Annotated in this window: 408 protein-coding genes, 1 tRNA gene, 6 pseudogenes and 1 riboswitch (2 of these 416 running past the window's edge); of the genes and pseudogenes, 210 read left to right on the forward strand and 205 right to left on the reverse strand. The window is 72.6% G+C overall.

What is annotated here, in order from left to right; all coding sequences use genetic code 11:
• The 3 genes from BFV98_RS08855 to BFV98_RS08865 all read right to left on the reverse strand — a co-directional run.
• Positions 1–703: the 5' portion of a mechanosensitive ion channel family protein gene (locus tag BFV98_RS08855; protein ID WP_013285413.1), read on the reverse strand. It extends 494 nt beyond the left edge of the window; the window shows 703 of its 1,197 coding nt (coding positions 1–703); its start codon is at positions 701–703; the stop codon falls past the left edge of the window.
• 77 nt (positions 704–780) lie between these two features.
• Entirely contained in the window at positions 781–1,602 is an 822-nt protein-coding gene (locus tag BFV98_RS08860) for a DUF1206 domain-containing protein (protein ID WP_013285412.1), read from the reverse strand.
• A gap of 65 nt (positions 1,603–1,667) precedes the next feature.
• Positions 1,668–2,027 (reverse strand): hypothetical protein, encoded by a 360-nt coding sequence (locus BFV98_RS08865; protein WP_013285411.1) that lies wholly within the window; start codon positions 2,025–2,027, stop codon positions 1,668–1,670.
• Positions 2,028–2,126: 99 nt separating this feature from the next.
• On the opposite strand from BFV98_RS08865, the gene BFV98_RS08870 reads away from it, so the two are divergent.
• A complete protein-coding gene (locus BFV98_RS08870) occupies positions 2,127–3,353 on the forward strand; it encodes a cysteine desulfurase-like protein (RefSeq protein ID WP_071095798.1) in 1,227 nt (408 codons plus the stop codon).
• Complete coding sequence (locus BFV98_RS08875) at positions 3,350–3,637, forward strand: GNAT family N-acetyltransferase (protein ID WP_030270315.1); 288 nt, start codon at positions 3,350–3,352, stop codon at positions 3,635–3,637. Before BFV98_RS08870 ends, BFV98_RS08875 begins: the two co-directional genes overlap by 4 nt.
• A gap of 45 nt (positions 3,638–3,682) precedes the next feature.
• On the opposite strand, the gene BFV98_RS08880 is transcribed toward BFV98_RS08875, so the two are convergent.
• A complete protein-coding gene (locus tag BFV98_RS08880) occupies positions 3,683–5,182 on the reverse strand; it encodes a glycoside hydrolase family 3 protein (protein WP_071095799.1) in 1,500 nt (499 codons plus the stop codon).
• 139 nt (positions 5,183–5,321) lie between these two features.
• Between BFV98_RS08880 and BFV98_RS32605 the strand changes: the two genes are divergently transcribed.
• The 4 genes from BFV98_RS32605 (at position 5,322) to BFV98_RS08895 (ending at position 8,880) form a co-directional block, all read left to right on the forward strand.
• Entirely contained in the window at positions 5,322–5,444 is a 123-nt protein-coding gene (locus tag BFV98_RS32605) for a hypothetical protein (RefSeq protein ID WP_013285408.1), read from the forward strand.
• Positions 5,445–5,511: 67 nt separating this feature from the next.
• On the forward strand, positions 5,512–7,143 hold the full coding sequence (locus tag BFV98_RS08885) for an ATP-dependent DNA helicase RecQ (protein ID WP_071095801.1): 1,632 nt from the start codon (positions 5,512–5,514) through the stop codon (positions 7,141–7,143).
• A 63-nt stretch (positions 7,144–7,206) separates the two neighbouring features.
• Complete coding sequence (locus tag BFV98_RS08890) at positions 7,207–7,710, forward strand: hypothetical protein (RefSeq protein WP_013285406.1); 504 nt, start codon at positions 7,207–7,209, stop codon at positions 7,708–7,710.
• Between the two features lie 126 nt (positions 7,711–7,836).
• Complete coding sequence (locus tag BFV98_RS08895) at positions 7,837–8,880, forward strand: helix-turn-helix domain-containing protein (protein WP_013285405.1); 1,044 nt, start codon at positions 7,837–7,839, stop codon at positions 8,878–8,880.
• 177 nt (positions 8,881–9,057) lie between these two features.
• Here BFV98_RS08895 and BFV98_RS08900 read toward each other — a convergent pair whose 3' ends face one another.
• From BFV98_RS08900 to BFV98_RS08935, 8 genes are read right to left on the reverse strand one after another with little or no spacing between them, the layout of a single operon-like run.
• A complete protein-coding gene (locus BFV98_RS08900) occupies positions 9,058–10,047 on the reverse strand; it encodes a DNA topoisomerase IB (protein ID WP_013285404.1) in 990 nt (329 codons plus the stop codon).
• A complete protein-coding gene (locus tag BFV98_RS08905) occupies positions 10,031–10,990 on the reverse strand; it encodes a glycosyltransferase family 9 protein (RefSeq protein WP_013285403.1) in 960 nt (319 codons plus the stop codon). The genes BFV98_RS08900 and BFV98_RS08905 overlap by 17 nt, the downstream gene beginning before the upstream one ends.
• Positions 10,987–11,688: an SDR family oxidoreductase gene (locus BFV98_RS08910; protein ID WP_013285402.1), complete on the reverse strand. Its 702-nt coding sequence runs from the start codon at positions 11,686–11,688 to the stop codon at positions 10,987–10,989. The genes BFV98_RS08905 and BFV98_RS08910 overlap by 4 nt, the downstream gene beginning before the upstream one ends.
• Positions 11,689–11,743: 55 nt before the next feature.
• On the reverse strand, positions 11,744–13,234 hold the full coding sequence (locus BFV98_RS08915) for a PfkB family carbohydrate kinase (RefSeq protein ID WP_013285401.1): 1,491 nt from the start codon (positions 13,232–13,234) through the stop codon (positions 11,744–11,746).
• Positions 13,231–13,923 carry an SIS domain-containing protein gene (locus BFV98_RS08920; RefSeq protein ID WP_071095803.1) on the reverse strand — a complete coding sequence of 231 codons (693 nt, stop codon included), beginning with the start codon at positions 13,921–13,923 and terminating at the stop codon, positions 13,231–13,233. The genes BFV98_RS08915 and BFV98_RS08920 overlap by 4 nt, the downstream gene beginning before the upstream one ends.
• Positions 13,923–15,140 (reverse strand): glycosyltransferase, encoded by a 1,218-nt coding sequence (locus BFV98_RS08925; RefSeq protein WP_013285399.1) that lies wholly within the window; start codon positions 15,138–15,140, stop codon positions 13,923–13,925. The genes BFV98_RS08920 and BFV98_RS08925 overlap by 1 nt, the downstream gene beginning before the upstream one ends.
• Positions 15,125–16,099, reverse strand: a complete 975-nt coding sequence (locus BFV98_RS08930; RefSeq protein WP_013474832.1) for a glycosyltransferase — start codon at positions 16,097–16,099, stop codon at positions 15,125–15,127. The genes BFV98_RS08925 and BFV98_RS08930 overlap by 16 nt, the downstream gene beginning before the upstream one ends.
• Positions 16,096–17,760 (reverse strand): HAD-IIIA family hydrolase, encoded by a 1,665-nt coding sequence (locus BFV98_RS08935; protein ID WP_071095808.1) that lies wholly within the window; start codon positions 17,758–17,760, stop codon positions 16,096–16,098. Before BFV98_RS08935 ends, BFV98_RS08930 begins: the two co-directional genes overlap by 4 nt.
• 182 nt (positions 17,761–17,942) lie before the next feature.
• Between BFV98_RS08935 and BFV98_RS08940 the strand changes: the two genes are divergently transcribed.
• Both BFV98_RS08940 and BFV98_RS08945 read left to right on the forward strand, forming a co-directional pair.
• Positions 17,943–18,389 carry an SRPBCC family protein gene (locus BFV98_RS08940; RefSeq protein ID WP_013474830.1) on the forward strand — a complete coding sequence of 149 codons (447 nt, stop codon included), beginning with the start codon at positions 17,943–17,945 and terminating at the stop codon, positions 18,387–18,389.
• Between the two features lie 90 nt (positions 18,390–18,479).
• Entirely contained in the window at positions 18,480–19,247 is a 768-nt protein-coding gene (locus BFV98_RS08945; protein ID WP_013285395.1) for a polyprenol monophosphomannose synthase, read from the forward strand.
• A 450-nt stretch (positions 19,248–19,697) separates the two neighbouring features.
• On the opposite strand, the gene BFV98_RS08950 is transcribed toward BFV98_RS08945, so the two are convergent.
• On the reverse strand, positions 19,698–21,290 hold the full coding sequence (locus tag BFV98_RS08950) for an NAD(P)/FAD-dependent oxidoreductase (protein WP_047892340.1): 1,593 nt from the start codon (positions 21,288–21,290) through the stop codon (positions 19,698–19,700).
• Between the two features lie 72 nt (positions 21,291–21,362).
• Between BFV98_RS08950 and BFV98_RS08955 the strand changes: the two genes are divergently transcribed.
• Complete coding sequence (locus BFV98_RS08955; protein ID WP_013285393.1) at positions 21,363–22,796, forward strand: aldehyde dehydrogenase; 1,434 nt, start codon at positions 21,363–21,365, stop codon at positions 22,794–22,796.
• A gap of 60 nt (positions 22,797–22,856) precedes the next feature.
• On the opposite strand, the gene BFV98_RS08960 is transcribed toward BFV98_RS08955, so the two are convergent.
• Positions 22,857–23,261 carry a ChaB family protein gene (locus BFV98_RS08960; RefSeq protein ID WP_013285392.1) on the reverse strand — a complete coding sequence of 135 codons (405 nt, stop codon included), beginning with the start codon at positions 23,259–23,261 and terminating at the stop codon, positions 22,857–22,859.
• A 141-nt stretch (positions 23,262–23,402) separates the two neighbouring features.
• Here BFV98_RS08960 and BFV98_RS08965 point away from each other — a divergent pair, with 141 nt between their 5' ends.
• From BFV98_RS08965 to BFV98_RS08985, 5 genes and pseudogenes are all read left to right on the forward strand, one after another.
• The gene (locus BFV98_RS08965) at positions 23,403–24,425 is read left to right on the forward strand and encodes a YihY/virulence factor BrkB family protein (protein WP_071095810.1); all 1,023 of its coding nucleotides are present in this window, start codon (positions 23,403–23,405) and stop codon (positions 24,423–24,425) included.
• Positions 24,426–24,482: 57 nt separating this feature from the next.
• Positions 24,483–24,899 carry a DUF2795 domain-containing protein gene (locus tag BFV98_RS08970; protein ID WP_071095812.1) on the forward strand — a complete coding sequence of 139 codons (417 nt, stop codon included), beginning with the start codon at positions 24,483–24,485 and terminating at the stop codon, positions 24,897–24,899.
• A 56-nt stretch (positions 24,900–24,955) separates the two neighbouring features.
• Positions 24,956–25,414 (forward strand): annotated as a pseudogene (locus BFV98_RS08975) (SRPBCC family protein); the annotation flags it as partial.
• A 104-nt stretch (positions 25,415–25,518) separates the two neighbouring features.
• Positions 25,519–25,782 (forward strand): hypothetical protein, encoded by a 264-nt coding sequence (locus BFV98_RS08980; RefSeq protein ID WP_030270328.1) that lies wholly within the window; start codon positions 25,519–25,521, stop codon positions 25,780–25,782.
• Positions 25,783–25,946: 164 nt separating this feature from the next.
• Positions 25,947–26,159, forward strand: a complete 213-nt coding sequence (locus tag BFV98_RS08985; protein WP_013285387.1) for a hypothetical protein — start codon at positions 25,947–25,949, stop codon at positions 26,157–26,159.
• 1 nt (position 26,160) lies between these two features.
• Here BFV98_RS08985 and BFV98_RS08990 read toward each other — a convergent pair whose 3' ends face one another.
• Positions 26,161–26,607 (reverse strand): hypothetical protein, encoded by a 447-nt coding sequence (locus BFV98_RS08990; protein ID WP_013285386.1) that lies wholly within the window; start codon positions 26,605–26,607, stop codon positions 26,161–26,163.
• A 163-nt stretch (positions 26,608–26,770) separates the two neighbouring features.
• Between BFV98_RS08990 and BFV98_RS08995 the strand changes: the two genes are divergently transcribed.
• A complete protein-coding gene (locus BFV98_RS08995) occupies positions 26,771–27,136 on the forward strand; it encodes a DUF6401 family natural product biosynthesis protein (protein WP_030270331.1) in 366 nt (121 codons plus the stop codon).
• Positions 27,137–27,196: 60 nt separating this feature from the next.
• Here the strand turns inward: BFV98_RS08995 and BFV98_RS09000 are convergent, their stop codons facing one another.
• Positions 27,197–28,057 (reverse strand): hypothetical protein, encoded by an 861-nt coding sequence (locus BFV98_RS09000; protein WP_013474825.1) that lies wholly within the window; start codon positions 28,055–28,057, stop codon positions 27,197–27,199.
• Positions 28,058–28,256: 199 nt separating this feature from the next.
• Here BFV98_RS09000 and BFV98_RS09005 point away from each other — a divergent pair, with 199 nt between their 5' ends.
• The 3 genes from BFV98_RS09005 to BFV98_RS09015 all read left to right on the forward strand — a co-directional run bounded on the left by BFV98_RS09005 (position 28,257) and on the right by BFV98_RS09015 (position 32,487).
• On the forward strand, positions 28,257–30,410 hold the full coding sequence (locus BFV98_RS09005; RefSeq protein ID WP_071095814.1) for a SpoIIE family protein phosphatase: 2,154 nt from the start codon (positions 28,257–28,259) through the stop codon (positions 30,408–30,410).
• A 9-nt stretch (positions 30,411–30,419) separates the two neighbouring features.
• Positions 30,420–31,097 (forward strand): HAD family hydrolase, encoded by a 678-nt coding sequence (locus BFV98_RS09010; protein ID WP_030270335.1) that lies wholly within the window; start codon positions 30,420–30,422, stop codon positions 31,095–31,097.
• Between the two features lie 100 nt (positions 31,098–31,197).
• A complete protein-coding gene (locus BFV98_RS09015; protein WP_071095816.1) occupies positions 31,198–32,487 on the forward strand; it encodes a sodium:proton antiporter in 1,290 nt (429 codons plus the stop codon).
• Between the two features lie 20 nt (positions 32,488–32,507).
• Here the strand turns inward: BFV98_RS09015 and BFV98_RS09020 are convergent, their stop codons facing one another.
• Entirely contained in the window at positions 32,508–33,494 is a 987-nt protein-coding gene (locus BFV98_RS09020; RefSeq protein ID WP_176921761.1) for an NAD(P)/FAD-dependent oxidoreductase, read from the reverse strand.
• A gap of 53 nt (positions 33,495–33,547) precedes the next feature.
• Between BFV98_RS09020 and BFV98_RS09025 the strand changes: the two genes are divergently transcribed.
• Complete coding sequence (locus BFV98_RS09025; RefSeq protein WP_071098797.1) at positions 33,548–33,772, forward strand: DUF3072 domain-containing protein; 225 nt, start codon at positions 33,548–33,550, stop codon at positions 33,770–33,772.
• Between the two features lie 2 nt (positions 33,773–33,774).
• Here the strand turns inward: BFV98_RS09025 and BFV98_RS09030 are convergent, their stop codons facing one another.
• Positions 33,775–34,275 carry a metallophosphoesterase gene (locus BFV98_RS09030; RefSeq protein WP_071095820.1) on the reverse strand — a complete coding sequence of 167 codons (501 nt, stop codon included), beginning with the start codon at positions 34,273–34,275 and terminating at the stop codon, positions 33,775–33,777.
• An 82-nt stretch (positions 34,276–34,357) separates the two neighbouring features.
• Entirely contained in the window at positions 34,358–36,184 is a 1,827-nt protein-coding gene (locus BFV98_RS09035) for a glycoside hydrolase family 15 protein (protein WP_071095822.1), read from the reverse strand.
• A 111-nt stretch (positions 36,185–36,295) separates the two neighbouring features.
• Between BFV98_RS09035 and BFV98_RS09040 the strand changes: the two genes are divergently transcribed.
• Positions 36,296–36,883 (forward strand): general stress protein, encoded by a 588-nt coding sequence (locus tag BFV98_RS09040; protein ID WP_071095824.1) that lies wholly within the window; start codon positions 36,296–36,298, stop codon positions 36,881–36,883.
• 53 nt (positions 36,884–36,936) lie between these two features.
• Here BFV98_RS09040 and BFV98_RS09045 read toward each other — a convergent pair whose 3' ends face one another.
• Positions 36,937–37,521: a DUF1684 domain-containing protein gene (locus BFV98_RS09045; protein WP_013285374.1), complete on the reverse strand. Its 585-nt coding sequence runs from the start codon at positions 37,519–37,521 to the stop codon at positions 36,937–36,939.
• A 112-nt stretch (positions 37,522–37,633) separates the two neighbouring features.
• Here BFV98_RS09045 and BFV98_RS09050 point away from each other — a divergent pair, with 112 nt between their 5' ends.
• Positions 37,634–38,116, forward strand: a complete 483-nt coding sequence (locus BFV98_RS09050; protein WP_013285373.1) for a MarR family winged helix-turn-helix transcriptional regulator — start codon at positions 37,634–37,636, stop codon at positions 38,114–38,116.
• Between the two features lie 11 nt (positions 38,117–38,127).
• Positions 38,128–39,114, forward strand: coding sequence for a pirin family protein (locus BFV98_RS09055; protein ID WP_071095826.1), 987 nt, complete (start codon positions 38,128–38,130; stop codon positions 39,112–39,114).
• Positions 39,115–39,158: 44 nt separating this feature from the next.
• On the opposite strand, the gene BFV98_RS32610 is transcribed toward BFV98_RS09055, so the two are convergent.
• Positions 39,159–39,284, reverse strand: a complete 126-nt coding sequence (locus BFV98_RS32610) for a hypothetical protein (RefSeq protein ID WP_013285371.1) — start codon at positions 39,282–39,284, stop codon at positions 39,159–39,161.
• Between the two features lie 141 nt (positions 39,285–39,425).
• Between BFV98_RS32610 and BFV98_RS09060 the strand changes: the two genes are divergently transcribed.
• Positions 39,426–41,015, forward strand: a complete 1,590-nt coding sequence (locus BFV98_RS09060) for a phospholipase D-like domain-containing protein (protein ID WP_071095828.1) — start codon at positions 39,426–39,428, stop codon at positions 41,013–41,015.
• On the opposite strand, the gene BFV98_RS09065 is transcribed toward BFV98_RS09060, so the two are convergent.
• The gene (locus BFV98_RS09065) at positions 40,964–41,701 is read right to left on the reverse strand and encodes a hypothetical protein (RefSeq protein WP_071095830.1); all 738 of its coding nucleotides are present in this window, start codon (positions 41,699–41,701) and stop codon (positions 40,964–40,966) included. The two genes, BFV98_RS09060 and BFV98_RS09065, sit on opposite strands and share 52 nt — an antisense overlap.
• A 334-nt stretch (positions 41,702–42,035) precedes the next feature.
• Between BFV98_RS09065 and BFV98_RS09070 the strand changes: the two genes are divergently transcribed.
• Both BFV98_RS09070 and hrpB read left to right on the forward strand, forming a co-directional pair.
• Positions 42,036–42,857: a SigB/SigF/SigG family RNA polymerase sigma factor gene (locus BFV98_RS09070; RefSeq protein WP_013285368.1), complete on the forward strand. Its 822-nt coding sequence runs from the start codon at positions 42,036–42,038 to the stop codon at positions 42,855–42,857.
• Positions 42,858–42,991: 134 nt separating this feature from the next.
• Positions 42,992–45,562 carry an ATP-dependent helicase HrpB gene (gene hrpB / locus BFV98_RS09075; RefSeq protein WP_013285367.1) on the forward strand — a complete coding sequence of 857 codons (2,571 nt, stop codon included), beginning with the start codon at positions 42,992–42,994 and terminating at the stop codon, positions 45,560–45,562.
• A gap of 3 nt (positions 45,563–45,565) precedes the next feature.
• On the opposite strand, the gene BFV98_RS09080 is transcribed toward hrpB, so the two are convergent.
• Positions 45,566–46,291 (reverse strand): PP2C family serine/threonine-protein phosphatase, encoded by a 726-nt coding sequence (locus tag BFV98_RS09080; protein ID WP_013285366.1) that lies wholly within the window; start codon positions 46,289–46,291, stop codon positions 45,566–45,568.
• 213 nt (positions 46,292–46,504) lie between these two features.
• Here BFV98_RS09080 and BFV98_RS09085 point away from each other — a divergent pair, with 213 nt between their 5' ends.
• Complete coding sequence (locus tag BFV98_RS09085) at positions 46,505–49,111, forward strand: glycoside hydrolase family 9 protein (protein ID WP_071095832.1); 2,607 nt, start codon at positions 46,505–46,507, stop codon at positions 49,109–49,111.
• A 53-nt stretch (positions 49,112–49,164) separates the two neighbouring features.
• Positions 49,165–49,485 carry a multidrug efflux SMR transporter gene (locus tag BFV98_RS09090; RefSeq protein WP_013285364.1) on the forward strand — a complete coding sequence of 107 codons (321 nt, stop codon included), beginning with the start codon at positions 49,165–49,167 and terminating at the stop codon, positions 49,483–49,485.
• A gap of 12 nt (positions 49,486–49,497) precedes the next feature.
• On the opposite strand, the gene BFV98_RS09095 is transcribed toward BFV98_RS09090, so the two are convergent.
• Positions 49,498–50,052 (reverse strand): DinB family protein, encoded by a 555-nt coding sequence (locus BFV98_RS09095; protein WP_083395244.1) that lies wholly within the window; start codon positions 50,050–50,052, stop codon positions 49,498–49,500.
• 443 nt (positions 50,053–50,495) lie between these two features.
• Between BFV98_RS09095 and BFV98_RS09100 the strand changes: the two genes are divergently transcribed.
• Complete coding sequence (locus BFV98_RS09100; RefSeq protein WP_143025319.1) at positions 50,496–51,851, forward strand: MFS transporter; 1,356 nt, start codon at positions 50,496–50,498, stop codon at positions 51,849–51,851.
• Positions 51,852–51,874: 23 nt separating this feature from the next.
• Entirely contained in the window at positions 51,875–52,408 is a 534-nt protein-coding gene (locus tag BFV98_RS09105; RefSeq protein ID WP_013285361.1) for a GNAT family N-acetyltransferase, read from the forward strand.
• 1 nt (position 52,409) lies between these two features.
• Here BFV98_RS09105 and BFV98_RS09110 read toward each other — a convergent pair whose 3' ends face one another.
• From BFV98_RS09110 to BFV98_RS09130, 5 genes are read right to left on the reverse strand one after another with little or no spacing between them, the layout of a single operon-like run.
• Complete coding sequence (locus BFV98_RS09110; protein WP_013285360.1) at positions 52,410–52,667, reverse strand: UBP-type zinc finger domain-containing protein; 258 nt, start codon at positions 52,665–52,667, stop codon at positions 52,410–52,412.
• The gene (locus tag BFV98_RS09115) at positions 52,664–54,244 is read right to left on the reverse strand and encodes a Na+/H+ antiporter (protein WP_030270360.1); all 1,581 of its coding nucleotides are present in this window, start codon (positions 54,242–54,244) and stop codon (positions 52,664–52,666) included. Before BFV98_RS09115 ends, BFV98_RS09110 begins: the two co-directional genes overlap by 4 nt.
• Before the next feature lie 37 nt (positions 54,245–54,281).
• Positions 54,282–55,256 (reverse strand): TIGR03885 family FMN-dependent LLM class oxidoreductase, encoded by a 975-nt coding sequence (locus BFV98_RS09120; RefSeq protein ID WP_255368079.1) that lies wholly within the window; start codon positions 55,254–55,256, stop codon positions 54,282–54,284.
• 32 nt (positions 55,257–55,288) lie between these two features.
• Entirely contained in the window at positions 55,289–56,701 is a 1,413-nt protein-coding gene (locus BFV98_RS09125) for an NADP-dependent succinic semialdehyde dehydrogenase (RefSeq protein WP_071095833.1), read from the reverse strand.
• A gap of 12 nt (positions 56,702–56,713) precedes the next feature.
• Positions 56,714–56,977 carry a DUF6343 family protein gene (locus BFV98_RS09130; RefSeq protein WP_013285356.1) on the reverse strand — a complete coding sequence of 88 codons (264 nt, stop codon included), beginning with the start codon at positions 56,975–56,977 and terminating at the stop codon, positions 56,714–56,716.
• A gap of 163 nt (positions 56,978–57,140) precedes the next feature.
• On the opposite strand from BFV98_RS09130, the gene BFV98_RS09135 reads away from it, so the two are divergent.
• Positions 57,141–57,734, forward strand: coding sequence for an antibiotic biosynthesis monooxygenase (locus BFV98_RS09135; protein ID WP_013285355.1), 594 nt, complete (start codon positions 57,141–57,143; stop codon positions 57,732–57,734).
• Between the two features lie 99 nt (positions 57,735–57,833).
• Complete coding sequence (locus tag BFV98_RS09140) at positions 57,834–58,688, forward strand: GDSL-type esterase/lipase family protein (protein WP_030270362.1); 855 nt, start codon at positions 57,834–57,836, stop codon at positions 58,686–58,688.
• Here the strand turns inward: BFV98_RS09140 and BFV98_RS09145 are convergent.
• From BFV98_RS09145 to BFV98_RS09150, 3 genes are all read right to left on the reverse strand, one after another.
• Entirely contained in the window at positions 58,665–59,399 is a 735-nt protein-coding gene (locus BFV98_RS09145) for an EcsC family protein (protein WP_030270365.1), read from the reverse strand. The two genes, BFV98_RS09140 and BFV98_RS09145, sit on opposite strands and share 24 nt — an antisense overlap.
• A 39-nt stretch (positions 59,400–59,438) precedes the next feature.
• Complete coding sequence (locus BFV98_RS32230; protein ID WP_013285352.1) at positions 59,439–59,585, reverse strand: hypothetical protein; 147 nt, start codon at positions 59,583–59,585, stop codon at positions 59,439–59,441.
• A gap of 94 nt (positions 59,586–59,679) precedes the next feature.
• A complete protein-coding gene (locus BFV98_RS09150) occupies positions 59,680–60,531 on the reverse strand; it encodes a hypothetical protein (protein WP_013285351.1) in 852 nt (283 codons plus the stop codon).
• Positions 60,532–60,924: 393 nt separating this feature from the next.
• Here BFV98_RS09150 and BFV98_RS09155 point away from each other — a divergent pair, with 393 nt between their 5' ends.
• From BFV98_RS09155 to BFV98_RS09165, 3 genes are read left to right on the forward strand one after another with little or no spacing between them, the layout of a single operon-like run.
• A complete protein-coding gene (locus BFV98_RS09155; RefSeq protein ID WP_013285350.1) occupies positions 60,925–61,845 on the forward strand; it encodes a proteasome assembly chaperone family protein in 921 nt (306 codons plus the stop codon).
• Positions 61,846–61,882: 37 nt separating this feature from the next.
• The gene (locus BFV98_RS09160; protein WP_071095835.1) at positions 61,883–62,680 is read left to right on the forward strand and encodes an exodeoxyribonuclease III; all 798 of its coding nucleotides are present in this window, start codon (positions 61,883–61,885) and stop codon (positions 62,678–62,680) included.
• 25 nt (positions 62,681–62,705) lie between these two features.
• The gene (locus BFV98_RS09165; RefSeq protein ID WP_030270374.1) at positions 62,706–63,020 is read left to right on the forward strand and encodes an antibiotic biosynthesis monooxygenase; all 315 of its coding nucleotides are present in this window, start codon (positions 62,706–62,708) and stop codon (positions 63,018–63,020) included.
• A gap of 153 nt (positions 63,021–63,173) precedes the next feature.
• Here BFV98_RS09165 and BFV98_RS09170 read toward each other — a convergent pair whose 3' ends face one another.
• Both BFV98_RS09170 and BFV98_RS09175 read right to left on the reverse strand, forming a co-directional pair.
• Positions 63,174–63,878: a class F sortase gene (locus BFV98_RS09170; RefSeq protein ID WP_255368338.1), complete on the reverse strand. Its 705-nt coding sequence runs from the start codon at positions 63,876–63,878 to the stop codon at positions 63,174–63,176.
• A gap of 314 nt (positions 63,879–64,192) precedes the next feature.
• Entirely contained in the window at positions 64,193–64,774 is a 582-nt protein-coding gene (locus tag BFV98_RS09175; RefSeq protein WP_013285346.1) for a hypothetical protein, read from the reverse strand.
• A 143-nt stretch (positions 64,775–64,917) separates the two neighbouring features.
• On the opposite strand from BFV98_RS09175, the gene trmB reads away from it, so the two are divergent.
• A complete protein-coding gene (gene trmB, locus BFV98_RS09180; protein WP_255368339.1) occupies positions 64,918–65,544 on the forward strand; it encodes a tRNA (guanosine(46)-N7)-methyltransferase TrmB in 627 nt (208 codons plus the stop codon).
• 61 nt (positions 65,545–65,605) lie between these two features.
• Positions 65,606–68,110, forward strand: coding sequence for an RNA helicase (locus BFV98_RS09185; RefSeq protein WP_013474791.1), 2,505 nt, complete (start codon positions 65,606–65,608; stop codon positions 68,108–68,110).
• 66 nt (positions 68,111–68,176) lie between these two features.
• Here the strand turns inward: BFV98_RS09185 and BFV98_RS09190 are convergent, their stop codons facing one another.
• Complete coding sequence (locus tag BFV98_RS09190; RefSeq protein WP_071095841.1) at positions 68,177–69,820, reverse strand: peptidase; 1,644 nt, start codon at positions 69,818–69,820, stop codon at positions 68,177–68,179.
• A 186-nt stretch (positions 69,821–70,006) separates the two neighbouring features.
• On the opposite strand from BFV98_RS09190, the gene BFV98_RS09195 reads away from it, so the two are divergent.
• Together BFV98_RS09195 and BFV98_RS09200 are read left to right on the forward strand one after the other, a co-directional pair.
• Entirely contained in the window at positions 70,007–70,654 is a 648-nt protein-coding gene (locus BFV98_RS09195) for a hypothetical protein (protein ID WP_013285342.1), read from the forward strand.
• Positions 70,655–70,985: 331 nt separating this feature from the next.
• Positions 70,986–72,245 (forward strand): Nramp family divalent metal transporter, encoded by a 1,260-nt coding sequence (locus tag BFV98_RS09200; protein WP_030270388.1) that lies wholly within the window; start codon positions 70,986–70,988, stop codon positions 72,243–72,245.
• A gap of 55 nt (positions 72,246–72,300) precedes the next feature.
• On the opposite strand, the gene BFV98_RS09205 is transcribed toward BFV98_RS09200, so the two are convergent.
• The 4 genes from BFV98_RS09205 to BFV98_RS09220 all read right to left on the reverse strand — a co-directional run bounded on the left by BFV98_RS09205 (position 72,301) and on the right by BFV98_RS09220 (position 76,347).
• A complete protein-coding gene (locus BFV98_RS09205; RefSeq protein ID WP_013285340.1) occupies positions 72,301–73,245 on the reverse strand; it encodes an ABC transporter substrate-binding protein in 945 nt (314 codons plus the stop codon).
• 32 nt (positions 73,246–73,277) lie between these two features.
• Entirely contained in the window at positions 73,278–74,150 is an 873-nt protein-coding gene (locus BFV98_RS09210) for an ABC transporter ATP-binding protein (RefSeq protein WP_071095842.1), read from the reverse strand.
• The gene (locus BFV98_RS09215) at positions 74,147–75,181 is read right to left on the reverse strand and encodes an iron chelate uptake ABC transporter family permease subunit (RefSeq protein ID WP_232236645.1); all 1,035 of its coding nucleotides are present in this window, start codon (positions 75,179–75,181) and stop codon (positions 74,147–74,149) included. Before BFV98_RS09215 ends, BFV98_RS09210 begins: the two co-directional genes overlap by 4 nt.
• A gap of 119 nt (positions 75,182–75,300) precedes the next feature.
• Positions 75,301–76,347, reverse strand: coding sequence for an iron ABC transporter permease (locus tag BFV98_RS09220; protein ID WP_013285337.1), 1,047 nt, complete (start codon positions 76,345–76,347; stop codon positions 75,301–75,303).
• A gap of 119 nt (positions 76,348–76,466) precedes the next feature.
• On the opposite strand from BFV98_RS09220, the gene BFV98_RS09225 reads away from it, so the two are divergent.
• Positions 76,467–77,399: a MerR family transcriptional regulator gene (locus BFV98_RS09225; protein WP_071095843.1), complete on the forward strand. Its 933-nt coding sequence runs from the start codon at positions 76,467–76,469 to the stop codon at positions 77,397–77,399.
• A gap of 4 nt (positions 77,400–77,403) precedes the next feature.
• Positions 77,404–77,763 carry a YciI family protein gene (locus BFV98_RS09230; RefSeq protein WP_013285335.1) on the forward strand — a complete coding sequence of 120 codons (360 nt, stop codon included), beginning with the start codon at positions 77,404–77,406 and terminating at the stop codon, positions 77,761–77,763.
• A 35-nt stretch (positions 77,764–77,798) separates the two neighbouring features.
• Here BFV98_RS09230 and BFV98_RS09235 read toward each other — a convergent pair whose 3' ends face one another.
• Positions 77,799–78,272 (reverse strand): cytidine deaminase, encoded by a 474-nt coding sequence (locus BFV98_RS09235; protein ID WP_071095845.1) that lies wholly within the window; start codon positions 78,270–78,272, stop codon positions 77,799–77,801.
• A gap of 140 nt (positions 78,273–78,412) precedes the next feature.
• Here BFV98_RS09235 and hrpA point away from each other — a divergent pair, with 140 nt between their 5' ends.
• Positions 78,413–82,408 (forward strand): ATP-dependent RNA helicase HrpA, encoded by a 3,996-nt coding sequence (hrpA, locus tag BFV98_RS09240; RefSeq protein WP_071095847.1) that lies wholly within the window; start codon positions 78,413–78,415, stop codon positions 82,406–82,408.
• 130 nt (positions 82,409–82,538) lie between these two features.
• On the opposite strand, the gene BFV98_RS09245 is transcribed toward hrpA, so the two are convergent.
• Entirely contained in the window at positions 82,539–83,468 is a 930-nt protein-coding gene (locus BFV98_RS09245; RefSeq protein WP_047890880.1) for a LysR family transcriptional regulator, read from the reverse strand.
• 35 nt (positions 83,469–83,503) lie between these two features.
• On the opposite strand from BFV98_RS09245, the gene BFV98_RS09250 reads away from it, so the two are divergent.
• From BFV98_RS09250 to BFV98_RS09265, 4 genes are all read left to right on the forward strand, one after another.
• A complete protein-coding gene (locus BFV98_RS09250; protein WP_174361705.1) occupies positions 83,504–84,235 on the forward strand; it encodes a succinate dehydrogenase cytochrome b subunit in 732 nt (243 codons plus the stop codon).
• A 1-nt stretch (position 84,236) separates the two neighbouring features.
• Positions 84,237–86,171, forward strand: coding sequence for a fumarate reductase/succinate dehydrogenase flavoprotein subunit (locus tag BFV98_RS09255; RefSeq protein WP_013285330.1), 1,935 nt, complete (start codon positions 84,237–84,239; stop codon positions 86,169–86,171).
• Positions 86,168–86,920, forward strand: a complete 753-nt coding sequence (locus BFV98_RS09260; RefSeq protein WP_013285329.1) for a succinate dehydrogenase/fumarate reductase iron-sulfur subunit — start codon at positions 86,168–86,170, stop codon at positions 86,918–86,920. The genes BFV98_RS09255 and BFV98_RS09260 overlap by 4 nt, the downstream gene beginning before the upstream one ends.
• Before the next feature lie 140 nt (positions 86,921–87,060).
• Positions 87,061–87,768, forward strand: a complete 708-nt coding sequence (locus BFV98_RS09265) for a TetR/AcrR family transcriptional regulator (RefSeq protein WP_013285328.1) — start codon at positions 87,061–87,063, stop codon at positions 87,766–87,768.
• On the opposite strand, the gene BFV98_RS09270 is transcribed toward BFV98_RS09265, so the two are convergent.
• From BFV98_RS09270 to BFV98_RS09285, 4 genes are read right to left on the reverse strand one after another with little or no spacing between them, the layout of a single operon-like run.
• The gene (locus tag BFV98_RS09270) at positions 87,754–88,887 is read right to left on the reverse strand and encodes an acyl-CoA dehydrogenase family protein (protein ID WP_013474781.1); all 1,134 of its coding nucleotides are present in this window, start codon (positions 88,885–88,887) and stop codon (positions 87,754–87,756) included. The two genes, BFV98_RS09265 and BFV98_RS09270, sit on opposite strands and share 15 nt — an antisense overlap.
• Before the next feature lie 22 nt (positions 88,888–88,909).
• Complete coding sequence (locus BFV98_RS09275; RefSeq protein WP_030270406.1) at positions 88,910–89,938, reverse strand: LLM class F420-dependent oxidoreductase; 1,029 nt, start codon at positions 89,936–89,938, stop codon at positions 88,910–88,912.
• On the reverse strand, positions 89,938–91,098 hold the full coding sequence (locus BFV98_RS09280; protein ID WP_030270408.1) for a CaiB/BaiF CoA-transferase family protein: 1,161 nt from the start codon (positions 91,096–91,098) through the stop codon (positions 89,938–89,940). The genes BFV98_RS09275 and BFV98_RS09280 overlap by 1 nt, the downstream gene beginning before the upstream one ends.
• Entirely contained in the window at positions 91,095–91,916 is an 822-nt protein-coding gene (locus BFV98_RS09285; RefSeq protein WP_071095849.1) for an enoyl-CoA hydratase-related protein, read from the reverse strand. The genes BFV98_RS09280 and BFV98_RS09285 overlap by 4 nt, the downstream gene beginning before the upstream one ends.
• Before the next feature lie 43 nt (positions 91,917–91,959).
• On the opposite strand from BFV98_RS09285, the gene BFV98_RS09290 reads away from it, so the two are divergent.
• A complete protein-coding gene (locus BFV98_RS09290; protein ID WP_013285323.1) occupies positions 91,960–92,640 on the forward strand; it encodes a GntR family transcriptional regulator in 681 nt (226 codons plus the stop codon).
• Position 92,641: 1 nt separating this feature from the next.
• Here BFV98_RS09290 and BFV98_RS09295 read toward each other — a convergent pair whose 3' ends face one another.
• Positions 92,642–94,132 (reverse strand): aldehyde dehydrogenase family protein, encoded by a 1,491-nt coding sequence (locus tag BFV98_RS09295; RefSeq protein ID WP_071095852.1) that lies wholly within the window; start codon positions 94,130–94,132, stop codon positions 92,642–92,644.
• A 76-nt stretch (positions 94,133–94,208) separates the two neighbouring features.
• Here BFV98_RS09295 and BFV98_RS09300 point away from each other — a divergent pair, with 76 nt between their 5' ends.
• On the forward strand, positions 94,209–95,360 hold the full coding sequence (locus tag BFV98_RS09300; RefSeq protein WP_030270414.1) for an acyl-CoA dehydrogenase family protein: 1,152 nt from the start codon (positions 94,209–94,211) through the stop codon (positions 95,358–95,360).
• A gap of 32 nt (positions 95,361–95,392) precedes the next feature.
• Entirely contained in the window at positions 95,393–97,339 is a 1,947-nt protein-coding gene (locus tag BFV98_RS09305) for a GMC family oxidoreductase N-terminal domain-containing protein (RefSeq protein WP_030270415.1), read from the forward strand.
• A gap of 6 nt (positions 97,340–97,345) precedes the next feature.
• Here BFV98_RS09305 and BFV98_RS09310 read toward each other — a convergent pair whose 3' ends face one another.
• Positions 97,346–99,493: a 3-hydroxyacyl-CoA dehydrogenase NAD-binding domain-containing protein gene (locus BFV98_RS09310; protein ID WP_030270416.1), complete on the reverse strand. Its 2,148-nt coding sequence runs from the start codon at positions 99,491–99,493 to the stop codon at positions 97,346–97,348.
• Positions 99,494–99,502: 9 nt separating this feature from the next.
• On the reverse strand, positions 99,503–100,717 hold the full coding sequence (locus tag BFV98_RS09315) for an acetyl-CoA C-acetyltransferase (RefSeq protein WP_013285318.1): 1,215 nt from the start codon (positions 100,715–100,717) through the stop codon (positions 99,503–99,505).
• A 162-nt stretch (positions 100,718–100,879) separates the two neighbouring features.
• Here BFV98_RS09315 and BFV98_RS09320 point away from each other — a divergent pair, with 162 nt between their 5' ends.
• Positions 100,880–102,088 carry a TetR/AcrR family transcriptional regulator gene (locus BFV98_RS09320; protein WP_030270417.1) on the forward strand — a complete coding sequence of 403 codons (1,209 nt, stop codon included), beginning with the start codon at positions 100,880–100,882 and terminating at the stop codon, positions 102,086–102,088.
• A gap of 63 nt (positions 102,089–102,151) precedes the next feature.
• Positions 102,152–103,345, forward strand: coding sequence for a TetR/AcrR family transcriptional regulator (locus BFV98_RS09325; protein WP_232236646.1), 1,194 nt, complete (start codon positions 102,152–102,154; stop codon positions 103,343–103,345).
• A gap of 12 nt (positions 103,346–103,357) precedes the next feature.
• Here the strand turns inward: BFV98_RS09325 and BFV98_RS09330 are convergent, their stop codons facing one another.
• Complete coding sequence (locus tag BFV98_RS09330; RefSeq protein ID WP_013285315.1) at positions 103,358–104,575, reverse strand: oxygenase MpaB family protein; 1,218 nt, start codon at positions 104,573–104,575, stop codon at positions 103,358–103,360.
• 152 nt (positions 104,576–104,727) lie between these two features.
• Here BFV98_RS09330 and BFV98_RS09335 point away from each other — a divergent pair, with 152 nt between their 5' ends.
• On the forward strand, positions 104,728–105,699 hold the full coding sequence (locus BFV98_RS09335) for an oxygenase MpaB family protein (RefSeq protein WP_071098803.1): 972 nt from the start codon (positions 104,728–104,730) through the stop codon (positions 105,697–105,699).
• Here the strand turns inward: BFV98_RS09335 and BFV98_RS09340 are convergent.
• Both BFV98_RS09340 and BFV98_RS09345 read right to left on the reverse strand, forming a co-directional pair.
• Positions 105,607–107,469, reverse strand: coding sequence for a long-chain fatty acid--CoA ligase (locus BFV98_RS09340; RefSeq protein ID WP_071095854.1), 1,863 nt, complete (start codon positions 107,467–107,469; stop codon positions 105,607–105,609). The genes BFV98_RS09335 and BFV98_RS09340 overlap by 93 nt on opposite strands.
• 204 nt (positions 107,470–107,673) lie before the next feature.
• Positions 107,674–108,441 (reverse strand): SDR family NAD(P)-dependent oxidoreductase, encoded by a 768-nt coding sequence (locus BFV98_RS09345; RefSeq protein WP_013285312.1) that lies wholly within the window; start codon positions 108,439–108,441, stop codon positions 107,674–107,676.
• Positions 108,442–108,578: 137 nt separating this feature from the next.
• Between BFV98_RS09345 and BFV98_RS09350 the strand changes: the two genes are divergently transcribed.
• The 5 genes from BFV98_RS09350 (at position 108,579) to BFV98_RS09370 (ending at position 113,902) form a co-directional block, all read left to right on the forward strand.
• Positions 108,579–109,802 (forward strand): oxygenase MpaB family protein, encoded by a 1,224-nt coding sequence (locus BFV98_RS09350; RefSeq protein WP_013285311.1) that lies wholly within the window; start codon positions 108,579–108,581, stop codon positions 109,800–109,802.
• A gap of 65 nt (positions 109,803–109,867) precedes the next feature.
• Positions 109,868–110,443 carry a hypothetical protein gene (locus BFV98_RS09355; RefSeq protein WP_013285310.1) on the forward strand — a complete coding sequence of 192 codons (576 nt, stop codon included), beginning with the start codon at positions 109,868–109,870 and terminating at the stop codon, positions 110,441–110,443.
• A gap of 74 nt (positions 110,444–110,517) precedes the next feature.
• The gene (locus BFV98_RS09360) at positions 110,518–111,702 is read left to right on the forward strand and encodes a zinc-dependent alcohol dehydrogenase (protein ID WP_013285309.1); all 1,185 of its coding nucleotides are present in this window, start codon (positions 110,518–110,520) and stop codon (positions 111,700–111,702) included.
• Complete coding sequence (locus BFV98_RS09365) at positions 111,699–112,643, forward strand: SDR family NAD(P)-dependent oxidoreductase (RefSeq protein WP_013285308.1); 945 nt, start codon at positions 111,699–111,701, stop codon at positions 112,641–112,643. The genes BFV98_RS09360 and BFV98_RS09365 overlap by 4 nt, the downstream gene beginning before the upstream one ends.
• Before the next feature lie 113 nt (positions 112,644–112,756).
• Entirely contained in the window at positions 112,757–113,902 is a 1,146-nt protein-coding gene (locus BFV98_RS09370; RefSeq protein WP_071095856.1) for an MBL fold metallo-hydrolase, read from the forward strand.
• A 49-nt stretch (positions 113,903–113,951) separates the two neighbouring features.
• Here the strand turns inward: BFV98_RS09370 and BFV98_RS09375 are convergent, their stop codons facing one another.
• A complete protein-coding gene (locus BFV98_RS09375; protein ID WP_071098804.1) occupies positions 113,952–115,463 on the reverse strand; it encodes a deoxyguanosinetriphosphate triphosphohydrolase family protein in 1,512 nt (503 codons plus the stop codon).
• Between the two features lie 62 nt (positions 115,464–115,525).
• On the opposite strand from BFV98_RS09375, the gene BFV98_RS09380 reads away from it, so the two are divergent.
• From BFV98_RS09380 to BFV98_RS09390, 3 genes are all read left to right on the forward strand, one after another.
• On the forward strand, positions 115,526–117,991 hold the full coding sequence (locus tag BFV98_RS09380) for a Tex family protein (protein WP_083395245.1): 2,466 nt from the start codon (positions 115,526–115,528) through the stop codon (positions 117,989–117,991).
• A gap of 17 nt (positions 117,992–118,008) precedes the next feature.
• Positions 118,009–118,440, forward strand: coding sequence for a hypothetical protein (locus BFV98_RS09385; RefSeq protein ID WP_225853079.1), 432 nt, complete (start codon positions 118,009–118,011; stop codon positions 118,438–118,440).
• 68 nt (positions 118,441–118,508) lie between these two features.
• Positions 118,509–119,591, forward strand: coding sequence for a GNAT family N-acetyltransferase (locus tag BFV98_RS09390; RefSeq protein WP_071095860.1), 1,083 nt, complete (start codon positions 118,509–118,511; stop codon positions 119,589–119,591).
• 3 nt (positions 119,592–119,594) lie between these two features.
• Here BFV98_RS09390 and BFV98_RS09395 read toward each other — a convergent pair whose 3' ends face one another.
• A complete protein-coding gene (locus BFV98_RS09395; RefSeq protein WP_083395246.1) occupies positions 119,595–120,626 on the reverse strand; it encodes a DUF389 domain-containing protein in 1,032 nt (343 codons plus the stop codon).
• Positions 120,627–120,842: 216 nt separating this feature from the next.
• On the opposite strand from BFV98_RS09395, the gene BFV98_RS09400 reads away from it, so the two are divergent.
• Positions 120,843–121,973, forward strand: coding sequence for a DegT/DnrJ/EryC1/StrS aminotransferase family protein (locus BFV98_RS09400; protein WP_083395247.1), 1,131 nt, complete (start codon positions 120,843–120,845; stop codon positions 121,971–121,973).
• 81 nt (positions 121,974–122,054) lie between these two features.
• Entirely contained in the window at positions 122,055–123,299 is a 1,245-nt protein-coding gene (locus tag BFV98_RS09405; protein WP_071095863.1) for a glycosyltransferase family 4 protein, read from the forward strand.
• Between the two features lie 61 nt (positions 123,300–123,360).
• Here BFV98_RS09405 and BFV98_RS09410 read toward each other — a convergent pair whose 3' ends face one another.
• From BFV98_RS09410 to BFV98_RS09425, 4 genes are read right to left on the reverse strand one after another with little or no spacing between them, the layout of a single operon-like run.
• Positions 123,361–124,374 (reverse strand): NAD(P)-dependent oxidoreductase, encoded by a 1,014-nt coding sequence (locus tag BFV98_RS09410; RefSeq protein WP_083395248.1) that lies wholly within the window; start codon positions 124,372–124,374, stop codon positions 123,361–123,363.
• Positions 124,374–125,690, reverse strand: coding sequence for a nucleotide sugar dehydrogenase (locus BFV98_RS09415; RefSeq protein ID WP_071095865.1), 1,317 nt, complete (start codon positions 125,688–125,690; stop codon positions 124,374–124,376). Before BFV98_RS09415 ends, BFV98_RS09410 begins: the two co-directional genes overlap by 1 nt.
• A gap of 3 nt (positions 125,691–125,693) precedes the next feature.
• A complete protein-coding gene (locus tag BFV98_RS09420) occupies positions 125,694–126,608 on the reverse strand; it encodes an NAD(P)-dependent oxidoreductase (RefSeq protein WP_071095866.1) in 915 nt (304 codons plus the stop codon).
• Complete coding sequence (locus BFV98_RS09425; protein ID WP_071095868.1) at positions 126,605–127,333, reverse strand: sugar phosphate nucleotidyltransferase; 729 nt, start codon at positions 127,331–127,333, stop codon at positions 126,605–126,607. Before BFV98_RS09425 ends, BFV98_RS09420 begins: the two co-directional genes overlap by 4 nt.
• Before the next feature lie 336 nt (positions 127,334–127,669).
• On the opposite strand from BFV98_RS09425, the gene BFV98_RS09435 reads away from it, so the two are divergent.
• Complete coding sequence (locus tag BFV98_RS09435) at positions 127,670–128,959, forward strand: glycosyltransferase (RefSeq protein ID WP_071095872.1); 1,290 nt, start codon at positions 127,670–127,672, stop codon at positions 128,957–128,959.
• Positions 128,956–129,597, forward strand: coding sequence for a sugar transferase (locus tag BFV98_RS09440; RefSeq protein WP_071095874.1), 642 nt, complete (start codon positions 128,956–128,958; stop codon positions 129,595–129,597). The genes BFV98_RS09435 and BFV98_RS09440 overlap by 4 nt, the downstream gene beginning before the upstream one ends.
• A gap of 139 nt (positions 129,598–129,736) precedes the next feature.
• Here the strand turns inward: BFV98_RS09440 and BFV98_RS09445 are convergent, their stop codons facing one another.
• From BFV98_RS09445 to BFV98_RS09455, 3 genes are all read right to left on the reverse strand, one after another.
• Positions 129,737–131,086, reverse strand: a complete 1,350-nt coding sequence (locus tag BFV98_RS09445) for a glycosyltransferase (RefSeq protein WP_083395250.1) — start codon at positions 131,084–131,086, stop codon at positions 129,737–129,739.
• A gap of 135 nt (positions 131,087–131,221) precedes the next feature.
• Positions 131,222–132,520 (reverse strand): lipopolysaccharide biosynthesis protein, encoded by a 1,299-nt coding sequence (locus tag BFV98_RS09450; RefSeq protein ID WP_071095878.1) that lies wholly within the window; start codon positions 132,518–132,520, stop codon positions 131,222–131,224.
• 26 nt (positions 132,521–132,546) lie between these two features.
• A complete protein-coding gene (locus BFV98_RS09455; protein ID WP_143025320.1) occupies positions 132,547–133,791 on the reverse strand; it encodes an O-antigen ligase in 1,245 nt (414 codons plus the stop codon).
• A 364-nt stretch (positions 133,792–134,155) separates the two neighbouring features.
• Between BFV98_RS09455 and BFV98_RS09460 the strand changes: the two genes are divergently transcribed.
• Positions 134,156–135,085: an NAD(+)/NADH kinase gene (locus BFV98_RS09460; protein ID WP_071095882.1), complete on the forward strand. Its 930-nt coding sequence runs from the start codon at positions 134,156–134,158 to the stop codon at positions 135,083–135,085.
• Here BFV98_RS09460 and BFV98_RS09465 read toward each other — a convergent pair.
• The 4 genes from BFV98_RS09465 to glgC form a co-directional block, all read right to left on the reverse strand.
• Positions 135,054–136,106, reverse strand: a complete 1,053-nt coding sequence (locus BFV98_RS09465) for a DegT/DnrJ/EryC1/StrS family aminotransferase (protein ID WP_071095884.1) — start codon at positions 136,104–136,106, stop codon at positions 135,054–135,056. The two genes, BFV98_RS09460 and BFV98_RS09465, sit on opposite strands and share 32 nt — an antisense overlap.
• A complete protein-coding gene (locus tag BFV98_RS09470) occupies positions 136,103–136,975 on the reverse strand; it encodes a GNAT family N-acetyltransferase (protein WP_083395252.1) in 873 nt (290 codons plus the stop codon). Before BFV98_RS09470 ends, BFV98_RS09465 begins: the two co-directional genes overlap by 4 nt.
• An 86-nt stretch (positions 136,976–137,061) precedes the next feature.
• Positions 137,062–138,705 carry a phosphoglucomutase (alpha-D-glucose-1,6-bisphosphate-dependent) gene (gene pgm, locus BFV98_RS09475; protein ID WP_071095886.1) on the reverse strand — a complete coding sequence of 548 codons (1,644 nt, stop codon included), beginning with the start codon at positions 138,703–138,705 and terminating at the stop codon, positions 137,062–137,064.
• Positions 138,706–138,739: 34 nt separating this feature from the next.
• Positions 138,740–139,972, reverse strand: a complete 1,233-nt coding sequence (glgC, locus tag BFV98_RS09480) for a glucose-1-phosphate adenylyltransferase (protein ID WP_071095887.1) — start codon at positions 139,970–139,972, stop codon at positions 138,740–138,742.
• 94 nt (positions 139,973–140,066) lie between these two features.
• Between glgC and glgA the strand changes: the two genes are divergently transcribed.
• The 4 genes from glgA to glgB all read left to right on the forward strand — a co-directional run bounded on the left by glgA (position 140,067) and on the right by glgB (position 146,357).
• On the forward strand, positions 140,067–141,260 hold the full coding sequence (gene glgA / locus BFV98_RS09485; protein ID WP_071095889.1) for a glycogen synthase: 1,194 nt from the start codon (positions 140,067–140,069) through the stop codon (positions 141,258–141,260).
• A gap of 90 nt (positions 141,261–141,350) precedes the next feature.
• The gene (locus BFV98_RS09490; RefSeq protein WP_255368081.1) at positions 141,351–142,142 is read left to right on the forward strand and encodes a class I SAM-dependent methyltransferase; all 792 of its coding nucleotides are present in this window, start codon (positions 141,351–141,353) and stop codon (positions 142,140–142,142) included.
• A 4-nt stretch (positions 142,143–142,146) separates the two neighbouring features.
• Complete coding sequence (locus BFV98_RS09495; RefSeq protein WP_071095891.1) at positions 142,147–144,267, forward strand: alpha-1,4-glucan--maltose-1-phosphate maltosyltransferase; 2,121 nt, start codon at positions 142,147–142,149, stop codon at positions 144,265–144,267.
• Positions 144,255–146,357: a 1,4-alpha-glucan branching protein GlgB gene (gene glgB / locus BFV98_RS09500; RefSeq protein WP_071095893.1), complete on the forward strand. Its 2,103-nt coding sequence runs from the start codon at positions 144,255–144,257 to the stop codon at positions 146,355–146,357. The genes BFV98_RS09495 and glgB overlap by 13 nt, the downstream gene beginning before the upstream one ends.
• 213 nt (positions 146,358–146,570) lie before the next feature.
• On the opposite strand, the gene BFV98_RS09505 is transcribed toward glgB, so the two are convergent.
• On the reverse strand, positions 146,571–147,647 hold the full coding sequence (locus BFV98_RS09505) for an App1 family protein (protein WP_013285282.1): 1,077 nt from the start codon (positions 147,645–147,647) through the stop codon (positions 146,571–146,573).
• An 82-nt stretch (positions 147,648–147,729) separates the two neighbouring features.
• On the opposite strand from BFV98_RS09505, the gene BFV98_RS09510 reads away from it, so the two are divergent.
• The 4 genes from BFV98_RS09510 (at position 147,730) to BFV98_RS09525 (ending at position 151,946) form a co-directional block, all read left to right on the forward strand.
• Positions 147,730–149,334: a hypothetical protein gene (locus BFV98_RS09510; RefSeq protein ID WP_071095895.1), complete on the forward strand. Its 1,605-nt coding sequence runs from the start codon at positions 147,730–147,732 to the stop codon at positions 149,332–149,334.
• Positions 149,335–149,350: 16 nt separating this feature from the next.
• Entirely contained in the window at positions 149,351–150,154 is an 804-nt protein-coding gene (gene yaaA / locus BFV98_RS09515) for a peroxide stress protein YaaA (protein WP_083395362.1), read from the forward strand.
• Between the two features lie 106 nt (positions 150,155–150,260).
• Positions 150,261–150,908, forward strand: coding sequence for a hypothetical protein (locus BFV98_RS09520; RefSeq protein ID WP_013474740.1), 648 nt, complete (start codon positions 150,261–150,263; stop codon positions 150,906–150,908).
• 96 nt (positions 150,909–151,004) lie between these two features.
• The gene (locus tag BFV98_RS09525; RefSeq protein WP_013474739.1) at positions 151,005–151,946 is read left to right on the forward strand and encodes a TAXI family TRAP transporter solute-binding subunit; all 942 of its coding nucleotides are present in this window, start codon (positions 151,005–151,007) and stop codon (positions 151,944–151,946) included.
• 6 nt (positions 151,947–151,952) lie between these two features.
• Here the strand turns inward: BFV98_RS09525 and BFV98_RS09530 are convergent, their stop codons facing one another.
• Both BFV98_RS09530 and BFV98_RS09535 read right to left on the reverse strand, forming a co-directional pair.
• Complete coding sequence (locus tag BFV98_RS09530) at positions 151,953–153,341, reverse strand: HAMP domain-containing sensor histidine kinase (RefSeq protein WP_071095897.1); 1,389 nt, start codon at positions 153,339–153,341, stop codon at positions 151,953–151,955.
• A 10-nt stretch (positions 153,342–153,351) separates the two neighbouring features.
• Positions 153,352–154,008, reverse strand: coding sequence for a response regulator transcription factor (locus BFV98_RS09535; RefSeq protein ID WP_013285276.1), 657 nt, complete (start codon positions 154,006–154,008; stop codon positions 153,352–153,354).
• Positions 154,009–154,092: 84 nt separating this feature from the next.
• On the opposite strand from BFV98_RS09535, the gene BFV98_RS09540 reads away from it, so the two are divergent.
• Both BFV98_RS09540 and BFV98_RS09545 read left to right on the forward strand, forming a co-directional pair.
• Positions 154,093–154,431: a DUF952 domain-containing protein gene (locus BFV98_RS09540; RefSeq protein ID WP_071095900.1), complete on the forward strand. Its 339-nt coding sequence runs from the start codon at positions 154,093–154,095 to the stop codon at positions 154,429–154,431.
• Between the two features lie 67 nt (positions 154,432–154,498).
• On the forward strand, positions 154,499–155,041 hold the full coding sequence (locus BFV98_RS09545; protein WP_013285274.1) for an acyltransferase: 543 nt from the start codon (positions 154,499–154,501) through the stop codon (positions 155,039–155,041).
• A gap of 58 nt (positions 155,042–155,099) precedes the next feature.
• On the opposite strand, the gene BFV98_RS09550 is transcribed toward BFV98_RS09545, so the two are convergent.
• From BFV98_RS09550 to BFV98_RS09565, 4 genes are all read right to left on the reverse strand, one after another.
• Positions 155,100–156,848, reverse strand: a complete 1,749-nt coding sequence (locus BFV98_RS09550; protein WP_071098811.1) for a CDP-glycerol glycerophosphotransferase family protein — start codon at positions 156,846–156,848, stop codon at positions 155,100–155,102.
• A 201-nt stretch (positions 156,849–157,049) separates the two neighbouring features.
• Positions 157,050–158,333 (reverse strand): nucleotide sugar dehydrogenase, encoded by a 1,284-nt coding sequence (locus BFV98_RS09555; protein ID WP_013285272.1) that lies wholly within the window; start codon positions 158,331–158,333, stop codon positions 157,050–157,052.
• A 3-nt stretch (positions 158,334–158,336) separates the two neighbouring features.
• The gene (locus BFV98_RS09560) at positions 158,337–159,905 is read right to left on the reverse strand and encodes a glycosyltransferase (RefSeq protein WP_030270483.1); all 1,569 of its coding nucleotides are present in this window, start codon (positions 159,903–159,905) and stop codon (positions 158,337–158,339) included.
• Entirely contained in the window at positions 159,902–161,521 is a 1,620-nt protein-coding gene (locus tag BFV98_RS09565) for a glycosyltransferase family 4 protein (protein ID WP_369752120.1), read from the reverse strand. Before BFV98_RS09565 ends, BFV98_RS09560 begins: the two co-directional genes overlap by 4 nt.
• Before the next feature lie 229 nt (positions 161,522–161,750).
• On the opposite strand from BFV98_RS09565, the gene BFV98_RS09570 reads away from it, so the two are divergent.
• On the forward strand, positions 161,751–162,941 hold the full coding sequence (locus BFV98_RS09570; protein WP_013285269.1) for a glycosyltransferase family 39 protein: 1,191 nt from the start codon (positions 161,751–161,753) through the stop codon (positions 162,939–162,941).
• Positions 162,942–162,945: 4 nt separating this feature from the next.
• On the opposite strand, the gene BFV98_RS09575 is transcribed toward BFV98_RS09570, so the two are convergent.
• Positions 162,946–164,847 (reverse strand): hypothetical protein, encoded by a 1,902-nt coding sequence (locus BFV98_RS09575; protein ID WP_071098813.1) that lies wholly within the window; start codon positions 164,845–164,847, stop codon positions 162,946–162,948.
• Positions 164,848–165,127: 280 nt separating this feature from the next.
• On the opposite strand from BFV98_RS09575, the gene BFV98_RS09580 reads away from it, so the two are divergent.
• On the forward strand, positions 165,128–166,570 hold the full coding sequence (locus BFV98_RS09580) for a glycosyltransferase (protein ID WP_013474735.1): 1,443 nt from the start codon (positions 165,128–165,130) through the stop codon (positions 166,568–166,570).
• A complete protein-coding gene (locus BFV98_RS09585) occupies positions 166,567–168,717 on the forward strand; it encodes a glycosyltransferase family 4 protein (RefSeq protein WP_071095902.1) in 2,151 nt (716 codons plus the stop codon). The genes BFV98_RS09580 and BFV98_RS09585 overlap by 4 nt, the downstream gene beginning before the upstream one ends.
• A 66-nt stretch (positions 168,718–168,783) precedes the next feature.
• Here the strand turns inward: BFV98_RS09585 and BFV98_RS09590 are convergent, their stop codons facing one another.
• From BFV98_RS09590 to BFV98_RS09610, 5 genes are all read right to left on the reverse strand, one after another.
• Positions 168,784–170,403: a glycosyltransferase family 4 protein gene (locus BFV98_RS09590; RefSeq protein WP_176921763.1), complete on the reverse strand. Its 1,620-nt coding sequence runs from the start codon at positions 170,401–170,403 to the stop codon at positions 168,784–168,786.
• A gap of 50 nt (positions 170,404–170,453) precedes the next feature.
• The gene (locus BFV98_RS09595; RefSeq protein WP_071095905.1) at positions 170,454–172,136 is read right to left on the reverse strand and encodes a glycosyl transferase family 1; all 1,683 of its coding nucleotides are present in this window, start codon (positions 172,134–172,136) and stop codon (positions 170,454–170,456) included.
• The gene (locus BFV98_RS09600) at positions 172,133–173,158 is read right to left on the reverse strand and encodes a Gfo/Idh/MocA family protein (RefSeq protein ID WP_013285263.1); all 1,026 of its coding nucleotides are present in this window, start codon (positions 173,156–173,158) and stop codon (positions 172,133–172,135) included. The genes BFV98_RS09595 and BFV98_RS09600 overlap by 4 nt, the downstream gene beginning before the upstream one ends.
• Positions 173,155–174,264, reverse strand: coding sequence for a DegT/DnrJ/EryC1/StrS aminotransferase family protein (locus BFV98_RS09605; protein WP_047890854.1), 1,110 nt, complete (start codon positions 174,262–174,264; stop codon positions 173,155–173,157). The genes BFV98_RS09600 and BFV98_RS09605 overlap by 4 nt, the downstream gene beginning before the upstream one ends.
• A 151-nt stretch (positions 174,265–174,415) precedes the next feature.
• On the reverse strand, positions 174,416–175,048 hold the full coding sequence (locus tag BFV98_RS09610) for a TetR/AcrR family transcriptional regulator (protein ID WP_013285261.1): 633 nt from the start codon (positions 175,046–175,048) through the stop codon (positions 174,416–174,418).
• Positions 175,049–175,203: 155 nt separating this feature from the next.
• On the opposite strand from BFV98_RS09610, the gene BFV98_RS09615 reads away from it, so the two are divergent.
• The 4 genes from BFV98_RS09615 to BFV98_RS09630 all read left to right on the forward strand — a co-directional run bounded on the left by BFV98_RS09615 (position 175,204) and on the right by BFV98_RS09630 (position 180,202).
• Positions 175,204–176,106 (forward strand): ABC transporter permease, encoded by a 903-nt coding sequence (locus BFV98_RS09615; RefSeq protein WP_013285260.1) that lies wholly within the window; start codon positions 175,204–175,206, stop codon positions 176,104–176,106.
• Positions 176,099–176,899, forward strand: coding sequence for an ABC transporter ATP-binding protein (locus BFV98_RS09620; protein ID WP_013285259.1), 801 nt, complete (start codon positions 176,099–176,101; stop codon positions 176,897–176,899). The genes BFV98_RS09615 and BFV98_RS09620 overlap by 8 nt, the downstream gene beginning before the upstream one ends.
• A 104-nt stretch (positions 176,900–177,003) precedes the next feature.
• Complete coding sequence (locus BFV98_RS09625) at positions 177,004–178,506, forward strand: bifunctional cytidylyltransferase/SDR family oxidoreductase (protein WP_013285258.1); 1,503 nt, start codon at positions 177,004–177,006, stop codon at positions 178,504–178,506.
• 19 nt (positions 178,507–178,525) lie between these two features.
• Positions 178,526–180,202 carry a CDP-glycerol glycerophosphotransferase family protein gene (locus BFV98_RS09630; protein ID WP_013474729.1) on the forward strand — a complete coding sequence of 559 codons (1,677 nt, stop codon included), beginning with the start codon at positions 178,526–178,528 and terminating at the stop codon, positions 180,200–180,202.
• A 36-nt stretch (positions 180,203–180,238) separates the two neighbouring features.
• On the opposite strand, the gene BFV98_RS09635 is transcribed toward BFV98_RS09630, so the two are convergent.
• The 5 genes from BFV98_RS09635 to BFV98_RS09655 form a co-directional block, all read right to left on the reverse strand.
• Positions 180,239–180,985 carry an alpha/beta fold hydrolase gene (locus BFV98_RS09635; RefSeq protein ID WP_013474728.1) on the reverse strand — a complete coding sequence of 249 codons (747 nt, stop codon included), beginning with the start codon at positions 180,983–180,985 and terminating at the stop codon, positions 180,239–180,241.
• A 405-nt stretch (positions 180,986–181,390) separates the two neighbouring features.
• Positions 181,391–182,245 carry a C39 family peptidase gene (locus BFV98_RS09640; RefSeq protein WP_176921687.1) on the reverse strand — a complete coding sequence of 285 codons (855 nt, stop codon included), beginning with the start codon at positions 182,243–182,245 and terminating at the stop codon, positions 181,391–181,393.
• Between the two features lie 192 nt (positions 182,246–182,437).
• A riboswitch (cyclic di-AMP (ydaO/yuaA leader) is annotated at positions 182,438–182,580 on the reverse strand.
• Positions 182,581–182,888: 308 nt separating this feature from the next.
• Complete coding sequence (locus BFV98_RS09645; protein WP_071095909.1) at positions 182,889–183,653, reverse strand: hypothetical protein; 765 nt, start codon at positions 183,651–183,653, stop codon at positions 182,889–182,891.
• A gap of 135 nt (positions 183,654–183,788) precedes the next feature.
• Entirely contained in the window at positions 183,789–184,133 is a 345-nt protein-coding gene (locus tag BFV98_RS09650; protein ID WP_013285254.1) for a hypothetical protein, read from the reverse strand.
• An 80-nt stretch (positions 184,134–184,213) separates the two neighbouring features.
• Positions 184,214–185,431: an acyltransferase gene (locus tag BFV98_RS09655; RefSeq protein WP_071095911.1), complete on the reverse strand. Its 1,218-nt coding sequence runs from the start codon at positions 185,429–185,431 to the stop codon at positions 184,214–184,216.
• Between the two features lie 155 nt (positions 185,432–185,586).
• On the opposite strand from BFV98_RS09655, the gene BFV98_RS09660 reads away from it, so the two are divergent.
• The 3 genes from BFV98_RS09660 to BFV98_RS09670 all read left to right on the forward strand — a co-directional run bounded on the left by BFV98_RS09660 (position 185,587) and on the right by BFV98_RS09670 (position 189,020).
• Positions 185,587–186,912: a polysaccharide pyruvyl transferase family protein gene (locus BFV98_RS09660; RefSeq protein WP_071095912.1), complete on the forward strand. Its 1,326-nt coding sequence runs from the start codon at positions 185,587–185,589 to the stop codon at positions 186,910–186,912.
• 40 nt (positions 186,913–186,952) lie between these two features.
• Positions 186,953–187,588, forward strand: coding sequence for an alpha-ketoglutarate-dependent dioxygenase AlkB (locus BFV98_RS09665; RefSeq protein ID WP_013285251.1), 636 nt, complete (start codon positions 186,953–186,955; stop codon positions 187,586–187,588).
• Positions 187,589–187,682: 94 nt separating this feature from the next.
• Positions 187,683–189,020 (forward strand): uracil-xanthine permease family protein, encoded by a 1,338-nt coding sequence (locus BFV98_RS09670; protein ID WP_013285250.1) that lies wholly within the window; start codon positions 187,683–187,685, stop codon positions 189,018–189,020.
• A 503-nt stretch (positions 189,021–189,523) separates the two neighbouring features.
• Here the strand turns inward: BFV98_RS09670 and BFV98_RS09675 are convergent.
• Together BFV98_RS09675 and BFV98_RS09680 are read right to left on the reverse strand one after the other, a co-directional pair.
• A complete protein-coding gene (locus tag BFV98_RS09675; protein WP_071095914.1) occupies positions 189,524–192,013 on the reverse strand; it encodes a DNA topoisomerase (ATP-hydrolyzing) subunit A in 2,490 nt (829 codons plus the stop codon).
• Between the two features lie 32 nt (positions 192,014–192,045).
• Complete coding sequence (locus tag BFV98_RS09680) at positions 192,046–194,160, reverse strand: type IIA DNA topoisomerase subunit B (protein ID WP_013285248.1); 2,115 nt, start codon at positions 194,158–194,160, stop codon at positions 192,046–192,048.
• 290 nt (positions 194,161–194,450) lie between these two features.
• Between BFV98_RS09680 and BFV98_RS09685 the strand changes: the two genes are divergently transcribed.
• Positions 194,451–195,707: a hypothetical protein gene (locus BFV98_RS09685; protein ID WP_013285247.1), complete on the forward strand. Its 1,257-nt coding sequence runs from the start codon at positions 194,451–194,453 to the stop codon at positions 195,705–195,707.
• A gap of 41 nt (positions 195,708–195,748) precedes the next feature.
• On the opposite strand, the gene BFV98_RS09690 is transcribed toward BFV98_RS09685, so the two are convergent.
• Together BFV98_RS09690 and BFV98_RS09695 are read right to left on the reverse strand one after the other, a co-directional pair.
• The gene (locus tag BFV98_RS09690) at positions 195,749–196,381 is read right to left on the reverse strand and encodes a class I SAM-dependent methyltransferase (protein ID WP_071095916.1); all 633 of its coding nucleotides are present in this window, start codon (positions 196,379–196,381) and stop codon (positions 195,749–195,751) included.
• Positions 196,381–196,818, reverse strand: a complete 438-nt coding sequence (locus BFV98_RS09695) for an Rrf2 family transcriptional regulator (RefSeq protein ID WP_071095918.1) — start codon at positions 196,816–196,818, stop codon at positions 196,381–196,383. Before BFV98_RS09695 ends, BFV98_RS09690 begins: the two co-directional genes overlap by 1 nt.
• A 155-nt stretch (positions 196,819–196,973) precedes the next feature.
• Here BFV98_RS09695 and BFV98_RS09700 point away from each other — a divergent pair, with 155 nt between their 5' ends.
• From BFV98_RS09700 to BFV98_RS09715, 4 genes are all read left to right on the forward strand, one after another.
• Complete coding sequence (locus BFV98_RS09700; RefSeq protein ID WP_047893805.1) at positions 196,974–198,185, forward strand: globin domain-containing protein; 1,212 nt, start codon at positions 196,974–196,976, stop codon at positions 198,183–198,185.
• Positions 198,186–198,398: 213 nt separating this feature from the next.
• Positions 198,399–199,256, forward strand: a complete 858-nt coding sequence (locus tag BFV98_RS09705; RefSeq protein WP_071095920.1) for an alpha/beta fold hydrolase — start codon at positions 198,399–198,401, stop codon at positions 199,254–199,256.
• Between the two features lie 85 nt (positions 199,257–199,341).
• The gene (locus tag BFV98_RS09710; RefSeq protein WP_013285242.1) at positions 199,342–199,971 is read left to right on the forward strand and encodes a hypothetical protein; all 630 of its coding nucleotides are present in this window, start codon (positions 199,342–199,344) and stop codon (positions 199,969–199,971) included.
• A gap of 112 nt (positions 199,972–200,083) precedes the next feature.
• Entirely contained in the window at positions 200,084–200,467 is a 384-nt protein-coding gene (locus tag BFV98_RS09715) for a hypothetical protein (protein WP_013285241.1), read from the forward strand.
• Positions 200,468–200,471: 4 nt separating this feature from the next.
• Here the strand turns inward: BFV98_RS09715 and BFV98_RS09720 are convergent, their stop codons facing one another.
• Positions 200,472–200,681 (reverse strand): GTPase activator, encoded by a 210-nt coding sequence (locus BFV98_RS09720; protein ID WP_071095922.1) that lies wholly within the window; start codon positions 200,679–200,681, stop codon positions 200,472–200,474.
• 36 nt (positions 200,682–200,717) lie between these two features.
• Positions 200,718–201,608, reverse strand: a complete 891-nt coding sequence (locus tag BFV98_RS09725) for a DUF72 domain-containing protein (protein WP_047893806.1) — start codon at positions 201,606–201,608, stop codon at positions 200,718–200,720.
• Positions 201,609–201,751: 143 nt separating this feature from the next.
• Between BFV98_RS09725 and BFV98_RS09730 the strand changes: the two genes are divergently transcribed.
• Together BFV98_RS09730 and BFV98_RS09735 are read left to right on the forward strand one after the other, a co-directional pair.
• Positions 201,752–202,438, forward strand: coding sequence for a hypothetical protein (locus BFV98_RS09730; RefSeq protein ID WP_071095924.1), 687 nt, complete (start codon positions 201,752–201,754; stop codon positions 202,436–202,438).
• 24 nt (positions 202,439–202,462) lie between these two features.
• Positions 202,463–203,200 (forward strand): Pr6Pr family membrane protein, encoded by a 738-nt coding sequence (locus BFV98_RS09735; protein ID WP_030274809.1) that lies wholly within the window; start codon positions 202,463–202,465, stop codon positions 203,198–203,200.
• A gap of 24 nt (positions 203,201–203,224) precedes the next feature.
• Here BFV98_RS09735 and BFV98_RS09740 read toward each other — a convergent pair whose 3' ends face one another.
• Together BFV98_RS09740 and BFV98_RS09745 are read right to left on the reverse strand one after the other, a co-directional pair.
• A complete protein-coding gene (locus BFV98_RS09740; protein WP_013285236.1) occupies positions 203,225–205,303 on the reverse strand; it encodes a glycogen debranching N-terminal domain-containing protein in 2,079 nt (692 codons plus the stop codon).
• Positions 205,300–205,677 (reverse strand): SCP2 sterol-binding domain-containing protein, encoded by a 378-nt coding sequence (locus BFV98_RS09745; protein ID WP_013285235.1) that lies wholly within the window; start codon positions 205,675–205,677, stop codon positions 205,300–205,302. The genes BFV98_RS09740 and BFV98_RS09745 overlap by 4 nt, the downstream gene beginning before the upstream one ends.
• A gap of 133 nt (positions 205,678–205,810) precedes the next feature.
• Between BFV98_RS09745 and BFV98_RS09750 the strand changes: the two genes are divergently transcribed.
• Complete coding sequence (locus tag BFV98_RS09750; RefSeq protein ID WP_071095926.1) at positions 205,811–206,788, forward strand: glycoside hydrolase family 88 protein; 978 nt, start codon at positions 205,811–205,813, stop codon at positions 206,786–206,788.
• Here BFV98_RS09750 and BFV98_RS09755 read toward each other — a convergent pair.
• A complete protein-coding gene (locus BFV98_RS09755; RefSeq protein ID WP_071095928.1) occupies positions 206,775–207,281 on the reverse strand; it encodes a DinB family protein in 507 nt (168 codons plus the stop codon). The genes BFV98_RS09750 and BFV98_RS09755 overlap by 14 nt on opposite strands.
• 99 nt (positions 207,282–207,380) lie before the next feature.
• On the opposite strand from BFV98_RS09755, the gene BFV98_RS09760 reads away from it, so the two are divergent.
• Complete coding sequence (locus BFV98_RS09760) at positions 207,381–207,896, forward strand: 2'-5' RNA ligase family protein (protein WP_071095930.1); 516 nt, start codon at positions 207,381–207,383, stop codon at positions 207,894–207,896.
• A gap of 266 nt (positions 207,897–208,162) precedes the next feature.
• Here the strand turns inward: BFV98_RS09760 and BFV98_RS09765 are convergent, their stop codons facing one another.
• Positions 208,163–208,624, reverse strand: a complete 462-nt coding sequence (locus BFV98_RS09765) for a GNAT family N-acetyltransferase (protein ID WP_240322328.1) — start codon at positions 208,622–208,624, stop codon at positions 208,163–208,165.
• A gap of 175 nt (positions 208,625–208,799) precedes the next feature.
• Between BFV98_RS09765 and BFV98_RS09770 the strand changes: the two genes are divergently transcribed.
• From BFV98_RS09770 to BFV98_RS09815, 10 genes are all read left to right on the forward strand, one after another.
• Positions 208,800–209,909, forward strand: coding sequence for a hypothetical protein (locus BFV98_RS09770; protein ID WP_030274821.1), 1,110 nt, complete (start codon positions 208,800–208,802; stop codon positions 209,907–209,909).
• A 23-nt stretch (positions 209,910–209,932) separates the two neighbouring features.
• Positions 209,933–210,760, forward strand: a complete 828-nt coding sequence (locus BFV98_RS09775) for an MEDS domain-containing protein (RefSeq protein WP_013285229.1) — start codon at positions 209,933–209,935, stop codon at positions 210,758–210,760.
• Positions 210,757–211,719 carry an anti-sigma factor RsbA family regulatory protein gene (locus BFV98_RS09780; protein ID WP_071095934.1) on the forward strand — a complete coding sequence of 321 codons (963 nt, stop codon included), beginning with the start codon at positions 210,757–210,759 and terminating at the stop codon, positions 211,717–211,719. Before BFV98_RS09775 ends, BFV98_RS09780 begins: the two co-directional genes overlap by 4 nt.
• Before the next feature lie 136 nt (positions 211,720–211,855).
• On the forward strand, positions 211,856–213,325 hold the full coding sequence (locus BFV98_RS09785; RefSeq protein ID WP_013285227.1) for a hypothetical protein: 1,470 nt from the start codon (positions 211,856–211,858) through the stop codon (positions 213,323–213,325).
• Between the two features lie 124 nt (positions 213,326–213,449).
• Positions 213,450–213,824: a hypothetical protein gene (locus tag BFV98_RS09790; RefSeq protein ID WP_047893815.1), complete on the forward strand. Its 375-nt coding sequence runs from the start codon at positions 213,450–213,452 to the stop codon at positions 213,822–213,824.
• Positions 213,825–213,867: 43 nt separating this feature from the next.
• Positions 213,868–214,818, forward strand: coding sequence for a prolyl aminopeptidase (gene pip, locus BFV98_RS09795; RefSeq protein WP_013285225.1), 951 nt, complete (start codon positions 213,868–213,870; stop codon positions 214,816–214,818).
• Between the two features lie 75 nt (positions 214,819–214,893).
• Positions 214,894–215,718, forward strand: a complete 825-nt coding sequence (locus BFV98_RS09800) for a metallophosphoesterase (RefSeq protein WP_071095936.1) — start codon at positions 214,894–214,896, stop codon at positions 215,716–215,718.
• A complete protein-coding gene (locus BFV98_RS09805) occupies positions 215,715–216,377 on the forward strand; it encodes a 4'-phosphopantetheinyl transferase (RefSeq protein WP_071095938.1) in 663 nt (220 codons plus the stop codon). Before BFV98_RS09800 ends, BFV98_RS09805 begins: the two co-directional genes overlap by 4 nt.
• A gap of 92 nt (positions 216,378–216,469) precedes the next feature.
• A complete protein-coding gene (locus tag BFV98_RS09810) occupies positions 216,470–218,731 on the forward strand; it encodes a catalase (RefSeq protein ID WP_071095940.1) in 2,262 nt (753 codons plus the stop codon).
• A 176-nt stretch (positions 218,732–218,907) separates the two neighbouring features.
• Positions 218,908–220,278, forward strand: a complete 1,371-nt coding sequence (locus tag BFV98_RS09815) for a glycosyl hydrolase family 18 protein (RefSeq protein WP_071095942.1) — start codon at positions 218,908–218,910, stop codon at positions 220,276–220,278.
• A gap of 43 nt (positions 220,279–220,321) precedes the next feature.
• Here the strand turns inward: BFV98_RS09815 and BFV98_RS09820 are convergent, their stop codons facing one another.
• The gene (locus BFV98_RS09820) at positions 220,322–221,299 is read right to left on the reverse strand and encodes a DUF2804 domain-containing protein (RefSeq protein WP_071095944.1); all 978 of its coding nucleotides are present in this window, start codon (positions 221,297–221,299) and stop codon (positions 220,322–220,324) included.
• A gap of 70 nt (positions 221,300–221,369) precedes the next feature.
• Complete coding sequence (locus BFV98_RS09825; RefSeq protein WP_013474698.1) at positions 221,370–222,128, reverse strand: peptidylprolyl isomerase; 759 nt, start codon at positions 222,126–222,128, stop codon at positions 221,370–221,372.
• A 226-nt stretch (positions 222,129–222,354) separates the two neighbouring features.
• On the opposite strand from BFV98_RS09825, the gene BFV98_RS09830 reads away from it, so the two are divergent.
• The 4 genes from BFV98_RS09830 (at position 222,355) to BFV98_RS09840 (ending at position 225,320) form a co-directional block, all read left to right on the forward strand.
• Positions 222,355–223,509: an RNA ligase RtcB family protein gene (locus tag BFV98_RS09830; RefSeq protein WP_013474697.1), complete on the forward strand. Its 1,155-nt coding sequence runs from the start codon at positions 222,355–222,357 to the stop codon at positions 223,507–223,509.
• On the forward strand, positions 223,506–224,111 hold the full coding sequence (gene prfH / locus BFV98_RS09835) for a peptide chain release factor H (RefSeq protein ID WP_071095946.1): 606 nt from the start codon (positions 223,506–223,508) through the stop codon (positions 224,109–224,111). Before BFV98_RS09830 ends, prfH begins: the two co-directional genes overlap by 4 nt.
• A gap of 184 nt (positions 224,112–224,295) precedes the next feature.
• A complete protein-coding gene (locus BFV98_RS32235) occupies positions 224,296–224,463 on the forward strand; it encodes a hypothetical protein (RefSeq protein ID WP_013474695.1) in 168 nt (55 codons plus the stop codon).
• 29 nt (positions 224,464–224,492) lie between these two features.
• Entirely contained in the window at positions 224,493–225,320 is an 828-nt protein-coding gene (locus BFV98_RS09840; protein WP_198039697.1) for a DUF72 domain-containing protein, read from the forward strand.
• 55 nt (positions 225,321–225,375) lie between these two features.
• Here BFV98_RS09840 and BFV98_RS09845 read toward each other — a convergent pair whose 3' ends face one another.
• Entirely contained in the window at positions 225,376–226,170 is a 795-nt protein-coding gene (locus tag BFV98_RS09845; protein WP_071095948.1) for a DUF3152 domain-containing protein, read from the reverse strand.
• Positions 226,171–226,306: 136 nt separating this feature from the next.
• Here BFV98_RS09845 and BFV98_RS09850 point away from each other — a divergent pair, with 136 nt between their 5' ends.
• The 3 genes from BFV98_RS09850 (at position 226,307) to BFV98_RS09860 (ending at position 228,975) form a co-directional block, all read left to right on the forward strand.
• Positions 226,307–226,810, forward strand: coding sequence for a SigE family RNA polymerase sigma factor (locus BFV98_RS09850; RefSeq protein ID WP_013285212.1), 504 nt, complete (start codon positions 226,307–226,309; stop codon positions 226,808–226,810).
• Positions 226,811–226,815: 5 nt separating this feature from the next.
• The gene (locus tag BFV98_RS09855; protein ID WP_232236789.1) at positions 226,816–227,535 is read left to right on the forward strand and encodes a hypothetical protein; all 720 of its coding nucleotides are present in this window, start codon (positions 226,816–226,818) and stop codon (positions 227,533–227,535) included.
• Between the two features lie 393 nt (positions 227,536–227,928).
• Entirely contained in the window at positions 227,929–228,975 is a 1,047-nt protein-coding gene (locus tag BFV98_RS09860; protein ID WP_071095950.1) for a zinc-dependent alcohol dehydrogenase family protein, read from the forward strand.
• A gap of 63 nt (positions 228,976–229,038) precedes the next feature.
• Here the strand turns inward: BFV98_RS09860 and BFV98_RS09865 are convergent, their stop codons facing one another.
• Both BFV98_RS09865 and BFV98_RS09870 read right to left on the reverse strand, forming a co-directional pair.
• Positions 229,039–232,269 carry an Ig-like domain-containing protein gene (locus BFV98_RS09865; protein WP_071095952.1) on the reverse strand — a complete coding sequence of 1,077 codons (3,231 nt, stop codon included), beginning with the start codon at positions 232,267–232,269 and terminating at the stop codon, positions 229,039–229,041.
• Between the two features lie 255 nt (positions 232,270–232,524).
• Complete coding sequence (locus BFV98_RS09870; RefSeq protein WP_013285208.1) at positions 232,525–233,094, reverse strand: winged helix-turn-helix domain-containing protein; 570 nt, start codon at positions 233,092–233,094, stop codon at positions 232,525–232,527.
• Between the two features lie 259 nt (positions 233,095–233,353).
• Here BFV98_RS09870 and BFV98_RS09875 point away from each other — a divergent pair, with 259 nt between their 5' ends.
• Positions 233,354–237,751: a S8 family serine peptidase gene (locus BFV98_RS09875; RefSeq protein ID WP_013285207.1), complete on the forward strand. Its 4,398-nt coding sequence runs from the start codon at positions 233,354–233,356 to the stop codon at positions 237,749–237,751.
• Positions 237,752–237,918: 167 nt separating this feature from the next.
• On the opposite strand, the gene BFV98_RS09880 is transcribed toward BFV98_RS09875, so the two are convergent.
• Positions 237,919–238,410 carry a winged helix-turn-helix domain-containing protein gene (locus BFV98_RS09880; RefSeq protein ID WP_013285206.1) on the reverse strand — a complete coding sequence of 164 codons (492 nt, stop codon included), beginning with the start codon at positions 238,408–238,410 and terminating at the stop codon, positions 237,919–237,921.
• 286 nt (positions 238,411–238,696) lie between these two features.
• On the opposite strand from BFV98_RS09880, the pseudogene BFV98_RS32615 reads away from it, so the two are divergent.
• Positions 238,697–238,885, forward strand: a pseudogene (locus tag BFV98_RS32615) (hypothetical protein); the annotation flags it as partial.
• A 30-nt stretch (positions 238,886–238,915) separates the two neighbouring features.
• On the opposite strand, the gene BFV98_RS09885 reads toward BFV98_RS32615, so the two are convergent.
• Positions 238,916–239,950 carry a sigma-70 family RNA polymerase sigma factor gene (locus BFV98_RS09885; protein ID WP_071095953.1) on the reverse strand — a complete coding sequence of 345 codons (1,035 nt, stop codon included), beginning with the start codon at positions 239,948–239,950 and terminating at the stop codon, positions 238,916–238,918.
• Positions 239,951–240,046: 96 nt separating this feature from the next.
• Between BFV98_RS09885 and BFV98_RS09890 the strand changes: the two genes are divergently transcribed.
• Both BFV98_RS09890 and BFV98_RS09895 read left to right on the forward strand, forming a co-directional pair.
• A complete protein-coding gene (locus tag BFV98_RS09890) occupies positions 240,047–240,874 on the forward strand; it encodes an alpha/beta fold hydrolase (RefSeq protein WP_013285204.1) in 828 nt (275 codons plus the stop codon).
• A 68-nt stretch (positions 240,875–240,942) separates the two neighbouring features.
• Complete coding sequence (locus BFV98_RS09895) at positions 240,943–241,170, forward strand: hypothetical protein (protein ID WP_013474689.1); 228 nt, start codon at positions 240,943–240,945, stop codon at positions 241,168–241,170.
• 48 nt (positions 241,171–241,218) lie between these two features.
• On the opposite strand, the gene surE is transcribed toward BFV98_RS09895, so the two are convergent.
• Genes surE through BFV98_RS09910 form a run of 3 tightly spaced genes read right to left on the reverse strand, consistent with a single transcriptional unit; the run spans position 241,219 to position 243,235 of the window.
• Positions 241,219–242,049 carry a 5'/3'-nucleotidase SurE gene (gene surE, locus BFV98_RS09900; protein ID WP_071095956.1) on the reverse strand — a complete coding sequence of 277 codons (831 nt, stop codon included), beginning with the start codon at positions 242,047–242,049 and terminating at the stop codon, positions 241,219–241,221.
• A complete protein-coding gene (locus tag BFV98_RS09905) occupies positions 242,039–242,980 on the reverse strand; it encodes a 1-phosphofructokinase family hexose kinase (RefSeq protein WP_030270785.1) in 942 nt (313 codons plus the stop codon). The genes surE and BFV98_RS09905 overlap by 11 nt, the downstream gene beginning before the upstream one ends.
• A 42-nt stretch (positions 242,981–243,022) precedes the next feature.
• Complete coding sequence (locus tag BFV98_RS09910) at positions 243,023–243,235, reverse strand: hypothetical protein (protein WP_013285200.1); 213 nt, start codon at positions 243,233–243,235, stop codon at positions 243,023–243,025.
• Positions 243,236–243,439: 204 nt separating this feature from the next.
• On the opposite strand from BFV98_RS09910, the gene BFV98_RS09915 reads away from it, so the two are divergent.
• On the forward strand, positions 243,440–244,144 hold the full coding sequence (locus tag BFV98_RS09915; protein WP_071095958.1) for a hypothetical protein: 705 nt from the start codon (positions 243,440–243,442) through the stop codon (positions 244,142–244,144).
• A 9-nt stretch (positions 244,145–244,153) separates the two neighbouring features.
• Here BFV98_RS09915 and BFV98_RS09920 read toward each other — a convergent pair whose 3' ends face one another.
• The 4 genes from BFV98_RS09920 to BFV98_RS09935 all read right to left on the reverse strand — a co-directional run bounded on the left by BFV98_RS09920 (position 244,154) and on the right by BFV98_RS09935 (position 247,239).
• A complete protein-coding gene (locus BFV98_RS09920) occupies positions 244,154–244,636 on the reverse strand; it encodes a hypothetical protein (RefSeq protein ID WP_071095960.1) in 483 nt (160 codons plus the stop codon).
• Positions 244,637–244,693: 57 nt separating this feature from the next.
• A complete protein-coding gene (locus tag BFV98_RS09925; protein ID WP_071095963.1) occupies positions 244,694–245,647 on the reverse strand; it encodes an FAD-dependent oxidoreductase in 954 nt (317 codons plus the stop codon).
• 70 nt (positions 245,648–245,717) lie between these two features.
• Positions 245,718–246,632, reverse strand: a complete 915-nt coding sequence (locus BFV98_RS09930) for a CU044_5270 family protein (protein ID WP_071095964.1) — start codon at positions 246,630–246,632, stop codon at positions 245,718–245,720.
• Entirely contained in the window at positions 246,625–247,239 is a 615-nt protein-coding gene (locus tag BFV98_RS09935) for an RNA polymerase sigma factor (RefSeq protein WP_036342409.1), read from the reverse strand. The genes BFV98_RS09930 and BFV98_RS09935 overlap by 8 nt, the downstream gene beginning before the upstream one ends.
• A 178-nt stretch (positions 247,240–247,417) precedes the next feature.
• On the opposite strand from BFV98_RS09935, the gene BFV98_RS09940 reads away from it, so the two are divergent.
• The 6 genes from BFV98_RS09940 to BFV98_RS09965 are packed head-to-tail and all read left to right on the forward strand — an operon-like array spanning position 247,418 to position 250,250.
• Complete coding sequence (locus BFV98_RS09940) at positions 247,418–247,831, forward strand: YbaB/EbfC family nucleoid-associated protein (protein WP_013474681.1); 414 nt, start codon at positions 247,418–247,420, stop codon at positions 247,829–247,831.
• Positions 247,828–248,157 (forward strand): hypothetical protein, encoded by a 330-nt coding sequence (locus BFV98_RS09945; RefSeq protein ID WP_013474680.1) that lies wholly within the window; start codon positions 247,828–247,830, stop codon positions 248,155–248,157. The genes BFV98_RS09940 and BFV98_RS09945 overlap by 4 nt, the downstream gene beginning before the upstream one ends.
• A gap of 3 nt (positions 248,158–248,160) precedes the next feature.
• Positions 248,161–248,655: a hypothetical protein gene (locus tag BFV98_RS09950; protein ID WP_013285192.1), complete on the forward strand. Its 495-nt coding sequence runs from the start codon at positions 248,161–248,163 to the stop codon at positions 248,653–248,655.
• Positions 248,648–249,175, forward strand: coding sequence for a hypothetical protein (locus BFV98_RS09955; protein WP_013285191.1), 528 nt, complete (start codon positions 248,648–248,650; stop codon positions 249,173–249,175). Before BFV98_RS09950 ends, BFV98_RS09955 begins: the two co-directional genes overlap by 8 nt.
• The gene (locus BFV98_RS09960) at positions 249,172–249,717 is read left to right on the forward strand and encodes an SUKH-4 family immunity protein (RefSeq protein WP_013474679.1); all 546 of its coding nucleotides are present in this window, start codon (positions 249,172–249,174) and stop codon (positions 249,715–249,717) included. The genes BFV98_RS09955 and BFV98_RS09960 overlap by 4 nt, the downstream gene beginning before the upstream one ends.
• Positions 249,714–250,250 (forward strand): SUKH-4 family immunity protein, encoded by a 537-nt coding sequence (locus tag BFV98_RS09965; RefSeq protein ID WP_013285189.1) that lies wholly within the window; start codon positions 249,714–249,716, stop codon positions 250,248–250,250. Before BFV98_RS09960 ends, BFV98_RS09965 begins: the two co-directional genes overlap by 4 nt.
• A 2-nt stretch (positions 250,251–250,252) precedes the next feature.
• On the opposite strand, the gene BFV98_RS09970 is transcribed toward BFV98_RS09965, so the two are convergent.
• The 3 genes from BFV98_RS09970 to BFV98_RS09980 form a co-directional block, all read right to left on the reverse strand.
• The gene (locus BFV98_RS09970) at positions 250,253–251,149 is read right to left on the reverse strand and encodes a hypothetical protein (protein ID WP_071095966.1); all 897 of its coding nucleotides are present in this window, start codon (positions 251,147–251,149) and stop codon (positions 250,253–250,255) included.
• 47 nt (positions 251,150–251,196) lie between these two features.
• Positions 251,197–251,811 (reverse strand): dihydrofolate reductase family protein, encoded by a 615-nt coding sequence (locus tag BFV98_RS09975; RefSeq protein WP_071095968.1) that lies wholly within the window; start codon positions 251,809–251,811, stop codon positions 251,197–251,199.
• A gap of 83 nt (positions 251,812–251,894) precedes the next feature.
• A complete protein-coding gene (locus BFV98_RS09980) occupies positions 251,895–252,431 on the reverse strand; it encodes a DinB family protein (protein WP_071095970.1) in 537 nt (178 codons plus the stop codon).
• Positions 252,432–252,520: 89 nt separating this feature from the next.
• Here BFV98_RS09980 and BFV98_RS31415 point away from each other — a divergent pair.
• Positions 252,521–252,628: pseudogene (locus BFV98_RS31415) on the forward strand (ADP-ribosylation/crystallin J1); the annotation flags it as partial.
• A gap of 51 nt (positions 252,629–252,679) precedes the next feature.
• Here BFV98_RS31415 and BFV98_RS09985 read toward each other — a convergent pair.
• Entirely contained in the window at positions 252,680–253,417 is a 738-nt protein-coding gene (locus tag BFV98_RS09985) for a VOC family protein (protein ID WP_071095973.1), read from the reverse strand.
• A 144-nt stretch (positions 253,418–253,561) separates the two neighbouring features.
• Between BFV98_RS09985 and BFV98_RS09990 the strand changes: the two genes are divergently transcribed.
• The gene (locus BFV98_RS09990; RefSeq protein WP_013285184.1) at positions 253,562–253,987 is read left to right on the forward strand and encodes an iron chaperone; all 426 of its coding nucleotides are present in this window, start codon (positions 253,562–253,564) and stop codon (positions 253,985–253,987) included.
• Positions 253,988–254,012: 25 nt separating this feature from the next.
• Here the strand turns inward: BFV98_RS09990 and BFV98_RS09995 are convergent, their stop codons facing one another.
• Complete coding sequence (locus tag BFV98_RS09995; protein ID WP_071095975.1) at positions 254,013–254,603, reverse strand: FAD-dependent oxidoreductase; 591 nt, start codon at positions 254,601–254,603, stop codon at positions 254,013–254,015.
• A gap of 70 nt (positions 254,604–254,673) precedes the next feature.
• On the reverse strand, positions 254,674–255,390 hold the full coding sequence (locus BFV98_RS10000) for a hypothetical protein (protein WP_013285183.1): 717 nt from the start codon (positions 255,388–255,390) through the stop codon (positions 254,674–254,676).
• A gap of 205 nt (positions 255,391–255,595) precedes the next feature.
• Here BFV98_RS10000 and BFV98_RS10005 point away from each other — a divergent pair, with 205 nt between their 5' ends.
• Genes BFV98_RS10005 through BFV98_RS10015 form a run of 3 tightly spaced genes read left to right on the forward strand, consistent with a single transcriptional unit; the run spans position 255,596 to position 256,747 of the window.
• Positions 255,596–255,928, forward strand: coding sequence for a helix-turn-helix transcriptional regulator (locus BFV98_RS10005; protein WP_013474669.1), 333 nt, complete (start codon positions 255,596–255,598; stop codon positions 255,926–255,928).
• On the forward strand, positions 255,925–256,401 hold the full coding sequence (locus BFV98_RS10010; RefSeq protein ID WP_071095976.1) for an SRPBCC domain-containing protein: 477 nt from the start codon (positions 255,925–255,927) through the stop codon (positions 256,399–256,401). Before BFV98_RS10005 ends, BFV98_RS10010 begins: the two co-directional genes overlap by 4 nt.
• On the forward strand, positions 256,379–256,747 hold the full coding sequence (locus BFV98_RS10015; protein WP_071095978.1) for a nuclear transport factor 2 family protein: 369 nt from the start codon (positions 256,379–256,381) through the stop codon (positions 256,745–256,747). Before BFV98_RS10010 ends, BFV98_RS10015 begins: the two co-directional genes overlap by 23 nt.
• Here BFV98_RS10015 and ftrA read toward each other — a convergent pair.
• Entirely contained in the window at positions 256,714–257,715 is a 1,002-nt protein-coding gene (gene ftrA, locus BFV98_RS10020; RefSeq protein WP_071095981.1) for a transcriptional regulator FtrA, read from the reverse strand. The genes BFV98_RS10015 and ftrA overlap by 34 nt on opposite strands.
• Before the next feature lie 62 nt (positions 257,716–257,777).
• Here ftrA and BFV98_RS31420 point away from each other — a divergent pair.
• Positions 257,778–258,241 (forward strand): annotated as a pseudogene (locus BFV98_RS31420) (rhodanese-like domain-containing protein).
• 54 nt (positions 258,242–258,295) lie between these two features.
• Positions 258,296–258,874, forward strand: coding sequence for a dihydrofolate reductase family protein (locus BFV98_RS10025; RefSeq protein WP_071095982.1), 579 nt, complete (start codon positions 258,296–258,298; stop codon positions 258,872–258,874).
• On the opposite strand, the gene BFV98_RS10030 is transcribed toward BFV98_RS10025, so the two are convergent.
• From BFV98_RS10030 to BFV98_RS10040, 3 genes are all read right to left on the reverse strand, one after another.
• Entirely contained in the window at positions 258,856–259,566 is a 711-nt protein-coding gene (locus tag BFV98_RS10030) for a helix-turn-helix domain-containing protein (RefSeq protein ID WP_071095984.1), read from the reverse strand. The genes BFV98_RS10025 and BFV98_RS10030 overlap by 19 nt on opposite strands.
• 64 nt (positions 259,567–259,630) lie before the next feature.
• The gene (locus tag BFV98_RS10035) at positions 259,631–260,143 is read right to left on the reverse strand and encodes a hypothetical protein (RefSeq protein ID WP_255368083.1); all 513 of its coding nucleotides are present in this window, start codon (positions 260,141–260,143) and stop codon (positions 259,631–259,633) included.
• Positions 260,144–260,170: 27 nt separating this feature from the next.
• Entirely contained in the window at positions 260,171–261,064 is an 894-nt protein-coding gene (locus BFV98_RS10040; protein WP_071095987.1) for a sulfotransferase domain-containing protein, read from the reverse strand.
• A 243-nt stretch (positions 261,065–261,307) separates the two neighbouring features.
• Here BFV98_RS10040 and BFV98_RS10045 point away from each other — a divergent pair, with 243 nt between their 5' ends.
• Both BFV98_RS10045 and BFV98_RS10050 read left to right on the forward strand, forming a co-directional pair.
• Entirely contained in the window at positions 261,308–264,580 is a 3,273-nt protein-coding gene (locus BFV98_RS10045) for a hypothetical protein (RefSeq protein ID WP_071095989.1), read from the forward strand.
• 45 nt (positions 264,581–264,625) lie between these two features.
• Positions 264,626–265,051, forward strand: a complete 426-nt coding sequence (locus BFV98_RS10050; RefSeq protein WP_071095991.1) for a VOC family protein — start codon at positions 264,626–264,628, stop codon at positions 265,049–265,051.
• A gap of 3 nt (positions 265,052–265,054) precedes the next feature.
• Here BFV98_RS10050 and BFV98_RS10055 read toward each other — a convergent pair whose 3' ends face one another.
• The 3 genes from BFV98_RS10055 to BFV98_RS10065 form a co-directional block, all read right to left on the reverse strand.
• Positions 265,055–266,044, reverse strand: a complete 990-nt coding sequence (locus tag BFV98_RS10055; protein WP_071095993.1) for a BtrH N-terminal domain-containing protein — start codon at positions 266,042–266,044, stop codon at positions 265,055–265,057.
• A complete protein-coding gene (locus tag BFV98_RS10060; RefSeq protein ID WP_071098816.1) occupies positions 266,041–267,123 on the reverse strand; it encodes a DUF3800 domain-containing protein in 1,083 nt (360 codons plus the stop codon). Before BFV98_RS10060 ends, BFV98_RS10055 begins: the two co-directional genes overlap by 4 nt.
• Before the next feature lie 77 nt (positions 267,124–267,200).
• Positions 267,201–267,773 (reverse strand): DUF4240 domain-containing protein, encoded by a 573-nt coding sequence (locus BFV98_RS10065; RefSeq protein WP_071095995.1) that lies wholly within the window; start codon positions 267,771–267,773, stop codon positions 267,201–267,203.
• 93 nt (positions 267,774–267,866) lie between these two features.
• On the opposite strand from BFV98_RS10065, the gene BFV98_RS10070 reads away from it, so the two are divergent.
• Together BFV98_RS10070 and BFV98_RS10075 are read left to right on the forward strand one after the other, a co-directional pair.
• The gene (locus BFV98_RS10070) at positions 267,867–268,808 is read left to right on the forward strand and encodes a daunorubicin resistance protein DrrA family ABC transporter ATP-binding protein (protein ID WP_013285168.1); all 942 of its coding nucleotides are present in this window, start codon (positions 267,867–267,869) and stop codon (positions 268,806–268,808) included.
• Positions 268,805–269,551, forward strand: coding sequence for an ABC transporter permease (locus BFV98_RS10075; protein WP_013285167.1), 747 nt, complete (start codon positions 268,805–268,807; stop codon positions 269,549–269,551). The genes BFV98_RS10070 and BFV98_RS10075 overlap by 4 nt, the downstream gene beginning before the upstream one ends.
• Here the strand turns inward: BFV98_RS10075 and BFV98_RS10080 are convergent.
• From BFV98_RS10080 to BFV98_RS10095, 4 genes are read right to left on the reverse strand one after another with little or no spacing between them, the layout of a single operon-like run.
• A complete protein-coding gene (locus BFV98_RS10080; protein WP_071095996.1) occupies positions 269,535–272,672 on the reverse strand; it encodes a BTAD domain-containing putative transcriptional regulator in 3,138 nt (1,045 codons plus the stop codon). The two genes, BFV98_RS10075 and BFV98_RS10080, sit on opposite strands and share 17 nt — an antisense overlap.
• Positions 272,673–272,724: 52 nt before the next feature.
• On the reverse strand, positions 272,725–273,411 hold the full coding sequence (locus BFV98_RS10085; protein WP_013285165.1) for a hypothetical protein: 687 nt from the start codon (positions 273,409–273,411) through the stop codon (positions 272,725–272,727).
• Positions 273,408–274,229: an ATP-binding cassette domain-containing protein gene (locus tag BFV98_RS10090; protein WP_013285164.1), complete on the reverse strand. Its 822-nt coding sequence runs from the start codon at positions 274,227–274,229 to the stop codon at positions 273,408–273,410. Before BFV98_RS10090 ends, BFV98_RS10085 begins: the two co-directional genes overlap by 4 nt.
• The gene (locus BFV98_RS10095; RefSeq protein WP_013285163.1) at positions 274,226–274,564 is read right to left on the reverse strand and encodes a PadR family transcriptional regulator; all 339 of its coding nucleotides are present in this window, start codon (positions 274,562–274,564) and stop codon (positions 274,226–274,228) included. Before BFV98_RS10095 ends, BFV98_RS10090 begins: the two co-directional genes overlap by 4 nt.
• Positions 274,565–274,710: 146 nt before the next feature.
• Between BFV98_RS10095 and BFV98_RS10100 the strand changes: the two genes are divergently transcribed.
• Positions 274,711–275,688 carry a hypothetical protein gene (locus BFV98_RS10100; RefSeq protein ID WP_071095998.1) on the forward strand — a complete coding sequence of 326 codons (978 nt, stop codon included), beginning with the start codon at positions 274,711–274,713 and terminating at the stop codon, positions 275,686–275,688.
• Between the two features lie 143 nt (positions 275,689–275,831).
• Entirely contained in the window at positions 275,832–276,467 is a 636-nt protein-coding gene (locus tag BFV98_RS10105) for a helix-turn-helix domain-containing protein (RefSeq protein ID WP_221488115.1), read from the forward strand.
• 75 nt (positions 276,468–276,542) lie between these two features.
• Here BFV98_RS10105 and BFV98_RS10110 read toward each other — a convergent pair whose 3' ends face one another.
• From BFV98_RS10110 to BFV98_RS10200, 19 genes are all read right to left on the reverse strand, one after another.
• Positions 276,543–277,634, reverse strand: coding sequence for an alpha/beta hydrolase (locus BFV98_RS10110; protein WP_255368085.1), 1,092 nt, complete (start codon positions 277,632–277,634; stop codon positions 276,543–276,545).
• A 5-nt stretch (positions 277,635–277,639) separates the two neighbouring features.
• Positions 277,640–278,638, reverse strand: coding sequence for an LLM class flavin-dependent oxidoreductase (locus BFV98_RS10115; RefSeq protein ID WP_013474653.1), 999 nt, complete (start codon positions 278,636–278,638; stop codon positions 277,640–277,642).
• Entirely contained in the window at positions 278,635–278,964 is a 330-nt protein-coding gene (locus BFV98_RS10120; protein WP_013285158.1) for a TIGR04076 family protein, read from the reverse strand. The genes BFV98_RS10115 and BFV98_RS10120 overlap by 4 nt, the downstream gene beginning before the upstream one ends.
• A complete protein-coding gene (locus tag BFV98_RS10125) occupies positions 278,961–279,965 on the reverse strand; it encodes a zinc-binding dehydrogenase (RefSeq protein WP_071096002.1) in 1,005 nt (334 codons plus the stop codon). Before BFV98_RS10125 ends, BFV98_RS10120 begins: the two co-directional genes overlap by 4 nt.
• On the reverse strand, positions 279,962–280,375 hold the full coding sequence (locus BFV98_RS10130; RefSeq protein ID WP_071096004.1) for a nuclear transport factor 2 family protein: 414 nt from the start codon (positions 280,373–280,375) through the stop codon (positions 279,962–279,964). The genes BFV98_RS10125 and BFV98_RS10130 overlap by 4 nt, the downstream gene beginning before the upstream one ends.
• Positions 280,372–281,637 (reverse strand): amidohydrolase family protein, encoded by a 1,266-nt coding sequence (locus BFV98_RS10135; protein WP_071096005.1) that lies wholly within the window; start codon positions 281,635–281,637, stop codon positions 280,372–280,374. Before BFV98_RS10135 ends, BFV98_RS10130 begins: the two co-directional genes overlap by 4 nt.
• Positions 281,634–283,304, reverse strand: coding sequence for a hydantoinase B/oxoprolinase family protein (locus tag BFV98_RS10140; RefSeq protein ID WP_071096008.1), 1,671 nt, complete (start codon positions 283,302–283,304; stop codon positions 281,634–281,636). The genes BFV98_RS10135 and BFV98_RS10140 overlap by 4 nt, the downstream gene beginning before the upstream one ends.
• Complete coding sequence (locus BFV98_RS10145; RefSeq protein WP_013285153.1) at positions 283,297–284,985, reverse strand: hydantoinase B/oxoprolinase family protein; 1,689 nt, start codon at positions 284,983–284,985, stop codon at positions 283,297–283,299. The genes BFV98_RS10140 and BFV98_RS10145 overlap by 8 nt, the downstream gene beginning before the upstream one ends.
• On the reverse strand, positions 284,982–287,033 hold the full coding sequence (locus BFV98_RS10150) for a hydantoinase/oxoprolinase family protein (RefSeq protein WP_013285152.1): 2,052 nt from the start codon (positions 287,031–287,033) through the stop codon (positions 284,982–284,984). Before BFV98_RS10150 ends, BFV98_RS10145 begins: the two co-directional genes overlap by 4 nt.
• A complete protein-coding gene (locus BFV98_RS10155; RefSeq protein ID WP_071096011.1) occupies positions 287,030–289,063 on the reverse strand; it encodes an ABC transporter ATP-binding protein in 2,034 nt (677 codons plus the stop codon). Before BFV98_RS10155 ends, BFV98_RS10150 begins: the two co-directional genes overlap by 4 nt.
• Before the next feature lie 2 nt (positions 289,064–289,065).
• Complete coding sequence (locus BFV98_RS10160) at positions 289,066–289,950, reverse strand: ABC transporter permease (protein WP_030270843.1); 885 nt, start codon at positions 289,948–289,950, stop codon at positions 289,066–289,068.
• Positions 289,950–290,960, reverse strand: a complete 1,011-nt coding sequence (locus tag BFV98_RS10165) for an ABC transporter permease (protein WP_013285149.1) — start codon at positions 290,958–290,960, stop codon at positions 289,950–289,952. Before BFV98_RS10165 ends, BFV98_RS10160 begins: the two co-directional genes overlap by 1 nt.
• Positions 290,961–290,975: 15 nt before the next feature.
• Positions 290,976–292,631, reverse strand: a complete 1,656-nt coding sequence (locus BFV98_RS10170) for an ABC transporter substrate-binding protein (RefSeq protein ID WP_013285148.1) — start codon at positions 292,629–292,631, stop codon at positions 290,976–290,978.
• A 277-nt stretch (positions 292,632–292,908) separates the two neighbouring features.
• On the reverse strand, positions 292,909–293,697 hold the full coding sequence (locus BFV98_RS10175) for an ATP-binding cassette domain-containing protein (protein WP_013285147.1): 789 nt from the start codon (positions 293,695–293,697) through the stop codon (positions 292,909–292,911).
• A complete protein-coding gene (locus tag BFV98_RS10180; RefSeq protein ID WP_071096012.1) occupies positions 293,697–294,959 on the reverse strand; it encodes an alanine racemase in 1,263 nt (420 codons plus the stop codon). The genes BFV98_RS10175 and BFV98_RS10180 overlap by 1 nt, the downstream gene beginning before the upstream one ends.
• Before the next feature lie 19 nt (positions 294,960–294,978).
• Positions 294,979–295,959 (reverse strand): ABC transporter permease, encoded by a 981-nt coding sequence (locus BFV98_RS10185; protein ID WP_013474643.1) that lies wholly within the window; start codon positions 295,957–295,959, stop codon positions 294,979–294,981.
• A complete protein-coding gene (locus tag BFV98_RS10190; RefSeq protein WP_071096014.1) occupies positions 295,960–296,937 on the reverse strand; it encodes an ROK family protein in 978 nt (325 codons plus the stop codon).
• Positions 296,937–297,929, reverse strand: coding sequence for a phosphotriesterase (locus BFV98_RS10195; RefSeq protein WP_071096016.1), 993 nt, complete (start codon positions 297,927–297,929; stop codon positions 296,937–296,939). Before BFV98_RS10195 ends, BFV98_RS10190 begins: the two co-directional genes overlap by 1 nt.
• A gap of 109 nt (positions 297,930–298,038) precedes the next feature.
• On the reverse strand, positions 298,039–299,154 hold the full coding sequence (locus BFV98_RS10200; RefSeq protein WP_013285142.1) for a substrate-binding domain-containing protein: 1,116 nt from the start codon (positions 299,152–299,154) through the stop codon (positions 298,039–298,041).
• A 370-nt stretch (positions 299,155–299,524) separates the two neighbouring features.
• On the opposite strand from BFV98_RS10200, the gene BFV98_RS10205 reads away from it, so the two are divergent.
• From BFV98_RS10205 to BFV98_RS10260, 12 genes are all read left to right on the forward strand, one after another.
• The gene (locus tag BFV98_RS10205) at positions 299,525–300,712 is read left to right on the forward strand and encodes an ROK family transcriptional regulator (RefSeq protein WP_013474641.1); all 1,188 of its coding nucleotides are present in this window, start codon (positions 299,525–299,527) and stop codon (positions 300,710–300,712) included.
• A 356-nt stretch (positions 300,713–301,068) separates the two neighbouring features.
• Positions 301,069–302,376, forward strand: coding sequence for a cellulose binding domain-containing protein (locus BFV98_RS10210; RefSeq protein ID WP_071096018.1), 1,308 nt, complete (start codon positions 301,069–301,071; stop codon positions 302,374–302,376).
• Between the two features lie 287 nt (positions 302,377–302,663).
• The gene (locus tag BFV98_RS10215; RefSeq protein ID WP_083395254.1) at positions 302,664–305,093 is read left to right on the forward strand and encodes a ricin-type beta-trefoil lectin domain protein; all 2,430 of its coding nucleotides are present in this window, start codon (positions 302,664–302,666) and stop codon (positions 305,091–305,093) included.
• Positions 305,094–305,217: 124 nt separating this feature from the next.
• Positions 305,218–306,942: a family 43 glycosylhydrolase gene (locus tag BFV98_RS10220; protein WP_013285138.1), complete on the forward strand. Its 1,725-nt coding sequence runs from the start codon at positions 305,218–305,220 to the stop codon at positions 306,940–306,942.
• An 11-nt stretch (positions 306,943–306,953) separates the two neighbouring features.
• Entirely contained in the window at positions 306,954–308,078 is a 1,125-nt protein-coding gene (locus BFV98_RS10225) for a ricin-type beta-trefoil lectin domain protein (RefSeq protein WP_013474637.1), read from the forward strand.
• Positions 308,079–308,182: 104 nt separating this feature from the next.
• The gene (locus BFV98_RS10230; RefSeq protein ID WP_013285135.1) at positions 308,183–308,599 is read left to right on the forward strand and encodes a PPOX class F420-dependent oxidoreductase; all 417 of its coding nucleotides are present in this window, start codon (positions 308,183–308,185) and stop codon (positions 308,597–308,599) included.
• 43 nt (positions 308,600–308,642) lie between these two features.
• A complete protein-coding gene (locus BFV98_RS10235; protein WP_013285134.1) occupies positions 308,643–309,233 on the forward strand; it encodes a DinB family protein in 591 nt (196 codons plus the stop codon).
• Between the two features lie 88 nt (positions 309,234–309,321).
• Entirely contained in the window at positions 309,322–311,133 is a 1,812-nt protein-coding gene (locus BFV98_RS10240; protein WP_071096020.1) for a hypothetical protein, read from the forward strand.
• Between the two features lie 15 nt (positions 311,134–311,148).
• Complete coding sequence (locus BFV98_RS10245) at positions 311,149–312,183, forward strand: glycosyltransferase family 2 protein (RefSeq protein WP_013285132.1); 1,035 nt, start codon at positions 311,149–311,151, stop codon at positions 312,181–312,183.
• Between the two features lie 114 nt (positions 312,184–312,297).
• Positions 312,298–313,434 (forward strand): SPFH domain-containing protein, encoded by a 1,137-nt coding sequence (locus tag BFV98_RS10250; RefSeq protein WP_071096023.1) that lies wholly within the window; start codon positions 312,298–312,300, stop codon positions 313,432–313,434.
• Positions 313,431–314,519, forward strand: coding sequence for a hypothetical protein (locus BFV98_RS10255; protein ID WP_013285130.1), 1,089 nt, complete (start codon positions 313,431–313,433; stop codon positions 314,517–314,519). Before BFV98_RS10250 ends, BFV98_RS10255 begins: the two co-directional genes overlap by 4 nt.
• Positions 314,520–314,666: 147 nt before the next feature.
• On the forward strand, positions 314,667–315,365 hold the full coding sequence (locus tag BFV98_RS10260) for a DUF4386 domain-containing protein (RefSeq protein ID WP_071096025.1): 699 nt from the start codon (positions 314,667–314,669) through the stop codon (positions 315,363–315,365).
• 6 nt (positions 315,366–315,371) lie between these two features.
• Here the strand turns inward: BFV98_RS10260 and BFV98_RS10265 are convergent, their stop codons facing one another.
• Positions 315,372–316,169: an SDR family NAD(P)-dependent oxidoreductase gene (locus BFV98_RS10265; RefSeq protein ID WP_013474632.1), complete on the reverse strand. Its 798-nt coding sequence runs from the start codon at positions 316,167–316,169 to the stop codon at positions 315,372–315,374.
• Between the two features lie 87 nt (positions 316,170–316,256).
• On the opposite strand from BFV98_RS10265, the gene BFV98_RS10270 reads away from it, so the two are divergent.
• Positions 316,257–317,108 (forward strand): helix-turn-helix transcriptional regulator, encoded by an 852-nt coding sequence (locus BFV98_RS10270; RefSeq protein ID WP_013285127.1) that lies wholly within the window; start codon positions 316,257–316,259, stop codon positions 317,106–317,108.
• A 75-nt stretch (positions 317,109–317,183) separates the two neighbouring features.
• On the opposite strand, the gene BFV98_RS10275 is transcribed toward BFV98_RS10270, so the two are convergent.
• Positions 317,184–318,434, reverse strand: coding sequence for a cellulose-binding domain-containing protein (locus BFV98_RS10275; RefSeq protein WP_071096027.1), 1,251 nt, complete (start codon positions 318,432–318,434; stop codon positions 317,184–317,186).
• A 241-nt stretch (positions 318,435–318,675) separates the two neighbouring features.
• Positions 318,676–319,539: a DUF6745 domain-containing protein gene (locus tag BFV98_RS10280; protein ID WP_071096028.1), complete on the reverse strand. Its 864-nt coding sequence runs from the start codon at positions 319,537–319,539 to the stop codon at positions 318,676–318,678.
• 152 nt (positions 319,540–319,691) lie between these two features.
• On the opposite strand from BFV98_RS10280, the gene BFV98_RS10285 reads away from it, so the two are divergent.
• The gene (locus BFV98_RS10285) at positions 319,692–320,153 is read left to right on the forward strand and encodes an SRPBCC family protein (protein WP_071098820.1); all 462 of its coding nucleotides are present in this window, start codon (positions 319,692–319,694) and stop codon (positions 320,151–320,153) included.
• 46 nt (positions 320,154–320,199) lie between these two features.
• Here the strand turns inward: BFV98_RS10285 and BFV98_RS10290 are convergent, their stop codons facing one another.
• From BFV98_RS10290 to BFV98_RS10305, 4 genes are all read right to left on the reverse strand, one after another.
• Positions 320,200–320,892, reverse strand: coding sequence for a hypothetical protein (locus tag BFV98_RS10290; protein WP_071096030.1), 693 nt, complete (start codon positions 320,890–320,892; stop codon positions 320,200–320,202).
• 16 nt (positions 320,893–320,908) lie between these two features.
• Positions 320,909–323,218, reverse strand: coding sequence for a fibronectin type III domain-containing protein (locus BFV98_RS10295; protein WP_255368087.1), 2,310 nt, complete (start codon positions 323,216–323,218; stop codon positions 320,909–320,911).
• A 161-nt stretch (positions 323,219–323,379) separates the two neighbouring features.
• Positions 323,380–325,239, reverse strand: a complete 1,860-nt coding sequence (locus BFV98_RS10300; RefSeq protein ID WP_071096033.1) for a BTAD domain-containing putative transcriptional regulator — start codon at positions 325,237–325,239, stop codon at positions 323,380–323,382.
• 189 nt (positions 325,240–325,428) lie between these two features.
• Positions 325,429–326,610: a hypothetical protein gene (locus BFV98_RS10305; RefSeq protein WP_071096035.1), complete on the reverse strand. Its 1,182-nt coding sequence runs from the start codon at positions 326,608–326,610 to the stop codon at positions 325,429–325,431.
• A gap of 142 nt (positions 326,611–326,752) precedes the next feature.
• Here BFV98_RS10305 and BFV98_RS10310 point away from each other — a divergent pair, with 142 nt between their 5' ends.
• Both BFV98_RS10310 and BFV98_RS10315 read left to right on the forward strand, forming a co-directional pair.
• Entirely contained in the window at positions 326,753–327,325 is a 573-nt protein-coding gene (locus tag BFV98_RS10310) for a hypothetical protein (protein ID WP_013285119.1), read from the forward strand.
• Positions 327,326–327,438: 113 nt separating this feature from the next.
• Positions 327,439–327,843 (forward strand): DoxX family protein, encoded by a 405-nt coding sequence (locus BFV98_RS10315; protein ID WP_071096037.1) that lies wholly within the window; start codon positions 327,439–327,441, stop codon positions 327,841–327,843.
• 24 nt (positions 327,844–327,867) lie between these two features.
• Here BFV98_RS10315 and BFV98_RS10320 read toward each other — a convergent pair whose 3' ends face one another.
• Both BFV98_RS10320 and BFV98_RS10325 read right to left on the reverse strand, forming a co-directional pair.
• The gene (locus BFV98_RS10320; protein ID WP_071096039.1) at positions 327,868–328,992 is read right to left on the reverse strand and encodes a glycosyl hydrolase 53 family protein; all 1,125 of its coding nucleotides are present in this window, start codon (positions 328,990–328,992) and stop codon (positions 327,868–327,870) included.
• Between the two features lie 11 nt (positions 328,993–329,003).
• Positions 329,004–330,179 carry a cellulose binding domain-containing protein gene (locus BFV98_RS10325; protein ID WP_071096041.1) on the reverse strand — a complete coding sequence of 392 codons (1,176 nt, stop codon included), beginning with the start codon at positions 330,177–330,179 and terminating at the stop codon, positions 329,004–329,006.
• 209 nt (positions 330,180–330,388) lie between these two features.
• On the opposite strand from BFV98_RS10325, the gene BFV98_RS10330 reads away from it, so the two are divergent.
• From BFV98_RS10330 to BFV98_RS10340, 3 genes are all read left to right on the forward strand, one after another.
• The gene (locus BFV98_RS10330; protein WP_013285115.1) at positions 330,389–330,667 is read left to right on the forward strand and encodes an FmdB family zinc ribbon protein; all 279 of its coding nucleotides are present in this window, start codon (positions 330,389–330,391) and stop codon (positions 330,665–330,667) included.
• Positions 330,668–330,688: 21 nt separating this feature from the next.
• Positions 330,689–331,942, forward strand: coding sequence for a formamidase (fmdA, locus tag BFV98_RS10335; RefSeq protein ID WP_013285114.1), 1,254 nt, complete (start codon positions 330,689–330,691; stop codon positions 331,940–331,942).
• A gap of 98 nt (positions 331,943–332,040) precedes the next feature.
• The gene (locus BFV98_RS10340; RefSeq protein WP_013285113.1) at positions 332,041–332,370 is read left to right on the forward strand and encodes a cupin domain-containing protein; all 330 of its coding nucleotides are present in this window, start codon (positions 332,041–332,043) and stop codon (positions 332,368–332,370) included.
• Positions 332,371–332,456: 86 nt separating this feature from the next.
• Here BFV98_RS10340 and BFV98_RS10345 read toward each other — a convergent pair whose 3' ends face one another.
• Together BFV98_RS10345 and BFV98_RS10350 are read right to left on the reverse strand one after the other, a co-directional pair.
• A complete protein-coding gene (locus tag BFV98_RS10345) occupies positions 332,457–333,353 on the reverse strand; it encodes a hypothetical protein (protein ID WP_071096043.1) in 897 nt (298 codons plus the stop codon).
• On the reverse strand, positions 333,350–333,733 hold the full coding sequence (locus BFV98_RS10350) for a PadR family transcriptional regulator (RefSeq protein ID WP_013285110.1): 384 nt from the start codon (positions 333,731–333,733) through the stop codon (positions 333,350–333,352). The genes BFV98_RS10345 and BFV98_RS10350 overlap by 4 nt, the downstream gene beginning before the upstream one ends.
• A 91-nt stretch (positions 333,734–333,824) precedes the next feature.
• Between BFV98_RS10350 and BFV98_RS10355 the strand changes: the two genes are divergently transcribed.
• Positions 333,825–335,072 (forward strand): NAD(P)/FAD-dependent oxidoreductase, encoded by a 1,248-nt coding sequence (locus BFV98_RS10355; RefSeq protein ID WP_071096045.1) that lies wholly within the window; start codon positions 333,825–333,827, stop codon positions 335,070–335,072.
• Between the two features lie 8 nt (positions 335,073–335,080).
• Positions 335,081–335,569: a MarR family transcriptional regulator gene (locus BFV98_RS10360; RefSeq protein WP_225319448.1), complete on the forward strand. Its 489-nt coding sequence runs from the start codon at positions 335,081–335,083 to the stop codon at positions 335,567–335,569.
• A gap of 17 nt (positions 335,570–335,586) precedes the next feature.
• On the opposite strand, the gene mraY is transcribed toward BFV98_RS10360, so the two are convergent.
• On the reverse strand, positions 335,587–336,690 hold the full coding sequence (gene mraY, locus BFV98_RS10365; RefSeq protein WP_047890936.1) for a phospho-N-acetylmuramoyl-pentapeptide-transferase: 1,104 nt from the start codon (positions 336,688–336,690) through the stop codon (positions 335,587–335,589).
• Positions 336,691–336,808: 118 nt separating this feature from the next.
• Between mraY and BFV98_RS10370 the strand changes: the two genes are divergently transcribed.
• The 3 genes from BFV98_RS10370 to BFV98_RS10375 are packed head-to-tail and all read left to right on the forward strand — an operon-like array spanning position 336,809 to position 338,160.
• Positions 336,809–337,018, forward strand: a complete 210-nt coding sequence (locus BFV98_RS10370; RefSeq protein WP_013285106.1) for a hypothetical protein — start codon at positions 336,809–336,811, stop codon at positions 337,016–337,018.
• A 13-nt stretch (positions 337,019–337,031) separates the two neighbouring features.
• Positions 337,032–337,367 carry a hypothetical protein gene (locus tag BFV98_RS32240; RefSeq protein ID WP_176921688.1) on the forward strand — a complete coding sequence of 112 codons (336 nt, stop codon included), beginning with the start codon at positions 337,032–337,034 and terminating at the stop codon, positions 337,365–337,367.
• Positions 337,354–338,160, forward strand: coding sequence for an aminoglycoside adenylyltransferase domain-containing protein (locus tag BFV98_RS10375; RefSeq protein ID WP_071098822.1), 807 nt, complete (start codon positions 337,354–337,356; stop codon positions 338,158–338,160). The genes BFV98_RS32240 and BFV98_RS10375 overlap by 14 nt, the downstream gene beginning before the upstream one ends.
• A 108-nt stretch (positions 338,161–338,268) precedes the next feature.
• Here BFV98_RS10375 and BFV98_RS10380 read toward each other — a convergent pair whose 3' ends face one another.
• Positions 338,269–339,123 (reverse strand): aldo/keto reductase, encoded by an 855-nt coding sequence (locus tag BFV98_RS10380; RefSeq protein ID WP_047890938.1) that lies wholly within the window; start codon positions 339,121–339,123, stop codon positions 338,269–338,271.
• A 96-nt stretch (positions 339,124–339,219) separates the two neighbouring features.
• Here BFV98_RS10380 and BFV98_RS10385 point away from each other — a divergent pair, with 96 nt between their 5' ends.
• On the forward strand, positions 339,220–339,633 hold the full coding sequence (locus BFV98_RS10385) for a nuclear transport factor 2 family protein (RefSeq protein ID WP_013474613.1): 414 nt from the start codon (positions 339,220–339,222) through the stop codon (positions 339,631–339,633).
• 38 nt (positions 339,634–339,671) lie between these two features.
• Here the strand turns inward: BFV98_RS10385 and BFV98_RS10390 are convergent, their stop codons facing one another.
• The 3 genes from BFV98_RS10390 to BFV98_RS10400 all read right to left on the reverse strand — a co-directional run bounded on the left by BFV98_RS10390 (position 339,672) and on the right by BFV98_RS10400 (position 343,972).
• On the reverse strand, positions 339,672–340,649 hold the full coding sequence (locus tag BFV98_RS10390) for a phosphotransferase family protein (protein ID WP_071096047.1): 978 nt from the start codon (positions 340,647–340,649) through the stop codon (positions 339,672–339,674).
• A gap of 93 nt (positions 340,650–340,742) precedes the next feature.
• The gene (locus BFV98_RS10395) at positions 340,743–343,214 is read right to left on the reverse strand and encodes an ABC transporter permease (protein ID WP_071096049.1); all 2,472 of its coding nucleotides are present in this window, start codon (positions 343,212–343,214) and stop codon (positions 340,743–340,745) included.
• Positions 343,211–343,972, reverse strand: a complete 762-nt coding sequence (locus BFV98_RS10400) for an ABC transporter ATP-binding protein (protein ID WP_013285100.1) — start codon at positions 343,970–343,972, stop codon at positions 343,211–343,213. The genes BFV98_RS10395 and BFV98_RS10400 overlap by 4 nt, the downstream gene beginning before the upstream one ends.
• A 271-nt stretch (positions 343,973–344,243) precedes the next feature.
• Between BFV98_RS10400 and BFV98_RS10405 the strand changes: the two genes are divergently transcribed.
• On the forward strand, positions 344,244–345,347 hold the full coding sequence (locus BFV98_RS10405) for an FUSC family protein (RefSeq protein WP_030270912.1): 1,104 nt from the start codon (positions 344,244–344,246) through the stop codon (positions 345,345–345,347).
• A gap of 20 nt (positions 345,348–345,367) precedes the next feature.
• Here the strand turns inward: BFV98_RS10405 and BFV98_RS10410 are convergent, their stop codons facing one another.
• Positions 345,368–346,441, reverse strand: a complete 1,074-nt coding sequence (locus tag BFV98_RS10410) for an XdhC family protein (RefSeq protein ID WP_071096051.1) — start codon at positions 346,439–346,441, stop codon at positions 345,368–345,370.
• 116 nt (positions 346,442–346,557) lie between these two features.
• Here BFV98_RS10410 and BFV98_RS10415 point away from each other — a divergent pair, with 116 nt between their 5' ends.
• From BFV98_RS10415 to BFV98_RS10450, 8 genes are read left to right on the forward strand one after another with little or no spacing between them, the layout of a single operon-like run.
• Positions 346,558–347,430, forward strand: coding sequence for a xanthine dehydrogenase family protein subunit M (locus BFV98_RS10415; protein WP_071096053.1), 873 nt, complete (start codon positions 346,558–346,560; stop codon positions 347,428–347,430).
• Positions 347,431–347,432: 2 nt separating this feature from the next.
• Entirely contained in the window at positions 347,433–347,981 is a 549-nt protein-coding gene (locus BFV98_RS10420) for a (2Fe-2S)-binding protein (RefSeq protein WP_013285096.1), read from the forward strand.
• Complete coding sequence (locus tag BFV98_RS10425; RefSeq protein WP_071096055.1) at positions 347,978–350,368, forward strand: aerobic carbon-monoxide dehydrogenase large subunit; 2,391 nt, start codon at positions 347,978–347,980, stop codon at positions 350,366–350,368. Before BFV98_RS10420 ends, BFV98_RS10425 begins: the two co-directional genes overlap by 4 nt.
• A 10-nt stretch (positions 350,369–350,378) precedes the next feature.
• Positions 350,379–351,245, forward strand: a complete 867-nt coding sequence (locus BFV98_RS10430; protein ID WP_071096057.1) for an XdhC family protein — start codon at positions 350,379–350,381, stop codon at positions 351,243–351,245.
• An 8-nt stretch (positions 351,246–351,253) separates the two neighbouring features.
• The gene (locus BFV98_RS10435) at positions 351,254–351,826 is read left to right on the forward strand and encodes an NTP transferase domain-containing protein (RefSeq protein ID WP_255368088.1); all 573 of its coding nucleotides are present in this window, start codon (positions 351,254–351,256) and stop codon (positions 351,824–351,826) included.
• Positions 351,823–352,692: a MoxR family ATPase gene (locus BFV98_RS10440; RefSeq protein WP_071096061.1), complete on the forward strand. Its 870-nt coding sequence runs from the start codon at positions 351,823–351,825 to the stop codon at positions 352,690–352,692. Before BFV98_RS10435 ends, BFV98_RS10440 begins: the two co-directional genes overlap by 4 nt.
• Entirely contained in the window at positions 352,689–353,498 is an 810-nt protein-coding gene (locus BFV98_RS10445; RefSeq protein ID WP_071096063.1) for an SRPBCC family protein, read from the forward strand. The genes BFV98_RS10440 and BFV98_RS10445 overlap by 4 nt, the downstream gene beginning before the upstream one ends.
• A complete protein-coding gene (locus tag BFV98_RS10450; RefSeq protein WP_013285090.1) occupies positions 353,495–354,730 on the forward strand; it encodes a VWA domain-containing protein in 1,236 nt (411 codons plus the stop codon). The genes BFV98_RS10445 and BFV98_RS10450 overlap by 4 nt, the downstream gene beginning before the upstream one ends.
• On the opposite strand, the gene BFV98_RS10455 is transcribed toward BFV98_RS10450, so the two are convergent.
• Both BFV98_RS10455 and BFV98_RS10460 read right to left on the reverse strand, forming a co-directional pair.
• Positions 354,655–355,611, reverse strand: a complete 957-nt coding sequence (locus BFV98_RS10455; RefSeq protein WP_013474602.1) for a LysR family transcriptional regulator — start codon at positions 355,609–355,611, stop codon at positions 354,655–354,657. The genes BFV98_RS10450 and BFV98_RS10455 overlap by 76 nt on opposite strands.
• 166 nt (positions 355,612–355,777) lie before the next feature.
• Entirely contained in the window at positions 355,778–356,545 is a 768-nt protein-coding gene (locus BFV98_RS10460; protein ID WP_218128561.1) for a helix-turn-helix domain-containing protein, read from the reverse strand.
• 80 nt (positions 356,546–356,625) lie between these two features.
• Between BFV98_RS10460 and BFV98_RS10465 the strand changes: the two genes are divergently transcribed.
• Positions 356,626–357,027, forward strand: a complete 402-nt coding sequence (locus BFV98_RS10465; protein WP_041798932.1) for a nuclear transport factor 2 family protein — start codon at positions 356,626–356,628, stop codon at positions 357,025–357,027.
• 267 nt (positions 357,028–357,294) lie between these two features.
• The gene (locus BFV98_RS10470; RefSeq protein ID WP_041798930.1) at positions 357,295–357,861 is read left to right on the forward strand and encodes a hypothetical protein; all 567 of its coding nucleotides are present in this window, start codon (positions 357,295–357,297) and stop codon (positions 357,859–357,861) included.
• Between the two features lie 58 nt (positions 357,862–357,919).
• On the opposite strand, the gene BFV98_RS10475 is transcribed toward BFV98_RS10470, so the two are convergent.
• Complete coding sequence (locus tag BFV98_RS10475; protein WP_071096065.1) at positions 357,920–358,876, reverse strand: YafY family protein; 957 nt, start codon at positions 358,874–358,876, stop codon at positions 357,920–357,922.
• A 58-nt stretch (positions 358,877–358,934) separates the two neighbouring features.
• Here BFV98_RS10475 and BFV98_RS10480 point away from each other — a divergent pair, with 58 nt between their 5' ends.
• Entirely contained in the window at positions 358,935–359,678 is a 744-nt protein-coding gene (locus tag BFV98_RS10480) for an alpha/beta fold hydrolase (RefSeq protein WP_071096067.1), read from the forward strand.
• A gap of 108 nt (positions 359,679–359,786) precedes the next feature.
• On the opposite strand, the gene BFV98_RS10485 is transcribed toward BFV98_RS10480, so the two are convergent.
• Positions 359,787–360,542: an ABC transporter permease gene (locus BFV98_RS10485; protein ID WP_041784169.1), complete on the reverse strand. Its 756-nt coding sequence runs from the start codon at positions 360,540–360,542 to the stop codon at positions 359,787–359,789.
• A gap of 27 nt (positions 360,543–360,569) precedes the next feature.
• Entirely contained in the window at positions 360,570–361,496 is a 927-nt protein-coding gene (gene ygiD, locus BFV98_RS10490; RefSeq protein ID WP_255368089.1) for a 4,5-DOPA dioxygenase extradiol, read from the reverse strand.
• Positions 361,497–361,610: 114 nt separating this feature from the next.
• Between ygiD and BFV98_RS10495 the strand changes: the two genes are divergently transcribed.
• The gene (locus tag BFV98_RS10495) at positions 361,611–362,729 is read left to right on the forward strand and encodes an epoxide hydrolase family protein (RefSeq protein WP_071096069.1); all 1,119 of its coding nucleotides are present in this window, start codon (positions 361,611–361,613) and stop codon (positions 362,727–362,729) included.
• Between the two features lie 101 nt (positions 362,730–362,830).
• Here the strand turns inward: BFV98_RS10495 and BFV98_RS10500 are convergent, their stop codons facing one another.
• Positions 362,831–363,994: an MFS transporter gene (locus tag BFV98_RS10500; protein WP_236619389.1), complete on the reverse strand. Its 1,164-nt coding sequence runs from the start codon at positions 363,992–363,994 to the stop codon at positions 362,831–362,833.
• A gap of 236 nt (positions 363,995–364,230) precedes the next feature.
• Between BFV98_RS10500 and BFV98_RS10505 the strand changes: the two genes are divergently transcribed.
• Together BFV98_RS10505 and wrbA are read left to right on the forward strand one after the other, a co-directional pair.
• Positions 364,231–367,494 carry a BTAD domain-containing putative transcriptional regulator gene (locus BFV98_RS10505; protein WP_071096071.1) on the forward strand — a complete coding sequence of 1,088 codons (3,264 nt, stop codon included), beginning with the start codon at positions 364,231–364,233 and terminating at the stop codon, positions 367,492–367,494.
• 49 nt (positions 367,495–367,543) lie between these two features.
• Positions 367,544–368,185 (forward strand): NAD(P)H:quinone oxidoreductase, encoded by a 642-nt coding sequence (gene wrbA / locus BFV98_RS10510; protein WP_071096072.1) that lies wholly within the window; start codon positions 367,544–367,546, stop codon positions 368,183–368,185.
• A gap of 28 nt (positions 368,186–368,213) precedes the next feature.
• Here wrbA and BFV98_RS10515 read toward each other — a convergent pair whose 3' ends face one another.
• The 4 genes from BFV98_RS10515 to BFV98_RS10535 form a co-directional block, all read right to left on the reverse strand.
• A complete protein-coding gene (locus BFV98_RS10515; protein ID WP_013285077.1) occupies positions 368,214–368,723 on the reverse strand; it encodes a DinB family protein in 510 nt (169 codons plus the stop codon).
• 451 nt (positions 368,724–369,174) lie between these two features.
• Positions 369,175–369,483, reverse strand: a complete 309-nt coding sequence (locus BFV98_RS10525; protein WP_047890957.1) for a hypothetical protein — start codon at positions 369,481–369,483, stop codon at positions 369,175–369,177.
• Positions 369,480–369,659: a hypothetical protein gene (locus BFV98_RS10530; protein ID WP_071096076.1), complete on the reverse strand. Its 180-nt coding sequence runs from the start codon at positions 369,657–369,659 to the stop codon at positions 369,480–369,482. Before BFV98_RS10530 ends, BFV98_RS10525 begins: the two co-directional genes overlap by 4 nt.
• Positions 369,660–369,965: 306 nt before the next feature.
• Positions 369,966–371,177 (reverse strand): helix-turn-helix transcriptional regulator, encoded by a 1,212-nt coding sequence (locus BFV98_RS10535; protein ID WP_071096077.1) that lies wholly within the window; start codon positions 371,175–371,177, stop codon positions 369,966–369,968.
• Between the two features lie 740 nt (positions 371,178–371,917).
• Here BFV98_RS10535 and BFV98_RS10545 point away from each other — a divergent pair.
• Together BFV98_RS10545 and BFV98_RS10550 are read left to right on the forward strand one after the other, a co-directional pair.
• Positions 371,918–372,208, forward strand: a complete 291-nt coding sequence (locus BFV98_RS10545) for a barstar family protein (RefSeq protein ID WP_071096079.1) — start codon at positions 371,918–371,920, stop codon at positions 372,206–372,208.
• An 819-nt stretch (positions 372,209–373,027) separates the two neighbouring features.
• Positions 373,028–374,596, forward strand: a complete 1,569-nt coding sequence (locus tag BFV98_RS10550) for an ISL3 family transposase (protein ID WP_071096081.1) — start codon at positions 373,028–373,030, stop codon at positions 374,594–374,596.
• A 188-nt stretch (positions 374,597–374,784) separates the two neighbouring features.
• Here BFV98_RS10550 and BFV98_RS32625 read toward each other — a convergent pair whose 3' ends face one another.
• From BFV98_RS32625 to BFV98_RS10575, 6 genes are all read right to left on the reverse strand, one after another.
• Entirely contained in the window at positions 374,785–375,093 is a 309-nt protein-coding gene (locus BFV98_RS32625; protein ID WP_083395256.1) for a hypothetical protein, read from the reverse strand.
• Positions 375,090–375,428: a hypothetical protein gene (locus tag BFV98_RS33070; protein WP_369830079.1), complete on the reverse strand. Its 339-nt coding sequence runs from the start codon at positions 375,426–375,428 to the stop codon at positions 375,090–375,092. Before BFV98_RS33070 ends, BFV98_RS32625 begins: the two co-directional genes overlap by 4 nt.
• 330 nt (positions 375,429–375,758) lie before the next feature.
• Positions 375,759–376,955, reverse strand: coding sequence for a helix-turn-helix transcriptional regulator (locus BFV98_RS31440; RefSeq protein ID WP_013474590.1), 1,197 nt, complete (start codon positions 376,953–376,955; stop codon positions 375,759–375,761).
• A gap of 277 nt (positions 376,956–377,232) precedes the next feature.
• Positions 377,233–377,406 (reverse strand): hypothetical protein, encoded by a 174-nt coding sequence (locus BFV98_RS32245; protein ID WP_013285068.1) that lies wholly within the window; start codon positions 377,404–377,406, stop codon positions 377,233–377,235.
• Between the two features lie 197 nt (positions 377,407–377,603).
• Entirely contained in the window at positions 377,604–378,275 is a 672-nt protein-coding gene (locus BFV98_RS10570; protein WP_013285067.1) for an HNH endonuclease family protein, read from the reverse strand.
• Positions 378,276–379,786: 1,511 nt separating this feature from the next.
• Positions 379,787–380,026: a hypothetical protein gene (locus BFV98_RS10575; protein WP_030270966.1), complete on the reverse strand. Its 240-nt coding sequence runs from the start codon at positions 380,024–380,026 to the stop codon at positions 379,787–379,789.
• Between the two features lie 901 nt (positions 380,027–380,927).
• Between BFV98_RS10575 and BFV98_RS10590 the strand changes: the two genes are divergently transcribed.
• The gene (locus BFV98_RS10590) at positions 380,928–381,245 is read left to right on the forward strand and encodes a hypothetical protein (protein WP_013474588.1); all 318 of its coding nucleotides are present in this window, start codon (positions 380,928–380,930) and stop codon (positions 381,243–381,245) included.
• A 248-nt stretch (positions 381,246–381,493) separates the two neighbouring features.
• Positions 381,494–381,898, forward strand: a pseudogene (locus BFV98_RS31455) (tyrosine-type recombinase/integrase); the annotation flags it as partial.
• A 524-nt stretch (positions 381,899–382,422) separates the two neighbouring features.
• Here BFV98_RS31455 and BFV98_RS10595 read toward each other — a convergent pair.
• Together BFV98_RS10595 and BFV98_RS10600 are read right to left on the reverse strand one after the other, a co-directional pair.
• The gene (locus BFV98_RS10595) at positions 382,423–383,469 is read right to left on the reverse strand and encodes a hypothetical protein (protein ID WP_143025321.1); all 1,047 of its coding nucleotides are present in this window, start codon (positions 383,467–383,469) and stop codon (positions 382,423–382,425) included.
• Positions 383,470–383,511: 42 nt separating this feature from the next.
• A complete protein-coding gene (locus tag BFV98_RS10600; protein ID WP_071098827.1) occupies positions 383,512–383,844 on the reverse strand; it encodes a PadR family transcriptional regulator in 333 nt (110 codons plus the stop codon).
• A gap of 357 nt (positions 383,845–384,201) precedes the next feature.
• Here BFV98_RS10600 and BFV98_RS10605 point away from each other — a divergent pair, with 357 nt between their 5' ends.
• The 3 genes from BFV98_RS10605 to BFV98_RS10615 all read left to right on the forward strand — a co-directional run bounded on the left by BFV98_RS10605 (position 384,202) and on the right by BFV98_RS10615 (position 387,571).
• Positions 384,202–385,092: an aminoglycoside phosphotransferase family protein gene (locus BFV98_RS10605; protein WP_071096088.1), complete on the forward strand. Its 891-nt coding sequence runs from the start codon at positions 384,202–384,204 to the stop codon at positions 385,090–385,092.
• A gap of 206 nt (positions 385,093–385,298) precedes the next feature.
• The gene (locus tag BFV98_RS10610) at positions 385,299–386,018 is read left to right on the forward strand and encodes a GNAT family N-acetyltransferase (protein WP_143025322.1); all 720 of its coding nucleotides are present in this window, start codon (positions 385,299–385,301) and stop codon (positions 386,016–386,018) included.
• Between the two features lie 1,016 nt (positions 386,019–387,034).
• Positions 387,035–387,571: a hypothetical protein gene (locus BFV98_RS10615; protein ID WP_071096092.1), complete on the forward strand. Its 537-nt coding sequence runs from the start codon at positions 387,035–387,037 to the stop codon at positions 387,569–387,571.
• A 237-nt stretch (positions 387,572–387,808) separates the two neighbouring features.
• Here the strand turns inward: BFV98_RS10615 and BFV98_RS10620 are convergent, their stop codons facing one another.
• Entirely contained in the window at positions 387,809–388,651 is an 843-nt protein-coding gene (locus tag BFV98_RS10620) for a hypothetical protein (protein ID WP_071096094.1), read from the reverse strand.
• Between the two features lie 159 nt (positions 388,652–388,810).
• On the opposite strand from BFV98_RS10620, the gene BFV98_RS10625 reads away from it, so the two are divergent.
• The 3 genes and pseudogenes from BFV98_RS10625 to BFV98_RS10635 form a co-directional block, all read left to right on the forward strand.
• Complete coding sequence (locus BFV98_RS10625; RefSeq protein ID WP_071096096.1) at positions 388,811–389,071, forward strand: hypothetical protein; 261 nt, start codon at positions 388,811–388,813, stop codon at positions 389,069–389,071.
• Between the two features lie 185 nt (positions 389,072–389,256).
• The gene (locus BFV98_RS10630) at positions 389,257–390,147 is read left to right on the forward strand and encodes an META domain-containing protein (RefSeq protein ID WP_071096098.1); all 891 of its coding nucleotides are present in this window, start codon (positions 389,257–389,259) and stop codon (positions 390,145–390,147) included.
• Between the two features lie 305 nt (positions 390,148–390,452).
• A pseudogene (locus BFV98_RS10635) lies at positions 390,453–391,084 on the forward strand (transposase family protein); the annotation flags it as partial.
• Between the two features lie 60 nt (positions 391,085–391,144).
• On the opposite strand, the gene BFV98_RS10640 reads toward BFV98_RS10635, so the two are convergent.
• Positions 391,145–392,713 (reverse strand): ISL3 family transposase, encoded by a 1,569-nt coding sequence (locus BFV98_RS10640; RefSeq protein ID WP_071096103.1) that lies wholly within the window; start codon positions 392,711–392,713, stop codon positions 391,145–391,147.
• 266 nt (positions 392,714–392,979) lie between these two features.
• On the opposite strand from BFV98_RS10640, the gene BFV98_RS10645 reads away from it, so the two are divergent.
• Positions 392,980–393,375 carry a hypothetical protein gene (locus BFV98_RS10645; RefSeq protein ID WP_071096104.1) on the forward strand — a complete coding sequence of 132 codons (396 nt, stop codon included), beginning with the start codon at positions 392,980–392,982 and terminating at the stop codon, positions 393,373–393,375.
• 675 nt (positions 393,376–394,050) lie between these two features.
• On the opposite strand, the gene BFV98_RS31880 is transcribed toward BFV98_RS10645, so the two are convergent.
• Together BFV98_RS31880 and BFV98_RS10655 are read right to left on the reverse strand one after the other, a co-directional pair.
• Positions 394,051–394,806, reverse strand: a complete 756-nt coding sequence (locus BFV98_RS31880; RefSeq protein WP_143025323.1) for a pentapeptide repeat-containing protein — start codon at positions 394,804–394,806, stop codon at positions 394,051–394,053.
• A gap of 27 nt (positions 394,807–394,833) precedes the next feature.
• Positions 394,834–401,313 carry an RHS repeat-associated core domain-containing protein gene (locus BFV98_RS10655; protein WP_083395365.1) on the reverse strand — a complete coding sequence of 2,160 codons (6,480 nt, stop codon included), beginning with the start codon at positions 401,311–401,313 and terminating at the stop codon, positions 394,834–394,836.
• Between the two features lie 267 nt (positions 401,314–401,580).
• Between BFV98_RS10655 and BFV98_RS10660 the strand changes: the two genes are divergently transcribed.
• The gene (locus BFV98_RS10660) at positions 401,581–406,014 is read left to right on the forward strand and encodes an FG-GAP-like repeat-containing protein (protein ID WP_143025324.1); all 4,434 of its coding nucleotides are present in this window, start codon (positions 401,581–401,583) and stop codon (positions 406,012–406,014) included.
• A 423-nt stretch (positions 406,015–406,437) separates the two neighbouring features.
• Here BFV98_RS10660 and BFV98_RS10665 read toward each other — a convergent pair whose 3' ends face one another.
• A complete protein-coding gene (locus tag BFV98_RS10665; protein WP_071096112.1) occupies positions 406,438–407,724 on the reverse strand; it encodes an IS256 family transposase in 1,287 nt (428 codons plus the stop codon).
• 296 nt (positions 407,725–408,020) lie between these two features.
• On the opposite strand from BFV98_RS10665, the gene BFV98_RS10670 reads away from it, so the two are divergent.
• On the forward strand, positions 408,021–409,856 hold the full coding sequence (locus tag BFV98_RS10670) for a hypothetical protein (protein WP_218128562.1): 1,836 nt from the start codon (positions 408,021–408,023) through the stop codon (positions 409,854–409,856).
• Complete coding sequence (locus tag BFV98_RS10675) at positions 409,853–411,514, forward strand: UvrD-helicase domain-containing protein (protein WP_071096113.1); 1,662 nt, start codon at positions 409,853–409,855, stop codon at positions 411,512–411,514. Before BFV98_RS10670 ends, BFV98_RS10675 begins: the two co-directional genes overlap by 4 nt.
• Positions 411,515–411,843: 329 nt before the next feature.
• Here the strand turns inward: BFV98_RS10675 and BFV98_RS10680 are convergent.
• Both BFV98_RS10680 and BFV98_RS10685 read right to left on the reverse strand, forming a co-directional pair.
• Positions 411,844–411,918, reverse strand: a tRNA-Val gene (locus BFV98_RS10680).
• A 50-nt stretch (positions 411,919–411,968) separates the two neighbouring features.
• Positions 411,969–412,508: a TIGR02611 family protein gene (locus BFV98_RS10685; RefSeq protein ID WP_176921765.1), complete on the reverse strand. Its 540-nt coding sequence runs from the start codon at positions 412,506–412,508 to the stop codon at positions 411,969–411,971.
• 273 nt (positions 412,509–412,781) lie between these two features.
• On the opposite strand from BFV98_RS10685, the gene BFV98_RS10690 reads away from it, so the two are divergent.
• Positions 412,782–413,213, forward strand: coding sequence for an SsgA family sporulation/cell division regulator (locus tag BFV98_RS10690; protein ID WP_007457244.1), 432 nt, complete (start codon positions 412,782–412,784; stop codon positions 413,211–413,213).
• A 75-nt stretch (positions 413,214–413,288) separates the two neighbouring features.
• On the opposite strand, the gene BFV98_RS10695 is transcribed toward BFV98_RS10690, so the two are convergent.
• Complete coding sequence (locus BFV98_RS10695) at positions 413,289–414,065, reverse strand: glucose 1-dehydrogenase (protein WP_013474586.1); 777 nt, start codon at positions 414,063–414,065, stop codon at positions 413,289–413,291.
• A 187-nt stretch (positions 414,066–414,252) separates the two neighbouring features.
• Here BFV98_RS10695 and BFV98_RS10700 point away from each other — a divergent pair, with 187 nt between their 5' ends.
• Together BFV98_RS10700 and BFV98_RS10705 are read left to right on the forward strand one after the other, a co-directional pair.
• Entirely contained in the window at positions 414,253–415,170 is a 918-nt protein-coding gene (locus tag BFV98_RS10700) for a helix-turn-helix transcriptional regulator (RefSeq protein ID WP_013284926.1), read from the forward strand.
• Between the two features lie 7 nt (positions 415,171–415,177).
• Positions 415,178–415,633 (forward strand): Rrf2 family transcriptional regulator, encoded by a 456-nt coding sequence (locus tag BFV98_RS10705; protein WP_013284925.1) that lies wholly within the window; start codon positions 415,178–415,180, stop codon positions 415,631–415,633.
• Position 415,634: 1 nt separating this feature from the next.
• Here the strand turns inward: BFV98_RS10705 and BFV98_RS10710 are convergent, their stop codons facing one another.
• Positions 415,635–416,246: a malonic semialdehyde reductase gene (locus BFV98_RS10710; protein WP_071096117.1), complete on the reverse strand. Its 612-nt coding sequence runs from the start codon at positions 416,244–416,246 to the stop codon at positions 415,635–415,637.
• Positions 416,243–416,806 (reverse strand): flavin reductase family protein, encoded by a 564-nt coding sequence (locus BFV98_RS10715; RefSeq protein ID WP_013284923.1) that lies wholly within the window; start codon positions 416,804–416,806, stop codon positions 416,243–416,245. Before BFV98_RS10715 ends, BFV98_RS10710 begins: the two co-directional genes overlap by 4 nt.
• 373 nt (positions 416,807–417,179) lie before the next feature.
• On the opposite strand from BFV98_RS10715, the gene BFV98_RS10720 reads away from it, so the two are divergent.
• Both BFV98_RS10720 and BFV98_RS10725 read left to right on the forward strand, forming a co-directional pair.
• The gene (locus BFV98_RS10720) at positions 417,180–417,359 is read left to right on the forward strand and encodes a DUF4236 domain-containing protein (protein WP_013284922.1); all 180 of its coding nucleotides are present in this window, start codon (positions 417,180–417,182) and stop codon (positions 417,357–417,359) included.
• Between the two features lie 112 nt (positions 417,360–417,471).
• Positions 417,472–417,990, forward strand: coding sequence for a potassium channel family protein (locus BFV98_RS10725; RefSeq protein WP_013284921.1), 519 nt, complete (start codon positions 417,472–417,474; stop codon positions 417,988–417,990).
• Here the strand turns inward: BFV98_RS10725 and BFV98_RS10730 are convergent.
• Both BFV98_RS10730 and BFV98_RS10735 read right to left on the reverse strand, forming a co-directional pair.
• The gene (locus BFV98_RS10730; protein WP_071096119.1) at positions 417,956–418,858 is read right to left on the reverse strand and encodes a hypothetical protein; all 903 of its coding nucleotides are present in this window, start codon (positions 418,856–418,858) and stop codon (positions 417,956–417,958) included. The genes BFV98_RS10725 and BFV98_RS10730 overlap by 35 nt on opposite strands.
• A gap of 48 nt (positions 418,859–418,906) precedes the next feature.
• Positions 418,907–419,428: a VOC family protein gene (locus BFV98_RS10735; protein WP_071096121.1), complete on the reverse strand. Its 522-nt coding sequence runs from the start codon at positions 419,426–419,428 to the stop codon at positions 418,907–418,909.
• Between the two features lie 50 nt (positions 419,429–419,478).
• On the opposite strand from BFV98_RS10735, the gene BFV98_RS10740 reads away from it, so the two are divergent.
• Both BFV98_RS10740 and BFV98_RS10745 read left to right on the forward strand, forming a co-directional pair.
• Positions 419,479–419,949: a MarR family winged helix-turn-helix transcriptional regulator gene (locus tag BFV98_RS10740; RefSeq protein ID WP_013284918.1), complete on the forward strand. Its 471-nt coding sequence runs from the start codon at positions 419,479–419,481 to the stop codon at positions 419,947–419,949.
• A 48-nt stretch (positions 419,950–419,997) separates the two neighbouring features.
• The gene (locus tag BFV98_RS10745) at positions 419,998–421,560 is read left to right on the forward strand and encodes a tetratricopeptide repeat protein (RefSeq protein WP_071096123.1); all 1,563 of its coding nucleotides are present in this window, start codon (positions 419,998–420,000) and stop codon (positions 421,558–421,560) included.
• A gap of 4 nt (positions 421,561–421,564) precedes the next feature.
• Here the strand turns inward: BFV98_RS10745 and BFV98_RS10750 are convergent, their stop codons facing one another.
• The gene (locus BFV98_RS10750; RefSeq protein WP_071096124.1) at positions 421,565–422,968 is read right to left on the reverse strand and encodes a cell wall metabolism sensor histidine kinase WalK; all 1,404 of its coding nucleotides are present in this window, start codon (positions 422,966–422,968) and stop codon (positions 421,565–421,567) included.
• Positions 422,965–423,621: a response regulator transcription factor gene (locus tag BFV98_RS10755; RefSeq protein WP_013284915.1), complete on the reverse strand. Its 657-nt coding sequence runs from the start codon at positions 423,619–423,621 to the stop codon at positions 422,965–422,967. The genes BFV98_RS10750 and BFV98_RS10755 overlap by 4 nt, the downstream gene beginning before the upstream one ends.
• Before the next feature lie 95 nt (positions 423,622–423,716).
• Here BFV98_RS10755 and BFV98_RS10760 point away from each other — a divergent pair, with 95 nt between their 5' ends.
• Together BFV98_RS10760 and BFV98_RS10765 are read left to right on the forward strand one after the other, a co-directional pair.
• Complete coding sequence (locus BFV98_RS10760) at positions 423,717–424,826, forward strand: sigma-E factor regulatory protein RseB domain-containing protein (protein WP_071096126.1); 1,110 nt, start codon at positions 423,717–423,719, stop codon at positions 424,824–424,826.
• 241 nt (positions 424,827–425,067) lie between these two features.
• The gene (locus tag BFV98_RS10765) at positions 425,068–427,287 is read left to right on the forward strand and encodes an AAA family ATPase (protein WP_255368340.1); all 2,220 of its coding nucleotides are present in this window, start codon (positions 425,068–425,070) and stop codon (positions 427,285–427,287) included.
• A gap of 837 nt (positions 427,288–428,124) precedes the next feature.
• Here BFV98_RS10765 and BFV98_RS10770 read toward each other — a convergent pair.
• Complete coding sequence (locus BFV98_RS10770) at positions 428,125–428,547, reverse strand: hypothetical protein (protein WP_041784166.1); 423 nt, start codon at positions 428,545–428,547, stop codon at positions 428,125–428,127.
• Positions 428,548–428,832: 285 nt separating this feature from the next.
• On the opposite strand from BFV98_RS10770, the gene BFV98_RS10775 reads away from it, so the two are divergent.
• The gene (locus BFV98_RS10775; RefSeq protein WP_013284911.1) at positions 428,833–429,207 is read left to right on the forward strand and encodes a hypothetical protein; all 375 of its coding nucleotides are present in this window, start codon (positions 428,833–428,835) and stop codon (positions 429,205–429,207) included.
• A 61-nt stretch (positions 429,208–429,268) separates the two neighbouring features.
• Here BFV98_RS10775 and BFV98_RS10780 read toward each other — a convergent pair whose 3' ends face one another.
• The 3 genes from BFV98_RS10780 to BFV98_RS10790 all read right to left on the reverse strand — a co-directional run bounded on the left by BFV98_RS10780 (position 429,269) and on the right by BFV98_RS10790 (position 433,173).
• On the reverse strand, positions 429,269–430,249 hold the full coding sequence (locus tag BFV98_RS10780; RefSeq protein WP_013284910.1) for a sporulation protein: 981 nt from the start codon (positions 430,247–430,249) through the stop codon (positions 429,269–429,271).
• Between the two features lie 103 nt (positions 430,250–430,352).
• Positions 430,353–431,129, reverse strand: coding sequence for a DeoR/GlpR family DNA-binding transcription regulator (locus tag BFV98_RS10785; protein ID WP_071096130.1), 777 nt, complete (start codon positions 431,127–431,129; stop codon positions 430,353–430,355).
• Positions 431,130–431,163: 34 nt separating this feature from the next.
• Entirely contained in the window at positions 431,164–433,173 is a 2,010-nt protein-coding gene (locus BFV98_RS10790) for a beta-galactosidase (protein ID WP_071096132.1), read from the reverse strand.
• A 243-nt stretch (positions 433,174–433,416) separates the two neighbouring features.
• Between BFV98_RS10790 and BFV98_RS10795 the strand changes: the two genes are divergently transcribed.
• From BFV98_RS10795 to BFV98_RS10810, 4 genes are read left to right on the forward strand one after another with little or no spacing between them, the layout of a single operon-like run.
• The gene (locus tag BFV98_RS10795) at positions 433,417–434,784 is read left to right on the forward strand and encodes an ABC transporter substrate-binding protein (protein ID WP_255368090.1); all 1,368 of its coding nucleotides are present in this window, start codon (positions 433,417–433,419) and stop codon (positions 434,782–434,784) included.
• Between the two features lie 22 nt (positions 434,785–434,806).
• Positions 434,807–435,763 (forward strand): carbohydrate ABC transporter permease, encoded by a 957-nt coding sequence (locus BFV98_RS10800; RefSeq protein WP_071096136.1) that lies wholly within the window; start codon positions 434,807–434,809, stop codon positions 435,761–435,763.
• Positions 435,760–436,641 carry a carbohydrate ABC transporter permease gene (locus BFV98_RS10805; RefSeq protein ID WP_013284905.1) on the forward strand — a complete coding sequence of 294 codons (882 nt, stop codon included), beginning with the start codon at positions 435,760–435,762 and terminating at the stop codon, positions 436,639–436,641. The genes BFV98_RS10800 and BFV98_RS10805 overlap by 4 nt, the downstream gene beginning before the upstream one ends.
• Entirely contained in the window at positions 436,638–438,851 is a 2,214-nt protein-coding gene (locus BFV98_RS10810) for an alpha-galactosidase (RefSeq protein ID WP_071096138.1), read from the forward strand. The genes BFV98_RS10805 and BFV98_RS10810 overlap by 4 nt, the downstream gene beginning before the upstream one ends.
• A 128-nt stretch (positions 438,852–438,979) precedes the next feature.
• Here the strand turns inward: BFV98_RS10810 and BFV98_RS10815 are convergent, their stop codons facing one another.
• The 3 genes from BFV98_RS10815 to BFV98_RS10825 form a co-directional block, all read right to left on the reverse strand.
• Entirely contained in the window at positions 438,980–439,450 is a 471-nt protein-coding gene (locus BFV98_RS10815) for a hypothetical protein (RefSeq protein ID WP_071096140.1), read from the reverse strand.
• Between the two features lie 114 nt (positions 439,451–439,564).
• Complete coding sequence (locus tag BFV98_RS10820) at positions 439,565–440,131, reverse strand: hypothetical protein (protein WP_071096142.1); 567 nt, start codon at positions 440,129–440,131, stop codon at positions 439,565–439,567.
• A gap of 145 nt (positions 440,132–440,276) precedes the next feature.
• A complete protein-coding gene (locus BFV98_RS10825; RefSeq protein WP_071096145.1) occupies positions 440,277–441,665 on the reverse strand; it encodes a cellulase family glycosylhydrolase in 1,389 nt (462 codons plus the stop codon).
• A gap of 307 nt (positions 441,666–441,972) precedes the next feature.
• Here BFV98_RS10825 and BFV98_RS10830 point away from each other — a divergent pair, with 307 nt between their 5' ends.
• Both BFV98_RS10830 and BFV98_RS10835 read left to right on the forward strand, forming a co-directional pair.
• Positions 441,973–442,935: a TIGR03557 family F420-dependent LLM class oxidoreductase gene (locus BFV98_RS10830; protein ID WP_013284900.1), complete on the forward strand. Its 963-nt coding sequence runs from the start codon at positions 441,973–441,975 to the stop codon at positions 442,933–442,935.
• Positions 442,936–443,135: 200 nt separating this feature from the next.
• The gene (locus BFV98_RS10835) at positions 443,136–443,789 is read left to right on the forward strand and encodes a GAP family protein (RefSeq protein WP_071096147.1); all 654 of its coding nucleotides are present in this window, start codon (positions 443,136–443,138) and stop codon (positions 443,787–443,789) included.
• On the opposite strand, the gene BFV98_RS10840 is transcribed toward BFV98_RS10835, so the two are convergent.
• The 6 genes from BFV98_RS10840 to BFV98_RS10865 form a co-directional block, all read right to left on the reverse strand.
• A complete protein-coding gene (locus BFV98_RS10840; RefSeq protein ID WP_047893575.1) occupies positions 443,776–444,573 on the reverse strand; it encodes an endonuclease/exonuclease/phosphatase family protein in 798 nt (265 codons plus the stop codon). The genes BFV98_RS10835 and BFV98_RS10840 overlap by 14 nt on opposite strands.
• Positions 444,574–444,577: 4 nt before the next feature.
• Entirely contained in the window at positions 444,578–446,068 is a 1,491-nt protein-coding gene (locus BFV98_RS10845; RefSeq protein WP_013284896.1) for a phosphatase PAP2 family protein, read from the reverse strand.
• Positions 446,069–446,145: 77 nt separating this feature from the next.
• Positions 446,146–447,147 (reverse strand): YihY/virulence factor BrkB family protein, encoded by a 1,002-nt coding sequence (locus tag BFV98_RS10850; RefSeq protein ID WP_013284895.1) that lies wholly within the window; start codon positions 447,145–447,147, stop codon positions 446,146–446,148.
• Positions 447,140–448,147, reverse strand: coding sequence for a diacylglycerol kinase family protein (locus tag BFV98_RS10855; RefSeq protein ID WP_071096148.1), 1,008 nt, complete (start codon positions 448,145–448,147; stop codon positions 447,140–447,142). The genes BFV98_RS10850 and BFV98_RS10855 overlap by 8 nt, the downstream gene beginning before the upstream one ends.
• 90 nt (positions 448,148–448,237) lie before the next feature.
• Entirely contained in the window at positions 448,238–448,813 is a 576-nt protein-coding gene (locus BFV98_RS10860; protein ID WP_013474570.1) for a Clp protease N-terminal domain-containing protein, read from the reverse strand.
• On the reverse strand, positions 448,813–449,049 hold the full coding sequence (locus BFV98_RS10865; RefSeq protein ID WP_030275209.1) for an HTH domain-containing protein: 237 nt from the start codon (positions 449,047–449,049) through the stop codon (positions 448,813–448,815). The genes BFV98_RS10860 and BFV98_RS10865 overlap by 1 nt, the downstream gene beginning before the upstream one ends.
• A 98-nt stretch (positions 449,050–449,147) precedes the next feature.
• On the opposite strand from BFV98_RS10865, the gene BFV98_RS10870 reads away from it, so the two are divergent.
• The 4 genes from BFV98_RS10870 to BFV98_RS10885 all read left to right on the forward strand — a co-directional run bounded on the left by BFV98_RS10870 (position 449,148) and on the right by BFV98_RS10885 (position 454,255).
• On the forward strand, positions 449,148–449,948 hold the full coding sequence (locus BFV98_RS10870; protein WP_071096149.1) for a PP2C family serine/threonine-protein phosphatase: 801 nt from the start codon (positions 449,148–449,150) through the stop codon (positions 449,946–449,948).
• A gap of 83 nt (positions 449,949–450,031) precedes the next feature.
• A complete protein-coding gene (locus BFV98_RS10875) occupies positions 450,032–450,862 on the forward strand; it encodes a universal stress protein (RefSeq protein WP_013474567.1) in 831 nt (276 codons plus the stop codon).
• Positions 450,863–450,989: 127 nt separating this feature from the next.
• On the forward strand, positions 450,990–453,392 hold the full coding sequence (locus tag BFV98_RS10880; RefSeq protein WP_071096150.1) for a phosphoketolase: 2,403 nt from the start codon (positions 450,990–450,992) through the stop codon (positions 453,390–453,392).
• Positions 453,389–454,255, forward strand: a complete 867-nt coding sequence (locus tag BFV98_RS10885) for a universal stress protein (RefSeq protein ID WP_013284888.1) — start codon at positions 453,389–453,391, stop codon at positions 454,253–454,255. Before BFV98_RS10880 ends, BFV98_RS10885 begins: the two co-directional genes overlap by 4 nt.
• 1 nt (position 454,256) lies before the next feature.
• On the opposite strand, the gene BFV98_RS10890 is transcribed toward BFV98_RS10885, so the two are convergent.
• Positions 454,257–456,605 carry a heavy metal translocating P-type ATPase gene (locus BFV98_RS10890; RefSeq protein ID WP_071096152.1) on the reverse strand — a complete coding sequence of 783 codons (2,349 nt, stop codon included), beginning with the start codon at positions 456,603–456,605 and terminating at the stop codon, positions 454,257–454,259.
• A gap of 166 nt (positions 456,606–456,771) precedes the next feature.
• Here BFV98_RS10890 and BFV98_RS10895 point away from each other — a divergent pair, with 166 nt between their 5' ends.
• Positions 456,772–457,782: a nitroreductase gene (locus BFV98_RS10895; RefSeq protein WP_071098830.1), complete on the forward strand. Its 1,011-nt coding sequence runs from the start codon at positions 456,772–456,774 to the stop codon at positions 457,780–457,782.
• 93 nt (positions 457,783–457,875) lie between these two features.
• Positions 457,876–458,574 carry the beginning of a GAF domain-containing sensor histidine kinase gene (locus tag BFV98_RS10900; protein WP_176921766.1) on the forward strand. Its footprint extends 969 nt past the window's final position, so 699 of the gene's 1,668 nt are visible here — the first part of the coding sequence; its start codon is at positions 457,876–457,878; the stop codon falls past the right edge of the window.

The raw sequence follows: 458,574 nt of genomic DNA on the forward strand, positions 1-458,574 counted from the left end.
TGAAGTACGAGGTGGGCAGGATCAGCCGGCGGTCGTCCCAGATCTGCACCACCACGTAGCTGAGCGTCAGCTCCTCGATCCGGCCCCACTCCCCCTCGACCACCACCACGTCGTCCAGGCGTACCGCGTCGCTGAACGCGAGTTGGAGACCGGCGAAGACGTTGGCGAGCAGGCTCTGTGCGGCCAGCGCGGCGACCGCGGCGATGACACCGGCGGAGGTCAGCACACCGGCGCCGACCCCGCGTACGGCCGGGAACGTCATCAGCATCACGCCGACCGTGAGGATCACGATCACCGCGATGGTGAGCCGGCGCAGCAGCACCACCTGCGTGCGCACCCGGCGGGCGTGCCTGTTGTTCGGCACGTCGACCCGGAACCGGGCCAGCGCGGTGTCCTCCGCCACCACCAGCAGCGAGGCCACCAGCCATGCGGTGGCGGCGATCGTCGCGAGCACCAGCGTGTGCAGGACGAACTGCCGCCACGGGCTGCCGACCGCGTACGCGGTGGTGAACCGGACCGCGAACTGCACCGCCGCCACGGTGAGGGCGAGCTGGAACGCGCGGTGCGCGTGCTCGGTCAGCTCGGTCATCAGCAGCGAGCGGCGGCCGAGGCGGCGGATGACGCGGTGCACCACCTGGGCCAGCACCAACGCGATCGCCGCCGCGGCGAGCGCGGCGGCGACTGTCACGACGTAACTCTGCACGAACTCTCTCTCCCTCCGACCGGGCGGGAATCGGGCAAAGGCCCAATGGTGCCCGGCGGCCCGGGTATCGACCAGGATCAGACCTTGCGGTACCGGGACTGGAAGAAGCAGTAGACACCGAACGCGGCGATGCCGAGCGCCATGAGCGCCAGCAGCCACGGCCCGTACGACTGGTCGCGCAGCGTCCGCAGCGCGGCGTCGAGGCCACGCGCCTTCTCCGGGTCGTAGTTCACAGCGGCGACCACGATCAGCAGGCCGGCGATGGCGAACACGGCGCCCCGGGAGGCGTACCCGGCCATGCCGAGCCGACGGGTGAGCTGGCGGGTCTTCGGGCTCATCTCGCCGGTCTTGAGGTTGCGCTCGAACTTCTTCTTCAGGCCGTAGACGACCATGCCGATGCCGAGCGCGGCGAGCGCGAGCCCGGCCAGGCCGACCAGCCACCGGCCGCCGTCGGAGGCCATCAGCTTCTCGGAGAGCTGCTGCTGCTGGTCGGAGGCGTTGGAGCTGGCGTCCTGGAAGACCTTGATCGCGGTCCAGCCCAGCCAGACGAACACGACGACCCGGACCACCGAGGCGATCCGTTCGAACAGTCGTTCCTTGCCGGTCCTGGACACGTGGCCGGAGATCGCCTCGAAGGCCTGCCAGATCGCCATGGCGAACAGGCCGACCGCCATCGCGATCAGGAGGAACTTCCCGAGCGGCTGTTCACCGAGAGTGCGCAGCGCGCCGTTCTGGTTTCCCTCCTCGCCCGAGTTCCCGAAGGCGATCTGCAGCGCCAGCCAGGCGAGGAGCAGGTGCACGATTCCGTATCCGATGAAGCCGGCACGGGTCAACAGTTCGAGCCACCGGCTGTTTCGAGCCTGGGCGGCGGTGGCTCCGGCGTTCCGGGTGAGAGACATGAGCCCTCAATCTCCCGGCGGGCGATTTTCCAAACGTCGCCGCCCGCCGGGACGGCCGAAACGGATCAGGCGCTGAGGTCGCGGGCGACCCGCACCACCACCTGCTGATCGTTGACGCTGTCCAGGCTGACCTGGAAGCCGGCGACCTCGGTGGCCTGCTGGCCCACTGTGAGCGAGAGCTGTTCCCCGGCGACCTCGACGGTGACCTGGTCGCCTTCGGCGCCGATCAGCTTCGCCTCGACGCCGAGGATCCGGGCGCTGGCCTCCACGCCGCGGTCGAAGGTGATCGTGCAGGCGTCCAGACCGCAGTCGGTCTCGGCACCTTCGGAGCTGCATCCGGCGAGCAGTGCGGCGCCGAGGGCGAGACCGGCGAGCAGACCGGCGGCGCGACGGGCGGGGGCGGAGGTGGCGCGTCGGATCGTCACCCGTCCAAGGATAGGCGGCGAACGCCACAGCGGCCTCGCGGGCGAGCGCGGGACGGCCACGCGGGGCAGGGCGTCCGGGGTGCGCGCTAGGGTGCCGGAATGGCTTTCGACGTCGCCCGGGTCCGGGCCGCCTACCCTGCCCTGGGCGAGGGATTCGTCCACTTCGACGGTGCCGGGGGCACCCAGACCGCCGCCGCCGTCGTCGAGGCGGTGGCCGGGGCGATGCGCGCCGCGACGGGCAACCGCAGCACCGCCTTCCTGCCCGGGCGCCGGGCGCTGGATCTGGTCGCCGGGGCGCGGGCCGCGGTCGCCGACCTGCTCGGCGCGCAGCCGTCGGGCGTGGTGCTCGGGCCGAGCGCGACAGCGCTGACGTACACGCTGGCCCGGACGCTCGGCGCCGGCTGGCGTCCGGGCGACGAGGTGGTCGTCTCCCGCCTGGACCACGACGCGAACGTCCGCCCGTGGGTGCAGGCCGCGCAGGCGTCCGGCGCCACGGTGCGCTGGGCCGAGTTCGACCCGGCGACCGGTGAGCTGCCCGCCGGCCAGTACGCCGACCTGGTCACCGAGCGCACCCGGCTGGTCGCGGTGACCGCCGGCAGCAACGCGATCGGCACCGTGCCGGACGTGGCGGCGATCGCCAAGACCGCGCACGCCGCCGGCGCGCTGGTGTGCGTGGACGGCGTGCACTCGGTGCCGCACGGCCCGACCGACCTGGCGTCGCTCGGCGCGGACTTCCTGGTGACCAGCGCCTACAAGTGGTCCGGGCCGCACCTGGCGGCGATGGTCGCCGACCCGGCGCGCTGGGAGGCGCTGCGCCCGGCGAAGCTCGTGCCCTCCGCCGACGCGGTGCCGGACCGGTTCGAGTACGGCACGCCGAGCTTCCCGCTGCTGGCCGGGGTGACGGCCGCGGTGGACCACCTGGCCGGCCTGGACCCGGAGGCGACCGGCGACCGGCGGGAGCGGGTACGCGCCGGGCTGGCAGCCGCGCAGGCGCACGAGGAGGCGGTCTTCGACCGGCTGCTCGCCGGGCTGGCCGACCGCCCGTTCGTGACCGTGTACGGCGCACCGGCGCGGCGCTGCCCGACCGTGTCGTTCCGGGTGGCCGGCCTGGCCCCGGCGCAGACCGCGGCGGCGCTGGGCGAGGCGGGCCTGTGCCTGTCGCACGGCGACTACTACGCCTACGAGTACTTCGAGGGCATGGGCCTGCGGGGCAGCGGCGGCGCCGTGCGGGCCAGCGTCTACCACTACAACACCGCCGACGAGGTGGACCGGCTGCTGGCCGAACTGGACCGGCTGGCCGGGCCCGAGGGGAGAATGATCCGGTGAGCTTTCTGGTCGAGGAGAACACCGCCGCGCGCCGCTTCGAGATCCTGGTGGACGACGCGCTGGCCGGGTTCACCGCGTACACGCTCCGGGGCGAGACGCTCGTGTTCACGCACACCGAGGTCGACGACCGGTTCCAGGGTCAGGGCGTCGGGGCCGCGCTGGTCCGGGGCGCTCTGGACCAGGTCCGCGCCCGGGGCGGCCGGATCGTGCCGCAGTGCCCGTTCGTGGCCTCGTTCATCGAGCGCCACCCGGAGTACGCCGACCTGGTGGCAGACAAGCCGTGAGGCCCGGTCCGGCCGGGGGACCTCCCCACCCGGCCGGACCGGGAGTCAGCGCGCCCCGGTCAGCACCTCGGCGGCGGCCCGTGCCGCCGCGGCGGTGGCGCCGTGGGTGGCCAGGTGCACCGCACCGGTGACCAGCTCGGGCACGCCCAGCTCGACCACCACCGCGTCCGGACGGGCGGTGAGCGCGCGGCGTACCGCGTCCCGCATCCAGTCGTGCCGGTGCAGGTCGCGCACCACGAGCACCAGCGGCCGGCCGGCGGGCGTCGCGCCCGGGTCGGCCGGTACGGCGTCGGCGGCGTAGCGGGCGGTGGTGGTGCCGGGCGCCAGGTGGGCCAGCGGTGCGGCGATGCCCCACGGCGTCTCCTCGCCGATGGCGATGTTGCGCGGGGGCGCGAACTCCACGACGTGGGCCGGACCGGTCAGCGGCAGCAGCCCGGCGTCGCCGGTGACCCGGACCGCGCGGCGGGCGGCGGCGAGCCCGATCGGTGAGCCGTCGGCGGGCGGCGTGCCGGTGGCCCGGCGGGCGCGGGCGGCGACGCTCCACGCGGCGAGCTGACCGACGCGCTTGGCCGCCTCGGCGAGCCGCTCCTCGGGCAGCTCCCCGCTGATCACCGCCGCGACGATCGCGTCGCGCAGCTCGCGGGCGTCGGCCTCGGTGGCCCGTTCCCCGCCGACGCAGATCGCGTCCGCGCCGGCCACGAGCGCGCGCACGGCGGCGCCGGTGAAGCCGTACCGGTCGGCCACCGCGCGCATCTCCACCGCGTCGGTGACCACCACGCCGCCGAAGCCCATCTCCTCGCGCAGCAGGCCGCCGAGCACGCGCGGGCTGAGCGTGGCGGGCAGCTCCGGGTCCAGCGCCGGCACCAGCAGGTGGCCGGTCATCACCGCCTGCACCCCGGCGGCCACGGCGGCGCGGAACGGGGCCAGCTCGACCGCGTCGAGACGGGCCCGGTCGCCGCCGATGCGGGGCAGGTCGTGGTGCGAGTCGACACGGGTGTCGCCGTGCCCGGGGAAGTGCTTGGCGCAGGCGGCGACGCCGCCGGCCTGGAGGCCGCGTACCCAGGCGGCGGTGTGCCGGGCGACCAGGTCCGGGTCGGCGCCGAAGGAGCGCACCCCGATGACCGGGTTGGCCGGGTTGGAGTTGACGTCGGCGTCCGGGGCGTAGTCCAGCGTGACGCCGACGGCCGCGAGTTCGGCGCCCAGGTCGCGGGCGACCTCCTCGGTCAGCGCCGGGTCGTCGACAGCGCCGAGCGCGTAGTTGCCGGGACGGGAGCTGCCCCGGGCGGACTCGATCCGGGTGACGTCGCCGGCCTCCTCGTCGATCGCCACGATGACGTCGGGCCGCTCGGCGCGCAGGTTCGCGGTGAGCGTGGCGACCTGCTCGTGGTCGACGACGTTGCGGGCGAACAGGACCACCGAGCCGAGGCCCTCGCCGAGCCAGCGGCACACCCACGGCGGCGGTGTGGTGCCGACGAACCCCGGTTGCAGGACGGCGGCGGCGAGCGCCGCCAGGTCTCCGGTCGATCCCTCGGTCCGCTCGCTCATGTGCTGTCGTACCCCCGTCTCCCCCACGGACCCGCCGGGGCCGGCGGGTGCTGACATGGTCACACCGCGCAGCTAAATAGTCAACAATCCTTACTGTTAGCCGCTGGCGCCCCCGGACCTCGCGTGGGAGAGTTCCCACATGTCCGCTCTGCCGCTCGCCGACGCCACCAGCGCCGCCGACATCCCCGGCGTACGCCTGCTCGGCCTGGTGGTCGGCGGCCTGTTCCTGCTGATCGCGATCCGGGCCATGTTCCGCCGCTGATCCGCGCCGGGCGGTGAGCGGCGGTGCCGGTTTCGCGCGGGATCGCCGGGGGTAGCTGAGGCGCTTGATGAAACTGACCACGCACTCCTCCAGCCTGCGCCGGGCGGCGCGGAACCTGTTCGGCTGGACCGCGCTGCGGCCCAACCAGCTCGCCGCCATGCGCGCCGTGATGAAGCGCCGTGACGCCCTGGTGGTGCTGCCCACCGGCGCCGGCAAGTCGGCGATCTACCAGATCCCGGCCAGCCTGATCCCCGGGCCGACTGTGGTGATCTCCCCCCTGCTGGCGTTGCAGCAGGACCAGATCGCCGCGCTCAACGAACGGCAGCGCCCGGAGCTGCGCGCGGTGCGGATCAGCTCGGACGAGAGCGCCGCCCAGCAGGCCGAGGCGATCGAGGACATCCGCGCCGGGCGCGCGGAGTTCCTGTTCATCACGCCGGAGGCGCTGAGCAACCCGGACCGGCTCGCCGAGGTCCGCGAGCTGAAGCCGGCGCTGGTGGCGATCGACGAGGCGCACTGCATCTCCGCGTGGGGCCACGACTTCCGGCCGGACTACCTGACGCTCGGTCACCTGATCGACGGTCTCGGCCGCCCGCCGGTGGTGGCGCTCACCGCGACCGCCTCCCCGCCGGTACGCGACGACATCATCGCCCGGCTGCGGCTGCGCGAGCCGGAGGTGGTGGTCTCCGGGCTGGACCGGCCCAACCTCTTCCTGGAGGTGGCCCACTGCCCGACCGACGACTACCGGTGGCGGCGGCTGATCGCGCTGCTGCGCGACGACGAGCGGCCCGGCATCATCTACGTGCCGACGCGGCGGGCGGCCGAGGAACTGGCCGAGCGGCTCACCGGCGCCGGTTTCCCGGCCGAGTTCTACCACGGCGGCATGCCCACCGCGGCCCGGCACGAGCTGCACGAGGCGTTCCTCGCCGACCGGGTGCCGATCATGGTGGCCACGTCGGCGTTCGGCATGGGGATCGACAAGCCGAACATCGCCTGGGTGGTGCACATGGCGCTGCCCGACTCGCCGGACAGCTACTTCCAGGAGATCGGCCGGGCCGGGCGCGACGGCTCGCCGGCCCGGGTGCTGCTGCTGTGGCGCGCCGAGGACGTCGGCCTCCAGCGTTACTTCAGCGGCGGTCTGCCGGACGAGAAGGAACTGACCGAACTCGCCGCGGTGCTGCGCGGCAAGGCCCGCACCCGCAAGGAGCTGCGCGAGCTGACCGGCCTCGGTCCGCGCAAGCTGGGGCAGTACCTGTCCCTGCTGGAGCAGGTCGGCGCCGCCGAGCCACGGGCCAAGCAGCGCATCGGCGCACCCCGGTACGCGCCGGCGGCCGCCGACTCCGGCCGCGCCGCGCTGGCCGAGGCGGAACGGCAGCAGACAGTGACCCGGTCGCGCACCGACATGATGCGCGCCTTCGCCGAGACCACCGGCTGCCGGGGGCAGGCCCTGCTGGCGTACTTCGGTGAGCAGATGCACGAGGTCTGCGGGCACTGCGACAACTGCCACGCGGGCACCAGTGTGGCGGGTGACGGCGCGGTCGGGCCGTTCCCGGTGCACAGCCAGGTACGCCACCCGGAGTGGGGCGCCGGTCTGGTGCTCAGCTACGAGGAGGACCGGATGACGGTGCTCTTCGACGAGGTGGGCTACAAGACGCTGTCCGTGCGCGTGGTGTCCGAACAGGGCCTGCTGGAGCTGGACTAGCCTGACCCGGGCGCCGCGGGGGCGCCCGTCGACAACGATGACCACGGCGAAAGGGGCCTGATCGTGATCGAGCAGCCGGCGTACACCCGGTTCGGCGTCTCCGACGAGGAGTGGGGACTGCTTGTGGGGCTGCCGCAGTCGGTGCTCACCGCGGCGGCCGCCGCCGAGTCCGACGGCACCCGTCGCACCATGGCCGAGAACGCCGCCGGGCTGGAGACCATCGCCGCCGGCCGGGAGTCGGCCAGCCCGCTGGTCGCCGCGGTGGCCGGTGAGGTCGTCGACCGGGTGGGCGACCCGGAGACCGGCGCGGAGCTGCCGGTGATCACGCCGCAGGACCCGAAGGCGATGATCGAGGACGTGCTGGCCCGGGCCGGGCAGGCGTCCGCGCTGCTCGCCGCGCGGGTGGACGAGGGGCAGGCCGGGGCGTACCGGCACTGGCTGGTGGACATCGCCGAGCAGGTGGTGGGCGCGGCCTCCACCGGCGGCATCCTGGGCCTCGGCGGCGACGCGGTGACCGATTCCGAGCGCCGTTTCCGCGACCGGCTGTCCCAGGTGCTGAACGACTGAACGGACTCCTAACAGAGGTTTCCCCGGTCCGTCAATGACGGACGTCACGGCCCCACGGGTGTCGCTTTTCGGCCCCGTGGGGCGTCCTGTTTGTGCAGGGCGTGACGAACACGGGGAGTCGTTTCTATGGACGGGAAGCTGCACCGGCAGGTCCTCGACACGCAGGCGCTGCCGCCGCGGGAGCGGTTCGGCATGTGGCTGGACATGATGGCGAGCACCCCGACGCCGCTGCGGGTGCGCACCGCGCACGCCGACGACTTCGTCGCCCGGGCCGAGTTCGTCGACCTGGGCCGGATGCAGCTCATCCGCTACCGCTACCCGTCGGTGGACTGCGTGCGCACCTCGAAACTGATCCAGCGCTCCGACCCCGACTACTACCTGCTCGCGCTGACGCTCAGCGGCACCAGCCAGGCCGACCAGGAGGGGCAGCGCGCCCGGTGCCGCCCCGGCGACCTCACCTTCTACGACTGCTCCCGCCCGCACGAGGTCAGTCACCACGCGGACCCCGCGGGGTCCGCGTACGCCCACTCGATCGTGGCCCTGATGCCGTACGACGCGCTGCCGTTGCCGCCCCGCCGGCTCGCTCCCCTGTTCGCCGGCCGGATGTCCGGCTCGGAGGGCGTCGGCGGGCTGGTCGCCGACTTCCTCATCCGGATCACCGCGAACCCCGAGCAGTACCACGCGGCCGACGCGGAGCGGCTCGGCGCCGTCGGTCTCGACCTGGTCGCCACGCTGCTGGGCCGCAACCTCGTCTCCGAGGACGAGATGCCCACCGAGGTCCGGCGCCGGGCCCTCCAGGCCCAGGTACGCGCGTACGTGCGCCAGCACCTCGGCGACGCCACGCTCGACCCGGGCGCGATCGCCGACGCGCACCACATCTCGGTGCGCTCGCTGCACCGGCTCTTCGAGGACGAGGAGACCACAGTTGCCGCGTACATCAGGGACGAGCGGCTGGCCCGGTGCCGCCGCGACCTCGCCGACCCGGCGCTGAGCGACCGCTCGATCCAGGTCATCGCCGCCCGCTGGGGCTTCCGGGACAAGGCGCACTTCAGCCGGGTCTTCCGGACCACGCAGGGCGAGACGCCGCAGGAGTACCGGGCCCGTCACCTGGAATCGGCACGGATCGTCAACAGCACGGCATCCGCCGTCAACCTGTCCCGTACATACTGAAACCCGGGCCTGTACCGCTCGCGGTGGGCCCGCGGATATCGGGGGGCCGGGCGCGGCGTCCGCGGCGGTCCCGGCCGCGGGCGGCCCCGCCCGGTGATGTTTCCCGGGACCGCACCGGCGGCCGAGATTTCCGGCCCCGTCGCGCTTCCCCCCAGGACCGACGGGGCCGGTCGGCGGTCAGCCGGCCTCCTCCTCCAGCAACGCCAGCACCGACTTCTCCACCGCCTCGCGCGGCATCTCCGGCTGCACCGGCGCCAGCACCCCGTCGTGGTAGAGGTCGACCACGCGCGGGTCCACGTACGAGGTCCGGGCCACAGTCGGGGTGTTGCCGAGCAGTTCGGCCACCGAACGCATCACCCCCGCCACGGCGCGCCTGCGGGCGGTGGCGGAGCGCTGCGGACCCACAGTGGCCAGTTCGGCTGCGGCGAGCACCGTCGCATGCCAGGTACGGAAGTCCTTCGCGGTCATCTCGCCGCCGCTGGCGTCGCGCAGGTAGTCGTTCACCTCGTCGCTGCGCACGTCGCGCCAGGAGCGGCCGTCCCAGTAACCGAACAGCCGCTCCTGGGCGCGCCGGCGACGGCGCAGGTTGAGCAGCACCCGGCACAGTTCGGCGTCCTCGATCCGGCGGACCTGGTCGATGCCGCCCTTGGCCGGGAACTCGAACACCACGCAGCCGCCCCGGGAGCGGGCGTGCTCAGGGCGCAGCGTGGACACGCCGAACGTGGGGTCGTCGCCGGTGGCGTACTGGTCGCTGCCGACCCGGAACGCGCCCATGTCGAGCAGCCGGGCGACGGTGGCCAGCACCCGTTCGCGGCGCAGGCCGCGCAGCGCCAGGTCGTGCGTGACCCGGTCGCGCAGCGCGGGCAGCCGGTGCGCCACCTCCAGCACGTGGTCGAACTTGGCCTCGTCGCGCTTGCGCCGCCAGCCCGGGTGGTAGAGGTACTGCTTGCGGCCCGCCGCGTCGATGCCGGTGGCCTGGATGTGGCCGTTCGGGTACGGCGAGATCCACACGTCCCGCCAGGCGGGCGGGATCACCAGCTCGCGCAGCCGGGTCAGCTCCCCGGCGTCGCGCACCGGCTCGCCGGCCGGGTCGAGGAAGAGCCAGCCCTTGCCGCGCCGCCGGCGCGCGTATCCCGGCCGGCCCGGATCGCTACGCCGCAACCGCACCGGAGACCCGTTCCACGTCTGCCACCGCAGCCACCACCTCGTCGATCCCGATGGCATCCAATGTCGGGTGGGTTCCTACCCCGCCTGACCCGGTCGAATCCGGGTTGACGGGCGTGGGCTCGATCGCACCCAGCGCCCGGTGCCGGGGCCGGTCCGGCGGCGGGCCCCAGTGCGCCGCCGGCACCGGGCCGAACAGCACCACCGACGCGGTGCCGTAGCCGGTGGCGAGGTGCGCCACGCCGGTGTCCCCGCTGACCACCAGCCGCGCGCCCGCGACGAGCGCGGCCATCTCGGCCAGTCCGGTCCGGCCGGCCAGCACCGCCTCCGGCGGCAGCCCGGCGTCGCGGGCGACCCGCTCGGCCAGCGCCCGCTCGTCCGGCGAGCCGGTGACCGCCACCCGGTGCCCGCGCGCGGCCAGCTCCCGGGCCAGCCCGGCGAACCGGTCCGCCGGCCAGCGCTTCGCCGGGATCTTGCCGCCCGGGTGCAGCAGCGTCACCCCGGCCGGTACGCCGGTCAACGCCGGACGCCGCAGCGCGAGGTCCCCCGGGTCGGCCGGCAGCCCGTACGCGTGCAGCAGCCGGCACCAGCGGCGGACCTCGTGCTCGTCGTCGTCCCAGGCCGGGCCGTCCGGGTGCCCGGCGCCCGGGTTGCTGTGGGCGAGCAGCCGGCCGGGGCGTACGGCGGCCAGCGCCCGGTGCGACTGCGGCCCACGGCCGTGCAGGTTGACCGCCACCTCGGGGGGCGGGCCGGTCCACGCGATCCGGTCCGGCCCGGCGGTGGGCAGCACCCGGTCGACCGCCCCGGTCAGCTCCGCCAGCGGCGCCAGCCAGCCCGGCGCGGCGAGCACCAGCTCCCGGCCCGGCAGGCCGGCGCGCAGGCCACGCAGCGCCGGCACGGCGGTGGCCAGGTCGCCGACCCCGAGCGCCCGCAGCACCAGGATCACGGGTACGAGGACTCCTGCGCGGCGCAGACCACCATCTCGCGTACCGCGCAGCCGGCCGGCTGGGACAGCGCGAACATGACGGCGGCGGCGGTGTCGGCCGGCTCGTTGAGCACCGCGTCCGGGCCGGGGCGGTACTGCGCGTCCCGCTCGTCGAAGAACGCGGTCCGCATCCCGCCCGGGATCAGCAGCGTCACGCCGACAGCGCCGGCGAGTTCCGCGGCGAGCGCCCGGGTGAAGCCCACCACCCCGAACTTCGCCGCGCAGTACGCTGTCGCATCGCTGACCGCCTTCACCCCGAGCGTGGAGGCCACAGTGACGATGCTGCCCCGGGACGCCTCCAGCCAGGGCAGCGCGGCCCGGATCACCGCGGCGGTGGCGAGCAGGTCCACTGTGACGATCCGCTCCCAGGTCTCGGCCGGGATGTCGGCCAGCTTCCCGGGCACGTCCATCCCGGCGGCGGTGACCACGGCGTCCAGCCCGCCGGAGCGTTCGGCGAGGTCGCGGGTGGCGGCCTCGGCGGCGCGGGTGTCGGCCAGGTCGCACTCGACCCAGGGCACCCCGTCGGCGGGGCGCTGCCGGTCCAGCACCAGCGGGCGCCCACCGGCGCGGGCCACCGCGGCGACCACCGCCGCGCCGAGCCCGCTGGAGCCGCCGGTGACCAGGACGGTCGGCCCGGCTCCGGGCGCGCCGGCGCTCACGCCGCCACCGTCGGACCGGCGGGCGCGACCGCGCCGGGTCGGATGCGTCGCTCGTTCATCGTGCTCCCTTCGCCGTGGACCGGACCTGCGCGACGGCCTCGGCCGGGTCGCCCGACGCGGCCGGCCAGCCGCCGCTGCCCCGCCCGGCCCGCGCCGCCGCGATCATGTCGGTGGTCGAGCGCCCGTCGAGGTACGGCACGACCACCGTGTGACCGCCCCAGCGGGCCAGGATCTCCGTCTCGGGCAAGGTCTCCGGGCCGCCGCCGCTGGCGTAGTCGCCGCCCTTGACCCAGATGTCGGGGCGCAGCCAGGACAGCGCCGCCTCCGGTGTCGGCTCGTCGAAGATCAGCACCGCGTCGACGCAGCCGAGCGCGGCGAGCAGCCGCCCCCTGTCGCCCTGCGGCACGACCGGGCGCTCCGGACCCTTGAGCCCCGCCACGCTGGCGTCGGAGTTGAGGCAGACCACCAGGCAGTCGCCGAGCTGCCGGGCCGCCTGGAGCGTCGCCACGTGCCCGGCGTGCAGCAGGTCGAAGCAGCCGCCGGTGGCGACCACCGTGCCGCCGGCCGCACGTACCCGCGCCACCACCTCGCCGGCCGCCCCGGCGCCGATCCGGTCCCCGCCGCCGGTGACCACCGCCGGGGCGACCGCCCGCACCGGCGCGGGCAGCGCGGCGGCGACGCCGCCGCCGGCCACGTACGCCGACGCCTCGGTGACCGCCTCCTGCACCGCCTCGGACACGAGCGCGCCCCGGGCCAGGGCCAGCGTCGCGGTGGACGCGAACCGGTCGCCGGCCCCGCAGGTGTCCCCCTCGGCGGGCGGCGCCGGCACCACCAGGGGCGTGGACCCGGCGTGGCTGAGCAGCGCGCCGTCGCCGCCGAGCGTCACCGCCACCGCGCGCGCCTGCCAGCGGCGGCGCAAGGCGTGCGCGCTACGCGACGCGACGGCCAGGCGGGAGCCGCCCGGCGGCGTCTTGGCCAGCTCGCGGGCCTCCGGCTCGTTCGGGGTGGCCAGGTGCACGCCGGGTACGGCGGCCGGCCCGCGCGGATGCGGATCCCAGACCACAGGCGCCCGGGTTGCGGCCAGCGCCGCGCGCAGCGCCGGATGCCCGGCCACGCCCCGGCCGTAGTCGCTCACCAGCACGGCGGACGCGTCGGCGATCAGCCGCAGCACGGCGTCGCTGGGCTGACCGGGCGCACCGGCGCTCCCGCCCCGGTCGTGGCGCAGCAGCACCCGTCCGCGCGCCCGCAGCCGGATCTTCTCCGGGGTGGCGCCGGCCAGCGGAAGCGCGTACAACCGGACCCCGGCGGCGGCGAGCAACGTGCCCAGCCGGGCCCCGCCCGCGTCGTCGGCGACGGCGGTGACCAGCGCGACCTCGGCGCCCTGCGCGGCGGCGAAGACGGCGGCCAGCCCGGCGCCACCGGGCCGGTCGACGGATACGGTCTCGTCCAGCACCGGCACCGGGGAGTCCGGGCAGAGCCGGTTCACCAGACCTTCGACGTCGCGGTCCAGCAGCGTGTCACCGAGCACCACCACCGGTCCCCTCATGCCGGGCCTCCCCGGCCGGCCGTCGCCGTCGGGTCCGGCTCGCCGACGACGACCTCGACACCCGCGCGTACCGGCCCGGCCGCCGGCTGGGCGGCGAGCGCGGCGGGCAGCGCCAGCTCGACGTACTCGCAGAGCACGTGCGAGGCCACCAGGTGCAGTTCCTGCACCACCTGCCCGTCCGGCGAGTCGATCGCCAGATGCTCGTGGCAGAGGTCGGCGAGGGGGTTGGGTGCGGGTCCGGTGAAGGCCCAGCAGCGCAGGCCCGCCTGGTGTGCGGCGTGGGCGGCGGTGAGGAGGTTGGTGCTGGCGCCGCTGGTGGTCATGAGCAGGAGGTGGTCGTGGGGCCGGCCGTGGGCGCGGACCTGCCGGGCGAAGGTTTCGTCGTATCCGTAGTCGTTGGCGATGGCGGTGACGGCGCTGGTCTCGGCGTGCAGGGCGATGGCGGAGAGGGGTTGGCGGTCGTGGCGGAGTTTGCCGACGAGTTCGGCGGTGAGGTGCTGGGCTTCGGCGGCGCTGCCGCCGTTGCCCGCCACCAGCAACCGGCCACCGGCGGCGAGCCGCTGCGCCAGCTCCTCGCCCCAGCGGGCCAGCATCTGCTCCGCCTCCCGCAGCGGCAGCAACGCGGCGGCCAGCAGGCTCAGGTGGTCCTCCAGCACCGTCGCGCCGGCGGCCGGCGTCCCGGCCGTCATCAGGCGACCACCCGGGTCGGGCGGCGCACGGTGGCCACCTCGCCGTACAGCTCGGTGAGGCGGTCCGCGGTGGTGGCCCAGGAGTAGCGGGTGCGTGCCCGCTCCAGCGCGGCGGTGGCGTAGGCGAAGCGGCGGATCCGGTCGCCGAGCAGACCCCGGATCGCCGCGCCGAGCGCCGCCGGCTCCCGGGGTGGCACCAGGTCGCCGGTGCGTCCGGCCACCACCGTGTCGATCAGCCCGCCGACAGCCGTCGCGACCACCGGTACGCCGCAGGCCATCGCCTCCAGCGGGGTGAGCCCGAACGGCTCGTACCAGGGGGCGGCCACGAGCACGTCGGCCGACCGGTACCAGCGGCCCATCTCCTCCCGGGGGACCGCGCCGACCAGCCGTACCCGGTCGGCGACGCCGAGCGAGTGGGCCAGCGCGCGCAGGCGCAACGCGTACGGGTCGGTCTCCAGCAGCCCGGCCGGCGGCCCGCCGACGACGACGCACTCGGCATCCGGCACCTCGGCGACGGCCCGGATGACGTCCTGGAAGCCCTTGCGTTCGACCAGCCGGCCGACGGTGAGGACGCGGGCCCGGCCGCCGTCACGGTCGGCGACCGGGCCGAGCGGGGAGAACGTCGTGAGGTTCACCCCCGACGGCACGACAGTCATTCGGGACCGGGGCACGCCCATCCGGACCAGTTCGGCGACCTCGTCCTGGCACTGGGCGACCACCCGGTCCACCGAGCGGCCCAGCTTCCGCTCGTGCTCGACCCGGCCCGGCGGGCTGGTGTCCTGCACGCCCTGGTGGCGGCGCTTGACGGTGCCGAGCGCGTGGTACGTCTGCACCATCGGCACGCCCGCGCGGCGGGCCGCGGCGAGACCCGCCAGCCCGCTCATCCAGAAGTGCGCGTGCACCACCTCGGGCTGCCAGTCGCCGGTGCGCCACCGGTCGGCCAGCCACTGCCCGAACGACGGCATGTACGGCAGCAGGTCGTCCTTGGCCACCGGTTCGGCCGGCCCGGCCGGTACGTGGACCACCTCGTACCCGTCCGGGGTGCGGACGCTCACCGGCAGGTCCACCGCGTCGAGGCGGGTGTAGACGCGCACGTCGTGACCGGCGGCCGCGAGCGCGGCGGAGAGCTCCGCGACATGCGTGTTCTGGCCACCGGCGTCCTCCCCGCCGAGGACGGCGAGCGGGCTGGCATGCTCCGAGATCATCGCGATGCGCATACTTCCTCCTCCAGCAGCCGGTCCCAGTCGGCGAGGAATCGATCCAGGCCGTAGCGGTCCCGGGCGGCGGCCCGGGCCACGGCGCCCGCCCGGCGGGCGGACTCCGGGTCGTCCAGCAGGCCACGGGCGGCGTCGACGAGCGTGTCGACGCGGGTGGACAGCGCGCCCGCGGCAGGCGGCACCGCCTCCACCGCCTCGGTCGTGGCCAGTGCCACCACGGGCATGCCCATGGTCATGGCCTCGACGAGGCTGAGGCCGAGTGAGGTCCAGCGGCACAGGTGCAGGTACGCGCGCCGTTTGGCGAGTTCGGCGTGCATGGCGTGCTGGGGTACGTCGTCGTGGCTGGTCAGCCGGTCCTCGGGCAGGCCGAGGTGGGCGGCGAGACCGTCCACCTTCATGCCGTAGACGTCCAGCGGCGCCAGCGCGGCGAACCGGGCGAGCAGGTCGGTGCCGGTGACCCGCCAGCGGCGTACCGGCTCGTTGATGACCACGGCGAGGCGGTCGAGTTCCCCGGTCCACTCGACGTTCGGCGGTACGACGCCGTGGTCGACGACTGTGGTCCTGGTCGCGCCGTTGTCCCAGAACAGCTCGTTGAACGCGGTGACGTGCGTGAGCAGCAGGTCGTCGCGGTCGGCCATCGGGTGCCGGGTGTTCGGCACGTCGCCTTTCGGGGTGTTGTGCTCGACGTAGATGGCCGGCACGTCCCGGCCCGGCCGGCGGCCGAGCCACTCCGCCGCCAGGTCGAGTTCCTCCGGGCGTTGCAGGATCACCAGGTCCACGTCGGTGTCGCGCAGGTCTTCGGGAGTGACTTCGACGGCGCTGTCCGGCCACGGGTAGGTGCGCGCCCGGCCCAGCCCGTACGGACCCCGGTCCGGCGTGACCGGCACCAGGTAGCGGTGCTTGCCGTGCACGAAGGAGGTCGTCCACGACCCGTGGACGTGCCACAGCAGGATGTTCATCCGGCCACCCCGCCCGCCACCGGCGCCGGCACGCCGAGCAGCCGCAACGCCTCCAGGACCCGTCCCGGCTCGACAGCCGACAGGCACGGGTGGCCGGGGACCGGGCAGACGGTGGCGCGGGTGTCCCGGCACGCCGCCCCCGCGTCGCCCAGCCGCACCGTCGGCACCCGGTAGGGCCCCCACTGCCCGAACGGCACCGTCGGCGCGAACAGGCTCACCACCGGCACGCCGAGCGCGGCGGCCAGGTGCGCCGGGCCGGTGTTGCCCACCACGAGCGCCCCGGCGCCGGCGATGACCGCCGCCAGGTCGTCCAGCCCGGTCCGCCCGCCCAGGTCGACGCCGCCCGCCGCGGCGACGCGCGCGGTCAGCTCCCGCTCGTCCGGCCCGCCGGTGACCACGACCCGGTAGCCTGCGGCGCCGAGCACGCGGACCACGCGGGTGGCCAGTTCCTCGGGGCAGGCGCGGGTCTCCACCGAGGAGCCCGGGTGCAGGACCACGTAGCCGGGCGCCCCGGCGTCGGCCGCGCGCGGCGGAAGCCGGTCGGTGCGGATGCGCAGCGCCGGTTCGTCGTGGCCGGGCAGCGCGAAGCCGGCTGCGGCGGCGAGGGACAGGGCGCGTTCGGGTTCGGGTACGCCTGCCGGGACGCGGTGGCGGACGTCGAGCAGGCTGCCGGGGTAGTCGTCGCTGATGGCGCTGATCCGGGGTACCCCGGCCAGGCGCAGAAGCAGGGCCAGGGGCAGGGCGGACTGGTGGAAGGAGGTGAACACGACAGCCTCGTCGGCGCGTACCTCCGACAGCCGGTCGGTCAGCGCGCGCACGGCGCCGGGGTCGACGGGTGGGGCGGGCGCGTCGATCCACGGCAGCGGCGCCTCGATGATCTCGTCCACGCCTGGGAGCAGTTCGGCGGCGGCCCGGCCACGTGGCCCGCACAGCAGCACCACCCGCTGCGCTCCGGCCGCGACCGCCCGGATGCCCGGCCCGGTCACCAGCACGTCGCCCGCCGCGTCGCTGCGCACCACCAGCACCGTGTCCCGGCGTGACCGGCGCGCGGGCTGCGGCGCGGCCGTCAGGCGCATCCGGGCCAGCACGATGCCCACCGCGTCCGGCAGGTCGGCCGCGACAGTGGGCGCGGCAGCCACCTCGGCGGCCCGGGTGGCGGGCGTGGGCACCATGATCGCCGCAGCGCCGGCCGCGGCGGCGGCTGCCGTGTCCGCGCCGATGTCCCCGATCAGCACGCAGCGGGTCGGCGTGGTCCCGAGCGCGGCCGCGGCCTCGTGCACGAGGCCGGGCGCGGGCTTGCGGCAGACGCACCCGTCGGCCTCGGCGTGCGGGCAGATCGCCCAGTGGTCGAACGGCCCGAGCAGTTCCTCCACCCGGGCGTTGACCAGGCGCAGGTCGTGCGCCGTGAAGCAGCCCCGGGCCAGGCCGGACTGGTTGGTGACCACCGCCAGCCGCAACCCGGCCGCCCGCAACCGGTCCAGCGCCTCCCGGGCGCCCGGCACCGGCCGGACCTTCTCCGGGTCGCCGTTGTACGGCACGTCCTCCACCAGCGTGCCGTCCCGGTCCAGCAGGACCGCGTCGTACAGGCCGGACGGGAACCGGTCAGCACCCGGGTCAACCCGGGCTGACCTGCACTGATCCCGCTCGTGGTCCCGTCGCACGGGCGGCGGGTTCCCGAGGCCCCGAGGAGTAAACGTCGACGTCGGCGCCAGGCCGCCCCGCCGGTGCCGCACAGCCGGGTGCACGCCTGCCACGACCGGCCCGGTCCGGCGATACCCGCCGCCCCGGAGAAGCTAACCCGGATCGCCGTTAGCGACGGCCCGTGCCGGGGTACCGCTCGGTGATGGCGGTTGTGGAGAAGGTGATCGACGCGCCCCCGGAGCAGGTCTTCGAGGTGCTCGCGGACGGGTGGACGTACAGCGACTGGGTGGTGGGCACCGCGCACGTGCGGGACGTGGACGACACGTGGCCGCGCGTCGGCAGCCGGCTGCACCACCGGGCCGGGCCGTGGCCGTTCTCGCTCCAGGACAAGTCGACGGTGCTGGAGTGCCAGGCGCCGCACCGGCTGGTGCTGCGCGCCGGGCTGTGGCCGGCCGGGGAGGCGATCGTGGCGTTCGCCCTGGAGCCGCTGGACGACGGCAGGACCCGGGTGACGATCGGCGAGGACTTCGCCGCCGGCCCGCTGCGGTGGGTCCGGACCAAGCTCAACGACCTGGTGCTGCATCTTCGCAACCGGGAGACGCTTGCCCGGCTGTCCGACATCGCGACGAGGCAGAAGCCGGAGCGGTGATCGATCGGTGGCGGGGCGTCTGTGCGGCTGCCGCGCGAGGGACTGGCTACCCTCTCAGGTGAACCTGTCGGCTGACCGAGGATGTCCGTGATGATCGAACCCGTGCAGTTACCCTCCCCGTGGGGGGATGCGCGCCTGACCGTCGTCGTTCCGACCTACAACGAGGCGGGCAACCTCCCGGTGCTGGTCGAGCGCCTCCTCGCGCTGCCGCTGCCGGGGCTGAAGGTGCTGGTCGCCGACGACAACTCCCCGGACGGTACCGGCGAGGTCGCCGACAAGCTGGCCATCGAGCACCCGGACCGGGTGACGGTGCTGCACCGCCCGGGCAAGGAGGGTCTCGGCCGGGCGTACGTGGACGGCATCGGCCGGGCGCTCGACGACGGCGCGGACTTCGTCGCGCAGATGGACGCCGACCTGTCGCACCCGCCGGAGGCGCTGCCCGGCATGCTCGGCGCGCTGCTGTCCACCCAGGCTTCGGTGGTCATCGGCTCGCGCTACGTGCCCGGCGGTGAGCTGGACGAGAACTGGCCGCTGTACCGGCGCGCGCTCAGCGGCTGGGCGAACCTGTACGTGCACACGCTGCTGCGGGTACGCATCCGCGACCTGACCGCCGGCTTCAAGATCTGGCGGGCGGATGCGCTGCGCGCGATCGGGCTGGACCGGGTGCAGTCCAACGGCTACAGCTTCCAGGTGGAGATGCACTACCTCGCCACCAAGCTCGGCCACACGATCCTGGAGGTGCCGATCCGCTTCGAGGAGCGCCGCGACGGCGACTCGAAGATGACCACCGCCACGAAGATCGAGAGCGCGCTGATGCCGTTCAAGCTGCGCAGCCGGCACCGCAACCTGGACTCCTGACCCCCTCTCCCGCACGTCCACCGCGCCCTCACGCTGCGTCATTGTCACCGTGCGTGAGGGCGCGGTCGTCCCGCCACTTTCCTCGTCGGCCCCTTTGCTCTGCAGCCATCGGCGCAGCACCGCCCTGAGCAGGGACGCTGTCCGGGACACCGTTTCGCCGGGCGCCCGCTGCGGACACGCTGCGTGACCGATGCGTATGCGGGTGCAGAGCAAAGGCGGTGATGCGTTGATACCGCCGGGGCAGCGCCGAATACTCAGCGTGACGCACCGTGAACGGTCGTCAGCCGTCGATTGCGCGGCGGCGATCAGCCGTCGGCGCAGTCGGCGGTCAGCCGACACCGCTTGAGCGCCTCGTCGCGAACAGCTCGCAGATCTTGGTAGGAAACGGCCCCCACAGGGGCACTTTCGTACCAAGATCTACGGCTGCATCCGGGTGGAGGCGCGGTCGGGTCAGCGGTAGACGGTGCGGTGGGCGGCGGCGATCGTCCGGGCGTACACCGCGCCGGTGACGGCCCGGTCGCGTGCCAGCGCGGCCCGCGCCGCGTTCGCCCCCGGCGCGCCGTGGACGCCGCCGCCCGGGTGGGCGGAGGCGCTGGCCAGGTAGAGCCGGTCGACCGGGGTGTCGGCCCGGCCCAGCCCGGGGATCGGCCGCAGGAACAACTGCTGGTACGCCGCGGCAGTGCCGCCGCCCAGCGCTCCCCCGACCAGGCTCGGCTCGGCGGCCTCCAGGTCGGCCGGGCCGGCCACGTGGCGCCCGACGATCGACGCCCGGAAACCCGGCGCCGCCGTCTCCAGCACCTCCTCCATCCGCTCCACGTGCCCCGCCACCTCCTCGGCCCGCCAGTTCCGGCGGAACGGCAGGTGGGTGTAGGACCAGAGCGACTCGGTGCCGGGCGGTGAGTGACTCGGGTCGGCCACCGACATCTGTCCCACCAGCAGGAACGGATCCCGTGGCAGCTCGCCGCGGGCCAGCTCGGCCGCGTACGTGGTGAGGCCGTCGAGGTCGGCGCCCAGGTGCACGGTGCCGGCGCCGGCCAGGTCGCGGTTCTTCCACGGCACCGGCGCGGACAGCGCCCAGTCGACCTTGAGCGTGGAGCCGTCCCACTTGAAGTGCGCCAGGTCCTCGACCATCCGGGGCGGCAGCGCCGCCGCGCCGACCAGGTCGAGGAAGAGCGCAGGCGCTGGTACGTCGGCGAGCACAGCGCGCCGCGCCCGCCAGTCGGTGCCGCCTGCGGTGCGTACGCCCATCGCCCGGCCCCGGGCGGTGAGCACCCGCTCGACCCGGGCGCCGTACGTGATCCGCCCGCCCCGCTCGACCAGCCGCGCCACCAGCGCGTCGGTGATCTTCTGGGCGCCGCCCACCGGTACCGGCCAGCCCACCTGCTGGCCGAGCATGGCGAGCAGCCAGCCGTACACGCCGGAGCCGGCCTCCTCCGGGGACAGGTCGGTGTGCAGGGCGCATCCGGCCAGCAGCACAGTGCCGCCCTCGCCCTCGAACAGCTCCGCGCCGAGCTTGCGGACCGGGAGCACGAGGCGGCGGGCGAGCCGGAGCGCGCCGCCGACCCGGAGCTGCCGCAGCAGGCCCAGTCCGCCGCGTACCGGCGGGAACGGGGTGGTGATCGTCTGCAACATCGGCTCGGAGACCTGGCACCAGTCGGCGTACGCGTGCCGCCAGCGCTCCCCGTCGCCGGGCGCGAACGCCTCCAGCGAGGCGGCGGTGGCGTCCAGGTCGCGGTTGACCACGGCGGCCCGGCCGTCCGGTAGCAGGTGCGCCAGCACGTCCGGCGCGTGCGTCCAGGACAGGCCGTGCCGTTCCAGGCCCAGCCCGTCGAGCACCGGGGAGGCGTAGCCGAGCGGGTAGAAGGAGCTGTAGAGGTCGCTGAGGTAACCGGGCGCGGTCACGTACGCGGAGCGGACGGCCCCGCCGGGCGCCTCGGTGGCCTCCAGGACCTCGACGTCCCAGCCGGCGTCCACCAGCAGGTTCGCGGCCACCAGCCCGTTGTGCCCGGCCCCGATGACGACGGCGTCTGCGGTGGAGGTCATCCGATCCGCCTACCCGGCCGGTCACCGGGCGAAACGCGTTTGCCCAGCCCATGCCGGGGCAAGCACGGCCGCATGTACACGGTTGCGCAGCTCATTGGTGGAGTGTGGGGCGCCGGCGGCGAGGGCGGCGAGCTGGTCGTCCACGATCCGGCGGACGGGTCGCCGGTGACGCGGACGCCGGTCGCGACGGCCGACGAGGTGGCCAAGGCGGTGGAGGCGGCCCGGGGCGTGGCGGCGGAGTGGGCCGCGACCGCGCCCGCGGACCGGGCCGCGGCGCTGCACCGGGCGGCGGACGCCGTCGAGGCGGCGGCCGACGAGTTGGCCGAGGCGACCACGGCGGAGATGGGCAAGCCGCTCGACGACGCGCGGGGCGGGGTGGCGGCGGGCGTCGGCACGCTGCGACAGTACGCCGAGCTGGCCCCGCTACGGGGCGGCCGGACGCTGCACGGCGCGCACGGCGCGCTGGACTTCATGGCTCCCGAGCCGCGCGGCGTGGTCGCCGCGATCACCCCGTGGAACGACCCGGTGGCGGTGTCCTGCGGCCTGCTCGGCGCGGCGCTGGTCACCGGCAACGTGGTGGTCTACAAGCCGAGCGAGCGGACCCCTGCCACCGGCTGGCTGCTCGCCCGCGCGCTGGACTCGGCGTTGCCGGCCGGGGTGCTGTCGCTGATCACCGGCGGCGGCGAGGTGGGCGCCGCGCTGGCCGGGCAGGAGCTGGACGTCATCGCGCACGTCGGTTCCACTGCGACCGGCCGGGTGATCGCCGCCGCGGGCGCGCGTACCGGGGCGAAGGTGCTGCTGGAGAACGGCGGCAGCGATCCGCTCGTGGTGGACGCGGACGTCGACCCGATCTGGGCGGCCGAACAGGCGGCGCTCGGCTGCTTCGCCAACGCCGGTCAGATCTGCGTGGCGGTGGAGCGGATCTACGTGCACCGCGACGTCGCCGAGGGCTTCCTGGACGCGCTCGTGGCGCGCGCCGAGGCGCTCACAGTGGGCCCCGGCCGTGACCCGGGCACACAGCTCGCGCCACTCGTGGACCGGCGGCACCGGGACCACGTGCACGGGCAGGTGACCGCCGCGCTCGCCGACGGTGCCCGGGTACGCGCCGGCGGTGTGCTGCCGGACGGACCGGGCGCGTTCTACCCGGCCACCGTGGTCGAGGGCTGCCGCCACGACATGGCGCTGGTCCGGGAGGAGACGTTCGGGCCGGTAGCCCCGGTGGTGGTGGTCGACTCGTTCAGCGAGGGGCTGCGCTGCGCGGCCGACTCCCCGTACGGGCTGGCCGCCACAGTGCTGACCGGCTCGATGAGCCACGCCCAGCGCGCCTGGCGGGAACTGCCGGTCGGCACCGTGAAGATCAATTCGGTGTTCGGCGGGGCGCCGGGTGGCGCGGCCCAGCCGCGCCGGGGCAGTGGCCAGGGCTTCGGGTACGGCCCGGAGCTGCTGGACGAGTTCAGCACCGTCAAGGCGGTGCACCTGGAGGCGCCGGGCGGCGGCCACTGGTGAGACGGCACACAGCGAGCCCGGGACCGAGGCGGTCCCGGGCTCGACGCGTACCCCCAGGGGTCAGCGACCCCCGCGGGCCTTGCGGGTCGCGTTGTTGTTGGCCTTCTCGATCGCCGTGACCAGTTCCGGCTTGGTCATCCGGGACCGGCCACGCACGTCCAGTTTCTTCGCCACCTCCATGAGGTGGTCCTTGGTGGCGTTGGCGTCCACCCCGCCGGCCGTCGGCGCGCGCCGGGCCGGGCCGCCGCCTTCGGCCTGCTTGTCGCTGGGCCCCTTGCGGCCCTTGGGCTCCCAGTGGTCGCCCACCTTCTCGAACTCGTGCTTGACCGCGGCGAAGGCGGTGCGGTGCGCCCGCTCCCCCTCGCCGTACGTCTCGACCGCCGAGTCGTGCGTCTTCTCCCAGGTCCGCTGCGCCTTCGCCGGGGAGCGCCGCAGCGTGCTGGGCAGTACCTCGCGCCCGGGCATCTCGTCCTCCTCCTGGAGTCTCGATCGGGTGTCTGGTGTGGTTCCCTCCCGCCCGGCGGGCAAACCGGCACCCGGTTTGTCGATTTCCCCCCGGGGGTACCGCCCGGCCACGCCCGGTGGCGGGGCCTGGAGGAGGCGGACATGACCGTGACGACACCACAGACGGTCGACGGCCGGACGCGGTCCCGTCTCCCCCGCCGGATCCGCCAGCTCAACTGGCGCACCTGGCGCGGCGTGCTGGTACGCAGCGGCAAGGGCTTCGTCACCGACAACTGCGCGGACTGGGCCGCGGCGCTCACCTACTACGGCGTGCTGGCCCTGTTCCCGTCCACGATCGTGGTGGTCGCGCTGGTCGGCCTGGTCTCCGACGGCCCGCGCACCGTCGACACCGTGATCGACCTGGCCCGGGAGATCGGCGCCGGCTCGGTGGTCGGCAACGACACGTTCGTGGGCGTGGTGCGCAACGTGGTCGAGCAGCAGGGCTCGGCGAAGGTGCTGCTCAGCTTCGGTCTGCTCGGCGCCCTCTGGTCCGCGTCCGGGTTCATCGGCGCGTTCACCCGCGCCTCCAACGCGATCTACGGGGTACGGGAGGGACGGCCGTTCTACCGGCTGCGCCCGTTGCAGATCGGCATGGCCGCGGTGACGATCGTGCTGCTGGCGGTGGTGGCCACCGGGCTGATCGTCAGCGGCCCGGTCACCGACGCGGTGGGTGACCTGCTGCACGCCGGGGCGGTGGCCCGCACGACATGGTCGGTGGCGAAGTGGCCGCTGCTCGCCGTGGTCGCGATGACGCTGCTGTCGCTGCTGTTCTGGATCGCGCCGAACGTCCGCCAGCCGCGGTTCCGCTGGCTCACCCCGGGCGGCGCGCTGGCGCTCGTGGCCTGGGTGCTCGCCTCCTTCGGCTTCGGCCTGTACGTGGCGAACTTCGGCTCGTACGACGTCACGTACGGCAGTCTCGGCGCGGTCATCGCGTTCCTGGTGTGGCTCTACCTGTCCAACTGCGCGCTGATGCTCGGCGTGCAGGTGAACGCCGAGCTGCAACGCGGGCGGGCGATGCAGGCGGGGGTCGAGGAGCCGGACGACCCGGTGCTGCCGCCGCGCGCCCCGGCCGAGGACGAGAAGGCGGACGGGGAGAAGACGGCCGACCGGTTGCCGCCCGGATGACCGGCTCTCCCGGCCCGCGGCGGTTTACCGGCGATCCCCCGGGGCATCTCCCAAGGCATGGAACGTGGCAGCAGCAAGCACTCGCCCAGGGTCGACGACCAGATGAGCAGCGAGGTCAGCGGTCTCGTCCAGAGCACCGGGACCGGCGGTTCGCGGGCCGAGGAGTTCCGGATCCCCGAGCCGGCCGGCGAGGACCAGCCGGAGGCCACCACGGCGCCCGCCGGGGAGCTGCGCAGCGGCACGCCGCAGGGCATGAGCTCCGAGGACGTCGAGGCGCGCAGCCGGCTGGGACGGTTCATCACCATGACCGCCCTGCCCGGTGACCGGGAGGCGCTGCTGGCAAACGCGCGGGAGAACGAGGCGCCGACGGACATCGTCGCCGCCCTGGAGACCCTGCCCGCGGGCGCCCACTACGAGACGATCTCCGAGGTGTGGGCCGCACTCGGGCACAGGAACGAGACGACGCGCTGGTGAGCGGGCCGGCCCACGGCCCGTACGAGACACACCGGCGGAAGAGGAGGAACCCCGACATGAGTGGCGTTACCGAGCACGTGGACGTGGACGTCCCGATCCGGACCGCGTACGACCAGTGGACCCAGTTCGAGGAGTTCCCGCACTTCATGGACGGCGTGCAGGAGGTGCGGCAGCTCTCCGACACGATGACCCACTGGACCGTCGAGATCGCGGGCGTGAAGCGCGAGTTCGACGCCGAGATCACCGAGCAGCTGCCGGACGAGCGGGTGGCCTGGCGCTCCACCGGGGGCACCCAGCAGGCGGGCGTGGTGACCTTCCACCGCCTCGACGAGGGGCACACCCGGGTCACGCTCCAGATGGAGTTCGAGCCGCACGGCGTGGTCGAGCAGGCCGGCGACAAGCTGGGCGTGGTCGACCGGCGCGCCAAGGGCGACCTGGAGCGGTTCAAGCAGTTCATCGAGCGGCGCGGTCAGGAGACCGGCGCCTGGCGCGGCGCTGTCGACCGCCCCACCCCCTGCGCCACCTCCCCCGTACCCGAGTTTCGATGGCCGCCGGCGGTGCCGGCGGCCATCGCCGTGTCCGGCCGTTTGCGATCATCCGGTCCGGGTACCGCAGGGGAATGACCGACAACGACCGCCACGTGTGGCGCGACGAGGACCGCACTCCCCTGCACGAGCTGGACCAGGCCATCGCCCGGTCGGCCACGGACGGCCAGGGCGACGACGTCACCGCCAACGACGCCGGCGAGGAGGCCGCGTTCGGGCACGGCCCGGAGGCGGTGGACCGGGGCGCCGGCCCGGAGGCCGAGCGGCGTGAGATGACCGATGCGGACCGGGCCTACCGGCCGTCGACGATCGGGCGGACCGGCCCCGACAGCATGTGATCCGCCGGCGGCTGCGGCACCCGTGCCGATGCCCGCAGCCGCCGGATTCATGCTCGGCCGAAACGACAAAAAGTGCGGTACGGACGGCCGGGAAAACGGACAGCCCATCTAGAATCGGCCGAACGGCTGACGGCACTCCCCCTGATGCGCGCAAGACTTTCGGGATGCAACAGGGCTCCGGTTTCCTCTCCAACCGTCAGCGCAAGCTCGCGTGGCTGGGCTTCCTGCTCGCCGCGCTCCAGGCTCCGGTCTCCGCCCGGTTCACCGAGGACAGCTCCTGGCTGTTCAGCCTGGTGGTGGCGCTGATGGTCGCGACCGTGATCATCGCCGACGACGGCGCCCGCCGCCGCCCGGCCGACGCCCGCTCCTCCGACTGAGTCAGCGCGTGCCGGGGCGCGCCTCGTGCCCCGGCATCCCCCGGCTGCGGCGGCGCTCCTTCATCTCCGCCTCGTAGAGGTGCCGCCGGCCCTCGACCAGTTCGTCGCGGGCCTGCCGGTCCAGCTCCCGGAAGAGCGCGTAGTACCCGTCGTCGAAGTCCTCGACGATCTGGAACGTCCACCGCCCGGCGATGACGTTGCGGCCGAGCAGTTCCCTGTCGATCCGCTCGGCGAGCGCCGGGTGACCGGCGGCGCGGAACATCTCCACCGCGTCGTCGAGCATCAGGTCGGCGTGGCCGATGAGCTGGTGCAGCTCGTACAGGTGGCCGCGGGCCCGCTCGACGCACTCCAGGGCCTCGCTGAGCTTGCCCAGCGCCTCGACCGTGGCGTCACTCACTCCCTCCGGGCGCCGGTGTGCCCGGTCCGGTCCGTCGGCCCGCTGTCCCATCGTGTCCCTCCGTGACCCCGGTCGCGTGGTCTGCGTACCGGACTTCTGCCCCCGCACGGGCGACTCAATCCCGCCGGACGACGACACGGCTCCCCCGGCCGACCCGGGCATCCCCCGCTCGGCCGAGGCCGGCCCGCGGCGGGCGGCGTTAGCCTCGGACACCATGCGCGTGCCGAACAACCGGGTCGCGACCCGCCGCTCCGCGGCCGTGGCCGCGCGGACGACCCTCACCTCGCTGACCGCCACCGTCGGCACCGCCGGCCTCGCCGCGGCCCATGCGAACCCCGGGCTGCTCGCCGAGGTCGACCAGCACGCCGCCGGGGTACGCGACAGCCTCGACGGCGACCGCCGGCCACTGACGGTGGCGGCGCTCGCCGGGTACGTCGAAGGGCTGCGCGACGCGGCGGCCGAGTACGGCTGGACGCCGCCGGCCGAGCCGGTGGACTGGTCCGAGCCGGACTGGACGCTCACCCGCCTGCTCGCGGTGTGCCTGCTGGCCCGCGGGCTGGACCCGCGCCACCTGGCCTGACCCGGACACGGCTACGGGGCGCCCGCGATCGCCCCGCGGACACCCCGTCACCCGTTGCCGTCAGCCGTTCGGCCGGCGGAACTGCTGTGTCTCGTCCCCTGCCTCGCCGGAGCGGTACGTGCCTGCGCCCGACATGGACGACTGCTGCGCCGCCGGTGCCGGTTGCCCGCCCCGGTCGGCCATCCGCCGCTCGTAGTCGCCACGGCCGGCCTGCTGCGCCTGCCGCTGCTGCCGGATCGCCCGGGACTCCTCGGCGGCCCGGTGCAGCCAGCCGTCCCAGCGGTCCTGCATCGGCTTGACCAGACCACCACCGACACCGACGATCAGGATGCCGGCCACGGTGGCGAGGAACGCCACGAGCACCGGCGTGGTCACCGTGGTGGCGATGCCCACCTGGTTCAGCGCGGCGATGATGCCGAGCGCCAGGATGAAGATCGCCGTCACGTCGGCCAGCACCCGGCCGTACGAGAGCCCACCCAGCGCGCCGGAGACCAGGTCCCGGACGGCGTTGGCGATGGCGGCGGCGATCACCACGATCACGATCGCCACGAAGGCCCGCGGCAGCCAGGACACCACCCCGCGGATCAGGTCGCTGATCGCGTTCGGTCCCCACACCCCGAAGGCGAACTGCAGGGTGAACAGCAGGACCGCGTAGTAGGCCAGTTTGGCCAGGATGTCGCTGGCGTCGTACTTGGTGCGTTCCAGGGCCCGTTTGACGCCGCCGCGTTCGACGGCGCGGTCGAATCCCACCCGTTCCAGTGCCGCGTCCACGATTTTGAGGACGGCTCGGGCGATGAGCCAACCCACGACGAGGATCGCGATGAACGCGATCGCCCGCGGTACGAAGAGCAGCACCGACCTCCAGAAGTCGGTCCAGGCCGCACTGATGTCGACCTGTCCGACCGCGAGGGTTTTCGGCATGATGTCCCTCCTGTCGCGTGAACTGCGCCGCCCGCATACCCGGTGACCTGGGCAGCACGCCGAGCCGGACCGGGGCAATTTCCCGACATGCCCTGCCGAACCGGTCTGACCTGCCCGAACATCCGCGCCGCCCGGCACCCGCACCCGCCACGGACGCATGATCGGAACCACCCGGCCACGCTCCGGTTAGGCTGCGGTCATGCCAGGCACCGTCGGTCGGGTTCCCACACCGTCCGCCCCCGCACCGGGAGCGCCCACCGATCCCGTCGTCGGCGGGCAGGCGGCCGGGACCGCCCACCCGTGGGCCGGCACGTCGCTGGGCGCTCCGCACACCTGGGATCCCGCGGTACGCGCCGTGACGGACGTGGTGCTCGCCTCCCCCGTACCGATGGCCCTGCTCCTCGGTGACGACCTGGTGGTCTTCTACAACGACGGGTACGCCGAGCTGATCGGCGACCGGCACCCGGACGCGCTGGGCCGGCCGGCGGCCGAGGCGTTCGCCGAGGTGTGGCGCGACCCGAGCGCCGGCGAGGCGCTGGAACGGGTCTACCGGCACGGCGAGCCGTTCCTGCAACGGGAGGCGGTGCTGCCGGCCGACCGGCAGGGCCCGGCCGAGCCGGCCGTGTTCACCAGGGGCCACTGCCCGGTACGCGACTCCACCGGCCGCATCGTCGGCGTGCTGACCGTCTCGGCGCAGACCACCCAGCTGACCCAGCAGTTGCAGAGCCTGAGCGACTTCGCGGCGGCACTGGCCGGCACGCTCACGCTCGACGACGTGGCCCGGGTGACGCTGCGCTACTGCCTGCACTCCTTCGACGCCGACCGGGTGTCGTTCGCGGTGGACGAGGGCAGCGCGTGGCGGCTGGTCCGCCGCATCCGCGGCGAACTGCTCGACGAGGCCGACGAGCGGCTGCCCCCGCTGTGGCGCCGGATGTCCGCCGAGTCACCGCTGCCCGCGGTGGTGACCGCGCGCAGCGGCGTGGCCTCGTTCACCGCCGACGGGCAGCCGCTGCGCGGCGTCGCGGCGGACCGGCACGACGAGAAGATCCGCGCGCTGGCGGCGCTGCCGCTGCGTACCACGGTGGTCCGGGGCTCGCTGACAGTGGGCTACCGGACGCCGCGCTCCTGGTCCCCCGCCGAACGGGCGCTGCTGACCGCCTCCTCGGAGCTGGTCGGCCAGGCCGCCGAGCGGGCCCGCCGCTTCGAGACCCAGCACGGCACCGCCCAGATGCTGCAACGCAGCATGCTGCCGGAACGGCTCCCGGACCTGCCCCGGCTGCGCATCGCCGCCCGCTACGACCCGGGCGTGGACGGCAACGCGGCCGGCGGCGACTTCTACGACGCGTTCCTGCTGCCGACCGGCGCGCTGGGCGTGGTGCTGGGCGACGTGGCCGGGCACGACGTGCAGGCCGCCGCCCGGATGGGCCAGGTACGCGCCGCGCTGCGCGCGCTCGCTCTGGTCGACTCCCGGCCGGACGCGGTGCTCGACGGCCTCGACCGGCTGGTGGCCAGCCTCGGCGTCGAGGGCGGCACCCAGGAGCTGTTCGTGACAGTGGTCTTCGGCGTGGTCGACGCGGACCGGGAGCTGGTCACGCTGGCCAGCGCCGGTCATCCCGCGCCGCTGATCCGGCGCGCCGGACCCGGCGCGGCGGTGGCCGAGTTCGTCGACGTGCCGCCCGCTCCTCCGCTGGGCCTGGGTGGTCGGGCGCGTACCGCCACCGTGCCGTTCCGGCCCGGCGACACGCTGCTGCTCTACAGCGACGGCGTGGTGGAGCGGCGCTGGCAGGACCTGGCCGCCGGGATGGCCGGGCTGGGCGCGGCGGTGACCGGGGCGGCCGGCGGCGACCCGCGCGCGCTGTGCGCGGTGGCGACCGCGTCGGTGCCGGGCGCCACCGAGGACGACGTGGCGGTGCTCGCCGTCGAGTACGCGGTGCGCCCCAGCCGGTCGGCGAGCATGGAGGTGCCGGCCGAGCCGACCGCGCCGAGCCGGGTCCGGCACTGGATGACCGCGCAGCTCGGCGAGTGGCGGGTGCCGGAGGCGGTGATCGGCGCGGCGGTGCTGTGCACGAGCGAGCTGACCACCAACGCGCTGCTGCACGCCGGCACCGCCGCCCGGGTCGAGGTCGACCTGTCCGCCGAGCGGTTGCTGGTGTCGGTTGCCGACTCGGGCACCCGGGGTCAGGTCACCCGGGCGCAGACCGACACGCTCAGCAGTCGCGGCCGCGGGCTCGGCCTGATCGAGGAGCTGAGCGACGCCTGGGGCACCGACCCGACCGTACGCGGCTCGACGGTCTGGTTCGAGATCCTCATTCCGGCGGGTGAGCCGCGCGTCGGCGACGCCCCGGCCGGGTAGGAGCCGGACATGGCCGACGACAAGCGACGCGGTGTCCTGTTCGACGTGGACGGCACCCTGGTCGACACGACGTACCTGCACACGGTGAGCTGGTGGGAGGCGCTGCGCCAGGCCGACCACCGGGTGCCGATGGCGCGGATCCACAGGTCCATCGGCATGGGCTCGGACAAGCTGCTCGACCACCTGCTCGGCGCCGAGCGGGACCGGGACGCCGACGGCCGGCTGCGCGACGCGCACGACGCGCTGTACGCGGAGTACTGGGAGCGGCTGGCGCCGCTGCCCGGTGCCCGGGAACTGCTGCGCGCCTGCGCCGAGCGCGGGCTGCGGGTGGTGCTGGCGACCTCGGCCGCCGAGCACGAGGTGACAGCGCTGCGGGCCGCGCTGGACGCGGACGACGTGATCGACTCGGTCACCTCGTCGGCCGACGCGCAGGAGAGCAAGCCGGCGCCGGACATCCTGGTCGCCGCGCTGGACCAGTCGGGGCTGACCGCCGAGCGGGTGGTGTTCGTCGGCGACTCGGTCTGGGACGTGGCAGCGGCCGGCAAGCTGGACATCCCGTGCATCGGGCTGACCTGCGGCGGCACCGGCCGGGCGGAGCTGGCCGGCGCGGGCGCGGTGGCGGTCTACGACGACCCGGCGGCGCTGCTGCACGCCCTGCCGGACAGCGCCATCGGCACGCTCGGCTGACCGCCGGTCGACCGGCGGGCACGCGCACGCTTAACCGGACCCGCTTCGGGGCACTGCTGGACTCCACCGCCCGGCCGCCGGGCGCCGGAAGGGTGGTGTCGTGGAACCGGTCGATGTCGCGTTCGCTCTGCTGGGCGTCGGTGCGCTGCTGGCCGGGGTGCTGCCCCGGGTCCTGGAGCGGCGGCCGCTGTCGATGCCGATCGCGTTCCTCGGGCTCGGCATGCTCGTGTTCGTGCTGCCCACCGGTCTGCCCACACCGGACCCGCTGCGCTGGCCGGAACTGACCACCCACCTCACCGAGGTCGGGGTGATCGTCGCGCTGATGGGCGCCGGCCTGAAGATCGACCGTCCGCTGAGCTGGGCCCGCTGGTCGTCGACGTGGCGGCTGCTGGCGATCGCCATGCCGCTGTGCATCGCCGCGGTGGCGCTGCTCGGCTGGTGGTGGGCCGGTCTGGTGCCGGCCGCGGCGCTGCTGCTCGGCGCGGCGCTCGCGCCGACCGACCCGGTGCTCGCCTCCGACGTGCAGGTGGGCGAACCGACCGATGTGGAGGACTCGGAGGACGAGGTGCGCTTCGCGCTCACCTCGGAGGCGGGCCTGAACGACGGGCTCGCCTTCCCGTTCGTGTACGCGGCCATCGCGATCGCCACCACCGGGCTCGCGCCGTCCGGCTGGCTCGCCGAGTGGTTCGCGGTGGACGTGTTCTACAAGCTCGCCGCCGGGGTGGGCGGCGGGCTGCTCGTCGGCTGGCTGCTCGGCAAGCTGTTCTTCCGTGCCCCGAGCAAGCTGCGGCTGGCCCGGCACTCCGAGGGCTTCCTCGCGCTGGCCGCGACGTTCCTCGCGTACGGGCTGGTCGAGGTGATCGGCGGGTACGGCTTCCTGGCCGTGTTCGTGGCCGCCCGCGCGATCCGGGCCGCCGAGCGTACGCACGAGTTCCATTCCGTGCTGCACGACTTCGCCGAGCAGGTGGAGCGGCTGCTCACGGTGCTGTTGCTGCTGCTGTTCGGCGGCGCGGTGATCGGCGGGCTGCTCGCGCCGCTGACCTGGCCGGCGGCACTGGCCGGGCTGGCGCTGGTGCTGGTGATCCGGCCGCTGGCCGCGTGGCTGTCGCTGCGCGGGGCGCCGGGCAAACCGGCCGAGCACTGGGTGATCTCGCTGTTTGGCATCCGCGGCGTCGGCTCGTTCTACTACCTGGCGTACGCCACCAGCAAGACCGACTTCCCGCAGGCGGATCTGGTCTGGGCCACAGTCGGTCTCGTGGTGGTGGTGTCGGTGGTGGCGCACGGGATCGCCGCGACACCGGTCATGCAGTTGCTGGACCGGGAGGGCGAACGCACCGGCGAGGACACGCGGGCCGGGTCGGCGGCGCAACCGGTGGGCGCCACCGGCTGACCGGCCCGGGCCGAGGGCTGTCAGCCCAGCCGGGCGGCGAGCGCGCGGCCCAGGTCCCGTCCGGAGCGCCAGGCGGTCTGCACGCGCGGGCGGCCGAACGCGTCACCGGCCAGGCCGATGCCGTCGTCGTCCAGGTGGAACGTGGCGCTCCCGGCGTGCGCGGCCGGGGACGCGTACGTCCAGCGGTGCACGTGGGCCGACACCGCCGGCTCGGGCAGTCCGAGCAGGTCGCGGACCGCCTGCTCGATCGCCGGGCGGGCGGCTGTGGGCTGGAGCAGGTGCCCGGCGGCGAACTCGGCTGTGGTGTGCGCGACGAGCACCGGCGCGCCGTCACCACGGCGGTCGCCGTCGTCGCAGACCAGGCTGAGTACGGGGTGGCCGTTGACGAACGCCCCGCGGAAGTCCGTCCAGCGGCGGGCCGGGAAGTGCAGCACCCCGCTCAGCGCCGGCGACCAGCGTTGCGCGGCCACCGCCCGGGTCGCCTCGGCCAGCGCCGGGTCCAGCAGCAGCGCCGCCTGCGGGCCGGGCATGGCGAGCACGACCGCCTCGGCCTCGGCGTCGTCCACCCGGAGGCCGGGCTCGACGCTCATCACCAGCCGGTCGTGCGTCACCGGCAGGTCGCCTGCGAGCTGCTCGACGAGTGAGCGCAGCCCGCGCGGGGCGGCCCAGCGCATCGGGCCGGTGACCTGCTCGCGCCCGCCCGGCCCGTACGCGACGAGCGTGTCGGTCCACTCCCGCGCCAGCCCGGCGGCCCGCCACCGGTCCACCACGGCGGCGAAGTCCGGGTCGTCCACTGTGAAGTACGCGGCGCCCAGGTCGGCCGGGCGGCCGTCGAAGCGTTTGCTGGCCATCCGCCCGCCGGTGACCCGGGCCCGTTCGCGTACCCGCACCGGGACACCGGCCCGCGCCAACTCGGTCGCGCACGCCACCCCGGCGATGCCCGCGCCGACCACCACCACGCCCGCCCGCTCCGCCGTCACCAGCTGATCGTAGGCGGCGGGCGGCATGAACCAGCCGGGCCGGGGGTAGTGGTACACCTGTTCGAGGAGAGGTGATCAGCATGGCCGACCACGCCAACACCAACGGCAGGAACGTGAACCCGGACGCCGCCGTCAAGGACCCGGACGACTGGGTCACCGGCGACGAGCCGCCCACCGCCGCCCAGGAGTCGTACCTGCACACCCTGGCCCAGGAGGCGGGCGAGCCGGTGCCGGAGGGCCTGACCAAGGCCGAGGCGTCCCGGCGGATCGACGAGCTCCAGGCGGAGACCGGCCGGGGCCGCTGAGGTCAGTGCGGGGGCAGGCGGTGCAGTTCGACGCGGTCGAGCCGCCCCGCCGCCACCCGGGCGGTCAGGTAGGTGGCGTACGGCTGCGCCCGCCGGTCGGTGGGTGAGCCGGGGTTGAGCAGGCGCAGACCACCCGGGGCGACGGTGTCCCAGGGGATGTGCGAGTGCCCGAAGACGAGCAGGTCGCAGTCGCCGTACGCGGCGGCGCAGCGCTCCTCGCGGCGGGTCTTCGGGCCGGTCTCGTGCACCACGGCGACCCGCAGGCCGTCCAGCTCGACCCGGGCCACCTCGGGCAGCCGGGCGCGCAGCTCCGGCCCGTCGTTGTTGCCGTACACGCCGACCAGGCGGCGCGACCGCTCCTCCAGCGCGTCCAGCAGCGCCACGTCCACCCAGTCCCCCGCGTGCACCACCAGGTCCGCGGCCTCGACGGCCGCCCACAGCACCGCCGGAAGATCCCGCGCCCGCTTGGGCACATGCGTGTCCGCCATGATCACGAGTTCCACCCCCTCATCCTCCCCCACCCCCCGTTGCCCGCGGCGATCATGAAGTTGGCGGCACTCAGGGAGATCGACTTCGGCGTCAACCTCATGATCGACGCGAAGCGGGCGCGGGGTGGCGGTGGGAGGTGGGGGCGGGGGCGCGGGCGGCGGCGTCGGTGATGCGGCCGGCGGCGATGATCAGGCCGATGTGTGAGTACGCCTGCGGGAAGTTGCCGACCTGCTCGCCGGTGTCCTGGTCGATCTGCTCGGCGTACAGGCCGAGGTCGTTCGTGCGGGCGGCCAGCCGTTCGAACAGCCGCCGGGCCCGGTCCAGCTCCCCCGCCTCGGCCAGGCAGGCGGCCAGCCAGAACGAGCAGATCACGAACCCGGCCGGGTCGCCGTCCCAGCGGCGCAGCAGCCCGTCGCGGGACAACCGCCGCTCCAGCACGTCCATCGTGGCGCGCATCCGCGGATCGTGCGCCGGCAGGAAACCGACGAGCGGCATGACCAGAACCGAGGCGTCCAGATCGTCGGACCCGAACGCCCCGGTGTACGCGCCGACCCGCTCGTTCCAGCCGTGAGTGAGCACGGCCGCCCGTATCTCGTCGCGCGCGGCGACCCAGCGCGCCACGTCGGCGGGCTCGCCGATGCGGGAGCCGAACCGGACCGCCCGGTCCAGCGCGGTCCAGCACTCCACCTTCGACGACACGTAGTGCCGCTCCGGGCCGCGCCCCTCCCACATCCCCGCGTCGGGCCGGTGCCAGCCGCGCTCGGCCTGGTCGGCGAGCGTACGCAGCAGGTCGCGGACCTCGGGTGACATCGGGTCGAGGTAGTACCGCATCAGCCAGGCGGCGTCGAGCACCTCGCCCAGCACGTCGTTCTGCCGCTGCCGCCAGGCGTCGTTGCCGACGAGCACCGGCCGGCTGTGCTCGTACCCGGCCAGGTGGTCGAGGTCGTGCTCGGTCAGGTCCCGCTCCCCCTCGACGCCGTACATGATCGGCACCGGCTCGTCGCCGATCCGGCCCATCGCCCGCGCCACCCAGGTGAACTGCCGGTCCGCCTCGTCCGGGCAGGCCGCCCGCCAGAGCGCCTGGAGGGTGAGGCTGAAGTCGCGCAGCCAGACGTAGCGGTAGTCGTAGTTGCGGTCGCCGCCGAGCCGCTCCGGCACCGAGGTGGTGGCCGCCGCGACGACCGCGCCGCTGGGCGCGTACGTCATGCCCTGCACCGCGAGCGCGCTGCGCCGCACCTCGTCGCGGTACTCGCCCCGGTAGTCGTGCAGCGCCGACCAGGACCGCCAGCCGGCGACCGTCCCGGCCACCACCTCGGCGGCGTCGGGCAGCGCGGGCGCGGCGCCGGCGTACGTCGGGGCGTACCCGAGGGTGAAGCGGTGGGTGCTGCCGGCGCGGGCGGTGAACCGCCCGGCGGCGGCCCCCTCGGCGGCTGTCAGCGGAACGTCGGCGCGCAGCTCCAGCCGGCAGGCTCCGGCGGTGGCGGCCACCACCCCGTCGCGTTCGGTCAGGTAGGCGCCTACCCGGCCGTACTCGAACCGCGGCGCGTACTCGACGCGCATCGGCACCTCGCCGGTGAGCCCCTCGACCAGCCGGGCGAGCACCCGGGGAGAGTGCATCCCGATGTCGTGACCGCGCGCGCCGGGCTCCAGCGCCAGCGCGTCGGTGACGGCGACCGTGCCGGTCGCCGTGGTGAAGACGGTACGCAGCACCAGCGTGTCGTCCAGGTAGGACCGCGTGCTGGTGGCCGCGCCCTCGGGGCGGATGCTCCAGTGCCCGGCGCCCTCGTCGAGCAGGCGCCCGAACACCGACGGCGCGTCGAACCGGGGCGGGCACCACCAGTTGACCGAGCCGTCGCGGTCGACCAGCGCCGCGCTGCGCCCGTCGGCGAGGAAGCCGTGCTCGCTGATGTGTCGGGTCGGCACGGGTGTGGCTACCCGGCCCGGGTGCCGCCATGCCTCGCCACATCGGTCCGGCCCGGCGCGTTACCGCTGCCCGGCGGCGGGAACGCGGCGGGTTGACGAAGGAGGATGCTCATGACCAGACCCTCGACTCCGACCGCGGCCTGGCAACCCGGAATGCCGGGCAGCGACAACCTCCCGTCCGGACCGGGCGGTCGCCCGACGCCGCCGAGCGGGGACGGGCACGGCCCGCATGCCGGGGCGCCGACCATCACGATCGGCTCGTACCCGGACTATCCGTCCGCCCAGCGCGTGGTGGACTATCTGGCCGACAACCGGTTCCCGGTGGAACGTACCTCGATCGTCGGTACGGACCTCACGCTCGTGGAGACCGTGATGGGACGGCTCACCACGGGCCGGGCGGCCCTGCTCGGGGCCGGCACCGGCGCCTGGTTCGGTTTGTTCATCGGCTTGTTGTTCGGCATCTTCACCGCCGGGAACTGGCTGGCGGTGATCCTGGTCGGGCTGGTGATCGGCGCGATCTGGGGTGCGGTGTTCGGCGCTGTCGCGCACGCCATGAGCGGTGGGCAGCGTGACTTCACGTCGGCCAGTTCACTGCGGGCCGCCCAGTACGCGGTGACTGTGGACGCGGAGATGGCCGGCCAGGCCCAGCAGCTGCTGAGCCGGATGCACCTGACACCGACCGGTGCCACCGCCCGCTGACCGGCGGTACGCGACATCGAGGGAGGGCCCCGCCGGGGTCCTCCCTCGCCGCGTCAGTGGTACGCCCGCTCCCCTGCACGCAGCGGCACGTCCACCCGGTTCTCCGGGGGCGCCAGCGGGCAGGCCCACCTGTCGTCGTAGGCGCAACTGGGGTTGTAGAGGTAGTTGGCGTCCAGGCGGACCCGGTCACCGGGGAGCACTGTCAGGCCCCGGCCGAAGGTGCCCTTGACCGTGTCGGTGAGGTACCGGCCCCCGCCGTACGAGCCGTCGCCGCAGGTGCCGTCGCGCAGCGGCAGGAACAGCCCGCCCCCGTACGCCTCGATCCACCACAGCGTGAGCGGTCCCCACGGCGTCCCGGCGACCGCGACCCGCCGGTACGCAACCACTCCGTCCGGGCCGCCGGTGTCGATGCGCAGCTCACCGGAGGCCGGTCGCAGCGGTGCCTCGACCACCGCCGACGGGTCGGGCGGGTACCAGCGCAGGCCGGTGAAGCCGGGCCGGTCGGCGGGCGGCACCGGGCTGCTCGGATGGGTGCGGAACAGCTCGTCGCGCGCGGCCCGGAACCCGGTCAGGTCGAGGTCGGACAGGTAGAGCCGGGCCACCCGCTCCCGCCAGTCGAGCAGGTCGAGATCGTCCATCCCCCGACCCTAGCCGGGTCACCCGTTCAGGTTTCAAAGACTCACCCGCGCCTGGCCAACCGAGCACGACAGAGGGACTTGTTTAAATTTTAAATAGTGCTAGTCTCGAGCCATGACGGAGAGCCTGGACGCCGAGCGGATGGCCTGCTGGCGCGCGTACATCGAGTCGAGCCAGCGGCTGTTCACCCGGCTCGAGGACGACCTGCGCGCCGACAGCGACCTGAGCTTCGCCGACTACCACGTGCTGGTGCTGCTCTCCGAGGCGCCCGGCCAGCGGCTGCGCATGGGTGAGCTGGCCGACCGGCTGGTGTTCTCACCGAGCCGGCTGACCTACCAGATCACCACGATGCGCAAGCGCGGCCTGGTCGCGAAGGAGGCGTGTCCGGCGGACCGGCGCGGCAGCGAGGCAGTGCTCACCGCGGCCGGCCTGCTCGCCCTGCGCGAGGCCGCGCCGCACCACCTGCGCTCCGTACGCGCCCACCTGATCGACGACCTCGACGACGCCGAGGTCGCCTGCCTCACCCGGGTCTTCGAGCGGCTCGGCCGGCGCCTGCGCGCCGACCGCACCGCGTCGTCCACCCCGGCCGACAAGTAAGGAGTCCCGCGATGCCCGCGATCACCGTCGACGACGTCCTCGTCCTGCCCCGCCTGCCCGAGCTCGGCGAGGCCACCGAATACCGCCAGGTCCGCCGGGTCACCACCGCCCCCAGCGGGTACGAGGGCGAAGGCTTCCCGGTCCGCCGGGCCTTCGCCGGCGTGCCGATGACCGAGCTGGACCCGTTCATCCACCTCGACCAGATGGGCGAGGTCGACTACGCGCCGGGCGAGCCGAAGGGCACCTCCTGGCACCCGCACCGCGGCTTCGAGACGGTGACCTACATGATCGACGGGATCATGGACCACCAGGACTCGACGGGTGGCGGCGGCACCATCACCGACGGCGACACCCAGTGGATGACTGCAGGCAGTGGCCTGCTTCACATCGAGGCGCCGCCGGAGCACCTGGTGATGAGCGGCGGGCTGTTCCACGGCCTCCAGCTCTGGGTCAACCTGCCCCGGGTCGCCAAGATGAGCGCGCCGCGCTACCAGGACATCCGCGGCCGGGAGTCGGCGCTGCTGACCACGCCCGACGGCGGCGGCCTGATCCGGGTCATCGCGGGCGAGGTCGCCGGGCACCGGGGTCCGGGGTCGACGCACACGCCGATCACCATCGCGCACGTCACGTTGCAGCCCGGCGCCGAGCTGAGCCTGCCCTGGCGGTCCGACTTCAACGCGCTGGTGTACGTGCTGGCCGGCCGCGGCACGGTCGGCACCGACCGGCGGCCCATCCACCTCGGCCAGCTCGCCGTGCACGGCCCCGGTGAGGCGTTGCGGATCACCGCCGACCGGACGCAGGACTCCAACGCCCCGGCGCTGGAGCTCTACCTGATGGGCGGCCAGCCGATCCGCGAGCCGGTGGCGCACTACGGCCCGTTCGTGATGAACACCCGCGCCGAGCTGATCCAGGCGGTCGAGGACTTCCAGGCCGGCCGGCTCGGGGTGATCCCGACCGGGCGGGTGCCGCACAGCGACGGCCAGGGCGACCAGCCCTGACCTGCTACGGGCGCCCCGGTTCGCCGGGGCGCCCGGCCGCGGTCTCAGGAGACGGCGAAGATCCCGGCCACCCCGAGGATCACCATCAACAGGACCGCCACCAGCGCACCCCGCTCCCCCTCCACCGCCTGGTCGCGGTCGGTCACGGTGTTCGTCGTCTCGGCGGGCATGTCGGTGCCTCCTCGGTATCGCGATCCAGGGGTCCGGCGCACCCCTGACGCGCGGCACCGACGCCGACCTGCTGCTCGACGTGCGGGGCCCTGCCGGGGGTCCTACCGTGTGAGGACGTCGTCGACCTCGGGGGGTGGAACGTGACTCTGCGGGACTGGTTCCTCACCGCACAGGAACGCGCCAACCCGAGGTCAGAGTTACCCGTCTGGACCGATGGAAACCTCGCCGAGCCCCTCATTCACGGTGCCGCGTACTTCGACCGCCTGGTCAGCGAGGTGGAGTCGCTCGCAGCGGGCGACCACCTGTTCTTCACCGACTGGCGTGGTGACCCGGACGAGCGAATGCGCCCGGACGGCCCCACGGTGGCGCAGTTGTTCGCCCAGGCCGCCCAGCGCGGGGTCATCGTCAAGGGCCTGATCTGGCGCTCCCACCTCGACACGCTCTCCTACAGCGAGGAGGAGAACCGCGACCTCAGCGAGGCGATCCGCGCGGCCGGCGGCGAGGTGCTGCTCGACCAGCGGGTCCGGCGCGGCGGCTCGCACCACCAGAAGCTCGTGGTGCTGCGCCGCCCCGGCGAACCGCGCCGCGACATCGCCTTCGCCGGCGGCATCGACCTGTGCCACAGCCGCCGCGACGACGCCGGCCACGCCGGCGACCCGCAGCCGATCGGCATGTCCCCCCGGTACGGTCCCACGCCGCCCTGGCACGACGTGCAGCTGGCGGTGCGCGGGCCGGTGGTCGGCGCGCTGGACACCACGTTCCGGGAGCGGTGGACCGACCCGATGCCGCTGGACTCGGAGAACCCGATGGCGTACCTGCGGGACCGGCTGCGCGGCTCCGACCTGCGCCCGGACCCGCTGCCCGAGCAGCCCGCCGACCCGCCGCCCTGCGGGCCGCACCACGTGCAGGTGCTGCGCACCTACCCGGCGGTGCGGCCCCGCTACTCCTTCGCTCCCGACGGCGAGCGCACGGTGGCCCGCGGCTACACCAAGGCGGTACGCCGGGCCCGGCGGCTGATCTACCTGGAGGACCAGTACCTCTGGTCGACCGAGGTGGCCGAGCTGTTCGCGCAGGCGCTGCACGAGCACCCGGACCTGCACCTGGTCGCGGTCGTGCCCCGGCACCCGGACGTGGACGGCCGGCTCGCGCTGCCGCCCAACATGGTCGGCCGGGAGCAGGCGCTGTCGCTGTGCCACCGGGCCGCGCCGGAACGGGTGCACGTGTTCGACGTGGAGAACCACGACGGGACGCCGGTGTACGTGCACGCCAAGGTCTGCGTGGTGGACGACGTCTGGGCCAGCGTGGGCAGCGACAACTTCAACCGCCGGTCCTGGACGCACGACAGCGAGCTGTCCTGCGCGGTGCTCGACGGCACCCGCGACGAGCGGGCGCCGGCCGACCCGGCCGGACTGGGCGACGGCGCCCGGGTGTTCGCCCGCGACCTGCGGCTGAGGCTGTGGCGCGAGCACCTGGACCGTGATCCCGGCGGCGCGCAGGACGACGACCTGCTGGACCCGGCGGACGCGGTCGCGGCGATCACCGCGGCGGCGGAGGAACTGGATCGATGGCACGCCGGGGGCCGGGCCGGTCCCCGTCCGCCGGGCCGGTTGCGGCCCCACCGCCCGGAGCGGTTGCCCTGGCGTACGCGGCTCTGGGCGCTGCCCGCGTACCGGCTGGTCTACGACCCGGACGGCAGGCCGCTGCGGGCCCGGCGGGCGGGCACCTGGTGAAGGTCCGCCACCTCGTCCGGCACGTTCGGGCGGGCCGGGTACGCGAACGACACGCGCGGCGAGTAGAAGCCCCAGCAGACGTGCAGCGGGTTGGCCGGCCGCAGCGCGTGGACCGGGTGCTCCGGCGCCGGGAACTCCACCGACTCGACCTCGAACGGTGACACCGGCTCGGCCACGTACGGGTAGTCGGTGACGATCAGCTCGCCGTCGCGGCGGGTGAGGTAGCGGTGGTGGCCGTTGTGCGCCTCGGTGCCGGTGTGCCCGATCCGGGCGGTGACCCGGATCAGCAGCGTGCCGTCGGCGGCCCGGGTCTCGGCGGTGAGCTGATCGCCGCGCAGGTCGAGGCGGGTCTCCCCGGCGGCGGCGGGAGCGCCCCGCGCGGCCGCGTACCACCGGACCCGCTCGCTGGAGGCGAGGTAGTGCGTCCACAAGCCGCCGGGCGTCTCGCCGTCGGGCGGGTCCATGTCCGCCAGTGAGACACCCAGGTAGGTGAGCGAGTACGCCCCGAAGCCGGAGGTCTGCGTCTCGTCGTCGACGACGTACTGGTTGACGAACACCTGCCGCTGCGGGTGCGGGCGCAGACCGGCGGGCACCAGCGTCTCGACCGCGCCGGGATCCGCCGGGAGCCAGCTGAACAGCAGCGTCCGGGCGTTGATGACGAGTTGCGGCGCGGCGGGATCCAGCACGGTGCCTCCGTTGACGTGTCGCTACGGACGCTACGGGCGGTCCCGTCGGCGGGACAACGACAGAAAGGCGACACTTCGCCCACCTGTCGGATTCCACGTTGACCGGTCGGGGTACGACCGGGGCCGACCGGTCAGCGCCACCCCACCAGCCTGCCGAGCGCGATATCGACCGGCTCACGTCTTTCGTGGCTGCTTACACCTTAAGTACATCGTACTTTCGGCTAGATTTCCGCAGCACGATCGGGCTATGGTGGCTTCCGAACGTACGACCGAAACCTAAACCTAAGCGTCACGTCTTTTTTCTTCCGTGGACGAGGTGCAGGGAGGACCACCCATGACCGCTCCCACGATCAGCGCCCGGGCGACCACGCCGGCCGCCTCCGCGAAGCTCGACCCCCGCTCGCTCACCGACAGCGCCGCCGACCTGCTCGCCGCGATGGCCGCGCTGCCCGCCGACCACCCGTCCCGGCCGGCGCTGCGCGACCGCGCCATCGAGGCGTGGCTGCCGCTGGCGAACCACCTGGCCCACCGCTACAGCGGCCGGGGCGAGCCCAACGACGACCTGGCGCAGACCGCAGCGATCGGCCTGATCAAGGCGATCGACAAGTTCGACCCGTCGCGCGGCGTCGACTTCGCCGGCTACGCCATCCCCACCATCATCGGCGAGCTGAAGCGCCACTTCCGCGACCGCACCTGGGACATCCGGGTGCCCCGCCGGCTCCAGGAGCTGCGCCTGGCGATCTCCGACGCCAACAGCACGCTGCTCCAGACGCTCGGCCGCTCGCCGACGGTCGCCGACATCGCCGCCCACCTCAAGCTCACCGAGGAAGAGGTGCTGGAGGGCCTGGAGGGCGCCCGCGCGTACAACGCGGTGTCGCTGTCCACCCCCACCGGCGACGGCGAGCGGGCCACCGAGCTGGGCGATCTGCTCGGCGGCGAGGACGGCGAGTTCGAGCTGGCCGAGATGCGTGTCGCCCTCGGCCCGGCGCTCGCCACGCTCGACCAGCGCGAGCAGAAGATCCTCACACTGCGCTTCTACGGCAACCTGACCCAGTCGCAGATCGCCGAGCAGATCGGCGTCTCGCAGATGCACGTGTCCCGGCTACTGGCCCGGGCGCTCACCAAGCTGCGCGGTCAGCTCGACGGAACGTACTAGCAAGGGGGGCGGCGGCCGGGTCGGCGGACCCGGCGCGGCGGCCCACCCGGCCCGGTCGGCGGTGCGCCGGCCGGGCCGTTCCGCGTTCCGGGGGCAGCGCGGACCGACCGACGGAGCGGTGCGAGAGTGGGGCCGTGCTCGCCGACATCCCGCTCGACCTGCCGGTCCGCCCGGTCCTGCCGGCGCTCGTCGGCGCGCTGCGCGAGCGCGGCGCCGCCGTCCTGGTGGCGCCGCCCGGCACCGGCAAGACCACCACCGCGCCGCTCGCGGTCGCCGACGCGGTCACCGGCCGCGTGGTGATCGCCCAGCCCCGGCGGGTGGCCGCCCGCGCCGCCGCGCACCGGATGGCCGCCCTGCTCGGCGAGCGGGTCGGCGACCGGATCGGGTACGCGGTGCGCGGCGAGCGCCGGACCGGGCCGCGTACCCGGGTCGAGGTGGTGACCACCGGCCTGCTGGTCCGCCGCCTGCACCACGACCCCGAGCTGCCGGGCGTGGACGCGGTGGTGCTCGACGAGTGCCACGAACGGCACCTCGACGCCGACCTGGCGCTGGCGTTCAGCGTCGAGGCCCGCGCCACACTGCGCCCGGACCTCTGGCTGCTGGCGATGTCGGCCACCCCGCAGACGGACCGGTTCGCCGCGCTGCTCGGCGCCGGCGACCCCGCCCCCGTGGTACGCGCCGAGGCCGCGCTGCACCCGGTCGAGCGGGTGTGGGCGCCGCCGCCGCGCCCGGTGACGCCGCCCGGTGCCGGCCGGGTCGACCCGGCGCTGCTCGACCACGTGGCAGCCACGGTCCGCCGGGCGCTGCGCGAACGCGACGGTGACGTGCTCGTCTTCCTGCCCGGCGCGGGTGAGATCGGCGCCGTCGCGCGCCGCCTGGCCGACCTCCGCGACATCGCGGTGCTGCCGTTGCACGGACGGCTGCCCGGGGCCGCCCAGGACGCGGCGCTCACCCCTGCTGCCGGACGGCGCGTGGTGCTCGCGACGGCGGTGGCGGAGAGCAGCCTCACCGTCCCCGGCGTCCGGGTGGTGGTGGACGCCGGACTGAGCCGGGTGCCCCGCACCGACCTGGCCCGAGGGCTGGGCGCGCTGGTGACCGTGCCGGTGTCGCGGGCCGGGGCCACCCAGCGCGCCGGCCGGGCCGGACGGGAGACGCCCGGGGCGGTCTACCGCTGCTGGTCGGAGGCGGCGCACGAGCGGCTCGCCCCGCAGCCCGAACCGGAGATCGCCACCGCCGACCTGACCGGGTTCGCGCTGGAGCTGGCGGCCTGGGGCACACCGGACGGCACCGGGCTGGCGCTGCCCGACCCACCGCCGCCGGCCGCGCTCACTGTGGCGCGGGAGACGCTGACCACGCTCGGCGCGGTGGACCACGACGGCCGGATCACCGCGCGGGGACGGGCGGTCGCGGCGGCGGGCACGCATCCCCGGCTGGCGCGGGCGCTGCTGGACGGCGCGCCCCGGGTGGGTGCCGACCGGGCCGCCCAGGTGGTGGCGATCCTCGGCGAGGACACGCTGGGCGGGACGGGAGACGACCTGCCCGCCCGCTGGCGCCGGCTGCGCGACGGCGCCGACCCGGCCGCCACCGCGCGCTGGCGCACCGAGGTACGCCGCCTGCGCGCCGCCCTGCCCGCCGACCGGCATTCCGCCGGCACGCGCGCCGACTCGACGCCGCACCGCAGCGTGAGCGGCGGACGGTCGGCGGGGAACGAGCGGGAGCGCCTGCCGGACGATCTGGCCGCGGGGCTGCTCGCCGGACTGGCGTACCCGGAACGGCTGGCCCGCTCACGGCGGCCGGGCGGGTCCGCGTACCTGATGGCCGGCGGGACCGCCGCGGAGCTGGCGCCCGGGTCGGGGCTGACCGGAGCGGCGTGGCTGGCCGTCGCGGTGGCCGACCGCTCCCCCGGCGCGCCCGCCGCCCGGGTGCGGCTGGCCGCACCGATCGACGAGGCGACCGCCCGGGAGGCCGGGGCGGCGCTGCTGGACACCGGACGGGAGGTGGCCTGGTCCGGCGGGGACGTGGTGGCCCGCGAGGTAGTCCGGCTCGGCGCCGTCGAACTGGTCGACCGGCCGCTCACCGCGCCGGACCCGGAGCTGGTCGCGGCGGCTCTGCTGGACGGGCTGCGGCAGGAAGGGCCGGGCCTGCTGCGCTGGACGCCGGAGGCGACCGGGCTGCGCCTCCGGCTGGCGTTCTGCCGCCAGGCGCTCGGCGACGGCTGGCCGGACGTCTCCGACGCCGCGCTGACCGCCGGCGCGCCCGTCTGGCTGGGCCCGGAGCTGGCCCGCGCCCGGCGCCGGGCCGACCTCGGCCGGGTGGACGTGGCGGCGGCGCTGCGGCGGCTGCTCGACTGGCGGCAGGCCGCGCGGCTGGACGAGCTGGCTCCGGAGCGCCTGGAGGTGCCGAGCGGCTCGCGGATCCGGATCGACTACGCGGACCCGGCCGCGCCGGTGCTGGCGGTCAAGCTCCAGGAGACGTTCGGCTGGCGGGACGTGCCGCGCATCGCCGACGGGCGGGTGCCGGTGCTGCTGCACCTGCTCTCCCCCGCCGGGCGGCCGGTGGCGGTCACCGCGGACCTGGCCTCGTTCTGGCGCACCGGATACCCGCAGGTACGTGCGGAGCTGCGCGGACGCTACCCGCGCCATCCGTGGCCGGAGGACCCGACCACAGCCGAGCCGACCCGCCGTGCCGCTCCGCGACGGCGGTGAGGGCTACTCCTCGACGACGTCGGCGATCACGACGGTGATGTTGTCCGGGCCGCCGGCCCGCAGCGCCAGGTCGATCAGCCGGGCCGCGCAGGCGTCGCGTTCCGGCTGCTCGCTGAGCACCTCGGTGAGCGTGTCCGCGCGGACCACGTTGGAGAGGCCGTCGCTGCACAGCAGCCAGCGGTCACCGGCCCGGGGCACCATCGTGGCGTACGACGGGGAGACCTCGTCGCCCTGCAACGCCTGGGTCACCACCGCGCGGCGGGGGTGGCTGCTGGCCTGCTCGGCGGTGATGACGCCCTGGTCGACGAGCATCTGCACGAACGTGTCGTCCCGGGTGACCTGCTTGAGAACGCCCTCGCGGTACAGGTAGGCCCGGGAGTCCCCGACGTGCGCCAGCGCGAGGCAGCTGCCGGTGCGGGCGAACAGCAGCGCGGTGAGCGTGGTGCCCATGCCCTGGCGTTCCGGGTCCTCCTCGACGGCCTGGCGGATCTGCGCGGTGGCCAGCTCGATCCCGCCCTGGAGCGCGGCGACGAGCGCGTCCTCCGGCGTCTCCACGTCCAGCGGGGCGATCGCGTCGATGGCGATGCGGCTGGCCAGGTCGCCGGCCGCCATGCCGCCCATGCCGTCGGCGACCGCGACCAGCCAGGCACCCGCGTGCTGCGCGTCCTGGTTACCGCTGCGGATCAGCCCACGGTCGCTCGCTCCGACGGAACGAAGCTTCAGGGTCATGGGTCGCAGCCTGCCAGGTCGAGGGCTCGGATGTCTCTAGGAGATCACTGACATCGTACGTGGCGCGCCGAATCCCACCGCGCGCGGGCGCGCGGCGCTCATCGGGCCGGATCGATTGACAGCGGCGGAACGCGATGGAAACATCGGGCTGATATTGGGAGCGCTCCCAGCTCCTGGCCTCCCCCACCACCCCCGAGCACGGAAGGAACCTCCGTGACCCGATCCCGTCGTCGGCTCGCCGCACTCGCGGCCACCACGCTGGCGCTCACCGGCCTCACCGCCGGCCCGGCGAGCGCCGAGGTGCCGCCGGACGCCCCCGAACAACTCCGCAACGGCGACTTCAGCGCCGGTGTCTCACCCTGGTTCTCGTACGGCACCGGCGACCTCGCGGTCGTCGACGGCCGTCTCTGCACCTCCGTCGCGGCGGGCACCGCCAACCCGTGGGACGCCGGCATCGGCCAGGACGCGGTGCCGCTGACCCAGGGCGCCGAGTACGAGCTGTCCTTCGACGTCTCCGCGACCCCCGGCGCGGCCGTCAAGGCGGTGCTCCAGCTCGGCAGCGCCCCCTACACCACGTACGCGAGCGTCGACGCGACCGCAACCGGCACCGCGAAGCGCGTCACCACCACGTTCACCTCGCCGGCCGACAACCCCACCGCCCAGCTGATCTTCCAGGTCGGCGGCAGCGCCCAGGCGCAGACGTTCTGCCTGGACAACGTGTCGCTGCGCGGCGGGGAGCCGGCGCCGCCGTACGAGCCGGACACCGGCCCCCGGGTCCGGGTCAACCAGGTCGGCTACCTGCCCGGCGGGCCGAAGCACGCGACTGTGGTCACCGAGGCCACCGAGGCGCTGCCCTGGCAGCTCAAGTCCGCCGGCGGCGCGGTGGTCGCCAGCGGGCAGACCACGCCGCGCGGCACCGACGCGGCCTCCGCACAGAACGTGCAGACGGCCGACTTCTCCGCGTACCGCACGCCGGGCACCGGCTACACGTTGACCGTCGACGGCGAGACCAGCCACCCGTTCGACATCTCCGGCGCGCTCTACGACCGGCTGCGCGCCGACTCGCTCCAGTTCTTCTACGCCCAGCGCAGCGGCATCGAGATCGACGGCGACCTGATCGGCGAGGAGTACGCCCGCCCGGCCGGCCACCTCGGCGTCGCGCCCAACCAGGGCGACACCGACGTGCCGTGCCAGGCCGGCGTCTGCGACTACTCGCTGGACGTGCGCGGCGGCTGGTACGACGCGGGTGACCACGGCAAGTACGTCGTCAACGGCGGCATCGCCGCCTACCAGCTCATGAGCACGTTCGAGCGGACCAAGACGGCCGAGACCGCCGGCGGCGGCGCCGCACTGGGCGACTCCACGCTGCGGCTGCCCGAGCGCGGCAACGACGTGCCGGACGTGCTCGACGAGGCCCGCTGGGAGCTGGAGTTCCTGCTGCGCATGCAGGTGCCGGCGGGCGAGCAGCTGGCCGGGATGGTCCACCACAAGATCCACGACCGGAACTGGACCGGCCTGCCGCTGCAGCCCCAGGACGACCCGCAGCCGCGTGAGCTGCACGCGCCGTCCACAGCCGCCACGCTGAACCTGGCCGCCGTCGCGGCGCAGTGCCAGCGGCTGTACGCCCCGTACGACGCCGCGTTCGCCGCGCGCTGCGGCACCGCCGCGAAGACCGCGTACGCGGCGGCCAAGGCGCACCCGGCGATCTACGCCTCGGCCAGCGACGGCACCGGCGGCGGCGCGTACGACGACACCAACGTCACCGACGAGTTCTACTGGGCCGCCGTCGAGCTGTGGCTGACCACCGGCGACAAGGCGTACCTGGCCGACGTCACCGGCTCGCCGCTGCACACCGCCGACGTGTTCGCCCCGAACGGCGCGTTCGGCTGGCAGAGCGTCGCCGCGCTGGGCCGCCTCGACCTGGCGACAGTGCCGAACACGCTGCCCGCCGCGGAGAAGACCCGCATCCGCGAGTCGATCACCGCCGCCGCCGACAGCTACCTGGCCACGATCGCCGGCCAGGCGTACGGGCTGCCGTTCCCGGGCAGCGCCGACGCGTACGTCTGGGGTAGCAACAGCAACCTGGTGAACAACGCCATCGTGCTCGCCACCGCGTTCGACCTGAGCCGGGACGCGAAGTACCGGGACGGCGCGGTGCAGGCCGCGGACTACCTGTTCGGCCGCAACGCGCTGAACATGTCGTACGTGACCGGGTGGGGTGAGCAGCACGCCCGCAACCAGCACAGCCGGATCTTCGGCCACCAGCTGAACCCGGACCTGCCGCGTCCGCCTGCCGGTTCACTCGCCGGTGGTCCGAACGCCGCGCTCCAGGACCCGTTCGCGGCGAACCTGCTCGCCGGGTGCGCGCCGATGTTCTGCTACGTCGACGACATCAACTCGTACGCGACGAACGAGGTGGCGATCAACTGGAACTCGGCGCTGGCGTGGCTCGCGTCGTTCCTGGCCGACCAGGGTGACGCGGGCGCGGTGCCGGCGCCGTCCTGCGCGGTCACCTACACCACGCACGGGAGCTGGCCGTCCGGCTTCACCACCCAGGTGACGGTGCGCAACACCGGCACGACGGCGGTGAACGGGTGGAGCCTGCGCTGGGCCTTCCTCGGCGACCAGAAGGTGGGCCACGCGTGGTCGGCGCAGCTCGGCCAGAGCGGCGCCACTGTCACCGCGAAGAACCTGTCCTGGAACGCGAAGCTGGCACCGGGCGCGTCCACCACGTTCGGCTTCAACGGGACCGCCTCCCGGTTCCCCAACCCGGATCCGGGGCTTGTCACGCTGAACGGAAAGGCCTGCACGGTCTCCTGACCGGGATTCGAGCTCCACTCAGGCGCCATCGCAGGACCGGGTACGGTCCTGCGATGGCGTACCTGTTCCTGCTCGGCGCGATCACCGCCGAGGTGATCGGCACCAGCCTGCTCAAGGCCACCGACGGCTTCACCCGGCTCTGGCCCACTGTCGGCCTCGCCGTGGCGTACCTGTCCGCGTTCGGCCTGCTCTCGCTCGCAGTGAAGGACATCCCGGTCGGCGTCGCGTACGCGGTCTGGTCCGGCCTCGGCACCGCCGCCATCATGGCGATCGGCGCGGCGTTCCTCGGTGAGCCGCTGAGCGTGACGAAGGTGGTCGGGGCGGGACTCGTCATCGCCGGGGTGGTGGTGCTCAACCTCGGCGGCGCGCACTGAGCGCGGCCCGGCTCAGGCCGCCCGCCCCGCCGCCCGCCCTGCCGCCCGCATAAGCCGGAGCTGCCCGATCTCGGCCACGTTCTTCATCAGCTCGGCGTTCACCCACGCGGCCAGGTCCGCGACGGTGAGCCCGGCGTCGGCGGGCCAGGGGTACGCGGACGGCCGGTCCAGGCCGGCCTCGGTCAGCCCGTCCAGCGTGTCCGTCCACTCCGACCGCAGCTCCCGCAGCCACGCCACAGTCTCCGCGCCCGGTCCGGGCCAGCGGATGTCGTCGCGCTCCCGCGCCGGCCGCTGCCGCACGTGGTCGGCCGCGACCGACCACCACCAGCCGATGTGCCAGGTCAGCCACGCGATCGTGGGCACCGGGACCGGGTCCGGCTCGGTGTCGGCCCAGTCGGCACGCCACCCGCCGGCCGGGTCCTGGCGCATGGTCCAGCACAGCGCGGCCGGTTCCCAGAGGAAATCACCCGGCTCCAGCCGGTCGAGGTGGTACTCGGCGAGCGCCCAGGTCAGGTCGAACTGCCGGCGCAGCAGGGCGGTCACGGAGGCGGTCACGGAGGCGGGCACCGCGCGATCGTGGCACGGTCCGCGCCCCCGGTCGACCGGTTAACGCGCCCGCCCGGAAGCGGCGTGTCGCGCCGGAACAGAAGGGTTGTCCCTCCGGCGTTATGCCTCTCGGTCATATTTATGACTGAGAGGCATAACGCTCGGAAGCTCATCCTTTCCGCGAGGAGCTGCCGGCCGCGATTGTCACAGCCACGCCGGGCCGAGCGCCGTTTCGGTGCCGCCACGTCACCCGGCCGGCCGAGAATCGGGTGTGGGCGGCAACGCCAGCCGGTAGCCGCCACGCACTCGCTGCGCTCCCGTCGGCGGACCTGCGGAACGCTGTTCCTCGGCGACGCAACATGCCTCCCGAGCCCTCGGGTGTGACAGGGGTCGCCGGTTCCGGGACGCCGCGACAGCTGGCCCACGCCTAGCGTCGATCGCATGGCCCTGGCCGGACGCCGCTGATGGGACGCGTCTCGCCGCTCCCGCCGCCCGGGCCGCTGCGCACGCTCGCGTACGCCACGCTGGTGAACACCGTCGGCGCGGGGCTGTGGCTGGCGGGCGGTGCGCTCTACCTGACCCGGGACGTGGGCCTCTCCGCCACCTCGGTGGGCGCCGGGCTCACAGTCGCGGGGCTGGTCGGGCTGAGCGCCAGCGTGCCGCTGGGCGCGCTGGCCGACAGGTGGGATCCGCGTACGCTCCGGGCCGTCCTCCAGGTGGGTCAGGCGGTCGCCGCGCTGGCGTACCTGCTGGTCGGTTCGTTTCCGGCGTTCCTGGCGGTGGCGGTGCCGGAGGCGCTGCTCGCGGCCGGCAACCTGGCGGTACGGGCGGCGCTCGTCGCGGCGGTGGGCGGCCCGGACGGCCGGGTGCACGCGTTCGCGACACTAAGGGCGGTGGCGAACCTGGGCATCACCGTCGGTACCGCGCTGGCCGGGATCGCGCTCGCCGTGGACACGCACCGGGCGTATCAGGTGCTGATCGTCGGCAACGCGGCCACGTACCTGCTCTCGGCGGCGCTGCTGCTGCTGCGCCTCCCGCCGATCGCCGCCGCGCAGCCGATCGCCGCCGCGCGGCCGGCCGCCGCCGCGCACGGGGAGTCAGCCGGCACGCAGGGAGCAGCCGACGCGGGCCGGGCCGCGGTGTCGGAGGCGACGGCCGGGCCGCCGACCACTACGCGCACGCGCCGGGCGCGCGGTGGGCCGCTGCGGGACGGGCGGTTCCTCGCGGTCAGCGGCGTCTCGGCGGTGCTCAGCACGCACGTGACGGTGCTCGTGCTCGTCGTGCCGCTGTGGACTGTGGACCGGGCCGGCGCGCCGCCACCCGTGGTGTCGGCGGTTCTGCTCGCGAACACGGTCCTCACCGTGCTGCTCGCGGTCCGGCTGAGCCGGGGCGCCGAGCGGGCCGCGCCGGCCGCCCGGAAGCTGCGCCGGGCCGGGCTGGTGCTCGCGGCGGCCACACCGTTGTACGCGGCGACGGCCGTCCTGCCGGTGCTCCCCGCGGTCGTCCTGCTGCTCGTCGCCACTGCGGTGTGGACGGTCGGCGACCTGTGGCACGGCGCGGCCGGCGCGGGCCTCGCCTACGACCTGGCCCCGCCCGGCGCGATCGGCGCCTACCAGGGTGCGGACGGCCTGCTCGCCGGGCTGGCCCAGGCGCTCGGCCGAGGGCTGCTCACGCTGCTGGTGCTCGGTGGCGGTCCGGTCGGCTGGCTGGTGCTCGGCGGGATCCTCGCCGCCGCCGGGCTGGCCGCCCCGGCTCTGGCCCGCCGGGCGATCGCGAACCGGCCGGCGCCGGAGGCACGGGCCGCCGGTGTGCCCGGGTGAGCCGCGTGTAGCAGCATGGCGGGATGACCGACCAGCAGAGCATCACCATCCGTCCGGGTGGGCCCGGCGACGCGCCCACGCTGCTGCGGCTGCTCGACAGCGCCACCGCATGGCTGACCGAACTCGGGCGTACCGACCAGTGGGGCACCGAGCCGGCGTCGATCGACCCGCGCCGCGTCGCCCAGGCCGAGGCGTGGGCCGCCGGCGACGGCCTGTACCTCGCCGAGATCGACGGGACGGTGGCGGGCGCGCTGGTGGTGGGCGCGGCGACCGAGTACGTGCCGCCCGCCACCGAGCCGGAGCTGTACGTGAACCTGCTGGTCACCGACCGGGCGTACGCCGGGCGCGGGGTCGGGGCGCGGTTGCTGGCGTACGCGGCGGAGCTGGCCCGCGAGCGCGGCGTCGGCCTGCTGCGGGTGGACTGCTTCCGCAGCCCCGACCGGGCGCTCGTGCGGTTCTACGAGAGCTGCGGGTTCACCGCCACCGAGCCGTTCACGGTGGAGCGGCCGGGCCGCCCGACGTGGACCGGGCAGGTGCTGGAGCGCCGGGTCGGCTGAGTCAGCCGATCTCCTCGTCCACGAAGCACCAGCGCCACGACTCCCCCGGCTGGACCGACCGCATCACCGGGTGGCCGCTCGACTCGAAGTGCTTCGTGGCGTGCTGGTACGGCGAGGAGTCGCAACAGCCCACGTGCCCGCAGGTCAGGCAGGCGCGCAGATGCACCCAGTCCGGGTTGCCGATCGCCACGCAGTCCGGGCACTCGGTGGTGGTGTCGGGCTCGGCCGTGCCCGCCTCGGCCAGGTGCCGGCAGCTCATTCGACGACCTCCTGTCGCAGCATGGACTCCTCCAGATCCAGATCACGATAGGCGCGGGTGAGCACCTCCTCCGGGATCTGGCCGGAGTCGCGGGCGGCCCGGAACACCTCCCGCTCCGCGTCGATCATCTCCTGCCGCAGGCGCGCGTACGCCTGGGAGGGGGTTTCCCGTTCGGTGCCGCCGAGCCGTTCCCAGGCCAGGTTGGCCCGGGAGGTGGTCAGCCCACGAAGGCGTTCCACCACCGCCGCCGGCGCGCCGGCGGCCAGTTCGTCGAGCCGTTCCCGGGCCGCCCGGCTGGCCCGCTGCTGCACCCCGGCGGCGGACAGCGCGTCCTGCACCGGGTCGTCCGGGGGCAGCCGCAGCCGCCGGGCCACCCAGGGCAGCGTGGCGCCCTGCCCGACCAACGTCGCGACGATCACCGCGAAGGCCAGCCAGATGAGCAGCGCACGCGGGTACGGCGCGTCGTCGGCCAGCGTGAGCGGCAGGCCCAGCGCGGCGGCGAGCGTCACCACGCCCCGCATGCCGGCCCAGCCGATGACGACGGGGAACTGCACCGGCGGCGCCGGGTCGCGCTGCCGGATCCGGGGCACCAGCCGGGCCAGGTAGGTGGCCGGGAACACCCAGACGAACCGGGACAGGAAGACGGCGGCCAGCACCGCGGCGGTGATCGCGGCCAGCGAGCCGAACGGTTCGTCGAGGTCGCGGACCACCTCCGGCAGTTGCAGGCCGACCAGCAGGAACACCAGTCCTTCGAGGAGGAACCGGATCAGCCGCCAGAACGCGGTCACCTGGAGCCGGGAGGCAGCCGACAGCAGCGTGGGCAGCTTGTGCCCGATGCCGAGGCCGGTCACCACCACCGCGACGACGCCGGAGGCGTGGATCTCCTCGGCGGCGAAGACCACGGCGAACGGCACGATCAGCGACAGCGCGTTGTCCAGCACCGGGTCGGTGATGCGCTTGTGCAGATACCCGAAGACCACCACGCCCAGCAGGCCGACCAGGATGCCGCCGCCGGCCGCGACGACCACCTCGCGGGCCACGTCACCGACGCCGACGCCGCCGGTGGTGGCGGTCGCGGCGACGATCGCCACCCGCAGCAGCACCAGCGCGGTGGCGTCGTTGACCAGGCTCTCGCCCTCCAGGATGGTGACGACCCGCCGGGGCAGGCCGACCCGCCGGGCCACCGCGGTGGCGGCGACCGCGTCCGGCGGCGCCACCACCGCGCCGAGCGCCAGGCAGATCGCGTACGGCAGCTCGGGCAGGAACCAGTGCACGACGGTGCCCACCGCGAACGCGGTGAAGACGACCAGTCCGACGGCGAGCAGCAGGATCGGCCGCAGGTTGAGCCGGAACGCCGGCACCGACGTCTCCAGCGCCGCCACGTAGAGCAGCGGCGGCAGGATGCCCACCAGCACCAGGTCCGGGTCCAGCCGCACGTGCGGGAAGAACGGCAGGAAGGACAACGCGAGGCCGAGCACGACCAGCAGGATCGGCGCGAGCAGGCCGAGCCGGCGGGCCAGCGCCGCACCGAAGGTCGCGATGGCCAGGAAGACCACGACCTCGAACAGAGCATCCACGAACGACGAGCCTAAGCGTCGACGGGGTGATGTGTGATCAGGCGGCGGAGCGCAGCTTCGGCAGCACCTCGGCGCCGAACGTGTCGATGAACGCGCGCTGCTCCTGCCCGACGTGGTGCAGCGCGATCTGGTCGAAGCCCAGCGCCACGTACTCCTCCAGCCAGCCGACGTGCCGGCCCAGGTCGGCGGAGACGTTCACGGTCTCGGCGACCTTGGACATCGGCACGTCGGCGCTCGCCACGTCGAAGTGCTCGGGGGTCTCCAGGTCCCAGCAGACCGGCGGCGCGAACACGTTGCTGCGCCACTGCTCGTACGCGATCGCCTCGGCCTGCTCCTGCTCGGGCGCCCAGCTCACGTGCACCTGGAGGTGCAGCGGGCCACGTCCGCCCGCGTCCCGGTAGGCGTCGATCATCTGCCGCAGGTGCTCGACCGGCGCGTTGACGGTGATCAGCCCGTCGGCCCACTCGGCGCACCAGCGTGCGGTGGCGATGCTCACGGCGGCGCCGACCAGTGCGGGCGGCTCCTCCGGCCGGGTCCACAGCTTCGCCCGGTCCACCGTGACGAGGCCGTCGTGGCTGACCTCCTCGCCTGCGAGCAGCGCCCGGATCACGTCGACGCACTCGCGCAGCCGGGCGCTGCGGATGTCCTTGCGCGGCCAGACCTCGCCGGTGATGTGCTCGTTCGCCGCCTCGCCGGTGCCCAGCGCGGCCCAGAACCGGCCCGGGTACATGGCGCCGAGCGTGCCGATGGCCTGCGCGATGATCGCCGGGTGGTAGCGCTGGCCGGGGGCGTTCACCACGCCGAAGGACAGGTTCGTGGCCTGGAGCGCGGCGCCGAGCCAGGACCAGGCGAACCCGGACTGGCCCTGTCGCTCGCTCCACGGCGAGAAGTGGTCGGAGCACATGGCCGCGTCGAAGCCGGCGCGTTCGGCGTGGATCACCGCCTCCAGCAGCCGGGCCGGGTGGATCTGCTCGTGGGATGCGTGGAAGCCGAACGCCGTCATGGTCGCCACTCCTACCCGTGACGGCGTCCGGCCAATCGCGTCTACTCGGAGTGCGCCCCGGCGCCCGCGCCGGCCTCGCCCTCGCCGATCCACACGGTCTTGGTGTTGCAGAACTCGCGCATGCCGGCGGCGGACAGCTCGCGGCCGTACCCGGAGTTCTTCACACCACCGAACGGCAGCTCCGGATAGGACGTGGTCATGCCGTTGACGAACACGTTGCCGGCGTCCAGGTCGACGGCGAAGCGCTCCTGCTCGGCCGGGTCGTTCGTCCAGGCGTTGGAGCCGAGGCCGAAGCTGGTGCCGTTGGCGACCTCGATCGCCTCGTCGTACGAGCCGACCCGGTAGAGCCCGGCGACCGGCCCGAACACCTCCTCGGCCCACATCCGCATCTCCGGGCGCAGGTCGGTGACCACGGTCGGCGGGTAGTACCAGCCGTCCCCGGCCGGCTTCTCGCCGCCGCAGAGCACAGTCGCGCCCTGGTCCACCGCGTCGGTGACCTGCGCGTGCACCTCGTCGCGACCGCGCTCGCTGGCCAGCGGGCCGACGTCGGTGCCGTCGTCCATCGGGTCGCCGACGCGCAGCGCCGCCATCCGGGCGGCGAACTTCTCGGCGAACGCGTCGAACACGTCGGTGTGCACGATGAACCGCTTCGCGGCGATGCAGGACTGCCCGTTGTTCTGGCAGCGGGCGGTGGTGGCGACCTCGGCTGCGGTGTCCAGGTCGGCCGAGGGCATCACCACGAACGGGTCGCTGCCGCCCAGCTCCAGCACCGTCTTCTTGATCTCCCGGCCGGCGATCTGGGCGATGGACCGGCCGGCCGGCTCGCTGCCGGTGAGCGTGGCGGCGCGCACGCGGGGGTCGCTGAGGATCCGGTCGACCGCGTCGGAGCCGACCAGCAGCGTGGTGAACGCGCCCTCGGGGAAGCCGGCCCGGCGGAACAGGTCCTCCAGGTAGAGCGCGGTCTGCGGCACGTTCGAGGCGTGCTTGAGCAGGCCGGTGTTGCCCGCCATCAGGGCCGGGGCGGCGAACCGCATCACCTGCCACAGCGGAAAGTTCCACGGCATCACCGCGAGCACCGGACCGATCGGCTGGTAACGCACGTACGCCCGCTTCGCCTTGACCGCGGCGGCGTCGGCCGGCTCGTCCGCGAGCATCCGGGGCGCGTTCCCGGCGTAGAAGCGGCAGGCGGTGGCGCACTTGGTGACCTCCGCCTTCGCGGCGGCGTACGTCTTGCCCATCTCGGTGGTCATCAGCCGGGCCGTCTCGTCGCGCTCGGCGTCGAGCAGGTCGGCGGCGGCGAGGAGCCACCGGGCCCGCTGCGCGATCGTGGTGTCGCGCAACTGCCGGAAGGCGAGGTCGGCCCGCTCGATCGCGGCGTCGATCTGCTCGTCCGACATCGCCTCGTACGTCTTGAGCACCTGTCCGGTGGCGGGATTGGTGGTGGCGATGGGCATGTCGTACTCCTGTCACTCGAACAGCGAGTGCCGCACGCCCGGCTCCTCCCGGCGGCGCGCGGCGCGGCGGCGCTGGATCACGACCAGGTCGACCACCGCCACCACGGCGAGCAGCGCGCAGACGACACCCAGCCAGGCGATGTCCGCGGCGAACGCGAGCACCGCGAAGACGGTCATCACGACCAGACCGAACGTGGCGAGCGCGAGCCGCAGGTTCAGGGCGCTGTTCGCGTGGCCGACCGTGCCACGGGCGCGGCGGGGCTGTGATCGGGTCATTCCTGGGGCCTACCCCGGCACGGGCGGGGATAACCGGCCGGTGCGGGAACACCGGTGATCCGGGACACCCGGCGGGCAGGCGCCGGATGCGGCCGGCAGGCGGGTGCGTTACATCGGTCTGCCGGTTCCGGCGGAGATCCCGCGGAACGGTGGAGAGGATGGCATGACCACGACTCAGGCCGTACCCGTGACCGTCGCCGTGTCCCGGCGCGCCGACCCGGCGCGTACCGACGAGGTGGTGGCGTGGATGCGGGCCGGGACGGCGCTCGCGGAGAGCTTCCCGGGCTTCCTCGGCGCCGGTTTCGTCCGCAGCGCCCCCGGTTCCGGCGAGTGGCACGTGATGTACCGCTTCGCCGACGCGGACACCCTGCGCGACTGGGAGGACTCGCCGCAGCGGCGCTGGTGGCTCAGCTCGGCGCAGGGCATCGTCGAGCACACCCGGGTGGAGCGGCGCACCGGCATCGAGGGCTGGTTCGCCCCGCCGGTTGACCACGTGGTCGAGACGTTCGGCGAGCCGGAACCGGCCGCGCCGCCGCGCTGGAAGCAGGCGGTCACGATCTGGCTGGCGTTCTTCCCGCTCAGCCTGGCCGCCACGCTGCTGACCACCCGGTTCCTCGCCGGCGTGCCGCTGGCCGGGCGGACGCTGCTGATGACGCTCGTGCTCACCCCGCTGATGACCTACCTGGTGCTGCCCCGGATCACCCGGGCGCTGCACCGGTGGCTGCACGGCCGGCCTGCGCCGACACGACAGATGTGAACGACAGTGGTCGATGCCCGATAGCCGACAGAACCGCCACCGGCTCTCCGCCGGGGCATAGGGTCGACGCGCCCGTTGCCGCCGCCGGACGGGGGACCGATGAGACGCTGGATCGCCGCGCTGGCCTGCCTGGCGGCGCTCGTCGCGCTCGCCTGTGACGGCTCCGGCGAGGCGTCACCCCGGCCCTCCGGCACACCCGCCCCCGGCGAACCCCGGGTGCTGGTCGCGCTCGGCGACTCGGTCAGCACCGGCTACGGCTCCTGCCTGGTGCTGGTGAGCTGCGAACGCAACTCCTGGTCGACCGGGGACGGCCTGCGGGTGGAGAGCCTCTACCGGCGGCTGCGCGCCGACGCGCCGGGGCTGCGGGCGTACAACCGGGCCGTGCCCGGGGCCCGCGCGGCCGCGCTGACCGGCCAGGCCCGGTCGGCGGTACGCGACAGGGCCGACCTGGTCACCGTGCTGATCGGCGCGAACGACGCCTGCCGGGGCGACGTCGACGACATGACGCCGGTCGCCACCTTCCGCGACCAGGTCGACGCGGCGCTGGGCGTGCTGCGCGAGGGCCGGCCGAAGGCCCGGGTGCTGGTGGTCAGCATCCCGGACCTGTACCGGCTCTGGCAGATCGGGCACACCGAGCCCCGCGCCGTGCGGGCCTGGTCGCGGGGCGTATGCCCGTCGCTGCTGGCCGACGCCACGTCGACAGCGCCCGCCGCTGCCGCCCGCCGGGCCCGCGTCAGGGACCGGATCGAGGCGTACGACGGGCAACTGCGCGCCGCCTGCCGGGCGTACGGGTCACGCTGCCGGTGGGACGGCGGCGCGGTGCACCGCCATCGCTTCGACCTGGACCAGGTCAACGCGCTCGACTGGTTCCACCCGAACGCGACCGGGCAGGGCCGGCTGGCCGAGGTGGCCTGGAACGCCTCCGGCTGGTCAGGGCTGACGCGGGCCCGGTAGCTGCCGGGGGCCGGCGGCGCGGTAGAGGGCGCGCGTACGGTCGGCCAGTTCCTTGGTGGCCGACGAGTTGGCCCAGGTGCCGAGCACGATCGCCGCGCCCGGCACGACCTTGGCGAACATCCGCTTGGCGGCACGCACCCCGGCCATCCGGGCCAGCCGGACCCCGAGCTGGAGCATCACCCGGCCCAGCGCCCGGTCACCGGCGGAGCCGAACAGCGCACCGGCCCGCTCCCGGCCGGCGGCCACGCCCAGCGCGAGACGGGCCGTCTCGGCGACCTTGTGCACCCGCTGGAGCACCAGCAGGTCGGTGGCCCGGTCCGGGTGCGCCGGGTCGACGCCGTAGGCGGCCGCGACGTGCAGCACCAGCCGGGCCTGGGTCCAGGCCAGCACGCCCACGTCGATCACCGCGCCGGGCAGCCCGGCCGCGCCGGACACCGCACCGGAGAGCCGGGCGTGGTTGACGAACTTGCGTACCGCCTGGTCGGCCAAGTGCTCCGGCGGGGCGGCCGGTCGCAGCGCCCGCTCCCGGGCGGCCCACTGGGCGGCCTCCGGGCCGAGCCGGCGTACCGCCTCCAGGGCCAGGTGCTCCGGCGCGTACTGCGGGTCGTCCCGCATCCGGTCCCACAGCTTGGCCGGTGGTGCCTCGGGCGCCTCCACCGGCGGGACGGGGGCGGCGGGGGGCTCCCCGTCGACGGGGGCGGGGTCGGTCACGAAGGGCTCCGGAGGCTCGTGCGGCGGGGGTGACGCGGGTCAGCGCCGGCGCGACTGCAGCCGGTTCGCGATCTGCCGCAGCCGGGCCTGGTTCTCCGGCTTCGACATCTCACGCCGGCCGCGGTCGACCAACTGCTGGCCCCGCGGCGACCGCAGGAAGGCGGTGATCCGTTGCATCAGCGACATGAGGGTCCTCCCGTCCTGCGGTCCCCTTCATGTGTACCTGGGACCGGCAAGCCCTTGATACCCGAATCGGCCCTTCGGCAACCACCCGTCCTGGTCAGCCCAGGATCTCGGCCACCACTTCGCCGGCCCGCCACTCGTGCTGGGCGTACGCGTCCGGGAACGCCGAGATCTGCACGGCCTGGGCGGCCACGGAGAGCGGCAGGCTCTGCCAGCCGGGGATCTCCGCCAGCGCGGACAGGAACGCCTTCGTCGCGTACTCCGGGTCCATCAGCTGCTCGACGGTGCCCCAGCCGCTGCTCGGGCGCTGCTGGAACAGCCCGACCGAGTCGTGGTCCCAGCCGATGGCCTGGTGCGGGTAGCTCTGCGACTCGGGCAGCACGCCGCTGGCGTAGTTGAGCAGGGTGCTCTCCTGCATGGCGGTCGCCACCGCGATGACGAGGGCGCGGCGCGGCATGCCCATCTCCTTGCCGGCCTGCACGATCTTCTTCGCGTTGTTCATCTGGGTGCGGTCCAGGCCGGCGACCGGGACGATCTGCCGGACGGTCTTCTTCGGCTTGGGCTTGGCGGTCGCCTTCGGGCTCGCCGTCGCGGACGGGCTGGCGCTGGCGCTGGGGGCGGCGGGGGCGGTGCTCGGCCGGGCCATGGCCCGGGACGCCGGGTCGACCGCGGCACGCTCGGCGACCTCCGCCGAGGGCGCCGGGTCGGCGGCGCGGTCCGGGGCACCGAAGCCGGCCTGGCTGACGCCGACCAGGCCCAGGCAGCAGGCCGCGCCGGTGGCGACCGCCAGCTTCGTCCGGCCGGGCCGGGGGTTCGTGGGTGCCCAGAAGCGGGTACGCCGGACCAGTCCCCGGAGTGTGGCCAACCGATTGGTGGAGGGGGTATCGTCCGAACGGTCAGCCGGGCGGCCGGAGCCGAACGGGTCGTCGAGGTTGCCGTCGTTACGCATCCGACGAGGCTAGGCAGGGCAAACCGGGATCACCCAGGCCCAAAGGGTGGCCCTCGCCACACTTTGGCCGTTCCGAAGCGGACGGCCCATCCCAGTGCGACCCGGCGGACCACGGACCTCGGGAACCGGACCAATCACCCGGCCTGCAACCCGCGCAGCGGCCCGGGCAGGAACGCCGCAGACCTCCCGGTCCCGCCCGATGATCGACTAACTCGTCCGTTCGGACGATCCGGATATGGGTCGCCGGACCGGGGCGTAGCCGAATCGTGATCATCATCCGGGCATCGGACGTGGCCGTAACGGAATGGACCACCCGCCCCGGTACGTTGGCCGAACCGGGGACGCCGCACGCTCGGCGCTCCCCCGTACGCGTCGACAGGGAGGACCCCACCGGTGCTCGATCCACACGAGCTCTACGAACTCACCGACGAGCTGCCCGAGCTCGGCCAGCCGGTGCTGATCCAGGCGCTCACCGGCTTCGTCGACGCCGGCAACGCCACCCGGCTGGCCCGGGAACAGCTGCTCACCTCGCTCGACGCCCGGGTCATCGCCCGCTTCGACGTGGACCAGATCTTCGACTACCGCTCCCGCCGCCCGGTGATGACCTTCGTCGAGGACCACTGGGAGTCCTACGACGCCCCGGCGCTGGAGCTGCACCTGCTGCACGACGACGACGAGACCCCGTTCCTGCTGCTCACCGGCCCCGAGCCGGATCTTCAGTGGGAGCGTTTCGTGGCCGCCGTCGCCGGGCTCAGCGCCCGCCTCGACGTCCGGCTCACAGTCGGGCTCAACTCGATCCCGATGGCGGTGCCGCACACCCGGCCCAGCGGCGTCACCGCGCACGCCACCCGCAAGGAACTGATCGCCGGGCACGAGCCGTGGCTGCAGAAGGTGCAGGTGCCGGCCGGCGTCGGTCACCTGCTGGAGTACCGCCTCGGCGAGCAGGGGCGCGACGCCCTCGGCTTCGCCGCGCACGTGCCGCACTACGTGGCCCAGGCCGAGTACCCGGCCGCCGCCGAGGCGCTGCTGTCCGCCGTGTCCCGCAGCACCGGCCTGCTGCTGCCCGTCGAGGCGCTGCGGACCGCCGCCGAGGCGGTCCGGGTGGAGATCGACCGCCAGGTCACCCAGACCGAGGAGGCGGCGACGCTGGTCCAGGCGCTGGAGGAGCAGTACGACACGTTCGCCCGCGGCCGGGGCGAGAAGAGCCTGCTCGCCGGCGAGACCGGGCCGCTGCCCACCGCCGACGAACTCGGCGCCGAGCTGGAACGCTTCCTCGCCGAGCAGACCCGACCCGGCGACACCCCGGAGCGCTGACCGGGCGGGGCGGGCGGGGATGCGGCAGGCTGGGGGCATGCGCCTGGCGACCTGGAACGTCAACTCGGTGAAGGCCCGCCTGCCCCGGCTGCTCGACTGGCTGGCCACCACGAAGCCCGACGTCGTGTGCCTGCAGGAGACCAAGTGCCCTGACGGGGCGTTCCCGGTCGCCGAGGTGGGCGAGCTGGGCTACGAGGTGGCCAGCCACAGCGACGGGCGGTGGAACGGCGTCGCCGTGCTGTCCCGGGTCGGACTGGCCGACGTGACTGTCGGCTTCCCGGGCGAACCCGGGTTCCCCGAGCCCGAGGCCCGCGCCATCTCGGCCACCTGCGACGAGCTACGGGTCTGGTCGGTGTACGTGCCGAACGGCCGCGCGCCGGACGACCCGCACTACGCGTACAAGCTGGCCTGGTTCGCGGCGCTGCGCGACGCCCTCGAACCGGAGGTGGCCGGCGCGCTGCCGGTGGCCGTCTGCGGTGACTTCAACGTGGCGCCCACCGACGCCGACGTCTGGGATCCCACGCTGTTCGTCACCTCCACCCACGTCACCCCGGCCGAGCGGGCCGCGCTGGCCGCGCTGCGTGACCTGGGACTGGAGGACGTGGTGCCGACGCCGATGAAGGGGCCGCACCCGTTCACGTACTGGGACTACCGGGCCGGGATGTTCCACCAGAACAAGGGCATGCGGATCGACCTGGTGTACGCGAGCGCGTCGTTCGCCCGCGCGGTCCGCTCCGCGTACGTGGACCGGGAGGCCCGCAAGGGCAAGGGCCCCTCCGACCACGCCCCGATCGTGGTCGACGCGGACCTGACACCGGCCGTCGAGACGTTCTGAGGGCAGCGCTCGTTAGGGTGGACACATGGCTGTCGTGAAGATCAACGCGATCGACGTCCCGTCCGGCGCCGGCGAGGAGCTGGAGAAGCGGTTCGCGGCCCGGGCCGGCGCGGTGGAGAACTCCCCCGGTTTCCTCGGCTTCGAGCTGCTGCGCCCGGTCGCCGGGGACACCCGCTACTTCGTGTACACGCGCTGGGAGACCGAGGAGGCGTACCAGGCGTGGGCGCAGGGCCCGTCGCGGGCCGCGCACGCCGAGGGCGGCGAACCCCGCAAGCCCGTCGCCACCGGCGCCACCCTGCTGGAGTTCGAGGTCGTCCAGCAGGTCCCCGCCAAACCCTGACCCGCCCTCCCCCGGCCCACCCGGCCCGCCGGGCCCGCCCGGCCCCCGGCCCTCCCCGTCGATCATGAAGTTGACGGCGTTCGCGGTCCGAATTGTCGCCGCCAACCTCATGATCGTCGGAGTGAGGGCGGGAGCGAGAGCGTCGGGCAGCGGTCAGCTCGCCAGGGACGCGAAGACGATCACGTTGTCCTGGTAGCCGGTACGGCCGCCGACCCACTCGCCGCCGCACGTGATCAGGCGCAGCTCGGCCGGACCCGAGTCGCCGTAGACCCGGGCGGCGGGCAGGTTCGCCTTGTCGAAGTACTCGACGCTGTCCACCTTGAAGGTCACCACGCTGCGGTCGGCGCGCGTCACCTGGATCCGGACGCCGGGCTTGAGCGAGCGCAGCCGGTAGAAGACGGCCGGCCCGCTCTTGGTGTCGACGTGACCCACGATGATCGCCCGGCCCGGGTCGCCGGGCACCGCTCCCCTGTCGTACCAGCCGGTCTGGTCGTGCTCGGTCAGCGGCGGCACGTCCACCGAGCCGTCCTTCGCCTGCCCGACCGGGGTGACCGGCGCGTTGACCTTGATGGCCGGCACCGCCAGGCGTACCGGCCGGCTCGCCGGCTTCCGGACCGGGGCGGCGGCACTCGCCGGGGCCGCCGCGCCCGACCCGTTCGACCGGCTCGACCCGGTGGACGCGTCGGCGAAGTCGAACGGCCCGGCCGTGCGCCCGAGCCCGGCCCCGGTGGCGAACACACCGACCAGCACCAGCGCCACTGCCAGCGGCTTCGACCAGGAACCCCGGCCCCGGTCCCGCCCGCCCGGCGACGCCGGTGGCGGTTCGACAGGCGGCGGCCCGGCGGGCCGGGGACGCAGGGCCGGCGGATCGGCCGACGGCGGGTACCACGGTCGCGACGCGGCGGGCGGCGGCATCCACGGCCGCGACCCGGAGACCGGCACGGCCGACGACCCGGTCCCGGCGGCCGGACTCTCCCCCGAGCGCGGGCCGGTCCGGGGCGCGGCGGCCGGGTCAGCCCTGGAGAACCGGGCGACCTCGGCAGGCGGGCCGGCCCTGGACGGGCGGGCGGCATCGGGCGATGGTGCGGCGGGCGGGGGCAGTGCCAGGAACGGCCGGCCGGAGCGCCGTGCTCCGGCGGGCGGCGGAACGAAGTGCTCGGCCATGACCGGCCTCAGCGTCCGGCGGCGCCGCGGGCGTGCCGGCGGGACGCGGCCACGCCGAGCCCGGCGCCGACCACTGTCACCGCCAGCCCGACGGGCACCAGCAGGCCGCCGAGCCCGGGGCCGGCGGTGCCGCCGAATCCGGTCGCCGGGCCACGGCTGGGCAGGTGACTGGGCGGGTGGGTCGGCTGCCGGGTGGGCTGCCCCTGCTTGACCACCTGGAGCATGGTGGAGGCGGTCTCCCCACCCGGGCACTCCAGCTTCACCCGATAGTTACCGGGCCGGGTGCGCTCGTGGACCATCGGCGAGGCGGTGAGCAGGCCGCGCTGCGGCTGCACCTGGATCCTGCCGAACGCGTCCGAGGTCACGATCGCCGGCACGGTGTTGTTCCGGCAGCTCGCCCGGATGCCGACGAGGTAGCCGGGCGAGACGGTGCCCGGGGTGACCTCCACGAAGATCACGTCGGCCGGGGGCTGTTCCGGCACCGGCTCGGCGGCGCGCGGCGCGGCCTGGGCGGGCAGCGCGCCGACCAGCGGGGCGGCGCACGCGGCGACCGCGACCAGCAGCGCCTCACGTACCCTGAACGACCCCATGACCCCTCCCGGCGTACGGGATGAATCCTCTCACCCCCGGCCGCACATCACATCCGATCCGGGTCGCGTAGGCTCGGGTCGCTGTGACCCTCCCCGACATCGCCGCCGGCCGCATCCGTACCTTCCATCCGCGTCGCGGACGGATGAGCGAGCGGCAGCGCGACGCGCTCACCCGGCTCTGGCCCGCGTACGGCCTCGAGATCGCCGCCCTCGACGGGCCGTGCGATCCGACGGCGCTGTTCGGACGACGGGCGCCGCTGGTGCTGGAGATCGGCTCCGGCATGGGCGACGCCACCGCCGCGATGGCGGCGGCCGACCGGGACCGACACTATCTGGCGGTCGAGGTCCATACGCCGGGAATCGCCAACCTGCTCGACCTGGTGGAACGCCACGGTCTGGACAACGTGCGGGTGGCCGAGGGCGACGCGCTGGACCTGGTCCGGGCCATGCCGGAGGGCTGCCTGGACGCGGTGCACGTCTTCTTCCCGGACCCGTGGCCGAAGACCCGGCACCACAAGCGGCGGATCATCGCGCCGGCGCACGTGGCGCTGCTGCGGTCCCGGCTGGTGCCGGGCGGCACGCTGCACTGCGCGACGGACTGGGCCGAGTACGCCGAGTCGATGCGCGAGACGCTCACCGCCGACCCGGAGCTGGTCGACGTGTGCGGCGGTTACGCGCCCCGTCCGGCGCACCGGCCGGTGACGAAGTTCGAGCGGCGCGCGCTGACCGCGGGCCGGGAGGTCTTCGACCTGATCCACCGGCGGCGCTGAACCCGGTGCGCTGAACCCGGTTGGCGCGGCGTGGTGTGATCCAGGCACGATGGGAGCCGCCATGACTCTCACCGCCGCGCTGCCGAAGACCGCCGATCCCGACACCCTCTACGACGCGTTCGCCTCCTGGGCGTCCGAGCGCGGCCTGGACCTCTATCCCCATCAGGAGGAGGCGGTCATCGAGATCGTCTCCGGTGCGAACGTGATCATGAATACGCCGACCGGCTCGGGCAAGAGCCTGGTGGCGATCGCGGCGCACTTCGCGGCGCTGGCCGACGACCGGACGACCTTCTACACCGCGCCGATCAAGGCGCTGGTCTCGGAGAAGTTCTTCGCGCTCTGCGAGGTCTTCGGCGCGGAGAACGTCGGCATGCTCACCGGCGACGCCAGCGTCAACGCGGACGCGCCGATCATCTGCTGCACCGCGGAGATCCTGGCCAACCTGGCGCTGCGCGAGGGCCGCCGCGCCGACGTCGGCCAGGTGATCATGGACGAGTTCCACTTCTACGCCGAGCCGGACCGCGGCTGGGCCTGGCAGGTGCCGCTGATCGAGCTGCCGCAGGCCCAGTTCGTGCTGATGTCGGCCACGCTCGGCGACACCACCCGCTTCGTCGACGACCTGACCCGGCGCACCGGGCGGCCGACCGCCGTCGTCCGCTCGGCCGAGCGGCCGGTCCCGCTCCTCTTCTCGTACGCGACCACGCCGCTGCACGAGACGCTGGAGGAACTGCTGGAGACCAAGCAGGCCCCGGTGTACGTCGTGCACTTCACCCAGGCCGCCGCGCTGGAACGCGCCCAGGCGCTGATGAGCGTGAACGTCTGCACCCGCGCCGAGAAGGACATGATCGCGAGCGCGATCGGCAACTTCCGGTTCACCTCCGGCTTCGGCAAGACGCTGTCCCGGCTGGTCCGCCACGGCATCGGCGTGCACCACGCCGGCATGCTCCCGAAGTACCGCCGCCTGGTCGAGACGCTCGCCCAGGCCGGCCTGCTCAAGGTCATCTGCGGTACGGACACGCTCGGCGTCGGCATCAACGTGCCGATCCGTACCGTGCTGTTCACCGGCCTGAGCAAGTACGACGGCACCCGCACCCGGCTGCTCAAGGCCCGCGAGTTCCACCAGATCGCCGGCCGGGCCGGGCGGGCCGGGTTCGACACGCTGGGCCGGGTCGTGGTGCAGGCCCCCGAGCACGTGATCGAGAACGAGAAGGCGCTCGCGAAGGCCGGTGACGACCCGAAGAAGCGCCGCAAGGTGGTGAAGAAGAAGCCGCCGGAGGGCTCGATCGGCTGGGGCGAGCCGACGTTCCAGCGGCTGGTCGAGGCCGAGCCGGAGCCGCTCACCTCCAGCTTCCAGGTCAGCCACTCGATGCTGCTCAACGTGATCGGCCGCCCCGGCGACGCGTTCGCCTCGATGCGGCACCTGCTCACCGACAACCACGAGGACCCGGCCGCGCAGCGCCGGCACATCCGCCGGGCCATCGCCATCTACCGCGCGCTGCGCGCGGGCGGCGTGGTCGAGGAGCTGCCCGAGCCGGACGAGACCGGCCGCCGGGTACGCCTCACCGTCGACCTCCAGCTCGACTTCGCGCTGAACCAGCCGCTGTCACCGCTGGCGCTGGCCACGGTCGAGCTGCTCGACCGGGAGTCGCCGTCGTACGCGCTCGACGTGCTCAGCGTGATCGAGTCGATCCTGGACGACCCCCGCCAGGTGCTGTCCGCGCAGCAGTTCAAGGCCCGCGGCGAGGCGGTCGCCGCGATGAAGGCCGAAGGCATCGAGTACGAGGCGCGCCTGGAACTGCTCGACGACGTGACCTGGCCCAAGCCGCTGGCGGAGCTGCTGGACTCCGCGTACGAGATGTACCGGCAGGGCCACCCCTGGGTGGCCGACCACCAGCTCTCCCCCAAGTCCGTGGTCCGGGACATGTACGAGCGGGCCATGACGTTCCCCGAGTACGTGCAGTTCTACGGGCTGTCCCGGTCCGAGGGGCTGGTGCTGCGGTACCTCGCCGACGCGTACAAGACGCTGCGGCAGACCGTCCCCGAGGACGCGAAGACCGAGGAGCTGGTCGACCTCATCGAGTGGCTGGGCGAGCTGGTCCGCCAGGTCGACTCCAGCCTGATCGACGAGTGGGAGCGGCTGCGCAACCCGTCGGACGTGGCCGAGGTCGCCGCCTCGCTGGACGACCGGCCGCCGGCGGTGACCCGCAACGCGCGGGCGTTCCGGGTGCTGGTGCGCAACGCGATGTTCCGTCGCGTCGAGCTGGCCGCGCTGCGCCGCTGGGACCTGCTCGGCGAGCTGGACGCGGGCGACGGCTGGAACGCCGACGCCTGGGCCGACGCGCTGGAGCCGTACTTCGAGGCGTACGACTCCATCGGGGTGGGGCCGGACGCGCGCGGGCCGGCGCTGCTGATGATCGAGCAGGGCCGCGAGCGGTGGACCGTCCGGCAGATCCTGGACGACCCGGACGGCGACCACGACTGGGGCATCAGCGCCGAGATCGACCTGGCCGCCTCGGACGAGACAGGCGCGGCGGTGGTCCGCGTCACCGACGTCGGCCAGTTGTAGCGGCGTCGGCTGACGTACGCCGCGGGGGCGGAACCGGTCCGGTTCCGCCCCCGCGATCGTGTCCGATCAGTCGCGCGGGGCCTGGAACGCCACGCGACGACGACGGAACACGACGAACAGGACCGCGCCGGCCGCGAGCACGGCGGCGCCGACACCGGCGAGCGTGGCCGCCGGCGCACCGGTGATCGGCAGGCCGCCGCCGGTGCCACCGCTGCCGTCTCCGGAGCCACCGGTGCCCGGGCCGCCGTTGCCGACCGCGACGACGATGTGAGCGGTGTTGTTCTCCGGCTTCGACTCGGTCGAGGACGTGGCGCCGTCGACCACGATCGTGCCGTCGGTACCCGGCGTCGACTTGATCTTCAGCTGGACGGTGGGCTTGATCCGGCCGTAGCCGGAGGCCACGCTCGGGAACTCGCTCTCGAAGTTGCACCGCAGCTTCGCCGACTCGGGCAACGTCGTGCCCGGCTGGCCGTCGGTGTAGCACCACTCGCTGGGCAGCAGGACGGTGCCGCTCGGTGCGGTGATGAGGACACCGGGGCCGCCGCCGTCGGACGGGCCGTGGTTGACGACCTCGTAGGTGAGGTCGACGGTCTGGCCGACCGCCCCCTTCACCGGCGCGGCGGTGACGGCGACGTCGAGGCTGTTCTTCTTGCTCCAGAACCGGAAGTCGGCGTAGTTGTCCGACTCGTCGAGCTCGCGCTCCACGACGGACTTGCGGGCCTGGCCCGCCTTGACCGCCTTGGCGTGCAGCTTCTCGGCGGCGGTGGCGAACGACGGGCCGTTGCCCTTGGTCGCCGCGGCCTTCTTCGCCGTCTCCGCCTCACCGGCCAGCGCGGTGCTGAACAGGGCGTAGTTCTCGTCCGGGCCCGGCAGGTTGCGGCCGAACGTGATGTTGAACAGCGACTCGCCCGTCTCGTCGTCGAACAGCAGCAGCCCCTCGCCGGGCTTGAGCGTCAGCGGCACCGTGCAGGTGACCTGGCTCGGCCCGTAGACGTACGGCGGACCGCTGGCCTTCGGGTAGTAGCCGACGTAGGTGCAGTCGCTGTACCGCTCGACGAAGGTGGCGCCGGTGGGCAGGTCGACCCGGACGGTGAAGTCGGCCGCCGGGCTGTCGCCCTCGTTGAGCACACCGCTGTAGAGCGGGACCCGGTCGCCCTCACCGACCGGCTTGGACTTGTCGTTCAGGTCGTCGGCGGCGGCGACCAGATCGGGGCCCGAGGCGCGGATCGTGACCGGGAAGCTGATCGTGTTGTCGCCGGGGTTGGCGTCGTCCTGTGCGCCGGCGATGGTCACGCCGACCGAACCGGCGTCACCGGGGGTCGCACCGGTGCGGCTGGCCAGCGAGAGCGGGTAGATGAGATCGGTCTGGCCGGCCACCAGGCCACCGATGGTGCAGGTGACCTTCCCCGCCGCGAGCTTGCAGGAGTCGTTCCAGTCCGGCACCGAGGCGACCACGTCGGACGACAGCTTGCCCAGGTCGAGCGTGACGGTCACCGCCGTCGCGTCGGCCTGGCCGTAGTTGTAGACGTACATGCCGACCGTGGTGCCACTGTTGTCGATCTCCGCGACGGGGTCGCTGCTGAAGGACACGAACAGGTCGGGCAGTTCGTCGGCGGCGTGCGCCGGGGTCGACGGGGCGAAGAGCGCGGTCGTGGCCAGCAGCGCCGCGGCGGCGGCGAGGCGGGGCCATCGGGCCGTGAGGGATCGCATGGGTACTCCGGGAGAGAGGTGTGGAAGAACCGCACTCTAGGGGACGGATCGATCGCGCGGTGTCCCGTCCGGATCGGCGGGCCGTCGGCGAACGGATCGACAATGCCCCTTTCGCACCCTGGGCGATGTCAGACCCGTCGATTAGAATGTATGTACTAATCGAGCTGCTGACCTGGGAGGATGCTCGTGACTGCGCCCACCTCCGCGACCCCTGTCACCCCCTACGCCACCCTCCTCGGATTCACCCGGTACGTCGACCGCACCGGCCCCACCAAGGCCACCTTCGTCGGCGGGCTGCGCCGGCAGCGGGCCAGCCGGCACGGCTTCAACCCGCACGGCCAGTTCGTCAAGGCGCTCAAGGCCGACGTCGCGTTCCACACCGGCGGTACGCACCTCGCGCAGGTAGCCGACCTGGTCAAGCCGCGCTGGCGACCGCTCTACGAGGCGCTCGTGCCGGGCGCGACCCGCTGGCTGCACTCGCTCGGCGAGCCGGCCGGCGTCGACCTGGCCCAGACGCGCGATGCGCTGGCCATGCTGGGCGACCTGCCCGTGAAGATCAACCCGCAGTTCGGCGTCCGGTACGCCGACGGCCGGGCCGAGGCGATCCGGCTGCACTTCGACGAGGCGCCGCCGAGCGAGGAGACGACGCTGGCCACACTGCACCTGATGGCCCGGCACATGGACGCGGTGCTGCCGCACGCCGAGCCGGTCCTGGTCGACGTGCGGCGCGGCGAGGCGCACCGGATGCCCGCCGACGTCAAGCCCGAGCAGATCGAGCAGTGGCTGGCCGGTGAGGCGGCCGCGTTCCGGGCCATCTGGTCCACCGCCGCCTGACCGGCCGCCGCGGCACGCCATCCGGCGCACCGCGACCACGCCGCCGGACCGCGTACCCGGCGGCGACCGCCGCACCGCCCACCTACCGAACGGCCGCCCCGCCACCCGGGGCGGCCGTTCGTCGTCCCGGGCGGTGCGCCGCACGGCGCCCAACCGGTGGGCGAACAGCAGACGGCATCGTCCCCTGTCTGCTTTCCTCCTCCGGGCTCAGGTTGGTGGCATATACGGGCATCCGTCGGGAACACCCCCGCGTGGCCGCCCTCCCTGACACCCCCCGCCGTTCGCCGTTCGCCATCAGTCGTCCGTCGTTCGCCGTCGTCGAGGAGCAACAGTGGTAACAAACGACTCGTCCGTCGTACCCCCGCTACGGACCGCCCGCGCCCCACGCCCGGTACGTGGCCGTCTGATCCTGCTCGGGCCCGCGTTCGTGGCGGCGGTCGCCTACGTCGACCCCGGCAACTTCGCCACCAACTCCACCGCCGGTGCCCGGTACGGCTACCTGCTGGTCTGGGTGGTCGTGGCGGCGAACCTGGCCGCCATGCTGGTGCAGACGCTCACCGCCAAGCTCGGCCTGGCCACCGGGCGCAGCCTGCCGGAACTGTGCCGGGAACATCTGCCCCGGCCGCTCAACCGGGTCATGTGGGCGCAGGCCGAACTGGTCGCCATGGCCACCGACCTGGCCGAGGTGATCGGCGGGGCGGTCGCGCTGTACCTGCTGTTCGGCGTCCCGCTGCTGCCCGGCGGCCTGATCATCGGCGCCGCCTCGTTCGCCATCCTGGCGCTGCGCGCCAGGGGTTTCCGGACGTTCGAGATCGCCATCGCGGTGCTGCTCGGCGTGATCGTGCTGGCGTTCGCTGTCAACCTGGTCAGCGCGCAACCGGACGTGTCCGACGCCGCGGCCGGGCTGCTGCCTCGGATGCAGGGCACCGACAGCATGCTGCTCGCCGCCGGCATCCTCGGCGCGACGGTGATGCCGCACGTCATCTACGTGCACTCGGCGCTGACCCCGAACCGGCTGCCGGCGGAGGGCGAGACGCAGCGGCGCGTCGTCGCCAAGGGCCTGCGGATCGACGTGCTGATCGCGCTGGGCATCGCCGGCGCGGTCAACCTGGCCATGCTGCTGGTCGCCGCTAGCAGCTTCCACGGCACGTCGATTCCCGGCACCGACACCCTGGAAGGCGTCCACGCCGGGCTCGCCACCACGCTCGGCACGGCGGCGGCGGTCGGCTTCGCGGTCGCCCTGCTCCTGTCCGGGCTCGCCTCCACGAGCGTCGGCACGTACGCCGGCGAGATCATCATGCAGGGCTTCCTGCGCCGCCGGATCCCGCTGCTGGTCCGCCGCATGATCACGCTGCTGCCCGCGCTCGCGGTGCTCGCGATCGGCGTCGACCCGACCCGCGCGCTGGTGCTGTCCCAGGTGGTGCTGAGCTTCGGCATCCCGTTCGCGCTGATCCCGGTGGTGATGTTCACGCGCCGCCGGGACCTGATGGGCAGCCTGGTCAACCGCCGGGCCACCACCGCCGCCGCGGTCGCGATCACGGCGTTCGTGGTGGCGCTCAACGCGTTCCTGCTCTGGCAACTGGCGGCCTGAACACACCCGCGCCCGTCCGGCCGACGACGGCTGGACGGGCGCGGGTGATCGGGGCTCAGGCGGCCAGGTACTTCTCCAGGTCGTCCAGGATCTTGTTGGCGGCGCCCACGCCGATGCCGGTCATCCAGATCTCGTCGGAGACCACGTGCGCCTTGCCGGCCTTGACCGCGGACAGGCCCTTCCACAGCGTGCCGCCGGTGACCTTGGCCTGCTCGGCGGCGGCCTTCTCGCCGTACGCGGTCACGAACACCACGTCGCCGTCGGCCTCGGCGATGCGCTCCGGGCTGACCCGGTCCATCCGCTTGTCCTCCTTGCCGGCGAGCATCTGCCGCTCGGGGCGGCCCAGGCCGGTGTCGCCGACGACGATGCCGGAGAACGAGTCCGGCCCGTACAGGCGGATCTCGGTCGGCATGAAGCGCACGATGGAGACCTTGCGGGACGAGGCGTCGCCGAGCTTCGCGCCGAAGTCCTTCGCCCGCTTCTCGTACTCGGCCAGCAGGTCCTTGGCCTGCTGCTCCTTGCCCAGCGCCGCACCGTCGAGGAGGAAGTTCTCCTTCCAGGTGACGCCCACCTTCTCGGTGAAGACAGTCGGGGCGATCTTGGACAGCTCGTCGTAGAACTTCTCCTGGCGGAACTTGCTGCCCAGGATCAGGTCCGGGTTGAGCGCGTTGATCGCCTCCAGGTCCGGCTCGGTGAGCACGCCGACCTCGGTGATCCCGGCGAGCTTGTCCGCGCCGAAGTAGGTGGGCCAGCTCTTCGCCTCACCGGCGGTCGCCGCGCCGACCGGGGTGACGCCCAGCGACAGCGCGGTATCGATCTTGTCGGTGTCGAGCACGACCACGCGCTTCGGCTCGGCGGGCACCTTCGTGGTGCCCATGGAGTGGGTGATCTCCCGGGTCTCCCCGGTGCCGGTGCCGGCGACGGGGTCGCTCTCCCCGCAGGCGGTGAGGCCGACGCCGAGAGCGAGGGCGGCGGTGAGTGCGACGGCGAGACGACGCATCAGGTTCCTTTCGGTGGTGCGGGTCGGCGCGCTCAGGCGTCGCCGACGGGGGCGCCGGCCGGGGCCGGCGTGACGGCCGGAACGGCCGAGGTCTGGGCGGATCCGGTCTGGGCGGATCCGGTCTGGGTGAGGGCGGGCACCACGAGCGGGGCGCCGCTGACCGGGCAGGGCACGACCACGCAGTCCAGCCCGAACACGTCGCGGACCAGATCCGCGGTGAGGATCTCGCGCGGCTTGCCGGCGGCCACCACCGCGCCGTCGCGCATGGCGATCAGATGGTCGGCGTACCGGGCCGCCTGGTTCAGGTCGTGCAGCACGGCCACCACTGTCCGGCCGCGTTCGGCGCGCAGCCGGTGCAGCAGGTCCAGCACCTCGACCTGGTGGGCCAGGTCGAGGAACGTGGTCGGCTCGTCCAGCAGCAGCGCGTCGGTGTCCTGGGCCAGCGTCATGGCGATCCACACCCGCTGGCGCTGCCCGCCGGAGAGCGTGTCCACCGGGCGGTCGGCGAGCGCGCTGACGTCGGCCAGCCGCATGGCCTCCTCGACCGCCCGTCCGTCCTCGGCCGACCACTGCCGCCACCAGCGCTGGTACGGCTGCCGGCCGCGCCCGACCAGGTCGGCCACGGTGATCCCCTCGGGCACCAGCGGGCTCTGCGGCAGGACGCCGAGCCGCCGGGCCACGTCCCGGGTCGGCAGCTCGCGGATCGCCGCGCCGTCGAGCAGCACCGCGCCGCGCCGGGGCGTGAGCAGCCGGGCCATCGTGCGCAGCAGCGTCGACTTGCCGCAGGCGTTCGGGCCGACGATCACGGTGAACGTGTCGGCCGGCAGGTCGAGGTCGAGTCCGTCCAGCACGGTGCGGCCCTCGTAGCCGACGACCAGGTCGCGGGTGGACAGCAGCGCGGTCACGACCGCCTCCCTCGGGTGCGGAGCAGCACGAAGATCAGGTACGGCCCGCCGATCGCCGCGGTGAGCACGCCGGCCGGCAGTTGGGTCGGCGCCAGCAGCCGGCGGGCACCGAGGTCGGCGAGGACCAGCAGCAACGCGCCGAGCAGCGCGGCGCACAGCAGCGGCGGGCGCTCGGCGCGGACCAGCCGCCGGGCCACCTGCGGGGCCACCAGCGCCACGAAGTCGACGGCGCCGACCTGGGCGGTGACCATGGCGGCGGCCAGCACACCGGTGCCGGCCAGCCCCATGCGCCGGGCCACCGGCCGCAGGCCGATCCCCCGCGCGGTGTCGTCGTCGAGCGCGCTGCTGCGCAGCGCCCACCCGGCCCAAAGCAGCACCGGCAGCAGGACCGCGAGCGTGCCGGCGATCCAGGCCGCCTCGCTCCATCCCTTGCCTGCGAGCGTGCCGATCAGCCAAATCTGGGCGCGCAGCCCGTCGATCGGGTCGGCGGTGAGCATGACCACCTCGATCAGCGCCCGGAACGCGAACGCCACCGCCACACCCGCGAGCACGAACCGCTGGGCCGCCAGGCCGTGCCGGGCGCCGAGCGCGAACACCGCCACCGCGGCGGCCAGGCCGCCGAGCAGCGCCGCCGGCGCCACCAGCACCGCCGCCGCGCCGCTGGTCAGCGCGATCGTCGCGGCCAGCCCGGCGCCCTGGGTGACACCGATGACGTCGGGGCTGGCGAGCGGGTTGCGGGCCACGCTCTGGATCAGCGTGCCGGCCACGCCGAAGGCCGCCCCTGCCACCGCCGCGAGGACCGCGCGAGGCAGTCGCAGGTCGCGTACCACGAGGTCGTACGGGGTGCCCGCACCGGAGAGCGACCGCACCACGTCCACCGGGGCGACGTACGGCGTACCCAGCGACAGGCTGACCACCACCGCGACGCACAGCAGCACGAACAGCACCGCCGCCACGACGAGGGGCCGCCACCGGAACGGCACCACCACCGCCCCGACCCGCAGCACTCCACGCCCCCGCGGCCGTCGCACCCCACCCCGTTGATCTTGCACTTCGGGCCCCTCGGGTGCCCGGAATGCCCCCTTCGTCGGGGCGGCAAGTGCAAGATCGCGGGAGCCGGGGGTGGGGGTGGGGGTGGGAGCGGGGGTGGTCATGTCGTCACCGTCTTGGCTCGGTGGACCAGGAAGGCCAGGAGCGGGGCGCCGAGCAGGGCGGTGATGATGCCGGCCGGGATCTCACCGGGCGGGGCGACAAGGCGGCCGGCCACGTCGGCGGCGAGCAGCAACGCCGGCCCGAGCAGCGCGGCGACCAGGAGCGTCCACCGCTGGTCCGCGCCCACCAGCGCCCGGGCCAGGTGCGGCACGGCCAGCCCGACGAAGGCGATCGGCCCGGCGGCGGCCACCGCAGCACCGGTGAGCAGCACGCCACCGGCCCCGGCGGCGAGCCGGACCAGTGCGACCCGGTGCCCGAGTCCCCGGGCCACGTCGTCGCCGAGGGCGAGCGCGTCCAGACCGCGGGCGGCGAGCGCGGCCAGCAGCACCCCGGCCACCACGAACGGCAGTACCTGCCCGGCCACGCCGACGCCCCGGCCGGTCAGCCCGCCGACCACCCAGAAGCGGTACTCCTCGAACGTGCGGGCGTCGATGCTGAGCAGCGCGTACACGATGGCGCCGAGACCGGCGTCGAGGGCCGCGCCGACGAGCGCAAGGGTGACCGGGCTGGCGCCCTCGCGGGTGCGGTTGGCGATGGCGAACACGAGCAGCCCGGCGAGCAGCGCGCCGGCGATGCCGAACCAGACGTACCCGGCGAGCGTGCCCACCCCGAACACGGCGATGGCCAGCACCACGCCGAACGACGCCCCGGCGCTGATGCCGAGGATGCGCGGCTCGGCCAGCGGGTTGCGGGTCACCGCCTGGAACAGCACCCCGGCCAGTGCCAGCGCCAGGCCGACGACGAGCCCGAGGGCGGTACGCGGCAGCCGCAGTTCCCGGACCACTGTGGTGGCGTCGCCGCCGTCCGGGGACACGAGCGCGTGCCACACCTGGTCGACGGGGAGGTGCCGGCTGCCGAGCGCGAGGCTGGCCAGCAGCGCCAGCAGGAGCAGGAGCGCCGCCGCCACGGTGACCGCGACGCGGCGGACGGTGCCGCGGCGGACGGGAGTCCCGGCCCGCGCGGGCCGGACGGCGACGGTGGTCACGAGGGGGCTTCGCCTTCCGATTAGGTGCGCCTTACCTTAGCTGACCTGGTAAGGCGTACCTAAGCGGGCTTTGTCGATGGGGTTGCGCCTCCACCGGGGGGAGGCGCGATGGTGGGCGCATGGACGGTGCGGAGCGCTACTCGATCGGTGACCTGGCCCGGCGGACCGGGCTGCCGGTGAAGACCATCCGGTTCTGGTCCGACCGCGGCATCGTGCCGCCCACCGACCGGGGACCGGCCGGCCACCGCCGCTACGACGCGGCGGCGGTGGCCTGGCTCGACCTGGTACGGACGCTGCGCGAGCTGGGCGTGGCCCTGCCCACCGTGCGCCGGGTGGTGGCGCGGGAGGTCAGCCTGGCCGAGGTCGCCTCGGCGCACGCGGACGCGTTGACCGCGCAGATCCGCCTGCTGCGGTCACGCCGCGCGGTGCTGACAGTGATCGCCCGGCGCGGGGCCTCCCCGTCCGAGGCCGACCTGCTGCACCGGCTGGCCGGCCTGGCCGCGCGGGAGCGGCGGCGGCTGGTCGACGAGTTCCTCGACGCGGCGTTCGGCGGCCTGACCGATCCGGGGTTCGCGGGGATCAGACGGTCGCTCACGCCGGAGCTGCCCGACGATCCGGACGACGATCAGATCGAGGCGTGGGTGGAGCTGGCCGAGCTGGCCCTGGACCCGGGATTCCGGGCCGGGCTGCGCCGGCTGGCCGAGCAGCACGCGGCGGACCGGGAAGGCGCCGAGGGCGTACGCCGGGACGTGGTCGCCGTGGTCCGGGAGGAGGTGGCCTCGGCGCTCGCCGACGGCATCGAGCCGGCCGCGCCGGAGGCCGATCCGATCCTGGCCCGGGCGGCGGGCCGGTACGCGCGGCTCTGCGGCCGCTCGGACGACGCCGACCTGCGCCGGCGGATGCTGGACCGGTTGCGGACCGCGAGCGACCCTCGCCGGGAGCGGTACCTGGAGCTGCTCTCCGTGGTCAACGGGTGGCCACCGGCCGAGAGCCTGGCGCCGGTGCTGGACTGGTCGATCCGGGCACTGCGCGCCCGGCAGCACCTAGCCTGAGGACATGCGATTCGACAGGCACACGGTGGTGCTCCTGGTCCGCCCGGACGACGCGCCGGACCTGCCGCAGGACGCCCTCGACCGGATCCAGGACGCGCACCTGGCGCACCAGGCCGGGCTGGTGGAGCAGGGCGCGGTGCTGGCGGCGGGGCCGTTCCTGGACGGCGACGACGGGCGTGTCCGCGGTTTCGTGGTGCTGTCGGTGGACCCGCAGATGGCCCGTGAGCTGTACGCGAACGACCCGGCGGTCCGCGCGGGACGACTCGTCGCGCAGGTCAGCAGCTGGATGGTGCCGGAGGGTCAGGTCCGCTTCGAGCAGGTGCCGGTCCCCCGCTCGATGCTGGAGGCAGCGGCCGGCGACTGAGTGTCGCGGCCGGCAGCGCCCGGAGCGGGGCGCGGTCAGTCCTCCGGGGCCTGCCGGCTGCCCGGCACCACAGGCGTCGGCCACACCCCGGCGCGGGCGGCCACCGGCACCTCGACCTGCTGGTCGGCCCAGACGTACGTCTCGGGCAGCAGGTCGGTGATCGGGATCGCGCGCAGCCCGTCGGCCGGGCCGACGATCACCTTGATCGACGGGAAGTAGTCGAGCAGCACCTGACGGCAGCGTCCGCACGGCGGCAGGACGCCCCGGCCGCGGTCCCCCACCGCGACGATCGCCTCCAGCTCGCCCGCGCCCTGGGTCGCGGCGGCACCGAGTGCGACCACCTCGGCGCACGGGCCGCCGGTGAAGTGGTAGACGTTCACGCCGCTGAACACCCGGCCGTCGGTGCTGCGTACGGCGGCGGCGACTGTGTGGTTGTCGCTGCGGCAGCGCAGCTTCGCGACGGCGGTGGCGGCCTGCACGAGCGCCCGGTCGGTGTCCCGCATGATCATCCCCGCCCCTCGTCGGCCTCGTCCGTCGGCCTCGTCGGCGGCAACTTTATCCGGCGGGGACGGCCGCACCAGGGAGGGCACGCCCAGCGCCGGTAACCCGGGGGCGGTCCGCCGCGCGGCTGCCTATCCTTGGCGACGACATGCAGAATCCAGCCGTACCCGCCGCCCCTGAGACCGCCCGCGACCTGCACCGCCGCCTCGCCCCCCTGATGTTCCGCGATCAGCGCCGGATCCAGCGGCGGCTCGACGGCGTGCGCCGGCTGCGCGACCCGCAGCGGCGGGAGGCGGCGCTGGCCGAGATCGCGGCCGAGGTGACCCGGGCCGAGGCGCGGCTGGAGTCGCGCCGCGCGGCCGTCCCGGCGATCACCTACCCGCCGCAGTTGCCGGTCAGCGAGCGCAAGGACGACATCGCCGCCGCGATCCGCGACCACCAGGTGGTGATCGTGGCCGGTGAGACCGGCTCCGGGAAGACGACCCAGCTCCCCAAGATCTGCCTGGAGCTGGGGCGCGGGATCACCGGCCTGATCGGGCACACCCAGCCCCGCCGGCTGGCGGCCCGCACGGTCGCCGACCGGATCGCCGACGAACTCGGCACCGAGCTGGGCGACGTGGTCGGCTACAAGGTGCGCTTCACCGATCAGGTGGGCGACAACAGCCTGGTCAAGCTGATGACCGACGGCATCCTGCTGGCCGAGTTGCAGACCGACCGGATGCTGCGGCAGTACGACACGCTGATCATCGACGAGGCGCACGAGCGCAGCCTCAACATCGACTTCATCCTCGGCTATCTCAGGCAGCTCCTGCCCCGACGGCCCGACCTCAAGGTCGTCATCACCTCGGCCACCATCGAGACCGACCGGTTCGCGAAACACTTCGCCGACGCCGAGGGCAACCCGGCGCCGGTGGTCGAGGTGTCCGGGCGCACGTACCCGGTGGAGGTCCGCTACCGGCCGCTGGTCGAGGTCACCGAGGCCGACGAGGAGGACGAGGCCGACGAGGAGAACGTCCGGGACCAGATCCAGGCCATCGGCGACGCGGTCGAGGAGCTGGCCGCCGAGGGGCCGGGCGACATCCTCGTGTTCCTCAGCGGGGAGCGGGAGATCCGGGACACCGCCGACGCGCTGGGCAAGCTGGTGCAGTCCAAGCGGTCGCTGCTCGGCACCGAGATCCTGCCGCTGTACGCCCGGCTGTCCACCGCCGAGCAGCACCGGGTCTTCGCCGCGCACTCCAACCGCCGGGTGGTGCTGGCCACGAACGTCGCGGAGACCTCGCTGACGGTGCCCGGCATCAAGTACGTGGTGGACCCGGGCACCGCCCGGATCTCCCGCTACTCCAGCCGGCTCAAGGTGCAGCGGCTGCCGATCGAGCCGGTCTCGCAGGCCAGCGCCAACCAGCGCAAGGGCCGCTGCGGGCGTACCTCGGACGGCATCTGCATCCGCCTCTACGACGAGCAGGACTTCGACTCCCGCCCCGAGTTCACCGACCCGGAGATCCTGCGGACCAACCTGGCCTCGGTCATCCTCCAGATGACCTCGATCGGGCTCGGCGACGTCGCGGCGTTCCCGTTCATCGACCCGCCGGACCGGCGCAACGTCACCGACGGCGTGAACCTGCTGCACGAGCTGGGCGCGCTCGACCCGGCCGAGACCGACCCGGCGAAGCGGCTCACCGCGCTGGGCCGGCGGCTGGCCCAGCTCCCGGTCGACCCCCGGCTGGCCCGGATGGTCCTCGAAGGCGAGCGCAACGGCTGCGCCACCGAGGTCGTGGTGATCGCCGCCGCGCTGTCCATCCAGGATCCCCGGGAACGCCCGGCCGACAAGCAGGCCCAGGCCGACCAGGCGCACGCCCGGTTCGCCGACAAGGAGTCCGATTTCGTCGCGTACCTGAACCTGTGGCGCTACCTGCGGGAGAAGCAGCGGGAGCTGTCGTCCAGCGCGTTCCGCCGGATGTGCAAGGCCGAATACCTCAACTACCTCCGGGTACGCGAGTGGCAGGACATCGTCAGCCAGTTGCGCCAGGTGCTGCGTACCTCCGACAAGGGTGAGGGCCGGCGCGGCGCCGGCGCCGACCTGCCGGAGGAGATCGACACCCCGAAGGTGCACCAGTCGCTGCTGCCCGGCCTGCTGTCGCACCTCGGCCTCAAGGACGCGCAGAAGCACGAATACCTGGGCGCTCGGGGCGCGAAGTTCGCGATCTTCCCCGGGTCGGCGCTGTTCAAGAAGCCGCCGCGCTGGGTGATGGCGGCCGAGCTGGTGGAGACGTCCCGGCTGTGGGGGCGGGTGGCCGGGCGGGTCGAGCCGGAGTGGGTCGAGCCGCTGGCCCAGCACCTGGTGAAGCGCAGCTACAGCGAGCCGCACTGGGAGAAGAAGCAGGCCGCGGTGATGGCCTACGAGAAGGTCACGCTGTACGGCATCCCGATCGTCACCTCCCGCAAGGTGAACTTCGGGCGGATCGACGCAGGTCTGAGCCGCGAGCTGTTCATCAGGCACGCCCTGGTCGAGGGCGACTGGCAGACCCACCACCAGTTCTGGCGGGACAACCAGAAGCTGCTGACCGAGATCGAGGAGCTGGAGAACCGGGCCCGGCGTCGCGACATCCTGGTCGACGACGAGACCATCTTCGCCTTCTACGACCAGCGGATCCCCGCCGACGTGGTCTCCGGACGGCACTTCGACTCGTGGTGGAAGAAGACCCGCCGGGAGCGGCCCGACCTGCTCACGTTCACCCGCGAGCTGCTCGTCAACGACGGCCGGGGCGGGGTGGACGAGGAGGACTTCCCGGACCAGTGGCGGGCCGACGGCGTGACGCTGCCGCTGACGTACACGTTCGACCCGACCGCGCCCACCGACGGCGTCACTGTGGACATCCCGCTGCCGCTGCTCAACCAGGTGCCGGCGGAGAGCTTCGACTGGCAGGTGCCGGGGCTGCGCGAGGAACTGGTGATCGCGCTGATCCGGTCGCTGCCCAAGCCGGTACGGCGCAACTTCGTGCCGGTGCCCGACTACGCGCGCGCCGCACTCGCCGCGATCACACCGGGCGAGGAGCCGCTGCTGGCCGCGCTGACCCGGCAGCTGCGCCGGATGACCGGGGTGACGGTCCCGGCCGACGCGTGGGACCTCGGCAGGCTGCCGCCGCACCTGCGGGTCACGTTCCGGGTGCTCGGCGACGACGACAAGCCGGTCGCCGAGGGCAAGGACCTGCCGGCGCTGCAACGCGAGCTGCGCCAGGAGGTACGCCAGGTCGTGGCCGCCGCCGCGCCCGACGTCGCCCGGACCGGGCTGACCGAGTGGTCGATCGGCGCGCTGCCGCGCACCATCGAGCAGGTACGCGCAGGCTTCGCGGTGACCGCGTACCCGGCGCTGGTGGACGAGGGCGCGACGGTCGGGGTGAAGGTGTTCGACTCCGCCGCCGAGCAGGAGGCCGCGCACTGGGCGGGCACCCGGCGGCTGCTGCGGCTGACGATGCCGTCACCGGCGAAGTTCCTCCAGGGGCGGCTGAGCAACGAGGCGAAGCTGGCGCTGTCCCGCAACCCGCACGGCAGCGTGCCGGACCTGATCGAGGACGCGGCCGGCGCGGCGATCGACAAGCTGATCGGCGACGCGGGCGGCCCGGCCTGGGACGCCGAGGGCTTCGCCGTGCTGCGCGACAAGGTCCGCGCCGACCTGGTGGACACCGTGGTCGAGATCATGGAGCGGGTACGCCGGGTGCTCGCTTCCGCGTACGCGGTGGAGCAGCGGCTCGGCGCCACCCGCAACCTCGCCGTGGTGGCCGCGCTGGCCGACATCCGCAACCAGCTCACCGGCCTGGTGCACAAGGGTTTCATCACCGAGACGGGGTACGCGCGCCTGCCCGACCTGCTGCGCTACCTGACCGCGATCGAGCGGCGGCTGGACCGGTTGCCGGGCAACCCGCAGCGGGACAAGCAGCAGCAGGACCGCGTCGCCGTGGTGCAGAAGGAGTACCAGGACATGCTGGCCGCGCTGCCCCCGCCGCGACGTGCCTCGGCGGCGGTCCGCCAGATCCGCTGGATGATCGAGGAGCTGCGGGTGAACGTCTTCGCCCAGGCCCTGGGAACCCCCTACCCCGTCTCGGAGCAGCGAATCTACCGAGCCATGGACGACGCCGAGGCCCGCTGACCCACACCCCCGCCCGCCACCCTCGCCCTCGTCGATCTTGCACTTGGTGCCCCCGCGCAGTGGCATTCGCACCTTTCGCCGGGGCCGAAAGTGCAAGATCGCGCGGGAGAGAGGGGCGGGAGAGGGGCGGTCAGAGGGGCTCCACGCCTGGGGGGAGTTCGGCGGTGGCGGTGGCGTCGTGGACGTACTCCAGGAGGATGCGGCGCAGCTCGCGCCCGGCGTGGGTGGGCACCACGTCGCGGCGGCGGGCCACCGCGATGGTCCGGCGGACGCCGGGCGGGACGAGCCGGGTGACCCGGATGCCGGCGCGGCGGGCCACCACGATGCCGGGCACCAGCGCGACGCCGAGCCCGGCCTCGACGAAGCTGAGCACGGCGTCCATCTCCCCGCCGTCGACGGACAGGGTCGGCTCGAATCCGGCCGCCCGGCACGCCTGGAGCGTGGCGTCGCGCAGGTCGTAGCCCTCGCGGAACATGACGAGCGGCTGGTCGCGCAGGTCGGTGATGCGCAGCTCCCCGGCCTCCGAGGCGCCCGGCAGCGGGTCGACCGAGGCGACCACCAGGCTCTCCCGCAGGATCGGGTCGGCGCGCAGCCCCGGGTCGATGCCGGCCGACGGCATGATGATCAGGGCGAGGTCGAGGTCGCCGCGGAGCAGGTCCCGGACGAGGTCCTGCGAGCCGCCCTCCTCCACGCGCAGGTCGATCGTGGGGTGCGCGTCGCGGAACCGGCGCAGCACCGGCGGGGCGAGCGAGGTGGCGAGGCTGGGGGTGGCGCCGAGCCGGACCCGGCCCCGGCGCAGCCCCACCAGTTCCTGCACCTCGCGGGTGGCGGTCTCCACGTCGGCGAGGATCCGCTTGGCCAGCGGCAGCAGCACCTCACCTGCCGCGGTCAGTGTGATGTTGCCCCTTACCCGTTCGAACAGCGGGGCCCCCAGGTCGGTCTCCAGCGCGTGAATTTGCTTACTCAACGAGGGCTGGGTTATGCCGACAAGATCGGCCGCCTGGGTGAAATGTCGTACTTCGGCGACCGCCACGAAGTACCGAAGCTGATGGAGCTGCATCTACATAGCCTACGGCTATCAACGCTGCGATTTCGATGCATTGGACGCCTGATCGAAGTGCTCCTAGCGTCGACCGCGTGGTAATCACGAAAACTCGGTCGCCCATCCGCTCGAACGTCGGCCTCAAGGCCGTCATGGCGGTGACGGGCATCATCCTCGTGCTGTTCCTGATCGCGCACATGCTCGGCAACCTGAAGATCTTCACGGGTGAGACGTCGTTCGACCACTACGCGCACTGGCTGCGGGACATCGGCACGCCGCTGCTGCCGACGACGTGGTTCCTGTGGATCCAGCGCACCGTGCTCACCGTCGCCGTCCTCGGGCACATCGGCGCGGCCACCGTGCTCGCGATGCGGTCCCGGGCCGCCCGCCCGGTCCGGTACGCGCACCGCCGCAAGATCCACGTGAACTACGCGGCCCGCACGATGCGCTGGGGTGGTGTGATCATCCTGCTCTTCGTGATCTACCACATCCTCGACCTGACCACGGGTCACCTGAACCCGCAGGGCGACCCGGCCAACCCGTACGGCAACGTGGTCGCCGGCTTCGCGCCGGAGCGCTGGTACGTCACGCTCTTCTACACCCTCGCGCTGGTGACCCTCGGCTTCCACCTGCGCCACGGCGCCTTCAGCGCGTTCCGCAGCCTCGGCCAGCAGACGCCGAAGGGCGAGCGCCGGGCCCGGATCGCCGCGCTCGTCTTCGCCGTCGCGCTCGTCGGCGGCTACCTGCTGGTTCCGTTCGCCGTGATCACCGGATTGGTGTCCTGACATGGATCTCTACACCGAGGGCGACCCGATCGCCGACACCCGGGCCCCGGACGGCCCGATCGAGACGCGGTGGGACCGCCACCGCTTCGAGATGAAGCTGGTCAACCCGGCCAACCGCCGGAAGATGACGGTGATCGTGGTCGGCACCGGCCTGGCCGGCGGCTCCGCCGCCGCCACCCTGGCCGAGCAGGGCTACCAGGTGCGGTCCTACTGCTACCAGGACAGCCCGCGCCGGGCCCACTCGATCGCCGCGCAGGGCGGTATCAACGCCGCCAAGAACTACCGCAACGACGGCGACTCGGTGCACCGCCTGTTCTACGACACGGTCAAGGGCGGCGACTTCCGCTCCCGCGAGTCGAACGTGCACCGGCTGGCCGAGATGTCGGTGAACATCATCGACCAGTGCGTGGCCCAGGGCGTGCCGTTCGCCCGCGAGTACGGCGGCCTGCTGGACACCCGCTCCTTCGGCGGCGCGCAGGTGCAGCGCACCTTCTACGCCCGGGGCCAGACGGGTCAGCAGCTGCTGCTCGGCGCGTACCAGGCGCTGGAGCGGCAGATCGGCCTGGGCAACGTGGAGATGAACGCCCGCCACGAGATGCTCGAACTGGTCCTCGTCGACGGCCGCGCGCGCGGCATCGTGGTCCGCGACATGGTCACCGGCGAGATCAGCACCGAGATGGCCGACGCGGTCGTGCTCGCCTCCGGCGGCTACGGCAACGTCTTCTACCTCTCCACCAACGCCAAGGGCTGCAACGTCACCGCCTCCTGGCGGGCGCACCGCAAGGGCGCGTACTTCGCCAACCCCTGCTACACGCAGATCCACCCGACCTGCATCCCGGTCTCCGGCGACCACCAGTCGAAGCTGACCCTGATGAGCGAGTCGCTGCGCAACGACGGCCGGGTGTGGGTGCCCAAGGCCAAGGGCGACCAGCGCAGCCCGCGGGACATCCCCGAGGACGAGCGGGACTACTACCTGGAGCGGATCTACCCGTCCTTCGGCAACCTGGTCCCCCGCGACATCGCCTCCCGCGCCGCGAAGAACGTGTGCGACGAGGGACGCGGCGTCGGCCCGACCGGCCTCGGCGTCTACCTGGACTTCGCCGACGCGATCAACCGGCTCGGCCGTAAGGCCATCGAGGCCAAGTACGGCAACCTCTTCGAGATGTACGAGCGGATCACCGGCGAGGACCCGTACGAGGTGCCGATGCGGATCTACCCCGCCGTGCACTACACGATGGGTGGCCTCTGGGTCGACTACGACCTCCAGTCGACGATCCCCGGCCTGTTCGTGATCGGTGAGGCCAACTTCTCCGACCACGGCGCGAACCGGCTCGGCGCCTCGGCGCTGATGCAGGGCCTGGCCGACGGCTACTTCGTGCTGCCGAACACGCTCGCCAACTACCTGGCCTCCAACTCGCTGGACAAGGTCGACGCCAGCCACCCCGAGGCGGTCGCGGCGCGCACCGAGGTCGAGGACCGGATCAAGCGGCTGCTGGCGATCAACGGCGACCGTACGGTGGACTCGTTCCACCGCGAGCTGGGCCAGATCATGTGGGAGCACTGCGGCATGGAGCGCTCCGAGGCCGGGCTGCGCAAGGCGATCGACGAGATCCGCGCGCTGCGTGAGCAGTTCTGGCAGCGGGTGCGCGTGCCGGGTGACGGCGAGGGCCTCAACCAGTCGCTGGAGAAGGCCGGCCGGGTGGCCGACTTCTTCGAGCTGGCCGAGCTGATGTGCATCGACGCCCTGCACCGCGAGGAGTCCTGCGGCGGCCACTTCCGGGCCGAGCACCAGACGCCCGACGGCGAGGCGCAGCGCGACGACGACCGGTTCGCCTACGTGGCGGCCTGGGAGTTCACCGGCACCGGTGAGCCCGTGCTGCACAAGGAAGACCTGACCTTCGAATACGTCCACCCCACGCAGCGGAGCTACAAGTGAACCTGACCCTGCGCATCTGGCGCCAGACCGGCCCCGAGGACAAGGGTCGGATGGTGACCTACCCGGTGCAGGACGTGTCCCCGGACATGTCCTTCCTGGAGATGCTCGACGTACTCAACGAACGGCTCATCCTCGACGGCGAGGAGCCGGTGGCGTTCGACCACGACTGCCGCGAGGGCATCTGCGGCATGTGCAGCCTCATGATCAACGGTGAGGCGCACGGCCCGCAGCGCGGCACCACCGCCTGCCAGCTGCACATGCGGCAGTTCTCCGACGGCGACACGATCGACATCGAGCCCTGGCGGGCCCGCGCGTTCCCGGTCGTCAAGGACCTGGTGGTCAACCGCAACGCGTTCGACCAGATCATCGCCGCGGGCGGCTACGTCACCGCGCCGACCGGCAGCGCCCCGGAGGCGCACTCGGTGCCGGTGCCGAAGGCCGACGCGGACGCCGCGTTCGAGTCGGCTGCCTGCATCGGCTGCGGCGCCTGCGTGGCGGCCTGCCCGAACGGCTCGGGCATGCTGTTCACCGCCGCGAAGATCACCCAGCTCTCGCTGCTGCCCCAGGGCCAGCCGGAGCGCTACACCCGGGTGATCGGCATGGTGGACGCGCACGACGAGGCCGGCTTCGGCGGCTGCACCAACATCGGCGAGTGCGCGGCGGCCTGCCCGAAGGGCATCCCGCTGAACACCATCGGCCGCCTCAACCGGGACTACCTGAAGGCGACCGCCAAGCGCTCCGGCTCCTGACCGGACACCGCACCACCACCCCACGCGACCGCCGCGCCCCGCTTCCGGGGGCGCGGCGGTCGCGCTTGTCCGGGGGTACGCCCCGGCGATTGGTACGGTGAAGCGCCAACCGCGTCACCGTCTCCCCCGGGAGGGCACCCATGGCCCGGACCGCTCCCGCGCAGGCGTCCTCCCCCGAGGCGGGTCACGACGAACCGGCCGACCGGCCCGAGTCGCTGCTGGAACGCGCCTTCACCGAGGCGTTGCACAGCGCCGACGACAGCGACGAGGTGGCGACCCGGATCCTCGACGCCGCCTACGAGCAGTTCTGCCGGATGGGCATCCGCCGCTCCACGATGGAGGACGTGGCCCGGCGGGCGGGAGTCTCCCGGATCACCGCGTACCGCCGGTTCGCCACCAAGGACCGGCTGGTCGAGCAGGTGGTCCGCCGCGAGTTCCGGCGCTACTTCGACCGGTTCCTGGTCGACATCCAGCAGGCGGCCACCGTCGGCGACCGGGTGGTGCTGGGCTTCGTCAGCGCGCTGGACGCGATCCGCCGCAACCCGCTGATCGGCGGGCTGATGAGCGTCGAACCGGACGTGCTCATCCCCTCGATGATCAGCGACGGCGGGCGGACCCTGGCCACCGTGCAGCGGTTCGTCGCCGGGCAGCTGCGCCGCGAGCAGCGCGCCGGCACCATCGCCGCCACAGTCGACGTGGAGGTGGTCGCCGAGCTGATGACCCGGCTGTCCTGTTCCTTCCTGCTCACCCCGAGCCACGTCATCGACCTGGACGACGCCGACGAGCTGCGGACCATGGCCCGCCGGTTCCTCGTACCCATGCTGGAGCCCGGCTCACAGGCCGAGTGACCGGCCGATCACCTCCTTCATGATCTCGGTGGTGCCGCCGTAGATGGTCTGGACGCGGGCGTCCAGGTAGGCGCGGGCCACCGGGTACTCGCGCATGTAGCCGTAGCCGCCGTGCAGTTGGAGGCACCGGTCCACGACGCGCTGCTGCAACTCGGTGCACCACCACTTCGCCATCGCCGCCGTCTCCGCCGTGAGGTCCGGCGCGACCAGGCAGTTGTCGACGAAGACCCGGCCCAGGCGCAGCTCGGTGGCGAGTTCGGCGAGCACGAACCGGTTGTGCTGGAAACTGCCGATGGGACGGCCGAACGCCTGGCGCTGCTTGCAGTAGTCGAGCGTCTGCGCGAACACCGTCTCGGCGCCGGCGAGCGCCGCGACGGCTATCGACAGCCGCTCCAGCGGCAGGTTGCGCATCAGGTAGGCGAAGCCCTCGCCCTCCGCGCCGAGCAGGTTCGCCGCTGGTACGCGGACGTCGGAGAAGAACAGCTCGGCGGTGTCCTGTGCCTTCTGCCCGAGCTTGTCGAGGTTGCGGCCGCGCTCGAATCCCGGCATGCCGCGCTCGACCACGAGCAGGCTGATCCCCCGCCGCCCGGCGCCGGGATCGGTCCGGGCCACCACGACGACCAGGTCGGCCAGGATGCCGTTGCTGATGAACGTCTTCTGCCCGTTGAGGACCCAGTCGTCGCCGTCGCGTACCGCTGTGGTGGTGATGCCCGCCAGGTCGCTGCCCGCGCCCGGCTCGGACATGGCGATGGCGGTGACGATCTCGCCGGAGCAGAAGCCCGGCAGCCAGCGCTGCTTCTGCTCCTCGGTGGTCAGGTCGGTCAGGTACGGGCCGATGATGTCGTTGTGCAGGCCGAACGCGGGCCCGCTCGCACCGGCCCGGGCGAGTTCCTCGGTCAGGACGGCGTGGAAGCGCCGGTCGGTGACCCCGGCGCCGCCGTACCGTTCGTCGACGAAGAAGCCGAGCAGGCCGGCGGCGCCGGCGGCCCGCCACACGCCGCGGTCGACGATGCCGTCGGCCTCCCAGCGCTCGTGGTGCGGGGTGATCTCCTTGTCGATGAAGGCGCGCACCAGTTCGGCGAACGCGAGGTGGTCGGCAGTGAAGATCGCGCGGTCCATGTGTGTGGGCTCCTCCCCTGCGCTACCGGGCCATGTCCGCGACGGCGGCGACGAGACGCCGGGGGTCCTCGCCCAGCGGCGCGACGTTGAGGATCGTCACGCCCGCGTCGCGGTACTCCTGGACCCGGTCACGCACGTAGCTCTCCGGTCCGATCAGGCTGGTGCGTTCCAGCAGTTCCGCCGGCACCGCGGCGGCGGCCTCGGCCTTGCGGCCGTCCAGGTAGAGGTCCTGGATGCGGTCCGCCTCGGCTTCGTAGCCGTAGCGGCACAGAAGGTCGTGGTAGAAGTTGCGGCCCTTGGCGCCCATCCCGCCCACGTACAGGGCGATCAGCGGCCGGGCGAGGTCGCGCAGCCCGGTCACGTCCGGGCCGATCGCCAGCGGCCCGCCGGCCACCACCTCCAGCGGCCCGAGGTCAGCCGGCCGTTTCGCCCGGCCGGCCGCCAGCGCGGCACCCCAGACGTCGCCCGCGCGCTGCGGATCGTAGAGGAACGGCAGCCACCCGTCGGCGATCTCGGCGGTCATCCGGACGTTCCGGTCACCGAGGCTCGCCACGTGGATCGGGATCCGGTCGCGGACCGGGTGGGTGAGGATCTTCAGCGGCTTGCCCAGCCCGGTGCCCTCGCCGGGCGGCAGCGGCAGCCGGTAGAGGCCGTCGTTCGTCAGCGTCTCGCGCCGCCACACCCGCCGGCAGATGTCGATCACCTCGCGGGTGCGGGCCAGCGGCCTGTCGTACGCGACGCCGTGCCATCCCTCGATCACCTGCGGTCCGGACGCGCCGAGGCCGAGGATGGCCCGGCCACCGGACATCGCGTCCAGGCCCGCGGCGGTCTGCGCGAGCAGAGCCGGGGTACGCGAGAAGATCGGCAGGATCGCGGAGCCGATGTGGACCCGGCTCGTCCGGGCGGCGAGGTAACCCATCACGGTGGGCGCGTCGAAGCCGTACGCCTCGGACACCCAGACCACGTCCAGGCCGTCCTGTTCCCAGGCGGCCACGTCGTCGGCGCCGCTTCTGGGGTCGGCGGCGTATGCCAGTGTCGTCCCGATACGCATCAGTGCGCTGCTCCCTGCTTCCGGCCGACGACGCCGTCGTCCAGCCATCGCGGTAGGTGTGCGCCCAGTCCCCAGTCGGTGAGGACGGGCTCGGTGTCGGCGCCGGGCGCGGGCGGCGGGCCGCCGACCCGGCCGGGTGTCCCGGACAGGCGGGGCGCCACGGCCGGCTGCCGGACGCCGAAGTGCTCCTCGTACGTGCCGCGCGCCGCCAGGTGCGGGTGGCCTGGCGCCTCGGTGAGCGACAGCACCGGCGCGACGCAGGCGTCGGTGCCGTCGAACACCGCTGTCCACTCGTCGCGGGTACGGCCGGCGAACACCTCGGCGAAGCGGGCTCGCAGCACCGGCCATCCGGCCACGTCGTGCTGTGCCGGCAGGTCCGCGCCTGCGAGCCCGAGCAGCCGCAGCAGTTCGGCGTAGAACTGGGGTTCCAGCGCGCCCACAGCCATGTGCCCGCCGTCGGCGGTGGCGTACACGTCGTAGAACGGTGCGCCGCCGTCGAGCAGGTTGCGGCCCCGCTCGGGTCGCCAGGTGCCCTGCGCGAGCATCCCGGCGAACGGGGTGGTGAGGTGGGCCGCGCCGTCCACGATGGCGGCGTCGACGACCTGGCCCCGGCCGGTGGCGGCGGCGACGTGCAGCGCGGCCAGGATGCCGACGACCAGGTAGAGCGAGCCGCCGCCGAAGTCGCCGACCAGGTTGAGCGGGATCTGCGGCGGCCCGCCGGCGCGGCCGATCGGGTGCAGCGCCCCGGCTACGGCGATGTAGCCGATGTCGTGGCCGGCGGCGCGGGCCAGCGGCCCGTCCTGTCCCCAGCCGGTCATCCGCCCGTACACCAGGCCCGGGTTGCGGGCCAGCGCGGCCTGCGGTCCGACGCCGAGCCGTTCGGCCACGCCGGGGCGCCAGCCCTCGATCAGGATCGCGGCCCGGCCGGCCAGCGCGAGGACCACCTCGGCGCCGTCGGGGTGCTTGAGGTCCACCACGATCGAGCGTTTGCCCCGGTTGAGCAGGTTCCGCCCGGGGTCACCGGCCGGGAGCGCGCCGGGCTCCGGCCGGTCGACCCGGACCACGTCGGCGCCGAGGTCGGCCAGCAGCATGGCGGCGAACGGGCCGGGTCCGATCCCGGCCAGTTCCACGACCCGGACGCCGGCGAGCGGGCCGCTCACGCGCCGCCCCGTGGGGCGAAGCGGGGTGTGCGGCCCTGGGCCCGGCTGAGCAGGGCCTCGCCGAAGTCGGCGCCGGCCAGGGACTCGACCATGAGCCGGATCGCGTCGGTGGCGGCCTCGGCGGCGCCGGTCTCCGAGCCCGACCACACCTGCCGCCGGATCACCGCCATGGACGCCGGTGAGCAGTGCTCGGCCAGGGCCACGGCATAGGCTTGTGCCTCGGCCAGCACCTCGTCGCGCGGGAGCACGCGTTGCACAAGTCCGATCCGGAACGCCTCCACGGCGTCGACCTTGCGGCCGGACAGCAGCAGGTCCAGCGCGGCGCCGACGCCGATCAGCCGGGGCAGCAGCCAGGCGCTGCCGTACTCGGCGACGAGGCCGAGCCGGCTGAACGAGGTGGACAGGCGCGCCTCCGCCGCCATGAACCGCACGTCGGCGTAGAGCGCGTGGACCAGGCCGAGGCCGGCCGCGCCGCCGTTCATCGCGGCGACGATCGGGGTGCCGAGCGTCAGCGGCAGGTGCGGTGGGTGGCCGAACTCGCCGGCGAGCAGGTCGCGGTTGCGTTCGTCGAGCAGCGCGGCGAGCGCCTCCGGGTCGGCGCCGGAGCAGAACCAGTCACCGGAGCCGGTGACCACGACCGCCCGGACCTCCGGGTCGGCGTCCGCCGCCACCAGGGCCGCGTAGTAGTCGCGGAACATCTCCAGCGACATCGCGTTGCGCCGGTCGGGCCGGTCGAACCAGATGGTGCGGACGCCGTCGCTGGTGGCGGCCCGCAGTCCGGCGCCGGCCGGTTCGGACTCCGGCACGGTCGAGCTCATCGGCGCTCCTGTTCTGACATTTGACATTTGATACTCTGGGCTGGTGGCGGACCGCGGCAGGATCCAGAACGTCTCTCAGCCCCAGCTCTCCGAGACCGTGGCGAGCCTGCTGCGCGACCGGATCATGTCCGGCCAGCTGCGCCCCGGCGAACGCATCCGGCTCGAGGAGGTGGCCCAGGAGACCGGGCTGAGCATCACACCGGTACGCGAGGCGCTGCTGATGCTGCGCGCGGAGGACATGGTCGAGCTGCAACCGCGCCGCGGGCACGTGGTGGCGCCGCTGTCGCGGCAGGACATCATCGACGTGTTCAGCCTCCAGGGCCACATCGCCGGCGAGCTGGCCGCCCGGGTCGCCGTCAGCATCACCCCGGAGCAGCTCGACGACCTGCGGCAGCAGCACGAGCGGCTGCGCCGTGCCGCCCAGGCCCGGCAGGTCAGCCGGGTCGAACAGCTCGAATACGAGTTCCACCGCCGGATCAACCGGCTCGCCGACGCGCGCAAGCTGTCCTGGCTGCTGCGCACCGTGACCCGCTACACGCCGTCGCGGTTCTACGCCGCGGACGCGGAGTGGCGGGCCGGCATGGTCGCCGATCACGAGGCGCTGCTCGACGCGCTCGCGGCGGGCGACCCGGAGGCGGTCCGGCCGGTCATGGCCCGGCACTTCACCGACGGCGCGGAGCGGCTGGTCAAGCACCTGGACGGCCTGGGCGTGTGGAACGAGTGAGTCACCGGCGGCCATGACGCCACGCGAACATCGCCAGCGAGCGCTTCATCGCGGCGGCGGACGGCTGAAGCGTCATCACCTCGATCAGCGGCCGGAACCGCTGCCACGTCACCGATCGCGCCCGGGCGAACTCGCGCAGGCCGTCCGCGCCGTGGACCCGCCCGAACCCCGAGTCGCCCACGCCGCCGAAGGGCAGTGACGGCACGCCCGCGTACCCCAGCACCGAGTTGACCGACACCGCGCCGGCCCGCAGCCGCCCGGCGAGCGCCAGGCCACGACGGCGGTCGCGGGTGAAGATCGAGCCGGAGAGGCCGTAGCTGGTCGCGTTCGTGCGGCGGACCGCCTCGTCCGCGTCGGCCACCGGGTTGACCACGAGCACCGGGCCGAACGTCTCCTCGGTGACGGCGGTGCTGTCCTCGGGCACGTCGGTCAGCACGACCGGCTCCACGAACGGGGGCCGGACCGAAGCCGCGTCACCGACAACCGCCCGGCCGCCCCGGTCGAGCGCGTCGGTGACGTGGCGCCGCACGACCTCGGGCTGGGTGGGCGTGGTCATCGGCCCGTACGGCGCGTCCGGCTCGGCACCCGGCCGGACCTGCCGCGCCAGTTCGGTGAGCGTGGCCAGGAACGGCTCGTAGACGGACCGTTCGACGTAGACGCGCTCGACGCCGGCACACGTCTGCCCGGCGTTGCCGAGTCCGCCGAAGACCGCCGCCTGCGCTGCCGCGTCGAGGTCGGCGTCGGCGGTGACGATCAGCGCGTCCTTGCCGCCGCCCTCGATCACCACCGGCGTCAGGCTCTCGGCGCAGGCGGCCATGACGGCGCGCCCGGTCGCTGCCGACCCGGTGAACGCGATCTTGTCGACCGAGGCGCGGCACAGCGCGGCGCCGGTCGTGCCGTCGCCGGTGACCACCTGGAGGACCGGGTAGTCGGGAAGCAGCTCGTGCCAGCGCTCGGCCAGCCACACCCCGACGCCCGGGGTGAACTCGCTGGGCTTGAACACCACCGCGTTGCCGGCGGCGAGCGCGTGCGACACCGCACCCATCGGCGTGTAGACGGGGTAGTTCCACGGCCCGATCACGCCGACCACGCCGTACGGCACGTACTCGACGGAGGCGGCCTGGTTGAACGCGAGCAGGCCGGAGGAGACCGACCGCCGCCTGAGCACCCGTGCGGCGTGCCGGGCCGCCCAGTCCAGGTGCTCGACGGCGAGCATCACCTCGAGTTGAGCCCCGGCGAGGCTCTTGCCGGTCTCGCTCCGGACGATGCCGGCCAGCTCCTCGATGCCACCGGCGACCGCCGCCTTGTACGCCAGCAGGTGCCGGCGGCGCTGCCTGGCGTCCAGACCGGCCCACCAGCCGGCCGCCTCGCGGGCCCGCGTCACGGCGGCGCGTACGGCGGCGTCGTCGGCGATGTCGTAGTCGGCGCGGTGCTCACCTGTCACCGGGTCGACGACGCGCAGCCGGCGGGGGTGCTCAACGAGGGACGTCATCGGCGGCCTCCTGACATTTGATATTCGATAGTTTAGCCTTGCTGTCAATCCCTCACGATGCGCTGGAGGTACCGCGGTGGAGTGGAGCGACGAGCAACTGTCACTTGTCGAGGCGGTGCGGGACTTCTGCCGCCGCGAGGTCGGCACCCGCGAGCAACGGCACCGTCTCACCGACGGCGGGCGGGAACCGCACAGCCCGGAGCTGTACCGGAAGATGGCCGAACTCGGCTGGCTCGGCCTGTCGCTGCCGGAGGAGTTCGACGGCGGCGGCGCCGGCATGACCGAGCTGTGCCTGTTCCTGGAGGAGACCAGCCGGGCGATGGCGCCCATCGGCGGGTTCACCACCTCGATCATCGTCGCCGCCACCTACCAGCGGTTCGGCACGCCGGAGCAGAAGAAGCTGATCCTCAGCGGCGTGGCCCGCGGCGTGGTCGAGGCGGTCGCGATGTCCGAGCCCGAGGCCGGCTCCGACGTGGCGAACCTGAGCTGCCGGGCCGAGCGGCGCGGCGACGGGTGGGTGGTCAACGGGCAGAAGACGTGGTGCTCCAACGCCCACCTGGCCGAGCACATCCTGCTCGTCGCGCGCACCTCGGGCCGGGCCGGCGACCACCAGGGCCTGACCATGTTCCTGGTCCCGGCCGGCGCGCCCGGCCTGACCGTGTCCGGCATCGACACCATGGGCGGCCGCGAGGTCAACGACCTCTACTTCACCGACTGCGTGCTCCCCGCCGACGCGGTGGTCGGCCGGGTCGACCACGGCTGGCGGCAGCTGATGGCCGGGCTCAACATGGAACGGCTGATCCTCGCCAGCGTGGTGCTCGGCATCGCCCGGCGCGCGTTCGACGACGTGGTGGCGTACGTGAAGGACCGCCGCCAGTTCCGCCGGCCGATCGGATCGTTCCAGGTGATCCGGCACCGCCTGGCCGACCTGGCCACCGAGATCGAGTGCGCCCGGCTGCTCGTCTACGACACCGCCGCGAAGGTCGACAAGGCACCGGACACGGTGCTGCCCCGGGAGAGTTCGATGGCGAAGCTCAAGGCCACCGAGACGGCCCGGCGCGTCGCGCTGGACGCGATGCAGATGATGGGCGGCTACGGCTACACCACCGAGTTCGACATGGAGCGTCTGGTCCGCTCGGCGATCGTGTCCACCGTGTACGGCGGCGCCAGCGAGATCCAGCGCGAGATCATCGCCAAGACGTACGGCCTGTCCGAGCAGATGTCCTGACCCACCCGGCCCTTCGGTCGATCGGAGGCACCGTGCACCTGTCCGACCGCCAGCGCGCCGCCCTGGCGAGCATCTGCGACACGTTCGCGCCGGGTGACGGCGCCGGGATCCCGTCGGCCAGCCGGCTCGGCGCAACCGAGGTGATGGCCGCACTCGTCCTGCACAATCCGCGCGCCGCCGAGGTCCGGCAGTTCCTGCGGCTGCTGGACCGGTGGGACTCCCCCGCCACCCAGTTCGTCCTCGGCGGTTCCGCGCGGCCGTTCTCCCGGCAGTCGCAGGAGCGCCGGGAGAAGACGCTGCTCGCGCTGGCCCACTCGCGGATCACCGCCAAACGGGCGCTGTTCCAGGCGCTCAAGGGCGCCGCCACCCTCTCCTACTACCTGACGCCGGGGCCGGCCGGGCACTCGCCCGTGTGGGACGCCATCGGCTACCCCGGACCGCTCGGGGTCCGGCCCGACGCGCCCGCGCCGCCGCTGGCCCCGGTCCACCCGTCCGCGCCGACCACGCTGGACTGCGACGTCGTCGTCGTCGGATCCGGCGCCGGCGGCGGCACTGCCGCCGCGGTCCTCGCCGGGCACGGCCTGGACGTGGTCGTCGTCGAGAAGGGCGGCTACTACGACGACCGGGACTTCGACGGCGGGGAGCTGTCCGGACTGTCCCGGCTCTACGCCCCGGGCCCCGCCGCCACCGCCGAGGGCCAGCTCAGCCTCCTCCAGGGGCAGTGCCTCGGCGGGGGCACAGTGGTGAACTACACCACGTCGTTCCCCACCCCGGCCCGGGTACGCGAGGAGTGGGCCGCGCTCGGCGTGCCGCAGTTCGCCACCGACGAGTACGACAGCTGCCTCGACGCGGTGTGGTCGAGGCTGGGCGTCAACCGCGAGCACGGCCGGATCTCCTCCCGGGACGCGCTGATGGAGCGCGGACTGAACCGCCTGGGCTGGCACGTCGACGAGATGCCCCGCAACGTCGACGGCTGCGACACCGGTGTCGAGTGCGGGCGCTGCGGCCTGGGCTGCCGGATCGGCGCCAAACGGTCCGCGACGAAGACCTGGCTGGCCGACGCGGAGCGCGCCGGTACGCGGCTCGTCGTCGGCGTCGACGTGCGGACCGTCACCGTCGAAGCGGGCCGGGCGACGGGCGTGACCGGCCATACCGCGAACGGCCACCCGGTCGCCGTACGCGCCCGCGCCGTGGTGGTCGCGGCCGGCAGCGTGCAGACACCCGCCCTGCTCCGCCGCTCCGGGCTCACCAACCCGAACATCGGCCGGCACCTGCACCTGCATCCGGCGACCGGCGTGTGGGGCGTGTTCGCCGAGGAGGTGCGGCCGTGGGAGGGCGGGATGCAGACCCGGTACTCCACCGAACACGCCGATCTCGACGGCCGCGGCTACGGCGTCATCTACGAGACCGCCGCCACCAACCCGGCCACCGCTGTGTCGTTCATGAGCTGGACGGGCGGACGGGCGCATCTGGACCGGATGCGCGCGCTGCCGCACCTCGGCGGGGTCGGCGTGATCACCCGCGACCGCGACAGCGGTGAGGTCCGGGTCGGCCGCGACGGCGAGCCGGTGGTGCACTACCGCCTTTCCCCGTACGACGCGGCCCATCTGCGAGCAGGGATCGCCGGCGCGGCCCGGATCGTCGAGGCGGCCGGAGCGCTGCGGCTCTGGTCCGGACACCAGCGCGGCCCGGTCTGGGAACGCGGCACGGGTTCCATCGACGAGTTCGTCCGGCACGTCGAGACGCTGGGGACCGCGCCCGGGCAGGTCGCCATGGCCGCCCTGCACATCATGGGCGCGGCCCGGATGGGCGGCAGCGCGGCGACGTCGGTGGCCCGGCCGGACGGCGCGACGTGGGAGGTCCCCAACCTGGTCCTCGCCGACGCGTCGACCTTCCCGGGGTCGCTGGGCGTCAACCCGATGATCTCCGTGGAGGCCATCGCGTACATGAACGCCCAGCGACTCGCCGCCGCGCTCTGACCGCCGCTACTCGAACCGTTCGCCCCGCTCGGCCATCGCCGTCAGCAGCGGCGGCGGGTCGAACCGCTCGCCGTAGCGCTCTGCGAGCACCCGGGCGCGGGCCACGAAGCCCGGCAGCCCGCCGTCGTACTGGTTGACGTACTGCAGGACGCCGCCGGTCCAGCTCGGATAGCCGATCCCCAGGATCGAGCCGACGTTGGCGTCGGCCACCGAGGTCAGCACGCCCTCGTCCAGGCACCGCACCGACTCGATCGCCTCGATGAAGAGCATCCGCTCCTTGAGGTCCTCGAAGGGCGTGTCCAGGTTCGTGCCGCCGAACTGCTCCCGCAGCCCCGGCCAGAGCCCGGCCCGCTTCCCGTCGCGGTAGTCGTAGAAGCCGGCACCGCCGGAGCGTCCGGTCCGGCCGCACTCGTCGATCATCCGGTCGATCACCGCGTCGGCGGCGTGCGGCTGCCAGGTGCCCCCGGCGGCCACTGTCGCGGCGGCCGTCTCCTGGCGGATCTTCCGGGGCAGGGTGAGGGTCAGCTCGTCCATCAGCGCGAGGACCGGCGCGGGATAGCCGGCCTGGCTGCTGGCCTGCTCGATGGTGGCCGCCGGGATGCCCTCGGCCAGCATCGCCACGCCCTCGTTGGTGAACGTGCCGATGACCCGGCTGGTGAAGAAGCCCCGGCTGTCGTTGACCACGATCGGCGTCTTGCGCAACTGGCGGACGACGCCCAGCGCGCGGCCCAGCGTGGCCTCGTCGGTCCGCTCCCCGCGGATCACCTCGACCAGCGGCATCTTGTCCACCGGGGAGAAGAAGTGCAGCCCGACGAACTCCTCCGGCCGGCTGACGCCCTCGGCCAGCAGCGTGATGGGCAGCGTGGAGGTGTTGGAGGCGATGAGCGCGTCCGGCGCGACCTGCTCGATCTCGGCGTACACCTTGTGCTTGAGCGCCGGATCCTCGAAGACCGCCTCGATGGCGAGGTCGACGCCGGCCAGGTCGGCGAGGTCGCCGGTGGCGTGGATGCGGCCCAGGATCTCGTCCCGCTTCTCCGGCGTGGACCGGCCCCGCGCGACCGCCTTGTCGAGCAGGCCCGCCGAGTACGCCTTGCCGCGCGCCGCACCCTCGGCGGTGACGTCCTTGAGCACCACCCGCATCCCGGCGCGGGCGCAGACGTACGCGATGGCTGCGCCCATCATGCCCGCGCCGACGACGGCGACGCTGCGTACCGGCTCGTGGTCGCCACCGGCGGTGCGGGACCGGGCGGTCTGGAGGTCGAAGAAGAGCGCCTTGATCATGTTCTTGGCGACCTGGCCGGTCGCCAGCTCGGTGAAGTACCGCCCCTCGATGACGAACGCGGTGTCCAGGTCCACCTGGGCGCCCTCGACGGCGGCGGCGAGGATGTTGCGGGGCGCCGGGTAGGGCGCGCCCTTGAGCTGCTTGCGCAGCAGCGCGGGCATGGCCGGCAACTGCACCGCGAGGCCAGGGCTGGACGGGGTGCCGCCGGGCATCCGGTAGTCCTTGCGGTCGTACGGCTGGGTCGCGTCCGGGTGGGCGGCGATCCACTCACGGGCGGCGGCCATCAGGGCGTCCCGGTCGGCGGCCAACTCGTCGACCAGCCCGTGCGCGAGCGCGTCCTGCGGCCGGCGGCGCTGGCCGCGCAGCAGCCAGTCGGTCAGCGCGGCGGTGACGCCGAGCAGCCGGACGGTACGCACCACGCCGCCGCAGCCGGGCAGCAGGCCGAGCGTGACCTCGGGAAAGCCGATCTCGATGGCCGGGTCGTCGAGCACGACGCGGTGGTGGCAGCCCAGGGCCAGTTCCAGTCCGCCGCCGAGGGCCGATCCGTTGACGGCGGCGACGACCGGGCGGCCGAGCGTCTCCAGCCGGCGTACGGCCTGCTTGAGCGCGGCCGCGTCGGCCGCTGACGCCTCGGCGTCGGCGGGCGTGAGCCGCACCAGGGTCTCCAGGTCGCCGCCGGCGAAGAACGTCTTCTTGGCCGAGGTGACGATCACGCCGGTGATCCGGTCACGCTCGGCTTCGAGCCGGTCCACGGTGGCCGCCAGGCTCGCGCCGAACTCCGCGTTCATCACGTTCGCCGAACGGCCGGGGTGGTCGAGGGTGAGCAGCACGATGCCGTCGTCGCCGTGCTCCCACCGGATGGTGTTTGCCATTCGTGCTCCTCAGATTCGTTCGATCACGGTCGCGATGCCCATGCCGCCGCCCGCGCAGAGCGTGGCCAGGCCGTAGCGGCCGCCGCGTCGTTCCAGTTCGTCGACGAGCGTGCCGAGGATCATGGCGCCGGTCGCGCCGAGCGGGTGGCCCATCGCGATCGCCCCGCCGTTGGCGTTGACGATGTCCGGGTTCAGGCCGAGGTCGGCGACGAACCGCAGGACCACCGCGGCGAACGCCTCGTTGATCTCCACCAGGTCGAGGTCGTCGACGCCGAGACCGGCCTTCGCGAGCGCCTTACGGGCGGCCGGGGCCGGGCCGGTGAGCATGATGGTGGGGTCGGCGCCGCTGAGCGCTGTGGCCACGACGCGGGCGCGCGGGGTGAGACCGGCGGCGGCGCCTGCCGCCTCGCTGCCGATCGCGACGAGCGCGGCGCCGTCCACGATGCCGGAGGAGTTGCCCGCCGTGTGGACGTGCTCGATGCGCTCGACCCAGTGGTACTTCTGCAACGCGACCGCGTCGAAGCCCGCCTTCTCACCGATCTCGGCGAACGAGGGGCGCAGCGCGCCGAGGCTCTCCGCCGTCGAGTCGGCCCGGATGTGCTCGTCCCGGTCCAGCACGGTCAGCCCGTTGCGGTCGCGGACCGGCACCACGGACCGGGCGAAGTAGCCGTTGGCCCACGCCTTCGCGGCCCGCGCCTGCGACTGGAGCGCGTACGCGTCGACCGTCTCCCGGTCGAAGCCGGCGATGGTGGCGATGAGGTCGGCGCTGATGCCCTGCGGCACGAACCCGGTGGTGAAGTTGACCTCCGGGTCGAGCGCCCAGGCCCCGCCGTCGGAGCCCATCGGCACCCGGGACATCGACTCGACGCCACCGGCGAGGACGAGATCCTCCCAGCCGGAGCGCACCTTCTGCGCGGCGATGTTCACCGCCTCCAGCCCGGAGGCGCAGAAGCGGTTGAGCTGGACCCCGGCCACCGTGTCGGGCAGGCCGGCGGCGACGGCGGCGGTCCGGGCGATGTCGGCGCCCTGGTCGCCGAGCGGGGACACCACCCCGAGCACGATGTCGTCGATCAGCGCCGGATCGAGGCCGGGCATCCGCCGCAGGGTCTCCTCGATCAGGCCGGTGATCAGCGAAACAGGCTTCACCCCGTACAGCGATCCGGTCGGCTTGCCCCGCCCGCGCGGCGTGCGCAACGCGTCGTAGATGAACGCATCGGTCGTCATGCCAAGCTCCTCATTGCTCACCCGCATGCGAATTTCGCCTAACTTTTCTTGAGCCTGCCGCCGCTTGTCAAGACGCGTTCCGCGCTGTCCGGCTCCGACCCCGCCGGGGAAACGGCCGAGGGGCGTCACCGGATGCACGCGAGGGGGCGCTAACGTGTAGCTGTGCGACAAGCAGCCAGCGACACCGCCCCGGCACCGGTCAGACGGCCCAAGGACCGCAAGGCCCGGATCGCGCTCGCCGGGGCCGAGTTGTTCTGCGAGCGGGGCTACCACGGCGTCTCGGTGGACGAGATCGCCGCCGCCGTCGGCATCAGCGGGCCGGCCGTCTACCGGCACTTCCCGAACAAGTACGCGATCCTGGTGCACGCCACCCGGGAGGTCGTCGGCGCCCTGCTCGCCGCGACCGGACAGCCGGCGGCGAGTAACGCCGACGAGCTGCTCGACGAACTGCTGCGCGCGCTCGCCGAGGTCGCGGTGAGCAGGCGGCGGGTGGCCGGGCTGTACCAGTGGGAGGGCCGCTACCTGACGCCCGAGCACCGGCAGGAGTTCGCCGTCTCGATGGCCACGCTCGTCGGCCGCGTCGCCGCGCCGCTGCGCGAGTTGCGTCCCGAGCTGACCACCGCGCAGGCCGACCTGCTGGTGAATGCGGCGCTGAGCGCGTTCGGCAGCGTGACCACGTACCGGGCCGCGGCCACCGGCGCCGACACCGAGCACCTGCTCACCCGGGTCGCCTGGACGCTGCTGCGGACCGACGCGCCGACGGTGCCGCTCCGGCGGCGTACCGCGCCGCAGGACATGCCCGCCACCGGGCCGGTGCGTCCGGCGTCGCGGCGCGAACTGCTGCTCATCGAGGCGATGCGCCTGTTCCACAGGCACGGCTACCACGCAGTCGCGGTCGAGGACATCGGCCGCGCCGCGGGCATGCAGGCGTCCAGCGTGTACCGCTACTTCCCCGGCAAGGCCGACCTGCTCGCGGCCGCCTACTACCGGGCCACCGACCGGCTCACCGGGGCCACCACCGCGGCGATCGCCGAGGCGAGCGACCCGGCCGACGCGCTGCACCGGGTGGTGCGCGCCTACGTCGACTTCGCGTTCGGCCAGAGCGACCTGGTCGCGGTGTACCTGGCGGAGAACAACAACCTGCCGGACCGGGACCGCCACCAGTTGCGCGGCGCGCAGCGGCTGCACGTCGAGGAGTGGGTGGGCCTGGTCCGGGCGGTACGACCGGACCTGCCGGCCGCCGACGCCCGCGTGCTCGTCCACGCCGCGCTGAACGTCGTCACCGACGTCGGGCGGCTCGGCCGCTTCGACCGCACCGCCGGCTACGACGATCAGACCGCCCGGCTCACGCTCGCCGTCCTGCACGCCTGACCGGCGTCACCGCGAGCGCGCGGGCGGCGTGAGGCGCTGTGGTTGACTGACACCCATGGTCCCGTGCCCGTCCGCGTCCGCCCGGACGATCCGGTGACCACCGGGCCGGCCGCGGCCACCCGGCCCCGCAACCGCAGACAGGTCATCGTCGAGTCGGCCGGGCAGGTGTTCAGCGAGCGCGGCTACCACGGCGCGTCCATGGAGGAGATCGCCGCGGCGGTCGGGATCAGCGCGCCCGCGCTGTACCGCCACTTCCCGAACAAGTACGCGTTGTTCGCCGAGTGCGCCAACGTCATGGTGGACAACCTGGTCGGGGCCATCGACGAGTGGCCGCCGGACGCGGCGCTGGCCGACGTGCTGCTGGCCCTCACCCGGGTCACCGTCGCGCACCGCGCCTCCGGCGGCCTCTACCGGTGGGAGGCCCGCTACCTCGGCCGCGCGGACCGCCACCTGCTCCGCGCGAAGTTCGGCCACGTCGTGGGCCGGGTGACCGAGATGGTACGGCGGGAGTACCCGCTGCCCGACGAGCGCCTGCGGGCGGTGGCCGCGCTCGGTGTGATCGGTTCGGTCACCATGCACCACACCTCGATCGCCCAGCGCCGGATCGAGGATCTGGTGCTGCGGTCCGCGATGCGGGTGGTGGCCACCGATCCGGCCACCGCTGCCGGGACGGCGCGGCTGGTCGAGCTGCCCGCCCAGCCGGTGCCCCGGACGCGGCGTGCGGAGATCCTGGCCGCGGCCGTACCGCTGTTCGCCCGGGACGGGTTCGCCACAGTCACCAACGCGCAGATCGCCCAGGCGGTGGGGCTCGCACCGTCCGCGATCTACCGCCACTATCCCGGCAAGGTGGACATCCTCGTGGCCGCCTGCCTCCAGGCGGCGGAACTGCTCGCCCAGGCGGTGGACCGCAGCCTCCAGCGGGCGGCCGACCCACGGCAGGCGGTGGTCGCGCTGGCGGCGGCGTACGTGGCCTACTGCTTCGAGCACAACACCCTCAACAGCGTCGCCGAGGCGGAGGTGGCCGGCCTGCCGGACGACGTACGGCGTCCCCTCATCCTCGCCCAGCGGGAGCACATCGCGGTCTGGGAGCAGCAGTTGCGCGCGGTCCGGCCGGACCTGGACCGGCGGCAGGCCCGGCTGCTCGTGCACGCCGGGTTCGGCGTGGCGGTGGAGGCCGGGCGCGCCCTGCGCTGGCAGGACTCGCCCGGCCACCGGGACGCGGTCACCGCGCTGGTCACCGGCGCCCTGACGCTCTGAACCGGCACGGACTCAGGTGCCCGGCCGGTTCATGACCGGAATCGTGATCGGGGTGTGCGACGCGGACGAGCCGTTGTTGAGGAACAGCATCGCCAGCCCGCGGATGAACCTGTCGAACAGGCCGAACGTCTCCGGCATGAGCGGCGAGAGCCCTTCGCGGAACATCACGTACGTCGGCCAGCCGGCCTCGATCACGCCCCGGGAGATGTAGTCGCGGGGCAGCCGCAGCCAGTCGCCGATCCGGTCGGTGAGCACGTAGCGCGCGAACTCCCGCTGGAATCCCCGGGTGACGCCCAGGTCCACCGAGGACGTCAGGTTCAGCAGGATGTCGGCCAGGTCGATGCCCTCGGGCGTCGGCGCGAGCAGCGGGGACAGCGCGTACCGGGACTGCTCCTCGGCGGCGGCCCAGCTGTTCGGGATGAACTCGTCGCGCACGCCGAGCAGGTGCAGCGCGACCTGCCACATGTGCAGGTAGGCCTCCTCCTCCGCGGCCGACATCCGCAGTCCCCAGCGACGCCAGTCGAGCAGCTTGCGGTGCACGTACGTGCCGAGGCTGTGGAAGGTGATGAGGATGTCGCCGTTGCTGATCGGGATCGGGTGGTCGGTGACGCCGCGCCACGGCGCGGACTGCGGCAGCAGGTGCCGCACGGCCGCGTGGGTGAGCCGCGTCTTGTGCGAGGTGACCACGAAGCTGCCGGTGGCCTTGAACGCGTCGGGGGCGCTCAGGTCGTACCCGTAGGTGAAGGTCTTCGCGGCGCGCGACTTCATGTCCGCGCCGCCCTCGGACCAGTAGACGTTGCGGGCCTCGCGCGGGATCACCGTGCTCATGATCCCGCTGCCCAGGCCGTAGAGCAGGAACAGGTACATGCTCATGCGCTTGTTGAACTGGGCGGCGCGGTCCAGCTTGGCCTGGTCGGCCCAGGACGGCAGCGTGTTGACCCGCCGCAGGTAGGTGGTGAGCGCCGGGGGCAGGCCGGCGGGCAGCGCGTCGCCGTTGCGGATCCAGGACGCGAACGCGGTGTTCACCGCCGGGATCTGACCGGCGTCCAGCATCGAGGCGACGAGCGGGTCGGTGTCGTCGTCCCAGACGTCCCACGGGTCGGTGACCGTGTCGGTCCCGGCGATCGAGCCGGACGACGACCACGCCCACGCCTTCGGGGCGTCCGCCACCGCTACCAGTCCCAGCGCGGCGCCGAGCGTCAGGACGCTTCGTCTACTGAGATTCTCCATTAGCACCACTTCCCGGTTCGACCGGACATCGCCCTGAACACCGGCCCGCGAGGTGCGCACAAGCAGGTTTCGAGTTATCCGGGGATGTGATTTTCTATTAACATAGAGGAGCTTGACTGCATCGGCAAGGGTGGACGGTGGGGGTGGTGGCGATGGCTCGTGAGGGGCGGTACCGCTGGTTGCGCCGGATCGAGACGCTCGATCCGGTCCGCGACCACCACGAGATCTACCGGCTCTCCGCCGGCTACGAGTTCCCCTTCGACTACCAGCGGGCACTGGAGCTGGCGCTGCTGCGCACGTTCTGCGTGCCGAGCATCTCCGTGCTGCTCGACGCGACCGGCGAGTTCCGGCTGCGGGCGCAGCAGCGCTACGACGACACCGCGCTGCTGATGGCCGAGCTGCTGGAGCACGGGTACGACTCGCCGCGCGGCCGGGAGGCGCTGCGGGTGGTCAACCGGGCGCACGGCCGGTACGCGATCTCGAACGACGACATGCGGTACGTGCTGTCGACGTTCGTCTACGAGCCGATCGACTGGCTGGACCGGTACGGCTGGCGCCCGCTGCACGAGCACGAGCGGCTGGCCGCGTTCCACTACTACCGCGCGGTCGGCGCGCGCATGGGCATCCGCGACGTCCCGGCGGACTTCGACGCGTTCCGGGCGTTCAAGGACGCGTACGAGCGGGACACGTTCCGCCGTACGCCGAGCAACGAGCGGGTCGCGGCGTACACGCTCGATCTGTTCGCGTCCTGGTACCCGGCGCCGCTGCGCCCGGCCGCGCGGCTAGCGGTGCGCGCGCTGCTGCCGCCCGAGATGCGGGCCGCCTTCGGGCTGCCGGCCGCGCCGCGACCGCTGACCGCGCTGGCCGGCGGCGCGCTGCGCGCCCGGGCCGCCGTGGTGCGGCTGCTGCCCGCGCGGACCGTGAGCCGGCTGACCCGCGCGCCGCGCAACCGCACCTATCCCGGCTACCCGCGGGGGTACCGGCCCGCCGACCTCGGCGCGCCGCCACCCCCGCCCGGCATCGACCCGGCGCTACTCCGTGACGGGCTCCGCCACCGCGTCGCCCGGCCGGTAGAGGGCGTCGATCCGGTCGCCGTACCTGTCGACGATGACCCGGCGCCGTAGCTTCAGCGTCGGGGTCAGCTCGCCCGACTCCGGCGTCCACGCCGACGGCAGCACCTGGAACGTCTTGACCTGCTCCGGCCGGGCGAGGCGCGCGTTCGCCGCGTCCACCGCGGCCTGGATCTCGGCCAGCAGCACCGGGTCCGAGGCCAGCGTGGGCAGCTGCGGGTCGCTGACGCCGTGCGTGCGCGCCCACTGCGGCGCGACCTCCTCGTCCAGCACGATCAGCGCCGTGACGTACGGCCGCCGGTCGCCGATCGCGACGGCCTGACCGATGAGCGGGTGCGCCCGCAGCAGGTTCTCGATCTGCGCCGGCGAGATGTTCTTCCCGCTGGACGTGATGATGAGTTCCTTCTTGCGGTCGGTGATGGTGAGGAAGCCGTCGTCGTCGAGCGTCCCGACGTCGCCGGTGGCCAGCCAGCCGTCCGCGTCGACGACCGGCTCGACGCCGCCGTCCTCGCGCAGGTAGCCGGAGCACACCAGCGGACCCCGGACGAGGACCTCGCCGTCGTCGGCGAGGCGTACCTCCATGCCCACGTTCGGGCGGCCGACCGTCCCGGTGCGGAAGCGGTCGGGGGTGTTGAGGGTGGCGGTGCCGGTGGTCTCGGTCAGACCCCACACCTCCAGCACGTCGACGCCGAGCCCGGCGAGGAACCGCAGCGCGTCCACCGGGATCGGGGCGGCGCCGCTGCCGGGCCAGGTCATGTTCTGCAGGCCGAGGGTGGCCTGCAACGGCCGCAGCACGGTGTCCCGGGCCTGCGCCACCCGGGCGGCCAGCTCGTCCGGCACCGGCTCTCCGGCCGCGCGCAGCTCGTACGCCTCCAGTGTCACCGCGGTCGCGGCGGCGACGGCGGCGCGGACCGCGGGCTCGGCGGCGGCCAGGTGGGCCTGGACGCCGGCGGCCATCTTCTCCCAGACCCGCGGAACCCCGAAGAACGAGGCGGGGCCGACGGTGCGCAGCGCCGCGACGAGCTGCGTGGCGTCGGGGCAGATCGTCACGTGCCCGGCGCGGTAGATCGGGTTGTAGATGCCGAGGAACCGTTCGGCGATGTGCGCGAGCGGCAGGTAGGCCACCGTCGGCGCGTGGTCGGGGACGGACACCATCGCATCCAGCGCCACCGCCTGGTAGATCACGTTGTGGTGGCTGAGCACGACGCCCTTCGGGTTACCAGTCGTGCCGGACGTGTAGAGCAGCGTCACCGGCTGCTCGGGCCGGATCGTGCGCCAGCGCCGCTCGAAGGCGTCCGGGTCCGCCTCGCGTGCGGCCCGGCCGAGGGTACGCACGCGCGACAGCGGCACCGCGTCGCCGGCCGGTTCGGCGGGCTCGTCCACCAGCACCACCCGCAGCAGGTCGGGCAGGTCGGCCAGGATCGGCCGCCAGCGCTCCAGTTCGGCCGGCCCTTCCAGCACGAGCACCTGGGCGGCGCTGTGCCGGGCCAGGTAGCGCATCTGCTCGGCGCTGAGCGTCGGGTAGATCGTGGACGGCACCGCGCCCAGGTGGACCGCGGCGAGGTCGACGAGCCAGTGCTCGGTGCGGCTGGACATCATGATCAGCATGTGCCGCCCGGCCTCCAGGCCGATCTCGGCCAGGCCGGCGGACAGCTCGGCGACCTCGTCGCGCAGCGCGGCCCAGGTGCGGGTGTCGTCCCGGCCGAGCGTGGTCAGCGCGGGCCGGTCGGCGTACTCGGTGGCGTTGCGGTGCAGCAGCGCCGGGACGGTCAGGTCGGCGGCTTTCTTGGCGCAGTCCTCGGCGAGGACGTGGGCGGGGTCCATGGGCTACTCCTTCACACGCAACCGGGCCTGGTGGTGGCAGGGCTGGCCGCACCCCTCGCCGTGGTGCCCGCGCGGGTTCCGCAGCCGATGGCAGCACTGTAAACGAGGGTTAACTTCCTGGGAAGGAGTGGCCGTGATCTGGCGCGGTATCGCGTCGTGACGGCAACCTGGCGACGAACGCGGACTAACCAAACGGCCCGCCGGTCACTGCGCGGTCCAGCCACCGTCCACGTGCAACACGCTGCCGGTGACGTAGCTCGCGGCGTCCGAGGCCAGGAACAGCACCGCGCCGACCACCTCCTCGGGACGGCCGAACCGGCCCATCGGGATACGGTCGCGCAGCCGCTTCGACCACTGCTCGTGGCCGCGCAACCCTTCGGTCATCGGGGTCTCCAGGTAGCCGGGCGCCACCGCGTTGACGCGTACGCCGACCGCCGCCCACTCCAGCGCCAGCGTGCGGGTGAGCTGCTCGACGCCGCCCTTGCTGGCGCTGTACGCGGCCAGGCGCGGGAAGCCGACCTGACCGTGCACGGAGGACATGTTGACGATGCTGCCCGCGCCCTGCTCGACCATGAGCGCGCCGGCCGCGCGGGCGCAGACGAACACCCCGGACAGGTTGGTGTCGATCACCTGCTGCCAGTCACCGAGGCTGAGCCGCTCGCTGCGGTGCAGCGCCGGGCTGATGCCGGCGTTGTTGACCAGGACGTCGAGCCGCCCCCACCGCCGCCGCGCCAGGGCCACCACGGCGTTCGCGGCCGACTCGTCGGCGACGTCACCGGCGACCACCTCCGCCGTGCCGCCGCCGGCCGTGATCCGGTCGCGCACCTCGTCCAGCGCGTCCGGCCGCCGGGACTGGAGGATCACCGACGCGCCGGCCCGGGCCAGCCCCTCGGCGACCGCCGCGCCGACGCCCTGACTGGCGCCCGTCACCCACGCCACCTTGCCCGACAGCATCCCCTCGACCAGCGCCACCGTGGACTCCCCTCATCGCAAACCATCGACAGTTGTCGTCATGAGCCTTGTGGACACCGTTACCACGTGCTCTCATGTGATACACGGGCGCAACATTCGTTTCACCGTATCAGCGGCCTCGACCCCGAGGAGTGAACGTGGAACCGGTAAGCAGGCGCAAGATGTTGAAGGCCGGTGGGGCACTGGGCGCGCTCGGCGCGCTCAGCGTCGCCGCTCCGGCACAGGCCCGGTCGGCGTGGACCTGGTCTCCGAAGGGATCGGTGGCCGGCGCCGGCGCGGGCGTGGACCCCCGCTGGGTGTGGGACGAGGAGGCCGACCCGCTCGTCGCCTCCCTCCTGGACCGGGGCGAGGCGCCACTGGTCAACCAACTGCTGCGGACGTGGACGAAGAACGGCCAGCCGCTGCCCTCCGGCCTCCCGGCGGACGTCCGCGCGTTCATCGAACGCGCACGCGTGCTGCCGTCCTGGGTGGACCAGGGCAAGCTGGCCACCGCCGTGCGCTTCAACGAGAAGCGCGGGCTCTACCTCGGCGTGCTCTACGGCCTGGCCAGCGGCATGATGAGCACAGTCATCCCGAAGGAGGCGCGCGCCGTCTACTACTCCAAGGGCGGCGCGGACATGAAGGACCGCATCTCCAAGACCGCCAAGCTCGGGTACGACATCGGCACCGCCAACGCGTACCAGCCCGACGGCTCGATGATCGTGACCGCCGTCAAGACCCGGCTCGCGCACGCCGGTGTGCGTCACCTCCTGCCGCAGTCGCCCGAGTGGGCCGACGTCGCGCCCGAGGACATCCCGATCAGCCAGCGGGACATGATGGTCACCTGGCACAGCCTGCCGACCACGGTCATGCGGAAACTGACCGACTGGCGGGTGCCGATCCCCGCCGCCGAGTCGACGGCCTTCCTGCACCTGTGGCAGGTGGCCGCGCACATGCTCGGCATCAGGGACGAGTACATCCCGGCCACGTGGAGCGAGGCGAACTCCCAGGCCGGCGAGGTCCTCGACCCGATCCTCGCGCCCACCCGCGAGGGCAACGCGCTCGCCGACATCCTGCTCGGCCTCGGCAAGGAGATCGACGCCGGGCTGCTCAGCAAGCCCATCCTCGGCTCGTTCACCCGGTTCATGCTCGGCAACCAGATCGCCAACTGGCTGGAGATCCCGCGCGACCTGCTCTGGGACACGCTGCTGCGGACGAGCTGGGGCCCGTTCATCGCGGTCCGGGAGGCGCTGCTGCCGTTCCCGCTCGCACCGGAGTGCTACTGGCTGTTCGACGAGTTCCTGCGCAAGCTCGCCCTGCTGTTCCTGTCCGAGGGGCAGTCCATCAACATCGAGATCCCGCTCGGCAACCGCGAGTTCTGACCACCGCGTCGCAGCCGGGGCACCTCCCGTCCCCGGCTGCGACGACGAGCGCCCGGGTGAGCACCATGACCGTGTCCCTCCCTCCGTTCCTGGGGTACGTGCTGGCCGCGCCGGTCCTCGTGGCCGCTGCCGAACTCACCGCCGCGTACCCGGCCGCCGCCCGGACGCCGTCGCCGGACGTGGCCGGGCTGCTCGGACTCGGCGAGATCATGACGGCCACGGCCCTGCCCGGGGCGGCCCTGATCTCCGTCGAGGTCGCCCCGGACGGGACCGTGTCGTTCACGCTGCCGCCGGACCGGTACGACGGCGACACCTCGGCCGCCGAACTGATCGCCGACGGGCTGTCGGTACCGCGCCGGCGCGTCCGTGTGCCACCGCCACGGCCGGCAGCGGGCCGGACACGTGGCGCACCCCATCCGGCCGTCGGAACCCGTACCCCGCTCCGGGTCGCCGTGGCGGTGGCCCGACGGCGGCTGCTGGAGGCCGCGTCGGCGACGCTCGGCACGCCCGTCGCCGGCCTGCAGCTCGCGGCCGGCGCCGTCACCGACCGCGCCGGCCGCCGCCTCGACATCGGCGCGCTGGCCGCCACCGCCGCCAGCACCAGCACGATCGCCGTGGCTGTCGACCTCACGCCACGGTGACCGGCGCCGCCGATTCAACGGCCCTCTTCCGGGTAGCAGTCCGATGGACGGCACCGGAGAGGGGACAGACAGGCATGAAGGCACTGACCTGGCACGGCAAGCGGGACGTCCGCGTGGAGGACGTCCCGGACCCCCGGATCGAGGAGCCGACCGACGCGATCGTCCGGATCACCTCGACCGCCATCTGCGGCTCCGACCTGCACCTGTACGAGGTGCTCGGGCCGTACCTGAAGCCCGGCGACATCCTCGGGCACGAGCCGATGGGCGTCGTCGAGGAGGTCGGGCCCGGCGTGACCCGGCTCAAGAAGGGCGACCGGGTGGTCGTCCCGTTCAACATCTCCTGCGGCTCGTGCTGGATGTGCGAGCGGCAGCTCTACGCGCAGTGCGAGACCACGCAGGTGACCAGCCAGGGCAAGGGCGCGTCCCTGTTCGGCTACACCTCGCTGTACGGCTCGATCCCCGGCGGCCAGGCCGAGTACCTGCGCGTGCCGCAGGCCCAGTTCGGCCCGATCACGATCCCGGACAGCGGCCCGGACGAGCGCTGGCTCTACCTCTCCGACATCCTGCCCACCGCCTGGCAGGCGGTGAAGTACGCGGACACCCCGCCCGGCGGCACGCTCGCCGTGTTCGGGCTCGGCCCGGTCGGGCAGTTCAGCGCCCGGATCGGCCGCCACCTCGGCGCCGGCCGGGTGATCGGGCTGGACCTGGTCCCCGAGCGGCTGGAGATGGCCCGCCGCCACGGCATCGAGGTGCTCGACGTCAGCCAGCTCGACGACGTACCCGGCGCGCTCATCGACCTGGTCGACGGACGCGGCCCGGACGCCGTGATCGACGCGGTCGGCATGGAGGCGCACGGCGCGCCGCTGGGCAAGATGGCCCAGACCGCCGCCGGGCTGCTGCCGGACAAGCTGGCCCAGGCGATGACCGACAAGGCCGGCGTGGACCGGCTCGTGGTGCTGCACGCCGCGCTCAAGGCCGTACGGCGTGGCGGCACCGTGTCGATCTCCGGCGTGTACGGCGGCGAGCAGGACCCGATGCCGCTGATGGAGATGTTCGACAGGGGCATCCAGCTGCGCATGGGCCAGTGCCACGTGCGGCGCTGGGTCGACGAGATCATCCCGCTGCTGGAGCGCGACGACGACCCGCTGGGCGTCGAGGACCTGCGGACCCACCGGCTGCCGCTGACCGACGCGCCGCGCGCGTACGAGATGTTCCAGAAGAAGGAGGACGGCTGCGTGAAGGTCGTGCTCGCGCCGTGACCCGGACGGTGGTCGTCACCGGCGCGACCAGCGGGATCGGCCGGGCGACCGCCAGGGAGCTGGCGGGCCGCGGGGACCGGCTGGTCCTCGCGGCCCGCTCCCCCGCCACGCTCGACGAGGTACGCGACGAGTGCCGGGCGGCGGGCGCGCGGGCGATCGCCGTACCGATGGACGTGACCGAGCCCGGCGCGGTGGCCGCGCTCGCCGACGCGGCGCGGGCCGAGTTCGGCCGCGTCGACGCCTGGGTGCACACCGCCGCGGTGATGTCCTACGGCCGCTTCGACGAGACCCCGGCCGAGGTGTTCGAGCAGGTGGTCCGCACCGACCTGCTGGCCGCCGCGGCGGTGGCCCGGGAGGCGCTGCGCCGTTTCCGGACCACCGGCGGCGGCACGCTCGTGCTCACCGGCTCGGTGCTCGGGCACATCACCGCGCCCTACATGAGCGGCTACGTCGCAGCCAAGTGGGGCCTGCAGGGACTGGCCCGCACGCTCCAGCAGGAGGCGCGGGAGACACCCGGCGTCGCGATCTGCCTGGTCAACCCGGGCAGCGTCGACACGCCCGTCTACCGGCAGGCGGCCAACTACCTGGGCCGCGTCGGCCGGCCGCCGCCCCCGATCGCCTCGCCCGAACGGGTGGCGCGGGCCATCGTCCACTGCCTCGACCGGCCCCGCCGGGAGGTGTCGGTGGGCCGGCTCAACGTGGTCATGCGCTTCGGCTTCACAGTCCTGCCCGGCGTGTACGACGTGCTGGTCGGGCCGCTGATGCGCCGGGCCGGACTGACCCGGACGCCGGTCGCCGCGCACCAGGGCATCGTGTTCACGCCCAACCCGGCCGGTGAGGCGGTCCGGGGCGGATGGCTGCCCGACGTGTCCCAGGTGGTCCGGGCCGTGGGCGGACGCGCGGCGACCGTGGCGTCCGCGGTACGCCGCCGGCTGCCCTGACGTCCTGTGGGTGGCTGTCGTGCGGGCGGGCCGTCGTGCGGGCGGGTCGCCCCGTGGGCGGACCGGGACGAGGGTCGTTACCGTGTACGACGGGACACGGCGGAGGGACGAGCATGCGGGAACCAACGGGGCGGGAACCGGACCGGACGCGCGGCGGGCGGGTGTGGAAGCTCGCCGGGCTGGCCGCCGTCGCCGGGATGGCCTGGGCGGCGCGGGACGTACCGGCCCAGCTCGGCGGCCGGCTCACCGGCGCTCGGGCGGAACGGGCGGCCCGGTCACCGCGCTTCCGCGACGGCACGTTCCACAACCCGGCCGGCGCCAGCGCCACGATGGTCGCCGACCCGGGCCGCAACCTGCTCCGGGAGCTGGTCTTCGGCAAGCAGAAGCGGCGGCCGGGCAGCCCGGTGCCGCTGCTGCACCCCGGCGCCGCGCCGGCCGGCGACCCGGCCCGCGAGCTGAACGTCGTCTGGTACGGCCACGCCTCCACGCTCGTCGAGATCGAGGGGCACCGGGTGCTGCTCGACCCGGTGTGGAGCGACAGGTGCTCCCCGTCCGGGCTGGTCGGCCCGCGACGCATCCACGAGCCGCCGGTCCGCCTGACCGACCTGCCCCCGCTCGACGCGGTGCTGATCTCGCACGACCACTACGACCACCTCGACATGGAGACCGTCCGCACGCTGGCCGACCTCCAGTCCGCGCCGTTCGTGGTGCCGCTCGGCGTCGGCGCGCACCTGGCCCGCTGGGGCGTACCCGAGCACCGCATCGTCGAGCTGGACTGGTCGGAGAGCCACCGGGCCGGCGGGCTGACACTCACCGCGACCGCCGCGCAGCACTTCTCCGGGCGCGGCCTGCGCCGCGACGGCACGCTCTGGAGTTCCTGGACGATCACCGGTACGCACCGGAAGGTCTTCTACACCGGCGACTCCGGCTACTTCGACGGGTACGCCGCGATCGGCGCCGACCACGGCCCGTTCGACGTGACGCTCATGCAGATCGGCGCGTACGACAGGGCGTGGCCGCACATCCACATGTTCCCGGAGGAGGCGGTCGCCGCCCACCTCGACGTGCGCGGCGGACTGCTGGTGCCGGTGCACTGGGGCACGTTCAACCTGGCCCTGCACGACTGGTCCGAGCCGGTGGACCGGCTCTGGGCCGAGGCGAAGGCGCGCGACGTACGGCTGGCCGTGCCGCGTCCCGGCGAGCGGGTCGTGGTGGACGAGCCGCCGGCGGTGGACGGGTGGTGGCAGTCGGTCGCCTGACGCGGCGCGGTCCCTGGGTGGCGCGGTCGCCTTCGTGCTCCGCGCCGGCTCAGAGTACGAAGGCGTCCGTCCACAGCGCGCCGGAGCGTCCCGACAACGCGTCGAGCATCGCCACCGCCTGACCGTCGGTGAGCTGCGCGACGAAGTCGATGATCGCCCGGCCCCGGGCCCGGCCGATCCGGTCCGGGGTACGCGGGTGCAGCTCCGCCTCGGCCAGCTCCACCAGGTCGTGCAGGCGGCGCGGCAGCCGGGACTCCTCGTCCGGGTCCAGCAGCCACTCCCACAGCGCCTCCACCAGCGTGCCCAGCAGCCGGGCCTGGCCACGCTGGTGCAGGGCCAGGTCCGGGCGGGCCAGCACGAACCGGTGGTGCACGAACTTGAGCACCTGCACCTCGTGCCACTGCGCCTTCGCCAGCAGCACGTACCCGGAACGGACCCCCGGGTCCGGCGTCACAGTGATGGCGTCCACGAAGCGGGTCGACCAGCGGGCGGAGAACCGGGCCACGTACTGCTCCGCCTCGATCGAGCCGTCGAACGGCAGCGCCAGCAGCCCTTCCACCAGCTCCTCGCGGACGTGCTCGACGGCGGCGGCGAACGCCTCGTCGTCGGCGATCCAGCCGTCCTTGCGGTGCAGTTGCCGGCGCAGCCGCTCGATGGCGGCTCCCGGCCGCCGGCCCGCCCCCTCCAGCGCCGACGCCGTGATCGACCGCAGGTGCCCGCACTCGCGCTGCCAGGCCATCAGCTCGGCCGCCACGGCGCCCTGCTGGAGCACCCCGACGCGGTAGAAGTCCTCCACGTCGTGGATCGCGTACGCGATGTCGTCGGCCGTGTCCATCACCGACGCCTCGGGCGTCTGCTGCCAGTCCGGGATCCGCCCGGCGAACGGCTCCCGTGCCTGCCGCAGGTCGTCCAGCTCGGTGCGGTACGCGCCGAACTTCACCGAACCGCTCTCCGGATCCTCCGGCGGCGCAGCCGCGCCCCGGGGCGCCGGGTCCAGGTGGCGCGGGTGCGGATCGGGGTGGTCCAGCCGGGTCCACGGGTACTTCAGCATGGCCGCCCGGACCGCGGCGGTCAGGTCCAGCCCGGTGGTCGCCGCGCCGCGGATCTCGGTGCTGGTGACGATCCGGTACGACTGGGCGTTGCCCTCGAAGCCGTCGGGCAGCCCGAGGCGCTGCCGGGCCAGCCGGTCGAGCACCCGCTCCCCCAGATGCCCGAACGGCGGGTGCCCGAGGTCGTGCGCGAGCGCGGCGGCCTCCACCACCTCCGGGTCGCAGCCGCCGAGCTTCTCCAGCAGGTCCCGGTGCGCCGGGTCGGCCGTCAGCCGCTCCGCGATCGCCCGGGCCACCTGGGCCACCTTCAGGCTGTGGGTGAGCCGGTTGTGCACCAGCAGCCCGGAACCACCCGGGCTGATCACCTGGGTGACGCCGTTCAGCCGGGCGAAGAACGGCGACCCGACGATCCGGTCCCGGTCGGCCCGGAACGGGCCGGCGGCCAGGTCGCCGAGCGCCCGGGCGCTGCCGCCGAACAGCCGCCGGGCCCGCGGATCCGCAGGTGCCTCCATGATCGCCACGCTAGCGCAGCCGACGGCGGGGCGGGCACAGGCGGTCGGAGGCGAACGGCACAATGCAGGGCGGAAACCACCCGAGAAGGCGGATGACAATCGTGACCCAGTCTGTGCACCAGCGGATCGCCGAGGAACTCGGCGTCGCCGAACGGCAGGTACGGGCGGCAGTCGAGCTGCTCGACGGCGGCGCCACAGTGCCGTTCATCGCCCGCTACCGCAAGGAGGCCACCGGCCTGCTCGACGACGCGCAGCTGCGCACGCTGGAGGAGCGGCTGCGCTACCTGCGCGAGCTGGACGAGCGCCGCGCGGCGGTGCTGGAGTCGATCCGGAGCCAGGGCAAGCTCGACGAGGCGCTGGAGGCGCAGATCCTCGCCGCCGACTCCAAGTCCCGCCTGGAGGACATCTACCTGCCCTACAAGCCGAAGCGGCGCACCCGCGCGCAGATCGCCCGCGAGGCCGGGCTGGAGCCGCTCGCGGACACGCTCCTGGCCGATCCGGCCCAGGACCCGAAGACGGTCGCCGCCGGGTTCGCCGACCCGGACAAGGGCGTCGCGGACGCCGCTGCCGCCCTCGACGGGGCGCGGGCCATCCTGATCGAGCGCTTCGCCGAGGACGCCGACCTGATCGGCACGCTGCGCGAGCAGATGTGGTCGCGGGGCCGGCTGGTCTCCCGGGTACGCGACGGCCAGGAGACCGCCGGCGCGAAGTTCGCCGACTACTTCGACTTCGCCGAGCCGTACCCGAAGCTGCCCTCGCACCGCATCCTCGCCGTGTTCCGGGGCGAGAAGGAGGGCGTGCTGGACCTGACCATGGACCCGGAGGCCGAGGGCGACGCCGACGCGGCCACCGGGCCGAGCCGCTACGAGGCCGCCGTGGCCGGACGCTTCGGCATCAGCGACCAGGGGCGGCCCGCCGACCGGTGGCTGGCCGACACGGTGCGCTGGGCCTGGCGTACCCGGATCCTGATCCACCTGGGCGCGGACCTGCGGATGCGGCTGTGGCAGGCGGCGGAGGAGGAGGCCGTGCGGGTCTTCGCCACCAACCTGCGTGATCTGCTGCTGGCCGCGCCGGCCGGGGCACGGGTGACGATGGGCCTCGACCCGGGCCTGCGCACCGGCGTGAAGGTGGCGGTGGTCGACGCCACCGGCAAGGTGGTCGCCACCGACACCATCTATCCGCACGAGCCGCGCCGGCAGTGGGACGCGTCGCTGCACACGCTCGCCACGCTGGCCGCCGTGCACGGCGTCGAGCTGGTCGCGATCGGCAACGGCACCGCCAGCCGGGAGACCGACAAGCTGGCCGGCGACCTGATCAAGCAGCACCCGGAGCTGAAGCTCACCAAGGTGGTGGTCTCCGAGGCCGGCGCGTCGGTCTACTCCGCGTCCGCGTACGCCTCGCAGGAGCTGCCCGGTCTGGACGTCTCGCTGCGCGGCGCGGTGTCGATCGCCCGCCGTCTCCAGGACCCGCTGGCCGAGCTGGTGAAGATCGACCCGCGGTCGATCGGCGTCGGGCAGTACCAGCACGACCTGTCCGAGGTGAAGCTGTCCCGCTCGCTCGACGCGGTGGTCGAGGACTGCGTCAACGCCGTCGGCGTGGACGTCAACACGGCCTCCGCGCCGCTGCTCACCCGGGTGTCCGGCATCGGCGCCGGGCTGGCCGAGAACATCGTGCTGCACCGCGACGCCAACGGGCCGTTCCGCACCCGCGCGGAGCTGAAGAAGGTGCCCCGGCTCGGGCCGAAGGCGTTCGAGCAGTGCGCCGGCTTCCTGCGCATCCCCGGCGGCGACGACCCGCTCGACTCCTCCAGCGTGCACCCGGAGTCGTACCCGGTGGTGCGCCGCATCCTCTCCACCACCGGGCAGGACCTGCGCGGGCTGATCGGCAGGTCGGCCATCCTGCGCGGCCTGCGCGCGACCGACTTCGTCGACGACACGTTCGGTCTGCCCACGGTCACCGACATCCTGGCCGAGCTGGAGAAGCCCGGCCGCGACCCGCGGCCGGAGTTCCGGACCGCGACGTTCGTCGAGGGCGTGGAGAAGATCAGCGACCTGACGCCCGGCATGGTGCTGGAGGGGGTGGTGACGAACGTGGCCGCGTTCGGCGCGTTCGTCGACGTGGGCGTGCACCAGGACGGACTGGTGCACGTCTCGGCCATGTCGCACACCTTCGTCAAGGACCCGCGCGACGTGGTGAAGTCCGGCGACGTGGTCAAGGTCCGGGTGCTCGACGTGGACGTGCCGCGCAAGCGGATCTCGCTGACGCTGCGGCTCGACGACGAGGCGCCGGCCGGTGGCCGTCCCGCGGCCGGGGGTCCGGGCGGCGAGGAGCGCGGCGGTCGGCGCGGTGGCGGGCAGCGCGGCGACCGTGGCGGGCAGCGCGGCGACGCCGGTGCCCGGCGTGGCGGCCAGGGCGAACGGGGCGGCTCGCGCGGTGGTCAGTCGCCGCGGCAGGGACGAGGTGGCGGATCGGCGGCGCCGGTGAACGACGCCATGGCGGAGGCCCTGCGCCGCGCCGGCCTGGCCTGAGAGGCAGGGGAAGCGACGTGGCGGACGACGACCTCCAGTGGCGCGAGCGGCAGCGCCGCGCGGTGCGGGCACACGCCGAGGCCGAGGCCCGGCAGCGCGCCGCGGACCAGGCCGAGGCGGCGGCACTGGTGGCGTCGTTCGCCGCCGAGGCGATCCGCCTCGGGCTGCGCACCACCCGGCTCTCCGCCCGCTCCTACGACGGGCGAGCGCGTTACCGCACCCGGATCAGCGGCTGGTACATCGACCGTGCCCACACCCGGGCGGTGGATCGGGACGGTCGATTCCATCTGCTCACCGTGCCGGCGAGCCTGCGCGCCCGGCTGTTCGGAGTGGATCCGCAACCGGACCCGCCGCCCCTGGTGCTGGGCAAGGGCGGCCGCGACGGCGAGTCCGTTCCGCTGCGTGACGCGCTGCGGCGACGGCTCGCCGCCGGGGACTCCTGGGGGTAGTCGGCGGCGGACGCGCGCCGCCGTCGACACCTCACCGGCCCACTGTCGTTTGACCATCAGTGACGACGATGCGAATTGAGATCCTGGACGCCCGCAGCACGTCGGACAGCGAGCGCTGGGCCGCCCTCCACCAGACCTGGAGCCGCCGGGAGGTCTTCGCCCATCCGGCCTACCTCAGGCTCTTCGCGGGCCCGGAGGACCAGCCGTTGGCTGCGTACGCCCGCACCGGGAGCGGTTTCATCCTCTACCCGTTCCTGCTCCGCCCGGTCGACGCGCCGCACCTGGACGTGCCGCCGGGCCGGTATCACGACGTCACCAGCCCGTACGGCTACGGCGGCGCCTTCCAGGAGGGCGCCGACGAACTCGACGCGAAGAGGTTCTGGGAGTCCTTCGACGTGTTCTGCGCCCGCCGCAACGTGGTGTCCGAGGTCACCCGGCTCACGCTCTTCGACGACGAGCGGCTCCCCTCGCCCGGCCCGGTCCGGGAGAAGCTCGTCAACGTGGTCCGCGACCTGCGCACCAGCGACGAGGACATGTGGCGCGAGTTCGACCACAAGGTGCGCAAGAACGTCAACAAGGCCCGCCGGAACGGGGTGACGGTCGAGGTCGACCTCGACGGCGCACGGCTCGACGACTTCCTGCGGATCTACCAAGGCACCATGGACCGGCGGGCGGCGACGAGCGGCTACTACTTCCCGCGTGACTTCTTCCAGACGATCATCGACGAACTGCCCGGGCAGTTCGCGTTCTTCCACGCACTGCACGACGGGCGGGTCGTCTCCACCGAACTGGTGCTGTCGAGTGCGCTGAGTCTCTACTCCTACCTCGGCGGCACCGAGCAGGCCGCGTTCGACCTACGCCCGAACGACCTGCTCAAGTTCGAGATCTGCCGGTGGGGACGCGCCCAGGGCCGGATCCGGTTCGTCCTCGGCGGCGGGTACGCCCCCGACGACGGGATCTTCCGGTACAAGCGGGCCTTCGCCCCGCACGGGCTGGTGCCGTTCCACCTCGGTACCCGCGTGCTCGACGAACCGGTGTACCGGCGGTTGTGCGCGGCGCACCGGCAGGAGGGAACGCGGCGGGACGCGGCCTGGTCGACGTCGCCGGACTTCTTCCCCGAGTACCGGTGTGCGCTGCCCGGCAGCCGTTGACCGTCACCGCGAGGCGTCCCGCCGCCCGGATGGTGGACCCTGCTGCGGTACCGGAGGCACCGCCTCGCCGGCCGGCGGGCGACGGCGGCCGGGCACCCGGGACGCTCCGGCCGGGCGGCTGTACCGCCCCCACCAGAACCGCTGGACGCCCAGGGTGAGCAGACCGGCGAGCACGATGGCACACAGGTTGATCACGAGTTGGAGAGCGGAGCCGGCCGCCTCGTGCCACACACCGTAGGCGAGCGCGACCGCGACGTTCGCCGCTGCCGGCACCGTGGTGACGGAGATCAGGACACCGACCAGGGAGCCGGACTTCTTCGACGTCAGTGAGAGCATTCCGGCGATCCCGGCCAGCATGCCGACCAGCCAGGAGAGCGCATCCGGGCGCCAGATGAAGTCGGTCAGGGGCCGCTCGGCGACGAGCATCTCCCGGCCGACCAGGCCCGCGGCCGTCAGTGCCCAGGTGCTGAGCACCGTGACCACCATCGCCACGACGAAGCCGACCACCAGCGCACGGAGGGCGGAACGGACCGTCCGGCCGTCGCGCCGCAGCAGGGCCACGCACAGAGCGGCCAACGGCCCGAACTCCGGGCCGACCACCATCGCGCCGACCACCAGGATGGGCTGGTCCAGGAGGACGCCGATGCCGGCGATGACGGTGGCGACGATGATCAGCGCGAGGTAGGTGCCGGAGAGCTGGGTCTGCTCGCCGGTCTGCGCGGCGATCTCGTCCCAGACCACCGCATCGGTTCCGCTGCCCGGCACGGTGTCGGCGGCCTTCTCGGCCGCTGCGGACAGGGCCAGCTCCACGTCGGTGGCGGAGACGCCACCGTTCTGCTCGACGCCCAGCTCCTGAAGGCCCCGCAGCACCCCGTCCGCGCTCTCCCGCACCACGTCACAGAGGATCAGGTCGCCGGGTGGCTGCCGGGCCGCGCCCGGGAGGACCGCGAGGTGGGTGACACCGGGATCGGCAGCGAGGAGGTCGGCCACGGCCGCCGATCGTTCGGACGGCGCGATCAGTCGCAAGTGCAGCACCGGCGGATGCTATCGAACCGGCGCGATCCCTCTCCCAGTCCGGGCACTAAACGATCGGGAATGACATTCGGATAAGGCAGAAGACTGCCCGTTAAACGATTTCCGATGGGATCGGTTACGGCTCCGGAAGCAATTCTATGAATAGACAGGAGAATCACCCGCGGGAGGTGTTCATGGGGAATCATCGGTGACGCCGCACAAATGCATTGGAGCGTCATGGGCTATCGGATCTTCCTCTCTCCCCCGGACGTCGGCCCCCTGGAGGAGTCGTACCTCCTGTCGGCACTGCGGTCCGGCTGGGTGGCGCCGACGGGACCGGAGCTCGACGCGTTCGAACAGGAGATCGCGCAGCGGAGCGGGAGACGCCACGCGGTCGCGGTCAGCTCCGGCACGGCGGCGCTGCACCTCGCGCTGCTCTGCACCGGCGCCCGGGCGGGCAGGGTGGTCGTGGTACCGACCCTCACCTTCGCCGCCACCGCCAACGCGGTGACGTACACCGGGGCGGAGCCGGTCTTTGTGGACTGCGATCCGAACACGGGCAACATCGACGTCGCGCTGCTGGCCGAGACGCTGAGCCGGCTGCGCGCCGAGGGCGCCGACGTAGCCGCCGTGGTGCCGGTCGACCTGTTCGGCGCCTGCGCCGACTACACGTCCATGCTGCCGGTCTGCGCCGAGGCGGGGGTGCCGGTCGTCGCGGATGCCGCGGAGGCGCTGGGCGCCGCCCACGCGGGGCAGCCGGCCGGATCGTTCGGCCTGGCCGCCGCCTTCTCGTTCAACGGCAACAAGATACTCACCACGTCCGGCGGTGGTATGCTCGTCTCCGACGACCAGGAACTCGTCGCGCGCTGCCGGTACCTCGCGACCCAGGCGCGCCAGCCGGCCGTCCACTACGAGCACACCGAGGTCGGCTACAACTACCGGCTGAGCAACCTGCTCGCCGCGTTGGGCAGGGCGCAGTTGCGCCGGCTGGACCGCATGATCGCCCAGCGCCGCCAGGCCCGGGAGCGATACGCGAAGCTCTTCGCCGCGAGCCCCGGTGTGCGCCTGCTCAACGACGCCGACGGCGACGCCAACCACTGGCTGACGGTCATCGTGGTCGACCCGCAGGAAGCCGGCTGGCACGCCTCCGACCTCGCCGCGCACCTGGCAGGGCACGGCATCGAGACACGACCGGTGTGGAAGCCGATGCATCTCCAACCGGTGTTCCGGGACGCACGGCACATCGTCACCGGCGCCGCCGAGCGCCTCTTCGCCCAGGGGCTCGCTCTGCCCAGCGGCTCCGCCACCACCGACGCCGAGGCCCAGTTGATCGACGACGCCATCGGCCGATTCCTGCTCAACCCGTGAGCGGGAGGCCGACGGCACCCGGGGACGGCCCAGTGGTCGTCCGCGTCATCGCACCACCAGCCATCGGAAGGACACTGACACGTGAGGCTGACCATCACCGAGGAATGCCGTTACGTCCGCACCCCGGACAACCGCTTCTGGGTCACCTTCGGCACCGACTACGCGCTCTGGTCCCGCTATCTGGAGGCCTTCGACGAGGTGCGGGTCGTGGCTCGGGCTCGGGACGTGGCGGAGATTCCGCCGAACGCCCTCCGCGTCGACGGTGACCGGGTGACGGTGGCCCCCATCCCCTACTACCAGGGGCCGCGACAGTACGTACAGCAGATGCCCCGGATCGACCGGGCCGTCCGCAGGATCGCCGCCGACGCGGAGGCGGTGTTGCTGAGAACGCCGTCGACGATCGCCACCCACATGCACCGGCACATCACCCGACGCGGTCTCCCCTATGCGATGGAGGTCATCGGCGACCCGTACGCCGTCTTCGCCCCCGGCGTGGTGGAACACCCACTGCGGCCGTTCCTGCGCGCGTGGACCACACGCAACCTCAAGCGGCAGTGCGAGTCCGCGGTGGCCGTGTCGTACGAGACGAGCCGGACGCTGCAGGCCCGGTACCCGACCCGGCCCGGGGCGCTCTCCACCGGCATCAGTTCGGTCAACCTGCCGCCCGCCGCCTACGTGCAGGAGCCCCGCACTCACCGGCCGCCCTCCGGATCGGTCACCCTCATGTCGGTCGGCTCACTGGAGCAGCTGTACAAGGGCATCGACACGCTGATCGAGGCGATCTCGCTGTTGGGGCCGTCGACACCGGCGGTACGGCACGTCCACGTCGGTCCCGGCCGCTACCAGCCTGCGCTGGAGGAACTCGCCACCCGCCTGGGGGTACGCGACCGGATCACCTTCGCCGGGTGGATTCCCACCGTCGAGGCGCTGCGGCACCGGCTCGACAGCGCAGACCTCTTCGTGATGCCGTCCCGGACCGAAGGTCTCCCCCGGGCTCTGATCGAGGCCATGGCCCGCGCGTTGCCCGCCATCGGCTCCACGGCCGGCGGCATCCCCGAACTGCTCCCCCCGGAGATGCTGTTCACCGCCGGTGACGCCGACGACCTGGCCAGGGTCCTCCATCGCACCCTGGCGGACCGGGAGGGGATGGTTGCCGCGTCGCGGCGCAACCTCGCGGTCGCCCGGGAGTTCGCCGAGGACAGGCTCGTCCCGCGGCGTACGGAGTTCTACCGGGCGGCCCGCGGTCTCATGTCGGGCCGGCCGAGGCTGCCGCAACCCGCCGCTCCCGCCGCGGAGTCAGTCCGGCACGAGAACCGGCCGGCCTGACGGCTCGGTCATGACGGAAGGAGGCCGGCACTCGGACGAGTGCCGGCCTCCTGCCGTCGCGTCAGACGGGCGTGCGGTCGCGTGCTGCCGTCGGCTGCCCGGGCATGGCGATCGTCTGCCGCCAGCCCCGGTACCAGTCGACGGTCAGGCGTACCCCTTCGGTGAGGGAGACGGTCGGCTCGAAGCCGGTCAGCCGCCGCAGCTTGCCCAGATCGGGGCACCGGCGTCGCACTGATCGGTCCGGGGCCGGCATGGGCTGCAGCGTGGCCGAGACGCCCACCACGTCGAGCACGAGCCGAGCGAGATCGGCGATGTTCGTCTGCTCCCTGTCGTTCCCGATGTGCACGATCTCCGGGCCCTCGACGGCGGCGTCCATCAGTCGCACGACCGCCTCGATCGCGTCGTCGACATAGCAGAACGCGCGGTACTGGTCGGCCCCCCACACCCGGAACGGGTTCTCACCCTCCATCGCCCGCAGCGCCATCTCCGGAACGACGTGGTCGGCGCCCATCCGCGGCCCGTAGACGTTGTGGAAGCGGCCGATGACCACCGGCACGCCCGTGGCCCGGGCGTGGTGCAGCAGCATGGCCTCGCCCGCGAGCTTGCTGATCGCGTACGACATCCGGGGAGATGCCACGTCGGCAACCATGATCGGGACGTCTTCCGGTGTGGGAACCGGCACCACGCCGGCATCGACGCCACCGGCGTAGATCTCGCTCGTCGAGCTGAAGAAGACCTTCGGCCCCGGCCGCAGCCAGTCCACGAGATGGGCCACGGTGAGCGTGTTGACCCGCAGCACCCGGCTGGGGTCCGCCTCGACGTTCCGCACGCCCACCACCGCGGCCAGCAGATACACCTGGTCGACGTCGGGCTGTAGCCGTGCCCAGGCCTCGGGCCGCGTCAGGTCGGCGGAGACGACGTCGACGCCGGGACGGGCCCGCAGAGCGGCCACCCGTTCGTCGTCGGAACCGCGCGAGAAGTCGTCGACGACAGTGACCTGGCAACCCTCGGCACTGAGCCGCTCCACCAGGTGGAGGCCGATGAAGCCTGCCCCGCCGAGCACGAGCGCGCGCATCAGGCGGTCACCGCCGTGGCGTCGGCCCTCGGAATCCGGTAGCCGATACCGGCGTACCGGATGCCGGCGGCCCGGACCTCGCCTTCGTCGAGGACACGCCACGAGTCGAACAGCACCTTGACTGTCGTCCCCGCGAGCAGAGCGCCGACCGGCAACGACCGGTAGTCGGGATGGTCGGTGAGGACCAGCACCGCGTCGGCCTCACCGAACGCCTTGTCGAGGCTGGTCGGTTCGCCGCCGTACCGGCGGATGACGTCACCACTGACCATCGGGTCGTGACCGACCACCTCCAGCCCGGCGGCCTGGAAGATCGGCATCATCGCGGCGATCGGCGTACCCCGCATGTCGTCGGTGGGCGGCCATCCCTTGTACGCCCACCCGAGCACAGCCAGCCGGGCTCCCGCGAGCCGGGGGCACGTCTGCCGGATCAGCTCGACCACGTTCTCGGCGACGTGGACCGGCAGTTCTTCGTTGAGCTGCCGGGCCGCGTTGACCAGGAGCGGTGTCCGTCGCCCCGCGCTCTCGACCATCAGGTACGGATCCTTGGACAGACAGCCCCCGCCGACGTATCCGGGCTTGCTGAGGTCAGGGCGCGGATAGTTCAGGTTCGCCGCCCGGATCACCTCCAACGGATCCAGCTGATGGGTCTCCGCGACGAGCGCGAGCTCGTTGCCGAACGAGTAGATCAGGTCGGTGTGGCAGTTGTTCGCCAGCTTCACCAGCTCCGCCGCCTCCAGGCTGGAGACCGGCACCAGCTCCCGGGCGAGGCCGCCGAAGAACTCCAGCCCCGCCTCAAGGCTGGCGGCGTCCAGCCCGCCGACCACCTGCGGCAGGTCGACCAGCTCACGCAGGGCCTGTCCCTGGATGGTGCGTTCCGGCGCCATGACGAGGCGTACCCGGCCCCACGCCCGGGCCAGTGGCGGCAGCACGACCCGCCGGCTGACGCCGACGGGCACCGTGCTCCGGACCACCACCAGGGTTTCCGGCCGGCAGCGCCGGGCGACCGCCTCGGCCGCGGCGGCGAGGTGCTCCAAGCGGCCACGACGGGTGGTCTCGTCGACCGGGGTCGAGACGCACAGGACCACGGCGTCGAGGTCGCCGGGTAGTTCCTCCTCGATGAGCAGGGACCGCCCGACGTGCGCCGCGAACACCTCCTCGATGCCCGGCTCGAACACATGGACCCGCCCGGCGCGCAGGGACTCCCGAACCTGGGGCTGGGTGTCCACGCCGTGGACCTCGTACCCCTTGGCAGCCAGCGCGGCAGCCAGCGTCACGCCGACGTAGCCGAGCCCGACGACCCCTATTCGCTGATACAACCTCTACTCCTTCGGCAGTGCGGTCCGGTCGAGGTCGGACGCCTCGGCCCAGATGGCCTTCACCGTGTCGGTCATTTCGTAGGCAGGACTCCACCCGAGCCGCCGGGCTTGCGAAATGTCCGCACACATCCAGGTCACGCCGGCGGAGCGGTGGCCGTCCTCGGCGGGTGCCGCCTCAGCGATCCCGCCGGTGAAACCGGCCACCGCGGCCAGTTCCCTGATCACCGTGCGCACCTGCACCGCCCGGCCGGAGCCGACGTTGAGGACGGGATGCGGCACCGCCGGTGCCGCCACGACGGTGGCCACGGCGCGAGCGACGTCCCGGACGTCCACGAAGTCCCGGTACGCGCCGAGCGGTCCCAGGGCGATCTCCGAGGCGCCGCGTGCCGGTCCGGCCCGCAGCAGACGTACCGCCCGGCCCAGGACGTTGTCCCGCGACAGACCGGCACCGATGGGGTTGAACACCCGGAGTACGACGCCGTCCAGGCGGTTCGCCGCGACGGCGAGTTCCATCAGCCGGGTGGCGGCCAGGTGACTCAGGCCGTACGCGCTCACCGGCGCGCCCGGCCACGTCTCGGGCACCGCGATGCCGTCGGGAACGATCCCGTACTCGCCGGCGCTGCCGAGCCGGATCAGCCGGGCCTGGGGCGCGGCGGTCGCCACGGCCTCGACGAGCTTGGCGGTGACGAGGGTGTGGGCCGCGACCATGTCGTGATCGGTTCCGGAGAGCAGGCCGGTGCAGTTCACCACCGCGACGGGCCGGTGCGCCCCGATCAGCGCGCCCAGCTCGCCCACGGTGGCGGTGATCAGGTCACACTCGGCGCGACGGGGAGAGGCGACGTCGTGCTCGGCGGCGAGGGCGGCATGGACGTGACGGCCGACGAAGCCGTTGGCGCCGAAGAGCAGAACGCTCGTCACGGCAGTTCCCTGAGGCCGGCGGGCAGGAGGATGTCCCGCTGTGCCTCGAAGGTTCGGTTGGCCTCGTCGTAGTCCTCGGGACGGCCGATGTCCAGCCAGTAGCCGTCGAAGGGGTAGTCGGCCGGGTACTGCCCCTGCTCGATGAGACTCGTCATGAGCTGGTCGAAGCCGAGCGGCATGCCGGCGGGGTAGGACGCCACGGTCTTGGCCGCCAGGCCGTAGACCCCCATGCTCACCCGATAGTCGAGGGTGGGCTTCTCGGCGAACTCGATCACCCGGCCGTCAGACACGGCGAGGACCCCGAAGTCCACCTTGACCTGACGGCGGAAGGTCGCCACTGTCAGCGGCGCGCCGCCGGCGACGTGGGTCCGCAGCAGGTCGCCGTAGTCGAGGTCGGTGAGGATGTCGCCGTTCATGACCAGGAAGTGCTCGGGCAGGCGGTCACGGAGCCCGAACAGCGGGCCGACGGTCGACAGCGGCACCCGTTCCTCGGTGTAGTCGACCCGCAGTCCGAACCGCCGGCCGTCTCCCACGAAGGCGCGGATCAGTGACCCGAGGTGGTTGACCGCGAGCGTGACGCCGCTGAACCCGGCCGCCGCGAGCTGGTGCAGGACGATCTCCAGGATCGCGTAGCTGTCACCGATGGGCACCAGCGGCTTCGGCAGCGCTGTGGTGTACGGACGAAGCCGCGTCCCCCGACCACCGGCCATGATCACTGCGTGCATGCCGCACCCCCCGCCTCGCCGGCCGCGGCCGTCCGCAAGCTCTCCCGTGCCGGCGACGCCGTGCCGGTGCCGCAGGTGGGCGGACCGTCCGGCACGACGATCCCGCCGGCCGAGCCCGTTTCCCTGAGGGCACACGTCAGGTTGGACCCCACGGAATCGGCACCCTCCGTGACGACGAATTCCACTTCTGCTCCTACCGGTCGCGCGCCTCTCCGCAGGAGCAACGAAAAATAGGAGCTTTGGTTACTAAATGCCGCGAGCATCGTTCTTAACGCCAAAGCGACTATAAGCCTCGTACCACTCGTGACGAGGGTCCGAACGCTCGGAGGCGAACCCGTGAAGCCTGCTCCCCGGTCCGGTGCTGCCGCCCACGACCCGACCGGCCGACCGGCGCTGCGCGTCGCCGTCATCGTCAAGACGAACTACGGCGGACTCTGGACCATCCCGCAGGCGTGCGCCCTGCGGGATCGCGGCCACGAGGTGGTGGTGATCTGCCCACCCGGCGGGCGCCTAAACGACCGCCTGGCCGAGGCCGGGATCCGGACGGTGGCGTCGCCGTTCTCGTTCCGCTTCCGCCCCAGCCTGAACACGCTGTCCGAGCTGTGGCGGCTGCGCCGCCTCGTCCGCCGCCTGCGGCCCCAGGTGCTCTACCACCACCTGTACGCGGCCACGCTGGGCGCGCGGCTCGCGACCGTCGGCCTGCCCTTGGCGCGGGTGCAGTTCGTCGCCGGCCCCGCGTTCCTGGAGTCACGGGCGGTCCGGATGGTCGAGCGGCTGCTCTGGCGCCTGGACCGCACGATCATCTGCGGCACCCGCTACACCTCCCGCCTCTACGGCGAGCTGGGCGTACCGGCGTCGCGTCGCCCGGCTGTCACCAGCGGACTCAACCTGGCCTGGGCGACCGCGGACCTGCCGGACGACACGGCGGCGACGCGGGCGGAGGCCCGGGCGAAGTGCCGCGCGGATCTCGGGCTGAGCCCGGACCAGTTCGTCGTGATCATGGTGGCGTACGTCTATCCCCCGCGGAAGCTCGCCGCCCACCGGGACCGAGCGTTCAAGGGCCACGACGTCCTGCTCGCCGCGTGGCAGGAGATCCGGTCCCGGCACCCCGAGGCGGTGCTGATGCTCGTCGGTGGCGGCTCGGACCAGGCCGGCGAGGACCACCGGCAGGAGCTGATCCGCCGGTTCGGGGTCGCCGACGACCACTCCGTCCGCTGGATCGACACCGCCGACGACGTACGGCCCTACTACCGGGCGGCGGACCTCAGCGTCAGCCCGTCACTGAGCGAGGGGCACGGCGCGCCGCCCGAGGCGGCGCTGCTGGACGTTCCCAGCATCGTCAGCGACGCCGGCGGGCTGCCGGAGACGGTGGACGAGAGCTGCGGGTGGGTGGTTCCCCGGGACGATCCGGCCGCCCTGGCGCAGGCCATCGAGCACGCGTACGCCGAGTTCCGGTCCGGGCGTCTCGCCGAGCGCGGCGTACGCGCCCGCGAACGGTCGCACCGGCACTTCGACAACCGGATCTCCGCGGTGCGGATGGCCGAGGTCATCGAGCACGCCGCGGGCGTCGGCGGACCACCCGGAGAGTACGCCCCGCAGGCCGCCGGGAAGGCGAACTCCCGGTGAGCCCCGCCCGGCGGACGATCGAGCTGCGGCTCAAGCGGCTCGTCGACATCACAGTGGCGCTCGTCGTCCTCGTGGTGACCGCGCCGGTCGTGGCCGTCGCGGCGCTGCTCGTCCTGGCCCAGTTCGGCAGCCCGGTCTTCTTCCGGCAGGAACGCACCGGCCGGTACGAGCGCCGCATCCGGGTCCTCAAGCTCAGGACGATGTCCGACGACCGCGACGCGGAGGGCCGGCTGCTGCCCGACGGGGTCCGCTGCCGGGGCGTCGGCCGGACGCTGCGGCGGCTGAGCATCGACGAGCTGCCGCAGATGGTCAACGTGCTCCGGGGCGACCTCAGCCTGGTCGGTCCCCGGCCGCTGCTGCTGCGCTACGACCCCTGGTACACCGACCGGGAGCGCAAGCGGTTCGAGGTCCGGCCGGGCATCACCGGGCTCGCGCAGGTCAACGGCCGCAACGACCTGGCCTGGACCGAACGCCTGGAACTCGACGTCCGCTACGTTCTCGACTGGTCCCTCTGGCTCGATCTGCGCATCCTCGCGCGGACGGCGGGCAAGGTCCTGCGCGCCTCCGGCGTGGCGGTCGACCCGTCGGCGCAGATGCTCGACCTCGACCAGGAACGGCGCCTCACCGGCGTCCGCTGAGGCACCGCATCGGCCCTGTCCCCCGCACTGCGGCCCGGCCCACGTACCGGTGCCGTCTCTCTGCGCCGCGGCCGACGACGAGCGCACGATCGATCGCCGCGCCGTGCGGGCACGGGGATCGATCGGTGGCGGGGCGGGCTCAGCGTGACCGCGGGCGGCGTGTGCGGTGCGCCCTCCCGGCGGCGTCGCGGAGGATGTCCAGGTAGGAGCCGAGCTGGTCCTCGCGGAACAGGCCGTCCATCGCGGCGGCCGGCACCGCCGGCAGTCGTCCGGTCCGCTCCTTCACGGCGAGCCACTCCCGCAGCCGTGCCGCGATCGCAGCGGGGTCGTTGCACACCACCCCGGCACCCCGGTCCCGCAGGAGTTTCGCCGCCACCCCGCCCTCGTACCCGAGGAGGAGGATGGGCCGCCGGGCCTGGAGGTAGTCGAATATCTTGCCGGTCACCGTGCCGGCGTCCCGCGGGTCGTTCCACATGAGCAGGACGAGCGCATCCGCGTCCGCCTGGATCCGCCATGACTTCTCCGGCGGGACGTAACCGAGGTTGGTGACCGAATCACGCACGCCGGCCCGTCCGGCCGCGACATCGACGATCCCGTGGTCCTCGCCGGCGAACGTCACGTGCACCCGGCTGGCGTCGTCGCCCAGCAGCGCGATCGCCTCCAGCAGGGGGCCGGGATCCCGACGCCCCGGGTAGACGTACCCGGTGTGTGCCAGTGTGAGAGTCGCCCGGCCGCCGCCGACGGGAGCGGCGTCGACCGATCCGGCAGGCGGGGGCCGCCGGTCGATGCCGTTCATGACCACATGCGTGTCCACCCCGAACGTGCGGCGGACCGTCTCCGCCAACGGCTCCGACACTGTCACACAGGCCGTCACCGACCGCAGGAGGCGTCGCTCCAGCTTCTCGTCCACCGCCCGTCGCGGTGCCGAACGTACCCAGTACTCGTTGCCCACGGACCAGAGATCGCGGTAGTCCGCGACCCAGGGCACCCGCAGCCGGTTGGCGATCGCGGCCGCCACCAGGAACCCGGAGAACGGCGGAGCTGACACCAGGACGACATCGGGACGCCAGTCGCCGGCGGACCGGCGGAAGGCACGGATGGCCGGCCGGACCCAGTTGAGCTGCGGATCGGGGACGAGCAGCTCCAGGCCGGCACGGACGAGCGAACGGTTGGCCTTCGCCCTCAGCCGGGTCAGTCGCGGCACCGGCCGGGCGACTTCGCCGTCGGCCGGCACGGCCTCGATCCGCCTGACCCGGGGAAGCTGGGGCGACGGCTCGGCGCGGATCACGCGGTCCTCGGGCACCAGGGTCGGCTCGTCCCCCTGCCCGGCGGCGACGGTGGTCAGCACTCGGACGTCCCAGCCCTGCTGGAGCGCGAAGGCGGCGAGGGCACCCGGCCGGCGGGCGCCGACCGACTCCGCCGGCGGGAAGTAGTAGGAGACGATCAGCAAGCGCAACGCCGACTCCGGTTTCCGTTCTCGATCGGTCATGGCCGGCACCCCGGCCGCCCGTGGTACGAGCCCTGCATCTGGGCACACTCCTTCTCCTGCTCTGACACATGCATCAACGACGGCGCACAGAGTCGAGATGCGCAAAAGGTTCAAATAGGTCCGCCCCGCCGTCCATCAGCTCTGTGGAACGAGTCGGGGTGACGAGGCGGCACGTCTCGCGGCCCGGCTCGCCATCGTCACCACACGCAACGACATGAGCCAGCCGACGCCGTACGTGACAGCTCCGGAGAGACCGAACGCCCAGACGGCGGTCAGCGCGGATCCGTCGGCCAGCGCCACGGCGGAGACAGCGCCCGCGATCACCAGGACACGGCCCGCGTCCCAGGCGAGTTGGAGACCTTGACGTTCGAACACGACCAGCGTCTGGGAGAGCGGTGACGCGACGAACTGAGCCGCCATGAAGACGGCCAGCGCCTGTGCGTAGTCGGCGCTGCTGTGCCACTGGGGCCCGAAGATCAGGGAGAACGCCGACGGCGCGGCGAGCACGACGGCAACCGCGCCGGGCACAGCGATCAGTGCCAGTCTCCGCGTCGCGCCGATGAAGATCCGCCGCCCGTCCGCGGCACGCTCCCGGGCGGCCCTCGCGATCTCGGCCAGGTAGACCTGGGCGACGGCGGAGGACACCAACGCGATCGGCATCGCGATCACCCGCTGGGTCAGGCCCAGCCAGCCGGCGACCGTGCTGCCGTACCAGGAGGCGATGAGCAGAACCGGCAGCTGAGTACCGAGGATGTTGAGGAGTCCGGACGGCGCCATGAGAAAGGGGAACCGGCGGTATCTCCGGGCCACGGCCGCAAGGCCCCGGAACCGCGCGCCGCCCGCCGCCGCTGCGCCGCGCCGGCGTGCGCCCCGGAGCAGGACCCCGGCGGCAACCACCTGCCCGAACCCGAACCCGAGCGCCAAGCCGCCGGACCGCAGACCCGCCACGCCGGCCACGAGTTGCGTGGCCACGACGCCCACGGCCTGGAACAGGTTGCGCCGACCGATCATGCCGTACCGGCGGTGTCGCACGGCGAACTGGTTGAGCACCAGAACCGTGCCCATCGCCGCGGCGGTGGGCGGAACCACCCACAGCCAGGGCGCAAGATCGGGCTGGTCGAACCACCGGGCCACCTCGTCACGCAGGAGCAGCACCAGCAGCGCCCCAACGGCGCCCGTCCCGCAGGCCGCGGCGAGGCCCAGGGTCACCAACGCACGGGCGTCACTCTCCCGCTCGGGAATCGGGATCGCCATCTCCCACCGGAGCGCGGCCACCGTGCCGATGGTCACCGCCAACGCGGAGACCACGGCGAAGAGACCGAAATCGGCCGGACGGTAGATCCTGGCCAGGAGCGGAGCGGCCGCCAGCGCCAGCACCTGGCCGCCCGCCGACCCGGCGGCGATGCTGAGCACGCCGCGCCGGGCCCCCGACATGGTGGGCAACCGGGAACGGCGCCAGGTCAACCGAGAGCCCGCGCCCGGCCGGCGTGTTCCCGGAGCCCGCGCCCGCTCGGCGGGCGGGCCGGGGACATCGGCCCCCATGCCTCGGCACGGGCCTGCCGCCGGGCACCGACCGCGCCCGGCCGCCCCCCGGCGGCCCGTGCTCGCGCTCCGGCGAGCAGGAGCACGCCGAGAGCCAGCACGACGAAGAGCGGTCGATCCCCGTTGATGTCGCCGGAGGTCGACACCGCCACCGCGTAGAACGCCAGCAGGCCGAGGACGAGCCCCGCTGCGGGCTCGCGTCGACTGACGACCCAGAGTCCGAACGCCACGGCGAGGACGGCCAGGACGAAGAAGCCTCCCACCAGCCACCCCGCCTCGGCCGGTAGTTCGAGCCAGAGGTTGTGCGGATACCTGTAGACGGCCATGCCGGAGTAGTCACCCCAGTTGCCGTAACCGATTCCGCCCGGGTTCTCGGCGATGATCGGCGTGGTGGCCTCGCGCATGGCTGCGCGCGCGCTACCGAACAGCTCCTCGCTCGGGTCGACCACGAGGGCGTACACCCGAGGCGGCAGCAGTGAGGGCAAGGCGGCGACGACCAGCACCAGGGCACCCATCAGGGTCAGGCCGACCCACTCACGGCGAACCTGCCGGATCTTCAGCCGCAGTCCGGCCAGGACGAGGAAGAACATGGCGACGACGGTGGCCAGCAGCGGCCCCCGGGAGCCGGTCGCGATCAGACCGAGGAGGAGTATCACGGCCAGGAGAGCCGCCGGCCAGGCCGACAGACGCCTGCGCAGGTAGAGCCAGGTGAGGGCCACGAGCGCGGCCCCGACAGCTCGGGCCAGCCAGATCGGATTGGAGCCGAACCCACTCGCCCGCCCGCCTTCCGAGTCCCCCGTCAGGGCCGCGACCGCGAGCACCAGGCCCGACACGACGAACACGACGGCGAACATCTCGACGTCCCGCGGTCCGCGCAGCACCGCGACCGCCAGGACGGCGGCCATCGTCAGGGTCACCAGCAGGAAGAACTTCTGCTGGCCGTACTCAGATTCCGGTGCGCGGGTGATCCCCGGCAACGCGAGCACTCCGAAGAGCACCAGAACCCAGAACACCACGACGCGGGCCCGGGAGGCCGGACGAAGGACCTCGTGGAGGATCAACGGCACCGCCAGCAGCACCGCGGTCACCACGAACCCGCGGGCGATCAGGCGCGGGAACTGGTCGAAGTTGAGCAACGCCACCACGATCATGGCACGCACCACGGAGGATCCGACACCTGAGCCGGACCGCACCCGCGGGCCCGCTTCGAACGGCAGTCCGGGGCGGTTCATCACGCCGGCGGCGGACCGGCCCGTGCCGTGCGCCACCGTCACCTCCGGCTCCCCACCGCGCACCTCGGCGCCCGGCCGCGCAGGCTGCGCACCTCAAGGTCCGGCCGATGCCGCAGTCGGGCACCCGCCATGATCATGACTTGCATCGACGCTCCACTCGTCCCCGTTCCACCTCGCGTCCAACGAGCCGGAGCCGAGCACGGGTACGGAAGGTCGCCTGTTCGGACACACTTCGCCGCCCACGCGCCTTCCGGTACGCCGGGCGGCCCGCCCACCGGTGTGATGAGCTGTAGGGGTGGCGGGCTATGTGTTCGGGCTGGTGCTGCATCCCACCCGGGACGTCTCCGAGGTGGTGGAGACGATCGCACGGTGGGCGGCCCAGCACCGCAAGACCCTGGCCGTCAGGTGCGAGGACCGGCACCGGGTGCCGGCCTCGGTGGAAGCGGTGCCCGTCGGCGACCTGGCCGCACACTGCGACGCGCTGATCAGCATCGGCGGCGACGGCACCATGCTGGGTGCCCTGCGGATGGCATTCCGCGATCCGAAGCCGGTGCTCGGCGTACACCTGGGGCGGCTGGGCTTCCTGGTGGAGGTGGAACCACCCGACCTGCCCCGGGCGCTGGAACGGCTGGTGGGGCGCGATTTCACCGTCGAGTCGCACGCGTGTCTGGCCTGCGACGTCTGCGGTGACGACGTGGTGGCGTTCAACGACATCGCCCTGGTCCGGCAGCCCGGGGCGGGCTTCGTCACCGCCACCCTGGCGGTCGACGGTCAGCGCTACGGCTACTACCGGTGCGACGCGTTGGTGGTGAGCACGCCGACCGGCTCGACCGCCTACAGCTACGCCGCCGGTGGCCCCTTGATCTCGCCCGCGACCGAGGCGATGGTGGTGACGCCCTCCGCGCCGATGGCCGGGATCTCCCGTTCGGTTCTGCTCTCCGCCCACGAGCGTGTGCACCTGGAGCTACGGCCGGATTCCGCGCCGGTGGCGGTGGAGATGGACGGGTTGCTGATCCGTCAGGCGGCGACGAAGGGTTCGGTCCACGTCCGGTACGTCCGCGACGCCGGTCGCGTCGTCCGTCTGGACCCGCGCCGCTACCAGGAACGCAACCAGCTCAAACTGAGCCTGCTCGATCTGCCGTTGCTGCCCGAACAGCTACGCGAACTCCTCCCGGAAGGGCTACGGGAGCAACTCAACCGCCGGAAGCTGCCCCCGCCGCGCTGACGGCCGCGCCCTGCGCCGCCTCGTCGCCCCCGAACCCGGGTGCCACCACGGTGCGGTGGCCGGGAAGCGAGTTCAGAGCCCGGCGGAAGCCGGCGACCAGGGCGGGGTAGTCGTCCGGCGCGACGTCCTGGTGCACCGGGAAGTTGATGATGTGCCGCGCGAGGCGCGCCGTCGTCGGGTGGTCACGCAGGTGCTCGATGAGCGTGTGGTAGAGGCTGACCATGCCGAATCCCTCGCGGTTCATCTCGGCGTAGACGTGGTCGCGGTTCTCGCGTCCGGCCCCGAGGATCCGCACCGGCAGGGTCTGCGGCACGTCGTCCTCGTCGAGTTCGGGCCACATCAGCTCGAAGGCGTCACCCAGCTCCGGCAGGGTGCCGAGCAGACCGGTGAGGGCACGGAAGTTCTCCCGGCGCTGTCGTGCGATGCCCGACGTGTCGTGGTCGATCACGTACCGCGCCAGCTCCGGCGCGGTCTCGCGCTGCCCGGTGAGCCGGTCGGGGTTGCGGTAGGTCATCATCCCGCCGCGCGCGCCCGGCATCGGCAGCATCTTGTGCAGGGAGTAGAGCGACACCTCCCCGGTGCGCCCGGCCGGACCACCGAGCGCGTGGGTGAACCAGGCGTGCGCGAGGTCCTCCAGCAGCAGCGCCCCGTGCCGATCGGTCAGGTTACGGATCCGCTCGACCGCCCGCTCGGTACGGCCGAAGTAGTGGATGACCACGACCACGTCGTACCGGCGCTCGGCGAGCCGGGCCTCCAGCGACGGCAGGTCCACCGCGAGGTCCGGGGTCAGGTCGTAGAAGCCGGGGTCGAGGCCGAGTTCGGTCACCGGGTCGAAGACGCCACTTCCCTCGTGCGCCGACCAGCCGATGAACGACGGCAACAGGATGCCGCGCTGCTCGCCTCGCCACACCTCGGGCTGCGCGAGAAGGTCCCGCATCCCCTCCCGGGCCGCTCCGTAGAACAGGCTCGGGGTGCGGAATGCACCCGGGTCGGTGGCGGTCTTGGCGATCGTCTTCGTCACGTGAGCTCCAGTCGGGTGCGGATCTCGGGTGTGGACATCCTCAGCGAGCGGTTGACGGCGCGCAGGTCACCGAGGGCACACTGTGGCGGGATGTCGCCCGGCGCCATGACCAGCACGCGATCGATCTCGGGGAACTCGCGCAGCACGGCGGCGACGACGGCCGGCTGCCGCAGCGTCGCGACGTCGAAGCAACGCAGCACCCGGGCGCTCGGACGACCGAATCGCACGTCGGAGTCCCCGGCGACGACCGTGAGCTCGCCGAAGCCGTAGGTGTCGAACCAGGCGCGGGCGGCGTGCAGACCGTCGAGCCGCACGCCGGCGGACGGAGCGGATCGGTCGGCTGCGACGTCGGTGACCCACCACGTGCTCGTGGACTCGGTGGTGAAGCCGAGCCGGTCGTACAGCGCCCGGGCGGGGGCGTTGTCCGCGAAGACGTCCAGCCGCATTCCCCGGACGCCGGGATGGCGATCCAGGTACGCCCGCAACAGCGCACGGGCGACGCCGCGGCCGCGCGCGGCTCGGACCACGCAGATGTAGGAGAGGTGGGCGAGTCCCGGGTCGACGAGCGTCAGGTCGGCGAAGCCCAGCCGCTCGCCACCGTCGGCCTCGGCCACGAGGAAACAGCGGCCGGGGAACGACGCCGGATGCGCCAGCACGACCTCCCAGAACCGGGCGACGCCGGGCTGGGCCGAAGTCAGGTAGTCGTGCAGGTGACTGACGAACGACGCCTGGCTGACCGAGGCCAGCCAGGCGGCATCGTCGACGACTGCCGGACGGACGTGAACGTCCGGCGGAGCAGCCGGGTCTCGACTGTCGGAGGCGGGCGACACGGAATCGGGCAGTGGTGCAGGACGCGGGACGACCGACATGGCCACACCATAGGACGCCGACCACCCCTAAAGGGGGATTTCCGGCAGAAACCGCCCGGCGGAACGGCTGACGCCCCCGCGAACGGTCAGGCGGTGGCGAGCACGCCGTCGACCAGCACCTTGGCCTCCTCCTGGATCCGGGCCAGATGCTCCGGGCCCTGGAACGACTCGGCGTAGATCTTGTAGACGTCCTCGGTACCGGACGGGCGGGCGGCGAACCAGCCCGACCCGGTGGTCACCTTGAGGCCGCCGATCGCGGCGCCGTTGCCGGGTGCGGTGGTGAGGATCGCGGCGATCGGCTCACCGGCCAGCTCGGTGGCGGTGACCTGCTCCGGCGACAGCTTCGCCAGGACGGCCTTCTGCGCCCGGTCGGCCGGGGCGTCGATGCGGGCGTACGCGGGCGCGCCGAAGCGGTCGGCCAGCTCGGCCCAGTGCTCACTCGGCGTACGGCCGGTGGTGGCGATGATCTCGGCGGCGAGCAGGCAGAGCAGGATGCCGTCCTTGTCGGTGGTCCAGGTGCCGCCGTCGCGGCGCAGGAAGGACGCGCCGGCGCTCTCCTCGCCGCCGAAGCCGACGGTGCCGTCGAGCAGGCCGGGCACGAACCACTTGAACCCGACCGGCACCTCCAGCAGCGGACGGCCGAGGTCGGCCGCGACCCGGTCGATCATCGAGGAGGAGACGAGCGTCTTGCCCACCGCCGCGCCCGGGCCCCACTGCTCCCGGGTACGGAACAGGTGGCCGATCGCCACGGCCAGGTAGTGGTTGGGGTTCATCAGGCCGCCGTCGGGCGTGACGATGCCGTGCCGGTCGGCGTCGGCGTCGTTGCCGGTGGAGACCGCGTAGTCGTCCCGGGCGGCGATCAGCGAGGCCATCGCGTTCGGCGACGAGCAGTCCATCCGGATCTTGCCGTCGCCGTCGAGCGTCATGAACCGCCAGGTCGGGTCCACGAGCGGGTTGATCACCGTGAGGTCGAGGCGGTGCCGTTCGGCGATCTCGCCCCAGTACGCCACGCTCGCCCCGCCCATCGGGTCCGCCCCGATGCGCACCCCGGCGTCGCGGATCGCGTCGATGTCCAGCGCGGCGGGCAGGTCGTCCACGTACCGGGCGAGGAAGTCGTACTCCCCGGTGGTCGCGGCGGCGCGCGCCCGCGCGTACGGGATGCGTTTCACCTCCTTGAGCCCGGCGGCGAGGATGGCGTTCGCGCGGTCCTGGATCCACTTCGTGGCGTCGGTGTCGGCGGGCCCGCCGTGGGTGGGGTTGTACTTGAACCCGCCGTCGGACGGCGGGTTGTGCGACGGGGTGATCACGATGCCGTCGGCGAGGCCGCTGGTGCGCCCCCGGTTGTGGGTGAGGATGGCGTGCGAGACGGCGGGGGTCGGGCTGTAGCCGTCGCGGCTGTCGCGCAGCACCGTGACGTCGTTGGCGGCGAGCACCTCCAGCGCGTCGGCCTCGGCGGGCGCGGAGAGCGCGTGGGTGTCCCGGCCGAGGAACAGCGGCCCGGAAAGGCCCTGCTCGCGCCGGTAGTCGCAGAGCGCCTGGGTGACGGCGAGGATGTGGTCGGAGTTGAAGGCGTTGCGCAGGCTGGATCCGCGGTGCCCGGAGGTGCCGAAGGAGACCTGCTGCGCCGGGTCGTCCGGGTCCGGGTGCTCGGCGTAGTAGGCGGTGACCAGCCGGGGCACGTCGACCAGGTCGTCGGGCTGTGCGGGCTGGCCGGCACGGGGGTGGGCCACTGCGGGATCCTCCTCGGGGATGCGGCGGGAATGCTCAGGGCTCGACGCGCTGGCCCTTGCCGATGACGACGATGCCGTTGTCGGACACGGTGTAGCGCTGGCGGTCCTTCTCCAGGTCGACGCCGATCTCGGCGCCCTCCGGGACGTGGACGTTCTTGTCCAGGATCGCGCGCCGGACGACCACGTGGCGGCCGATCTGGACACCCTCCATCAGCACGGCACCGTCGACGTGCGCCCACGAGTGGACCTTCACCTTCGGCGCCACGATCGAGTTCTCCACCAGCGAGCCGGAGATCACCGAGCCGGGCGACACCATCGAGCTGACCGCGCGGCCCACGCGCTCGCCCCAGGCGTGCACGAACTTGGCCGGCGGGTACGGCGGCTGCTCGGTGTAGATGGGCCAGTCGAAGTTGTAGAGGTTGAACACCGGGTGCACGTTGATCAGGTCCATGTGCGCGTCGTAGAACGAGTCGAGCGTCCCCACGTCCCGCCAGTAGCCGCGGTCGCGGTCGGTGCTGCCGGGCACCTCGTTGTCCTTGAAGTCGTAGACGTTTGCCTCGCCGCGCTCGACGAGCATCGGGATGATGCTGCCGCCCATGTCGTGCTTGCTGGTCTTGTCCGCCGCGTCGCGCTCCACCGCCTCGCACAGCGCCTTGGTGGTGAACACGTAGTTGCCCATCGAGGCGTAGATCTCGTCCGGCGCGTCGGGCAGCCCTACCGCGTCGGTGGGCTTCTCCCGGAACGCGCGGATGCGCTTGCCGTCCTCGCCGACCTCGATCACGCCGAACTGGTCGGCCGTCGACAGCGGCTGGCGGATCCCGGCCACCGTGACCCCGGCGCCGGAGGCGATGTGGTCGTCGACCATCTGCCGGGGGTCCATCCGGTAGATGTGGTCGGCACCGAAGACGATCACGTAGTCGGGCTGCTCGTCGTTGATCAGGTTGAAGCTCTGGTAGATCGCGTCGGCCGAGCCGGCGAACCACCACGGGCCGCGGCGCTGCTGCGCGGGCACCGGCGTGACGTAGTTGCCCAGCAGCGTCGACATCCGCCAGGTCTTGGTGATGTGGCGGTCCAGCGAGTGGGACTTGTACTGGGTCAACACGACGATCTTGAGGAAGCCGGCGTTCGCCAGGTTGGACAGGACGAAGTCGACCATGCGGTACATCCCGCCGAAGGGGACGGCGGGCTTCGCCCGGTCGGTGGTCAGGGGCATCAGGCGCTTGCCCTCCCCGCCGGCCAGGACGATCGCGAGCACCTTGGCAGCCATGCTCAGACGCTAACGACCCGGAACCGACTTCACCACTCGGACGCCCACACTTGCGCACCGCGTGGGACACCCGGCTCTGCACTAGGGTGCGGGCATGGCACCGATGCGCGTCGACCTGCTCACCCGCGAGTACCCGCCGGAGGTCTACGGCGGCGCCGGGGTGCACGTGGAATACCTCGCCCGTGAGCTGCGCCGGCTCGCCGACGTGCGGGTGCACTGCTTCGGCGCGCCCCGCGACGAGAAGGGCGTGACCGCGTACGCCGAACCCGCCCCGCTCGCCGGCGCGAACGCCGCGCTGCGGGTCATGGGCGTCGACCTGGAGATGGCCGCCGGGACGGCCGGCACCGACGTGGTGCACAGCCACACCTGGTACGCCAACCTGGCCGGGCACACCGCGAAGCTGCTGCACGGGGTGCCGCACGTGGTGACCGCGCACAGCCTGGAGCCGCTGCGCCCGTGGAAGGCCGAGCAGCTCGGCGGCGGGTACGCGCTCTCCTCCTGGTGCGAGCGGACCGCGTTCGAGGCGGCCGACGCGATCATCGCGGTGAGCGCGGGCATGCGCCGCGACGTGCTCACCGCGTACCCGGCGGTGAACCCCGACCGGGTACGCGTGGTCTACAACGGCATCGACACCGCGCAGTACGCCCCGGACCCGGGCACCGACGTGCTCGATCGGCTCGGCATCGACCCGGCCCGGCCCAGCGTGGTGTACGTCGGGCGGATCACCCGGCAGAAGGGCCTGCCGTACCTGCTGCGCGCGGCCCGGGAGCTGCCCGCCGACACCCAGCTGGTGCTGCTCGCCGGCGCGCCGGACACCCCGGAGATCGCCGCCGAGGTGGAGGGTCTCGTGGCGGAGCTGCGGGCCACCCGGTCCGGGGTGATCTGGGTGGCGGCGATGCTGCCCAAGCACGAGGTGATCCAGGTGCTCACCCACGCCACGGTCTTCGCCTGCCCGTCCGTCTACGAGCCGATGGGCATCGTCAACCTGGAGGCGATGGCCTGCGAGACCGCCGTGGTGGCGACCGCCACCGGCGGCATCCCCGAGGTGGTGGCCGACGGCGAGACCGGGCTGCTGGTGCCGATCGAGCAGGCCGGTGACGGCTCGGGCACCCCGCTGGACCCGGAGCGCTTCGTGGCCGACCTGGCCGCGCGCATGAACGAGCTGCTGGGAGACCCGGAGCGGATCGCGGCGTTCGGGGCGGCGGGGCGGCGACGGGCGGTGGAGCACTTCTCCTGGGACGCGATCGCCCGCCAGACGATCGAGGTGTACCGCTCGGTGGGGGTGTAAGGAAGGGCACCTTGTTAACGCCTCCGGTAGAGGAAGGGCCCCTTCTTAACAGCCCGCCCGGTCGCGGTCGGCGGCGGATACAGTCCCCGGATGCCGGATGCGATCTTCGCCCATCCTCGGCTCGCGCCGGTCTACGACGCGTTCGACGGCGACCGGGACGACCTGGACGCGTACCTCGCGATCGCCGACGAGCTGGACGCGCGCGTGGTGCTCGACCTCGGCTGCGGCACCGGGAACCTGGCCCTGCTGCTCGCCCGGCACGGCCGTACCGTCGTGGGGGTCGACCCGGCCGGGGCGTCCCTCGCCGTCGCCCGGTCGAAGGACCGCGAAGGCCGCGTGCGCTGGGTGCACGGCGACGCCACGACGCTGCCACCGCTGCGCGCCGACCTGGCTGTGATGACCGGCAACGTGGCTCAGGTCTTCCGCACCGACGACGACTGGGCGCGAACGCTGCGGGGCGTGCACGGCGCGCTGCGGCCGGGCGGGCACCTCGTGTTCGAGACGCGGCGTGCCGAGCGCCGCGCGTGGGAGGAGTGGGCGGCGGACAGCGCGCCGGTGACCCGGGACGTGCCGGGCGTCGGGCCGGTGGAACGACGTCTCGAGGTCATCGCTGTGGACCTGCCGTTCGTGTCCTTCCGGTTCACGTACCGGTTCCCGGCCGACGGCGCCGTCGTCACGTCGGACTCGACGCTGCGGTTCCGCGACCGGGACGAGGTCGAGGCGAGCCTGACCGCCGCCGGCTACCGGGTGCTCGACGTGCGGGACGCGCCCGACCGCCCCGGCCGGGAGTTCGTCTTCGTCGCACGCCGCGCCGACGAGCCGCGCGGAGAGGGTGCATCCGGGTCGCAGCCGAGCGCGAGAGGATCTCGCGCAGTAGGTTGAGCGGGTGACTGGACGGTTCCCGATCGAAGACGTCTCCCCCGTCGTCTCCTGCGGTCGCTACCCGGCCAAGGCGGTGGTCGGCGAGGTCGTACCGGTGTCGGCGCGGGCCTACCGCGAGGGCCACGACGCGCTCGGGTGCAACGTGGTCTGGCTCGGCCCGGACGGCGCGGCCCGCCCGTTCACCCGGATGCGCCCGGGTGAACCCGGCCAGGACCGATGGCACGCCACCATCCGCCCGGACGCGGTCGGCCTGTGGCGCTTCGCCGTGGAGGCGTTCGGAGACCCGTACCTCACCTGGCAGAACGCGGTCACGAAGAAGCTCGCCGCCGGCCAGGGCGCGGCCGAGCTGGCGAACGATCTGGCCGAGGGCGTACGGGTGCTCACCGCCGCGCTCGACCTGGTGCCGAGGGCCGACCGTGATCGCGTACGCGAAGCCGTGCGGGCGCTGGCCGACGACGACCTGGACCTGCCGCGGCGGGTGAGCGCGGCGCTGGACCTGGCCGACCTGCTGTGGGAGCACCCGGTGCGCGAGCTGGTCACCACCGGCGAGGAGCGCACGCTGTGGGTGGACCGGCCGCGGGCGCTCTTCTCCGCCTGGTACGAGTTCTTCCCCCGCTCCGAGGGCGCGGTCCCGGCCACAGTCGACGCGCCCGCGCGTTCCGGCACGTTCGCCACCGCGATGGAACGGCTGCCGGGTGTCGCGGCGATGGGTTTCGACGTGCTCTACCTGCCGCCGATCCACCCGATCGGCCGGGTCAACCGCAAGGGCCGCAACAACGCGCTCACCGCCGGGCCGGACGACGTGGGCTCGCCGTGGGCGATCGGCGCGGCCGAGGGCGGCCACGACGCCATCCACCCCGATCTGGGTACGCCTGAGGACTTCCGCGACTTCGTCGCGGCCGCCGCCGAGCAGGGGCTGGAGGTGGCGATGGACCTGGCGTTGCAGTGCGCGCCGGATCACCCGTGGGTCACCGAGCACCCGGAGTGGTTCACCACCCGGGCCGACGGCAGCATCGCGTACGCGGAGAACCCGCCGAAGAAGTACCAGGACATCTATCCGCTGAACTTCGACAACGACCCGGAGGGCATCCGGGCCGAGGTGCTGCGGGTGGTGCTGCACTGGGTCGGCGAGGGCATCCGGATCTTCCGGGTCGACAACCCGCACACCAAGCCGTTCGACTTCTGGCACTGGCTGATCGCCGAGGTCAAGAAGGTCGACCCGGACGTGCTGTTCCTGGCCGAGGCGTTCACCCGGCCGGCGATCATGCACGGGCTCGGCAAGATCGGCTTCACCCAGTCGTACACCTATTTCACCTGGCGCACGACGGCGGCCGAGATGCGGGAGTACTGCGAGGAACTGGTCGCCTCGGTCGACTGGATGCGGCCGAACTTCTGGCCGAACACGCCTGACATCCTGCACTCGTCGTTGCAGCACGGCGGCCCGCCGATGTTCAAGATCCGGGCGGTGCTGGCGGCGCTGCTGTCCCCCTCGTGGGGCATGTACGCGGGGTTCGAGCTGTTCGAGCACGTCGCGCGCCCCGGTGCCGAGGAGTACCTGGACAACGAGAAGTACGAGCTGCGCCCGCGGGACTGGGACGCCGCGCTGGCGCAGGGCCGGTCGCTGGCGCCGTTCGTCACCACGCTGAACCGGGTACGCCGGGACAACCCCGCCCTGCACCGGCTGCGCAACCTGCGGTTCCACGACATCGACAACCCGGCGCTGCTGTGCTGGTCGAAGCACGACCCGGAGACCGGCAACACGGTGATCGTGGTCTGCTCGTTCGACTCCCGCGAGGTGCAGTGGGGCAACACCACGCTCGACATGCCGGCGCTCGGCCTGGACTGGCACGAGCGGTTCACCGTGCGCGACGAGCTGACCGGCGCCGAGTACGACTGGGGGCAGCGCAACGCGGTGCGCCTCGACCCGTACCTGCAACCGGCGCACGTGCTCACAGTGCGCCGCCCGGCCGCACCCGAGCCCCCGCAGCCGGCCGCGCCGACCGCCGCCGAGCCGGAGCAGCCGACCGCGCCCGACCTGACAGTGGAAGACGTGCCCGCCGACCTCTCCGGCGGCACCGCCCCGACCGCACCGGCCGACAAGGACGACGCCCGATGGACCAGCTGATCGCCGGCGAGGTACACGACCCGCACGCCGTGCTCGGCGCGCACCCGGCCGACGGGAGCACCACGATCCGGACGCTGCGCCGGGGCGCGGGCGAGGTGGCGGTGCTCGCCGACGGCGAGCGGCACCCGATGAAGCGGGTGCACGACGCCGGTGTCTTCGAGGCGGTGCTCCCCGGTGAGGTTCTCGACTACCGGGTCGAGGTGGACGGCACGACGCACGACGACCCGTACCGTTATCCGCCCACGCTCGGCGACCTCGACCTGCACCTGATCGGCGAGGGGCGGCACGAGCGGCTCTGGGCGGCGCTCGGCGCCCGGGTGTTCGACGAGGGCGTCGCGTTCACCGTCTGGGCGCCCAACGCGCGGGCCGTGCGGCTGATCGGCGACGTCACCGGCTGGGCGCCGGACGACGGGTGGCCGATGCGGTCGCTGGGCTCCAGCGGCGTGTGGGAGATCTTCGTGCCGGGCATGCCGGTGGGCAGCCGCTACAAGTACCGCGTCCTCGGCGCGGACGGCCGGTGGCGGGACAAGGCCGACCCGATGGCCGCGCGCACCGAGGTGCCGCCGGCCACCGCGTCGGTGGTGCACGAGTCACGGTACGAGTGGGGCGACGCGGACTGGCTCGCGCGCCGGTCCCGGCAGGCGCCGCACCAGGAGCCGATGAGCGTGTACGAGGTGCACCTGGGCTCCTGGCGGCCCGGCCTCGGCTACCGCGAGCTGGCCGAGCAGCTCACCGCGTACGTGCTGGAGATGGGCTTCACCCACGTGGAGTTCCTGCCGGTGATGGAGCACCCGTTCGGCGGCTCGTGGGGCTACCAGGTCACCGGCTACTACGCGCCGACGGCCCGGTTCGGCGACCCGGACGACTTCCGCCACCTGGTGGACCGGCTGCACGCCGCCGGCATCGGCGTGCTCCTGGACTGGGTGCCGGCGCACTTCCCGAAGGACGAGTGGGCCCTCGCCCGTTTCGACGGCACCCCGCTGTACGAGCACCCCGACCCGCGTCGCGGCGAGCACCCAGACTGGGGCACGTACGTCTTCGACTTCGGCCGCAACGAGGTGCGCAACTTCCTCGTCGCCAACGCGCTGTACTGGCTCGACGAGTTCCACATCGACGGACTGCGGGTGGACGCGGTCGCCTCGATGCTCTACCTGGACTATTCCCGGCAGGACGGGCAGTGGGCGCCGAACGTGCACGGCGGCCGGGAGAACCTGGAGGCCATCGCGTTCCTCCAGGAGGTCAACGCCACCGTCTACCGGCACCACCCGGGCGTACTGATGATCGCCGAGGAGTCCACCGCCTGGCCCGGCGTCACCCGGCCCACCTCGGAGGGCGGGCTCGGGTTCGGGTTCAAGTGGAACATGGGCTGGATGCACGACACCCTGCTCTACACCTCGAAGGACCCGATCTACCGGCAGCACCACCACCATCAGCTCACGTTCTCCCTGGCGTACGCGTGGAGCGAGAACTACGTGCTGCCGATCAGCCACGACGAGGTGGTGCACGGCAAGGGCTCGCTCGCCGGCAAGATGCCCGGCGACACCTGGCAGCGGCTGGCCACGGTGCGGGCGCTGCTGGCGTACATGTGGGCGCACCCGGGCAAGCAGTTGCTCTTCATGGGCTGCGAGCTGGCCGACGACAGGGAGTGGAGCGAGGAGCGCGGCCTCGACTGGTACCTGACCCACGATCCGGCCCGCGCGGGCGTGCAGCGGCTGGTGGCCGACCTGAACCGGGTCTACCGGGAGAGCCCGGCGCTCTGGGCGCAGGACACCGACCCGGCCGGCTTCCGCTGGATCGCCGGGGACGACGTGGCCAACAACGCGGTGTCGTTCATCCGGATCGCCCCGGACGGGCAGACGCTCGTGTGCGTGGCGAACTTCTCCGCGCTGCCGCTGGAGGATTACCGGATCGGCCTGCCGGCCGGCGGGACGTGGACCGAGGCGCTGAACACCGACGCCCACCACTACGGCGGGTCGGGGGTGGGCAACCTGGGCGAGGTGCACGCCGAGAACGTGCCGTGGCACGGCCTGCCCGCGTCGGTCGCCCTGCGCGTGCCGCCGCTGGGCGTCCTCTGGCTCCGCCCGGCCTGACGGCACAGCCCAGCCGGCCGGGCGGCCCACGGCGAGCCCGTTATGACTCAGAGGCATAAGTATGCCTCTGAGTCATATCCGTATCAGGGAGTCGCTTCCCGGTCAGCACTACGCTCTGTGATATCTCGGCGTCGGAATGACCGCGATCTGGCGGTCGCTCTCCACACCCAGGCTGTCGGCGCGTGACCGCCCGTCGCCGGGCGGCCGCAGGAGTCAGACCAGGTCGGCTTCGCGGAGGAGCTTCCAGAGGCCGGCGCCGTCGGGGGCGCTCAGCCACTTCTGACCGATCGGGCCCGACGACGACCGCCCTGCGGGCGCCGGGAGGCTACCGGCCAGCACCGACTGGGTCGGGGACAGCCGCCGGATCGCCACCCCCGCGACGTTGTCCGGGTGCGCGGCGGCGAACTCCCGGTAGATCTCCGGGTCGTGCTGCCCGTCGTCGCCGATCAGCAGCCACCGCACCTCGGGGAACTCCCGGGACAGCCGGGCCAGCGTGGCCCGCTTGTGCTCCCGGCCGCTGCGGAACCACCTGTCGGCGGTCGGTCCCCAGTCCGTGAGCAGCAGCGGCCCGGCCGGGTAGAGGTGCCGGGACAGGAACCGGGTGAGCGTCGGCGCGACGTTCCACGCGCCGGTGGACAGGTAGAAGACCGGCGCGCCCGGGTGGGCGGTGGCCAGCCGCTCGTACAGCACGGCCATGCCCGGCACGGCGGTGCGGGCGTGCTCGTCGAGCACGAACGTGTTCCACGCGGCCAGCAGCGGCCGGGGCAGCGCGGTCACCATGACGGTGTCGTCGATGTCGGAGAGGATGCCGAAGCGGACGGCCGGGTCGAGGATGCGTACCAGCGCCTCCACCGGTTCGGCGTCGGCGACGCTGAGGCGTACGCAGCCCCAGCCGGGGGTGAAGTCGGCCTCGATCACGGTGTCGACGAAGCCACTGCGGTCGGCGGTCACCTCCTGGCGCACGCCGTCGGCCTCGATGGTCACCGTGATGTGCTTGGCGGGCAGCGTGGCGAAGCTGCGCCAGCCCCGCACCTTGTCCAGCCGGCCCCGCCGCCGCGTGTCCGGGCGGCCCAGCAGCACCCGGCAGAGCACGCGCGCCCAGCCCGGGGCGCCGTAGCCCGCGTACGCGATGATGTTGGGCTGCCACCCGGTGCGCCGCAACCGGCGCTCCACCAGGCCGTGCACGGCGTCCTCGAAGCGCGCGGCGCGGTGCAGTTGCGGGACGGCCAGCTGGTCCGGTGGTGTGGGCGGCACACGGCAACAGTGCCACAACCGGACCGGCCGGGCCACGCGAGTGATCCACGCCGATCCGCCCCGGCGCCGGGCGCCGCCGTGACAGACTGCGGTCGGGACGACGACGGGGGCGTTGGTCGTGTCGACGACGAAGCGGAACCCGGTACGACCGCGTCCGGACGCGCCGGCGCTGGTGGCGCTGCTGCTCGGCGCCGCGGGGGTCGGCTACCGGCTGGTGCTGACGCTGCTCACGGTGCCCGCGTCGAACAGCGACGAGGCCACGTTCGGCCTGGCCGCGCTGCACATCGCCGCCGGTGGTGAGCGGCCGGTCTTCCTCTACGGCCAGCGCTACATGGGCGTGCTGGAGTCGTACCTGGCCGCGCCGCTGGTCGGCTGGGCCGGGCCGAGCTGGCCGCTGCTGCGGCTGCCGCTGCTCGCGCTCTTCGCGGTCTTCCTGTGGCTGGCGTACCGGCTGACCCGCCGCCTGTTCTCCCCCTGGCTGGCGGTGGTCGTGGTGGGCCTGCTGGCGCTCGGCTCGGAACGCGTGGTCCGCGACCAGCTCACAGCGGTCGGCGGCCGCCCGGAGGTGAAGCCGGCGGTGCTGGCGATGCTGCTGATCGCGGTCGCCCTCGGTGACCGGCGGATCCGGCACCACTGGCTGGCCACCGGCGCGTTCGGGCTGCTGGCCGGGCTGGCGCTCTGGTCGGACTGGCTGATCGCGCCGTACCTGCTGGTCGCGGCGGTGGTGCTTGCGGTGGCGGTGCCCCGGGACCTGATCGGCTGGCCGGGCGTGCTGCTGGTCGCGGGCTTCCTGGCCGGGATCGCCCCGGTGGTCAAGGACAACCTCGTCGCGCCGCCGGGGCAGGACTCGCTGTCGGTGTTCCGCGAGATCAGCACCAAGGAGGGGGTCGCGCCGTCGCTGGCCGAGCGGCTGCGCGGCGGGCTGCTGGAGGGGGTGCCACTGGCGTCGGGCATGTGTCCGATGGACGGCTGCGCGCGCTGGGCGCAGTGGTTCGGCGTGCTCTACCCGGTGCTGCTGGTGGCCGCCGCCGCGCTCGGGCTACGCGCGTACCGCCGGGCCGCCGACCACGCCGCGCGGGTCCGGGCCGTGGCGATCCTCGCCCTGGTCGCGGGCGCGGTGCTGACACTTCTGGCGTACGTGCGCAGCCCGCTCGCCGCGACCGACCCGCTCGGCAACGCCCGCTACCTGTCGGTGCTCCAGATCTCGCTGCCGGCCGTGCTGTGGCCGCTCTGGCTGGCCGCCGCGCACGCCCTGCGGGCCACCACCGGGTGGGCGGCCCGGCTCGGCGGCACCGCGGCGGCGGTGGTGCTGGCCGGGCTGACCGCCGCCACGATCACCGGCACCGTGGCGTTCCTGGCCGGCGTGCCGGGCGTACGGGACGAGGAGCGCACCGCCCGCCGCCTCGCCGACACGGTGCGGGGCGCCGGGTTGCACGAGGTGTACGGGGACTACTGGACCTGCAACCGGCTGATCTTCAACACCGGGGAGACCGTCGCCTGCGGTGTGCTCGACGGGGCGCTGACGCCCGGGCAGAACCGCTATCCGGCGTACTGGCAGCGGGTGGCGCGCGCGGAACGGCCCGGGTACGTGGTGGCGGTCGGCTCCCCGGCCGAGCGCACACTGCGGCGGCTGCTGGGTGACCGCGCCGACGCGGCGATGGTGGCCGAGGTGGGCGGCAGTCGCGTCTACCACCCCGACCGTGCCGTGCGGCCGTGGCGCTGACCCCGGCCCGTACGCTGTGCCGGTGCTCATCCTGCTGCCCCCGTCGGAGGGGAAGGCCGAGGCCGGCACCGGCCGCCGGCTGGACCTGTCCCGGCTGTCCCTGACCGAGCTGAACCCGGCCCGGGAGGCGGTCCTGACCGCGCTCGTCGACCTGTGCGCCGGGCCGGACGAGACGGCGGCCCGGACCGCGCTGGGCCTCACCGAGGGGCAGCTGGGCGAGCTGCGGCGCAACGCCCGGCTGCGGGAGGCGGCGACCGCGCCGGCCGGACGCCTCTACACCGGCGTGCTCTACGAGGCGCTCGGCCTGGACACGCTGCCCCCCGACGCGCAGCGGGCGGCCCGCCGCCAGGTGCTGATCAGCTCCGGCCTGTGGGGCGCGGTACGCCTCGCCGACCGGATCCCGCCGTACCGCTGCCCGATCGGAGCGCGGCTGCCGGGGCTCGGCGCGCTGCCGGCGTACTGGCGGGAGGTGCTCGGCCCGGTACTGGAACCCGCCGCCGGGCGCGGCCCGGTGCTGGACCTGCGCTCCGGCGCGTACGCGGCCACCTGGACGCCGCGCGGCGCGCTCGCCGAACGCACGGTGACGGTACGGGTGCTGCACGAACGGATCGTGGACGGCACGTCGGCCCGGTCGGTGGTGAGCCACTTCAACAAGGCCACGAAGGGCCGGCTGGTGCGGGATCTGCTGCTCGCCGACGCCCGGCCGCGTACCGCCGACGCGCTGGTGGGGGCGCTGCGGGAGCTGAAGTACACGGTCGAGGAGGCGCCCCGGGCGGCCGGGCGGCCCCGGCAGGTCGATCTGGTGGTCACCGAGCTCTGAGCCGCGGGCTTCCCGCAAATTTTGCTCAAGGCTCGGGCGCAGCGGTTCCCGGTCCGGCGCTCGGCAGCGACGGTAGAGGTACCCCGACGACCGAGGAGCCGCGCCGATGCTCACCACGCTGCTCGACCGCCCGCGCCCGTCGCCGCCGCCGCTGGACTGGCTGACCCTGACCGACGCCTTCGAGGTCGCCTGCATGGTGCGCTGCACGCCGCCGCCGGCCGCCGACGTACGCCGCCTCGACTCCGGACCGCACCGCGGCGGCATCGCCGAGTTCAACCGCGAGGACGCGGCGCAACGGATGCGGCAGCTGCTGGGACGCCTCGACGTGCCGGTGGAGCACGAGCTGACCACCGGTGGCCTGCGCCGCCGCTACGAGCTGCACCGGCTGTCGGTGCCGCCGCAGCACCGGGCGGCGTACGCGAATCTGCTGACCGCGGGCTGGCGGCAGGGCCGCCGGGAGCTGCTCGGCGGGCCGTTCCCGGGCGCCTCGGCGCCGCGGCGGCTGTGGCGGCCCCGGCTGGCCGCGGCGGCCTGGCGGGCGGCGCTGCTCGCGGGCGGCCGGCACGTCCGCCGGCACTGCCTCGGCATCCGGCTCGCCGACCGGGACCTGGCGGCGGTGCTGGTACGCGGCGCGGCGCTGCTGGACGTGCCGGCGGCGCTGCGGCCGGGCTCGGGCTGTTTCCTCGTGGTGGTACCCAACGGCGAGCACCGGGAGCGGATCACCGAGAGCGCGGAGCTGGCCCCGGCGAGCTGACCGGCCCGGACCGGGGCTGCCGCACGCCGGGCCTGCGGTGGTGCGTGCGCCGCGTGGGCTTGCGCCACGGCGGGTGCACGGCGCAGAGTGCAGCCCGTGAGCCGACACTGGCCTGTGCGCGCCGCCGCCCCGCTCGCGCTGGTGCTCCTGCTCGTCGCCGGGCTCACCGGGTGCCGGGACGAGCCGTCCGAGCCGACCCGCATCCGCATCGCCACCGGCAGCCCCACCGCCGTCTACCACGCCTTCGGCCAGTCGCTCGCGGCGCTGCTCAACCGGGAGCTGCCCGGCGTACGGGCCGAGGTGGTGGTCACCGCCGCCTCGGCGCAGAACGTCCGGCTGGTCGGCGCCGGGGAGGCCGAGCTGGGCTTCACCCAGGCCGACGTGCTGCCGCCGCGCGAGCCCGAGCATCCGTCGGTGCTCGCGGTGGCCCGGGTCTACGACGACCTGCTGCACCTGGTGACCCGCGCCGGCGGGCCGATCCGCACGCTCGGCGACCTGCGCGGCCGGCGGGTGTCGGTGGGCGCCGACGGCTCCGGCACGGAGATCACCGCCACCCGTCTGCTGGCGGTGGCCCAGCTCGGTGGCGACCGGGTACGCCAGGAACACCTGGGGCTGGACGACTCGGTGGCGGCCCTGCGCGAGGGGCGGATCGACGCGTTCTTCTTCTCCGGCGGGCTACCCGTGCGCGGCGTCGCCGACCTGGCCCAGCGGACCTCGCTGCGGATCGTGGACCTGGGCGACTGGACCGAGCCGCTGCGCCGGGCGTACGGGCAGGTCTACGTGACCCGGGACGTGCCGCGCTCGGTGTACCGGGCCGCCCCGGTCAGCACGGTGGCGAACCCGAACTACCTGATCGTCCGCGCCGACCTGCCCGCCGCGCTGGTGCGGGAGGTGACCCGGCTGCTGATGGACCGCCGGGAGGAACTGGCCGCCGCGCACCCGGCGGCGGGACGGATGAGTCCCCGGTCGGCGATCGTCACCACCCCGCTGCCGCTGCATCCGGGCGCGGCGCAGTGGTATCGCGCCGCGAAGCCCTGACGCGGGTCAGCACCGGACCGGCGCGTCGGCGGGCGCCGGGAACCACAGCTCGGCGACCAGGCCCCGGGGCTCGCCCTGGCGCATGGTGAGCCGGCCGTCGGAGGCGTCCACGAGCACCGCCGCGATGGTCAGCCCGAGGCCCACGCCGTCCACGTTCTGCGCGTCCGGCGCCCGCCAGAACCGCTCGGTGGCCTGGTCGAGCTGACTGGTGGTCATGCCCGGGCCGGTGTCGCCGACGGTCAGCACCGTCCCGCCGTCGGCGGCCCATACGGTCACCGTCACCTCTCCCCCGGCGCCGCTGAACTTCACCGCGTTGTCGATCAGGGCGTCCAGCGCCTGGTCGATGGCGGTCGGCACGGTCCGGGCGTACGCCGGCGCGTCCTCGGCGTCGAGGCGGAGCGTGACCTCGCGGTGCCGGGCCAGCGGCAGCCAGGCGGCCACCCGGGAGGCGGCGGTGGCGGTGGCGTCCACAGTCACCCGCTCGTTCTCCTCCCGCTCGGCGCGGGCCAGCGTGAGCAGCGCGTCGAGCACCGTCGCGAGCCGGTCGGTCTCCTCCAGCGCCAGCCGGTGCTCGGCGCGCCCGTCCGGGTCGGTGAGGCTGGGGCCCAGTTCCTCCACCCGCAGCCGCAGCGCGGTGAGCGGGTTGCGGAGCTGGTGGCTGGCGTGCGCGACGAAGGCGCGTTGCCGGTCCATCACGTCGGAGACCGCGTCGGCCATGTCGTTGAAGCTGGTCGCCAGCCGGCGCAGTTCGGGCGGCCCGAGTCCGGCGCGGACCCGCGCGGCGCGGCGGCCCTCGGCGATCTCGTGGGTCACCGCGTCCAGCTCGGTGACCGGGCGCAGCACCCAGCCGGCCAGCCCGAACGCGGTCGAGACGCAGGCCAGCACCGCCAGCAGGCCGATGCCCGCGAGCAGCAGCCACCACACGGTGACGGTGCGGCGCACGCCGTCCGCCGGGCTGGTCGTGACCACGGCGCCGAGCACCTCGCCGCCGTCGTTGATCGGCACGGCCGTCACCACCGGCCCGCCGACCCAGGGCCAGACCGACTCCGGGCCGCTGAACTGCTGCCCGGACAGGGCGGTGTCGAGCGCCGCGCGGGTGCCCGCGCCCGGCTCCCACCCGGACGAGGCCACCACGGTACGGCGGTCCCGGTCCACCACGGCCGCGCCGATGCCGTAGAGCGCGTCGTAGGCGGCCAGTTCCCCGTCCAGCGGGCCGGGGCTGCCGCCCCGCAACGCCGGCCCGGCCAGCGAGGCGAAACGGGTGGCGTCGGCGAGACGGTCGGCGCGGACCCGGTCGGTCTCCCGGGTCGCGAGCGTGGCCGCCAGCGGCGTCTCCAGGGCGATCAGGACCAGCACCATCAGCAGCAGGTAGCTGATCACCAGCCGGCGGCGCACGAACCGGCCCTCACGCCTCGCGGAGCCGGTAGCCGACCCCGCGTACGGTCTCCACCAGCGTCGGGTCGCCGAGCTTGCCGCGCAGCGACCCGACGTGCACCTCCACGGTGTGCCGGTCGGCCCAGGTGGTGCCCCACACGTCGAGCAGGATCCGCTCGCGCGGCACCGCCACCCCGGGCTGGCGGGCCAGGGACAGCAGGATGTCGAACTCCTTGCGGGTGAGCGAGACGTCCCGGCCGGCCACCGTCACCGTCCGGCCGCCCACGTCGATGCGGACCGTACCGGCCTCGATCAGGTTGCGCTGCGGCGCGGTGTGCGCGGCCCGGCGCAGCACCGCCTCGATCCGCGCCTGCAGCTCCACCATCGAGAACGGCTTCACCACGTAGTCGTCGGCGCCCAGCCGCAGCCCCAGCACCCGGTCGCGTTCCTCACCGCGCGCGGTCACCGCGATGATGCCGAGCCGGCTGCTGCGCCGCCGCAGCTCGCGGCACAGGTCGGTGCCGTCGCCGTCGGGCAGCCCCAGGTCGAGCAGCACCAGGTCGCAGGGGGCGGCGGAGAGCGCGGCGGCCACCGTCGCGGCGTGTTCCACCTGGTAGCCGCGCCGGGTCAGCGCGGACGACAACGCCGCGGCGACCCGGCGGTCGTCCTCGACCAGGAGGATCCGCACCCGTTCCTCCCTCGACTCGACGTGTTGCCCTGCGAATGGTGGCAGACGCGCCGCCGGGACGCGAGGCCGCTCTAGGCTGCTGCCGTGATCTACAAGATTCTCACCGACGACGAGTGGACGCGGGCACGGGCGGACGGGCGGTTCGCCGGCACCGCGATGGACCGGCAGGACGGCTACGTCCACCTGTCCGCCGCCGACCAGGTGGTGGAGACCGCGCGGAGGTTCTTCGCCGGGGTCACCGGCCTGACCGTGCTCGCGGTGGACGAGTCCCGGCTCGGCGACGCGCTGCGCTGGGAGGAGTCCCGCGGCGGCGCGCTGTTCCCGCACCTGTACGGGGCGTTGCCGGTGGACGCGGTGGTCGCCGCGCACCCCCTGCCGGCCGACCGGCCCGCCGCCGACGCGGTGGCCGAACTGCTCGGGTGAGCGCTCGTTATGCTGCGTCGAGCCCGCCCGACGGCGCGACGCGCCCTGGCATGTGATGCGAGTTGAGATGACTGACAGCAACGACCGGTCCGCCTCCGTCTTCGTCCACCCGACGGCCGACGTGGAGTCCGGCGCCCAGGTCGGCGACGGCACCAAGGTCTGGCACCTGGCGCACATCCGGTCCAGCGCCCAGGTCGGCGCCGGCTGCGTGATCGGCCGCAACGTCTACGTCGACGCGGGCGTCACCGTCGGCGACCTGGTGAAGATCCAGAACAACGTCTCGGTCTACCAGGGCGTGACCATCGAGGACGAGGTGTTCGTGGGCCCGTGCGCGGTGTTCACGAACGACTTCCGCCCGCGCGCCCAGAATCCGGACTGGACGATCACTCCGACGCTCGTCCGCCGGGGCGCGTCGATCGGCGCGAACGCCACGCTCGTGTGCGGCATCGAGGTCGGCGAGTACGCGATGATCGCCGCCGGCTCGGTGGTGACCCGCGACGTCAAGCCGTACCAGCTGGTGGCCGGCAACCCGGCCCGCCCGAAGGGCTGGGTCGACGCCAAGGGCGAGGTCATCTCCCGCGACGTCGACAACCCGCCGCACCAGGGCTGACCGGACGAGACAGGGGCGACGACCGGCGCGGTCGTCGCCCCTGCTCCGTCGGTACGCCTCAGCCGCAGAGCCGGCCGATCTCGTCCCGGAACCGGTCCATCGGGTTCGACCCGGCCGGGCCGAGCAGGTACTCCTTCAGCTCCCGCCGCGCCCCGGTCATCGGGTCGTCCCCGGCCCGGGTCACGTCGAGGATCTTCGTCAGCTCGCCGCAGTCCGCCGAGAGCAGGTACGCCGCCCGAGCGGTCGGGAACTGCCGCCGGAACTCGTCCTCGGGCAGGCCGGCCGGATTCGCCACCACGTACGGGCGCTCGCTCTGCACGAAGTCGGAGACCACGCTGGACACGTCGCTGACCAGCAGGTCGGTGACGTTGAAGCAGTCGAACAGCCCCGGCGTGCGGCCGGTGACCACCAGGTGCGCGGTGCCGTCCAGCGAGGACGGATCGGTCTCGCCGCCGGCGGCCTTGATCCGGGACACGATCCGTTCGTGCACGGCGCGGGCCTTCGGCGAGCGCGTCCCGGTCAGCGGGTGCGGCTTGTAGATCACCCGCACGTCCCCGGCTGCGAGCAGGCTGGACACGATCCGCTCACCCATCAGCACGAGCGACGTGTGGTACGGGTCGTCGTCGAGCCAGCCCTCCCAGGTCGGCGCGTACAGCACCGTGAAGCGGTGGTCGGCGGCGCCCGAGCCGAACGTGTGCACCCCGGCGAGCTGCGGGCGGCCGACCTCCACGATGTCGCGGTCCAGCACGCCGACGTCGGCCCGGGCGTACCGTTCCCGCCCGGCCGGCCCGGCCACCCAGACCTCGTCGTACACCTTGCTGTACGGGTTGACGCTCGCCTGCTTGTCGCTGTCGCCGTGGCCGACGAAGACGTGCTTCACGCCCGGCTCCCGCAGCAGGTGGATGTTGGCGCCGACGTTCGCGGCGTACAGCGCCACGCGCAGCGAGCCCAGGTCCAGGTTCATGAAGTCGACGCCGGCCGGCACGCAGATCACCGGCAGCCGGGTGTCGGCGAGCTGCTCGAACGCGTCCGCGGCGCGCAGCAGCACGACGGCGCGACGGCCGGTCGCCTCCACCGGCGCGAGCCACATGTTGGCCTGGTAGACGTCCTTGGCCGGGCCGGCGAAGTAGAGCGCCACCTCGGGCCGTTCCCGGGCCATCCAGTCGTGCACGGCAGGCAGCACACCCGGGGCCTTGCCCCGGCCGCGCAGCGCGGTGAGCGCCAGCACCGCGGCGGTGACCAGGCCGGCGGCGAGCGTGACCAGGGCGGTGAGCACCACCGGGGCGACCCGGTCGAGTGCGGCGGCCACCACTGCCGCGGGCACCAGCAGCACGTTCAGCAGCGGCATGCGCAGCCCGGCCAGCAGCCGCGCCCAGGCCGGCGGCACCGGAACCCGCCGCAGCGCGCCGAGGTCGATGTTGCGGGTGTACGCCGGTGGGTCGACCCGGCCGTCGATCACCTTGGTCACCGCGTTGGTGGCGACGGCCACGGTCCACAGCGCGGCGGGCAGCAGCAGGACGGCGACGGTGCCGGCCACGCCGGGACGCACCGCGGCGACCACGAGCAGGACCACCGACAGGTCCCGCACCAGCCGCCGGAATGTCTCGCCCAGACCGGCCTTGTCGAGCAGCGTGGCGGTCTCGGTGTGCCGCCCGGCCAGGGCCAGCTCACCGGCGACGGCGACCACCGCGGCCACCGCGTACGGGACCACCAGGCCGAGGACTCCGGCGAGGACCATGACCGCGTAGCCGAGGAGCGTCGCGCCGACCGCGGCGAGACCCTGCTGGCTGCGTACTCTGCTGAACAACGACACGCTCCCTGTCTGCCCCACCGATGTCGGTGCGGGTCGATTTCCGACGGCTGCGACCCTAAACGGATCACATGACACAAGTATTGCCGGGGTGTCCGGCAGGTGAACTCCACACGGCGTGATCCCGGCTCATCCCGGCGGCGGCACGCGACGGGCCCCGGCCGTTCGAGACGGCCGGGGCCCGCGGAGTCGGTGGGGTCAGCCCCCGATGACCACCCGGCGCACGCCGGTCCAGCGCGCCGGGTCGGTGACCCGGCGGCCGTCGACCAGCACCGTCACGCCCGGCAGGTCGGCCGGGGCGAGGGTGCGGTACTCGGCGTGGTCGGCCTGGATCACCGCGGCGCCGACCGGCTCGCCGTCGTACCCGGGCAGGCCGTGCGCGACCAGTTCCTCGTTCGTGTACATCGGGTCCGAGACGTACGGCACCGCACCCCGCCGGCGCAGCGCGTCCACGGTCGGGAAGACGCCGGAGAACGCGGTCTCCTTGACGCCGCCCCGGTAGGCGGCGCCCAGCACCAGCACGCCCACGCCGGTCAGATCGCCGTACGCGGCGGCGAGCAGGTCGACCGCGTACTCCGGCATGGCCGCGTTGGCCTCGCGGGCCGAGCGGACCACGGTGGCGGCCGGGTCGTTCCACAGGTACATCCGCGGGTAGATCGGGATGCAGTGGCCGCCGACCGCGATGCCCGGCGAGTGGATGTGGCTGTACGGCTGCGTGTTGCACGCCTCGATGACCTTGGTGACGTCCACGCCGACGGTGTCGGCGAAGCGGGCGAACTGGTTCGCCAGGCCGATGTTCACGTCCCGGTAGGTCGTCTCGGCGAGCTTGGCCAGCTCGGACGCCTCGGCGGAGCCGAGGTCCCAGACGCCGTTCGGGCGGTCCAGGTCGGGGCGCTCGTCGAAGTCGAGCACCGCCTCGTAGAACCGCACGCCGTGCGCGGCCGACGCCTCGTCGATGCCGCCGACCAGCTTCGGGTAGCGGCGCAGGTCGGCGAAGACCCGCCCGGTGAGCACCCGCTCGGGGCTGAACACCAGGTGGAAGTCGGTGCCGGCGGTCAGGCCGGAGCCCTCGGCGAGCATCGACGCCCACCGGTTACGGGTGGTGCCGACCGGCAGCGTGGTCTCGTAGCTGACCAGCGTGCCCGGCTTCAACCCACGGGCGATGGCCCGGGTGGCGTCGTCCATCCAGCCGAAGTCCGGCACGCCCTCGGCGTCCACGAACAGTGGCACGACCACGACGACCGCCTCCGACTCGGCGACCGCGGCGGCGGTGTCGGTGGTGGCCGACAGCAGGCCGGCGGCCACCGTCTCCTTGAGCTTGACGTCCAGGTCGGCCTCACCCGGGAAGGGCACGGCACCGTCGTTGACCAGCTGGACGACCCGCTCGGAGACGTCGGCGCCGATCACCCGGTGCCCCTTGGACGCGAACTGCACGGCCAGCGGCAGACCGATCTTGCCGAGCGCGACGACGCAGATGTTCATGAACTACTTTCCTCCAGAGGGCCAGATTCGGCGCAGGCGGGCAAGGAACCGACCGGGGGTCACCGGCGTGATCGCGACGATCACCTGGCCCTTGTGGTTCGTGGTGGGTGTGACGAGGTGCCAGCGGACACCGCGCCGGGCCACCAGCCGGGGTGCGGCGACGGGGCGATCGGTGCGCAACGGCGCCGAGCCCGTCCCGCCCAGGGCGGAGACCTCGGCGCGTACGATACGACGCTCGCCTGTCCCCGCGACGACCGCCAGCAACCGGTCCACCGCGAAGTCCGTTCGTACGACGGTACCGCTGCCGGAGGACTCGGCCGACGTGACACCCGTCAGATCGCCCACACTGACCCGCAGCGCCTCCGCGCTCAGCTCGGCCAGCTCGGCCCAGCGGCTGCGGGCGGTGACCACCAGGGCCCGCGCCCCGGCGGCGTCGCGTCCCCAGGCCAGCCCGGTCGCGGTCAGCTTGGCCAGTATCGCGGCGGCCCGCTCGGTGACGTCGTACCAGTCGTCCGGGTAGCCGAACGCCGGGTCGCGGAAGCCGACGTGGTCGGCGTACCAGCGGTCGCCGTCGACGACCACCTCGGGCAGTGACCGGTCGGACTGCTGGCCGATGAGCGTGCACAGCGCGTCCAGGTCGCCGTCGCGCGCCACCGCCACCCGCAGCCGCTCCTCGGGCGCCATCCGGGCGGTCACCCCGTCGGTCAGGTACGCCTCGGCGAGCTTGCGGATCCGGTCGTGGACGTGCCGCTGCACGTCCGGGGCGAGGGCGAGGAACTCCGCGCGGAGCAGCTTCGCCACCTCCCAGGTGAAGTGGCGCACCAGCACCGCGTCCCGCCGCGGGCCGGGCTCGATCAGGCCGGCGACGAACCCGACGAGTTCCTCGGCGCAGCGCAGCCGCTCCTCGAACCGGCTGGCGTACGTGATGTTCTGGGCGTTGTCCCGCTTGACCGCGTAGTAGAACTCGTAGTCGCCGAGGACCGACACCTTCTTCGCCCGGACGCACGCCTCCAGCGTGAACGGCTGGTCGCTGCCCATCCGCATGTCCGTACGGAACCGCAGGCCGTGCCGCTCGATCAGGTCCCGGCGGAACAGCTTGGTGTTCGACAACGACCAGGGCAGGTCGCTGTCGAACAGGTCGAGCCGCTCCCGGGTGGTGGCGTAGACGGCCTGGTGCACGTAGCGCTTGTTGGTGCCGACCATCCGGCCGAGCACCACGTCGGAGTCCCACCGGTCGGCGGCGTCGACGAGGCGCTCCAGCGCCTCCGGGCCGAGGTGGTCGTCCGAGCCGATGAAGAAGACGTACCGGCCGCGGGCGTGGTCGAGCGCCAGGTTGCTCGGCGCCGCCGGGCCGCCGGAGTTCGCCTGGTGCAGCACCCGGACCGTGCCCGGGTACCGCTCGGCGTAGCGGTCCAGTTCCGCGCCGCTGCCGTCGGTGGAGCCGTCGTCGACGGCGACGACCTCCAGCCGGTCCCGGCCGATGCTCTGCCCGACGAGCGAGTCGAGGCAGGCGGTCAGGTACGGCATGGTGTTGTAGACGGCGACCACCACCGTCACGTCCGGCCCGTTCACGCGCCCACCTCCACCTGTGCCGGCTCCACCGGGGCGTGCGCCGGCGGCGTCGGCCGGGGCGGCGCGTCGGGCAGCAGCCGGGAGTAGACCTCGTCGAGAACCCGCGCCTGCGCCTCCCAGGTCCAGCCGGCCAGCAGGCCCGGCCGGTCGTACGCGGCGCGGTACCGCTGCGGGTCGGCGAGCACCGCGGTGACCGCGCGGACGAAGTCGGCCACGTCCTCGGCGCGGAACACCTCGCCCTGACCGGTCTCCCGGACAGTCTCGGCCATGGTGCGCACGTCGGAGACGACCAGTGGCAGGCGGGCGTGTGAATACTCGAAGAACTTGGTGATCAGCGCGATCTCGTGGTTCGGCCAGTGCTGGATCGGGATGACTCCGACCTGCGCGCCGCCGAGATACCGGACCACCTGGTGGTGCGGCACGTACGGCAGCACGTGCACCCGGTCCGCCACGTCCAGCTCACCGGCCCGGGTGACCAGGCCCCTGACGTACGCCGAGTCGGGCTTGTTGACCACGAACGCGACGTGCGCGCCGGGCAGCCGGGGCAGCGCCTCGACCATCACGCCGAGGCCGCGCTTGGCGGCGGCCACCCCGCTGTAGACCAGCAGCGGCTCGTCCGGCCCGAGCCCGCAGCGGGCGCGGATGTCCGGCGCCGGCCCGGCCGGATCCGCGGGCAACTCGTCCACCGCGGGTGCGTTGAGCACGACCGCCGGCCGTTCGGCCAGCCCGTGCTCGGTGCGCAGCAGGTCGGCCAGACCGCCGGAGACGGTCATGGTGGCGTCGGCGTACGGCACGTACTCCCGCTCGTGCGCCACGTTGCCGGGCAGCCAGCGGGCGTTGTCGCGCCACGGCTGCACGCCGGGCAGATATTCGTGGGCGTCCCAGAGCAGCGCGATCCGGCGGCCCTTCGCGGCGGCCCGGACCTTCGCGCGGGCGCCGACGCCGAGCATCCGGAAGTCGTTGGCGTGGATCAGGTCCGGCGCCAGCTCGTCGACCACCGGGCCGTAGGCCAGCTCGTAGTCCCACAGGCCCGGTTCCAGGCGCCGCCACGCGCCGTCGCCGCGCAGCTTGCGCCAGAACAGCGTGTACGCGCGGTCCCAGGGGCCGTCCAGCTTGCGGCCCTTGCGGGCCCGGGTGAGCTGACGGTTGCGGAAACCGACCCACTTGCGGGTCAGGCCGGACAGCTTCTCCTCGGCGCGCAGCGCGGCCCAGGGCAGCCCGCCCGGCCGGCCCGCGCCGGACTCGCGGGCAGCGACGGTGAGCGCCGCCCGGCGGACCGCCAGGTCCGCGCGCCATGCCTTCACCGCCTGGGTACGCTGCGCCGCGATGCCGCTGGGCGGATAGGCGAGCGGGTGCCGCAGCCAGGCCCGGCGGAACTCGTGCCGGCGGCGGGCCAGCGGCTCGGGCATCGGCACGAGGCGTACCTCGGCGGCGCCGAGGCGCCAGCTCTGCGGGCTGCCGACCGGCGCGCGGCCGAGCAGCACGACGTCCCAGCCGGCGTCGGCGGCGGAGCGGGCCGCCTTCTGCACCCGGGAGTCCCCGATGACCCCGTTGTCCACCAGCATCACGACCCGTCCCCGGGTGCCCGCCGCTGCGGTCGTGCCGTCAGATCCCATTCCTGCCCGTTTCGTCGTCGCCAGCACCGCGCCCGCGGACCCGAGCGAGTCTACGACAGCGGATCGGGCTCGAACGCCCGCCGCCGCCGGTGCCCCACGACCTGGTGTGACGGTTGCTACCCTCCATCCTGTTCAACGACCGGCGCCCGCTCCGGGTCGTTCGCCGGGTCGCCGGCCGCGCCACGCGGGCCTCCGGACAATCGCAGCTCAGCGCGAACGGGACCGCACAATGGACGTGGTGACCACCGAGGAACCCAGCCGGCCCGCACCAGCCCCGCCGACCGGCCCGGCCACAGCCGACCGCGTCCGGCCCGGCTACGTCCGGCGGCTGCGCGACGCCGCCCGGGACGCGGCACCCGCGCTGGCGTTGTACGCGGTGATCCGGCTGATCGGCGTGCTCGTCGTCTACCTGTGGGCCCGCAACATCGACGTCTCCCCGGTCGAGCGGCTCACCCGGGCCGACGGCAACTGGTACCTCGGGATCGTCCAGCACGGCTACGACGGGTACGAGAAGACCCAGAGCAACATGGCGTTCTTCCCGCTCTACCCGGGCCTGACCGCGGCCCTGGAGCGGCTCTCCCCGTTCAGCCCGCGCGAGTCGGCGCTGGTCGTGGCGTGGCTGGCCGCGCTGGCCGCCGCCTGGGGCCTGTACGCCATCGGCAAGCACCTGCACGACAGGCGTACCGGCATCCTGCTCGCCGCGCTCTGGGGCGCCGTGCCGCACGCCGTCGTGGAGTCGATGGGCTACAGCGAGAGCTTGTTCACCGCGCTGGCCGCGTGGACGCTGTACGCGTTGCTGCGCCGGCACTGGGTGACCGCCGGTGTGGTGTGCCTGTTCGCCGGCCTGACCCGGCCCACCGCCTCGTCGCTGATCCCGGTGGTGGGGCTGGCCGCGCTGCTGGCGGTCGTCAGGCGGCGCGACGGCTGGCGGCCCTGGGCGGCGCTGCTGCTCGCCCCGGCCGGGTGGCTGGGCTACCTGGCCTGGGTCGGCACCCGGACCGGTCGGCCGGACGGCTGGTTCCACATCCAGTCCGCCGGGTGGGGCACCACCTTCGACTTCGGCGTCTACACCGTCGACCGGGGCCAGCAGGCGCTGGTGCAGGTGGCCGCGTTGCCGCTGCTGGTGGTCACCGTGGTGGCGCTGCTGTCGATCATGTTCTTCGCGTTGAGCGCGATCGACCGGCAGCCGTGGCAGTTGCTGCTCTACAGCGGCCTGATGCTCGTCACCACGCTCGGCGCGGCCGGTTACTACCACTCCAAGGCGCGGTTCCTGCTGCCGGCGTTCCCGCTGCTGCTGCCGGCCGCCGTGGGCCTGGCCCGGGCCGGATGGGCCCGGGCCGGCACGGTGCTGGTCACGCTCGTGGCGCTCTCCGCCTACTTCGGCGGCTATCTGCTGCTGATCTGGACGAAGTCGCCGTGACCGGTCAGCGGGTGAACGGCCGGACGTCCCACACCCAGACGTCCTCGACCCGCTCCCCCGGGCCGTAGAGCGCGTCCAGCACGGTCTTCAGGTCGTCGTGGCGGCGGGCGCCGCGGTCGGGCAGCACCACGGCGTCGGCCTTCCAGTAGCGGACGTCGGCGCGCGCCTGGTCGACGTCGGCCTGGCCGACCGTGGTGTCCCGCTCGCCGAGCGAGACGGCGGTGAGCAGCTTTGCCGTGGGCTGCGGGTCGACGCCCCAGCGGCCGGTGTTGTCGGTGGCGGAGACCGGCGCGAGGAAGTAGCCCTCGGGGACGGCGAAGCCGGCCACCGCGGCAGAACTCCAGTACAGCGACGTCATGCCGTTCACCGGGACCGGGACGAGCGTGCGGCCGGGCGCCACGTGGTCGCGCCAGGTGCCGGCGGTGACGAAGTCCGGCACCTGGGTGCGGCCCTTCGCGTCCAGCGGCATCGGCAGGATCGGCAGCAGCGCGGCGGCCACCGCCACGGCCCCGACGCGGGCGGCCAGCCGGCCGGCCGGTTCGGTGCGGCGGGCGGCGAGCCGGTCCCCGGCGACCGCCAGCAGCACACCGAGCGCCACCGTGGTGATCAGCGCGAACCGGGACACCACCACGGAGTCGAACACGGGCAGGTTCTGCACCAGGGCGAACGGCGCGGGGACGTCGGTGCGACGGGTGCCGATCGTCCAGGTGGTGCCGATGGAGAACAGCGCCGACACCAGGCCGACGGCCCCGAGCACCCGGACCGTGGTCTCCCGGCGCAACCACCAGAGCACCCCGGCCGCGAGCACCACCAGGGACCAGCCGTAGAAGCTGGCCTGCTCGGTGGTGTTCGGCGCCCAGCCGATCGCGCTGGTCGGGCCACCGGCGATCGACTTGGTGGCGAACTCGACGAACGAGCCGAGCTTGAGGGCGTAGATGTCCGGGGTGCCGGGGTGGCCGACCCGGTGCTGCGGGCCGGCGAACTGCATCCACAGCGGGTACGCCGCCGCCGCGGACACGAGCACGGCGGTGATCGCCAGACCGGACAGCAGCGGGCGCAGCCGGCGTACCGCGTCGCGGGGCCGGAAGACGAGGTAGGCCAGGACCAGCATCAGGCAGCCGAGCGCGGTCAGGAAGAGGATCTCCAGGCTGATGAAGAACTGGGCCACCACCAGCCCGCCCAGGATCAGGCCGTCGCGGATCACCCGCTCGCCGCGGGACAGCGCGATCACCCGCCAGACGATGAACGGCACCAGCCACTGCGCGGTGATGTGCGGGTGGCCGTTGCTGTGCGAGATCAGCGCCGGCGCGAAGGCGCAGAACAGTCCGCCGACGAACGCGGCCGCACGGGAGTCGACCACGTGCCGGGACAGCACGTGGTACCAGGCGTACCCGGTACCGGCCAGGTTCAGCGTGATGAACAGCAGATAGGAGAAGGACGCGCCGAAGAGCAGCGTGACCGGGGTGAGCACCAGGCCGGGCAGCTGCATCCCGACGTTCGTCATCAGGTTCACGCCGGCCGGGGCGTTCTGAAGCGTGGTGAAGAACGGGTTCTCCAGGTTGGTGACCGCGTGCGCCGCGTACGCCAGCATCCACTCGTTGAAGCCCTGGTCGTTCGGGCGGCTGCCGAGCAGCCGGCCGTCGTAGTCGCGCCAGCCGCGGGCGGTGACCCAGAACGCTCCGGCGAGGTAGATCAGGGCCACCAGCGCGTCGACCCGCCGCCACCGGCCGCCGCGCCGCTTTTCGGCCGCGGTGTCCGGCTCCGGCTGCTCCGGCTGCTCCGGGGCCGCGGTCGTCGTCGGGCGCGGGGTGGACGACCCCGGATCGGACGAGTCGTCGGCCGCGGACCCGTCGCCGCCGGTGGGGGCGGGCTCACGGTCGCGGGTGTCGGGCGCAGGCGCGGTCATGGCGTAGGAGTCTACGAAAGCGGAGGCCGCGGTCGAGGACCGGCCGAGACGGCGTGTCCGGCCGGCCGGGACCGCCGGTGACGGGACCGCGGTGATCCGGGGCACGGCGCACCCGCCGGCCGCCGGGCGGCGGCAGGTCCGGCGCGCGAAACGGCGTTATTGTAGTGTCCGCACGCGCTCCGGCGGTCGTTACGCGGCCACCGGCACAGCAGGTACCGCGTCCGGCCGAGCCGTCCAGGCCGCGACACGGCATCTCCCCACCTCCCCAGGATCGGAATCGATGAACAACGGGCGAACTCTCTGGGACTCGTTGAAACTCCCCCGGCCGCGACGGTCCGGGTCCCGGCCGCACATGGTCTACCTCGCGATCGGCTTCCCACCGGCGGCCAAGAGCTGCGCCTACCGCATGCGGGAGACCGCGAACCAGTTCGCCGCCGCGGGCTGGGACGTGACCGCTGTCACCATCGCGGACGAGGCCTGGGAACGGGAGTACGGGCTCGACCACACCCTCTCCCAGGGTGTGGATCCCAGCGTGCGCGTGGTGAAGCTGCCGCTGTTCCGGGACGACCTCGAGACCGACATCCGCACGTTCACCGAGCAGCGTGCCCTGGCGCACAAGGACTACCTGGCCGACCTGCGCAAGCAGAACCTCAAGGTCTTTCCCGAGCCGGTCTTCGGCGGCTGGCGTCCGGCGCTGGAGAAGGCCCTGCTCCGGATCCACCGGGAGCGGCACGTCGACCTGCTGGTGACCACCTGCGCGCCGTACGTCAACCTGTCCGCGACCTGGAAGCTGTGGGAGACGCACCGGGTGCCGTACGTGGTGGACTTCCGCGACGGCTGGTCGGTCGACGTGATCAACAACGGTGAGGCGTTCACCCGGGAGTCGGTCTCCGGCCAGTGGGAGATCAAGCTGCTCACCAACGCCGTCGCCATCTGGAACGTCAACGAGCCGATCTCCCGCTGGTACCGCGAGCGCTATCCGGAACTGGCGCACAAGATGCGGGTCGTGCGCAACGGCTACGACGCGGCGAGCATCCCGGCCCAGGTCCGCCCCGCCCCACCGGACCGGCCGCTGACCTTCGGCTACCTCGGCGCGCTGAACCTTCCCGTCCCGCTGCTGAGCGCCGTGCTCGAGGGCTGGCGCACGGCACGCGCCGAGGACCCGGCGCTGGCCGACGCCCGCTTCGAGGTGCGGGGCCACATCGGCGCCGCCTGGGCGCGCGGCGACAACGCGCACGCGGAGCTGCTCAGGGCCGCCGCCGTCGACGGCGTGCTGGTCGGCGGCTCGGTGCCCAAGGCCGAGGTGGTCGACCTCTACTCCCGCTGGGACGCGGTGGTGCTGATGGTGACCGGCGGCCGGTACATGACCTCCGGCAAGGTGTACGAGTACATGGCGACCGGCCTGCCGGTGGTCTCCGCCCACGAGGCCGACCACGACGCCTCCACGGTGCTGTCCACCTATCCACTCTGGACCGGCGCGGTCGGGCTGGACCCGGCCGAGCTGACCGGCGCCTTCCGGCGGGCCGCCGCAATGGCCCGTACCGCCGACGCGGCCGAGCGGGAGAAGGCCCGCGCCGAGGCGCGGCAGTACGCCCGCGAGGAGCAGCTCATCCCCGCCGTCCGGGAGGTGACCGAGCTGGTGCTGGGCACCGGCGGTCCGGCCGGCACCCCACAGCCCTCCCCCGCCGGCGCGCGCGTCCTGGCCCGAGAAGGTAGGTCATGATCGAGGTCCTGATGGTTATGGGCACCGTCCCCGGACGGGTGGCGGTCCTGACCGACGCGCTTCAGCAGTTCCGTGACAGGGGCGTCACCGTACGGGTGGCCACCACCTTCGACCCGGTGGAGAAGATCCCGGCGGCGACCGAGCTGGCCGAGGTGCACCTGCTGCCCACCGCCACCGAGCTGGGCCCCCGCTTCGGCCGGGCGGTCAAGCGGGCGGCCCCGGCCCGGCGCCCGTGGCTGCGCGCCCAGCGCGACCCGTGGGTACGCCGGCACGCCAAGCGGGCCGACGTCCTGGTCGCGCTCGACGCGCAGGCCCTGCACACCGTCTGGCAGCTCGCGCAGCGCTACCGGCGGGCCGACGCCGTCTACGGCATCGCCCCGGCGCTGCGGGCGGTGGAGAAGCGGTCCGCCGACCCGGCGCGCTACCGCCGACCCCGGCTGAACACCGTCGGCCCGGCCCCGACCGTGCTGGCGAGCGCCACCCGCAACCAGACCGTCGACCTAGCGAAGCGGGTGTTCGAGATGAGCACCGGCAAGCGGGCCATGAAGCTCAGCCCGGTGCGCTGGTTCTGGCAGGGCGCCGTCACGGCGCCCGGCCTGCCGGAGCGGCACCGCGGCAAGATCGCCCGGCGGGTCACCGGCAACATGCTCAAGACCGGGCACGGCGCCAGCGCGAAGCGGCTGGCGCTGGCGGCGCAGGGCCGGCTGAAGAGCCCGGCGACCAAGGGGCAGCTCCTCGGCCCGATCGTGGACGCGGAACTGAGCCAGGGCAAGGTGCCCGAGCACCTGATGACAGTGGTGCGAGGTCAGCTCAAGCTCGCCGACGGCTTCCTCAAGAAGCGCAACCCGGGCAAGGCCGCGCCGCACGTGCTGCGCGCGTTCAACCTGATGTTCCACCGGATCGTGCAGTTCGACGGCACCACCTCGCCGCTGGCCGAGGACCCGGAGAAGTTCCTCGCGCCGCTGCACGACAGCGAGGCCGGCCGGGCGATGGCGACGCCGCGCGGGCGGCAGAGCCCGGCGGCGTTCCCGCCCGCCGGCCGGCCGCACCGGATGCTCTTCTTCACCGGGCTGAACGACAACTTCCTCGGGCCGATCCTGGAGCGCTACGAGGCGATGCCCGGGGTGGAGGTCCGCCGGCTGAACCTGATGGAGGAGTCGATCCTCCCGGTGCTCAGCAACGGCCGCACCAACGTGACGCTCCACATGCTCGCCGGCGCCTCCAAGCGGGCCGGGGAGGTCCAGGAGGCGTGGGGCCCCCACCTGGAGTGGGCGGACACGGTCTTCGTGGACTGGTGCAACCTCGGCGCCGCGATGCTGACGATGATCGACCCGGGCACCACCCGGGTGATCGTCCGCCTGCACAGCTTCGAGGCGTTCAGCTGGTGGCCGCACCTGACCGACTGGTCGCGTGTGGACGACGTGGTCTTCGTCTCCGAGCACCTGCGCGACCTGGCGCTGGCCGCGGTGCCGCGGCTGCGCGCGCCGCAGGGCCCGCGGACCCACATGATCAGCAACGCGATGGACCTGCACCGCTACGTGGCGCCGAAGGTCTCCGCCGACAGCCGGTTCACGCTCGGGCTGGTCGGGTTGAGTTCCCTGGCGAAGGACCCGCGCTGGGCCCTGGCGGTGCTGCGGGAGCTGCGCCGGCACGACGAGCGGTACCGTCTCAAGCTGGTCGGCGACGACCTCAACCCGGAGCTCAGCCCGGCGATCACGGCCTACGTCCGGGAACTTGACGCCGAGCTGGCCGAGCTGGAGCCGTCCGGCGCGGTGGTGCGGACCGGCCGTACCGAGGACGTCCCCGGTGCGCTCACCGACGTCGGGGTCATCCTCAGCACCTCGCTGCGGGAGAGCTTCCACTGTGCGCTCGTCGAGGGCGCGGCCAGCGGCGCGGTGCCCGTGGTGCGCGACTGGCCGTTCTTCGCCGGCCGCCCGCACAGCGCCCGGAGCCTTTTCCCGAGCGACTGGGTGGTGGGTACGCCGCAGGAGGCCGCCGAGCGGATCCTGGCCCTCACCGCCACCGAGGAGACCTGGCGTGAGGCGGGCCGGGCCGCGGCGTCGCACGTGCTGAGCACCTGGGACTGGTCGGTGACGCAGAAGGACTTCGACCGGCTGCTGCTGGAGCCGCCGGCCACGTCCGGCTGACCGGCGTACACGTGATCGGCCGGCTCCCCGTCGCGGGGAGCCGGCCGAATCGTTCTGTGCCGGGGGTCAGCGCGAGGTGGCCGCGTACTCCCGCTCGTCGCCGGGACGCCGGGACGCCGGAGGACGCGCCCCGCTCGCGGCGGGCGTGCCCAGCAGCGAGCCGTACACCTCGTCGAGGATCCGGGCCTGGGCCTCCCAGGTCCAGCCCTCCAGCAGGCCGGGCTTGTCGTAGGCGGCCCGGTAGCGCTCCGGGTCGGCGAGCACGGCCCGGACGGCCCGGACGTAGTCGGCCCGGTCCTCGGCGGTGAACACCTCGCCCTGCCCGGTGGCCCGCGCGGTCTGCGCCATGGTCTTCACGTCGCTGACCACGATGGGCAGCCGGGCGTGCGAGTACTCCAGGAACTTCGTGATCAGCGCCAGCTCGTGGTTGGGCTTGTGGTGGATCGGGATGACCCCGGCGTCCGCGCCGGACAGGAACGGCACCACCTGCCAGTGCGCCACGTACGGCAGCAGGTGCACACGGTCCGCGACGCCGAGTTCGGCAGCCCGCTCCCGCAGCGCCTCGGAGAACTGGTTGTCGCCGTTCGGGTTCATGGTCACGAACGCGACGTGCACGTCGGGCAGCTCCGGCAGCGCCTCCACCATGATCTGGCAGCCCCGGCTCGGGTTCACCGCGCCGGAGTAGACGAGCACCGGCGTACGGCTGTCCACGCCGCACAGCGCCCGCAGGTCCGGCACGTCGCCGTCGGCCTCGGCCGGCGGCGCCATCGGCGCGTTGAGCACCACGGCCGGCCGGTCGGGCAGGTTGTGGGTCTCCTGGAGCAGGTCGGCGAGCGTGTCGGAGACGGTCACCACGGCGTCCGGATAGGCGGCGTACTCGGCCGTGTAGGCGATCTGGGCCGGCAGCCAGCGCGGGTTGTCGGCCCGGCCGGTGATGCCGCCGACGAACTCGTGAGCGTCCCAGACCAGCTTGGTCCGCCGGCCGGCGGCCCGGGCCCGCAGCGTCGCCCGCGCGCCGATGCCGAGCATCCGGAAGTCGTTGGCGTGGATGATGTCCGGCTTGAGTTCGTCGAGCGTCTTGCGGAAGGCCAGTTCGAAGTCCCACAGGCCCGGGTCCAGCCGGCGCCAGGCGCGGTCGCCCAGCAGCCCCTGCCAGAACCGCACGGGCAGGCGGCTGAACAGCGCCTCCGGATCGGTCTGCGCCTTGCGCAGCCGACGGGTCTCGCCGCTGCGGAACCGTACCCAGCGGGCGAGCGCGGTGGCGGCGGCGCGGGACGGCAGCTGGGCCGCCCGTCCCACGGCGGCCGGAAGCCCGCCGCCCAGCGCCTGGGCGCGGACGCGGCGCTCGTACAGATCGGCCTGCCAGGCCTTGATCTCCTGGACCCGGTACGCGGCCTTGGTGGTGGACGCGTACGCCAGCGGCCGGCGCAGCGACCGGCTGTACTCCCGGGGCAGCCGGTGCAGCGGCTTGGGTACCCGCAGCAGCCGCACCTCGGCGCCGCCGATGCGCCAGGTGTCCACGTCGGAGCGGGCGTTGCGGATGCCGAGGAGGAAGACCTCCCAGCCGGCGTCGGCGGCCGAGCGCGCTGCCTTCTGCACCCGGGAGTCGCCGTGGACGCCGTTGTCGACCAGCATCACCACCCGGCCCCGGGTCGGTCGGGCATCGCTGTTAGCGCCAGCTTGCATCGGGTGCTTCTCCTCGTTGACGGTGCGGGCGTGGGTGGTGGTCGGGCGGGTCACCGGAGGAAGGCGTCGAAGACCTCGGCGGTGCGCCGCCCGTCGTGGTGGTCACGGACGTAACGGGTGCCCTCCGCGGCCAGGGCGACCGCGGCGGGCCGGTCGTCGAGCAGCGACTCGATGGTCTTGACGAGGGTGCCGGGGGTGGCGTTGGCGATCGGCGGCTGGATCCCGGCGGCCCGGTGCGGCCCCTCGCTGAGGTACGCCACCACGACCCGGCCGGCGGCCATCCCCTCGCAGGAGAAGGTGCCGTAGCTGCCCATCACCAGCTGGTCGACCACGATGTCGCACTCCTGCACCTGGCGCCGCATCTCGTGGTGCGGCAGCCCTTCCACCAGGCGCAGTTCGATGATCCGTCGATCGTGCAGCTCCTGCAACCGGGGCAGGAGCCGGTCGGTGCCCTTGGTCCACCGCTTCGACGGCGCGTGCAGCACCACCGGCCGGGCGCGTTCCAGCACCGGGCGGTCGCAGGCCCAGGCGTCCACGTCGACGATCAGCGGCGCCCACGTGGCGGACGGCACGTCGTCCAGCAGGTCGGGGGTGGTCACGAAGAACGGCAGGCCGCTCTCCTCGGCGGTGCGCCGGTTCCGCTCGGCGACTGTGGTGAGCTGCCCGATCAGGTCCGCCGGGGCGTCCCGGAACGCGGACTCGGCGTGCCGCTCCAGGTGCGCGCCCGGATGGCGGATCTCGCTGCCGTGCGCCAGCAGCGCGACCTTGAGCCGGGCCCGGCGCAACGCGGGCAGGTCCGCGGCGATGTCGTCGCCGTTGGCCCGGCCGAGCACCGGACGGAACGCGTCCACGATCAGGTGGGTGTACCAGCCGAGCACCCGCTCGGCCCGCGCGATCTGCACGTCGAGCCGGTGCTCGCCGGGGTAGTTCAGGTAGCGGTCGGCCGGGTAGCGGTAGGTGGCCGGTGGCTTGGCCATCACCAGTTCCACGCCGACGTCGGCGCGGGCTGTGGTGATCGCCACCGCCAGGGCGGAGAGCTGCCCGGCGTAGTTCGCCGTGCCCAGCCCCAGCCGGATCGGCCCGGCGCCGAGCGGACGCCACGGGCCGGGCGTGCCGGCCTCGATCGGCGCGACCGGCGGCTCCTGCGCGGGAGATGCCTCGTCGCCGCCGCGCTGCCGGGCCCGTTCCACCGCCTTGGTGAACGAGGGCAGCGAGCCGGGCGCGAAGAATTCGCCGCCGCCGTGCCGGGCCAGGTGCTCGCGCGTCACCCGGCTGTCGGCGGCGACCACCCGCAGCCCGGCGGCGAGGAAGGTGTCCAGCAGGTCGAGACCGGCGTCCGGGTCGAACCCGAACACCGCCACGTCCGCCGGGGCGAGGAACGCGGCCGTCACCGTACGCGGGCGCGGCACCACGTGGACCCGGCGGCGCGCCTTGCCGGCGCGGCGGGTCAGGTCCTGGGCCGACGCCCGCTCCGCCTCGTCGCAGACCAGCGCCAGGTGGAACTCGGGCAGCCGGACGAGCGCGCGCAGCACGCCGTCCAGCGCCCGGTCGCCGGTGATCCCGCCGGCGTGCACCAGCAGCGGCGTGCCGGCGGGGAGTTCACACCGTTCGCGTACCGAAGGGGTCTGCCAGGGCCGCGCGCCGGCGGCGGCCCGGCGGAGCGCGATGCGCCACCGCCGGGGAATCCGCCGCCGTACCGCGGAGACCGTCCGCCGCACCGGCGCCGGGCTCATCGCAGTGCCGGCTCCGCGTCGCTGCCGCTGGCCGCGACGGACACGACCTTGCCGTCGGCGGACGACTCCAGCAGGGCGGCCGCGACCTGCACGGTACGCAGACCCTGCCGCAGCGTGACGATGTCGCTCTGCTTGCCCTCGACCGCGTCCCGGAAGCGCTCGTGCTCGACCAGCAGCGGCTCCCGCTTCGGGATCGCGTAGCGGACCATGTCGCCCTCGGCCACGCCGCGGAACGCGCGCAGCGCCTCCCACTCGGTGTCGATGGCGGCGTTGGCGTAGAAGGTCAGGTCGGCGGTGAGCGTGTCGGCCACGAAGCAGCCCTTGTCACCGGTGACCACAGTCGACCGCTCCTTGAGCGGGCTGAGCCAGTTCACCAGGTGGTTGACCATCGTGCCGTCGGCGAGCTGGCCGACCACGGCGACCATGTCCTCGTGCAGCCGGCCGCTGCGCGAGACGGTGCGGGCGGCGACCGAGCTGTACTGCTGGCCGGTCACCCAGGCGGTCAGGTCGATGTCGTGGGTGGCCAGGTCCATCACCACGCCGACGTCGGCGATCCGGTGCGGGAACGGGCCCTGGCGCCGGGTCACGACCTGGAACACCTCGCCCAGCTCGCCCGCCTCCAGGCGGGTGCGCAGGCTCTGCAGCGCCGGGTTGTAGCGCTCGATGTGCCCGACGCCAGCGACCAGGCCGGCGTTCTCGAACGCCTCGACCAGCCGGGTGGCGGCGTCGACGGACTGGGCGAGCGGCTTCTCGATGAGCGCGCAGACGCCGTTGGCGGCCAGCTCCATGCCGATCGGCTCGTGCAGCGCCGTCGGGCAGGCCACCACCGCGTAGTCGACGCCGAGGGCGAGCAGGTCGCTCAGCTCGGGTACGACGGGCGCGCGCAGCGTGCCGGTCACGTCGCCGGCCGGGTCGACCACGCCGACCAGCTCGACGCCGTCCAGGTTGGACAGCACGCGGGCGTGGTTGCGGCCCATCGCGCCGAGGCCGATCAGGCCGGCCCGCAGCTTCCGTCCGCTCATCGGGCACCCCCGGCCAGGTTCGCGCCCTCGGCGATCCGCTCCAGGTCGGCGGGGCTCAGCGACGGGTGCACCGGCAGCGAGACCACCTCGGCGGCGGCCCGCTCGGTCTCCGGCAGGTCCCACGCGCCCGGCTTGCCGTCGGCGTTGAGGTACGGCTTGAGCCGGTGGATCGGGGTCGGGTAGTAGACCGCGTTGCCGATGCCCAGCTCGGTGAGGCGGGCCTGGGCGGCGTCCCGGTCGGCCCGCACCCGCACGGTGTACTGGTGGTAGACGTGCTTGGCGCCGTCGGCGACGGGCGGGGTGACCATGCCGGTGATCGCCGAGTCGAGGAACTTGGCGTTGGCGCGGCGCTGCTCGGTCCACTCGGCGAGCTGGGTGAGCTGCACCCGGCCGATGGCGGCGGCCACGTCGGTCATCCGCATGTTGGCGCCGACGATCTCGTTGGCGTACCGCTGCTCCATGCCCTGGTTGCGCAGCAGCCGCAGGGTCCGGGCGAGGTCCGCGTCGGCGGTGGTGATCATGCCGCCCTCGAGGGAGTGCATGTTCTTCGTCGGGTAGAAGCTGAAGCAGCCGGCGGTGCCGAACGCGCCGACCGGGGTGCCGTTCAGCTCGGCGCCGTGCGCCTGCGCGGCGTCCTCGACCACTGCGAGGCCGTGCTGCTGCGCGATCGCCATGATCCGGTCCATCGCGGCCGGGTGGCCGTAGAGGTGCACCGGCATGATCGCGACCGTCTTCGGCGTGATCGCCGCGGCGACCGCCTCCGGGTCGACGCAGAAGCTGCCCGGCTCGATGTCCACGAAGACCGGCTCGGCGCCGACCAGCCGGACCGCGTTGCCGCTGGCGGCGAAGGAGAAGGACGGGACGATGATCTCGTCACCCGGGCCGAAGCCGAGCGCCATCAGCGTCAGCTGGAGCGCGGAGGTGCCGGAGTTGACGGCGACGCAGTGCCGGCCGCCGACCAGGTCGCCGAACTCCTCCTCGAACGCGGCGACCTCGGGGCCCTGCACGACCCGGCCGCTCCGCAGCACCCGGACGGCCGCCTCGATCTCGGCTTCGCCGATGATCGGCCGTGCGGGGGGAATGAACTCTGGATGCGGCCCGACCATGGGGCTTCCTCCTGTCGACGCGTGGTTCATGAGAGACATTTCGGGGGATGGTACCGGTCTGTCGGGAAAACCAACGGGTTGCACTGATTGTCCGACCGGATGTGACCTTCTGTTCATGATCGACGACGGCCCTCCGGGGGCGGCCCGGGGTTCAGACTTCCACCTCGTCGCGTACAGGCCCCACGCATGCTACCCGCAGAGCGGCGACGATCGCGGCCGCCATCCGGGGCACCTCGGTGGGCTCCAGCGGGGCCCGGGAGATCGCCATCCGCCAGTAGACCGGGCCGACGATGAGATCGACGGCGGCGCGCCGGTCGGTGTCCGCGGACAGCTCACCGCGCTCGACCGCCCGGCCGATCAGGATCCGGCCGATGGCCTGCTGGTAGTCGTCCAGGGCGGCCTGCAGCTTCTCCGCGATCTGCGGGTTGCGGGCCGCCTCGGCCAGCAGGTCCGGGATGATCTGCGCGGCCAGCCGGTGACGCAACGCACGCGCCATCACGTGCAGCAGGATCTCCAGGTCACCGAGGAGGCTGCCGGTGTCCAGCAGCGGGATGTTCCGCCCCGCCACCGCCGAAACCATGTCCAGCACCAGGTCGAGCTTGGAACGCCAGCGGCGGTAGATGGCGGTCTTGCTCACACCGGCCCGGCGGGCCACCGCCTCGATGGAGAGGCGACCGTAGCCCACCTCGGCCAACTCCTGCATCACGGCGGCGCGGATGGCACTGGTGATCTCCCCGCGCAGCACCGCCGCGCCGGCCGGGGCACGCCTCTTCTCGGTCGTCACGTGGAACAATGTAGCGCAACGACGGTACGGTTGCGTCCCGACGTTCGGTGGACTACCTTCCATGCAGCAGCGAGGCGGCTCCTCCCCGCCCGGCCACGCTGGATCTCATTCACCGCACTGCTCCCCATCAGCACGAAAGATCGGAGCGCCTGAACATGGCCAACACCGCGGTGGCCGACCCCGAATCCGGACTGACCCGGGCCCAGCTGGCCCAGCGGTACGGGCTACGGGTGGCCGGGGAACGACCCGCCCTGGGCGAGTACGCCCGCAGGTTGTGGGCGTACCGGCACTTCATGACCGCGTACTCGCGGGCGAAGGTCGCCTCCTCGCTGAGCAACACCCAGCTCGGTCAGCTCTGGCAGGTGCTGACACCGCTCACCAACGCGGCGGTCTACTTCCTGATCTTCGGCGTGATCCTGGCCCAGCACCGGAACGTGCCGAACTTCATCGCGTACCTGTGCACCGGCATCTTCATCTTCATCTTCACCCAGACCGCGGCGTCCAACGGCACCAGCGCAATCACCGGAAACCTGGGCCTGATCCGGGCGCTCCAGTTCCCGCGGGCCGCGCTGCCGATCACCGTGACGCTGGTCCAGCTCCAGCAGCTGCTCATGTCGATGGTGGTGCTGGCCGCGATCGTGCTGCTGACCGGCGAGCCGATCACCTTCCGCTGGGTGCTGATCGTCCCCATGCTGCTGCTCCAGACGATCTTCAACGTCGGGCTGAGCATGGTGATGGCCCGACTCGGCTCCAAGGCCACCGACCTCAAGCAGGTCATGCCGTTCGTGATGCGCACCTGGCTGTACGCCTCGGGCGTGCTCTACCCGGTGGCGCTCATCCGCGAGCACCTGCCGAACTGGGCGGCGAACATCCTGGAGTGGAACCCGCCGCTGGTCTTCATCGAGCTGGCCCGCTACGCGCTGCTCGACTCGCACCAGCCGAACCTGATCAGCTCCCCGCTGAAGCTGTGGGCGATGGGCCTGTTCTGGGCGGTCGTGATGGGCATCGGCGGGTTCGTCTACTTCTGGCGCGGAGAGAAGGAGTACGGCCGTGGCTGAGCAGACCCTGCCGCTGAACGCCGGCCCGGTGACCGACTCGGGTCGCGTCCCCACGGTGGTGGTGGACGACGTGCACGTGATCTACCGGATCCACAAGGGCGCGAGCGGCGGCACCACCCCGGTCTCCGCGCTCAAGCGGATCGTCTCCCGCACCAAGGCGCCGAACATCCGCGAGGTGCACGCGGTCAAGGGCGTGAGCTTCACCGCGTACGAGGGTGAGGCGATCGGCCTGATCGGCAGCAACGGCTCCGGCAAGTCCACGCTGCTGCGCGCCATCGCCGGGCTGCTCCCGCCGGCCCGCGGCGCCGTCTACACCAAGGGCCAGCCGTCGCTGCTCGGCGTGAACGCCGCGCTGCTGAACGACCTGTCCGGCGAGCGCAACGTGGTGCTCGGCTGCCTGGCCATGGGCATGCCGCCGGAGGAGGTCAAGCGGATCGCCCCGGAGATCATCGAGTTCTCCGGGATCAACGAGCGCGGCGACTTCGCCTCGCTGCCGATGCGCACCTACTCCTCCGGCATGGGCGCGCGGCTGCGCTTCGCGATCTCCTCGGCGAAGAAGCACGACGTGCTGCTCATCGACGAGGCACTGGCCACCGGCGACCGCAAGTTCCGGGTCCGCAGCGAGCAGCGGGTCCGCGAGCTGCGCGACAGCGCCGGCACGGTCTTCCTGGTCAGCCACTCGATCGGCTCGATCCGGGACACCTGCGAGCGGACCATCTGGTTGGAGAGCGGCGTCCTGAAGATGGACGGCCCCACCAAGGAGGTCTGCGACGCGTACGAGAACCAGAAGTAGCGCCCTGGAGCGCACCGCACCGGGTTCCGCCCGGAGCGGTGCGCTCCGGCGTACGCGTTAAGGTTTTCGGATCCATCCCCTTTCACCCAGAGTGAGGTACGGCAATGACGCAGGACCACACCACCGCACCGGACGCCGCGCCGGCGAGCCCGGCACCCTGGCGCCCCGCGCGTACGGTGGCCGTGATCCTGGCCGGGGGGACCGGCACGCGCCTCGGGCTGGGCATCCCGAAGCAGCTCCTCAAGATCGCCGGTAAGCCGATCATCGAGCACACCCTCGCCGTCTTCGAGGCCGCGCCGGAGATCGACGAGATCATCGTGCTGATGGCCACCGGTCACGTCGACGACGCGCGGCGCATCGTCGCCGACGCCGGCTTCCGCAAGGTCACCAAGGTGATCGAGGGCGGCGAGACCCGCAACGACACCACCCGGATCGCGCTCGACGCGGTCGGCGAGGGCGACGTCAACATCCTCTTCCACGACGCGGTCCGCCCGCTGGTCAGCGCCCGGATCGTGCGCGAGTGCGTCAACGCGCTCTGGACGTACTCGGCTGTCGACGTGGCCATCCCGTCCGCCGACACGATCATCCAGGTCGACGCGGACGACTGCATCACCGATATCCCGGTCCGCTCCCGGCTGCGCCGCGGCCAGACCCCGCAGGCGTTCCGCTCCGGCACCATCCGCGAGGCGTACCGCCGCGCCGAGGGCGACCCCGACTTCGCCGCCACCGACGACTGCGGCGTGGTGCTGCGCTACCTGCCCGGCACGCCGATCAAGGTGATCGACGGCTCGGACGAGAACATCAAGGTCACCCACCCGGTCGACGTGCACCTGGCCGACAAGCTGTTCCAGCTCGCCGCCGCGCAGGCGCCCCGGCTGACCGACCACCGCAGCTACGCCGAGGAGCTGACCGGCCGGACCATCGTGGTCTTCGGCGGCAGCTACGGCATCGGCCACGACCTGGCCGAACTGGCCCGCGGCTACGGCGCCCAGGTCTTCCCGTTCAGCCGCTCCACCACCGGCACGCACGTCGAGCGCGCCGAGGACGTGGCCGCCGCGCTGAAGACAGCGTTCGAGGCCACCGGCCGGATCGACCACGTGGTGGTCACCGCCGGCATCCTGGAGAAGGGCGCGCTGGCCGAGATGGACTCCGAGACGATGGACCGTCTCCTGCACGTCAACTTCGTCGGGCCGGTCACCATCGCGCGCCAGTCCCTGCCGTACCTCCAGCAGACAAAGGGCCAGTTGCTGCTCTACACGTCCAGCTCCTACACCCGGGGCCGGGCCCGCTACGCGCTCTACTCGGCCACCAAGGCCGCGCTGGTCAACCTGACCCAGGCGCTCGCCGACGAGTGGGCCGAGTTCGGCGTACGGGTCAACTGCGTCAACCCGGAACGCACCGCCACCCCGATGCGGACGCGGGCGTTCGGCGAGGAGCCGGAGCACACGCTGCTCTCCTCCGAGGCGGTCGCGCAGGCGTCCCTGGACGTGCTGATCTCCGACCTGACCGGCCAGGTGGTCGACGTGCGCCGGTCCCCCGGCGAGCAGGTGGCCGCCGTGCCGGCGCAGCCGGGCCCGCACCGGTCCGAGCTGTCCGCCGACGCCTGAACCCGACGGGACGTACCAGATGCGTGGTGACCTGGTCCGCAAGCTGCTCGCCCGGGGGCTAACCACCGGGCTGGCGGTGCTGGCCTTCCTCGTCGTGGCGCTCACCGGCGCCACCGGCTGGGGCCTGGCCCTGGCGGTCGCGGCGCTGGCCGCCACCGCCTGGGAGCGCCGGGTCCGGCCGTCCGCCGACGGGCTCGCCGAGACGGTGCTCGTCGCCGCCGGCATCCTGGTCGGCTACGCCCGGCGCCTCGACGACGGGTTCGACCCGGCACTCGCCGCCACCGCGCTGGTGCTGCTCGGCCTGGTGCTGCTGGTCGGCCCGCTGCGGCAGGCCGGCGCACTGGAGATCCGGGCGGCGAACCTGCCGGTCCGCACGTGGACACCCGTGGTCGCCGCCCGGCTCGGCGACGCGCTGCTGGTGCTGCTCGCCGTGGTGGCGCTCGCCGCCGCCCTGACGCTGCCCGCCTGGACGGCGCTGGTCGCCGCACTGCTCGTCGGCGCCGGATGCGGTGCGGTCGCGCTGGACCTCGCCCGGCGCCGGTTCCGGCCGCCCGCCGGAGGCGGCCCGGTCGGCCGGGCACTGCGCCGCCATCAGCCCGAGTTCGTGCTGCACTTCTCCGCGCCACCCGGCTCGGAGTACCAGGTCACCATGTGGCTGCCGTACCTGGAACGGATCGGCCGCCCGTTCGTGGTGGTGCTGCGCGAGCCGGAGCTCCTGCCCGCGGTGGCCGCCGCCACCCGCGCGCCGGTGGTCCTCTGCCCAACCCTGAAGGCGCTCGACGAGGCGCTGGTGCCCAGCCTGCGGGTCGCGTTCTACGTCAACCACGGCGCGAAGAACGCCCACCTGATCCGGTTCAACCAGCTCACCCACGTGCAGCTGCACCACGGCGACAGCGACAAGGCCCCCAGCGCCAACCCGGTCTCGGCCATCTTCGACAAGATCTTCGTGGCCGGGCAGGCCGCGATCGACAGGTACGCCCGCGCCGGCGTGGAGATCCCCGCCGACAAGTTCGTCGTGGTCGGCCGGCCCCAGGTCGAGGCGATCGAGGTACGCCGGGAGCCGGTCACCTCGCCGGCGCACCCCACGGTCCTCTACACCCCGACCTGGACCGGGCACCACGCCGACGCGAACTACTGCTCGCTGCCGGTGGCCGAGACGCTGATCCGCCGGTTGATCGACAGGGGCGCCGCGGTGATCCTGCGCGCCCACCCGTACACCGGCAAGAACCCGGCCTCGGCCCGCCAGCTCGCCCGGCTCACCGAACTGCTCGCCGCGGACCGGGCGAAGACCGGCCGGCCGCACCTGTGGGGCGCCGCCGCGGCCCGCGAGCTGACGCTCACCGAGTGCGTCAACCGCGCCGACGCGCTGGTCTCCGACGTGTCAGGGGTCATCTCCGACTGGCTCTACTCCGGCAAGCCGTACGCGGTCACCGACACCGGCGCCGACGGCGAGCACTTCGTCGAGCGGTTCCCGCTCGCGGCGTCCGGCTACGTGCTGCGGCGTGACATGTCCAACGTGGACGAGGTGCTCACCGACCTGCTGGACGCCGACCCGAAGGCGGCGCAGCGCTGGACGGCGCGGACCCGCTACCTGGGCGACTTCCCCGCCGACGCCTACGCCGAGGCGTTCCTGTCCGCCGCCCGCCGCGAGCTGGAACCCGACTGGGCGGTCCCGGCGCCGCGCGCGGCCGGCTAGAAACGCGGGCGGCCCGTCGCGGGCCGGCTCGCCCGCTCAGAGGTACGGGTCGAGCAGGGCGAGCACCGCCTCCGGGTCCTCGACGTGCGCGTTGTGGCCCAGCCCGGGCAGCGTGGCCACCGGCACGCCCAGTTCCTTGAGCTGCGCGTCGGTCACCATCGGGTCCAGCTCGCCCCGGGCCAGCAGCACCGGCACGTCGGTGGCGGCCAGCAGCACCGGCAGCCGGGGCTCCCCGACCGCGAACGCCGCCGGGTCCATGGCGAGCCGCCAGCGGCCGTCCTCCCGCCGCAGCCCCGCCTCCACCACCGGATGGTCCGGGGCGAACAGCCCGGCGAGCCCGGACACGCGCAGGTAGCGGCGGGCCGCCTCGTCACGGGTGGCGAACCAGGTGACCGGCCGGGCGGCCAGTTCCGCCGACTTCGCCAGCTCGGCCGGGGACCAGACCGCCTTGATGCCGAGCCCGACCACCGCGTCGACCGGAAGCCCTCGCTGCCGGGCCGCGAGCGCCAGCGCCACCACCCCGCCGAGCGAGTGCCCGAGCAGCACCAGCCGGTCCTCGGGGCCGAGCCGGACCGGGCCGAGCCCGTCGACCACGCGCTGGGCCAGGGCCTCGAACGAGTAGCCGTCGAGCGGCGGCGACCAGCCGTGACCCGCCAGGTCGGGGGCGAGCCAGCGGCCGGGCCAGCGGCGTTCCAGCAGCGGCGCCCAGGGCAGCCACACCTCGCCTGTGGCACCCATGCCGTGCAGGAGAATCAGGTGCCGCTTCCCCGTCGCATCGCCCATTGGCGCAGTCTGCCACCGCCCGCCCCGGACACGCGAGACCGAACCCGCCGACCCACCCCACCCTCGCCCCGGCTCGCCCACACCCCGCCCCCGGTCCGCCCTCGCCCCCGCGCCGCCCTCGCCCCGCGCCGTCCTCGCCCCTGGCGCCCCCTCGCTCCGGCTCCGGCCGCCCACACTCCCCCCACCGTCGATCTTGGAGTTGTGGCACCTTCCATAGCGGGCGAGCCAGACAAACTGGGCGCCACAAGTCCAAGATCGGCGCGCCAAGGCCGCATGAGGGCCGCGCCGGGGCCGCGCCAGGGCCGGGCGGGGCGAGGGGCGAGGCGGGGACGGGGGCGAGGGAGGGCGGGACGGGGAAGGCCGGCACCCCGGGATGGGGTGCCGGCCTTCGGGCGTGCGGGACGGTCAGGCGGAGTAGCCGCGGCTGGCGATCCAGTGCGCCAGGTCGATCGTGGTGATCCAGTACGAGGGCAGCGACGGGTCGGCCGAGTCGGCGATCCGTACGGTCCGGCCGTCGTCCTTGTAGCCGACCACCGCGACGTAGTGGCCACCAGGGAACGAGTGCCAACCGCCGTTGGTGTCGGTGGCCGTACCGGCGACGTTCGCGACGACCCCGCGGCCGTTGCTGATCGCCTCGACCACGTCGGCCTGGAGGCGGTCCATCTGCGCCGGGGTGGCCGAGCCGGGAATCATGCGGGTCCGGTACGGGTTGCCCTTGACCTGCTGGTTGAGCACCCGAGTGGTGTCCTCGGCCGAGTTGGTGCCCATCTCGGTGGTGCCGAGGGGGCCGGCGAGCGCGTCCTGGCTGCGCTCGACGCCGGCGGCGCTGAGCGCGTTGCGCACGGCGGCCGGGCCGCAGTAGAAGTAGTTGATCTGGGCCTGGTAGTCGTAGTCGAGCGACTTGCTCGACGGCGGCTTCGGCTTGGCCTTGGGCGTGGTGTCCGGGTCGGCCGTGACCTTGGCCGACGGGGAGGCGCTCGGCGACGCGCTGGGCGAGGCGGAGGCGCTGGGCGACGCCTGCGGTACGGCGATGCGGGCCTCGCTGCGGCTGGCGGGCTGCTCGCCGAGGCGGGCGGCGCCGAGGTCGGCGACCGCGGCGGTGTTCTCCTGGACCGGGGCGTCGTCGCCGGCGGTGGCGACGGTGCCGGCGCCGGCGGCCAGCACGAGCGCGGCGGCCGATCCGGCGATGATCTGGTACGGGCGTTCGGTGACGATCCGTCGCAGCTGACGCTTCAGGTGGTGCTTCACGAAATCCTCCACGGGGCGTGAGCGGCACACGCCGGCCCGGCACGCGGAGGAACTCACACGTGCTGGCGGGGCCGGATGGCCGGGGGATCGGGAACGCCCGTGATGCCGGGCGCCCAGGGGGCGGTTGCCGGTCGCGCGTCAGGCGCGCGCGGGCACCGCTTCGCCGTGGAGGCGGGGGGACGATCGAGGGGTGGGCACGCGGGGTACTCCTTCCGTGGCCGCCGACCGGGTTAGCTGACGGATTCGGGCGGGAAGTACGCCCTACCGCGGGCCGTGGGCTCGCGGATTCACCCCGATGGTGCTCATGGGTCCCCGGTTCGTGGAACACGATTAGGCGGGTCGGTGCGGCGTCGCCGTCGGCGATCGATTACCGCATCGGACGCGCCGACACTACCGGTGGGTATGTCCCCTGCCAAGCGCTCCCACCTGCGTAAACGTGATCCGTGGTAACGGATTTCGGAACACCCGGTTACTGACTTCACTCAATGGGACAAGCAGTTTCGACGGCGCCCGGCGGCGGAAAGCGGACAGACGACGACCACCCGGCCTGCAATCGCGATACTCGATGACCCGTTCTGCGCCCGGCGCCCGTTTCGGTGAACCGGGTGACCGGGCTCACCACGTTCCGGGTAACGATTCGGTCGAGATGGCCGTCTCAGCCGACCCGGGCCGGGCGCCAGCGGGCGTTACGGACCGACGCGGGCACCGGCTGGGCGCTCGGCGTCGCGCTCCGGTACGCCGGGGCGGGCCGCAGCGCCACTGTGGCCGCGTACGCCTCGGCGGCGAGTGTCCGGGCGGCCTCGGCGGCCAGTTCCGCGTCCCGCCAGGCTGCCCGCTCCCGCGCGGCGGCGCTCTCCCATCCGGCCCGGCGCCCGTCCCTGACGGTGCGGGCCAGCACGATCTCCTGCTCGGCCGGGTGCCGGCGCGGATCCCACCCGTTGCGGCGCGCCAGCACGTCGGCGAGCTGACGGGCGGTCAGGTCGCCCCGCCAGTGCGCCGTCATGGCGGCGTGGCGCAGCCAGCGCTCCCGGGCCGCGTACTCCGCAGGGGTTCGTGGCGTGCGCGGCGCGGCCAGCGCGGCGGCGCCGGCGAGGCGGCGGGCGGCGGCGTCCGCCTCGTCGTACGCGGTCCAGGCCCGGTCCGCCTCGTCCTGCGCGGCCAGCCACTGCTCCCGGCGGCGACGGGCCGTCTGGGCGGCCCCGGCGGCGGCCACCGCCACCTCCTCGGCGTACCGGGTCAGGTCGTCGCGGCGGGCGGCGTCGGCGTCGGGCGGCTCGGGGGCGGTCTCCGGCGCGGGGTCGCGTTCGGGCCGGGCGACGAGCGCGGCGAGCAGGCCCAAGGCGAGCAGCAGGAGGAAGGACCAGATGGCGGCGGCCTCGGGCACGGAGGTGAGGAAGTGGTACAGAGCGGTCTGCGACATGGTCGGCACCTCACGGGAAGGACCTGGCGGGAGGACCCGCACGACCTCGCCGGGGCGGGCCGGTGGAGGGCCGCCGGGGCGGGTGCGGGGATGACGTGCGGTGGGTGCGGAGAACGGGCGCGGCCCGTGAGCGGGTCAGCGGGCGGGCGGTGCCCGCGGGCCGGCCGGTGCGACGGCCCGTCCGGCCGGGACCGGCTCCACGACGGCCGGGGCGGCCGCCCGGGGCGCGGGCGCCGGAACCCCGGCGGGAGCGGCCTGCCGCTCGGCCACGCGGTCGGCCTCCGGCCGCGTCGCGGTCGAGGCGCCGGTGACCGTGTACGTCGAGGCGGCGACCGCCGGAGCCGGGGCGGCAGCGGCGACACCGGCCGGCAGCGTGGCGGCGCCGAACGAACAGGCGACGACCACGGCGAGACTGGCGAGCATCCGGGCGGTCCAGCGCGCCACCCACCACACGGGGCAGGTGAGCGCGATCGGAAGCACGGGTACAAATTACCGCCGATCCCCCACGAACGCACCGCCGCACGGCGTGTCGCGGATCGACCGGCGGACGTGTGCGCGTGTCAGTCCGGGCGACGCCGCCCGGCGTACTCGATGTCCTCGGCCGGACCGGTGACGGGCCTCGCGCCGCCGTCGGCGGCCGGGCTGGTGGCGGCCTCGGCGGGCTCGCGCGGAGCCGGCACGGCCGGTGCGCGCGACGCCGCGCGGGCCCGGCGGGACGGGCCGAGCAGGCGCATCATCGGTGTCTCCACCCAGCGGTGGAGCGCGGCGGCCAGCGCGAGCGTGACCACCAGGAAGCCGAGCACCGCGACCGGGCCGCGCCAGCCGGGCAGCCCGGTCCCCCAGTGCCCGGTCAGCCGCAGCACTGTGACCATGACGAGCACGTGCACCAGGTAGAAGGCGAACGAGACCTCACCGAGCCAGACCATCGCCCGGGACCGCCAGGGGGTGGGGCGGCCGCGCACGTCGGCGTCCGCCGCGGCGGCGATGACCAGCAGGTACGCGACAGCGAGCAGCGCCGCCCAGAACTCGGCCGGGATCCACAGCGCGGCGATCACCCAGGTGGCGACGAAGATCCCGGTGGCGGCGGCGAGGTTCGGTCCGCGCCAGCGGTGCCGGCGCATCAGCTCGGCGGCGGCCACGCCCATCCAGAACTCCAGCGACCGGGTCACCGGGAAGATCTGGGTGAACCACCACCGCTGCTCCTCCGGCACGAGCTGCTGGCCGGGCCACAGCGCCAGGATGAGCAGCGGCGCCGCGACCAGCACGGTCCGCAGCACGCCGGTACGGGCCCGGCGCAGCCACGGCACCACGAGCGGCAGGCACAGGTAGAAGGCCAGCTCGCAGGAGAGCGACCAGCTCACGTTGTTGACGCTGTAGAAGTAGCCGCCCAGCGGGATCCACGCCTGGACCAGGAAGAAGTTGGCGATCGCGGCCCACGGCACGACCGGGTCGGCGAACCAGGCTGCTACGGCCAGCGCCGCGACGAACGTCACCACGTGGTTCGGGTAGATCTTGGCGAACCGGCGGCGCAGGAACGTCCACGCGCGCTCCCCGTCCCGGTACGACCAGACCAGCACGAACCCGCTGAGGATGAAGAAGAACTCGACGCCGGACAGGCCCAGGCTGAACGCCTTGTCGACCAGGGGCTTCAGGTGCGGCTCGGCGACGATCCCCATGGTCCCGGCGTGGAAGCCGAAGACCAGCAGCGCGGCCACCCACCGCAATCCGGTCAGCGACGGCAGTCGCGGGGCACGGGTGACGGTCGGCGCGCTGGTCATTCCGGGCACCCTACCCCGGGGAACCGGGACGTTCCCGGCGAGCCGACGTCCGCTCGGCTCCGCGCGGGCGGCGGATAGGATTTCCGTTCTGCACGCGCGGGCACCCACCCGGCTCCCGCCCGCACGCCGTGCCGTACGGAAGGTGAGCGAACCGGATGCACCAGCGGATCCTGCTCCGCGCCCGCAAGGGCCCGTTCGACGTCCTCACGCCCGAGGAGACGTTCGCCGGCAACTGGATCGGGGACAACAGCGGCAACCTGGTCTTCAGCCACGCCGCGCACAAGCTGCTCGCCACCTCCTCGGCCGAGATCACACCGACACGCACCCCGGCCGACCCGCGTCTCGCCGACGAGATCAACGAACGCCACGACGTGTTCGTCGTACCGCTGGCGAACGCGTTCCGGCGCAGCTTCGTGCACCGCCTGACGCCGCTGACCCGGCTGATCGAACGGCTGAAGATCCCGGTGGTGGTGCTCGGCGTCGGCGTGCAGACGAACGTCGACGGCGACCGCGAGTACCTGCGGCCGATCGACGAGCCGGTCCGCGCGTTCTGCAAGGCCGTGCTGGACCGGTCGCACAGCATCGGCGTACGCGGCGAGGTGACCGAGAGCTACCTCAACGCGCTGGGCTTCTCCGACGTGGAGCAGATCGGCTGCCCGTCGATGTTCCTGCACGGCGACACGTTCCAGCTGGAGAAGAGCCGCCCGGAGCTGACCGCCGACTCGAAGGTCGCACTGACCATCTCCCCGTACGTCCGCTCGATGGCCGCGGTGGTCCGCCACCACCAGGAGCGCTACCCGAACCTCTGCTACGTGCCGCAGGACCTGCGCACGCTCGGCACCCTGCTCTACGGCGACGCGCCCGAGCACCGGGGCCAGAGCAGCGACATCCCGCTGCACACCTCGCACCCGCTGTTCGCCGAGGACAAGGTGCGCATGTTCGTCGACCCGTGGACCTGGATGTCGCACCTGTCCGGGTACGACTTCGCGTTCGGCACCCGCATCCACGGCACCATCACCGCGCTCGTCGCGGGCACGCCCGGCTACCTGTTCGCGCACGACTCGCGCACCCTGGAACTGGCCCGCTACTTCGGCATCCCGCACCGGATCATGCGGGACGTGCCGGCCGACGTCGACGCCGCCGACCTCTACGCGGAGGCCGACTACACAGCGCTCAACGACGGCCACAAGGCCCGCTTCGAGACCATCACCGCGTTCCTGCGCAAGCACGACCTCGGCACCTCGTTCGCCGACGGCGACAGCGCCGCGCGCTTCGACCGGCAGGTCGGCGAGACGGTGTTCCCGCCGGCCGTCCGGCCCGCCGCCGCCACCACGCCGGCCGAACTGCTGACCCGCATCGAACGGCTGCGCGACGAGAACGCCACGCTTACCGCCACCATCGACGCGCTGCGCTCGCAGCAGCTCCGGGAGCGGATCAAGCAGGCCGTCCCGGGCAAGGTCCGCCGGATGCTGCGGCGCTGATCGTCGTACGCCTGTTCGAGAGCGGGGTACGATCGGCTGCGTGTCCGACGCGTACCAGCCCTCGATGCTCGACCTGGCCGAGCAGGGCCCGACCCTGGGCCCGCTCGCCGGGGCGCTGCGCCGGCACGAACTGAGCCGGGGCGCCTGGGTCGATCACCTGCCCGGCTGGGTGCGCGGCTCCGACGAGGTGCTCGACACGCTGCGCCACGACGTGCCCTGGCGGGCCGAACGCCGGACCATGTACGACACCGAGGTCGACGTGCCCCGGCTGCTCTGCTGGTACGCCGCCGGCCGGCCGCTGCCGCACCCGGTGCTCACCGCGGCCCGGGACGCGCTCACCCGGCACTACGCGCCCGAACTGGGCGAGCCGTTCGTCACCGCCGGCATGTGCCTCTACCGCGACGGCCGCGACAGCGTGGCCTGGCACGGCGACACCCTGGGCCGCTCCGCGCACACCGACACCATGGTGGCGATCGTCTCGTTCGGCTCCCCGCGCGCGCTGCTGCTGCGCCCGCGCGGCGGAGGCGGCGGCAGCCTGCGGTTCCCGCTCGGCCACGGCGACCTCGTGGTCATGGGCGGCTCCTGCCAGCGCACCTGGGAACACGCGGTGCCGAAGACCACCCGGCCGGTCGGCCCCCGGGTCAGCGTCCAGTTCCGTCCCACCGGCGTCGCCTGAGCCGGGGCGGGACCACGTCCCGCCAGGGCACGTGCTAGAAACAACTCCCAGGGTCGATCACGCCCCCGTCACCCGATGACGCGAAGGGCGACCGATGACCCAGTCCCCCACCTCCCGCTGGTCCCCGTGGACCCTGCACGGCGACGGCCGCCAGGTACGCCCCGGCGACGTGGTCGCACCCGACGAACGGCTCTCCTGGCCGCGCACCATCGGCGTGGGCGTGCAGCACGTGGTCGCCATGTTCGGCGCCACCTTCACCGTCCCGCTGATCACCGGCTTCCCGCCCGCCACCACGCTGCTGTTCTCCGGGCTCGGCACGCTGCTGTTCCTGCTGATCACCGGCAACCGGCTGCCCTCGTACCTCGGGTCGTCGTTCGCGTTCATCGCGCCGGTCCTGGCGGCGAAGACCGACGGCGGCATCGGCGCGGCCCTCGGCGGCATCGTGGTCGCGGGCGTGGCGCTGGCGATCGTCGGCGTGGTGGTGCAGGTGGCCGGCTCCCGCTGGATCGACGCGCTGATGCCGCCTGTGGTCACCGGCGCGATCGTCATGCTGATCGGCCTCAACCTCGCGCCGGTCGCGTGGGACGGCGACGGGTCCGGCACCGGCGTGAAGGCGCAGCCGCTGATCGCCGTGGTCACGCTCGTCGCGATCCTGCTCACCACTGTGCTGTTCCGCGGCTTCGTGGCGCGGCTGTCGATCCTCGTCGGCGTGGTGGTCGGCTGGGTGCTCGCCGCGCTCACCGGCAACCTCGACCAGCAGGCGGTCAGCAGCCTGCGCCAGGCGGCCTGGGTCGGTTTCCCCGAGTTCCACACGCCGAGCTTCGACGCGCGCGCCGTCGTGCTGGTCATCCCGGTGATCCTGGTGCTGATCGCGGAGAACGCCGGGCACGTCAAGGCGGTAGCCGCGATGACCGGCCGCAACCTGGACCGCGACATGGGCCGGGCGCTGCTCGGCGACGGTGTCGCCACAGTGCTGGCCGGGTCCGGCGGCGGTTCCGGCACCACCACGTACGCGGAGAACATCGGCGTGATGGCGGCGACCCGTGTCTACTCCACCGCCGCGTACTGGATCGCCGGCGGCACGGCGATCCTGCTCGGGCTCTGCCCGAAGTTCGGCGCGCTGATCCTCACCGTCCCGGCCGGGGTGCTCGGTGGCGCCACCACCGCGCTGTACGGTCTGATCGCCATTCTGGGCGCCCGGATCTGGATCGAGAGCCGGGTCGACTTCCACGACCCGATCAACCTGTTCACCGCCGCGGTGGCGGTGATCATCGGCGCCGCCAACTACACGCTGACGGCCGGCGACCTGTCGTTCAACGGCATCGCGCTGGGCACTGCTGCCGCCCTGGTCATCTACCACGGCATGCGCCTGATCGCCCGCCTGCGCGGCACGACCCCCGAGTCCCGCCAGTCCCCCGAACCCGAACTCTGACCCGCCCCACCGCCGCCCCACCCTCGCCCCGTTGATCATGAAGTTAGCGGCACAGTTTGCCCGATTCACGCCCGCCAACTTCATGGTCAACAGGCGGTGGGGGGCGATCAGGTCACCCGGAGGGCCCGACCGCGTCGATCATGAGGTTAGCGGCACTCGGTGTCCGTTTTGTCCCGCTAACCTCATGATCGACCGTGCAGAGTGGGGGCGAGTGCCCAGACGCCCGGAACTCGCCAGCCGCCCAGGGCGCCCAGTGCGGCAGGAGCGCCCGCTGCGGTGATCAAGGAGTTTATGGTCGGCGCGGGGCGTGAAAAGGCCGCTAACTCCTTGATCAACCGGGTTGGGTGGGGCCGGGAGGGGCGCAGCGGGGAGGACGGGTCGGGTGGCCGGAGGGCTGGGGCGGCCAGGGCCACGCCGCCGGGCCGGGTGCGGGCGGAGGCAGGGGACGAGCGGCGGCGACTGAGCGGTTGGGGCGGGTGGGCCGGGCCGCCCGCCCCAACTCGTCAGTCGCGGTCGATGTGGTGGCCCACCACGGTCGGGCCGAGCATCACGGCGAAACCGGAGCCGTCTCGGCGCGGGTCCGCAGGCGGCAGGTCCACCGGGTCGCCGGTGGCCGTCGCGCCCACCGGCCGCGGGCCGATCCAGGCCACCGACAGCTCCAGCTCGCCCTTGAGGAACCGCTGCGCGCGTACGCCGCCGGTCGCCCTTCCCTTCGCCGGGTACGCCTTGAACGGCGTCACCTTCACCGTCGCTCCGGTCGAGGTGACCACCATCGGCTCACCGTGCTTCGAGTCGTCGGTGCGGATCGCGCCGAAGAAGACCGCCCGCGCGCCGGCCGGCAGGTTGATGCCGGCCATGCCGCCGCCCTTGAGCCCCTGCGGGCGTACGACGGATGCGGCGAAGCGCAGCAGCGACGCCTCGGACGAGACGAACGCCAGCGTCTCGGCGCCGTCGGTCAGCCAGGTCGCGCCGATGACCTCGTCGCCGTCACGCAGCGAGATCACCTCGAACTCGTCGGAGCGGACCGGCCAGTCCGGGGCGCACACCTTCACCACGCCCGCCCGGGTGCCGAGCGCCAGGCCGGGCGACCCCTGCGCGGACGGGCCCAGCGGCGCGAGCCCGACCACCGTCTCGCCCGGCTCCAGCGGCACCACTTCCGCCGCCGACATGCCGCCGCGCAGCGACACCGTGCCGGACTGCTCCGGCAGCACCGGCAACGGCAACACGTCGATCTTGAACGCGCGGCCGGCGCTGGTCACCAGCAGCACCCGCCCGCGGGCGGTGGAGTGCACGATCGCGCGTACCGCGTCGTGCTTGACCCGGCCGCTGCGCCGGCGCGCCTCGGCGGCCTCCTCCGACTCGGCCGCGGTCCGCGCCACCAGCCCGGTGGCGGAGAGGATCACCTGGCACGGGTCGTCGGCGACCTCCAGCGGACCGGCGGGCACCGAGGCGGCCAGCACCTCCTTGAGGTCGCCGTCGACGAGCGTGGTGCGTCGCGGCGCGCCGAACTGCTTGACCACGGCGGCCAGCTCGTCGGAGACCACCTTCCGAAGCACCTTCTCGTCGTCCAGGATCTTCGACAGCTCGGCGATCTCGCCGCGCAGCTTCTCCTGCTCGGCCTCCAGTTCCAGCCGGTCGTACTTGGTCAGCCGGCGCAGCGGAGTGTCCAGGATGTAGGTCGCCTGGATCTCGGAGAGCTTGAACCGCTGCATCAGGCCGTCCTTGGCGGCCTGGGCGTCCTCGCTGGCACGGATCAGCTTGACCACCCGGTCGATGTCGAGCAGGGCGATCAGCAGGCCGTCGACCAGGTGCAGGCGCTCCTCCCGCTTGCGCTTGCGGTACGAGCTGCGCCGGGTCACCACCTCGTAGCGGTGGGCCAGGAACACGTCGAGCAGTTCCTTGAGCCCGAGCGTGCGCGGCTGGCCGTCGACGAGCACCAGGTTGTTCACGCCGAAGGACTGCTCCAGCGGGGTGAGCCGGTAGAGGTCGGCCAGCAGCGCCTGCGGGTTGACGCCGACCTTGCACTCCACCACCAGGCGGGTGCCGTTCTCCCGGTCGGTGAGGTCCTTGACGTCGGCGATCCCGGTCAGCCGCTTGGTCTTGTTCACCTCGTTGGTGATGGCCGCGATGACCTTCTCGGCGCCGACGCCGTACGGCAGTTCGGTCACGGTGATGGCCTGCCGGCCGCGGCTGCCCTCCAGCGGGCCGATCTCCACCCGGCCGCGCATGCGCACCACGCCGCGCCCGGTCTCGTACGCGCGGCGCACCTCGTCCAGGCCGAGCAGCAGCCCGCCGGTCGGCAGGTCGGGGCCGGGCACGAACTCCATGAGCTTGTCGAGTGTGGCGTCCGGGTGGTTGATCAGCCACCGGGCGGCCTGGACCACCTCGCCGAGGTTGTGCGGGATCATGTTCGTCGCCATGCCGACCGCGATGCCGGACGCGCCGTTGACCAGCAGGTTCGGGAACGCCGCCGGCAGCACCGTGGGCTGGGTCAGCGAGCCGTCGTAGTTCGGCTCGACGTCGACTGTGTCCTCACCCAGCTCGCCGGTGAGCAGCATCGCCTCCCGGGACATCCGGGCCTCGGTGTAGCGGGCCGCGGCCGGGCCGTCGTCCGGGCTGCCGAAGTTGCCGTGCCCGTCGATGAGCGGGACGTTGAGGGAGAAGTCCTGCGCCAGCCGCACCATCGCGTCGTAGATCGCGGTGTCGCCGTGCGGGTGGTATTTACCCATCACGTCGCCGACGATCCGGGCGCTCTTGACGTGGCCGCGGTCCGGCCGGTGGCCCTGCTCGTGCATCGACCAGAGGATGCGCCGGTGCACCGGCTTGAGCCCGTCGCGCGCGTCGGGCAGGGCGCGGGAGTGGATGACCGAGAACGCGTACTCCAGGTAGGAGTCCGAGACCTCGGTGACCAGCGGGTTGTCGAAGACGCGGGCGCCGGCCTGGTCGAAGGCGGCCAGGTCCGCCTTCGCGCGGTCGTCCTTGCGGCGTGCCATGGTGCGGTTTCCTTCCGAGACGAACCCGTTGGTCAGGCGTCGATGGCGTCGCGGTCGACCCGGTCGGCGGAGTCGATCAGCCAGTTGCGGCGGGGCTCGACCTTCTCCCCCATCAGCAGTTCGAGGATCCGCTCGGCGGCCTCGACGTCGTCGAGCGTGATCCGGCGGACCGCCCGGGTGGCCGGGTTCATGGTTGTCTCCCACAGCTCGTCGGCGTCCATCTCACCGAGGCCCTTGAAGCGCGGGATGGGCGTGACGATCTGCTTGCCGGTCTTCTCCAGCTTGCGGACCGTCGCCTCCATCTCGGCCTGGGTGTAGGTGTAGACGGTCTGCGGGTTCCGCCCCTTCGTGGTGATCTTGTGCAGGGGCGGCATCGCCGCGTAGAGCCGCCCGGCCTCGATCAGCGGCCGCATGTAGCGGGCGAACAGCGTGATCAGCAGGGTACGGATGTGTGCGCCGTCGACGTCCGCGTCGGCCATGATGAGCACCCGGCCGTACCGCAGGGCGGACAGGTCGAACGTGCGGCCGGAGCCGGCGCCGAGCACCTGCACGATCGCGGCGCACTCGGCGTTGTCCAGCACCTGCTGGAGGTTGGCCTTCTGCACGTTGAGGATCTTGCCGCGGATCGGCAGCAGCGCCTGGTATTCGGAGGAGCGGGCCATGCGGCTCGTCCCGAGCGCGCTGTCGCCCTCCACGATGAACAGCTCGCTGCGCTCCACGCCGGTGGCGCGGCAGTCGACGAGCTTGGCCGGCATGGCCGCGCCCTCCAGCGCGGTCTTGCGGCGGGCGGCGTCCTTCTGCTGCTTCTGGGTGAGCCGGACGCGGGCCGCGTCGACGATCTTCTGAAGCACCGTACGGGCCTCGGCCTTGGTCCGGCGGTCCTCCAGCCAGCTCTTGAGGTGCGCCTCGACCAGACCCTGGAGCACCTTGGTGATGCCGGCGGTGGACAGCTCGTCCTTGGTCTGCGAGGTGAACTGCGGTTCGGGGATGCGCACGTGCACCACGGCGGTCATGCCCTCCAGGACGTCGTCCAGGGTGGGCGCGTCCTCCTTGGGCTTGAGCAGGCCGCGGGCGTTGCGGGCGGCGTCAGCGAGGGTACGGGCCAGCGCCCGCTCGAAGCCCTTGCGGTGGGTGCCGCCGTGGGCGTTGCGAATGGTGTTGGTGAAGCACTCGACGGTGCGCTCGTAGCCGGTGCCCCAGCGGAACGCCACCTCGACCTCGGCGCGGCGCTGCACGTTGGACTGCATGACGCCGTTGGCGTCGGCGGCGTTCTCCCGGTAGGTGCCCTCGCCGGTGACCAGCAGCGTGCCGGAGACCGGCCGGTCGCCGGCCGGGGCGAGGAACTCCACCATGTCGGTGAGGCCGTCGGGGAAGTGGAAGCTCTCCTCGACGGGTTCCTCGCCGGTCTCGTCGCGCAGCCGGTAGGCGACGCCGGGGACGAGGAACGCGGTGTTGCGCAGCTTGAGCCGGACCGCCTCGGTGTCGAGCGCGGCACCGGTCTCGAAGTAGCGGGGGTCGTGCCACCAGCGGATCGAGGTGCCGGTGCGCTGGCCGCGCTTCATCGCGCCGACGATCTGGAGGCCGGGGCCGGGGGTGAACGGCGCGTCCGGGCCGTCGCCGTCGAAGACGCCCGGCACGCCGTGGCGGAACGACATGGCGTGGACCTTGCCGCCGCGCCGGACGGTGACGTCGAAGCGCCGGGACAGCGCGTTGACCGCTGACGCGCCGACGCCGTGCAGGCCGCCGGAGGTCTTGTAGCCGGAGCCGCCGAACTTGCCGCCCGCGTGCAGGCGGGTCAGCACCAGCTCGACGCCGGAGATGCCGGACTTGGCGTGCACGTCGGTGGGGATGCCCCGGCCGTCGTCGTCGACCTGGACCGAGCCGTCGGCGTGCAGGATCACGTCGACCTTGGTGGCGTGACCGGCGACACCCTCGTCGGTCGAGTTGTCGAGGATCTCGTTGACGAGGTGACCCACGCCACGGCTGTCGGTCGAGCCGATGTACATGCCCGGGCGCTTGCGGACGGCGTCGAGGCCCTCCAGATGCGTCAGGTCGTCGGCCCCGTAGAGGGTCTCAGGCTGTGCGGTCAACTGGTCGTACTCCCAGGTCTCGGCGGTGTGGTGCCGTTCACCGTGTGATCCCCCCACGATGATCGCCGGGCGCGGCGCGCCGGAGCGAGCCTAGCCGGGTGCCCCGACAGGTCGGCGGCACCGGGGCGGTGCGTTGCGCGATCGGCCTGCCGGCCGGGTCCGCGCCGCGGCCGCGTACGGCGGCCGGCGGGACGGGCCGGGGCTCCAGGCGGCACAACGACCCGGGCACCGGATGTCTTCCCCGATGCGAGGCCACTGATGTCGAACCATTGACGTCCGTCACACGTGCGTGATCTGATCGCCCCCCTGAAGAATCTTTCACATTTCGATGTCTTGGGAGGTCGGGCATGTCCGTGTTCCGTCGTTCCGTGCTCGCGGCGGCGTTGGCGCTCGCCACGGTGGCGTTACCCGCCGCCGCGGCGCCCGCCCGGCCCGCAGCCGCCGCACTGCCCACCGCCGCGGTGGCGCTGGGAGACAGCTTCATCAGCGGTGAGGGCGCCGGGGCGTACGCGCCGGTCGTGGACGTCAACGGGGTGGCCCAGGGCTTCCCCGGCTGGTCCGCCGCCAACGCCAACGCCTACTTCTGCCACCGCTCCCCGAACGCCTCGCTGTTCCAGGCCGACCTGCCCGGCATCTCCGCGCGGTTCAACCTGGCCTGCTCGGGCGGCCAGCCGTACGACATCGCCAGCGCCTCGGCCACCCGGACCAAGGGGCGGCAGGTGGCCGCCCAGCTCGACCAGCTCCGGTCGGTGGCGCGGACCCACGACATCGATCTGGTGCTCGTCGGCCTCGGCTCGAACAACAGCTCGTTCACCTTCGGCAGCGTGGCGGAGAAGTGCGCCAACCGGTTCATCGCCGACGCGTGGACCGGCTGGTGGGAGTTCTGGGCGTACCTGGGCGGGCCGGTGGAGCAGAAGCCGTGCACCGACGCCGACCTGGGCACGGCCGCGCAGTTCGCCGCCGCCACCGCGGAGACCACCACGGCGCTGCGGCAACTGCTCACCACGCTGGACCAGATCGACGCCGACGGGCAGCACCGGGTGGTGTTCCAGGACTACACCAACCCGCTGCCGTTCGAGCTGAACCAGACCTACTGGACCGAGGACAGCCGCGACGACACCCGGGACAAGTTCCGCGCGCTGGGCGCCGAGCGGTACGCGGCCGGCTGCCCGATCCACCGGGCCAGCCTGGCGCCCGGCCACCGCTTCTCGCAGGGGCTCGGCACGCTCGTCAGCTCGGTACGCGGCACGCTCGCCGGCGAGTTCCCGCAGGACGACCTGGTCTACCTGAACGTGCAGCGCGCGTTCGACGGCGCCCGGCTCTGCGAGTCGACCGGCAGCCCGGGCAACGCCCTGGCCACGCCGATCCGGCTGATGGACGGCCCGAGCGGCACGTTCGTCACCAGCCTCTCCGGGTACGACAAGCTCGACATCCAGCGGATCGCCAACGCCTGCGGCACGTACTTCCAGACCTGCCAGGAGTCGTGGCACCCGAACGCCGCCGGACACAAGGTGCTCGGCCGGTGCCTGGCCGGGGCGGCGGCGACCGGCGCCCGTACCGTCTCCTGCGTCCGCGCCCCGGACGGCACGGTGAGTGTGAGCTGAGCGCGCCGGACCGGGCCGGTAGAAACCGGCCCGGTCCGGCGTCAGGCCCGGATCGCGGTGCCGAGGACGTGCGGCGAGGCCGGGGCCGGCAGCCCGGTCGGCGGGAAGCGGAAGCGGTCCAGCGCGGTCACCTCGAACCCGGCGGCCCGGATCGCGGCCACCGTGTCCCGGGCGGTGTGGCAGCCGGCGCAGAACAGCGGCCAGAGCGTGGCGTCGGCCAGGCGCTGGGCCCGGCGCAGGCCGGGCGTCTGCGCCACCACGTGTTCGTAGAAGCGCAGTTCGCCGCCGGGCCGCAGCACCCGGCGTGCCTCGCCCAGCGCGACCGCCTGGTCCGGCACCGAGCAGAGCACGAGCGACAGCACCACCGCGTCGGCGGCGCCGCCGGCGACCGGCAGCGCCTCGGCGAGACCGGCGACGACTGTCACAGGTACCCGGGCTCCGGGTGCGGCGGCGCGGGCCAGGGCACGCAGGCGTGGCTCCGGCTCGACGGCGACCACGCCGGTCACCCCCGGTGGGTAGTGCGCGAGGTTGCGCCCGTTGCCTGCGCCGACCTCGACCACCCGGCCGCGCAGCCCGGCGACGAGGCGGGCGCGGTGCTCGGCCATCCCGGCCTGGTCCATCGCGACGCTGGCGCGGGCGAAGAGCCGGGAGAAGATCGGATGGGAGACGGCCATCAGCGGCCTGCCGGTGGCGCGCCGAGGCTGAGCAGGAGCGGGCCGGCGGATCCGTCGATCAGGTCGCCGAGGCGTACCCCGTCGAGCACGGCGAGGAAGGCGGCCTGCGCGCGGCGCAGCTCACCGCGCAGCCGGCACTCCGCGACCAGCGGGCAGACCGGTTGCGCGCAGTCGACCACCTCGCCGTCGCCCTCGAAGGCGCGGACCACCCGCCCGACGGTGATGTCCCCGGCGTGTTCGGCGAAGGCCACGCCGCCGGAGCGGCCCCGGATGGTCACCAGGACGCCGATGCGTTGCAGCCGCTGCACCACCTTGGCGACGTGGCTGCGGGGCAGTTCGAGCCGGGTGGCGAGTTCGTCGACTGTGGCCCGGACCGGGGACGCGGCGGTCAGCATGGCGATCCGCAACGCCATGTCGGTCGACCGGTTCAGCCTCACGCACCGACCCTAGCCACTCGGCGCCGTCCGGGACACCAGCAGATTCACGGTGACCCTTGCCACCCCGGCACCGGGACCTTCGGCCCTGAAAGAGGAATCGTTGATTCCTGTTTCGTGGAGATCGACCTGTTCGAGCCCCGGAAGGAGATTCGGTCGTGCTCTCGGAATCCTCAGCTGCGGTCGTGACCGCCACCCTGCCCGTCGTGCAGGCGCACGGCGAGGCCATCACCGGCCGCTTCTACCAGCGGATGTTCGACGCCCACCCGGACCTGCTGGACCTGTTCAACCGGGGCAACCAGGCCACCGGAGCGCAGAAGGCCGCGCTCGCCTCGGCGGTGGTCGCGTACGCGGCGCACCTGACCGGCGACACCGGCATGCCGTGGGGACCGGTCCTGGATCGGATCGCGCACAAGCACGCCTCGCTCGGCATCACCGCCACCCAGTACCCGATCGTCGGCCGGCACCTGCTCGCCGCGGTCGGCGAGGTGCTCGGCGACGCGGTCACGCCGGAGGTGGCCGCCGCCTGGGACGAGGTCTACTGGCTGCTGGCCTGCGAGTTGATCGCCCGCGAGGCGCGGCTGTACGCGGGCGCCGGCGTGCCCGAGGGCGGTCCGGTGTGGCAGGACTGGCGGGTGACCGGCCGGGCCCGGGAGAGCGCCGACGTCGTCTCGCTCACCCTCGCGCCGGCCGGCGGCGGCGCCGCGCCCGGCTTCACCCCCGGCCGGTACGTCTCGGTCGCCGTCGACCTGGACGGCGGCCGGGGACAGCAGATCCGCCAGTACAGCCTCTCCGGCCGCCCGGGCGCCGACACGTGGCGGATCACGGTGAAGCGCGTACGCGGCGAGGGCGGCGCGCCCGACGGCATGGTTTCCGGCCACCTGCACGACCGGGTCGCGGTCGGCGACACGCTACGGCTGAGCCCCGCGTTCGGCGAGGTCGACGCCACCGGCGGCGACGGGCCGCTGCTGCTGATCAGCGCCGGCATCGGGCTCACCCCGGCGATGGCGGCGCTGGCCCACCTGGCCGACCGGAACCCCGGACGCCAGGTGACGCTGGCGCACGCCGACCGGGACGCCGAGGCACACGCGCTGCGCGCGGAACTCCCCGTGCTCCAGCAGCGGCTGCCGAACCTGGCCGTCCACCTCTGGTATCTCGACGCCGCCGGGGCCGACCTGCCCGGCCTGAAGGCTGAGGTGTCCGCCGGGCTGATCGACCCGGACCGGCTCCCGCTGCCCGCCGGGGCGGCCGCGCACCTGTGCGGTCCGATCGCGTTCATGAACCTGGTCCGGGGCAACCTGCTGCGCCGGGGTGTGCCGGCCGAGCGGATCGCCTACGAGGTGTTCGGTCCCGGGATGCTGCCGGGCTGACGCCCCGCCGCGAGACAGGACCTCCGCAGACCCGATTCTCCGGCACGAGGGCGCCCGTCCAGCGCCCGGAGCCTCCACGGCGGAGGCGACGGGTCCGCGGAGAAGTCGGCGATCTCCTGGGTGGGGGCGGAACCCGAGGGCAGGGGCGCGGGGCGAACGGGTCCGGCCACCCCTTGCTACCCACCGGTAGGTTCGGGCCGTACCCTGATCCGGGTGAGCGGGGACTACACCCAGGAGTTCGTGGACGTCGACGGCGCGCGCATCGGCGTGCAGGTCTACCCGGAGCCGGCCGGTCCGCCCGGCGCGCCGGTGGTGCTGATCTGGCCGGCCATGGGCGTACGCGCCCGCTACTACCGGCCGTTCGCCGCCGCGCTGCGCGACGCCGGGCTCGCGGTGATCGTGGCCGACCTGCGTGGCACCGGCGAGAGCACCCCCGCACCGTCGCGCGCCTGCCGCTACGGCTACCAGGAGATGGCCACCGACATCGGCGCCGTGCTCGACGCGCTCAAGCCCCGGCTGGACGGCCGTACCCGGCTGCTGCTCGGGCACTCCCTCGGCGGTCAGGTGGCGGTGCTGCACCAGGCGCTGCACGACGACGACCGGGTGGACGGGCTGGCCCTGGTGGCGGTGGGGCTGCCGTGGTGGCGGCGGTACCCGGGCCTGCGCGGGTGGGGCGTGCTGCCGTACACCCAGGCGATCGCGGCCACGGCCCGGCTGCTCGGCGTCTGGCCGGGCTGGGGCTTCGGCGGCCGGCAGGCCGCCGGCGTCATCCGGGACTGGGCGCACACGGCCCGCACCGGCCGCTTCCCCGCACTGGACGGGGTGGACACGGAGGCCGCCGTGCGGCGGATCCGCACACCTGTGCTGGCGGTGAGCGTCGACGACGACCAGTACACGCCGCACGAGACGCTCGACCACCTCTGCGAGAAGCTGACCGCGGCGCCGGTGACGCGGCACCGCTACACGGTCGCCGAGGCGGGCGCGCCGCTCGACCACTTCACCTGGGTACGCGCGTCGGCGCCCCTGGCCGACCGGATCGCCGCGTTCGCCGGCACGCTCCCCCGCCGCTGAGCCCCCCCTCCTCCCCGCCACGCCGGGCGTGAGTCGCCCGATCGTGGGTATGCCGCACCGCCCGAACACGGCGGAGGGGGATCTGATGTCAGAACGGCACACCACGCTGCGCTCGATGCACGACCTGGGCCTGGCGGCCTGGTTCGGCGGTTCCCTGATGGGGGCGCTCGGCGTCAACGGCGCGGCGGCACGGATCAACGACACGACCGAGCGGCTGCCGGTGGCCTCGGCCGGGTGGGCGCGGTGGACACCGGTCAACGCGGCGGCGATCGGCGCGCACCTGGCCGGCGCGGTCGGTGAACTGGTCACCGAGAGCCCGCGGATGGCCCGCCAGGCGGGCGTGGGGAAGATGAGCGCGGTGAAGACCGCGCTGACAGTCGGCGCGCTGGCGGTGACCGGCTACAGCCGGCTGGTCGGCATGCGGCTGGAGAAGGCCGGCGGCCCGCCGGTCGAGGGGACCACCGAACCCAACCACCACACCCCGGCGAACGTCGCGGCCAGCCAGCGGCAGATGAAGCTGCTCCAGTGGGCGGTCCCGGCGCTGACCGGCGCGCTCGTCGTGGTGTCGGCGTACATGGGCGAGCAGCAGAAACCGGGCCAGGTGTTCCGGGGCATGCTCGACCGCGCGGGCGGGCTGATGTCCGCGCCGAAGAACATCGGCAAGGTGGCCGCCGTGGGCGCGGCCGGACGTCATCTGGTCGGGGCGGCCCGTTGACCACCGCGCGGCCGGCGACCCACATCGGGGTGGGTCACCGGCCGCGCGGTGCCCCGGGACCAGACCGTCCGTCGACGGGCGGCACGGACATCAGCAGCCAGGCGAGGTGACCATGACCAGCAGGGACCGGCCGGGTACGGGTGACGGGCGCGGACCGGAGTCGGCCGCGCCGTGGGGCACCACCGACGGCTTCGACGCCGACCCGCCGTGGGGCGCCGGTGACAGCGACCCGATGGACGAGGGCAGCGAGGAGACCGCCGTACCCGAGGGGCGGCTCGGCGAGCGCCGGGCGGCCGGCGCCGGGCCGGGCGGACCGAAGGCGGGCCGGCACGGGTTCGGATCCGTCGAGCCGACTCGGACGCCCGAGGCCGGGCCGGGCGCGCCGCCGGATCCGGCGCCGTCGGGACGGACGTTCCCGGACGACAGGGCGGACGGCGACCTCGGCGACAACGCGCTGGAGGAGGCGACCGGGATGCGCCCGGAGACGCGTCCCTAGGCCGTCAGGAGCCGGTGCCGTCCTCGCCCGGACCGCCCGGCGCCGACGGCTCGTTGTCCGGCACCGGTGACTCGGCCACCGGGTGCCCGGTGTCGTCGACCAGGCCCGGCGCCATGCTGCCGCCGTGCGCCTCCTCTGCCTCCCGGGTCGCTCGCGGGTCTCGCTCGTCCTCGCCGCGCCGCTTCTCCACCGGTCCCCCTTCGCTGTCGTCCATGCACCCGGCGGTACCCGGACGACGGCTGAGGAAACGTCATGCGCGCGCGGCGGCGGGCGCGACGCCGAGCAGGCCGGCCAGGCGGGCGGCATCGCGCTGGGCCTGGTCACCACAGCAGTTGTTCATCAGCACGTGCAGCTCGGCGCACTGGTCGGCCAACTCGCGCAGCAGCACCGACCAGTGCCGCAACTCCCGCTCGCCGTAGGCGTAGCGGAACCGCTCCTGCTTGTCGCCGCTCTCCCAGGCGGTGCTGTGCCCGTGGAACCTGATCACGGCCAGGTCGGTGGTGGCGACCAGGATCGGCGGCACCGAGGAGACGTGCCCCTGCGGCATGTCCACACAGGCGTACCCGAGGTCGTGTTCACGCAGGAACGTGACGGTGTCGGCCATCGCGTCCCCGTCGAACCAGGACGAGTGCCGCAGCTCGACGGTGACCGGCCAGGGGCGGCAGCGCCGCGCGGCGTCCAGGATCCGCCGCCGGGCCGCCTCGCCGCGGGCCAGCCACGGCGGGAACTGCAACAGCACGGCACCGAGCCGGTCGGCCGCCGCGAGCGGCGCCAGCGCCGCGTGGAACCGGTCCCACACCTCGTCGTACGCCCCGGCGGGCAGGTCACGCCAGCGGATCCGGCTCGGGCCGCCGGCCGGACGCAGGTCGCGGGGCAGCGCGTCGACCGGCGTGTGGTGGCCGGTGAACAGCCGGAACGCCTTGACGTCGAAGGTGAACCCGTCCGGGGTGGCGGCCGCCCAGCCCGCCGTCGTCTCCGGCGCCGGCACGGCGTAGTACGACGTGTCCACCTCGACCAGCCCGAACCGCTCGGCGTACCAGCCGAGCCGGCCGGCGGGGGTGTTGACCCCGCGCGGATACCAGCCGGAGCGGACCAGCATCTGGTCGGCCCAGGAGGACGTGCCCACCTTGATGACACCCATGTAATTCAGTTCACCGCGAGTGCGGGACATCGGCAACCGGAGATGCCCCGGGGCCGTGACCGGCGCCGGGTGACCGACCTCACCGGCTCCTCGGCGCGCCGGAGTGTGACGCCCGGCCGGGTGGCGGCGCTGAGGGTGACGAGATGGACGCATCCGGCCTGGACCAGGAAACCGTCGAGCGGCTGCTCGTCGGCCGCTCCGGCGACACGCCGACCGCTCCGCCGGGACTGGCCGCCGTGCTGGACGCGGTCCGCGCCGCGCCCGGCACGGGCGAGCTCGACGGCGAGGCGGCAGCGGTAGCGGCGTTCCGGGCCGCCCGGTGGATGCGCCGTCGCCGCGGTGCCCGGTTCGGCGTACGGGTGGCAGTGGCCGCACTGGCCGCGTCCCTGACCGGCGGCGTCGCGCTCGCCGCGACCGGGAACCTGCCGCGCGCCGCACGTCCGGCAGCGCCGCCGGTCGTCACCGCGCCCCCTGCGCCGTCGGACCGGCCCAGCCCGCCGGCCGGCTCACCGGCGCCCCGGACACCACACCCGTCCTCGCCGCCCGGCCTGTGCGTCGCGTACCGGGCCGTCGCCGAGCCGGAGCGGGGACGGGCCCTGGCCACACCCGCCTTCAGCGGCCTCGTCGCCGCCGCCGGGGGTCACGACCGCGTGCCGGACTACTGCGCCGGGCTGCTGGGCGACGATCCGCCGGGGAAGGCCGGCGGGCGAGGCGGCGGCAGGTCCGCGCACCCGGTCCACCCGTCCGGCGGGCCGCCGGGCGTGGACGACCTCCCGCCCGGGCACGTCGGCCGGCCGTCCGGCACCCCGCCCGGGCGGCGTCCCGGCTGACGACCGGCTGGTAACTTGCCCCCCGTGACCCCCCGGCGTCGCCTACCGGCGATCCTCCTCCGCCTCGCAGTGGTGCTCGCCGTGCTGGCCGGCATCGTCCTCACCGCGCTCGGCCCGGCCACGGTGACCGGCCTGCTGCCGTACTTCACCATCCAGAGCAACGTGGCGGTCGGCGTCCTCGCCGGGTACGCCGCCTGGTGCGCGCTGCGCGACCGGCCGGAGCCACCGAGCGTCCTCAAGGGGGCTGTGACCCTCTACATCACCATCACCGGCACGGTCTATCACCTGGTGCTGGCCAACCCGGCCAGCCCGTTCGCGATGGCCCAGCCGGACCGGCAACCGGGCGAGTGGTGGGGCAACCAGTTCCTGCACACTGTGGTGCCGCTGCTGGCGGTCGCCGACTGGGCGCTGTTCGACAGGCGCGGCCGGCTGCGCCCCCGGTACGCCGCCTGGTGGCTGGTGTTCCCGCTCGGATACCTCGGGTTCGCGCTGGTACGCGGCCTGATCGTGGAGAGGTACCCGTACCCGTTCATCGACGCGGGCGAGCTGGGCTACGACGGGGTGGCGGTCAGCGCGGTCGGGTTCGCCGCGGTGTTCTGGCTGCTGGGCCTGCTGTTCGTGGGCGTGGACCGGCTGCTCGCCCGGGCCGGGCGTGCCGATGCGGCGGAGAAGCCACCCGCGGCCGGGCCGGTGGAGCCGACGACGGCAGCCGAGCCGGGCGCCTCGACGGCAGCCCAGCGGGAGACCACCGGCTCGGCCTGAGCGGCGGCCGGTCAGGCGGCCCGGTCAGGCGGCCCGGTGGGCCGGGCGGCCGGCGCGCATCCGCCGGCCCGAGCCGCGTTCCCGGCCGTACGAGTCGGCTCTTCCCCACCGGCCCGGCACGTCGAGCAGCTCGATCCGCCCGAACCCGCTCGGGACGGCCGGGTTCACCAGCAGGTTCTCCCCGCACGGACGCAACCCCAGCATCGTCGCCAGCAGCATCAGCAGCCCACCGGAGGCCCACGACTGCGGTCGCCCGGCCTCCGGCAACTGGACCGGGTACTTGGTCAGCGCGCGGGGGTAGCCGGCGATCGTCTCCGGGACCGAGCCGCCGAGCGTCTCCGCCATCGCGAACACGCCCGCGGCGATGTCGGCCGCCTCCTCGTCGAAGCCGTACCGCCGCAGGCCCGCCGCGACGATCGCGTTGTCCCAGGGCCAGACCGCGCCGAGGTGCGGGCCGACCGGGTTGTACGGCATCTGCCCCTGCGCGTAGGTGCGCACGCCCCAGCCGGAGAACAGGTCCGGCCCGCGCAGGTGCCCGGCCAGCGCGTCGGCCCGGTCCGGCTCCACGATGCCGCTCCACAGCAGGTGCCCCAGGTGCGAGGTGAGCGCGTCGACCGGCTCGCCGTCCGGGGTGAGCGCCAGCGCGTAGTAGCCCCGCTGCGGCAGCCAGAAGTCATTGTTGAACCGCTCCCGCAGACGCGCCGCGTCGGCCTCCAGGCGCTCGGCGTAGCCCGGGTCGTCCCAGAACTCCCGGGCCAGGCGGGCGCCCCTGATCCGCGCGTCGTACGCGTACCCCTGGAGCTCGCACGTGGCGCGCGGGTACGGCGGCTCCACCCCGTCCCGGTCGACGATCGCCGCAGGTGTGTTCCGCCAGGTCTGGTTGGCCACCCCGTTCACCGTGTTGCGTGGCCGGTAGCGCAGGTAGCCGTCGCCGCACTGGTCGCCGTACCGGGTCAGCCAGTCCAGCGCCATCCGGGCCGGGTGCCGCAACTCGTTGACCAGGTCGGTGTCACCGGTCCAGCGCTCGTACTCGTCGAGCAGGATCACGAACAGCGGCGTGGTGTCGGCCGCCCCGTAGTAGATCGCGGTGGGCTGCTCCTCGAACGCGGCCGCCTCGCCGTATCGCAACTCAGCGACGATCTTGCCGGGCTCCTCCTCGTGGTAGTCGTCGAGCCGGCCGCCCTGCACCATCGCCAGCATGTGCAGCGTGCCCGGGGTCAGCTCGGGCGTGAACGGCAGCGTCTGGAGGCAGGTGATCAGCGCGTCCCGCCCGTACAGCGCCATCGCCCAGGGCATCCCGCCGACCGGCACCCGGTCGGTGTAGGCCAGCGGCATGTACCGCAGGGCGGCCAGGTCGGTCAGGGCCTGCCGGTACACGGCGGTCAGCGCGGACCGGTCGGAGACCAGTTGCGGCGCCCGGTCGAACCACCGTTCGAGGCCGTCCCGCATGTCCTGGCGGACGTGCTGCCTGTGGGACTCGATGTCGGCCCGCAGGTCCCGTCCGCCCGCGCCTCGGATGATCATGGCGACGTGCAGGTCGACGTGCCACTCGCCCTGCGGCTCGACGCGGATCCGGAAGGTCATCCCGCGCGCGTCCACCTCGCCCGGGACGGTGCTGGAGACGCACGTCTCCCGGGTGAACCGCCCGCGCTCGTACCGGATCCGCAGCCGCTGCTGCTCCGGTTCGGGGATGACCGTCGGGTGACGCGGGCCGGGACGCAGGATCTCGGAGGTGTCGGCGAAGTCGCCGGCCATCTCCATCCGCACCGTGTACTCGGCGGGTTCGGCCGAGTGGTTCAGCACCGTGAGGCTCTCGTGGTATGCCTCGTCGATCGAGCGGTGCCGGATCACCGAGACGTCGGCGTCCACGTAGTGGCTGGCCGCGCCCGGCACCAGCACGAAACGGGTCTCGAAGTAGGTCAGGTCGTCGCGGGACAGCGCGTGCAGCCGCTCGCCGTCGATCGTGAGCACCCAGTGGGACAGGAACCGGGTGTCGAACGAGAACAGGCCGATCGGGGCGCACGGGTCGCGTTCCATGTCGCCCTGCGCGTCGCTCAACGCGAACGCGTTGCCCGCGAGGACGTGGACCAGTTCCTCCCTCATCGGGCCGCCGCCCGCTCACCGGCCACGTCGCGGGGATCCCGGGCGTCCGGCGGGCCGGGGAAGATCCGGCGCAGCGTCATCAGCAGCTTCAGCTCGCCGCGCGCGGCGAGGTCGTTGCGCAGCAGCGCGGCGGCCGGGTGCAGGCGCCCCGCCGCGATCCGGTCGAACACCTCCCGGTTCGCGCCGACCACCAGGTCCGCCTCCTCGGCCAGGCGGTCCACCCGGACGTCCTGCCGGTCGATGGTCAGGTACCAGTGCTCGGTGCAGCCCTCGACGCGCAGATCCAGGCGGATGGTGCCGGAGGTGGTCTCGGGCAGCTCCGGGTGCCGGCCGGCGGTCCCCCGGGTCAGATGTTCCACGGCCGAGACGCTCATCGGGCCTCCTCGTCGGTGGTCGCGGGCGCCCGCCTGCCGGCGCCGCTCGTCCCGCAGCGTCCCCGCGTCGCGGGTGAGGCGAACTCACCCGGTCCGGGTGAGGCGCGGCGGAGCGGCGGGTATCCCTGGGCCCATGCCGACAACCGGGGACGCCACCGCCGACCGGGTGCTGCTCGCGCTGCTGACCATGCAGCGTGAGTCCTGGGAGCAGGGGATCCTCGGTCAGGCGCTGCTCGATCTGGGCCTGGACGAGGCCGCGGTGCTGGTCGCCGACGCCGCGGTGACCCGGCAGCGGCCGGACGGGCGGCTCGGGGAGCCGGCCGGCTCAGTGGGCGCGGTGAACGGCGCCGCGTGCGGTGAGGTGGTCCGGCACGCCGCGCGCCGCACCGGCGACCGGCGGTACGGCGTGGCGCTGGACGCCCAGCTCGACTGGCTGACCCGCCGGGCACCGAGGGCCGCCGACGGCACGCTGTTCCACCTGCTCGACGGCCGCCAGGTGTGGGCGGACACGATCTACATGGTGGTGCCGCTGCTGGCGCTCACCGGCCGGACCGAGGCGGCCGCCGCCCAGGTCGCGGGGCACCGGCGACGGCTGTACGACGCGCGCACCGGCCTGTACGCCGCCCGCTGGGACGAGGACCGGGGCGAACCGGACCGGCCCGGCCCCTGGGGCACCGGCAACGGCTGGGTGGTCGCCGGAATCGCCCGCGCGCTGCGGCTCGCGCCGGACTGGCCGGGTGACCTCCGCGCCGGGCTGGCCGGGCACGTCGAGGAGGTGCTGACCGCCTGCCTCGCGTACCGGGGCGCAGACGGCCTCTTCCCCGACGTGCTGGACGAGCCGGACGCGTTCCGCGAGGCCAACACCGCCCAGCTGCTCGGGTACGCGGCCCTCACCGGAGTGGCCGACGGGTGGCTGGCCCGGTCGTGGTTCGAGGCGGGCGCGGACCTGCTCGCGGCCGCCGCCCGGCGGATCGACGCGTACGGCCGGGTGACGGGCGTCAGCGGGGCGCCGGACTTCGAGCGCCCCGGCACCTCACCCGAGGCGCAGGCGTGTCACCTGCTCGGGCACGCCGCGCTGCGCCGGGCCGGTGCGGCGCTCAGCGCAGGATGAGCCCTCGCACGTACGCGGCCTGACCGGCGTGCTGGAAGTCGTCGTCGAGCACGCTCACCAGCCGCACCCCGAGCGTCACAGGCGGATCCCAGTTCTCGTCCACCACCCGGTCCAGGTCGGCCGCGCTCAGCCCGCGCAGGTACGCCAGGCTCCGGTCCACCACCGCCCGGTGGTAGTCCAGCAGCACGCCGCCGTTCTCGGGGCGTACCGCGGCGATCTGCTCCGGGCCGTGCCCGAAGCCGGTGTCGGCGGGGTCCGGCGGCAGGCCGCACCGCCCCGCCCAGCCGCCGGTGGCCCAGAGCTGCGGCTCCCCCATCACGTCGGCGACATGGTCGTCCTGGATCCGCGTCAGGTGCCAGACCAGCCAGCCGACCGGGTTCGCCCCGTCGGCCGGTGCCTGCCGCAGCTGGGCCGCGTCGAGCCCGTCGAGCGCCCCGGCGACCAGATCCGGCAACCGCCCGTACGCCTCGGTCAGCACGTCCGTCACGTCCACGCGCGCCTCACTCCCCTGTCCTGTCGTGCGTACCCTCGGGCAGTACCGCCCAGCGTGCCCGGCAAACCTCGGCGCGGGCCCCGCCTCTAGGGTGATCGCGTGGTCGCGGCGCTGGAGCTGTATCTGGACACCGACGCCACCCGGCGGATCCGGGTGCTGTGGGACCTGCTGGAGTCCGACGGGGTGCCGAGCATGCGTTCCCTGCTGGCGCAGCGGCACCGCCCGCACCTCTCGCTGGCTGTCGCGCCCCGCCTGGACCCGCAGCGCGTCGCCGAGGCGCTCGCCGGAACCGTGGTGGCCGCGCCGCTGCGGCTGGAGTTCCAGCACGCCGGCCAGTTCCTCGGGCGGGTGCTCTGGCTCGGGCCGGCGCCGACGCCCGAGCTGCTGGCGCACCACGCCGCGGTGCACGAACGGCTGGCGCGGGCCGGCGTCGAGGTGGTCGAGCACTACCGGCCGGGCCGCTGGGTGCCGCACTGCACGCTGTCCATGCGGGTGCCGAACCCGCTGATGGGCGCGGCGGTACGCCGCTGCCTGGAGGTGCTGCCGCTGACCGCGACGGTGGTCGGCGCGGCGGTGGCCGACCACGCCCGCGACATCTCCCACCCCCTGCCCTAGGTCCTCCCCCACCAAGATCCACCCCACCTCGGGGAGGTGGCCGCATCAGACCCCCTCCGATAGCCCCACCTCGCCGAACCGGTGTCGATCCATCCACAGCCGTGATCCACACCACCTCCCCGAAGTGGTGCCATCCCGCTCCATGATCAACACCAGGTCGGGGAAGTGGTGGCATCAGACCATCGCCGATGCAGCCACCTCCCCGACCTGGTGTCGATCATGAGCGGCGGTGAGCCGGTCACGCCAAGGGAAGGCGGGAAGGGGGGTCACTGCCGAGGGGCGAGGTCGAGGAGGAAGGTCGGGTAGTCCGGCTGCGGGCACCTGTCGCCCCGGTGGCCGAGCCGCTCGTAGAACGGCGCCGCCCGCTCGTGGTGGGCCTGCCACTCCAGGTGCCGCGCCCGCCCGGCGGCCCACCGGCGGACCGCGTCGAACAACGACCTGCCCACCCCGTCGCGGCGGCGGTCCGCCCGGACGTACAGGTCGTGCAGGCGGACGGTGCGGTGCGCGTCACCGGAACGCAGGTGCGGCCCGTGGTCCTGGGCGGCGGCGTACCCGGCCAGCCCGCCCGCGTCGGTGGCACCGAGCAGCGCCCAGCAGGGGTCGGCCAGCAGCGCGGCGAACCGCAGCCGGTGGGCCTCCGGCGCGTTGTCGCCCACGCCCATGTCCCGCAGCATCGGCCACAGATGCGGCCAGTCCGGCACGCGCAGGTCCCGCACGATGATCGGCATCGGTCCAGGATGCGGGCGGGACAGCGCGGCGGCGACCGGGTTTCGCGCCATCTGCGGCCACCCTGACGATCGGGGCCGAACCGACGCAAGCTGGTAAAAGCGCAGGTCAGAGCCATTCTGGCCACCCGAAGACGTGCGGCCGGAGCGGCAGCGAAGCACGTCGAAGGAGAGCCTCATGGCCGCACCCGTCGTCCGTTCCGTCACCGCCGACCAGACCGTCCTGCTGCCCGGGCAGTCGACCACCGTCCGGGTCGACGCCTACCACCCCGACTCGCGCCTGCTGACGCTCGCCGGCCGGGTCAGCGACCCCACCGGCGTCACCTGGGACAGCCCGGTCCGGGTGGACCTGAGCGTCCCGCTGACGATCCAGCTCGCCGGCGCCTCGCCGGGGGTGACCGTCACACCGAGCGGCGCCGAACCGGGCCGCTTCACAGTCACCGTGCTGGCCGGCCGGGGCACGGTGACGCTGACCGCGACGGCGCGTGACGGCGCCGGCCGCACCGGCACGGGCACCACCACGCTGACCGTGCCGCTGCTGGTCGGGATGAGCGCCGAGAAGGGCGCCCGGACCCAGCGGGCGGTGGCCGACTATCCGGGCATCCGCTACATGCGCGACTTCGGCACGGACGGCCCGGACGCGGACGCACTGCCGGAACTGCCCCCGCTGAACGCCGGCAAGTTCGCCGACGCGCCCTCGGCCGTCATGCACGTCAGCTGGAAGGACGACGTCGAGCAGCTGGCCGGCTGGCTCGACGGCGTGAACCGCCCGATCTATCTGACCTGGTACCACGAGCCGATGGGCGACGTGGCCCCGGCCACGTACCGGGCGACGGCGAGCCGGGTGACGCAGATCCTGGCGGCGCACCGCAACCGGCGGTGGGTGCTCGGGCACGGCCCGATCGTGACCCGCTACTGGCTGGACGAGGGGCGTGGCAACCCGGCCGACTGGGGTTACCCGGGCATGACCCACTACGGCGTGGACTGCTACTCCCGGGACACCGCCGCGTACTGGCCCGCCTCCCGGATGTTCGGCGTGGCCTTCGGCAAGGTGCGCGCCGCGTACCCGGGCATCCGGCTGCTGGTGCCCGAGTACGGGCTGAGCCGTACCGCCGCGGACACCACCGGCGCGGGCCGGGCACGGACGATCCGCGAGCACGTCACGTGGCTGCGGCAGCAGAACGACGTCGACGCGATCGCGTACTGGAACAACTGGGCCGAGTTCGAGCTGGGCGACCCGCCGCCCGAGGCCACGGCCTGGCGCGATCTCCAGGTGGGCGGGGCATAGACTGGGTCCATGAGGCGGAGTCGGTGACCAGCGGGGGCGTGACGTACCCGGGCTACACCCATGGCTGCCTCGCCTACGACGACCCGGCCACGCTGCGCGCACTGGCGGTCGAGCAGGTAAGCGCCGGTCTCGCCGCCGGTGAGCAGGTATGGGTGGTCTGTCCGGAGGATCGCGCCACAGTCACCGGCTGGCTGGCCTCGGTCCCCGGGGTCGACGCCGCACGCCGGCGGGACGCGCTACGGCTGGTTCCCGTCGGCGAGGCGTACCGGCACGACGAGATCGTCGACCCCGACCGGCAGGTCCGGGCGTACGTGCGGGCCACCACCGAGGCGCTGACCGCCGGGCACACCGGCCTGCGGGTGCTGGCCGAGGCGACGAGCCTGGTCCGCACCCCCGCCCAGCGGGACGCGTTCGCCCGCTACGAGCACCGGATCGACCACTGGATGCGGCACCGGCCGATGTCGGCGGTCTGCGCCTACGACCGCCGGCGGCTGGACGACGCGGCGATCGCCGAGCTGGCCTGCCTGCACTCGGTGACGAACGCGGACGTGCTGTTCCGGCTGCACGCCGGCGACGGCGACTCGGTGGTGGCGCTGGCCGGCGAGCTGGACCCGTCCAACCACCGGGACTTCGCCGCCGCGCTGGAGCGGGCCGACCCGCGGCCGGTGGCGGGCCGGGTCGTGTTCGACGCCGCCGAGCTGCGTTTCGTCGACCACCGCAGCCTGCTGCACCTGCGCGACCACGCCCGCCGGCACGACGCCGTCGCGGTGCTGCGCACCCCGAGCCGCGCCCCGGCCCGGCTCGTCGACCTGCTCGGCCTGTCCGAGGTACGGGTGGAGGTCGTCCGATGAGGAGCGGCGCGGCCTTCGGCCACGTGGGCTACTTCCACGAGGCGTTCGTCTACGACTCCGACGAGGAGCTGCTGGCGGTGGCGCTGCCGTTCCTGCTGGACGGGATCGCGGCCGGCGAGCCGACGGCGGTGAACCTGGACGAGCGCAACGCCGAGCTGGTGCGCCGGGCGCTGCCCACCGGCGCCGAGGTCACGTTCCTGCCGGTCGGTGACGTCTACGCCCGGCCCAGCGTCGCGCTGCGTTCCTACCGGGAGCTGCTCGCGTCGTACGTGGCGGCGGGGGCGGCGCAGATCCGGATGGTCGGCGAGCTGCCTCCGGTGCTGCTCGGCGCGACCTGGGACTGGTGGGCGCGCTACGAGTCGGCGATCAACCACGCCTACGACGACTTCCCGCTCTGGGGCATCTGCGCCTACGACCGGCGGGGCACGCCCGCGCACGTGCTCGCCGACGTGGCGCGTACCCACCCGCTGGTGGCACGGACGGACGGCGGGCACGAGACGGCCGGTCTCTACACCGAGCCGACGAGTTACCTGACCGAGTTCCGTCCGGCACCGGCGGACCCGGTGCAGCGGACCGCGCCGCTGGTCGAGCTGGTCGACCCGACGCCGGCCCGCGCCCGCGCGGAGGTGCGCGCCGCCGACCGTGGCCTGCTGCCGCCCGACGGCCTGGACGGCCTGGTGATCGCGGTCAGCGAGGTGGTGAGCAATGCGCTGCGCCACGGTGAGCCGCCGGTGTGCCTGCGGTTGTGGCGCGCGCCGGACCGGATCGTGGTGACCGTCCACGATCGGGGGACCGGCCCGAAGGACCCGTTCGCCGGGCTGCTGCCGGCGGGCGACGGTTCCGACGGCGGTCTGGGCCTGTGGATCAGCCACCAGAGTTGCGACCACGTGACGTACCACAGGGACGCGACCGGCTTCACCATCCGCCTGACGGCGGGGAACCCGCACTTCCCGGTCTGACCGTGCCGCCGGTCGGCGGGCAGGAGGGCGGGGCGGGGCGAGCCTCGCGCGCGGACGCGGTACCGTAGCGCCTCATCGTGCCCTGCGGGGCGGTCATCCGCCGGCCTGGCGCTGGCGAACCGACGGAGGATGGCGAATGTCCAACGGTGCCGAGCCGTTCGCACCCCACGACGACCTGTCCGGGCGGCCCCGGTTCGATCCCGCGTTGCGCGGCTACGACAAACGTCAGGTGGACCGGTACGTCGAGCAGATCGACGCCGAGGTGAGCGCGCTGACCGCCGCGCGGGACCGGGCGTACGCGCAGGTGCGCGACCTGACCGCGCAGGTGCAGCGGGTGCAGGCCGAGGCGGTGGAGCTGCGCGACCGTCCGACGGCTGTGGACCGGGCGTCCTTCCGCGACCTCGGCCCGATGGTCGACCAGATCCTGGACCTGGCCGAGAAGCAGGCCGGCCAGATCACCGACGTGGCCACCCGGCGCGCGGAGGAGGTCCAGGGGCAGGCGGAGAAGCTGCTCGCCGCCGCGCAGGAGCAGGCCGCCCGGGAGCGGCGGGAGCTGGACGAGGAGCTGTCCGCCCGCCGGGCCGAGCAGGAGCGGGTGGACGAGGAGCGGCGGGCCGCCGCGCAGGCGGAGCTGACCGCGGTGCGGGAGCTGGCGGAGAAGCTGCGCGTCGAGGGTCAGGCCGCGCACGACCGGGCCCAGCAGGAGGCGAAGCGGATCACCGAGCAGAGCGTGCAGCAGGTCGAGCAGGCGCGCTCGGCGTCCGAGGCGCTGGTGAAGGCCGCGCGGACGCAGATCCAGCAGGAGGTCCAGGCCAACCGCAGCAAGGCCCAGCAGGAGCTGGCCCAGTGGCAGGCCACGATGGCCAAGGAACTGGACGAGCGGCGGGCCGCCGCCGAGCAGGAGCTGGCCGACCGGGCCGCCGCCGCGGAGAAGGACATCGCCTCGCTGGTCGCCGAGGCGCAGCAGTACGCCACCGAGGTCCGGGAGCGGGCCGACGAGGAGACGGCGGCGCACCAGGAGCAGCTCGCCGGCGTGCAGCGGGAGATCCAGCAGCGGCAGGAGACGCTGACCGGGCTCAAGGCGGAGCTGGAGAGCGTCTCCCGGCAGCTGGAGGACACCCGCCGGGAGATCGCCACCATCGAGCGGACCGGCGCGGAGGTGGAGGAGCGGCTGGTCGGCGTACGCCGGGAGCTGGCCGCGGAGACCAAGCGGCTGGACGAGGCGCGGCGCGCCGCGGACCTGGCCGAGCAGCACGCCAAGGAGACCCGGGCCCGGGTGCAGCGGGAGGCCAAGCGGGTCGCCGACCTGGCCGCGGCGGCGGTCATGGCGGCCGCCGCGGGCGGCGGGGAGACAGCCGAGTACCCGCAGGTGGCGGCGCGCCCGCCGATCACCGTGCCGGCCGAGGTGACGCCCCGGGCCGTGGACGCTCGGATCGAGCCGGACGCGATCGAGCCGGACCGGTCGGAGCCGCCGGTCGTGGAGCCGTTCGTCGAGCGGCTGGACGGGCCGAGCTTCGACGCGTTCGCGGTCCGCACGCCGGCTCCGCGGGGTGTGCCCGAGGCGGAGACCACGGGTACGGACAACGGCGTACCGGCTACCGCCTGAGCGTTCGGCGCCGCCGGTCCGGGCCGGGCCGGCGGCGCCGCATCTTGCCCATCGACCTTGCTATATGCAAATATTTGGATCGATCTGCTGGTGCATCTCGATCTTTATTCGGGGGTTGACGGGTATGCGGAAGATTTCCTCGATCGGTGCCGCCGTCGTCCTGACCGTCGCCTCGGCGGGCGCCGTGGTGGCCGGTACGGCCGGACCGGCGAGCGCCGGGTGCAGCCACTCGCACTCCAACGTGGACAGCAAGTTCGGCCAGCTGTTCAACGCCACGAACGTCAACATCCGCACCGGCCCGCACACCACCTGCGCCTCCCTGGGCTACGGGCAGCTCAGTCACACGGTCGACTTCCACTGCTTCGCCAGCGGTGACCGGGTCACCGCGAACGGCAAGACCACCTACACGTGGACGTACCTGCGGGACGTCACCACAGGTGTCTCCGGCTGGGTCGCCGACGCGCTGCTGGACAACCTCGGCGGCAACGTCGCCTGCTGAGCGGGACCACCCGGCACGCCCACGCCGGGCAGAATGACAGGGCATGACCGGCCTGCACCCGCCCGTCGAGCCGTACGCCACCCACCGGATCCCGGTCGGTGACGGCCACGTCCTGCACGTGGAGGAGGTCGGGCGGCCGGACGGCGTACCCGTGGTGTTCCTGCACGGTGGGCCCGGCGGCGGCCTGGTGCCGGTGGCCCGCCGGTTCTTCGACCCCGACCGTCACCGGGCCGTGCTGTTCGACCAGCGCGGCGCCGGCCGCAGCACCCCGCACGGCGAGGTGCGCGCCAACACCACCTGGCATCTGGTGGCCGACCTGGAGACCATCCGGCAGCGGCTGGGCATCGACTCGTGGCTGGTGTTCGGCGGGTCGTGGGGCACCACGCTCGGCCTGGCGTACGCGCAGGCGCACCCGGATCGGGTGACCGGGCTGGTCCTGCGCGGCGTGCTGCTGCTGCGGCGCAGCGAGCGGGACTGGTTCTACCAGGGCGGGCTGCGCCACCTCCAGCCCGAGGAGTGGGAGCGGTTCGTCGCGCCGATCCCGCCCGGCGAACGCGACGACGTGCTGGCCGCGTACCACAGGCGGTTGCACGGCCCGGACGAGGCGCGGGCCCGGGAATACGCGCGGGCCTGGGGGCGGTGGGAGGCGGTCAACTCGTCGCTGCGGCCCGACCCGGAGCTGCTCGCCCACTTCACCGCCGACGACCAGGCGCTGCCCGTGGCCCGGATCCTGTCGCACTACGCGGTGCACGGCGGCTTCCTCGCCGAGGGCCAGTTGCTCGACGGCGTGGACCGGATCCGGCACCTGCCCGCCGTGATCGTCAACGGCCGCTACGACCTGTGCTGCCCGCCGGTGTCCGCGTACGACCTGGCCCGCCGGTGGCCGGAGGCGACGCTGCGGATCGTGCCGGACGCCGGGCACTCCGCCGCCGAGCCGGGTGTGACCCGGGAGGTGCTGCGCGCGCTCGACGAGGTGACCGCGAGGGTCGGCTGACCGGGCCGGTCGGACCCCCGACAGCCCGGCGGGCGAGCCTGGTCATCCGGGGGCGCCGCTGGCAAGATCGGCCGGGTGACGGGTGCGCTGTACGCGGTCAGTGACCTCCACGTGTCGTACGCGGAGAACCGCGCCGTGGTGGACGGCCTGCGGCCGGAGACGGCGGACGACTGGCTGATCGTGGCCGGTGACGTCGGCGAGGTCTTCGCCGACGTGGAGCGGACGCTGCGGCTGCTGCGCGACCGGTTCGCGCGGGTGGTGTGGGCGCCCGGCAACCACGAGCTGTGGACCCACCCCAACGACCCGGTGACGCTGCGCGGGGTGGCCCGTTATGACGCGCTGGTCGCGATGTGCCGCGAGCTGGGCGTACTGACCCCGGAGGACGACTACCCGGTGTGGCGGGGCGAAGGCGGGCCGGTCACCGTGGCGCCGCTGTTCCTGCTCTACGACTACTCGTTCCGCGCGCCCGGCACCACCACCAAGGAGGAGTCGCTGCGCGCGGCGTACGACGCCGGTGTGGTGTGCACCGACGAGATGATGCTGCACCCCGACCCGTACCCGGACCGGGAGTCCTGGTGCGCGGCGCGGCTGGAGGTGACGCGTCGGCGGCTGGAGGCCACCGACCCGGCGCTGCCGACAGTGCTGGTCACCCACTGGCCGCTGGTGCGGCAGCCCACCGAGGTGCTCTGGTTCCCGGAGTTCGCCCAGTGGTGCGGCACCGACCGGACGGCCGACTGGCACGTGCGCCACCGCGCCACCGTCGCGGTCTACGGCCACCTGCACATCCCCCGCACCACGCACTACGACGGGGTGCGCTTCGAGGAGGTGTCGCTGGGCTACCCGCGCGAGTGGCGGCGCCGCGGCGGCGAGCCGGCGCCCATGAAACGGATCCTCGGATGATCGGAACGCTGCTGCCGGCCGGGGCGCTGGCCGTCGAGGCGTTCGCCGACGTGCCGGACGAGACGCCGTACCCAGGCGAGGAGGACCTGGTGGCGCGCGCGGTGGCCGCGCGCCGCCAGGAGTTCGTCACCGCCCGCCGCTGCGCGCGGGAGGCGCTGGCCCGCCTCGGGTACGCCCCGGCGCCGATCCGTCCCGGCCCCCGCCGGGAGCCGGTCTGGCCGGACGGCGTGGTGGGCAGCATCACGCACTGCACCGGCTACCGGGCGGCGGCGGTGGCCCCGGCCGGGGCGCTGGCCGGGCTCGGCATCGACGCGGAGCCGCACGAGCCGCTGCCCGACGGCGTGGCGGGGATCGTCCTCACCGCGGGTGAGCCGGAGCGGCTGGCCGCGCTGCGTGACGCCGACCCGGCGACGCACTGGGACCGGCTGCTGTTCAGCGCCAAGGAGTCGGTCTACAAGGCGTGGTACCCGCTGACCGGGCGCTGGCTCGGGTTCGAGGAGGCGGAGCTGACGTTCGACCGGGCCGGCCGGTTCACCGCCCGGATCCTGGTCGACGGCACCCGCATCGACGGCGGCCCGCCGCTGGACGTCCTGGACGGCCGCTGGCTGGTCGGCGGCGGGCTGCTGCTCACCGCCGTGGCCGTGCCGCGCCGGTCCTGACCGGCGTTACCGCGATTGTTCCGGTTTGCCCGCCCTGACCTGGGGTACGGCCGAAGGGGCCTGGACATTTCGCTGTAGGAGGACAGGTCCTGATGGAATCCAGCAAGCCCACCCAGATCGTCAAGGGTGTCGTCGAAGCCGCCGTCGAGAAGGTCGGCGACGCGCTGACTCCGGACGTGCCGGGCGCTCCCGGCAGCGCGCCGCCACCGCTGGAGGAGCCGACCACGCCGCACGGGCCGCTGCCGCCCAAGGACGAGCAGGGCGCGCCGGACACCCGGACCCCGACCGGCGCCGAGACCGGCGTGCCGAAGATCGCCAAGGGGCAGCAGGGCGCGTACCTCACCACCGCCAACGGCGCCCGGCTGCGCGACACCGACCACTCGCTGAAGGCCGGTCCGCGCGGCCCGGTCCTGCTCCAGGACCACCACCTCCGGGAGAAGATCACCCACTTCGACCACGAGCGGATCCCGGAGCGGGTGGTGCACGCCCGGGGCGCGGGCGCGCACGGCACGTTCGTCGCGTACGGCACGGCCGAGGAGGTGACCCGGGCCGGGTTCCTGAAGAAGGGTCGCGAGACGCCGGTCTTCGTCCGCTTCTCCACGGTGCTGGGCTCGCGCGGGTCGGCCGACACGGTCCGCGACACCCGCGGTTTCGCCACGAAGTTCTACACCGACGAGGGCACGTTCGACCTGGTCGCCAACAACATCCCGGTGTTCTTCATCCAGGACGCGATCAAGTTCCCGGACGTCATCCACGCCGGCAAGCCGCACCCGGACCGGGAGATCCCGCAGGCGCAGAGCGCACACGACACGTTCTGGGACTTCGTCTCGCTGCACACCGAGGCGCAGCACCACACCATCTGGAACATGTCCGACCGGGGCATCCCGCGGTCCTACCGGACCATGGAGGGCTTCGGCGTGCACACGTTCCGCATGGTCGACGAGGCCGGTGCGACGGTGCTGGTCAAGTTCCACTGGAAGCCGAAGCTGGGCGTGCACTCGCTGACCTGGGAGGAGGCGCAGCTCATCGGCGGTATCGACCCGGACTACCACCGCCGCGACCTGTACGACGCGATCGAGGCCGGCGCGTACCCGGAGTGGGAGCTGGGCATCCAGGTCTTCCCGGACACGCCGGAGGAGACGTTCGCCGGGATCGACCTGCTCGACCCGACGAAGATCGTGCCGGAGGAGCTGGCGCCGGTGCAGCCGATCGGCAAGCTCACCCTCAACAAGACGCCGCGCAACTTCTTCGCCGAGACCGAGCAGGTGGCGTTCCACGTCGGGCACCTGCCGCCCGGCATCGACGTGACGAACGACCCGCTGTTGCAGGGCCGCCTCTTCTCGTACGTGGACACGCAGCTCACCCGCCTCGGCGGCCCGAACTTCACCCAGATCCCGATCAACCGGCCGCACGCCGACGTCAACGACATGCTGCGTGACGGCTTCCACCAGCACGCGGTGCACGCGGGCGTGGCGCCGTACCGGCCGAACTCGCTCGACGGGGGCAACCCGTTCCCGGCCGGCGACCGCGAGCACGCGTTCGTGGACACGCCGGTGACTGTGGCCGAGGCGCCGAAGGTACGGGCCGCGCCGGCCTCCTTCGACGACCACTACAGCCAGGTACGCCTGTTCTGGCAGAGCATGTCGCCGGTGGAGAAGGAGCACATCATCCGGGCGTACACGTTCGAGCTGGGCAAGTGCTACCACCAGGCGATCAAGGAGCGGCAGCTCCAGTGCCTGGCGAACGTCGACCCGGTGCTGTGCGAGCAGGTGGCGATCGGTCTGGGCCTGCCCGTGCCGCAGCCCACGGTGCCGCCGGCGGAGGTGCAGCCCAGCCCGGCGCTGTCCCAGGTGGGCCGGGAGTGGCCGGCCGACGGCCGGATGGTCGGCATCGTGGTCGACGCCCATTCCGACCTGGGCGACGTGCACGAGGTACGCCGGGAGGTGTTCGCCGCCGGCATGGTGCCGCTGCTGATCGCCGCGCACGGCGGCACCGTCGACGGGCTGCCGGTGCAGCGCACGTTCGCCACCGGCCGCTCGGTCGAGTTCGACGCGGTGCTGCTGGCCGGCGCCCCGGCCCCGGCGCCGGACGCGCTGCCGGCCCGCGACGCCAAGGCCGGCGCGCCGGGCTCCCCGACCGTCGACCCGCGGGTGCTGCTGCTGGTCGAGGAGGCGTGGCGGCACGCCAAGGTGATCGGCGCCTGGGGCGCGGGCGCCGAGGTGCTGCACCAGGCCGGTATCACAGGCACGCCGGGCGTGGTGACCGGTGGTTCCGGCACCGAGGTGCTCGGCGAGGTGCAGCGGCTGATGGCGGCGCACCGGGTCTGGGAGAGGTTCCCGGCCTCGGTCGCCTGATCCCGAGTCGCGCGTGGGGCGGTCCCGGACGGGGCCGCCCCACGCTGTGCGTACGCCACCGCTCACCGGCCGTCATTCATCGACGGTCGTCGTTGACGCCTTAGTTAATACTCTTTAATATTTGGGCCACCTCGAGGAAGACCCCCATCCGCCCCCGTCCCCCGGGAAGGCCCTCGATGCCCAGACCTCACCTCCGGCGGCGCCTCGCCGCCGGTGCGCTCGCGCTGGCCACCACCGCCGCGACGCTCACCCTCGCCCCGACCGCCGCCGAGGCGGTGGTCCTCCCGAACAACTTCAAGAGCGTCGGCTACATGCCGTCCTGGAGCGGCAACGTCAACACCGTCCAGTACGGCAAGCTCACCCACATCAACTACGCGTTCGTGCTCCCCAACGGCGACGGCAGCCTGCGCCCGGTGGAGAACCCGGGCAAGCTGTCCTCACTCGTGTCGCTCGGGCACGCCAGCAACGTCAAGGTCTCCATCGCCGTCGGCGGCTGGAACGACGGCGACGACTCCGCGTTCGAGGCGCTCGCCGCCAACTCCGGCACGCGCACCGCGTTCGTCAACAACCTGATCGCCTTCGTCAACCAGTACAACCTCGACGGCGTCGACATGGACTGGGAGTACCCCGACCCGGGCACCTCGGCGAACAACTACACGCTGCTCATGCAGCAGCTCGGCAGCGCCCTGCACAGCCGGGGCAAGCTGCTCACCGCCGCCGTGGTCTCCGAGGGCTACTACGTCGACGGGGTGCCCACAGCCGTCTTCGGCTCGGTGGACTGGCTGAACATCATGGCGTACGACGGCGGCAGCCCGCACGCCGGCTACGACTGGTCGATCGCCAGCGTCAACAGGTGGAAGTCGCGCGGCCTGCCCGCCGCCAAGGCGGTGCTCGGCGTGCCCTTCTACAGCCGGCCCGGCTACTACACCTACTCGGCGCTGGTCGGCATGGACCCGGCCAACGCCAACCGGGACTGCACCACTGTCGGCGGCGCCCAGCAGTGCTACAACGGCGTACCGACAGTGAAGCGCAAGACGCAGTGGGCCCTGGCGAACGCCGGCGGGATGATGAACTGGGAGCTGTCGCAGGACACCACCGGTTCGACCTCGCTGGTCAGCGCGATCTACGACACCGTCACCGGCGGTGGCACGCCGCCGTCCGGGCGTACCGGGCCGATCACCGGCATCGGCGGCGCCTGCGTGGACGTGGCGGCCGCGAGCACCGCGAACGGCACCGCGATCCAGCTGTACGGCTGCAACGGCACCGCCGCGCAGAGCTGGACCGTCGCCGGTGACGGCACGCTGCGGGCGCTGGGCAAGTGCCTGGACGTGACGAGCGCCGGCACCGCGAACGGCACCAGGATCCAGCTCTGGGACTGCAACGGCACCGGCGCTCAGACCTGGCAGGCCCAGAGCAACGGCACGCTGCGCAACCCGGCGTCGGGCCGGTGCCTGGACGCCACCGGCAACAGCTCCGCCAACGGCACTCGGCTGCAGATCTGGGACTGCTTCGGCGGCGCCAACCAGGTCTGGCGGCTGCCGGCCTGATCGGGCTTCCCCGCCGGGCGGCCCGGCCCGGCGGGGACCGGCCTCACCAGCGGTTACGGGCCTCCTCGGCCCAGCCGACCAGGCCGTCCAGATCCACGCGCCCGCCGTCGTCGGTCGCGGCCCAGCCGGTGAAGTTCCCGAAGCACTGGTGCGTCTCCCCGGCCAGCACGAGCAGGTTGGTCCGCGCCACCCGCTCGTGAAACGGGTGGAACGTGACGTCCACCCGGTCGCCGGTGATCCGCCACGGCCGCAGCCAGTCGGTGCGGTCGTACGCCCAGGTCAGGTCGGCGCCGATCTTGTGCAGCCGCCCGTCGACGAAGACCGCGTTCTCGGTCGAGCCGGTGCCGTCGGTCCACTTGCCGCCGAGCTGGATCGCCCGGCCCGGTCCGCTGCCGGCCGCCCAGTTCCACCGCACCGCGTACCGCCACTTGCCGCGGCCGTGGTCGAGCGCCGCGTACGACCCCTCCCCCACCGGGTACGCCGTGCCGTCCACTGTGATCGTGCCGTGCACCGGCCGGCCGATGTCCTTGACCGTGTACTGGAACCGGCGGGTGCTCCACGGCACCACCACGCCGAGAGACTCGTGGTCGGGCGGCAGCGGCACGGTCAGGTCCACCTCGACACCTGGCGCGCTCGCCCGCACCGTACTGCCGTCCGGGCCCTGCTCCACAGCGATGGTCAGCTTCCCGCCCCGGGCGCGGACCGCACCGGTGCCGCTGACCGGCGGCAGCACCGTGCCCCGGGCGAACGGCACCACCGCCTCCGCCGTCGTCTCCCGGCCGGTACGCCGGTCGAGCAGGTAGAGGCTCTGCACCCCGGCGTAGTCGAGCGACGACGCGACCAGGCCGAGGATGTGCGTCGGCGTGACCACGCCCCAGTGCTCCCACCGCTTGGCCCGCCCCCAGCCGCGCAGGTTCGCCCGGTGCAGCGGCCGGCGGCTCCAGCCGACCGCGTCCGGGTTCAGCCGCCCGTCCGGCCGGCACAGGTCGACCGGCTCGGTGATCTCCCGCTCATGCGTCATCGCCGCAGGCTACCGGCGGCCGCACGGGCCCGGCGGGCGGCCTGGACGGCCGTCCCGCCGGGCCGTCGCGTCAGCGGCCCTGCTTGGCGCGGCAGATCTCCACCGGCACCGCCGGGGCGCCGTCGACCGGAGCCGGGTCCTCGGGGGTGGGCGCGATGCCGCCGGCCGAGATCCGGTCCAGCGTGGCCAGCCCGGCCGCGTCGACCTGACCGAAGACGGTGTAGTTGGGACGCAGCGCCGAGTCGGCCTGCACCAGGAAGAACTGGCTGCCGTTGGTGTCCGGGCCGGCGTTGGCCATGGCGAGCGTGCCGCGCGCGTACAGGCGGCGTACGCCCGTCGGGTCGGTCGGTGCGGGCGGCAGGTCGGTGGGCAGCTCGTCGCGGTAGCGGTAGCCCGGGCCGCCCTCGCCCGTCCCGGACGGGTCGCCGCACTGGAGGACCGTGAGCGTCGGGTACGCGGTGAGCCGGTGGCAGGGCGTCCGGTCGTAGAAGCGCTTCCGGACCAGGTGCAGGAAGCTCTGCACGGTGCACGGCGCCTGCTCGCGGTCCAGCGTCAGCCCGATCGGCCCCTGGTTGGTGCGCAGCGTGACCCGCACGGTGCCCCGGTCCGGCGTGCGGCGCGGGTCCGGCGGCAGCGGCACCGGACGGGCGGCCGGCTCGTCCGGCGTCGGGGTGTACGCGCACGGCCCCTTCGTGGGCGCCGGGTCGGCGGCGGGTGCCGCGGTCGCGGCGACACCTGCGGCGGCGACGATCGTCGCGGCGGCCACGCTCACCCCGGCGAGGCGGGCCAGCAGGGGTAATGCGGCGTGCGTTCGGGTTTCGCTCGACACGGTGGTCCTCCCTGGACTCGTGGTACCAGAACGACCGGAGTCTATGGATCGGGTCACCCGATGTCGACGCGGGCGCTCCGGCGGGTCGAAAGTCGGTTGCCGCCCCGGGGCCGCCTCCGCGAGGCTGAGCGGCATGACGTTCTGACGGATCGCATCCCCGCCCGCAGGCCCTCCGCGCCGCCTGCCGTCCGCCGTCCTCCGCGTTCTCCTCCAGAAACGAGCGTCTGTGTCCGCGTACCCCTCCGGGCGGGCCGTCGTGCCCGCCACCGTCTCCGTCTTCTCCTCCCCCGGCAGCTGGATCGAGTCCGCCGCGCTCGACCAGTGCCGTCAGGTCGCCGCCCTGGACGGCATGGCGCACGTCGCCGCCATGCCCGACCTGCACCCCGGCAAGGGCGCGCCGATCGGCGCCGCGATGTCCTCGACCGTGCTCTACCCGTTCCTCGTCGGCTCCGACATCGGGTGCGGCATCGCGGTCTTCCCGATCGCGCTGCGCCGGGTCGTACCCGAGCGGCTCGCGGCCCGGTTCCCCGACCTGGACCGGGCGCTCGACCCGGACCGGGACGCCGACGACCCGGCCTGGTCGGTGCTCGACGGCGACGTGCCGGCCGGTCACCTCGACGGTCTCGGCACCGTCGGGCGCGGCAACCACTTCGTCGAACTGGCCCGCGTCGGGCCGATCCTCGCGGCGGAGCACGCCGCGCGGCTCGGACTGGACGCCGGTGACCTGGTGCTCGTGGTGCACTCCGGGTCGCGCGGGCTGGGCGAACGGATCCTGCGCGAGCACACCGAGACGCACGGCGCCGGTCCCGCGCCCGACCCGGACGCCTACCTGGCCCGGCACGACGCGGCAGTACGGTGGGGGTCGCTCAACCGGCGGCTGCTGGCCGCGCGGGTCGCGTACGCGCTCGGCGCCGAACCCACCGAACCGGTCGTCGACCAGTGCCACAACCTGGTCGAGATCCGCGACGGGCGCTACCTGCACCGCAAGGGCGCGGCGCCGGGCGACGGCCGGGACGTGCTGATCGCCGGCACCCGTGGCACGCCGTCCTACCTGGTGGCGGCGCACGCCGGGCCGGACGCCGGTTACTCGGTGGCCCACGGCGCCGGGCGCAAGATGTCCCGCGCCGACGCGCTGCGCCGGGGCCGGGCCAAGCACACCGTCGAGGAACTGCGCCGTACGCCGGTCGGCTCGATCGTGGTGTGCGGCGACCGGCAGTTGCTGTTCGAGGAGGCGCCCACCGCCTACAAGCGCATCGAGCAGGTCATCGGCGACCTGGTGGCGCACGACCTCGCCACACCGGTCACCACAACGGTTCCGCTGGTCACCTACAAGACGCCGGACGTGGGCCGCCGCGACGAGCGCCGGAAGGGCCGCCGGTGACCGAGCTGCTGCTGTCCGCCGGACGCGGACCGGCCGAGTGCGCGTGGGCGCTGGCCCGGCTGCTGTCCCGCCTGGAGGGCGAGGCGGTCCGGCGGGGCCTGCGTACCGAACGGGTCGAGACGGTGCCCGGCGACCGGGCCGGCACCTACCGGTCGGTGCTGGTCCGGATCACCGGCGCCGGGGCGGAGGCGTTCGCGGCCGGGTGGACCGGCACGCTCTGCTGGCAGGCGCCCAGCCCGTACCGGACGGGCCACGGCCGGAAGAACTGGTACGTCACCGCGCGGACGTGCCGGACCGACGTGGTGGTCACGCCGTTCCACGAGGCCGACGTCGAGTTCGTGCCGTGCCGCACCGGCGGGCCGGGCGGCCAGCACCGCAACAAGGCGAGCACCGCCGTCCGGGCCACGCACCGCCCGTCCGGCCGGACCGTGGTGGTGGACACCGAACGGCACCTGCACCTCAACCGCCGGATCGCGGTCGAGCTGCTGCGGCAGCGGATCGCCGCCGACGACGAGGCGGCCCGGCGCGCGGGCGTCGACGCCCGCTGGCGGGTCCACGACGAGCTCGTGCGCGGTGACCCGGTACGGGTGGAACGTCCCTGACACGGCCCGGTCCGCCGCGCGTGAGGGCCCCGGCTACCGTGGGCGCGGCGGACGGGCAGCCCGGCTCGCCGGCGTACGGCGCGCGAGGAGGACTGATGCGGCGGAGAAGGAGCGGCCACTACAGCGCGTACTCCGCCGACCCCGGGCAGGTCACCGACGGCGCCCGCGACATGGACCGCGTCCGGTGAACCCGCTCGTGCAGCGCTTCCGCGCCGTGGTCGCGATGTGGATCCTCGTCGGCTCGGGCGGGTTCCTGCTGGCCGGGTTCCTCGGCCTCGCTCTGCTGACCCAGACGGGTCCGTTCGCGGCCGCGGCGCTGCGTGGCGCCTCGACGAGCTGGCCCTGCCGGTGACCGGGATGCGCCTGCACGTGGGCTGTGCCATGTGGACGCACAAGTCCTGGTCCGGCCGCTTCCTGCCGCACCCGCTGCCCGCACACGAGCGGCTGCGCGCGTACGCCGGGTGGTGCGACGCCGTGGAGGGCAACACCACGTTCTACGCCACCCCGGCCCGGGAGACGGTGGCGTCCTGGGCCGACCAGACCGAGCCGGGCTTCCGTTTCCTGCCGAAGCTGCCGAAGGTGGTCACCCACGAGCGCCGGCTCACCGGCGGCGAGGCCGAACTGCGGGCGTTCCTGCACGCGATGGAGCCGCTCGGCCCCCGGGCCGACGCGCTCTGGATCCAGCTGCCCGGCTCGTTCGGCCCCGGCGACGTGCCCGACCTCGACCGGTTCCTGCGCACGCTGCCCACCACCCACAGGTACGCCGTCGAGGTCCGCCACCCCGCCTTCTTCACCGAGCCCGGTGCGGTACGTGCGCTGGAGGCGACGCTGCACCGGGCCGGCGCGGAGTGGATCCCGTTCGACACCACAGCGTTCTTCCGGACGCCGCCGACGAGCGACGCCGAGCGGGAGGCGTGGACGCGCAAGCCGCGCCTGCCGCTGCGTACCCGGGCGCTGACCGACCGGCCGATCGTGCGCTACCTGGGCCGCGACGACCCGGCCCGCACGGTCGAGGGCTGGCAGCCGTGGCTGGACGTGGTGACCGGCTGGCTGCGGGAGGGCCGCTCGCCGACCGTGTTCGTGCACACGCCGGACAACGCCGACGCGCCCGAGCTGGCCCGCCGCTTCCACGACCAGGTCCGCGAGCGGGTGCCCGGGCTCGCGCCGCTGCCCGAGCCGGAGCCGGTCGGCCCGGCCACGCTGTTCTGAGCGCCGGGTGGGATCGCCGCCAGCCCGCTCAGCCCGCTCAGCCCGCTCAGCCCGCTCAGCCTGCCCGGCCGCCCTCGGGCGGGGGCAGGCGGTCGTCGTACGCGCCGGACCGTCCCGCGTACCGCTCCCCGCGCAGGAACGGCAGCGGGTTCGGGGTGCAGCCGTGCAGGCCGAGCGTCTGCTGCTGCATCACCGGCGCCGGACGTCCCCGCCCCGGGCAGCGCTCGTGCCCGTGACCCAGACGGTGGCCGACCTCGTGGTTGACCACGTACCGGCGGTACGCCGCGAGATCGCTGCCGTAGGCGGGCGCGCCGCGCACCCAGCGGGCCACGTTGACCACCACCCGGTCCCCGCTACGGCAGGACGTGTACCGGTCCGGCCCGTCCCCGCACAGGTCGTCGCGCGTACCGGGAGTGGCGAGGTAGACGGTGAAGTCGGCGGGCCCGCGGGCGCCGACGCGGCGCAGGGCGATCCGTCCGTCGGTCGTCCAGCCACCCGGGCCGGTGAGGATGCCGGTGACCTGCGCCGCGAAATCGGCCGGTGGCAGACCGGTGATGTCGCGCTCCACCGCCACCCGGTAGCGCAGCAGCCGGCCCGTACCCCCGCCGGTGGCCGGCTCGGCGGCGGCGAACCGCCACTCGTCGCCGCCGTCGGCGGGATAGCCGATCCGCGCCGGACGGGACCGGACGGGCGCCGCCGCCGACGCGGACGGCACGGCGGCGGACGGCCCGGCCGGTCCGGACGGCGCGACTGCGGGCTGATCGGCCACGGCCGGTGTGCAGCCGGCCAGCGACACCGCCAGCGCGATCACGGCGGCGCCGCCGCGTGTCCGGTCCACGGTCCTGGTCATCTCGTCTCCCCTCGGCACCCGGTCGGGGGCACGGGGATGAGGACGGGTGACCCGTCGCGGAAGTTGGTCCGGCGGGGACTCAACCTTTTCCGCGTCCCGCACGTCCCTACCGGGGTGAGAGGTGCAGAGGACCGGCATGGCCCGGGGTGACGCGGAGTTCGTCGAGTTCGCGCGGGCATCCTCGGCGCGGCTGACGCATGCCGCGTTCCTCATGACCGGCAACCACCACCACGCCGAGGACGCCGCCCAGACCGCGCTGGTGCGCACGTACGCGTCCTGGTCCCGGATCCGCAACGGCGACCCGTACGGCTACGCCCGGTCGGTGCTGGTGAACCACCTCGTCGACACCTGGCGGCGGCCGATCCGCGAGTACCCGAGCGACGACCTGCCGGAACGGCGCGGCGGCGACATGGCCGAGGAGGTGGCGACCCGGCGGTGGCTGGTCACCGCGCTCGGCACGCTCACCGCCCGTGAACGCGCCGTCGTCGTCCTGCGCCACTACTTCGACCTGCCGGAGGCCCAGGTGGCCCGCGAACTCGACGTGTCCGTCGGCACCGTCAAGAGCACCTCGTCGCGGGCGCTGGAGAAGCTGCGTACCGCCGGTCTGTCCGCGCCGCGACCGCAGGAGACGTGCCGGTGACCGAGATGGACGAGCTGCGCCGGGTGATGCGGGCGACCGAGCGGGCCGACGGCCTGGACATCGCGGACATCATGCGCCGGGGACGCCGGCTGCGCCGCCGCCGGCGGATCGGCGCGGGGGTCGCGGCGGCGGTGGCGACGGTCGCGGTGGCCGTCGGGGTCGGCGCCGTGGCGACGCGGCCCGGCCCGCCGGACCTCCCGGCCGGGGAGCCGGTCGCCACCGCGTCCGCCGACACTCCCCCGCCCACGCCGACCGCCGCGCCGGCTCCGACCGAGGCGCCACCGCGACCGCTCGGGACGGTCGTGGACAGCGGCATCCGGTACGGCGCCGACGAGCGCGTGTTCTTCATGGTCCCGGTCGACGTGCCGCAACTGCCGCGCGTGACGATCGGCCTGGTCGCCGGCCGCCGTGCGCCGGACGGCCGCCTGACGTCGGACTTCCTGGTCAACGACGTGTCCGGCAGCGACCGCCGGCCGGGGTTCCACGAGATCGGGTACGACCAGCAGCGGGTGCCCACCGACGCGTCGATCCCCACGTTCGGCTACTTCGTCGGTCCGGCGGCCCGCATCGTCGGGACCGTCGACGGCCGGCAGGTCGAGGCGAGGCTGGTCCGCTGGAGCGAGGACCCCGATGTGGTGATCTTCTGGTTCGACCCGACGACCCTCACCCCGGGAACCCCCCTGGACGGCATCACCGCCCGCACCGCCCAGGGCCGCCGCCTGTAGCCCGGCCCCTCTCCCCTTCTCCCGTCTCTCCCCCGGATGATCAAGGAGTTTGCGGCCCGAAACCGCCCCGGCGAGGACACAAACTCCTTGATCACCGGCGTCAGGAGGCCGAGCTACGTGGATCTTGGTACGGAGCCGCCCTCATGAGGGCGCGCTCGCACCAAGATCCACGGCCGCTCAGGGTGTGGGGAGGCCTGACGCGTCGGAGAGGGGCGGGTGGGGCGGGGGGCCGGTCGGCGGCGGTGATCATGCGCTTTCTGCCCGGTCAGACGGGGCATTTCCGACATCGGCGGGGCCGCAAGTGCAAGATCGCGGGGAGCGGGTGGGGGCGGGAGGGCGGGGGCGGGCGGGGGCGGGGCGGGAGGTGGGGCGGGTGGGTGTGAGGATCGGGGCATGCGTGCTGTGGTGTTCGAGCAGTTCGGGGTACGGCCGGAGGTCCGGGAGGTGGGCGACCCGGCGCCGGCGCCGGACGGGGTGGTCGTCCGGGTCGGCGCGACCGGCCTGTGCCGCAGCGACTGGCACGGCTGGCAGGGCCACGACCCGGACATCCGCCTGCCGCACGTGCCGGGGCACGAGTTCGCCGGTGTCGTCGTGGCCACCGGCGCGGACGTACGCGGCTGGCGGCCCGGCGACCGGGTGACAGCGCCGTTCGTCTGCGCGTGCGGGCGGTGCCCGTCCTGCCTGGCCGGCGACCAGCAGGTCTGCGAGCGGCAGACCCAGCCGGGCTTCACCGGGTGGGGCTCGTTCGCCGACCTGGTCGCGGTACGGCACGCCGACGTCAACCTGGTCCGGCTGCCGGACGAGCTGGACGAGGCGGCCGCTGCCGCGCTCGGCTGCCGGTTCGCCACCGCGTTCCGGGCCGTCGTCGCGCAGGGCCGGGTCGCGGCGGGCGAGTGGATGGCCGTGCACGGCTGCGGCGGCGTCGGCCTGTCCGCGGTCATGGTGGCGACGGCGAGCGGGGCGCGGGTGGTGGCGGTGGACGTGTCGTCCGGCGCGCTGGAGCTGGCCCGCCGCAGCGGCGCCGCGGTCTGCGTGGACGCGAGCGCGCTCGGCGGTCCCGCCGAGGTGGCCGCCGCGATCCGGGAGGCCACCGGCGGGGGCGCCCACCTGTCGCTGGACGCGCTCGGCAGTCACGCCACCTGCGTCGCGTCGATCGAGGGCCTGCGCCGGCGCGGCCGGCACGTGCAGGTCGGGCTGCTGCCCGCCGCGCAGGGCCGGCCCGCGCTGCCGATGGACCTGGTGATCGCGTACGAGCTGGAGCTGCGCGGCAGCCACGGCATGCCGGCGCACGCGTACCCGGAGATGCTGCGGCTGGTCACCGCCGGGGTGCTGCGCCCGGCCGAGCTGGTCACCCGCACCATCGACCTCGACGCCGCGCCTGACGCGCTGGCCACGATGGACCGGCCGGCCACCGCCGGGATGTGCCTGATCCGGCCCTGAGACGGGCACGGGCCGGCCCGGCGCCGGGAGACCCGGCGCGGACCGGCCCGCGAGGCCGTCCGGTCAGTCGGTGACGGTCACCGTGACGGTACGGGGCGGCTGCTGGTACTGCCCCCGGTTGTCCATGCCGCGGATCGTCACCGTGTACGTGCCGGCCGGGATCACCGGCGACGTGTACGCGAAGTTCGACCCCGGCGAGCCCGGGCTGGTGAGGAACGTGCCGATCCACGGCCAGCTGGTCGGCGCGCCCGCCCGGCCGAACGTGCCGGCCGAGTTCATGCCCTGACCGGCGCTGTTGCCGATCTGCACCTCGACCTTCTGCATCCCGCCGTCGTCCACGGCCCGGCCGGTGATCACGATCCGGCCACCGGTGTACGCCTGACCCTCGACCGGCGTGATGCTCGGCTCCAGCGTCGGGTCGGTGTCACCCGGGTAGACCAGGTAGCGGGCGGTGGCGCCGCTGGTCGAGTTGTCCTGCTGACCGGCGGTGTCCACGGCCCACGCCTCCACGCTGTACGTGCCGCGCGTGGGCAGGTCGATCGAGAGCGTGAACGCGGTGCTGGTCGCGCCGGACGCGGCGAGCGTCGCGTCGACCGTGGCGAACGCGGCGGCCATGGTGCCGTTGGGCTGCACGTACCGGCCGGTGTCCAGGTCGCGCAGCGCGATCCGGACCGCCCGCACGCCCTTGTCGTCGGTCGCCGTGCCGGTCAGGTCCAGGTGCAGCTGGTCGACGTCCTGGTTGGTGCCGGTGAAGCTGAGCAGCCCGTTCGGGAAGGAGTCGCCGGGCACCTGGGCGGTGACTGTGAGCCGGCCCATGTTGGTGCTGGACGTGGTCAGGCCGAGCTTGTCGGTCGCCCGTACCCGGAAGTCGTAGACGCCCGGGGTGAGCGGCACCGTGGTGAACGACCAGTCGAACGTCGCGGCGTCGAGGTTGGTCGGGGAGATCCGGTGGTAGCCGGCGACCGAGTCGGCGCCCCACGTACCGTCGCTGGCGAGCGCCTCGCGGGTGGTGTTGTTGCGCAGGTAGATCTCGACCGACTTCAGGGCGTCGTCGTCGCTCGCCGTACCGGCGAACGTGACCGCGCCACCGGGCGCGACGGTGAACGGCGCCGAGTTGCCCGGCGGGGTCATCGCCACCGGCGAGGTGATCGCCACTGTCGGCGGTACGCCGTTGGCCGACACGGTCCAGTCGCGGGTGTCGCCGCGCAGGTCGCTCTGCCCGGTCGTGTCGACGGCGGTGGCGGTCATCTTCCACTGTCCCTCGACCGGCAGCGTGACCTCGTACTGCCAGGTGGTGGACGTCGCGCCGATCACGTCCGGCTCGCCGCGGAAGGTGTTGTAGACGGCGGCGACGGTGCCGTCGTCCTGGAGGTACCGGTTGTCGGGCGTGCGGAACGAGTAGATGAGCGAGTTGACGCCCTTGTCGTCGGTGGCGGTGCCGGAGGCCACGAAGGTCTGCGTGGCGAGCAGGCCGGCCGACGGCGAGCTGATCCGGGTCGACGGCGGCAGGTCGTCGAAGCGGAACGTCTCGATCTTCTTGACCGCCTTGGTGGTGTCGCCGGCCCCCTTGCGGTCGAACGTCTTCGCCTGCAACTGGTAGACGCCGGCCGGCAGCGTCACCGGCAGGCTCCACGTGGTGGAGGTGGCGTTCGGCGCGGCGACAGTCGTGTTGATCGCCTTGAACGCGCCCCAGGTGGTCAGGTCGGCCTGGAGGTACTTGCCGCTGTTGCGGTCCTGGATCTCCAGCTGGACCCGCGCCACGCCGGCCGGGGCGAGCGCCTGGCCGCTGATCGTGAACGACTCGCCGGCCGGCTTCACCGCGCCCTCGATCGGCGTCGTGACGGTGGTGTCCAGCGCCGCGGGCGCGGGCTGCTTGGAGAGGTCGAAGAAGGCCACCCGGCCGGTGGTCTTGCCGCCCTTGACGTTGCCGTCGCCGCCGACGAGCAGGCCGCGCGAGGTGGCGAGCATCGCCTTCTCGCCCTCGTACGAGTTGGAGCCGGGGTTCCACTCCAGCGCGGTGCCGGTGAGCGGGTCCAGCGCGCCGAGGTGGTCGCGGCGGACCACCTGGTCGCCGAGGCCGTAGCCGCTGAGCCCCTGGCCGGTGCCGTATCCGACGTTGTCCAGGCCGGGCCACGGCACGTTCGACGTGGGCGACTCCTGCCAGCTGAAGTGGCCGCCGACGTAGACGGCGGTGTCGGTGATCGCGACCGAGTAGATGCTGTCGAAGTGCCGGGAGATCCAGAGCGGCTCGACGTTGTCGTTTCCGGTCAGCGGGTACGCGATGGCGGTGTCGTTGATCGGCGGCCGGTCGCCGCCGGAGCCGCTGGTGACCACGAAGTACGAGTCGTCCGGCGCGATGTCACCGGCGAAGACGCGCTGGATGCCGCCGACGAAGGAGAGGTTGTCCTCCCACAGCCGGGTACGCCACGGCAGCAGCGCCTTGGTGGCCGTACCGATGAGCGCCACGCCGTAGCGGTCCTGGCCGGCGATCTGGCGGCCGGTGTGCACGACCAGCAGCTTGCTGCGGTCGTGGGTGAGCTTGAGCTGCTGCACGGTGAGCATGCCGCCGACGCCGATGCCGCCGGTGACCGGCAGGTTGAAGCCGGTGTCGACGGCGCCGGTGGTGGGGTTGAGCGCGGCCAGGCCGCTGCGGCTGACGCCGTTGACGGTGGCGAACTGGCCGCCGACGTAGACGGCGTTGGCGCTGACAGCCAGCGCGGTGGCCCGCGCGTTCGCGGTGGCGGTGAACGCGGCGACCGGCGCGCCGGTGGTCGGGTTCAGCCGGGCGATCTTGCGCTTGGTGACGCCGTTGACGGTGTTGAACGCGCCGGCGATGTAGAGCGACTTGCCGTCCGGCGACGCCTCCACCGCGGCGACCGCGCCGTCGATGACCGGCTTGAACCCGGTGTCCACCTTGCCGGTGTCCAGGTTGTACGACGCCAGGGACCGCTGCGTGATCGCGGACCCGCCGACGTTCGCGATCGAGGTGAACGTGCCGGCGATGAAGACGCGGTTGCCGATCACTTCGATGTCGACGATCTCGCCGTTGGTGATCCGCGGCGTGTCGGTGCGGGGGGTGGTCGGCATCAGCCGGGTGTCCCCGGGGGTGACCAGCGCACGGGTCGCCGTGGTGCGCGCGGCGCCGAGCGCGGCGCTGCTTCCCGTCGCCTGTGCGCCGGTGTGGCCGGCCACGCCGGCGTCCCGCACGGTGACGGTGGCGGCGAGCGCCGGCACTCCCGCCACCACGACCGCGCCGGCGACGACGACCGTCACCGCGCGAAGCCAAACTCGCATCGAGACAACTCTCCCTGTCCGCCGGGACGGCCCCCTCGGGTGATTCCCGAGTCCCCTCCGTCCGCGTGCCGGACGCCACCGTAGGAGGCAAAGACTTCTCGCGATACGTGCCGCACCGGTAATCGACCGGTCGCCATCAATTCCGGCCACACCGGCAGGGCGCCTCCACCGATCGGGTCACCGGCTGTCACCGTCCGGCCGTGCGCGCCGTCCGGTCCGCAACGTGCGGCCTTACACAGCGGACCCAGGGGTGGGTCAGTCGCCCCGTACCCGGGGGTGGCGGTGGTCGGTCAGCCGCAGGCCGACGCCGCGTACCGCCGCGATGGTGACGCCGGTGCCCAGTTCGTCGAGCTTACGGCGCAACCGCTTGACCAGGGACTGCACGTCGGCCCGGCCGTGCGTCGGCGCGTCGTGCCAGACCGCGTGGTGCAGCTCGGCGTAGCTCCACACCCGTACCGGCTCGACGGTCAGGCAGGTCAGCAGGTCGCGTTCCAGCCGGGTCAGGGCGGTCTCCCGGTTGCCCCACCGGGCGGTCGACCGGGCCGCGTCGATCACCAGCGCGCCGTCCGGTGCGGGCTTGTCCCGGGGTACGGGCGCAGCCGGCGCGACGGCCGGGGCAGGTGCGTGCGCCGAGGCCGGCGCATCCGTGATCAACTCGCGCAGCTCGTCCAGATCGGCGACCATCAGAAGGGGCGCGACGCCGTCCAGCAGCTCGGTCAGCCGCAGCCGTTCGGCCGGGGACGACGTCACCCCGATGACGAGCGAGAAGGGGCGCTCCGACGGGTCGGTGCCGGAGTTCGCCGCGTTCGTGCCGTCAGTCGTCACCGCGCCCCACCGTGACAAAAACTGTCAACAGGCCGCCCGATCCGGGGGCCTGTTGGTGACATGTTGCTCACGTACGGTCATTGATCGTTCCTTGCTGTCGATCATAGTGTCCACTCAGGCGTCCGGCGCAGACCCGCACGGCGCCTAGGGGGCCTGGGGGGTTCTTTTCACACCGGTGTAGCAGTCGGGAGAGCACGTCTCCTGGCCCTTCTGCCATGGCTCGATCATCAGCGGGTCATCGGAGGAGGAGGCAGCACCGATGCTGAGACGTCCACACAGATGGGGCCCGGCCCGGCGGCTGGTGAGCGCGGGCGCCGCCCTGGTGCTCGCCGCCACCGCGCTGGCCGCGACCGGCACTGCGGCACAGGCCGAGACGGGCGCGGGCGCGGCGGCCGGCGACAAGATCCGTCCCGAGCTCACCCGCCAGCTCCAGGGCAAGAGCGAGGGCGACTTCTGGATCCACTTCGGCGCCAAGGCGGACCTGAGCAAGGCCGCCTCGATCAAGGACTGGAACGAGCGCGGCGCCGCCGTCGCGGCGGCGCTGAAGAAGACAGCCGCCGACAGCCAGTCGAAGATCCGCGCCGAGCTGGACCGCTCGGGCACGAAGTACCAGACCTTCTGGGCGACGAACGCCATCAAGGTCACCGACGGCTCGCTGACCATGGCGCAGAACTTCGCCGCCCACTCCGAGGTGGACGGCCTGTACGCGCCGGTGGAGTACAAGCTGCCGGAGACCACCCCCGGCACGGACGAGAAGTCGGCGAACGCCCTGGAGTGGGGCATCGCCAACATCAACGCCGACGACGTCTGGTCCCAGTACGGCGTCAAGGGCGCCGGGATCACGGTGGCGAGCATCGACAGCGGCGTCCAGTTCAACCACCCGGCGCTGGTGAACGCCTACCGGGGCAACAACGGTGACGGCACCTTCGACCACGACTACAACTGGTTCGACGCCGCAGGCGAGTGCGCCACCGCGCCGTGCGACTCCGACGGCCACGGCACGCACACCATGGGCACCATGGCCGGCGCCGACGGGGCCAACCAGATCGGTGTCGCCCCCGAGGTCAAGTGGATCGCCGCGAACGGGTGCTGCCCGTCCGACGCCGCGCTGATCTCCTCCGGCCAGTGGATGCTGGAGCCCACCGACCTCAACGGGCAGAACCCGGACGCCAGCAAGCGGCCGAACATCATCAACAACTCGTGGGGCACCACGGCGCCGTCGAACGAGCCGTTCATGGAGGACGTCACGAACGCGTGGACCGCCTCCGGCATCTTCGGCGTCTGGTCCAACGGCAACAACGGCCCGTCCTGCCAGACCAGCGGCTCACCGGGCAGCCTGGCGAGCAACTACTCGGCCGGCGCGTACGACGTCAACAACAACATCGCCAGCTTCTCGTCCCGGGGTACCGGGCAGAACGGCGAGATCAAGCCGAACATCTCGGCGCCTGGTGTGAACGTGCGCTCCAGCGTGCCGACCAACTCGTACGCCAGCATCAGCGGCACCTCGATGGCGGCGCCGCACCTGGCCGGCGCGATCGCGCTGCTCTGGTCGGCGGCGCCCACGCTGGTCGGCGACATCACGGCGACCCGCGCGCTGCTCAACGACACGGCGATCGACAAGGGCGACTCGCAGTGCGGCGGCACCACCGACGACAACAACGTCTACGGTGAGGGCCGCCTGGACGCGCTCGCGCTGCTCGCCGCCGCCCCCATCGGCGACAACGGCACGCTGGCCGGCAAGGTCACCGACGCCGCCACCGGGGCCGGGATCGCCGGCGCGACTGTCACCCTGTCCGGGGCGGCCGATCGCACGCTGACCACCGGCGCGGACGGGACGTACTCCTCGCTCCTGCCGGCCGGCGACTACCAGGTGGTCGTCTCGGCGTTCGGGTACGCGACCCGCACCCTGCCGGCGACGATCACCGCGAACACGACGACCACGCTCGACGTGGCGCTCACCGCGGTAGCGAGCGTCACGGTCAGCGGGCAGGTCACCGACGGGTCCGGGCACGGCTGGCCGCTGTACGCGAAGGTGAGCGTCGAGGGCACGCCGATCTCCGACTACACGACGCCGACGACCGGCCGCTACAGCCTGTCGCTGCCGTCCGGGGCGACGTACCGGCTCAAGGTCGAGCCGCAGTACGCCGGCTACCTGACCACCACCAAGGAGGTCACCGTCGGCACGGGCAACGTGACCGCCAACATCGCGGTGCAGGCGAACCCGGAGGCGTGCACCACCGCCCCCGGCTACACCGTCAGCTCCGACGGCGAGTACGAGACGTTCGACGGCACCGGTGTCCCGGACGGCTGGACCGTGGTGGACAACGCCGGCACCGGCCAGGTCTGGGAGTTCACCGACGCCGGTGAGCGCGGCAACCTGACCGGCGGCAGCGGCAACTTCGCCATCATCGACAGCGACAACTACGGCAGCGGCGGGCGGCAGGACACGTCGCTGGTCAGCCCGGTGGTCGACCTGACCGGCGTGACCGCGCCGGTGATCCGGTTCAACCAGGACTACAACTGGCTCAACAGCGACCGCGCGGACGTGGACCTGAGCCTGGACGGCGGCACCACGTGGAGCAACGTGCTCCGGCAGGCGGCCGACGTCCGCGGCCCGCGGGTGACCGAGGTGCCGATCCCGCAGGCGGCCGGCCAGTCGCAGGTGCAGGTGCGCTTCCACTACTACGAGGCGAGCTGGGAATGGTGGTGGCAGGTCGACAACGTCCTCATCGGCAGCAAGCTCGTCTGCAAGCCGGTCAAGGGCGGCCTGGTGCTCGGCCACGTCCGCGACAAGAACGACAACAGCTACGTCAACGGCGCCACGGTGACCAGCAAGGACCGCCCGGCGGAGAAGGCCACCACAGTCGCCACGCCGGACGACACCGAGCTGCCCGACGGCTTCTACTGGATGTTCTCGTCGCTGACCGGGACGCACCCGTTCACCGCCGGTGCCGGCAACTACGTGAGCCAGACCAAGCAGGTGGCGGTCGAGGAGGACTGGGCCACAGCGGCCAACTTCCAGCTCGCCGCCGGCCGGCTGTCGGTGAAGCCGACCTCGATCACCGGCACGGTCCGGATGCCCAGCGGGAAGGTCAGCAAGACGTTCACCGTCACGAACACCGGCGGGGCCCCGGTCACCGCCGAGTTCAGTGAGCGCGACGGCGGGTTCGTGCTGCAACGGGCCGACGGCTCCCGGCTGTCCGAGCAGGCGCTGCTCGGCTCCACCGGCGCGCCGGTCCAGCGGCTGACCGCCGCCACGTCGTTCGCGGCCCGCTCGTCGGGCAAGTCGTCGAACGCGATCGCCGCCGCCGCACCGCAGGCGGACCCCTGGACCACCATCCCGGGCTACCCGGCGAACGTGATGGACAACCGGGTCGTCAACGTCGACGGCACCGTCTACTCCATCGCCGGTGGCGACGGCACCGCGTCGAGCGCCAAGAACTACCGGTACGACCCGATCACCCAGGCGTGGACCGGCATCGCCGACCTGCCCGGCGCACGTAACGCCATGACGGTCGGCGTGCTCGACGGCAAGATCATCGCCACCGGTGGCTGGGGTGCCGCCGGACCGGACGCCGCCACCTTCTCGTACGACCCGGCGGCGAACACCTGGACCCGCAAGGCCGACAACCCGGCGCCGCGCGCGGCGGCCGGCCAGGCGGTCGCGGGCGGCAAGCTGTACGCGATCGGCGGCTGCACCACAGCGAGCTGCACGCCGATGGCCAACTCTGTGGTCCGGTACGACCCGGGCGCCGACGCCTGGGAGACGCTGCCGGCGTACCCGAAGTCGGTGGCGTTCCTGTCCTGCGGCGGGATCGACGGCACCGTCTACTGCACCGGTGGCAACGACGGCACCACGTCGCAGAAGGTCGGTTACGCCTTCGACCCGGCCGCGGGCGCCTGGACCGCCATCCCGGACGCGCCGGCCGACAGCTGGGCCTCCTCGTACGCGGTGGCGAACGGCAAGCTGCTGGTCGTCGGCGGGTCGCAGGGCGGCGCCATCACCAACGCCGGCTTCGCGTTCGACCCGGCGACCAACTCGTGGGCCAACCTGCCCAACGCCAACGCCCCCCGCTACCGGGGTGGCGCGGCCTGCGGGTTCTACAAGATCGGCGGTTCGTCGGGCGGCTTCACGGCCACCAAGGACAGCGAGGTCCTGCCCGGCTTCGGCGAGTGCGCCGAGGGCGCGGCCGACGTGAGCTGGCTGACCGTCGACAAGTCGAAGGTCACGCTGGCACCGGGTGAGAAGGTCACCGTCACGGTCGGGATGGCCGCGAACGTCGACCAGCCCGGCACGTACTCGGCCTCCGTGGTGATCAAGGAGAACACCCCGTACACGGTGGAGCCGGTGGCGGTGACGATGATCGCGCAGCCGCCGACCACCTGGGGCAAGCTGTCCGGCACGGTCTCCGGCAAGAGCTGCCAGGGCGCCACCGCGCCGCTGGCGGGCGTGACCGTGCAGGTCGACTCCTGGGCGAACTCGTACACCTTCACCACCGACGCCCAGGGCCGGTACGCCTACTGGATGGACCGGCGCAACAACCCGCTGACGCTGATCGTCGCGAAGGACGGCTGGAAGCCCCAGACGCGCCAGACGAGGATCAACAGCAGCACGCCCACGGTTGAGGACTTCACCCTCTCCCCCACCCGCTGCTGACCCCAGCGGCTGACGAGGACGGCCCGCCCGGCACACCCGCCGGGCGGGCCGCCCCCTTTCCCCGGCGATCTTGCACTCGCGGCCCCGGCAAGGCAGACAAAAGCCCCACCCAAGGGGCCGTAACTGCAAGATCAACGGCGAGGGCGGGAGGGGACGGGGGTCAGGGGTTACGGGGTGAGGCGGAAGCCTACGCCTCGGACGGCGTGGATCATGGCGGGGGCGTCCAGGCGGCCCAGCTTGCGGCGGAGGCGGCGTACCACGGAGTGCATGTCCGAGCCCCGCCCGAGGTGGTCGTTGCCCCAGACGGCGCGGTGCAGCCGCGCGTACGTCCACACCTGGCCGGGCGTACCGGTGAGGCAGACGAGCAGGTCGTGCTCCAGCGGCGTCAACCCGATCTCCCGCTCCCGCCAGCGCAGCACCCGCCGGTCGGAGTCGACGGCCAGTTCCCGCCCGGGTGGCTCGGCCGGCGCCTCGTCACTCGCGGGCGGGTGCGGCGCCGGGGCGAGCGCGGGCCGGCGTACCAGGTCGAGGAAGCGGCGGGCCTGATGGGCGCTGGACACGATCAGGAACGACTCGGTGCCGCCGAGCAGTTGGGCGAGCTGCCGGCGCTCGGCCGACGAGGACGCGATGCCGATGACCAAGGACGGGAGCCCTGTCATCCGTTCCCACCTTTCCGGCAGGCCGAACCACAACGCCGGGCGGTCGCCAGGCACGACGATGCGGAGGCACCTGGCTTGCGGAGTTCGACCCGAGGGGTGCGGGAGCTGCGGTTTCGTGAGGCTTCGGGGTGAACTACCGGGATCATATAGCCGAGCACCGATGATTGGTATAGCAGTTAACGTCGATGTAACTGCCAGCAACAAGGTGTTCGAGGCAAGTTGCGTCGGCGCACGCGTACCGATGAGAGCCGGGGCGTACGGCGGTCCAATGCGTGTGATCACCCACATGCTCTGCCTGGCCGACGGGACGCCGACCCGCGCGGACATCGCGGCCCGCTGCGCCGAACTGGCCGAGGCGCTGCGTGGCCGCGACCGGGGCGTGGTGGTGTGCGACGTGTCCGCGGTGACCGCGCCCGACCTGGTCACGGTCGAGGTGCTGGCACGGATCCGCCTGACCGCGCGGCGGTTCGGCTGGCGGCTGGAGGTACGCGGCGCGGGCGACGACCTACGCGAGCTCGCCGGCCTGCTCGGGCTGGCCGGCACCCTCCTCGAGCCGGTCCGGCAGCCCGAACAGCGGGAACAGGCGCTCGACGTCGAGGAAGTTGTTGAGCGACGTGATCCGGCCGCCGGAGACGCCGATCACGATCAGCGCCCAGGGCACGTGGCCTGAGCCGTCGGGGTCGCGCCGGTAGTGCCCGAACGCCGGCATCCCGTTGGCGGCGGTCGGCACCAGGCGGGAGCCGCGGCAGCCGCTGCCCGTGCCGGCCATCCACGCCGCGATGTGCTCGGGACCGCGCAGCCACAGCGGCAGCGGCGGCATCGACAGCGTCGCGTCCTCGTGCAGCAGCGCGGTGAGCGCCGCCAGGTCGTACGCCTCGAAGGCCCGCACGTAACGGGCGAGCAGCGCCTGCTGCTCGCTGTCGAGCGGCCGGCGCACCTCGGCCTCGGTGTCGGCCGAGGCGAGCGTGGCCCGCGCCCGTTGCAGCGCGCTGTTGACGCTCGCCACCGACGTGTCGAGCAGGTCGGCGACCTCCTGGGCCGACCAGGCCAGCACCTCGCGCAGGATCAGCACGGCCCGCTGCTTCGGCGGCAGGTGCTGCAACGCCGCGACGAACGCCAGCCGGACCGACTCCCGGCCGGCGACCACCTCGGCCGGATCGGCGACCTCGGGCAGCACCCGGTCGTCGGGCGCCGGGCCGAGCCAGATCTGCTCCGGGCGGGGCTCGCCGGGGTGGCTGGCGGTGCCGACGCCGGCCGGACCGAGGTCCATCGGCCGGATCCGGCGCTGCGCGCTGGTGGACATGGTGAGGCAGACGTTCGTCGCGATCCGGTAGAGCCAGGTCCGCAGCGCGGACCGCCCCTCGAACTTGTCGAAATTACGCCAGGCACGGACGAACGTGTCCTGCACCGCGTCCTCGGCCTCGAAGGCCGAACCCAGCATCCGGTAGCAGTAGCCGGTCAGCTCCGACCGGTACGCCTCGAGTTGCGCCTCGACGGGGACGCTCGCCACCTCGCTCACCCCGCCGAAACTAGCCCACATGCTGCGTCAATGCGAGCACGTTCGAGCCCGCACCGATGAGTCGGTGCCGCCCGGCCGGTCTGACAGCCGTCAGGTCACCACGTCCGAGGAGCACCGATGACCACAGCGCAGCGCGACGAGACCCACGCCCCGGGGCGGTACGCCGACGTCAACGGCGTCCACCTCTACCACGAGACGCACGGCGAGGGCCGGCCGATGATCCTGCTGCACGGCGGCCTCTGCTCGGGCGAGATGTTCGCCCCGATCCTGCCCGCGCTCACCGCGAGGCACCGGGTGATCCTGGTGGACCTCCAGGGGCACGGCCGCACCGCCGACGTGGACCGGCCGCTCGACATGGCGCTGATGGCCGACGACGTGGCCGCGCTGATCGACCACCTCGGGCTGGACCGGCCGGACGTGGTCGGCTTCTCCCTCGGCGGCGGTGTCGCCCTGCACACCGGTTTCCGGCACCCGGAGAAGGTCGGCCGCCTGGTCGCCGCGTCCGCGCACATCCGCCGCGACGCCGTCTACCCGGAACTGCTGGCGCAGCAGGGCCAGGTCGGCGCCGCGGCGGCCGAGTACATGAAGGACACCCCGATGTACGAGCTGTACCAGCGGGTCGCGCCCCGTCCGGAGGACTTCCCCCGGCTGCTCGACAAGATCGGTGAGGCGATGCGGAAGGACTTCGACCTCACCGAGCAGGTCCGTGCCCTGCGGGTGCCGACGCTCGTGGTGGCCGCCGACGCCGACATGGCCCCGCCGAGCCACTTCGTCGAGGTGTTCGGGCTGCTCGACGGCGGCCGGCGCGACGGCGGCTGGACGGGCGAGGGCCGCCCGGCGGGCGGGCACGCGCTGGCGATCCTGCCCGGCCTGACCCACTACGACATCGACCAGTCGCCGCTGTTCGCCGCGGTCACCCTGGACTTCCTCGACCGGGGCCGCTGACCCGCGCGCGTGTGCCGCGTCCCGTACCGGGGTACCGCTTGCACAGGAGCACCGGTGAGGAGGACGAGATGACCGACCCCAGGTACGCACCGATCGGGCTGGCCGCCGCCGGACGGCTGGTCCCCGACGACGGACAGACCGACGGCGGTGAGGTCGTCGGCGCCGACGACGCGGCTGCCGACGCCGCCCGGGCCGGCGCCGACGTGGACCTGTCCCGGGCCGACCGGGACAGCGACGGCACCCCGGTGGGTGCCGCCGACGCCGAGGCCGACCGCCGCCGCGCGGCCGGCGAGTGACGCTCTCCGCCCCGCCACCCGTGCGACGGTGGCGGGGCGGAGCCGTCCTCAGCCGTCGACCGGCAGCTCCACGTCGGGCAGGTGCCCGAGCGCCCGGATCGCGGTGACCGCCGCGTACCCGTCGGCCAGCCAGGCGATGTCGGTGCCGGGGACCGCGCGGACCGCGTTCGCCTCCACAGCCGTACGCACGAACCCCTCACCGCGCTCGGCGACGGACACCTGCACCTGACCGAACGGGGCGAGTGTCGCCTGGCGCAGCCCGGCCACCTGATCGGCCGGCCGGTCCGGCACGTTGAGGTTGAGCACGGTGCCCGGATCCGCCCCGGCCAGCCACGGCAGCAGCGTCGCGGCCAGGTCGGCGGCTGTCGACCAGTGGCGGGACTCGTCGTCCACGCTGTCCAGCACCGCGATCGCCGCGCCACCGCTGCCGGCGCTCGCCGCCGCCGGAGTGAGCACGTCGAGCGACACGGCGAGCGCGCGGATGCCGTTGTTGCCGGCGGTCAGCGCCGCGCCGACGGTGCCGGAGTGCAGGACCGCGTGGCCCGCGTTGGCGCCCCGGTTGATGCCGGACAGCAGCAGGTCCGGCACCGGCCCGAACACGCCGAGCCCGGCCAGCACCGCGATGTACGCCGGGGAGGCCGCCACCGCGTACGCGGGCACACCCGGCAGCCCGTCCAGCTCGGTCTCGCGGAACACCAGCCGCCCGTCGTCGGTCACCGCCGACAGCGCCGCGCTCATCCCGCTCGCCTCGGCCTCCGGCGCCGCGACCACCACGTCCATCCCGCGTTCGTACGCCGACCGGGCCAGCGCGCGGATGCCGGGGGCGTGCACACCGTCGTCGTTGGTCACCAGCACCCGTGGCGGCCGGTCAGTCGTCATCGTCGCCGCCGTCCAGCGGGGTCAGCCGCACCCGGCCGGCCAGTTCGCGGACCGCCTCGGCCCGGCCCGTGCCCAGCCCGTGCCGGGTCACGTTCAGCGCGCCCGCGGCGGCGCCGATGTGCAGCGCCTCCCGCATGTCCCCGCCCCGGGCCAGCACCGCGGCGACCCCGGCGGTCATCGAGTCACCGGCGCCCCGGTGGTCGGCCAGCTCCAGCGGCGGGGCGTGCACCAGCAGCGGCTCGCCGTCCTCCGGCAGCGCCAGCGCGGGCTCCCCCGCGCGGCTGATCAGCACCGTCCGCGCGCCCCGCTCCTGGCACCGGCGGCCGGCGTCGCGCAGCGCCTCGACGCTGTCGTCCTTGGCCAGGCCGTCGTCGAGCAGCTCCTCGTGGCTGACCTTCAGCACGCTCACGCCGCCGTCGAGCACCGCCTCCAGGTACGGCCCGGACAGGTCGGCCACCACCTTGCCGCCGTTGGCGCCGAGGTCGGCGGCGAGCCGGCGGTAGATGTCCGGGTCCACCACCTGCGGGTCGGCCGGCCCGCTGAGCACGCTGACCGGCGCGCGCAGCCCTTCGGTGAGCGTCACCGTGTACAGCTCGTCGATGTCGTGCCGCACCATCGGCGCCCCCGGGTGCTCGGCGATCTCGGTCCGCTCGCCGTCGCGCCGGTCGTGCACGTACCAGCCGGTGCCGGACTCCCGCCGCACCGTCCGGACCGTGACGTCCTCGTCGTCGAGCAGCTTGCGGACCGCGTCGCCCACCTCGCCGCCGAGACCCACGCACATGGTCACCGGTACGCCGAGCGCCGCGATCATCCGGGTCTGCCACACCCCCTGCCCGCCGGGGTGCAGGTGCAGCTCGGGTACGTCGCCCTGCTGCTCGATCGTCACCGTCAACAGCGGGGCCGGGGCGAACACCATCACCTTCTGCTCCATCCGCCAGTGTTGCCCGCTGAGCGGCCCCGGTAATCCCCCAGGTCAGCGCGTACGCGCGGCGGTGCGCCGACGCCGCAGGTACGGCAGCGCGAACAGGTAGAGGCCGCTGATCAGGAGCAGGGCGAGCGGGAGCAGCGGCACGTAGGAGACCCACACGATCGGGTCCTTCTGGGCCAGCGCCACGAAGGTGATCACGACGGTCACGGTGAAGGCGACGGAGAACCAGCGGTGCAGCTGACGGATGCGCGTGTCCATGGACGGTGACCTCTCGCCGGTGGCCTCCCCGGCGGGGAGGCCCGTGCCGGAAACGCTAGGTCCGGGCGCCCGCCCGAGGCTTCTCGATTCCTGACCGGTCCGCGCATTCCTGACCGGTCCACCCTGCCGCCGCGCCGCGCACGGGACGGTTTGCCGGGCAGCCCTACCCTGCCGACAACAGCAGCCGATGCCACGGGGGCAGGCATGCAGATCATCGAACACAGCGTCCTCGGCACCCGGTCCGCCGTGCTCCGTCTACGCCGTCCCGGCAGCCGGTTGGAGTTCCTGGTGTTCCCGATGCTCCACGTGGCGAGCCCGGCGTTCTACGCGGCGGTCACGAAGCGGCTCCGGGAATGCGACCTGCTCGTCGTCGAGGGCGTCAGCGGCCGGTCCGCGGTCGGCTCGGCGTTGACACTCACCTACCGGGCCATGCCGGCCAACCGGCGCTCCGGCCTGGTGACAGACCCCATCCCGTACGCGTCTCTCGGCGTCGAGGTGCTCAACCCGGACGTGTCGGCGGCGGAGTTCGCCCAGGGCTGGCGGGCGATGCCGCTGCGGTACCGCCTCCAGATGTGGCTGGTGATCCCGGTCGTGACCGTGATCCAGTTCTTCGGCGGCACCCGGCGGCTGCTCTCGCCCGAGATCGAGATGAGCGACCTGCCGTCGGCCACCGACGAGCGGTACGCCGACCACGAGTTCACCGAGCACGCCGAGCGCGCGTTCGGCGGCGAACGCGACGAGCGGCTGCTCGCCGCGTTGTCCGAGCTGATCCGTGCCCGGTCGGCGGAACGCATCGACGTGGCTGTCGTGTACGGCGCCGGGCACGTGCCTGCGATCGTGCGCGGGCTCTTCGAGCTGCACGGATACCGTCCCCGCGCCGCCGAATGGCTGACCGTCCTGGAGCGGTGAACAGAGCGCTCAGGCGGCGTCGGAGCGCCGGATGAACCCGGCAACGGCGAGCGCGCTGATCATGGTCGCCACGGCCGCGGCGAGCACCAGAAGGGTGGTCTCCACCTGCACCGTACGCATGTATTCGCCGCCCTCGGCGGTGGCCGACGCGTAGCGCACGGCCGCCAGCGGGTTGAGCAGCACCGCGGCGATACCGGCGGTCCACGCCCTCGCCGGAAGCCGCTCGTCGTCGGGGCGGACGGTCCGCCGGACGGCCCACCGGCCGAGAGCCGCGAACGTGACGAGCAGCGTGACCGGCAGCAGCCAGAGCACGGCGGGCAGCAGGTCACGCAGGGGCACCACGGCGTCGAGCAGCTCCACCAGGAAACCGGAGCCGTCGTGGGTCACCAGGCCGATCCGGTGGCTGTAGGCCGCGAGCGCGACAAGCGTGCAGCCGATGTGGACGGCGATCAGGGCGACGAGGGCGAACAGTGGGGCGCGGCGGGCGGACACCGGGCCGAGGTTACCGCCCGCCGAGCCCCGACGGTGGACCGTCGCGCGCCGGGGCGGTCAGACGCCCAGGGCCAGGTCGGCCACCTCGGCGGCGCAGCCCCAGGACAGCGTCACCCCGGCGCCGCCGTGCCCGTACGCGTGCACCAGCCGCACGTCCGCCGCGTCCACCTCCACCCGGGGGCCGCCGTGCCGGGCCGGCCGCAGCCCGATCCGCTCCCCCAGCACCGGCGCGTCCGCGAGCTGCGGCACCAGCGCCACGCACCGGCGCCGGATCGCCGCCGCCTCCTCCGGGTCGGGGCGGGTGTGTCCCACCCCGGCCTCGTAGGTGCCGCCGAGCACCACGTCGTGGCGGCGCGGATGCACGTACGTGACGCCCGCCGGGTCGTCCTCGTCGCGTACCGAGACGGTCAGGCCCGGGTTCGCCACCAGCAGGACGTGCCCGCGCGCCGGGTACACGGCCGGGTCGGCGGCGAGCCGGCCGGCGGCCAGGCCGGTCGCGTTCACCACGACCGGGGCGACCTCGTACGCCTCGGCGAGCGTACCCAGCGCGCGGCCGACGATCCGGCCGCCGCCCGCCTCCAGGCGCTGCCGGAGCCAGGCGAGGTACGGGGTCATCTCCACCGACGGGGCGGTGAACCGCAGCAGCGCGGTGTACGGCGGCTCCGCCGGCTCGGCCGTCAGGTCGCCGCAGGCGTCGGCCCACCAGGGCGGCCCGGCGTAGCGGTGGCGCAACCACATCCGGGTGGGCCGGTCGACCACCCCCGGCACCCCGTCGGCCGCCTGGCGGCGCAGCTCGGCGTGGGTGTCCCGGGCCCAGCACAGCACCCGGGGATCCTCCTCGGTGTGGCTCGGGTACCAGACCGCGGCGGCCACCGTCGACACCGTGTCGGCCGGGTCGTGGGCGGTCAGGACGGTGACGTGTGCGCCCCGCCGCTGGAGCGTGAGCGCGGTCGTCATCCCGATCACCCCGCCGCCGACCACCACCACGTCCGCCTTCGTCATGACGCCCATGATGGCGCAGGCCCCGGACGCACGACCGGAGCGGGCGGGCCGCCCAGGGAGGCGACCCGCCCGGCGGGCGTCAGCCCTTCTGGCCGACCCGGTCCACGACGGCGACGGACAGCACCGCGGACGTGCCCGCCTCCCCGCCCACGCCGAGGAACGCGTACGTCCGCGGGTCGAACACCAGCACCATCAGAGCTGGACTGCGCCCCGGGGAGGGCCAGCGGACGCCCACACCGGAGCGGCCCGCGCCGTCGGTGGCCTTCTCCACCACCTCCAGGCCCGGCGTCGCGGCGGCGGCCTCGAAGAGCGCGGCCCGCGAGCGCGGCCTCAGGTACGAGTCGCCGAGCAGGGACAGCACGTCCTTGGCGGCGGCGTTGACGTCACCGGGCTCGCCGCTGCGGTGCTTGTCCAGGTAGGCGCGCATCGCTGTGGCGTCGGTGGGCACGGCCGGGTCGTAGGCCGGGCTCGGCACGCACGGTTCGGTGCCCGGCAGGAGCTGCCCGCCCTTGTACATCTTCGCGCGGCCGTCCCGGCAGCCGGGGAGCACGAACTCCTGGCGGCCGCCCGCCGGGTGCTCGACGACCAGGCCGTCCCTCGTCCCGTCCACCGACGCCCAGCTCTCCCGCAGCTGCGGACCGTCCTGCATCCGGGTGTAGACGAACTGGTCGGGCCGGGGCTCGACGTCCGGCAGCCGCAACGCCGCCGCCGCCGCGTCGCGCAGCACCTGCCGGGCGTCGGCCCGGGCGGCCGGCGCGCTGCCGCCGATCCGGTCCGGCGCCAGCACCAGCACCGCGGCCAGCGACGCCGCCACCGACGCCGTCGCGACGCCGGTGAGGACCAGCCGCCAGGCCGGCCGTCGCGCCCGCCGAACCGGCTCGGCCACCGTCGTGGTCATCGCGCCGACCAGCCGGGTACGCGCGGCGCCGAGTCGTTCGTCCGCCGGCAGCTCGGTCTCGTCGCCGAGCCGCTGGAGCAGTCTCATCTCATCCATTACTCAGTACCTCCTCGATGGTGTCGGCCGGTTCGCCGCCGAGCCGTTCCCGCAGCAGGCGGCGCGCCCGGTTCAGCCGGGACCGCACGGTGCCGACCGGGATGGCCAGCGCGGCAGCGACCTCCTCGTACGTCAGGTCCTCCCAGGCGACGAGCAGCAGCACGTCGCGGTCGCCGTCGGCGAGCCCGGCCAGCGCGTCGAGCAGGTGCCGGCGCAGCGACCGCGCGGTCACCTCGGCGGCTACCCGGTCGGCGGGGGACGCCTCGGACGTCGCCGGGTGGTACGCCTGCCGCAGCCGGTACTCCCGTTCCTCGGTGCGCCGCTGCTGGGCGACGAGGTTGGTGGCGATCCCGTACAGCCACGGGCGGGCGTTCGGGCAGCCGGTGTCGAACCGGTCCCGGCGCCGGAACGCGGCGAGGAACGTCTCCGCGACCAGGTCGTCGGCTGCCGCGGAGCCGAGGCGGCGCGCCAGGTAGCGGTGGATGTGCGGCGCGTGCCGGTCGAAGATCGCGGCGAAGGTCTCCGGTTCCCGTACGGACCGGGCGACGACCTCGGCGTCGGTGAGCGCGCCGACGTCGACATCCTTCGCCCGTCTCAGTCTTCTCATGCGCGGCCTCTCGGCGAGTGGGGACGTGTCACCTGTTGTCCGCTGCTCGCGTCCGGACGGTTCACGCCCGTGACGGTAGGCCGGTCGGACGGTCCGTCGTGGACCGCGCGGTCGTACGGGGCGGAATCGCTTTGTCCCTCTCGGTTACGCTCGTGGCGTTTGGCCTTGGGGAGGGCTCATGAGTGCGGATCCTTCGATGAGCGGCGACTTCACCCGCATGCTCGACGCGACGATGGCGGCACTTCGGACGGTGGGTCCGCCGCCGGAGGGTGAGGCGGAGACGCCCGCGGTGGGCGAGGCCGCCGACGGGCAGGTACGCGCCGAGATGGGCCGGGACGGCCGGCTCCACTCGCTGCACGTCGAGCCGCGGCTGATGCGGCTCGGCTCCGACGAGCTGACCGCCCACATCGTCACCGCCGTCAACGCGGCGATCGACGGGCTGCGCGCCGGCCCGGCCCCGCAGGTCGCGGACATGTCGCAGTTGCGGGAGCAGTTGCAGGAGGTACGGGACACGGCCGTACCCCGGCTCGGGTCGTTCCTCGACGCGCTCACCGAGGCGCAGGAACGGCTGGCGCGCGGCGGGCAGCGATGAGCGGCGGCGGCTTCGAGGTGCACCCGCCGCTGATCCGGGCCGCCGGGCGCGGCGTCACCGACGTGGCCAAGCGGTTCACCGGCGAGCTGGAGGCGTTCGAGGCGCGGATGCAGGGCTACGGCGAGCCGTGGGGCGCCGACGACATCGGGTCGCTGATCGGCATCGCGTACACCGAGGTGGCGAACTACATCTTCGACTGCCTCGGCATGGCCGCCGACGAGTTCACCTCGGCGGGCGCCGACATCGCGGGGATGGCCGACTCGTACGAGCGGGTCGACGAGGACGGCGCGGGCACCATGCGCTCGCTGGCCGGCGGGCTGGGGTGAACCGTGGGACTGCAACTACCCGGTGAGCTGGTCACCGCGCTCGGCTGGATCGGCTACACCTGGCCGGCCGCCGACGAGGAGAAGCTCTTCGAGATGGGCCAGGCGTGGCTGGAGTTCGGCGGCCGGATCGGGGCGGCGGCCGGCGAGGCGGACGCGGCCGCCGCGCAGGTGTGGACGCAGAACGTCGGCCCGGCGATCGCGGCGTTCCAGAAGTGGTGGGGCGGCGAGCAGAACGGGCCGCTCGTGCTGCACGACAGCATGCCCGCGGCGATGCTGCTGGGCGCCGGGCTGATCATCTGCGCGGCGATCGTGCTGGCGCTGAAGATCGCGGTGATCGTGCAGCTCGCCATCCTCGCGTTCCAGGTCGCCCAGGCGATCGCCACCGCCGTGGTCACGTTCGGCGCTTCGCTGGCCGAGATCCCGATCTTCCAGATCATCACCCGGGAGATCGTCGGCGCGCTCATCGACCAGGTCATCGGGAGACTGCTCGATGCCTAGCCCGAGGCGCGGCCGGGGCGCCGCCGCGAAACCGGCCGCCGGCAAGATCGTCCGCAAGGCGGTCGAGAAGCTGGAGAAGCCGATCGTCCGGGTCACCGGACCGAACCGGAGCCTGCCCACCAAGGTGGTCCGGGTGGAGCGCCGCGACTTCCACGCCACCGCCCAGTTCCGGCGCAAGATGGCCGCGCTGAAGAAGCTCAGCGACGAGGGCAAGCTCTACAAGGCCACCAACCCGGTGCAGCGCGACAAGAGCATCACCGACGGCTACAAGGACCGGATCCGGCAGAAGATCTGGGACAAGTACTGGCCGCACGACAAGGACCTCGCCAACCGGCTCAGTCAACGGCTCAGCGACTACCATCCCGACCACGTATGGGAACTGCAGCTCGGCGGGCCGGACACCGTCGACAACCTCAAGCTGCTGCATGGTAGAACCAACACGGACATCGGCTCCCAGATCTGGGGGCAGATCCAGAATCTGCCGGACGGAACCCCGATCCGAATAGAGGTAGTGGATTGACTTCCGATCTCGCGCAGCTTCTCGACGAACTCCGCGCCGACCTGGCCGCGGACGAGCCGGCGAGTCTCGCGTACGCGCAGATCGGCGCGCCCGCCGACGACGGTGACGTGCCGGCGGAGCTGCCGGCCGGCCTGCGTGATCTGCTGCTCGCCGCCGACGGCCTGCGGGCCGGGGCGTTCGAGCTGGCCTCGGCCGGCCGGCTCGCCGGGGTGCAGTACTTCCTCGACTACGCGCCCGACTTCTCCCCCATCCCGCAGGACAAGACCGGCTGGCTGGTCGTCGGCACGCGCAGCGACGAGCCGATCTTCGTGGAGCGGGCGACCGGCGCGGTGTGGTACTTCCCGCCGACCGGCACCGAGTGGTTCATGGGCGACGCGTTCGAGGAACTGGCGCCCGACCTCGACTCGTTCGTGCACTACTACGTGCTCGGCCCCGGCTACGCCGAGCTGGTCACCGACGACGACGCGTGGTACGCGTTCCTCGACCGGCAGGGCCTGCTCGACGACGCGGACGAGGTCGACGAGGACGAGGCGCAGCCGTGACCGTGACCCGGGAGCAGCTCACCGCGCTGTGGGGTGAGCGGGGCGTCATCTACTTCCCCGACCAGCGTTTCGACGCGATCCTCGGGCCGCTCGGGCCGGAGGTGTTCCCGCCCGACGGTGCGCTGCCGGTCGAGGTGCCGATCCTGTTCACGGTCGACGTCTCGGTCCCCGACGTCGAGCTGTTCTCCACGCTGTCGATCGAGCTGGGCGACCAGGGCCCCCGCCCGTACGTCGTGCTCGGCGCCTCGCCGGAGGACCCGGCGCTGCTGTTCTGCCTGGACGCGGGCACCGGCGCGGTGATCCTGCTCGACCTGGAGACGCCGAACCTGGAGACGGTGAACAGCACGTTCGCCGCGTTCGTGGAATTCCTCTACCGGCTCGGGCAGCTCATCGCCACCGACCCGGGCGGGCGGGAACGGGCCGCACGGGCGGCGGCGATCCGCGACGACCTGCGCCCGGTCGACCCGGTGGCGTTCGCGGAGCCGGAGTCGTGGTGGAACATGGCCTTCGACGAGCTGGAGTCGACCGCCTGACGTCAACCGGCCGCCGGCGCGGGCACCGCCGGTGCGGCGCGGTCCGCGCCGGTCAGCCCGGCGACGAGCAGCAGGTACGCGGCCAGCTCCACCACCGCCGTGAGCGCCGTCATCGGTTGCGGCATCGCGATCGTGGGTGTGATGGCGTACCAGGCGAACAGGGCGGTGCCGTCGGCCGAGACCGGCAGGCGCACGGCCTCGATGGCCGCGTCGAGCAGCGGCAACGCGAGCACCGCCAGCAGTGCCGCGCCGGTCGCGGCGAGCCGCCGGCCCCGTCCGGCCAGCAGCGCGGCGAGCGCCAGCGCGGCGAGTGCGAGCGCCAGCGGCGGCAGCACCGCGAGGACGAGCGCGGGCACGACGTCGGCCTGGTCGTGGTACCCCGGGCTGTCCACCCGGGTCAGCGTGGTGCGGGTCTCCACGACCTGGGTACCGGCGGCGACGGCGACGCCGATGTCGGTGACCCGGACGGCCGCGTACCCGACGACGGGAGCGGCGGCGACCGCCGCGGCGATCAGGTGCCGCCGCCGGCCACGACCCCGGTACGCGAGCAGCAGCACCGCCACCGCGACAAGCGCCGCCCAGCTCCCGGCGAGCGCCGCGTCGAAGCCGGCCGTCCGGTCGACGGCGCTGTCGTCGCTGCCGTACACCGTCCAGCCGACGTCCCCGGCGCCCGGCTCGGCCGGCATGGTGCGGACCGCGTCCACGATCAGCGGTACGAGCGCCGCCGGCACCGCCCAGCGCGGCGCCGGCAGTCCGGCGGCGACGGCGTAGCCGAGCAGCAGCGCCAGGCTCAGCGCCTCCGCGCCGCGCCAGAGCGGTGCGGCCGTCAGGACGCCGACGACGTGGGCGACTGCGCACACCGCCGCCGCGAGGATCAGCAGCAGCGGGGCGCGACGCACGCGGCGGATCCTTTCACGGCATGCCGCCCGCCGCCGCCCCGTGATCGTCAGCTGCCGGCCGGCACCTGGTCCTTGACGTCGTCGTAGCCGACAGCGCCCGGCGCCGGGGCCGGGGTGTAGATCACCCGGATCACGCCGGTCGGGTACGCCTCGGTCGCGGCCACCCGCAGGTGGTACGGCGCGTCGCCCTCGTCGAACAGCCGGCGGCCCTTGCGGGCGGCGACCGGGTGCACCAGCAGCCGCAGCTCGTCCACCAGGCCCGCGGCGAGCAGTTGCTGCACCACCGAGATCGAGCCGGGGATGAGGAGGCCCTTGATGCCGGCGTCGGCCTTGAGCGCCCGTACGGCGTCCACCAGGTCGCCCTGGATCAGCTCCGAGTTGCGCCAGGAGAACTCCAGCGGCTGGCGGGACACGACGACCTTGCGCATGTCGCCGAGCTGCTTGGCGAACGGCGCGTCCTCGCCGCCGGCTGCCTCCCGGTCCGGCCAGGCGCCGGCGAAGCTGTCGTACGTCTCCCGGCCGATCAGCAGCACGTCGGAGGTGTCGTAGTCCTCGGTGACGGCGCGGCCCATGTTCTCGTCGAAGTACGGGAAGTGCCAGTCGGGGTCGATCTCGGCGACACCGTCGGCCGAGATGAACAGCGTGGAGATGACAGTGGCCATCGCGGTGCTCCTTCGCAGTGGGTTCGACGGGTTGACCGCCGCACCGTGTCAAACTCATCGGCCCGCGACGACGTCACCCGGGATCAGAACGGGAAATCCGGTGGCGCGCCCTCGCCCACCCGCCCGTCGACCGCCTCGCGGAGGAGGTCCGCGTGACCGGTGTGCCGGGCGTACTCCTCGATCATGTCGAGGAGCATCCTGCGGACGGTGGGGGTCCGGCCGTCCGGCCAGGTGAACGACGACGGCCCGGCCAGTCCACGTTCGGCGACGACGGCGTCGACCAGCCCGCGCGACCGCTGCACCGCGGCCCGCCACAGGGCGTACACGTCGTCCGGTGCGGCCTGCGCACCGAAGCGCCAGTCCCAGTCGGGTTCGGCGTCGAAGTCGACGCCGTCCCACGGCGATCCGTATGCCTGACCGGCCACCTTCACGGCCAGCCAGTCCGCCTCGACCAGGGCCATGTGCGCGATCAGGCCGCCGAGCGTCATGGTGCTGGCGGCGGTGACCGCGCGCAGGCCCGTCTCGTCGAGCCCTTCGGTCTTCCAGGCGAACGTCCGCCGGTTGCGCTCCAGGACGGCCAGCAGCGCCTCGGCCTCGCTCTCGGTGGTCGCATCGTCCATCGCCGAAGCATAGGCAGCCGGCGAAATCCATGGGGGGCGGCGACGGTCCGCCCGGTACGGTTCGCGGGACGAGACGCGAGAGGGGCGCGATGACGGAGACGACGACGCTGTGGCGTCCGACCGGCCCGCGGGAGCTCGACCTCGTCCGCGCCTCCGGCTGGCGGGCCTGGCCGCCGCGGCTGCCGGACCAGCCGGTCTGACCGGCGCCGGGCGGGTGGTCGCGCCCGCCCGGCACCGCCGCCGGTGGGTCAGGCCGGGGTGAGGACGCAGAACTCGTTGCCCTCCGGGTCGACCAGCACGCGCCACGGGATGTCGGCCCCGCCCAGGTCCGCGTCGGTGGCGCCGAGGGACCGCAGGCGGGCGGTCTCGGCGTCCAGGTCGTCCGACGCGTACGGGCGGACGTCGAGGTGGACACGGTTCCATCCGGTCTTCGCGTCGGTGCTGCGAGCGAACCGCAGGTACGGCCCGACGCCCTTGGCGGAGCGCAGCACGGCCTGCTGGTCGGTCACCTCGTGCACGGTCCAGTCGGTGGCCCGGCTCCAGAAGCCAGCCATGGCCCGGGGATCGGCGCAGTCGACCACCACCTCGGCGATCGGCCCGGTGTCCGCGTGCCGCGGGTTCGGCTCCCGTACGCAGAACTCGTTGCCCTCCGGGTCCGCCAGGACCGTCCACGGCGCGTCGCCCTGGCCCACGTCGGCGGGGGTGGCGCCGAGCGCGGTCAGGCGCGCGACCAGCTCCGCGTGGTGCGCGGCCGAGGTGGTCGCGAGGTCGACGTGGACGCGGTTCTTCGCCGTCTTCGGTTCGGCGGAGACGACGAGGTCGACGTAGAGGAAGCGGGGGTCCGGGTAGGTGAAGCCCTCGGGTTCGAGGTTCGTCACGCCGGGGGCCTCGCTGGAGATCTCCCAGCCGAGCACCTTCGCCCAGAAGCCGCCGAGCGCCACCTCGTCGTGGGCCTTCATGTTGATCTGCACGAGCCGCGTTGCCATGGCCGCGATGCTAGGGCCTGGGCCGTGCCGGCGTGGTCCCGGCAGGTGATCAGGAATCGAGAAGCGCACCGTGACCGCCGCGCCATAGCGTTGTCCTCGGGCGGTCGGCACCACGCGGACCGCGAGCCACGAGGGGGAATCGAGATGTCCGACGGGTTCAGCGCCGAGGAACGCGCCGCGATGAAGGAGCGCGCGGCCGAGCTGCGCGCCGAGGGCAAGAAGGGCGCCAAGAAGGCCGACGACCTCCAGGCCGTGCTCGACCGGATCGCGCAGATGGCGCCGGAGGACCGCGAGCTGGCCGAGCGCGTGCACATGACGATCACCTCCGCCGCGCCGGAGCTGTCGCCGAAGACCTGGTACGGCATGCCCGCGTACGCCAACGCGGCCGGCAAGATCGTCGTGTTCTTCCAGGATGCGGGGAAGTTCAAGTACCGCTACTCGACGCTGGGCTTCCAGGAGGCGGCGAACCTCGACGACGGCGACATGTGGCCGGCGTCGTTCGCGCTGGTGAAGTGGAGCCCGGAGGTGGAGAAGAAGATCACCGAGCTGGTGCGGGCCGCCGTGTCCTGACCGTGCCGCCGGACCGGCGGCCCCGTCAGGCGGCGGGCGCCGGGCCGAGGGCGAGCGCCGCGGCGTCGCGGGCGCAGCCCCAGGACAGCATCACGCCGTTGCCCGCGTGGCCGTAGTTGTGCACGACGAGCGCGTCGCCACGCCGCTCGGCCTCCACGCGCGGCGCCGCCCGGCCGGGACGCAGCCCGACGCGGTGTTCGAGGACCTCGGCGGCGGCCAGGGCGGGTTCGATCGCGACGCACCGGGCGAGGACGTCGGCCTCCTCGGCCGGATCGGGGGTGGTGTCGTCGCTGCGCCGCTGGCCGCCGCCGAGCACCACGTGGTCGCCGTGCGGGAAGATCGACGCCCATGTCGGCGCCATCGGCGCCTCCATGAAGAACCGGTCCAGGCCGGGGTTGCGCACCACGATCCGGGGGCCGCGCACCGGGTGCAGGCCGGTGTCGCCGGGCGGGGACAGATTCGGGCCGACCATCGCCCCGGCCAGCGCCGACGTCGTGTGCGCGGGCGGCGCCGCGGTGCGAACGAGCACCCGGGCGCCGCTCTCGACCAGCCGGATGCCGGTGCTGAGCCCGCTCACCCCCGCTCCGAGGACGACGACGTCCGGACGTGCGGCCATGGCGGCTCCATCCACTCGACGGTCGCGGCGGTCCGCCCATTCTGCACCCCCGGGTGGCGCGCCGCCGTCGCTAGCGCTGCCAGGAGTCGAGGCCGCGGACCGCGGACCGGGCGACGTCGTCGGCCAGGCCGGGGTCGTTGCTGGTGCCCTCCCAGCCCTGGTCGTGCACGACCGTGACCGCGTCGGCGACCCGGATCACGAGGATCTGGCTGGTGGTCCGGCCCTCGGCCGGGCTGCCGTCCAGGCTGGTCGCCGGGCGGCTCACCGTCACCAGCAGGGCCTCGTCCCCGGTTCCGGCCATCGGCTCGGACCGGACGGTGACGGTGCCGCCCGAGGCCTGGAACGACCGGCAGTCCGCGACCGCGCCGCGTACCCGGCGCAGGTAGTCGGCCGCGCCGGTGCCCTCGAAGGCGAAGACGGTCTGGTGCAGCGTGCCGTAGGGGACGTTCTCCGGCGGGTCCTTGGGCTGCTTGTAGGCGCTCATCATGGCGGCGCTCGCGGTGACCGACCGCCCGCCGCTGCGGAACTCCTGGTCGCACAATCCGGGCAGCGCGTCGGTGACCTCCATCGGCTGCGCGTCGGTCTTGCGCAGCTCCGGCGGCAGATCGGCGAAGGCTGACGTCGGAATCGTGACGCGTCCGCCGGACGAGGCCGACGGCGACGGCGTCGCGGTCGTCGAGCCGGCGGCCGGCGGCGAGGTGGTCCCCGCGGCGCCACCGTCGTTCGCGCCGCCGTCGCCACACGCGCCGGCCAGCAGCGCGGTGACGAGCAGGGGTGCGCCAAGCATCCGTCTACGGCGACTCGGTGTCCTCACGTCGACCTCCGTCCCGGGCCCGTCCCGACGAATTCCCGATGCGGCGTCACCCGAAACAGCACCGCCACTCCCCCAACGCCCGGCCCCGCTGCCGGGTTCCGGCCGGTCCACCCACAAGGGTGCAGCGACTTCGCAAACAAGTGCTTGCACAAATGATTGTTTGCGATAGCGTGAGGGCATGCCCTCCGATCCCGACCTCGACCTCGCCTTCGCCGCCCTCGGCGACCCGGTCCGCCGCGCCCTGGTGACCCGCCTCGCCCGTGGTGAGGCCACAGTCGGCGAGCTGGGTGAGCCGTTCGATCTGACGCCGCAGGCAATCTCCCACCACGTCGGCGTCCTGCGCCGGTGCGGCCTGGTCGAGCAGCGACGCGAGGGCACACGGCGACCGTGCCGGCTGCGCGTCGACCGGCTCACCCGGCTGAGCACGTGGATCGACGAGCAGCGCCGCGCTTGGGACGACCGCCTCGACGCGCTGGAGACGCACCTCTCCGCTCCGGAGGCGACCCGGTGAGGGCGGCTACCGAACGACACGGCGACGAACTGATCGCCCGCCGCCATCTGCCCGCCCTGCCCGACCGGGTGTGGCATGCCTTCACCTCACCGACCGGGATCGCCGCGTTCTGGGGCGGCTCGCACGCCACCGTGCCGCAGGCGTCGGTGACTGTCGACCTGCGACCCGGCGGGGAGTTCGCGCTCGACACCCGTGCCCCGGACGGCCGGACCGGGCGGCTGCGGTTCGTCTACGTACGCGTCGAACCGCCGAGCGAGCTGGTGTTCGACGAGCCGGTCACCGGCCTGCGCACCACAGTCACGCTGCGGCCCGCCGGACACGGCACCGACCTCACCGTGCACCAGCGCAAGCTTCCGCCCGAGCTGCGCACCGACCAGGCGGCCGACGGGCTCGCCTCGATCCTCGACGCCCTCGCCGCCCACCTCCGACACCACGACGATGGAGACAGCAGTGACCCGAGCAACCCAGCGTGACCTGGTCGCCGAATACTTCGACGGCTTCCGGGCGAGCGACCACGAGCGCATCCTCGCCACGCTCACCGACGACGTCGAGTGGGTCATCCACGGCCACCGCACCACCCGGGGCCGGACGGAGTTCGACGGCGAGATCGAGAATCCGGCCTTCACCGGCAGCCCGCAGCTCGACGTCGAGCGCGTGCACGAGGACGGGCCGGTCGTCGTGGTGACCGGCGAGGGCCGGGGTGTCAGCGTCGAGCACGGGCCGTTCCGGTTCGCCTTCAACGACCTGTTCACGTTCCGGGACGGGCTCATCGCCCGCGTCGACTCCTACGTCGTACCGCTGGGGGCCGCCGGGTCGTGAGCGCGGCGGCTGCCGGGCCGGGTGAAGGCCCGGCGGTACGCCGACGGCGAGGTCCGCATCGCGGCGGTGAAGTGGTGCCGGAACGTCGCCGCAGTCTCGAAACCGACGGTCGTGGCGACCTCCTCGATCGGCACGGTGGTCGTCTCCAGCAGCGGAAGGCTGGCCTGGACGCGCCGGTCGATCAGCCACCGGATCGGTGTGGTGCCGGTGGCCCGCGCGAAGTGCCGCAGGTAGGTACGCGCCGACATGTGCGCCTGCCGCGCCAGCCGGTCGACTGTGATCGGGGTGTCGAGGTTCGCCAGCGCCCACGACATGCTCGCGGCGAGCCGGTCGTCCTCCGGGTCGCCGGGCACCGGCGACTCGATGAACTGCGCCTGGCCGCCTTCGCGGTGCGGCGGCACGACCAGCCGGCGGGCGACCGCGTTGGCGATCGTCGGGCCGTGGTCGCGGCGTACCAGGTGGACGCAGAGGTCGAGACCGGCGGCGCTGCCGGCGCTGGTGAGGATGTCGCCGTCGTCGACGTAGAGCACGTCCGGGTCGACGCGTACCGCCGGGTGGCGCCGGGCGAGCAGGTCGGCGTACCGCCAGTGGGTGGTGGCCCGGCGACCGTCGAGCAGGCCCGCGCCGGCCAGCGCGAACGCGCCCGAGCAGATCGACACGATCCGGGCGCCGCGCCGGTGGGCCGCACGGAGCGCGCCGGTGAGCGCCGGTGTCGGGTCGGCGTGCACGTCGGCGACCCCGGGCACGATCAGCGTGCCGGCGGCGGCGAACGCGTCGAGGCCGTGGCCGGTGTGCAGGGTGGCGCCGCCGACCAGCCGCACCGTGCCGGGGGTCTCCGCGCAGACGGTCAGCTCGTACCAGGGCACGTCGAACTCGGGGCGGGGCAGGCCGAACACCTCGGTGACGATGCCGGTCTCGAACACCGACATGCCCTCGTACGCCAGCACCGACACGGTGGCGCGGTTCATGGCGGGATCTTAGCGAAGGGCGTCGCTCGCGCCACTGGAGCGGCCGGACGGCGGCCACCACGATGGGTGCCATGTCGAACGTCCTGCGCATTCCCGCCGCCCGCCCCGCCGACGCCCTCGCCCACTTCGCGGCCCGGCTCTCGTTCGAGGCCGACGTGAGCGACGTGCGCGCCGACCTGGAGGCGGGCGTCCCCGGCCTGGTCGTGGTCGACTCGCGCTCCCTTCCGGCGTGGCGGCAGGGGCACATCCCCGGCGCCGTGCACCTGCCCACCACCGAGATCGCCGCGCGGGCGGGCGAGCTGGTCCCGCCGGACGCCACTGTGGTCACCTACTGCTGGGGGCCGGGCTGCAACGGCGCCACCCGCGCGGCGCTGGAGTTCGCCCGGCTCGGCCGGCCGGTCAAGGAGATGATCGGCGGGTACGAGTACTGGGTGCGGGAGGGTTTCCCGGTACGCACCGAGGCGGGCTCGTCCGGCGGCCCGCCGACGACCTCACCGCCCCGGCCGGCGTCTCGTGCGGCTGCTGAGGCGTGTCGGTTCCGTACAAGACAGCAGGTGGCGGCCGTTCCTAGCATGGCCGCATGCGTGATCTTGTGTACACCGGATTCATGTCGCTCGACGGCGTCGTGGACTCCCCCGGCGGCGGCCCGGGCGAGGAGCACCGCAGCGGCGGCTGGGTCGTCAAGGACGTCGAGTTCCTGCCGGAGGCGTTCTCGCTCAAGGGCGAGGAACTGACGCAGACCACGGCGCTGATGTTCGGCCGGCGCAGCTACGAGGCGTTCGCGCCGACCTGGCGCGACTCCGAGGACCACGCCGCCTACCGGGACCTGCCGAAGTACGTGGTATCGTCCAGTCTGCCCGAGGACGCGCTGGTCGACGGCTGGGGGCCGACGACGGTCCTGCGGAGCACCGCCGACGTGGCCGCGCTCAAGCAGGGCGACGGCGGCGACGTCTTCATCCACGGCAGCGCGGAACTCGCCCGCCGTCTCGCCGAGGCGGACCTGATCGACAGGTACCACCTGCTCGTCTTCCCGGTGCTGCTCGGCGCCGGCAAGAGCCTGTTCAGCCAGGCCGACCGGGACCGGCAGACGCTGCGTCTGCGCGACTCCGCCGCCTACCCCAACGGCGTGGTCAAGCTGATCTACGACGTGACCCGCTGAGCCGGGTCCAGCGCTATCGCACCACCTGCGCCCGCGCGCAGCTCACCGGCCGTCCGCCCGACGTACCGGCGCAGCGCGCGGGCCAGGTGCGGTTCGTCCACGTACCCGAAGGTGGTGACCGCGTCGGCGGGCGGGCCGCCGGCGGCCAGCAGCACGGCGGCGCGGCGCGCGCGGTCGATCTGCCGCACCGCGCCCCGGGTCAGGCCGGTCGCGGCGCGGAACCGGCGTTCGAGGGTACGGGGTGAGGCCGGTGGGCGGCCGCCGCGCAGGGTCTCGGTGACGAGCGGGTCGCGGACCACCACGCCGGCGCGGACCAGCCGGTCGACCAGGGCCTCGGCGTCGTCCGGGCCGGGCGTGGGCCACCGGCCGCCGTCGAGCCGGAACTTCCGGCGGCTCACGTCGGGCAGCTCGGTGCCGCCGTCGACCAGCGCGGGCGTGGGTACGAGCCGCAGCGAGGTGCCCACCGCGAACTCGATGCCGACGAACGTGGCGCCCTCGGGCACCGGCGCGGTGCCGGTCGCGGTCTCGGGGCCGGAGACGGCCGCGTACGAGCGCCCGTCGCGCTGCCAGAACACGAGTCCCCAGCACGGGGTCGCCACCGACGTCATCTCGTCGACCCGATCGCTGGTGCAGGTCCACACGGTGTCGATCCAGTCCGAGTCGGACGTCCGGGTGGTGAACCGCAGCTCCACGGCAGGAGCATACGGCGGCCACGGGGCACGAGTGGTCGGGCGCCCGGGGAACGGCCGGTCCGGCTCAGTCCCGCAAACCCATCGCCCGGCGGATCGGCTCGGCCGTCGTCGGATCTGCCAGCCTCATGACGCTGATGAATCCGTTCCAGGTGGTCGCGCCGACGAGCACACGCTCGTCCAGCGCCGCCATGACGAAGCCAGGTCGTCCCGAAGGGCCTCCCAGCACACCCTGGTCCACGCCCTTGCCGATGACGTCCCATTCGTCGCGCAGCCGCACCCGGGCCCAGTGCGGCCTCGCTGACGGCTCTCCGTCGACCGGCCCGACCGAGACGAGAAAGCACCCCTCTTCGTCGAACAACCGGCCCGTGTACGCGAAGTCCCACCACGCCGCGTTGGCGCCCTCGATCAGGCAGGAGTCGTCGAACATGAACTCGACATCCTCCCTGCCGTCCTCGGTCGAGCACGCGGAGAGCATCCAGGCCGCCGAGGCCGGGAGCCCGGCGGAGTCCCAGTGGAAGTCGACCACCTCCACCCCGGCGGTTCCCAGGGAAGCAACGATCATCTCCCGGTCCGGCATTCTTCTCCCCCGGTCCTGTGTCCCGCACTACCGTGCGGCGGATTCCTGCCCGTTCCGCTCGTCGTCCCGGGCGGGGTAGCCGAGGATCTCCGCGAGGTCACCGGCCGCCTTCGTGTACGCGGCGTAGATGTCGTCGTCGAAGTGGTTGCGCCAGTCGCCGGACGCGCCCTTGCGGTAGTGGGAGATCCGCCCGGGCGTCTCCTTCGACTTCTTCATCCTGGTGAAGCTGTAGCGGGCCAGCAGGGCCTCCAGCTCGGCCGGGGGCAGCGTGATGCCGCAGTGCCGCAGGAGCTGGTCGACCTCGTCGGCCTGCCGCTCGCCGGTCAGGTCCTCGTAGCGGAACAGCCGGAACGTCTCGTCGCTCGGCGCGACCGCCCAGGACCGCATCTGCCCGAACTGCTTCTTGTCGCGCAGGCGGTCGATGACGTAGAGCATGCCCTCCTTCTTCGGCAGTTCCTGGAGGGCCTTGCGTGCCTGCGGGATGTCGCCCATCGGGGCGTGCGAGTTGCGCAGCGAGAAGTAGCTGGACACGACCACGTCGCGCGGGTCGCGGATCACGAAGAACGCGCGGTAGCTGCCGGCCTTGGGCACCGCCTCGAACCGCTTGTGGGAGAGGAAGATCGCCAGGCCGATGCGGCCGGCCGGCACCGGCGCGGTCGCGCCGCCGGAGTAGAAGCGCGGGTCGTAGGGCAGCATCCCGCAGTGGCGGTAGACGGCCGGGTCGCTGAACAACGCCTTGATCCACTGGCTGCCGGTCTTGCGGACGGTGCAGTGGAAGATGTTGTCGAACTCGCTGTGGGCCACCACCGGAACGGTGAGTCGCATACGGGCGTTGCGCGCTTCCATCTGCGCCCGCCGGGCCTTGACCCGCAGAGAATTCGGCGAATTGTGCTTGGCGAATTCGACGGCCCGATTAATCATTTCCCAACCTCATCCGGACCCCGCGGAGCAGGGGCAGCACGAACACCTTTCCGCACGTCACGCAGGTGAAGTCCGCAGACCTCGCCTGCTCCGCCCCGCGCCCCGACGCGCCGCTAGGAATATCCCCGACGGTCCGATTGATGTCAATCCCGGGCGGCTGGGAGAACGCTGAAAATCTACAATTTCCATAGGAATTGCGGAATAGGTGCGACGGGCACCCGCGGCGACCCGCGCACCGGCACAATGAGCGCCGTGCTCACCGCCACCCGCGACCTGCTCGCCGCCCTCGACCCGCTGCCCCACCGCGACCGGACGCGGCGCCTCGTGGCGTGGGCACGCACCGCGCCCGACCGGGCGCAGGTCTGCGCCGACCTGCGCCGGCACGGGCCCTACGAGCGGCGTCTCGCGCTGCTCGCCGCGCTGGCGACCCGGGACACCGCGGCCGTCCTGGCCGCGACGTTCGACCCGGAACCCTCGATCGCCGCCACCGCGCTGACCGCCGCCGTGCGGGCCGGCGTGACGCCCGCCGACCTGACCGACCGGCCGGCCGGCGCGCGGCGGCGCGTCTACCGGGCGCTGCGCCGCAACCCGGTGCCGGCCGTCGCCGACGCGCTGATCATCGGGGTACGCGAGCGGTTCGGTGACCACGAGGCCGCCGCGTTGCTGCCGGCGTGCGGCCCCGAGACGGTACGGGCGTGGCTGCCCGATCTGGAACACGCGCTGAACCCGGAACGGCTGATGCGGTCGCACTCCGACATCGTGCTGACGCGCACCGGTGAGCGGATGGCCGTGGCCCCACCGGAGTCACGCGGGCGGATCTGGGCGGAGGTCGCCGGCGCGGTGCTGCACGGCGATCCGGCGCGGGCGCTGGACCTGCTCGACGGGTACGCGCCCGAGGAGTCGCTGCCCGGCCCGCCCGTCGCGTACGGGCGGCTCGCCGCGCACGACGCCCGCCGGGTCGTCCGCCTGCTCACGTCGCCCGCACGCGCGGCCTGGCTGGCACGGACCACGCTGCCCCGGGCGCTGCTGCGCCGCCTCGCCGCGCTGCCCACCGCCGAGCTGGTCCCGCTGGCCGCCCGGCTGCGGGAGCACGACCACGCGCTGGCCGCGTTGCTGCGCGCCGTCGCGCCGAGCCGCCGCGCCGAGCTGTACGACGGGGCGCTGGCCGACACCGACACCACGGCGCTGCTGCCCGGCGCCCAGGTGATGGAGGTGCTGCCGGCGGCGGTACGGGCGCGCGAGGCGGCCCGGGTGCTGACCCTGCCGTCGGTCCGCGAGCGGGAGGAGCAGGTGCGGTTCTGGAGCGCGTACCTGCCCTGGCCGGAGGCGTCCGCGTCGGCGAGCGCGGCGCTGCGCTCGGGCGACGCGGACGAGCGGGCGGACGGCTGGCGGCTGCTGGTGGCGGCCGCGCGACGCTCCCGCGACCCGCGCACGGTGGCCCAGGTGGTGGTCCGGCTCGGCCGGCTGCGCAACGAGCAGGACCCGGTACGCGCGGCCGCGCTCACCGCGCTCGCCACTGTGGCGCCGCTGCTCACCGCCACGAGCGCCGGTGGACTGACCGGGCTCACCACCGACGCGGTCGACGCGCGGGACGCCTCGGCGACCACCACCACCGCGTTGAGCCGGCTCGCCGTCGACGTCCTCACCCACCACGTGGACGTGCCGGAACTGGTCGAATGGGCACTGCGCACGATCGACGCGGTGAGCAGCGACACGAACGTTCCGGTGCTGCGCCGGCTCGACACCGTGCTGCGGCACGGCCAGGAGGCGGTGGTGTTCGACCGGCTGCGCGGCCGGATCGAGGCCGGCATGGCGCGCGGCCGGTACGGACTGCTGTTCGCGTTCACCCACGCGCTCGGGCGGCGGGCCTGGCGTCTGCCGGGGCTGCAGGACCTGCTGCGCCGGACGATCGGGCCGGACACCCTGCCCGCTGTGGCCCGGACGGCGGCCGGGCTCTGGCTCGCCGATCCGCGTACCCGCTCGCGGCGCGTCGCCGAGGTGCTCGACGTCGACGCGTCGGCGATCGCGATCGGCGAGGTGTGGGCGATCGTCTGCACGTCCCGCACCGACCTGCTCGACCGGGTGCTGGACCGGCCCCCGCGCGGCCGGTTCGTGGAGAACGGGAAACGGTGGGTGCCCGGCCCGGCGCCGCACGCGCAACGGTGGCTCCCCCGCCACCAGGAACGCTTCGTGGCGCTCCAGGCGCGCGTCGTCGCCGACTCCGGTCACCGGGTGTGGCAGCGGGCGGCGGCGATCCGGGCCGCCGCCGGGGCCGGACCGGCCGGACGCGAGCTGGTGCTGCGCCACGTCGACGCGTCCGAGGTGCCGGTCGCCGAGGCGGCGCTGGGCGCGCTGGTCTGGACCGACCGGCCGGACGAGGCGTTCCCGGTGCTGCTCCGGTACGCCGACGGCGACCGGGCACGCGTCGCGCTGTACGCCGCCGCGCGGGCCGCCCGGTACGTCCCGCCGGCCCGGCTGGCCGAGCTGCTGGGCGGGGTGCTGACCGGTGCCGCGAAGGTCACCAGCCGCAAGGAGGCCGCGCGGCTCCTGGCCCGCTACGCGCAGGTGGACGTGATGGCGGCGCTCGGTGAGGCGTACGCCGATCCGGACACGCACCGCGACGTGCGCGCGGCGATCGTCTCCGCCGCCCGGCAGCGGCTGGGGACCGAGGCGGGCTGGGCGGTCCTGCGCGCGGCGGTGCACGCCAGCCGGGAGGAGCGGCGGGCGGTGCTCGGCGCGTACCCGTCCGGGATCTCGCAGCGCCACCGCCGCACCTACGCCGCGCTGGTGGTGCAGGCGTGCCGGGCCGACGACCGGGAGGTCCGCCGCGCGGCGTTCGACGCGCTCGGCGAGTGGTGGCAGTGGCTGACCGGCGTCACCGACCTGGTCGTGGACCGGCTCACCGACCCGGACGAGACGACGCCGGGCATCGGGGTGGCGAACCTGCTGCGGGCCGGTGGCGACGGGGCGTTCCGGGCCGCGCTGGCCCGGCTGGTGGAGCGGGACGCCGCCGACGACGATCCGGGCGGTCCGGCCGCCGACCGGCCCGCCCGGCGGCGCGTCGAGCTGCTCGCGGAGGGCGCGGCCCTGTGGTCCGACAGCCGCCCGGCCGCCGCCGACCGGGCCGGGCTGGTCGAGGCCGCGCGGTGGCTCGCCGGCCGGGACACCTTCCTGGGTACGGCCACCGGGCTGCTCGTCGACCTCGGCCGCCTCGACGACCTGGACGAGGTCGCCGCGCTCTGCGCGGGCCGGCCCGTGGTCGCGGTGCGCACCGCGCAACGCGTCGGCGATCGCCTGCTCACCATGCGGCGGCGGCCCGACCCGGCGGCGCTCGCCGGCACGGTGGCCCGCCTCGCCGGGCGCGGCGACCTGGCCGGTGGGCTGTTCGCGGTGGCGCTCGTCGCGCACGGGTCGGAGTTCGGCTGGAAGACGCCGTGGCGGGACCTGCTCGTCGGCTTGCGCCGCCATCCGGACGCCGACGTGCGGGAGGCCGCGTACACGCTCGACATGAGCTGACCGGGCCGGGCGTCGCCCTATGCTCGGGGCGTGACGCTTCAGCGGATGGACCACGTCAGCGTCGTGGTGGACGACCTGCCGGCCGCCATCGCCTTCTTCACCGAACTCGGCATGGAGGTGGAGGGCGAGACGCCGGTCGAGGGGGCCTGGGTGGACCGGGTCAACGGCATGGACGGCGTGCGGGTGGACATCGCGATGATGCGCACCCCGGACGGCCACGGCAAGCTCGAACTGACGCGGTTCCGGGCGCCGGCGCTCGTCGCCGCCGAACCGTCGGACGCGCCGCCGAACACGCTCGGCCTGCGGTCGGTCATGTTCGCCGTGGACGACGTCGACGACACGGTGGCCCGCCTGCGGGCCCACGGCGGCGAGCTGATCGGTGAGGTGGCGGACTACGGCGACGTCTACCGGCTGTGCTACCTGCGCGGCCCGGCGGGAGTCATCGTGGCGCTGGCCCAGCAGCTCGGCTGACCGCTACCCGGCGTCCACGGCGGCCAGCACCGTCATCGCCTCGCGTTCGCGGACGGCCAGATCGGCGAGGACCGCCGAGGCGCGGGTCAGGTGGCTGGCGTCGCCGGTCCGCCCGGCGGTCGCGATGTGGTCGGCGACGGCGGTCCACAGCGGCGCGATGCCGGCGTACATCCGCTGTGCCCGCCGCACCCGCGCGTCCCCGGTGACGGCGGCGGCCTCGGTGAGGAAGTCGCGGTACACGGCGCGGAACAGCGCGCCGCCGGTGCCGCCGCGTTCCATCAGCGTCGCGGCGAGCGGCAGGTCGCGGGCCGGATCGGCGGCGCGGTCCAGCCAGCGGGTCACCCGGGCGGCGGCGGTGGCGATCCCCCGGTGGCCGAGGTTGGCGATCGGCGGGTCGAGGAACGCCCCGGCGTTGGCGCGTACCGCCGCGCGGACGGCGGCGGCCAGGTCCGGCGGGCCGCCGGGCGCGGTGAGCGTGTACGACAGGTGGCGCGCGGTCATCGGTCCACGCGCGGCGCGCGCCCGCGCCAGGCTCTCCAGCGTGGTGGTCACCGCGCCGCCCTGCTGGGCGGTGTCGACCAGGTGGGCGTGGGTGTCGTCGTAGCCGTACACGGCGACTGTGTGCCCGCCGAAGTGGACCCGGGTGGTGAAGTAGTCCAGGTGGTACGAGTCCAGTTGCAGGCCGACCGGGTGCCCGGCGTCCAGCGCCTCGGTGACGTTCCGCCACGCCCTGGCCGCCGACGTCGTCTCCCGGACGCGCAGGTCCAACCCGAGGCGACCGGCGGCGGCGCGGGTCACGCACAGCGGCTTGGTGCGCCCGCCGAGGAACGGCACGTCCATGCCCTTGGCGTCCCAGTAGACGAAGCCGAGCCCCTCGCCGAGACCGAACAGCATCGGCTCGGACAGGTCCAGGCCCGCGTGCCGGGTCAGCACGCCGAGCGTGGTGGTCTCGCAGTGCACCCCGCCGGTCGGCGTCACGTCGTCGAGAATCACGTCGCCTCCTGTTCCGCCGTCACGGCGCTCGGATCGTGCGTCGCGGCGACGGCGCCCGGATCGTGCGCTCCAGCGGCGGTGCCCGGGGCGTCCCCGGAGGGCGGGGTCAGCAGCGGGCGCAGCGGTCCGTCGCCGGGGATGCCGGGCATCCGGCGGGCCACCCCGGCGAGCAGGTCGGCGGCCTGGACGCGCGGGTCGTCGCGCGAATCGGTCATCACCAGCCCGGCCAGCGGTGACGGACCGGCCGGGTCGACCGCGGCCAGTGCCGCCTGGAGGCGGCGCAGCCGGTCCTGGGTGAGCGCGCTCTGCTCGTCGTGGATCACCAGCACCCGCCGCCGGCCGCCGCTCCAGTGCAGGACGGTCTCGGCCAGCGCCGGCAGCAGCGGCTCCAGCGGTGGCGGGATCGTCCGGTCGCCCGCGTACAACCTGGCCTGCATCTCAGCCACCCGGGCCGGATCGAGCGCGTCGAGGACCGCGCCGGCCGCCTCGTCGCCGACGTGACGCCGTAACGCGTCCCGCGCGGCGAAGAACCGTTGCACGCTCCGGTCGTCCGCCCGATCCCGCCGCTTGGTGCGCAGCATCTCGACGACGGTGGCGAGGAAGACCGCCCAGCCGGGTCCGGCCGCCCGCCCGGCCCGGTGCAGCGCCGCCGCGGCCTGACGCCGGTCACCGGCGAGGCGGGTGCCCGCCGCGTACGACGGCTCGGCCAGCAGCAGGTCGACGACCCGGGTGGCGAGGAAGAACTCCTTGTCGACCAGGTGCACGTGCGCCCGGCCGCGCAGCGCGGACAGGAACCACTCCACCGCCTCGGCGGCCTCGCGGCGGCGCAGGAACTGCCGGGACTTGACCTCGTCGGGCGAGAACCGGAACCCGGACCGCAGCGTACGGATCAACGCAGCGGCCTCGTCACGGCTCAGGTCGACGCTGGCGTGGACGATCACCGGGGTGGCCGGATCGAGCAGGTTGGTCCCGGAGAAACCGGACTCGTCGCAGGCGATCTCCAGCACCGCGCCGGTCAGCGCCTCGCCGGGTGGCAGCCCACCCTGGAGCGGCAGCCTCGCACCCGTCGACCCGGCCATGCCGACCATGCTCGCCCACCCGGCCCGCGGCGGACCAGCGGTTAACCCGGATCGGGCCGGAGGCGGGTCGCGCCGGCTCATTCCAGCGGCCGGTAGATCGCCGCCAGACGCGGCAGGCGGGCGCGCATCTGCTCGTCGTCGCCGAAGTCGAAGTCCTCACCGGCCGGGTCGGCCGGCGCCGGGCCGGGGGGAGCAGCACGGTCGGCGGCGTCGAGCGCCTCCCAGAACGCGTCGGTGCCGGCGCCGGTCGCCTCGGCGTAGGCGTCGCCCGCCGCGCTCAGCACCGCCTCGCACTCGACCGCGTCGTCTTCCGGGTCGACGCCGGCCTCGGCGAGCGAGTCGGGATCGGCGACGGCCCGCTCCCAGACCGCCCGCCCCTGCGCGACCAGCCAGCCGCGGAAGTAGTCGAACCCGTCGTCCGAGCAGCCGCCGCGCATGAGATAGGCGGCCGCCCACAGGTCCCAGCGCCACGCCTCCAGATTCACGTCGTCGTACGCCTGCTCGAAGCCCACGATCGCTGCCGGGCTCAGCGTCGACAGCTCCGCGACGAGGTGCCGGGCCACCGCGTCGGCCCCCTCGGCGGTGACCGTCTCGCGGCCCGCGGCGCCACGCGCCCGCTCCACGATGTCCCAGAACGTCTCCCGATCCACGGCGGGACCGTACGCCGGCCCACCGACAAGCTGTCAGCGGCCGTGTCAGCGCCGTGTCAGGGCGGTGGCGGTACGGCCGCCCATGGTGGTCGCATGACGAGTTCAGCGATAACGGTCTCCGGGCTGCGCAAGGCGTACAAGGACAAGGTGGTGCTCGACGGCATCGATCTGGACGTCCCCGCCGGGACGATCTTCTCCCTGCTCGGCCCGAACGGAGCCGGCAAGACGACAGCGATCAACATCCTGACCACCCTGATCCGCGCCGACGCCGGGTCGGTGCGGGTGGCCGGGCACGACGTCGTCACCGAGGCCAAGGCGGTCCGCGCGGCGATCGGCGTGACCGGGCAGTTCGCGGCGGTGGACGAACTGCTGACCGGGCGGGAGAACCTGCAACTGATGGTCGACCTCGGCCCGCGCAACCGCGTGCCCGGCAAGCGGGTCGTCGCGGAGTTGCTGGAACGGTTCGACCTGGTCGAGGCCGCCGACAAGCCGGTGTCGACGTACTCCGGGGGCATGCGCCGCAAGCTGGACCTGGCGATGACGCTGGTCGGCGAGCCGCGGATCATCTTCCTGGACGAGCCGACGACCGGGCTGGACCCGCGCAGCCGCCGCACCATGTGGTCGATCATCAGGGATCTGGTCGCAGGCGGCGTGACGGTCTTCCTCACCACCCAGTACCTCGACGAGGCCGACCGTCTCGCCGACCGGATCGCGGTGCTCGACCAGGGCCGGCTGGTCGCCCAGGGCACGCCGGAGGAGCTGAAGCGCCGGATCCCCGGCACGCACGTGCGGTTGCGGTTCGGCACCGTCGCCGAACTCGACGCGGCGGCGCTGGTGCTGCCCGAGGCGGTACGCGACGAGGAGGCGCTGGCGCTGCGGGTGCCCGCCGACGGCGGAACCGCGGCGCTGCGCGCCCTGCTCGACCGGCTCGACGCGCACGCGATCAACGCCGACGACCTGTCCGTGCAGACCCCCGACCTCGACGACGTGTTCCTGGCCCTGACGGGCCGTACCCCGGAGGTGGCCGCCAGATGAGCAGAAACCACTCGGTCGTCATGCTGCGCCGCAACCTGACGCACCTGCGCCGCAACCCGACCTCGGTGTTCAACGCGGTGCTGATGCCGATCATCGTCATGCTGATGTTCGTGTACATGCTCGGCGACGCGTTCTCCGTCGGCGTCGACTACGTCGACTACGCGACGCCGGGCCTGATGCTGCTGGCGGTCTGCTACGGCCTCGGCGGCACCGCGACGTCGGTGAACTCCGACATGACCAAGGGCATCATCAACCGTTTCAAGGTCATGCACGTCTCCCGGGGCGCGGTGCTGACCGGCCACGTCGTCGCCACCGTGCTGACGAACGTCCTCGCGGTCGCGGCCCTGGTCGGGGTGGCGTTCCTGCTCGGCTTCCGCCCGGCCGCCGATCCCCTGCACTGGCTCGGCGTGGCCGGCGTGGTGGTGCTGCTCAGCGTCGCCGTCAGCTGGTTCACAGTCGCGCTGGGCCTGTTCGCGAAGTCGCCGGAGTCGGCGGGCATGGCCTCCGTCCCGCTGGTCCTGCTGCCGTTCTTCAGCAGCGCGATCGTGCCCGCGGACAAGATGGGGCCGGGACTGCGGCAGTTCGCCGAGTACCAGCCGTTCACGCCGATCATCGAGACCCTGCGCGGCCTGCTCGACGGCGCGCCGTCGGCCGGCGACGTGATCCCCGCGGTCGTCTGGTGCGCCGGCATCGCGGTGGTCGGCTACCTGTGGGCGCGGTCCACGTTCACGAAGCGAGCGTGATCTCCACCAGCCGCTCCCAGCCGGTCTCCCGGCCCTGTGCGACCGCCTCGGCGAACTCCGCGTCGCCGAGGCGGTCGCGCGCCGCCGCCTCGATCCGCGGCACGTCGGGGTGGGCGCGGTCGGGCAGCCCGCGTACCGCGGTGGCGGCGCCGAGCAGCCGCGCCGCCTGGTCCGGCCGGTCCAGCCGCAACGCCAGGTCCGCGACACCGACGAGCACCTGCGCGGTCAGCGGCGCGTAGCCACCCTCGCGCGCCGCCCGGCACGCCGCCGCCCGATGGGTACGAGCCTGCTCGACGTCGTCGGCCAGGTAACCCAGCAGATCCTGGATGCCCGCCCGGACACTCGCCAGGTCCGCCTCGTCGCCGAGCAGCGCCGACACCGACCGCAGCTGCGCGTACGCCTCGTCCGCGTCACCGTCGTGGCGGGCCAGGTACGCCCGGACCAGCGCCAGCTCGGCCAGCGCGCCCGGCCAGGCGACCCCCGCGGCGAGCCGGTGCGCCTCGGCCAGCGCGGCGGCGCTCGCCGACTCGTCGCCGCCCAGCCGGTACAGCCAGGCCAGCCGCGCCCGCATCCGGATCACGTCCTCGACGGCGCCGACCTCGGTGACCGCCGTGACCGCCTGCTCGTAGTAGTCGCAGGCGGCGGCGACGTCACCGCGTACGGCGATCAGCTCGGCCAGCTCGCTGAGCGCGAACGAGATCCCGAAGCGTTCACCGACCGCCCGGAACTCGGCGAGCGCCTGCCGCAGGCACGCCTCCGCCTCCGCCGCCTCGACGCCGAGGATGACCCGCAGCTTGCCCAGGTGCAGCCGTGCCAGCGCGCGTACCCACGGGTCCTCGTGGTCGAGCAGCGACTCCCAGGCGGGCAGCAGCGCGTCCGGCTCCCGCAGCATGCGCTCCATCGGCACGACCAGGGCCAGCTCCGGGTGACCACCGTGACCTTCGCCGCTCAACCGGTACGCCTTGTGGATCCACTCGGCCGCGTGCTGCGCGTCGCCCGGCCCGGAGCTGAGGAACAGCACCACGAGTCCGTACACCACGGCTCGGATGTCGTCGGGCACGTCGCCGGGCGCCTCGGTGGCCGCGATGATCAGTTCCATGCCCTCGGTCCGGTGGCCGCCGAGCCACCAGTACCAGCCGGCGCCGGCCGCGAGCCGCATCGCCTCGCGCCCCTCACCCGCGGCGAGCGCCCCCCGCACGGCTGCGGTGATGTTGTCGTGCTCGGCTTCCAGCCGGGCGAGCCAGGTGAGCTGGTCGGCGCGGCGCAGCCGCGGCTCGGCGGTCTCGGCCAGCTCGGTGAAGTACGCCAGGTGCGCGCGACGGGCGAGGTCCGCCTCCCCCGCCTCGGCGAGCCGCTGTGCGGCGTACTCCTTGATCGTGCCGAGCATGCGGTAGCGCGGTGCGACGTCGCCGGCGGCGACCAGCAGCGACTTGTCGGTCAGCGCGGTGAGCAGGTCGAGCACGTCGCCCGGCTCGACGGCGCCGCCGGCGCAGACCCGCTCGGCCGCGTCCAGGCTCGCCCCGCCGGAGAACACCGACAGCCGGCGCAGCACCGCGCGTTCGGCGTCGCTGAGCAGCTCCCAGCTCCAGTCGACCATCGCGCGCAGCGTCCGGTGCCGGGGCAGGGCGGTCCGGCTGCCGCCGGTGAGCAGCCGGAACCGGTCGTCGAGCCGGGTGGCGAGCTGGTCGACGGACATGGTGCGCAGCCGCGCCGCGGCCAGCTCGATCGCCAGCGGCATGCCGTCGAGCGCGCGGCAGATCCGCGCCATCGTCGTCGCGGTACGGGCGTCGAAGGCGAGGTCCCGGCGTACCGCCGCGGCCCGGTCCCGCAGCAGGCGCACGGCGGGCGACGACCCGACCTCGGCGATCGGGGCGTCGCCGTCCGGCAGGCCCAGCGGCGCGACCGGCCACAGCGCCTCCCCGGTGATGCCGAGCGGTTCCCGGCTCGTGGCCAGGATCCGCAGCCGCCGGCACTCGCCGAGCAGCCGGTGCGCCAGCGCCGCCGCCTGGTCGACGACGTGTTCGCAGTTGTCCAGGATCAGCAGCATCTCCCGGTCCCGGATCGCCGCGACGAGCCGGTCGGCCGGTTCCGCGCTGCCCGCGTCGCCGAGCAGCGCGTCGCGCAGGCCGAGCCCGGAGATCGTCGCCTGCACCACGTCCCCGCCGGCGCTGACGGCGGCGAACTCCACCAGCCACACGCCGTCCGGCAGGTCGCCCGTCATCCGGCGCCCGGTCTCCGTGGCCAGCCTGGTCTTCCCGGAGCCGCCCGGGCCGGTGAGCGTGGTGAGCCGGTGCTCGGCCACCAGCGTGCCGACCGCGGTGAGGTCGGCGTCCCGGCCGACGAAGCTGGTCAGCTCGGCGCGCAGGTTGGTGCGGCGGGTGTCCTCCCGGCGGACCGTCTCGCCGCGCAGCAGGGCGACGTGCAGCGCCGACAGTTCCGGCGACGGGTCGGCGCCCAGCGCGTCGGCGAGCGCGTCGGCGGTGCGCTGGTAGACCAGCAGCGCCTCGGTGTCGCGGCCGGCCGCGACGAGCGCGCGCATCAGCGCCGTGGCGAGCCGCTCGCGCACGGGATGGGCGGCCACCAGGTCGGTCAGCTCCGGGATCAGGTCGGCCTCCCGGCCGAGCCCGATCTCGGCGTCGTACCGGTCCTCCGTCGCGGTCAGGCGCAGCCGTTCCAGCCGGGTGGCCGCCGCGTCGAGCGCCGGACTGTCGGGCAGGCCGATGTCGCGCAGCGCGTCGCCGCGCCACAGGCCCAGCGCCTCGCGCAGCAGCCGTACCCGCTGCGGCCCGTCGCCGTCGCGGGCCCGGCGGACGAGACGCTCGAACCGTACGGCGTCGACGGCGTCGGGCTCGACGGCGAGCCGGTAGCCGTCGGGCAGCCCGTCGACGGTGCCCGCCGGCAGCGCCTTGCGCAGCCGGGAGACCAGCCGTTGCAGCGCGTTCGCGGCGTCGGCGGGCGGCTGCTCGCCCCAGATCCAGTCGACGAGCGTCGCCTTCGGGACCACGCGACCGGGCTGGAGCGCGAGGGCGGCCAGCAGCCCGCGCAGCCGCGCGCCCGGCACGTCGGCCGGTACGCCACCGTCCGTGGTGACCTGGAACGGCCCGAGCAACCCGATCTGCACCCGCCGATCCTGCCACGCCCGGCGACCGGGTCCGGTCCGCCGCCCCCGCCGGTCAGGTGGCCAGGCGCAGGTGGCGGCGCTGCCGCAGCCGCACCGCGGCGGCCGCCACGACCAGCAGCGTGAGTGCGACAGCGAAGGCCAGCCCGTGGGTCAGGCCGCGGTTGAGGTAGCCGCCGTCGGTGTGGTCGACGGCGTACGTGGCGAGCTCGCGGCTGAACCAGAACGGCAACGCGCGGGTGGCGCTGCCCGCCGGGTCCATCACCATCTGGAGACCGACCACTGTGAGCAGCACCAGCGTGCCCTCCAGCTCGCGCGGCAGCACGGCGCTCAGCAGCAGGCCGAACGGCACCGACACGAACACGGTCAGCGCCATGATCAGGGCGATCGCGCCGTACCGGACGTCGCGCTGGTCGGCCAGGACGAGCAGGAAGTACGGAGTGGAGAGGAGCATGCCGACGGTCCACAGCGCGAGCAGCCGGCCGAGCACCAGGTGCCGGCTGCCGTAGCCGGAGAGCCGCAGGCGGGGTTCGATGCCGCGCGCCGCGCTGCCCGCGAACAGCGCGGCGGTGCTGAGCGCCCAGCCCAGGCCGAGGCAGACGAAGCGGATCGACTGTCCGAGGTGGTCGCCGCGGCGGCTCAGATAGAACGCCAGCGGCATCAGCAGCAGGATGACCAGCACGGTACGGCGGCGCAGCAGCTCGCGCAGGGCGGCCTCGGCCACCACCAGGGTCCGGCTCACGCGTCACGCTCCCCGGCCAGGTCGAGCACGACGTCGACGCGGTCGAGCTGGTTGAGCAGGTGGGTGACGACCACGACGGCCTTGCCGGCGTCGCGCCAGCGCCACACCTCGTGCCAGAAGTCGAGGTAGGTGCCCCTGTCGAACCCCTGGTAGGGCTCGTCGAGGAGCAGCACGTCCGGCTCGCCGAGCCGGGCCAGCACCAGGTTGAGCTTCTGCCGTGTGCCGCCGGAGAGGTGCCGGGCCTGGATGCGTCGCGGCGGTGTCCACTCCAGCCCGGCCGCCTCCGCGCGACCGGCCCGACGGGCCGCCGTCCGGCCCAGCCCCCGGCCGGCGCCGATCAGCACGAAGTGCTCGTCCGGGCTGAGGAACTCGGCGGTGCCGCCGTCCTGCGGGCAGTAGCCGAGCGTGCCGTGCACCTCGACGGTGCCCGCCTCCGGGCTCAGCAGGCCGGCGCAGATCCGCAGGAAGGTGCTCTTGCCGGCGCCGTTGGCACCGACCACCGCCGCGATCTGGCCCGCCCGGACGGTGAGGTCGACCCGGTCCAGGACGGTCCGCCCCCGGTAGCGCTTGGTGATGCCGCGCGCGGCGAGCCGCACCGGTCCGGGCTGGCGGCGCGGCGGTCGCACGTCGGGGCCACCGAGGCTGTCGACCACCGCCCGGGCGTACGTCTCCGGCGCGCCGAAGACCCGCAGCGGCGACTCCCCGCTGTCGAGCAGGTGGGTGGCCGCCTCGGCGACGACGTGACCGGTCAGGTCGGGCCCCACCCCGTGCCGGCGCAGCTCGCCGGTCAGGGCGGCGAGCCAGGGTTCGTGGTTCACCGCTTCGGCTCCTCGCGCAGTATCGTGCCCACGCTCGACGCGAAGGCGCTCCAGTCGATCGCGGCCGCCCGCAACGCCGCGCTGCCGGCCGGGCTGATCCGGTAGTACTTCCTCGCGGGCCCGGTCCCGCCCTCCCGCCAGTGCGCGGTGAGCAGGCCGGAGCGCTGCAACCGCAGCAGCACCGGGTAGAGGGTGCCGCCCTGCACGGCGCCCAGCCCGTGGGCCCGCAACGCCTGGGACAGCTCGTAGCCGTAGGACTCGCCCCGGCTCAGCAGCGCGAGCACGCAGAGGTCGAGCACCCCGCGCAGCCACTGCGCCCGCCGTTCCTGGTTCATCCCGCTCCGCACTGTCCCGATCGGACGACATCCGGCAGTGACGGTAGCGCCGCCATCTAGGTAGCGCAACCATCTAGTGGGGTCTCCTCCGGCCCGGCGAGGCTGATAGGTTGCGCGCTCCGCACGGGTTCGACGGGGGAATGCGCATGTCCGACACGGGGGCCGGATCCGAGCAGGGACCGGCGGGGGACGCGGAACAGCGGGGAGAGACCGCCTGGATGCGGCCGGCCGGCGAGCCGCCCGGCGTTCCCGGGCCGCCACCACCGCCCGCCACCGGGCCGGGTCACGGGTCGCCCGTTCCGGGTTACGGGCCGCCCATCGCTGGTCCGCCGTACGGTCCGGCCACGCCGGCTGCGCCGTTCGGGCCGTACCCGCCACCCGGCCCGCAGTCGTCCGGCCGCAGCCGCGGTCTGGTCGTCGCCGTCGCGGTGCTGAGCGTGCTGCTGCTGGTGGCGTGCTCGGGCCTGATCGGCGGCGCGTTCCTGCTGGGTTCCTCGCCCCGCGAGACGGCCGAGCGGGAGCCCGCCGCGCCGCCGGTGGCGCCCTGGCGGTCGTCCGGCGCGACGCCCACGCCGGGTGCGACGGCGAGCGCGGAGCCGTCGGCGCGCGGGCCGCAGCCGAGCGACTTCCCGGCGGCGCAGATCTCCGATCTCAACGACGTGTGCGACGGCGTTCTCTACTTCCCGCAGTCGCCGAGGCGCACCGGAGCGGCGCCGCACCCGGTGGCACTGCTCGTCGGCACCGACCTGGGCACGGGCAGCCGCCGCCACGACCAGGTCTACTACTACGACGAGGGCCTGTCGAAGCGGGTGGAGCGGACCTGGGCGTCGGAGGACCCGAAGACCGTGCAGATGGTCGCCTGCCTGGATCGCACGAGCACCGGCGCGACGATCCGCAAGTGCCGCTACGACGACCCGAAGCCGGACACGCTGACGCTGCTGAAGGCCACCTACCGCCTGCGGGTGTACGAGGTGGCGACCGGCCGCCGACTGCTGGACAAGACCATGGGCGGGGACGACCAGCAGTGCCCGTACGTGGTCCTGTACGGCTCGGACAAGAAGATCTACGCCGAGGTCAGCCACCGATCGCTGCTCGGGGCGCTGCGCAACCTGGTGAAGCGGTAGGCGGGCGACGCCGGCCGCGGTCCACCCGGGACGATGTGGGGAAACCGGCCGCACGGCCCCTCGCGGACCGGCCGGGATGTTCGATACCATCGAACATCCCGGCGGACGTTCCGCCACCTCGACAGGAGGTCCCCGTGCGGCCCATGAACAGTCAGCCGCCGTCGGAGCAGGCCGGCTCCGGTGGCGCCGCGGACGAGAACACGCCCGCGGGCGTCGTCGGCGGCCGGATCCGGCGCTACCGCAAGGAGCGCGGGCTGACGCTGCGCGGCCTCGCCTCCCGCTCCGGGCTGTCCATCGGCTTCCTGTCCCAGGTCGAGCGGGGCATCTCCTCCATCGGGCTGACCGCGCTCGGCAGCGTCGCCAAGGCGCTCGACCGGTCGGTGGCCGACTTCTTCGACGCCGGCACCGCCGCGCCGGACAGCACCGTCTCCTCGCTTCCCCGGCACTTCACGCTGACCAGGGCGGAGACGGCCGCCACGCAGTACGTGTCCGGGCAGCAGACCTACCGCATGCTCTCCGACCGCGGGCCGGACCTGGTACTCGAACCGATGCTCGTGCACATCGCGCCGGGCGGGCGCCGGGAGAACGCGTACGGCCACCGGGGCGAGGAGTTCGCGTACGTCATCTCCGGCGAGCTGCTCTACGAGGTCGAGGGCGTCGAGCACCGGCTGTTCCCGGGCGACAGCGTGCACCTGCGCTCGTCGGTGCCGCACCAGCTCTACAACGACACCGACGCGGTGACGACTGTGGTCTCGGTGGTCACGCCCCGCCTGTTCTGACCCGCGCCCCCGGGCACCACGAATCGCCCTCCGTGTTCACGTAGGTGAACCCGGAGGGCGATTCAGCGTCCGGCGTCAGCGGCCGAGGCGTGCGTCCACGGCGGTCATCGTGTCCTGCCAGACGGCCGAGGCCGGGTCGATGACGGCGAAGTGGTCCCCCGGCTGTTCGAGGTGGCGGATCTCGTCCCCGGCGGCTGCCGCCGCGGCGGCGTAGCGCCGGTTGGCGTCGACGAGGTCGAGGCTGTCCTCCGTTCCCTGCACGAGCAGTGTGGGCACCCCTGTCGGCAGGCGGAGCATCGGGTCGCTCTCGGCGTACCGGCGTGGTGCCGTCACCGGTGAGCCGCCCAGCGCCGCGGCGACCGCACCGTCGCCGAGGTAGCGCCGCTCGCCCTCGGTGAGGTCGAGCACCCCGGCCAGCGACACCGCGAGCGCGACACGCGGCCCGCTCGTACGCGCGGCGAGGTCCGCCGCGGCGCGCAACGCGAGCTGCCCGCCGGCCGAGTGTCCCAGCACGACGATCCGGTCCAGGTCGACCAACCGGTCGCGGGCCGGTTCCCGCAACGCGAGGAGGCCCGCCTGCACGTCCTGTGTGGTCGCGTCCCAGCCGTGCCGGTCCGGGCGCCGGTACTCCAGGTTCCAGCTCGCGTACCCGCGCCGGGCCAGGTCGACGGCGAGCGCGTCCATCAGGTCCGCGCCCCAGATGGACCGCCAGAACCCGCCGTGCAGCAGCACCGCGACCGGCGCCGGTCCGGCGTCCGGGGTGGACGGCAGCCGCAGGTCGCCCCACTGGTCCGGGTCCGGGCCGTAGGCGATCCGGGTGGCCGGCGCGCGGAGGCGGTGCACGGCGTGCCGGATCGCCCAGGTCAGGCCCCACAGTCCCCGCCCGGCCAGGTGGACCGCGCCGGGCACCGACGGCTCGACTGTGAGGTCGTACCAGACCACGCCGGACGGCTGCGCGCCGATCAGGGCACGGGCCGCAGCCGTGGGGCCGGGGAGCACCACCACCGGCTGGTCGGCCGTGGCGAGCAGCGCGCGCATCTCGTCGGCCGAGGCGGCGGTGACGACCTCGCCGGAGACGTCGAGTTCGGCGCAGGTGGCGGCGGTCGACGACGCCAGCAGGGCCGCGTCGGCCACCAGGCCGGGGCCGACCAGGACGGTGAGCCGCACCTGACTCACCTGCGCAGCAGCGGCAGGACGGCCGAGCCGAGCAGGTCCACGCCGCGCTCGTCGGTGAGGCCGTGCGGCGTGCCGAACTCGACCCGGCGCACGCCCGCGTCGATGAGCGCCTGGGCCTGCGCGGCGACCTGCTCCGGGGTGCCGGAGAAGGCGAACCGGTCGAGCACGTCGTCCGGGATCAGCCGGCCCGCCGCCTCGTCCTCGCCCGCGTCGACCAGCTCGCCGACGCGCTTGACCAGGTCGTCGGGCATCTCGACGGTCGGGTCCAGCTCGGCCACCACCGCCAGGTACATGGCCACCTCGGTACGGGCCTTGGCGCGGGCCGCCTCGCCGTCGGTGTCGACGACTGTGACAGCGCCGAGCACGATGCCGACGTCCGCGACGTCGCGTCCGGCCTTCTCCGCGCCCGTTCGCAGCCGTTCGCGGATCACCGGGACCATGTCCGGGTTGGCGCTGCCGCCCACCTTGATCTCGTCGGCGATCCGCCCGGCCAGCGCCGCGCCCTGCGGGCCCCACGCGCCGAGCAGCAGCGGCGGGTCGGGCCGCTGCACGTCGTAGCGCAGGGCGGTGCCGGGGGCGAGCGAGAAGACCTTTCCGGTGAAGCCGCCGCGATCGCCGCGCAGCAGTCGGTAGACGACCTGGACGGCCTCCTCGATCGTGGTCAGCGGCCGCGGCTGCGGCAGGCCGACAGCGCCCAGCCAGGTCCCCCGGGCCAGGCCCAGGTAGGCCCGCCCGTGCGAGGCCAGGTCCAGGGCGGCGATCTGACCGGCGATCTCGTACGGCGCCATCGAGTACGGGTTCAGGCAGGCCGCGCCGAGGCGTACCCGTTCGGTCGCCTGTGCCATCTCCAGCAGCGGGAAGATCGGCGGCTGGTACATCAGGTCGCCGAAGACGGTGAGCACGTCGAAGCCGTGCGCCTCGGCGGCGCGGGCCAGCCGGGCGTAGGCGCCGGCCGGCTTGTCGCTCTGGAGGCCGAGTCCGATCTCGACGGTCATGTCAGGTCCGCCGAGTTCATCGTGCGCCGGCAGGTCCGTTCCACCTTCATGACGAGCCGCTCCTCCGGGTCGGGGCAGATGAAGTGGGAGTCCTGGGCCAGCCAGTCCCCCGGCGCCAGGTCACGCTGCTTGGCGGCGAGGAAGGGCAGCACCGAGGCGAGCGCGTACACGCAGAAGTGCTTTCCCTCGGGCAGCCGCAGGTGGGCGCTGTTCGTCAGTTCGAAGTGGTCGCCCACGGCCATGCCGCACACCGACCGGCCCTCGATCCGGTCGACTGTCACCTTCAGGTCGTAGATCTCCATGTCGCCGTCGGCGCTGTCGCTCACGGCCCCTCCCCCTCGTCGATCCGTACGATGATCTTGCCGGTGGTCCGGCGTTCGGCCAGTTCGGTGAGCGCCGCGGGCGCCTCGTCCAGCGAGACGACGCGGCTGACCGGCGGCCGGACCGCGCCGGAGGCGCACATGTCGAACAGCTCCTGGTACGCGGCCTCGACGGCACTGGCCCGCCGCCACGGGTACTGCGAGCCCCAGGACAGGCCGACGAGCGTCGCGTTCGCCGCCATCAGCCGCAGCGGGTCGACAGGCGGCGGTGCGCCACCGGCGGCGCCCACCGCCACCAGGCGTCCCTCGAACGCGAGGCACTCCCAGGAGCGGGCGAACACGTCGCCGCCCACCGGGTCCACCACGACGTCCACGCCCCGCCCGCCGGTGGCCGCGAGCACGGCGGGCACGAAGTCGTCCGCCGTGTAGTCGATCGCCACCTGGGCGCCGTGGTCGCGGCAGATCGCGGTCTTGGCCGGACCGCCGGCGGTGGCCAGGACCCGCGCGCCGCGGGCGACGGCCAGCTGGATCGCGGCGATGCCCACCCCGCCGGCGCCCGCGTGCACCAGCACCGTCTGTCCGGCCGTGAGACCGGATCGTTCCAGCGCGAACCACGCGGTCTGGTAGGTGACCGGCAGCGCCGCCGCGGTGACCGGGTCGACGGTGGACGGTCGCGGCACCACCACCATGGCGTCCACGGTCACCGTGCTGCCGAGCGCGCCGCGCGGCAGCGCCGGGCAGGCGAGCACCTCCTGACCCAGCAGGTGCTCGGCCCCGGCGCCGGCGGCGACGACCCGGCCGGCCGTCTCCACGCCGGGTGTCATCGGCGGGTCCGGCCGCACCGGGTACTCGCCCCGGCAGAGCATGACGTCCAGGAAGTTCAGCCCGACCGTACGGACGGCGAGCTGCACCTCACCGGGGCCGGGCGGCGGGTCGTCGGGCAGGTCGGCGACCGACAGCACGTCCGCCGGCTCACCGATCCGCCCGGCGACCAGCCGCCGGATCACGCCGCGCCCACCGGTTCCCGGACCAGCTCGGCGTGGTGGTGCACGATCACCCAGCGGCCGTCGATCCGGCGCACCACGTCGGTGACCCGGGTGATCTCCGGCTCGTCGTCCGGGCCGAGCTGCGAGACCAGCTCGTACCGGGCCACGCCGAAGTCGTCCCACACGTCGATGCGCTTGTCCCGCGGGGCGAGCACCGCCAGCCGGGGCCGCTGCCCGACGGCGTCGCGCCGGGCGCGGTACTCGTCCAGCTCGGCCCGGGTCCGCAGCGGCCCGGGCAGGTGCGTCTCCCAGGTGGTCACGTCGGGGTCCAGGTGCGTGTCGAACCGCTGCTGGTCCCCGGCGAGGAACGCGTCGTACATGTCGTCGATGCCGGCGGCGATCTCCGCCGCGCCTGCCTGCGCGAACGTCATCGCGTCTCCTCCTGGTTACGGTCGTCGCGGGCGATCTGCCCGCCCTTCATCACCCACCGCACGTCCCGGAAGGCCGAGGTGTCGGCCAGCGGGTCGGCGTCCGTCGCGATCAGGTCGGCCAGCTTGCCGACCTCGACAGTGCCGAGATCGGATTCCGCGCCGAGCCACCGGATCGGGCCGAGCGTGCCGGCGTGGATGGCCCGCGCGGCGCCGATCCGCTCGGACATGTACTCCAGCTCCCGGATCGAGGCGGTGGTGCCCTCGAACTCCCAGAACGGGGGGACGTCGCTGCCGAGCAGCACCTCCACGCCCGCGGCGATGGCCATGTCGAAGCTCTCCAGGTGCCGGGGGCCGGCGCCGAGCGACCGGCACTGCATCCACTCCGGCACGCCCAGCTCGTCGAAGAACTCCTTGCAGCGCGTCACCAGCAGCGTCGGCACGAGCGCCGTGCCACGCTCGGCCATCCGCGCCGCGACCTGCGGGGTGAGCTGGTAGCCGTGCTCCACGCAGTCCAGCCCCAGCTCCACGGCCGCGGCGATCACATCGGCGGGCCCGGCGTGCGCGGTCACCCGGCGGCCCCACGCGTGGGCGGTCTCGATCGCCGCCGTCATCTCGTCGGCGAAGAGCTGCGGCGTGTGGATGCTCTCGTGCTCACCGGCGATGCCGCCCGAGATCATCACCTTGATCAGGTCCGCGCCGGCCTTGATCTGGCTGCGCACGCCCTGTCGGAAGCCGACCGGGCCGTCGCACTCGAGCGTGTCGTTGCCCTCGTGGCCGTGCCCGCCGGTGCACACCAGCGCCCGTCCGGCGGTGTAGATGCGCGGACCCGGGACACGCCCGGCGTTGATCGCCCGCCGCAGCGCGAAGTCGGCGTGGTCCTTCTCCGCCACGCAGCGCACGGTGGTCACGCCGGTGTGCAGCGTGCGCCGTGCCCCGTCGGCCATGTAGTGGGCGAGGTCGTACGCGCCCATCCCCTTGACGTCGTCGCCGGCGGAGCCGGGCAGCGACAGCGAGAAGTGGGTGTGCATGTTGACCAGGCCGGGCGTCACGTACGCGCCGTCGAGGTCCACCTCGGTCAGCCGGCCGGCGGCCCGCGCCTGCTCGGCCACCTCGGCGTACGGCCCGACGGCGGCGATCCGGTCACCCCGGACCCACACCCCGGCGCCGGTCACGGGCGCCATGCCGTCCACCACGCGGGCGTCCAGCACTGTGCAGTTGCCGAGCAGCACGCTCGGCTGTTCGGGCGAATAGGCGGCACTCACGCGATCACTCCATAAACGTCTCGGGCGGCCCGCGCGGAGACGTAGCCCTCGGCCACGTCCCGTCGCACCGCCTCCGGATCCCGACTCCTCGGGTCACCGTGCCCGCCGCCACCGGCGGTCAGCAACGTCACCCGATCCCCCACCGCCACCGCGGTACGCCGTGTGCTCACCCGGTGCTCCCGGTCCGTGCCCGGGAAGACGACCACCTGGTTCGGCTCCGGCTGCTCGCCGCCGGCCAGCGCCCACGGCGCGCTCTTCGTCTTCTTGATCACCGACAGGAACTCACCCGGCGTCACGAACCGGATGTCCCGCCGCAGGCCGCAGCCGCCCCGGAACCGGCCGGCGCCACCGGAGTCGGTACGGATCTCCAGGCGCTCGAAGAACATCCCGGTCTTCGACTCCAGCACCTCCACCGGCGTGTTGCGCGCCTGGGTCTGGCACAGGTGGTTCGCCGGTCCGATGCCGTCGTGCCGGGGCGTGCCGCCCCAGCCGACCGGGTCGTTGTTGCTGACCGCGAACATGTCGCCGGTGTCCGGGTGCCGGCCGACCATCATGAACCCGGGCACGTCGCCCCCGGAGGAGGCGGCCAGCCGGTCCGGCATGCCCTGCGCCAGCGCCTTGAGGATCAGCTCCAGCGCGACGGTGCCGGTCCACTGGGTGAACGTGGCGGCCGGATACTGCGCGTGGAACAACGTACCGGGCTCGGCGCGTACCCGCAGGGGCGCGAAGTGCCCGGCGTTGCTCTGCTCGTGCGGCGTGGTGACGCCCTTGAACGCGACCCGGCAGGTGGCGATGGTCGCGCCCAGCGGCAGGTTCACCGGCCCGGGCACCGCCGGGGACGACCCGGCGAAGTCCACTGTGAACTCGCCGTCGGCGACAGTGACGGTGACCCGCATCCGGATCGGATCGTCGCTGACCCCGTCGTCGTCGAGCCAGTCCTCGGCGGTCCAGCTGCCCTGCGGCAGCGCGGCCACCGCCTCCCCGGCGCGCCGCGCGGCGGCGTCGATCACCCGGTCGACGACCGCGTCGACCACCGCCGGACCGTAGTCGCGGTACAGCTCGGTCACCCGCCGCTCACCGGTACGCAGCGCGGCGATCTGCGCGTTGAGGTCGCCGAGGACGAGTTCCGGCATCCGTGAGTTGAACCGGATCAGCTCGTGGATCTCCGGCACCGGCTCGCCCCGGGAGTACACCTTCGTGCCGGGGAAGATGATCCCCTCCTGGTGCATGTCCGTGGAGTCGAGCACGTAACCGGGATCCTTGGCACCCAGGTCCATCCAGTGCGCCCGGATGCACAGGAAACCGATCAGCTCCTCGCTGTCCGGCAGCACCACCGGCGCGAACATCGTCGCGTCGTACGTGTGCGCCGCGTTCCAGTACGGGTAGTTGAGCAGCACCACGTCGCCGCGGTGCAGGTTCTCCACGCCGACGTACTCGACGCCCTTGCGCAGGGAGTAGTCGTTGGCGCCGAGGAAGCGGGACAATCCCGTCGACTCCGCGACCAGCCGCAGCCGCCGGTCGTAGACGGAGATGCCGAAGTCGTACACCTCGTAGATCACCGGGTTGAACGCGGTGCGCACCAGCGCGGCCCGCATCTCCTCGGCGGCCGAGACGAGATGGCTGCGGACGACCTCGACGGTTGCCCCGTCGACAGTCGGCTCACCCATCGACGTCCACTCCGTAGACGTCCCGGGCCGCCTCCGGGGAGACGTAGCCCTCGGCCACGTCGCGCCGGACCGCCTCGGGGTCGCGGCCGCGCGGGTCGCCGTGCCCACCGCCACCGGCGGTCAGAAGGGTGACCCGGTCGCCCACAGCGACCGTCGTGCGCTTGGTGCTCACCCGGTGCTCGCGGTCGGTGCCCGGGAACACCACGATCTGGTTCGGCTCCGGCTGCAAGCCGCCGTCGAGCGCCCACGGCGCGCTCTTCGTCTTCTTGATGACGGTGAGGAACTCACCGGGCGTCACGAACCGGATGTCCCGCCGCAGGCCGCAACCACCACGGAACCGGCCGGCGCCACCGGAGTCCTCGCGGATCTCCCAGCGCTCGAAGAACATCCCGGTCTTGGCCTCCATGACCTCGATCGGGGTGCCCCGGCCGGTGCTGCCGGAGACGTGGGTGGCGGCGTCCATCCCGTCGTGCTGCGCGGTGCCGCCCCAGCCCACCAGGTCGTTGTTGCTGACCGCGAACATCTTCCCGGTGTCCGGGTGCAGGCCGACCATCATGAAGCCGGGCACGTCGCCGCCGGAGGAGGCGGGCAGCAGGTCCGGCATGCCCTGGGCCAGCGCCTTGAGGATCAGCTCCACCGCGACGATGCCGGTCCAGAGCGTGAACGTCGGCTGCGGGTAGACGGCGTGGAACAGCGTGCCCGGCTCGGCCCGCACCTCCAGCGGCGCCACGGTGCCGGCGTTCGACGGCTCGTCCCGGGAGGTGAGCGACTTCAGCACGACCTTGCAGATCGCCTCGGTCGCGCCGAACGGCATGTTGATCGGGCCGCGGGTGGCGGGCGCCGAACCGGCGAAGTCGACGACGAAGCGCCCGTCGGCGATGGTGACGGTGACGCGCATCTTCACCGGGTCGTCGCTGATGCCGTCGTCGTCCACCCAGTCCTCGGCGGTCCAGGTGCCCTGCGGCAGCGTGGCCAGCGCCGCGCGGGCGCGGGCCTCACCGTCGGCGATGATCCGGTCGATCGCCTGGTTCACGGTGTCCCGGCCGAACTTCTCGATGATCTCCAGCATCCGCCGCTCGCCGGTGCGCAGCGCGGCGATCTGCGCGTGCAGGTCACCCAGCACCGCGTCCGGCATCCGCGAGTTGAACCGGATCAGCTCGTGGATCTCGCGCACCGGCTCGCCCCGGGACACGACCTTGGTGCCCGGGAAGATCAGCCCCTCCTGGTGCATGTCGGTCGAGTCGAGCACGTAGCCGGGGTCCTTGGCGCCCAGGTCCATCCAGTGCGCGCGGACGCAGAGGAAGCCGACCAGGTCGCCGTCCGCGTCCGGGTCCGCCTCGTCCGGCCGGAACACCGGCGCGAACAGCGTCGCGTCGAACGCGTGCGCCGCGTTCCAGTACGGGTAGTTGAGCAGCACCACGTCACCGCGGTGCAGGTTCTCCCGGCCCACGTACTCCACGCCCTTGCGCAGCGAGAAGTCGTTCGCGCCGAGGAAGAACGTCAGCCCGGTGGCCTCGGCGACCAGTCGCAGGTCGGCGTCGTACATCGACAGGCCGAAGTCGTGCACCTCGTAGATGACCGGGTTGAAGGAGGTACGGATGAGGGTGGCCCGCATCTCCTCCGCGGCCGACAGCAGATAGCTGCGGACGACCTCGACCTGGGCTCCGTCCAGCGTGGTCATGCGGCTTCCTCCAGGGTGACGAGCAGGTATCCGTGGTCGTCGACGGTGACCCGCTGGCCGCTGGGCACCACCGTGGTGGAGGTGCCCTCGTCGATCAGCGCCGGTCCGTCGAAGGTGTCGCCCGGCTCCAGGCGGGCCCGGTCGTAGACCGCGAACGGCACCACCGCCTGCTGCCCGAAGTCGTACGCGTCGCGGTGCGCCAGCAACGCCTGCGACGGGTCGCCGTCGCCGCGCGGCAGGGTCTCCAGCTCCGGCCGGTCGGTGCGCCCGATGCCGCGTACCCGCAGGTTGAGGATCTGGAGCGGGTTGCCCATGGTGTGGCCGTACCGGGTGCGGTGCGTCTCGTCGAACGCGGCGCGGATCGCGTCGCGGTCCAGCTCACGCCCGACGGTGACCATCAGGCTGTGCTCCTGGCCGAGGTAGCGCAGCTCGAACTGCCGCTCCAGCACCGCCTCGCCGGCCGGCACGCCCTGCGCCACCAGCGACGCGACCGCCTCGGCCTCGACGGCCTTGAACAGCTGCTCCAGCTCCGACAGGTCGGCGTCGTCGAGCGTGGCCATCACGGTACGGCTGAAGTCGTTGACGATGTCGGCCGAGAGCATGCCCCAGGCGGAGAAGCCGGACGGCGCGAACGGCACGACCACCTCGCCGATGCCCATCTCCCGGGCCAGCAGCGGTGCCAGCAGCGGGCCGGCGCCACCGAACGCGAGCAGCGCGAACTGCCGGGGGTCGTGCCCCCGCTCGACGGTGATCTGCCGGACCGCGCCCACGGTGCGGGCCAGCAGCACGTCGAACACTCCCGCTGCCGCGTTCTCCACGCTCAGGCCGAGCGGATCGGCGAGCTGCTCCTGGATCGCGGCGCGCGCCTCGGCGTCGCGCAGCCCCATGGTGCCGGCGAGGAACCGGTCCGGGTCCATGTAGCCGAGCACCACCGCCGCGTCGGTGACAGTCGGCTTGGTGCCGCCACGGCCGTAGCACACCGGGCCGGGGTCGGCGCCGGCGCTCTGCGGGCCGACCTTGAGCAGGCCGTGGTCGAGCCAGGCGATCGAGCCGCCGCCGGCGCCGATGGTACGGATGTCGTACGTCGGGATGAGCAGCGGGAAGTGCTCCAGCTGGGCCTCGTACGCGGCGACCGGGTTGCCGCGCTCGATCACGCAGGCGTCCAGCGAGGTGCCGCCGATGTCGAACGTGAGCACGTTGTCGCGGCCCAGCTCGGAGGCGACGTAGGCGGCACCGACGATGCCGCCGGCCGGGCCGGACAGCACTGTGTGCGTGGGGGCGGTCTTGGCGACCGCGCTGGTCATCGAACCGCCGCCGGAGCGCATGATCAGGAAGCGCCCGGAGAAGCCGCGCTCGGCCAGGCCGGCCTCCAGCTCGTCCACGTACCGCTCGAAGATCGGCCGGATGTACGCCTCCAGCACCGTGGTGCTGGTGCGCTCGTACTCCCGGTACTCGCGCACGATGTCGGTCGACAGCGACAGGCTGACCTCGGGGAACTCCTCGTGGATCAGGCGCGCGGCCTCCCGCTCGTGGCTCGGGTCGAGGAACGAGTGCAGGAAGCAGATGGCGATCGAGGTGACCTGCTGGTCCACCACGAGCGTGCGGGCGGCCTCCCGGACGCTGTCCGGGTCCAGCGGCTCCACCACGCGGCCCCGGTAGTCCAGCCGGCCCCGCACACCGGCGGTGAAGCGGCGCTGCACCAGGCTCTCCGGCCGCTGGTACTGGAAGTCGTACATGTGGTCGGACGGCACGTTGCCGCGGCCGATCAGGAAGACGTCCCGGAAGCCCTCGTTGGTGATGATGCCGGTACGGCCACCACGGCGTTCCAGCACCGCGTTGAGGCCGAGGGTGGTGCCGTGGATGAACAGCTCCACCTCGGACAGGTCGGTGCCGAGCGCGGTGATCGCGTTGAGGACACCGTCCGCGGGCCGGGCCGGGGTCGTGGCCGCCTTGCGGAACCGGACCCGGTTGGTGCGAGTGTCCAGTTCCATGGCGTCCACGAAGGTCCCGCCGATGTCGACGGCGAGCCGGATGGGGCGACGGGTCATGGCGTGACAGCCTGCCTTCCGATGAGGGCGGGAAGCTCGGGAACGCGCCAGCAGGCGGCCCGGCTCTCGCCGTACGACTGAAGCTCCTGCTGCTCCGTTCGGCACCGGTCGGTGACGAACGGGCACCGGGCGGCCAGTGGGCACCCGGTCGCGGCGTCGGCTTCCTCCAGGTCCTTGACCAGCTCGACGGCCTCGCCGTCGGACCCGGCCGTCCCGCCGAGGCGGGGGGCGCTGCCCAGCAGCGCGCGGGTGTACGGGTGCCGGGGCGTGTCGAAGACGACGTCCACCGGTCCCTCCTCGACGACCCGGCCGAGGTAGAGCACCACGACGCGGTCGGCGAACCCGCGCACCGTGGCCAGGTCGTGGGAGATGAACACCGAGGCGCGTTCCGCGTCGGCGGCCACGTCGGCGATCACGTCGAGGATCTGCGCCTGGACGGTGACGTCCAGCGCCGAGGTCGGCTCGTCGAAGACGATCAGGTCCGGCTCGCCGACCAGCGCGCGGGCGATGCCGATGCGTTGCGCCTGACCGCCGGACAGCTCGTGCGGGTAGCGCTGGAGGATCGACCGGTCCAGCTCCATCCGGTCCAGCACGGCGGTGACGCGCTCCTCCCGCTGCGCCGGGGACAGGCCGGCGGCGCGCAGCGGCTCGGCGATGGAGTCGCCGACGGGACGGCGCGGGCTGAGCGAGCCGATCGGGTCCTGGAACACGAGCTGGGCCCGGGTCCGGGCCCGGCGCAGTGCCCGGCCCCGCGGACGGGGGCGGCCCGGCTGCTTGACCAGTGCCTGCCCGGCGACCGTGACGGTGCCGGACGTGGGCGCGACCAGGCCCATCACGAGCTTGGCGAGCGTGCTCTTGCCGCAACCGCTCTCGCCCACCACACCGAGCGTCTCGCCCGGCCCGAGCCGCAGCGTGACGCCGCGCAGCGCGTGGTGCCCGCCGGAACCGAACCGGCTGCGGTAGACGACGTGCGCGTTCTCGATCTCCAGCACCGCGGGCTTCGCGTCCGCGCCGGCCGAGACCGCGCCGGACGCTGCCGGCGTGTGCGACGCCTGCGGAACGTCGGCGTCCAGCGGCCGGGTCTGCGGGTGGAAGCAGGCGAGCGACCACTCGCCGCCACCGGGTACCGGCACTGTGGCCGGGCGCCGGGACGAGCAGGTGCCGTCGGCGTGCGCGCACCGGGCGACGAACGGGCAGTTGTGCGGCTCCTGCGTCAGCAGCGGCATGGCGCCGGGGGTGGCGACGACCGGCCGGCCGCCGACGTCCGGCACCGAACGCAGCAGCGCCCGGGTGTACGGGTGCGCGGGCTCCCGCAGCACCTGCGCGGCCGGTCCGCTCTCCACCACGGTGCCGGCGTAGAGCACCACCACCCGGTCGCAGACCTCCGCGATGGACGCCAGGTCGTGCGAGATCAGCAGGACGCCCCGGCCGTCGGTGTCGGCGGCGTGCCGGAACTGGCGCAGGATCTCCCGGGTCAGGGTCACGTCCAGGCCGGTGGTCGGCTCGTCGGCGATCAGCAGCTCCGGCGCGCAGCCGGTGGCCAGCGAGATCATCACCCGCTGGGCCATGCCGCCGGACAGCTCGTGGGCGTACGCGTCGAGCCGCCGCTGCGGGCTGCGGATGCCGACCGCCTCGAACAGCTCGCGCGCCGCCTCCCGGGCCCGGTCGCCGGACATCTCCTGGTGGGTGGCGAGCCGGTCGACGAGCTGCTTGCCGATGGTGCGGGTGGGGCTGAGCGCGCCGCGCGGGTTCTGGAAGCAGATCGCCACCCCGCGTCCGCGGTGGGCGGCGAGCGCGGCGTCGTCCATCCGCAGCACGTCCGAGTCGCCGAACAGCACCCGGCCGGTGGCGTGCGAGCCGCCGGGCAGCAGCCCGACGATGGCGCGGGCCACCATGCTCTTGCCGCCGCCGCTCTCGCCGACCAGGCCGACGACCTCGCCGGGCCGGACGGCGAAACTGACGCCGCTGAGCGCGGCGACCTGCCGGCCGGGCCGGCGGATCGTCACGGAGAGGTTCTCGATCGACAGCATGGTCACCGCCGCTTCGCGTTCGCGCGGTCCTGCAGGCCTTCGCCGAGCAGGCTGAACCCCAGGACGCAGACGAACAGGGCCAGGCCGGGCGGGACCGAGGTCCACCACCGGCCGCCGACCACGTCCGCGGCACCCAGGCTGATCATGGCGCCCCACTCCGCCTCGGGGATGCTCACGCCCAGGCCGAGGAAGGAGAGCCCGGCCAAAGTGAGCATGGCCCAGCCGCAGTTCAGCGGCGCGATCACCCGGACCGGGGTGAGGCTGTTGGGGAGCAGGTGCCGCCAGAGCACGCCGATCGGTGACGCCCCGGAGGTGATGGCGGCGTCCACGAACGGCAGTTCCCGCAGCGACCGCACCTCGGCGCGGACCAGCCGGGCGTACGCCGGCGCGTTCACCGCCGCGATCGTGATGATCAGGTTGATCGTGCCGTTGCCGAGCAGCGCGGCCACCGCGAGCGCCAGGATGAACGTGGGGAACGACTGGAAGATGTCGACCACCCGCATCAGCACGTCGTCGAGCCAGCCGCCGAAGTAGCCGGCGACCAGGCCGAGCAGCGTGCCGACGACCACCGCGAGCGCCACGGCGGCCAGCGCGATGCCCAGGTCGAGCCGGGCGGCGTAGAGCACCCGGCTCCAGATGTCCATGCCGTTGCCGTCGGTGCCGAGCAGGTGGCTGCCGCCCGGCGCGACGAGCGTGTTCGCCGCGTCGATCTCGGTCTCGCCCCACTGGCTCAGCAGCGGCGCGAACACCGCCAGCAGCGCGACCACCGACAGGATGCTCGCCCCGGCGATGATCATGCGGCGGGCGAATCGGCTGTCCCGGTCGCCGCCGGGCACGACCACCGGCGCGGCGGCGGGACCGTCGGGGACGGTTCGCAGCTCGGCCATCAGAGCCTCACTCTCGGGTCGAGGATCGCGTGGACCACGTCGGCGATGAGGAACACCAGCACGTAGCACAGCGCGATGACCAGCACCGACGCCTGCACCACCGGGTAGTCCCGGTAGAGCAGGCCGCGCAGGGCCCACTGGCCGAAGCCCTGCCACGAGTACACGTACTCAACGAGCACGGTGGAGCCGATCGCCGTACCGAAGACCAGCGCGGCCAGCGACGGCAGCCGGACCAGCGTCGCCCGCAGCAGGTAGCCGTAGTGCAGCGTGCGGTCGCGCAGCCCGTGCGCCTTCGCCGCGGCGTACGACTCCGAGTGCAGCACCTCCAGCGCGGAGGCCCGGACGCTGCGCAGCAGCGGGGCGACCACGCCGACCACGAGGGTCAGCACCGGCAGCACCAGGTACGCCGCGGCCGAGGCGATCGCCGGCCCGTTGGCGGTGAGGACGGCGTCGACGAGGTCGGCGCCGGTGAGCGGGGTCAGGCCGGTGTCCGGGTCGACCCGGCCGTTGGGGGCCGGGAACCAGCCGAGGATGCTGTAGCCGACGAGCACCAGCACCAGGCCGAGCCAGAACTCCGGTACGGAGTTGCCGACCAGCGCGAAGATCCGGACGCTGTGGTCGCCGGCCCGGTTGGCCCGCTTGGCCGACCAGATGCCCAGCACCGTCGCCACCACGAGCGCGATGCTCACCGAGATGACGACGAGTTCCAGGGTCGGACCCACCCGCAGCGCCATCTCCGAGCCCACGGAGCTGCCGCTCTGGATCGACGTCCCGAAGTCACCGGTCAGCAGCCCGCCGAGGTAGTCGAGGAACTGCTGCCACAGGGACTGGTCCAGCCCGAAGCGGGCACGGGCCGCGGCGGCGTCCTCCTCTGTGGCGTTCTGCCCGAGGATGCTGCGGACCGGGTCGCCCGGCAGCACTCGGACCAGGAGGAAGGCCAGGACGACCACTCCGAGCAGAACGGGGATCAGCTGGAGTAGTCGCCTGACGACGAACCGGAAGATACGCATGGGTGGGTGAGGTCCCTAGGCCGAAGCGCTCAGGTAGCGCAGGCGGGCGAGGCCGTCCATCGGCTGCACCCAGCCGGCGACGGACTCCCGGACGGGCAGGTTGAAGTTGGGCTGGCAGATGACCACCCACGGCACGTCGGCGGCGAGGATCTCCTGGACCCGCTTCCACAGCGCGTTGCGGGCGGCCGTGTCGACAGTGGTGTGCGACTTCTCGTAGATCTGCTCGATCTCCGGGTTGCTGTAGTTCGAGTAGTTGAGGTTGGCGCCCTTGACGAAGCTCGTCGCCAGCATGTACTCGACGTCGTCCACCCAGAGCTGCCCGGAGGTGATCTGGAGCGGGATGTTCTTCTTCGTCCGCCGCTCGCCGAGGGTGGCCGGGTCCAGCGGGGTCAGCTTGAGCCGGATGCCCGCCTTCGCCGCCTCGCCCTGCACCTGGACGGCGATCTTCTGCTGCTCCTCGTTGTCGGCCTCGAAGACCAGCTCGGAGTCGAGCGACGCCCGGCCGGCGGCGGCCATGGCGGCCTTCGCCTTCTCCAGGTCGTAGGTGAACGGGTAGCCGCTCTCGTCGTAGCCGGGCATGTCCAGCGGGACCGGGCTCTTGGCCGCGCGGGCGTCGCCGCCGTACACGTTGTTGATGATCTGCTCGTAGGGCACCGCGTACGCGAGCGCCTTGCGGATGTTCACGTCGTTGAACGGCGCGGCGGTCACCGACATCTGGATGGCGACCTGGCGGTTGCTGGCCGCCGAGATGACCTTGATGCCGGCCGCCTTCTTGAGGTCCTGGATGTCGCGCTGGCTGATGCCCAGGGCGATGTCGATGTCACCGGCCTGGAGCTGGAGCCGCTGGTTGGAGGCGGCCGGCACCACGGAGATCCGGATGGTCGGCGTCTTGGCCGGGTCCGGGCCCGGGTAGCCGGTGTTCGCGCTGAGCTCGATCTCCTGGCCCTGGGTGGCCTTGGCGACGTTGAAGTAGCCGCCGGTCGGCGGGTTCTTCGCGAACCACTCCTTGGCCCAGGGGTCGCTGCCGCTGGCGTGCTTCTTGGCCTCGACGGAGTCGAAGACGTACAGCGAGATCGCCTGGATCTGCCGGGTCAGCGCGCTCGGGAACGCCTGGTGGAACTCCACCGTGTAGTCGTCGACGACCTTGACCTGGTCCGCGCTGGTCAGGCCGATGGTGCGGTAGACGCCGGCCACGTTGGCCTGGGCGGCGAACGCGCGGTCCTTCGACCACTTCACGTCGGCGGCCTTCATCTCGTTGCCGCTGGCGAACTTGACGCCGCGACGCAGCTTGAGCGTCCACACCTTCTGCTCGGCGTCCGGCTCGAACGACTCGGCGAACGTCGGGGTGATGTTCTGGGTGTCGAGGATCTGGCTGCCGCCGGTGTTGGTGACCCCGTAGTCGATCAGGTACGGGAAGACGTTCTTGTAGAGCATCAGCGCGGTCAGGTCGAAACCGACGAAGTCCTGGTCCCAGCTCGACAGATAGCTGGAGACGGCGATGCGCAGCGTCTTGGCGGAGGCGCCGCCGGACTTGCCGTCCGTGGACTTGCTGCCGCTGTCCGCGGCGCAGGCGCCGGTGGCGAACAGGAGCGCGACGCTGCCACCCAACTGCAGGACGCCGCGGCGGGAGAGCGCGGGCGAGGAGGCGCCCGGACGGGGTGAACGAGCCATGAGAAGCCCTCCTAGAAGCACGAGGCGAATGGCCCGAGCTGCGGACCTACCTGGTGTTCTACCGGATTAGGCACGAGTGAACAATAGGGTGAACGGTGTTCACTGAACACGCCCGCGCTGTGAAATTAGAGCGCTCCCGAAGTGCGGGATGACCCCGGTGTCAGCGTTCACATGAGTTCACCGAAACGTTACGTGCGACGGATCGAACGGGGCCGGAAACGCCGATGACCCCGGGAGGGACACCCGGGGTCATCGTGCGCGCGGCGGTCCGCGCGGATCAGGGGCGGCCGGTCTCCTCGGACGCGCCGGTGATCATCGAGACGATCTCGTTGCGACTGGTCCCGGTGATGTCGCGGACGCCGACCTGGCGTCCCCGGCGCAGCACCGCCACCCGGTCGGCGATACGGAACACCTGGTCCAGGTTGTGGCTGACGACGAGCACGGCGGCGCCCCGCTCGCGCAGCTTCAGGATCAGCTGCTCCACCTTGGCGGTCTCGGCCACGCCCAGCGCCGCTGTCGGTTCGTCCATCAGCACCAGGCCGCTGGCCCAGTGGGTGGCGCGGCAGATCGCCACCGCCTGCCGCTGCCCGCCGGACAGGTCCCGGATCGTCGCCTTCGCACTGGGGATGCGCACGTCCAGCGCGTCCACCAGCTCCTGCGTCTCCCGGGCCATCCGGCGCCGGTCGAGCAGGCGCAGCGGACCGCGGGTCAGCTCCCGGCCCAGGAACATGTTCATGTAGACCGGCTGCGAGTCGGCCAGGGCCAGGTCCTGGTAGACCACCTCGACGCCCTGCCGCCGGGCGTCGGAGGCGTCCCGGAACGTCACCGGGCGCCCGTGCATCTCCAGCTCACCCTCGGTGGGCTGGTACACCCCCGAAATGATCTTCACGAGGGTGGACTTGCCGGCGCCGTTGTCGCCGACCAGCGCGGTGATCTGCCCGGCGGCCAGTTCCAGGTCGAAGCGCTCGATCGCGACCACGCCGCCGAACTGCTTGCGGATGCCGCTCAGCCGCAGCGGCGGGGCGCCCGCCCGGGTCGCGTCGTCCTTGTGGATGACAGTGCTCATCATGCCCTCCCTGCGCTGCGAGCCGCCTGGTTACCAGTGCCGGGGCCGTCGCCCGCGTCGATGTCGTCCAGCCCGATCGGCGCCGAACCGTCGGCGGCGTACACACCGGCCACGGCCGGGGCGCCCGACCGCACGCCGGTGACCCCGGCGGTCAGCGCCCGGGTGACGAACGCCTGCGGCCGGAACCCGAACAGGACCGTGTCGCCGGGTGCGACGCCCGGCGCGGCCGTCACGTCGGCCATCGCGTAGTAGTCGATCGCCTCGGGCGCGGGCATCTCGACGTCGACCAGGTACGCGTCGTCGAGACCACCGCCCCGGGGCACGATCAGCGCCCGGGTGCCGCCCAGGCCGAGCACCGGATCGACGTAGAGCCCGCCGCCGAAGACGTACGCCCGCCCGTCCCACAGGTGGGACACCTCGCTGACGTAGAGCACGGCGGGCTCCTCGACCAGGTCGGTGACCGCGTGCCAGGGCGTCGTGCCGGTGAGCCCGTGACCGGGTTCGACCTGCGTCACGCCCGCCTCGGCCAGCATGGCCAGGATCGCCGCCGACGTCGTACCCGGGGCGTTGATCTCGACGTGCGACCACCCGGCGGCGCGCAACGCCACGGCGGCGGCCCGCAGGGTGCCGAGGTTCGGGGTCGGCACGACCCGCCCGGCGGCCGGATCGAACAACTGGGTCGGGAAGCTGGTGACACCGGCGAACCGGGCGCCGTCGAGGGCGTCGAGCCGGTGGGCGACAGCGACGATCTCCTCGGCCGGCCAGCCGCCCTCGTGGCCCCGGTAGAACCGGTCGCCGGGCGCCGCGATCCGGGCGAGCAGCGCCTGCTCCCGCCCGGCCGCCGTGCTCGCGACGGCCGCCTCCGCGGCCTTGGCGTCGTTGAAGACCGTCCAGTACGCGGGCGCGAGCGCGACGGCGACCGCCGCCTCGTGCCGGGGGATCTGCACCAGGTGACCGAGGTGACCGATGCCGAGCCCGCCGTGCCGGTCGGCGAGCGCGCACTGGAGGTCGACGCCGACCGCCTCGGTGATGCCCGCGTCGCGGACGGTCCGGCAGAAGTCAGGGTTGCGCCCGACCTGCTTGGTCATGGCGTAGACCGACAGCCCGTGCCGGTCGGCCTCGGCCCGGATGGCGGCGGCGTTCGCCGCGACCGTGTCGAGGTCCAGCGCGTAGCAGTTGGCAGGCAGGTCACCGCTGTCGTGCAGGTTCGCGGCGGCGGCGAGCAGGCCCGGGTTGCGGCGTCGCAGCAGGTCCAGAAACATGCGGTTGCTTCCTTCCGGGTCAGCTTCGCCGCTCGCGCAGCGAGAGGGAGACGGCCACCAGGATGATCGCGCCGCGCGCCATCATCTGCTGGGACACGGACAGGCCGGCCAGGATCAGGCCGTTGTTGAGCATGCCCATCAGCAGGCTGCCCAGCACCGCGCCGACGATCGAGCCCTTGCCGCCGAAGAGGCTGGTGCCACCGACGATGACAGCGGCGATGACGGACATCAGGTCGGCCTCGCCGAGGGTGTACCGGGCGCCCTGGAGGCGGCCGGCGTAGAGCAGGCCGGCGAGCGCCGCACACATCGCGCTGCCCATCAACACCATGATCTTGACGCGGATCACCTTGATGCCGCTGACCCGGGCCGCCGCCACGTTGTCGCCGATGGCGAGCGTGTGCGCGCCGTACCGGGTCTGCCGCAGCACGAGGTAGCCGACCACCGCGGCCGCCACCGACCAGAGCACCAGGCCGGGGATGCCGAGGATCTCGCCCTGGCCGAAGAAGGACAGGAACGCGTCGTTGCTGACCGGCACCGACTGGAGGCCGGTGACCTCGCGGGCCAGACCGGCCACCGCGCCCATGGTGGCGAGCGTGACCAGGAAGCTGGGCAGCCGGACGAGGGTCACGAAGACGCCGTTGACCAGGCCGACCGCCGCGCCCGCGGCGAGGCCCGCCGCCACGCCGAGCAGCATGCTGTCGGTCTCGCGCATCGTCACCGCGCCGACGAGCGCGGAGAGCGCGACGACCGAGCCGATGGACAGGTCGATCTCACCCGCGGCCAGGACGAAGACCAGCCCGACCGCCATGATCGTGATCGGCGCGGTCTGGATGACGATGTTGGTGAGGTTGCTCGTGGTCAGGAAGCCGTTGCCGCCCTGGGTGATGGCGAAGAACAGGAACACGACCGCGAAGCCGATGTAGACCACGTAGTCGCGCCAGTTGATCCGGCGCCAGGCCGGGACGGCGCTGGTCTTCACCGCCGCATCGGTGTGGGTCATCTATCGTCCCTCCGCTGTCTGGAAAGAGGTGTTCCGGTGGGCCGGTGCGTCGTCGCGGACGCCGGCCTCCCGGCGGGCGACCGCGACGGCGCCGAGCAGGCCGGCCCGGTCGCCGAGCCGGCTGGTCTTGATCAAGGGGGCGTCCGCGCTGAGCGCGGCGACCCAGCGCCGGACCGGTTCGACGAGTTCGGCCCGGGAGCCGATGCCGCCGCCCAGGACGACCGCCTCCGGGTCCAGGACGGCGGTGACCGCGACGACCGCCAGGGCGATCAGGCGGGCCTCCTCGTCGATGGCCGCGAGGGCGCTCGGGTCACCGGCCGCGGCCCGGTCGAAGACGTCGGGCACGCTCGCCTGCTCGCCGGACACCGCGCGGTAGCGGGCGGCGAGGGCCGCGCCCGCGACCGCCTCCTCCAGCGCGCCCTTCACCTGGTTGTCCTTGTCGAACGGGTCGGTGCCCAGGGGCAGGTAGGAGATCTCCCCGGCCGCGCCGCGCGCGCCGCGGACCAGTTCGCCGTCGAGCACGATGCCCATGCCGACGCCGGTGCCGACCGCCACGAACACGAAGTGCCGGTGGGTACGGCCGCTGCCCAGCCACCGCTCCCCGGCGGCGGCCATGTTGACGTCGTTGTCCAGCACGACCGGGTGGCCCAGCCGGCGGGTCAGCTCGGCCCGCACGTCGAGGGCCTCCAGGTCGGAGACGTTGGGCGACAGCTCGATGGCGCCGGTGGCCGGGTCGGGGACGCCGGGCAGGCCGATCGCGCTGGCCCGCACGTCGGACCAGTCGACGCCGGCCCGCACCGCCAGCTCGCGCAGCAGCGCGTCGATCTGCGCGGCGACCGCCGTACCGCCCCGCGGGTCGGTCGGCTGCACCTGCTCGGCCAGGACGAGGCCGTCGAGGTCGGCGAGCGCGGCCCGCAGCTTGGTGCCGCCGAGGTCGACGCCGGCGACGTAGCCGCACGGACGCGGATGCGCGGCCATCAGCCGACCGTCAGGAGCCGGGCCGGGTTGGCCGTCAGCATCTGGTCGATCGCCTCCGGCGGCACACCGAGCCGGGCGAGACCCGGCACGATCTCCCGGCCCAGGTACGAGTACCCGAGGCGGCCGTGCGTGCCCGGGTTCAGGTACGCCTCGGCGCCGGTCAGGTCCATCGAGAGCAGGATCCGGTCGGCGTACCCGTCCCGGACCAGCCCGGCGAGCATGTCCAGCCGGGCCCGGTCGGGCCGGTGGTACGCGCGCTTGGCGAACTCGCCCTCCGGCGGGTCGGCCGGCAGCGGGGCGAGTACGAAGTCCCAGAACTGCTTGCCGAGCGTGTCGAAGGCGATGTTGACGCCGGTGGCCAGCACGGCCCGCAGGTAGTCCGGGTCGGGGTTGATGTCCAGGTGGCCGATGACGACGCGGGAGAGGTCGGCCTTCTCCTCGCGCAGGATCTCGACCTGCTCCAGCGCCATCGTGCCGTGGGTGGTGTGGGTGTTCACCGCCAGGCCGGTGGCGACGTGGGCGCGGGCGGCGGCCCGCAGGCACTTCTCCTCGTGCGGGGTGATCTCGTTCAGGCCGGTGGCCTGCTCGCCGAAGATGCCGACCTTGATCCCGGTGTCCCCGACGCCGATCGTGGCGTCGGCGACGAAGCGCTCCCGCATCTCGTCCACGCTCGCGGACAGCGCCCAGCCCGGGGAGTACGGCTCCAGGTAGATCGCCGACCCGGCGACCACGTGCAGGCCGGTACGCAGTGCCACCTCACGCAGCAGCGTCACGTCGTGACCGACCACCTCGTACGGGGACAGGTCCACGACCGTGCCGAAGCCCAGCTCCGGCAGGCCGCTCACCGCGCCGGCGGCGAGGTCGGCGCGGTCGTCCCCGGCGCCGCCGGACAGCCACGGCCCGGGCACCAGCGCGCCGAGGTGCTCGTGGCTCAGCACCCGGCCGAGCGACTCGGGAGGCACCGGCCCGAGGACTGTCTGGACGTACCCCATGTGCTTCTTCCTCTCGTCTCGCGGTGGTCGCGGTCCCGGCGGTGGGCCGGGCCGCGTCCGGCGAGGTCCGGGGCCCGTTCGGGGAGGCCCCGGACCTCGCGGCCCGGCGTCAGTTGCCGAGCACCTCGGCCGGGGGCTCCTGGCCGTAGTCGTCGCGCCAGGCGTCGGCGATGTTGTCCTTGGTGGCGGCCATCGGCGATCCGACGACCAGCTCCGGGGCCTTCTTGCCGAGCAGGCCGTACGCGGCGACGATGCCCAGGTTCTCGCCGAGGCGGGTCGAGCCGTTGGCGACGACACCGGCGACGTTGCCGCCCTTGACCATGTCGGCGGCGAGGTTCGCCTCCAGGTCGTTCGTGACGATCTTGACGTCGGTACGGCCCTGCTGCCGGGTCGCGGCGAGCACGCCCTCGGCGGCGGTGGCCCAGGCGACGTAGACGCCCTTGAGGTCGGCGTGGCGGGTCAGCATCGCGGTGGCGATGTCCTCGGTGCGCGCCGGGTCGGAGAACCCGGCCTCCTCGACGATCTCGATGTCCGGGTAGAGGTAGCCCAGCCAGTCCTTGAACGCCTTGTCCCGCTGGTTGGTGAACCAGAAGTCGGCGTCGTGGTAGACGTAGCCGACCTTGCCCTTGCCGCCGAGCGCCTTGCCGAGCATCTCCGCGTTGGCCTTGCCGAACGCGGTCAGGTCGGCGGTGACGATGCCGACGATCTGCTCGCCGGACTTGTAGCCCTTCGGCGGGGTGGTCATCACGACGAGCTTGACGCCGGCGTCCACGGCGGGCTTGAAGGCCGCCGCCGCCGCGGTCGGGTCGACGGCGATGGTGACGATCAGGTCGGGCTTGAGCGCCAGCACGGTCTGCACGTTGTTGGCCTGCCGTGCCGCGTCGAACTCGGCGCTGGTGCTGGCCAGCACCTTGATGCCGAGCTGGTCGAACTCCTTGCGGACGCCGGACTCCACGGCCTTGGTCAGCGCAGAGCCCTCGTGCCAGACGAAGGCGGCGGAGTACTCGCCGTCCTTGACCTTCTGCCGCTCCTCGGGGGTGAGCGAGAGCTGGTCGGCGGCGGTCGGCGTCTCGCCGCCGGGGCCGACGAACGACAGGCTGGGTTCGGTACGCGGGCCGCTCGACGCGCCGCCGCTCCCGGAGGTCTCGTTCGAGCAGGCGCCGACCATGAGCGCCAGGGCGCAGAGCGCGCCGAGGGCGGCACCACGTCTACGGCTGAGAATCATTGCTCTTCCCTTCACAGCAACGGGGTCTGGAACCGGTGATTCCGGACTGACACGGGGGTCCGATGCGACCGGCACGGCGCGTGCGGGGGCACCCGCCGCCGTCCCTGGGGCCGGCGACCTCTATTTCCGTTCAGGGTGAAAGTATTATCGCGTTCATCACAGGGAGTCAAGAGTGCTGGTCAGAGATTCGACCCACTCCGTCCGGCACCCCTCCACCGCGCTTCACCTCGGGTTTCGCGCTTGGGCCGGGGCGGGAGCCGGAGACGGGCCGCGCCAGGGAAGTCGGCCGGGACGACATGGCCCGGGGTGGTTGCTCATCCACCGGCGCAGCTTTAGCATTCGGTCGGAAATAAAATCGGCGGAGGTGGGCGTGGAATCTCGGGCACCCCGGGCGGCGAACCGGTCCACGGTGCTGGCCCACGTGCTGACCCATGGTCCGGTGAGCCGTACAGCCATCGGCCAGGAGACCGACCTCTCCCCCGCCACCGTGTCGCGGATCGTGGAACAACTGCTCGACGAAGGGCTGCTGACCGAGACCGACGGCGCCCCGACCACCACCCGGGGCCGGCGGGCGACCCGGGTGGCGATCGCCGCCGGACGCGGCGTGGTCTGCGGGGTCGACGTCGGAGGCTCCAACGTCCGGCTGGTCGTCGCCGACCTCGCCGCCCGGCCGCTGACCGGCCGGACCGTGCCCACGCCCGCCGACTACGACGCGCCCCGGCTGGCCCAGTGGCTGGCCGACCTGATCGTCGCGACAGTCGGCGCCGACCGGGAACGGCTCGACTGCGTCGCGGTGGGCCTGCCCGGCGCCGTCCGGCAGGGCGACCGGGCGGTCTCCAACGCCCCGAACCTGCCCCAGGTGGAGGACCCGCTGTTCCTGCGGCTGCTGGAGAAGCACCTGGGCACCGCGGTCGAGGTGGACAACGACTCCAACTACGCGCTGCTCGGGGAGCTGCGCTTCGGCGCCGCCCGGGACGCGCAGACCGCGGTGATGCTCACCATCGGGGCGGGGCTCGGCGCCGGCGTCGCCATCGACCGCCGGCTGTTCCGGGGGCGCAGCGGCCTGGTCGGCGAGTTCGGCCACCTGCCCGCCGGTCCGCTCGGCGCACCGCTCGAACGGATCATCAGCGGCTCCGGCATCCTCGCCCGGGCCCGCGAGCTCGGCCTGTCGTTCGACAACGCGGCCGACGTGTTCCGCTCGGCCGACCCCCGCCTGGCGCCGGTCCGGCAGTACGTCGAGCAGGCGCTGCTGGTCATCCTCACCGCGGCGGTGGTCGCCTACGAACCGGAGGTGATCGTCCTCGGCGGCGGCATCTCCCACGCGCTCACACCCGACCTGGTCCGGCTGCGCGGCCGGCTGCACGAGATCGTGCCCGCCGCCGAGGCGACAGTCCACGGCGCGGAACTCGGCGACCTCTCCGGCGCGCTGGGCGCCGTGGTCGCGGCGCTGCACACCGCGTACCGGCGACTCGGGCTCGCGGAGGCCGACCTGGCCCGCGTACCCCAGCCGGACGCCCTCGCCGGCTGCGACCTGCCGGCCCTGGCCGACCACGCCTGAGCAGGCGGCGGCGCCGACGCCGCACGCTTCTGTGAGCGCTCACCCGGCGGCCCACCCGGCACTCCTCCGGGCCCGGCCGGTTGAACATGTTATCGATAACCTGCTATGTTCCGGCACGGGAGCGAAGGGCACGCTCCCCGTCACCCCCGCAATCGGCAAGGCGACCCGAGGCACCTTCCTCGCCGCCCCGCCGGTCGGTGACCAGTCCGGGCCGCTCCGCCGATGCACGCCGACGCAGGCGGCCACGGACGACTTCGGCCCCGGCCGCACGCGCGGCTCCGCGCCCTCTTCGCAGGCGACGTCGGCATCGACGGACGGTCCGGCCTGCACCGCCACCCAGGGCAAGGAGTCAAGCAATGGCGAAACGAACACCGCTTCTCTCATCCATCGCCGCCGCGGCCGTGCTCCTCGCGGCGGTCGCCGGCGGCGCGCTCAACGGCGGCCTCGGCGAGACGGCGCAGGCGTCGACGAACGGCACACTCGCCGCGACCGCCGGCTGCGGCAAGGCACCCACGCTGTCCAGCGGGACGCGCACCATCTCCAGCGGCGGACAGAACCGCAGCTACATCCTGCGCATCCCGGACGGGTACGACCGCAACCGCCCGTACCGGCTGATCTTCGGGTTCCACTGGCTCAACGGCTCGGCGAACAACGTCGCCTCGGCCGGCTACTACGGCCTGCTGCCGCTGTCGAACAACAGCACGATCTTCGTCGCGCCGCAGGGCATCGACAACGGCTGGGCCAACACCAACGGCCGCGACCTGACGCTGTTCGACGACATCTCCCGGCAGATCGAGAACGACCTCTGCGTCGACACCAGCCAGCGGTTCGCGCTCGGCTGGAGCTACGGCGGGGCGATGAGCTACGCGGTGGCCTGCGCCCGGCCCACCGTCGTCCGCGCGGTCACCGTCATCTCCGGCGCCAACCTCAGCGGCTGCAACGGCGGCACCCAGCCGGTCGCCTACTTCGGCATCCACGGCATCTACGACAGCGTGCTGAACATCTCCGCGGGCCGGTCGCTGCGGGACACGTTCGTCCGCAACAACGGCTGCACCGCGCAGAGCCCGCGCGAGCCGAGCCGGGGCAGCCTCACCCACATCACCACCACGTACTCCGGCTGCCGCGAGGGCTACCCGGTGCAGTGGGCCGCGTTCGACGGCGACCACACCCCCAGCCCGGTCGACGGGTCGTCCAGCCCGAACGACTCCCGGACCTGGACGTCGGGGGAGATCTGGCGGTTCTTCAGCCAGTTCGCGTCCACCACACCGCCGCCCACCACCGCGCCGCCGACCACCGCCCCGCCCACCACGCCTCCGCCCACCACGCCTCCGCCGACCACGCCCCCGCCGACCGGTGAGCCGGGCGCCTGCACCGCCACCTACCGGACCGTGAACACCTGGCCCGGCGGCTACCAGGCCGAGGTCACGGTGGCCAACAACGGCGCCGCCACGCTCAACGGCTGGACCGTACGCCTGACCCTGGCCTCCGGCCAGGCGATCAGCAGCCTCTGGAACGGCGTCAACACCGGCACCTCCGGCTCGGTGTCGGTCCGCAACGCGGCGTACAACGGCACGCTGGGCGCGAACGCCTCGACGACGTTCGGGTTCACCGCCACCGGGAACGGCGCCGCGGCGCCCAGCGGCGTCAGCTGCACCAGCCCCTGACCGGGCCGGCCCGCCGATCCCCGCACGGGGAGCCGGGCCGAGGGGTGGCACCGCGGCACCCCCGGCCCGGCACCGGCGGGACGACCGGCGCCCCGCCGGACGCCGGGATGTGCTCTAATTAACTCTGGTCGATGTTTGCGCTAACATTCACGACCCCGCAGGCCACCACCACCGGCACCCCTGGGGCCACCGCACCGCCGCTGTTAGCGTTTACACCGACGGCCATCCACAACTCGCGAGGCACCGTCCCGGACGGTCGGGCGCCCGCGCGTACCCGAGGAGCCGTCATGGTGATCCCCCGTCCCCGGCCCGTCCGATCCGGGCCATCGCGTCTCGCCGCACCCGCCCTCGCTCTCGCCCTGGCCGCCACCGGCGGCGGCCTGACGCTCGCCGCGACCCCCGCGCAGGCGGCCACCTCGATCACCGTCAACGGCGCCTCCGGCGGCCAGACGTTCGACGGGGTCGGCGCGGTCAGCGGCGGCGGCGGCAACAGTCGGCTGCTGATCGACTATCCCGAGCCGCAACGCGGGCAGATCCTGGACTACCTGTTCAAGCCCGGCCACGGCGCCGCGTTGCAGATCCTCAAGGTGGAGATGGGCGGCGACACCAACTCCACCAGCGGCTCCGAGCCGAGCCACGAGCACGTCCGGGGCGATCTCAACTGCAACCGCGGCTACCAGTGGTGGATCATGGAGCAGGCCAAGGCCCGCAACCCCGCCATCAAGCTGGCGGCACTGCCCTGGGGCGCTCCCGGGTGGATCGGCAACGGCAACTTCATGTCCCAGGACATGATCAACTACTTCGTGGACTGGCTGGGCTGCGCGCGGCAGCACAACCTCACCATGGACTACATCACCGCCGCCCAGAACGAGAAGCGGACCGACGCGAACTGGACCATCAGCCTGCGTCAGGCGCTGAACGCCAACGGCTACAGCGGCGTGAAGATCATCTACGGGGACGACTACCCGGGCAGCTGGGGCCCGGCGAACGCCGTCGCCGGCAACACCACGCTACGCAACAGCATCGACGTGCTCAGCGGCCACTACCCGTGCGGCTACCTCAGCGCACAGACCACCTGCACCGTCTCGTCCACCGCCACCAGCACCGGCAAGACGCTGTGGAACAGCGAGGGCGGCTCGCAGGACTACAACGACGGCGCCAAGCCGCTGGCCCGCGGCATCAACCGCGGCTACATCGACGGCCGGATGGTCGCCTACCTCAACTGGGACCTGATCGCCGCGATCACACCGAACCTGCCCTGGTCCACGGTCGGGCTGATCCTGGCCAACCAGCCCTGGTCCGGCTGGTACTCGGTCGGCAAGAACACCTGGGCGCTGGCGCACACCACCCAGTTCACCGCGCCCGGCTGGCGCTACCTCGACTCGTCCTCGGGCTACCTGGGCGGCAACCGCAACAACGGCAGCTACGTGTCGCTGCGCTCCCCCACCGGCGGCGACTACAGCACCGTCATCGAGACCATGGACGCCACAGCGGCGCAGCAGCTCACCGTGAACGTCACCGGCGGGCTCTCCACCGGCCAGGTGCACGTCTGGTCCACGAACCTGAACTCGACGAACCCGAACGACTTCTTCGTCCGCGGCGCGGACATCACCCCGTCGGGCGGATCGTTCTCGCTCACCGTCCAGCCCGGACACCTCTACACCGTCACCACGACCACCGGGCAGGGCAAGGGCACCGCCACCAGCCCGGCCCAGGGCTCGCTCGGCCTGCCGTACCGCGACGACTTCGACGGCTACGCGGCCGGGCGGATACCGAAGTACCTCCAGGACATGCAGGGCGCGTTCGAGACCGTCGGCTGCGGCGGCGGCCGGGCCGGCATGTGCCTGCGGCAGATGTCCGCGCAGGCCCCGATCACCTGGAAGACGCTCGCCGACCCGGCCACCTACGGCGGGAACCTGAGCTGGGGCAACTACACCGTCTCCGCCGACGTCCTGCTCGAACAGTCCGGCTACGCCCAGATCCAGGGCCACGTCGGCACCACGAACCTCGACCCGATCGGCCGGTACAACGGCTACTTCCTGCGGGTCACCGACTCCGGCTCGTGGTCGATCCTGCGCAACAACACCGCCGGGCAGCTCGCCACGCTGCGCAGCGGGAACGTCGCCGCGCTCGGCACCAACCGCTGGCACAGCCTCGCGCTGGGCTTCGCCGGCTCCACCATCACCGCCACCATCGACGGCACGACTGTCGGCACGGTCACCGACTCCACGTTCGGCACCGGCCAGGTCGGCTTCGGCACCAGCCAGGGCGAGACCGCCCAGTTCGACGACCTGTCGGTGGTCGCCGGCCCGGGCGGCAACCCCGGGGGTACGAGCGGCGCCCTGCTCAACCCCAACTCCAGCCGCTGCCTGGACGTGCCGAACCAGTCCCAGACCAACGGCACCCAGGTGACGTTGTGGGAGTGCAACGGCGGCGCGAACCAGCAGTGGACGGCGACCTCCGGCCGGCAGCTCCAGGTGTACGGCGGCAAGTGCCTCGACGCCGAGGGCCAGGGCACCTCGTCCAGCACCCGGGTCATCATCTGGGACTGCAACGGCGGCGCCAACCAGCAGTGGAACGTCAACACCGACGGCACGATCACCGGCGTCCAGTCCGGACTGTGCCTGAGCCCGAACGGCGGCGGGACCGGCAACGGCACCCCGATCGTCCTGTCCGCCTGCACCGGCGGCAGCAGCCAGAAGTGGAGCCGGGCGTGACGGCCCGACCTTCGCCGACCGTACCCATCCGCCGCGGCGCGGCCTACCGGGGAGACGACCTGTGACCTCAACGCTATGGAGACCCGACCGCCGGACCAGACGATGGCTCGCGCTGGCCGTGACGATGCTCGCCCTGCTGGGGCTGGCCCCGGTCATCGCCGGAGGGCTGACCCCGACCGTCGCCCGGGCGGACAACCCGATCGTGCAGACGATCTACACGGCCGACCCGGCCCCGCTGGTCCACGACGGCCGCGTCTACCTCTACACCGGCCACGACGAGGACAACTCGACCTGGTTCACCATGAAGGAGTGGCGGGTCTTCTCGTCCGACGACATGGTGAACTGGACCGACCACGGGTCGCCGCTCAGCCTCGCCACGTTCAGCTGGGCCAAGCAGGACGCGTGGGCCGGCCAGGCGGTCCAGCGCAACGGCAAGTTCTACTGGTACGTGCCGATGGTCGTCCGGGCGACCGGCCAGATGGGCATCGGGGTGGCGGTGGCGGACAGCCCCACCGGGCCGTTCCGTGACGCCATCGGGCGTCCGCTGGTGAGCAACGGCGAGATCGACCCGACGGTGTTCATCGACGACGACGGCCAGGCGTACCTGTACTGGGGCAACCCGCGACTGTGGTACGTGAAGCTGAACGCGGACATGACCTCGTACTCCGGCAGCCCCACCCAGATCCCGCTGACCACCGCGGGCTTCGGGGCGCGGACCGGTGACGCGAACCGGCCGACCCTCTACGAGGAGGGGCCGTGGGTGTACAAGCGCAACGGCCTCTACTACATGGCGTTCGCGGCCAGGTGCTGCTCGGAGTTCGTCGCCTACTCGACCGCTCCCGGGCCGCTGGGCCCGTGGACGTACCGCGGGACGATCATGCCGACCCAGGGCAGCAGCTTCACCAACCATCCCGGGATCATCGACTTCAAGGGCAACTCGTACTTCTTCTACCACAACGGCGCGTTGCCCGGCGGCGGCGGTTTCACCAGGTCGGTGGCGGTGGAGAAGTTCTCCTACGGCGCTGACGGCTCGATCCCCACGATCAACATGACCACCACCGGCGCCCCGCAGGTCGGCACCGTGAACCCGTACTCCCGGCAGGAGGCCGAGACGATGGCCTGGGGGCAGGGGGTCGAGACCGAGGCGTCCTCCCTGGGCGGGAGGAACGTCGGCTACATCGACAACGGGGACTACATCAAGGTCAAGGGCGTGGCCTTCGGCGCCGGCGCGACCAAGTTCACCGCCATGGTGGCCTCGGCCGGCAGCGGGGGGTCCATCGAGCTGCGCCTGGACAGCGTGACCGGCCCGCTGGTGGGCACCTGCCAGGTGACCCCCACCGGCGACTGGCAGACCTGGACCAACCCGAGCTGCCCGGTCAGCGGCGCCACCGGCACCCACGACCTCTACCTGCGGTTCACCGGCGGCAGCGGCTCGCTGTTCAACATCGACCACTGGTGGTTCACCTCCGGCCTCAGCGGCACCCCGCCGCCGGTCCCCCCGTCGACCCCGCCACCCTCCTCTCCCCCGCCGCCCAGCACGCCGCCGCCGACCGGCGACGCCTGCACCGCGACCTACCGCACCACCAACTCCTGGTCCGGCGGTTTCCAGGCCGAGGTGACGGTCACCGCGGGCGCCGCGGCGCTCAACGGCTGGTCGGTGCGGTGGACCCTCGCCGGTGGTCAGAGCATCAGCCAGGTCTGGAGCGGCACGCTGAGCACCAGCGGATCCACGGCGACCGTCCGCAACGCGGCGTACAACGGCTCCGTGCCCGCGTCCGGCTCGACCACGTTCGGCTTCATCGCCGACGGCTCACCGTCCACCCCGTCCCTGACCTGCACCAGCCCGTGAGAGGAGCGTTCATGCGTACCGGAGCGAGGAGATGGCTCACCGCGGGCGCCGCGCTGGCGCTGCTGGCCGCCGGCGTGCTGACGCCCGCCGGCCCGGCCGGCGCGGAGTCCAACGGCGGCACCCGGGTGATGCCGCTCGGTGACTCCATCACCGAGGGCACCCAGGTGCCGGGCGGTTACCGGATCGGCCTGTGGCAGCGGCTGGCCGGCGGCGGCTACCGGGTCGACCTGGTCGGCTCGCAGTTCAACGGGCCGGGCAACCTCGGCGACCACGACCACGAGGGCCACCCCGGCTGGCGCATCGACCAGATCGACGCCAACATCACCGGCTGGCTGAACGCCTACCAGCCGCGCACCGTGCTGCTGCACATCGGCACCAACGACATCCTGCAGAACTACAACGTCTCGACCGCGCCGAACCGGCTCTCCTCGCTCATCGACCGCATCACCACCACGGCGCCGAACGCGGACGTGTTCGTCGCGCAGATCATCCCGCTCGCCAACTCCGGCCAGGCGGCGGCGGTGCGCACGTTCAACGCCGCGCTGCCCGGCATCGTGCAGTCGAAGGTGAACGCCGGCAAGCGGGTCCACCTGGTCGACCAGCACTCGGCGCTGACCACCGCCGACCTGATCGACGGCATCCACCCGACCGCCACCGGCTACGACAAGATGGCAGCGGTCTGGTACCGCGCGTTGCAGTCGGTGTCCGGCAGCATCGGCACCCCCGGCAGCGGCGGCGGCACGTACCAGAACGTGCAGCTCGTCGGCGCCGGCTCGGGCCGGTGCCTGGACGTGCCGAACGGCAGCACCACGAACGGCACCGCGGTGCAGCTGTACGACTGCTGGGGCGGCACCATGCAGCGCTGGACCTACACCTCGGCCAAGCAGTTGCAGGTGCTTGGCAACAAGTGCCTCGACGCGAGTGGGCGGGGCACCGCGAACGGCACCAGCGTGATCATCTGGGACTGCAACGGCCAGCCCAACCAGCAGTGGAACCTCAACGCCAACGGCACGATCAGCGGCGTCCAGTCCGGGCGCTGCCTGGACGCGGCCGGCTACGGCACCGCCAACGGGACCAGGATCAACCTCTGGGACTGCCACGGCGGCACCAACCAGCAGTGGAGCGCACGCGCCTGACCGGCGTGCGACGGGCTCCCCGGCGGGCGCCGCCGGGGAGCCCGTCCGGGCGGCGCCGTCCGCATGACCAGCGGCGGACCCGGCGGGTACGTAGAGTGAGAGCTATGTCGAAGCCGCCGCTGCCCGAGCCCGCCGTCGCCATGCTGCGCAAGCCGAACCCGGCCGTCATCGCCACGCTGCGCGACGGCCAGCCGGTGTCCGCGGCCACCTGGTACCTGTGGGAGGACGGCCGCGTCCTGGTGAACATGGACGAGGGCCGCCGCCGGCTGGCGCACCTGCGCAGCGATCCCCGGGTCTCCCTGACCGTGCTGGACGAGGAGAACTGGTACACCCACGTCAGCCTCATCGGGCGCGTCGCCGAGTTGCGCGACGACGACGGCCTGGCGGACATCGACCGGATCTCGCAGCACTACACCGGGCGCCCCTACCCCCGGCGGGACCGCGCCCGGGTCAGCGCCTGGATCGAGATCGAGCGCTGGCACGGGTGGGGCGCGCACAAGGACAGCAGCCAGACCGGCTGACGCCGCCCCCACGATGTCCGACCCATGCGGAAGAGTGTCGGGCATGAGTGAGCCGTACGACCCGAAGGCAACGCTGCACCACTACCTGCGCGCGATCCGGGAGAATCTGATCTGGAAGCTCGACGGGCTGAGCGAACGTGAGGCCCGGCTTCCCCGCACCGCGACCGGCAACAACTTCCTGGGCCTGCTCAAGCACTGCCTGAACGTCGAGGCCGGCTACTTCGGGACCACGTTCGGCCGCGAGTTCCCCACCCCCGGGGAACTGGTTCCGGACGACGCGTTCGACGGCGACCCGCAGGCGGACTGGTACGCCCGGGCCGACGAGACAAAGGACGGGCTGATCGACCTGTACCGCCGCGTCGGGGCGTTCGCGGACGAGACGATCGAGACGCTGCCGCTGGACGCGCCGGGGCGGGTGCCGTGGTGGCAGCCGGGCCGGCAGGACGTGACACTGCACCATGTCATCGTGCACGTCTGCGTCGACCTGGCCCGGCACGCCGGGCACGCCGACGTCATGCGCGAGCAGCACGACGCGGCGATCGGGCTGGGGCGGGACAACCGGAACGTTCCCGAGGGCTACGACTGGCCGGCGTACGTCAGTAAGCTGTCGGCGCTCGCCGACCGGTTCGAGTAGCCGGCCTTCCGGTATGCCGGCCGGAAGTTTCAACCACATTTCGGACAGCGGATCGACAGGACCAGCAGCATCGTGAAGCATCTATCCCATGAAAATCCGGCCCGCCGTCGCCCCGCCGGCCGCTGAGGACACCGGTCCCGCGCGGCCTCCCGCCGAGCCGCCCTCGGACGACCGCCCCTCCGACGGGCGTTCCCCGGACGGCAGACGCCGGTGGCGGCCGAACCCGGAGTGGACGCTGGCGATCCTGGGCAGCCTGCTGCTGGCGGTGGTGCTGACCTGGCCGACGATGCGGCACCCGGCGACCACGATCCCCGGCGACCTCGGCGACCCGACGTTGCAGGCGTGGCAGGTCGCCTGGTCGGGGCACGCCCTGCTCAGCGACCCGGCCAACCTCTGGAACTCGAACACGTTCTACCCGGAGCGCTACACCTACGCCTACAGCGACACGCTGCTCGGGTACGCCCCGTTCGGGATGCTCGGCTCCGGCTTCGAGGCCGCTGTGATCCGCTACAACGTGCTCTACGTGCTGCTGCACGCGCTGGCGTTCCTCGGGGCGTACGCGCTGGCCCGGCAGCTCGGCGCCAACCGCTGGGGCGGTGCGGTCGCCGGGATCGCGTGGGCGTACGCGCCCTGGCGGCTGGCGCACTCCGGCCACCTGAACATCCTGTCCAGCGGCGGGATCGCGCTGGCGCTGGCGATGCTGGCGCGCGGCCACGGCTGGTCGCTGCGTCACGGATACCGGCCGGAGCGCCGCCGGCCCGGCTGGGCGGTGGCCGGGTGGCTCGTCGCGGCCTGGCAGGTGACGCTCGGCTTCGGCATCGGGCTGCCGCTCGTCTACTTCCTGCTGGCCGCCGTGCTGGTGGCGGCTGGCTGCTACGGCTGGTCCTGGTGGCGCAAGCGGGAGCGCCCCCCGTTCGGCCGGCGGCTGCTCGTCGCGGACCTGGCCGGCGGCGCCGTGTTCGGCACCGTGACGCTGCTGCTCGGTCTGGTCTACCTGCGCGTGGTCGACCTCAACCCGCAGGCCGTCCGCTCGCTGGACTGGACCAAGATGTTCTCCCCGCCGCTGATCGGGTTCGTCACCGCGCCGGGCGACTCGTGGCTGTGGGGGGAACGGCACGCCGCCGCCCGCGAGCAGCTGTCCTGGCCGCCGGAGATGGCGCTGCTACCCGGCATGACGCTGATCGGGCTGGCCGCGGCGGGGCTGTTCGTCTCGGCGTTCCCGGTGCGGCACAGGGTCGCGCTGGGGCTCGGCGTGGCCGGCACCGTGCTGCTGGGCCTGGGCGCCACGCTCGGCGGGGACGGCGACCCCGGCTACCTGACGTTGTCCAACCTCCTGCCGGGCTGGGACGCGTTGCGTACCCCGGGCCGGATGATGCACTGGACCAGCCTGCTGCTCGCCGTGCTGGCGGCCGGGCTGGTGACGGCGCTGGCCGAGTCGTGGCGCCGGCCCGCGGCCGCACGCGTGTCCCGGGCCGCGGCGGCGCTGGTCCTGCTGGTGCCGCTCGCCCTGGTCACGCTGGAGGGCGTCAACCGCACGCCGCACCCGACCGTGCCGACGCCACCGGCCGCGATGCGGACCGCGCCGGAACCGATGCTGGTGCTGCCGGCCGGCGGGGTGGGCGATCTGAACTACATGCTGTGGTCCACCGACGGGTTCCCCCGGATCACCAACGGGCTCGGCGGCTTCGAGCCGGTCACCCAGGCCCAGACGCGGGTCGCCGTGGCGACGTTCCCCGACGCGGGCAGCGTGGCCTACCTGCGCGGGATCGGCGTGCGGTCGGTCGTCGCGGTGCCGAGCCGCGCGGCGGGGACGCCGTGGGAGGGCATCGAGAACCGGCCGGTCGACGGGCTGGGCATCACCCGGGAGGATGTCGATGGCACGCTTGTCTACCGCCTCTGACGGCGTGGGCGCCGGATGCGTGTGTCCGGGCCGGGCGGGGTGAGCACCGTGCGGTTGTCGGTGGTGGTGCCCTGCTTCAACGAGGAAGCGTCGGTGGAGCGGCTGCACGAGATGCTCAGCGCCGCGCTCGCCGAGCTGACCGACGTGGACGTCGAGGTGGTGTACGTCGACGACGGCAGCGAGGACGGCACGCTGGCGGCGCTGCGCCGGCTCGCCGCGGCCGACCCGGCCGTCTGCTACACGTCGCTGAGCCGCAACTTCGGCAAGGAGGCGGCCATGCTCGCCGGCCTGCGCCGGGCCACCGGCGACGCGGTCGTCATCATGGACGCCGACCTGCAGCACCCGCCGCGGTTGCTGCCCGAGATGGTGATGCTCTACCGCCAGGGGTTCGACCAGGTGATCGCCCGCCGGGACCGCCGCGGTGACCGGTTCATCCGGATGGTCGCCTCGCGCTCCTTCTACCGGCTGGTCAACTGGTGGATAGACGTACGCCTGCTCGACGGCGCCGGTGACTTCCGGCTGCTGTCCCGGCTCGCGGTGAACGCGATCCTGGCGATGCCGGAGTACAACCGCTTCTCCAAGGGCCTGTTCTCCTGGATCGGTTTCCGCACCGCCGTGGTGGCGCACCGCAACGAGACCCGGCAGGCCGGGCAGAGCCGCTGGACGTTCGGCAAGCTGTTCAACTACGCGTTCGACGGCCTGCTGTCGTTCAACAACCGGCCGCTGCGCCTGGCGATCTACGGCGGACTGTTCCTCACGCTCATCGCGGTGGGCTACATGGCCTGGGTGGTCGCCGACGCCGTGGAGAAGGGCATCGACGTGCCCGGCTACACCACCATCATCGTCAGCGTGATCGGGCTCGGCGGCATCCAGATGATGATTCTCGGGGTGATCGGCGAGTACATCGGCCGGATCTACTACGAGACGAAGCGCCGTCCGCACTATCTGGTGCAGGAGACCGAACGCGTCGTCGACACCCCCGGCCGGGCGTCCCGGATTCCGGAGCAGCGTACGGCCACCGGCGAATCGATGGCCGGCGAAACCGGCTGAGCAACCCCGATCGGTGGGCGCCGATAGGCGCAGAATCGTTCTCTTTTCGCAGGTGGCGGGCGGTTGCTATGGTCGCCCGCGACGCCGGAGACCGGCGCCGAGGAAAGGGTTGCGATGGGGCTGATGGACAAGCTCCGGGGCGAACTCATCGACATCATCGAGTGGCTGGACGACAGCCGCGACACGATGGTCTGGCGATTCCCCCGGTATCAGAACGAGATCAAGATGGGCGCCAAACTGGTCGTCCGGGAGTCCCAGACGGCGGTGTTCGTCAACGAGGGGAAGATCGCCGACGTCTTCGAACCCGGGACGTACACGCTGGAGACCCGCAACCTGCCGATCCTGTCCACGCTGAAGGGCTGGAAGTACGGCTTCAACTCGCCGTTCAAGGCCGAGGTGTACTTCGTCAACACCCGGCAGTTCACCGACATGAAGTGGGGCACCCAGAACCCGGTCATCCTGCGCGACGCCGAGTTCGGCGTGGTCCGGGTACGGGCGTTCGGCGCCTTCGCGGCCCGCGTGGTGGACGCGTCGCGGCTGCTGCGGGAACTGGTCGGCACCGATCCGCAGTTCCGCACCGAGGAGGTGCAGGAATACCTGCGGCAGCTCATGGTGGGACGCCTGGGCGGCGCGCTCGCCACGGCCGGCGTGCCGCTGCTGGACCTCGCCGCGCACCAGGACGCGATCGGCCGGCGGCTGGCCGCCGTGCTGACCGAGGAACTGGCCGAGGTCGGAATCGCGATCCCCAAGTTCGTCATCGAGAACGTGTCGGTGCCGCCGGAGGTCGAGCAGGCGCTGGACAAGCGGACCAGCATGGGCGCTGTCGGCGACCTGGACCGGTACACCCGTTTCCAGGCCGCGAACGCGATGGAGGCCGCGGCGAACAACCCGGGTGGCGAGGCGGGCGCGGGCATCGGCCTGGGCCTGGGCATGGCGATGGGCCAGCAGATGGCCCGCTCGATGGGCGGAGGTGCGCCCACGCAGCCGCCGCCGGCCCAGCCCGCCGCTACGCAGCCGGCCGCCGCCGAGCCGCCGCCGCTGCCGGGCCAGGCCCAGTGGTACGTCGGCGTCGGCGGCCAGCGGCAGGGCCCGTACGACCTCGGCGCGCTGGCCGAGCAGGCGAACGCGGGCGCGCTCGGCGCGGACACGCTCGTCTGGCGTACCGGGATGGCGCAGTGGCAGCCCGCCGGGCAGGTGCCCGAGCTGGCGTCGGTGCTCGCCAGCGTCCCGCCGCCGCTGCCGCCGCAATGAGCGACACGGCTGTCTCGCCGCCCTCCTACCAGTGCGGCGGGTGCGGCGCCCGGGTGGAGTTCGCGCCCGGCACGACCGCGCTGAGCTGCCCGTACTGCGGGCACCGGCAGGAGATCGCCGGCGCCGGCCGGGAGGTACGTGAGCACGCGTACGCGGAACTGGCGTCGCTGCCCCGCAAGCCGGTGGCGAGCGTCGGGGCGCACACGTTCGTCTGCCCGGGCTGCGGCGCCCGGACGGAGAGCGACGCGCTGGCGCAGCGCTGCCAGTTCTGCGCGGCTCCCCTGGTGGCCGACGCCGGGGCGGGTGAGCTGATCGCGCCGGAGGCGGTGCTGCCGTTCGCCGTCGACCGCAACGGTGTGCGGACGGCCCTGGGCCAGTGGTGCCGCAGCCGCTGGTTCGCGCCCGGGAGCCTGAAGAAGATCAGCGAGGCGGAGACGCTCAAGGGCACGTACCTGCCGCACTGGACGTTCGACGCGCGGACCGTGTCGGACTACCAGGGTCAGCGGGGCGAGCACTACTACGTCACCGAGACGTACACGGTGACAGTCGACGGCAGGCAGGAGACGCGGACCCGGCAGGTGCGGCACACCCGGTGGCATCCGGCCGCCGGCACCGTACGCCGGGACTTCGACGACGTGCTGGTGCCGGCCACCACCCACCTGCCCACCGAGCAACTGGACAAGCTGGCGCCGTGGCCGCTGACCGAGGCGGCCGCGTACCACGGCGACTACCTGGCCGGATATCAGGCGCTGCGGTACGACACCGAGCCCGAGGCGGGCCTGACCGAGGCGAAGGCGCGGATGGCGCCGGTCATCGAGGGGGACTGCCGGTCGGACATCGGCGGCGACGAGCAGCGGGTGTCCGCCGTGGACACCACGTACTCCGACGTGTCGTACAAGCTGGTCCTGCTGCCGGTGTGGATCGCCGCGTACCTGCACGCGGGCCGGTCGTACCAGGTTCTGGTGAACGCGCGGACCGGTGAGGTCATCGGCGAGCGTCCCTACAGCACGGCGAAGATCGTGGCGGCGGTGCTGGCCGCGCTGGCGCTCGTCGCGCTCGTGGTGGCGTACGCGATGAGCCGCTGACGCGCACGGGCCACCGGTGTGTCGCACCGGTGGCCCGTGCGCATCGCGCGAGGTGACTGCCCGAGCGGCCGATGTGCCGCCGCGCGGGTCCACAGCAGAGTGAGGGCATCACCACCATCGGCCGGGCGGCGACGGAGGGAAGCCCCGATGGACTCACTGCGGAAGACCTCGCTGGTCGCTGGCGGCGCCTATCTGCTCACCTTCGTCTCGATCCCCACCGTGGCCCTGTACGCCCCGGTCCGCGAGTCGGACTACGTCCTCGGCACCACCTCGCAGGCTCCGGTCGTCCTCGGCGGCGTCCTGGAGATGATCGTCGCGCTCGCCTGCATCGGCACCTCCGTCGCGCTGTACCCGGTGCTCACGCGCCAGGGTCCGGCCCGGGCGCTGGGCTTCGTCGGCGCCCGGGTGCTCGAAGCCGCGGGCATCCTCGTCGGCGTCGCGAGCATCCTGACGCTCGTCGCGCTGCGGGAGTCCGACGCCGGGCCGGACGCGCTCGTCACCGGCCGCGCGCTCGTCGCGTTCTACGACTCGGTCTTCCTGCTCAGCCAGGGCTTCCTGCCCGCCGTGAACGCGCTGCTGCTGGGCACCCTGCTCTACCAGTCCCGCCTCGTGCCGCGCGTTCTGCCGGTGCTCGGGCTCGTCGGCGCGCCACTGCTCGTCGCCTCCGACCTGGGCACCCTGTTCGGCGCGTGGGACCGGCTGTCAGCGGTGGCGGCGGTCGCCGCGCTCCCCATCGCGGTGTGGGAGTTCTCGCTCGGCGTCTACCTGGTCGTCAAGGGCTTCCGGCCCTCCCCCGTGACGGACGGCGCGGTCGAGCCCCGTCCGGTCCAGGACGCCACCGTCTGAGCCGGGTCAGGCCCGCGCGCCGCCGTCGACCCGCAGCACCGTACCGGTGACGAAGGAGGCGCGGTCGCTGAGCAGCCAGGCGGCGGCCTGGGCGATCTCGTCCGGTTCGGCGGCCCGGCGCAACGGGCTGGCGGCCGCGAGCCGGTCGATGATGCCGGGCGACTCCGCGTCCCAGGAGCGCATCATCTCGGTGAGCGTGCTGCCCGGGGCGATCGCGTTGACGCGGATGCCCTCCGGCCCGTAGGTGATCGCCGCGGACTCGGTGAGGCTGTTCACCGCGCGCTTCATCGCCCCGTACGCGGGCAGTGCGGGGTTGCCCATCAGGCTGCCGACGCTGGAGTTGTTGACGATCGCGCCGGTGCCCGCCGTGGCCCGGATCGCGGCGACCTCGGCGACCATGGCGAGCCACGGTCCCTTGAGGTTGACGGTGTAGACGTGGTCGAAGTCGTCTTCGCGTACCCGGTCCATCGGTCCGGGCGGCACGATCGTCGCGCCGTTGTTGAAGGCGACGTCGAGGCGGCCGTACACCTCGACCGTGCGGTCGACGGCGGCGCGCACGCTGGCCGCGTCGGCCAGGTCGCAGACCACGTACTCGGCGGTGCCGCCGGCGGCCCGGACCTGCTCGGTGACCGCCTTCAACTGCTCCTCGGTCCGGGCGGCGAGCAGCACCCGGGCGCCCTCGGCGGCGAACAGCCGGGCCGCCGCGGCGCCGATGCCGCGCCCGGCGCCGGTGATGAAGGCGACCTTGCCGGCCAGCAGGCCGGCGGTCGGGTGGACGATCGTGTCGGTTCGTGTGGTGTCCATGCCGGCAAGCCTGCGTCCGGTCGCGGAGCCCATCCAGGTACCGCCGGTACCTGGATACGCGCCGCCGCACGAGGGCACACTGGGGTCGTGGACCGACGTGAGCTGGCAGTGTTCCTGCGCAGCAGGCGGGAGCGGATCACCCCGGCCGACGTGGGCCTGCCCGCCGGACGGCGTCGCCGCACCCCGGGACTGCGCCGCGAGGAAGCGGCGCGGCTGGCGTTCATCTCCACCGAGTACTACACCAGGCTGGAGCAGGGCCGGGGTCCGCGTCCGTCGCGGGAGGTGCTGGCCGGGCTGGCCCGCGCGCTGCGGCTGTCCGACGCCGAACGCGACCACCTCCACCACCTGGCCGGGGCGCCGCCCGCGCCGCCGTCCGGGCCACCCCGGGAGGTACGGCAGAGCGTGCTGGACCTGCTGCACCGGCTGCCGCAGGCGGCGGCGTTCGTGACCTCGGCGGCGTTCGAGGTGATCGCCTGGAACGACCTCGCGGCGGCGCTCATGGAGGACTTCTCCGCAGTGCCCCGGCGGGACCGCAACCTGGTCCGCCGGGCGTTCCTCGGCCCGCACCTGCACGGCGCGGGGCTGTACGACGTGTCGGACGTGGGCGAGTTCGCCCGCCACTCGGTCGGGCGGCTGCGTGCCGCGGCGGCCCGCTATCCGGACGACCCGGAGATGGCCGCGCTGATCGCGGAGCTGCTCGCCGGGAGCGAGGAGTTCGCCCGCCTGTGGGCCTCCCACGAGGTGGGCGGCGCGCGGACGCTGTGCAAGACGTTCCGGCACCCGCTGGTCGGGCCGGTGACTGTCAACTGCGACGTCCTCGACATCACCGACCGCGACCAGCAGGTGGTCATCTACACCGCCACGCCCGGCTCACCGTCGGAGGAGGCGCTGCGGCTGCTCTCCGTGATCGGCACCCAGCGGATGACTGTCGAGCACTGAGCCGCCCGCCCTCGGTGGAACGCCATGGGTGTCCGCGCTCCCGTTCGACACCCATGACGTTCCACTCGCGGTGGGTCAGCAGCCGATCCGGGTGGAGCCCATCGCCACGTCGTCGTACCAGAGGGTGTCGGCGCCGCCGCCGTAGCTCTCCCAGCCCAGCTTCAGGTCGGTGAGCTGCGGTCGCCAGGTGCGGTTGTACCACTGGCCGTCGATGTCGTGCGTCGGCACGCCGTCGGCGGTCAGCCCGGTCACGGCGACACCGTCCAGCCACGTACGCAACTGGCCGGCGGAGCCGTCCACGATGAACTCCAGGCAGGCCCAGCGGTTGGTGGGCAGCGGCACGCTCTGCGCCACCCCGGCCGGGCTCTGCTCGGGCAGCGTGGCGTCGTCGGAGGCACGGTTCCACTGGAGCGCGCCGTTCTGGCCGCCCAGCCGCAGGTCCCGGTTGCCGTCGGCGGCGTCGGACATGGTGATCATCGTGGTGTGGTCGGTGGGCTGGGCGGTGGTGTGCCGGACCCAGATCCGGGCGTACCTGACGCTGCCCAGGCCGCTGAGGTTCTTCGTGGTCCGGACGAACACGTGGTTGCAGTACCCGGCGGCACCGTTGATGCGTATCGCGCGGCTGCCGCTGTGCGTGGTGGTCGTGTCGATGGAGGCCGTGCCGGCGCCGGAACAGTCCGGGCTCACCACGCTCCAGTCACCCGACGGCGTCGAGCCGGTCTGGTTCTCGAAGCCGTCGCACAGCACCGCCCCCGCACACCCGCTCGGCGGCGGCGTCGTGGGAGGTGCCGTCGTGGGAGGTGGCGTCGTGGGAGGTGGCGTCGTGGGAGGCGGGGTGGTCGGTGGAGCAGTCGTGGGCGGGGCGGTGGTCGGCACCGCCGTGGTAGGCGGCGGCGTGGTCGGGCCGGCGCCGTTGCACGGTACGCCGTTCAGGCTGAACCCGGTCGGCGCGCCGCCGGCGGTGCCGTACGTGCCCTGCACGCCGAACTCGGTCGAGCCGCCGGCCGGGATGCTGCCGTTGTACGACATGTTGCGGGCGGTCACCGTCGACCCGGACTGGCTCACAGTGGCGTTCCAGCCGTTCGTGACGCGCTCGTCCCCGGCGTACGTCCAGGTGACCGTCCAACTGGAGACGGCGGTGTCACCCGGTGACACCTTGATGTTCGCGGTGAACCCGCCGGGCCACTGGTTGGGTGTGTAGTCGACCCGGCAGCCCTGTGCGGCTGCGGCCGGGCCGGTGAGCAGGGCCGTACCGGCCGCGGTGACGGCGGCCAGCGCGGCGACGGCCGCCACGAGCGGGGCGGGGCGGGCACGGAGAATCGTCATGGGAAGTCCTTCGGCGTCGGACAGGGCGCAGCGGCGCGCGTCCTCGGCGGACGCGACGGTGCGCGAGGATGCGGCGCGGCGGTGCGCCACGGTGAGTGGTCGATGCGTACGACCGATGTGCCCGGCTCGAAAGGCGGCCCGGTCAGCCGCCGGGGTCCGGTCTGCGGACCTCGGCGGCGCCCGAGCCCAATCTATTTACCGTCGCCTATCCAATCAAGGTCTCCGCCCGCGCGGATGCCCGTCATCCCGGATCGGCGCCCACGCCGCTCAGCAGCGGTTGCCAGCCGTCGCGGTAGCGCACACCGCCGGGTCGCAGCCGGACCCGGTCGTGCGGCGTACCGGGGACCGGCTCGATCCGGATCACCTGTGGCCGGTCCACCACGACGCAGACCTCCTCCCCCGGCCACCACCAGCCGCAGGAGCGGGCCAGGTCGGCCCAGGTGTCCAGGTGTCCGGCCTCGTCCGGCCCGTACCGGGCGAGGCCGAGCCGGCGCAGCACGTCGTAGTAGGCGATCCAGGACGCGTCCTGCTGCCCGTACCAGCACACGGGCACCGGGCCGTCGCCCGCGAGCGCCGCACGCACCGGCAGGTAGAACCCGTGCGCGAGGCTGCGGTGCAGCGCCGCGCGTACCCCCTGGTGCAGGACGACGGCGAGCGGTACGCCGCCGTCGAACGCCCGCTGCGGCGCCAGCTCGGGCCACGGCTCCTTGGCCTTGCCCCTGCGTGCGGGCGACAGCTCCGGATCGGTGTGCACGACGCCCGCGCTGAGCGCGCCCCGGAGCTGGGACACGACCATGGCGATGTCGCTCGCCAGCATCGGTGTCCGGGGCGGCCGTACCGCCCGGATGCGCTCGTGGAGCCGGTCGAGGGTGGGCCAGCCGCTGACCAGAGGCAGTGCCTTCGCCGGCGAGTCGACCCATTCGAAGCGGGGTCGCGGCCGCGACGCCCTCGCGTAGACGGCGGTCAGGCAGCGCTCGGCGGTGGGCTTGTCGGCCGGCTGTGTGGACAGGGCGTGGTCGAGCCATTCCTGGCGGATCCGGACCGCCTGCTGCCACAGGTCGTGCGGGGTCTTCGCGGCGTCGTCGCGCCGCGTGGGGGCGCTCATCGCGCCGGGGCGTCGCCGCCCTTCCGGTAGGAGATCATGGAACGACTCTGACCCATGTCGCGGCACCGCTCAAGCGAATTCCGTACCGTGGCCGCATCCGCAGTGCCCGGCCAGGAGAGAAGGGAACACCGCTGCCCGTGGACAGTGACCGCTTGACCCGACCCCCTGTCATCACCGCGCAGATGCTCATCCGCCGGCCCGCCGCCGAGGTCTTCCAGGCGTTCGCCGACCCGGCGGTGACCACGAGGTTCTGGTTCACCAGGAGCAGCGGCCGGCTGGAACCCGGCGCCGTCGTCACCTGGGACTGGGAGATGTACGGCGTCTCCACCGTCGTCACCGTCAAGGACGTGGAGCAGAACCGCCGCATCCTGGCCGAGTGGGATCCGGAGTCCCCCACCCAGGTCGAGTGGCGGTTCCTGCCGGGTGAGGACGACACCACGCTGGTCCGGATCACCGAGACGGGCTTCGCCGGCACCGCCGACCAGGCCGTGAGCAAGGCGATCGACTCGATGGGCGGGTTCACCATGGTCCTCTGCGCCTGCAAGGCGCTGCTGGAGCAGGGTGTGCTGCTGAACGCCGTCGGCGACGCCCACCCGGCCGGATTCGAGGACTGACCGCGGCTGCGGTGGGTGGGCCGGGGCCCACCCACCGCAGGCCGGTCTAGCTGCCGAGCGTGGCCTTCGCCGCGTCGATGGCGTCGAGCAGCCGTTCCTGGTGCTCGAAGCCGTCGTCGTCGACCACAGGGCTCGCCCCGCATTCACGCTGCCGCGCGTGCAGCAGCGTCTCGTCCACCGGAGTCACCGGGAAGGCCAGCGGGTCGAGGCCGGGTGCCCCGTCCGCGTCCTCGACGACGAGCCACTTGTTCGCCTCGTCGTAGCGGACCACACCGGCGGCGATTCCCCTGGTCCACTGGTCGAAGAGCACGGCCAGGCTGGGGGCGGCACGGACCGACTCCCAGGCGTCCTCCCCGACCGGGTAGCGCCAGATCTCCCCCTCGTGCTCGCCCGCGAGGACGAACGTGTAGAGCAGGAAGTCGAAGTGGAACAGGGGTAGTTGCTGCCGCCAGGGGAACGGCGTGCCGATCGACAGCCCCAGGTAGTCGAGCGCGTCCCCACCGTCCGGCCACGGCATCCGCCATCCGCCGTTCGGGAGCAACCGCGCGTCCGGCCAGCGCTGCGACTGCAACCAGGCCAGCTGATCCGCGACGTGGTCCACGTCGAAGATCCGGCGCACCCGGTCCGGCGGCGGCCCGGCCGGCGACTCGCCCGAATCGGGCCAGTCGAGGCCGGCGGCAGTCGCCGCGACGCGGTACTCCCGCACCGCTTCGCGCAGTACGCGCATGTCGTCGAGCATCAGGAGGCTCCTCGGCTCACGGTGCCACGGGCGTCATGCACAGGCTAGCCCCGCCGCCGCTGAGCTTGAAGGCGAAGCTCGGGCCGCCGGCCTCGACCCACGGCTTCACCGGCAGCACGACGAACTTGGTCTTGTCGCTCACCTTGCACTTGCCGTAGAACGCGTTGATGTCGTTGGCCTGCGGAAGCGACTCGGCTGTCGACACCAGCTTCAGGCTGGCGACCTGGCCGGTCAGGTCGACCGCCTGGTCGGTCGACCAGAACGGGAACTCGTCGCAGGTCTGCCCGGGAACCCGTACGTCGCACGCGTTCGGTTTGAACGCCGCGGTGCCGAACCAGCCGCGGCTGTGGCCCTTGGCGCGCGCCGCCTGCCCGCCGACGCTTCGCGCCGGGTAGAACCACACCGCCCGGGTCGGCGGCTGCGGATATCCGCCGTCGCCCATGGCGGCCACGATGTGCTTGCCGGTCTCGGTCATGTCGGCGCCCTTGTAGTTCTTGGCCCCGGGTACGTAGACGATGATGTCGTCGTCGCATCCGGCCTTGCCCTGGGTGCCGCGCTGCGCCGTACATGCCTGGTCGATGATCCGCTTGAGGCGCGCGTCCTCCGTGGAGTCCCAGGCGAAGGGCAGGTTGCGCTGGTTCGCCACCAGCTTCGTCGTCTTGATGACCTCGGCGTAGACCTTCAGGCTGTTGTACCACTCGCCCTCGTCCAGGCCCCAGTTGTCGAACTGCTCGAAGTCGACGTCGTGCGAGATCGGGTACTCGATGAGCCCGTTGACGCCGATGGTGCCGGGGAAGAGGATGGCGAGCAGCGTGCCCAGCGCGGCCCCGAGGCCGAGGCCGCCGAGGCCGACGACCCACCACGAGATGCTGGCGGCGGCTACCGGGGCGACCGCGGCCGCCGCGGCCGTCTCCGCGACGGGAGCGATGAGCGTCGCGCAGGCGCCGCTGCTCAGACACCAGGCGATCGGCACCACAGCCGCCTGCAACAGCAGCGGCCGGGGCTGCGTGTCGTCGATCGACGAGATGACCGGACCGCGGCCGGAGGGAGCGATGGCGAACAGCGTGCGGGTGAGGTCGTCCGCACAGTCGACGAGCTTCTCGCCGGACGGTGGCAGGACGGCGTCGAGGCAGCTGGTGTCGGCTGCCCGGTAACAGCCGAGGAAGATCTGCGTGGCGCCGGAGGGCACCGGCACACTCGCACGCGAGCTGGCCGCGATGTAGATGTCACCACCGGCGCCCGCGCATTGCGACGCTTCACTGGCGGTGGTCTGCGTGACCGCCGGCGACAGCTCGTCCACGTGGATCATCGTGGTGAAGTCGCCGGCGAGTTCCCGCACCACAGTGCCGTCGGCGCTCAGCGCCTCGACCCGGAAGGCGTACGGCGTGTACTCCTCGAGCGGCTCGATCGGGAGCTTGATGACGCTGTCCGCCGTACACGGGCTGGCCACGTTGCCGTTGCCGTCCTCGCAGAGCTGGTCTCGCTCGAAGTGGTCGTAGATCTCGCCGTCGAGGTAGGCGCGGTAGCTCGCCTCTGTGGCCGGGTTCGGGTGCCAGCTGGCCATGGCGCCGCCCTCGTCCGGGTCCAGGGTCAGGCCGGCGTCCACGTCGGGCGGCGGCGGCAGGGCGTCGGTCGTGAGCGACGTCGTGGCGGGCGTCTTCGACCGGTTGCCGGCCAGGTCGACGGCGACCACGGAGACCGTGTGGTTGCTGGACGGCTGGAGTCCGGTGATCGAGTACGAGCGGGTGCCGACCGTGGTCCGATGCGGGGTGCCCCCGTCGACGGTGACCTCGTATCCGGCGAGACCGTAGTTGTCGGTCGCGGCACCCCAGGTCACCTTGGCGCCGGTGGCCGTGATCGTGCCGACCGCCAGGTTCGGAACGCTGCTCGGCGGGATCAGGTCCAGCACGGTGATGTCGCGCAGGATCCGTGCGTAGCGGCCGGGTTCGCGCTGGGCACGGGTGCAGACCTTCACCGGACCCAGTCGCGGTGGGCGCATGCTGGCGGTCCAGGAGGCCGACCAGTCCGTGACGCCCTCCGGCGGCGGGCCGTAGGTGAAGCTGGTCGAGGTGGTCTTCTCGACCGAGACGTCCACCATCGTGGCCTGCTTGTGCACGTAGCCGTTGACGGCGATCCTGCCGTTCGCGTCGACCGCGACCTCCGACCCGGCTGCCGGTCCTTCGAGGCGGATGGACGCGTGGTTGACGTCGTCCGGCACGGACGGGTCGGCGCATGCCGGCAGTTGCGCCTCGGTGACGACCTGGGCGGATGCCGGCTGGCTGATCATGCTGAGCGGGAGGAGGATCGCGACGGCGAATGCCGTCATGCGTAAGGACCGACTGAAATAGCGATGACGTCTGTAGCCTGACATGCCGCCCCGTCTCACTGAGATTGGTCGATGACGAGCGGAGCCTGTCACGGCGATCTATATTCGAGATACTTTGTCGTCTACGCTCGCCGGACGACCCGAGCGGTCGGCAGAATCGATCACCCGGACCGGGACGACAACGTGAGGAACGGGTTCCCCCGAACGAGCCGCGACGCCGGCCCGGACGGCACTGTCGACAATTCGGCGGCGTAATCCCTGACCAGCGCCGGCAGCCGGTAGCGGGCTGCACCGTCCCGGGCGACCAGGTGCGCATCGACCAGGCCTTCCATGGCCCGCCTGATCCGTTCGGTGGACTCGCCGAGTTGCGCCGCGGCACGGTCCACCGCCGCCGGAGCCTCCGGGCAGGCGGCGAGAAGCTCGAACAGCCGGCCGGCCACCTCGTCCTCCGAGGCGACGACCGCGACGGCGGCGGCCAGGCTCGCTCGTACGGACAGGTCGTCGTAACTCAGCAGATCCAGCGTGCTCCCTCCCGCTGTGAGTTCGCCGACCAGCGCGGCCACCGGCATCCCCGGCCACGTCGCCAGTCTCGAGCCGGCGACCCGCAGCGCCAGCACCGATCCGGCACACAGGCCGATCAGCTCGGCTGTCGCGCCCGGATCCGCGGCCAGCCGTTCCGGACCGGCGAGCGCGGCCAGCAGTTCCCGGGCGCCGGGTTCGGCCAACGGCGACAGGGCGACCCGCCGTACACCGTCGAGGTTGCCCAGAGCGCGCCGGGCCACGGCGATCAGGGCAGGACCGGGACTGGCGGGCAGTAGGGGCCGCACCTGGGCCGCGCTGGTGACGCCGTCGAGGACCAGCAGCAGCCGGCGTCCGGCGGTGAGCGAGCGCAGGCGCCCGGCGCGCTCGTCGGCGCTGTCGGGCATGTCGCCCGCCGCGACGCCGAGCGCGCGCAGCACCCGGGCCAGCAACTCCGCCGGGGTGACCGAGGCCCGGTACGCGACGTCGACGAAGATCTGCCCGTCGGTGAACTCACCGGCCACCGCGTGGGCCGCGTGTACGGCGAGCCCGGTCTTGCCGCTTCCCGGCGGGCCCGTGACGACCACGACAGCGGGTGCGCGGCACGTCGCTACCGTGCTGACCTCCCCCGCTTCCCTGGTGCGCCCGACGAAGGTGACCAGATCCGGTGGCAGCTCCCGGGGCACCGTCCGGCCGGTCTCGGCGGCGGGAGCCGGATCGGCGGCCGACGGTGCCGCGATCACCGGCGGCGGCCGGGTGTACGAGACGTCCGGCGCCCGTTCCAGGATCGCCCGGTGCAGGGCGGCCAGTTCCTCGCCCGGCTCGATGCCGAGGTGCTGGTCCAGCCGGGCGCGCGCGTCCCGGTAGGCGGCCAGTGCGGCCGGCACCTCACCGCAGCGGTACAGCGCGAGCATCAGCTGCCCCCACGCCCGTTCCCGCAACGGGTACGCGGCCAGATGCTCACGCAGCCCGGGTAGCAGCTCGGCATGCCGGCCGACCGCCAGGCGGGCATCGGTCAGCACCTCGAACACCTGAAGCCGCTGCTCCTCCAGGCTCGCCCAGCGGTTGTCGAGCGTGGTGCCGGTCGGCAGCCCTTCGCCCGCCGCGCCGCGCCACAACGCGAGCGCGGCGTCGAGCGCGGGAACGGCGTCGAGCGCATACCCCCTGACCAGTGCCGTGCGGCCGTTCTCCGCCAGCCGGTGGAACTCGGTGACATCCAGTTCGTCGGGCTGCATCCGCAGCTCGTACGCGTTCGGACGCGTCACCAGCCGGTCGCCCACCATCCGGCGCAGCGCCGCCGCGTGCGAACGCAGGTTGGCCGTCGCCGAAGGCGGGGGGACGTCGGACCAGACCATGGCGGCCAGCCGGTCCAGGGACACCGACCGGTTCGCCGCCAGCGCGAGCCCGGCGAGCACGGCCCGCCGCTTTCCCGGTCCCGGCGCGACGCGCCGGCCGCCGACCCGCAGCTCGACAGGGCCCAGAAGCCGAATGTCCAATTGCATCCCGTCGCTCCCCCGTCGAACTCCGAGGCCGCCCACAGTAGGCGGCCCCGCAGATCAGGACAAGGCATTTCGATAAGGACCAAATGTGACGGGAATCAATGCAAGTAGCGGTGTGTCGACGTAACGGAAACACCGCAGAAAACGCCCGACCAGATCATGACGGCGACGAGCCACCGGCTCGTCGAGCGGTCAGGCTCCGGCCATCGGTGCCGGCGCGAACATGGGCGGCGCCGGATCGGCTGCCCGGATCGCGGCCACGAGCTGTGCCAGTTGCGGGTAGTCGCCCCCGGCCGCGCGGAGAAGGTGATCCGCCTCGGCGTGGTTTCCGAGATACGACTCGGCGGCCGCCCGCAGAAGAAGCGCGACGGCGCAGAGGTCGCGCGGCTCGGCGCCGGGACGGACGTCGAGAAGCAGCGATCGCGCATCCTCGGGCCGCTGGTTGAGCAGGTGAGCCAGGCTCATCACGATCCGGGCGGACAACGCTCGCGGCTGCGTCCGGGCGGCGATCCGGGCGAGTTCCGAGATCTCCCGCACCTCCCGGCGATCCACCGGCGCGCCGGTCACCACCGCGGCGTACAGGTACCACATTCCGAACTGGAGGCTCAGCATCTGGCCGATCGCCGCGGCGGCCGCGGGATCGGTGCCGCCCGCGCGAGCCAGCGCCGCGAGCCGCTCGGCCTCCTCGACCAGATCCGCCGACTGCGTGTGTCCCGCGCTCAATCTCTGCTGATAGGCAGCGAGGGCCAGGAGCGGATCGCTGCCGTCGCGGGCCTGAATCCCGACCCGGTGGACGTCACCACCCGCTCGGGCGACCGCCCGCAGCGCCCTGACCACCTCCTCCTGGTAGTAGCCGGCCCGCAGCCCTTCACGGGCGGCTGCCGGAGCCCGGAGCCAGCGGAGCAGGTTGTGGCCGTCGCTGTGGGTCGAACGCCCCGGAACGAGGTTGGTCAGGCCGAGCAGCGCCCCGACGAACGCGGCGCCGAGCAGCGTCAACCGCGTCAGCGCCGTACCGGTGGACGCCGACGCGACGACGAGTGCCGTCGCGGCGCACAGGTTGGCCAGCGGGCCACCGAGATAGAACAGCACCATCCGCAGCGGTAAGGCCGTCATCGACGGCGACGGCCGGACCGACACCTCGTTGCGCCAGCCGTTGAAGGGCGCGACACGGACCGCGATGACCGGCAGGCGCAGCAGCTTCGCCACGACGAGGTGCCCGCACTCGTGCAGGACGAGGTGCAGCCACAACGACACGCAGGTGAGGCCGGCGGCGACGATCGCATCCATCACCGACTCGGTGACGAGCAGCGCGAACGCCGTCGCCTCCACCGCCAGGAGGAGTGACACGGCGACCAGCCGACGGCGGACCTTCACCAGGAGATGGTACGGCCGGACAGGCGGCGGCAGTGGGACACGCGCGCGCTCACGCCCGGCACAACCACGACCCGGCGGTACGGCCGTAGAGCCGCGGCCCGGGCCGGATCAACTGTTGACGCCGGATGACACGCTTGCGCCGATGGATGCGTTCGTCTCACAGTTGCCCGCGCTGCTCGGTGTCGTCGTCGGCGCCCTCGGTACGGGGCTGGTGACCTTCCTGTCCACCAGGAGTCAGTGGAAGCGTGGTCAATCCGTACGGTGGGACGAACGACGACTGGAGGCGTACGGCGAGTTCGCGCAGGTCCTCAAGGAGATCCAGGCGATCTCACTGCGGGTCCTGGCCGCGGCGGACGGCGACAAGTACCGCTCAGGGCTGGACAAGGCCGCGGCACTGCCCCGGCTCGCCGACGCGGACATCAGGCACACCCTCGCGTGGGAACGCCTGTTGCTGCTCGGGGATGCCGCCACAGTCGCCGCCGCGCAGGACTGGCGCGAGGCGGTCTGGCAGCTGGAGCACCGGGCCCGCGAGGTCGGGGAGACCACCGAGCCGCTGACCGACGTCTACCAGCAGGCCAACGCATGCCGTGATCGCTTCTATGACGCGGCTCGGCGCGGCCTGGGCGTGAGCGGCGGATCAGTCGCCCAGTCCGACCGCCTGCAGCAGCGCCTCGCATCCCCTGAGAACCACCAGCCCGCGTCCTCCGGCAGCTGATTCTGGACTTCGTACCCTCTCCGGCGCGATGAGTTCATGCGCCCCGGCCGGTCTGACCTGGTGTATCCGATCGGATGCGGGAAACCGGCAGACCGCCAGGAGGGACGAGAACCATGACCGTCGTCGACACCACTCCCCCGCCCGTCGCGCGCGGGTTGCACCGGACGCTGTGGGCGCTGCAAATCGTCCTCGGGGTCTTCCTCATCGTCGCCTCCGCCGGCCCCAAGCTGTTCGGCGAGACGAACGCGGTCCAGACCTTCGAGGACATGGGAGCCGCGCCCTGGTTCCGTTATCTCGTCGGCCTGCTGGAGCTGGCCGGTGGCATCGGGCTGCTCGTGCCTCGGCTGGCCGGCCTGGCCGCCGTCGGGCTCGCGCTGCTCATGGTCGGCGCCGCCGTCACCCAGGCGTTCATCCTGCACGGCGGCGCGCTGGTGCTCACGCCCGTGGTGCTGTTCGCGCTGTTCGTGTTCATCGCGTGGGGCCGCCGCCACTCGATCCGCCGGCTCCTCAAGCGCTGAGCGGGGGTGCGCCGGCCGACCCCGTCAGGGCGTCCAGCGCACCCCCGGGTTCACCCGCCCGGACCAGTCGAAGACGGCCATGTTGTCCCACTGGTTCCCGGTGCCGTTGATGTTCGCCGGATCCCAGCCGTTGCCGCTGACGGCGTACCAGGTCGGTTCCCAGTAGAAGACACCGACGGCGCCGGCGTTGCGGGCGGTGTTCTGGACCCAGTCGAGCTCCTGGGCCTGCCCGGCCCAGGTCGCGCCGATGCCGTCGCAGGTGGCGTCGCCGATGGCGTTCGGCTCGCTGTCCGCGTTGTCCCGGGTGAAGGGGTACGCGGTCTCCACGATCACCACCGGCTTCCCGTAGCGGTTCCGCAGGTCGACGATGTTGTTGTAGAGGTTCGCCAGGCTGCCGTGCCACATGCAGTAGTACGACAGGGCGGTCATGTCCCACTGCACGCCCTGGGCGCGGATGCCGTCGTAGAACCACCGGGCGTTGGCGTTGCTGTCGGCGTTCGCGGTGTGGATCATCACGGGGATGCCGCCGCCGCACGCCTTGACCGCGTTGTAGCCCTGCTTCAGCAGACCGGCCAGCGGGGCGAAGTCGTTGTTGACGACCTTGCCCTCGTTCCACAGCATCCCGACGTTGATCTCGTTGCCGATCTGCACGCTGTCCGGCAGGGTGCCCTGCCCGCGGAGGGCGGCGCAGACGTCGTAGGTGAACGCGTGCACGTCGTTGCGCAACTGGCTCAGGCTGTGCCCGGCCCAGGCCGCGGGCTTGTACTGCTTGCCGGGGTCGGCCCAGGTGTCGGAGTAGTGGAAGTCGATCAGCACCTTGAGGCCCTTGGCCTTCGCCACGCGCGCCTGGGCCAGCACCCTGCTCTTGTTGTTGTAGCCGCTGGCCGGGTTGTTCCACACGCGCAGCCGGACGTAGTTGAGACCGACGGACCTGAGGATGTCCAGCGGGTCGCGCGCCACCCCGCCTGCGTCGTAGTACTTCGCGCCCAGATCCAGGCTGCGCTGCAACGAGGAGACGTCGGCACCCCGCATGCTGAGCGTGTTCGCGGCGGCGACGGGCGTGGGCGTACCCCCGAATGTGGTGGTGACGGCGAGGGCGACGGCCGTGACGGCCCCGGCCAGGGCGCGGCGGCGGTGGGGTGTGCTCACGAGACTTCCTCTCAGCCGACAGTGCAGGGGGCGCCGTTGAGCGAGAAGCCGGTCGGCGGCGCGTCGCTCGCACTCCACCGCCCCTGGAAGCCGAAGGTCGCGGAGCCGTTCGGCGCGATGACGCGGTTCCAGTCGACGTTGCGGGCGGTCACGGCGGCGCCGGTCTGGCCGACTGTGGCGTTCCACGCGGTGGTGACGTGCTGGTCCCCGGGGAAGCTGAAGGTGACGATCCAGCCGTCGACCGACGTCGTCCCGGTGTTCTGGACCGTCACCGCGGCCACGAAACCGCCGGGCCACTCGGACTGGCTCCGGTAGGTCACCCGGCAGGTCGAGGGCGGCGGGGGCGGCGGCGTGGACGTCGTCGGCAGTGTGACCGTGTTGGATGCGATCGACACGTTGCCGGCCGCGTCCCGGGCCCGCACGTAGTACAGGTTGCGCAGCGGCGTCGACGGGGGCAGCGGCGCCGTGTACGTGGTGCCCGGCACGGTGGCGACTCGGGTCGAGGTGAACCAGCCGTCGAACCGGTAGACGTCGTACCCGAGCACGCCGGCGTCGTCGGTCGACAGCGACCAGGACAGCGTGGCGGTCGAGGCGGTCACCTCGCCGACTGTGAGGTTCTGCGGCGCGCTCGGCGGGGTGGTGTCCGGGCCGGTGTCGGTCACCGGGGTGACCACCGTCAGCGCGTCGGTGGACGGCGATCGGCGCCCGGACCCGTCCCGGGCCGACACCCGGAACGAGTACTGCCGGCCCGGCTGGATGTAGCCGGTGATCGTGGTGGAGGTGACGTCGCCGAGGCTGATGCCGTAGACCACGTCGTCGAACGCCTGGTAGTAGGTGACGTCGTACCCGGCGACGGGGCAGCAGCCGGGCCTGGCGGCCGTCCAGGTGAGGGTGACCGACGTGGTCCGTACCTGGGTGGCGGTCAGGTTCGTGGGCGCGCTCGGCGGGAACGGCGTGGTGCTGGGCGTGCTGGGCGTCGAGGTGGGCGGCGCCGCCGTCCCGGTCGGCTCCGCGGCGGGCACCGCTGCGCCGCCGGGCGCCGGGGCGACAGCGGGGTACGCGGTGCCGGCGTCCGCCGACGGCGCGACGGCCAGAGCGGCACCGAGCACTGCCGTGGACAGCACGACCGCGGCCGTCAGACCCGGCCGCAGACGGCGGAACAGCGAGGACGAGAAGACGGCAGCCATAGGTCGACAATGCCCGCCATACATCGATGATCGCCAACGTGTCCCACACCTCGGCCGGTGTCACGGCCCCGCAGGCCGCCGCGAGGCGCGACCTCGCTTCATTCATCGTTTTGCGCCGCTTATGTCAGCAATCGGTCACAATCGGATAGACAGGGTGAGCCGCTGCGGAACGGCCACCGCACGCACGAAAGGCTGGACGGGAAGCGGCGATGGCCACCTTCGAGTACCGCTGCGCGCAGGACGGCAGCTTCGATGTCGCGATGCCGGTCGGCACCGCGGGCCCGTCGACGAACTGCCCCCGGTGCGGGTTCCCGGCGACACGGGTGTTCTCCGCGCCCCGGCTCACCCGCATACCGGCGGCGCTGCGCGAGGCCGTGGACCGGACCGAGCGCAGCGCGGAACAGCCGGAGGTCGTCGGGCGGGTGCCCGGCCGTCGCCCGGCGCGTCACTCGACGAACCCGGCCCACGCCCGCCTGCCCCGATGGTGACCACGAGAAGGGCTCAACGCCGTGCCTGAACTGCTGTTCCCCCTCGACTCCACGAAGAGGTTCACCGACCAGGAGAAGGTCGGGCACAACCGCTGGCATCCCGACGTCCCGCCCGTGGCGACGGTACGGCCCGGACAGTCGTTCCGTGTCCACTGCCGCGAGTGGTTCGACGGCGCGATCCACAACGACGACTCCGCCGAGGACATCCGGGACGCTCCGCTGACCCGGGTCCACGCTCTCAGCGGCCCGTTCGCAGTCGAGGGCGCCGAGCCGGGCGACCTGCTCATGGTCGACATCCTCGACATGGGCCCGATCCCGCAGGAGTCCGGTCCGCTGGCCGGCCAGGGCTGGGGTTACACGGGCATCTTCCCCACCGGCAACGGCGGCGGCTTCCTGACCGAGCAATTCCCCGACGCCTACAAGGCGGTCTGGGACTTCACCGGTCACAAGGCCACCTCACGGCACATCCCCGGGGTCTCGTTCACCGGGATCTCCCACCCGGGGCTGATGGGCACCGCCCCGTCCGCGTCGCTGCTGGCGACCTGGAACCAGCGGGAGGGGGCGCTGATCGCCACCGCGCCCGACCGGGTGCCGCCCCTGGCCCTGCCCCCCGAGCCGCAGGACGCGATCCTCGGCAGCCTCACCGGCGCCGACTTCGACCGGGTCGCTGCGGAGGCGGCGCGGACCGCTCCGCCCCGGGAGAACGGCGGGAACCAGGACATCAAGAACTTCACCGTCGGCAGCCGGGTCTTCTACCCGGTGTACGTGACGGGAGCCAACCTGTCCCTCGGCGACCTGCACTTCTCGCAGGGCGACGGGGAGATCACCTTCTGCGGCGCCATCGAGATGGGCGGCTTCGTCGACCTGCACGTAGACCTGATCAAGAACGGCATGCAGACGTACGGCGTCGCCGAGAACACGATCTTCATTCCGGGCGACACCCCGCCGCAGTTCTCCCAGTGGCTGGCCTTCTCCGGGCTCTCGGTCACCCTCGACGGCGAACAGCGGTACCTCGACTCGCAGCTCGCCTACCAGCGCGCCTGCCTGCACGCCATCGACTACCTGACCCGCTTCGGCTACCAGCCGGAACAGGCATACCTGCTGCTCGGTGCCGCACCCATCGAGGGCCGGCTCTCCGGCGTGGTGGACATCCCCAACTCCTGCGCGACCGTCTACCTGCCCACCGAGATCTTCGACTTCGACATCCGCCCCTCGGCCTCCGGTCCGACCCGGATCGATCCGGGCAAGGGCGCCCCGAAGGCCACCATGCCGTAGGCAGGTGCCCCTGAGGGCCGGCGGATCGGCGACGGGCGGCCGCGCTACGGTTCCCGGACGAGGATCGCGCCCGGCGCGACGAGGAGATGGGACACCTCATGCAGAAGTCATCCCTGACCGCACTGGCCCGCGAGCAGCTGAAGCTCGCGCACGGCTCCTCCAGCGGCCGCAGCAGCTCCACCGTCTACGGCGGTCACGAGCACAGGCTCCGACAGACGCTGATCGCGCTGACCGCCGGGCAGATGCTCAGCGAGCACGAGAATCCCGGCGAGGCCACCGTCCACGTCCTGCACGGCCGGGTCCGGCTCGGCGCCGGCGAGACGTCCTGGGACGGCGCACCCGGCGATCTGCTGATCGTGCCGGACCGCCGGCACACGCTGGAGGCGCTCGAAGACTCAGCGGTGCTGCTCACCGTCGCCAAGCGCTGACGACCGCACGCGTCCTCATCGGGCTTCGATGACGGAGGTGGCCCCTGCCGGGCGGTCCGGCCGGGGCCGGGCCGCCCGTCCGCCGGTCAGGCGCGGGTGCGCTGCCGCAACCGGGTCGAGACGATCGCGCCGACCGCCATGAGGACCGCGACGGTCAGGGACGGCAGGGCGTCCGGCCGGCGCAGCAGTTCTTCCGTCAACCCGGCGTTGTCCAGCTGGTGGAGCGTGCCCAGCAGGAGGGTCGGGACGACCGCGATCAGCAGTCGCTGGTCGGCGGTCGCCACCCACAGGAAGGCGGCCACCCCGGCGATCACCATGGCGGCGGCGACGATCCGCGGGACCGCGTCGACCATGCGGAGGCCACCCGCGGGGATCAGATGCAGGGCGAGGATTCCGGCGGTGACCAGGACGGCGTTGGCGCGAGGCGCCGACGGCACGTCCGCCGGCCGCCGCAGGCCCAGCACGATCAGCGGCGTGGCGACAACCGGCGCCCACCACTGCGGCAGGCCGTTGAGGAACAGGTACGGGGAGATCAGGCTCGGCACCACCGCCGCGGCAACAGCCAGGACGGCGGCGGTGCGGGCACGGCCGGCGACGAGCGCCACCAGCGCCGCGATCAGCACGACCTCGTGGACGCCCTGATTGCGCAGGACGGTCACCGGGTCCGAGAGTCCGCCGTACCGGAACGCCTCGACGATGTCGTCCAGGCCGATGAGGACACCCAGCGCCAGCACCGCCAGGGCGCCGAGGTGGATGCCCTGCCAGAACAGCACGGCAGTGGGACGGGCCGCGGCGCTGCCGCCGTACACCCGCAGGCCGCCCCGGAGGAGCGAGACCGCCTCCCGGGCGCTGGGCCAGCGACGGGTGGTGGGTTCGTCCCCGATCAACGTGTCGATCAGTTCGTCGGCGCGTTCCCGGCGGTAGCCGGCCGGATAGGCCCGCAGCAGCATGCGGTAACGCCTCTCCAGGACATCGGAACTCATGCTGGTCTGATCCTCACGGTAGAAGGTTGACGGGCACTTGCCTGCGATGCGACCCGGCGCGGCAGGCGGTCCATGACCACCCGGGCGGCCTGGGCGAGCCGGTCGGCCTCCTCGGTGAGTACGCGGCAGCCCTCGTCGGTGAGCCGGTAGTAGCGACGGGCACGCCCGTTGACGATCTCCTCACCGTCGGCGGCGACGAGTTCCTCGCCGAGCAGCCGGTCGATCACCGAGTACAGCGATCCGGCAGCGAGGGTCACCCGCCCGTCGGACAGCTCGGTCACCCTCTTGATCACGGCATAACCGTGGAGCGGCCCACCGAGCAGGGCAGCGAGGACGAAGTACGACGGTTCCCGTAGCGCGGGACGCGAAGCAGATCCCATGAGCCGAATATACAACCAACTTGAGTATCAGTCCAAGGTGACTGTTCACAGTGGCCATTGCCCAAATCATCTTAATGATTAAGGTAATCGGATGAGCGCATCGACCGACTTCTCAGTAGCGATCGCCGGCGCCGGCCTCTCCGGCCTCTGCCTGGCCCAGTACCTGACGCGCGCCGGCATCGACGTGCACGTCTACGAGCGGGACCCGGGCCCCTTCATCAGGCGGCAGGGCTACCGGATCATCCTCGACCGGTACGGGCTGGCGGCGCTGCGCGAGAGCCTGCCCCGCCCGCTGTACCGCCTGGCGCTGGCCACCGGCGACGAGCCCGGCGGGCACCTGCGCTTCACCGACAGACGGCTGCGGGACGCCTTCACGATCACCTTCAAGGACGACCCGCACGAGACCCGCCAGGTGGACCGGCTGACCCTGCGGTCGATCCTGCAGTCCGGGCTGGACGGGCGCATCCACTACGGCAGGGCCGCCGTCGCGGTGGACAACGGCGGTCCGGCCGGGCTGCGACTGCGGTTCTCCGACGGCAGCGCCGCCGCGGCGACAGTCGTGGTGGGCGCGGAGGGCGTCGGCTCGGCGCTGCGCGCGCAGCTCATGCCGGACGCCGACCCGGCGGACACCCCGATGGCGGGCATCTACGGCCGGTCGCCGTTGTGGCGCGACGGCGCAAGCGTCATCCCGGACGCGCTGCGTACCAGCGGAGTCCTGTCCATCGCCGACCGGCCCGGCAGCGCCTTCTTCTTCACCTCAATGCGGTTCGGCGAGAGCCCGCGGGAGGCGTTCTCGCGCCTGGCTCCGGGCAGCTACGCCCCCACCGGCGACGACTACGTCATGTGGGCACTGCTGCTCCGGCGGGACGAGCTGCCTCCAGGCGTCCGCGGGGACCTGCGGGCGCTGTGGCACGTGGCGGCCCGGATGAGCATCGACTTCCACCCGCTCGTCCGACGGCTGGTCGACACGGCGGAACTGGACGCCACTGTGCTCAACCTGTTCGCCACCGGCCGGCGCCCGCACCGGTGGGCGGTGCCCCGGGCGACGATGATGGGCGATGCCGTACACGTCATGCCGCCGTTCGGCGCTCATGGCGGCAACACCGCCCTGCGCGACGCCGCACTGCTCGGCCACCGGCTGGTCGAGGCCCGGCGGAACGGCACATCCGTGGAGGAGGCGATCGCCGGATACCAGGACGAGATGGTGCCGTACGCCTTCCACGCCGTCGACAATGCCGCGAGGCTGATGCACCGCCTCACCGGTGGCGCCGCCGCACCGCACTGGGTGCTCACCCGCGGGCTACCTCGGCTGCACCGGGTCACAGTGCCGGAGGCATGATTGCCCGCGTGTCCCACGATTCGGCCCGCGCCTCCGCGATCGCCGACCTCATGCGCGCCGGGCGGGAGACGTCGCGGCTGTCCATGGTGTTCCGGTACGCCATCGCGGAGCGGCTGGGCCTCGCCGTGAGCGACCTGGAGTGCCTGGACTACCTGGCGGACATCGGCTCCGCCACCGCGGGGCAGATCGCCGAGCGGACCAACCTCACCACCGGTGCGGTCACCAGCATGCTCCGCCGGCTCCAGCAGGCCGGCTACGTGACGACCGAGCGCGACCCGGCAGACCGGCGGCGGGTCGTCGTCACCATACGGCCGGAGCGGATCGCCGACCTGGAGCGGCCGTACGAGCGTTTCGCCGAGCGGGCGGAACGGCTCGTCGAGGGCTACAGCGCCGAGGAGGTCAGGCTGCTGGTCCGGCACCACGACCGCCTCCAGGCGATGTACCTCGCCGAGTTGGACCACCTCCGCGACGGCGACACCGCCCAGCGGTCCACCTGAACCGGCGTCTCCTGTCGCTATCCCACGGCCGCCAGGAAGTCCGAGTAGAACAGGCCCAGGCCGGCCGCGACGCAGACACCGGCCACGATCCAGAAGCGGACCACGATGGTGGACTCGCTCCAGCCGGCCAGCTCGAAGTGGTGGTGCAACGGCACCATCCGGAAGACCCGCTTGCCGGTGGTCCGGAACGAGACGATCTGGATCACCCAGGTCGTGGTGATGATGACGAAGAGCCCACCGATCAGGATCGAGAGCAGCGTCGTACGGGTCACCACCGCGAGCCCGCCGATCAGGCCGCCCAGCCCGAGCGCGCCCACGTCACCCATGAAGATCCGCGCCGGGGACGTGTTCCACCACAGGAAGCCCACACAGGCACCGGCCGCGGCTGCCGCGATCATGGCGATCTCCAGCGGATCGCGGACCTGGTAGCAGTACTCGTTCACGCGGGCGTACCCGTCGTCGGCGCACCAGTGCCGGTACTGCCAGAAGCCGATCAGCGAGTACGCGCCGAGCACCAGGATCGACGCGCCGGTGGCCAGGCCGTCGAGGCCGTCGGTGAGGTTCACACCGTTGGACATCGCCGTGATCACGAAGATGAAGACCATGACCGCGCCGACCTTGCCGACGTCCAGCCAACTGATGTCGCGGATGAGCGAGATGTGCTCGCTGGCCACGGTCTGGCCGTTGGTGCTGGGCACGTACAGCGCGGCCACGCCGAACCCGCCGCCGACGAGCGCCTGGCCGAGCAGCTTGCCCTTGGCGGACAGCCCGTCGGAGTTGCGCCGGCGCACCTTGAGGAAGTCGTCGAAGAATCCGACCGCGCCGCAGAAGACGAACAACCCGAGCAGCACCAGGGCCGTCATGGTGGGCCCCTCCTGCGCGATCTGCCGTTCGGGCAGGGTGGTCAGGGCGAGATGCCCGGCGACGTACGCGAGGACCGTCGCCACGATGAAGACGACGCCGCCCATCGTGGGCGTACCCTTCTTTCCCTCGTTGCTGGCGAGCCCGATCGACCGGATCGGCTGACCGGCCTTCAGCGCGCTGAAGACGCGAATCGCCACCGGCGTGCCGAACAGGGAGATCACGAACGCGACAGCGGCCGCGACGATGACCGCCCTCACGGACGGCCCTTCACGAAGTCATCGATCACGACACGTGAGCTTGCCATCCGGAGGCGGACGGAGCAGCCCCTGAGCTTCACCACGCCGAAGCTGGCCCGCACGCCGTAGCGTCGACGGCATGAGAACGATTGTGGTGTCGCTCGCGGTGGCCGCGGTGGTGTTGCTCGCGCTCGTCGTCTTCGTCGCCCGGCGCGACCGGTCGAGGCGCCCGTCGGACGAGGACTCGGCTGCGGTCCGCCGGGCCGCCGCCGACCAGCACCGGCACGACGCGCAGCGGCAGGCCACATCGGGCCTCGCGGAGCGGCACCGCAACCCGCCGAGCACGTAGGCGCGACCGGCGCATGCGGTTGCGCGTACAGCCGCTGCTTCTGCCCGCCGGAGAGCCGCCGGAGCTGCGCGCCGAGCAGCTCCCGCAGCTTCCCGTTGTCGTGTTGCGGGTCGATGCCGACGATCTCGCCCTGCTCGACGGCGAAGCTGACGCCGTCCACAGCGGTGTGCTCGCCGTAGCGCTTGACGAGGCTGTCCATCTCGATGACTGCCATGGCAGAAGCGTGCCGTCCGAGGTGGTTGATGCCGGGGTCAGCCGAGCCTCGGCGTACTGCCGGCGTGGACGGGTCGACTTACTCGATGGCGGCCAGGCGGGCCGCGGAGCAGGATCACCTGGTGGTCCCACCTGACATGGTTCTCTCCGATCTCCGCGAGGCGTGGCGCCGGGCGCTGGCCGGCAGGCTCCTGGGCCTGTACCTGCACGGCTCGCTGGTGGCAGGCGACTTCGCCGTGAACCGCAGCGACCTCGACCTGCTCGCGGTGCTCACCGACGATCCGGACGAGAAGCTCCTCGACGTACTCGCCGAACTGCATTCCGACCTCGACCGCCGGCATTCGCAGTGGGCCGGCCGGATCGAGGTGGAGTACGTGTCACTGGACGCGGTGCGCGCCGATCCCGGCCGGGATCACGTGATCGCCCGGATCAGTCCCGGCGAGTCGTTGCACCTGTTGCCCGCCACCACCCACCGCGTCGTGACCTGGTCCGCCGTGCACGACCACGGCCGTACGCTGCTGGGACCGCCGGCCGGTGAGCTGCTCCCCGCCGCCGACCCCGGCCTCGTCAGCGCGGCTCTGCTGGACCACGTCCGCGACTGGCCGGCCTGGGTGCTCGAGATGACCCCACCTGGAGCCCAGTCGTACGCGGTGCTCACGCTCTGCCGGGCGTACCAGCGCCTGCGCCATGGCCGGCAACTGTCCAAGCGGCAGGCCGCCGAGCAGACCATCACCGCCTGCCCTCGATGGGCGGACCTCATCGCCTGGGCGCGCGACTGGTGGTACGACTCCGGCCAGGACACCGATCCCGGCCGGTTCGACGAGGTCCGGGCATTCGTGACCGAACTCAGCGCCGCCATCCTGGCCCCGACCGATGGTGGGCAGTGGCGCGAGCTGGACGGCGACGCGGCGACGAAGCAGGCGGGCTAGACGGCCTCCACGGCGATCAGGGCCATCCCGGCCAGGAACGCCGACGTAACCGCTGCCGGCAAAGGTGAGACCTTCCGTCGAGGGTCGTGGACTCGTGGCAGGGCGCCGCTAGTCGAGCCGGGCCAGTTCCTCGGGGGACAGGCGCAGCGCCCCGGCGGCCAGGTTCTCGACCAGATGGTCGGGGTCGCCCGTACCGGGGATGGCCAGCATGTGCGGCCCGCGGCTGAGGGTCCACGCGATGCGCACCTGCGCCGGCGTCGCCCCGTGCGCCCGGGCGACGGCCGCCACCGCCTCGTTGCCGGCCACGCCACCTGCCTCACGTCCGTCGCCGGCGATCGCGAAGAACGGCACGAAGGCGACGCCCTGCTCCCCGCAGGTGCGCACGAGCTGGTCGTGCACACGTCGGGTGTCGACGCCGTACGGGTTCTGCACGCAGACCACCGGGGCGATCGCCTGTGCCTGCGCGAGGTGCTGCGGACGGATGTTCGACAGGCCGAGATGCCGGATGAGCCCGGCGTCCCGCAGGTCGGCCAGCGCGCCGAAGTGCTCCGCGACCGACTCCAGCCCGTTCTGGCGCAGGTTGACGACGTCCAGGTGGTCACGGCCCAGCTGGCGCAGGTTCTCCTCGACCTGTCCGCGCAGTTGGTCGGGCCGGGCCAGCGGCAGCCACTCGCCGGAGGGGTCGCGGCCCGGCCCGACCTTCGTGGTGATGACCAGTTCGTCGGCGTACGGCGAGAGCGCCGTGTTGATCAGCTCGTTGGCCGACCGCAGTGGTGAGAAGTAGAACGCCGCCGTGTCGATGTGGTTGACGCCGAGCTCGACCGCCCGGCGCAGCACGCCGATGACGCGTTCGCGGTCGCTCGCCACACCGCGGTTGCCGGTCAGGCGCATCGCGCCGAATCCGATCCGGTTGACGGTCAGGTCGCCGAGCGTCCAGGTGCCTGCGGACGCCGCAGTAATCATGTTGGGCACCGGGCGAACCTAGCCATCCCCGCTGACCTGCACAGGCGGTCATCCGCCCGATACCGGTTCCCGGAGATCGCTGTTAGGTTATCTACAGTGAACGACGATGATTTTCCCACGGGGAACGGCGGCGCGGATCTCGCCGGGGTCGAGGGCTTACGCGCCGCTGAACGGCGTCTTCAACGTGCCCAGCTGTCCTCCGACGTCGCGGAGTTGGATCGGCTGATCGACGACCGCCTCGTGTTCACCGGGCCTGACGGCCGTCTCTACTCCAAGCAGGACGACCTGCACGCGCACCGATCCGGCCAGCAGACGATGACCCGGGTCGACGAGGAGGACCTGGCCGTGCTCGCCGTCGGCGGCACCGGGGTGACGTGGTTCCTCGGCACGCTGGAAGGCACCCTTGCCGGCGAGCCGTTCGTCGCCCGGGTCCGCTACACGCGCACATGGATCCTCGACGAGGACGAGGGGTGGCGCCTGCTCGCGGCACACGTCGGTCCGGCCGGCTGAGACGCCCTCGCGCACGGTCCCGTGGTGCCGGGCTGCCGTCAGATCGCGGCGAGCGCCTTGGTGATGTTCCACTCGGCCAGGTCCAGCATCCACTTCCGATCCGGAAAGTCGGTGTCCGCGATCCGCAGTGGCCCTTCGATCAAGGACAACGTCTGCGCGTATCGGTAGAGCGCCAGCCGGTGGGGGTCGAGAGCGACCGGGCGCAGCGCCGGGTATGTCTCGCCGAAACGCATTTGCAGCCAGGCGTGGTCCCATTCGACGTCGAAGTACGTCAGCCCCTCAAAATCGATCATGACGGCCTCACCGGCCGGTGTGACGAGCACGTGATCCGGGCCGAGTTCACCGTGCACCAGCCCGTACTCCTCGCGTGGGGTGACCGCGCTCCTGAGGTGGCGTACGTGGGCGGCGACCCGGTGGTGGGCATCGGCCAGCCGGGCGTCGCGGGCCGCTGCCGGGGCGAGGTGGCCGAGCGCGCGGTCGACGATCACGTCCTCGGTGCGTCGCGTCTGTGATGCCTCACCTCGGGCGATGGCCGCGACCTTTCCGTAGTGCGGCCCGAAGGCCGTGTGCATGCGGCGCAGGGCGTCACCGAGCGCGGACAGCGGCGTGACGGCAGCGGCCGGATCGTGTTCCACCAACGCCTCCAGCCGCAGCGCGCCCGCGTCCTCGACAAGCGCGATGTCGGCGTCGAGGTGACGGCCGTCCCGGTCGATCATCAACAGATGCGGGACACGCACTCCTGCACCGGTGAGCGCCGCGTGGGCGGCGGCGAAGAGATCCGCACCCGACGCATCCGTGAACGGGTCGTCCGGGACCGCCGGTGACGGCGGCCAGTAGTTCTCGCCCGCGGCCCACACGTACAGCATCATGGTTGTCCGGTCGTCCAGCCGAAGCCGGTAGACGCCCTTCTTGGTGCCGCCCGTCAGCCGGTCCAGGGCAGCGAGCCGCCGGTCCGAGCCGAACTGGTCCGACACCAGGTCGTGCAGGTCATCCGGTTGCAGGAATGTCCGCGTCATGGCCGCCTCTCGTCGGACCGAAGCGGCCAGGCTGCCAGGCCGGGCACCGGCGCACAACCGAGTTGACGCACCGGACCCGCCCCGCCGCCGGTCCTACTCCTTCAGGCCGATGTTGTCGATCGGCGGAGCGCTGAGCAGCCGCCGGACGGGCCACACCGTGCTCACCAACGCCAGCAGTGCCGTACCGCCGAGCACCGCCGCCCACCCGAGCGGCGGCACGTACGGGATCGGGCTGCCGGTCAGTCCGTTGACGATCGCGCTCAGCGTCAGCACCGCGATCGTCGCGCCGATCAGCACCGCCGTGCCGAGCAGCCCGGCCTGTTCGGCCCGGACCATCCCGCGGATCTGACGGCGGGTGACCCCGACCAGTTGCAGCAGCGCCAGCTCGCGGCGGCGGGCCAGCGCCGCCATCACCATCGTGGTGGCCGCCGCCAGCGCCGCGTACCCGACCATCACGCCGATCAGCAGCCGGTTCAGCCAGGCGCCGAGCGCCAGATCGGTGCCGAGCAGGCGCGTGCGGGTGGTGGCGTCGAGAACCTCGGCGCCGGGCCGCGCCGCCGCCCACGCAGCCAACGCGGTGCCGGCGTCCGGGCCGCCGCGGACCAGGACCTCGTCGACGGTGTTCCCCGCCGTGTGCCCGGCGACCGTCCCGGCAGCCAGGGTGACGTCGCCGAAGCCGAGGCCACGGTCGTAGATCGCGACGACGTCCAACGTGACAGGGGTGCCGTCGCCCAGCCAGAGTTCCGCCTTGTCGCCGACGTCCCAGCCGGACGACGACGCCTGCGTCGTGGACAGGGCGACGGTGCCGGCGCGCAGGTCGGCCAGGGTGCCCTTGCGCACGGCGAGGTCCATCGTCGACGTGACGCCCGCCGGGTCGACGGACTGCGCGCCGACCGGCTCGATGCCGCCGAGCGCCCGCACCACGACCTGGGTGCGGCGTACCCCGGTGGCCGCCTGTACCCCGTCCAGCTCGCGGATCTCCCCCGCCGCGTCCGCGGGCAGTCCACCCGGAGCGACGAGCACCCGCTCGGCGAGTGTTCCCGCGCTGCTCTGCGTGGTGGTCTGCCGTTCCAGGTTGTTCTGCAGGAACCAGACCGAACCGCCGAACCCGACGGACAGCACGAGGGCGGTCAGGACTGTCGCCATGCCCTGCGCGTTGGCCCGCAGGTTGGCCGCGGCCAGGTATCCGCCGGCCCGCCAGATCCGCGGCAGCACCGGGGTGAGCAGGCGTGCCGCGTACGCGTTGATCATCGGTGCGAGCAGCGCCACCGCGATGACGAACAGGTAGAGCATGCCGACCGCGCCGGCCAGCGCCCCGGCCGACCCGGCGGCGCCGAGCGTGAACGCTCCGGAGCTGCCGGCCGCCATCAGCGTCAGCACGCCGGCGATCAGCCGTACCGGGCCGCTGCGCCGGGGTTCGACAGCGATCTCGCCGAGCGCCTCGATCGGTTTGATGGCGGTGACCCGGCGTGCGGCGATCAGCGCGGCGACCACCGCCACGAGGACCGCCGTACCGATGGCGGCGGGCACCGCGAACAGACCGCCCACCATCGGGAAGCCGGCCGGCACGAACCCCCGCCCGACCAGTTCGCCGTGCACCCAGCGGGCCGCCAGCAGGCCGGCCGGGCCGCCGATCGCGGAGCCGGCCAGGGCGAGCAGCGTGGCCTCGGCGACCAGCATGCGGCGCACCTGCCCCGGCGTGGCGGCGACCGCGCGCAGCAACGCCAGGTCACGCCGACGGTGCCGGACGGACAGCCCGATGGTGCCGGCCACCACGAACACGATCAGCAGGACGACGTACCCCCCGAAGGCCGACCCGGCCTCGACCAGCAACCTCTGTGCGGCCTGGTTCTCCGGCTGCTCGGCCTTCCCGCGGTCCTTTCCGGCGTACGCCGTGGCACCGGCCGCCGACGCGATCTCCCGCACCGCGCCGAGGTCGGCGCCGGGCGCCGTCCGTACGCCGATCGCGTCCACCCGGCCCGGGTGCGCGGACAAGCGGGCGGCCTGCGCGTCGGTGAAGAACACCGCCGCCGAACCGGTCTCGGCGGTTCCGCTCACCCGGTACGACCGGCTGATCCCGCCGACGACCAGCTCGATGCGGTCGCCGGGCGTCACGCCGAGCCGGGTGTCGGCCACCACCTCGTCGTCGTTCCGGGGCGCGGCACCGGCGACGAGGGAACGGCCGGTGAAGGCGTAGGTGTCCCAGCCGTGTCCCACGGCCGCGGGTGAGCCGATCAGCACCGCGTGGTCGCCGGTGACTGCCGTGACGCCCGGCACCCGGCGGATCCGGTCCACGAGGTCGGCGTCCACGGTGCCGCCCTCGGGCAGCGTCACGGTACTCGTGGTGGTGTCACCGTCGAACTCGCGGAACGTGTGGCTGATCGTGCGGTTGGCGACGACCACGTCGGCGCTCGCCCAGAGCCGCGGCTCCGGGCGGAACCGCAGCCCTGATTCGACGAGCGTGCCCATCGCCACCAGGATCAGCACACCGGCGATCAGGGCCAGCAGGGTCGCGGCGGCGGGGCCGGTGCGGTGCCGCAGCAGGCGGGCGGCGAGGCCGGTCATCGGAGGACCCGCCCGTCCAGCGAGGCCAGGTGCTCGGCGATACGGACGGCTCCGAGCTGCGGAAGGTCGGCGACCATCGCACCGTCGGCCAGCACGAGCACCCGATCCGCGTACGACGCGGCGATCGGGTCGTGGGTCACCATCACCACCGTCTGCCCGTGCTCGTCCACGACCGCGCGCAACAGCGTCAGCACCTCCGCCGCGGTCCGCGAGTCGAGGGCGCCGGTGGGCTCGTCCGAGAAGATCACCTCGGGGCGGGTGGCCAGCGCCCGGGCGATCGCCACCCGCTGCTGCTGGCCGCCGGACAGCGCCGCCGGCCGGTGGTGCAGCCGGTCGGCGAGGCCGACCCGCTCGACCACGTGGGCCAGCCAGGCCCGGTCCGGGCGGACGCCGGCCAGACGCAGGGGCAGCACGAGGTTCTCCTCGACGGTGAGCGCGCCGATCAGGTTGAACGCCTGGAAGACGAACCCGATCCGGGTACGACGCAGCTCGGTCAGGCGCGTCTCGGACAACCCGGACAGGTCGGTGCCGCCGAGGATCACCCGACCGCTCGTGGGGCGGTCGAGCCCGGCCGCGATCTGCAACAGCGTGCTCTTGCCGGAGCCCGAGGGGCCCATCACCGCGGTGAAGGTCCCCCGGCCGAAGCCGACATCGACGCCCGCGAGCGCGGTCACCTGGTTGCGGCCGGTGCCGTACACGCGGGTGAGTTGTTCGACACGTACCGCCGGTTCGATGGTGCGTCCCGGATGGTCCGGCATTCTGGTGGCCTCTCTCCGTGTCATCGGCAGGAACTGCGCGCACCAGAAACGCTATTGACCTGGAGGAACGGCGACCATCCAGCGGGCTGCCCGATCCGGGTACAGCAGGCGCTACCACCGGCCCGGGCGCTCGCCTGCCGGCACGTCGTCCGTTCCACCTTCCCGCCCGCCACCCGAGCGATTGAGCAGGTCACAGCCGGGGTAGTGGGCCTCCTCGCGGAAGATCGATCGGCGGCCGGTCCCGGCCTGCCCGGCGAGAGGGGTACCACCGGTGCGGACCTGGGTACGCGACGCCGTCGCGCGGTTGCGCGGCGACGGGATGACAGTGGTCGAGCTGACCGCCGCCGCTGTGGTCGCGTGGATCGTGGCGGCGGTGGTGATCCGGCACCCGGACCCGTTCTTCGCGCCGACCGCCGCGCTCGTCGTGCTCGGCGAGTCCCGCGGGCGACGGCTGCGGCAGACCGTCGAGATCCTGTTCGCCGTGGCGGCAGCCGTGCTCGTCGCGGAGCTGCTGGTGTACGCGCTGGGCCCGGGCACCGAGACGGTCCTGCTGGTGCTGCTGCTGACCACCACGACGCTCGTGGTGATCGGGGCCCGCCGTGCCCTGGTCGTGCAGGCCACCGTCTCGGCCATGTACCTGGTCGTGGTCTCCGCGCCGAACGGGACGCTGATGCCGTTCCGCTTCGTCGACGCGCTCATCGGCGGCGCCGTGGCGCTTGCCGCCAGCCAGCTGATGGCCGCCCGTGACCCGCTGGCACCACTGGTGGCCCAGGCCCGGCGCAGCTACACCGACCTGGCCGACCTGCTCGACCAGGTCAACGCGGCCCTGCGGGGCTGCGACGAGGACGCCGCCCGCGCCGCGCTGGACCGGGCGCGGCAGGTGGACGACTGCGTCGCCGAGATGCAGGCCGCGGTGCTCGCCACCGGTGAGACGCTGCGGCTGGGACTGCGCCGCCGGCACCTGGGCAAGCTCGTCGAGGTGGAGGCCACGCTGCGGCAGCTCGACTACGCCGCCCGCAACATCCGGGTGCTGGCCCGGGCCGGCGTGACCCTGACCCGCCGGCACACCGCCACGCCGCCGGAGCTGGCCGCCGCGATCGGCGCGCTGACCTCCGCCGTACGATCGGCTGGTGAGGCCATGGCCCACGACCTCACCGGCGCCGACGCCGACCGGCACGCGCAGCGGGCCGACGCGGCGGCGCTGGAGGCGGTCCGGATCGCCGCGGGCCTGCTGCGGACCGATCCGCCACTGCCGGTCACCATGATCGTCGGGCAGATCCGGGCGACAGCGATCGACCTGCTGCGCGGTGTCGGCCACGACGACGTGGCGGTGCTCGACCGGGTGGACGAGGCGCTCGGCCTGAGCCGGGGGTGACACGTCCCCCGCTGGTCCGCTCAGCGGTGGTGGATCGGGGTGTCGAGGTCCGTCAGCCGCCGGCCGGACCCTCCCGCGGCCAGGGCGACGAACTCGGCGGCGATCGCCACGGCGGTCTCCTCCGGCGTCCGCGCCCCCAGGTCGAGTCCGATCGGTGAGGAGAGCCGGGCGAGGGCGGCCTCGTCCACACCCGCCTCGCGCAGGCGGCGCAGCCGGTCGGCGTGGGTGCGGCGGCTGCCCATCGCGCCGATGTAGCGGGCCGGCGTGCGCAGGGCGACCTCGAGCAGCGGGACGTCGAACTTCGGGTCGTGGGTGAGGACGCAGAGCACCGTCCGCTCGTCGACTGCTGTCGACTCCAGGTACGTGTGCGGCCACTGGACGACGAGGTCGTCGGCATCGGGGAAGCGCTTGCGGGTGGCGAACACCGGACGGGCGTCGCACACCGTGACGTGATAGCCGAGGAAGCGGCCGATCCGGGCCACCGCGACGGCGAAGTCGATCGCGCCGAAGACGATCATCCGTGGTGGCGGCAGGTACGACTGGACGAAGACGGACACCTCGTCGTGCCGCTGCTGCCCGCGCGTACCGAGTCGAACGGTTCCGGTGGTGCCGAGGGCGAGCATGCCCTCGGCCTGCCGCGCCACCGCGCGGTCCAGGTCGGCGTCGCCGAGGGTGCCGGCCACCCGGTCGGGCCAGACCACCATCTGGGCCGTCCCGGCCGACGCCGTCGCCACCGGCGCACCCGCGCGGATCGCGGCGAGCACCGCGTCCGGCTCGGTCAGGACGACGTCCGGCTGGACCAGGACCTCGATGGTGCCGCCGCAGGTCAGGCCCACCTCGAAGGCGTCGTCGTCGCCGACACCGTACGTCTCGGTGCGCGCCTGGCCGGTGCGTATGGCCTCCTGGCAGAGCTCGTACACCGCGCCCTCGACGCAACCTCCCGAGATGCTGCCGACGACCTCACCGTCGGCGCAGACCGCCATGGCCGCGCCCGGCGGTCTGGGCGCCGACTTCCAGGTCCGCACGACTGTCGCGACGGCGAACCGGACGCCGGCGGCACGCCACGCGGTCAACCCGTCGACGATGTCTCGCATTGCCGCACGATCCGTGAGCAGCAGCGGCACCGTCAACGCCGACCTAAGGACTTGCTTAGGTCGGCGTTGACTTCCGCGGGCACCGGCACCACATTGACGACTTCCGGAGGTGCGATATGCAGGTGCCGGCCCCGTTCGAGTACGAACGAGCAACCAGTGTGGACCATGCCATCAGCCTGATGGAACGACTGGGCAGCACGTCCCGGCTGATCGCCGGCGGGCACAGCCTGCTGCCGATGATGAAGCTGCGGCTGGCCAGTTTCGACTATCTCATCGACATCAACGATCTCCACGACGAGCTCAGCTACATCGAGGCGGGTCCGGACGAGCTGCGTATCGGTGCGCTGACCCGGCATCGGGAACTACTCGAGTCCGCCACCCTGACGGCGGCCTTCCCGATCTTCGCCGACGCCGAACGGGTGATCGCCGATCCGGTGGTGCGCAACCGGGGCACGCTGGGCGGTTCCCTGTGCCAGGCGGACCCGTCGGAGGACCTGTCCGCGGTCTGCACCGCCCTGGACGCGAGCTGCGTGATCCGCGGGCCGGGCGGCGCCGAACGGGTGGTGTCCATGGAGGAGTTCCACGTCGGACCGTACGAGACGGCCGTCGGCGACGGGGAGATCCTGGTCGAGATCCGGCTGCCGGTGCGGCCCGGCTGCGGCAGCGCCTACGAGAAGGTGGAGCGCCGGGCCGGCGACTGGGCGGTGGTCTCGGCGGGTGCAGCGGTCTGGCTCGACGGCGACGTGATCTCCGACGCCCGGGTCGGACTGGCCGCTGTGGGCCCGAACACCACCGGTATCCCGGAGATCTCCGCGGCGCTGCGCGGGCAGGAGCCCAGCGAGGGCCTCTTCGCGCAGGCCGGCGCGATCGCCGCGCGCAGCTGCGATCCGGCCACCGACCAGCGCGGCAGCGCGGACTACAAGCGGCACCTGGCCGACGAGCTGACCAGACGGACCCTGCGCCGGGCCGTGGAACGGGCGAGGAGCTGAGCATGCAGGTCACCATGACCGTCAACGACGTCGAGGTCACCCGGGAGATCGAGGGCCGCCTGCTGCTTGTGCACTTCCTGCGCGACGTGCTGGGCCTGACCGGAACGCACGCGGGGTGCGACACCAGCAACTGCGGCACCTGCGTCGTCTGGCTCGACGGCGAACCGGTGAAGTCGTGCACCGTGCTGGCCGCGATGGCCGGCGGACACCAGGTGCGTACCGTCGAGGGCCTGGCGAAGGGCGCGGAGCTCGACCCGGTCCAGCAGGGCTTCATCCAGTGCCACGGCCTGCAGTGCGGCTTCTGCACTCCCGGCATGATGATGACGGCTCGCGCGCTGCTGAACCGCAACCCGGACCCGACCGAGGCGGAGATCCGCGAAGCGATCTCCGGTCAGATCTGCCGCTGCACGGGCTACGCCACCATCGTGCGCTCGGTGCGCTGGGCCGCCGTGCACGAGGCGAACGCGGCCGCCGCGGTCACCGAGACCACCGAATCACGCGAAGCCGGCGAGATCGACAACGCCGGCCGGCCCGCCGGGAGCGTCGTATGACGACTGTGCACGAGCGCGTGGACACCTTCCACGACAACGACCAGAAGCCGGTGGGCTACGGCCGCATGCTGCGGAAGGAGGATCCGCGGTTCGTACGCGGCCGGGGCCGGTTCGTCGACGACGTCCGGCTGCCCGGCATGCTGCACCTGGCCATCCTCCGCTCGCCGGTGGCCCACGCGCGGATCCTGAGCATCGACACGAGCGCCGCCGAGGCCTCACCCGGCGTCAAGGCTGTCGTGACCGGGGCGATGCTGGCCGAGCAGGGCCTGGCCTGGATGCCGACGCTCTCCAACGACGTGCAGGCCGTGCTCGCCACCGACAAGGTGCGCTTCCAGGGCCAGGAGGTGGCGTTCGTCGTCGCCGAGGACAAGTACGCGGCGCGGGACGCGCTGGAGCTGATCGACGTCGAGTACGACGTCCTCGATCCGGTCGTCGACGCCCGCCGCGCGCTCGAACCGGGCGCCCCGGTGATCCGCGACGATCTCGAAGGCAAGACCGACAACCACTGCTTCGACTGGGAGACCGGTGACGAGGCGGCCACCGCGGCCGTGTTCGCCCGGGCGGACGTCGTGGTGAGCCAGGATCTGGTCTATCCGCGGGTGCACCCCGCGCCGATGGAGACCTGTGGGGCGATCGCCGACTTCGACGCCGTCGACGGCAAGCTGCGCCTCTGGTCCACCACGCAGGCGCCGCACGCGCATCGCACCCTCTACGCCCTGGTGGCGGGCATCCCCGAGCACAAGATCCAGGTGATCTCGCCGGACATCGGCGGTGGCTTCGGCAACAAGGTGCCGATCTATCCGGGGTACGTCTGCGCGATCGTCGCGTCGATCGTCACCGGGAAGCCGGTGAAGTGGATGGAGGACCGCTTCGAAAACCTGATCAGCACCGGCTTCGCCCGCGACTACATCATGCGTGGTGAGATCGCGGCGACCCGTGACGGCCGGATCCTGGCCATCCGCACCAACGTCCTCGCCGACCACGGCGCCTTCAACGGCACCGCCGCGCCGGTGAAGTACCCGGCCGGCTTCTTCGGGGTCTTCACCGGCAGCTACGACATCGAGGCCGCGTACTGCAAGATGACGGCGGTCTTCACGAACAAGGCGCCGGGCGGTGTGGCGTACGCCTGTTCGTTCCGCATCACCGAGGCCGTCTACCTCGTCGAGCGGATCGTCGACTGCCTCGCCGACGAGCTGGGCATGGACCCGGCCGAGTTGCGGCTGAAGAACTTCATCCGCCCGGAGCAGTTCCCCTACACGACGAAGACCGGCTGGGTGTACGACTCCGGCGACTACGAGCCGACCATGCGGCTGGCGATGGAGATGGCCGGCTACGCCGACCTGCGGCGCGAGCAGCAGGAGAAGCGGGCCCGGGGCGAGTTGATGGGCATCGGCGTCGCGTTCTTCACCGAGGCCGTCGGCGCCGGCCCGCGCAAGAACATGGACATCCTCGGCCTGGGCATGGCCGACGGCTGTGAGCTGCGTGTGCACCCGACCGGCAAGGCAGTGGTGCGGCTCAGCGTGCAGTCCCAGGGCCAGGGACACGAGACGACGTTCGCGCAGATCGTCGCCGAGGAGATCGGCATCCCGCCGGACGACATCGACGTGGTGCACGGCGACACCGACAACACGCCGTTCGGCCTCGGCACGTACGGCAGCCGGTCCACCCCCGTCTCCGGTGCCGCAGCGGCCCTGGTCGCCCGCAAGGTCCGCGACAAGGCCAAGATCATCGCCTCCGGCATGCTGGAGGTCTCGGTCGCCGACCTGGAGTGGGACAAGGGTTCCTTCCGGGTCAAGGGTGACCCGGGCAGGAACGTGACCATCCAGGACATCGCGATGCGCGCGCACGGCGCCGGCGACCTGCCCGAGGGCGTCGAGGGCGGGTTGGAGGCGCAGATCTGCTACAACCCGTCGAACCTGACGTATCCGCACGGGGCGTACATCTGCGTGGTGGACATCGACCCCGGCACCGCGCAGGTCAAGGTGCGGCGGTTCATCGCCGTCGACGACTGCGGCACCCGGATCAACCCGATGATCATCGAGGGGCAGGTGCACGGCGGGCTGGCCGACGGAGTCGGCATGGCCCTCATGGAGATGATCGCGTTCGACGAGGACGGCAACTGCCTCGGCGCGTCGCTCATGGACTACCTGATCCCCACCGCGCTGGAGGTGCCCGACTGGGAGACCGGCTTCACCGTCACCCCGTCCCCGCACCACCCGATCGGCGCGAAGGGCGTGGGCGAGTCGGCCACCGTCGGCTCTCCGCCGGCGATCGTCAACGCGGTCGTCGACGCCCTCGAACCCTTCGGCGTACGGCATGCCGACATGCCGTTGACGCCGTCGCGCGTCTGGGACGCGATGCGCGGCAACGCCCGCCCGCCGAACTAGGGAGGTGGCCATGACGACTATCGCCCGCCGTACGCGTGATCTGACCGTCTCACGCGCGCCGTTCGTGCACGCCACAGTGGTCCGGGCGCAGGATCCGACGTCGGCCCGGCCCGGCGACGACGCGGTGATCCTGCCGGACGGCACCATAGAGGGTTTCGTCGGCGGGATGTGCGCCGAGAGTTCGGTGCGGGCGGCCGCCCTGGACGCCCTCCGGGACGGCAAGGCGCTGCTGCTGCGGGTCCTGCCGGACGGCGCGCCCGCCTTCCCCGACACGCCGGGGGCACGGGTCGTGGTCAACCCGTGCCACTCGGGCGGGGCGCTCGAGATCTTCCTGCGCCCGGTGCTGCCCGTACCCGTGCTGGGTCTGGTGGGCGACACGCCGATCAGCGCGGCGGTGGCCACCCTGGCAGCCTTCCTCGACTTCGAGGTGGCCACGTCCGGTGACCACTCCGGCGCGACGGCGGTCGTGGTGGCCGGCCTCGGCAAGGGCGAACAGGACGCCGTCCGCGCCGCGCTGGACGCCGGAGTGGGGCACGTCGCGCTGGTCGCCAGCCGGACCCGCGGCGCGGCGGTGCTCGACGAACTGGCGCTGTCCGACGCGGAGCGCGCCCGGGTCCGGACCCCGGCCGGACTGGAGATCGGGGCGCGCTCACCGCAGGAGATCGCGCTGTCGATCATGGCCGAGGTGGTGCGGGCGCTCCGGGTGGACGGCCTCGCCTCCTCCCCCGCACCACCCGCGGCGCTCCCCCAGCAGGCAGTCGACCCGGTGTGCGGGATGACAGTCCTGGTCGGGCCGGACACCCCGCACGTGCGGATCGACGGCACCGACCACTGGTTCTGCTGCCCCGGCTGCCGCGACCGGCACGTGGCGGCGTAGCCGTGTTCGTGACCGGCCTGGTTCTGGCCGCCGGGGCGTCGGTGCGCCTCGGCGAGGCCAAACAACTGCTGCCGTACCGCGGGCGGACGCTGCTCGACGCCACCCTCGACCTGGCCCGCTCGTGTGCCTTCGACCAGTTGCTGGTGACCCTCGGCGGCGCCGCCGACCTGGTCCGCGAGCGGGTGGACCTGACCGGGGTCCAGGTCGTCGAGAACGCCGAGTTCAGCACGGGCTGCGGATCGTCGGTCTGCGCCGCGTCGCAGGCGGTGGACCCGCGCGCCGACGGGCTCGTGCTCCTGCTCGGCGACCAGCCCGGCGTACGGGCCGCCGACGTACGCCGGGTCGCGGCGGCGACCACCCCGCTCGCGGTGTGCCGGTACGCCGACGGCCTGGGGCACCCGTTCTGGTTCGCTCGTGACGTCCTGCCGGAGCTGCGTGTCCTGCACGGTGACAAGGCGGTGTGGAAGCTGCTGCACTCCGGCCGGCACCCGGTCACGGAGGTACCGGTGGACGGGCCGGTGCCGATCGACGTGGACACCCGCGCGGACTACCGGCGGCTGCTCTCGGGCGAGGCGCGGTGAAGGATCCGCAGGCCGTGCGGCGCCGGCTCGACGCCGTCGACTACCTGGCCGACGACGGCATGGCGATGGCCGTCTTCCTCGCGCTGGAGCTGGGCAAGCCGCTGCTGCTCGAGGGCGAGCCCGGCGTCGGCAAGACCGCGGCGGCGAAGGCGCTGGCGCGGGCGATGGACACGACACTGATCCGGTTGCAGTGCTACGAGGGCCTGACCCCCGGCGAGGCGCTGTACGAATGGAACTACCAGCGGCAGTTGCTCGCCATCCGGCTGGCCGAGGCCCGGCACGCCTCGCTCACCGACGCCGACCTGTTCGCCGCGGAGTTCCTCCAGGAACGGCCGATCCTGCGGGCGGTACGCCACCCGGGGCCGGTCCCGCCGGTGCTGCTGATCGACGAGATCGACCGGGCCGACGACGAGTTCGAGGCGCTGCTGTTCGAGTTCCTCGGCGAGTCCGGGATCACCATCCCCGAGCTGGGTACGTTCACCGCGACCACGCCGCCGGTCGTGGTGCTCACCTCCAACCGCAGCCGCGACCTGCACGACGCACTGCGCCGCCGCTGCCTGTACCACTGGATCGACTTCCCGCAGATGGACCGCGCCACCGAGATCGTCCGGCGGGCCGTGCCGGGCGCCACCGAAGGGCTGATCCGCACGGCGACCGCCTTCGTCGGCGACGTACGCACCCTCGGCCTGGACAAGGCACCCGGCATGGCCGAGGCCATCGACTGGGTCGCCGCGCTGTCAGTGCTCGGCGCCGCCGACCTCTCCGCCGACGACGTCGTCCGGACCATCGGCACCATCGCCAAGACCCCCGACGACCGCGCCGCCGTCGCCGCCGCGCTCGGCGCACACCAGGAGAGGCCGGCATGAAGATCACCAACGAGTTCACAGTCGACGTTCCGATCGCGCGGGCGTGGGCGATCCTCACCGACCTGGAGGGCATCGCGCCGTGCCTGCCGGGCGCCCGGCTGACCGGCGTCGACGGCGACGTCCACCAGGGCACGGTGAAGGTCAAGGTCGGTCCGGTCGTCTCCGAGTTCGCCGGCACCGCACGTTTCGTCGAGAAGGACGACAGTCGCTATCGGGGGGTGATCGACGCGAAGGGCCGCGACCGGCGGTCGGCGGCCAACGCGTCCGCGCTGGTCACCGCCCAACTGCGGCCGGACGATCAGCGCACCGTCGTCAGCGTGGACACCGATCTGAAGATCTCCGGGCGGCTGGCCCAGTTCGGCAGCGGCATGATCAAAGAGGTGTCGGGCAAGCTGCTCGCCCAGTTCGTCGCCAACCTCGAGGCGAGGCTGGCGGCCGAGAGGACCGGCGACAGCACGGCCGGCGACCCGCACGAGGCCACCGCGCCTGACGCACCCGAGCCCGCACCCGCAGTCGCCGCCGCGACCGGCCCCGACGCCTCCGCGGCTCGTACCCTCGCGGCCGAGGCGGCAGCGCCCGACACCGCCTCGCCCTCGTCCGCCACGCCGCCCGGGTCCACCGTGGCCGGCACCCCCGTGGCCGCCTCGGCGTCCACCGGTCGACCGGATGCCGGCAGCAGCGCCGAACCGGAGACGCTGGACCTGCTCGGCGTCGCCGGTGGTGCCGTCGTCAAGCGCCTCGTGCCGGTGCTCGTCGGGATCGTCGTCGTCGGTGCGGTGATCGCCTGGTGGGTCGCACGCCGGTGAGGCACGGTCTGCTGCGCGGCGTCGACCGCGCGGCCTTCGCGACGGCGTTCGCCGACCGGTTGCGGCGGGCCGGCGTACCCGCCGGGCTCACCGAGGCCGGTGACTTCGTCCGGGCGCTCGGCGTGTGCACACCCGGGGAGACGACCGCGCTCTACTGGGCCGCCCGGATCAGCTTCGTGCGGCGGCACGCCGACCTCGCCGCCTTCGACAGCGTCTTCGCCGCTGTGTTCGCCGACGCGCCGCCGCTGCCGCTCACCCGGTCGGCGGCCCCGCCGGGCGCTCGGGACGACGTACACCTGCCGGTGCCCGCCGACACCGACGCCACCGGCGACGGCGGTGGGCTGCCGTGGGCGACGTTGCCGGCGCCCGTCGCCGAGGCGGAGCCCTCCGATGCCGGAGTGCGGCTGCCCGAGCGACGGCCCAGCGCCCTCGCCGGACTCGCCGACCGGCCGTTCGAGGACCTCGACGACGCCCAGCTCGCACTGCTCGGCGAGGCCCTGCGCGAGGCCGTCGCGCGCTGGCCGTCCCGGCGCACCAGGCGGCACGCCGTAGGCCCGGCCGGGCGGCGGGTCGCGCTGCGTCCGACGATCGCCCGCGCCCGACGCACCGCGTGGGAGCCCGTCGAGGTCGTCCGCGAGCGGCCGCTACGCCGGCCGCGCCGGGTCGTGCTGCTGTGCGACGTCAGCGAGTCGATGCGGGCCCAGGCCCACGCGTACCTGCACCTGCTGCGGGCCTTCGCGATGACCACCGACGCGGAGGTGTTCGCCTTCGCCACGACGCTCACCCGGCTCACCGTCGCGCTGCGGCACACGTCGGCGTCCGCGGCGATCGCGCACGCCGGCGCCGCCGTGACCGACCGTTTCGGGGGTACGCGCATCGCGACGAACCTGCGGGGCCTGCTCGCGTCCCCGCACGGCGACGCGGTTCGCGGGGCGGTGGTGCTGATCGGCTCGGACGGCTGGGACAGCGACCCGCCGGCCGAGCTCGCCGCCGTGATGGCACGGCTGAGCCGCCGCGCCCACCGGATCGTCTGGCTGAACCCGCGGGCCGGCGCCCCCGGCTTCGCTCCCCTGGTGGCGGGCATGGCCGCGGCCCTGCCCTACTGTGACCGGCTCCTGCCGGCCGCGACGTTCCGGGACCTGCTGGACGCCGCCGGTCAACTCCAGAGCGTCACGTGCACCGAGGGCCGGAAATGGTTCACCGCGACGCCCACGCCACGCATCATCGCCTGAATCGCCCGGGGCGTCGACGCGAAGCGGCACAGCTCGGCTGCCACGGACGGAGTGCCGGGGGTGACGAGTACCAGCGAATGCCACACCGCCTCGGCCGTCGCGTGCGGCCCGGACAACGCCACGAGCTGGCCGCCGCGGACGTCCGGCGCGACGGTGAACGACAGCGCGGGCGCGATCCCCCGGCCGCGCTGGGCCTCACCCAACGCCGCCGCGTGGCTCTGGAAGATCTGCTGCCGCTCCTCGGGTACGCCGAGCCGGCGCAGCATCGCCGGGACAGCGCCCAGCGTGTTGGTGGCCGAAGGCCCGAGCAGCCACGTCTGGTCGCGCAACTGCCCCGGTGACGCCGGCACACCGGCCAGCGGATGATCCGGGCCGACGACGGTCACGAGCCGGTAGTTCATCATGGGCCGGCAGGAGATCGCCGGTTCGGCCACCGGCGGCAGCGGCCCCATCGCGATGTCCGCGGCCCGGGTCAGCAGCAGCGACTCGAAGGAGCCGGGGTCGCAGACGCTCAGCTCGATGTCGAGGTCGGCGGCGCGTCTGGCGAACAGCTCGATCAGTCTCGGCGCGGCGAACTCGGCGAACTCGCTGGACGCGGCGACCCGCAGCATCCGGCGGCCGTGTGCCGCCGAACTGACCTCCAGGACCGTACGGTCCTGCAGGCCCAGCATCTCGGCCGCCCGGCTGGCGAGCCGCAGCCCGCCGGGGGTGAAGGCCAGCCCTGCCGCCGTCCGGGTGAACAACTGGTCTCCGAACTCCCGCCGTAGCTGGCCGATGAGCAGCGAGACCGCCGACTCGGAGACCTCCAGCTGCGCGGCGGCCTGCTTGACGGATCCCAGCCGGACGACAGCGACGTAGGCCCGTAGCTGCGTCGGAGTCATCGGCGTCGACCCGCCCTTCTGCGGCGCCGTGGACTGCTGCGGGCAGCCCGCGGTGTACCCCGATCATTCCCCGCCGATTGCGCCGCCGCCAGGGACAGCGCACCTCGGGGCGATCCGGCCGGTACGCGGGGTGAGCGCCCGCGACTCAGAAGCGGCTGACAGTACGCTACGTCGCGAAGTAGGCGGCACTCTCCGCGTCGGCCGGGTAGTAGGACTCGATCGCGATTTCGTCGATCGTGATGTCCATCGGGGTGCCGAATGTGGTGATGGTCGAGAACAGCCGCAGCTCTCGTCCGCCGACGCGAAGGATCATCGGTATCACGACGTCCGCTTCGATCCGTTGACTCGACGTGTTCTCCGGCTCGGGCGCCAACAGTTCCTCGTAGAGTGCGGTGAGCTCAGGGTCGGGAGCATTTGCGAGCTGGCGTGAGATCCGGGTGCGGAACACCGCGCGCACGTCGGCCAGGTTGACGACCATGCGCGCGAGACCGCGCGGATCCAGTCCCAGCCGTACCAGGTTGACCGGCGGTCGCAGCAGGTCAGGAGCCACCTGCGCGAAGAACGGGTCGACAGCGCGGTTGGTCGTCACGATGTTCCACCGGCGATCGAAGACCACCGCCGGGTAGGGCTCGTGGGCGCGGAGCACCCTCCGGACAGCGTCGTGGACGGCTGACAGTGCGTTGTGGTCGAGCGGACTCTCGGCGTACCGAGGTGCGAAACCCCCGGCGAGCAGCAGCCGGTTGCGATCACGCAGCGGCACGTGGAGCTGATCCGCGAGTCGAAGGATCATGTCGGAGCTCGGCTTGGACTTACCGGTCTCGACCAGACTGACGTGACGAGCCGAGACGTCCGCAGCGATCGCGAGATCCAGTTGGCTGAGTCCCCGACGCTGCCGCCACTGCCGCAAGAGTTCCCCGACCGTGTGCACGATCATGGAGCGTACTCATCGTCGAGTCGGACGCCATGAAATCCGAGTTCATCGACAATCGAAGCGGTCACGCAAACACTGCATCCATGACCACGGAGAACCAGAGCATCGTCCGACGGGCGCTGGCAGGACTGATCGAGACGGGTGACGTCGATGCGCTCGCCCCGTTCCTGAGTGATGACTTCGTCCACCACAGGCCGGGTACGACCACGTCGACCAAAGTGGAATGGCTCGCCGCCGTCCGCGCCGCGCTGGTACCGCTTGCCGACATGCAGGTCGAGATCCATCAGGTGCTGGCCGACGGCGATCACGTCGTGATGTACTCGCGGCGCTGGCTTCCCGGCGCAGGACCGGAGATCGCGGTCGTCGACATCTGGCGGATCGACGACGGGCTGATCGCCGAGGCGTGGGAGATCATCGAGCCGGTGGCCCACGTGACCGCCAACCTCGCGTGGTGGAAACCTGCTCAGCACCTGCCACGCGCATGAGCTCCGCCTGCGACCAGGCCCTCGTAGGCCGCGGTGGTGTCATCCGTCCAGAGGACGACCGCGACGCGCTGGCCTTCGGCGACCGGGTCCAAGCCGTGGTCCTCGCGGGTATCGTCGCTGAAGAGAACCAGCTGGGGACTGCGGAAGGTCCACATGCCGCGAGCCTATCGGCGACGCGCCGGGCGTATCGAGGACCAGCTGGGTCAAGCCCGCCGAGGAAAGCACATCCCGGATGCCGTCGCTCGGCCGCGATGTCACACTGCGGCAGTGGAGCGCTTTCGGTGTGCGAGCTGCGGGAAGAAGCTGAGCGTCCCGGTCCGGTTGGTGGAACTGCCGGCGCCGCCGCACTGGTCGGTCCTGGACTGCCACCACGTGAACCCGCCGCTCCTCGACCCGGGCGCCTACGCGATCGACGAGGCCGCCTACGGCCGTGATCAGCTCACCGGCACCTTCGTCCTCTCACCCGGCGACGTACGCGGGACACGCTTCGTCCATGACCGTGTCCGCACGGGCTGCTGGTCGATGGTGGGATGGATCCCCTGCGTCGCCTGTCGAGGCTGCGGGGCCGTGGTCGCCTCGCGGGCCGACGACTGCGGGATGGCGCAGGAACTGCGCTTCCATCCAGCGATGGTTGTCCGGGAGCGGTGTGAGGATGAGCCGGACCGCGTGACCGATCCTTTCGCGCTGATCGCCGATTGGGACCGTCCTGCGCCCGACACCAGACCACACCGCGGGGTGCCCGAGCCGACCCGTCCTCGACCCGAACTCGTCGCCACCCGCTGGGGCGGCCGAGGCTTGAGGGAAGCTCTCTTCCGAGACGATCCGCCGGCCTGACCCAGCCGCGCGCCATCCGCACCTGGGCCGAGGTGGCTCTGACTACCACTTCCGAGCCTCAGGCGTCGGCGTCGGTGAGCAGTCGGGCGGCCAGGGCGCGTACCTCGTCCTTGAGCTCGTCCGGTCGGTCGATCGTGAACGACCAGCCGAGCCCGGCGAGCATCTGTGCCGCACCGTCGAGCCGTTCGGCTCGGGCGGTGAGGCGTACTCCGCCGGGAACCTCGGTGAGCGTGCCGACCGAGGGCGGGATCCGTCGCTGCGCCTGCTCCAGGCCGGTGTGCAGCACTACGGAGATGTCGTGCGCGTACGGCACTGCCGCCAGACCGGTGAGGACCTGCGTGGTGGGATCGAAGCCGGCCGGGATCTCGAACCTGCCCGGGGCGGGGCGGGCCGTCCCGATGCGGTCGAGCCGGAACGTCCGTACGGCCCGGCGGTTGTGGTCGTGGCCGGTGACGTACCACCGGCCGGCGTGGAAGACCAGCCCGTACGGGTCGAGCCGGCGCTCGCCGGACTCGCCGCGCCAGGTGGTGTACGTGATGTTCACCGGTTGCTGATGTCGGGCCGCGTCGGCGAGCACCAGCAGCACCTCGATGCCGGCCGGGGCGGGCTTCCGGACCCGTGCGGTGAAGTCCACTGTCTCCAGCAGCGAATCGATCCGCCGGGCGAGGACGGCCGGCAGCACCCGGCGGATCTTCGCGGTCGCGCTCTCGGCGGCCGCGCCTTCGGCGGTGACCAGCCCGGCTCGGCCGGCGGCCACGAGCCCGAGCATGACGGCGACCGCCTCCTCGTCGGTGAGCATGAGTGGCGGCAGCTTGTATCCGGGCGCGAGCCGGTATCCGCCGTAGCGGCCGCGCCGGGCCTCGACCGGGATGCCCAGGTCGGCGAGGTGCGCGGCGTATCGGCGGACCGTGCGCTCGTCGACGCCCAGCCGACCGGCCAGGTCGGCGACGGTGAAGCCGCCGCCGGCCTGGAGGATCTCCAGCAACGCCAGTACGCGCGCGGTCGGCCGGGTCACAAATCCCCACTCCTAATCCGGGCGGAACCTGTCCGGTATTGATCGTAGCGTGTCAGGCATGACGACCTTCGTACTGGTTCCCGGGTTCTGGCTCGGCGCATGGGCCTGGCGCCCCGTCACCGCTGCCCTGCGCGGGCACGGCCACGAGGTGTATCCGCTGAGCCTGACCGGCCTGGGCGAGCGCGCCCACCTGGCCCGCCCGGACACCGACCTCGACGTCCACGTCACCGACGTGGTCAACCTGCTGCGCTACGAGGACCTGCACGACGTGGTGCTCGTCGGGCACAGCTACGCCGGCGCGGTCGTGACGACAGCCGTTGCCGACCGCATGACCGACCGCATCGCCCAACTGGTCTTCGTCGACACCGGCCCGCTGCCCGACGGGGCGGCGAACGACGACTTCAGCCCGCCGCCGGAGCGTGAACGCAACGCGGCGGTGGTCGCCGAACACGGCGACGGCTGGCGGCTGCCGCCCCCGCCGTGGGCCGAGCTGGCGGCGGGAGCAGCAGACGTGGATGACTCGGTCGTCGCGTTGCTCGATGAGCGGTCGGTGGCCCAGCCGTGGGCGACTGCCACCACCCCGGTGCGGCTCACCGGGGCGTGGGAGAAGCTGCCCCGCCTCGGCGTGCTGTCGAGCTTCACCGCCGAGCAGGCACGCGAGATGGCCGCCACCATGCCGCTGTGCCGGCACATGGCCGGCGATTCGTGGCGGTACGAGGAACTGCCGACATGGCACTGGCCGATGCTCAGCCGGCCGGCCGAGCTGGCCCGGATCCTGCACGAAGCAAGGCCGACGGCATAGCCCGCGGTGCCCGGGCGACCGTACCCAGGTCACCCGGGCACCGGCACGGGGGAACCATCCCGTTTTCGGGTTCTCTCCCGGCCAGGCGGTCAGACGTCGAAGCGGAACCTAGACGGCAGGACCCGGTCGGCGAAGCAGTCCGTTGGCGACCAGCTCGACGGTCACCGCGACGGCGATCGCCTCGACGGCCAGGAGCGCGACCAGGACCAGTAGCTGGGCTGCCCCGGCCTGGACGGGTGTGCCGCCGCCGAGCAGCACGCCGACGAAGGCACCGGGGAGTGTGACCAGGCCGACGGTGCGTGTCTGGTCCAGCGCGGGCACCAGCGCCTGCCCCGCGCTGGGCCGGCAGATCTCCAGCGCCGCATCCCGCGGCACGAGGCCCAGCGCCAGTGCCGCCTCGTACTCGCCGTGGCGGTCGCGAAGCTCGTCCAACGCGCGGCGGCCCGCCAGGGAGGTGGCCGTCATCGCCCCGCCGATGAGGATTCCGGCGATCGGAACGACCGCGACCTCGGTCAGCGGCACCGCGCCGGAGGCCACGACGAGGGCGGAGGCCGGGAGCGCGCCGGCCGCGATCGGCGCCAGCACCGGCCAGCCGAGGCGAAGCGAGCTGACCCGGCGCGCGGAGGTCGCCGCCGCGACCAGGATCATCAGCGTGATGAACCCGGCGCTGGCCCACCACGACCGCAGGACGGCAGTGATGAGCAGCGCCACGGCGCACAACTGCACCACCGCGCGCAGCGCCGCCGTGGCGATGCCACGGGCGTGGCCGAGCCGGCCGGCCCGCACCGTTGCCACGGCGACGAGCACGAGAACGACGAGTACGGCGGCGAGCGCCGGACCCACCGCGACTGCACCTTGATCCATAGGGCCATTCGACCAGCCGGCGCTTGCTCAGATGTTGGAGCCGTCCGGCGGCAGGCCGGGCGGTGGCTGCGGGGATCCGCCCCGGCCGGCAGCCGGTGGACAGGACATGCCCAGGGTGTAGGCCGTCATGGACAACGAGCCGTAGGCGTAGCCGTCGACGAGGACCTCGGTGTCGGGGGTGTCCGTGGCGGCGGCCAGACCGGCGAGGTACAACGCGGGGATGAAGTGATCCGGTGTCGGTACCGCACGGCGGAAGTCCCCGTGAGCGTCGAGGGTCGCGTACTCGCCCGGGTCGGTCAGCATCCGGGCCTTGGCGTCCTCGTCGAAGCGTCGCGCCCAGTCGAAGCCGTCGTCGGCCAGCGCCCAGTCCATGCCGCGCAGGTTGTGCACGACATTGCCGCTCGCCACGATCAGCACGCCGCGCCGGCGCAGTGGAGCGAGCCGGGCGCCGAGTTGAAGGTGGTAGTCCATCGGCTTGTCGGCGTTGATGCTGAGCTGGACGACGGGAATCGTCGCGTCCGGAAAGGCATGCATCAGCACCGACCAGGTGCCGTGGTCGATGCCCCAGCTGTCGACGTCCGCCCCGACCCAGGTCGGATGGACGACGTCACTGACCTCCTCAGCCAGTTCGGGCAGCCCGGGCGCCGGGTACTGCACCTCGAACAGCTCCTGCGGAAACCCGTAGAAGTCGTGGATGGTCCTCGGCCGGGGCATCGCGGTGACGGCCGTGGCGTTGATGTACCAGTGGGCACTGACCACCAGGATCGCGCGGGGACGCGGCACCGCTGCGCCGAAGGCTCTCCACGCGGAGGTGTACCGGTTGACCTCGAGGGCGTTCATGGGGTTGCCGTGGCCCAGGAACGCCGCGGGCATCAACACATCCAGGGCCGGATGTACGTCTGAAGGCACGTGGACACGATAGTGCCGCCTCGCAGCGGTTCCGGCCTGAATCACGCTCCCCGGCGGATCGGTGATCGAGTCTCCCGGATCGTGGCTGCCGATCGCCGTGCGGCAGCCTGCCCGTTCGGGCGGCTGCCGAGTGACTCCTGGCGATGGGACCATGATCGGGTGACGCCCTTCCACATCGATGTGCCCGAAGCCGTCCTGGACGACCTGCGGGCTCGGCTCTCGCGGACGAGGCTCGCGCCGGCCGCCCCGGGAGAGCCGTGGGCCGCCGGCACCGACCCTGGGTACCTGGCAGATCTGGTGCGGTACTGGCTCGACGGATTCGACTGGCGTGGGGTCGAGCGTGCCCTCAATCGGCACCCTCAGTTCGTCACCACGATCAGAGGCACGCCGATCCACTTCGTTCATGTCCGCTCGGCATCGCCCGAGGCCACGGCGCTGATCCTGACCCACGGCTGGCCCAGCACGTACACGGAGATGCTGCCCCTGGTGTCCCGGCTCGCAGACTTCGACCTCGTCATACCGAGCCTGCCGGGCTTCGTCTTCTCCGGACCACTCGCCGAGGGCCCGACGACCGAGGCGGCTGTCGCGGACGTGTGGGCTGAGCTGATGACCCGTCTGGGCTACGACCGCTTCGGCGCCTACGGTGGCGATGTCGGGTCCGGCGTGTCGACGTGGCTCGGCGCCCGCCACGCAGATCGGGTCATCGGGGTCTTCTCGCAGCACATCAAGTTCCCGCCGGCGGACCGCAGGGGTGACCTCAGCCCGGCCGAGGAGGCGTTCATCGCCATGCTCGACGCGAAGGCCCAAGATGACTGGGGCTACGGAATCATCCAGGAGACACGGCCCGACACCCTTGCGGCCGCGCTGAGCGACTCGCCGTCCGGACTGGCCGCATGGATCATCGAGAAGTACCAGCGCTGGAGCGACTGCGGCGGCGACATCTCCCGCCGCTTCGGCTTCGACGAGCTGCTGACCACCGTGATGCTGTACTGGGTCACCAACTGCATCGGCACGTCCTTCCGCCCCTACCGTGACGACCGCCTGGCCCCACATCTGCCAATGGTCGCCGTGCCCACCGGTATCACGGTCAGCGTCGAGGACGCCGGTCTGCCCCGGTCGTTCGCCGAACGGACCTACGCCAACCTCACCCACTGGCGCGAGCCCAGCGTCGGCGGCCACTTCCTCGCCCAGGAAGAGCCCGATCTGCTCGCTGCCGACCTGCGCGCCTTCTTCAGCGCGCTGCGGTGCTCCAGAAGCCCAACCGGCGACGTCGTCTAGATCGTTTCAACCATGGAACGAGTGGTCCAGATCCTCTCGAACGCTGCGCCACGCAGGCCACGACGCCGAGGCGGCCGACGTTGAACTGCGCGTCGGGGCCCTCAAGCGGTTGGGTGCGAGAGCGTCACGGCAACCACTGGTCCGATCGCGACGCTGAGCAGGTAGGCGAGGTTGAACAGACCCAGGGCTTCGGCCCGGTGGGAGGCGGACACGACGCCGGCCGCGTGCAGGGCGAGTACGCCTTGGCCGGTCGCGGCGGCCAAGGAGCCGAGCGTCATCGCCGCAAGCAGCAGCGGTACGGCGGTGGTGACCGCCGCCAGCAGCGGCGCGGTGGCGCCGGTGACGAGCAACGCGGCGGCCGCGACGCGGCGTGACACTCGCACGGATGCCGCGACCAGGAACCCGGAGCAGATGCCACCGATCAGGTACGGCGCCAGCAGCACGGTCCCGCTCAGGGTGCCTGCCCATCCCGCGTGCTGTCGCAGCAGGTCCGGCGCGGCGTAGAGCAGGGCGAAGTTCCCCACTCCCAGCGCGAAGGCCAGCGCGCACGCCGCGAGGAACCGGCCGTTCCGTGCCACCGCAGCAGGCAGGAAGCCGTCCGGACGGACCTTCATCCAGAACACCAGCAGAGGCAGCAGTACGACGGTGGCCGGGCCGGCCACCAGCGGTCGGTGCGGAATGAGGACGGCAGCGGTGACCAGCATGGCCAGGATGGTCATCCCGAAGAAATCGAATGGCGCCGGCACCGCGTCCGCTGCGGTGGTGCCGCGGCGAGCCGCGGGCACGGCGAGCACCGCCAGCAGCGGCAACGCCAGCGCCACCTGCCACGACGAGAGGTCGGCGATCAGTGCACCGGTCAGCGGACCGGTGGCCCCGACGACCGCCAGCGACGCGGCGACCACGCCCATCTGCCGGGCCGAGTCGGCCAGTTTCATCGCCGTCACGGTGAGTCCGGCAGACCCCAGTCCCTGCACCGCCGCACCGGCCACCATCGCCGGCACGCTCGGGATCAGCACGAGGAGGAGCGTCCCCGCGGCCACCAGCGCGGACGCGACGGTCAGGACCGCTCCTACGCCGCGACGGGCGAGCAGCGCCGCCAGCAGCGGCGTCCCCAACGCGATCCCCCAGCCGAAGGCGGTTACGCCGGCGGCCGCGGCCTGTTCCCCGCTACCCGTTGCGCGCGCCAGGTCGTCGAGCAGCAGTGCCGGTGCGGCAATCCCGAACGACAGCGGACCGGCCAGCAGGGCGAGCCAGGGTGTGGCCACCCGCCCTGGTGCGAGTTGCCTGGGACGGTGAGCGGCTCGGCGCCGCTGTAGCTGATCCATGTCGTTCCTCCGGTGTCGGCTCGGTTCAGCCTGCCCGGGGCTCCTTACCATCGGCTGATGACCGGCTGACGTACGCGTCGGTAACCCCGCGCCGCTTCTGGTGAGCAGACCCGCGGTCGGCGGACGTTCGCGGGGCGGGACAGCCGGCTGGCTAGTGTGAAGCGATGAGGTTCGGAGTGCTGGGCGACGTCGCGGTGTGGACGTCGGACGGCACTCCTGTCGCCGTGCCCGGCCTCAAAGTGCGTGGTCTGCTGGCTGACCTGCTGGTTCATGAGGGACGCCCGGTGACCGCCGACCGGCTGATCGAAGATCTCTGGGGTGACGAGGCGCCCGGCAACGCGCTCGGGGCGCTCCAGACCAAGGTGTCGCAGTTGCGCCGCGCACTGGGGGCGGGCGAGGTGGGTGGCCGTGCGCTGGTCGAGTCCGGTGAAGCCGGCTACCGGCTGCGGACGCCGTCGGAATCGGTCGACGCCGGACGCTTCGCCGCTCTGTTGCTAGGTTCGAGCGCGCAGCGGGAGCCGGCTGTGCGGGCGGCGACGCTGACGGAGGCCCTGTCGCTCTGGCGCGGTTCCCCCTACGCCGACTTCAGCGACGAGCGATTCGTCCGCCAGGCGGTCGAGCGGCTCAACGACCAGCGCCTGACCGCGCTGGAGGAGCTGGCCGAGGCCCGGCTCGCTCTCGGTGAGCACCACCTGCTCGCCGGGGAACTGACCGACCTGGTCGCACGCCACCCGTGGCGTGAGCGACTACGGGCCGCGCACCTGCGCGCGCTGTACGGCTCGGGACGCCAGCATGAGGCGCTGTTCGCCTACGAGCAGTTCCGTCGGCAGGCGCGCGACGAACTCGGCATCGATCCCGGCAGAGAGTTGGTCGAGCTGCACGGGGCGATCCTGCGCCAGGATCCCGCCCTCCAGCCGCCGGCACCGGCGTCGGCTCCGGCCCGAACCAACCTGCCGGCGCCTCTGTCGCCTGGTCCGTACGGTGGGCTGATCGGGCGCGACGCGGCCGTCGAGGCGGTACGGGAGCGGCTGACGAACGAGCGGCTGGTGACCCTGACCGGTCTCGGTGGGGTGGGAAAGAGCAGGCTGGCGATCGAGGCCGCCCGTGCGCTGGGTGACACGTTCCCCGCTGGAGTGTGGCTCGTCGAGCTGGCCGGCCAGCAGTACAGCGGCGACCACGCGACCTGCACCGAGATCGTCGACATGGTGGCGGCGACGCTCGAGATCCGGGACGACGGTCCGCCCGGCCTGCCCGGGGACCGACCACCGCGCGAGCCGATGGACCGGCTGGTCACCGCGCTGCGGGGTCGGCGAATGCTGTTGCTGCTCGACAACTGCGAACACGTGGTGGCGCCGGTCGCTCAACTGACCGAGAAACTCCTCGGCGCCGCGGCCGACCTGCGCATCCTGGCGACGAGCCGCGAGCCGCTCGGGATCCCCGGCGAAGTCGTCTTTCCGGTGCCGCCGCTTGGCCTGCCGGAGCCCGGAGCCGGCGCGCGGCAGATCGCCGAGGCTCCGGCGGTTCGGATCTTCGTAGCCCGCGCCCGCGCCACCGAGCCGGGGTTCACCGTCGATCAGCGGAACGCGGACGCGGTCGCCGTCATCTGCCGGCGTCTCGACGGCGTACCGCTGGCGCTGGAACTGGCCGCGTCCCGCCTGGCCGTTCTCGACCCGGGCGAGCTGGCGGCACGGCTCGACGATCGCTTCCGGCTGCTGTCATCCGGCCGGCGCACCGCGCCCCCGCGTCAGCAGGGGCTTCGCGCCGTGATCGACTGGAGTTGGGAGTTGCTGTCGCCTCCCGAACGCGCGGTGCTGCGCCGGCTTGCGGTCTTCGCCGACGGCGCCACCCTGGCCGCCGCCGAGCAGGTGTGCGGTGGCGGGCAGGTGGCATCGGACGAGGTCCTCGATGTGCTGGCACGCCTGATCGACCGATCGCTGGTCATGGTGCGGCACGACGAGAGTCCGCGACGTTTTCGCCTACCGGAGACAGTGGCTGCCTACGGTCTGGAACAGCTCGGCAGCGCCGCCGAACTGCCCGAGACTCGTCGCCGTTACGTCACGTGTTTCGCCCGTCTCGCCGAGCAGGCCGCCGGACGGCTACGTGGTCACGATCAGAGTCGTGCGCTGCGCGAGCTCGACGCCGAGAACGCAAACCTCCGGGCGGCACTCGACGTCGCCGCCACCGACGGTCAGGCCCGCGTGGGCTTGGCGCTCGCCACCTCGTTGTCCTGGTACCGGCTTCTCCGGGGTCGATTCGGAGAGGTGAGCCGGTCACTGCGAACGGCGTTGGACATCGTCCCGAGGAGCGAGGACGACGTCGCACCGGACGGCCTACGGCGACATGCGGAGATGTGGCTGACCGCTCTCGCCACCCGGGACGGCGATCCGACCGCTCCCCGGCAGCGGATCCTGGAGAGCTACCAGGACACCGAGGGGCCGGAGAAGGCGTTCGCGCAGTGGTTGTTCGCCTCCATGATGCTCGGCTCCGGAGATCCGGGCGAGGCCGCCGTCCTGGTCGACGCGGCGCTGGCGGCGTTCCGCGCCGGCGGGGACCGGTGGGGCATCGCTGCCGCCTGTGCCATCCGAGCGGACCTCGCGCTCGTACTCCGCAGCGACCTGCCCGCCGCGCAGCGTGACTGCGAGACCAGCCGGTCGCTGTTCGAGCAGGTGGGCGACCGCTGGGGACAGGTGCATCCGACGAGCCTGCTGGGAACCCTGGCCGAGATCCACGGCGACTACGATCGCGCCGCCACGCGCTACCGGGAGGCGCTGCGCATCGCCGAACACCTGCGACTGTGGACGTCGGTGTCCCGGCAGCTGGCATGCATCGGCCGGCTCGCCATCTTGAGGGGCGACCTCGACGAGGCCGCCGTCAGTCACGACCGCGCGCTACAGGTGGCGCAGGAACAGTCGAGCCGCTCAGCCGCCGCCTTCGCCGGCACGGGCCTGGCGATGATCGCGCGACGGCGGGGCGACCTCGACGCCGCCGAGACCCAGCAGCGAAACCTCCTCGACTGGAACCGCCGCGCCGGCTTCCTGCCGGGCTGCGCGCTCGCGCTGGCCGAGTTGGGATTCATCGCGGAGCACCGCGGTGATGCTGTCCTCGCCGAGCGCCACCACCGTGAGTCGCTCGACGCGGCGCGCGCCACCGGGGATCAACGGGCGGTCGCCCTGGCTCTCGAGGGCCTGGCCGGGGCCATCAGTCTCGGCGGTGACAGTCGCACCGCCGCGCGGCTACTCGCCGCGGCGCGGACGCTGCGCGAGGCCGCCGGAGCGCCGCTTCCTCCCGGGGAGCAACATGACGTCCAGCGCATCACCGTCCGCCTCCGGGAGGCGCTCGGCAGCGACGAACTCGCCGCCGAAATGAGCCGCGGCGCGCAGCTCGACCTCGACGAACAGCCGTTCAGCGGCGTCGGTAAGGGGATGGTCAGCGAACGGTAAGCCTGATCGGCACGGTTGACCGAGAACCGAGCCGACCCCAGGAGGCACCATGCACACCGATGCCAGGATCGCCGTCATCTACTACTCCGCCACCGGCACTGTGCACCGGCTCGCGCAGGCATTTGTCGACGGAGCCGCCGACGCCGGCGCGGAGGTCCGCCTGCGCCGGGTGGCAGAGTTGGCACCGGAGCACGTCATCGATGCCAAGCCGCAGTGGCGAGCCCACCTCGACGCCACTGCCGACATCCCGGTCGCCACCCTGGACGACCTTCGGTGGGCCAACGGGTACGCCTTCGGCACGCCGACCCGTTTCGGGAACATCTGCTCCCAGCTGCGCCAGTTTCTCGACACCACGACCGTCCCGTGGCAGGCGGAGGAACTGGCCGACAAGCCGGCGACCGGCTTCACGGCCACCTATGAGGAACACGGCGGCCAGGAGGCAACCCTGCTCAGCCTCTACCAGACCTTCCACCACTGGGGGTCGATCATCCTCCCCACGGGCTACCTGAACTACGACACCGCTCACGCCGCCGGCGGAAACCCGTACGGCGTCAGCCTGGTGGAGAGCCGCGCCGGCCGGGATCCCGAGTACGTCAAAGCTGTCCTCGAGACGGCCTGCTTCCAGGGCGCACGCCTGACCCGGATGGCAGCCGCTGTCGCCGCCGCCCGCGCGGACAGCCGGCTCGGGTGAGGCCCGGCGGCGGGAGCAGTACGATCTACTACTCGCCGGTTGGGCCGCCTGCCAGTTCTGCCACGATGTCCAGGTGCCCGAGGTGGCGGGCGTACTCCTGCACGAGGTGGAACAGCACCCGCTCCAGCGACGCCGGGTCGGCGCCGTCCCAACGCTCACCGGGCGCGCCGATCGCGTCGAGGTCGCTGCCCTCCACCACCGCCCGCGTGTGCCGGCCCTGCGCGCGCAGCGCGGCCAGCAGGTCGGCCCGGGTCTCCTCCGGCCCGACGAACCACCGCTCGTCTCGCCGGTCACCCCACGGGTCGCCGACCTCGCGCCCCTGGAATCCCCACTCGATCCAGCGCAGCTCCACGTACCGCAGGTGCTTGACCAGTTCCAGCGGCGTCCACCCGGACGGCAGCGCGCTGCGGCGCACGTCGTCCTCGGACAGCGCGAGCACCTTCGCCACCACCGTGTCCCGGAAGTAGTCGAGGTAGCGCAGGAACACCTCCGTACGACCGGCGGCCGGAACGGTGGGTGCGGGAAACTCGATGGTCATCCGACCAGTATCCGCAGGCCCAAGTGGGCCGCGCACCATACGAGCCAGTGCCGCGGGTGGCTGCGGCGGACGTCAGACGGCCTCTTCGCCAACGGTTCCTACACTCGGCCGGTGCCGGAACCGCGCTTCGAGATGGTGATCGCCCACGTCTTCGACGTCACGGGCCGCCCACTGATCGTGTCCGGGTCTTGTAGTCCGACCGACCTGCGCCAAGGCGACATGGTAGAGGTTCTGTGTGGCGGCTACGTCGTGGCCGCCACCCGCGCCTACGTTGAGCTGCACTCGCGTCCCGGTACCGCGTCTCTCGTACTGCCTGACGTGGCAGCGTCTGACGTAGAGCCAGGCTATGTCCTTCGAGCTCTCGGGCAGCACTGAGGCCGACAGCGGAAGTCGCGCCGACCGCTTCGATGTGCACTCTCAGCAAGCCGATCGGATCAGGCTTGATATGAGGTCAGACGGGCTGATCACGCGCTGCCCGGCTCGGTTCGGCTGGCCCGGTTGCTGTACATCGCTGCTGTACTGCTGGCATGGGCTGGTCGGCCGCCCTGGTCCAGCCGAGGAAGCGACAGTGCAGCACCCCCGCCGGCGTCCAGGGCATGTCCTCGGTGGCCTGGACGAGGTAGGCACCGAGGTAGAGGGCCAGCGACACCGGAGCATCCTCGTACTCCGCGCGCAGCTCGCGCTTGCGGGTCGGGCACGGCCAGGGCAGGTCGCAGCCACCGCAGCTCCAGACCGGCATGACCGGGCCGTGGGTGGTCACCGCACCCCCTCCAGGAACCGCGCGGTGGTCGCCCGCGCCTGCCGGCTCGTCGCCCATTCCACCTGCCAGCACGGGTACGGCGTGAGCCGCGCCCACCACGCCCGGCACCCGGCACACATGCCGTCGAGCCCTCGTACGTGAACCGCGACGATCGCCTGTTCCTGCTCGCTGGTCACTGCTCACCCTCCGACGGCCAGTGGCCCCGATTGATCGGTATCCGGTGCCGGACGCGGCAGGGCAGTTCGGACCCACAGCGGCAGATGCGCCGCCAGAGCCGCCACGACCACACCGGCCGATGCCTGCGAGCAAGAGTCAGCGCGGTGGCAGAAAGGTAGTCGTCATACGAGACGCACCGCACGGACCCTCCCTCGGTTCTGAGGGGGACGCGGCGACCAGGCGATACCCGCACCGCCCGCCGCATCCCGTGAGCAGGACGCTACGGTCGGTCGCAGAGCGGAATAGGTAGGGTTCCTACCCCTGGATCACGAGAGCAGCCCGACCTTGACCGCTAGGTCACGGGCGTCGTCACGGGTGGAGCGCGGGCCGTCGAGCAGGTCCAAGGTGATCTGCCGGGCATACCCGTTGAAGCGGATCGTCTCCGGGGCCGACTCGTACGCCTTCCGCAGCGTCGTCACTGCCGCTTCCTTGTCGTCCTTGCCGTAGTGCGCCCGCGCCACCTCGATGAGATGGCGTGCCCGGCGCGGCCTCGACGGGATGGCCGCCGAGTCGTGGCGGCGCGCCTGCCGTACCGCCTCACCGGACTTCTGCAACTCCACCGCCACCGTCACCGCGTGGGCGCCCATGATGACCCGGGAGAACGACGTCTGCGGCTGATAGAAATCCTCCGGCAGACGCTGCGCCACCCGGTCCGCCCGATCCCAGTACCGCCAGGCCCGGCCTTCCTCGCCGGCACGCGCGGCGGTGTAGGCGGCCTCGAAGTTGAGCGCACCCCACAACGCCAGCAGATTCGTGCCCGCGTCGGCTGCCCTCGGCTCCAGAGCCGACAGGACATCCTGGGTCACCACCATCGCGGTATCCCAGTCCCCGGCGTCCCGATGCACCTGGCACAGGAACCATGCCGCGAGGGCCAACGCCTCCGGGTCACCGGAATCCTGCGCCGCCACCATCGCCCGGTCCGCAACCCGCCACAACAACTCGGCAGCCGGCTGGTACGCAAGGAACATCTGCGTCAACCCGAACGTCTCCGCCAGCAGCGACTGCGCCTGCCGACGCTCGACGCCCTCGTACACAAGCGCGGCCCGCTGCACGTCGTGCAGAAGTCTCGGCAGCAGCCCACCCAGCACCGTCCGATGATCGGACGCCTGATGACGCGCCCGCCACGCCATCGCAAGCCGCTCCCTCAAGCCGGCCAACGACTCCACCGCAGCCTCATCGGAGAGCACGACACGGTTCACGGCGTCCCGCACCGACGCCAGCGCCGGATGCTCAGGCCCGTTCACCACAGCGGACCTGTCGCTCAGCTCGCCGGCCAGGGCGGACACGTCGACCTTCAGCGCACGCGCGATGCGGTCCAGCATGTGAATGCGCGGAGGCAGGATCCGATCGGTCTCCACCGCCTTGACCCACTCGGCGCTGCGCCCGACCAGTCCACCCAGCACCGCGCGAGTCTTTCCGGACCGCTCCCGGTAGGCCTTCAGCCGCTGCCCAAAGGTCAACTCCGGCAAGGATTCCATCCCGAACCTCCTCATAGCGCGGGATGCGCCACCGGCCGCGGGGCCGCCGTGACACCAACGCTACCGACCTACGTGCGTACGCATAACCCCGAACACACCGGCACGCTGCCTGGAGCCCTCGTGTTGGCTCCAACCTAGACGTGCGTCCACTTCACCTGCGCTGACTTGCTCGACGCGCTGGCCGCGCCACGTCGCGGCCTCACATCATTGGTCGCTGGTCGCCGAGGCTTCACGCCGTCTTGTGCCCCGGGTGTGCCCGAGGCCCGGCGAGCGGTACTTCCTCCAGCGCCGGAAACCCGCCCCCGTCATCCCGCCGCCGATCGCCCCCAACAACGCCTCGTTGAAGGGTCCTGGCTGCTCTACGTAACCCAGAGCGACCATGAGTCCGACCGCGGCCGCCACCACGCCCCCAGCCACCATCGTCAGGTAGGAAAGGCGGCCACGCACCCCACTAGTAGAGCAGTCACCGTAATCCGGCGTACAGGTCGCACCCAGCGACGGCCCGGAGCGGCGAGCGGTCATCGGCCGCATGTCGCACGGTCAGCCTGGGAATCGGGTTGATCTATACGGTGGCTAGTTGCAGCATCAGGGAGATCGCTACCGAACGTTGATCGTCGGGCAGCTCACGTGGCCCTGTCGCCCCGTGTTGACCGCTGTGTCGGGCATGGATCGGGCACGGGCCTGGCCCAGACGAGACGCGCGTCGGTGGCGTAGCTGCCAGCAGGGACGGGTGAGGACACGTGCTCTTGGAAATCGACGGCCGCAAGGTGCGAACCGAAGCCGACCTTCACCAGTTCCTGGCCCGTGCTCTCGACTTCGGGCCCTACTACGGTGCGAACCTGGATGCTCTGTGGGACCGACTGAGCAGGGATGTTCCCCGCCCGGTCGCCGTGGTCTGGACTGACTGGCAGGACAGCGAGAAGAGTCTCGGAGCGGAGCGATTCGAAAGGATCTGCGGCCTCCTGCGAGCCGTGGAGGCCGAGGGCCAAGAGGCTGGCCACGAGAAGCGGTTCACGTTCGAGCTGCGCTGATCTCTTCGCCCCGAAGGAAAACCACAATGCGGTGGCCTGCGGCTGCGGGAGCGATCACCTGCACGAACGATCCGACAACGTCCGAATATGCACGGCACGGTCGTCACTCAGTAAGTCACCCAGCGCCTGAACTTCTACGTGGAAGCACACGAAGCGTTACTAGATCCACAAAAAACATGGTGCCAAACCGAGCTTGACGCTGGATTGGCCCTCGCCCAAGTGGGGTCTGCGAGAAATAGGCGGCCTCAATTGCTAGCGCCACGACAGCCACGAGTGCAGACACGAGAAATACCACAACACACGGAAGAGCTAGAACCAGTCCCGTGGTGTTACCGACGATGTTCTTGATCGACAGAACCTGAATCAGTGCGCCAAGAGCAAGCGCGAGCAAGTTGCTCCGCCCGGACAGCACGAGTAAGCGGTAGGACTTACGGTTCCTGACTTTACGGCGCTGGCCACTCCAAGAGGCCCAGCCGTGCTGCCAATCATCGAACAAGACTCTCACCGCCGCAAGGTTCGCTACCACCAAGCAGTGCCCATCATCTGTTCCACCCTAGACGCCGGGATCATGGACAGTTTCGGCTGCGTCCGCCGCCTGACCGTGTCCCGTGCTCCGCAATCACGCGTCGCTACGTGTCCCTGTCTGCCGCCGACCCACACCCGGGCCCCGGTCTGCTCGGCTTGCCTGGGTCGGTGGCTGGCGGGATGGCATCCCACCTCAACCACCCATGACGCGGAACCTGTCGGCTCCGCCTGAAAACTGGCTCTGGCACACATTTTGTGAGTCGCGCTCGTCGGTAGTTCGGGTTGGGTGCCGGGGTGGAGATCATTCCGGCGTTGCTGCCGCACCTGAGGGGTCTGCGGCTGGAAGCGGTGGTGGTCCGGGCCGTCGGGGTCAGGATCAACGCGGCGACTCAGACGGTGCGAGCACGTTGTAGCGCCTGCGGGACCTGGTCGACCACTGTGCATGGTCGCTATGTGCGGCGGCTGGCCGACGTCAGGCTGGGTGGGCACGAGGTGCTGGTCGCGTTGACGGTCCGCCGATTCACCTGCGTGGACACCGAATGCGGACGGCGGACGTTCGTCGAGCAGGTCCCCGGCCTGACTCGTCGCCATGCCCGTCACACCGTGGTGGCGGCCGGTGACCTGGAGGCCGTCGCGGTGGCGTTGGGCGGTCGACCGGGCAGCCGGCTGGCGCAGCGGTTGGCGGTATCGGTGTCCCGCTCGACGTTGATCCGGATGATCCGCCGGATGCCCGATCCGCCGCCGACGACGCCGACAGTGCTGGGCGTGGACGACTTTGCCCGCCGTCGGGGCCACCGCTACGCGACCGTGCTGCTCGACATGCACACCCGCCGCCCGATCGACGTCCTGCCCGACCGCACCGCCGACACCCTCGCCGCCTGGCTGCACGACCATCCCGGTGTTCAGATCATCTGCCGCGACCGAGGCGGCAGCTATGCCGACGGCGCCCGCAAGGGAGCACCCGACGCGATCCAGGTCGCCGACCGGTGGCACCTGCTGAAGAACCTCAGCGACACCGTCGAGAAAGTCATCCGCGGGCACCGCCGATGCCTGCGCACCCACGCCGAACCAACATCTGCCCTGGTCACGCCAGCCGACGAGCCGGGCGAGGCGGGGCGTCGGGCGGCGAACACGCGCCAACGCCACGCGGCCGTGCACGCCCTGCGAGCCGAAGGACTGTCGATCAGCGCGACCGCCCGCCGCCTTGAGATGAACGTCAGAACCGCCCGCAAGTACGCCCACGCCACTACCGCCGAGGCGTTGATCGGCCCGAACGCCAGCAGCCGCCCCAGCAGCCTCACCCCGTTCCACACCTACCTTCGGCAGCGGCTCAGCGACGGCGTCCACCAGACGGCCGACTTGCACGCCGAGATCCTGGCCCGCGGCTATCAGGGCAGCCTCCGCGTGCTGCGCGACTGGCTCGCCACCAACCGCACCCGACCCGCCCCCGCGATCTCAGTCCGGGTGCCGTCGGCCCGACGGATCACCGCCTGGATCATGCGACCCGGCCACAAACTCACCGACGACGACCGCGCTGATCTCGCCGACGCCCGCCGCCGCTGCCCGGACCTCGACATGGTCGCCGGCCTCGCCCGCGGGTTCGCCGCCCTGGTCCGCCACCAAGGCACCGGGCAGCACCTCGACGCCTGGATCGATCACGCCCGCCACGCCGGCTACCCCGAAATCCGTGGCTTCGCCGCCGGCCTGCTCGGCGATCGCGACGCCGTCGTCGCCGGCCTCGCCCAGCCCTGGAGCTCAGGCCCGGTCGAGGGCCAGGTCAACCGCATCAAGACGATCAAGCGACAGATGTATGGCCGGGCGAACCTCGACCTCCTCCGCAAACGCGTCCTCGCCACCCCGTGAACCACCGCCAAGATCAATCACAGAATGTGTGCCAGAGCCAAAGTTCAGCCGGCGTTGACAGAACCGTGCGGCAACTCCATTTGGAGCCGTCTGGCCCCGCCGAAGGCAGCAAGCAGAGAGGCCGCCTCCCGAGTGACCTCTTCGGTGCGGACTGTCGGCGAGCCGGTCGGATCAGGCTCGATACGAGGTCAGGCGCCCTGTTGGTGTTCTGCTCGGCCTGGTTCGGCTGGCACGGTTGCTGTACTTCGCTGCTGTACTACCGGCATGAGGTGGCCGGTTTCCCTGGTCCAGCCGAGGAAGCGACGGTGCAGCACGCCGGCCGGCGTCCAGGGCATGTCCTCGGTGGCCTGGACGAGGTAGGCACCAAGGTAGAGAGCCAGCGACACCGGAGCGTCCGCGTACTCTGCCCGCAGCTCCCGCTTCCGGGTCGGGCAGGGCCAGGGCAGGTCGCAGCCACCGCAGCTCCAGAGCGGCATGACCGGGCCGTGGGTGGTCACCGCACCCCCTCCAAGAACCGCGCGGTGACCGCCCGCGCCTGCCGGCTCGTCGCCCACTCCACCTGCCAGCACGGGTACGGCGTCAACCGCGCCCACCACAGCCGGCAGCCGACACACATGCCGTCGAGCCCTCGAATGTGTACCGCGAGGATCGCCTGTTCCTGCCCGCCGATCACTGCTCGCCCTCCTGTGGCCAGTGGCCACGATTGATCGGAATCCGATGCCGGACGCGGCACGGGAGGTCGTCTCCGCAGCGGCAGATGCGCCGCCAGAGCCGCCACGACCACACCGGCCGATGCCGTCGGGCAAGAGTCAGCGCGGTGGCAGAAAGGTATTCGTCGTACGAGACGCGCCGCTCTCGCGACATCGATGTGTCCCCGGCGCCCGCCGGGGCCTGTTGCCCGCCTCGCGCCTGGTCCAGCAACCGCCGCCGGGCGATGTCCTGCTCCATCATCTGGATGCGCTGCCCGACGCCGTACGCCGTCGGAATCGACGGGAGGTGCCGGCCTACGAGTCGCCGCAGGAGCCCGATAGGCACCGTCATCTTCTGGCCCTCCGTGATGAGAGCACGAAGGGGCACCTACTGATGTGCCTCGATCCGCGCCCGGTTCAGTGAGGTCCAGCGTCGCGCCGCGCGCGTCTACGATCCAGAAGGTGACTGTCCGCTAACCAGGTGTGCTGTCCGCTGTTGATCGTCGGCTCGGCGCATACTCGACGCACAGTTCACGGAACATCGCGGCCTCGGGCACTCCGAGATCCTCGACCTTGGCCAGCAGTTCCGCGGCTCGCCACCAGTTCGACGGCACCACTCGCCCGGATGCCACGGCCTGCGCCCCGAGCGCAACCGCTTCGTCCGGCTGACCGGCGGCGACAAGGGCAAGTCCGAGGTCGAGACGCGCCGATGCCGACCGGCGTGGCCGCGCTCCCCCATCGCCGTGCGGATCCAGATCGGCCACTACGGCCCGAGCCACCTGCTCGGCGCCCGGGTCACCGGCCCACGCCAAAGTCGTGGCCGTGTATGCGGCGGCCTTGGCAGGGTCGTAGCGATAGTGATGCTCGGCTCGCTCGGGAACGGGAAGATTCGCCGCCGATCGCTCTACCCGGTCCAGCGTTCGTCGGGTGGCAGCAACGTCTCCGATGCGAGCCCATGCACGGGCCTCCTGAGCAGTCGCCTGAATCCTGGCAGAGCTGCCCTGAGGTGCAACCCGTTGAGCTTGCTGGGAAAGATCGAGTGCTGAACGGTAGTCACCTTGTGTCAACACGTCCCAAGCCCGCGTCTCCAGACACCACGCCTGAATTTCGGGATGCTCAGCATGTTCAGCAAGGTCACGAGCAGCTCGCAGATGAGCAGCCGCAGCATTCCGCTGCCGCAGGTCGATGTGAACCGTGGCCCGCAGCACCGCCAACCAACCGCCGGCAACCAACAGCCGACGCTGTTGAGCAAGCGTTACCCGTCCGTCGAGCAGCCGCACCACATAGGAGAGGTGCCGCCGCACCAACGGCAACAGATCCGCCGGTGCCATCGTCGGATAGGAGCTGGCGAGGTCGTCAACGCCCTGCTCGATCCGTTCGAGCATGTCGTTGCTGACATCACTGGCGGCGACTCTCGCTCGCAACTCGCCGGCCTCGGCCGCATGGTCGATTGGCGCATCGACCAGCCGAGCAAGCACTCCCCCGGCGTCGAGAATCCGGTCCAGGTGGCGCGCTGTGTCGACCGTCGGAGCCTTGAGCCCTGCCTCCAACTCGTGCAGATGGCTCTTACTCCGATGAGCGAGTTGCCCGAGAGACCGAAGCGACAGGCCACGCCGCTCCCGAAACTCACGCAGAGCTACCCCAAAGCGCGGATCGACGGACGAGGCCATAGCGCCGCTCCCAAGCTCAAGAGGCCAAGCGAATCAGCCGGCCGCCACCACATCGACGGTACCCCGACTCTCCGCACGCGGATGCCCACGCTGCTCACTTCTCGGGGAAGGGGCTTTGGCCCACGGCACCCGTGGGGTCAAATAGTGATCTCTTCGGTGTGAAATGTCGGCGAGCCGGTCGGATCAGGCTCGATACGAGGTCAGGCGCCCTGTTGGTGTGCTGCTCGGCCTGGTTCGGCTGGCACGGCTGCTGTACTTCGCTGCTGTACTGCTGGCGTTAGATCAGGCGTTGGATGCGGACCTTGGGGCGCTCGTTTCTGAGGTGGCCTTGCTTGTGCTGGCGGACCTGTTCCTCCCAGACCTCCTGGTCGTAGTCCAGGTCTGGCGGGGTCCACTTGTGGGAGCCGTCGCTGTAGTGGAACTTCTCGTCGCCAGGCTGAAGGATGCTCATCGGGTCCACCCGAGGAAGCGGTAGTGCAGGTGGCCGGCGGGGACGTGGGCCAGGTCCTGGGCGGCGTCAACGAGCTGGGCGGCCAGGTAGAGGGCGAGCCTCCTGGCTGCCTCCCCTCGCCCGCCTGACGCAGGTACCTGCTCGCCGGCCCGGCCGCTCGTCCGCCTCCGCGTCGTCGGCTGGGCTGCCTCTCGCGGTTAGAAGGCGCAGGTGTTGAGCATGTCCTGCAGTGCTGACTTCTCGGAGGATTGAAGAGTCAGGCCCCAGTTGTACTTCACGGTGATCCACATCTTGCTGTAGGTGCAGCGGTACGACGTCAGGGACGGCTGCCACGTCGAGGGGTCCTGGTCGCCTTTGGACTGGTTGACGTTGTCGGTGACCGCGATCAGTTGTGGGCGGGTCAGGTCGTTGGCGAAGCTCTGCCGGCGGCTCGTCGTCCATGAGTCGGCCCCTGACCGCCATGCCTCCGCCAGGGGCACGACGTGGTCGATGTCGACGTCGGAGGCGGCGTACCAGGTCGCACCGTCATAGGGGCTGTACCAGCGGCCGGACGTAGCGGCGCAGGAGCTGTTGACCACAACGGACGTGCCGTCGCGCTTGAGGACCTGCTCGCGGGTGTTGCAGGTGCCGGTGATGGTGATCCAGTGGGGGAACAGGTCCCGCGAGTAGCCGGCCATCGAGCCCTGCGCTGCCACTGTCAAGGCGTTGAGCTGCGACTGCGCCGTCGCCTTGGACGGGATGCCCGGAGGCGTAGCCGAAGCCGACTGTCCGCTCACGACGGCGAGAACGGCACCCACGACAGCGGCGACAGTGATCGCGGCGGCACGCCGCCTGGAACGCGGGATGGGGATAACGGGCGCGATCGGCATGGCTGCCGCCTTTCGTCAAGGAGGGAACAGCAACCTTCCCCGACGATCATGTCAATCGATGAGCATGCGTGTAAAGAACAGCTGGCCGGTTATCGAACAGCCGGCCGCCATCTCGCGACCCGACGGCCTCGACCCCTCGCTTGTAAGTTCTGGGCGTCCTGTCCGGCAGGGTCCGTCGGCGTCCCTGGCCTCGGGCCAACCGTCCGGCGTCGTCCCTTACTGGGTGGTTGTGTCCACGCCGGTTGCTGTCACCGTTGCTGTCGACATCTACGGCAGGCTTCCGGCTGACCGTCAGGCATAGTTAGTGGCAACCTCCAGGCTTGGAAGCCCCATGCCCCGCCGGTCGCCTGCCACCGTCCGACGCAGCCTCCGCCGACGCCACCGCCGGTTGCCGAAAAGCCGCCTAAACGTGCCAGGGTTGCCAGGCCCCGCGATTGGTGTCCTCCGGAAGGTCGATCAACACTTCGGCTGGCCGGACAACTGGACCGCCCAAGCGGTGCTGCTGTGGATTCGTCCGCCTCGTAGAATCCGCCACAGTGGCACCGTGCCGTGGCATGACGAGTGTTACGACTGGCACGAAGACTGGCAGCATCCCCGCACCGTCATAGAGGTCGCCCTGGGTCAACTACCAAGCCATATTCGCCGGGACCTACGGCGGATCATCAGCCGCGCTGACCAAACATGGCAAGCCCGGACACTGCCCAATCCGTCTGGCCGGACCGACCTTCCTTGGTGGCTACGAGCGATCGAGTAGACAGGTCATACGTTGAAGCGGAACTAAGATCCCTGATCTCCTCACCAGCAAAACCAGCACCCGACACCTGTTCAGGAGGCGTCTCGGGCTGTCATCGCTACTCGCTGGTTGACGACGTTTCACGCTGTCTTGTGCCCCAGGTGTGCTGGCGGGGTAGCTGCCGACCACGCACGTACCCTGAGGTGGTGAAGGCCCCGGTATGGAGCGCCCTAGCCGCATGGGTCGCGCTCGTAATCAGCGTTGCGAATCTGTGGTACAGCGTAGTCCGCGTGTGGTGGCGCGAGAGGAAGGCCAGCCCATCCGCTCGCCTTGATCTATTCGACTATCACAACAAGTCTGGCTGGCATGAGGAGGTGCGAGTCGTCGTCACGAACCACGGCCCGGCGGACATGAAGAAGGTCGAGGTGCAACTTTTCGACGACGACGGAACATCGCTGGAACTCGGAGACCCCTCCGTCTCGGCCCTGTGGCCCAGGATGCCGCTCGGTTGGCTGCACCCGGAGGAGTCTCTCTACTTGACGCTCAACCGCAGTCTCGGCACGCGCGACCCAAGAGCAGCGCTCATCCGCTGGGATGACGGCCGCCGCTCTCAACAGTCTCGCTGGGTCTGGCTCTCCTATCGCCGAGTTACTTGCCCCCCAGGCAACTAACATGGAGCGGGGACCTGCTGCTGCACCCGGGCTGACCCGTCGGAAGGGTCCTCTGGGGTCCACGCTCGTCCGCCAGCGTCCGGCCCGGTCGTCACCCATTTAGTCACTCACGGGTCGCGCAGTCGGCTTTGCTTCCTCACCTGTGCCGCGCAACTGAGCAACGCCCTAGCCAGCGCCTCCGCCCGTTCCGCCGACAACCACAACGAGCCGTGTGGCACGTCGTCATCGGGACCTGCCAGCCCTTCCGTCAGGGTCTCCGCCGGCACTTCCACGTCAAGCCGAACGAAGTGATGCCCTCTGCTGTAGTCGACGAAGGCATCCAGGTACCGGTCATCATCGAACGTCACCGCCGTATGCTGCCATGGCACCGACGCCTACCTGGCCCTCAGCCTCGACCGCTTCGTCCCGAAGGAATGACCAGGCGTCGATGAGCTGAGCGAATAGCTGAGCTGAGCTGCCGGAACGGTCCACCATCGTCCGTGGACGTCCGGTCTCGGCCGCGTCGGTCGTCACCCAGCTAGTCACCCACCTGCTCGGCACCCGAACCATCCCGATCTCCGGCAAGGCGTTCGAGGAGGTACCGCGCTCCACCATCTCCGGAACGCGCTCGCTGTCGCAGATCCTCCAACCTGTCTTCCTCGTAGAGCAGCCGATTCAGCCGCCTGCGCGCATGTACATCACGTTGGCCGAGAGTCGCCAGCTCGACATGACGGCCGGCGCGGGCAAGCAGATCCATGTGCTGCAGGTGTGCGTTATGGCGCTCTTGGTCGGTGCTGTAGCACTCCGCGACAGCACCGACCACTGCGATTGCTCCATCCCAGTCGCCCCGTTCCTCGGCGACGCGGGCAGTCTCAGACCAGTGAGTCACGGACATAATCGTAGGTGGCGCTGACCCTAGCTTGGGAATCGTGTTGCTCGGAATGGTCAGGGGTCAGCCCGCCTGACTCTGAAACACGAGAGGGATCGGCTAGTGTCACGCTACGGCCGTTGATAGCCGCTATTGACCGGTTCATCGGGGCACGGATCGGGCTGGAGCGGCCAGCGCCCCGCCACGGTCATATGCCAGGGAGGCGGCGCTACCGGTTCGCCTACACGTACCGTCCGCAACTCTGTCGATACGAACTGCCCGAGGCAGACAAGATCGTTCAGCCGGATGCGTCACTCACGTCCTGAGACTGCTCCGTCACGCACGTCCCGAGACCCGACAGGCTGACAGCCGTCCGGGCCTCGCCCTGAAAGGATGACGGCATGGACCGCTTCGAGGGCCGGTGCTGGCTGGACTGGTGGGCGAACTCGTCCACGCTGCTCGACAGCGTCGAGGTGGCCGTCGTGATCGCCGCCGCTACCGGCGGCTGGGAGGCGAATGGTCGCCTGGTCAGCGACAGCGACGAAGACCGCGAGGCGTTTGCATTCCTGTGCGAACTCGACCCCGTCTTCGCGCTGCGATTCGAAGACGAGAGCGTTGTCGCCGTCACCGTTCATCCCACGGATGCGCATCGCCGCTTCAGGCTCACCGAGTACACCGGTCCGGTCCAGCGATCGGTCGTCAACCGCATCGCTCTGTAGGCAACGCCGAGCCTGATTGGCTCGACGGCAGTTTCACGGCACGTTGACGTGTCGGCACCCGGTGCTACTCCGGCCCTCATCGCCACGCCAGCGCGGCCTTCCTACCGGATCGCTGGACTCGACGCCGGAGATGCCGGGCGGCCTTCCTGCCGCTGATGCGGGCCACGCCCCGTCGGCTCTCGATCCCACCGGCCGATATACCGGCTCTCCGAATCCGTTGAGCGGCCCAGCACGACCTTTGCCTGCCGTCCAAGACCCAGGCGTCCGACGCCACCCTCCCCCTGCCCGACATCTGCCTCGCCGCCCTGAAACTGCGAAGCGAGCAAAGCGACGAGGCGAGAGCAGCCGCCGGCAAGGCATGGCACGAAACCGACCTCGTCTTCACCACCCGCTACGGCACACCGATCGAGCCCCGCAACTTCCAACGCTCCTGGCAGACGCGATGCGACAAGGCAGGCGTCAAGCCGATCACCGTCCACGACGCCCGGCGCACCTGCGCCACGCTCCTGGCCGACCTCGACGTCCACCCCAGAGTCGCCATGCAGGTGCTGAGGCACGCCCGCTTCTCCGTAACGATGGAGATCTACACGCAGGTCACATCGACAAAGACGAGAGACGCGCTCAAGCGCCTCGGCGACTCACTGAGCCGCTGACGAGAACTGCTGTACAAAGCTGCTGTACGACAGCAGAAAGGCCACCTCCCGAAGCCGGGAAGTGGCCTTTGACCTGCGTGGGCGATACTGGGATCGAACCAGTGACCTCTTCGGTGTGAAGCAGGACGCCGCACCGACTCTGACCTGCGACAACGAGAACTTGCCGGTCGTGGTGGGTGCAGTTGGATGCCGTTCCCTGACGTTGGACGCTGTTCAACGCCCTTCCGTGCATCCGTCCGCTCCCAACCTGCTCCCTCAATTTCCGCACGGGACCGCTGGCAGCCGATCGGCGGGCACGGTCTCTCGTCATGCAGACCGGCCCTCGTGTGGGCGCCGGTCGCGGACTGGCAGACCCTCAGCTGCGACGTGGTCGCTGCCGTCAGCGACACCGCATCCCGCAGCTCCCTCCGGGCATCTGTCAGGCAGCACACCGAGCTGACCAAAGGCGCATCCAGCGATGGCTGGGGACTGACCCGGCGAGGGCGAGCATCACGGCCGTGCCTGGCGGTTGGCCGCGGCTTGGCTCAGCTGGCCAGCCTCCGCCGGTGCCTGTGGCCGGGCACTGCGGTGATCAGCAGCCCGCCGACGACGGCAGCCGCGCCGAGGTAGGCCAGCGGCCGGAAGAGCATGAACGTATACCCGATCCAGGCCGGTTCTGCCGGGTGGTGCGGGGCAAAGTAGCTGGCGACCAGCGCCAGGGCGCTCAGCGCGGTAGCGGGGAAGAGTGCGAGCAGTCCTACGCCGGCTACGACCACCGTAAGGGCCCGCCGCGTTGGAGTGGCCGCCTGAATCCGCCGGAACGCCCAGGCCGCCATCAACCAACCGGCGGCAGCGCCGGCGAGTAGCCCGGCCGTGGTCAGTGGGAGCACGGCGGCGGGCGTCGTACGGCTGACGGCTACTTGCAACCCATTGTGGGATCCGTCGAGGGCGCCTTCAGAGAAAACCTCCACCAGCCACCCATCCCGATAGACCGCTGACTCCGGGCAGCAACCGGACAGATTCATTATGGCTGGCCGCCAACCGGCCGCCCGCATGCGTTGCTCTGCCCCGTCAACCAAGTGGCGCACCGGCCTGTCGTTGGGGTAGGTGAACTGGAAGAAGACCTTCCCCGCCCGGTACTCGTCGGTTCCGCCTATCAGGTACACCCATCGCGGATCGGTGTATTCGGGGTTGTCGTCGTAGATGAAGTCCCACCGTTGCGGCTCCGCCGATGTCCCCGGCGGTAACGCCGGCTCGACCATCCGCAGCGCGTCGGCGTTGCTCGGCAAGGGTTGCGCGGTCTGCCAACCAAGGCAGCCGCCGAGCGCGCCGAGTGCCACGGCCGTGACTGTGGCAGCGCAGATCACGCCGACTATTCCGGCTGCTCCCCAGACCCGGAATCGGAATCGGAGACCACCGGTAAGCAGGTCGACGACCTCGGCGCGGGTCGGCCAGGCCCTATCGACTGGAGCGGCGTCCAGCAGTGTCGTCACGATCTCGGCGCCGCGTCGGCGTCGGTAGGACCGCGGGTAGGTCAGCAGCAGCCGTCGGTAGCGGCGGGTGAGCTTCACCCGAACGCGTTGTTCTGGCATCTGGACTCCTTGCCGATACGTGAGCACTGCCGATCAGAGGGATCAGGACGGAAGGAGCCCGGGCCGCGATGTCCACCCGGCGAGACGCTTGACGGCGACCTCTGCATTGCTGCGTAGCCGGGCAGTCTCCTGCCGCAGCGCGGCACCGCCCTGTTCGGTCAGCCGGTAATAGCGCCGCACCCGACCATCGACCCTCTCCTCGCGGTCGATGGCAATCAGCCCTTCGGCGGTCAAGCGGTCCAACGCCGCGTACAGCGTGCCGGCGCTCAGCTTCACCCGCCCCTCGGACAGGACCGCCACCTGGCGCATCACGCCGTACCCGTGCAACGGCGGACCGGCCAACGCGGCGAGGGTCAAGAAGGTGGGTTCCCGCATGGTCACACCGGCAATATACAGATGATCGATACAACCGAACAGATCTAGCCGGCCACAGCAACCGACCCCAGCGAGCACGGTCGGCTACCGACAAGGCCCTGGCCTGTGCTTTGCGCGCCTTCTTCCTGCTGAAGCCCGGCGTGGCGGCGTGCCTGCCGTGCACCGTGATGGGGCAGTTTCGGGCCGTGCCGCCTGAACAACAACGGTTCCGGCGAGTGTGAGTAAGCCGCTCGTGATGTCGCTCGGCATGAAGCCAGCCGATCATGTCTGGTCGATACAGACCAGTGCGAGCAGTCGTCGACGGCGGTCGGCCTGCTGGGTGAACCGGCGGCGCTGCAGAAACTACTGTTGTTCCGCATGAGCCACGCCGAGGTCGAGATCACTGCGGAGTTGGTCGCGGATCTGGTGCGTGACCAGCACCCCGACCTCGCCGATCGCCCGGTCCGGCTGGGCGCGCGTGGGTGGGACAACCAGTTGTGGCGGCTCGGTGACGACCTGGCCGTTCGGCTTCCCTGGGCGACCGCATCCGCGGACGCGCTGCTGCGCAAGGAATACTCCTGGCTGCCCACACTCGCTCCGCGTCTTCCGCTGCCGGTCCCCGTCCCGCAGCGACTCGCCGAACCGTCCGAACGGTTCCCTCGGCCGTGGCTCATCACCACCTGGGTGCCGGGCACGCCCGCCGACCGCGCCCCTGTCACGCGAGCCGCCGACTCGGCCACATCCTTGGCCACTTTCCTGACGGCTCTTCATCAACCCGCCCGCAGCGGCGCGCCCGCAGGCCGGGACCGCGGCGGGCCACTGGCCGACTTAACCGGCGGATTCGCCAAGGCGCTCACCTCCGCCATCGAACGAGGGCTGATCGACGACCCGGACGCCGTCGGAGCCATCTGGCACGACGCGGTCACCGCGCCTCAATGGACAGGCCCGGCGCTATGGCTGCACGCCGACCTTCACCCCGCCAACGTGCTGACCGCCGGCGGCGCCATCTGCGGCGTGATCGACTTCGGTGACCTCTGCGCGGGCGACCCGGCGTACGACCTCGCCGCCGTGTGGCTCCTGCTACCCGAGGGCAGCACCGACCACTTCTACGCGGCCTACCAGCCCGCAGCGGACACCGCCACCATGCGCCGCGCCCCCGGATGGGCGATCGCACGCGCCCTCGGCGGCATCCTCATCGGTGACGCCGGCGTCCACGGCCGCCCCGGCGGCAAACCCACCTGGGGTCCACCCGCTCACGCCGCCCTGTAACGCCTCACCGCCACAATCCACTGACTCCGCGATCGCCTCGGGGTCGAACAGACGGCATGATCAACGACCCTCACATCGGCGGGGCGCGCCCGCCCGGCTCAGCGCACGTGCACGACGAGGGCTCGACTTGCGGCCAGAAGAGCGCGCCATGCCTGGCCCGGCGAACTCGATGGCGCGACCGTTGAGCCAGACGTCAAGATTCGTTTGTGGCCTATGATCCGTTGCTCACTCGCGCTCGAGCGGCCTGGGTCGAGATGGCTGGCGTTCCGATGGCCTTCCACGACGAAGGCGGCGTCGAGGTAGCCGTCTCGACCAGCTCCCTGCTCTGCCCACCCGCCTGGGTTGGGATCGTCGCGTTGGGCGACGCCGCCATCATCACCGCGCCGACAGGCAGCCAGGCCGCAACGGTACGCAGAATGCTGCATGACATGCCCCTCGAGACACTGACCGACAGTGACCGGCTGCGCGCCGTCCTTCCCATCGACGAGGTGCTGGGGCCGGCAAGCCTGGCCTACCTCGACGAGGGCGACTTCCAGCCAGCCAGACCCGATGACGTGGAAGTGGTCCTCGCCGGTCACGACGATCTCGCCACGCTCCTGGCATCGGTAACGAAAGACGAAGCCGACGAATGCGGATTAGCCGACATCACCTCCCCCGCGTTCGTGGTCCTCCACGGCAAGCACGTCGTCGCAGCCGCCGGCTACCGCCGCTGGCCAGTCATGCTGGCCCACATCGGCGTACTGACGAAGCCGGATCAACGCGGCCGCGGACTGGCGCGTGCCGCTGCCTCCGCAGCAGCTGCGGAGGCAATAGCGAACCGTCTGCTGCCGCAGTGGCGGGCTCGACCGGAGCCCTCACGCCGAGTGGCGCGCGCGCTGGGGTTCCGCCAGCTCGGCGCCCAACTGAGCATCCGTCTAAAGACCTGAACCCACAACGCGCCATACCACGACCTTGCCAACGGCCATACCGAGCACTGAACCGCCCCGGATGTTGCAGAGCCCGTCGGCCATCCGATGCCGAACCGCAGACGCTTCGGCCCCGCCGAAGAGGTCACCGAGCAGGAAGCGCTGGTCAGCGCGTTGCTGCTGGGATTCGAGTCTCAGCTCTCGGAACCACATCGACGCCAGCACGGGCGGAAGCCAGAGCCATGCGTCGATACGACAGCACCCTCTTGACCGGCGTCAGCGAGTCCCCGACGGCAGCCGGCACCAGCCAGGCGGGGAGCAGCGAACCCTGACCACTTCGGTGTTCTCTGGGAGTTCACTGCCACTCGCTCGCCCGCATCGTCGCAGGTCACGGTCCCCTCTCCGCCCAAAGCCAGTGAGCACTTCGGACACGATGACCACTTCGCCACGCTGCACCCAATCTGCACCCACCTGCAAGGCATGAACAATCACAAGGTCCTTACTGGCCTGAGCTGCGAATACTCCCCTACCAGGCGACATAGAATGCCGTTGACTGCTGTTCACTGCCGTTGAGTGCAGTTGTGTGAAGCAGGACGCCGCACGGACATTGACCTGCGGAAATGCGAAGCCCCAGGCAGGGGTGGGTGCAGTTGGGTGCGGTCAGATGCCGTTCGGTGCGGTTCAACGCCGTTCAGGGCACCCTGTTGCTCCCAACCTGCTCCCCCGATCACGGGCCCGCGACCGGGTTGATGCCTCCAAGCTGTGCCGGACCGTCCTGCACGTCGTTCGTCAGACTCCGTGGCCGCTTGCCCAAGCCGTCCTAGTGACGCCAACGCCCGCTCAGCAACCGTCGGGCTCAACTGCTCCCGATCCGCTCCCACGGCCCGCTTGTCAACCCGACAAGCTCAGACATGCCGCGCCTTATCAGCGGCAAGTGAGGATGCCTTGGTCGACGCCGGTCGTAGGTCGCGCGTTGTCTGCGGCAAGTGCGGATGTCTCATCAGAGTCGGTCCCACAGCGACCACTACGGTGAGGGTGTGCAGATTCCCGATCTCGGTACGGTGGTCAAGGACGCCGATCTGGGTTGGTATCGCAGTGCGCCGATACCGGTGCCGGCGTTAGGCGGCGGACCCTGCCTCATCACGGTCGACGGCTACGACGACGACCCGGCGCAGGAGGACTTCCACGCCGCGATTCGCAACTTCCTCGCGCTCGACCACTCGGCGTTGGTCGAGGCCGCGTCGTCGATCTACGCCTACTACCGCGCCGTCATGGATGACGTCCTGGCCGTTGGCGACGACGAGTGGCACGTGGAGATCAGCGGCCCCGAAGACGTCCTGGCCCACGTCCAGCTCGGCAACGAGCCGATCGTCGTGCGCGACTCCAACGGCGATCAGCGCGTCTATGTCTCGGTCGAGTGCGAGTGCGCCTGGGAACCTGAGCACGGCCTGCAGATCGTGTTCCGCGACGGCGCCACGGTGACCAAGGTCGGACCGTACGACGGCCACCTCACCAACTCGGCCGCCCACACCGACGACGAACTCGATGGCGTCGTGTACCACCGCTTCCGGTGAGGACGCGCCGCAGGTTGTGTGTACGGCATCGGTGTGCGCAAGAACAAGGCCGTCCCGCTCGAGCTTCCCAGCTTCAGCAAGGTGAACCTGAGGGACTTCGCGAATCGACTGAAGGCGACAGGAGCGCAGCCGGCGCTCTGCCGGTTTCAGAATGACGAAACCTGCGAGCGGGGGCCCTGTCATCTGCCAAGATCGGATGCAGGGTCATCGGCTAGATGGGGCCTTTGGAGGGGTCGATCAGCCAGGCTCGCGGCTCGGGTCATTCTTGAAGGCCGTGACCATCTTTTCGAATGCCTGGACGTGCTTGCGGATTCGTACCGCGTCAATCTTTGAGTCTAGGAAGGGCTTGCGCTTGCCCACAAGAAGCACGTCCAGGGACTTCCCGCCGCCTTCGACCGGTCTCGGCATCGTCACGACGCCGGCGAGAGCGTTCGACTCGACAGAGTCGGGAAGGCGTGCTCGGAGCCACGCGACCTGGTCCGTCGTGAACAGGTTGGTCGGGATTGAGAGCTTCTCAAGGTTGGTCAGCTCTCCGAGAGGCTGGATGCGGCCGTCTTCGACTCGCTTTGGGTGGAAGCTCAGTCTCTGCAGGCCGGTGAGCGCCGCTAGAGGCTCGAGCGTCTCGAATACAGACTTGCCCCAAACCGCGTCCCCGAAGACGACCTCCTTGAGCGCAGCGCCCTGTTCCAGGTCATCGAGCCGATGAAGTCGTGTGAAGTCCTCGAAGCAAAGCGCCCTAAGTTGCGGTGTGCGGCCCAGATTCCACAGGCGCGGTGACCTCTGGTTCCAGTAGATCGAGACCATCTGCAGACCGGCAATGTCCTCAAAAGGCGAGAAATCCTCAATTTTTGGGCACTTCCACAACTCGATGGCGATGAAACGGAATCCATACTCGGAAACGAGCCGCTCGAACGTCGTTTGGTCCAGGCCGCTCACACGGAGGGCGACCGCGGTGTCGTTCTCATCTATAGCCGCGAGCTGAGATACATCGAACTTGCCGCCACCGACCTCGGGCAGGACCAGGTCCAGCAGCCAAGGAGGCTTTGGGTCGCCGCCACGACGCAACTCCAGTAAGTCCATCGGTGGGAAAGTCACAGTCACCCTGTCAGGTCGGCCGGCACGCTTACGCACCCTACGCGCACGTCTTGGCGCACCGGCAAGGATCGCACTCAAGCCGACACCGCAGCCAGCCGAACCTGCTTCCTTGCTGACCGGCCCTCGGCGTGACAGCATCCGCGCATGGGCATCTTCGGCTCCATCGCACGCGGCTTGGGTAGCCTCCGCCCGCTGTCCGACGCGGAACTCGAAGACGAGCGGGAGGCGTTACGACAGCGCTACGTGTCCAGCGACAATGTCGGTGAGGCGTCGAACCTTTACAACGAGCTGCACCGCTACGACGAAGAGATGAGGCGACGGGCCAACGAGGCCTACGAGCGCGACAACCCGGAGGCAACCACCAGGCACCGCGAACACGGCTGGTACCTGCCGAACGACGACTAGGTGTCGTGCTGGCCGCAGCCGCCGCAGCAGTAGACCTAAGTCCTCGCGTCGCCGTTGGCGTATCGGGCTGTCGCGAACTCCGGGCGCACCCGATGTCTCTCCCGGCCGTTAAACAGGAGCAGGCGGTTCGGTAACTCGCTACACGGGACCAAGAGCCTGGCCAGGGCCCGACCGGAGGAGCCGAGGTGGTACGACAGGGTTACCTCGCGACGCTGGTCGTGATGGGCGTGTTGTTCGCCGGATGCAGCAGGCAGAGCCACCCGGAGCGCGCGAATCCGCAGCCGATCTCGGGAACTAGCGGGCCTCTGGCGCCGTTGACGCCGGCGTCACTGATCGGTTCTTGGACGATCGCCGACGTTGCCGACCCCGGCGCGGGCACGATCCTGCGTCTCGCTGACCGTGATCTGGACCTGGTCGGCAGCCGCTGCGGCACCCTGGGCGGATCCTGGCGGGCCAGCAGCGACGGCGCCTTCCTCGCGGACATCTTCACGGCTACCATCACCGCGGTCGAAGGCATCCCCGGCTGCGCGAAGGCCAGTCAAGAAACCCCCGAATGGCTGCGCGGCGTCACCGCCTACCAGTTCGACGGCGCAGGACTACCCGTGCTCCTGGACGCACGAGCGCAACCGGTCGCCCGGCTGATCCCCGGGGCCACACCGGCCCCCGAGCCCGACAAGGCCGACGACGTACTGGAACCGCCGGTCATCACCGACGAGGCCCGCCGGGCCCTTACACCAGCGGTCGCCCTACCGGCGAAGCTAGTTCCGGTGGACCGACACCGGCTGGCGGGTCGCTGGATACCCCTGACGGGACACAAGGCCGCATACGTGAAGTTCACGGCCGACGGTGAATGGCGCGGATCCGACGGCTGCAACGACGAGAGCGGTCGGTGGATTACCGCTGCCAGCGGCACACTACTCACGACCGCAAGAGGAACCACACTGATGTTTTGCGCCGACAGTGTGTCGATCGGACGATGGCTCGTGGCGGCCAGACGAGCAGGTCTCGACGGTCGAACCCTGGTGCTCCTCGACGCCCAGGGCACGGAGACAGGTCGGTTGCTTCCCGCGAACTAAACGCCGTCTCGTCGACTACGGCCGTCCAGCATCGGTTTGCGGTTGCACCGGCGCGCGCTCCGCCCTGCGGATTCCGCCGCGGTATCGCGCTGGCCCACTCTGGACGGTCACTGCCCAACCGTGTCTGGTCGCTTCGTCGACACGGTCGTCGTCTGTTCATGAGTCTTTTCAAAGCTGATCTTGCAGCTCAGGGCGGGTGCGGCGAGCCCGGAGATCGATGAGGGCGGGGCTCCAGGTAAGACAGTAGTCGACCAAGATCCGATGCCCCGACCGGCGGCCTCGCCAATGCTGTCTCATCTTCCGCGATCCCGCCGTCCAGCCGCACGCTGAACCACCTCGCTAACCGCAGCCGAGCGAACCGCAACCAGCACGGATCCCGGTGGCGGCGTCTCAACCCGGGCCGGCAGGCGCTGCTCGCTCTGGCCCACCTGCGCACGGCGACACTTACACCCGCCTCGCCGCCGGGTTCGCCGTCGGCGTCGCCACCGTCTGACGCTACGTGCAGGAAGCGATCCTACTGCTCGCCACGCTCGCCGAGGACCTGGCCACAGCGATGCGGCGCATCCGCCGCCTGGCATACGCGATCCTGGACGGCACGCTGATACCGATCGACCGGGTGACAGATCAGAAGCCGTACTACTCCGGCAAGCACAAGCGCCATGGCGTGAACGTGCAGTTCATCGCCGACGCCGCCGGCCGGCTCGTCTGGGCCTCACCGGCACTGCCGGGCCCGACGCACGACCTCACCGCCGCCCGCATCCACAGCATTACCGACACCCTGACCAACGCCGACGTGATGACCTTCGCCGGCCAGGGCTACCAGGGCGCCCGAGGCAGCGTCCGCACGCCGTTCAAGCGACGCCGCTTCCGACCGAAGCTGTCACGCCGGCAGAAAACAATCAACCAGGCACATGCCAGGATCCACGCCCGGGGCAAATGTCAACGCCGGCTGAACTTTGGCTCTGGCGCATATTTTGTGATTGATCTTGGCGGTGGCTCACGGGGTGGCGAGGACGCGTTTGCGGAGGAGGTCGAGGTTCGCCCGGCCATACATCTGTCGCTTGATCGTCTTGATGCGGTTGACCTGGCCCTCGACCGGGCCTGAGCTCCAGGGTTGGGTGAGGCCGGCGACGACGGCGTCGCGATCGCTGATGAGGCCTGCGGCGAAGCCGCGGATTTCGGGGTAGCCGGCGTGGCGGGCGTGATCGATCCAGGCGTCGAGGTGCTGCCCGGTGCCTTGGTGGCGGACCAGGGCGGCGAACCTGCGGGCGAGGCCGGCGACGGTGTCGAGGTCCGGGCAGCGGCGGCGGGCGTCGGCGAGGTCAGCGTGGTCGTCGTCGGTGAGTTTGTGGCCGGGTCGCATGATCCAGGCGGTGATCCGTCGGGCCGACGGAACCCGGACTGCAGTCGGCGGGGTGGGTCGGTTGCGGTTCGTGGCGAGCCAGTCGCGCAGCACGCGCAGGCTGCCCTGGTAGCCGCGGGCCAGGATCTCGGCGTGTAAGTCGGCCGTCTGGTGGACGCCGTCGCTGAGCCGCTGCCGAAGGTAGGTGTGGAACGGGGTGAGGCTGCTGGGTCGGCTGCTGGCGTTCGGGCCGATCAACGCCTCGGCGGTAGTGGCGTGGGCGTACTTGCGGGCGGTTCTGACGTTCATCTCAAGGCGGCGGGCGGTCGCGCTGATCGACAGTCCTTCGGCTCGCAGGGCGTGCACGGCCGCGTGGCGTTGGCGCGTGTTCGCCGCCCGACGCCCCGCCTCGCCCGGCTCGTCGGCTGGCGTGACCAGGGCAGATGTTGGTTCGGCGTGGGTGCGCAGGCATCGGCGGTGCCCGCGGATGACTTTCTCGACGGTGTCGCTGAGGTTCTTCAGCAGGTGCCACCGGTCGGCGACCTGGATCGCGTCGGGTGCTCCCTTGCGGGCGCCGTCGGCATAGCTGCCGCCTCGGTCGCGGCAGATGATCTGAACACCGGGATGGTCGTGCAGCCAGGCGGCGAGGGTGTCGGCGGTGCGGTCGGGCAGGACGTCGATCGGGCGGCGGGTGTGCATGTCGAGCAGCACGGTCGCGTAGCGGTGGCCCCGACGGCGGGCAAAGTCGTCCACGCCCAGCACTGTCGGCGTCGTCGGCGGCGGATCGGGCATCCGGCGGATCATCCGGATCAACGTCGAGCGGGACACCGATACCGCCAACCGCTGCGCCAGCCGGCTGCCCGGTCGACCGCCCAACGCCACCGCGACGGCCTCCAGGTCACCGGCCGCCACCACGGTGTGACGGGCATGGCGACGAGTCAGGCCGGGGACCTGCTCGACGAACGTCCGCCGTCCGCATTCGGTGTCCACGCAGGTGAATCGGCGGACCGTCAACGCGACCAGCACCTCGTGCCCACCCAGCCTGACGTCGGCCAGCCGCCGCACATAGCGACCATGCACAGTGGTCGACCAGGTCCCGCAGGCGCTACAACGTGCCCGCACCGTCTGAGTCGCCGCGTTGATCCTGACCCCGACGGCCCGGACCACCACCGCTTCCAGCCGCAGACCCCTCAGGTGCGGCAGCAACGCCGGGATGATCTCCATCCCGGCACCCAACCCGAACTACCGACGAGCGCGACTCACAAAATGTGTGCCAGAGCCTGAACTTTGACCCCTCTGTTCCGGGCGGGTTCCACGTGGTCAGTTTTCAGGCGGAGCCGACATCCGCGCCGCCGCCGCAGCCGCCGGCCATCATGAATCCACCAAGTCGCTGTGCGACCCTTCACGGATGTGATCGCGACACACAACGCGTCGCTGGACGAGACAATTTTCATGTCGTGCTCTTCCTTCACCCGACGTGACGATCGCCCGTGGAGCGGCAGATTCGGCAGCGTGGAGAAGTACGCCAGGACCTTCGCCGAGCTGGCTTGTCAGCAGCCTTCGTCGGCTACCTCGCGGGGATGCGTCAGTGGATGGACGCGATGGAGGCGGTCGACAAGCACCGGCCCGACAGCCTTGCCATGGTCATCGCGGCCGAAGCGCTGGCTCGCGCGGGCGGCCAGCGCCGATCGCAGGATCTGGCGGCGCGAGCACGCGCCGCCTTCGACGCATCCAAGAGCAGGGACGAGGTCAGGCTGCTCGCTCAATTGGCTCGGACAGCGGCGACGGCCGACGACGGTGAGCGAGCCGCAGAGACTGCCGGGGCCGCGCGGCGGAGACGGCCGCCCGCGGCGACGGACCACGGCTACTGGGCGAAGATTTGCTAGCCGACCATGCCGTCGACCTCACCTTTGCCGCGGATGTCGTGGCCGACCTGGGCTGGCCGACGTGGCTCGACAGCTGACCCGGGAGGCTGAGGAGTCCGCACGATTCGTCAGCCCGGCCAGCCACGATCACCGGGACCTCCTCCGTCTCGCCACGGCCCTGGACGGTGTCGACGACGCACAGGCCACGGAAGTCCTGGCATTCGCCGAGGCGGTGGTCCATCTGCGAGGTGACCGCGAATACCTCATCCGGGACCTGAGTGAAGTCGCGTGGACAGCCGCGTCGTTGGGCGAGTAACCAGGACCGAGGCAGTAGTCTCCGCCTTCAAAGCCCCGACATGACGGCCCAGGCTTGGTGCTCGGCGGCCGACGCGGCAGCGGCAGCGGACCGCCCAGCCACAGCGAAGCGGTTGATCGCGCAAGCCGAGGCCATCATCGCTCAGGAGCGCGGCAGCGACGCCAAACTGCTGTACGGCCTGACGAGGTCGATCGCCAGATCAGGCGATCCTGAGCAAGCCCTGCAACTTCTCCCGGCCTGCGAACCCGCCGCTGAGTCGATGACCGAGCCGGACAGCAGAGCATGCCCGGCGCGCGGTGTCAGGCCCTCAGCCGCGGCCTGGTCGCTCCAGGCTATGGCTCGTTCCCGACGAGCATCCGGCGAGCATCTCACTAGAAGCGCTATACGCGTTCACTTACTTGGTCAAGCAAACCCATAAGCAAAGAGCGCGCCTCTTCTAATGTGCTCGCCCGTGCGACATCCCTTGGGGAAACATAGTCTTGGAGCTGACCTCGGCGGGCATTTTCGAGCCGAACATCCACGAAGATCGCGAGATCCTTGATCCAAGATTCATTCCGCTGCCTGAGCTCTTCCAGCACGAACTCGTAGCCACGCAGGGCATCCACTATGTAGAAGCCCTCTCCTGAACTCGGAAGCACCTGCCGGCTTAAGTCGACACCGCCCCGGAACGAGACATCCACGAACTCGGAATCTGTGAAGTCGTTACCGATATATCGGTTCACCGCCCGACCGTGCTGATTCTCAATCTCAACTGATGGACGGGCATCGAAGACAACTCGCTCCAATCTGCTACTGAACTGACAGTTCACGAATTCGGCAGAAAGTGCAAGCCAACCCTTGATTTTGGATCGCGAAAACCGGCACCCAATAAATGTCGCCTGACCTAACGAGCTAAAGTTCAGGGTGCACCCGACAAATTCGCAATTAATATAAACCGATGTACCCCGGCCAGCACCTAGGCTGCCGTACCCGATTCGAAGGCGGTCGAATCGAATACCATTCAACTTGGCGCTGTCTGCAATCACGATTTCATCGAGTTCCCGATCATTAATCACTTCGTCAACAAAATCACCACCCCTTACAACAAGTCGACTCCCGGTTACGCAACTTGAAAGCTTAGGCATCGGATCTTCCATTCAGACAGCACCTTCTTCAGGTCCATCCTAGCGCAAGCCGATATCAACCGTAAGCTGATAGGCAACGTAGGATGACGTAACGTAGCTTCCGCCTCGCCCAACATGCCTTGCAACGTCAAGCCCTGTCGTAAGTTCGACCTTCTTGCCAGTTTCTGTATCTGTGAAATCGACACCATGGCTGGCTTTGTACCTGAAACGGCCAGGGTGGGCTCGCTGCAGCTCATCGTCAACGGCTCGATGCAGTGCCGTTCCGAAGATCACTCGCCACATAAAGGCACCACGCCGCTTCGGCAGCGTGAGCTCCTCGGCACTTAGATACCGATTCATCAGCGCATCGGGACTGCCCGCATTCTTCAAGGCTCGATCTGCCGCATCCGCGACCATGTTCGTCGATTCGTTTGGCGTGGCTAATCCATCAGCCTTCACCGTCCACACAATACCCACCGCGGCCGCTACTTCTAGTGAGATGTCGCGACAGTCTGTCGGATAGATCTTGCACATGCGCTCCTCATACTCTTGGAGCATCATTTCCCGCAGACCCGGACTTGCATCCTGCCCCGTGAGCTCACTCCAGGATGAGCCGTACTTTTCGGCCATCTCGCGCCGGATGCGATCCCCGTCCCCTTCCCACGGCTTCACCTTCGGCTTGGTGGGGCGGTGAACCAGATCCTTCGAACCTGTGCCGCATCTCGGCCAGCAACCAGGGCTTTTAGCCTTCCTATCACGGTTACCCTTTTCGTCTCCCATGCGATAGCCAGGGCAACTACTTACAGTTAGGCAGTCGGTGTCGATGAGTCCGCTAGGGTCGCTAAATGTTGTCGGGTTGTGATGTGAGTATGCGTAACCATTCCACTGCTGAGGGTCAGCCGTGTTCATAACCGGGTCGACGGAAATGAAAATGCCGATTGAAGCGTCGTATTCGCGCGCACCAAGGCGCGTTAGTCCGGTGCTGACGTTAAGGGGCTTGTTGAGGAAGCCGCGGTTGTCGGGGTAAGCGGCGGTGGCACCGCGAGGGGCACCATTGGGGGTGTACTGGCGCCAAGTTGCGGTTTGGGCGGTGTTGTTGAGGTACAGGGTTGGAGTGCCATGGGCATCGGTGAGGGCAAAGGTGTAGTTGGTGCCGGTGCCGGTTCGGAGGGCGGTGCCGCCACCAGGGAACGGGTATGAGCGGACACCAGCGACGCCTTGGGTCGCGGTATTGAGGGTGTGTTGTTGACCGTTGGGTAGGTAGAGAGTGACGCTGCCGGGGTCTTTCTGAATGAGCAAGCTGCCAGCCGCGTCGTAAAGGGTGGTGCTGGTGCCGCCAGCACCGGTGACGGAGGTGAGCTGGCCGGCGTTGTTCCAGGCGAGGGTCTGGTTCCCATTGCCTGCATTCCGGGTGGTCATGTTGCCGGCGGTGTCGTATCGGTAGCTAGTGGATCCGGTGTTGGCACCGCTGGTGTTGGTAGAGGTGAGGGTGTGGGGCTGACCCGCACCGTTGCCGTTGTAGATGTAGTCGGTGGTGGTGTCTGTAGGGCCGGCCAGGTTGTGTTGGGTTTGCCTAGTACGGTTGCCGAGGTTGTCAAAGGTCCAGCTGGTCCAGTAGGCGCTGTTGCCGCCGATGGTGTTGCCGACCATGCCGTGGTCGGCGCCGGTGGGAGTGGTGGCGCAGTTGTCGGTGGCGGTCCAGGCTTCCGTGAGACGACGGAGCTGATCGTAGGTGTAGCACTGGGTTTCCGCTGCGGCCCCGTTGAGGCGAGTGCTGGTGTGGCGGGTGACGTTGCCGACGAGGTCGTAGTCGTAGTTCTGCTGGTCGACGTTGCCGGGTGTGGTGGGCGTGCGGGTCACGAGTTGTTGCTTGAGGCGGCCGGTGTGCTCGTCGTAGGTGTTGGTGATGGATGCCTGGTTGGGGGCAGATCCCAGAGTTTGGCTGTTGATGCGGCCGTAAGCGTCTTGGGTGACGGCGTTGAGGTAGCCGTTGAGTCCGCCGAAGTGGTCAACCTGGTCGAAGGCGTCGTAGCCGTAAAGGATGGTTTCGCCTGGCAGGCCACCCCTGTTCGGGTAGATGGTCTTGAGCGGAAGCCCGTTGTTAGTGGTGTAGATGTAACTGAAGATGTAGTCGCCGGCGAGGCCACCCTCGGCCTCGGGGATCGTGACGGTCTGCCCGGTGGGCTTGCCGAATACGTTGAAGCCCTTCGCCTGGGTCGTGTAGGGCTGACCGTTCCAGAAGGCGGTGGCGGTGGTGAGCTGCCCCTTCGGGTTGGTCATGCTGGCGACGGCATTGTTGGAGTTGTCGTAGAACAGGGCGGTGAGCTGGTTGCTCGCCGCCTGGGCGGTGACGGCGGCCGCATAGCTTGCGGTTTTGCGGTTGAGCGCGTCGTAGGTGAACGACACGGTCTTGCTGCGTGAGTCGGTGGACTCGGTGAGGTTGCCGTTGCCGTCGTAGGTCATATCGGTTGTCTCACCGGCGTCAGGGTCGTCCTTGCTGGTGATCTGGCCGAGCAGGTTGTACTGGGAGGTCCAGGGGTTGCCGGCATTGTCGGTCAGGGTGGACTGGTTTCCGTGGCCGTCGTATCCGTAGGTCGAGGTCAGGGCGGTCCCGCCGGTGGTGGTGAAGGTGCCGGTGAAGGTGTCGGCGGGTGTATTGAGCGTCGGGCGGCTGGTGTACTCGAGGAGTTGGCTCTTGCGGCCAAGGGGGTCGGTGACGGTGGTGGTGACCGTGCCGCCGAGGGGCGGGACGACGGTGGTGCGGTCGCCGTTGTAGACGGTGGTGGTGCTGGAGACGACGAGGTTGTCCTTGGCCTGCTTCACGATGACGGGTCGACCGAGGCCGTCGTAGGTGGTGAAGGTTTGGCTGGGCAGCGTGGAAGGGAGCTTCGGTGCGGTGACCGGGTTGCCGACGGTCGGCGTGGTAGTGGGATCCCACCAGCCGTTGTAGGTCTCTTCAGTCCAGCCCCGGCTGTCGTAGAAGGTGTCGGTGATGAGCCGCCCGCCCTGTGGGGTGACGGTTTGGGTTTGCCGAGGGCGTAGCTGCGCGTCGTAGATGACGATCGACTTGACGTAGCCGTTGAAGTCGTTGGCCCGCTCGGTGGTGGTGGCGGTGATTCCGGTCTTGGAGACGTCGTAGGTGAACTTGTAGTTCGCCGGTGCGGTGGTGGCTCGGGAGTTGAGCCAGACGGCGGTCACCCGCCCGAGGGCGTCGTACTTCTGGTTGGTGGCGACGGTGTTGATGTCGGTGGTGGTGACGGCCAGTCCTCGGCGTGGATTGATCGTCGTGGTCTGGCTGTGGCCGAGCGGCTTGGCGATGGTGGTCGCTGTGGTGAGTCCGACGCTGTTCTCGGTGTAGGTGGTGGTGGTCTTGTTGCCGTTGCCGTCGTAGGTGTCCTTCGCCCGCCCGTAGTTGTCGTAGGTTGCCCGGGCGGTGGTCTGCCATGTGTAGGCGCCGCCGGTGTAGTCGGCTGCCTGCCGGGTCATGGTCACGTTGCCCTTGCTGGGCGATGTGGTCTGCGGGAACGTGGTCGACCAGGACGTGTCGTCGTAGAAGGTGCGGGTGCGGGAGACGACCTTGGCCGGCCGGGGCACCGTCGTCGGGGCGGTGAGGGTGTTGAGGCTGCCGGGTTCGGAGGCGGGTGTACCGGCGGTGTAGCCGGCGCAGGCCACGGAGACGGTCTCGGTATCGCTGAGCAGGCCGACCAGGTTCTTGGTCGTGTTGACCGGCGCGTAGCTGTTCGTAGTGCACTGGTCGTATGCGGTGTTGGCCGGGACGGTGTGGCTGTAGATGGCCTTGACCAGGCCGAAGGTGGGTGAAGAGACGGTTGCGTCGTAGCTCGTGTCGGTCTGGTTCACCCGCCAGGTGGTCGATCCGCCCGAGGTGACGGCTTGCCTGTTCTGCACGAGCACGGGAGCGACCCAGTTCGCGGTCAGGTCCGGCAGCCCGGTCCGTTCGCGGGTGGCTGAGGACGCGGATACCCAGTAGGCGATGATGGTGGAATTGTCCACCGCGCCGCCCTCACCGAGGTACTGGCTGTTCTCCAAGGGCTGTCCGGCGAGTTGGTCGATGTCCTCGTGGGTGCCGCCGGTGGAGTCAGTCAGGGTGACGACCGCGCCGCCGTTGTTGCGGGACATGCCACGGTGGTAGACCGTGGTGGACTTGGTGCGCCGGTCGTTAACGCCGTCGCCGGTGAAGGTCTGGACGGTGCCGTACCCGCGGAACTGCCCGTAGGTGCGGTGCTTCGGCTTGACCAGTTCGTTGTCGTCGTAGTGCCACGCCAGATCGCCGGGGTAGGCGTAGCTGGTGAACGTGCCGCCGGATCCGCCGGTCGGGTCGGTGGCGCTGACGCGGGTGACGGCGTACTTGTTGAACCAGTCGAGGATCGGTGCAGTGAGACCGTCCGGGGTCCACCGGACCGGGTAGCAGGACGTCGTGTTCGTCGCCGGGTTCAGGGTGACCGGCGTGGCGCAGGGTTTGGTCCGCTCGTAGGAGACGGTGATGACCGAGCCGGTCTCGGTGGTGATGCTCTCAAGGCGGTGCCGGTTGAACACCGGGAACCCATCGGTGAGAGCGACACGGTTCTGCAGCCGGATGCTGCCGAAAGACACCGACGGCAGGGATATCGGTGCCGTCGAGCCGCCTGCGGTCGTGTCATTTCCGGTGCGGGTGATCGAGTCCAGCCACAGGGTCGGTGAGGTTCCGTCCTCGGTTGCCGGCATGGTGTGGGTGAGGGCGTAGGAGTCGACGGGCACGTGCTGAGCGCTGCCCGTGTCGTACTGCTTGGTGGTGATCGAGACGAGCCGGACGGTGGAGAAGAACGACGGGCTTCGCGAGGAGCAGGTGGCACCGGATTCGCAGATCAGGTCGAAGGGCACGTCGGGCCAGTTCGCCTTGGTCGCGGCGCTCAAGGGCTTACAGGTGCCTGATAGGCACCGGTCGTCGACGTTGAACACGATCTGGTTCGGGACCGTGCCGAAGGCGTTGCCGGCGGTGAAGCCGTAATCGATGCGCTCGAGGTAGCTGTCCCGGACGTAGGAGTCCATGGTCGCGCCCTGGTTGCGGCCGTAGAAGTTGGTGGCCTGCTTGTAGTAGTAGGCCATGGCGTTGCCGTGGACGTCAGTGACGTAGTCCAGGTTCCACCGGCGTGCCATGGTGCACACCGACGAGGTGAACCCCGCGGACTTATAGCACGGTCCGGACGGGTGCGGCGAGTAGACCGGCACGGTGTCGACCGACTTCGTGGTCGGCTTGCCCGACGTCCAGCCCGGAAGTTGGTTACGGCCGAACTCGTAGACGGTGCCGTCGCGGGTGGTCAGGCGCCAGTAGTCGGTGTCGTGGGTGCCGGATCCGTTGCTAGAGTTCATGACGCGGGTGATGACCTCACCGTTGTCGGACGTCGGCTTCCACACCCGCTTGCCGGCGTCCCAGACGAGCGCGAACGTCGAACCGTTCAGCGACATGTTGAGGATCGGGCCGTCGTAGCAGAGGTCGGTGGTCTTCTTCGGGGAGGCGGTGCCTTCCGGGTCGTCAGCGCAGGAGATGAACGACTGCTCGACGTAGGACTGGGGCGTGGACCAGCCGTCACCCACCCATGAGGCTTGGGCCTGGGTGGAGGCGGTCTGCCCGTCGACGCTGCTGGAGTTGTACGACAGGGCCACATCCGGCACCAGGCCGGTGGCTGCCGGGGGCACGGTGACCGGATAGCTGTAGGTGAACGCGCCGGAGCTACCGCCGCCGCTCCACGACCCGGACGGCTTCAGGTCACTGGCCGCGTAGGTGCCCGCCCCGTTGGCGGTGGTAACCGAGGCCGCGGCCACCGCCAACACCATCGGCGCCGCCGCGCCCGCCGTACGGTCGCTTGAGGATGCACCCGTCAGGGTGACCTCCGCCGACACCGTGCGTGCCTGCGCATCGTTGGTCGACTCCAGCGGCGTGGCGGCCCGGCAGGAGGCCATCTCGGGTGTGGTCAGCGCACAGGCCGGCAGCCGCACCAGCCTCAGTCGGGAGCCGTAGTTGCCGCCGTATGCCTCGGCGAAGCCGGCGTAATCCACACCGACGCGAGCCTTGCCTGATCCCTGCCCCTGCGGATACACGGCCAGCAGCACGCCGGCGACACCCGCCCGCTGCGCCGCTGTCTGGTCCAGCACCCGAACGTCTGCTTGCGGCGGCCCCGCGTACCGACCTCGCGTGGTCGTCGGGCGCACCCACACCGGAGCACTCCCAGCGCGCGCGACCGTCGAGGTGACCCCGCTCGACGCCGATAGCGTCACCGAAGCGACGGAGGCAGCAGGCCACCGCGTCGCGGTGGGCGTGTAGCTGCCCTTGGCCGCATTCCGTGGGGTGGTGAAGTGCGACGGGATCGGCTTGACACCCTTGACGGCGCGTCCCGGGAACGGCTTCGGCGGCGCGGTCGGCTGCTGCGCGGCGTAGGCGGGCACCCACGACCCGGCGATGACGCAGGTCATCGTGATGCACGCAGCAAGAACTCCGCGCAGTCGCCTGCGTGCCTGCGCGCGCTCAAGACTCGGCACAGTCATCGCCACCTCACTCGGTCAACGGAAATCGCCGGACATCCATGGCTGAGACGTCCGCACGGACTCTCGCACGCAAGGTCAACTTCCCGACGACCCTCAAGATCACGGTAAGGTAACGATCAGACTCTCCCGGTTTGACCAAAGGGACCTCACCCACCGACAACGCCGCAATTTACCTCGATCAACTGGTTCCCCCACCGCCACAAGGACGCCTAAGGTCGGCCTCCGACAAGCACAGGATCCCGACGGGGAACAAAGGCGGTTGACTGAATGCTCACGACTCCTGGCCGCACCACGCGCGCACGCGCGATATCGGTGCTGGCCGCAGCAGGCCTGCTCATGACGGCGGCGGCCACACCGGCGGCGGCGGATGAGCCTCCCTTGCCGGCTCCACCGCAGCCGGTAACGTCGGGGCGGTTGACGGTCGACCAAGCCGTGGCGCAGGCGCGCGCATCGGGCCAGCCGGTCGAGGCAACGGGCGCGGCTACGGCGACGGAAACGGTGATCGGCAACCCGGACGGCACGGTCACCGTCAGCCGTTCGGCTCTGCCGCAGCGCAAGCGGGTCGGCGAGACGTGGCAACCGCTGGACGCGACACTGGTGCGCAACAGCGACGGCACCTGGTCCTCGGCCGTCGGCTACGGCCAGGTGCGCCTGTCCGGGGGCGGCAGCGGCCCGCTGGCCACGATCGGCGACTCGGGCTTGTCGATGTCGCTGACGGCTCCGATGCCGTTACCCGAACCGACGGTATCCGGCCCGACCGCCACCTACACCAACGTACTGCCCGACGTGGATCTGCAGGTCACCGCCGACGCCCGAGGCGCGTTCTCCGAGGTCTTCGTCGTTCATACACCCGAAGCCGCCGCCAACCCGGCGCTCGCCAACCTGTCCATGGGCACGAAGACCACCGGAATCACCCTGTCCACGGACAGCACCGGCAACATCACCGGCACCGACCGCAGTCGGCAGGTCGTCCTGACCGCTCCGGCGCCGCTGATGTGGGACTCCACCACCGCAGCCCCGTCCTCCAGCAGCAAGACAACGGCCGCGGCAGACCGCAGCGGCAGCCGCATCACCTCGACCAGCGCCGGGCCCGCACCGACCGCGCGGACCGCACGGATCCGCACCACCCTGGCCCGCGGCAAGATCCGCCTGACCCCGGACAAGGCACTGCTCACCGGACCGAAAACGGTATATCCGGTGTTCATCGATCCCACGTTCACCTGGTCGTCGTCCGGTTCGGACAATGACGGCTGGACGACGGTGGCCAAGCAGTACCCGAGCACGAACTACTGGAAGAAGACACCCGACCCGTACGGACGCATGCAGGTCGGCAACGCCGGATCGATCCTGTCCCGCACGTTCATCAACTTCCCGATCTCCACTTCGGTGCTGGCCGGGGCCACCATCAACACCGCCACACTCAAGATCACCGAAACGTACGCCTACTCGTGCAACGCCCGCAGGGTCGACCTCTACGCCCCCGCCACGACACTGACTGCGTCGAACGCCACCTGGAACTACTGGAGCGGGCAGAGCCTCGGCTCCGTCGTCAGTCACCAGACCGTCGCCTACGGCTACAACTCCTCCTGCCCCGCCAACGGCGTCGCCTTCGATGTCAAGAGCACCATCCAGGCCAACGTATCGGCAGGCAAGAAGCTCCAGACGTTCGCGCTACGCGCCAACGACGAAACCGACACCTTCAGCTGGAAAGAGTTCCTCGAGACCAGCCCCACCCTGGCCATCACCTACAACCACAAGCCGAACAAGCCCTCCGGCCTGACCACCTCCCCCGCCACCTCCTGCACCACCCTCATCACCATCGGCGACGGCAACGTGACGCTGTACGCGCCGGTGTCCGACCGGAACGGCGGGGTCCTCGGCGTCCGGTTCGAGCTGTGGAAGACCAGCGCACCCGGGACCATTCTCGTCACCTCCGACCCCAATCTGCTCACGTACGGCTCCGGGTCCACCGCCGTACGCAAGGTCAGCGTCGACACGCTGCGCGCCGCAGCGGGCGGAGCCATCACCCAGTTCTCCTGGCGCGCCCAAGCCACCGACTTCAACCAGACCAGCGAATGGTCGAGCACCTGCAGCTTCAAGTTCGACCCCACCCGCACCGGCGCCCCGGACCTGCCCACCCCCGCCGAGGGCAGCACCCAGATCGGCAAGTCCTTTCCCATCACCATCTCGCCGCCGACCACCGGAACGACGCCGAGCGGCTACCTGTACCAGCTCAACGCCGGCCCACCCAGCAACCTGCCCGCCACCAACGGCAGCCTCACCATCAACATCACCCCGACCCGCTTCACCAACTCCCTGACCGTCACCAGCCTGTCCCCCGGCGGCAACATCGGCGACAACGCGGTGGTCACCTTCAACTCGACACCGGCCGCCTACGCCGCAGACGGCGACTTCACCGGTGACGGCAACGCCGACCTGGTCACCGCCGGCGCCAAGAACAGCCTCGCACCAGGCCTGTGGCTCGGCGCCGGGGCCGGAATCTCCGGCGTCAACCGAATCGGCATCAACATCGGTGCCAAGGGCAACGGTGTGTTCCTGACCGGACGCCCGACCGACTTCAACGGCGCGCAGATCCTGTCCGGACGGTTCGGCGGCCAAGGCTTGCAGGACGTCCTCGCCTACTACCCCACCGGCACTCACGCCGGGGAAGCGGTCATCCTGCGGGGCAACGGCGACGGCTCCACCATCCAGGCACAACTCGACGGCACCTACACCGGCATCAACGCCGGCACGTTCATCGACAACCAGGGCCTCAACCCAGTACAGCTCGTCAATGCCGGCCACGGTCGCGGCCTCGCCTACCCCGACCTGATCGGCATCGCCGGCGACGCCAACGGCTATTACCTGAACTACTACCCCAACTTCGACGGTATCGGCGGCTACGGCCAGGTCGACACCCTCGCCGCGCAAGCCACCCCGACCGGCGGCTACGACTGGAACGCCTGGACCATCACCTCCGCCCAGACTCCCACCGGCACCGGCCTGTTCCTCTGGCAGGCCACCACCGGCAAGCTCTACCTCTGGAACAACCTGCGCTACGACAACGACGGCACCTACACCCTGCATTACACCCAGCACCTGCTCAACGGCAGCTGGAACGCGGGTAAGTCCCTGACCCTGCAGGGCGGTGACATCGACGGCGACGGCACCGGGGACCTTTGGAGCATCGACGCGTCCGGCACGGTGACACCATGGCTCGTCACCGGCCTCACCACCGACGTCGGAGTCATCACCGCCTCCACCAACCGAACGTTGATCACTGCCGATCACGCCTGGCCCTTCAACAACGCCGACGGCGGACCCGTCAGTGGCAGCAACGTCGCCACCGACGACGTCAGCACCCTGCCCGCCACCGGGGCGGGCAACGCCGCGTGGAACAGCGGCGACGTGTTCAGCCCCAACGTCACCCTCGACGGCACCAACAGCACCCTCACCACGGCCGGGCCGGCCGTTGCCACCAACGCCGACTACACCCTCAACGTCTGGGTCAAACCCAACGCCACCGGCGGCACCGTCATCTCCCAGGACGGCGTCAACACCGCAGGATTCAGGCTCTGGGCCGAAGCCTCCGACGCCAGCTGGCGAGTCGGCATGCCCCGCACCGACGCCACCACCGCAACCTGGGACACCGCCGCAGCCGCGGCCGGCAGTGTGCAAATCGGCGTCTGGACCCGCCTCACCATCTCCTACCAGAGCACATCCGGACGACTCGGCCTCTACGTCAACGACGTCAACGTCGCCACCGCAGTCCACCCCAACGGATGGAACGCCACCGGCCCACTCCGCATCGGCGCGCACAAAAACGGAACAGCCAGCTACACCGGCTACCTCCCTGGCCAGATCAGCGAAACCCTCGCCTGGAAGAGCAACGTCAGCCCTGCCCAACCCATCCCAGCCGGCCCTCAACGCGACTTCAACAGCGACGGCTACCCCGATGTCATGGCCCGTTACAGCCCGAACAAGAACATCTTCCTCTACAAGGGCAACGGGGCCATGTTCAACCCCAGCTACACCACCATCGGATCCGCCTGGTCAGGATTCGACATCATCTTCTCCCCCGGCGACTTCGACGGCGACGGCATCACCGACGTCATCGCCCGCTACACCCCCACCAAGGAGCTCTACCTCTACCGAGGCACCGGAAGAGGAAACTTTAAAACCGGGTACACCGTCATCACCTCCAGCATGGCCGCCTTCGACACCATCTTCTCCCCCGGCGACTTCGACAGCGACGGAGACGCCGACATCATCGCCCGCCACAGCACCACCAAGGAGCTCTACCTCTACCAAGGCCTCGGCGACGGACGAGTCCAAAGCGGCTCCACCGTCATCAGCTCCAGCTTCGCCGCATTCGACAAAATCTTCTCCCCCGGCGACTTCGACGGCGACGGCCACCCCGACATCATCGCCCGCATCAAAACCACCAAGGACCTCTACCTCTACCGAGGAAGCGGCAGCGGACGGATCGTCTCCGGCTACACCACCGTCGGCTTCAACTGGGGCAGCTTCAACCACATCTTCTCCGTCGGCGACTTCAACATGGACGGCAACACCGACGTCATCGGCCGCTACAGCCCCACCGGCGACCTCTACCTCTACCAAGGCAACGGCACCGGCCGATTCAAACCCAGCTACACCATCATCGGATCCGACTGGTCAGCATTCGACCTCATCTTCTAACTGAACCTCAAACCCGGCACGCCCGATGAGATCGGGGCCCGCCAGACGATCGAGGGGTGGACCGCCGAACACGCGGCCACCCCTCGACCGATTCCCTGCCATTCACCAAACCCGCCCACGGACAACCCGAACGGGCAGATCCGAACCCCACGGTTCGTCGGCCCGCCTCGTCCTCGCCGCAGCCCGCCGAACCCGCAAGCAGCTCAAGGAGAAAGCCCGCACGAACCGACCCAACCGCCAGCCGCGAGCAGGTGCCCCCAACCCGACCACTCCTGCCACCTGCGGTTCCCGGTCCCCGGGCCCCGACCCAGCACGGCCAGATGGAGGTTAGACACACCAGGACGAGAGGAAGAAGGCACCATGCCGCAACAGCGGTCGGGCATCGAGGGGCTGTCTCGCTAACGGTGTTTCCGGCGATCTTGGTTAGTAAGTTTCAGCGGCTGGGAAGCGGTCGCTGAAGGTGATGGCGAAGGCGTTCAACGCGGGTTTCCAGCGCATCGTCCATCGGGTTCTGCCTGCTCCAGTGGGGTCCAGGGACCTTGTCACCAGGTACAGACACTTCAACGCGGCCTGCTCGTTCGGGAAGTGGCCGCGGGCCTTGACCGCCCGCCGGTAGCGGGCATTGAGCGACTCGATCGCGTTGGTGGAGCAGATGACTGTGCGGATTTCCAGGTCGTAGTCCAGGAACGGGATGAACTCGGCCCAGGCGTTGTCCCACAGCCGGATCACCGCCGGATACCGGCCGCCCCACTTGTTGGCCAGGTCGTCGAACGCCGCCCGGGCGGCGTCGGCGTTGACGGCCGTGTAGATCGGCTTGATGTCCCGCTTGAGCTCGTCCCAGTACTTGCGGGAGGTGAGCCGGAAGGTGTTGCGGATCAGGTGGATCACGCAGGTCTGCACCACCGTCTGGGGCCACACGTTCGTCACGACCTCGGGCAGGCCCTTGAGACCGTCACAGACGAGGAAGAACACGTCTTTGACGCCCCGGTTGCGCAGGTCGGTCAGCACGCTCATCCAGAACTTCGCGCCCTCACCGCCAGCGCCGGCCCACAAGCCCAGGATGTCCTTCTCCCCGTCGAGGGTGACGCCGATCGCGGCGTAGAACGGCCGGTTGGCGACCTGCCCGTCGCGCACCTTGACCACGATGGCGTCGATGAACACGGCGGCGTAGATGGCGTCGAGAGGTCGGTGGGACCAGTCGGTCATCTCCTCGATGACCTTGTCGGTGATCCGGGAGATCGTCTCCTTTGACACCGAAGCCCCGTAGATCTCGGCGAAGTGCGCCGAGATCTCCCCGGTCGTCAGGCCTTTGGCATACAGCGACAACACGACCTCGTCGACCCCTGACAGGCGCCGCTGCCGCTTGCGCACGATCTGCGGCTCAAAGGTGCCTGCCCTGTCCCGCGGCACGTCGATCTGCACCGGCCCGTTGGCCTCGGTCAACACGGTCTTCGACCGGGTGCCGTTGCGGATGTTGCCCGAACCAACACCGGCCTGGTCGTGCTTCTCGTAGCCGAGGTGCTCGGTCATCTCCTCGTTCAGCGCGGTCTCCAGGACCGTCTTGGTCAGCTGCTTCAGCAGCCCGTCCGGACCGGTCAGGGACAGCCCTTGCTCCTTGGCTGCCCGGACCAGCTCGGCGGCGGCCTTCGCCTCCGCCGACGGCTCGGGCCGCTTCCTGCGTCCGGTCTGGTCGTTCAGTGTCGCGGTCATCACGGCGCCCTCCTCACCAGGCACAACGCCCGGCAGGTCAGGCCGGAAACACCGTTAGATCCACACTCCCGGCATCGACCGCTCGCGGCCCACGGGAGCCAGCCGGATCAGGCCGTGTTGTTCGAGGGGCTTCAGGTGAGGGGTCGATCGGGGGGAGCCGAATCCGACCGGGAAGCTGGAGAAGTCTGTTGACGAGTGGGGGTGGATGCTCGGATGCCTCTGCATCAATCAAACAGATCATTCTCGGATTCAGGGATGCGCCCGGGCTCGACGGTCGGGGACCATACGACGTGCGCGTGAGCAAGCTGGTGATCGACTCCTTCCGCGGCTTCAGGTCCTTCGAGCTGCGGTGCCCTGGTCATGTTGTTCTGTCCGGCGTCCCCCGTGCGGGCCGCTCGGACGTCATCTCGGCGCTCGCGCGCGTACTGCTCCCCGAGTCGTCGCGCACCAGTTCGACCATGTCGGACTTGTGGCAGACGACGGTCACCGCTGCCGCGACTGGCGTCGAGCCGGGGACAGAGGATGAGAGCAGCGACGGCCAGCCGTCGGCTGCAGCACAGCGCCTCTCGTTGGTCGAGCCGCAACCCTACGCGAACGTCGAGGTCACGCTGACGGACCTGGACCCGGAGCTCGAGCAGCTGTTCGAGGGCTTCCTGGAACGCTGTGGCCCGGACGGCTGCGCGGTGCCAGAGGACCAGGCCCTGCCTGGCGCTCCTTGGTGTGTCCGCCTGGCCTACCGGCTCATGTACGACCGCGACGTTGAGGCATTGGAACAATTCGTCTACTACCCGCTGGCGTCGAACCCTACGGCGGGTAAGTACACGCGGGTGCCGGCCTCGACTCGGCGCGCTCTGCCGGTCGTGATGCTGAACGCCGGGCGGCCCTTGCAGCTTCGTGCGGGTTCCCCGCTGCGGCGAGTCATCGACGAGCTGGACCCAGCCGCAGCGGCAGGTGCCTTTGACGTGCTCCGCGCGCGTGTCACCGATGCAGCGGAGGAACTCGCTGGTCACGACGCGGTAGCGCAAGCCGTGGGCGTGGCGCTGGCCAGCGGCGGTGTGGGTGCCTGCCTCGCGGGCACGCCGGTTGACACCGCGCAGGTGGGTTTCCGCGCCGACGACGGCACGGCGGAGGCGATGCTGAGGTCGCTGCAACCCACCCTGAACCTGGATGCTGCCGGTCCATTGACCTTGGCGAGCCATGGCAGCACCGCTGGGGCCATGCTCGCTGTCGCGGAGGCGATCATGTTGGCGACCGCGCCTGGCGCGGTCATTCTCGCCGACGACTTCGGTGACCAGCTCGACACGGCTAACGCCGAGCACCTGGCCGCCCGGCTGCGCGCCAGCGCCGGACAATTGTGGTTGTCGACGCGCCGGCCCGAGGTCGCCCGAGCATTCGATCCGGAGGAACTCGTCCGGCTGACCCGGCACGGCGGCGACCGGGCCTGGCACCGCTTGAAACGCCCATCGGACCGGGGAGGCATCCGGGCCATGCGGCAGCTTCACACCCAGCTGCTGCCAGCGTTAACCTCCCCGACGGTCGCGATCACCGAAGGCCCTCACGACCTCGTCGTCTACGGGACGGTGGATCGGCAGCGGCTGCCCGCTGCCGCGCCGCTCTCGGCAGCGGGTGTGCGTCTCGTCGCGGCGGGAACCGGCCAAGACGGTGGCATCGGCGAGATCCCCGTCGTCGCCGACCTCGCTCGCAGCCTCGGTTTCCGCGTCATCGCCATGATCGACCGTGACAAGGCCGAAGAACAGACCATCAAACAACTCGAAGCGAGCTGCGACGTGGTGGTGCGCCTTCCGCCGAAGACCGCGATCGAGGGCGCGCTGTTGGCCGGCGCCGACATCGTTAAGGTCCGGGCGGCGAGCGCCACCCTCACGGCCTTCCTCAGCCAGGACCCGGCCGACGGCGTACCAGACGCAAAGGTCGTCGACGCCCTGAAGCGCTCGCTGCACAAGAAGTCGCTGCACGAGCCGTTCCTCGATGCGCTAGTCGAGGAGACAAAGACTCCTCCGCCGATGATCGTGGACGTGCTCAACCATGTCGCCGCCGCAGCCTCGTCCTCATACAGCGGCCCTGCGGTCATCGACATCCCGCCCATTCCGTCCAGCGCGACAGGCCCGTCGTGACGTACAAGCCAAGTGACGAGCAGCAGGCGGTGATCGACTCGACCGCGCCCGTCGTCCTCGTGCTCGCCGGAGCAGGCACTGGTAAAACCAGCACCGCCGCAGCCGCCGCCGGAAACTTTTTGCAGCGCGCTGATGCTCACCGGTCGATCTTGCGCCGTGACGCCGTTCTTGCCGGGCGGCGTACACGCCTCCCGGCGCAAGCCCGGGTGCTGTTCCTGTCGTTCTCCCGCACCGCTGTAGCGCAGGTGATTGACCGCGCCGCCGGGGTCATCGGCCCATACCTAGACCGCATCGACGTGTCGACGTTCCACGGCTTCGCCTGGCGGGTCATCAACGACTTCGGCCAATACCACGGCTACCCAGCGCCGCAGCAGATCCTCAGCGCCGCCGAAGCGATCGTTCCCGGAGGTCCGGCTGGCCTCACCTACGGCCAGCTCATGCCGGCCGCGAGTGCTCTGCTGCGTATCCCAGAGATCGCGGCTTACTACGCGGCCAGGTACGGGCTGGTCATCTGCGACGAGTTCCAAGACACCGACGACACCGAGTGGGCGTTCCTCCAGCTCATCGCGCCCCAATCGCGCCGGATCTTCCTCGGCGACCTCAACCAGGCGATCTTCACCGGCATGAAGAACACCGACCCCGCCCGCCGCAAGGCATTGGCAGAGGCGCTTCCCGGCGCGATTAGGCTCTCGCTGCCCGCAGCCAGCCACCGCGATCCCACCGGGATCCTGCCCGCAGCCGCCGACGCAGCCCGAGAACGGAACTTCGACCACCCCGCCATTGGTGAGGCGGTCCGCACCGGCCGTCTCACCGTCACCCGCTGCACTCCAACCGACTACAACGAGCGGATCGTCGCGCTGATCCGCGCTGCCCGCACCCAGCAACACACCGTCAACGTCTTCACTCACACCATCATCGCCACAAGCCTGCTGTCCGACACGCTGGCCAAGCACGGTATCCCGCACGAACAGGTCGGCTTCACCGAGGCGTACGGCGAGGCAATCGCGGCCCAGCACGCGCTTCTACGGTTCGCACTCAACATTCCCGGTGCCAGCGTGCGCCGCGCACTCGCCGTCTACATCGCCGCCAATACCAAAGTCAAAGGCGGCGGACTGGCCCCGCTCGCTCAGCAGATGCTCGACAAGACCAACCTCGCTCTTGAAGCAGCCCTTCGCGCCCTGGCCCTCGAGCTGCGCCAGGCCGGCACCTGTGAAGGAGGACCGGAGTACGCCCGGCTCGCGGACCTCATCGCCAGCTCGTACGCCCGCGTCGGCATGTTCCGAGGCGAAGAGACATGGGCCTGTGCCGTGCCACAAACCCGATCCGCGATCCGCCAGCTCCAGGCAGGACTACCGTACGAGGATGTCGCAGAAACACTCGCCGCAGCGCGCGCTGGCGTCCTCGTAGGAGCAGGAAGCCAACGTCCCCGCCCCATCCAGGTCATGAACCTGCACCAGACCAAAGGCCGCGAAGCCGACACCACCATCCTGCTACTACAGGGGGACGAGTACCACGGCGGCGAGGGGGAACCCTTCCCCTCCGGTTCCAAACTCCTCTATGTGGTCATGACCAGAGCCCGCCAGAATGCCCATATCATCGTCCCCGCCACTCCCCATCCGCTGTGGCGGCCGCTTGTCGAGCGGTGTGGAGCCGCATAACCCTTCCCGCGGCTGAGGCGACCGCGATCCTGCTGCCTCCCGCTCTCTGGTCAATGAGGAGCTGACAATCCCCACCTAGCAGGACCGTGAACAAGCGTTCCAGGCATCAGCTGGCTTGGCCGTCGAACCCAGAGGCCGAGCGGGTCGGCTTGTCGAACTCCAGTTGCTGCTGCGGGAGGGCCGATCAACGCCAGCCCGGCCATGAGGGGAGGCGGCCCAACCAAGGGCGCAAGCGCCGTGCTCCCAATCTGCTCCCAATTTAAGGGGCAACTGCGGGGAAGCCCGTTACCGGTGATTCCGGTAACGGGCTTCCTACCTGCGTATATTCATGGTGGGCGATACTGGGATCGAACCAGTGACCTCTTCGGTGTGAACGAAGCGCTCTCCCGCTGAGCTAATCGCCCTCAGCGCGCATGACTCTACCCGATCACCCGCCTGGACCAAAAACCGGGCCTCAGTGCGTCGCGAGGTAGTGCAGCGCCTCCGCCACCACGTCGATGCCGAAGCTGTACTTGAGCGACAGCCACACCACCACGGACACGAACGCGAGCCCGACCGCCCCGAGCACGAACCGCACGCCCAGCGACTGGTCCTTCACCCAGCGCGTCCAGGAGTTGACGTGCCGGCGGGTGAACGCGAGCAGCCGTCGCGCCCAGTGGAACTCGACAGCCCAGACGCCGAGGCCGGCGATGACCAGCAGCCAGCCGGGCCCGGGCAGCGGGATCAGCGCGACACCGACTGTGACCACGATGGCGCCGAGGATGCCGATGAAGATCTTCAGGGCGACGCGGCCGGTGGGGTTGGCACGGATGAGGTCGAGCGTGGTGTGCAGGCGTCCCCGCCAGCCCCGTCGCCGCCGGCGCTGCTCCATGAGAGCGCCTTGCGACCGCCCTTCCACCGGCACCTCGTACCCCCGACTTTCGGCTGCTCGGGCCGCACCTTTCGGCGATTCGGCCGTGGTCCGCGACGTCACCGAGGAGCCCCTCGTGACCATTTCCACCCCCAGTGTCGCGCGGGACCGTCACCCCTGCTCACGACTGGACGTTACCGGAGTAAGTCGACGACTGAACCACCCGTTGCCGGGCGGAACGACGGAGTGGGCGGAACCGGAAATTCTACGCGGGGCCACGCGGTCCCGGGGGCTTTCGGAACCCCTTCCCACCACTGGGTGAAGTCAGCGTATGGCGGAGCGTAGCCAGGAGCAGCACCTGAGTATGGGAAAAGCGGGACACGCGCGTTCCGCAGCGGTGCCGGGGGGAGAACGTCCATGAGTGTCATCCGACCGACGACCGTAGAGGTCGAGACGTCGCTAAGGCTCGTCGCGCCTGACGCCACCGCCTTGCCGGTGCGTGCCAGTCTGCGTTACGACCCTGCTGACCCGTATGCGGTCCATGTCCTGTTCCATGCCGAGTCCGCCGGCGGCGAGGCGGTGAGCTGGTCGTTCGCTCGCGAACTGCTGGTCACCGGGCTCGACGAGCCGGCCGGCATCGGTGATGTGCGGGTCTGGCCGTGGGCCACCCCGCGCGGCGACTTCGTCGCGCTGGCGCTGTCGTCGCCGGACGGCAACGCCCTGTTCGAGGTTCCGCGCAGCGTGCTGGTGCGCTTCCTGCGCCGGACCTACGTCGTCGTCCCACGCGGCCGCGAGGCCGAGCACCTGGACGTCGACACCGCGGTGAACCGGCTGCTGGCCGGTCGCTGACACGGCGACACCCGGGGCCGCGCGGATCTGCCGAGTCCGCGCGGCCCCGGCCCGTCTCCAACCCGGGGGTACGCGTCAGCCGCGCGTGGTGATCCCGCCGTCGACCGGGATGACCGCTCCGGTCAGGTATGCGCCCGCCCGCGACGCCAGGTAGATCGCGGTGCCCGCCATGTCCTCGGGGCGGCCGATCCGGCCCAGCGGCACCTGCTGCTCGATGGCCGCGCGCGAGTCCGGGTCGTCCAGCGCGAACGCCATCATCTTGCTCTCGAACGGTCCGGGCGCGATCGCGTTGACTGTGATCTGCTCGCCGGCGAGCTGGTGGGCGAGGCCGCGGGTGAGCATGTGCACCGCCGCCTTGGTGGCCGAATACGCGTACACCTCCATCCACGGCACCCGGATGCCGTCGATCGACCCGATGTTGATCACGCGGGCCGGGTCGTCGGCGCCTGCTGCGGCGCGCAGTTGCGGCAGCAGCGCGGTGGTGAGCCGGAAGACGGCCTTGACGTTGACAGCCCAGAGCTTGTCGAAGGCGCCCTCCGGGTACTCCTCCAGCGGCGCACCCCAGGTGGCGCCGGCGTTGTTGACCAGCACGTGGAGCCGGTCGTGGCGCTCCCGCACGGCCTCGGCGAGCGCCAGCGCGCCCGCGTCGCTGCCCAGGTCGGCGGGGATCGCCTCGCAGTGGCCCTCGGCGGACAGTTCCTTGGCGACCGACTCGCACACGTCCGCCTTGCGCGAGGAGATGATCACCCGGGCGCCGGCCCGGACGAAGCCCCGCGCGATCATCAGCCCGATCCCGCGTGAGCCGCCGGTGACCAGGACCGTCTTGCCGTCGACCGAGAACAGATCCGTCATGCCCATCCCATCGCCGTCTTCCGGCCGCGGGCCGGTCGGCCGGGGCCGCGTGGCCGGGTGCGGAGCGCACGCCGGCCCGGGTCTTACCGATCGGTAACCTAACCGTCCGGCTCGGCTGCCGACAAGAGCGGCCCGAGCGGGTGAAACCGTCGAGATGCAACGTGCGCGCGGGCCGGTTACCGTCGGGATGATGGTCACTACCGGTCAGCCCTCCCCGGCCACCCGCACCGGCCTGCCGGAGTTCCGCCCCGGCACCGACGAGATCGTCACCGGTGTGCTCGGCGACCTCGCCGCCGAGCCCGGCTGGCCCCGCCCGGTCCTGCTCGACCGCGATCTGCTGATCCTGGTCACTCACGGCCACGGCACCGCCGAGCTGGACTTCCGGCCCGTCCCCTGCCGTCCGGGCACGCTGCTGCGCGCGCATCCCGGCCAGGCGCTGCGGTTCGTCGGCGCCCAGCTCGACGCGACTGTGGTGAGCTGGCGGCCGGACGCGCTGCGCGGCCTCGACGTCGACCCGGACGCGGTGCCCGCCCACCGTCAGCTCGCCGGGGAGGACGAGGACGCGGTGATCAGCGAGGTGAGCCAGCTCGCCGTGGACGCCGACCGGCACGCGCTGGTGCCGGCCGCCGCGGCGCTGCTGCGCCACCAGCTCGCCGTGCTGCTGCTGCGGCTGAGCCTGCTGCCGCACCCGGGCGACGGCGCGACGCCCCGGGCCGAGACGGAGACGTTCCGGCGGCTGTGCCGCGAGGTGGAACGCGGCTACCGGCACACCCGCCGGGTGGAGGACTACGCCGCCCAGATCGGCTGCTCGGTGCGTACCCTGACCCGGGCCTGCCTGGCGGTGACCGGCCGCAGCGCCAAACAGGTGATCGACGAGCGGGTGGCGTTGCAGGCGTGCCGGCTGCTCGCCGCCACCGACGAGTCGATCGCCGCGATCGGCCGGGAGCTGGGTTTTCCCGAGCCGACGAACTTCGGCCGCTTCTTTACCCGCGAGGTCGGGGTGAGCCCGGGGACGTTCCGGGCCGAGCGCGAGCGCCCGCTGGCCGTCCGTCTGGTGCGACCCCGGCCGCCCGCCGACTCCCCCGTGCCGGGCGGCCAGGCATGATGGCACCGTGCAGATCTCCGCGCGCGGCGACTACGCGGTCCGGGCAGCCCTGAGCCTGGCCACCGCGTACCCGACCCTGCTGTCCACCCAGGCCATCGCGGCGGAGCAGGACATGCCGCGCAAGTTCCTCGAGGCGGTGCTGGCCGACCTGCGCCGGGCCGGGGTCGTCCGGGCCCAGCGCGGCGCCGAGGGCGGCTACACGCTGGCCCGGCCGCCGCGGGAGATCACCATCGGGCACGTGTTGCGCGCCGTCGACGGTCCGCTCGCGGGGGTACGCGGGCTGCGCCCCGAGGAGACCCGGTACGAGGGGGCGGCGGAGAACCTGCCCCGCCTCTGGGTGGCGGTACGCGCGTCGGTGCGCCGGGTGGTCGACGAGGTGAGCCTGGACGAGCTGGTCAGCGGCCGGCTGCCGGCTCACGTGCGCAAGCTGACCGCGCAGCCGGACGCGTGGGAGCCGCGCTGATTCACAGCGTGCCGACGACCTCCTCGTAGGGCAGGCGCGGCAGCCGTTCCCGCCAGGCGTCCGGCGCCGGGCGGCCGATGTTCATCAGCAGCAGCACCCGGTGCCGCCCTCCGGGGAAGAACTCGCGTTCCACGCCTGCGGCGTCGAATCCGGCCATCGGTCCGGCGGCCAGCCCGGCGGCGCGTACGCCGACCAGCAGGTAGCCGATCTGGAGCGCGGCGTTGAACCGGGCCTGCGCCTCCCGGCCGGCCGGGTCGCCGGTGAACCAGTCGCGGGCGCCGGGGCGGTGCGGGAACAGTTCGGGCAGCCGGTCGTGCCAGTCCACGTCGGCGGCGAGCACGGCGGTCAGCGGCGCGGTCGCCGTCTTGTCCCGGTTGCCGACGCTGACGTACGGCAGCAGCCGCGCCCGGGCCTCGGCGGAGCGCAACAGCAGCACCCGCAGCGGCTGGGCGTTCATCGCTGTCGGGCCGTACCGGATCAGGTCGTGGACGGCGCGGACCTGCTCGTCGGCGACCGGCTCGTCGGTGAACGCGTTGGCGGTGCGGGCGGCCCGGAACAGCAGGTCCTGGGCGGCCCGGTCGAGCGCGATCAGGTCGTCGGCGGCGGCGGTCACCACGCCTCGGGCCAGTCGCCGAGCGTGGTGGTGTAGCCGCCCCGGTGGTGCAGCAGCGGGTCGCCGTCCTCACCCGCGCCGAGCGCGAGCGGCTCGCCGAGCAGGATGGTGTGGTCGCCCGCCTCGATCCGGCGCACGACCCGGCACAGCAGCACTGCCAGCGCGTCGCCGATCAGCGGCACGCCGAACGGCCCGATGGTCCAGCCCGGGTGGGCGGTGAACCGGTCGATGCCGCTGGTGGCGAAGATCTGCGCGATCTCCTGCTGGCCGGAGGCGAGCAGGTGCACCGCGACGTGTTCGGCCTGCTCGACTGTGGGCCAGCTCGACGACGCGCGGCCCAGGCAGACCGAGACCAGCGGCGGGTCGAGCGACACCGACGTGAACGAGGTGGCGGTGAAGCCGGCCGGCGGCAGGTCCGGCCGCATCCGGTTGCCGCGCAGGCCCGGTGTGGTGACGACGGTGACCGTGGACGCCTGGCGGCGCAGCAGGCCGCGGAACGAGTCGACGTCGACCGGGCGCAGCTCGACGGTGGCGGCGCCGGGCCGGTCCACGGTGGTCACGACGCCACCAGCTGTCGGCGCGACGGTGAGTGCAACCGGTCCACGAGAGCCTCCAGTCCAGGGGTAGCAGCGGCGGCACGGTGTTCTCTCCCGATACCCCCGGATGAGGGATGCGATGCGGGGCGACCAGCACTCATGCTGCCGACCGCTCTCCGCGCCGGTCAACGCCCTTCCAAAGAGTGAGACTTTCGTCGCTGGCATTGTTACTACCCGCCACCACCAGCATTTACGACTCCTTAACACCTACCCGTTGGATAGAGATTTTGCCGGGTGACGGTCCCACCGTCCAGAGCGGACCGGGCATGGTTTCGCGAATCGTCGATCCGGGCATGTTCCAGATCGCAGAGGCAGGGAGACGAAGGAGGCACCCCCGATGGGCGTCCAGTTCCGCAAGCGCAAGAAGTACGGACCGCTGATCCTCCACTTCACCCAGAACGGCTTCTCGTCGTGGAGCATCAAGATCGGCCGCTGGTCCTGGAACTCGAACACCCGCGCCCACCGCGTGGACCTTCCGGGGCCGCTGTCCTGGAAGCAGGACAAGACCCGGGCCTGACCACCCGGACGTGGATCGGGGCGCCGGCGACAACGCCGGCGCCCCGATCGTCGTACCGGCCGGGTTCGCGGTTCCGCCGACCACGGCGTCCCGGTGACCGGAGAATCGCCGCATGGCGGACGTGTCCCTGCGGCGGTTGCGACGGCGGGCCGTCGCGGCCTGCGCCCTCATGCTGGTCGGCTACTTCCTGGTGCCGGTCGAGGCCGATCCGAACGGCCTGCGGCTGGCCCTGCGCTCGATCGGCACGGCGGTCCTGGTGGGGGTGATCGCGTTCCTGGTCACCGGCCAGGTCCGCCGCCAGCTCGTCCGGGACCAGCCGACCGGCCGGGACGAGGACCGGGCGCTCACCCGGCTCGCGGTCGCGCTGATCGCCGGGCTGCTGGTCTTCGCGCTCGGCGACTACGTGGTCGCGAACACCCGGCCCGGGGAGTTCGTCGGCCTGCGGACCCGCGTCGACGCGCTCTACTTCGCACTCGCGACGCTCACCACAGTCGGCTACGGCGACGTGCACGCCCAGGGTCAGATCGCCCGGGTGGCGGTGTGCGCGCAGATGGTGTTCAGCATCGGTGTGGTCGCCACCGGGGCGTCGATTGTGGTCAAGCAGATGACCCAGCGGTCGGGACGGCGCTGATCGACACGTCCCCGCCGAGCCGGCCGTGCTCCGGGTCGCGGGTCACCGCGCCCGAGGCGAGCAGCGAGGTCAGCGCCCGGTTGACGTCGGTGGCCCGGTAGACGGTCGAGGTGGTGGCGAAGCGGCGCAGCTCGGTGACCGTACGCGGGCCGGAGCGGGCCAGCTCGGCCAGCAGTTCCCGGCGCAGCGGACCGGGCTCGGGGTCGAGTGAGATGTCGAGCAGCCGGCCCTGCGGGTCGGCCGGGTCGCGGTAGCGCACGCCGGCGTACTCGTCGACCGCCCAGAGCGCCTCCTTGACCGCCTCCAGCCCGTGGTCGGAGCCGGTGCCGTAGCCGAGCAGCCGCGCCGGGCCGTCCCCGTCGGGCACCAGCTCGACCTCGGTGACGAGCGGGAACCCGGCGTCGGTGAGCGCCGGGCGCAGCGAACGGCCGGGCGCGGTGACGAGCAGCAGTTCGGCCGGGCGCCCGGACGCGGCGGCGGCGAGCAGGGCCGGGTCCGGGTCGGCGCCGTCGGCCACTGTGAGCAGCGGCGCACCTGCCGCACCGGCCGCCTTGAGCGCCACCGGCAGCCGGTCCGGGCCGCCCGGCACGAGGTGCACGGCGACGTCGGCGGGCAGGGCGGCCTCGGCGGCGCCGAGGCGTACCGGCAGGTCGGTGCCGTCGTCGGCCACCACCAGCACGGTCAGCCGCCGCCCGCGCAGCCGGTCGGCGAACTCGGCCACCACCCGCAACGCCTCCTCCGCGCCGGCGGCGTCACCTCCGGCGTACGCGAGCGCGAGCGTGGCCCGCCGCGCCCGGTGCAGCGCGGCGGGGAGCCAGTGGTCGAGCCGGCGGACGAGCAGCTCGCGCAGAACGGCGTCGGTGGACATGGTGCCGTTTCTACCGCACGGCGCGGCGGGCCCGGCCGTGAACCCCGCTCAGACCGGGACGGAGATGCCCACGCCGCCGCGCGTCTGCCCGCCGTAGCGCTGCCGCTCGCGGTCGAGGTCGAGCCGCCCGATGCGGGTACGCGCGGCGAGCGCGGCGTCGTCCAGCAGGTCGGCCGGGACGATCCAGACGATCTCGAACTCCAGGCCGTCCGGGTCGCGGCCGTAGAGGCTCTTGGTGGTGCCGTGGTCGGACGCGCCGACCAGCGCTCCGGCGGCGGAGAGCCGCTCGGCGGTGGCGCCCAGCTCGTCGAGCGTGTCCAGCTCCCAGGCCAGGTGGTAGAGCCCGACGGTGGCCCGGCCGGCCTGGGACGCCCCGGCCGCCGCGCCGATCTCGAACAGCCCGAGGTCGTGGTCGTTGGTGGAGTCGGGCGCCTGGAGGAAGGCGGCGCCGTGGAAGCCCTCGGGCGTCATCGGGACCCGGCGGAAGCCCAGCACGTCGCTGTAGAAGGCGACGCTGCGCTCCAGGTCACTGACGTAGAGGACGGCGTGGTTGAGTCGGTGGATGCCCATGCCACCGACCGTACCCCGGTTTTGTTGAGCGTTCAACTATCGGCGCTATGATGGGCGTCATGACCCGGTGGCTGGACCCCGACGAGCAGCGGACCTGGCGCGCCTTCCTGACCGCCTCCCGGGCGCTGATGGAGACACTCGACCGTGAGCTGCAACACGACGCGGGCATGCCGCACGCGTACTACGAGATCCTGGTCCGCCTCTCCGAGGCCCCCGGCCGACGGCTGCGGATGAGCGAGCTGGCCGAGCTGACCGGCTCCTCGCGCAGCCGGCTGTCGCACGCCGCCGCCCGGCTGGAGGCGTCCGGCTGGATCCGCCGGGAGGACTGCCCCACCGACCGGCGCGGGCAGGTCGCCGTACTCACCGACGAGGGCTTCGCCACCCTGGCCGCCGCCGCGCCCGGCCACGTCGAGGGGGTACGCCGGCACCTGTTCGACGCGCTCAGCCCGGCCCAGGTCGACCAGCTCCGCCGGATCAGCGAGACGCTCGCCGACCACCTGACGGATTCGGGACCAAACTGATCCACTGCGGGTCTTGTACATACCGTCGCCGGACGAGCACGATGGGGCGTGTCCTCCGGCTTCGCTGACCTGACCGTCCAGGCGCACCAACTGGTGTCCGAAGGCGACCTCGACGGCGCGCAACGGCTGCTCGCCGACGCGCTCAGCGACGCGGATCCCCGACCCGGCAACGCCTCCCCCGAGCTGGCCGAAGCAGCCGGCCTCCAGGCCCGGGTGCTGGTCGCGCTCGGCGAGCCGCACTCCGCCCGTGGCTGGGCCGCGTTCGCGTACGCGGCAGCCACCCGGCTGTTCGGCCGCTCCGACGAGCGCACCGTCACCGCCGCCGCGACGCTCGCCGCGGTGCTGCACCGGGTCGGCAGCGACGCCCGGGCGGCCCGGCTCTACTCCGACGTCATCATCGAGCTGACCGCCCGCGACGGCCCGGAGTCGCAGCGGGTGCTCGCCGCGCACGCCGACCTGGCCACCGTGGAGTACGCGCGCGGCCAGTGCGAGGTGGCCCGCGACCGGTTGCAGGACGCCTGGGAGCTGCACCGGGAGGTCTACGGCGACGGTCACCCCAGCGGCATCAAGATGCTGGCGAAGCTCGGCGCGATGGAACGCGACTGCGGCCGGTACGCCGACTCGCACGAGCACCTGACGCTCGCCGAGGAGCTGTGCCGGCTGCACCTGGACTCCGACGACCCGCTCGCCGCGCAGGTGGCCGGGCTGGCCCGCGCCGCCGCCGACCCGGACCACGTCTGCCCCGCGCCCGCCCCGGCTCCCGAGCCGCCGCCCGCCCGGACCACGCCTGTGGTGCCCGCCGCCCGGGTGCCCCCGCCGGCCGAAGGGCCGCACGACCTGCCGCCGTACTCGCCGCCCGCGCTCGACGAACCGGTCGAGACGCCGCTCTACCACCCACCCGGACGGGCCGCCGAGACCGCGCACGTGCCGACGCCGCGTACCGCGCCGGAGGCCGACGGGTTCGACGACTACCCGTGGCCGCCCGACGACCCGGCCGAGCAGCCGTGGCGCCCGGACGCCGACCCGCTGCCGCCCACAGTGGTCGGTCTCGCCGACGACCAGGCCGGGGTACGCCGCGTGCCGCCGCCCCCGCCCGAGCCGCCGTCGCGCTACCTGCCGGTGCACGTGCCCCGGCCACCCGTCGCGGAGCGGCGCGCCCGGCCCTGGCTGCCGCTCGTGGTGCTCGGCGTCGCGGTGGCGCTGCTGCTCGGCACCGTCGCGGTGATCGCCGGGGTGTCCCGGGTGGACGACGGCCGCGACGCCCCGCCACCGGCCACCAGCGCTCCGCCGCCCACCTCCGCCGGTCCCGTGCCGTCCACTCCCGCAGCCGCCAAGCCTGGCACGCCGCCCGGAAGGTTCACACTCACCGACCGACGCGACAGCATCGTGCTGAGCTGGACGTACCCGGCCGGCGCGGAAGGGCCGGTGGTGGTCGCCGGGGGCCGGTCCGGGCAGCCGCAGGGCACGTTCGCGACGCTGCCCGCCGGGTCGGCCGACTACATCGCCTACGGGCTCGACCGCACCACCGACTACTGCTTCACTGTGGCACTCGTCTGGTCCACCGACACGGTCGCGCGCACCGGCCCGGTCTGCACCAAGCGCCGCCGCTGACCGCTCACTCCGCGTCCGGCTCGGCCAGCGCGGGCAGCCGTACCGTCGCGCGCAGCCCCGGCGCGGCGGCGCCGGGCGTCGCGTCGGCCAGCTCCACCGTGCCGCCGGCCCGCCGTACCAGCTCACGCACGATGGCCAGGCCCAGGCCCGCGCCGCCCGCGTCGCGGGCCCGCGCGTCGTCGAGCCGGGTGAACCGGGCGAACACCCGCTCCCGGTCCGCCGCCGGGATGCCCGGCCCGTCGTCGGTCACCGTGATCAGGTGGTACGCCCCGTCCGGCCCGCTCACGGCCAGGTCCACGGCCGAGGACGCGTGCCGCAGCGCGTTGTCCACCAGGTTCACCAGCACCCGGCGCAGCTCCCCCGCGTCCCCCTCGACCCATCGGGGCGCGTCCGGCGGCGTCAGCCGGACCGGCGGCGACGGGTAGCGGGCGGCCACACCGCGCAGCAGCTCCCCCAGCTCCACCGGGCCGACCGGGGACGGCCGGGCGTCCTGCTCGTCGAGGCGGGCCAGCAGCAGCAGGTCGTCCACCAGGCGGCTCAGCCGCTCCGTGTCGGCGAGCAGGTCGTCGGCGACCGCCGGCCAGTCGGTGTCGCCGCCGAGACGCCGGGCCACCTCCAGCTCGGTACGCATGTTCGTCAGCGGGCTGCGCAGCTCGTGCGCGGCGTCGGCGACGAACGCGCGCTGGCGGTCCCGGGACGCGGCCAGCCGGTCCAGCATGTCGTTGAGCGTGACCGCGAGCCGGTGGATCTCGTCCTGCCCGGCCGGTACGGGCAGCCGCTCCGCCCCGGCCCGCCCGGTGATCTCGGCGGCGCCGCTGCGCAACTGCTCGACCGGCCGGAGCGTCGCGCCCACCACCCGCCAGGCCACCACGCCGAGCCCCGCCACCAGCAGCGGGAAGCCCACGAGCAGCAGGTTGCGGACCACGTGCAGGCTGTGCCGCACGTCGGTGAGCGACTTGGCGACCAGCACCGTACGCGGCTCCTGCGCCGTGCCGGCCGGCACCGTGACCACCCGGACCGGGCCGGGCATGCCGGCGCGCCGCCCGTCGACCACCAGCCGCTGCCGCTGCCCGGGACGCAGCTCGTCCGGGCCGAGCATCGGCACGAGGCGGTCCGCGTCGATCGAGGCGGCCCGGATCCGGCCCTGCGCGTCGACCACCTGCACCCGCAACTGCCCGCCCGCGACGGGCAGCGGGTCCGGCAGCGCGTCCTCGGCGGTCAGCAACGCGACCGCGTCCGCGGTACGCAGCGCCTCCTCGTCGACCGACCGTTGCAGCGTCCAGCCCAGCGCGCCCAGCAGCAGCGTCCCGCCGAACGCGAACCCGACCGCCAGCCCCACCACGCCCAGCGCGAGCAGCCGCGCCCGCAGGCCCAGCCGCGGCAGCGGGCCGCGTATCCACCGGCTCATGTGGCCAGCCGGTAACCGGCGCCGCGTACCGTCTCCAGCCGCTCCCGGCCGATCTTGCGGCGCAGGTAGCCGACGTAGACCTCCACCGCGTTCGGCGCGGTGTCGACCGAGGCGTCCCAGACGTGGTCCAGCAACTCGGTCTTGGAGACCACCTCGCCGGGGCGGCGCATCAGGTAGTCCAGCAGCGCGTACTCGCGGCTGGTCAGCACCACCTCGGTGTCGGCCCGGGTGACCCGGCGGCGGGCCGGGTCCAGGCGCAGGTCGCCGACGGTGAGCACGGTCGGCCGCCGGGGCGCGCCGCGGCGCAGCAACGCCCGCAGGCGGGCCAGCAGCACCACGTACGAGAAGGGCTTGGTCAGGTAGTCGTCGGCGCCGCAGTCCAGGCCGTCGGCCTGGTCGTACTCGCCGTCCTTGGCCGACAGCATCAGCACCGGCAGCCAGCGCTGCTCGGCGCGCAGCCGGCGGACCACCTCGTACCCGGACAAACCAGGCAGCATCACGTCGAGGATCATCGCGTCGTACTCGCCGTGCCGGGCCGCGTCCAGCCCGTCCGGGCCGGTAGCCGCCACGTCGACCACGAAACCCTCCGCCGACAGGCCCCGGCGCAGCGCCGCCGCGAGCCGCGTCTCGTCCTCCACCACCAGCAACCGCACCGGTCAAGGGTGCCACCATGGGGTCACCCGTAGGGGATCTCCTCAGCGTGGTCACAGCGACGGTCGCGCAGCATGGAGCGCAGGAGGTGCACACTATGTCAGTGATGAAGAACCGCGCCGTGCTGCGCTGGCTGGTCCCGGTGACCGCGGGGGTCGCCGTGATCGGCGGTGGCGCCGCCGTCGGCACGTTCGCCGCCGGCGCCGACCCGGCGCTGCCGCCGCGCAGCGCCGCCCAGCTCCTGGAAGACCTGCGCACGTCCCGCCTGGACGGGCTCTCCGGCACCGTGGTGCAGCGCGCCGACCTCGGCCTGCCGCCGATCGCCGCGCTCGCCGGCCAGGCCACCGGCAACGACCTGGCCGGCCTGGTCTCCGGTACGCACACGCTGCGCGTCTGGTACGGCGGCGAGGACCGGCAGCGGCTCGCGCTGGTCGACACGCTCGGCGAGCAGGACATCCTGCGCAACGGGCGGGACGTCTGGACCTGGAACAGCCGGGAGAACACCGCGACGCACCGGAAGCTGCCGGCCGACGCGCCGGAGCGGGCCACGGTGCCGGCCACCCCGGCCGACGCCGCGGACCGGGCGCTGGAGGCGATCGACCCGACCACCGCGGTCACCGTCGGCCGCACCGCAACGGTCGCCGGGCGGGACGCGTACGAGCTGGTGCTCACGCCGCGCGACAAGGCGTCACTGGTCCACCAGGTCCGGATCGCACTCGACGCGAAGGAGCACGTGCCGCTGCGCCTGCAGGTGCTCGCCGACGGGCAGGACGAGCCGGCGTTCCAGGTGGCGTTCACCCAGGTCGACTTCCGCACGCCGGAGGCCGACCAGTTCCGGTTCAACCCGCCGCCCGGCGTTAAGGTCACCGAGGCGACCGAGGGCGAGCGGCCCGGACCGGCCGGTAAGCGGTTCGAGAAGAAGGACGCCGAGAAGCCGGACGTCCGTACCGTCGGCACCGGCTGGACCACCGTGGTGGTCGCCAAGATCGGCGACGCGGCGACCGGCGGCGGCGCGAAGCCCGGCGCGGACGCGCCGGATTCCCAGATGCTGGGGCAGGTGCTCGGTGACCTGCCGAAGGTCAGCGGCGACTGGGGCAGCGGCCGGCTGCTCAGCGGCAAGCTGTTCAGCGTGCTGCTGACCGACGACGGCCGGGTGATCGCCGGTCTGGTCACGCCGCAGCGGCTCTACGAGGCCGCAAAGGGCTGAGAATCGCCGTGCCCGGGGCTCGGTCGGCTGACGCCGGCCGGGCCCCGAGTCGTGTCCGGGCTTGGTCTGGTGGCTGCCGACGCGCTATCTTTCTCAGTTCAGGCACAAAAAAGGAATGGCTTCTGAATGCCATTCCTGCGGCAATTTTAGTCAATGAGGAGCCGGATTGTCAACGCACTCCGACGTGTCGGCTGACCTGCGCCAGGACGACGAGATCGGCCGGGAACAGGAATACGTCTCGATGCTGTACGACCGGCTGGACGGCATGCGGGAACAGGCCGCCCGGCGGCTCGACGAGGAGTTGCGCCACACCGGTGGCACGCAGCAGGCCCGCTCGCAGCGCGACTCGACAGTCGCGATGTACGCCGACCAGGTCGAACAGTTCTCCGCTGTGGAGAGCGGCCTGTGCTTCGGCCGCCTCGACGGCGACGACGGCGCGGTCCGCTACATCGGCCGGATCGGGATCTTCGACTCGTCCGGCGACTACGACCCGCTGCTGATGGACTGGCGCGCCCCCGCCGCCCGGCCGTTCTACCTGGCCACCGCCGCCAACCCGCAGGGCGTACGCCGCCGGCGCCACCTGCGCACCCGCGACCGGAAGGTGACCGGGCTCAACGACGAGGTGCTCGACATCGCCGCCGCCTCCCCCACCGCACACGAGGAGGTGACCGGCGAGGCGTCGCTGCTCGCCGCGCTCAACGCCGGGCGCACCGGCCGGATGCGCGACATCGTCGAGACCATCCAGGCCGAGCAGGACCGGATCATCCGCGCCGACCTGCCCGGCGTGATGGTGGTCCAGGGCGGGCCCGGCACCGGCAAGACGGCCGTGGCGCTGCACCGGGCCGCGTACCTGCTCTACACCCACCGCCAGCAGCTCTCCACCCGCGGCGTGCTGCTGGTCGGCCCGAACGCCACGTTCCTGCGCTACATCTCCCAGGTGCTGCCCACGTTGGCCGAGACCGGCGTGCTGCTGCGTACCCAGGCCGACCTGTTCCCCGGCGTACACGCCCGCCGCGCGGAGCCGGCCACCACCGCGGCGCTGAAGGGCCGCGCGGTGCTGGCCGAGGTGCTGGCCGCCGCGGTCCGCGACCGGCAGTGGGTGCCCGACGAGCCGGTCACCATCGAGCTGCCGCAGCGGGAGGTGCTGACGCTCGACCCGGAGACCGTGCGGCAGGCCCGGGACCGGGTGCGGCGCACCGGCCGCCCGCACAACCTCGCCCGCGCCCTGTTCGACGTGGAGATTGTGCACGCGCTCGCCGACCAGGTGGCCGAGCGGATCGGCGCCGACCCGCTGGGCGGGGACAACCTGCTCTCCGAGGCCGACCGCGCGGAGATCCGCCGCGAGCTGCGTGAGGAGCCGGAGATCCGGGCCGCGCTGGACGAGCTGTGGCCGGTTCTGACCCCGCAGCGCCTGCTCGCCGACCTGTACGCCTCGCCGGAGCGGATCGCCACCGCCGCGCCGATGCTCACCGACGCCGAGCGGACCGCGCTGCACCGCGAGCCGGGCGGCTGGACGCCCGCCGACGTGCCGCTGCTGGACGAGACCGCCGAGCTGCTCGGCGAGGACGAGCGCGCCGCCGTGGCCCGCCGGGAGCGGATCCGGGCGCTGGAACGCGAGTACGCCGAGGGCGTGCTGGAGATCTGGCGCGGCTCCCGCTCCATCGACGTGGAGGACGAGGCCGACGGCGGTGAGATCCTCGGCGTCACCGACCTGATCGACGCGGACCGGCTCTCCGAGCGGCAGGAGGAGTCCGACCGGCTCACCACCGCCCAGCGCGCCGCCGCCGACCGGAACTGGGCGTTCGGGCACGTCATCGTCGACGAGGCGCAGGAGCTGTCACCGATGGCCTGGCGGCTGCTGATGCGCCGCTGCCCGAGCCGGTCCATGACGATCGTCGGCGACGTGGCGCAGACCGGTGCGCTCGCGGGCACGCCGTCGTGGGGCGAGGCGCTGGCGCCGTACGTGGCGGACCGGTGGCGGCTGGAGGAGCTGACCGTCAGCTACCGCACCCCGGCCGAGATCATGGCGGTCGCCGCCGACGTGCTCGCCGAGATCGACCCGGCGCTGCGGCCACCCCGCTCGGTACGCGCCACCGGCGTACCGCCGTGGGACCGGACCGTACCGGCGGACCGGCTGGTCACGGAGCTGGTCGAGGCGACGGCCCGGGAGGCCGCGTCGCTCGGTGACGGGCGGCTCGGCGTGCTGGTGCCGACCGGGCGGGTGGCCGAGCTGGGCGGCGCGGTGGTGGCGGCGCTGCCGGAGGCGACAGTGGGTGAGCAGCCGGAGCTGGCGAACCGGATCGTGGTGCTGACCACCGAGCAGGCGAAGGGCCTGGAGTTCGACTCGGTGCTGGTGGTCGACCCGGCCAGCATCGTCTCCGAGTCCCCCAGGGGCCACAGCGACCTCTACGTGGCCCTGACAAGAGCCACCCAGCGCCTAGGCATCCTCCGCACCCCCTGACTCCCTTGTCCCGCCCACCCTCCGCCCGCCCTCTGCCCGCCCTCTGCCCCGTCGATCATGAAGTTGACGGCGATGTGGATCTCCATTTCGGCCGTCAACTTCATGATCGACCGGCCCGGGCACGTGCTGCCCCACGTCCCGCCGGGCGCACCCTCCCGCGCTCCTCGCGCCCCCGCCCCTGCCCCCGCCCCTGCCCCCGCCCCTGCTCCGCGATCATGGAGTTGCGGCCCCGGAAGGATCGACAAAGCGGACATCTTTCGGGCCGAGAGTGCAAGATCGGCGAGTGAGGGCGGGGTGTGTGCCGGGTTAGGCACGTGTCCCGTCGGCCTGTTCCCGCCAGATCGGGGAACTGGCGGGCGCCTGCGCCAGATCGGGGACGTTGCTATGTCACGCCCGCTCTGACCACACCACTTCCCCGAGGTGGCGACGCGTGCACCAGATCGGGAAGTGGCGGCACCCTGCGCCTCGACCACACCACCTCCCCGAAGTGGCGACGCGTGCACCACCTCGGGGAAACGGCTTCATCCCATCCACCCCGACCGCACCACTTCCCCGACGTGGCGGGACGCCGTCAGCGCGAGCCGGGAGAAAGCCCCACGGTCGGGTAGGGCGGGAGCGGGTCGGGCGAACAAGCCACTTCGCCGAAGTGGCGACGCGCGCGCCAGATCGGGGACGTTGCTATGTCACGCCCGCTCTGACCACACCACTTCCCCGAGGTGGCGGCGGCAGCGTCCGCACGAAGTGGACGTCACACCGGGAACGGGGCTGGGGAGGGGAAGCGCAGACACGGGACGGCGGGGCGGCCGGAGGCCGTCCCGCCGTCCCGTCGTGCCTCGGTCAGCCTGGGTTGGGGCGGTTGTTGGTGAAGTTGCCCACCTGGGCACCCGTGGCCGAGTTGTCGCTCGTGGAGCCGCCGGCCGGGGTGCTCAAACCACCCGTGCTCGCGTCACCGGTCGTCGTCGGCGCCACCTTGCCCGGGTGCTTCTCGGGCTGGCGGGCCAGCCGGCGCACACTCGCCGGGCCGGCGGTGCCACCTGTCGTGGTCACCGCTCCCTGACCCCGGGTCGGTCCGCCGTCGCGCAGCACCGTCGGGTCGACGGGTACGTCCGCCGGGTCGTCCGGGTCGAGTTCCTGCCGCATCCGCTCGACGTCGGTCTGGGGCACCGTGACCTCGTCCAGCGCGCCCTCGCCGTACACGCCTCCGGCGACCCGCTGCTCAGCCTGCCGGGCGGCGTCCTGCCGCATGTCGTCCTCACGCACGTCAACCACCTCGCAGCTCTCTCGGGGTATCGGTGGTGCGTGCCCGAGGGTGGGTGGCTGAAACCGGAACCGGCGGCGGGAGGACCGATGTGCGTCCCGGTGTCCGGTTCCGGCCGCGAGCCGAGCGCGACGGCCATTCGTCGGTGACCGGCGGTTACCTTGTCTCCGGCCCCGGGTAGACCCAGGGTGCCCCCGCCACAGAGCGCGAACCGCGCCGTGGCCGACCTGCGGTAGCGGGGCGAGGGTGTGCAGGTTAACGACTCATCAAATCCTGAGGAGGACCAGATGAGCACGCAGGCTGCATCCACCAGGCCGATGAACCGGCCGATGTCCGACGTCCAGAACCGGTCGAGCATGCAGGACACGTCGACCCGGCAGATGCCGTCGATGCACGACGGTCACCGGGAGAACATGCCGTCCCCGGGTACGGAGACGAAGCAGGCGTTCCTGACCACCGAGTTCTGGGTGTACGCCGCAGCGGTCGCGGTCGTCGTGATCGCCGCGTTCTGGCGAGGCGCCGCCACCAACGGCCTGAACATCAACAACCCGAACCAGGCCTGGTGGTACCTGACCGCGCTGACCGGCGCGTACCTGGTCAGCCGTGGCCTGTCGAAGGCGGGCAGCGCGCGTCGCTCCGGCAAGGAGCGCCGGGGGCGTTGACCCCCCGCCGCGCTAACGGCGACGCCCCCGGGATCCGTCCCGGGGGCGTCGTCGCATGTGCTCACTCCCCGCCGAAGTCCCCGAAGTCGTCGCCGCCGTCGAACGCGTCATCGAGCATCTCACCGGCGATCATGCCGCCGGCGACACCGAGCGCGGCGCCCGCGACCACGCCGCCCATGCCCGGGCCGCGCCGCCCGTGGCCGTGGTGACCCGGGTAGCCGTGGCCGCCGCCGTGCGGCATTCCGAAGCCCTGGGCCCGCAGGCTGCCGTAGCGGCCGGTGGTCTCCCGCAGCCAGCCGTCGACGACCTGCACCCAGTCGGTACGGGCGGCGTCGCTGTGCGGAATCGAGTACCTGCCGATGACGTCGTGCCCGGGGCTGAGGAAGCCGCCGCGCTTGTCGCACTCCAGGATCACCTCGACGCCCTGCTGGCTGGTCACGAACGTCAGCTCGACCTCGGTGACGGTCTGCGCGTACTGCGGCGCGGCGAAGAACTCGATCTCCTGGTAGAACGGCAGCGTCTGCGGCACGCCGTAGATGTGGCCCCGCTCCAGGTCGGCGTGCTTGAACCGGAAGCCGAGCGCCTGGAACGCCTCCAGGATCCGCTCGTGGATCGGCAGCGGGTGCACCGACACCTGGTCCAGGTCCGACTTGTCGACCGCGCGGGCCACCGCCAGCTCGGTACGCAGGCCCATGGTCATGCCGTGCAGGCGCTGGCCGTACACGTCGGTGATCGGGGTCTCCCACGGCACCGGCATCTGGAACGGGATGGAGAGCTGCTGCTTCGGGGCCAGCTCGAAGGCGCCGCTGACCGGCATCCGGTGGAACTCCATCACGCCCGCGAACTCGTGGTCGCCGCTCTCGATCTCGACCCGGGTCACCAGACCGATGTTGATCTGCTCGATGCGGGCCGGGGCGTCGCCGCCGACCAGGTTCACGTGCCCGTCCAGGGTCAGGCCCGGCCGGGTGTTCGGGTTGCTGAGCACCGTGTCGACGGTCGGACCGCCCACGCCGAACGCGCTCAACATCTTCTTGAAGACCATCGGTCACTCCCGTGCAACTGCGCTCCGACATGGACCGTCGGGCACTTCGTCAGGGCACCCTAGACGGCGGGGCTGAGAAGTGCCTGTGAGGCACGCCGTGGTGTCAGTCCGCGCGTACCACCACCAGCTCGCCGACCTGCTCACCGAGCTGCCGGCGGGCCTCCGGCGGCAGGCCGCCGTCGGTGATCAGCACGTCGGCCTCCTCCAGCGGCGCGATGGTGGCGATGCCGATGGTCTCCCACTTGGTGTGGTCGGCCAGCACCACGAGCCGCCGGGCGGCGCCGATCAGCCGCCGGTTCACCGCCGCCTCCAGCAGATTGGGCGTGGTGAAGCCGGTACGCGGGCTCATCCCGTGCACGCCGAGGAAGAGCAGGTCGACGTTGAGCGCGGCGATGGCCGCCTCGGCGACCGGGCCGGTGAGCGCGTCCGACGGGGTACGGATGCCGCCGGTCAGCACCACCGTCTGGTCGGCGCGGGGGTTCTGGTAGAGCGCGTCGGCCACCGGGATCGAGTTGGTGACCACTGTCAGTCCACGTACCTCGGCCAGCCGGGCCGCAAGCGCGGCGGTGGTGGTGCCCGCGGACAGCGCCACCGCCATCCCCGGCTCGACCAGCTCGGCGGCCCGTTCCACGATGGCTCGCTTCTCGGCCTGCTGGCGTACCGACTTGGCGGCGAAGCCGGGCTCCTCGGTGGAGCCGGGTCCGGCGAGCGTCGCTCCGCCGTGCACCTTGTCGATCAGGCCGCGGTCGGCCAGCACCTCCAGGTCGCGGCGGATCGTCATGTCGGACACCCCGAAGCGGCTGACCAGGTGACTGACCCGGACGCCGCCGCTCCGGCGGATCAACTCCAGGATGGCGCTCTGCCGTTGCTGGGCGAGCATGGGGACCTCCTCGGCGCGAACGGCAGGGTACCGGTCAGGCGGTCGCGGGCACCGGCGCGGGCTCCTCGCGGACCACCGCCACCTCACCCGCCGGCACCTCCAGCTCGCCGTCGCAACGGGCGCCGCCGAGCAGCTCGACGCCGCTGACCGCCAGCCGGGCCGGTTCGGTGGTGTGGTTGACCACGAACAGCCAGCTCCGGTCCGCCGAGCGGCGGCGGACCACCTCCACCCCGGCCGGCGCGCGCACCGGCGGACGTACGCCGGTCTCGGCGAGGAGCCGGGCCACCAGCCGGTCGGTGGCCTCGTCGTCGAGCCGGGTGCCGACGTACCAGGCGGCGCCCGCGCCGACCGCGTGCCGGGTCAGCGCCGGCACGCCCGGCAGGGGCCCGTCGGTGTACGCGGCCAGCACGTCGGCGCCCTCGGCGTGCAGCCACTCGGTCCACACGTCGGCGCGGGCACCGTCGTCGAGGCGTACCGTCTCGCCTTCCCGCAGCGGGAAGAACTCCTCGACGCGTACGCCGAGCAGGTCGCGGAACGCGCCGGGGTAGCCGCCGAGCCGGATGTGGTCGTGCTCGTCGACGATGCCGCTGAAGTAGGTGACCACAGCGGTGCCGCCGGCCTCCACGAACCGGCGCAGCGCGTCGGCGTCGGCGTCGCGGACGAGGTAGAGCGTGGGCACCACGACGAGCCGGTAGCGGGACAGGTCGGCCGACGGGTGCACCACGTCGGCGGTGACCCCGGCCCGCCAGAGCGCGGCGTGCAGCGCGGACAGCCGGTCGGTGTAGGTGACGTCGACGCTCGGGTGGGAGTCGAGTTCGGCGCCCCACCAGGCCTCGTAGTCGAACAGGATCGCCACGTCGGCGTCGACGCGGCTGCCGCGTACCTCGGCGAGCGCGCGCAGGTCGGCGCCGAGCCGGCAGACCTCGCGGAACACCTTGGTGTCCGGCCCGGCGTGCGGCACCAGCGCCGAGTGGAACTTCTCCGCGCCGGCCCGGGAGGCCCGCCACTGGAAGAACAGCACGCCGTCGGCGCCGCGCGCGACGTGGGCGAGGCTGTTGCGGCGCATCTGGCCGGGCGTCTTGGCCACGTTGCGGGGCTGCCAGTTGACGGCGCTGGTGGAGTGCTCCATCAGCAGCCACGGCGCGCCACCGGCGACGCCCCGGGTGTGGTCGGCGGCCAGCGCGAGGTTGACCTGCGGCTGCGGGTCGGCGGCGGTGAGGTAGTGGTCGTTGGAGACGACGTCCACGTCGGAGGCCCAGGAGTGGTAGTCCAGGTACTTGATGCCGGTGCCGATCATGAAGTTCGTGGTGACGGGCTGCGGGACGAGCCGGTTCAGCAGTTCCCGCTCGGCGCGCAGCTGGGCGCGCTGCTCGTCGGAGGAGAACCGCAGGAAGTCCAGCTGCTGCGTCGGGTTGGCGAACGTCGGCGCGGTACGCGGCGGGTTGATCTCGGCCCAGTCGTGGTAGCGCTGGCTCCAGAAGGCGGTGCCCCAGGCCGCGTTGAGCGAGTCCAGGTCGCCGTAGCGCTCGCGCAGCCAGCCGCGGAACGCCTCGGCGCTGACGTCGCAGTAGCAGTGCACGTTGTGGCAGCCGAGTTCGTTGGAGACGTGCCAGAGCACCACGGCGGGGTGGCGCGCGTACCGGCGGGCGACAGCCTCGACCAGGGCGAGCGAGTGGTCCCGGAACACCGGTGAGCTGGGGCAGTACGCCTGCCGGCCACCGGGCCAGAGCACCGTGCCGTCGGCGCGGCGGGGCAGCGTCTCCGGGTGCCGGTGCGCCAGCCACGGTGGCGGGCTGGCGGTGGCGGTGGCCAGGTCGACGCTGATGCCGCCGTCGTGCAGCAGGTCGATCGCCCGGTCCAGCCAGTCGAAGACGTACCGGCCGGGGGCAGGCTCGAGCAGGGCCCAGGAGAAGATGCCGACCGAGACCAGGTTGACCCCGGCCCGTCGCATGAGTTCGACGTCCTCGGCCCACGTCTGCTCGGGCCACTGCTCCGGGTTGTAGTCCGCGCCGTACCAGATGCCGTCGCCGTGCCAGTTCCGCATGACAGCAGAGGGTGCCCCCGAACAGCACCCAAGTCAACACTTTCCAACATCGACTGAAGTTCCAACGTTTACCGACTCTTTGCCCTGCCGTACCGCCGACAGCGTCGTCTTTTTGCCCTCTTGACAGCGCCGCGCCAAGGGGTAGCTTCAAGCGCCACCGGCTGTTTGTGTTCGGACGTGTGGATTCTCGGTGGATCTGCTGCGGCCGACACGAACACCGCTCACCGCCAACGATCACGGTCCATGAGCGCAGCGCACCTCTTCCACGCAGGAGGCACCATGTCCCGTCCCCGCTCGCAAGCCGAATACCTCGCCCGGCTCGTACCCCCGTCAGTCGCCGGCCTGAACCGGCGCTCGCTGCTCGCCGGCGCGGCCGGCGCGGGGGCGCTGCTCGGCACCGGTCTGCTCGCCGGCTGCGGCGACTCCGACTCCGGGTCCGGCGGCGACGCCAAGAGCGTCTCCCTCGGCTCGAACCAGTCCGACCCGAAGCCCAAGGACGTCGTCGCCAAGGTGATGGACGGCTTCAAGACGTCCTCCGGCGTGACGGTCAACATCAACACGGTCGACCACAACACGTTCCAGGAGAACATCAACAACTACCTGCAGGGCAAGCCGGACGACGTGTTCACCTGGTTCGCCGGCTACCGGATGCGCTTCTTCGCCGCCAAGGGCCTGGCCGGTGACCTCAGCGACGTGTGGGGCAAGCTCGACGGCTACTCCGACGCGTTCAAGAAGGCGTCCACAGGCGACGACGGCAAGCAGTACTTCGTACCGGCGTCGTACTACCCGTGGGCCGTCTTCTACCGCAAGTCGGTGTGGCAGCAGCGCGGCTACGAGGTGCCGAAGACGCTGGACGACCTGAACACACTCGGCGCGCAGATGAAGAAGGACGGCCTGAACCCGATCGCGTTCGCCGACAAGGACGGCTGGCCGGCGATGGGCACGTTCGACATCCTCAACCTGCGGATCAACGGCTACCAGTTCCACATCGACCTGATGGCCGGCAAGGAGGCGTGGACCTCCGACAAGGTGAAGAAGGTCTTCGACACCTGGGCCGGGCTGCTCCCCCTGCACCAGCCGGACTCGCTCGGCCGCACCTGGCAGGAGGCCGCGCAGTCGCTGCAGCAGAAGAAGAGCGGCATGTACCTGCTCGGCCTGTTCGTCGGCCAGCAGTTCAGCGGCGCCGACCTGGAGGACCTGGACTTCTTCACGTTCCCCGAGATCGACTCCACGATCGGCGCGAAGGCGCTGGACGCCCCGATCGACGGCTACATGATGGCCCGCAAGCCGAAGTCCAAGGACGCGGCGCAGAAGCTGCTGACGTACCTCGGCTCGAAGGAGGCGGCGGACATCACCGTCAAGAACGACCCGAGCACGCTTGTCGCCAACAGCGGCGCGGAAACCGGTGCCTACACCGCGCTGCAGAAGAAGGCCGCCGAGCTGGTCGGCTCCGCCACCGAGATCGCCCAGTTCCTCGACCGGGACACCCGGCCGGACTTCGCCTCCACCGTGATGATCCCGGCGTTGCAGCAGTTCATCAAGGACCCGAAGGACATCGGCGGGCTGCTCACCAGCATCGAGAACCAGAAGAAGTCGATCTTCACCAGCTGACGGCGGAAGGGGGAAGGACATCATGTCCGACCTGCCCCTGATCCAAGCGGATCGCGCCGTGCCGCCGCCGGCCGCGACCACCACGAACGGTGGTCGCGGTCGCCGGCTACGGCTCCTGTCCCGCACCGACCGCGTGGTCATCACGCTGATGGTGCTGGTACCCCTGTTGCTCGTCACCGGGCTGGTCTGGCTGCCCGCGGTGGCGACGGTGCTGCTCTCCGGCACGAACTGGGACGGCATCGGCCCGATCTCCGAGATCGAGTGGGTCGGGGCCAAGAACTACGACGACGTGGTGAACATCTACCCGCCATTCGTCCCCGCCGTGCAGAACAACCTGCTCTGGCTGGCCGCGCTGTTCGTGGTGGCCACCCCGTTCGGCATGTTCCTCGCCGTGCTGCTCGACAAGGAGATTCGCGGCAGCCGCTTCTACCAGACCGCGCTCTACCTGCCTGTGGTGCTGTCGCTGGCGCTCATCGGCTTCGTCTGGCAGCTCATCTACAGCCGCGACCAGGGGCTGCTCAACGGCGTGTTCGGCGGCGAGACCGACTGGTACGGCGACCCGGACGTCAACATCTGGGCCGTACTGGTGGCGGCCGGCTGGCGGCACGTCGGCTACATCATGCTGCTCTACCTGGCCGGCCTCAAGGGCGTCGACCCGTCGCTGCGCGAGGCCGCCGCGGTGGACGGCTCCTCGGAGACCAGCACGTTCTTCCGGGTCGTCTTCCCGGTGCTGCGCCCGATCAACATCATCGTGCTGGTGGTGACGGTGATCGAGTCGCTGCGCGCGTTCGACCTGGTCTGGGTCATCAACAAGGGCCGCAACGGGCTGGAACTGATCTCCGCGCTGGTCACTCAGAACGTGGTGGGCGAGGCCAGCCGGATCGGCTTCGGCTCCGCGCTGGCGACCATCATGCTGGCCGTCTCGCTGGTCTTCATCACCATCTACCTCTGGACCGTGATGCGGGAGGACAAGCGATGACCGCCGTCTCCGCCGGCCGCCGCCGCCCCGTGCGGCCCGCCCGGGTCGTCCTGCACCTGTTCCTGGGTACGGTCGCCGTGGGCTGGCTGTTCCCCATCCTCTGGGCGGTGCTCACCTCGTTCCGCTCCTACGAGTACACAGCCGCCAACGGCTACGTGTCGCTCGGCGGCTGGACGGTCGACAACTACGTCACCGCCTGGCGTACCGCCGAGTTCGGCAAGCACTTCCTCAACTCGGCGTACATCACCGTCCCGGCGGTGCTGCTCACGCTGTTCCTCGCCTCCTGCGTGGCGTTCGTGATCGCCCGGTTCAGCTGGAAGCTCAACATCGCGCTGCTCGGCCTGTTCACCGCGGCGAACCTGCTGCCGCAGCAGGCGCTGCTCATCCCGCTGTTCCGGATGTTCACCGAGATCCCGCTGCCGGCCTGGATGAGCGACTCGGAGCTGCTGTACGACAGCTACTGGGGGCTGATCCTGGTCAACGTCGCGTTCCAGTGCGGCTTCTGCGTGTTCGTGCTCAGCAACTACATGAAGGCGCTGCCGCACGAGCTGTACGAGGCCGCGATGGTCGACGGGGCGAACGTGTGGCGGCAGTACTGGCAGGTCACGATGCCGCTGTGCCGCCCGGCGCTCGCCGCCCTCGCGACGCTCGAAGTCACCTGGATCTACAACGAGTTCTTCTGGGCCACTGTGCTCATGCGTACCGGCGACAAGTTCCCGGTCACCAGTTCGCTGAACAACCTTCGCGGCGAGTTCTTCACCGACAACAACCTGGTCTCGGCCGGCTCGGTGCTGGTCGCGATCCCCACCCTGGTGATCTTCTTCCTGCTGCAGAAGCAGTTCGTCCGGGGTCTGACGCTGGGAGCCTCCAAGGGATGACGATCGTCCACCTGCGCCGCGCGCGGACCAGCCTGGTGCTCGACGCACGCGGCCCGGGGCTGCCCCGGGTCGTGCACTGGGGCGCCGACCTCGGCCCGCTGCCCGACGAGGACCTGCCCGCGGTCGTCGACGCCACGGTGCCGCCGGTGGTGCCGAGCAGCTTCGACACGCCCACTGTGCTGTCGCTGCTGCCCGAGGCGAGCGCCGGGTGGAGCGGACGTCCCGGTCTCGCCGGTCACCGCGACGGCCGGGACTGGTCGACGGCGTTCCGCCTCACCGGCCTCGACGTGTACGACGAGCCCGCGGCACCGTCGCCCGCCCTGTTAGGAGGGGCCCCTTTACATGCACCAGGCGTTAACAAGGGGCCCTTCCTTTCCTCCGGGCGGGTGGAGGTGCGGGCGGCGGATCCGGGCGCGGGGCTGAGCCTGACCGTCGAGATCACGCTGGACGCGGCGGGCGTGCTGACGCTGCGGCACCGGCTGCGCAACGACGGCGACGGCCGGTACGAGGTGCGGGAGCTGACGCCGGTGCTGCCGGTGCCGGCGGTCGCCACCGAACTGCTCGACCTGACCGGCCGCTGGTGCCGGGAACGCGCGCCGCAGCGGCACCCGTGGCCGATGGGCGCCTGGGTACGCGAGGGGCGGCACGGCCGCACCGGCCACGACGCCACGTTGTTGCTGGTCGCGGGCACCGCCGGGTTCGGTTTCCGGCACGGCGAGGTGTGGGCGGTGCACACCGCGTGGAGCGGCGACCACGTCACCGCCGCCGAGCGCCGCCCCACAGGTGAGTCCACGCTCGGCGGCGGTGAGCTGCTCGCACCCGGCGAGATCGTGCTCGGGCCGGGCGAGGAGTACGCCACTCCCCTGCTCTACGCGGCGCACTCGGCCGACGGGCTGGACGGGCTCAGCGACGCGCTGCACACCCACCTGCGGACCCGCCCGTCGCACCCCCGCACGCCGCGGCCGGTGACGCTTAACGTGTGGGAGGCGGTCTACTTCGACCACGACCTGGACCGGCTGCGGACGCTGGCCGACCGGGCCGCCGAGGTCGGTGTGGAACGCTTTGTGCTGGACGACGGCTGGTTCCGTGGCCGGCGGCACGACCAGGCCGGGCTCGGCGACTGGTGGGTCGACGGCGAGGTCTGGCCGGACGGGTTGCAGCCGCTGATCGACCACGTACGCGGGCACGGCATGCAGTTCGGGCTCTGGGTGGAACCGGAGATGGTCAACCCCGACTCCGACCTGTTCCGCGCCTACCCCGACTGGGTGCTCCAGGCGCCGGGCCGGCTGCCGCCGCCGTGGCGGCACCAGCAGGTGCTCGACCTGGCCCACCCGGACGCATACGCGTACCTGCTCGAACGGCTCGACGCGGTGCTGAGCGAGCACGACGGGCTCGCGTACCTGAAGTGGGACCACAACCGCGACCTCACCGAGGCCGGGCACGCCGGGCGGCCCGGGGTGCACGCGCAGACCCTCGCGGTCTACCGGTTGCTGGACGAGCTGCGCGCCCGGCACCCGGACGTCGAGATCGAGAGCTGCTCCTCCGGCGGCGCGCGCGTCGACCTGGAGATCCTGCGCCGCACCGACCGGGTCTGGGCCAGCGACTGCAACGACGCGCTGGAACGGCTGTCCATCCAGCGCTGGACCGGCCTGCTGCTGCCGCCGGAACTGATCGGCACGCACATCGGCCCGGAGCGCTCGCACACCACGCACCGCGTGCACGACCTGAGCTTCCGCGCGGTCACCGCGCTGTTCGGCCACCACGGCATCGAGTGGGACATCACCGCGATCGACGCCGGCGAACGGGCGGAACTCGCCGCCTGGGTGGCGCTGCACAAGCGGCTGCGCCCGCTGCTGCACACCGGCCGGGTGGTCCGGGCCGACCACCCGGACCCGGCCGTGCAGGCCCACGGCGTGGTCGCCCACGACCGCAACCATGCGGTGTACGCGGTCAGCCGGGTCGCCACCTCCGCGGCGCAGGTGCCGGGCGCGGTGCGGCTGCCGGGGCTGGACCCGCAGCGGCGCTACCGGATCTGCCCGCCCGCCGGAGTACCGGAACCGGCCCTGCTGGAGCTGTCCCCGCCGGGCTGGCTGGCCTGGCCGGGCGACGGCATCACGGTGAGCGGTTCGGTGCTGGGCACGGTCGGCGTTCAGCTCCCCGCCCTGCACCCCGAACAGGCCCTCCTCCTGGAGGTCACCGTCGTCGGCTGAGAGGCGCCGGCAGCGGTGACCGGCCCGTTCAACCGCGGGAGCCTACGCGCCCGGGACGTTCGTGGGTCACCGGCGCCGCCGCGGGACGCGAGTCGAGGTGGCCGCAACCCCACCGGCCAATGGATGGGTCACGGTGGCCGGGCCGGACTCGCCGGTCGAGCGCCACAGCTCGTGGAGCGTGGGCCACCAGTCGGGGTGGCTCTCCACCACCTCGGCCAGGACGGGGCTCTGCTCCACATGTGCGCGGGCCACCGGTGCCAGGAGTGGGCGAATCGGAAGTCGGGCAGCAGCCCGGCCACCTGCAGCTCGCACTCCAGCACGTCCGCGAGTAGCTCCGCGAGGGTGATCACGACGGGCCGGTCGGTGTCGGTCGGCGCGGAGGGCTTCCGGTCGAAGAAGTATGCGCGAAGCGGCGGATTCTCCAACAGGCGGTCGTGCCAGGCGCGAGACAAATTGTTCACTTCCATCAGCGCGGTGGCCGAGCCGATGCCGTTGTTGATGCGGCTCTGTTTCGCCACCTCCCGCGTCTGCACGGCGGAGAAGCACAACGACACCGCGACCAGCATCAGACTGACGAAGCCCAGAATCGTTTCCCACATGTCCCCGCCCTTCAAGGAGTACGACCCTCCTCACGCTAAGCGGAGAGCGCAACACCCTGAGTCACCAATTTCCGGCCGCGTTCCTCCCGACGGCGATCAGCGGTCCGGCCGTCCTCAGGCGGCGGCGCGACGGACGGTGTCCCGCAGGGCCAGGGCCACTGCGGCGAACAGGGCCGCGCCGCAACCCACGCCGGAGATCAGGCCGACGGTGCCGGCGCCCGCGCCGAGCGCGTGGGCGAGGAACCCGGCCAGGCCGAGCGCTGTCATCACGGCGCCCAGCCAGTGGTAGAGCGGCATCCGCCAGACGTGGGCGAGGCCGAAGAAGTGCACGCCGACGACCACCGCCACCCAGGCGACGGCCACGGCGGGGCGGTCCAGCACGTTGTTGATCACGGACAGGCCACCGAGGAGCGCGACCGCCTCCAGAGCCACCACCAGCCAGTAGCGGCGGTCCATGAACCCGGCGGCCTCCCGCTGCGGGGCGGGCGTCTCCCGGCCGGCCACCTGGAACAGCGTGACCAGGAGCAGCGCGGCCACCAGCAGGCCGGCGACGCGCACCACGAGCGGCCAGGGCGCGGGCAGGCCACCGCTGTTGACCAGCACGAACACGGTGCCGAACGAGATGGCCACGAGCGAGCCGATCACCAGCCCCGACGGTCGTCCCCTGGTCCCCGTGCTCATGGCGTCCCCTCCGGTCCCTCGCGCTCGCGCCTCGACCCGCGATCAAGGGCGTGGCGTCTGTACCCGCGCCCGGACGCGGCACAAACCCCTTGATCACTATGTCGGAGAGCGGTGGCCGGGCCCGCGCGGGCCCGGCCACCGGTGATCAGCTCGCGGTGCAGGTTACGGCGGGGGTGGAGTTCGTGCCCTGCCAGCTGCCGATGAAGCCGAAGCTGGTGCTCGCGCCGGCGCCGAGGCGACCGTTGTAGTCGACGTTGCGGGCGGTGTACGCCGACCCGCTGTTGCTGACGCTCGCGTTCCACGCCTGGGTGACGGACTGGCCGTTGGCGAACGTCCAGCGGACCGTCCAGCCGGTGATCGCGGCGGCTCCGGCGGTCACCTTGACCTCGCCCTGGAAGCCGCCCTGCCACGAGTTCGCGACGGTGTAGGTGGCGGTGCAGCCACCGGACGGCGGGGGCGTGGTGGTCGGCGGCGGGGTCGGGCTGGGGCTGCTCGTCGGCGTCGGGCTGGTGGTCGGGCTGCCGGTGGGGCTGGCGGTCGGGGTGCTGCCGGCGTACACCGACGCCTCGCGGGACGTGGCGGCGATGCCGTTGGCACCGTTGAAGATCCGCTGACCCCAGCTGGTGAGCTGGGCCGGGTTGAACGCGGTGGTCATGTCCAGGTACTCCACGCCGCCGCCGTTGCCGCTCCACGACCAGCCGAGGTAGCCGATGCCGTTGGCCTGGGCGTACGCCATGATGGCGTCCTCGTCCGGGTTGCCGTCGGAGTGGTTGAAGCCGAACTCGCCGACCACGATCGGCAGCCCGGCGGTACGGAACCGGCCCAGGTAGTCGCTGATCTCGGCGGCGGTGTCGAACACGCCGTACATGTGGATGGAGAAGACGGTGTTGCGCTGCGGGTCGGCGGCGAACACGGTGCCGGCGTTGTCGCGCATAGTGAACGTCCAGTCCTGGCCCCAGTTCGGCGCGTCCACCATGATCGTGTGGGTCAGGCCGGCGGCGCGCAGCCGCTTGATCGCGTTCGACGTGTCGGTGGTCCAGGCGCTGTAGCCCTGGTTGCCGAACGGCTCGTTGCCGATGTTGACGATGACGTACTTCTCCTGGCCCTTGAGCACGTCGGCGATGCTCAGCCAGTAGTCGGTGGCCTTCGCCAGCGTGGTGGCGGCACCGTCCTCGCCGTACCCGGTGGTGTCGTGCACCTCCAGCACGCAGATCATCCGGTTGGCCTTGCACAGCGAGATCACGTTCGCCACGTCGGCGGCGCTGTTCTTCGTCCAGCGGTCGCCGCTGGACAGGACGACCCGGACGGTGTTCGCGCCGAGCGCCTTGATGTTGGCGAAGGAGCTGGTCTGCTGCGGGTACCAGGTGTGCGCGTGGTTGACCCCGCGCATCACGAACTCGACGCCGTTGGCGTCGTAGAGCCGCCCGTTGGAGACGGAGAACCCGGTGGCGGCGTGGGCCGGCTGCCCGAGGGCGAAGACGGCGGCGAGGGCCGTCAGCAGGGCGGCGCCCGCGACGGAGAGCAGTTTCTTCATGGCTGTCCTCAGGGGAAGGTCTCCCCCGTGCCCGAGCGGGGGTGCGGTGACGGTGACGAGGTGGTGGCGACTGAGCCCGGTAGTCGCCGCCCGGTTCCCGAACGGACGCAGGCATCAGCGTAGGGCGATGGAAGGCATTAGGCAACCGGTTAAGCGGGGCAAGCCGGGAGGCGGCGAGGTGCGACCGCGGCAATTCGACTGAACCGGTTAAGAAGCCGGGGCACGTCAACCGGGGAAGCGGACAGCAGGGTTGACCCGCGCCGGGCGGGGTATCCGGGGACGATCCGCCCCGGGAAGGAGACGTGCCATGGTCAACGTCGGTTACACCCTCATGTGCGAGCAGGCCGGCCCGAAACAACTGGTCGACCACGCCGTACGCGCCGAGGCCGCCGGCTTCGACCATCTGGTCATGTCCGACCACTACTACCCCTGGCTGGAGTCCCAGGGCCACTCCCCGTACGCCTGGTCGGTGCTCGGCGCGGTCGCCCACGCCACCAGCCGGGCCGAGCTGATGTCGTTCGTGACCTGCCCGATCCGGCGGTACCACCCGGCGGTGGTGGCGCAGAAGGCCAGCACCATCGGGGTGCTCTCGGACGGACGTTTCACGCTCGGTCTCGGCGCCGGGGAGAACCTCAACGAGCACGTGGTGGGCGGGTGGCCGCACGTGCAGCAGCGGCACGAGATGTTCGAGGAGGCGCTGCAGATCATCCGGCCACTGCTCAACGGCGAGACGCTGACGTTCTCCGGCAACCACTTCGACGTGCCCGACGCGTACGTCTGGGACCGGCCGGAGCGGCCGGTGCCGATGGCGGTGGCCGCGTCCGGGCGGCAGTCGGCCACGCTGGCCGCCGAGTACGCCGACGCCATGATCGCCACCGACCCGCTGTCCCACCTGATCGACATGTACGAGGAGGCGGGCGGCGCGGGCCGCCCCCGCTACGGGCAGGTCGCCATCTGCTACGGCCCGGACGAGGACGAGTGCCGCAAGATCGTGCACGACCAGTTCCGCTGGTTCGGTCTGGGCTGGAAGGTCAACGCCGACCTGCCCGGCCCGGAGTCGTTCGAGGCGGCCACCCGGTTCGTCCGGGAGGAGGACGTGGCCGAGGGCATCTCCTGCGGCCCGGACACCGACCGGCACGTCGAGGCGTTCAAGAAGTTCGTCGACGCCGGCTTCACCCACGTCGCGCTGGTCCAGGTGGGCGGCGACACCCAGCCGATGTTCCTCGACTGGGCCCAGGAGGAACTGCTGCCCCGGCTGCGCGAGCTGTGACCGCCGCACCGCTACCTCCCCCGCTGAGGAGTTGACGCCATGCGTATCGGGAACACCGAGATCCGGCCCGCCGGGGGCGGGCTCGGCTGCCTGCTGATGATCCTCTTCTCGATCGTCGCCTCGGTGGTGCTCACAGTGCTGCTCAACCTGGTCCTGTAGAACCCGGCCCGGCGCGCGCGACGGCGACACCAGAATGGGGCATGCCCCTGCTGACCGCGCTGCCGCTGGCGCTGGAGATGGTCGCCGGGTCGAAGCTCGTCAGCGCCGTCGTCCTCGCCTCCGGCCGCCACCCGCGGCGCAGCTCGGCGGCCTTCCTGAGCGGTGTGGCGGTCGGCGTCCTCGGGCCGCTGACGCTCTGGTACGCGGCGTTCCGGGTGGTGCGGCACACCGCCGTGCACGGCATCGGGGCAGGCGGCAGCCGGCGGCTCATCGACTGGATCGTGCTGGGCCTGCTGGCAGTCCTCATGGTGGTCACGTTCCGCAGGCGGCGGCGCGACCGGCCGTCCGGGTGGCTGCGCCGGTTGCAGGACCCCCGGCCCGCGTACGCCTTCGGTCTGGGGCTGGTGCTCGCCGTCGCCGTACCGAGCGACGAGCTGGTCATGGCGTCGGTCGCGGGAAGCATGGCCGGGCACGGCCGCCCGTGGTGGCATCTCCTGCCGTTCGTCGCGCTCACCGTGCTGCTGCTGGCCCTGCCGCTGCTCACGCTGCTGCTGTCCGGCGAGCGCGCGGAGCGTCTGCTGCCCGCCTTCCGCTCCTGGACCGACAGGCACTCCTGGCTGGTCAGCGAGACGGTCATCCTGATCTTCGCGGCCTTCGTGGTGGCCGACCTGGCGGGGTCGTTCAGCCGGCCGTGAGGTCCACCTCGGCCAGCACCGGATAGTGGTCCGAGGCCGAGTCGGCGTCACCGTCGCGGACCACCCGCACCGCTCGTACCCGGTCGGCCAGCGCCGGAGTGGCGAGCAGGTAGTCCAGCCGCATCCCGGCGAACTCGGCACCGCCGTGCCGGGTCGGCACGGTCAGGCCGCCGGGTTCGTCGCCGCCGGACCGCGGCCACAGATCGACCAGACCGGCGTCGAGCAGCCGGGCCACCGCGCGGGTGTCCACGGTACGGCCGTCGCGGCGCAGGTGCCGCCGCCGGTACGGCGTGGCCAGCCCGGCCAGCCGGGCGGTGTGGTCGGCTGTGGGCTCCAGCGTGTTCAGGTCCCCGGCGAGCAGGGCCAGCGCTCCCCCGGTGCGCCGGAGCGCGGCGGCCAGCCAGTCCGCCTCCATCCGCCGCCGCCCGCCCGAGTAGGGGTTCAGGTGCGTGCTGAACACGGTGAGCGGTCCCGCGCCGGTGGCGACCTGCACCCGGGCGGCGGCGTGGTGGAACGGGCGGCGGACCCGGCCGGCGCGCAGCACCCGCAGCGGCGGGCGGACCAGCACCGCCACCGGCTGGCCGAAACAGGACCGGGCCAGGTACGGCGTCATCCCGAGCCGCCCGGCCAGGCCGCCCAGCGTGGCGTCCATGCCGCGCAGTTCCTGCAGGGCCAGCACGTCGGGGCGCTGAGCGGTGACGACCGAGACGATCCGGTCCCGGCGGTCGGTGCCGTCGCCGTCCCGCCCGCCGGTCCGGATGTTCCAGGTCATCACCCGCAGCATCGGCTCAGTCCGGCCGCGCGGCCTTGGCCAGCTCGTCGTCCAGCTCGTCGACCTGTTCGGACTCGATCGCCGGCCGGTTGCCCTCGTACACGTCGGCGTTGGGGCGGATCACCCAGTACAGCAACGACAGCCAGAGCGCGCCGAGCAGGATCGCGCCCATGAAGTCGGTCGGGTGGTGCATGCCCCGGTACATCCGGGAGGTGGCCACGCCGACCGGCATCAGCACCGCCAGGCCCACGAACAGCCACCGCCACCACCTGTCGGTACGCGGGAACACGATGACCGCCATGGCCACCCAGAGGCAGATGGTCGCCGCGATGTGCCCGGAGGGGAACGACGAGGTGGGCATCTGCCCGTCCAGGTTCTCCACCGGCGGACGGGGGCGGTCCACCACCCGGGCGCTGGCCAGGAACAGGCTCAGCTCGCCGAACATCGCCAGCACCACGTACAGCACCGGCCGCCACCGCCGCCACACGGCCAGCACGATCGGGCAGAACACCAGCGACACCAGCAGGATCGCGTGGGTGTCGCCGAACTTGCTCCACCACCAGCTCAGCTCCGTGAGCGCGTCGGTGTGCCGCTCGGCGAACCAGCGCGGCACCTCGGTGTCGAGCGTGTCGAAGAACGTGCCCTTGGCGTGGTAGCTGACGAACATGCCGAACGCGTAGAGCACCCCGAAGACGAGCACCCAGCCGACCAGCAGCTCGGCGATCGCCGAGCGCGGGTGCTCCAGCACCTTCTCCTCGTCCGGCGCGAGCGCCAGGTCCTCGCCCGCCTCCGGCTCCAGGCCCTCGCGCAGCGGCGGCACCGGCCGGCCGCGCTCGCGCCGCCACAGCCGGAAGGCGTACGCGGTGACGCCCAGCCAGGCCGCGCCGAGCAGCCAGCCGCCGATCACGTCCGACACGAAGTGCACGCCCAGCGCGATCCGGGTCAGTCCGACCAGGAAGATCAGCAGGGCGGCGATGCCGATGGCGGGCTTGCGCCAGCGCGGCGACATGGCCGGCAGGAACACCAGCAGCAGCGCCCCGTACGCGACGAACGAGCCGAGCGCGTGACCACTGGGGAAGCTGTTGCCCGGTGCGCTGGCGATCGGCACGTCCACCACCGGGCGCAGCCGCCCGACCAGCGCCTTGAGCGACGGGTCGAGGATCAGCCCGCCGGCGCCGGTGACGATCAGGTAGACCGCCAGCCGGGACTGGCGGCGGATCAGCAGGCCCACCACCGCGATGGTGACCAGCCAGATCAGCACCGGCCGCCCGCCCAGGTCGGTGATCGCCTGGAGCACTGTGACCAGCGGGCCGTGCGGGGCCACGAGGTTGTTGAACCACTCGGCCGTCTCGTGGTCGGCGTGGTAGAGCGGGCTCCACCGGAACCGGACCAGCATGAGCAGCACGCCGAACCCGACTCCCGCGCCGGCCACGGCGAGCAGACCCGCGAGGCTCCGCTCCGCGAAATGGCTGAGCGGCCGGCTCCCGGCTTCCTTGACCGCGGTCACACCGCACCTCCCTCGTTCTTCTGCGAGGCGCGCTGTACCCGATCGGCGTGTTCCGTACACGCCGGACCGGCGTGGCGTCAGAGCGAGGTCATCTCACCGGTGTCGAACAGCTCCGCCCGCTGCGCCTCCGGCTCCCACAGGTCCGGCTGAGCGGGCTCCTCCACCCCGATGCGCATCGCTTCGAGCTGCGCGGCGAACGCCAGCCCGCCGAACAGCGCGATCCCGGTGAGGTTGGCCCAGAGCAACAGGGCCATCATGCCGGTCAGCGCGCCGTAGGTCTGGCCGAATCCGCCGCTGTACTTCACGTAGGCGGCGAGCAGCAGGCTGGCCAGCCACCAGATCGCGATGGCGATGGACGCGCCGAAGAAGAGCCAGGACAGGCCGGGCTGGCGGCGTCGCGGGGCGTGCCGGAACAGCACCGCGACGGCCAGCACGGTGAGGCCGAGGCTCAGCGGCCAGCGGATCACGTCCCATCCGGCCATGGCGACGTCGCCCCACTCGTAGTGCCGCCGTACCGACTCGCCCATCGCCCGGCCGCCGACCAGGATCAGGAAGCCCGCAAGCGCGGGTACGCCGGCGACCACCGCGAGGACCGCGGCGCGCAGGTACTTCGCCAGCGCCGGGCGGTCCCGCTCGACGCCGTAGATCCGGTTGGCGCCCCGCTCGATCTGCGCCATCGTGGTGGTCAGCGCGACCAGCCCGGTGAGCAGACCGAGGGTCAGTGCCAGCTCGCCGGCGTCCTCGGTGCGCTCGCTGTCGGTGAGCAGGTCCTGCACCATGGCTTCGCTCTGGCCGGGCGTGATGGCCAGCACCGTGTCGGCGACGACCTTGCCGCCCTCGTCCACGCCCAGGTCGGTGATCAGGCCGGTGAGCGCGATCAGGAACGGCACCACGGCCAGGCAGAGCTGCAACGCCAGCGCTCGCGAGTGGCTGAACCCGTCGCCGTAGCGGAACCGGATGAACGCGTCCCGCAGCAGGCACCAGCCGCCGTGCCGGCGCAGTGTGTGCCAGGCGTCGTCGGCGGACAGCTGGTCCTCGGTCATCAGCCGGGTCTCGGGGACCAGCTTCGTGCTACTCACGGCGGGCCTCCTCGACCAGGTGCTCACCGCGCTCGCCGACCGCGTCGGCGTCCTCTGCCAGGTCGGGGTGCTCCTCGGGCCGCGGTACGCAGAGCCAGAGCGACTCGGGGCGGATGGTGGCCTTCAGCGAGCGGCCCGGCTCGATCAGGTCGCCGTCGAGCTGCCGGGGCTGTGCCCGGGTGCTGGTGATCTCGACCGAGCGGGCCCGGAACACCTCCATCCCCGGCACCCGGTCGCGGCGGCGCAGCACCGCCCAGCCCATGGCGAGCCAGTGGCGCAGCGTACGCGGCGTCAGCACCGCCACGTCGAGCCAGCCGTCGTCCGGTTCGGCCTCGGTGAGCAGGCGTACCCCGCCCTGGAGACGCCCGACGTTGGCGACCAGGACCGAGCGGGCCCGGCGGCGCAGCGGCGGCTTTCCGTCGATGCGCACCGAGACCCGCATCGGCCGGTCGCGCAGGTGGCGGGCGGCGCCCACCACGTACGCTGGCCAGCCGATCCGCTTCTTCGTGGTCTCCGAGGTGGAGTCGAGCATCTGGGCGTCGAAGCCCATTCCGGCCATCACCGCGAAGCACTTGTCGCCGACCACGCCGACGTCGAGGCGGCGCATCCCGCGCTCGACGGCGACCTCCAGCCCGGCGGCCAGGTCGTTCGAGAGGCCGAGGTTGGCGGCCAGCAGGTTGCCGGTGCCCTGGGGCAGTACGGCCAGCGCCACGTCGGTGCCGGCCAGCGCGGTCACGCACGCCATCACCGTGCCGTCGCCGCCGCAGGCGAAGACGACCTCCGCGCCCGCCTTCACGGCCTGTTCCGCCTGCCCGCGGCCCGGGTCCTCGACCGTCGTCTCGTACCAGGTCGGGGCCGGCCACCCGGCGGCGGCGAGCGCGCCGTCCACGGTGCGGCGGAACTCGTCCAGGTCGGCCACCTTCACCGGGTTGACCACCACTGCCGAGCGCGGGGTGCGGTTCTCCGCGTTCACCGGGCGCTTGTCGTCTGCACCGTCCACGGCGTCAGTGTGCAGGACACGGGGCGTGACGGCGACCCGGCGGAGCGGGACGTTGCGAGAACCGCAAACAGGTTTGAAAACCGGGTGGCCTCAGGCCGCCTCGCGCAGCGCCGCGTCGACGCGCCGCCGCAGGTCGTCGATGTCCACCCCGGCCTCGGTGAGCACCACGGCGGCCGGGCCGCCGCCCTCGCGCAGCAGGCCGAGCAGGATGTGTTCGGTGCCGATGTGCCGGTGGCGCAGCCGCAGCGCCTCGCGCAGCGACAGCTCCAGCACCTTCTTGGCGCGGGGCGAGAACGTGCCGTGGTGCGACCCGCGACGCCACCACCGGCGCGGGCGCGGGGTCGCCTCGCGCAGCGCGTCGGGGCCGAAGGACTCCTCGATCCGGGCCACTATCGCGGCGAGGTCGATGCCGATCTCGCGCAGCGCCGCGGCGTCCGCGGCGCCGAGACCGTCCACGCCCTGGGCGGTGTGGCGGGCCACCGCGGCGCGCAGAACCTCGGCGTCGACGCCGCCGGCCGCGAGCAGCCGTACCGCCAGGCTGTCGCGGTCGGCGAGCACGCCCAGCAGCAGGTGCTCGGTGCCGACCGGCCGCCGCCCCTCGGCGCGGGCCTCGTCGAGCGCGTGGTGCACCACGGCACGGGCCCGGTCGGTGAATCGTTCGAACATCACGCCTCCCAGCTCTCGCGCACCGCCGGCCGCCCGGCGTGCTTCTTGTGGACCGCCTGCCGGCTGACCTCGAGGGCGTCGGCGATCTCCTGCCACGACCAGCCCTGCCGCCGGGCGTTGTCGACCTGGATCACCTCGAGCCGTTCGAGCAGCCGGCGCAGGGCGAGCACCGCGCGCAGGCCGACCTTGGGGTCGGTGCTGCCGGCCGCCGCCGCGAGTTCCGTCGCTTGACTCATGCTGTCAATGTAGGTTGACAACACCCCTCGCGTCAACCCTGGTTGACAGGCGACCCGGCCTGCCGCTGTCCGGCCCGTCCCGGTGTTACCGTCCGCTGGTGTTCCGCCGCCGCCCGCTGGACCGGCCGGTCGAGTCCGCGCGCCGGCTCACCGCCGGCCGCCTCACCCTGGAGATCGCCGGCGGCAGCGTGGTCGGGCACCGCTACCCGGAGAACTACGACGTGCTGCACGTCGACCCCGAGCTGCCGCTCGCGGTGGTCTGCGACGGGATGGGCGACGGCGAGGGCAGCCGGGTCGCGGGCACGACAGCGGCCCGGACGTTCACCGCGCGGGTCCGCGCCGGCTGGCCCGCCGTCGGCGCCGCCGCGCTGCGGGCCGCCGTGGCCGAGACCCAACGGCGGGTACGCCAGGCCGGCGCCGCGCAGTCCGGCCTGACCGGGTGCACGCTCACCGCGCTCGTGGTCGAGCCGGACGGCGAGCAGGGCTGGCTGGTGCAACTCGGCGACTCGCGGGCGTACCGGCTGCGCGACGGTCTGCTGGAGCTGGTCACCGTCGACCACACCATGGCCTGGCTCGGCCTGCTGCACGGCTGGTGGCCGGCCGACTCGCCGGAGGCGGCGCGGGCGCGCTACCAGCTGCTGCGCTACGTCGGCCACCCGGACCGGCCCGAGCCGGACCTGCTCGCCGTGCCGCTGCGCCGGGGCGACACCTGGCTGCTGTGCACCGACGGGATCAGCGACCAGCTCGGCTACCACCGGCTGCGCGACCTGCTCTCCGCGCGGCGCGACCCGGCGCGCACCGCCGAGGCCCTGCTCGCCGCGAGCCTAGACGAGGGCGGCGAGGACAACGCCACAGCCGTCGTGCTGCGCGTCCACCCGGCGCTGCCCGCCCCGCGCTGACCGCCAGTTCCGCCGACCCGCTCCGGCGCACCCGGTCCCACGACTACGGTGGGTGAAAAGCAGGGGTCGGGAGGTGAGCCGGGGTGGCCGCACCCAGCCACGGCGCGGTGGTGGTCGGAGTCAGCCGGTCCGAGGCCGATCTGACGGTGGTCCGCACGGCCGCCGCCGAGGCCGCCGCCCACGACCGGCCGCTGCACCTGCTGCACGCGTTCAACTGGGCCGCGACGCCCGGCCCGGCCCCGGCCGGCGGCACGCGCACGGACGCGGAGAACGTGCTGGAGCACGCCGGACAGGTCGTCGCCGAGTGCGCGCCGGAGGTGCCCGTCAGCGGCCGGATCGTCGAGGGCTCGCCGGTCGAGGCGCTGCTGCGGGTCGCCGACACCGCATTCATGATCGCGCTCGGTGACGGGGGCATGTCCGCCCACCCGGACCGCGTGCCGGCCGACACGCCGGCAGTGGACGTGGCCGCCCGGGCGGGTTGCCCGGTGCTGGTCGGGCGCACCCAGCCGGCGCCGCCCGGGCCGCTGCTCGTCGGCTTCGACGGATCGCCCAGCTCGCAGGCCGCCCTCGCGTACGCCTTCGACTGCGCGCAGCACCGCGGCGCCCGTCTGCTCGCCGTCCGGGTGATCGAGCCGGAGTCCGGCGACCGCGACGACGGGCGGCTGGAGGAGGCGGTCACCCGGCAGGCCCGGCGGTATCCCCGGGTCACCGCCGGCTGCGAGACCGTCCACGGTGAGCCGAGGTCCGTCCTGCTCGACCGGTCCCGCGCCGCGCAGCTCGCGGTGGTGGCCGCCTGGGGAGACGGGCCGGTAGGGTCCACTCTGGGCGCGGTCAGCCAGTCCCTGCTCTACCACTCGCCGGCCCCGCTGATCGTCGTACGGGGCATCCCCGCGGACGCCGGGGACGGGTCATGACGCCCGCGCGAGGCGGGACCTACGGCCCTGACCGGCGACCCCCGATGGGACGAGGCTGGACGCGCCGGGGAAGAAAATGTGGTCCCCGAGTGGCAGCCGACCCCGAGCCACGAGAGGCTAAGGCAGCATGGACACCGCGGTGAACCTGCACAGCCCCCTGACCGAAGACGAGTTGCGCCGGCTGGACGCCTACTGGCGCGCGGCGAACTACCTGACCGTCGGCCAGATCTATCTGCTCGACAATCCGCTGCTGCGCGAACCGCTCAAGCCCGAGCACGTCAAGCCGCGCCTGCTGGGCCACTGGGGCACCAGCCCCGGGCTCAACCTGCTCTACACGCACCTCAACCGGGTCATCGTGAACCGGGACCTGTCCGCCATCTTCGTCACCGGCCCCGGCCACGGCGGCCCGGCGCTGGTGGCGAACACCTGGCTGGAGGGCACCTACAGCGAGCTGTACCACCACATCCCCCGGGACGAGACCGGCATGCAGCGGCTGTTCCGGCAGTTCTCCTTCCCGGGCGGCATCCCGAGCCACGTGGCGCCGGAGGTGCCGGGTTCGATCCACGAGGGCGGCGAGCTGGGGTACGCGCTGAGCCACGCGTACGGCGCCGCGTTCGACAACCCGGACCTGCTGGTGGCCTGCGTGATCGGCGACGGCGAGGCGGAGACCGGCCCGCTGGCCGGAAGCTGGCTGTCGAACGTGTTCCTCAACCCGGCCCGCGACGGCGCGGTGCTGCCGATCCTGCACCTCAACGGCTACAAGATCGCCAACCCGACGGTGCTGGACCGGATCCCCCGCGAGGACCTGCGGGACATGATGCGCGGCTTCGGCTACGAGCCGTACGTGGTCGAGGGCGACGACCCGGCGACGGTGCACCAGCTGCTGGCCGCCACGCTCGACCGGGCGGTCGACGAGATCACCGCGATCCAGCGCCGGGCCCGCTCCGGCGAGCACGTCGAGCGTCCCCGCTGGCCGATGATCGTCCTGCGGACGCCGAAGGGCTGGACCGGGCCGTCCCGGGTCGACGGCAAGCAGGTCGAGGGCACGTTCCGCGCCCACCAGGTGCCGATCTCCGAGGTGCGGGACAACCCTGAGCACCTGGCCGAGCTGGAGCGCTGGCTGCGCAGCTACCGGCCGGAGGAGCTGTTCGACGCCACCGGCGGCCCGGTCGCCGAGGTGGCCGACCTGCCGCCCACAGGTGACCACCGGATGAGCGCCAACCCGGTCGCCAACGGCGGCAGGCTGCTGCGCAACCTGGAGCTGCCGGACTTCCGCGACTACGCGGTCGACGTACCGACGCCGGGTGAGCCGATGGCCGGCGCGACGGGTGTGCTCGGGCCCTGGGTCCGGGACGTGATCGCCCGCAACCCGGAGACGTTCCGCCTTTTCGGCCCGGACGAGGTGGCCTCGAACCGGCTCGGCGCGGCGTTCGAGGTGACCGACCGCGCGTTCGTGGGCGCCGAGGTGCCCGGCGACGACCACCTCTCCCCCGACGGCCGGGTGATGGAGGTGCTCTCCGAGCACCTGTGCCAGGGCTGGCTGGAGGGCTACCTGCTGACCGGCCGGCACGGCATCTTCACCAGCTACGAGGCGTTCATCCACATCGTCGACTCGATGGTCAACCAGCACGCCAAGTGGCTGAAGGTGACCCGGAACATCCCCTGGCGGGAGCCGGTGGCGTCGCTGAACTACCTGCTGTCCAGCCACGTGTGGCGCCAGGACCACAACGGCTTCTCGCACCAGGATCCGGGCTTCATCGACCACGTGGTGAACAAGAAGGCCGAGGTGGTCCGGGTCTACCTGCCGCCGGACGGCAACACGCTGCTGTCCACGATGGATCACTGCCTGCGCAGCCGGCAGTACATCAACGTGGTGGTGGCCGGCAAGCAGCCCGCGCCGAACTGGCTGACCATGGACGAGGCGATCCAGCACTGCCGCCGCGGCCTGGGCATCTGGGACTGGGCCAGCAGCGACGACGGCACCGAGCCGGACGTGGTGCTCGCCTGCGCCGGTGACGTGCCGACGCTGGAGACGCTCGCCGCCGTCGACCTGCTGCGCCGGCACCTGCCGGACCTGAAGGTGCGGGTCGTCAACGTGGTCGACCTGATGCGCCTGCAACCGCCGTCGGAGCACCCGCACGGCCTGCCGGACAACGAGTTCGACACCATCTTCACCCGCGACAAGCCGGTGATCTTCGCGTACCACGGGTACCCGTGGCTGATCCACCGGCTCACCTACCGCCGGACCAACCACGAGAACCTGCACGTGCGCGGCTACAAGGAGGAGGGCACCACCACGACGCCGTTCGACATGGTGATGCTCAACGACCTGGACCGCTTCCACCTGGTCATCGACGTGATCGACCGGGTGCCGGGGCTGCGGTCGCGCGCCGCGCACCTGCGCCAGGACATGGTGGACGCCCGCCAGGCCTGCCGCGACTACACCCGCCGCTACGGCGAGGACGACCCCCGGGTCGCCGAGTGGCGCTGGATCCGCGAGAACGACCCGGCCGTGAGGAGTGGGGAATGAGCGGCGAGGAGATCCTGGTCGGCTACGACGGGTCCGCCGACGCGGCGGTCGCCCTGAACTGGGCGCTGGACGAGGCGGGCCGGTCGGGTCGGCCGGTACGCCTGGCGTACGTCTTCGAGTGGCTGACAGTGACCGGCTGGATCGGTCCCGGCGTGGCGCCGGGGGTGTGGCCGGACGAGGCCGCCCGGCAGCAGGTCGACGAACTGGTCCGCAAGGCGGCGGCGGACGCCGCCGCCGAGCGGCCGGGCCTGACCGTGCACGGCGAGGTGTTCGACGGCCCGCCCGCGCTGGTGCTCCAGGAGCGGTCCGCCGACGCCGGGATGCTGGTGCTCGGCAGCCGGGGCCACGGCGGCTTCGGCGGGCTGCTCGCCGGTTCCACGGCGGTCTCGGTCGCCGCGCACGCCCACTGCCCGGTGGTGGTGGTCCGCGACGGCCAGGCCGCCACGTCCGGGCCGGTGGTGGTCGGCTCGGACGGCTCGGAGTCGGCGCTGCGGGCGCTCGGCTTCGCCGTCGAGCGGGCCGCGCAGCGGGACGTGCCGCTGCGGGTGCTGCGGGCCTGGGAGCCGCCGGGCGACCGGTGGGTGCCGCCGGACTTCGACCCGGAGCAGGTCGCCGCGAGCGAACGGGCCGCCGCCGAGGCGGAGCTGGCGCCGTGGCGGGAGAGCTTCCCCGACGTGCCGGTCGAGATCGAGGCGGTCCCCGGCAGCGCGTCCGCGCTGCTGGTGGAGGCGAGCCGGTCGGCGCAACTCGTGGTGGTCGGCAGCCGGGGCCGGGGCGGCCTGCGCGGCATGCTGCTCGGCTCGGTCAGCCAGCAACTCATCCAGCACTCGCACTGCCCCGTGGCTGTGGTACGCGAGCGCTGACTCAGCGGCCGGGCGCGGTGGAGCCCTCCTCCGGGTTGAGCGAGAAGTAGTCCTCCTCCTCCTGGGCCAGATGCAGGCGCAGCACCGCGTCCAGGCCGTAGAGCGCGGCCAGCAGATCGGGCACCTCGTCACGGCGCAGCCGGCCGTCCGGCTGCGCCGTGAGGTGCCCGCCGATCCGCTCCACCAGCCGCACGATCTCCACGTGCGCCCGGCTCATCGTGGAGGTCGCCTCGTCGCTGCCGAGCGGCCCGGCCAGCGCCGGGTAGAGCTGCCGGTCCTCGGCCGCCTCGTGCGGCAGCACCTCGTCGACCAGGCGCCGGTGCACCTCCCGCAGCGCCGGCAGGCACGCCGGATCGTCCGGGCGGGTCGCCACCATGTCGGCGGTGTCCCGCAGCCGGGCCAGCACGTCGCGGACGCCGCCGTGCTCGCCCGCGTACCGGTCGAGCAGCTCGCGGGTGTGCGCCGGCAGGTCCCGCCGCCGCAGGCCGCCGCCGAGCGCGCGCAACGCGTTGAGGATCACCAGGACGTCGATGCCCTCCTGGAGGAACGCGCCGGCCACCGGGGGCAGCCGGCCCGCCGCGGCCACCAGCATCGCCAGCACCGCCAGCCCCATCCCGACGGTGGCGCTCTGCACCGCGATGCGGCGGGCGTACCGGGCGATCTCGACGGCGTCGGCGAGCCGGTCCAGCCGGTCCACGGTGAGCACCGCGTCGGCCACGTCCGCCGAGGCGGTCGCCCCGGTCGCGCCCATCGCCACGCCCACGTGCGCCTCGGCCAGCGCGGGCGCGTCGTTCACACCGTCGCCGACCATCACAGTCACCGCGCGCGCCGACTCCTGGCGTACCCGATCGGCCTTCTCCTGCGGCGAGCACCGCGCGATCACGTCGTCCACGCCCACGACCTGCGCCACCTGCCGGGCCGTGCCCGGACGGTCGCCGGTCACCATGACCAGGCGCTCCAGGCCCGCCTCGCGCAGCCGCCGCACGGTCCGGCGGGCGTCCGGGCGGACCGGGTCCTCCAGCAGGATCGCACCGAGCGGCCCGTGGTCGTCGCTGACCCAGACCGCGGAACGCCCGGCCCGTTCGGCGCGCTCACCGAGCCGGCCCGCCCACTCCGGCGGTTCCCCGGCGAGCTGACCGACGTGCACCATCCGCCCGTCGACGCGGCCGCTCACCCCGTGCCCCGGCTCCTCGGTGACCTGCGTCGGCTCGGCCAGCGGCAGCCCCCGCTCGCGGGCCTGCCGCACCAGCGCGGCGGCCAGCACGTGCGGGGAGAGCTGCTCGACCGAGGCGGCCAGCCGCAGCACCTCGTCGCGGTCGCCTCCCGGCGCCACCACCACCTCGGCCGCCCGGGGCCGCCCGGCGGTGAGCGTGCCGGTCTTGTCGAGCAGGAGGGTACGGGCGCGGCCGAGCTGTTCCAGCGACCCGCCGTCGCGGACCAGGACGCCGCGCCGGGCCACCCGGGACAGCCCTGAGACCACGGCGATCGGGGTCGCCAGCAGCAGCGGGCACGGGGTGGCCACCACCAGCACCGCCACCGCCCTGGTGAACTCGCCGGACAGCAGCCACGCCAGCCCGGCCAGCACCAGCGTGAACGGCACGAACGCGGCGGCGTACCGGTCGGCCAGCCGTACCATCGGGGCCTTGCGGGCGGTGGCCTCGCCGGCCAGGCGGACGATGCCGGCGTAGGTGCTCTCCGCCGCGTTGCGGCGCGCCCGCAGCCCGAAGCCGGCGCCCGCGTTGACGACGCCGCTGGCCACCTCCTCCCCGGCCGCGCGGGTGACCAGCTGCGACTCGCCGGTGACCACCGACTCGTCCAGCGTCGCCGACTCCTCGACCACGCCGTCCACAGGCACCACGTCGCCCGGTCCGACCACCAACCGGTCCCCCACCGCGACGCGGTCCAGCGGCACCACCTCGATCCCGCCGTCCGGGGTGCGCCGGCGCGCCTGCCGGGGCGCGCGTTCCAGCAGCGCCCGCAGGTCACGGGTGGCGCGGCGCTGGGCGTACTCCTCCAGCGCCCGCCCGGTGGCCACCATCACCGCGATCACCGCACCGGCCAGGAACTCCCGCACCAGCAGCGCGCCGAGCAGCGCCAGCACCGCGATGACGTCCACCCCGAACTGCCGCAGCCACAGCTGGCGCAGCGTCGTCCAGGCCGCCGGCACCAGGGCCACCACCGTGACCGCCGCCCAGACCAGCCGGGCGGCGTCGTGCGCGCCGGCGAACCACAGCGCCGCGCCGGCCAGCACTGCCACTGTGAGCAGCACCAGCGGCGCCCACTCGGCCCAGGCCCACCGCCGGGCGCGGGCCGGCTGCTCGGGTACGCACTCGCGTGGTTCGGTTCCCACGTGTGGATCGTCTCAGCCCGGACGTGGGGCGGGCGGGGCGACCCGGGTAATCCGGGGGCGAAGGACCCCTGCGGGGGCGGCCGGGCATGCCCGAGGATGGAGCGGCATCCCCACCCGGGCGTCCCGGGCGTGGGGCACGATGGGGAAAACAGGAAAGGTCGTGACGATGAGCCACGAGACGCCGGCCGGCGATCGCCCGTTGACCACCGCGCTCGCGGAGGCCGCCGGAATGGCCGGCCACGCCCCCTCGGTGCACAACACGCAGCCGTGGCACTGGACGGTCCTGCCCGACGCGCTGGAGCTGCGGGTGGTCCGCGAACGGCACCTCAGCGCCATGGACCCGGAAGGGCACCTGCTGGTGGTGAGCTGCGGCGCCGCGCTGCACCACGCCCGGGTGGCGCTGGCCGCCGAGGGCTGGACCCCGGTGGTGGAACGGCTGCCCGACCCGAAGGAACCCGACCTGCTGGCCCGGCTCACCAGCCTCAAGCACACCGGCGCCGACCCCGACGCCATGCGCGTCGTGCAGTGCATGCAGGTGCGGCACACCGACCGGCGGCCGGTCAGCGACGAGCCGATCCCCACCGCCGCGCTGAACGACATCGACCGGGCCGCCACGCTGGAGGGGGTGAACCTGCAACTGCTCGACGACACCCAGAAGATCCAGCTCGCCAGCGCCGCCCAGCAGGCCGCCGCCGTCGAGGCCGACAGCCCGGACCTGCGCGAGGAACTGGCGTACTGGATCAGCCGGGCCGGCACCGGCACCGGGCTGCCGCCGGAGGTGCTGCCCGACCAGGCCCCGCAGACGACCGTTCCGGCCCGCGACTTCGGCCGCGCCGGCTCGCTGCCGATCGGACCCGGCCACGACAAGGCCGCCGTCTACGGGATCCTGTGGGGCTCCGACGACGAGACGATGAGCTGGCTGCGCGCCGGCGAGGCGCTCTCCGCCGCCTGGCTCACCGCCACCCGGCACGGGGTGTCGCTGGTGCCGCTGTCCGGTGTGGTGGAGGTCGAGAGCACCCGCGAGGTGCTGCGGCAGATGCTCTCCGGCCTGGGGTTCCCGTACATCAGCATGCGGCTCGGCCTGGCCGACCCGACGCACGCCGGCCCGCCGCACACGCCCCGGCTGGACGTCGCGCAGACAGTCGACACCTCGGCGGTCCGCGACCGTCTCGCCTGACCGGTCTCGATCACGGCGGCCACCGGGCGATACCATCGCCGGGTGGCCGCCGCACCCCAGTCCCGGCACGAGCACCTCACACCGTCGCTCGGGCTGACCCCGCTGTCCCGCGTCCGCCTGGACGAACTGCTCCAGGAGATGCTCGACCGCGTCGGCGAGGTGGTGACCAGCCGCGAGCGGCTCCGGGCACTGCTGGACGCGGTCGTCGGCATCGGGTCCGACCTCGACCTGCGCAGCACGCTGCAACGGATCGTGCAGTCGGCGTGCGAGCTGGCCGGTGCCCGCTACGGCGCGCTCGGCGTGATCGGGCCCGACCGGATGCTGCACGACTTCATCGTCCACGGCATCAGCCCCGAGCTGCACGCGAAGATCGGCGAGCTGCCGCACGGGCGGGGCGTGCTCGGCCTGCTCATCGACGACCCGAAGCCGGTCCGCATGCCGGACATCACCAAGCACCCCAACTCGTACGGCTTCCCGCCGAACCACCCGCCGATGCACAGCTTCCTCGGCGTTCCGGTGCGCATCCGCGACCACGTCTGGGGCAACCTCTACCTGGCCGAGAAGCAGGGCGCGGCCGAGTTCACCGAGGACGACGAGGAGATCGTGGTGGCGCTGGCCGCCGCGGCCGGCGTGGCGATCGAGAACGCCCGCCTCTACGCGCTGGCGCACCGGCGGGAACGCTGGCTGGCGGCCGCCGCGGAGATCACCTCGGTGCTGCTCGGTGAGGTACGCCGTACCGACGCGCTGACGCTCGTGGCGCGCCGCGCCCGTGAGGTCGCCGAAGCCGAACTG

The organism is Micromonospora sp. WMMB235, from assembly GCF_001855515.1.
In the GTDB taxonomy this organism is placed as follows: Bacteria; Actinomycetota; Actinomycetes; order Mycobacteriales; family Micromonosporaceae; genus Micromonospora; species Micromonospora aurantiaca.

Bases quoted from the DNA above. Each gene is read 5' to 3' on its own strand.
- BFV98_RS08860 (WP_013285412.1), bottom strand. From the start codon at position 1,602: ATGTCTCTCACCCGGAACGCCGGAGCCACCGCCGCCCAGGCTCGAAAC.
- BFV98_RS08870 (WP_071095798.1), top strand. From the start codon at position 2,127: ATGGCTTTCGACGTCGCCCGGGTCCGGGCCGCCTACCCTGCCCTGGGC.
- BFV98_RS08880 (WP_071095799.1), bottom strand. From the start codon at position 5,182: ATGAGCGAGCGGACCGAGGGATCGACCGGAGACCTGGCGGCGCTCGCC.
- BFV98_RS32605 (WP_013285408.1), top strand. From the start codon at position 5,322: ATGTCCGCTCTGCCGCTCGCCGACGCCACCAGCGCCGCCGACATCCCC.
- BFV98_RS08885 (WP_071095801.1), top strand. From the start codon at position 5,512: ATGAAACTGACCACGCACTCCTCCAGCCTGCGCCGGGCGGCGCGGAAC.
- BFV98_RS08895 (WP_013285405.1), top strand. From the start codon at position 7,837: ATGGACGGGAAGCTGCACCGGCAGGTCCTCGACACGCAGGCGCTGCCG.
- BFV98_RS08915 (WP_013285401.1), bottom strand. From the start codon at position 13,234: ATGAGGGGACCGGTGGTGGTGCTCGGTGACACGCTGCTGGACCGCGAC.
- BFV98_RS08920 (WP_071095803.1), bottom strand. From the start codon at position 13,923: ATGACGGCCGGGACGCCGGCCGCCGGCGCGACGGTGCTGGAGGACCAC.
- BFV98_RS08925 (WP_013285399.1), bottom strand. From the start codon at position 15,140: ATGCGCATCGCGATGATCTCGGAGCATGCCAGCCCGCTCGCCGTCCTC.
- BFV98_RS08930 (WP_013474832.1), bottom strand. From the start codon at position 16,099: ATGAACATCCTGCTGTGGCACGTCCACGGGTCGTGGACGACCTCCTTC.
- BFV98_RS08940 (WP_013474830.1), top strand. From the start codon at position 17,943: ATGGCGGTTGTGGAGAAGGTGATCGACGCGCCCCCGGAGCAGGTCTTC.
- BFV98_RS08945 (WP_013285395.1), top strand. From the start codon at position 18,480: ATGATCGAACCCGTGCAGTTACCCTCCCCGTGGGGGGATGCGCGCCTG.
- BFV98_RS08950 (WP_047892340.1), bottom strand. From the start codon at position 21,290: ATGACCTCCACCGCAGACGCCGTCGTCATCGGGGCCGGGCACAACGGG.
- BFV98_RS08955 (WP_013285393.1), top strand. From the start codon at position 21,363: ATGTACACGGTTGCGCAGCTCATTGGTGGAGTGTGGGGCGCCGGCGGC.
- BFV98_RS08960 (WP_013285392.1), bottom strand. From the start codon at position 23,261: ATGCCCGGGCGCGAGGTACTGCCCAGCACGCTGCGGCGCTCCCCGGCG.
- BFV98_RS08965 (WP_071095810.1), top strand. From the start codon at position 23,403: ATGACCGTGACGACACCACAGACGGTCGACGGCCGGACGCGGTCCCGT.
- BFV98_RS08970 (WP_071095812.1), top strand. From the start codon at position 24,483: ATGGAACGTGGCAGCAGCAAGCACTCGCCCAGGGTCGACGACCAGATG.
- BFV98_RS08980 (WP_030270328.1), top strand. From the start codon at position 25,519: ATGACCGACAACGACCGCCACGTGTGGCGCGACGAGGACCGCACTCCC.
- BFV98_RS08985 (WP_013285387.1), top strand. From the start codon at position 25,947: ATGCAACAGGGCTCCGGTTTCCTCTCCAACCGTCAGCGCAAGCTCGCG.
- BFV98_RS08990 (WP_013285386.1), bottom strand. From the start codon at position 26,607: ATGGGACAGCGGGCCGACGGACCGGACCGGGCACACCGGCGCCCGGAG.
- BFV98_RS08995 (WP_030270331.1), top strand. From the start codon at position 26,771: ATGCGCGTGCCGAACAACCGGGTCGCGACCCGCCGCTCCGCGGCCGTG.
- BFV98_RS09000 (WP_013474825.1), bottom strand. From the start codon at position 28,057: ATGCCGAAAACCCTCGCGGTCGGACAGGTCGACATCAGTGCGGCCTGG.
- BFV98_RS09005 (WP_071095814.1), top strand. From the start codon at position 28,257: ATGCCAGGCACCGTCGGTCGGGTTCCCACACCGTCCGCCCCCGCACCG.
- BFV98_RS09010 (WP_030270335.1), top strand. From the start codon at position 30,420: ATGGCCGACGACAAGCGACGCGGTGTCCTGTTCGACGTGGACGGCACC.
- BFV98_RS09020 (WP_176921761.1), bottom strand. From the start codon at position 33,494: ATGCCGCCCGCCGCCTACGATCAGCTGGTGACGGCGGAGCGGGCGGGC.
- BFV98_RS09025 (WP_071098797.1), top strand. From the start codon at position 33,548: ATGGCCGACCACGCCAACACCAACGGCAGGAACGTGAACCCGGACGCC.
- BFV98_RS09040 (WP_071095824.1), top strand. From the start codon at position 36,296: ATGACCAGACCCTCGACTCCGACCGCGGCCTGGCAACCCGGAATGCCG.
- BFV98_RS09045 (WP_013285374.1), bottom strand. From the start codon at position 37,521: ATGGACGATCTCGACCTGCTCGACTGGCGGGAGCGGGTGGCCCGGCTC.
- BFV98_RS09050 (WP_013285373.1), top strand. From the start codon at position 37,634: ATGACGGAGAGCCTGGACGCCGAGCGGATGGCCTGCTGGCGCGCGTAC.
- BFV98_RS09055 (WP_071095826.1), top strand. From the start codon at position 38,128: ATGCCCGCGATCACCGTCGACGACGTCCTCGTCCTGCCCCGCCTGCCC.
- BFV98_RS32610 (WP_013285371.1), bottom strand. From the start codon at position 39,284: ATGCCCGCCGAGACGACGAACACCGTGACCGACCGCGACCAGGCGGTG.
- BFV98_RS09070 (WP_013285368.1), top strand. From the start codon at position 42,036: ATGACCGCTCCCACGATCAGCGCCCGGGCGACCACGCCGGCCGCCTCC.
- BFV98_RS09080 (WP_013285366.1), bottom strand. From the start codon at position 46,291: ATGACCCTGAAGCTTCGTTCCGTCGGAGCGAGCGACCGTGGGCTGATC.
- BFV98_RS09090 (WP_013285364.1), top strand. From the start codon at position 49,165: ATGGCGTACCTGTTCCTGCTCGGCGCGATCACCGCCGAGGTGATCGGC.
- BFV98_RS09100 (WP_143025319.1), top strand. From the start codon at position 50,496: ATGGGACGCGTCTCGCCGCTCCCGCCGCCCGGGCCGCTGCGCACGCTC.
- BFV98_RS09105 (WP_013285361.1), top strand. From the start codon at position 51,875: ATGACCGACCAGCAGAGCATCACCATCCGTCCGGGTGGGCCCGGCGAC.
- BFV98_RS09110 (WP_013285360.1), bottom strand. From the start codon at position 52,667: ATGAGCTGCCGGCACCTGGCCGAGGCGGGCACGGCCGAGCCCGACACC.
- BFV98_RS09125 (WP_071095833.1), bottom strand. From the start codon at position 56,701: ATGCCCATCGCCACCACCAATCCCGCCACCGGACAGGTGCTCAAGACG.
- BFV98_RS09130 (WP_013285356.1), bottom strand. From the start codon at position 56,977: ATGACCCGATCACAGCCCCGCCGCGCCCGTGGCACGGTCGGCCACGCG.
- BFV98_RS09135 (WP_013285355.1), top strand. From the start codon at position 57,141: ATGACCACGACTCAGGCCGTACCCGTGACCGTCGCCGTGTCCCGGCGC.
- BFV98_RS09140 (WP_030270362.1), top strand. From the start codon at position 57,834: ATGAGACGCTGGATCGCCGCGCTGGCCTGCCTGGCGGCGCTCGTCGCG.
- BFV98_RS32230 (WP_013285352.1), bottom strand. From the start codon at position 59,585: ATGTCGCTGATGCAACGGATCACCGCCTTCCTGCGGTCGCCGCGGGGC.
- BFV98_RS09150 (WP_013285351.1), bottom strand. From the start codon at position 60,531: ATGCGTAACGACGGCAACCTCGACGACCCGTTCGGCTCCGGCCGCCCG.
- BFV98_RS09160 (WP_071095835.1), top strand. From the start codon at position 61,883: ATGCGCCTGGCGACCTGGAACGTCAACTCGGTGAAGGCCCGCCTGCCC.
- BFV98_RS09165 (WP_030270374.1), top strand. From the start codon at position 62,706: ATGGCTGTCGTGAAGATCAACGCGATCGACGTCCCGTCCGGCGCCGGC.
- BFV98_RS09175 (WP_013285346.1), bottom strand. From the start codon at position 64,774: ATGGGGTCGTTCAGGGTACGTGAGGCGCTGCTGGTCGCGGTCGCCGCG.
- trmB (WP_255368339.1), top strand. From the start codon at position 64,918: ATGAGCGAGCGGCAGCGCGACGCGCTCACCCGGCTCTGGCCCGCGTAC.
- BFV98_RS09185 (WP_013474791.1), top strand. From the start codon at position 65,606: ATGACTCTCACCGCCGCGCTGCCGAAGACCGCCGATCCCGACACCCTC.
- BFV98_RS09190 (WP_071095841.1), bottom strand. From the start codon at position 69,820: ATGCGATCCCTCACGGCCCGATGGCCCCGCCTCGCCGCCGCCGCGGCG.
- BFV98_RS09205 (WP_013285340.1), bottom strand. From the start codon at position 73,245: ATGCGTCGTCTCGCCGTCGCACTCACCGCCGCCCTCGCTCTCGGCGTC.
- BFV98_RS09225 (WP_071095843.1), top strand. From the start codon at position 76,467: ATGGACGGTGCGGAGCGCTACTCGATCGGTGACCTGGCCCGGCGGACC.
- BFV98_RS09230 (WP_013285335.1), top strand. From the start codon at position 77,404: ATGCGATTCGACAGGCACACGGTGGTGCTCCTGGTCCGCCCGGACGAC.
- BFV98_RS09235 (WP_071095845.1), bottom strand. From the start codon at position 78,272: ATGATCATGCGGGACACCGACCGGGCGCTCGTGCAGGCCGCCACCGCC.
- hrpA (WP_071095847.1), top strand. From the start codon at position 78,413: ATGCAGAATCCAGCCGTACCCGCCGCCCCTGAGACCGCCCGCGACCTG.
- BFV98_RS09245 (WP_047890880.1), bottom strand. From the start codon at position 83,468: ATGCAGCTCCATCAGCTTCGGTACTTCGTGGCGGTCGCCGAAGTACGA.
- BFV98_RS09250 (WP_174361705.1), top strand. From the start codon at position 83,504: ATGCATTGGACGCCTGATCGAAGTGCTCCTAGCGTCGACCGCGTGGTA.
- BFV98_RS09255 (WP_013285330.1), top strand. From the start codon at position 84,237: ATGGATCTCTACACCGAGGGCGACCCGATCGCCGACACCCGGGCCCCG.
- BFV98_RS09265 (WP_013285328.1), top strand. From the start codon at position 87,061: ATGGCCCGGACCGCTCCCGCGCAGGCGTCCTCCCCCGAGGCGGGTCAC.
- BFV98_RS09270 (WP_013474781.1), bottom strand. From the start codon at position 88,887: ATGGACCGCGCGATCTTCACTGCCGACCACCTCGCGTTCGCCGAACTG.
- BFV98_RS09275 (WP_030270406.1), bottom strand. From the start codon at position 89,938: ATGCGTATCGGGACGACACTGGCATACGCCGCCGACCCCAGAAGCGGC.
- BFV98_RS09285 (WP_071095849.1), bottom strand. From the start codon at position 91,916: ATGAGCTCGACCGTGCCGGAGTCCGAACCGGCCGGCGCCGGACTGCGG.
- BFV98_RS09295 (WP_071095852.1), bottom strand. From the start codon at position 94,132: ATGACGTCCCTCGTTGAGCACCCCCGCCGGCTGCGCGTCGTCGACCCG.
- BFV98_RS09310 (WP_030270416.1), bottom strand. From the start codon at position 99,493: ATGGCAAACACCATCCGGTGGGAGCACGGCGACGACGGCATCGTGCTG.
- BFV98_RS09315 (WP_013285318.1), bottom strand. From the start codon at position 100,717: ATGACGACCGATGCGTTCATCTACGACGCGTTGCGCACGCCGCGCGGG.
- BFV98_RS09330 (WP_013285315.1), bottom strand. From the start codon at position 104,575: ATGGAGAATCTCAGTAGACGAAGCGTCCTGACGCTCGGCGCCGCGCTG.
- BFV98_RS09335 (WP_071098803.1), top strand. From the start codon at position 104,728: ATGGCTCGTGAGGGGCGGTACCGCTGGTTGCGCCGGATCGAGACGCTC.
- BFV98_RS09340 (WP_071095854.1), bottom strand. From the start codon at position 107,469: ATGGACCCCGCCCACGTCCTCGCCGAGGACTGCGCCAAGAAAGCCGCC.
- BFV98_RS09355 (WP_013285310.1), top strand. From the start codon at position 109,868: ATGACCGTGTCCCTCCCTCCGTTCCTGGGGTACGTGCTGGCCGCGCCG.
- BFV98_RS09360 (WP_013285309.1), top strand. From the start codon at position 110,518: ATGAAGGCACTGACCTGGCACGGCAAGCGGGACGTCCGCGTGGAGGAC.
- BFV98_RS09370 (WP_071095856.1), top strand. From the start codon at position 112,757: ATGCGGGAACCAACGGGGCGGGAACCGGACCGGACGCGCGGCGGGCGG.
- BFV98_RS09375 (WP_071098804.1), bottom strand. From the start codon at position 115,463: ATGGAGGCACCTGCGGATCCGCGGGCCCGGCGGCTGTTCGGCGGCAGC.
- BFV98_RS09380 (WP_083395245.1), top strand. From the start codon at position 115,526: ATGCAGGGCGGAAACCACCCGAGAAGGCGGATGACAATCGTGACCCAG.
- BFV98_RS09390 (WP_071095860.1), top strand. From the start codon at position 118,509: ATGCGAATTGAGATCCTGGACGCCCGCAGCACGTCGGACAGCGAGCGC.
- BFV98_RS09400 (WP_083395247.1), top strand. From the start codon at position 120,843: ATGGGCTATCGGATCTTCCTCTCTCCCCCGGACGTCGGCCCCCTGGAG.
- BFV98_RS09410 (WP_083395248.1), bottom strand. From the start codon at position 124,374: ATGCGCGCGCTCGTGCTCGGCGGGGCAGGCTTCATCGGCCTCCACCTG.
- BFV98_RS09425 (WP_071095868.1), bottom strand. From the start codon at position 127,333: ATGCACGCAGTGATCATGGCCGGTGGTCGGGGGACGCGGCTTCGTCCG.
- BFV98_RS09445 (WP_083395250.1), bottom strand. From the start codon at position 131,086: ATGACCGATCGAGAACGGAAACCGGAGTCGGCGTTGCGCTTGCTGATC.
- BFV98_RS09450 (WP_071095878.1), bottom strand. From the start codon at position 132,520: ATGTCGGGGGCCCGGCGCGGCGTGCTCAGCATCGCCGCCGGGTCGGCG.
- BFV98_RS09470 (WP_083395252.1), bottom strand. From the start codon at position 136,975: ATGTCGGTCGTCCCGCGTCCTGCACCACTGCCCGATTCCGTGTCGCCC.
- glgC (WP_071095887.1), bottom strand. From the start codon at position 139,972: ATGGCTGCCAAGGTGCTCGCGATCGTCCTGGCCGGCGGGGAGGGCAAG.
- glgA (WP_071095889.1), top strand. From the start codon at position 140,067: ATGGCACCGATGCGCGTCGACCTGCTCACCCGCGAGTACCCGCCGGAG.
- BFV98_RS09490 (WP_255368081.1), top strand. From the start codon at position 141,351: ATGCCGGATGCGATCTTCGCCCATCCTCGGCTCGCGCCGGTCTACGAC.
- glgB (WP_071095893.1), top strand. From the start codon at position 144,255: ATGGACCAGCTGATCGCCGGCGAGGTACACGACCCGCACGCCGTGCTC.
- BFV98_RS09520 (WP_013474740.1), top strand. From the start codon at position 150,261: ATGCTCACCACGCTGCTCGACCGCCCGCGCCCGTCGCCGCCGCCGCTG.
- BFV98_RS09545 (WP_013285274.1), top strand. From the start codon at position 154,499: ATGACTGACAGCAACGACCGGTCCGCCTCCGTCTTCGTCCACCCGACG.
- BFV98_RS09555 (WP_013285272.1), bottom strand. From the start codon at position 158,333: ATGAACATCTGCGTCGTCGCGCTCGGCAAGATCGGTCTGCCGCTGGCC.
- BFV98_RS09565 (WP_369752120.1), bottom strand. From the start codon at position 161,521: ATGGGATCTGACGGCACGACCGCAGCGGCGGGCACCCGGGGACGGGTC.
- BFV98_RS09570 (WP_013285269.1), top strand. From the start codon at position 161,751: ATGGACGTGGTGACCACCGAGGAACCCAGCCGGCCCGCACCAGCCCCG.
- BFV98_RS09575 (WP_071098813.1), bottom strand. From the start codon at position 164,847: ATGACCGCGCCTGCGCCCGACACCCGCGACCGTGAGCCCGCCCCCACC.
- BFV98_RS09580 (WP_013474735.1), top strand. From the start codon at position 165,128: ATGAACAACGGGCGAACTCTCTGGGACTCGTTGAAACTCCCCCGGCCG.
- BFV98_RS09585 (WP_071095902.1), top strand. From the start codon at position 166,567: ATGATCGAGGTCCTGATGGTTATGGGCACCGTCCCCGGACGGGTGGCG.
- BFV98_RS09590 (WP_176921763.1), bottom strand. From the start codon at position 170,403: ATGCAAGCTGGCGCTAACAGCGATGCCCGACCGACCCGGGGCCGGGTG.
- BFV98_RS09595 (WP_071095905.1), bottom strand. From the start codon at position 172,136: ATGAGCCCGGCGCCGGTGCGGCGGACGGTCTCCGCGGTACGGCGGCGG.
- BFV98_RS09600 (WP_013285263.1), bottom strand. From the start codon at position 173,158: ATGAGCGGACGGAAGCTGCGGGCCGGCCTGATCGGCCTCGGCGCGATG.
- BFV98_RS09605 (WP_047890854.1), bottom strand. From the start codon at position 174,264: ATGGTCGGGCCGCATCCAGAGTTCATTCCCCCCGCACGGCCGATCATC.
- BFV98_RS09615 (WP_013285260.1), top strand. From the start codon at position 175,204: ATGGCCAACACCGCGGTGGCCGACCCCGAATCCGGACTGACCCGGGCC.
- BFV98_RS09625 (WP_013285258.1), top strand. From the start codon at position 177,004: ATGACGCAGGACCACACCACCGCACCGGACGCCGCGCCGGCGAGCCCG.
- BFV98_RS09630 (WP_013474729.1), top strand. From the start codon at position 178,526: ATGCGTGGTGACCTGGTCCGCAAGCTGCTCGCCCGGGGGCTAACCACC.
- BFV98_RS09635 (WP_013474728.1), bottom strand. From the start codon at position 180,985: ATGGGCGATGCGACGGGGAAGCGGCACCTGATTCTCCTGCACGGCATG.
- BFV98_RS09645 (WP_071095909.1), bottom strand. From the start codon at position 183,653: ATGTCGCAGACCGCTCTGTACCACTTCCTCACCTCCGTGCCCGAGGCC.
- BFV98_RS09655 (WP_071095911.1), bottom strand. From the start codon at position 185,431: ATGACCAGCGCGCCGACCGTCACCCGTGCCCCGCGACTGCCGTCGCTG.
- BFV98_RS09660 (WP_071095912.1), top strand. From the start codon at position 185,587: ATGCACCAGCGGATCCTGCTCCGCGCCCGCAAGGGCCCGTTCGACGTC.
- BFV98_RS09670 (WP_013285250.1), top strand. From the start codon at position 187,683: ATGACCCAGTCCCCCACCTCCCGCTGGTCCCCGTGGACCCTGCACGGC.
- BFV98_RS09675 (WP_071095914.1), bottom strand. From the start codon at position 192,013: ATGGCACGCCGCAAGGACGACCGCGCGAAGGCGGACCTGGCCGCCTTC.
- BFV98_RS09685 (WP_013285247.1), top strand. From the start codon at position 194,451: ATGTCCGTGTTCCGTCGTTCCGTGCTCGCGGCGGCGTTGGCGCTCGCC.
- BFV98_RS09690 (WP_071095916.1), bottom strand. From the start codon at position 196,381: ATGGCCGTCTCCCATCCGATCTTCTCCCGGCTCTTCGCCCGCGCCAGC.
- BFV98_RS09710 (WP_013285242.1), top strand. From the start codon at position 199,342: ATGTCAGAACGGCACACCACGCTGCGCTCGATGCACGACCTGGGCCTG.
- BFV98_RS09715 (WP_013285241.1), top strand. From the start codon at position 200,084: ATGACCAGCAGGGACCGGCCGGGTACGGGTGACGGGCGCGGACCGGAG.
- BFV98_RS09720 (WP_071095922.1), bottom strand. From the start codon at position 200,681: ATGGACGACAGCGAAGGGGGACCGGTGGAGAAGCGGCGCGGCGAGGAC.
- BFV98_RS09725 (WP_047893806.1), bottom strand. From the start codon at position 201,608: ATGGGTGTCATCAAGGTGGGCACGTCCTCCTGGGCCGACCAGATGCTG.
- BFV98_RS09730 (WP_071095924.1), top strand. From the start codon at position 201,752: ATGGACGCATCCGGCCTGGACCAGGAAACCGTCGAGCGGCTGCTCGTC.
- BFV98_RS09740 (WP_013285236.1), bottom strand. From the start codon at position 205,303: ATGAGGGAGGAACTGGTCCACGTCCTCGCGGGCAACGCGTTCGCGTTG.
- BFV98_RS09745 (WP_013285235.1), bottom strand. From the start codon at position 205,677: ATGAGCGTCTCGGCCGTGGAACATCTGACCCGGGGGACCGCCGGCCGG.
- BFV98_RS09750 (WP_071095926.1), top strand. From the start codon at position 205,811: ATGCCGACAACCGGGGACGCCACCGCCGACCGGGTGCTGCTCGCGCTG.
- BFV98_RS09765 (WP_240322328.1), bottom strand. From the start codon at position 208,624: ATGCCGATCATCGTGCGGGACCTGCGCGTGCCGGACTGGCCGCATCTG.
- BFV98_RS09770 (WP_030274821.1), top strand. From the start codon at position 208,800: ATGGCCGCACCCGTCGTCCGTTCCGTCACCGCCGACCAGACCGTCCTG.
- BFV98_RS09780 (WP_071095934.1), top strand. From the start codon at position 210,757: ATGAGGAGCGGCGCGGCCTTCGGCCACGTGGGCTACTTCCACGAGGCG.
- BFV98_RS09785 (WP_013285227.1), top strand. From the start codon at position 211,856: ATGTCCAACGGTGCCGAGCCGTTCGCACCCCACGACGACCTGTCCGGG.
- BFV98_RS09790 (WP_047893815.1), top strand. From the start codon at position 213,450: ATGCGGAAGATTTCCTCGATCGGTGCCGCCGTCGTCCTGACCGTCGCC.
- pip (WP_013285225.1), top strand. From the start codon at position 213,868: ATGACCGGCCTGCACCCGCCCGTCGAGCCGTACGCCACCCACCGGATC.
- BFV98_RS09805 (WP_071095938.1), top strand. From the start codon at position 215,715: ATGATCGGAACGCTGCTGCCGGCCGGGGCGCTGGCCGTCGAGGCGTTC.
- BFV98_RS09810 (WP_071095940.1), top strand. From the start codon at position 216,470: ATGGAATCCAGCAAGCCCACCCAGATCGTCAAGGGTGTCGTCGAAGCC.
- BFV98_RS09815 (WP_071095942.1), top strand. From the start codon at position 218,908: ATGCCCAGACCTCACCTCCGGCGGCGCCTCGCCGCCGGTGCGCTCGCG.
- BFV98_RS09820 (WP_071095944.1), bottom strand. From the start codon at position 221,299: ATGACGCATGAGCGGGAGATCACCGAGCCGGTCGACCTGTGCCGGCCG.
- BFV98_RS09840 (WP_198039697.1), top strand. From the start codon at position 224,493: ATGTGGACGCACAAGTCCTGGTCCGGCCGCTTCCTGCCGCACCCGCTG.
- BFV98_RS09845 (WP_071095948.1), bottom strand. From the start codon at position 226,170: ATGACCAGGACCGTGGACCGGACACGCGGCGGCGCCGCCGTGATCGCG.
- BFV98_RS09850 (WP_013285212.1), top strand. From the start codon at position 226,307: ATGGCCCGGGGTGACGCGGAGTTCGTCGAGTTCGCGCGGGCATCCTCG.
- BFV98_RS09855 (WP_232236789.1), top strand. From the start codon at position 226,816: ATGGACGAGCTGCGCCGGGTGATGCGGGCGACCGAGCGGGCCGACGGC.
- BFV98_RS09860 (WP_071095950.1), top strand. From the start codon at position 227,929: ATGCGTGCTGTGGTGTTCGAGCAGTTCGGGGTACGGCCGGAGGTCCGG.
- BFV98_RS09865 (WP_071095952.1), bottom strand. From the start codon at position 232,269: ATGCGAGTTTGGCTTCGCGCGGTGACGGTCGTCGTCGCCGGCGCGGTC.
- BFV98_RS09875 (WP_013285207.1), top strand. From the start codon at position 233,354: ATGCTGAGACGTCCACACAGATGGGGCCCGGCCCGGCGGCTGGTGAGC.
- BFV98_RS09880 (WP_013285206.1), bottom strand. From the start codon at position 238,410: ATGACAGGGCTCCCGTCCTTGGTCATCGGCATCGCGTCCTCGTCGGCC.
- BFV98_RS09885 (WP_071095953.1), bottom strand. From the start codon at position 239,950: ATGTGGGCTAGTTTCGGCGGGGTGAGCGAGGTGGCGAGCGTCCCCGTC.
- BFV98_RS09890 (WP_013285204.1), top strand. From the start codon at position 240,047: ATGACCACAGCGCAGCGCGACGAGACCCACGCCCCGGGGCGGTACGCC.
- BFV98_RS09895 (WP_013474689.1), top strand. From the start codon at position 240,943: ATGACCGACCCCAGGTACGCACCGATCGGGCTGGCCGCCGCCGGACGG.
- surE (WP_071095956.1), bottom strand. From the start codon at position 242,049: ATGACGACTGACCGGCCGCCACGGGTGCTGGTGACCAACGACGACGGT.
- BFV98_RS09905 (WP_030270785.1), bottom strand. From the start codon at position 242,980: ATGGAGCAGAAGGTGATGGTGTTCGCCCCGGCCCCGCTGTTGACGGTG.
- BFV98_RS09910 (WP_013285200.1), bottom strand. From the start codon at position 243,235: ATGGACACGCGCATCCGTCAGCTGCACCGCTGGTTCTCCGTCGCCTTC.
- BFV98_RS09915 (WP_071095958.1), top strand. From the start codon at position 243,440: ATGCAGATCATCGAACACAGCGTCCTCGGCACCCGGTCCGCCGTGCTC.
- BFV98_RS09925 (WP_071095963.1), bottom strand. From the start codon at position 245,647: ATGGGCGTCATGACGAAGGCGGACGTGGTGGTGGTCGGCGGCGGGGTG.
- BFV98_RS09930 (WP_071095964.1), bottom strand. From the start codon at position 246,632: ATGGATGAGATGAGACTGCTCCAGCGGCTCGGCGACGAGACCGAGCTG.
- BFV98_RS09935 (WP_036342409.1), bottom strand. From the start codon at position 247,239: ATGAGAAGACTGAGACGGGCGAAGGATGTCGACGTCGGCGCGCTCACC.
- BFV98_RS09940 (WP_013474681.1), top strand. From the start codon at position 247,418: ATGAGTGCGGATCCTTCGATGAGCGGCGACTTCACCCGCATGCTCGAC.
- BFV98_RS09945 (WP_013474680.1), top strand. From the start codon at position 247,828: ATGAGCGGCGGCGGCTTCGAGGTGCACCCGCCGCTGATCCGGGCCGCC.
- BFV98_RS09955 (WP_013285191.1), top strand. From the start codon at position 248,648: ATGCCTAGCCCGAGGCGCGGCCGGGGCGCCGCCGCGAAACCGGCCGCC.
- BFV98_RS09975 (WP_071095968.1), bottom strand. From the start codon at position 251,811: ATGGCCACTGTCATCTCCACGCTGTTCATCTCGGCCGACGGTGTCGCC.
- BFV98_RS09980 (WP_071095970.1), bottom strand. From the start codon at position 252,431: ATGGACGATGCGACCACCGAGAGCGAGGCCGAGGCGCTGCTGGCCGTC.
- BFV98_RS09985 (WP_071095973.1), bottom strand. From the start codon at position 253,417: ATGGCAACGCGGCTCGTGCAGATCAACATGAAGGCCCACGACGAGGTG.
- BFV98_RS09990 (WP_013285184.1), top strand. From the start codon at position 253,562: ATGTCCGACGGGTTCAGCGCCGAGGAACGCGCCGCGATGAAGGAGCGC.
- BFV98_RS09995 (WP_071095975.1), bottom strand. From the start codon at position 254,603: ATGGCCGCACGTCCGGACGTCGTCGTCCTCGGAGCGGGGGTGAGCGGG.
- BFV98_RS10000 (WP_013285183.1), bottom strand. From the start codon at position 255,390: ATGCTTGGCGCACCCCTGCTCGTCACCGCGCTGCTGGCCGGCGCGTGT.
- BFV98_RS10005 (WP_013474669.1), top strand. From the start codon at position 255,596: ATGCCCTCCGATCCCGACCTCGACCTCGCCTTCGCCGCCCTCGGCGAC.
- ftrA (WP_071095981.1), bottom strand. From the start codon at position 257,715: ATGAACCGCGCCACCGTGTCGGTGCTGGCGTACGAGGGCATGTCGGTG.
- BFV98_RS10025 (WP_071095982.1), top strand. From the start codon at position 258,296: ATGCGTGATCTTGTGTACACCGGATTCATGTCGCTCGACGGCGTCGTG.
- BFV98_RS10035 (WP_255368083.1), bottom strand. From the start codon at position 260,143: ATGCCGGACCGGGAGATGATCGTTGCTTCCCTGGGAACCGCCGGGGTG.
- BFV98_RS10040 (WP_071095987.1), bottom strand. From the start codon at position 261,064: ATGATTAATCGGGCCGTCGAATTCGCCAAGCACAATTCGCCGAATTCT.
- BFV98_RS10045 (WP_071095989.1), top strand. From the start codon at position 261,308: ATGAGCGCCGTGCTCACCGCCACCCGCGACCTGCTCGCCGCCCTCGAC.
- BFV98_RS10050 (WP_071095991.1), top strand. From the start codon at position 264,626: ATGGACCACGTCAGCGTCGTGGTGGACGACCTGCCGGCCGCCATCGCC.
- BFV98_RS10060 (WP_071098816.1), bottom strand. From the start codon at position 267,123: ATGGCCGGGTCGACGGGTGCGAGGCTGCCGCTCCAGGGTGGGCTGCCA.
- BFV98_RS10070 (WP_013285168.1), top strand. From the start codon at position 267,867: ATGACGAGTTCAGCGATAACGGTCTCCGGGCTGCGCAAGGCGTACAAG.
- BFV98_RS10075 (WP_013285167.1), top strand. From the start codon at position 268,805: ATGAGCAGAAACCACTCGGTCGTCATGCTGCGCCGCAACCTGACGCAC.
- BFV98_RS10095 (WP_013285163.1), bottom strand. From the start codon at position 274,564: ATGAACCAGGAACGGCGGGCGCAGTGGCTGCGCGGGGTGCTCGACCTC.
- BFV98_RS10100 (WP_071095998.1), top strand. From the start codon at position 274,711: ATGTCCGACACGGGGGCCGGATCCGAGCAGGGACCGGCGGGGGACGCG.
- BFV98_RS10105 (WP_221488115.1), top strand. From the start codon at position 275,832: ATGAACAGTCAGCCGCCGTCGGAGCAGGCCGGCTCCGGTGGCGCCGCG.
- BFV98_RS10115 (WP_013474653.1), bottom strand. From the start codon at position 278,638: ATGACCGTCGAGATCGGACTCGGCCTCCAGAGCGACAAGCCGGCCGGC.
- BFV98_RS10130 (WP_071096004.1), bottom strand. From the start codon at position 280,375: ATGACGTTCGCGCAGGCAGGCGCGGCGGAGATCGCCGCCGGCATCGAC.
- BFV98_RS10140 (WP_071096008.1), bottom strand. From the start codon at position 283,304: ATGGGTGAGCCGACTGTCGACGGGGCAACCGTCGAGGTCGTCCGCAGC.
- BFV98_RS10145 (WP_013285153.1), bottom strand. From the start codon at position 284,985: ATGACCACGCTGGACGGAGCCCAGGTCGAGGTCGTCCGCAGCTATCTG.
- BFV98_RS10150 (WP_013285152.1), bottom strand. From the start codon at position 287,033: ATGACCCGTCGCCCCATCCGGCTCGCCGTCGACATCGGCGGGACCTTC.
- BFV98_RS10155 (WP_071096011.1), bottom strand. From the start codon at position 289,063: ATGCTGTCGATCGAGAACCTCTCCGTGACGATCCGCCGGCCCGGCCGG.
- BFV98_RS10160 (WP_030270843.1), bottom strand. From the start codon at position 289,950: ATGGCCGAGCTGCGAACCGTCCCCGACGGTCCCGCCGCCGCGCCGGTG.
- BFV98_RS10165 (WP_013285149.1), bottom strand. From the start codon at position 290,960: ATGCGTATCTTCCGGTTCGTCGTCAGGCGACTACTCCAGCTGATCCCC.
- BFV98_RS10170 (WP_013285148.1), bottom strand. From the start codon at position 292,631: ATGGCTCGTTCACCCCGTCCGGGCGCCTCCTCGCCCGCGCTCTCCCGC.
- BFV98_RS10175 (WP_013285147.1), bottom strand. From the start codon at position 293,697: ATGAGCACTGTCATCCACAAGGACGACGCGACCCGGGCGGGCGCCCCG.
- BFV98_RS10180 (WP_071096012.1), bottom strand. From the start codon at position 294,959: ATGTTTCTGGACCTGCTGCGACGCCGCAACCCGGGCCTGCTCGCCGCC.
- BFV98_RS10185 (WP_013474643.1), bottom strand. From the start codon at position 295,959: ATGACCCACACCGATGCGGCGGTGAAGACCAGCGCCGTCCCGGCCTGG.
- BFV98_RS10190 (WP_071096014.1), bottom strand. From the start codon at position 296,937: ATGGCCGCGCATCCGCGTCCGTGCGGCTACGTCGCCGGCGTCGACCTC.
- BFV98_RS10195 (WP_071096016.1), bottom strand. From the start codon at position 297,929: ATGGGGTACGTCCAGACAGTCCTCGGGCCGGTGCCTCCCGAGTCGCTC.
- BFV98_RS10200 (WP_013285142.1), bottom strand. From the start codon at position 299,154: ATGATTCTCAGCCGTAGACGTGGTGCCGCCCTCGGCGCGCTCTGCGCC.
- BFV98_RS10210 (WP_071096018.1), top strand. From the start codon at position 301,069: ATGGCGAAACGAACACCGCTTCTCTCATCCATCGCCGCCGCGGCCGTG.
- BFV98_RS10215 (WP_083395254.1), top strand. From the start codon at position 302,664: ATGGTGATCCCCCGTCCCCGGCCCGTCCGATCCGGGCCATCGCGTCTC.
- BFV98_RS10220 (WP_013285138.1), top strand. From the start codon at position 305,218: ATGCTCGCCCTGCTGGGGCTGGCCCCGGTCATCGCCGGAGGGCTGACC.
- BFV98_RS10225 (WP_013474637.1), top strand. From the start codon at position 306,954: ATGCGTACCGGAGCGAGGAGATGGCTCACCGCGGGCGCCGCGCTGGCG.
- BFV98_RS10230 (WP_013285135.1), top strand. From the start codon at position 308,183: ATGTCGAAGCCGCCGCTGCCCGAGCCCGCCGTCGCCATGCTGCGCAAG.
- BFV98_RS10235 (WP_013285134.1), top strand. From the start codon at position 308,643: ATGAGTGAGCCGTACGACCCGAAGGCAACGCTGCACCACTACCTGCGC.
- BFV98_RS10240 (WP_071096020.1), top strand. From the start codon at position 309,322: ATGAAAATCCGGCCCGCCGTCGCCCCGCCGGCCGCTGAGGACACCGGT.
- BFV98_RS10245 (WP_013285132.1), top strand. From the start codon at position 311,149: ATGCGTGTGTCCGGGCCGGGCGGGGTGAGCACCGTGCGGTTGTCGGTG.
- BFV98_RS10250 (WP_071096023.1), top strand. From the start codon at position 312,298: ATGGGGCTGATGGACAAGCTCCGGGGCGAACTCATCGACATCATCGAG.
- BFV98_RS10255 (WP_013285130.1), top strand. From the start codon at position 313,431: ATGAGCGACACGGCTGTCTCGCCGCCCTCCTACCAGTGCGGCGGGTGC.
- BFV98_RS10260 (WP_071096025.1), top strand. From the start codon at position 314,667: ATGGACTCACTGCGGAAGACCTCGCTGGTCGCTGGCGGCGCCTATCTG.
- BFV98_RS10265 (WP_013474632.1), bottom strand. From the start codon at position 316,169: ATGGACACCACACGAACCGACACGATCGTCCACCCGACCGCCGGCCTG.
- BFV98_RS10275 (WP_071096027.1), bottom strand. From the start codon at position 318,434: ATGACGATTCTCCGTGCCCGCCCCGCCCCGCTCGTGGCGGCCGTCGCC.
- BFV98_RS10280 (WP_071096028.1), bottom strand. From the start codon at position 319,539: ATGAGCGCCCCCACGCGGCGCGACGACGCCGCGAAGACCCCGCACGAC.
- BFV98_RS10290 (WP_071096030.1), bottom strand. From the start codon at position 320,892: ATGCTCGACGACATGCGCGTACTGCGCGAAGCGGTGCGGGAGTACCGC.
- BFV98_RS10295 (WP_255368087.1), bottom strand. From the start codon at position 323,218: ATGACGGCATTCGCCGTCGCGATCCTCCTCCCGCTCAGCATGATCAGC.
- BFV98_RS10300 (WP_071096033.1), bottom strand. From the start codon at position 325,239: ATGCAATTGGACATTCGGCTTCTGGGCCCTGTCGAGCTGCGGGTCGGC.
- BFV98_RS10310 (WP_013285119.1), top strand. From the start codon at position 326,753: ATGGATGCGTTCGTCTCACAGTTGCCCGCGCTGCTCGGTGTCGTCGTC.
- BFV98_RS10315 (WP_071096037.1), top strand. From the start codon at position 327,439: ATGACCGTCGTCGACACCACTCCCCCGCCCGTCGCGCGCGGGTTGCAC.
- BFV98_RS10325 (WP_071096041.1), bottom strand. From the start codon at position 330,179: ATGGCTGCCGTCTTCTCGTCCTCGCTGTTCCGCCGTCTGCGGCCGGGT.
- BFV98_RS10330 (WP_013285115.1), top strand. From the start codon at position 330,389: ATGGCCACCTTCGAGTACCGCTGCGCGCAGGACGGCAGCTTCGATGTC.
- BFV98_RS10340 (WP_013285113.1), top strand. From the start codon at position 332,041: ATGCAGAAGTCATCCCTGACCGCACTGGCCCGCGAGCAGCTGAAGCTC.
- BFV98_RS10345 (WP_071096043.1), bottom strand. From the start codon at position 333,353: ATGAGTTCCGATGTCCTGGAGAGGCGTTACCGCATGCTGCTGCGGGCC.
- BFV98_RS10350 (WP_013285110.1), bottom strand. From the start codon at position 333,733: ATGGGATCTGCTTCGCGTCCCGCGCTACGGGAACCGTCGTACTTCGTC.
- BFV98_RS10355 (WP_071096045.1), top strand. From the start codon at position 333,825: ATGAGCGCATCGACCGACTTCTCAGTAGCGATCGCCGGCGCCGGCCTC.
- BFV98_RS10370 (WP_013285106.1), top strand. From the start codon at position 336,809: ATGAGAACGATTGTGGTGTCGCTCGCGGTGGCCGCGGTGGTGTTGCTC.
- BFV98_RS32240 (WP_176921688.1), top strand. From the start codon at position 337,032: ATGCGGTTGCGCGTACAGCCGCTGCTTCTGCCCGCCGGAGAGCCGCCG.
- BFV98_RS10380 (WP_047890938.1), bottom strand. From the start codon at position 339,123: ATGATTACTGCGGCGTCCGCAGGCACCTGGACGCTCGGCGACCTGACC.
- BFV98_RS10390 (WP_071096047.1), bottom strand. From the start codon at position 340,649: ATGACGCGGACATTCCTGCAACCGGATGACCTGCACGACCTGGTGTCG.
- BFV98_RS10395 (WP_071096049.1), bottom strand. From the start codon at position 343,214: ATGACCGGCCTCGCCGCCCGCCTGCTGCGGCACCGCACCGGCCCCGCC.
- BFV98_RS10400 (WP_013285100.1), bottom strand. From the start codon at position 343,972: ATGCCGGACCATCCGGGACGCACCATCGAACCGGCGGTACGTGTCGAA.
- BFV98_RS10410 (WP_071096051.1), bottom strand. From the start codon at position 346,441: ATGCGAGACATCGTCGACGGGTTGACCGCGTGGCGTGCCGCCGGCGTC.
- BFV98_RS10415 (WP_071096053.1), top strand. From the start codon at position 346,558: ATGCAGGTGCCGGCCCCGTTCGAGTACGAACGAGCAACCAGTGTGGAC.
- BFV98_RS10420 (WP_013285096.1), top strand. From the start codon at position 347,433: ATGCAGGTCACCATGACCGTCAACGACGTCGAGGTCACCCGGGAGATC.
- BFV98_RS10425 (WP_071096055.1), top strand. From the start codon at position 347,978: ATGACGACTGTGCACGAGCGCGTGGACACCTTCCACGACAACGACCAG.
- BFV98_RS10430 (WP_071096057.1), top strand. From the start codon at position 350,379: ATGACGACTATCGCCCGCCGTACGCGTGATCTGACCGTCTCACGCGCG.
- BFV98_RS10445 (WP_071096063.1), top strand. From the start codon at position 352,689: ATGAAGATCACCAACGAGTTCACAGTCGACGTTCCGATCGCGCGGGCG.
- BFV98_RS10455 (WP_013474602.1), bottom strand. From the start codon at position 355,611: ATGACTCCGACGCAGCTACGGGCCTACGTCGCTGTCGTCCGGCTGGGA.
- BFV98_RS10460 (WP_218128561.1), bottom strand. From the start codon at position 356,545: ATGATCGTGCACACGGTCGGGGAACTCTTGCGGCAGTGGCGGCAGCGT.
- BFV98_RS10465 (WP_041798932.1), top strand. From the start codon at position 356,626: ATGACCACGGAGAACCAGAGCATCGTCCGACGGGCGCTGGCAGGACTG.
- BFV98_RS10480 (WP_071096067.1), top strand. From the start codon at position 358,935: ATGACGACCTTCGTACTGGTTCCCGGGTTCTGGCTCGGCGCATGGGCC.
- BFV98_RS10485 (WP_041784169.1), bottom strand. From the start codon at position 360,542: ATGGATCAAGGTGCAGTCGCGGTGGGTCCGGCGCTCGCCGCCGTACTC.
- wrbA (WP_071096072.1), top strand. From the start codon at position 367,544: ATGCACACCGATGCCAGGATCGCCGTCATCTACTACTCCGCCACCGGC.
- BFV98_RS10515 (WP_013285077.1), bottom strand. From the start codon at position 368,723: ATGACCATCGAGTTTCCCGCACCCACCGTTCCGGCCGCCGGTCGTACG.
- BFV98_RS10535 (WP_071096077.1), bottom strand. From the start codon at position 371,177: ATGGAATCCTTGCCGGAGTTGACCTTTGGGCAGCGGCTGAAGGCCTAC.
- BFV98_RS31440 (WP_013474590.1), bottom strand. From the start codon at position 376,955: ATGGCCTCGTCCGTCGATCCGCGCTTTGGGGTAGCTCTGCGTGAGTTT.
- BFV98_RS32245 (WP_013285068.1), bottom strand. From the start codon at position 377,406: ATGAGCATCCTTCAGCCTGGCGACGAGAAGTTCCACTACAGCGACGGC.
- BFV98_RS10570 (WP_013285067.1), bottom strand. From the start codon at position 378,275: ATGCCGATCGCGCCCGTTATCCCCATCCCGCGTTCCAGGCGGCGTGCC.
- BFV98_RS10590 (WP_013474588.1), top strand. From the start codon at position 380,928: ATGGACCGCTTCGAGGGCCGGTGCTGGCTGGACTGGTGGGCGAACTCG.
- BFV98_RS10595 (WP_143025321.1), bottom strand. From the start codon at position 383,469: ATGCCAGAACAACGCGTTCGGGTGAAGCTCACCCGCCGCTACCGACGG.
- BFV98_RS10600 (WP_071098827.1), bottom strand. From the start codon at position 383,844: ATGCGGGAACCCACCTTCTTGACCCTCGCCGCGTTGGCCGGTCCGCCG.
- BFV98_RS10605 (WP_071096088.1), top strand. From the start codon at position 384,202: ATGAGCCACGCCGAGGTCGAGATCACTGCGGAGTTGGTCGCGGATCTG.
- BFV98_RS10620 (WP_071096094.1), bottom strand. From the start codon at position 388,651: ATGGACTTACTGGAGTTGCGTCGTGGCGGCGACCCAAAGCCTCCTTGG.
- BFV98_RS10625 (WP_071096096.1), top strand. From the start codon at position 388,811: ATGGGCATCTTCGGCTCCATCGCACGCGGCTTGGGTAGCCTCCGCCCG.
- BFV98_RS10640 (WP_071096103.1), bottom strand. From the start codon at position 392,713: ATGGAGATCATCCCGGCGTTGCTGCCGCACCTGAGGGGTCTGCGGCTG.
- BFV98_RS31880 (WP_143025323.1), bottom strand. From the start codon at position 394,806: ATGGAAGATCCGATGCCTAAGCTTTCAAGTTGCGTAACCGGGAGTCGA.
- BFV98_RS10655 (WP_083395365.1), bottom strand. From the start codon at position 401,313: ATGACTGTGCCGAGTCTTGAGCGCGCGCAGGCACGCAGGCGACTGCGC.
- BFV98_RS10660 (WP_143025324.1), top strand. From the start codon at position 401,581: ATGCTCACGACTCCTGGCCGCACCACGCGCGCACGCGCGATATCGGTG.
- BFV98_RS10665 (WP_071096112.1), bottom strand. From the start codon at position 407,724: ATGACCGCGACACTGAACGACCAGACCGGACGCAGGAAGCGGCCCGAG.
- BFV98_RS10685 (WP_176921765.1), bottom strand. From the start codon at position 412,508: ATGGTCACGAGGGGCTCCTCGGTGACGTCGCGGACCACGGCCGAATCG.
- BFV98_RS10690 (WP_007457244.1), top strand. From the start codon at position 412,782: ATGAGTGTCATCCGACCGACGACCGTAGAGGTCGAGACGTCGCTAAGG.
- BFV98_RS10695 (WP_013474586.1), bottom strand. From the start codon at position 414,065: ATGACGGATCTGTTCTCGGTCGACGGCAAGACGGTCCTGGTCACCGGC.
- BFV98_RS10700 (WP_013284926.1), top strand. From the start codon at position 414,253: ATGATGGTCACTACCGGTCAGCCCTCCCCGGCCACCCGCACCGGCCTG.
- BFV98_RS10720 (WP_013284922.1), top strand. From the start codon at position 417,180: ATGGGCGTCCAGTTCCGCAAGCGCAAGAAGTACGGACCGCTGATCCTC.
- BFV98_RS10725 (WP_013284921.1), top strand. From the start codon at position 417,472: ATGGCGGACGTGTCCCTGCGGCGGTTGCGACGGCGGGCCGTCGCGGCC.
- BFV98_RS10730 (WP_071096119.1), bottom strand. From the start codon at position 418,858: ATGTCCACCGACGCCGTTCTGCGCGAGCTGCTCGTCCGCCGGCTCGAC.
- BFV98_RS10735 (WP_071096121.1), bottom strand. From the start codon at position 419,428: ATGGGCATCCACCGACTCAACCACGCCGTCCTCTACGTCAGTGACCTG.
- BFV98_RS10740 (WP_013284918.1), top strand. From the start codon at position 419,479: ATGGGCGTCATGACCCGGTGGCTGGACCCCGACGAGCAGCGGACCTGG.
- BFV98_RS10750 (WP_071096124.1), bottom strand. From the start codon at position 422,968: ATGAGCCGGTGGATACGCGGCCCGCTGCCGCGGCTGGGCCTGCGGGCG.
- BFV98_RS10760 (WP_071096126.1), top strand. From the start codon at position 423,717: ATGTCAGTGATGAAGAACCGCGCCGTGCTGCGCTGGCTGGTCCCGGTG.
- BFV98_RS10765 (WP_255368340.1), top strand. From the start codon at position 425,068: ATGCTGTACGACCGGCTGGACGGCATGCGGGAACAGGCCGCCCGGCGG.
- BFV98_RS10775 (WP_013284911.1), top strand. From the start codon at position 428,833: ATGAGCACGCAGGCTGCATCCACCAGGCCGATGAACCGGCCGATGTCC.
- BFV98_RS10780 (WP_013284910.1), bottom strand. From the start codon at position 430,249: ATGGTCTTCAAGAAGATGTTGAGCGCGTTCGGCGTGGGCGGTCCGACC.
- BFV98_RS10785 (WP_071096130.1), bottom strand. From the start codon at position 431,129: ATGCTCGCCCAGCAACGGCAGAGCGCCATCCTGGAGTTGATCCGCCGG.
- BFV98_RS10790 (WP_071096132.1), bottom strand. From the start codon at position 433,173: ATGCGGAACTGGCACGGCGACGGCATCTGGTACGGCGCGGACTACAAC.
- BFV98_RS10795 (WP_255368090.1), top strand. From the start codon at position 433,417: ATGAGCGCAGCGCACCTCTTCCACGCAGGAGGCACCATGTCCCGTCCC.
- BFV98_RS10800 (WP_071096136.1), top strand. From the start codon at position 434,807: ATGTCCGACCTGCCCCTGATCCAAGCGGATCGCGCCGTGCCGCCGCCG.
- BFV98_RS10805 (WP_013284905.1), top strand. From the start codon at position 435,760: ATGACCGCCGTCTCCGCCGGCCGCCGCCGCCCCGTGCGGCCCGCCCGG.
- BFV98_RS10810 (WP_071096138.1), top strand. From the start codon at position 436,638: ATGACGATCGTCCACCTGCGCCGCGCGCGGACCAGCCTGGTGCTCGAC.
- BFV98_RS10815 (WP_071096140.1), bottom strand. From the start codon at position 439,450: ATGTGGGAAACGATTCTGGGCTTCGTCAGTCTGATGCTGGTCGCGGTG.
- BFV98_RS10820 (WP_071096142.1), bottom strand. From the start codon at position 440,131: ATGAGCACGGGGACCAGGGGACGACCGTCGGGGCTGGTGATCGGCTCG.
- BFV98_RS10825 (WP_071096145.1), bottom strand. From the start codon at position 441,665: ATGAAGAAACTGCTCTCCGTCGCGGGCGCCGCCCTGCTGACGGCCCTC.
- BFV98_RS10830 (WP_013284900.1), top strand. From the start codon at position 441,973: ATGGTCAACGTCGGTTACACCCTCATGTGCGAGCAGGCCGGCCCGAAA.
- BFV98_RS10835 (WP_071096147.1), top strand. From the start codon at position 443,136: ATGCCCCTGCTGACCGCGCTGCCGCTGGCGCTGGAGATGGTCGCCGGG.
- BFV98_RS10840 (WP_047893575.1), bottom strand. From the start codon at position 444,573: ATGCTGCGGGTGATGACCTGGAACATCCGGACCGGCGGGCGGGACGGC.
- BFV98_RS10860 (WP_013474570.1), bottom strand. From the start codon at position 448,813: ATGTTCGAACGATTCACCGACCGGGCCCGTGCCGTGGTGCACCACGCG.
- BFV98_RS10865 (WP_030275209.1), bottom strand. From the start codon at position 449,049: ATGAGTCAAGCGACGGAACTCGCGGCGGCGGCCGGCAGCACCGACCCC.
- BFV98_RS10880 (WP_071096150.1), top strand. From the start codon at position 450,990: ATGGACACCGCGGTGAACCTGCACAGCCCCCTGACCGAAGACGAGTTG.
- BFV98_RS10885 (WP_013284888.1), top strand. From the start codon at position 453,389: ATGAGCGGCGAGGAGATCCTGGTCGGCTACGACGGGTCCGCCGACGCG.
- BFV98_RS10895 (WP_071098830.1), top strand. From the start codon at position 456,772: ATGAGCCACGAGACGCCGGCCGGCGATCGCCCGTTGACCACCGCGCTC.